Below are 461,373 nucleotides of genomic sequence, written 5' to 3' on the forward strand. Positions count from 1 at the left end.
GCAGGCCGTTCATATGCCTGATTAAAGTGGACTTTCCCGAGCCGGTGTGTCCGATAATGCCGATAAAATCTCCCGGCTCAACAGAAAGCGATAGATCTTTTAATGCCATTTTTTCAAATGGGGTGCCCCTGCCGTAACAGTAGGACACGTGTTTTAATTTAACGACGGGCATTTTCTTCCTCCAGTGCAGCGATAATGGAGCGGGTGCATGCTTCGACATCAATAATTTGATCAGGAACGGAAATACCGCGGTTCCGCAGCTTCACGCACAGTTCGGTTACCTGGGGCACGCTGAGATGCAGTTTTTCTAGCAGGCTGATTTCCGTGAATACTTCCTGAGGGGGATTGTCACGTATCACTTTGCCCTGTTCAAGGAGAATGACACGTTTGGCCTGGGCGGCTTCATCCATATTGTGGGTGATCAGAACTACAGTGATGCCAAATTGGCGGTTCAGATGCTTAATCGTCCGAATCACGTCGGCTCTTCCCTTCGGATCAAGCATGGATGTCGGTTCGTCAAGGACAAGGCACTTTGGCCGCATGGCGAGAATACCGGCGATGGCGACCCGCTGTTTTTGTCCACCTGAAAGCTTGAACGGCGTGTGATGTCGATACTCAATCATGCCGACAGCCTCGAGTGCCTCATCGACCCGCCTGCGGATTTCGGTTTGATCCAGCCCCAGATTTTCCGGCGCGAATGCCACATCCTCTTCAACGATGGTTGAGATGATCTGATTGTCCGGATTCTGAAAGATCATGCCGATCGTCTGGCGGATGGTGAGCAGGTTTTTTCTATTCTGCGTATCCATGCCATTGATCAGCACCTTTCCATCCGAGGGAAGGAGGAGCGCGTTAAAGTGTTTGGCAAGTGTTGATTTGCCGCAACCGTTGGGCCCCAGAATGGCTATAAATTCCCCTTCATTTACATCCAAATTGATTCCGTCAAGAATCCAGGTTTTTTTCGTCTGGTTCTGCAAATATTGAAAATGGAGATCATCTATGTGGATCAGAGGTGTCATGCCGACCTCCTTTTGAATAAGTAGGTATAAAAAAGTTCGGGCAGATAAAATTCTGCCCGAACTCATCATACAGGTTTCGTTAAGCTTTGGAAACCCCTTTGTTGGAGTTGAAAATGTCGAGTCCTTTTTTAAGCGGGATATAGAGGACGGTTACGATAATGACAGTGGAAACGGCGTTGATGGCCGTTGCCGGAAGGCTCGTGAAAGAACCAATGACAGCCGGGCCGAATGCACTGCCTGTAACCAGCAGCGTGATTGCGCCGTGAATAAATTCGAGCACAATCTTCGATGCACCAGCAATAACCGCGATAAAGAAAATATTGAGTACTGTGTCGTTGTGTTTAAACAGGCGGAGGGCACCGGCAACAACTGCTGCGACAATCACAGCGAGAATGACAGTGACCGGGGAAGTCGAGGCATAGCCGTCAACCAGGTCGGACAACCCGAGTCCGACTGCTCCGGCGATTCCGCCTTTCACGCCGCCCAGAAGCAGGACAGATAATACAAGAAACGCGTTCCCAAAATGGATGAATGGACCGCCAACAGCTGCAGGCAGTTGAAAGTGCAGGACAAATACCCCTAAGAATGTGAGTGCCGCAAACAAACCTGTCAGTACAATATCTCTGACTTCGAAAGAATTTTTTTCTTTACTCATGCTAATTCGCCTCCGAATAAATAAGATGAGTTCCAATGCCAATAAAACCAACCAATATACAAGGATTAATTAGGATAAATTTTACTCTTCTTGCCGGGAACTGTCAACAGCTCGCACGGGATGGTTGGTGACGATACAGGCAGCTGACGGGACGACCTCGCCATTAATTTGTTAAAATAAAAGAAGAATCAGAGAGGAGGGTTGTCGAATGGCGGAGAAAAAAGTGCTGATGATCACAAAAACGGTCTGTCCATACTGTGAACGGGCTAAGATTGTGCTTAACGAAGCACTGGACGGGAAATATAATGACGAAATTGAATACTTCGTACGTGAAGATGATGAGGCGCGTTTTGCTGAACTTCAAAAGAAGTATCAGTTTATGACGGTGCCGACATTCATTGATAAAAAGAACGGTTCAGTTCTGAGCGATTCACAGGAAGCAACGATTACGGCTTTTCTGAAAAAAGCGATCGGTGCCTGAAATGGCTGAGCTATAAACAGCAAGCAGACTGCAAGGGGACGGTGACCCTTCCAGTCCGCTTTTTTTTGCTTTAAGACGTGATTTTCAGAATCTCTTCAGAATTGGAGGTTAGAATTAAACTCTGGTGTTGAAAAATTGCATATAGCACTTTCATAATCATATAAATTTCGGTAGGATAGTTAGTGAACGTGTTTTTGACAACCGAACTGAAGGAGACAATTGAATGAGCTCTTTATCGTGGATTCTTGACGTTTTTCTCCATATTGATAAATTTTTGCTTCAGATTGTGAATCAATATGGAATGTGGACTTATGGCATTTTATTCCTCGTTATTTTTATTGAAACCGGATTGGTTATCTGTCCATTCCTGCCGGGTGATTCGCTGCTTTTTGCCGCAGGGGCCATCGCGGCGCATAATAGTTCAGGTATCAATCTGCTGGCACTGATCGTTCTGATCATTTTTGCCGCAGTCCTTGGGGATACAGTAAATTACTGGATTGGCCGTGAAATCGGGCAGGGCCTGGAGAGCCATCATATGCTGAACAGGCTGATTAATAAGGAAAAAATGGACAGGGCACAGCAATTTTTTAATAAATACGGTGGATTCGCGGTGTTTATTGGACGTTTTATCCCTTTTATCCGGACATTTATCCCGTTCATCGCCGGCGGCAGCCGAATGCGCTATCCATTTTTCTTCTTGTATAACGTTCTAGGTGGTGCTGCCTGGTCACTCGTCGGCCTGCTCGCAGGTTATTTATTCGGGCAGATACCAGTGATCAAAGCTCATTTTTCTCTGATCATGCTCCTGATCGTTTTTATTTCGCTTATTCCTATTTTGCTGGTCTGGATTAATCATACGTTCCGCAAAAAAAAGACCATCTAACTTTTTAAAACTGAATGGCTAGTGAGATGTCCTTTGGAGGGCATCTTTTTTTGTATAAACAATGATTCACCTGAATATCATCCGGGAAGTTCATTAAATGTGAATTCGGCTGAAATTCATCTTTTCCATAAATTTAAAGTGGCGCATTGGTTGCGCCAGCTCAAAAAAAAGATGTAAATGAATAACAATATATTCGTTATGATTTAATGTTGGAATTTTTATTATCGCTAGGAAATCTAAAATTGTTAAAGAACGGGAATGAGAAACAATCGTGCAAAATACGCGGCTTTGCGTAAAAGTTAAAAGGGGAGAGAAATATAGAGGCGATCCGAAAACTGCCACATGATTCCTCGCGAACCAGCCTGCATAATCGTTGCAAGTTGTAACGGCTATATAGGAAATTTTAGATGTTCCGCATCGCATTACGGCAGTATGCCCATAAAGGCAAGATACCGGGCGTTACTAGTGAATATGTAAAATAAAAAGCCTGCAGTTCAGTGGAATACTCTGATCTGCAGGTTTTATGATGCTCTATATGGTTTTTTGAAGGATGCTGGAGTTAAGCGCCAAAGAACCATTTGAAAAATAAGGCTGCACAGATACCGCCCGCGAAGGGTGCAATGCCAGGGACAATGATTCCGTACTGCCAGTCATTGCTTGCTTTGCCGCCGGGGATCGGCAGAATCGCATGTGCGATTCTTGGTCCCATATCGCGGGCGAGGTTCATCGCAAATCCGGTCGGGCCGCCCATGCCCATGCCGATACACCACACGAGCAGGCCGACTGCTATCGGGACAACGCCCGGTGTGTGAACAGCCGAAATGGCCAGAATGGCAAGGATAAAAATAAATGTATCAACAAATTCGACAAAAAAGTTGCGCGGCAGATTGCGTACATTTGGATTAGTAGAAAAAATATTTCTGATTTTAACTCTGTCGATGTCCACAGAAGCTTTGAACTGATCGGCATAAGCGATGTACACAACGACAGCTCCGAAAACACCGCCCAAGACTTCTGCGGCGCTCATAGGAATAACGCTTGACCATGGAATGTTGCCCAGAATCGCCTGAGCGACAACCATTGCCGGATTAATGCAAACATTTCCAAAAATAAATAATGATACCGTGATGCCGAATCCCCAGGTCGTAATAGCGAAGATATGACCGGACCCCTGGTATTTCGACGTGTTCAGTACTTCGCAGCAGTGCACGCCGACACCAAAAATGATCATCAGCGCCGTACCCAGGAATTCCGCGACTAATTGATGCATTTTCTCAAGTTTCCCCCTGAATAATGTTTTAACAGAAAAAGTATATCGGCAATGTGGGAAACCGTCTTTTCCATATTATCGATTAATTTTATCCATTTTTAAGAGAATACGTTTTCAAAATGCAAACTTCTTGATTTATAGGAGTTGACTATAAAAATTGTCGCAAATTATCGAATGACAGCGGTTTAGATCACATCTTGTAACAACATTGTCACATCACGGATTCAGATTTTTGTTATACTCCTATTTGTGGGTTTGCAAGCTTATAGTAGTGTAGCTTGAAAAAACAATGGTAAGACCTGATTGATGAATAGAGGAGTCGACGCTGTGCGTGACATCTGTTTTAATATTACGTCCTATGGGTCGGAACAAAACCGTCTGAATGAGACGCATGTCAAATTGCTGATTCCCATCCAGGGAAATGTAGGCGTCATTACCACTGGGAGCAGGAAGATAGTGACCGGCACACAGATCTGCCTGCTGCCCCTTCGCTATGCTTATTCTGTTTGTTCTTCCGGTTCTAATGAGAGCTTGGTCGTAGAGATGCCGGAGGGGTATGCCCATCTTTTTATAAAAGACATAATGAATGAACGTGAAGGACTTGTCCGCGAGATTGATGAAATCCTTCAACCGGTCAAAGCGCTTCTGATTCACGAAATTATGCATCAAAATCATGAAGAGGCTGTCCTACTTCTGAACTATCTGCTTCATAAAATGGCGGAACAGCCGGAGAGCCAGTCGCTCCGTTTTATCCGCAGGCATTACGCTGAGAAGATTGACATAAAGGCGCTTGCCGAAATGGAGCATTATACACCCTCTTATTATTGCGGCTGGTTCAAAAGAAAAATGCAGATGACACCTTTGGAATACATCCACTTTTTACGGATCCACCGGGCCAAAGAACTTTTACGTGATTCAAAGCTAAGCGTGCTGACAATTTCCTATCAGCTCGGCTATGAATATAATGCATCATTTACAAAGATGTTTAAAAAATATGAACAGCTTTCGCCTTCTGAATATCGCGCCGCGCTGCAAGAGTGAATCTGACATATGATGTCTATATCGGTGCCTTCCGGTTCACTGCACCTGTTGTGTGTGATAAACTAGTCTCCATGAAGGAAATTTCGGTATTTATTGGGGGCTTTTTGAAATGATCACGACTAAACTTCCGGTTCGCTTTGTTGACTGCGATGCAATGGGGCATGTCAATAATGCGGTCTATTACACTTATTTTGAAGAGGGGAAACGCGAAATTTTCCGCTGGTTTACACCGAGCATGGATTTGAGCGACTGGAAAGTCATTGTGGCGTCGACACATTGCGATTATATTCATGAAATCAATTATGACGAGACAATCACGGTTTATACTTGGATTAGCACAATTTCGCATTCAAGCTTTGACGTGGAACACGCGATTGCTGATGAACACGGGAACTGGCACGCACGCGGACGTGTGACGCTGATCGGCTATAATTATAAAACAAAGAAAGTCGAGCCGCTGTCCGGTGAAATGAAAACGATTCTGAGACAGCACCAGGACGTGCCTGAAAACGTGCCTGAACTGCGCCAGATCAGGAGCGCCGGTGAGTCGGTTCGACGATAAAACACCAAAAAGAGCGCCTTTCATAGGCGCCTTTTTTTGACATCAATATTAAATTAAGAAGAACGGCATGAGTTCAAGCGAATTGGGAAAAATTCAACCCGAATGTGGGGAACAAGTTCGACCTAATTCTAGAAATAAAGGTTTGTGAGCATATTCACTGATTTCCCCTGACTAAAGGGAGCCCCGACGCTTTTTCGCAAAGCTTTTGTTTCATAGCACTGGAGACAGAAGACGGGAAATTGATTCTTTGAATTTGATCATCATTGGTCTTTTTTCATAATCTTCCATCGTCAATTCCCGCGAGAGCCTGATATCATTCTTGAAAATTTTCGCAAGCCTCCGGGCAGTCGGCTGATCATAAATGAATGCATTCACTTCAAAATTCAGGCTAAAACTGCGGAAATCCAGATTTGAAGTGCCAACGGTAGCAAGCCGCCCGTCGACAACGACGGTTTTTGCGTGCAGGAAACCGTTCTGATAGAGATAGACGCGCGCTCCTGCTTCAAGAAGAAGGCCAATATTTGAAAAAGTCGCCCAGTAAACAAACGGATGATCCGGTTTGTTTGGGATCATAATCCGCACATCCACATGCGAGAGGGAAGCAATAGAAATCGCATTGAGCAGGCTCTCATCAGGGATCAGGTAAGGCGTTTGAATATAGACATGTTTTTTTGCGGAAATAATCATTTTAATAAATGCATTTTTAATCTGTTCCCATTTCTTGTCCGGGCCGCTTGAGACAATCTGAATGCCGACTTCTCCATAATGAGTGGATGGATCAACGGCATAGTAATCCTGAAAAGGAACCTGTTCGCCGGAAGCCTGATTCCAGTCGAGAAGGAAGCGGGACTGGATACTGTTGACCGCTTCTCCGACAAGGCGAAGGTGGGTGTCGCGCCAGTAACCGAACTTCTCATTGAGCCCCAGGTATTCATCCCCGACATTGAAACCCCCGACATAGCCGATAATTCCGTCAATGATTGCAAGTTTGCGGTGATTTCGGTAATTGATACGCAAGTTCAGGAGCGGCAGGCGGCCGGGGAAAAAGGTATGAAACTTGCCACCGGCCTGTATCAGCCGCCGCACAAGTTTTTTCGACAGCTTGCGGGAGCCTTCATCGTCGACAAGCAAACGTACAACAACACCTTCCGAAGCTTTCTGGATAAGTGTGTCAATAATTTCATGACCCAGAAAGTCGCTGCGGAAAATGTAATATTCGATATGGATATTGTGCTTTGCCGAACGGATATCCTGAATCAGCTGTCTGAATTTTTCTTCACCGTCCGTGTAGATAGCCAAACGATTATTCAAGGTCAGCGGAGCCTCGTCATTATTCAGATTCATGTAAATCAAGCCGTGGTAATCTTTGAAAATCGGCTCTGAAAAAGGGTAATCCTGATTGACAATTTCCAGCATTTGTTTGTTGACGAGCTCTTTCGTGCGCTGATGGACATTGTGATCCCATTTGAAAATTTTTCTCCGGCTAAGATTCTGACCAAAGATTAAATATAAAATAAACCCGATAATCGGCAAAAAATTAAGGATCATTAACCAGGCCCAGGTTGAGCTGACACTCTTTCGTTCAAGGAAGACGACCATTGCGGCGAGAAAAATATTTGAAATAAAGATAATGGCTAACAAAATCGAAGTAATGCCCATTTAATCACATCCCTTCAGAAATGGACGACTGATGTTGTTAAAATTATACTCCTAAATCGGATCGGCACACCAGTAAGCCCATTTGCCGGCAATTGCCGCCTGCAGATAAAGCAGGCGGATGCAGCACAAAACCCACAGTATTCGTTGATTCATCAATCCTTCACGGGCTATAATAAGAAAAGATGCCTTCATTCATATAGTTTGAATACCTGAAGAGACGACGGAGAAAAAGGTGTGATCGCTGGACGTGCTGAAAAAACATGCGACGATAATTTTTTGGACACTCGAACTTCTTGCCCTGGCCTTGCTCATCTTTGTGCTGACAAAAGTTTCATTCATTTTTATCCCGATTGTTACGCTGATTACGACACTTTTTTTTCCAATCCTTGTGGCAGGATTTTTATTCTTTCTGCTCAGCCCGTTTGTCGATCTGCTTCATAGGTTCAGAATTCCGAAAGTTCTGGGAATCTTTCTTATCTATATTTTACTGGCAGGGCTGATTGCGCTGATTGTTACTTCCATCGGGCCGCCGCTCGGCAACCAGATAAAGTCGCTCTTTGCCCAGCTTCCGGACTATATCAACAACTGGCGGAAAAGCTTTGAGCAGCTAGCCGATACACGCGGTTTTAAATGGCTGATTCATCAGAACTATTATTCTATCGATCAGATACAGACAACCCTTTTGAACATGGTAAAAAATTATACCAATCATGCGAGTTCAGGGGTAACGACATTTTTTAACGTGATCGTCAACGTGACGCTGACGGTTGTCACGGTACCTTTCATTCTTTTTTATATGTTGAAAGACGGCAGCAAACTGCCTGAGGCTGTGACACGCTTCTTTCCGCAACAGTATCATTCGGAAGTGAGTCATATTTTGATCGATCTGAATACGACACTGTCATCATATATTCACGGCCTGATCATCGTGGCGACCTTCGTCGGTGTCAACTCAAGCATCGGATTTGCAATCATCGGGCTTCCATACAGCTTGCTGCTCGGCCTGATTGTCGGTGTCACAAATATCATTCCTTATATGGGACCTATTCTTGGGGCTGCTCCGGCACTTATTGTCGCTTTGATGGATTCCCCGTCAAAAGCTCTGCTCGTCCTTGCGGTGATTGTCATTGTCCAGCAGCTGGACGGCCACTTGATTTCACCGCTCGTCATGGGCAAAAGGCTGAACACGCATCCCTTGACTATTATTTTCCTGCTTCTTGTGGCAGGAAAGTGGATCGGTCCGATCGGGATGATTCTGGCTGTTCCCTGCTATGCAATGATTAAAACAATCATCATGCACATTGTCCGCCTGATCAGGCTGAGAAGGAAAAGCAAGAATGACAGCCTGATTAAAGATTAAATGGCTGCTCTTCTTTTTCACTGATCCGCCTGGTGAGCGAGATAAACTGCTTAAGCGCAGGATTGCTGTTCTTTTTTAAGTGGGCCATGGAGAGCACGGCATGGAGCGGATGGTCCTCGATCCTGCGGTAGACAACTTCCAGATTGAATAGCTTTTCAGCAGTCGCAGGGACGACGCCAATGCCGATTCCCGCGGAAACAAGTCCGACAACCATCTGATATTCGGTCGCTTCCTGGACAATTTTCGGAGTAAAATCGACATTCTGGAAGAGAGAAAGAAATTCATCATATAACCCCGGCCAGATTTCCCGGGATACAACGATAAAAGGCTTGTCCCGCAAATCCTCAATACGAATTTTGTCTTGGCGTGCGAGCGGATCATTCTTCGAGAGTGAAAGTGCGGCAAATCCGCGTTTGGCCGGGGCTGTTTCAATCAGTGAGCTACTCACCGGCGGATGGAGCAGGCCGACGTCGATCCGCCCGCCAATCAGTGCGCTGACCTGTGCCGGTGTCGACATTTCATGGAGGATGACAGCGACATGTGGAAAGATCCGCCGGTATTCTCTGATAAATTGGGGCAGAATATCATATGTCGCCGAACCGACAAAACCGATCACCAAGCGGCCAAATTCACCGCGCTGCGCTCGCTGTGCCGTGTCAACAGCCTGATCAATCTGTGCAATGGCTTGCCTTGCTTCGGGCAGGAAGAATTCGCCCGCGGTTGTGAGCTCGACGTGGCGTTTATTGCGCTTGAACAGCGTCACACCCATTTCTTCTTCAAGCTGCTGGATCTGCTTGCTCAAAGGCGGCTGGGTCATCTGCAGACGTTCAGCAGCGCGCCCAAAATGTAATTCTTCTGCTACGGTAATAAAATAGATCAAATGACGGAGTTCCATCCGGTTTCTCTCCTCTTAATTTTGGCTAACTAAATTATATTTGTTTACATTTTCAAATTCAATTAATATCTATTCTGTATTACATGGCACTCAATAATATATTTCACACTGATGAAACGGTGTTGTAAACTGAATACAACAACAGAACTGAATGACATCAGCGCCTGGATGTACCGCCGAATGTTGGAAAAAAACTTTTCCGGAGAACGTTTTCAGTATGGCCGGTGAATTCCAGTCCTGCTTTTATCGATAAATTCAAAAGGAGTGAAAAAAATGAGTCGTATTGAGAAAGAACCAGAAGAAAAGGTGCTCTCGACCGGTGCGGAACTCGTTGTCGACTGTCTGATCAAACAGGGAGTGAAATACATTTTTGGAATCCCTGGTGCAAAAATTGATGCAATATATGATGTGCTGAAGGATCGCGGACCGCAGCTGATTGTTTGTCGGCACGAGCAGAACGCGGCTTTTATGGCAGCGGCAGTGGGGAGGATAACATGTAAGCCTGGCGTTGTTCTCGTAACCTCAGGTCCGGGTGCTTCAAACCTGGCGACCGGAATGGCCACGGCTAATGTCGAGAATGACCCTATCGTTGCGCTTGCCGGTGCGGTACCGCGCGCCGACAGGCTCAAGCGGACCCACCAGTCAATGGATAATGCGGCACTTTTTCAGCCGATTACGAAATTCAGCGCAGAAGTCGTGGATCCGAAAAACGTTGCGGAAGTAGTGACCAATGCCTTCCGGGCTGCAGAGTCCACGCAAGCCGGTGCAGCCATTGTCAGCTTCCCGCAGGATGTGCTGGTTTCAAAGACGGAAGTAAATGCGCTTGGACCGCTGGAAAGCCCGAAACTGGGCACAGCATCCGAAGAGGCAATTGGCGAAGCAGTCGAAGCGCTGCAACATGCGAAAATGCCTGTGATTCTGGCCGGCATGCGTGCCAACCGCTTCTCAGTCGTCTCGGCAGTACGTTCGCTGCTCAGAAAAATTTCATTCCCGGTCGTGGAAACATTTCAGGCAGCCGGACTGATTCCGCGCGATATGGAGGAACATTTCTTCGGTCGCATCGGCTTGTTCCGCAATCAGCCGGGTGATCTTGTTCTTGAACAGGCGGACGTGATCCTGACCATCGGCTATGACGCCGTCGAGTACGATCCAAAATTCTGGAATAAAAACGGGCAACGCAAAATTATCCATCTCGACGAAGTCCGAGCCGATATTGATCACTACTATCAGCCTTCAATCGAGCTGGTTGGAGACATTGAGGCGACGGTCAATCGGATCAAAGAAAAGCTTGCCGGCCTGAACATCGCACCGGAAAAACTTAATTTTCTGGATCAGATGAGAAAAAGGCTGGACGCCCGCGACGAACCGCCGAAAGAAACAAAAGGGAATCTGGTTCATCCACTCAGCCTGATCCATACCTTGCGGCACCTGTTGAGTGACGATACAACGGTGACTTGCGATGTTGGCTCACACTACATTTGGATGGCCCGTCATTTCCGCTCTTACGAACCAAAAACATTGCTTTTCAGCAACGGTATGCAAACATTAGGTGTCGCATTGCCGTGGGCGATGGCTGCAAGTCTCGTGCATCATCATGCGAAAACTGTTTCAATGTCCGGTGACGGCGGTTTTCTTTTCTCAGCGATGGAGCTTGAGACAGCTGTCCGTCTGAAACTGCCGATCGTGCACATTGTCTGGCGTGACGGCACTTACGATATGGTTGGTTTCCAGCAGAAACTAAAATATAATCGGACTTCCGGCGTCGATTTTGGGAAAATTGATATTGTAAAATATGCGGAAGCATTCGGAGCCAAAGGATTGCGCGTCAATCAGCCGGATCAGCTTGAGTCTGTACTGCGTGAAGCTATGGCAGTAAATGACGGACCGGTGATCATTGACGTGCCTGTCGATTACAGTGACAACGTTGAACTCGGCAAGAGCCTGATTCCGAACCAGCTGAACTGATCGTGCTGTTTAACCGAATCGCGAGTCGCACTGAATGCCGAAAAAAATAACTGAAAAACGGCAGTCGATCCGAAACAGAAAAAAGTCGGTTCGAGTCATGAGAAGGCCGAACCGAATGACTGGTATCGAATCGAAATGAGATAAAGAATAATCGTTGCCTAGCAGCGTGAGCGATTTTTTATTCAGGAGGGAGATTTACATCAATGACATATGAAGCACGTAAGGATACGGGAGCCGTTTTTCAGCTTTCAACAATGACTTCGCTTCTGGCAGGCGTCTATAACGGTGCAATGAACTTTGACCAGATAAAGGAGCATGGTGATTTTGGCATCGGAACATTCGATCATCTTGACGGTGAGATGATCGGCTTTGATAATCAATTTTATCGGCTTCGCAGTGATGGAACCGCCACACCGCTGAAAAGTGAAGATCTAACACCGTTTTGTTCACTGACTTATTTTTATCCTCAAATTGAAAAGACTTTTACAGCGCCGATTGACAAAGCATCGTTTGAAAAAGAGCTGCACAAACTGGTGCCAAGTGATAATCTTTTCTACGCTTACCGGATTGACGGTATTTTCAAGGAAGTCAGCACACGGACAGTAGCCTATCAGGAAAAACCGGTCCCGATGACCGAAGCTGTGAAAACGCAGCCCATTTTCCATTTTGAAAACAAAAAGGGAACTATTGTTGGATTCTGGACGCCTGCTTTTGCCCAAGGTATTGCAGTCGCCGGATTCCACTTCCATTTTATTGATGAGGAACTGACGGGTGGCGGCCATGTACTTGATTATGTGCTCGACCACGGCACATTGCAGATAGACAAAAAAACACATCAGAGTCTGTATACACCGGAAACCGAATCATTTCTGAAAGCGGATCTGTCCCGCGGTGATCTTGAAAAAGAAATTAAGGTCACTGAAGGCTGATTCTAAAAGCAGCTATAACTTTAAACTTAATTATAGTAAAAAAGCAGCTCCGGCATTGATCCGGACGCTGCTTTTTGTTTTCTAGGAAATTTTAAAAAATAGACCCGTTGAGTTCCGATAAAACTGTCTGAATTCCGATAAAACTGTCTGAGTTCTGATATATTTTCTTATGGGGAAAAAGAGGTTAAAAATATGGAAATGGCACTTGTTACAGGAGTATTTAAAGGGCTTGGATATGAGATTAGTAAGGCTTTGATTGAGCAAGGTATGGAGATTGTAGGTTTGTCCCAAATGTTTTAGAAGGATGATGACAGCATCGTGTAAGTTCATCTTTGAAAAGTGGTCATGAAAGACTCGGCTGAAAGGTATTGTATGTTAAAATAATGAAGTGGTTCATGGCGCTTCTTTACCATTGAATGCTGGGTGAATGCTGAGAAATGCTGAGCTGAAACAGGCGGAGACGGGACGCTGCGGATGAAAAAAAGCAGGTGTTGCGGCTGACTCTGAAGAAAATGGGTGATTCGGTGAAAAATACTCTTCATTTTCGTGAACTGTTTGATGGAACAGCTTATTATTATTTAAAATACCGAGGGCAGTACAGCAGGCAGTTAATTCAACTTGTTGCCGGGATATGCGGGCTTGATGGAAAGGGGAGGCTGCTTGATCTCGGATGCGGAACAGGTAAGCTAACTTTTCCAATGGCAGATTACTTTGAGGAAGCAGTGGGCATTGATATCAGTTTGGATATGCTTCAGTCAGCGCAAAGCCAGACGGAACTTCTTGGTGCAAAAAAAATGAAGTGGTTCCGGATGTCGTCCGAAGAAATTAAGCCTGAATTGGGATCTTTCCGGCTGATTACATCCGGTGATGCCTTTCACTGGATGGATCGCGAGAAAGTGCTGCCTCTGTGCTACGATCGTCTTATCCCAGGTGGAGCCATTGCTCTCGTCGGACAGGGGCACATGCTCGGCGATCGGTCACTACCGTGGCAGAAAGCTGTTCAGAGCGTGATTGACAAATTTTTTGATCACTCGGCTGACGAGGCTAAGAATTTTGGCGCTCCACATGAAAAGTTGATCGAGCGATCGTCATTTAAAGAAATGAAAATCGGAAAAATTCATTCGGTCAGAAAACGGGATATCCAATCCATCATCGGCTATCTCTATTCAACATCGACATGTAACAAGGTTCTGCTTGGCGACCGGTCACTACAGTTTGAGCGTGACTTGCATGATGCTCTGAGATCGGTGAGCGCCTCCGGTGAATTCGAAGAGCCGGTAACCGATTACTACATTATTGCTTTTAAAAAGTGATGCTTTTCATCGGGCTGATCAGTGGAAAATAGTTAGTTCTTATCGCATCCTCGCAGCAGCTTTTTTCAAGTGTGCCTTAAAATGAAGAACAGACTGGCAGTGGCTGGTCTTTTTTTACACTTTAACAAGTGTAGAAGTTTAAAGGATTAAAGCTAAGTAGCCGAACTGATGTCGGATCTTCGACTAAGAATGTGCACGTCCTTGTGGCATGTTCGGCATTAGGACATCCTCGGCCGTCACAGCCGCGGCTCCGCGCCAGGGGTTTGGCTTTACTGGCTTTACAGTTTTCTTTACGGACTTGATAAGCAGAGATATCGTTAAACTTATAATCTTGTATCCGTCTTGCAAACGGTTAAAATGAATAAAGTACAGGATGCAGGAGAATTCGGAAGCGGAGTTGTCTTACAATGAAAAACAACGGAAACAAAAAAGATAACGTGCCCCAAGAAAAGAATGAGAACAGTTCGGACAAGAAAAGTTTTCAGCTGGTTTTCTGGCTGCTTGCGGCAAAAATCGGTTTTATCCTTATTCTGGCCGGTCTCGCATTCTGGTTGATCTATTCAGTGCACTCGTCTGCGAGCAGAGATCAGGCGGCCGTCCGTTTTGGCAAAGTACACGGCAGCGGTTTCACTGAGTCGGGTGACAGACTGTGGATTGCTTCAAATTCCGGAATTATTTCCTATCATAATGGAAGCTGGAAAAAGGAAGCAATGACAAACAGGTCTGCCGGCACTCAAAACCTACCGGTAAAAGACGGTTATCTCCAGATCAGCGAAAATGGAATGGCTGCTGAGAGAAGCTACGACGGACATCTGATCCGTTCCATTCCTTTTTCAAAAAAGTTTGCCGGGGGATTATGGGGAACTGATGATTCCGCGCAAACGTTTTACAATTTGAAGTCAGATGTTGGGAAACTGTTGCTGAGCTACTCAACTGATGGGGGTAAAAACTGGAGCAGCGATGACCTCAAAGGGATAAAAGGCAAAATTCTGATGCTGGCGGTGCATCCGGAAAAGGCAGACACTTTTGCCATCGCCACAACAAAGGGACTGTTTGTGACTCAGGACGGCGGGGCACATTTTCAAAGTTACCTCAATGGAAAATCGGTCAGCAGTGTTTCATTCGCCGGCGGTTCGGATGTATCGCTTCTGGCGGGAACGTACGGAAACGATACAGCTCTCTACAATATTTTGCCGGCGCATCAAAAAACCATTAATCTTGAAATGGATACAGTCGAAGGCGACAGGCTTGTTCAGATTTCTCAAAGCCTGGTGAATAAACAGGAGGCAGCCGTTCTGACAGAAAGCGGGGATGTCTATCTGACCCGAAACGGTGGACAGAACTGGGTTATCATCGCACAAAAAGGGCGGGGTCTGTCCGGGGCGTGACAGTCAGGAAGGCCGCTCTTATGTTAAACTGATAAAAATGGCGAGGGGGCGGTGAAGTAATGTTAAAAACGATTTTATTTGATGTGGACGGCGTTTTTCTCAGTGAAGAGCGCTACTTCGATGCGTCGGCGCTCACTGTTCGGGAACTGCTGATGAGCAAAAATTATCTGGGTCTGGGTGAGGATAGAGACTTCAGAACCGAGTACAGCGATCGAGAAATTGCCGATATCCGTGCGAAAGTTTTCCTTAACGACCAGGTGCTTAATTTCATGAAATCGCGTGGAATGAATGCCAATTGGGACATGATCTATGTCACTTTTTCCGTTCAGCTGATTCATCTTGTTTCGCAGTTGCCTGATCGTGTGAGGCATGAGGCAGTGGTATGGCTGCAAAAACCAATCGGCAGGGAGGCGATGAATCAGTTCAGAAATTGGTTTCAGATGTATCCGGTCAAACCTGATTTTGACCGTTTCCTGACTGATTTTTCCGAAACGGATGCTACCCGCCAGGGGCTGATTCTCTATCTGAATGATCTGGCCGAACAACGTTTGGGCATTCAAACCGATGTTTTTCGTCCGAAAAGCACGCTTTGGCATATTGGTGAACATGCGTCACAGGAATGGTACATCGGGGATGAAAATGTTTTTGCTTCAACAGGAATTCCCTCAGCGCAAACTGGGAAAGCTGGCTTTATGAATGAGGAAGTCACACTGGCTGATCCGGGACTGATTAGGGAAATGTTCCGGACACTGACAGGAAGAGGTGCAGACATCGGGATTGCGACGGGGCGGCCGCACCTTGAGACATATAGGCCTTTTGGCTATCTGCGCTGGCTCGAACTGCTCGATGAAAACCATATTGCGACGGCGGATGAAGTGCTGGCTGCGGAAAAGAAATATGACGCGGCACCGCTGGCAAAACCGCACCCGTTTACTTATCTGCTTTCCTACCATGGTAAAAACAGCGATGTTCGACGCTGGACCACGCGGGAACCGGAAAAACTGCCTAATGGAAATGAAACGCTGATCGTCGGGGATTCTCTGGCCGACTTGCTCTGCGCCCGGCAGATCGGCTGCCGGTTTGCCGGGGTCCTTACAGGGCTTTCGGGGAAGAAGGCGCGCGAAGAGCTGGAAGCAAACGGTGCAGACTTTATTCTGGATTCAGTTGCTGACATCAGGGATTTGGCGCTTAAATTGATGGAAAAATAATGGAAACAATCTGTGAGCCTATTTGCCGGAAGTCGAGCCCAATTGGTCGAAACTTGAACCGAATCGCAAAAAAGTCGGATGAATAGAGTGGAACTCGAACCAAATCGGGCCAAACTTGAGCTAAAACACAAAAAATCAGAACCGGATCGCGAAAAAGCGAAACCGAAAATCTAAAGCAGGCCCGAATCATTAAGAATGCACCGATTCTTAAGTTGCATTGAATAGGTCAATAGCCAAACATTCGAAAAAAAGACATCCCCGTGGTTTGCACAGAGATGTCTTTTTCATATTCGCAATGTTTCATTGTTTGATCAATTTTCCCCATCCGGCACGTCAATCTCGACGAACTGGATATCGTGGAGATCCTGAATGGCAAGGATCTCTTGCCGGACAATCTCGGGGACAGGTTTGTCAACGGTGAGAATCATGACCGCTTTGCCGCCGACTGCCTGACGCCCGACGTACATACTGCCAATGTTGATCTGTCCTTTGCCAAGCATTGTACCAACGTTGCCGATGATGCCCGGAACGTCGACATGACTGATGTAAAGTAGATATTTTTCAGGTTCCATGTCGAGCCGATAGCCATTAATTGAAACGATGCGGCCGCCGAAGCCAGGTAGATAGGTGCAGGCGATGGCTGCGGTGTCGTCACCATGGGCAATCTCAAGCTCAATAAAATTTGTAAATCCTTTGTGTGCGGCATTTTTCTGCACACTGTATGAAAGACTGTGCGCCTTTAAAACTTGCATAACATTCACAATATTGATTGAAGATTCCAGATAAAATGAGAGCAGTGCCTTAATCATCTGGCGTGTCAGAAGGCCGGTGTCTTCGAGAAATAATTCGCCGTAATAATTAATTTTAATCTTTTTCGGCGCTTTTTTGAAAATTTGCATCAGCAATTCCGCCATCTGCTCACTTAAAGTGAGATACGGCTTGATTTTCTGTTGCACGGTAGCCGAGATATGCGGCAAGTTAAGCGCATGCTGCACACTGCCCGATTCGAAGATGCCAACAATCTCTTCGCTGACTGATTGGGCAACCTTTTCCTGCGCTTCGGCTGTTGAAGCACCGAGGTGGGGCGTGACGATGATGCGTGGGTTTTGTGTCAGTCCCGCGTTTTCCGGCGGCTCATGCTCGAACACATCTATGGCCGCTCCGGCCACGTGTCCGCTGTTAACGGCATCGACCAATGCCTGTTCATCAATGATTCCGCCGCGCGCGCAGTTAATCAGACGGGCCCCTTTTTTTGTCCGGGCAAGATAATCGGCATCGATCAATCCGCGAGTTTCTGCAGTCAGCGGCGTATGGACGGTGATAAAATCTGCCTGTGCGGCAATGTCATCAAGACTCGCTTTGATAATGCCCAGCTTTTTAGCTCTGTCTTCCGTTAGAAACGGATCATAGCCAAGGATATTCATCTCGAAACCCTTGGCGCGTTTGGCTACTTCTGTTCCGATCCGGCCCATACCGACAACGCCCAGCGTTTTCTGATAGAGCTCAACGCCCTTATAGAGCTTCCTGTCCCATCGGCCGGCGGTCAGAGAGCCGTAAGCCTGCGGAATATTGCGTGCGAGAGCCAGCATCATCGCCATCGTGTGCTCAGTTGCCGCGATTGTATTTCCTGCAGGAGCGTTAATGACGATCACACCTNTGCGTGCGAGGCATCATCGCCATCGTGTGCTCAGTTGCCGCGATTGTATTTCCTGCAGGAGCGTTAATGACGATCACACCTTTTTCCGTCGCGGCATCGATATCGATATTGTCGACGCCCACCCCGGCCCGGGCAATCACTTTCAAATGATCGGCGGCCTGGACGATTTCACGCGTTACTTTTGTCTGGCTGCGCACGATCAGAGCGTCATAGTCTTTAATTTTATCAATGAGTTCTGCCGGGGTCAGTCCCGTTGCCTGCTCAACATCAAATTTCGGATTGCTGAGCAGTGCGCGAAGGCCGGTTTCACTAATTGCATCGGTAACAATAATTTTAAACATGCTGGATCCAAACCTCCTCCGCCTTTTTCACTGCAGCTCCAAGTTCCGGATGTTCACCGAATTTAGCGAGTGTCAATTCGAGAGCGCTGAGCACTTTAAGCACGTCAAAAGGGGTGCAGTAACCCATATGGCCGATCCGGAAAATCTTCCCTTTCAGCTGCTTTTGCCCCCCGGCAATCGTAATGGAGAAATTTCTTTTTAAAGTTTTCTGAATTTCTGGAGCGGATATGTTCTCCGGTTTTACCGCCGTGACGGTCGGTGAGGCATCCTCTTCGCTAGTCAGAAGCGGAAGGCCGAGTTCACGGATGCCGGCACGCATCATATCTCTTAATAAATAATGACGCTTAATTACGTTGTCCCAGCCTTCCTCTTCAATCATCGAGCAGACTTCGCGCGCTCCGGCGATCAGAGAGACTGCCGGGGTGAAGGGTGTTGACTTCTGCTCCTCATAGGCTTTGACGTAGCGGTTAAGATCAAGATAGAAACGTTTTGCCGGGCATTCGCGGATCGCCTTCAGCCCGCGGTCGCTAAAAGCAACGAAGGCCAGGCCGGGCGGGAGCATCAGCGCTTTTTGAGAGCTTGTAACCAGTATGTCGATGTGATCCGCTTCCATGTCCACCGGTACACCGCCAATGCAGCTGACACCGTCGACAACAAAAAGTGCATTTGTTTTCCGGGCAACAACTTCGCCGAGCGCGTGGATCGGGTTCAGGACGCCGGTCGATGTTTCGTTAAAAGTTGCGAATACAGCTTTGATCGCTGTGCCTGCCAGTCCGTCAAGAAAAGACTCAAGCCGGTCAGGGGCGCAAGACTTCCCCCATTCGATATTCAGGCGGTGAACATTCACGCCATAGTGTTCGGCAATGGTTGCCAGCCGGTCGCCGAAAGAACCGGCGACAATAACAACCGCGTCGTCGCCTTCGGATACAGTGTTGACGATGGCCGCTTCCAAAGCTGAAGTGCCGCTGCTGGTCAGCGCAAGGACGGGGTGCCGGGTGCCAAAAACAGGTTTGAGTCGATTGGCAACATCCTCAATCAATACAGAGAAGTCCGGGCTCCGGTGACCGATCATCGGCTGAGCCATTGCTGCGTTCACCCGGTTTGGAATAGGCGTTGGACCGGGAGTAAACAAATAAGTCTGATCTAGAAACAATTGAATCATCCCTTCTGTTTTTCTATATTGGTAAAATAAAAACGCCCCTCGCAGTATGTAAAACATGCTGCGAGGGGCGTGGAAATCGCTGTGCCACCCTCATTCACTGCCCGCAAACCATGGGCAGCCTTCATCAAAGTCATAACGGTCTAAGCCGGATCCGCCTACTTTAGATGTTCAGCCGATCTGTTCCGAAGTGCTAAGGTTCATGGGTAAAGCACCGACTCTCAGCGAATGCCGGTTCTCTGAAGCTTGTTCCCAAAAACCTGTTGTCTTCATCATGACATTTTTTATTGTGTTCAAATTGTATCAGCAATTGCGAATTTTGTAAAGAAAAATATTTTAATATTTTCTGACATAAACAATGAACACCGTTTCATCTGGATCAGAGACTGGGTTCGGCAGAAGTTTCAGAAATAGCCTCTTCAAGCACCTTCAGTAGTTCCTTCATATCGTCCATTTTTCCGATCGTGATACGGACGCCGGCCTGAAAAGCGTTAATCAGAAATCCTTTCTGTTTGCATTTTTCTGCTACGGTTTTTGGATTATCTGTTTTCACAAAAATAAAATTGGCCTGCGTTGGGAAGTATGAAATATTTTTTGAATCAAGGAAAGCGGTCGTCATAGCCAGCACTTCACTGTTTTTCTGGACGCAGGCTTTCACAAATTCCTGATCCTGCAGTGCGGCGTATGCGGCGACCTGACTGAGTCTCGGATTGTTAAAGGGCGGCCTGACTTTGTCGATTTCATCGATCAGCCGCCGCTGCCCGACAGCATAGCCGATTCGGAAGGAAGCCAGACCGTAAGATTTCGAGAAAGTTCGAAGCACGAGCATATTGGGATGATTTTTCAGCAAGTCAAGCGAGCGGGGAAAGTCAGTGGCACTAACAAAATCGATATAGGCTTCATCAAGCACGATAACAACGTCATCGGGGATTTTTTCGACAAATCCGGCCAGTTCTGAATCATTGACGTAAGTCCCGGTCGGATTGTTCGGATTGCAGATCCAGATAATTTTTGTTGACGGATCAACAGCCTGCGACATGGCTTTCAGATCATGCTTGCCATCTTTGTCGCACGGGACTTTTTTTGTTTCTGCTCCTTCAATCTGGGCGTGACAGTAATACTCGTAAAAAGTCGGCCAGGCCATGACAATATTGTCTCCCGCCTCCAGAAAAGCACGGCTGATCAGCACGATTATTTCATCGAGACCGAGGCCGAACAGGAGCTCTTCTTCAGCTACCCCGAGCCTTTTTGAGAGGTCGCGGCGCAGATCACTGTCGCGACAGTCCGGATAAAGGGCAGGCAGAAGTGCAGCATTGACGATCGCTTTGGATACGTTTGGCGACGCGCCGTATACATTTTCATTCGAATCGAGCTTAACGATACGATTAAGGCCATAAGTTTTCCTTATCTCTTCAACTGAGAGACCCGGATCGTAGGCTCTGAGATGGGCTAGATTTTCTTTAAACATCATCCAAAACACTCCTTTGACTGGTTGGATCATAATGGTACGGCCCTCAGAGAGGCATGGAGCCGGCTTTCAGAAAGCAAGACTGAAAAACACGGCAAGGATCCTGCCATAGCGGCGCTGAACCTATGCTTATGTTTTAACATATGTCGCAACAAGAAAAAGGCCCTGCCTCAGCAGGACGTCTTTTGTGCTTGGCACCATTCAAATTGCGATTGCGGCTATCCGCTGCTCTGGCCGGGTTCCTCTCTTCCAATATGCGAACTTGCCACGTCTGGGAGGATGCCGGGGTTCTGATGGATTTTAGGAGACAGCAAACGACTTCCGCAGAACCGACAAGGACTGTCTTTCAAGACTTGCCCGGTACCTGACCGACCGCCATGATATTGGACGGCAGGACAGAATCCTGCGTTCAATCTTTTATCACTGATCAATTCCATAAAACTGATTCAATTTAAACATGTAGCATTTAAAATGTAAAGCCCAAATTCTTCTAGCATAAGCTAAAATAATCAGTATACGGTGCATTTTCTGGAGGAAAATTTTTTTTTTGCAATTAATAAAGTCTGAAGAGACAGTATCAGGCGATTAGAGAAGGAACGGTGATCGACGATGACAGATCAGAAACTAAAGGAATTGCGACGGCAAATTGACCGCACAGATATGGAACTGGTTACATTACTGAATCAGCGTGCCCGAATCGTCCAGAAAATCGGGGAAGAAAAAAGAAAGTTTGGAATTGATCAACTGGATCCCGACCGGGAAAAAAACGTTCTGGCCGGGATCAAAGCTGCGAATAAGGGGCCGTTCCCGACTGACGAGCTGATTTTTCTGTTCCGCCAGTTGTTCAGAATCAGTATCGAAATAGAGAAAAACGATCATAGAGAATAACGGTTCAATCTCTTGCCATGTCTTGGTCTCTCTATGCTCCGGGGAACCCGGTTAAGTTTTCTTTAATAAAAGGAAACGGTTACAGAAAATTATTTTCAAATGTAAGCGTTTGATGTACAATGAAAATATTAGGAAGGGGAGGGATTCATTTATGGCAGAACGTCAATGCATGATTCGTATCCAGTCAGCCTATTCGCATCTGAGTGAGAAGGAGCGAAAAATTGCCGATTATATTTTAAGTTATCCGGAAGAGACCGTTCACAGCAGCATCAATCAAGTCTCCGCGCGTATCAGGGTGGCCGACGCGACAGTATTTCGGTTTTGCAGGCGGCTGGAGTTCAAAGGTTTTCAGGAAATGAAAATTATTCTGGCGGCGGATATCGCAAAAAACCGCCACATGGAGCTGGAAGAAAACAAATATCGGGATGATGAAATAATGGGCCTGGCAGAACGTGTTTTTCAGGACAACATCCGTACTTTGGAGAACACATTCCAGATTCTGAGCAGTGATCCATTTAAAAAGGCGGTTGAACTTTTGAGCCGCTCGGAGCGTGTCGCCTTTTTCGGCAGCAGCGGGTCATCGACCATTGCTCAGGAAGCTCATCGGAAATTTGTGCGTGCCGGCATGATGACTTACGCGCCGAGTGACGGCGAATTCCAGATGCTGTCAGCTTCTCAACTGACCGGCCGCGACACAGCCCTATTTATTTCTTATTCTGCCAGCGATAAGCATCTGTTGCAAGTAGCTAAAGCGGCTAAAGCTGCAGGGTGCCCGACGATTGGTCTGACAGGATTTATGAAGTCGGGACTGGGCGACCTGATGGATATTTCCCTGCACACAGTTTCGGTGCCAACGGATTATCGATCTGAGTCTTATGTTGCCAGGGCCGCACAAATGACGTTGATCGATGCCCTTTACGCGAATGTCGTGAAAAGAAAACAGCAGGTCGTTCAGAGACCCGGGCATCCAATGGACCGCGTGGCGGCGCACCGTTGATCTTTTACTGCAAAATAATGAAAACGATTGCAAGGCATCATCCAGTCTGGTTATTGCGAATGTATCACAAGATAAAGGACATACAGCGCAGCGAAAAGAACAGCGAAAAAGCAAATAAAACCCCAGCCGATTTTTACTCTTTTCATCAACAAAGCCTCCTCATGTGCCTTATTTTCGGTAAATGAAGAGGCTTTTATGTGCTCTGAAATTAATTCTGTGAATTGTCTCATTGGTTAGTTAGATCCATGCCAGGTCGGGGAAGAAATATGAGCCTGAACGCCCTGAGCGACCGGACTGAGCACAGCACATTCATAATCAGGAAATGCTTTCTGAAGACGGTTTCTGATCTCCATGCTGTCTTCCCTTGAAGCCAGTGACATAACTGTTGGGCCGGCACCGCTCAGAAAAGTCCCATAGGCGCCGGAGTTCCTGGCCAAATCAGAGATCTTGTCCAGATCGGGGATCAGTTTAGTCCGATATGGCTGGTGAAAACGGTCACTTTCCATCATCTTTCCGGCCAGTTCGCCATCATGGCTGAGCAGCGCGCAGATCAGAACATTGGCAATGCTGCTGCCTTCGATCGCTTCACGGAAAGAAAGCGAAGTAGGGAGGACGCTCCGGGCATCACTGGTCTTTAGCTCAAAATCCGGAATCACCGTTACAAAATCAAAATCCGGAACGGGCAGCCGCACACTGCTGACTCCAGACGTTGACTGGGAGGAAACGACCAGGCCGCCGTAAAGAGAGGCGGTCACATTATCCGGGTGACCTTCGGATCGGCAGGCCATCCAGGCTTTTTCGCTTTCTGAAAGTCCGAGACCGAGCGAAAAATCAGCCAGCTCAATGCCTGCGATAATCGCGGCAGCGCTGCTTCCAAGTCCGCGTGCAATCGGAATATCGCTGTGCACGTCGACCGAATAAGGGGACAACGAAACGCAGCAGCTATCGGCCGTTTGCTTTGCTGTTAGATAGATCAGATTCTCATCTAGTGCGGGCTGAAAATCGGGTTGATCCATATAATTGAATTGCCAGTGATCCGAGCGGGCAGCATTCAGAACGATGTAGCGGCTGACCGCCATACCGATCGAATCGAAACCCGGACCGAGATTGGCAGTACTTCCCGGAACTTTGATCTGAAAGGCCGACGGAACGGTCATTTTGCCACCTGCTGAAGATGATCAACGACTGCAGATTTTGCTGAGCTGATCACCGTCGGTTCGATGGAAAGAGTGTCCATTGCGGTCGCCGGATCCTTGAGCCCGTTTCCCGTCAGTATGCATACAATTTTGGATCCTTTTTTAATTTTCCCGGCTTTAATGTGTTTGAAAAGACCGGCAATTGAAGCGCAGGAGGCAGGTTCGGCAAAGACTCCTTCCGTCCGGGCGATCAGCTTATACGCTTCAAGGATTTGCTCATCCGTGACATAATCAATTTCACCGTGAGACTCTTTTTCTGCTGCTACGGCCAGTTTCCAGCTTGCCGGGTTGCCGATGCGAATTGCTGTAGCGATCGTTTCCGGATTTTCAATGACTTTATTCTTTGCGATCGCAGCGGCGCCCTCGGCCTCGAATCCGTGAATTTCAGGAGGAGCGACACGCCGGTTGTCCCGCAATTCTTTGAAACCTTTCCAGTAAGCCGAAATATTGCCGGCATTGCCGACGGGAATGCAAAGCACATCCGGTGCCGAACCAAGCTGTTCGACGATCTCGTAAGCACCTGTTTTCTGGCCCTCAAGGCGGTAAGGATTGATTGAATTGACGATCGTGTAATCGGAATTTGCGCCTGTATAACGCACAATATCCAGGGCCTGGTCAAAATTTCCATTGACTTCGAAAATTTTGGCACCGTACATGACAGACTGTGCGAGTTTGCCGAGTGCGATTTTCCCTTTTGGAATGACGATGATGCAGTCGAGCCCGGCGCGGGCGCTGTACGCTGCTGCAGAAGCAGAAGTGTTTCCTGTGGATGCGCAGATGACACCCTTGCTGCCGCTTTCCATAGCTTTTGCAACGGCAAGGAACATGCCGCGGTCTTTAAAGCTTCCTGTAGGATTCAGCCCCTCAAATTTGACGTAAATATCACATTCCAGCTTTTCGGAAAGCTTATCCAGCGGAATCAGCGGCGTATTGCCTTCGAGTAAAGTCAGACGCGGTGTTTTCTCCGTAACTGGCAAAACATCCTTATATTTTTCCATGAGACCTTTCCAAACCATCATTTTATCCCCTTTCAACTCTGAAATATTTGGCATTCAGGACAACATCAAGTTTTTTCATGATTTCAAAAGATTGCTCAAAAAGAATTTTATTTGTACGGTGGGTAATGATTGAAACTTCTGCAGCGTCCTGGCCGGTAATCGGTTCCTGATACAGTTTCTCCAGGCTGATCCCTTGTTCCTTAAACAAATCGGTGAGCCTGGAAAATGAGCCCGGTTCATCTTTGATGTGAAGCCTGACAAAAAACTGGCTTTCTACAAGATTGTCCTTACGGGCATGCATTTCCCTTTTAGGCAGGAAGATATGATTTCCAGTCACGCCCAGCGCCATGTTCCTGATGACTGAAAGCAGGTCCGACATCACCGAAACCGCAGTGGGTCCTTCCCCTGCGCCCGGGCCGTAGTACATGGTTTCACCAAGTGCTGTACCATATACATAGATGGCATTGTTCTCATTCTCAACTGAGGCAAGCGGATGCCCACCGGGGAGAAGGGTCGGTTCGACGCGAACATCGATGGCTCCATTGTTGACTTCAGAGATGCCCACTAGCTTGATCGTGTAGCCAAGTTTACCTGCATAAATAATGTCTTCCCGGGTGACATCCGTAATCCCCGTGATTTTTACATCGTCCAGTGTCACCGGAATGGAGTAGGCTAGATGGCTGAGAATGACCATTTTTCTGGCGGCGTCCAATCCTTCAACATCAGATGTCGGATCAGCTTCGGCAAAGCCAAGTGCCTGAGCCGAGGACAGGGCTTTTTCATAAGACAGGCCTTCCTGGCTCATTTTACTCAGAATGTAATTCGTTGTTCCGTTCACAATACCGATCATTTTCTGAATGCGGTCGGCGGCCAAACTATCTGTGAGCGTCCGCAGAATCGGGATGCCTCCGGCGACGCTGGCTTCGTAGTAAAGATCGCATTGATTTTTTTTTGCCTCCAAAAGCAGCTCATCGCCATAGGAAGCCATCAGATCCTTGTTTGCCGTAATTACATTTTTCCTGTTCTGCAGCGCGCGAAGTATATAACGATAAGCCTGGTCGATGCCGCCGATCAATTCAACAATAATATCAATTTCAGGATCATCAAGAATTTCGGCAACATTAGTCGTTAGCTTGCGGCTGTCAATCAAAACTTTCCTCGGCCTGTTTTTGTTCCGGACCAGTACTTTCTTTAACTGTATCCTGCATCCGGTCCTGGCTTCCAGCCTCTCTCTTTCTTTGGTCAGCAGGCGGACTACTCCGGTTCCGACTGTTCCGAAGCCCAGCAAGCCGATGGACACCTTCTCCAATCCCATCACTCCCAGTCAATCAATAATCAAAAAAATACAAGCACCGACCTGAAAAAAGATCCATGACCTGCATTTTTCAATTTTTTCAGTCAGTGCGAAAAATTCGAATCTCTATATGTATCTGACATTATAACCCGAACAAAGAGCGACAACAAGGCTGCATTTGTCTGTAAACAAGCTTTAAACCAAGAAAAATGGGATAGGTTTATTGTAAAAAATAATTTAGCACACTGTCGTACTGCAAAAACGAATGAATGAGAGGGATTTCAGCAAAATTTAAAGTTACTCTGATGTCTTGTGGCCGTACCTATCCATGACGAGCGATGAAATGCGGCTCATCTGATCGTGAAAGTCAGGGCGCAGGTGGAGTTTGGCAGCATCAAAATTTTCAAAAGTCGGGGAAATATTTTCAACTTCTGCCCTGAATTTTGCAAGCAGCCGCCGGTATGCAGCATCATCATAATCCGGTGTTACAGGCGAGAGGGAAGATCTCCGTGAACGGAATTTTTTGTCGAGATCATTGATTCTATAAATCATTGCCGCCGCGACATGTGCGCAGGGTCTGGGTCCGTATCCGCAGGTGCAGCGGGTGCTCAGCCCTTTTGCAGGATCCGGGAGACGAAATTCGGGATCGCCCGGGTGCTCCATACCGTTTTTCCAGTTTATTTCCACTTCATAGAAAGACGACTGCCGATCTTCCACACTGGCGTGGATAGCGCCGCCGGACGCATGATAATCCCAGACACGTCCATTTCGGCACAAGAACAGGCCCCTCTCAAAACGTAATGTTTCCATCGTTTCGGCAAACTTTGTCAGCCAGTCAGCCAGTGCCGGACTGTGGACATACAGCGTGCTCATCTCATATCACCCCTTCACGCAGTTTGATTAAATCGAAAATTTCCTGATCGCTCATTTCAGTCAGCCATCCGTCCCCTTGCCCAAGTATCTGTCTCTGCAGTTTCTTTTTACGCTCAATCAATAGATCGATTCGCTCCTCAAGCGTGCCTCCACAGATCAGCTTGAACACATGGATATTCCGGTCCTGGCCGATCCGGTATGCTCTGTCGGTTGCCTGTTCTTCGACTGCCGGATTCCACCAGCGGTCATAATGGAACACGTAGCCTGCAGCCGTCAGATTGATCCCTACACCGCCTGCCTTCAGGGAAAGTACAAACAGCGTCTTTCGTTTGCCGCCGGTCTGGAATCGCTGGATCAGGTTTTCGCGCTGCTCGGCAGACAGACCGCCGTGCAGAAAGAATACGTCGGCATCCGGATAACGTTTCGTGGTCTCCTGAAGAAGCAGCCTTCCCATCTGAATATATTGCGTGAATACGAGCACTTTTTCATTTTGGCTAAAAAGAGGATCAAGCAGGCTGAAAAAGAGATCCATTTTTCCAGAAGTTTTCTTGTCGCCTTGCTCGCCCAGCATAAGGGCAGGGTGATCACAGACTTGTTTCAGCTTAGTCAGCGCGGAGAGGATCATGCCCTTGCGCTTAATGCCTGTAGATGCGGCTACGTTTTGCGCCAGACGATTGACCACAGTCTGATACAATGAGGCCTGATCCTTGCTGAGAAAACACGTTTTTTTCGTTTCAAATTTATCCGGCAGGTCGCGGATGATCCGTTTATCCGTTTTTTCACGGCGCAGGATGAACGGCTGAATGATCTTTGTCAGTTCCCCCGTCTTGGATCGGCTGTTTTTTTTCTCAACCGGGCCGATAAATTGCTTGCGGAACCGCTCCAGAGAGCCGAGATAGCCAGGGTTCAGGAAATCCATGATTGACCACAGCTCTTCCAGTCTGTTCTCGATCGGTGTTCCGGTCAGCACCAGACGATGGGCAGTGCTGATTTTCCGCATGGCGCGCGTCTTCTGGGCATGCGGGTTTTTGATGGCCTGCGCTTCGTCCAGAATGACGCTTTTCCAGTAAATCTGCTTCAGCATTTCCGCTTCTTTTGTAAAAATCGCATAGCTTGTGATCATGACATTTGAGTGTTTGAGGCGCGTTTTTAAATCGTCCCCATGCAGCCTTGAACTGCCATGATGGATATAGATATCAAGTTCCGGTGAAAAAGTGTGGAACTCATGTTTCCAGTTAGCGACAAGCGAAGTCGGGCAGATCACGAGTGCCGGCCCTGAAACCAGACGATCCGGTAAGGGGTCATCGGGAAGTGCTTTGCAGTAGTCCAGATAGGCAATAGCCTGGACTGTTTTTCCAAGTCCCATATCATCGGCGAGACAGCCGCCGACCCGCTGGCGGCGCAGGTTTGCGAGCCATGTAAATCCCTTTTTCTGATAAGGGCGGAGCTGACCGTTAAAGCCGGCAGGCACCGGTATGATCTTTGATGGTTTTTTTAATATGTTATCCAGGTAATCATCCAGTTCCTGCTCCAAGTGCACTTTAACAATGCCGTTTTTCTTTTTCCGGGTCAGCGCATCGAGCCGCAGGGCGCCGGCAACGCTTGGCTTACGGTCGAAAAGATCCATGACTCCTCCCATTTCCGCAAGGGCTTTGACCATCCGTTTCATGGGTAGATGAATCCATTTTCCTCCGTGCCGGATAAAAGATTGGTTTTCCTGAACCAGATGCCTGAATTCAGTAGCGCTCAGCTGGATATCTCCGACGGCGATACGCCAGTCATAGTTGATCAACGAAGACAGACTGAAAAGCGATCCATGATTCTCGGCTTCAGGCTTGATGTCAAGATCAATCGCAACCTGGTCGGCGCCCTCTTTCACGTCCAGATCATCCGGCAATGACAGTATGACGGAGGCTGATTCAAGAATACTTTTTGACTGAAAAAGATCAGAGAGCTCTTCTGAAGTCATCAACCTACGGGGGCTGACTTTAAGCAAACTCAAAATATGATCCGGCACTTGTCCGATCAGCCGGTTAATCCTGTTTTCCAGCCAGCTGCTCCGGCCAAGCGGCGAACTGCTCTGCAATTTTTCAAGTGACCATTCCATCCGTTTAGCGTCCTGCCAGCCCTGAATGACGGTTTCATATTCCCAGACAGCATCCGCTGAAAAGGGATCGTCCGGATCGGCGGGATCGAGAATGATTTTTACTTGTTCAGGTGAAAAAAGCTGTTCCATTTGAGCTTTTCTGAAAGCCAGAAGCGCATTCGTCCATGCCCGGGGGCTTCGGGAGGAAACAGGATGAATCCACCCCGCTGTTTCCATTTCAAGCTGAGCCACTCTTTTTATGGTTAATGGATCACTGAGTGTAAGCCATGGTTTTTCAGAAAAGTTAAAGGGAGTGCCTGTTTCAAGAATGTGTGCACCGGCGTTGGCATCTTCTGCAAAACCTTTCTGGCCGGATTCCGGCTGCGGAACGACGGATAAAGCGGTATCGCGGACAAGTGCATTCGTCCAGAAAATAATCAATAAATAAAGCCATTGCCTGACCTTCTCATCCTGGAGGTCGGAAATCGCGAACGACAGATGCGGCAGAGAACCAAGCCATTCGGCGAACAGACCGCTTTTGGTTAAAAGTTGTGCATCAGGCATCCATTCACAAAAGTAGCAGTGCTCATGATTACCCTGTTCGAGATGGTAAAAATAGGGATAAAAGTGCCCGCCCTTCAGCAGACATTCCAGTGCGTGGGCAATTCTGCCGAACCATTGAAAAGTTCTGCCTGGAACGATGCCATCGTCTGCTGCGTTCAGCACTTCGTCATGCATCATCTGAAAGACACTGCTCATGGTCATCAGTGCACCCGAAACCGTGTAGTTCCGCTCATCGCCGGAGAACAGTGCCGGCGAAATATAAAAACGGTAAGGAGACTGGTCGCTTAACCAGGAGGGGACCTGTTCCCCGCCCGTGGCTGTCTCTGGAAAAGGCAGATTATTTCCCTTTTCATCGGTCAGCCAGATATAGAAATTCCACCCTTTTTCTATATGTGGCACGAATGTAATCTGCAAATAGCGGTTCATCAGGAAAATCTCCTTTTTAAGCAAGACAGTCAATCGAAGTGGGCAGCGGCATGCCGATCTGCCGGTAAACCACGCCTTTGTAGGCAGCTTCAATTATCCGTTCAAAATAATTCTATCCTCTAAGTGTACCATATCGCAGATGACAATGAAATGGATGCCACCGCACTGTGAGCAGGCCGGCTGACACACTGTCTACAGCAGTCATGATTGGTGGATGCAATACTTCCAGACTTACTTTTTCCGCTTTTTCTGATAAGATGGTGGTTAGCATTTCAGGAGAGAAGAAGGAGCTGATCAAATAGAGATTTTTTAAACGGCAGGAGAAAAATATTGCGGTAAGGTTAATTTATTCTAAATTATATATTGAAAAAATTGATAAAAAAAGTGTAAAATAGAATTACCAAACTTTTCGGAAAAAGAGTAGAGAAATAAAGAGGATATTTTCTGAAAAGTGGCACAGATAAATGATGTGTGAATGTGGAGAGACAGAAGGAAGGATGACCGTTTATGAATACAAAGAAAGAGACGAGAAATCACATTTCGGATGGTCTGTATCGTCCGGAATTTGAACACGATTCCTGTGGGATAGGACTATACGCGGATATCAAAGGGCGCGCATCCAATGATGTCGTTAAGACTGCGCTTGAAATGCTGGCAAGGCTGGATCATCGGGCCGGCAAAGCAGCCGATGGAAAAACGGGAGACGGCGCGGGCATTCTTGTCCAGGTTCCGGATCAGTTTTTTCAATCAGTATGCAATTTTCCTCTTCCTGCCGCCGGACATTACGGTGTCGGCATGTTTTTCATGCCTCAGGATCGTTCCAGCAGACTGGTTGCAATTGGAAAGATCAAAGCCTGTATCGCTGCGCGAAATTTGCGTCTATACGGCGAGCGGGACGTGCCGGTCGAAGAAAACGAAATCAGCCGGCTAGCGCGGAGTAAAGCGCCGTTTATGTATCAGATGTTTATCGGAACGGCTGGCCATGATTCGGGTCACGCGCTGGATATTGAACTGTATTTTCTAAGAAAGGCTATCGAAGCAAAGCTTAAAAACGAAGTTTATGTTGCGAGCCTGTCCAGTCAGACTCTTGTCTATAAAGGTATGCTGCGGGCGAAAGAGGTGTCCGCTTTCTATACGGATCTTCAGGATGAGCGTTTTGTTTCGGCACTCGCTTTAGTGCATTCCCGCTACAGCACGAATACGTTTCCAAGTTGGCAGCGGGCGCATCCTAACCGTATGATCGTTCACAATGGTGAAATCAATACGATCCGCGGCAACATGAGCTGGTTCAATGCCAAGGCAAAACGGCTGGAAGGGGGCCGGATGCCCCAGATTATTGATCCTGACGGCAGTGATTCAGCAATTTTCGACAACGTGCTGGAATTTCTCACTTATCATGGCTATTCGCTGCCGCATGCTGTGATGATGATGGTTCCCGAACCCTGGGAAAACCAGTCTGAAATTCCGGACTACCTTCATGACTTTTATGAATTCCACAGCAGAATCATGGAACCTTGGGACGGCCCGATGGCGCTCGGTTTCTGCAACGGGAAACAGATCGGGGCAATTCTGGATCGCAACGGTCTTCGTCCTGCCCGCTATTATATTACGAATGATGACAAGGTGGTCTTTTCTTCGGAAGTCGGCGTTGCGGATCTGGACGCATCCAATATCCGTGAACGCTGCCATTTGAGACCCGGCCAGCTTTTGCTTATTGATACTGAGCAGGGCAGAATTGTTCCAAGCGATGAACTGAAGAAAGAAATCTGTCAATCCGAAAGCTATCGAGAGATACTGAAGGACTCTGTGATAAAAATAAAAGACAAACCGGTTGAGTCTGAAAAGGCGTCGGACACCGTCCGCCTTTATCAGCAGAAAGTTCAGGGCTATACCTATGAAGATCTGGTCAAGACCATTCAGCCGATGGCGGAAACAGGCAAAGAACCAACCGGATCAATGGGGAACGATACGCCTCTTGCTGTGCTTTCTAATAAATCCCAGGTGCTTTTTGACTATTTCAAACAATGGTTTTCTCAGGTTACAAACCCGCCGATTGATGCAATTCGTGAAGCATGGGTTATGTCGAAAATTACGTGGCTTGGCCCGCAGGTCAGTTTGCTTGATCCGATCAGCCATGTTCCAACACAGATACACCTGAGTCAGCCGGTTCTGGATCGGAAAACATTTCTGTCCATTCAGCGGCAAGGTTTGAAAACAGCCACCGTTCAGACTCTTTTTTCAGCGAAAAAAAGAAAAGGCGTCTTGTCTGAAGCACTGGAACAGTTGATCCTCAAAACGGATCAGCAGATCCATGACGGGGCTTCACTTATTCTACTTTCCGACCGGGCCGCTGATGAAAAAAAAGTACCAATTCCGTCACTCCTTGCCATCAGTGCGATTCATCATCATCTCATTGATCAGGGGACCCGCACGCTGGTCAGCCTGATTGTTGATTCCGGTGAACCGCATGACAGCCATCAGGTGGCGCTGCTTCTCGGTTACGGTGCCGACGCAGTCCACCCTTATCTGGCTCTGGAATCTGTCAGCGAACTGAAAGAAACCGGGCATCTTAACGTGTCCGAGGAGGAAGCAGAGCAGAATTACATCAAGGCGCTTGTCGGCGGCATTGTAAAAATTATGTCCAAAGTGGGTATTTCCTCGATTCAAAGCTATCGCGGTGCGCAGACTTTTGAAGCACTGGGGCTTTCCGATGAATTGATTGCCAAGTATTTCAAGGGGACGGTTTCACAGATCGGCGGCATCGGGCTGAATGAAATCGCGGAAGAGTCATTGCGGCGTCACCGGCGCGCAACTGAAGAACTGCTTCTTGGTGACTTGAAAACACTTGACACCGGCAGCACATTGCAGTGGCGGCAGGGGGGCGAGCAGCATAAGATTGAACCTCTGATTGTGCATATGCTGCAGCAGGCCGCACGCAGTAATGATTACAAATTGTATAAAGACTATGCCAAAATGGTCGATGATGCGCCATTTTCAACGATTCGCAGCCTGCTAACCTTTGAAAGAGACCGCAAGCCTGTTCCACTGGATGAAGTTGAACCTGTGGAAAGTATACTTAAACGGTTTAAGACAGGAGCTATGTCTTACGGATCAATCAGCAAAGAAGCCCATGAGGCGCTGGCTATTGCAATGAACCGGATCGGCGGGAAAAGCAACAGCGGTGAAGGCGGCGAGGACCCGGACCGCTTTGTCCGTGATGAGAACGGCGACTGGCGCCGCAGTGCGATCAAGCAAGTGGCGTCCGCCCGATTCGGCGTTACCANGTGATGAGAACGTGGCGCCGCAGTGCGATCAAGCAAGTGGCGTCCGCCCGATTCGGCGTTACCAGTTATTACCTTTCCGAAGCCACGGAGCTTCAGATTAAAATGGCTCAGGGAGCAAAGCCTGGCGAAGGCGGCATGCTGCCTTCGGGAAAAGTTTATCCGTGGATTGCTCATACGCGCCGTGCCACGACCGGGGTCACACTGATTTCACCGCCGCCGCATCACGATATTTATTCCATTGAAGATCTTGCCCAATTGATTTATGATTTGAAATCAAGCAATCCTAAGGCGCGGATCAGCGTGAAACTGGTTGCCAAGGGCGGGGTTGGAACAATTGCAGCCGGCGTCGCCAAGGGAAAAGCAGATGTCATTCTGATCAGCGGACATGACGGCGGGACGGGCGCAGCCTCAAAGACGAGCATCAAGCATGCCGGCCTGCCTTGGGAACTGGGCCTTGCCGAAGCGCACCAGACGCTGATGAAGAACGGGTTGCGCGACCGCGTCAGACTCGAGACGGATGGCAAACTGATGACCGGTCGCGATGTTCTGATCGCTGCATGCCTTGGCGCTGAAGAATTTGGTTTTGCAACGGCACCTCTGGTTGTCCTCGGCTGCCTGATGATGCGGGCTTGCCATCTGGACTCGTGCCCGGTCGGCATCGCGACACAGAATCCTGAGTTACGCAAACATTTTAGCGGAAGCCCGGATTACATTGTTAATTTTATGACTTTTATTGCCCGGGATATTCGTGAGCAGCTGGCTAATCTTGGCTACCGCACACTTGAAGAAGTTGTCGGCGAAGCGCATCTTCTGCGGATTAAGAAAGAAGTGCACAGTCACTGGAAGGCAAAATATCTTGATTTGTCCGATCTGCTCTATCAGGCGGAAAGTGATGTTTCCAAGCGTCATTTTGCCCGTGCTCAGGATCACCATCTTGAAAAGCGTTTTGATGAACGCAACCTAATTTCGACGTGCCTGCCGACGATTGAGAACAAACGACCGGTGCACCTGTCTTACAAATTGAAGAATTCCGACCGGACCGTTGGCACAACACTCGGGTATGTCATTTCGAAATCGACCGGTGGACGCGGTTTGCCGGAAGACACAATAAACCTTTCATTTACAGGAAGTGCCGGACAGAGTTTTGCTTCATTTATCCCGAGGGGCGTTACGATGGTTTTGACTGGAGATGCCAACGACTATGTCGGCAAGGGGCTGTCCGGGGGCAAAGTGATTATTAAGTCTGAAGAAGTTGTTGGCGTTTCGACAGATTCTCAGGCAATGATGGGCAACGTGGCTTTCTTTGGTGCATCTGAGGGCGAGGCCTATATCCGTGGAACTGCCGGTGGCCGTTTCTGCGTCCGTAACAGCGGGGCAAACGCAATTGTCGAAGGGGTCGGCGAGAACGGCTGTGAATATATGACCGGCGGCAGAGTCGTTATTCTCGGCCCGATCGGCCGGAATTTTGCAGCTGGCATGTCCGGCGGGATAGCTTATATCCTTCCGGAGGGCCCGATCGGCCCGGTGCTTGCCCATATTAATAAGGAATTGGTCAATATTGAAAAGCTGACCGATAAAAGAGAAATGGAAGCAGTTTATAGCCTGATTCAGCATCATCTGGACTATACCGGCAGTCCGAAGGCAAAGCAGACCCTTGAAAACTGGGAGGAGTCAGCCGGGCGCATGATCAAGATTATTCCGCGCGACTATGAGGCGATGCTGTTACAGATCGGACACTATGAAGCTCAGGGTCTGAGCGAGGAACAGGCTAAAGAGGAAGCTTTCTATCTGAAAAAGCAGGGCAAACTGGCTGTTCCGACATCGGACTATCAGCCGGTATGATGTTGCAGGTTTCGGACAACTCTTGAAAGGATGAAGCTGAAAAAATGGGACAATTAATGGGTTTCCTGAATATAGAGAAGAAAAATCAAAAAGAACGCAATCCGCTTAAACGAACGAAAGACTGGCACGAATACCGGGAAGCCATGCCGGAAACCGAAGTCAGAGAACAGGCGGCCCGCTGCATGGACTGTGGTACGCCATACTGCCAGATCGGGACAGTGCTGAACCGCGGAACGAGCGGATGTCCGATTCACAACCTGATTCCTGAATGGAATGATCTGGTTTATCATGGGTTGTGGAAGGAGGCGTACGATCGTCTGGCAAAAACCAATAACTTTCCTGAATTTACTTCCAAAGCGTGTCCTGCGCCATGTGAAGGTTCCTGTACTGCCGGCTTCATCAGTGATCCGGTTTCGATCAAATCGATCGAACGCGCAATCATTGATCGGGCGTTCGAGGAAGGTTGGGTCGTTCCCAAACCGCCGCTTCGCCGCACAGGGAAAAAAATTGCGGTAATTGGTTCCGGTCCTGCGGGAATGGCATGTGCCGATCAGCTGAATAAAATTGGCCATACTGTGACCGTGTTTGAACGCTCGGACCGGGCAGGCGGCCTGCTGATGTATGGTATTCCGAGCATGAAAATCGAAAAAAATGTAGTTGACCGCCGTATTCATCTTCTTGAATCGGAAGGGATCGTTTTCAAAACCGGTGTTGATGTCGGCAGAGACATCACGGAGTCTGAACTGAAAGAAAATTTCGATGCTATCGTTCTTTGCACAGGTGCGGGCAAACACCGCGACGTTCCAATTGAGGGGCGCGATCTTAAAGGTATTTTGCCGGCTATGGATTATCTGACGGCAAGCAACCGTCATTTGCTGTATCGTGAATCCCTGAAACCTGATTTCGATGCCAGCGGAAAACGGGTGATTGTCATTGGTGGCGGTGATACGGGAGAAGACTGCGTGGCCACTGCGGTCCGTCAGGGTTGCAAGAGTGTTGTTCAATTCGGCAAGCACGGCCGACTGCCCGGACAACGGACAGCAGCAAACCCGTGGCCGGAAAATCCGCGTGTTTTTTCTGTGGACTATGCTTATGAGGAAGCAGAAGAACTATTTGGCAAAGATCCCCGCGAATATTATGTTGAGACGAAAAAATTCATCGGTGATGCGTCCGGACATGTTCAATCTTTGCTTACCGGCTCTTTTAAATCGGAGACGGAAGAGCAAAAAGAGTGGGGAGCCGATATGGTGCTGATTGCAATCGGATTCCGCGGGGCGGAAGATCGTCTTTTCGATGATTTCAAGATCGAAAAGGATCCGGATGGACGCGTCATTCGGGCTGACGAGCGAAATTATCAGACAAGCCGTGAAGGCATATTTGCGGCGGGTGATGCACGGCGCGGCGCAACTTTGATTGTCTGGGCTATTGAAGAAGGGCGGAAGGCTGCTGCGGCCGTTGATCTATATCTTGATCAAAAACTGTCGCTGTTGAACGGCTGATACCGGATTTATAAATTCAGGCGACGATCACTTAAAAAAGGGAGCCTCAGCGGCTTCTTTTTTTATATGTTAAAAATATATGGAAATAAGGAAAAGTCATGAATAAATGGATAGACAGTGGAAACTTTGATAAAGTCTGGGAGCTGCGGCTAAAAAAAATGTATGTCCTGTGCCGGAGCTTTGGCCGCAATAAACTATATATAAGAACACTTCCCAGCTATGTTAATTTTTTGTAAATAAATATGGAAAATTTTTTTTGACCGGCAGAACATGCCTTATAATGGACATTATGGAACTGTTTCCTGAAAAGAGAAAAAAAGACATCATTGTTTTGGAAAATGGGGTGAGGACGACGAGAAACCACAGACTCTTTGCGTCCATAACAGTCGGGTTGCAAGTGATTGTATTGAAGATAGCCGATATGACAAGTCTCACGGTTGTTGAAGACGTCAGTGCCGATGTGACAATCGGTGCCGATATTTATAACGATCGGATGATCGCTTTTCAAACGGTGGATCAGGCGTGCCAGGCGCTGGCGGGTTTTGTTCAAATTATGAATGATTATGGGGTGAAAGAGTACCGGGCAGTGGCCGCAAGTTCTGTACAGGAGGCTGCCAATGCGGAATACGTTAAGGAACAAATCCGCATCAAAACGGGGCTTAATCTTGAGTGGCTTTCCAATGCAGAAGAGCGTTATCTGCATAATCAGGCTGTCTCTTATAAAACAACGGGTTTTGGCAAATTAATAGAAGAAGGAACGATGCTGCTTGATATTGGCTCGGGAAGCATGCAGCTGACTGTTTATGATAAAGGCCATTTTGTTTTTTCGAGAAATATTAAGCTTGGGCCGCTCCGGATTCGGGAAATGCTTGGCGACTTGGAGAACCATACCGGGAATTATGTTGATATTATGGAAGATTACATCATGAGCAAAATCGACGGGTACCATCAGTTCGCACCGAAAAATATCAACTATGAGCATTGCGTCCTTGTCGGAACTGATTTGCTGGCCTTTAAACACGCTTTTATGAAATCAAGCAGCGATACGATTGACCGTAACCGTTTTGATGAACTCTACGGGCGCATACTCGACATTCCGGTTCAAGTTCTGGCCAGGCAATACGGCGTGCCTTACGATTCAGCGAGCCAGCTTCTCCCTTCCGCGATGATTCTGAAAATTATGCTTGAGATGACCGGCGCCAAGAACATTCTTCTTTCTGAAGCCGATCTTGCCGACGGGCTGCTGATCCATGATGAGCTTGATCATCACAAAAGAAGGATCGATCATTCATTCATCGAAGATATCATTGTTTCCGCACGGAACATTGCCGAACGCTATAATTGTGATCCGCGGCATATTGGTATCGTTGAAAAATATTCACTGCATCTCTTTGACAGACTGAAACCGCTGCATGGGCTTGATAAACGGAGCAGGCTGTTATTGCAGCTTGCCGCGATACTGCAGGATTCCGGCAGCTATATTGATATGAATGCCCACTATATTCATTCTTATTATATTATTCAATCTTCTGAGATTATGGGCATCTCGGACAGTGAACGTGATATTATCGCCAACATTGCCCGTTATCACAGCGCGGAAACACCGACCAGCGATTCCGCTGCGTTTGAGGTCCTTCCGCCGGAGAACAGGCTGATTGTGGCGAAGTTGTCTGCCATTCTGCGGATTGGCGATGCACTGGATGACAGCCGTCAGAATAAGGTGAAAAGAATTACTGTTTCACTGAAACATGACCAAGTCATCATTACTGCGCATGCGGATGACGATCTGTCTCTTGAAAGGCTGACTTTTGATGAAAAAGCGGCTTATTTTGAAGAAGTCTTTGGATTGAAGCCGATATTACGAGGATAAGGTGAGTCAACCATGGAGGATTTTGGTAAAAAGGAATATTTCTATAATCGCGAGTTAAGCTGGCTCAAGTTTAACGAGCGAGTTCTTGAAGAGGCACGCGAGAAGGAAAATCCGCTGCTTGAACGTGTCAAATTTCTGTCGATCACGGCCAGCAATTTGGATGAATTTTTCATGGTGCGCGTGGCATCCCTCAGTGACATGGTCAAGGTCGGCTACGAAAAAGCCGATCCTGCCGGTTTAAAGCCCAGCCAGCAGCTGGCAAAAATCAGCGCAGCGGCCCACCAAATGATCGGACAGCAGTATATGACGTATAATCGGATGCTGAAAAAATTATTGAGAGAGCAAAACATCCAGATCCTCGATCTGGAAGATTTATCTCAGAAGCAGCTCGATTTTGTAGATCATTACTTCAACCGCGAAGTCTATCCGGTGCTGACGCCCATGGCTGTTGATTCTTCACGCCCGTTCCCGCTTATTTTGAATAAAAGTATCAACATCGCAGCCTTTATCCACAAAAAAGGAAGCGGATCAAAGCAGGTGGAGTTCGTGACGGTCCAGGTACCTAATGTGCTTCCGCGCGTTGTTAAAGTCCCGTCGGAGGAGGGCCAGGTTGGTTTTGTCCTGCTGGAGAATATCATACGCAGACATCTGAAAAAGCTATTTGTCGGTTATGAGATTGACGAAGCTTCCTGCTACCGCGTCATGCGCGATATGGATCTTGAAGTGGACGAGGAGGATACGGAAGATCTTCTTAAAGAGATTGAGAAACAGCTCCGTCTGCGTGAGCGGGGCAATGTCATTCATTTGGATGTTGAATCGGGAATCAGCGGGCGGCTGATCGAGAAGCTGACGAGAAGGCTTGACGTCAGCGCCGATAACATATACAGCGTTAACGGCCCCATTGATCTGACTTTTCTTTCAAAACTCGTCGGAATGCTCGATGAGTCGGCAGGCCTTTGCTTTCCGGCGCACCATCCTTTTGTTCATTATGAACTTATGGAACACTCGATCTTTGACACGATCCGTGAAAAGGATGTTTTTCTCCACCATCCGTTTGACTCGTTTGATCCCGTGATCGAACTGGTCCGGCAGGCTTCTGTTGATAAAAATGTGCTGGCCATTAAGATGACGCTTTACCGTGTTTCGGGAAACTCTCCGATTATTCGCTATCTTGAACGTGCGGCAGAGAATGGGAAGCAGGTCACCGTTCTCGTTGAACTGAAAGCTCGATTTGATGAAGAGAACAATATTAACTGGGCACAAAAACTGGAAAAAACCGGCTGCCATGTGATTTTCGGCCTTGTAGGCCTGAAAACACATTGCAAAATGATGCTGGTTGTCCGCAGAGAATCAACCGGCATCAAACGCTATATGCATTTCGGCACCGGAAACTATAACGATATCACGGCTAAATTCTATACAGATATGGGACTTCTGACAAGCAATGAACAAATGGGTATCGATGCTTCCAACGTTTTCAACATGCTTTCCGGCTATTCCGAACCTCCGTATTTTCATAAACTGGTGATGGCACCGCTCTGGCTGCGGGGTACGATGCTCGATCTGATTGAGGACGAAATCAACCAGGCGAAGGCCGGCCGGCCGGCCTTCATTCATGCAAAGATGAATGCTCTGTCGGATGAAGAAATGATCCGGGCGTTATATAAGGCATCTGCTGCCGGCGTGAAGATCAAACTGCTTGTCCGCGGCATCTGCTGCCTGCGCACCGGTATTCCGGGCATTAGCAACAATATCGAAGTCCATTCGATTGTCGGGCGCTACCTAGAGCACAGCCGAATCTATATTTTTGGAAACGGCGGAGAGACGAAAATTTTTCTCGCCAGCGCGGATATGATGACACGGAATTTGAATCGGCGCGTTGAATTGATGTTCCCGGTTGAGGACGAACGGATTCAGGCGGCGATCACCGACGCGTTCGATATTATGATGAGCGATAATGTGAAAACACGAGTAATGGGTAGCGACAGCCATTATTATAAACCAGACCGCCGCGGCAAGCTTCCTGTAAATGCACAGGAATACTTTGCCCGGCTTGCCGAACAGCGTACAATCAGCAGGCAAAAGTCGATTCGGGAAAAAAGAACCTTCACACCCGTGCTCGGACACGAGGATCAGCCTGAAAGCGAAGAAAGGTAAAATTGGGGCCTCTTCATTTAGGAGGTCTGTTAAATAAAAATGCGCTAATCAAAAAGGCATTTTCCTTATTTCGGCCCAATGCGCTGGAAAATCGAAAAATGTCTTTTTTATTCAGAATGAGTCTTGAAATCGAATTTTTATTTGCTACAGAGCGAAAAACAGGCGGAATGGGCAAAAAATAAAGCAGACTAGACCATTAACCGACAAAAATTATAAATGTCTAAATGGTTACAATTCCCATTTTATAGTTGACGGAAAAGTTAAAAGAACGTATATTACATTTGCTTCATCTATATTACAATTATATTACAAAGGAGTTTTTAAAATGAAAAAACGGTTTTCCGCATTCCTAATTATTGTTGCACTTTTAATTTCCAGTTTGAGTTTTTCATCGTTTGTTTCTGCAGCGGCTCCCAAAGCCATCACCTATTATACGGTACAAGGCACACCATTTTTCAGCAATAAACAAGGCACAAAAATCACCCGTATTTTGCCTGTTAACACAAAGTTTTATCTCGCCCATAAACCGGGTAGGGGCCTTTATCATGTAACATATAGTAATAAGTCAGGATATATCAATGTCAGCGATCTTTCTAAATCACGTGTTGCAACTTATAATGATTTTACAGGTTCGTGGATTCTCGGTAAAGTGAATACACATGCCAGCTATCAGATATTAATCACCAAAGACACGATCAGCTATAATTATGCTCCAATGGCAGCAGTCGCGTACGTTAAATCGAAAGACACTGTCATTAAAAATAACACATTGTGTATGAGACGGGCTACACTGCATGGCGATGGAACCGGGGTTTGGGGAAAATTGACACAAAGCATGAGACTGATCAAAAAGAACGGAAAAACGGTTCTTATCGTAAGCAAACCGGACAATAAAGAGATAATCGGATTCAGCGGAACAGCAAAAAGAAAATAGTCAAAAATTGGGGGGCCTGTTGATCAGGCCTTTTTTTGCACTTTAAGAAAGTATAAAAATTTCAAGGATTAAAGTGTAAGTGCAACTAGGCCTCTGGCATTGCCTAAAGGCTTGCCAATCGGCAAGTTTTCTTTACATAAAATATTTCCACGCCTGAAGAAAGTAATTGTAATTCCGGCTGCTGAAAAATCAGTCACATATTTTAAACTTTTTTTTGAAACTCTGCTAATAATAGAGTCAATCCTCATTTGTTGTGACATACCGCACAATGCTTAATATACCTCTGTTTTTCGGCCCAATCCAAGGATTGAAGTACCTGATTCCTTGTCATATGATATAAAAGTTACCGGCTGATTACGAATAAAACGGCTTGTGATTCACTATATATTGTGGTAAATTATTAAGCATAAACTATATGTAGTACTAAGACGACGGTAACCTCTGAAACGATGAGAAATTCAGAAGCAACCGGTATTGCAGCACTTTTTTGAACAGGAGGGCCGCCGATGATGATTTTATACGAAAGCATGACCGGAAATGTCAAACGTTTTTTAGAAAAAACAGGGCTGGCTTTTCAGCCGATCGACAGTCTGAATCCGGTTGATCGTCCTTTTATTCTTGTGACGAATACGATTGGTTTCGGCGATGCGCCGGACAGTGTGAAACAATTTTTAATGAAAAATGGTCGCTTTCTCAGAGCTGTCGCTGCGAGTGGCAACCGAAACTGGGGAAGAAATTTTGCACGTGCAGCCGACGTTATTGCCGCGGCGTACCATGTTCCGATTTTATATAAATTTGAACTTGGAGGAACAGCGGCCGATGTTATAAATTTTCAGGAAAGGGTGAGGACATTTGTTGAACGAAGCGATCAAGCCGAAGTCCTACGTTGAACTGAACAATGAGGTGCTTACGCGCGGAGAAAACGGTTTCTACCAGCTGGAGAAAGATCATGAGGCGATTCAGACCTATATGGACGAAGTCCGGCAGAAAACCGTTCATTTTAAAGGTATTCTGGACAGGCTCCACTATCTTGTTGACAACAATTTCTACTATAATGTTTTCGGTGAATACGATGAGTCGGCGATTGAGTCGCTTCATCGGTCAGCGGCTGCCTATCATTTTGAATTCAAATCTTATATGGCGGCCAGCAAGTTTTACCGCGATTATGCGATGCGAACCAACGACAAATCTCGTTATCTTGAGCGTTATGATGAACGAGTTTCAATCGCTTCTCTGTTTCTCGCAAGAGGCGATTATGACCGGGCTGTCCGGTTCATGCGGGCGATGATGGAACAGCGCTATCAGCCGGCGACACCAACCTTTCTCAATGCGGGAAAAGCAAGAAGAGGGGAAATGGTCTCCTGTTTTCTTATTGAGGCGGATGATTCCCTGAACTCGATCAATTACGTTGAAAGCACATCGCAGCAGCTGTCGAAAATCGGCGGTGGTGTTGCGCTCAATCTCTCAAAGATCCGCGCACGCGGTGAATCCATCAAAGGCGTTGAAGGGGTGGCCAAGGGTGTCGTTCCTGTCGCCCGGAAACTTCAGCTCGGCTTTTCCTATGCGGATCAGCTCGGCCAGCGCCCAGGTGCGGGTGCAGCCTATCTAAACATTTTCCACTGGGATGCGCCTGAATTTCTGGACACAAAAAAGGAAAACGCGGACGAGGATATCCGGCTGTCGACGCTTTCGATCGGCCTGATTGTTCCGGGTAAATTTTTTGAGCTCGCGGAGGCGGGTAAACTTTTCTGTATGTTCGCCCCTTATACCGTGTACAAAGCTTACGGAAAACATCTTGACGATATGGATATGGATAAGATGTACGATGAACTCGTTGCCAATCCGGCGGTTAAAAAGAAAAGCGCGGATGCGCGCGAATTTCTCAATCTGATTGCGCAGATGCAGATGCAGTCCGGCTATCCTTACATTTTTTATAAAGACAACGCAAATAAAAATCACCCGCTCCACAAGCTTGGGGATATCAAAATGTCCAACCTGTGCACGGAAATTTTCCAGATGCAGGAAACCTCAACGATCAATGATTATGATGCCCCTGATCAAATCCGCCGCGATGTTTCCTGTATCCTCGGTTCACTGAATATTGTCAATGTGATGGAAAGCGGTAAAGTCCGTGATTCAGTGCACAATGGCATTGAAGCGTTGACCCAGGTCAGCGATATGACGCATATTGCCAACGCGCCGGGCGTGCGGCTTGCCAACAGGGAGCTCCATTCGGTGGGGCTGGGCGCTATGAACCTTAACGGATATCTTGCGAAAAACCAGATCGCTTACGAGTCGGCGGAAGCGAGAGACTTTGCCCGCACCTTCTTCTCAATGATTAATTTCTATTCGATCGAAAAGTCAATGCTGATTGCCCGGGAAAGAGGAACAACATTCAAAGGGTTTGAGCAGACCGATTATGCTGACGGTTCCTATTTTGCAAAATATGAGCGGGAGTATTTTGGGCCAAAAACAGAGAAGGGTCTTGAACTGTTTCATGGCGTCCATATTCCAACGACCGAAGAATGGACAGAGCTGAAAAAGAAAGTTCAGAAATACGGACTTTTCAATGCCTACCGTCTGGCTGTCGCACCGACACAGTCGATCAGTTATGTTCAAAATGCGACCAGTTCGGTCATGCCGGTTGTCAATGTCATTGAACGGCGTAAATATGGAAACAGCGAAACGATCTATCCGATGCCCTTCCTGTCACCGCAGACGATGTGGTATTATAAATCGGCCTATCAGACAAACCAGTTCCGGGTAATCGACATGATTGCAGAAATTCAGCAACACATTGATCAGGGAATTTCGACGATTCTTTACGTCGACAGTATGACCAGCACGCGTCAATTGGCAAGGTTTTACGTCTATGCCCATAAAAAGGGATTGAAATCACTGTATTACACAAGAACGCAGCTGCTTTCCCCGGAGGAATGCACGGCCTGCTCCGTCTGATACAGAAGAAAGTGCGCAGCACGTACGATTCAGGGCCAATCATCAGTTTTTTGAAGGACGGTTAGAAAATGAAGGCTATTAACTGGAATAACAGCGATAATCAAATCGCTAAAATATACTGGAAACAGAACATCAATCAGTTTTGGACGGAAGAGGCATTCAAAGTTTCACGTGACCTCTCTGACTGGGATGCAATGACGGAAGACGAGCAGACAACGTATGTTGAAGTCTTATCAGGTCTGACCGGACTTGACCGTGAACAGGGTGACAATGGGATGCCGCTGATTTCGATTCATCATGATAACATGCATGAACAGGCAGTTTTCGCCTGGATGGGCATGATGGAGCATATTCATGCAAAATCATACTCCCATATCTTTTCAACGCTGATCCCGTCGTCGAAGACTGATTTTTATCTGGGAGAATGGGTTGACAATCAGCCTGAATTACAGGAGAAGTACCGGCTGATCTCCTATTGGTACAACCAGCTGTATGATAAACGTGAAATCATCACGCCGTTCAAACGTTATATGGCTATGGCTTCCTCCGTGTTTCTTGAGAGCTTTTCATTCTACAGCGGATTTTTCTATCCCGTTTTTCTCTCCGGACAGGGTCATATGATTGCCAGCGGTGAGATTATTCGCAAAATTATTCAGGACGAATCAATCCATGGTAGTTTCACGGGTATGGTTGCCCAGAGATTGTATCATGAAGATCTGACGGATCAGGAAAGAAGAACAGCCGATCATCAGGTTTACGCGCTGCTTGACAGCCTGCTTGAAGTCGAGAAAAGGTATACGGCCAAGATCTATGCAAAAATCGGGCTGGTCAAAGAGGTCAATGATTATGTCCTATATAATGCGAACCGCGCGCTTCAGAATCTGGGACGCGAAGATAAGTATCAGCATGATCCGGTTAGTCAGGTCGTGATTAATGGCATTGACACGGGGACCATCAATCATGATTTCTTTTCAACCAAGGGTGATTATGTCGTGCCGCTGAACATTGAACCGCTGACTGATGAAGATTTTAAGTTTGATAATGTGTGAATCTGCTGAAAAAGCGTGCCAATCCGGCACGTTTTTCTTTTTCTCTATCTTTAAGTTTGACTGACTGAAAGAAGTTTGTTGTCCGAATAATGTATTGGAGTGACTTGGTTGTCGACTGTCGATTTCATGCGGAAGGAGGCTCCGTCGTGGTTCCCAATTTTATAAAAAAGGGCCTGGTTGCTCTCGTTGCCATATTGACATTTGGAACAGTGATACCGGTATTTCCGGCTCACTATGTCGATAAACAGGGCGATAAAGAAAGTATCCAGAAAGAAAAAACCCAGGACTCGCCCCTCAGATCGTATGGAAGCACCTCACAGGAAGAAACTCAAGCGAATCCGACTGTTCTGTGGGGTCGGCGCTTTTCCGCGGATGTTTCGAAGGAAACGCTGATTTCTGCTTTTTCATCTTACGCACTGCTTGAGGCAGAACAGCAGGGCTTTCATAAATTCGGCACACGTGTCAGTGAAAAAATCGGCAATCAATATATGCAGGAGATTGCACCATCATTTGTTTCGGCAATTGAAGAAGTCAGCAACGCTCACGACGAGAGCTGGATCCGCACTCTGGCTGTGACACATTCACCTTCATCCGGAATGGGGGAGCGGATTCTCCATGTTTATCAGACAGGGACGGGTAATGAAGTGCTGAAACTGCATGTCCGCCGGGATCACCCGCCGCAGGATGGTTATTGGTTTGATTTCCACTATCATACGGTGTCGGACGGTTTTCAGAAGCATCATGAACTGAAAAAAGTATTCTGGGGCAAGAACATGCCGCCTAAATGGAAAATTTAAATTCAAGACCTGAGTGAACGAGCAATCCTTCACTCAGGTCTTTTTTAGTCAGAAAATAGATCATATTGATTCGTTTGCCAGATTTCGGTTCCGATTCGCTTCTTGTTTCTCCCTATTCCGGTTCAAATTTTACTTAATTCGGTTCGTTTTCTTTATATCCTGCCCGATTGCTGTGGCGCCTAGGTCTAAAGAGACTGGAATCGAGGTCTTTCTTCGATCAGGATAAACACTTTTTTGTCCTATTATTGCCTGCGGCGCGCCTCATTTTCTCCGCGGGAATCAGCAACAGGTTCGAATCCGAGATCCGCCGCAACTTCAGCCATGACGCGATAGCCAACAGGATTTGGATGTGTATGATCCATACTGAGAAGGTACGGTTCATGGCCATAGAAAGCAGAATAAACATCTGCCACCTGTACAGAAGGATAACGTTCCAGTGCAAAAAGGGAACGGTTATAAGTCTCAAGCCACGCCCGTGATTCCGGTATTTGAAACATGGGATTATACAAATTGAGGACACGGATCGTTACAGGCTTCTGAACATCGCCGCGCAGTCGGAGAATAGATTCAATAATCAGTGCCATATTATAGAGGCATTGCTGTATGGCATCAGAAACTATTGTGCTTTCGCCAAATTTAAGCCATTTTTTTCTGGCATGGAGAAGGTCGTTTCCGCCCCCAGTCAATGTAATGAATGTTGCATCATGAACGGCTCCAGCCACTTCCGGACGTGAAAAAAAACTGAGAATATCCTGTGTCGTCGCTCCATTCTTTGCGAAGACGAGTTTTCTAACCGGATGCCTGAAGTAATACTCAATACTTTTTTGATAGTACTTGACAAAATTGGGCTGAAAAAATGTTGATCCGACGCCGACGGTCAATGAATCGCCCAGAGCCACGTACAAGGGGTTTTCATTCAAGCCAATCATCTCCAGACATGAGATGTCTCTAACTATTCTATTCGATTAAGAGACGACATGTTCCAGCCTATTTTCGACATGATGCGAACAAGAAAACAGCGCCCCCTGTGAAACGTATGAATGGGCGCTGTTTTCTCACAAATTATTTATTATTCCCGGCACATTATTTGCCGATGAATTCCTGAGTCCAGTAACTTCCATAGGAACCGCCGGAAACATAGCCAACACCAATTGTTGTAAAATTAGCATTCAGGATATTGGCGCGATGCCCCGGACTGTTCATCCATCCTTGTACAACTTCTTCCGGTGTTTTCTGGCCGGCAGCGATATTTTCACCTGCTGAAGTGTAGCTGATACCATATTTTTTCATCATATCAAATGGAGATCCGTAAGTGGGAGACTGATGATCAAAATAATTCTTGTCGCGCATATCGGTAGACTTGTCTCGTGCCATTTTCGAGAGCGCAGCATCGTCTGACTTCAGCGGTTTGAGACCCGCCTTCGTGCGTTCCTGGTTCGTCAGATCAACAACTTTTTTCTCAAAAGCGTTCATCTGACTGTTTGAAGTCTGCTTTGACGAAGAACCTGAGTTGCTGTTCGCAGCCGGCTTTTTAGGCGTTGTCGGCTGAACCGGTTGATTTTTATTCTGCTGGGGAGCAGGTTGCGGCACAGCAGGCTGAAGCTGAGAAGGATCTAGCTTGATGCCGAAGTGTTTAAACATTTCCTGTAAGTCCGGTGTTTGACCATTATTCAGATTGCATGGGTTGGACATACCGGCAAAGGCAACGGTGACAGGTTTGGCCTCCGGCTTGGGTGCAGCTTCTGCGTGCCCTCCGAAGATGAGTGGAAGCGCAAGCGCTCCGGCTAGTGTTGAAGCAAGAATCTTCTTAATCATTTGTGTTATTCCCTCCTTGGTTCATAGGTTTCGAGATTATGAGACTTTCGGAGGGGTACAAATGGAATTACATGATGTTACCAAATTATTGGTAAGGTTAACCTGCTTTTGTCAGATTGTGTCGCTATTCCCCGGGAAATAGCATTTTTTGCTGATTAATAATAATCATAAAAAAAGGCGCCGCCCAATCTGGACGGCGCCTTCGCTTGTTGTTTACTGTGGAAACTGTTGCTGTGCGTACTGGCTGAATTGCTGCTGCGTCTGCTGAATTTTCTGCGGATCCTGGGACTCAACTTTATACCAGCCTTTATTGAACATCAGATTAAACAGATCACGCTGATGGTCACAGGTCGCATCGAAGACCGTTTTAATATCTTGGTACAGTGCCTGGTGACTTGCTTCTTGAAGTGCATGAACATAGGAGGTGCCCAGATATTTTTCTGTCAAAAGAAGATCATTCAGATAGTCGCGGTCATTCATCTGCGGTGTTTTAGGTACCTGGGTTTCGGTGTTCTGAATAGTTGTAGATTGAATGGGCTGCTTAGTCATCATCGCGCCGTCCCTCCCGCCGTGGTTGCTGCCTGGACGTGTTTACCAAGATGATTGAGGATGGTCTGATATTGGCGGATATGGAGCTGGCATGTCCGGTTCATCGCCTGTATGACATCCTGATCCTGACACATTGCGGCATAAGCATGTGCCTTTTTAATCACTTCGAGGTTCCACGACAGCATGTCTTCAATGTAGAGAAAGTCTTTTGTGGAAAGAATGTCGGGTGGCTGAGGAAAATTCATTGATGCCTGCCCGCCCTGCTGCTGCATATTCATGTTTCATTCACACTCCTTATTTTTATGGTGAAGGTGCTCGTAGGTATTATGTCCCGGCCGGAGAAAAACATTTGGCCGTCTGGCACATTCAAAAACTTTTCATTAAAAATCCATTTCTTTTTTGTGTGAGAAAATATTGAGTATAATAATTAAGAAAACCAAGATACTAAGGTGGGGAATTTGATGCTGACTATGTACTGTTACCCGACTTGCGGCACGTGCAGGAAAGCGAAGAAATGGCTGGATGAACGGCAAATTTCTTATCAGGAAATTCAGATTGTCGATCATCCCCCGGATAGGGAACAGCTTATAGAATTCTGCCGGAAAAGCGGACTGCCGCTCAAAAAATTTTTTAACACCAGCGGGAGTCATTACCGCGCTCAGAATATAAAAACTAAAATGAAAACTGAACCGGAAGAAAATTGGCTGAACTGGCTGGCGGCGGATGGAATGCTGATTAAGCGTCCGCTGATCGTCGGTCGGGATAAAGTGACAGTTGGATTCCGAGAAGACACATTTGAAGAAAAATGGGGAAATGGGACCGGAATGAAAAAATAATCTATTTTCCCGTTTATTTACGATATAATGAAAAGAGCATGAAATGATATGTGGCGGGAATGGCCGCTCAATTGGAGGCATAACTAATGAGTGTACCGAAAGATCTTCTCTACTCAAAAGATCATGAATGGGTCAAAAAAGAATCAGATGGAAAGGTTAAAATTGGCATAACGGAATTTGCCCAGAAGGAGCTGGGGGACATTGTTTTTGTCGAACTCCCGGAGGCCGGCAGCCAGATTAATGCCGGGGATTCATTCGGCAGCGTAGAATCGGTTAAAACGGTTTCCGAACTGTATGCTCCGGTTGCGGGAACTGTTGCTGAAACCAATGATCAACTTGAAGATTCGCCTGAATTTGTCAACGACTCTCCTTACGAAAAAGCATGGATGATTGAACTGGAAAATGTAGACAGCAGCGATCTGGGCACTTTGCTCGATGCAGATGCCTATGAAAAACTGATTGGTGCGGATGCCTGATCAATGCATCACTAGTAAGTTTTTACACTGAATTTCAATAATGGTAAATTAATCATGTAAATTAACAACCCTTGTCATCTTTTTGTTACCGTAATGTTGCTTCCTTTAAGAAGGGAAAGCATGGTATAAAAGATACAAGGGTTTTATTTGTGTTTGATCAGTAAAAACAGTGCCCGACTTTAATAAAATTTTTGACAATATTTATGTCGCTAGGTTGGACATGTTATGGTAGGTACATGCTAATTTAACAGATCAAAGCGAGAGGTGGAACTGTGATGAGCGCCAACCAGCTTGCAATGGGCGGTACATATAATATTCCGCTGGAAATGAATATTTTTAAAGTTCAGCAGGGTGATGAGTCCCTGAGAAACAAAATTATCGAATCTTATCAACCTTTTATAAAGAAGGTTGTTTCTAAAGTATGCAATCGATTTATCGATCAAACAATGGATGAATTCAGCATCGGTCTGGTGGCCTTTAATGAAGCAATCAATCAGTACCAGAAAGGTCAGGGCAGTAAATTCCTGACTTTTGCGGACATGGTGATTCGTCGCCGGATTATTGATTTTATTCGCAAGGAGTCCAGGCAGGTCCGCAATATATATCTGGATCAGGCCAAGCAGGACGATGAAAACGGGATGGAAGAGAGTTATGTGGAACAGCAGGCAGCTATTGACTTTTATGAAGAAAAGTGCCGGATCGACGAACGCAAAGAACAGATTATCAGTTACAGACAGTTGCTGCTTGAATACGGCATTACATTTGATGTATTGAGCAAGCACTGCCCTAAACACGCAGATGCGCGTGAAAATGCCAAAATTTCCGCGAAAAAATTAGTGGAACATAAAGAACTTGTCCTGTTTCTCAAGAAAAAAAGACAGTTGCCAATAAAAGATTTGCTTCAATTTGTCTCATGCAGCCGCAAAACAATAGAAAGGAATCGAAAATATATAATAGCATTGGCGCTGATTTATATCGGCGGATTCAGTGCACTGAAGTCGTACATTGAACCAGAATCGGAATTGGTTCACTGACGCAGGAAAGGTGGGGAAGGAAACTGAATAACCGGGGAGTTCTTGTATCCAGACGGGGGCGTCGTGCTGTTATTCTGACCAATGACGGAAATTTCGAATCGGTCAGACTCAGCTACTCAGCAAACTTGTCGATTGGACAGACTGTATTGTCCGAACACCTTTCCCAATCCCATCCATTTAGAAAATATTTGCTTGTGCCGGTTTTGACCCTCGGCTTTTCAATGCTTTGTTTTGCTCCGGTGACTCACAATGTTTCGGCTCCGAGCAGATCTGCAGCTGCTTATGTCAACATTGGCCTTGCATCGGGTATCGAGGCAAGTGTGGACAGGTATTTTCATATCATTTCAGTCCGCCCTTTGAGCCGAGCTGCAAAGAAAGTCATACCTGATCCTTCTGCTCTTGAAAACTTGTCATTCCGCAATTTTAGCAGCGCATTGATCAGCCGGCTGTATTCGCACGGTGATCTAAAGGGTGGTTCACTTTGCCTGATTTCTACAACTTTTACAAATCAGGTTAGAGGTTCGCAGAGGGAAGCTTTCAATACGGAATTGTTGCGTGCTTTTATGGACGGTACCTCCGAAATGGTGCGAGGAAGCGGTCCCGCTTCGCAGTGGGTACAGACAGCCATGGCCAATCAGGATGCAGTAAAGGGCAACGGGCAATCTGCGAGAAAATATATGCTTTACCTTCAGGCGAAAACAAGAGGAAGCGTACTGACGCTGGATAAGGTAAGAAAGCTTTCTACTGCAGGAATTGAAAAAGCAGTTCCGCCAATAACAATTCCGTGGAAGAAATTGGTAAAAAAAATTACAGATGGTCAGGATCGTGCTTCGTTTATTGAGAAAGGGCCCGATCAGATCCAAACGGCTAATACTTTATTTCAGAATCCGTTTCGGGATGTAGGGCAAAGCGGGCGAAATAGCAGTAGCTACCTTTTTCATGAAAATCATTTCGTTGCTGTACCGCTTAGTGCCGGACAGCGTGAAGCATGATCGAATCGTCACATATGCCGGACTGGCAGCGGGCATAGAGCTAACGTGCTATGCTCGCTTACTCTGTTTATTCAGAAGTATACTGAAGCAGATTAAGATTATGGGGTTGTATCGCTGGCTCTTATTCTCGGATGCGGCGCGATGATCGGCAGGCTGATGGAAGATCCAGGTGCTGCTCAGCGGATTGCCGATTCTATGAGTAGTAAATTTGGAAGGAAAAGAAGATTCAATGGGCTGGAATTGTGACCGGGCTGATCGTTGGTCGCAGCACATCGATCACGATGATTCTGCTGATGGACGGCGGTTGAGGTGCGTTGAACAGGTACTAGTCGGCAGTGGAATCGGTGATTACGTGGCTCGTTTGATGAAAGGAATATCGGTTTCGCCGATTATTCTTGTATTTCTCATCGTTGCTCACTGCACATTCTTGAGAGTGCCACGATTTCCGGTATGATCGCTGTGGCACAAGCCAGTCCGGAATCCTGGCGCTTAGGGCGGGAACATCACCCTTTCACATATCGATGATACGGATTTCTGGATATACAAGGAATATTTTAACCTATCCATTGGCCGATGATGAATCTGATCAGTTCACTTGTCACTCTGTGCATGATATTATTGCTTAGCGTGTTTGTTCATTAAATCGGAATTTTATCTTTATTCCGTCTGTTTCATGTTCGTCCAAAACACATTGACAAGCCTAAAGTACAATGATAGATTATGTGTACGCGAATTGAATAGCGAATGACTCTTATCCAGAGTGGCGGAGGGACTGGCCCGATGATGCCCGGCAACCCCCGGATTTTATTTTTGAAAATCCGGAATGGTGCTAATTCCTACGGATGCTTCGGTGTCCGGCAGATGAGAGAGGTGACCCAGCCCCTTTCTCATCTTGAGGGGTTTTTTGCTGTGTAAAAAAGCGTGGAAGGGGGGACAGCGAGTGGTCTGCATGCTTTTTAGCAGGCTGATTCATTTTTTATGACCAACTAAAAACAGAGGAATACATATTTTAGCCGGTCGTTTTTTTCTCTGAAAGAGAGGTTTATTGATTTGATCCAATTAACGCATGCAAGAAAAATTTATCAAACCGGTACCAGACCTGTAGAAGCATTAACCGATGTCAGTCTGAAGATTGAAAAGGGAGAAATCTTCGGAGTGATCGGTTATAGCGGGGCAGGAAAAAGTACATTGATCCGCCTGATTAATTTGTTAGAAAGACCGACATCCGGGACTGTGGAAGTTGACGGACACATCTTGTCCAGTTTATCTGCCGGAGAACTGCGTGATGCACGGAAACAGATTGGAATGATTTTTCAACATTTTAATTTGCTCTGGTCAAGGACTGTTGCTGAGAATATTTCTTTTCCGCTGGAACTGTCAGGAGTATCAAAAGAGAAAAGGAAGCACCAGGTGAACGAATTGATCCGGATGGTTGGCCTGGAAGGAAGGGAATCCTCCTACCCGGCGCAACTCAGCGGCGGTCAGAAGCAACGTGTCGGAATTGCGCGCGCTTTGGCAAACAATCCTAAAGTACTGCTTTGCGATGAGGCCACTTCTGCTCTTGATCCGAAAACTACAGATTCAATTCTCCAACTGTTAATGGAAATCAATCAATCTCTGGGAATTACAATTGTGCTGATTACCCATGAGATGCACGTGATTCGGAAAATCTGCAACCGCGTTGCTGTTCTTGATTCGGGCACTATTGTCGAAGAGGGCCTTACAGAAAATATTTTTGCAGATCCGCAGCAACCGATCACCCGCGAATTCGTCGGCCAGGTTGCAGCAGAAGAAAGGGATCCAGATCTAATCCGGCGTTTCCGCGCGGCTGGTCCGGATGGCAAAATTGTTCGCGTTATTTTCGATGGTTCAACTGACCAGGAACCGGCACTCGATACGTTTTTTCGCAATCATGCCATCCATGCCAACATCATAAAGAGTGATTTTTTGCCGGCGAATCACGGAAGCAAGGGAACACTGCTTCTGTTTGTCAGAGGCGCGGATGCAGACGTTCAATCAGCGCTTCAAAACCTGAAAAAGAAAAAGATAAGGGCAGAGGTGTTGCCGTTATGACCAATATTTTTCCAAATGTGGACTGGTCAGGCATGCTGCTGGCGACGGGTCAGACACTTTACATGACGCTGGTTTCGGGTATTTTCACATTTATTTTCGGACTGATTCTCGGGTTACTGCTTTTTCTTACTGCGAGCGGTGGATTGTACGAAAATGCGTGGGTGTATAAGCTGACTTCTTCTTTTGTAAATATTTTTCGTTCAATACCCTTCGTTATTCTGATCGTTTTGTTGATTCCACTGACCATCTTGATTATGAGGACAATGATCGGTGCTTCCGCGGCACTTCCATCCATTATTATTGGAGCTGCTCCCTTTTATGGGCGTCTGGTGGAAATTGGGTTACGGGAAGTGGACAAAGGTGTAATCGAGGCATCTGAAGCGATGGGGGCTACTCGATGGCAGATTATTATTAAAGTCCTGTTGCCCGAATCGTGGCCGTCCATGATTTCAGGTATGACCGTTACGCTGATCGCACTGATCGGCAATACTGCCATGGCCGGTGTTGTCGGTGCGGGAGGACTCGGTTCGGTTGCTTATAATGAAGGCTTTGAAGCAAACAATAATGATGTGACTTTTGTAGCAACGATCATCATTCTTATTATTGTTTTCGTGATCCAGTTTATCGGCGACCGGATTAGCCGAGCCGTGGATAAAAGATAGAGAAAGATTTACAGATGGCATCCTAAAAAAAATCACATAAAAACGGGGGAAACTGTATATGAAGAAATTATTTGTCTTTTCATTAATCCTGTCACTTGTCCTTATTCTAGCTGCGTGCGGAAAAGGAAGCGCCAATTCAGGCGGCCAGACGACACTGCTTGTTGGCGCTTCAGCCGTTCCACATGCAGAAATATTGAAACAGGCCGTACCGCTGCTTAAGAAAAAAGGTATCGATCTTAAAGTGAAAGTATTCAATGATTACGTCCTGCCTAATCAGGCGCTGGCTGCCAAACAGCTTGATGCCAATTATTTTCAGCACATTCCTTTCCTTGACCTTTATAACAAAGAGCACCATACAGATCTTGTCAGCGCAGGAAAAATTCATATTGAACCATTCGGCATTTATTCAAAAAAATATAAAAACATCAGTCAAATAAAAGACGGCGCAACGGTCCAAATCAGCAATAATAAATCGGAGCAGGGGAGAATTCTGCTGCTTTTGCAATCAAAAGGACTGGTAAAGATCAAACCGGGCGTGAACGGAGTTTCTGCAACCTTAAATGACATTGATAACATCAAACACCTGAAATTCCTGCAACCAATCGATCCAGCTCTGCTTCCAAAGGCCTATCAGAACAATACAGCGGATCTCTTTGCCATCAATACCAACTTCGCACTCCAGGCAAATTTGAATCCGAAAAAGGATGCACTGATTCTTGAAGGTGCCCAGTCGCCGTACGCCAATATTATTGCTGTCCGCAAAGGCGATGAGAAGAAAAAAGCGATTAAAGAGTTGGTCGACGTGCTTCATTCCAGGACAATCCAGGACTTTATCAACAAGAAATATAAAGGGGCCGTACTGCCGGTTTCTGACTGAACATGACAGGTGCACTTATAGACGCAAACAATCCGTTTCCTGCAGAACTGCGGGAAACGGATTGTTGTTATTTAAAAAGGAATACTAAAAAAGTAAGTTTTGAACGAATGTCTCACAAAAATACCGGAAGGTTTTTTTCTTTTTTTATCTTTCCTGAAATCAGCGTTATAATGATAAGCAAAAGCGATGTGTGACATTATTCTCTTTTTGCGATAAATCTTTTTGCGATAAAATTGATGGGTTTCTTCGGTTGATATCTCTTAACATCTGATATAAGATTGTAATGAGAATAGATTGAGAATGGAAAGTTACACGGAGATAATTATACGGGATTGGAATGGGGAGTGGGCAAACTCTCTAAAATCTCGATCGTTATATTATTGGAGGTAATGAGATGACGGTACCGGAATTGAAAATAAAAGATCTTCATGTAGCCGTTGAAGGCAAGCCGATTGTGAAGGGCTTTGATCTGGATATTAAGGGCGGGGAAATCCACGCACTGATGGGTCCGAACGGAACCGGAAAGTCAACGGTTGCTTCGGCAATCATGGGCCATCCGAAATACGAAGTCACTGCGGGAAGCGTGGCACTGGACGGTAAAAATCTTCTCGATATGGCAGTCGATGAGAGGGCGCGTGCCGGAATGTTTCTGGCCATGCAGTACCCGAGCGAAGTGAGTGGTGTCACCAATGCTGATTTTCTGAGAACAGCAATTAACGGCAGACGCGGGGAAGGTAACGAGATTCCGCTGATGAAATTTATCAAGACACTGGATAAAAAAATGGATTTGCTCGAAATGGATCAGGTTTTTGCGGAACGCTATGTCAATGAAGGGTTTTCCGGAGGCGAGAAAAAGCGCAATGAAATCCTTCAGTTGATGATGCTTGAACCCAAATTCGCGATTCTTGACGAAATTGATTCGGGACTCGATATTGACGCGCTCAAATGGGTGGCAAAGGGTGTTAATTCGATGCGTTCGGAAAATTTTGGCTGTCTGATTATCACTCATTATCAGCGCCTTCTCAATTATATTAAACCGGATAAAGTTCATGTCATGATGAATGGACACATTGTCAAGACTGGCGGACCTGAACTGGCGCTTCGTCTTGAAGAGGAAGGTTATGACGGAATGAAGGCAGAACTGGGCATCAAAGATGATGAGACAGTAGAAGCCTGATCAATCAGTTTTATTGGGAACAGGGGGGAGAATATGGCGATGCAGGTACAAAGTCTTCCGTTTGATGCGGAAGAAGTGATTCATTTTTCTGAAAAGAGGAATGAGCCCAAATGGTTTACTGATATAAGGCTGAAAGCACTCGGGTTGGCGGAAGAACTTCCGCTGCCAAAACCGGAAAAAACGCGGATTGACGACTGGAATTTTACAAATTTTATTTTTGATACGGTTGGGAAACCGGTCGCCAATCTAACCGAACTGCCTGAAAACGTTGGGCAATTGATCGGAAAGAAGGAAAAAGCAGGAAATGTGCTGATTCATCATAATGGTGACAGAGTATACCGCAGCCTTTCTCAGGATCTCAGCCGGAAGGGTGTCATTTTCACGGATTTGGCAACAGCTCTTCAAGAAAATGGTGAGCTTGTAAAAAAATATTATTTTAAGACGGCGTCTGTTGAGAAACACAAATTATCGGCACTCCATGCTGCTTTGGTCAACGGTGGATCCTTCCTTTACGTTCCAAAGAACGTGGTTGTCGATGTCCCGGTCCAGGCGGTTTATTTTCAGGATAATCCCTCATCCGGACTCGTGGCGCATACGATTATTGTCGCTGAAGCGAATAGTTCAGTGACTTTTGTCGAAAATTATTTATCTACCGCATCCGCAGGGGAAGGCGTCGCCAACCTGATTAGTGAAGTTACGGTCGGAGAAAATGCCAATGTCAAATATGGTGCGGTTGATCATTTCACCGACGGAATTGTGACTTATGTTAATAGGCAAGGCGATGTTTCCAGAGACGGTAGCTTGCAGTGGGCGCTCGGTCAGATGAATGACGGCAATACGGTGTCTGAAAATGCGACAAATCTTCAAGGTGACGGCTCTTCTGTGGATACAAAAGCTGTCAGTATCGGTAGTGGATCGCAGAAACAGAATTTTGACAATTATATTCACCATGTTGGAAAAGCGACCATCAGCCGGCTGTTGGTCCGCGGCGCACAGAAGGATGCGTCAAATTCAATTTTCAATGCACGTACCAAAATCGAACACGGGGCTTCCGGAGCTGACGGAGAACAAACACAGCGCGTGCTGATGCTGAGCGACGAGTCGCGCGGCGACGCAAATCCGATCCTGCTGATCGACGAGTACGATGTCATTGCCGGACACGCTGCTTCGGTTGGCCGTGTCGATCCGGATCAGCTTTACTATCTGATGAGCCGCGGAATTAAAAAAGAAACTGCTGAAAAATTAATTGTTGAAGGATTTCTTGAGCCGGTCGTTGATTTGTTGCCCATCGAAGGAGTCCGGAAACAACTTGTAGCGCTGATCGAAAGGAAGGTTGGCTGATGCTGGACATTCAATCAATTCGTCGTGATTTTCCAATATTGGGTCAGGAAGTAAACGGGCACACTCTAGTCTATCTGGATAACGCCGCGACTTCCCAAAAACCACAATCAGTGATTGATACGCTTGTGAATTATTATCAGTCATATAATTCGAATGTTCACCGTGGTGTGCATACGCTTGGGACGATCGCAACTGACCGGTATGAAGAGGCACGCGATAAAATCAGGCGTTTTATCCATGCGAAGAGTGCGAAAGAAATTATTTACACCCGGGGCACAACCGATTCGCTTAATATGGTTGCCTACGGTTATGGGCGGGCGAACCTGGCAGAAGGTGATGAGATTGTCATCTCACCGATGGAGCATCATGCAAATCTGATCCCGTGGCAGCAGGTAGCCCAAGCCACCGGAGCTGTGCTGAATTATTTTCCCATGCAGCCCGATGGCACCCTCGACATTGAGGATGTCCGGAAAACGATCACGGACAGGACTAAAATTGTTTCCTGCACAGAAGTCTCCAACGTACTTGGGACAGTGAATCCAATCAGACAGATTGCGGATATTGCCCATGAAAAAGGGGCGATTATGGTTGTGGACGGTGCGCAGAGCACGCCGCATATGGCAGTTGACGTACAGGCACTTGACGCGGATTTCTTCGCTTTCTCAGGACACAAAATGCTGGGACCGACCGGAATCGGCGTTCTGTATGGAAAACAGGCGCTGCTGGAAGCGATGGAGCCGGTTCAGACCGGCGGCGAGATGATCGATGAGGTCGGTTTCCAAAGCGCAACCTGGGCGGAACTGCCGTGGAAACTTGAAGCGGGTACACCGCATATTGCCGGTGCGATTGGACTGGGAGCGGCTATTGATTATCTGAATAACGTCGGGATGGAAGCAATCCGTCAGCAGGAAATCGAGTTGACAGAACTGGCCTACGAGATTATTTCAGGCATCAAAGGAGTTACTGTTTACGGTCCGAAAAAACGTGCCGGCATGGTGTCTTTCAATATTGACGGGATTCATCCCCATGATGTGTCTACGTCTCTTGACACGGAGGGCATCGCTGTTCGTGCCGGCCACCATTGCGCGCAGCCGCTGATGCACTGGCTGAAATGTGAGTCGACAGTGCGGGCCAGCTTTTATTTTTACAACTCACCGGATGAAATTGAAACGCTGGCGAAGGGAATCAAAGATACAAAGGAGTTCTTCGGACATGTCTTCTAATCATCTCGATCAACTATACCGCTCGGTGATCATGGATCATTACAAACGTCCGCGCAATCACGGCACACTTGATGAACCGGACAGCATTACAGTCAGCATGAATAATCCTTCCTGCGGTGACAAGATCTACATCTCGCTGAAGGTTGAGGACGACAAAATTGTCGATGTCAAGTACAGCGGCAGCGGTTGCGCAATCAGCCAGTCATCAGCTTCAATGATGACTGAAGCTATTAAAGGATTAAGTGTTAAGGATGCGCATGAATTATCCTTCGATTTTTCAGAATTGGTTCAGGGACGGGAGCATAATGACGATCTGGATCTCGGAGACGCCGAAGCACTTCAGGGCGTGTCACAGTGGCCCGCCCGTATCAAATGTGCAACGCTTCCGTGGAAAGCCATGGAAAAAGGACTGCGTGAGGCAGCACAAGTGCGGTCTGAACAGCAATAATTCAACAATTCTGTGAATCATGTTAAAATAAATGTATTGTTAGGATGAAAAAACTGACTGGTGATATATTTGCTTAACTATTAATTTATAAAGGAGGTTTCCTGAAATGGCCACAAAGCAGCAGGTGCCGGAAATAGAGGAATACAAGTATGGATTCAAGGAAAAAGATGTCTCCGTATTCCGAACAAAACGCGGGTTGACCGAGGATATTGTCCGTGAGATCTCAAAGAAAAAAAATGAGCCCGAATGGATGCTGGAATATCGGCTCAAGGGTCTGCATCATTTTTATAAACGGCCGATGCCTCAATGGGGTGCAGATCTAAGCGCGCTCAAGTTCGATGATTTGACGTATTATGTCAAACCTGTTCAGAATCAGGGCCGGACCTGGGATGAAGTGCCGGGCGAAATCAAGGACACTTTTGACAAGTTGGGCATTCCCGAAGCCGAGCGTAAATACCTTGCCGGAGTATCCGCACAGTATGAGTCCGAAGTGGTTTATCACAGCATGAAGAAGGATCTTGAAAAAGAGGGGATCATCTTCATGGACACGGATTCCGCCTTGAAAAAACACGAAGATCTGTTCCGAGAATACTTCGGCAAGGTGATTTCTTACGCGGACAACAAGTTTTCTGCGCTGAATGCGGCCTGCTGGTCGGGTGGGTCATTCGTCTATGTGCCGAAAGGCGTTGTATGCAAAACACCGCTTCAGGCCTACTTCCGGATCAACTCTGAAAGCATGGGGCAGTTTGAGCGGACGCTGATTGTTGTCGACGAAGGCGCATCTGTTCATTACGTAGAAGGCTGCACGGCCCCTGTCTACTCCAGCAGTTCGCTGCACAGCGGAATTGTTGAGATCTATGTCCGCAAGAATGCATATTGCCGTTACACGACGATTCAGAACTGGGCCAACAATGTTTACAACCTTGTTACTCAGCGCGCTATCTGTGAAGATCACGCAACAATGGAGTGGGTTGATGGCAACATCGGGTCCTGTGTGACGATGAAATATCCTTCTGTTGTCCTGAAGGGTGAAGGCGCACGCGGTAATACACTGACGATTGCGATTGGCGGCAGAGGGCAGAACCAGGACACCGGATCGAAGATGATTCATCTCGCACCGAATACTTCATCAACGATTATTTCAAAATCGATTGCCAAGAACGGCGGCAACGTCACTTATCGCGGCAAGGTTCATTTCAGCCCGAAAGCAGTCAATTCGAAATCGCATATCGAGTGCGATACTCTGATCATGGATGACCAGTCAACATCCGATACGGTTCCATATAATGAAGTTTTGAACAAGGACATCTCGCTGGAACACGAGGCCAAAGTATCCAAAGTTTCCGAAGAGCAGCTGTTCTATCTGATGAGCCGCGGACTCACCGAACAGGAAGCGACGGAAATGATCGTTATGGGCTTCATCGAGCCATTCACCAAGGAACTGCCAATGGAATACGCGGTCGAAATGAACCGTCTGATCAAGTACAACATGGAAGGTTCTATCGGCTGACCGTCCAGTAAATAAATAAAAAGGTCCGTTGGTTTGCTCTATGCAGACTGATGGACTTTTTTAATGCATCAGCATTGGCTCATACTTGTCCGAATCCAAACAAACAACGAAACAGTATAAAATTCAGGACCATTAAAAGTGTATGATAAGTTCAGGAAGAAGCATTTTATCCGTCAACAGATCCGAAACTCTTGGTTGAATCTTTAAAAAAAGTAGCGCGGCTTGAACACAACGTATTAAAAGTGTATGGCGGGCATAATGAGTTGGGGCTTGGACCAACAATACTGCATGAAGCGGGAGAGGCCGCTGATTATCTGATCAATGATGATCTCGTCAAGTTTGGTACCGGTTTGCATTGCTTCCATAACTGAGCGTGTAGTTTTTTAGTCAAAAGCTTACTGAAGAGATTTACCTTGTTGACAGAACAGTCATGATAAGCAGTACAATATAAAATGGACACGAAAGCGTTTTGTTCTTTGAATTTTTTAGGAGGGTTAAGCTTGATCTCACTCCATTTTCTACATACAAATGACATGCACAGCCACTTTGACAACTGGGGGAGCTTAGTCAGTTATCTTAACCGTGAGCGGCAGCAACTGCGTGAAGAGGGAGACCCTTATCTGACACTTGATCTCGGTGATCACATGGATCGTTATAATCCGATGACCGAGGGCCTGCTTGGCGAGGGGAATGTCCGGCTGCTGAATGATGCGAATTATGATTTTGTGACCATCGGAAATAACGAGGGCATTACATTTACAAAAGACATATTAAATGCCGTGTACCAAAAAAGAAAGTTTGAAGTGATTCTTGCCAATCTTTATGATCTGACCGGCGAACGCCCGCCATGGTGTAAGCCTTATGCCGTTTGCGATATGCGCGGAGTCAAAGTTGGGCTGATTGGCCTGACAGCAGCCTTCCCAAAGTTTTATCACCTGCTCGGCTGGGACATACATGATCCTTTTTCTGAACTGAGACCTTTGGTGGCACAGCTTAGACAGGAGACTGACCTGATCGTTCTGATGTCGCATGTCGGTCTTCCGTTTGATGAGCGTGTTGCGGAAGAGATTGATGGAATCGACGTGATTATCGGGTCCCATACCCACCATGTTCTGGAAGAGGGGTTGATGATTGATTCAACACTGATTGCCCAGGCAGGAAAATATGGCCGCTATGCCGGCCATGTTGTCGTGGAATACGACGAAGAGGCGCATCAAGTGGTTCATAAGGGCGCGGATCTCGTGACATTAAGGGAGCAGCCTGATCAGGAAGCGCAGCGCGAAGTCCAGCAATTGACCGCTGAGGGCATTGAGAATATGCAGCAGAAAATAGCCTGGCTTGACCATCCGGTTCAGGTCAACTGGTACAAAGAAACTGCTCTGCCCTTGATTCTGGCAGATGCTTTAAGAAAGTGGTGCCACGCGGATATCGGATTGGTCAATGCAGGCGTGATCATTGAAGGTCTGCCGGCAGGGGCGGTTACCCGATATGACGTGCATCACATCTGTCCCCATCCCATTAATCCGTGCAAGGTTGAGATAACTGGAAAAGAAATTGTCGAGATCATTAATATCGGCCTGAAAAAGCAATTCCAGACCTATGAACTCAAAGGCTTTGGCTTTCGCGGCAAAGTGCTGGGCAAACTAGTCTTCAGCCATCTGACGTATGAAACCCATTTGAGGAACGGCATCTTGGAAGCCAGTGATGTCCGCGTTCAGGGCGTACCGCTCTTGATTGATAAACGATACAGTATCGGCACGATTGACGTTTTTACACTTGGCACCTTTCTGCCGCCGATTGTCCGGGCAAAGCAGCAGTTCTATCTGCCCGAAATGTTGCGCGACTTGCTTGCCTGGCGATTGAAAGAATTGAATTGACTGTCAATTAAAAAAGGGATTTGTCACCACTTGCCACGCCGCCCATAAGATATGGGAAAAGGAGGCGGCAGAATTGATTCAATTGGAACCGATTGAGATTGACGGTCATTTTTTTAGAGGGATTTCGGTTAAACTGCCCAAGACGACACTGCTGACCATTTCAAATGAAAAAGGGTATATTATGTGCGGAGCGCTAGATGTAGGACTGCTTAACGACCAGCTGTCCGACCGCAAAATCATTGCCGGTAAAGCAGTCGGTGTGCGGACACTCGAAGAATTGTTAAATGCGCCTCTCACTGAAGTAACTTTTGAAGCGGAGAATCTGGGCATTTATACGGGAATGCCTGGCCGCGAGGCACTTCTGAAAATGTAAACTGTACCATATTTCAAAACTCCGGTGAAAAAGACTTTTATCCCCCCTTTCATCAGCATATAGATGATGTGAAGGGGGTTTGTCATGTTTAAGCCCAGCAGACGATACAGAAGGAGAACGATGCCGGCTAAAAGGGTGTTTTTTCTCTCGCTTATTCTGTTTATCCTTTTTACATCCGGCGGAATATGGTTGGTCAATGAACAAATGAAACCCGCTCTGATGAGTATTGCAGTGACTCAGGCCGAACAGCTGGGTAACTACGCGATCAATTACGGAATCGGAGAAAATGTCCTGTCTAATGTTACGGATGCGAACGATCCGAATCAGCAGCCGGGGATTGATACCGGGAAGCTGATCGTAACGCATCGTACAGCGCAGAATACAGTGAGCGATTATGACCTGGATCCTGCCGAGGTTAACCGAATAAAAGGCATCATTTCAAACCGTATCCTGTGGTTCCTCAGGGCGGCTGAAAAAGGAAATATATCGATGACCAACGGGCCTGGCGCCGATCTCGTCTATCAGAATAGCAATCAAAATAATGGCATTGTTGCCGATATTCCGCTCGGACAGATTTTAAATAACGCGCTGCTCAGTAATTACGGACCAAGAGTGCCTGTCCATATGGATGTAGTCAGCAATGTCCAGTCGGATATTCGCTGGAGCTACAAAAACATCGGCATCAATAATATTATTTTTATGGTTTATCTGGATGTACGGGTTACCGTTGATGTCATCGTCCCGTTTGCGATCCAGACGAAAACGATTGCTCAGCAAATTCCGATCGGCTCAAAAGTGCTGCCTCAAAGTGTGCCGTATTTCTATAGCTCGAATGGCGGTAGTATAACACCTTCCATTCCTGTTAATCCTCCCAACACCGGAGGTAAAAGTCCGTCAAGTTCTGGCCAATGACTCAATGGGGAAGAGGTTTCACTTCTTCTTTTGCTTTTCCTGTCTCTCCCATACGCGGAGCAAGGGATAGGGATCAATCGAATATTCGGTGATTCCGTTATCGTGATAGAATCCATAATGAAGATGCGGGGGAAATTTACCCATAGTTCCCTTCGGACCATATCCCGAACTGCCGACATAGCCGATCGTCTGTCCGGGTTCTGTCACCATTCCTTGATGGATACCTTTTGCGTAGCCATTCAGATGGGCAAAATAATGATAATTGCCCTGAAGATCTCGGAGCCCGATCCGCCATCCGCCGTATTTATTCCAGCCGATCATCTCTATGATACCGTAGGCTGTTGCGTGTACCGGTGTACCGTAGTCCGCGAAAAGATCGGTTCCTTCATGGATGCGCAGTCCGCCCCAGCCGCGTCTTGCGCCCCATGTTGATTCATAATCGTAGTTGGCTTTCAGGGGCAGCGGAAAATCATGGCCTGTAAGGGCGACGGTATTGAATTTTTCAAAAACACGGGCAAAGTCTTCAATCAGCTCGACGGCTTTTCCCCTGTGAAAATAGTTCCAGATAGCGATTCTGTTGTTCTGTTCCCCCGGTCCGTACGCAGCAATCTGATCGGCGAATGAGAGGATCCGGTCTTCCGGATCTCCGGGATTGGCTTCACCGTCACCGTTTCCGTCTTTTCCCGCTCCGCCGAAAAAGGCGATGGAGACCGGATCTCTGTCATGAATATTCTGGTTGAAAATGCCGACCCAATCTCTATCGGTATCATTCAGGCTGATGGCGGCACTATCTGGTGCAGTTCCGGTGATATTGCGCGCATACTGGTCACACCCGGCAAGAATTGTCCATGGGACACCGGTAAGTGCGGCGGTTTTCAGATACAGAGCTTTACGGTATTTTGCCGGATCACCTGGGGCCTTTACGTTTGCCGAGACCGTGTTTGTCCATAAGATCAGGACGGTGACAAGGCATAAGATGTGTTTTGAAAAGTTGTTCTTCATGAACTCATCCCCTTCTGCAATTACAAAAATAGGATTCATTACCAATGGATGAAATTCAACCAATTTTTCGAATGTCTCCATGATCTGTTATAATGTTGTTAAATAAAGAGATCCGTCGGTACCTGAAAATGTGAACCAGGACGGCCGGACATTCTGTTTCTGCCCGTATGCAGCGGCAGTTCGGAAATCCAGAAAGAGGGGAAAGTTCCGTTGGTTGATACTACGGTTTCCATCGATCATCACCGGTATGAACTTATTGAGGAGGTGCGTAATGGCTGGAATGAAGAAGCCTTCATCAAAAGATACAGCGACATCCTCGATAAATTTGATTATATCGTCGGAGATTGGGGCTACGACCAGCTCCGCCTTCGCGGCTTTTATGATGATGACAATCAAAAATCGACCTTTGATACTAAAATCAGCACCCTGGTGGATTACCTGATTGAGTATTGCGGTTTTGGCTGTGCCTATTTTGTTTTGAAAAAAATGGCTGGAAAATAAGAATGATTCTGCGGATTTCAGGGGTACTGTGATTCCGCTGAGTGATAACGATCCACTCCAGCCTGATTGTTCATTGTACCTAGGCCGTTTGTTTCACCGCTTAGCACGTAGTCTGTGCAAAAAACGTGAATTAATGAATCTGATCCTGCCGGCAGCGTTTTTCTGCAGGGCTTTGTACAGGAATCGATAAAGAAAACTTGGCAAAGCCAAGCCTCTGGTGCAGGCAAAGCCTTAGTTGTGACGTCCATGGATGGCGCCTAATGCCGAACATGCCACGGGACGTACTTCCGCAGGATGCGGTGACTTCGACGTTGTGCACAGGACGTGCACGTTCTTAGTCGAAGATCCCTTAGTTGAAGATCCGATGGCTATTCGGCCGCTTATACTATAATCCGATAAAATTTTATACTTTCTTATAGTATAAAAAAGAGGGGACCGGCATGTACTTTGTGGATCGCAGCAATATTAAAAAAATACTGGATTATCTCGGGCGGCTGCTTGAAATTTTTGATCGGGAAAACTGGAATACATCAGTGGCTGAGCTTGCGCTTGAACGTATAGCCCAGAACCTGATTGAGTCAATCATTGATGTGGGCAATCAGATGATTGACGGATTCATCATGCGGGATCCCGGCGGGTATGAAGACGTCATTGACATTCTGGAAGACGAATCAGTGCTGCCGCATGAAGAGGCATCGTCAATCAGGCAAGTGGTCGGCCTGCGCAAAATGCTTGTTCAGGATTATACGGCCATTGACCACGGCCTGCTGATCACGGTCATCGAAAAAAATGCGGCTGCTCTGAAACAATTTTCAGCGCGGGTTACAGCATATTTAGAACAGGAACTGGGTCCTGTATCAGCTTTCACACCAGAACGGAAAAAAGAATAACAGCGTAGAGAAACTGGAGGTTCATGAATGGGAAAGACTTATGACGCTTTTTTGCTGGATTTAGATGGAACGGTTTACCGCGGCAAGGAAAGGATCCCTGAAGCAGTAGATTTTGTTAAAACATTAAAAGAAAAAGGGCTTCGTTATCTGTTTGTGACTAATAATTCAACACGGACTAAAGAGGCGGTAGCGGAACAGCTAAGCGGCTTCGGCATCCCCTGCACAGCGAATGATGTCCTGACAACGAGTATAGCGACAGCCAGTTACATAAAATCACAAAAGGAAAATGCCTCTGTGTACTATATCGGTGAAGACGGTTTAAAACAGGCGATGGAGCTTGAAAATCTAAGATATGAGGAGAATCATCCGGATTATGTCGCTTTCGGCATGGACAGGCAGATCACCTACGAAAAGTATGCAAAAGCATGCCTGGCGGTTCGCGCCGGTGCCAAATTTGTCTCGACTAATCCGGATGTGGCGCTGCCTAATGAACGGGGTCTGATGCCGGGGAACGGCTCTCTGACGTCAGTTATCAGTGTGTCAACCGGTGTTGCACCGGTGTTCATCGGGAAACCTGAACCGATCATCATTGAACTGGCTCTGAAAAAAATCGGTACGTCCAAGGAACGGACGCTGATGATTGGGGATAATTACGATACAGATATTATGGCCGGTATTCGTTCCGGTCTCGATTCGCTGATTGTTCTAACAGGTGTCACCTCAGAACAGGCATTGAAGATGAAATCGGTGCAGCCGACCTATGCCCTTCATTCCTTGAGTGAGTGGCAGTTTTAAATTAAAATAGTATCCTTTAGCGGCTGAACCATTGTTTATTCGGAAATTACACTGAACCAGTTCAAGGGACACTGAAATTGATGAAAGACGCTCCGAATCGAAAAAAAGACTACAAAAAGGAAACCTCATTAGAAAAAAACACCACAATCCGACGAGCTGTACCGTTCCTGAAAAAAGGAACGGTATTTGTTTTTCGCTGAAAAATAGCCTGCGCCCCATTCCTTTTGCATAGACTAGTGAGAAAACGATATGGGGGCATCTGTATGTCAGGGCAGGCCAATCTGCAGGCACTGGTCGATCAGAATTATCTTTTGGATGTGACGGAAACAGGATCGCTTCGGCTTTTTTTTCAGCCTGCCGATCATTTCTACCATCGGAATTTTGAGGCACTGGCACAGGCGGCAGAGTATCTGAGCCAAAATACGACACTGCCTTATTACCGGATGGTTCGGACCAAGAAAGGGGGGTATACCCTTGACGTGAACGGGACACCGTCCGTATTGATGGTTTTTCCCGGCGAACGTCAAATAACTGATGATCATCTTGGGGCAATGCTGGCAGAGTTTCATATCAGCTCACAGGGGGCAGATATCCGCAATTTCCCAGAATCCCCTCTTAATAGCCGGATAGATGGGCTTTCCAGCCGCATGGATGCACTCGGAGCAAAACATCGGGAAATTCTGAAGAAAAAAGAACCGACAACATTTGAAAGAGGATTTCTCGGCAATTTTCTTTATTTTTCAGGATGTGCAGAAAACGCGATCCAGTATCTGGTCGATACCTCGCTCGATTTTCCAAATCCGGAACCGATGGCGCTCAGCCATTACCGTTTTTCCGGGGTAGATTCCCTGATTCCGGAAAATCCGGCACTGTGGGTCGCTGATGATCGCTCACGGGATCTTGCGGAATGGCTGCGGCTTCTGGCATGGAACGGAGAGGCTCCCGCTCAAAATACTGCCGCAGAAGCTTTTCTGGACGACTATGAGAACCGCTTTCCATTAAGTAGGCAGACGGCCGCCAATCTCTTTGGAAAGCTGCTGTTTCCGCTTCCCTATGTTGAATGTTGTGAGCGGTATTTTTTCAGCCAGGGGCGTGAAGACCGTCATTTACTGAATGACGTGATGCTTCTTAACGAGGACAGGGCCGAGCGTCAGGAACGCATGCTTTATTTTTTGTCGCGCCGCTATTCAGCGATTAAAGTGCCGGAATGGCTGGCCCGGACCTCAGCCTGAGAAGATACAGAAAACCGCCCGATTTATTATTCGGGCGGTTTGAATTATTTGCGGCAAATTCATCTCGGTATCAAAAAACCGAGTTTTCTCAGTTGGCGGCCTTTATAAAAACGAACGGATACCCTGCAGCTTTTGTCCTGCTTCTCATTTTGGACAAAATTAAAAAACCTGCTCCAGTTCCTTGACTCCGGGAATATTATCTATTAGGGCCCGCTCAATGCCGGCTTTTAAAGTAAGTGTCGAGCTTGGGCAGTTTTCACAGGCCCCAAGCAGGCGAACGCGGACGATGCCATCCTCGACGTCAAGCAATTCAACATCTCCGCCGTCACGCAATAGAAAAGGACGAAGCTTTTCAAGCACTTCTTCAACCTGATTGTACATCGGAAACACTCCTTCCTCATTGCTTATAACTGTCATTATATCGTGTTTCTGCCTGAAAATCTAATATTTGTGCTAGAACGGGAACATACACTGTGACGGCTATGCTGTTCATGTTATATTAATAAATATAACAAGCCATCGGAGGCGAGCCCTTTGGATCTTACAGTTTATGGAGCTGAGGCTGTATGTGCCAGCTGCGCCCAGGCGCCCCCGTCAAAGGCAACGGCTGAATGGCTGGAAGCGGCGCTGGTACGCAAATTTGGCAAACCGCTACCTGTGCGGTATGTTGATATTTTTCAGCCTGAAACGGAAAAAGACCGCTATTTCTGTGAAAAAATCAAATCTGATGACTATTTTTTTCCGCTTCTTGTTTCCGGGAGCGAAGTACTGGGAGAGGGATTTATTTCGCTAAAGCCGGTCCTGCTTTTCCTGGAAAAAAACGGTCTGACAGTGAGCGAATCAGGAAGCGGAGAACAATGATCGTGCAGCGCGGATAAAATATGCGGGTGTCGCTGCATGACGAATGGACGTGTCCGTGCTACAATAGATCATCAAAAGCGGTCATCCGTCAGAAAGAAGGGAATGCCATGCTTGATTTTCACCACAGCTGGCCCTATGAACGTGTGATGAATGATATTTATTTTGAAGAATGCCCGTTCTGCCATGCGTCGCCTGTTTTGATACCGATAAAGAAAAAAGCTGTTGATGAGGCATTCGAGGGCATTAAAACGCATATCGTGATGCCCTGCTGCCATGAAAAAATTGTGGTCGAGAGCATGGACAGTGATTATATATGGGCTTCAGCAGCCCTCAGATGATGCAACCGGAGAGTGACGAATGTTGGGAAGAGCTTACCCGTTTACAAAAATGCATGGCCTTGGAAATTGTTATATCTATCTGGACGGCATAACGAACGACTTCGATATTCCTTCTTATGCCGAACTCGCACAGCAGGTCTCTGATCCATACAAGGGGATCGGGTCTGATGGGCTGATTATGATTCTGCCGTCAGAAAGAGCCGATGTGCAAATGAGAATATTCAACAAAGACGGCTCCGAGGCGAAAAACTGCGGGAACGGCCTGCGCTGCGTGGCAAAATATGCTTACGAGCACCGGCTGGTCGATTCCCGCCGATTTATGATTGAAACCTTATCAGGAAATAAAGAGGCCGAAATTCATCTGCACGACGGGGCAGTTGACGAAGTGACCATCGATATGGGGGAACCGATTCTCAGCCGCGGCAGCATTCCGGTTGCCGGAGGGGATCCGGGCAGCGTGGTGATCCGTGAACCGCTGGAAATCGACGGTACGGTTTACTCGTTTACGGCTGTATCTATGGGCAATCCGCATGCTCTGTTTTTTGTAGATGATGTGGCGACTGCTCCCATTCATCAATTAGGATCGCTGCTCGCCGACACCTATCCGCTTTTTCCAAACGGCGTGAATGTTGGTTTCGCCCATCCGCTGTCCGATCACGAGGCGGATTACCGCGTATGGGAACGTGGTTCAGGCATCACACAAGCTTGCGGCACGGGTGCCTGTGCTTCAGTTGTCGCGTCAATCCTTGAGTCGCGCATTAAGAAAGACTGCCCGGTGACTGTTCATCTTGCAGGCGGCGACCTGATCATCGAGTGGCTTTCGGCGTCCAATCACGTGATGATGACCGGCGGTGCTGAGACAATCTGCCAGGGGACGTATTATTTCAGAGAAAAAAACGGTCAGTAAATGGATTGTGATTAATGTCACATCACGCTATAATAAGCTTAAAATGTAAAGGAGATGAGCAGGATGAACATTACCTTGACTGAAGCGGCAAATTTTCGAGTGAAAGAAATGATCAGTGAGGAACCGGGTGAGGATTTATTCCTTCGTGTCGGTGTCGGCGGTGGCGGATGCTCCGGGCTGACCTACGGCATGGGTTTTGATGATAAAATCATCGAAGGCGACCAGGCCTTCGAAAATAACGGCCTGAAAGTAGTTGTTGACAAAAATAGTGCTCCTCTGCTGGATGGTGTGACTATCGATTTCAAACAGAATTTGCAGGGCGGCGGGTTCATGATCGACAATCCGAACGCGATCTCAACGTGCGGCTGCGGACATTCGTTTAAGACAGCGGAGAATGAAGGCGAGCCTGCGAAACAGTGCGACTGTTAATCAGAAAATAAGCTTGCAAGAAATTGCAGGAAAAAAATACGATTTTTCCCAATGACCGATTCGGTTAAGTTCGGATAATAATCGATCATGGTAAAAGCATCTTTCGGTGATGAATCACTAAGAGATGCTTTTTTAATCCTGTAAAACCCCATGAACCTTATCGTCCATTATCCAAGAATATCGCTTTTCATGCGTCATTTCACCTGTATCCAAAATATTTCGCTTTTCGTAAAAATAAGGGGATTTCAAATCACTGCTGATGGTCATAAATTAATCTTGGTATCCTTTCCGCAATCATTGCACAGACTATTACACGTATAAAAATAAATACTTTACACGTATTTGATACGTGTTATAATAAATGAGAGGTGATTAATATGAGCAAAGATCAATATGTTTATCCGGCGGTATTCACCCGTGGCAATGATGAAGTAGCCATTGAGTTTCCTGATCTGCCCGGCTGCGAATCCTCAGCCCCGTCTCTTGAAGAAGGATTTGCGAACGCCAGAGAAGCTCTGGCTCAGCATCTTTACAGGATGGAAGAAAACGGGGATGAAATTCCTGAACCATCGGAAGTTACAGCACTTCAGACAGATGAAACTCAGTTTGTAACGGTTATTGAAGCATGGATGCCTCCGTTCCGGAAAAAAATGGAGAGCCAGGCCGTTAAAAAAACACTGACAATTCCCAAGTGGCTGGATGATGCGGCTAAAACAGCCGGACTGAATTATTCACGAATTCTTCAGGATGCGCTGAAGGAAGAACTCAATATTGATGAAAAGGACAATTCTTTCTCAATGCAGGAAAGGCTGAACAAACAATTGAACAAGGTCAAGAAGAGCCTCAGGGATTTGTCGCGGATCAGGGTTCACGTGAATATGGTCGACGATGAGGATCTCTCAAATCCCATTATTGAAGAAATCAACGCTGCTAAAGAAGATATCCAGGGAATGGCTGAGAAGATTAAGGATGTCTATTCATCCGAAGAATTATCACGGCTTTCCAAGAAACTTGATCATTTGGCAGATAAAATTTCACAAAAACTGCGTTAAGATAATACTTTAGAAAAATATCTCTAAAAAAGACTCAAGGCGACCAACTGTCTGGCTGCGCGCTCTGAGTCTTTTTTCGAATGAGAAATTTATCCTGAAAATTGTCAAGGATATTTTTTTGCAAAAAAAGGAGATAAAAAGGGAAATTTATTTATTGTCGGCCGTAAAAGTCATTAATTCATACATAATCATCACTTTAATGCCCATTTCTTGTGATACAGTTTTTCCATATTTGTTATTCTTGAATTGTTAACAAAAAAGACATATTATAAATTGTGGAGACCTTTTTATCTGTATTTTTTATTTTGAAAAATAATTTTTAACAATAGAGTTTGTTCAAAAAGGGGTGAAGTGACGAAGAGATTCGCCGCATATCATTCAGTGACTTTCCGAACGCTCTCTAATAATATTAAGATAAAGGTGGCTGTGAAAAATGAGCAAGCCTAAAATTCTAATCATCGGCGCGGGATATGGCGGCATGATAACAGCAGTACGGTTAACTAAGGAACTGGGAGTAGAAGATGCGGATATTACGCTTGTAAATAAGCACAATTACCACTACCAGACAACATGGTTGCATGAAGCTGCTGCGGGGACCATCCATCATGACCGGACGCGAATGCTGATCAAAAACGTGATCAATACAAAGCGTGTGAACTTTGTCCAGGATTCAGTCAGATCTATTGATAAGGAAAATAAAAAAGTAATTCTGAAAAATGGAGCACTCGATTACGATTATTTAGTAATCGGTCTGGGCTTCGAATCGAATACGTTTGGTATTAAAGGTTTAGAAGAAAATGCATTCGCCATCCGAAGTGTCAATACGGCAAGAAGGATTCGCGAACATATCGAGTATAAATTCGCGAGTTTTAACAATGATCCGGATGCCAAAGACAGTGATCTGACAATCGTTGTCGGCGGTGCCGGGCTGAGCGGTATTGAATTCCTTGGTGAGCTTGTGGACCGTATCCCGGATCTTTGCAAAGAATATGATATCGATCCGGAAAAGGTGAAGATTATCGATGTCGAAGGGCTGCCGCTCATATTGCCGCCATTTGAACGAGACTTAGCAGAATATGCCCAAAAATATCTGGAAAGTAAAGGCGTTGCGTTCAAGCTTGGAACATTCATTAAGGAAGCAACCCATGACGGCGTTCTGGTACAGAAAAAGGATGCTGAGGAAATGGAAGAAATCAAAGCTGGTACAGTCGTCTGGACAGGCGGCGTTAAAGCCAGCCATATTCCTGCTGATTCCGGTTTTGAAACAAACCGCGGCAAAATTCAGGTTAACAAAGATCTGCGCGCCCCAGATGACGACCATGTTTTCGCGGTTGGCGATGTTGCCGTTTTCTTCCCAAAAGAAGGCGAACGCCCTTATCCCCCGACCGCACAGATCGCGGTCCAGGAGGGCGATCTGGTTGCTAAGAACCTCAGACATCTGATCAAGGGTGAAGAAACCGAGCCGTTTGTTTACAAAGAAAGAGGGACGGTCGCGTCGCTTGGAGAGAAGCAGGCGATCGGCGTTGTTTTTGACAAGAAGCTGAAGGGTATGCCTGCGGCTGCAATGAAGAAAGTGATCGACGACCGGTACCTGCTGGAACTGGGCGGAGTCGGACTTTTGCTGAAAAAAGGAAAACTGAATTTGCTGTGATCTGGTGCTGGTCTGAATAAATGGATAAATTTAAAAAGGGATTCGAAGCCCATCGATGCTTCGAATCCCTTTTTAAGTTCGGCTTAAACATCTGAAAACATTAATGGTTTCGTTAAAAATTGGAATGATAAGGAAAGAAACACTACTCTTTCCGAATTATAGTCCAAATTTTCATCAGCTGGTTTGTTTCATCCGGATGCATGGTCAGGTCCTGGACAAAAGAAAACAAATCTGGCACCTGTCTGATCTGATCCATGAGTTGAGTTTCTTCTTTACTGAAATAGGAAGACGGGGTTTCCTGAACAGCCGGAATACGGCCGAGAAGATAGTCAGTCGAGACATTGAGATAGTCAGCAATCTGGACGAGCATTTCGGGATCAGGTTTACGTGCGCCGGATTCGTAGCGGTTCAGCTGGACGTTCGAGATATTCAGTTGATCAGCCATTTCCACTTGCGACAAGTTCTTCTCATCGCGAAGGAAACGTATTCTGTGACCGAGCATGTTTCCCACGAAGGTTGATCCTCCCGTCCGGCATTTTTGGTGATTCAGAAGAAATGATAAAGTTCCAAACAAATGAAATTTTATCACGATACCTTTTATCAACCGTTTTATTTGCCAAATGGGAAATTAAAAGATGAAAAATCATGCCAAATATGTTATTATCTGAGCATAAATTACCGTAATGGTAATCAAGAGGAGCCGGATTGCGATGCTGACAGTAGATCTAAAAAAAATGAAAAAGTTGCGGAAAAAGCAAATGTCACTGGAACAAATGTCCTCAAAATTAGGGTACGGCAGTCCTAACGGTTATTACTATCTGGAAACGGGACACAGCAAGATTTCAGCTGAAATGCTCGCAAAGGTTGCGATGATCTTAAAGGTGCCAATCACAGATTTTTTTGTGGATGACAGAAATTCACAGGACGATTGAAACAATGTTCCGCAGAATAAAATAAACTTTTCCTGAGAAATGCGCCGCCATTGCTATGATTTTGTTCTTTTGAATGATAAACTTAGTTATTGGCATGGCCACATTGTTTATGGGGCGCCATCATTTACTGCGAATGCTGGCAGTACTGAAGGGGGACGTTTATTATGTGCGGATTTTGCGGCTATATTGCAAATAACAATGATCTTGAACCGGGAAACAATGAGCAAAATGCGATGACCGCACGTGCGGATATGATCAATCATCGCGGTCCCGACGATGCGGGCTATTATACCGATGATCAGGTACAGCTTGCCTTCCGCAGGCTGAGCATTATTGACCTGGCGGGCGGCCATCAACCGCTTCCTTATGAGAATGAACGCTATTACATCATCTATAATGGTGAAGTTTATAATTATGTGGAACTTAGAAATGAACTGATTGAAAAGGGGTACACATTCAATACGACTTCAGATACCGAGGTCATCGTTGCTCTGTATGCGGACCGGGGAGAGGCATGTGTTAAATGTTTTCGCGGCATGTTTGCCTTTATTATTTGGGACAAACAGGAACGAACGTTATTTGCCGCCCGTGACCATTTTGGCATTAAACCATTTTACTACATGCAAAAGGAAGATGGGATTTTCTTCGCATCTGAAAAGAAAAGCCTGCTGATCGACGAGGATAAGCACCCCGTGTCCAAGCAGGCACTTCAGTATTATCTTACTTTCCAATTTGTCCCTGAACCCTGTACTCTTGCGGAAAATATTAAAAGCCTGGAACCGGGACATTATCTGCTTAAGAAAAACGGGGAGCCGTTGCAGAACAAGGCTTTCTGGGAGCCCGCTTTTGCACCGGTGAACCAGACGCTTGATGAAGCGAAGAAAAAGATACAGGATGTGCTGATTGACTCTGTGAAAATGCACATGAGAAGTGATGTGCCGGTCGGCGCTTTCCTGTCAAGCGGCATTGATTCGACAAGTATTGTCGCGCTTGCCAAACGTTTTAATAAAAATATCAAAACGTTCACGGTCGGTTTTGCCAGCAAGGGGTACAATGAGATCGACATTGCCCGGGATTCGGCAGAGAAACTCGGCGTCGAAAACTATGCGCTTGAAATCTCACCTGAGATGTGCATGAAGGAGCTGCCGAAAATCGTCTGGCATATGGACGACCCGCTGGCGGATCCGGCGGCTATTCCAAATTACTTTGTTGCCCGCGAAGCCAGAAAATATGTGAAGGTTGTGCTCTCTGGTGAAGGCTCCGATGAGCTGTTCGGTGGCTATACTATCTACCGTGAACCGATCTCATTAAAATGGTTTGATGCAGTTCCGAAACCGGGGAAGGGATTGCTGCACGCATTCGCGTCCCGACTGCCGGTTGGCATGAAAGGGCGGAGCTACCTGCTGCGGGGGACAACGCCGCTTGCTGAACGTTATGTCGGCAATGCGTTTATATTTAGTGAAGAAGAAAAGAAATATGTGCTGAAAACTTTTTCTGAACAAACACCGTTTACAGATATCACGAATCCAATATACAGACAGGCGTCAGAGAATAACAAGCTTGACCAGATGCAGCTGGTAGATATTGAAACCTGGCTGCGCGGGGATATACTCGTGGTAGCGGACCGCATGACGATGGCAAATTCGCTCGAATTGCGCGTTCCTTTTTTGGATAAAGAGGTATTTGACGTCGCCCGGACGCTCTCCGCATCCCTCAAGACGGCGGACGGCACGACGAAATACGCATTCCGCGAAGCAATGCGCGGGATCGTTCCGGATTCAATCCTTTTCCGGAAAAAGCTTGGTTTTCCGGTACCGATCCGTATCTGGCTGAAGGATGAGATGTATGATTGGGCAAGAAAGATCATCAATGACAGTGAGACGGATAGCCTCTGGCGCAGGCTGAGCCTTAGTTGCGCTTATACTATAATCCGCTAAAATTTTATACTTTCTTATAGTATAAATAAAAAGATCCCCAATCCGGGGATCTTTTTTCATGGCGTGCGCTGCTTAGTGGGTTTCCGTTTCGCGCCTGTGTTCCAGTTCTTCGCTGGGCTTGAACAGCAACGTGAGGGAGTACAACGCACAAAGGCCGACAATACCGTAAATGATTCGAGCCAGCGCCGTATACGTTCCGCCGAATATCGCTGCGATAAGATCGAATTGAAAGAAGCCGATCAGTCCCCAGTTAATGCCTCCGAGAACGATAAGAGTCAGGCATGTTCTCTGCAAACCGCTCATAATCTTTCCTCCTTTTTAAACCGAGCTTATATGTCAGTGCAGACTTAGGTTGCCTTGCAGGACAATAATTATGCATCTTTTTTTAAAACATTTTTTTACTGCTGCCCGATAATTATTGTCATAATTGTGAAATCGGTTCCATCCCAGAATTATCGGCTATTCACGACTTGAATTTATCCGTTTTGTCTTGTACAGTTAAAGAGTGATAACTTCGTTCGATTATTGGAGGCAGAAGAATAATGGGTAAGAAAGTTGCTTTTGATTACAGCAATGCGCTTCCGTTTTTTGCGGAGCATGAACTGGATTACTTGTCGGCACAGGTTTCAGCTGCCCATAAAGCGATCCATGAAAAAACAATTGCAGGAAATGATTTTCTTGGCTGGCTGACCCTCCCGACCGACTATGACAAAGAAGAGTTTGCGCGGATTCAGAAAGCTGCTGAAAAAATCAAGAGTGATTCTGATGTCCTTGTTGTCATCGGAATCGGTGGATCCTATTTGGGTGCCCGTGCGGCGATTCAGACACTAAATCATTCTTTTTTCAACGAACTGAGCAAAGATGAACGCAAAGCGCCACAGATATTCTTTGCAGGGAACAGCATCAGTTCAACTTACCTGAATGAACTGTTTGATGTACTCAAAGACAAGGATGTTTCAGTTGACGTGGTTTCAAAATCCGGTACGACGACTGAGCCTGCTATTGCCTTCCGTGTTTTCCGCGAATTTCTTGAAAAGAAATATGGAAAAGAAGAGGCAAAGGGTCGTATTTATGCGACGACAGATAAAGCAAAGGGCGCGCTTAAAACACTCGCTGACAAAGAGGGCTATGAGAGCTTTGTGATTCCGGACGATGTTGGCGGCCGGTTCTCCGTTTTGACAGCAGTCGGCCTCTTGCCGATCGCTGCCGCAGGTATCGATATCAGCAGTCTGATGGAAGGGGCCCGGGACGCTCAGAACGATTTCAGTGAACCGGAGCTGAGCAAGAATCAGGCCTATCAGTATGCGGCTGTTCGCAATATTCTCTATAACAAGGGCAAATCCGTTGAAATGCTTGTTAACTTTGAACCGAATCTCCATTATTTTTCGGAATGGTGGAAGCAACTTTTTGGCGAGAGTGAAGGAAAAGATTTCAAAGGGCTTTATCCTTCATCCGGCGATTTCAGCACGGATTTGCACTCACTCGGTCAGTTTGTCCAGGAAGGCAGCCGCGTCATGTTTGAAACGGCAGTTCTTGTTGACGAACCGCGCAAGAATATAACGATTAAGTCTGAGGCGGAAAATCTCGACAATCTGAATTTCCTTTCCGGAAAAACGATGGACTATGTCAATAAAAGAGCTTCTGAAGGTGTCCGTCTGGCACACACGGACGGACAGGTGCCACAGCTTGTCGTAACTATTCCTGAATTGACACCGTATCATCTCGGTTATCTGATGTATTTCTTTGAAAAGGCTGTTGCAGTTAGCGGGTTCCTTCTTGGCGTCAACGCGTTCAACCAGCCGGGTGTCGAAGCTTACAAGAAGAATATGTTCGCTCTGCTTGGCAAACCAGGTTACGAAGATGAAAAATCTGCACTGGAAAATCGGTTAAATCACTGATCAGAAGTACTGTTTACCCACTTTTATCAGAATCAGAAAAAAGACTTTGCTATTTCCGGCAGAGTCTTTTTTTAATTGACGGAAAAGCGATAATCACTTAACATGGAAAACAGCAGATCAACTGACAGAGTGACTCAGAGATTAAGATTTATGCTGGAAAGGGAGAAGAAATGTGAAGGGGAAAAATTCAGGTATGCTTCCGAAACTGGTGAGCATCCTTCTGACTTTTATACAAATTATCATCACTTTATATATACTGCTCAAATTTTTTGGAGCGAACAATACGCCGTTTGTCAATCTGCTCAATGGGCTGAGCGAGCCGATTTTGCACCCTTTCACAGGCATTTTTCATCCGGTCGCCTTCAACAACCGTATACTGGATCTTTCAGCAGTTTTCGCCCTGATTGTCTATAGCGTTATCGGATTCGGCCTGCAGAAAATTCTGGCCGTTTTGCGACTGAAATGAGAAATAACAAATAAACTCTTGTTACAGAAAAAGTGAAAAACGGATCCGCTGCGGCGAATCCGTTTCGTTTTTTAAAGTGACCTGCGGTAGAGGTCTTTTGATTTAAATCCTTTATCCAGAATTATTTCCATCTCCGACAGGCGTTTTTCACGGGTTGTTTCATGCTTTGCACTGAACACATATCTTGCCCAGTCTTTTTGGTAACCGGGAGCCAGATTTTTATAAAAGGCAGCAGCTGTTTTTCCCGAAAGATAGAGCTCTATCTGAGGAATATAGCTGACATAGTCATCGGCGGACTGGTTGCTCGTTGAGTTTGATTTTCCCTTCCTGAATCCGGCCTCTTTCAGCCCGATGACGGTAAAAACCTCATCGAGGCTGATCATCCGGGCGAACTTAATATCACTTTTTCCAACATAGCCGTCTGAATTGACATTCAGGTTTGGAAATAGTTCATCACGGTGAATGGAATCGGGATAAATCTTATTTCCCTTTTTGGGATAAGCGATATACAGATAGCCATTTTTCTGCAGCCGGTCATGGCTGATTGTTTCCCGAACCATTTCTTTCAGCTCGTTGAGGGAGAAGACAAATGCAAAAATCAAGTCATATCTGTCTGTTTTTAAAACTTGGTCGTACTCAGCCAGATTATTAAAACAATCCATTTCAGACTTCGGGAGATTCATGATCGCGACTTTTTTGTATCTGTCCAGTTTCAGCTTCTCAATAAGTGACGAATTAGGCATAATGTTAGTTAACATCTGCTTTCCAAAAATAATTCATAAACTCCTGTAAAGAGAGCCGCACAACAGATACGTGCGGCTCTTCGAACAACAATTAAATTTTATGGAGCATAGGGGGATCGAACCCCTGACCTCTGCCATGCGAAGGCAACGCTCTCCCAGCTGAGCTAATGCCCCAGAAGCATATTCAAAATGCTTAACGAAAATATACTACCAGAATTCTTACTGTTCGTCAATATGAGAAACGAAATATTATATTTTAAAGAACTTTTTTATTAAATTCAAGTAATATGTCAAAAAACTTAACATGATGTATTGAAATCATTTACAATTCATTTATAATTAATGAATAAGCAATTTTTGTACAATTCAATTTAGTACTTATTTTACAATTCTTTGGGGGTCTGTTTATGAATGGAATATTTAGAACAAAGCCAATCAGCATGCTCTTGGATGAAACCAAGGGCAAACAAGGGCTGAAAAAGGCTTTGGGGGCTTTTGATCTCACTTTGCTCGGCATCGGTTGTATTATCGGTACAGGGATTTTTGTTCTTACAGGTGTTGCCGCAGCAAAACTGTCGGGTCCGGCTTTGGTGATCTCATTTGTTTTATCCGGTCTTGCCTGCGTTTTTTCGGCACTGTGCTACGCGGAATTCGCTTCAATGATACCTGTTGCCGGAAGTGCTTATACATATGGTTATGCAGGCCTCGGAGAAATTTGGGGCTGGATTATCGGCTGGGATCTGATTCTTGAATATGCAGTAGGTATTGCTACTGTAGCGATCGGCTGGTCCGGTTATGTGGTCAATCTGTTAAATAATATGGGCATCCATTTACCAACGGCACTTACACTCTCCCCTTTTGATAAGGGAGGAGTTGTCAATATTCCGGCGATGCTGATTATCGGATTAATCGCCTGGCTGCTGATCAGTGGGGTTAAAAATACATCCGGTTTGAATGGCGTCATTGTCATTATAAAGGTCGCAGTGGTTTTGCTCTTTATCGTGCTGGCTGTCTGGCACGTCAAACCGGGTAACTGGGTTCCATTTATGCCTTTTGGCTTTAATGGTGTTGTTTCCGGTGCGGCAGTGGTGTTCTTCTCCTATATAGGTTTTGATGCTGTATCGACCGCGGCTGAGGAAACACGCAATCCTCAGAGAGATATGCCAAGAGGCATTATCTACTCACTTCTGGTCTGTACCGCACTTTACATCATTGTTTCGGCAATCCTGACCGGAATTGTTAAATACACGGCTTATGGCACACCGGCCGGACAGGCGGCGCCTGTTGCTTACGCGTTGGATCAGATCGGCATCCACTGGGGATCGGCTATGGTTTCTGTCGGCGCGATCTGCGGGATTACATCCGTTTGCCTCGTTCTGATGTACGGACAATCGCGAATCTTCTTTGCTATGGCAAGAGATGGACTGCTTCCTAAAGTGCTTGGCAGCGTTGACAAGAAACATCAGACACCGAAACTCTCAACGATTATCGTTGCAACGGCTTGCGCGATTACTGCCGGATTTTTCCCAATTGGCCTTGTTTCTGAACTGGTCAGCATCGGCACGCTGTTCGCTTTCATCATTGTCTGCGCAGGGGTTATCGTTCTCCGCTACAGACGTAAGGATCTGAAGCGCTCGTTCAAGGCACCGCTTTTTCCATGGGTTCCGATACTTGGCATCATTTCCTGCGCGTATCTGATTACCGGACTTCAGCCTGCGACATGGATTCGCTTCGTTGTCTGGTTTGTGCTCGGACTGATTGTCTACTTTGCTTACAGCCGGACGCACAGTCTGCTGCAAATCAGCGCAAAGTCTGAGGAAAAAGCACAGTAACGCTGAAACAATATTCTTTCGGTTAACAAAAGTATGATTAATAAGCCTAGTTAAAAAGTCTTCCTTGCGTACTCAGCACAGGAAGACTTTTTATGTATTGGCCAAACTATTTTCTTTAAAAGCCCTTCTTTTTCATGAAAATACATCAAAAGGGTCGCTTCCCCATACATCAATAATTATTTTGCGGGCAAAATTTCAGTGAATAAAAAAACAGTGTCAGCTTCTTTAATAATATTTTTTCAAAAAAAAGTAAATGCAACCATGAATTCTATAGTAAAAATGATATATCTTCAATTTGTGTGTTAGAAAATATGACATGTTCCCTTGAAATTGATTTTCAATTATCTATAATTTTAATTGTTATAAATTTTCTTGCATTATTATTTAATCACTTTTATTGGGAGGCGGTTTTAAATGAGCGGTATTTTCTCTACCAAACCCATTGATACCCTGATCGGAGAAACAGAGGGCAAACAAGGTCTGAAAAAAACTCTGAATGCAGTTGACCTGACTTTGCTTGGGATCGGGGCGGTTATTGGTACAGGCATTTTCGTTTTAACCGGTGTTGCAGCTGCGCAATATTCAGGCCCTGCTTTGGTTATATCATTTATTTTGTCCGGTATTGCCTGCTTTTTTGCAGCTTTGTGCTATGCTGAATTTTCGTCGATGGTGCCTGTGGCCGGGAGCGCATATACATACAGCTACGCTGCACTTGGAGAAATATGGGCGTGGATTATCGGCTGGGATCTAATTCTTGAATATGCGGTGTCCATCAGCGCAGTTGCGATTGGCTGGTCCGGCTATGCAGTAACTCTACTGAAAAGTATTGGCATTAACTTACCGGTAGCTGTTACAGCTGCACCTGGAGCAGGTGGGGTAGTTAATCTGCCAGCCATGCTGATCATCGCATTGATTTCCTGGCTGCTGATTTCCGGTGTCCGCAATACTTCAAATTTAAACGGTGTTATCGTTGTTATTAAACTGGCTGTTGTTGTACTGTTCATTGTTCTTGCCGTATGGCATGTCAATCCGACCAACTGGCATCCGTTTATGCCTTTTGGATTTCATGGGGTTGTTTCTGGCGCCGCAATTATTTTCTTTGCCTACCTTGGTTTTGATGCCGTGTCAACCGCTGCCGAAGAAACCGTTAATCCACAGAAAAACCTGCCGAGAGGCATTCTTTATTCACTCTTGATTTGCACGGCTCTTTATATTATCGTGGCAGGCATTCTTACGGGCGTTGTTAAATATACGCAACTCAACAATCCCGCTCCTGTTGCTTACGCACTTGCAAAAATCGGTATTAACTGGGGTTCTGCACTGGTATCTGTCGGGGCCATCTGCGGCATTACTTCAGTGCTTCTCGTTATTACTTATGGGCAGACACGTATCTTCTTTGCCATGTCCCGTGATGGCCTGATTCCCGAGATATTCGGCAGAGTCAGCGAAAAGCATAAGACACCAATTACATCTACTGTTATCGTTGCTATTGTCACGATCATTGCATCGGGCTTCCTTCCAATTGGTATTGTTGCAGAGCTCGCAAATATTGGTACATTATTTGCCTTTATCATTGTTTCGATCGGCGTTTGGGTTCTGAGGTACAGACAGCCTGACAGAAAAAGAGCGTTCCGGACCCCTTGGGTACCTGTCGTTGTTCCGCTGGCCGTCCTGTCCTGCGGTTATCTTGTATTTAATCTCCAGGAGGCAACGTTAATTCGTTTCGTCGTCTGGTTCGCTATCGGCATGGTTGTTTATTTTGCATACAGCCGCAATCACAGTGAACTTCAGAAAAAGCTTGCGTCAGAAGATAAATCTGTATCCTGACATAATCCGGTTTCTAAATAAATAATATAGTGCATGCATCTCGCAGCCTCTTTCCAGCATAAAGCGGAAAGAGGCTGTTTTTTGTCCCATCCTGTCAAAAATTTTTGTAAAAAGTTGCGTCTTTCGATTTTTTTGGTAATGTGGAATAAGAAAATGCAAAGACTATAAAAGGATGTAAGATATATGAACTGGAATTGGTTGAAAGCATGGAAGAGCGGAGTGGAACATATGGACAGGAAAACCATAGCGATGTACTCGTTTAAAGTCGCCTACTTTGTGTTGGGTGCGATGATCGTCGGTCTGCTGTTCTATTTTGTGCTTCTTCTTGTCGGTAATCATTATACAAATGATAAAAAGATGGTCATGGGCCAGAGTTCGGTTGTCGTTGACGAACAAGGCCATGAGATCTCCAAGATTTATTCAGAAAACCAGGAACCGGTGTCGTTGAAACAAGTTCCAAAAAAAGTTCAGGACGCTTTTATCGCGACGGAAGACGCCCGCTTTTATCAAAATTCAGGCATTGACCTACGCGGAACATTCCGGGCTGTGGTGACAGATATTCTGTCCGGGTCAAAGGCGGAAGGCGGTAGCACGATCACACAGCAGCTTGCGAGAAATGCGTATCTTTCTAATCAGAAAACATGGTTCCGTAAGGCACAGGAAGCGGCCATTGCGATTAGCCTAGAGAGAAAGTACACTAAAGACCAAATTCTGGAGATGTATCTGAATCAGCTTTATTTTGGAAACGGAATTTATGGCATTCAAATGGCTTCGCGGTTTTTCTTTAACAAAGATGTCAGCCAGCTTACGGAGGACCAGGGTGCTCTGCTCGCAGCACTGCCTAAGGGTCCGAATGGCTATTCGCCGATCTTCTATCCGCAAAAGGCGCTGGAAAGGCGCAATCTCGTGCTCGGCCAGCTCCAGAAATACGGCTATATTTCAGCAAATGAGGCGGCGCAGCTGAAACGTCAGTCACTCGGGCTCAATGTGCACAAGATTCAAACGCATCCCGAATACGATACTTATATCGACATGGTTAAAGACGAGGCGGAACAGCGCTATCATATTAGTCCGGACGATCTGACCCGCGGTGGTTATAAAATAGTGGTGCCGATGAACATAGCCGCACAGACTGCTTCCTATAACGCTTTTCAAAATAATGCGTATTTCCGCGGCACAAATCCGAAACTTTCACCGCAGGGGGCTTTTACACTGATGAATAAGGACGGCGGTGTGATGGCAGTTCAGGGCGGACGGGATTACGTGAGCGGAAGCTATAACCATGTCAATGATCCGCGGCAGCCGGGATCATCATTTAAGCCGCTTGCAGTTTACGGTCCGGCACTGGACTCGGGCGGCTATCAGCCGTATTCTCTGCTTCAGGATAAGGAAGTCAGCTACGGAAATTATAAACCGACAAACTACAATGGCGTATACAGGGGGAAAATAACGATGTACGATGCCATTACGGTTTCGGAAAATGCCCCTGCTGTCTGGCTCCTGAATCAGATCGGGATCAATAAAAGCAAGAGCTATTTGTCGAAGATGGGTATCAATATTCCCGATAAAGGCCTGGCAATCGCGCTTGGCGGCTTGCAGCAGGGCGTAACCCCAATGCAGATGGCTTCGGCATACACGGCTTTCGATAATCAGGGCGTACAGTCTCAGCCATATTTCATTCAGGCGATTTACAACAGCCAGGGGCAGAAGATTGCTACGGCCCATCCGACAACAAAGAAAATATTTTCTCCACAGACAGCCTGGTATATGACGCGAATGCTGCAGTCGGTTGTTCAAAACGGTACTGCAGAGGTGGGCTACAGCCCGGTTTCTATTGCCGGAAAGACCGGATCAACAGCCTATACAAAGAACGGACTTCGTGACGCCTGGTTTGTCGGCTATACGCCGGACGCTGTTGGATCAGTCTGGATCGGCTATGATACGACCGATAAGAATCAATATCTTTCCGGCTCCAGTGACGATGCTGTGAGATTGTTTAAATCCGTTGTCAACAGCATCCCGGGCCAGTCAAAGCTCGCATTTGAGAAACCGGCCGGTGTCTCTGATCTGGATCAGCCGGTGCGTCTTGCACGTGTGACTAACCTGAACGTTCAGGGAACACTTGGAAAATTTGCGATGCCCGCGCTGAATCTCAGCTGGAGCGGATCGTCCGATAAGCGGATTGTCTACAAGATCTATTCAGAAGAAAACGGCAAAACGACGTACAAAGGCGAAGTGACCGGACAAAATCAATACCGGATTGATTTTGTCAATCCTTTGTCCAATGTAGCGTACTACGTGATTCCTTATAATCCGCAGACCGGAATGCAGGGGCCGGCTTCAGATAAAGTTGAAGTCAGGTGGTTTTCCCATCTCTGAGAGAGTACGCTGACCGTGAAATGAATCGCACAAAAAATAGCGCCTCGGCACGAAAACCGGGCGCTTTCCTGTTCAAAAATGAAAGGGACAGATTTTGCAGAGAACGAACGATTTCGGCAGCGCGAGACAGACCCTGATCGCTTCTCTTTTACTAAGGTTGTGTAAAGTTGAATGTTGGTTTCACTAGCGTTCTGAGAATCTCTTCTGTTCCAGCATTTTCAAATAAAAAAAGTGAATTAGATTTTCTTGCGTCCACTGTCGCACTGTGGTATTATTTTCTACGAAACGAAATGACCGATTTGTTCATTTGGTCAGAATATGGTGATGGAAAATGGCTGTCGATCGGAAAGAAAGCATTATTAAGGCTGCGGAAGAGACCTTTGCCTCGTTTGGCTATAAAGCAACGACAATGGATCTCGTGGCCCGGGTGGCAAGTGTTGGCAAGGGAACGATTTACACTTTTTTTAAGAATAAGGAGGAATTGTTCTATGAAATAATGAATCAGTTCATCCAGAAAGTGAAAAAAGTTGCAATGGGCGCCATTAAGCCTGAAGATTCTTTCTTTGAAAACCTGCACCGGGCGTTGTTCAGCGTGCTGGAATTCAGAAAGGAGCATCAGCTGACAATCAAATTGACTCAGGAAATCAAAGAGATCGGTACGATGCAGGCGAAACAGGCTCTGGGTGATGTCGAAGACGCAATTCTTGATTTTCTCGTGGATATTATTAAGGAAGCCGAGAAAAAAGGCGACATCAAACATTGCGATCCCAAAGTGACGGCATTTGTCATTTTGAAACTCTACATTGCGCTTGTTTTTGACTGGGAACAACGCCACAACCCCTTATCCAGTGAAGAGATTGCCGATTTGTTTGAACTATATCTGGTTAGAGGTTTAAAAAAATAGTATGCGGGCTGACTATTTTTTTAAACGAAAGTGACTAAATGACTGAAATAGTCATTTAGAAAAAAGTTTTGTCATAAGTTAGCAGCATGGCAGCACATTGCTAAAGTTTTACGGAAAAGGGTGTATTCATTCATGAACTTTATTCATTTGATCGTTGCCGAACTGAAGGCAATTGTCTCCAAACCGCATAATATCGTTGTCATGGTTGCGGTTATGTGCGTTCCGCTTTTGTATGCCGGAATGTTTCTTTATTCATTCTGGGATGCATTCGGCAAGACGGGTAATCTTCCTGTTGCCGTTGTCAATCAGGATAGCGGCGCGGAGATTGCGGGGAAACAAATTAACGCCGGGAGCGACCTGGTAAAAAATCTGAGAAAGAATACTGATTTTAAATGGCAGTTTGTCAGTGAAAAAGAAGCTCAGGACGGTTTCAAAAACAACCACTATTTCATGACAGTCCGGATTCCAGCGTCTTTCTCAAAGAATGCGACAACGCTGATGGATCAGCAACTGAAACCGGCTAACATCGATTATCGAATCAACGCCGATTACAACTTCATTTCCTCAAGAATGGCGGACATGGGCCTGCTGCAACTGAAAGAGCGCGTCTCCAATGAAATAACCAAAACATATGCTCAATCGATGTACGCGCAGATTAATAAACTCACCGGTGGCTTAAAAGATGCAGCCAATGGTTCAAAGACACTGGCAAGCGGAAGTAAAAAAGAAGTCGATGGACTGAACACGCTAAAAAGCGGATTCAAAGATATGATGAACGGCACGAATAAACTGGCCGGCGGATCCGGGAAACTGGCGAGCGGGGCTTCCAGTCTGAATGACGGCCTGAAGCAAGCTGCCGATGGAACGAATCAGTTGTACTCGCAAACAAGTTCCAACAGTGGTAATGTAGCACAGCTGGCCGACGGGGCGAGCAACCTGGCTGATAAACTGGATCAATTAAATAAAGGAGCCGCACAGCTCGCCAGTGGCTCAGGACAACTTACTGGTGGATCAAAATCGCTCACCACTGGGATGAATCAGTATCTGGCCGGTTTGAATCAATTCGAGAAGGGTATGCAGCGGGAAAAAGATGGGTTGGATCAGTTGAATAAACAATTGGCTGCTTCGAAACCGCAAATAGATGCATTAGTGAAAGGAGTTGCCCAGCTCAACACAGGAGCTGATCAATTAGCTTCAGGAATTAGTACTTTGGCCCCTTATGCACACCAGGTTTCTGATGGGGTCAACAATCTGGCTTCCGTTGCTGAACAGTTACCATCTTCAGATCAAATTAATCAACTTAAACAAGGATCATCTAACCTAAAAGAGAGTATAAATCAGATTATTACTGCTGAAGAAAATGGCATTACCGTACCAAACTCAAGTCTCGATGCGCTTAAACAGGGAGCAGCCGCCTTAGACAGTAATATTCAAGGCATTACAGTTCCTTCTATTAACCCAACTGACATTAGTCAACTGGTTAATGGTGCTAGTGAGATTGATAAGGCGTTTAACAATGGTATAAATGGCAATCCAAGTTTAGTCGATGCCTCGGCATCTTTATCAAGTGGATTAAACACTTTAAATGGTAATATGACTACATTTAGTTCACAAAATGAGCAATTATCTGCCGGTGTTGCACAATTAACAACAGGTGTTGATCAGTTAAACAGCGGGCAGCAGGCTTTGCAGTCGAATTTTATTAAACTCGTAGATGGAGAGGCTCGGCTGTCCGGCGGAATGGCCACATTGCAAACAAATCTGGCAAAAGTTCCTGGTGCTACTAAGGCTCTCGGAAATGGTGCCGGTCAACTTGCTGCAGGCAATAGCCAGCTGAACCAGACATGGCCTCAGCTGGTCAATGGCATTCAATCGCTTCAAAGCGGCACGAATCAGCTCGTATCCGGCGGCAATCAGCTGGCAACAAACATGGATACGCTGAACAATGGACTATCAAGTCTATCTAACGGACAGAAGCAATTGTCCAATGGCACGAATCAGCTCACAGCCGGTGCGCAGAAAATTTATGATGGCAATACGAAGCTCGGTAGTAGTCTCTCCGACGCGCACAGTCAGCTGGCTAAGACGCCTACAAATAATGCGCACGCCACGAAGTTTTCTCAGCCAGTGACGACCATTGACGGGTCACATCAGTCCGTCAACACATTCGGATCCGGTTTTGCTCCTTACTTCATCTCGTTAGGCCTTTACGTCGGGGCATTGCTGCTGACAATTATCTATGATCTCGGGAAACCTGCGGGGGTAGCAACGGGTGGATGGAATATCGCATTAAGCAAATTTTTCATTACGATCCTGATGTCAATCGGGCAGGCCTTGTTGATCGACGTGGTTGTTCTGATGGCCCTAGGCCTTCATGTCAATAATTCTGTAGTGTTTATCGGATTTACGATTTTGACAAGTATGAGTTTTATGGCGATCATTCAGTGGCTGGCTGGTTCATTCAACAATGAGGGCCGGTTTGCCTGCATTGTCATCCTGATTTTCCAGCTTGTGACCAGCGGTGGTGCTTATGCAATTGAGCTGATACCGAAATGGCTTCAGTCCGTTTCACATGTGCTGCCAATGACGTACAGTGTCAACGGATTCAGAAATATCATCGATGGACACCAGCATCAAATGTTTGTTCAGAATACCACGGCACTCGTTGTGTTCGTTCTCGTAGGTTTGGCATTGAGCATTATTACGTTCTCAATTAAATTCTACCTGAACCAAGACAAAACAAGATCGATGAATCATACTTCTGAATCATCGGTGGAATCCTGATCAATAAAAAATTTTTAATGAACCACCTTTATGAAGTGTGAAGGTGGTTTTTTATTGCTAAAAATACAAAAGAGAAGCTTTGCCCGGTTTGTTCTGCGGAAAAAGCTTCTCTTTTGTATTAATGAATATCCGGACATAGTTCTATAACTCAGATTCGGATATACGTGATTCCTGAACAATGACCCAATCACAAATCTTCCGTTCTTCCGACATATATGATCTCAAGCTTGCCATCGCGATAGACCAATTTGGTTACGCTTGTATTCGGGATCGGAGGCAGGTGGGTCTCTTTTTTGACCAGAGTATAGACGACACTGTTGATGAACATGCCATGGCTGACGGCAAGGATACTCGATTTTCCTGAAGAAGCAAATACATTAAAAATGCGTTCCAACCTGACACGGACGTCTTCGAAGCTTTCGCCGTATCCAGTCGTGTCCAGTTTTTTCAAAGTGGAAAGACCCTCGAGCCGTATTTCATCCGGTGCGCTGCCATTAAGTTCCGCGTTGCCTGATGCTTCGCCGGCGCGCCCCCATACGGCATCGTTCGGCTCGCCTTCAAACATGCCGAAGCTTGTTTCACGAAGATCCGTAGTCTCAATCACAGGGAGATCAGGATTTGCCGAACGGGAAAGAAGCAGGCGAGTGGTTTTAACAGCCCGGCTCAGATCACTCGTATAAACCGCGTCAAAAGTGATGCCCTCCTGCTTGAACCGTTCACCCAGTTCTTTAGCCTTCTGTTCACCCTCGCGCAAAAGCGGAGTGTCCGAGATCCCCTGAACTTTATCTAATAAATTAAAAAGTGTCCGTCCATGTCTGACCAGATAGATTGTTGTCATCCGCGTGTCCTCCCGACTGTCGTTGATGGCTGCTCTGTAAACTGGCGGTGCCTGTACAGCAGCTGACAAAAATAGCTTAGCTTAAATCCGGTCTTCTTGCAAAGAAAAACAGAAATAAGGTACCCACAGTTAAATCAAATCATTCAATCGATACCAGGGCAAACGCATTAGAAATTCTGATTGATCGCGTGCTACAATGAGTGCAACAAATGAATTATGAACGATCCGAGAGGCGATAAGCCAGCGCAAGCACCGTTTTTAAATAGGGAAAATCAAAACCTGCTTTTAACCGCTTTCCTCGAATACTCCGCTTACTCGTTGTCTCCTGCTTCAGTAAATTGACCACGCATCGGCGCAGCAGAGCCATATTCTGCGCACTATTTTTCAGACGCATGCGCTGCTCGTCCTCTCGGAACGTGACATCGAGCACGTGATGAAGTCCATTTTCGATCTGCCAGTGCTGGCGCACGGCTTTAGCGAATGTTTTCGCATCGCTGGAAAGTGAGGATAGATAGAACCGGCGTTCCACGCTGACCTGATCACCAGTCTGCCGTTCAGACTCAACCACACCGACACTTTTAAGTCCTTTCCATTCCTCTTTTTGATCCAAAAAATCAATGGCGTCGGTCGTCCAGTAACGGCGGACATCGACACGACCATGACCTTTTTCGACCTGTTTATAGAAGCTGTGCGGGACATCCTTAAACGCATTTTTCTGTGCGTCTTCCAGATACAGTCGGACGTCTTCATGGAGCGTGGACTGGTTGCCTTTCAGAGCCAGCACATAATCCGCTTCTTTCTCCCTGATCTTGGCGGCAATATCTTTCTGGCAGCCCCTAGCGTCAAGGGTGACCACGCAGCCTTTGAGGTTCAGCAGTTCGAGCAGGTCAGGAATAACGGTGATTTCATTTGTTTTTCCCTCCACTTTTCGCTGAGCCAGTACCGCCTTTTGTTCGGTCGCCCATGCGCATAAGGTATGAATCGCTCGCTTGTTAGCCGCACGGTGATGGGAGCCACGCAGTGTTTTCCCATCAATGGCCACTACTTCGCCTTGGGTCAGTGTGTAGACGTCGGCTGTCCAATTCATGAAGCAACGTTCAACAGTCTCAGGATCGAGCAGAGAAAAGACCCGGGCAAAGGTATCATGAGAGGGAATCCCATTGGGCAACTCAAGGAAGCTTTCAAACCATTCTTTACGGGCATGGCCGAATTCTTCCATATCGGTAAACGAATCAATCGCACAAATCGTCGCGGTCAGCGCGATGGTCAGGATATCAATGAGATTATGGCGCAAGTGATTCCCGCTGCGTGGATCAGGGATATCAGAAAGGTGGTCGATCAAATGTTTCGTCATGAGTACATGTCTCCTAAAACGGTCTTTTCTTCACATTTTACCGTTTTTAGGAAGAATATTCCTCATTTTTTAAATGCGTAAGCCCTGCAATCGACACCATATCATCTGGACGATAAACTGAAACCGTTTTAAGATAGAGTAGAATGTAATGATTTACCAACGAGGAGGGGCACTGATGAAATATATCAATAACCGGGATATTCTTGATCAGACGCTTAATTTTGCGTTGGAAGAATACGCCTTGACACACCTGAATATTAATGAGACTTATCTGATTTTTTACCGGATGACCCCGACAGTTATTGTCGGACGGAATCAGAATGCTGTTGAAGAAGTGAATATGGATTATATCCGTTCGCACAAAGTGACGGTGACCCGGAGGCTTTCTGGAGGCGGGGCCGTGTACAATGATCCGGGTAACCTCAGCTTTAGCTTTATCTCCAAAGATGACGGGGACAGTTTTAATAACTACAGGAAGTTCACGGAGCCGGTAATCAGAGCGCTGAAGCATATGGGCATTGATGCAAAGCTGGAAGGGCGCAACGACTTGACAGTGGACGGCAGGAAGATTTCCGGCAACGCCCAGTTTGTGACCCACGGCAGGATTTTCAGCCATGGTACTTTGCTTTTTGATGTCAATCTTGACAATGTTTCAAAAGCGCTGCATCCGGATGCGGAAAAGTATGAATCAAAGGGAATAAAATCCGTGCGGAGCCGTGTGACGAATATCCGTGAACATCTCTTAGAGGATATGGATATTCAGCAATTCCGTGAAACGTTGCTGCACTACATTTTTGAAGGAAACAGCGAGATTCCGGAGTATCATCTGACGGACGAGGATTGGACTAATATTGTTGCTATCGCGCAGCATCGTTACCGCAACTGGGACTGGGTCTACGGAAAGTCGCCTGAATTCAATGTCCGCAAGGCGCACCGGTTCCCCGGCGGGCGGATCGACATTCGTCTGGATGTCAAAAAAGGCGTGATTGAAACGGCGTCTATTTACGGTGACTTTTTTGGGGTTGAAGATGTTTCCGATATTGAAAAACTGCTGGTCGGCACAAAATATGAGCAGGACGATGTCACTGAAAAACTCAAGACAGTAGATGTGCACCTGTATTTTGGAAAAATCGGCCTTGAGGATCTGCTTTCTGTCCTCTTCTGAACCCGTCTATACTAATGCCAGCGCCTACACCCTGGTTCAGAGAAACATTCGCCTGCCATTAAGTGAGCGATCTTTGATTATGGCTATCTTTATTTTTATGTGACGATCAGTACAAGGTGAAAAAATCGACATAAACGGCGTGAGAATCGACGGAACCCGGGGAAAAATCGACACAAACGATGTAAGAATCGACGAAACCCGGGAAAAAATCGACACAAACAGTGTGAGAATCAACATTAACTTTAGAAAAATCAACAATGCGTTCCTCGCAGTAATTCTACTTGCATCTGATGCGACAAATGCAGCACACCGCAATTATCGCATCACTGGAACGAAATGCTTTTTGGCCGGTTTTTCTAGGGCTTGTTCTAAACGGCCTCGGGAAAGATTAAATTTAAAGTAGTCAGTCCAATTTCTTCATGACTGAGTTTTCCCGGGAGACGGGAGGAGGAGTTCTTTTGAAAAAAATCGGCTGGGGTTTTACGTCAGTTTATGGTGTGTATCTAGCGTTCATGGCCGCCTACTTCTTTATATGGGCGAAGGCGGGTGTTCCGCCGAATGCTAAGGGAACGCCGGCAGATCCTTCTTTGTTTATGAACGCTCACCAGCTGGCTGAAAGTGCCCGCTACAACGCATGGCGCCATTTCATTTCGTTTGCTGCTATTCCGCTTGAGTGGGGTGTTTATCTATTTGTATTAATCTCCGGTTTCTCACGCGGGCTAAGAAATTGCTCCGAACGTTTGTCCCGTCTGTTTATTGTACAGATGTTTTTCTGTTTTGCGGTAGTGTCTCTCGTTTCTGCGGCTGCCTTTTTGCCGGTTAATTTTATCACTTACAGAATGTCTGTTCACTATGGGATATCGGTTCAGTCGATTCAGGGCTGGCTGAGGGATCAGGAAATCAGTTTTGCCATCGACAGCCTGATCGGTTTTATTACGCTTGCGGCAGTGTTTTTTTTCATTCGCAGAAATCCCCGAAACTGGTGGCTTCCCGTGTGGCTGCTGGCCGTTCCGTTTATTGTTTTCATGATGTACCTGCAGCCGGTCGTGATTGACCCGCTGTATAATCATTTTCAGAGCCTGCAGAATGGCCAGCTGAAACAGGAAATTCTGGGTCTGGCAACACGCGCCGGAATCCCTGCGAACAATGTCTATGAAGTGGACATGTCAAAACAGACGCATGCCATGAACGCCTATGTCACCGGCGTTGGCTCGAACCTGCGCATCGTCCTCTGGGATACAACTGTTCATCAGCTGAGCAGACCCCAAGTGCTGTTTATTATGGCGCATGAAATGGGACATTACGTGATGCACCATATTCTCTGGGGAATGGTCTTAGCGTTGGCAGGGCTCCTGATTGGCCTTTTTTTGGCAGCAAAACTTCTGGTCTGGATTGTGGAACGCTGGGGTGCGCGGCTGAATCTTTCGCATCCCGGCGATCTGGCGGCACTGCCGCTCGTCCTGCTTCTCTTTGCCACGCTGTCCTTTGCCGGTGAACCGGTGCAAAATGCAATCTCCAGGCAATTCGAGCATTCGGCGGATAGTTACGCAATCCATATGACGAAAAATCGTACAGCTGCTATTTCCTCTTTTCAAAAACTATCTGCGGCCAGCCTCGGCGAGATCAACCCGCCGGCGCTTGTCAAATGGGTTCAGTACGATCACCCGACAATGCTTGAGCGAATAAATTATTTTGAACATGTGAACTTAAAAAAATAGAAATTGCTTTCGGAAGCGTTTCGAATGCAGGAAAAATTAGCTTGAATACATCTTTTTTCTTTAATTGTTTGTGCTAAACTAGAATTGGTGTAAGATCCGGCAACCTTGAGAAAAAACGAGGCCCCGATTCTTCCGCCGTTGAAATCAGAAAGAGAATAGAGGAATTTATGATGACGAATGAGAAAAAAACGGTCGCCGTGCTTTATGGCGGAAAATCAACGGAGTATGAAATATCTCTTCTGACCGCATTTTCCGTGATCAACGCGATGGATCTCGAACATTATCGGGTTCTGCCTGTCCACATACAGCAGGACGGCCGCTGGATTACCGGCTCGGAAATTACGAAGAAACTCGAATACAGGGATCAGCTGCTTCTTTCTGAAAACCGCTCGATCGAAGCTCAGGCCGAACACTGGCTTGCCCCTTCTTCACCCGCCCTTGGGAATAAACGGCCGGATGTCATTTTTCCGCTGCTTCATGGACCAAACGGGGAGGACGGCACAGTGCAGGGCCTCTTTGAATTGTTGAATATTGCCTATGTCGGTTCAGGAGTCGCCGGCTCAGCTGTAGCTATGGATAAGGTGCTCATGAAGGACGTCTTTGCCGCACATCATATACCGGGTCCGAATTATTTATCCGTTATCCGCTACGAATGGGAAACCGATGCACCGTCAGTCATTCTCAAAGTCAAAAATACAATCGGATATCCCTGCTTCATCAAGCCCGCAAACTGCGGCTCAAGTGTCGGTATCAGCCAGTGCCTCAGTGAAACCGAGCTCTCGGCATCCGTGACAGAAGCATTCCGTTTTGATACAAAAGTCATTATCGAAGAAAAAGTTACCGGACGTGAAGTTGAAATCGGCGTGATCGGCAATCACGATCTCTCAGTTTCTGTTCCCGGCGAGATCAAAACCAAGAATGCCGCCTTTTATGATTATCAGTCAAAATACGTTGAGGGTAAAAGTACCCTAGTCATTCCCGCTGATTTGCCTGAAAAGGTCAAAGCGGAGCTTGAGGATGTCGCGAAGCGTGCTTACAATGCACTAAGTCTCTCAGGACTTGCTCGTGTCGATGTCTTTATCCGTGAAAAAGATCAGCGTGTGATTGTCAACGAAGTGAACACGATGCCTGGATTTACCCAGTTCAGCATGTTTCCGCTGCTGTGGAAGCATACAGGGCTGTCTTACGGGAAGCTGATTGAAAAACTGATTGATCTCGGGATTGAAAGACACAATGAGAAACAAAAAATTCAGTATCGGATTGACCATTAAAATTAAACATTTACAGTCCTGCAGAAATAGGCAGTAAAAAAAAGATCCCCGGAATGCGGGGATCTTTTTACTGCTGAATAGCACGATGTTTTAGTGAAGAATCTGGATAGTGACGGTTCTTACTCCGAAATTCAGCGCTGCAGCATTATTTGAAAAGTGAATGTCAATCCGGTTTCCCGTAATGCTACCACCGGTATCGGCGGCAAGGTAGACTCCGTAACCCGGAATCATGACGTGTGAACCAAGTGGAATCACACTAGGATCGACAGCAATGACTTTGGCGTTTGGGTTTCCACTGAAATCAATCCCGGTGGCTGAGGTCCCGCTCAGTGCGTAACCTGTTGCCGTTACGGTCAAAGATTGAGAAGTTCCTCCAGCCTGCACAGTGTTTTTCTGGGGTTGGGGTTTATAAACTACATTTTCTACAACCGGAGCCCGTTTTTCCTGTGCCTTTTTTTGGATCGCTGCTTTGCTGGACTGCTCAGCTCTTGCTGCTTCTACCTTGGCTTCGGCAGCCCTTTGTTCCTGTTTCTGATTTTCTATTAACTTTTGCACATATGCCCTGACTGCGTTCGTGTTGCGGTAGACATCATAAGGTGCTGTTTCCGTATCGGTTCCGACGATGCTGTTTTCCGTAATCTTTTGATCAGCCTGAAACGAGCTGACAGCTGCTGCTGTGAGTTCTCCGAAAACCCCGTTATCGCTGCCGTTGTAATAGCCAAGCGCATGAAGCGCATCCTGAAGCTTTTTAACAGTGGACCCTGCGTCCCCTTGTTGAAGCAAACCGTTTCTGAATATACTGTTATTTTCATTGCTGCTTGTTTGCTCAGCCGGTTTTTTTAAACCGAATCCGACTGCGCCCGATTTGGATTCAGGATTTTTTTTGATCATGTGACTATCATTTGTACTGCTCGTCTTGGCCCAGACGATCGTTGTCGGTGCGAGAATTCCGATGCACACCGTCAGGCTTGTTACCGCCGTCAGCCTTTTAATGATATTCATATAAGTAAAAACCTCCTTAGTGTGCAAGACGTGTTTCTCACATGTCTTGCACCCAACGGTAATTGTAAGTGTTGAATATCTCAGGGGTGTTTTAGGGACATTACATTCTTGTAACAACGAGATAGGCTAAATTGATTTTGTCAAGAGCTATTTCGCCATTTTTTGCACTTTATTTATTGTAAAATTTACCACATCCTTAATGAAGGTAAAACAGCTAGCGGAAGGATCCATTTCTTGTCGAAGAAAGTCTGATGCACTTCTGTCTGGCTGATCCTTCTTTTTTGATCTATGATAATAAGTAGCAAAACAAAAAAAGTGATGATGGTAATAGGGGGAGAAAAAGTGGAAGCGAAAAAGGTCAGTGAATCACGTTCGGTGACGTCCATCCACGTTATGCCGAACGATACAAATAATCACGGCACATTCTTTGGCGGGAAATTGATGATGTATGTAGATAATATTGGAGCGATCGCGGCTACGAGGCATTGCCGTCAGCTTGTTGTCACAGCTTCAATTGATTCTGTTGACTTTCTTCATCCGATTAAAGCAGGATCTTCAGTATGCCTTGAGGCAATTGTTACCTGGACACATCACACGTCTATGGAGGTATTTGTAAAAATAGTTACTGAGGATCTGATGACCGGGGAACGGACACTGTGCACGACTTCTTTTCTGACGTTTGTCGCTATCGGAGCGGATGGCAAAGTCCAGCCCGTTCCGAAAGTGATTCCGGAAACAGAGGAAGAGAAGATGCTGTATAACTCAGCTGAGAGGCGCTATTTGCATCGAAAAGAAAGAAGAAGTGAGACTAAGGCTTTTGTCTCAAAGCTAACCTTGAATAAACCTTGGGAGCGGAACTAAAGAAATAGAGGTGCTTCAGGCAAGACATAGAAGATCAACAATTGCTTAGAAGCCTCACCCAATGGGCACCCAATGGGCACCCATTGGGCACCCATTGGGAAGATAAATTAACGTCCACACACATATTGTCACCATGCATAATATGTAGTGTTGAGCTGGGGTAACCGCTCAAAAACTATTGGTTAAAGGGGCGAGTGACGATATGGGTGCATCTTACGGCGGATCCGGCAGTGGATTTGCATTAATCGTTGTTTTGTTTATCTTGCTGATTATCGTGGGCACAGCCTTCGTTTATTGATGAGCTTCGGCTCTAAAATGCCACATCTGCTAAAATACCCGCCGACATTTCGATTGTCAGCGGGTATTTTTTCTTCAACAATAAGGACAGGTCAATGGAGAACAGGATCAGAGGGTACGGTCTGCTGCCTGTTTACGGCCGATAAAGCCGCGAAGGCGTGCGAACACCGGAATCATTAGAATCGTCAGCGCTACACCTTTAAGCAGATTAAAAGGAGCCACACCGTAGACGATCAGTGTCAGCAGGCTTCGGATGCCGTGATTTGCGCTCTGGGCCATTGAAACGGCAGTATTTATACTGAATCCTAGAAACATGGCATATCCGGGAAAGATTAAATAATAATTAGCAATAGACATGATAATGGTCATTGCGAGGGTTCCGACAATCATCCCGGTAACGAGCGAGAGCGCTGAACGTTTCCTGCGGTAGAAAAGCCATGATACGACAATCAGTATCGACCCTGCTGCAAAATTAGACATTTCTCCAATTGGGACAACGGTCAGAGAACCCGCCAAGAGAACATGAAGAATATTTTTGATCGCTTCGATGGCAATTCCGGCAACCGGACCAAGTATCATTGCACCGATCAGCGCCGGCAGATCACTAAAATCGAGTGTCAGAAAGCCCGGGATCATGGGCACCGGGAAAGCAATCAGCATAATTAAAAATCCGATTGCTGACAATAATGAAACGAGAATCATTTTCTTTAGCGATGAATGAGTCATCCAAACCACCCCATAAATATGTTTTTTGGGGACGATGCTTAACGCTCTTTGCTGCTTTGCTTCAGAATGTCCGGCAATAACGGCGATTCCTTAAGTAATAGCCATCGTGAAACCGGCTGGTCACTCCATTTCAAAATAAAAGCCCAAAGGATTTTTCCCTTGGGCTTATTTTCAGATGAAATGATTGCACAATCAAACAAAACCGCCATCGGATCTGCTCAATGCAAACAGAAGGCGAAGAACTGCGCCATGACATCATCCTTCTTTCATCCAGACTCTACTGTCGGTTCCGGCTTCTTACCGGATCAACCTTTCGGCTTGCGGACTTTGGCATCTTTCATCCAATACCGCCGGTCGGGAATTTCACCCTGCCCTGAAGGAACTTGCTATTCAATTAACAAATCTATCTTACACGTTTTTCTTTTCCGGAGCAATACTTTTTACTTGTGGTAAAAATAATCGATGAAATAAAAGAAGGGCAGCCTGAAAATCGGGGCTGCACTCTTGAAGCACTTATATGAAATGGTCAAGCACTAATCCGATGGAAAGCAGGAGACCAAACAGCGTGGTCATCTGAGCCGTGGCTTTCATCGCAGGCATCAGTTGAACCGCCCTTGTTTTCCCGCGGAAAAGTTTGGTAGCCTGGATAGCTTTTGGAAGGCTGGCAAATACGATCAGCAACCAGGCCGATTCTACTTGAAAAATCATCAAGCCGATGATCCACAAATAAGAAAGGGCAAAAAGGGCAGCCAGCAGATTAATTGCCCGTGAGCGTCCAAGCAAAATCGGCAGCGTTTTCCGCCCTTTTTCCTGATCGCCCGACAGATCCCTTATGTTGTTGGCCATATTGATGCCTCCGACCAAAATGCCAATGGGCACAGATATCAGTACCGTGTTGAGTGTCAGAGTCTCTGCCTGAACAAAAAAGGAGATCCATATGATAAATACACCCATGAATAATCCGGACGCCAGCTCACCGAACGGCGTGTAGGCAATGGGATAAGGCCCGCCGGAATACAAATAACCGGTGAGAATGCATATTGTGCCTGCAAGTGCAATCCACCAGCTGCTTTCAAAGCAGATATAGATTCCAATCAGCATGGCGATCAAGCAGAGCAGGCGGGCCAGATTCAGTATAGTTTTTGGGTGAAATCCATCGCGCACTATACTGCCGCCGATCCCGACAGATTCAGAAGTGTCCAGTCCTCTTTTATAGTCAAAGTATTCATTAAAGAGGTTGGTCGCAATTTGTATCAGCATGGATGCAACCAGCATCGCGATAAAGAGGAGTATATCCGGTTTCTTCATTGGGAGGACAAGAGCGGTACCGAGCGCAACAGGAACAAAAGAAGCAGTCAGGGTATGTGGCCTGATCATTTTCCACCATTTTCTGAAACCGGTATTCTTTTCAAGTTCCTGATCGTCCATCGCTTAATCTCTCCCAGCCATTAATAGATTCATTGATTCAATATATTTTGACACTAAATCGACAAGAATAATTAATTTTAGTGTATGGAAATCTACGAAAACTGTCAATACCATGCACTCCGGGTGTAAAAAATATTAGTGGCGATATGGAAAGACGAAGTGTGAAACTGGATAGTGATCAGGCAGGTCTGAAAAGGGAAGGCAAATCAAGAAAGCGGATCATTCGAATTGTAGAACGAAGAGAAGATATAACGAAAAAAAGTCACGAACGTGAAGCGGGAACAACGTCAGGCTGCAAGGATGGTAAGGACTGAGGAAAACGTGTATTAAGCAGGGATCGGAGTGTTTCGCATTCGACCCCGCTCAAGGTAATGCCGCGTCTCATCTTTTTTCTGTCCGGAGCCCAGCTTCGAATGTCATACTTAGCGTCGCGGTCATTCCAGCTGACAAGGTTCAGCTCTTTCGTCCAGCCACCGGATTCTTTGGCGATCACGCCAAAATGCTGAATCAAATTGAACCGCACTTCTGATTTTGTTTCTGCCATATAATCACCTCATAGATTTGTTTTGAACAAATGTTCTGATAACAGAATATCAGGCGAACAAGCGTTCTGTCAATATACTATTGCGGTAATCTGAATAAAATTTGCAAATCCACCTACCAGACACAATTTGCTATAATAAAGCAAGATGAAATATTTTTTCCAGCATTTAAGGCACGGCAAATGGGGGAGTCAGATGCTTCGTTACACACTCGCATTTATCAGGAATAACGGGAAAATACTGATGATTAACAGGGAAAAGAATCCGTGGCAGGGGGCCTGGAACGGCGTCGGCGGGAAACTTGAACCCGGTGAATCTCCGGAGGAATGTGTCATCCGGGAGATTGGGGAAGAAACAGGGATCAGAATCATGTACCCGCTGTTCAGGGGGATTGTGACCTGGAATCCGGATCAGGAAGATCCGCAAGGGATGTATGTCTTTGTCGCTGAGGTCCGGGATTTGAACGGAATTGATACGCCCAAGGGAACACGCGAGGGAATCCTTGAATGGAAAACCGAGGAATGGGTGCTGTCCGAGAACAACTTCGGAACAGTGCCGACGCTTAGGGTTTTTATGAAAGACGTTCTCGATATTGGAAGGCATCATCCGGTTGACTATCATTGTACTTTTGAGCATGATCGAATTGTCCGTACGGAAATCAGGACGCTGCCTATTAAGATCCGATAAATATTCTTCGAATCGATCCGGCCGGTAAATTCACATGAAGAAAAATCGATAAAATCTAGTGAGAACCGATAAATTGTTCTGGAACGGCTGATTAAATTTCTAGGCATGATATTTTTGCTGCAAGGGTCAGAACCAACGTTAATATATAATCATTATAGATCATGAAAAAACCCGGCCTGCGCCGGGCTTTTTCAGCAGATCATTTATTGATGCACCATATCCTGAGCAGGGAGATCTGCGGTGCAATGCGGACACTTTGTTGCTCTGAGAGGAATGAGAGACAGGCAGTAAGGGCAAGTTTTTGTCGTTGGCGACGCAGTTTTTTTGTGTGAAGCTTTGTCCACAATTTTAACGGCGAAAAAGATAATGAGAGCGATAATCAGAAAATTAATTACGGTATTTAGAAAAGTTCCATAGTTGATCGTTGGCGCGCCTGCTCTTTGAGCAGCTGCCAGGCTGCCATATGCATGACCGGACAGATTGATGTACAGGCTGCTGAAGTCTACCTTGCCGAGCAGAAGACCGATCGGAGGCATGACGATATCTTTGACCAGTGAATTGATGATCTGTCCGAAAGCGGCACCGATAATGACTGCGACAGCGAGATCAATGACATTGCCGCGCGACAGAAATTTTTTAAACTCAGCCAATGTTTTCAATTGCGACCCCTCCGGATTCTTCTACTTTGTCCTACTCAGCGTAGTGACCAGACATATATGAAAAAAGCATAGCATGATGGCCAAAAAATGAAAAGAGCCACCGGCCGCGGAAGTGGTGCTGAGTAGAAAAAAAGATAATGCACATGCTAACCGCAGGGGGGCTGGTCCATGTGAATAATAGAAAATTAATCTATCTTGCATGTCTGGCGCTGGCGTTCGCCGTTGTTTTCTGTGAACATCATCCGGGCGTAAAAGTCAGTGCAAAAGCGAATAAAGCAGAAAAACTGGTTGTTCCACTGATCAACGCTGGCAATGAAGAGGTCGGTGAAGCCGTCCTGACCGAAACGGCGAAGGGTGTCCGGATTTCTTTGCATGCTGAAGGGCTGAGGCCCGGAATCCATGCCATCCATTTTCATGAAATTGGGAACTGTACACCACCGGATTTTATGTCCTCGGGCGAACATTTTAATCCGGAACACAAACACCATGGATTGAAAAATCCAATGGGTCCTCACGCAGGGGATATGCCCAACATCTTTGCCGACAGGCATGGAATTGTCGAAACGGTCATTTTCAACCCGCGTGTGACGCTGAAGAAAGAGAAAGAGAACTCGCTTCGTGATGCCGACGGATCGGCGCTGATCATACATGAGTTCGGAGATGATCAACTATCGGATCCGTCAGGAAATTCGGGGAAACGTGTGCTTTGCGGTGTTATCCGCTAATGACGAATATCAAAGAGGCTGTCTCGTCAGTCGATTTTTGCGACCGTGAAACAGCCTTTTTGTATCTTAAGAAAGTATAAAAAGTCGTAGAAAATGGCGGCAACGGCCGTTATATTTTTACATCTTGTTAGGTGCTTGATAGGTGCTTGCCAATCGATAGATTTTCTTTATTCAGCCAGCAGTGAGAGTCCGCCATCTACGGTGATCGTTTGTCCGCGAATCATGAAAGCCGCCGGTGTACATAGGAAATAGACGGCTTCCGCCAAATCTTCAGGCTCAACAATCCGGCCGGCCGGATTGTGTTTTGCTGCCTGTTCCAGCAGTTCTTCGCGGTTCGGAAAGTGTTTCAGCGCATCTGTATCAACGGCGCCGCCGGAGACCGTATTGACCGTAATTTTCATTGAGGCGAGTTCGACGGCGAGATAGCGTGTGATGGCTTCAACAGCCGCTTTTGAAACGCCCACTACAACATAATTGGGAAGTGCCCGGACCGCGCCCAGGCTGGAGAGGGCAACGATGTGCCCGCTGCCTGTCCGCTGCATCCGCTTGGCGGCCTGCTGAGCAGCGAACAAGTAAGCCTTGGCGTTGATGTCTTCCGTCCAGTCCCAGTGCTTTTCTTGGATCTCCATCAGTGGACGCTGCACACCGGATGCGGCGTTATTGACGAATACATCCAACCGTCCGAAGGCCTGATCTGCTGCTTTAAACAATTGATTGATCTGTTCCAGTTCACCGACATTCGCTTTGACGATTTTGACCGAAACGTCGTATTTGTCTTCGATTTCAAGCTTTGTCTGTTCGGCATTGCTTGCTTTCCGCGCATAATTCAGGACCAGATTATAGCCATTCCGGGCAAACTTTTCGGCAATTGCTTTGCCTATACCTCGGGTTCCTCCCGTAATCAACGCAACTTTTTTATCCATATCGGATCCCCCTTCAAAACCTTGGCCGGAAAAAAAGCGTGGAACGGGAATGTTGTCCCACACCTGCCCCCCGGATGTCTAACTTTCTCTGATGTTACAAGTATAGCAAAGTCTTTAAAATTCGGGCAAGATGTTACAGTACAAATACGCTGCGGGAACTGCAATTCCGAATGGTTTTTCTGAGGCGATCTCAAAAAACCACAGATAGGTGATGATATGCTAAAATGATGAGTGTGCAAAACATCACAAGGAACCGTATACATAAATCTGGTGAAACAGGAAAGGAAGAGTGGATGATGTCTTCAATAGAATGGGAAACGATTGAGAACTACGACGAAATTATTTTCGAACGTTACGAAGGCATTGCCAAAATCACGATTAACCGCCCGCAAGTCCGCAATGCTTTCACACCGAAAACAGTCATGGAAATGATCGACGCTTTTTCGAGAGCCCGGGATGATGCAAGCGTCGGCGTCATTGTTCTGACCGGCGCCGGAACGCTGGCATTCTGTTCAGGGGGTGACCAAAAAGTCAGAGGCAATGGAGGCTACGTTGGCAGCGATCATATCCCGCGGCTGAATGTGCTGGATCTGCAGCATCTGATCCGCATCATTCCGAAGCCGGTGATTGCGATGGTAGCCGGTTATGCGATTGGCGGGGGTAATGTGCTGCAGGTTGTCTGCGACCTGACAATTGCTGCGGATAATGCTGTTTTTGGACAGACCGGGCCAAAAGTCGGCAGTTTCGATGCGGGCTACGGTGCGGGCTACCTGGCGCGAATTGTCGGTCAAAAGAAAGCGCGTGAAATTTGGTATCTGTGCCGGCAGTATAATGCGCAGCAGGCTCTTGACATGGGGCTCGTCAACACGGTTGTCCCTCTGGAAAACCTTGAAGAAGAAACGGTCAAATGGGCAAAAGAGATGCTCTCGAAGAGCGCAACTGCGCTGCGTTTCCTGAAAGCTTCTTTCAATGCGGACACGGACGGGCTTGCCGGACTTCAGCAATTGGGCGGAGACGCGACGCTTCTCTATTACACGACCGATGAGGCAAAAGAGGGGCGGGACGCATTTAAGGAGAAACGCGACCCCGATTTCAGTAAATATCCGAAATTTCCTTGAAAAGGGGCGCGTGAACGATGCAGGAAGCGATCATGCCGAACTGGCTGAAGCAGCGCGCGGATCTGACGCCTGACCGGACAGCCTTCGAGACAAATGAGCAGCGCATCTCCTTTCTCAAGTTGTGGGATCGCGTTCTGGTACTTACAGGAAAGCTGGCATCACTGGGCATTCAAAAGGGGGACCATGTTGCCCTGCTGAGCGAAAACAGCCTGGATCTGGTCTGCTTTTTTCATGCGCTGATGGCCCTTGGCGCTGTGGGTGTCCCGCTGAACATCCGGCTAAGCCCGGAAGAGCTGGCCTGGGAGACAGAGGACAGCGAGGCAAGATGGCTGATCTGCGATGACGCAGATCAGCCTCTGGAACCTGAGATCATGAAGGGGACCCGGTCTTTTAACTGGATCACGATGAATCATGTCAAACAGCAGCCTCAGGCAGATGCCACACTTCAGCATTCATTTCATCTGGGTGATCCGTGCACGATAATTTACACTTCTGGGACAACGGGCAGACCCAAGGGTGTTGTCCTGACTTATGGAAATCACTGGTGGAGTGCCGCCGGATCTGCCCTGAATCTCGGATTGGCAGATACAGATAAATGGCTTTGCTGCGTGCCGCTTTTTCACGTCAGCGGACTGTCCATTATTATGAAGAATATCATTTATGGGATGCCGGTTTTTCTCTTGAAAAAATTTGATCCTCATGCAGCAAACCGCGTCATCTGTCAAAATGGCGTGAGTATGGTTTCAGTAGTTGCCAATATGCTGAGACGGATGCTGGACGATCTCGGAACAGAGCGCTATCCGGCTGCTTTCCGCTGTATGCTGCTCGGCGGCGGGCCGGCACCGCTGCCGCTTCTCAAGCACAGCCGTGAGAAAAAAATACCGGTTTATCAGACATACGGGCTGACAGAAACGGCCTCGCAGATGGTGACGTTGCCCCCGGAATTCATGTTTTCAAAATTGGGATCGGCCGGCAAACCGCTTTTCCATGGGGAAATCCGGATTGTCGGAAAGGACCGGGAAGCAAAAAGGGATGAACCCGGTGAGATTTTAGTCAGAGGGATGAACGTAACTCCGGGTTACTGGAATCGTCCCGGGGCAACAGCGAAAGCCTTCAGTAACGGATGGCTGTGCACGGGAGATATTGGCTACCTGGATTCCGATGGTTTTCTTTATGTGCTTGACCGGAGGGATGATCTGATTATTTCCGGCGGCGAGAATGTATACCCGGCAGAAATTGAATCTGTACTGTTTGATTTTCCAGGCGTTGAAGAGGCCGGGGTCGTTGGCGTGAAAAATCAACATTGGGGTGAAGTGCCTTTCGCCTTTATCCATCTTAAGCCCGGCTGTTCCGTCACTGAAGAAGCTTTACTGAACTTTTGCGAAAAAAAGCTTGCGCGGTATAAGCTGCCTGTTGGAATCTGTTTTACCGGACTGCTGCCGCGGAATGCTTCCCGGAAACTGCTGCGGAGAAAGCTGACCGACCGGCTGCCTGAAGAATATTGTCCTTCAAAATGATCTTTCAGCATGTTTAGGGTATGATAGGTTCAGAAGGGTACCCACAAATGAATTCGGAAGAGGGCTGATCGACTTGATTATTGTTTACCTGAGTCTGGCTCTGGTCGCGGCTGCCATTATTGGGTTTGCTATTTCGGCTATGCGAACATTGAAACTGATGAATGGGACAATGGCAAAAGTATCTAAAATCGGTGAGAAAATACGTCGGCAGGCGGAAAAAATTGCTGAAGAAAAAAATACGTTGACGCAGAATCTGTCTGAGATCCAGCTTGATTATATCAAGAAAAAGGAAAAAGTACAGGCAACGTCCCGCCAGGTTCAGCAGGCAGCATTTTTAGTGCAGAAAAATTTTTATCAAGCAAAAATGGCAATAAAAAGTGAAAAAGCGTGAAAAGACATGCTGTCTCTTTCACGCCTTTTTACTGCCGGGATCCGTCTCAACGGTTTTGAAAACGGGAGCAATCTCGATACGTACGTTACCGCGAACGGCCTTCGCCACCATGCAGTCCTGCTCAGCCTGATATATGGCTGAGCGCAGCTTTGACTCGTCGGTGACCTCTCTGTCCAGAAAAATGACGGGCCGGTGAATGACTTTGTCGAAATGCAGCCCGCCTTTTTTTGTGACAATCCCCTCGGATTCAATTGAGAGATGGTCAAAACTGATTTCTTCTTTGCCAAGCCGGATACCCAGTGTGATCATATAGCAGGACGAAAGTGCACTCAGAAGTAATTCATCGGGGTTTGTACCGATGCCGGCTCCCTTCATCGACGGGTCAACAGAAATGTCAGTATCGATGCCTTTTGTTTTGACATGGCCTTGTCCGTCCCAGGAACCTTTCCAGTTGCCCTTCAAGTTAAAAGTGAATCTTTCCATAATACCCATCCTTTCTGAACTGGCAGCATGATGAATCAATTCTTTTCATATTGATTATAATGCCGGCGATCAAAGCTGCAAAGAAGACAATGAGCCCTTCGGTACACTTTTTGCACGATAAAATTCAGAGGAATAGCGTGCAGGGCCAACCAGGGCACGGCCTGCGCCAGAAGCCTAGCTTCACGAGCTTTTCTTAGTACCACCCTGTATTTTGATGCTTTGAATGTAATAGTAAGACAAAGACAAGCAGCATACGGAACCGTATAAGAGTAAAAAGCGGTGCGGCATTAATTAGGCATGGTCTGTATGCAGCGTAGGAACCTGCAGAAAAGAGGGACGGGAAGAAGATGAACGCCGTTCATAAAGAAAACCGGATCGCCATACGCTGGGTATGGATGACTCTGATTTGTACATTAGTATTTTTAATTCTGGTTCTGGCGATCCGGATACCTGGAATCAAGAGGTTGGACAATCAGCTGAATCAGAGTCTTGATCCCTTAAGGACAAAAACGTTGATTGCTTTTTTTTCAAAGCTGACTGACTTTGGAGATTCACAACTGCTGTCAGTGATTATTGCCCTGGCAATGCTGTATTTACTGTTCAGAAAAAAATTTTTCCCGATGATATTGTTGCCGGCCGCTTTTTTTGCTGAACGTCAGTTGAACGAAACGCTGAAAAGCTGGGTGATGAGGGATCGTCCGGCGTTTCCCCACCTTGTTCCCGCATCCGGGTATAGCTTTCCGAGCGGACACGCGATGAACGTGTCCACTGTATACGGATTACTGATTGTTCTCATTGCCCCGCTGATTCAGACTAAGTGGGTCCGAAAACTATGGGTTGTAATCAATCTGGCAATGATACTTCTGATCGGATTCAGCAGGCCCTTCCTGAATGTCCATTTTTTCAGTGATATTCTGGCCGGATACTGCATGGGCGGTCTGGTTGTCGGTCTCACCTCGCTCATCTTGATTTTTATTGATCGCCGGCGCAGAAGCCGTTAATATGGAACTATACAGAAAGGTAATCAACAGGAGGCATAATGATGAAAAAAGGTTCTATTACTATGGAAAACGGTGAAGTGGTCCATATCGATTTTTTCCCGAATGAAGCGCCTAATACAGTAGCAAATTTTGAAAAACTGGCGAATTCCGGTTTTTACAACGGGCTGACTTTTCACCGCGTCATTCCCGGTTTTGTCAGTCAGGGTGGCGATCCGACCGGAACCGGGATGGGCGATGCCGGCTATACAATAAAATGCGAGACGGATGGCAATCCGCATCAGCATGTTGCAGGCGCGCTGTCGATGGCTCACGCCGGGCGCGATACCGGTTCCTGTCAATTTTTTATTGTCCATGCACCACAGCCGCATCTGGATGGCGTGCATACTGTTTTCGGACAAGTTACTGAAGGTCTTGGTACAGTTCTGGCGATGAGAAACGGTGATGTCATGACAGAAGTTAAAGTCTGGGACGAAGAAGACTAAATAGGAGAGGGGCACTGATGATGCCAAAAAGCAATGTCGGACTGCAGATTCTTCCGTTTTCAAAGGACAAGGATACGTATGCTCTTGTGGATAAAGCGATTGAAGCAATCCAGAAGTCGGGCGTGAAATATGAAGTGGACGCACTTGAGACGGTGCTTGAGGGGGAGCTGGACGACCTGCTGGAGGTTGTGAAACAGACCATTTATGCAACGGTCGAGGCGGGTGCAGAAGAAGTCGCGGCAGAAGTGAAAATTCATTTCCGCCCTCAGGGAACTTCGATCAAGGAAAAGGTTGGGAAGTACCGGAAGTCTTAATAATATAGAATTGTACATATGTGAAGTACATATGTGAAGCTGGTATCCCAACACGGCCGAAATGAAAATGTTTTGTAAGCAGAATGGAGAATTTTTTTCATCCTGCTTTTTTCTTAAATATTTTATTTGTGATTTAAGAAAAATTTGCTTAAAAACTGTAAACGCAACGACTGGTTGACAGATTGTCAGCGCAGATTGGTAGTCATCCGTGATAAAAATTCGTAATTTTGAAAGGGAGGTGATAGCCATGAAATTTCAGGAAAAACTGCAGTCATTGAGAAAACAGCGCGGCATGTCCCAGGAAAAACTGGCCGAGTCGCTCGGCATCTCAAGGCAAGCCGTATCAAAGTGGGAATCGGGTCAATCCTATCCGGACACGGATAAATGGGTGGCACTCAGCAATTTGTTCGGCGTCCCGATCGACAATCTGGTGAGAGATGAGCTGTTGATTGAAAAAGAAAGGCAACAGGAACATCGTCTCAGCGCGTATTATTTTATGCGGCGCTATGAGTTTAGAAGCAAAAAGACACTTTTCGGTCTTCCCCTCGTTCATATCAATCTTGGTCCGGGTTTCTGCATGGCCAAAGGAATTCTGGCCATCGGCAATGTATCGATCGGTGTTCTTTCTCTCGGGGGAATCTCTTTGGGCGGATTGTGCTTCGGCGGATTGTCTGCCGGATTAATCGGTGTTGGCGGAGCAGCTTTAGCTTTGCTCTTTGCGGTCGGCGGTTTATCGATTGGAATACTGGCTATTGGCGGCCAGGCGATCGGAGTTTTAACTTTAGGCGGATTGTCGGTTGGTATGTTCTCAATCGGCGGAGCTGTTTTTGCCTCGCATGTCGCTATTGGCGGCTATGCAGAAGGACACGTTGCTATTGGGCATACGGCACATGGCGCCAAAACTTTAATTGTTCATGCCAATGACTTGAGCGATCTTACTTCAGCACAAATTAGGCATTTAATTCACAAAGAGTATCCAAACCTTTGGAGACCGATTGTCGACTGGTTGACTTTTTTATTCAGGTGATCTTGCAACCGGGAAATGAATCTCAAACATCGACTGTTTTCGTCAGATATTTCTTGGATGATAAAAGAACAAATGTTCCTGATGTGATATAATAGAAAAAAGACATGATGAACGAATGAGCCGATTGGCTGAGGAGGAATGAAGATGGCGGTGCGCTTTATTCTCGGGAGACCCGGAACCGGAAAAACTGCTCTTTGCATGGAAGAGATCCGTGCCCGCCTCCGCGAAAATCCGTCGGGTCCGCCGCTGATCTATCTTGTTCCGGAACATATGACATTCAGTATGGAATATGCTTTTGCCGGCACTCCTGGTTTTGGCGGAATGACACGGTTGAATGTTTACAGTATCCCCAGGCTTGCGCTGCGCGTTCTTCAGCAGTCCGGCGGTGCGACACGGATTCATTTAAACACTGTCGGCCTGTCGATGCTGCTGCGCAGAGTCGTTGAAGAAAATAAGAAAAATCTCCGGCTGTTTCGCAAAGCTTCGGAACAGTCCGGTTTTTACAATCTCCTCAGTGACACAATTTCTGAATTCAAACGCTACTGCCTGACACCTGAACAAATCGCTGTGCAGTCGGGCCTAATGGAGGAGCACACGGATTCGGAAAATCTGATTCTGAAGGACAAGCTCCATGATCTCTCTTTGGTCTATCAGTCTTTTGAACAGGTTCTGGCAGGAAAGTATGTGGACAGTGATGACTACTTAAAATTGATGGCGAATAAAATTGACGAAACGGATTTCTTGAAACAGGCTGAAATCTGGATTGACGGATTTCAGACGATGACACCCGAGGAACAGCTTGTTGTTGAAAAGCTGATGGCGGTCTCCTCCCGTGTCACCGTCGTTCTCGGAACAGACAAAGCCTATGACCGGGTACCCGATGAATTTTCAGTTTTCAGGCATCCGGTGCTGCTTTTTCTGCAGCTCAGGAAAGCGGCAGAACAGCTGCATCTGGCTGTTGAACCTTATGTGATAAAGGATGATGTTGTCCGGTCAAAATCGACAGGACTCAAGGCATTGAACCTGTTTTTCGGACAAAACCCGTCCCGGGAGAAACCGAAGCCTGATGGCATTGTCCTGACTGAAGCTGCCAATCGGCGGGAAGAAGTGGAGCAGGCAGCGAGGAATCTGATCGCACTTGCCCGTGATAAAAAAATACGTTTTCGAGAGACGACGGTGCTGGTCCGCGATCTGAATGGCTATCAGGACTTGATTGAGACCGTTTTTACCGATTATGGCATTCCAACTTTTATTGACAGAAAGCGGCCGATGAAACATCATCCTCTGATCGAACTGATCCGTTCGGCATTGGAAACCTTGCAGCAGAACTGGCGCTATGAACCTGTTTTCCGCTGCGTCAAGACCGATTTTCTGATTCCGGCCGGAAGCCGTCTGAATGAAGCCCGTGAGGCTCTGGATGAACTGGAAAACTATGTTATGGCTTATGGAATATATGGAAAGAAAAAATGGATTGATAAAGAACCGTGGACTTATCGAGTGTACAAAGGCCTTGAAGAAGGTGAAAAAGAGGCGACGTCCAAAGAACTGGCTGCACAGAAGCGGATCAACCAATGGCGCAAGTTTGTCAGTGAACCGCTTGCCGCCTTCGAGGAAAAGGTGAAGTCTGCCAGGAGTGTACGGGAAAAGTGCGAGGCATTGTATGTGTTTTTAATGAACCTGTCCGTTCCGGAAAAATTGGAGCGCATGGCGAAAGAAGCGGAAAAAGCTGACCGCCTGGCTGAAGCAAAGGAACACGGGCAGGTGTGGCAATCGGTGATTGATTTGCTCGACCAGTGTGTGGAGGGGGCGGATGACAGGAAAATATCGCTGGAACTCTTCGCACAGATTATCGATACAGGTCTCGACAATCTGGAATTCGCTCTCGTTCCTCCAGCTCTTGACCAGGTTCTGGTCGGCAGTATGGATCGGATGCGGGCGACAAACCCAAAAGCGGTTTTTATTTTGGGTGTTAATGAAGGCGTGATCCCGGCAAAACCATCAACACAGGGACTTTTCTCAGGCGAGGACCGCGATGCGCTTGAAGACAGCGGCATGCATGTGGCCGATGATGAAGACGGCCAGATGGCCTGGGAAAATGAGCTGGTATTTCGCGCGTTTTCGCTGCCGGAAGAAAAACTGTACCTGTCCTATCCGCTTGCATCTGAGGGGGGAGAACCGCTCAAAGCTTCTCCCCTGATCAGTCGTCTGCGCCGGCTCTTTTCTGAAATTGCAGTCCGGTTGGCGCCTTCTGAACCGCGGTCTCTTGCCGAAACGGAACAAATCGGCTTTGTTAATGCACCGCTCAAGACGATCGGTTATCTGGCAACGCAGATCAGGGAATGGCAGAGGGGCTATGGCATATCTGATCTTTGGTGGGATACCTATAACTGGTTCACGGCGCAGGAAGAATGGGGTTCGGCAGCAAAGCGGGTGCTTTCCGGGCTATTTTCAAGAAATGAGGCGTATCTGAGCAAAGAGGCGGCGCGTGATCTCTACGGAGAAACGATTCAGGCCAGCGTATCGCGGATGGAACAGTTCAATGCCTGCCCGTTTTCCCAGTTTGCTTCTTATGGACTGAGGCTCATGGAAAGGGAAGTTTTTCAGCTTGCAGCGCCGGATATCGGCCAGCTTTTTCATCTGGCGATCAAAAAAATGACAGAAGAAATTATGCGGCGTCATTTACAGTGGAGAGACCTGTCACCGGAAGACTGCGACCGGCTCGCCGCAGAAACGGTAGGTGTAATCGCTCCGAAACTTCAGCGGCAGATTTTGTCCAGTTCCGGGCGCTATCGCTATCTGCAGCACAAGCTGGAGCAGGTTGTTGCGCGGGTCGCCCGCGTCATGCGCCAGCACGCACGGGCCAGCGGTTTTACCCCGTTGAGTCTTGAACTGCCCTTCGGACCGGGAAAGCCTGTACCTCCGCTAACCTTTTCACTTCAAAACGGATGCAGGATGGAAATCGTCGGACGCATTGATCGGGTTGACAAAGCCGAGGATCCCGGCCGCAGGATTCTGCTTCGGATCATTGATTACAAATCCGGCCGGAAAGACCTGAGCCTGACTGATGTCTACTACGGACTCGCACTGCAGATGCTGACCTATCTTGATGTCGTGATTACGTATTCAAAACAATGGCTGGGCGTCCAGGCGGATCCGGCAGGTGTTTTATACTTTCATGTACACAATCCGTCGTTGAATCTTGAAGAAAAAGTTCCACCTGAAGAGATAGAAGATGAACTTTATAAAAGTTTCAAAATGAGCGGGCTGCTTCTTGAGGATGAGGCATCGCTTCAATTGACGGATCAAACAGCTGAGGGGGGCTACTCGAAGATTGCCCCGTTCGGGATCAAAAAAAATGGCGGCTATTACAAGGGATCTTCTCTTGCCACAACGGAAGAATTCAGTGCATTGCGGAACTATGCTAAAGAGACGATGGTACAGGTGGGCGAAAAAATAACTGATGGCGATGTCCGAATTGCTCCGTACAGGCTCAAAAACCGTGTGCCGTGCACCTTCTGTCCTTATCGTCCGGTTTGCCAGTTTGACCAGTCACAGCCGGGGAACGCTTATCGGCTGTTGAAAAAAGTTTCTGATGAACGGATCCTTCAGGAACTGACTGAAAAGGGGATGGAGCATCATGACGGAAGCAAAGCCTGAAGGGAGCAGATGGACGGACGAACAGTGGCGAGCGATCAATGAAGTAGGTCACGACATTCTCGTCGCAGCGGCGGCGGGTTCCGGAAAAACGGCCGTACTTGTTGAGCGGATTATCAGGAAAATCATCAACCCACAGAATCGGATCAATATTGACGATCTGCTGGTTGTTACTTTTACCAATGCGGCAGCATCAGAAATGAGAGAGCGGATCGGCCGTGCGCTCGATGAGCAAATTGCGGAACATCCTGAAAGCCTCTATCTCCGCCGTCAACAGGCGCTGCTCAGCAAAGCTTCAATCATGACTTTGCATGCGTTTTGTATGTCTGTTATTAAAAAATATTATTATTATCTGGATCTTGATCCCGGATTTCGGCTGCTGGATGAAACGGAAGCCGGTCTGCTTCGTGAAGAAATTCTCGATGAAGTTCTTGAGGAACATTACACATCAGGAAATTCCATTTTTTTTCGCCTGGTAGACCAATATTCGGGAGACAGGGACGATCATGCGCTTCGCAATCTGGTTTTCCGCCTTTACGATTTTTCTCTCAGTAATCCCTGGCCGAATCAATGGCTTGATCGGCTGCCCGCTGCCTACCAGCCGGAGGAAGGGCAGTCGATTGATCACTTCAGCTGGGTTCGCGGCCTGAGACATGTCCTTTTTCAATATTTTTCCGAAGCCGCGGCGGCATTGGAGGAAGCTATTCGTCTTTGTGGGGATACGGGTGGGCCTGCCGCTTATGCTGAAACGCTGTCCGCGGATCTTTTAAATATTCGTCATCTCCTCTCATTTGAAAACGCCGGATGGGAAGCTGTCCGCTCGGCTGTCTTGTCCGTTTCTTTTAATAAGCTTAAAGCCGTCTCCGCAAAAGAAGTGGACGGCGCAACGAAAGATCAGGTAAAAAAAGCGCGTGACAAGGTGAAAAGAACAATTGCTGAGCTTCAACAGCAGTGGTTTGCACGCAGTTCCACTGATTTGCTTCAGGATCTTCGTGACATGGCTCCTTCCGTTTCGATGCTTGTCGCGCTGGTCAAAGATTTTGGACACCATTTTACAAAAGAAAAACGCAGAAAAGGAGTGCTTGATTTTTCAGATCTGGAACATGAATGTTTGAAAGTGCTCCGATCAGAGGATTCTGATCCGGGTAAAGAGGTACCTTCAGTTGTTGCCAGGCAGTACCGCGCCTGTTTTGAAGAAGTGTTGGTTGACGAATACCAGGATACGAACCGTGTCCAAGAAGCGATTATCCGGCTGATCACAAAAGACAGCGCCGATAGCGGAAACTTGTTTATGGTCGGCGATGTGAAACAAAGTATTTACGGATTCCGGCTGGCTGAACCGGGACTCTTCATTGAAAAATATAAAAAGTTTTCTGACCCGGATTCTGACGGGGATAAAATTGATCTTTCCAGCAATTTTCGAAGCCGCGCGGAAATCATCAATGGTATAAATTATCTTTTTCGGCAGACGATGGATGAAACTGCGGGCGGCGTGGATTATGATCGTGCTGCAGAGCTGCGTTTCGGAGCGGAATATCCGGAAGAAAGTTTGCCGGTCGACTTTGAACTGATCGACCGAGCTGACCTGGATAGCGATGAAGAGGGTGAAACAGATGATTATGATTCGACGGAGCTTGAAGCTGCTGCGATCAGCGACAGGATTGCAGCGATGGTCGGCGACGGAAAGACCCCGGCTTTCCAGGTTTATGATCGGGGGGAACACCGGATGCGGGCGGTGCGCTACCGTGATATTGCCATTCTGATGCGTTCGGCGAGCACGGCTGCTGCTGTGATGAAAGACATCCTCGGACGCCGCGGGATTCCTGCTTACGCCGAGCTGTCCAAGGGCTATTTTGATACGGTTGAAGTATCGGTCATGCTTGCCGTGCTGCAGGTGGTGGACAATCCCTTTCAGGACATCCCGCTTGCGTCCGTGCTCCGTTCGCCAATCGTTGGCCTGGACGGGGATTCACTGGCCCAAATCCGTATGTCGGATCGTGATGTTTCTTACTTCATGGCGATGAATTACTATACCGAAACGCATCAAGGCCAGCTTTCAGATCAGCTCTCAGGATTTATCGATCGGCTGGCCAAATGGCGTAATCTCTCAAAAAGCCACTCTGTTTCTGAGCTTATCTGGCAAATCTATCGCGACACCGGATATTATGATTATGTCGGAGGTCTGGTCGGCGGCGCGCAGCGTCAGGCCAATCTCAAAGCGTTCTATGATCGCGCCAGGCAGTATGAAAAAACGTCATTCCGAGGGTTATTCCGTTTTCTGCGTTTTATTGAGAGAATGCGGGAAATCGGCGGTGACCTTGGCGAAGCCCGGGCATTAAGCGAACAGGAAGATGTTGTGCGGATCATGACCATCCATAAAAGCAAGGGGCTAGAATTTCCAATAGTTTTTGTGTCTGGCATTGGAAAAAAGTTTAATATGAAGGATCTGGTTTCTCCCGCGTTGCTGCATAAAACACTTGGCATTGGTACACGCTGGATTGATTCGGAAAACAGGGTGAGTACACCGACGCTTCCTTACCTCGCGATCCGAGAGCAGCTGAAAGCAGATGCCGTGGCAGAAGAGATGCGCATTCTTTATGTTGCGGTTACCCGCGCCCGGGAAAAACTGATTTTGGTCGGGACAGTTCGCGACGCGGGAAAAGTGGCGCGTCAGTGGCTCCCGGCGCTTAAATATCGCGGATGGCTGCTTCCTGAATATCTCAGGACTTCGGCAGCAACATTTCTGGACTGGATCGGGCCAGCCGTAGTGCGGCATGGCTCTTCGGAAGCGCTGCATCACCTGATTGGCGAAGCGCCGGACAGGTCGGTTGTTTCGGAAGACCAGGCGGCATGGAATATCAGTGTCATTTCGGTGGGTAATCTCGACGTTGGACAAGCAGAACAGGCGCCAAAAGAAAGCATACGCTTCGCGCGTTTGAAACAGTGGAAGGCTGTTGAATCACATTCCGGCATGCAGGATGAGGTCAGGAGGCGGCTGGAATGGAGTTATCCGTTTCGTCAGGCGACATTGTTTATGGCGAAACAGACGGTCACAGAGATTAAGTCCCAGCAGGATTATTTCAGTCAGGGACAGGATGATCGCCTGATTGCACGCCGGTTTTCAGGTATAAGCAGAGACAGGCCGCAATTTCTGCAGCAGGGCGGACTGTCGTCCACAGAGCGCGGCACAGCAATGCATGTTTTAATGCAGCATCTGGATCTGGAGCATGCCGCGGAAGAAGCGTCAATCAAGAATCAGGGACTCGCGCTTGTGGAGAAAGAAATTTTGACCGGTGATCAGGAGAAGAGCCTGAATTATCCGGAGGTTGTCGCATTTTTACGGTCGCCGATTGGCATTAAAATGAAACGTGCCGGCCAAGTGACGCGGGAGTGTCCGTTCAGTCTTGTTCTAGATGCGGCAGAGGTGTATCCGACGTGGCGCCATGACGGCCCGGAAAAAGACGGACAGGTGCTGATTCAGGGCGTGATCGACTGTATTATAGAGGGCAGGCAGGGGCTGATTCTGCTTGACTATAAAACAGACAGGCTGTCCGGCCGCTTTGCCGAAAAACAAGCGGCAATTGAGGAATTGACACGGCGCTATCGTGTACAGCTCGGTTTGTACCGGCTTGCGATCGAAAAAATCTGGAAGCGGAAAGTAGCGCAAATCGGCCTTTACGCATTTGACGGCGGTTATTTTATCGATCTGACAGAAGAAGGGGAGACATTAGAATGAGGTTGCTTCATACTGCGGACTGGCATCTCGGACGGACACTGGAAGGGCGCTCCCGTGAAGAAGAGCAGGAAGATGCAATGGATGAAATCTGCCGGATTGCCGATGAAGAAAAAATTGATGCTATAGTGATGGCCGGAGATGTTTTTGACACCGCCAACCCGCCTGCGGTATCCGAAGCACTTTTCTATGAAACTGCTGAAAGGTTGGCCTGCGGTGGAAAAAGGCCTTTGCTTGTGATTGCCGGCAACCATGACAGCCCGGAGCGTCTGGAGGCATCCCGGCCGCTCGCCGGGCGCCGGGGCATCACCATAGTCGGCAAACCGGTTTCCCAGCCGCTGGCCATTCCAATTAAACGTACAGACGAGACGCTGATACTCAGCTGTGTCCCCTATCCTTCCGAATCGCGGCTGAATGAATGCCTAAGCGCAATGAACGAGGAAACGGCCATACAGGAAGGTTATAATAATCGGCTGGAAAAACTGTTTCAGGAACATGCGCGTCACTTCTCGGAGAAAACAGTTAACATTCTGATGACGCATATTTTCGCAGCGGGTGGAAGGGAATCTGATTCTGAAAGGCCGATTCAGGTTGGTGGCGCCTATACTGTTTATCCATCATCTTTTCCGGAAAAAGCGCAGTATGTAGCACTGGGCCATCTGCACCGGCCGCAGACGCTTGAAAAATCCCCTGCACCTGCCCGCTATGCCGGGTCACCGCTGGCTTACAGTTTTTCCGAGTCCGGATCCCAGAAATCGGTGACCATCATTGACGTCAGCCCAGGCAAAGCGGCAAAATGGAAAGAAGTTCCCCTGGCTGCCGGGCGGCCGCTGGTCCGCTGGCACGCAGAGAACGGGCTCGATGAAGTGCACCGCTGGCTGGATGAGGGGCGCGACCGATATGCATGGATTGATCTGGAAATTCGGCTGGAGGAAGCACTGAATATGCATGAAATCCAGGCTTTACGCAAAGCTGACGAACACTTTGTCAACATAAGGCCGATCTATTGTGAAAATCGAGAGCAGGCTGGGGATCTTACGAGGTCGAAGCTGCCGATCGACCAGCTTTTTATCCGTTTTTATAAAAAACAGACGCAGGGAGCCGAACCCGGTGAGAAACTTGTCCGGCTCTTTCTCAGAATGATTCAGGAAAACGAGGCTGAACGGGAAGCTGCCGCAGGGAGGGACGGGCATGAAACCGATTGAACTGACAGTGCAGGGGCTGAACAGTTTTCGTGAAACCCAGCACATTGATTTTGAACAACTTTGCGCAGACGGTATTTTCGGCATTTTCGGCCCGACGGGAAGCGGTAAATCGACGATTCTCGATGCGATCACTCTGGCCCTTTACGGAACGGTTGAGCGCGCCGCTAATAACACGCAGGGCATACTCAACCAGTTGGAGGATCAGCTCTCGGTCGGTTTCACATTTGAACTCGTCGGACAAACAATCGACAGATATCGCGCCGAACGTTCCTATAAACGTACGAAGGATGGCGGTCTGAGAATGAGCAGCTGCCGTTTGCTGAAGCTCAGCGGCGACAAGGAAGTGCTCGCAGACAAGGAAAAAGATGTCACCCGCAAGATCCGTGACATCCTTGGCTTGACCCATGATGACTTTACCCGCGCGGTTGTTCTCCCGCAAGGCAAATTTTCTGAGTTTCTGACTTTAAAAGGCAATGAACGCCGTAAAATGCTGCAGCGCCTGTTTCATTTGGAAAAGTACGGCGATGAGCTTATGGCCAAGCTTAAATTGCATTTTGAATCGGCATGCCATAAGCTTGAAGTCATTTCGGAAAAGGAAACGCTGCTTGGCGATGCGTCTCAGGAGGCGGTTGAGCGACTGAGTGAACACTCACGCCTTCTTAACGCGGAATACAGCAAGACAAGCGCTGAATTAGAAAGTTCAGGGCACGAACGGGATCAAATCCGACAGATATGGACGCTGCAAGAGGAGAAAAACGCTAAGCTCAAAGAGCAAAGTGAACTGCAAAAGAAACAGCAGGAATTTGAAATGAAGAAAAATCTTCTGAAAATGAATGATGAAGCTGAGAAAATCATTCCCTATCTTGAAAATCTGATTGCGGCTGAAAATGAAGTTCATGAAGCAGACAGCGAATTCAGCCATGCCGATTTGGTTTTCTCTGGATCCAAGAACGCTGAAGAGAAAGAGAAGAAAGCATATACTGCCGCAAAACAGAAAAGAGAAGTGGAAGAACCGCTTCTTTCTGCCCGGAGACAAAACTATGTCCAGGGAATGGGGATTAAGCGGCAGCTTGACGCCGGACAAAAGGAGAAACGAGCGGCAACGGTCAAGCTCTCAGAACTGGAGAAGAAGCTCCAATCGGGCGATGTAAGGATAAATTCCAGCCAAAAAAAGAAAGAGGAACTCGACCGATCTATGGAAAATCTTGAAAAACGCCTTTCAGAAATTGACGTGCCAAGCAGCCGCAGAGCAATGATTCAGCGCGCACGTGATGCCGGGAAAGCGATCGATGCACTGGATGACCGTTTGAAAGAAAAACGTGCCGAATGGACGAGTGTCCAAAAAAAAATGCTGGAAAGCCAGCAGGCGCTGGAACAGGTTCATAAACAGCAAAAGGCAGCCAATGAAAAAGCGGGCCGATGGTTTCTTCAATGCCAGCGCATTTATAATCATGCGGCAGACACAAAGCAGATGATTCGCCTGCTGCTTGAATTTGTCAAAAAGAAACAAGAAGAATACGAGCTTGAGAGAGACCGGGCGTATCGGCTCAATCTGTCGCTGAATCTTGCTTCCGAACTGAAAGATGGGGACCCGTGCCCGGTCTGCGGCGCAGTTCATCACCCGCATCCGCCAGCAGTGGACAAACAGTCAGATCAGAAAAGCCTGGAGAAAAAAGTCAAATATTATCGGCAAACAGAGGAGTCATTGATCCGTTTTCAGCAAGAGAACCACGCTTGCGCTATTCAACTGGAGGAACATTCAAAGAAATTTTCCACTGTTTTTTCAAACATTCCGGAAATGTCTAATCTTTCAGATGCATCAAAAGAATTTTTGGAGGCTGGTGATTTCACAGAATGGGAGAGCCGCGGGATTCAGGAGGTGCTTAGAGCAATAGACCTGGCTGTCAGAGAAGAGAAGCAGGATATCATTGCATCAGGGGAAACGCTGGAAAACGAGCTGGAACAGGCGGGCAAGGTCGGACAGAATCGCATTTCTATTGAATCGAATCTGAGAATTTACAGTGAAACGCAGCTCAGGATTGAGCGGGAAGCAATCAATCAGAAAAATGAGCTGGAAGATTTACGGGCTAAGTGGTCGGAAGAATTTCCAAAACAGGAAGACATACAGAATACATATCAGATCATCCAGAATGACGACCGGGAAGCTGAATCAATCAGGAAAACGATGACTGAGTTCAGGACTTCCCGGGCGAACTTGGAACGCCGGCTGGCGCACGATCAGGATGAGCACGCGGCAATTGAGGGCAGACGGAATGAAATCAAGGGAAAATTGGAAAACATTGTGCTGTCGTTGGCGGACCGGACACGCGAGCTGTCAGAGCTTCATTTGTCGGTAGACGAACAGATCGGGGAACGGATCGCGGAACTGGACAGCATGCTGAAAGATTTGAAGGAAAATCAGGAAAATCACGATCAAAAATGGCAACTGGCTCTGACTGAATTCAACGAGACGGATAAACGGAGAAGCAGCACTTCAGTCCGACTTGAAAGAGCAAGGTTTACCCTCAATAATGCAGAGAAAAAGTGGGATGAGAGGAAAAACAACTCAAATTTTCTGTCGAGACAAGCTGTCTTTGATGCACATATGACGGATGAAGAGCGCCGGGATACTGATACCGAGATTCAATCTTACGAAAAAGATAAGGTACAGATTGCCTCCGACCTGCGGACACTTTTGGAAAAACTCTCCGGTAAGTCTGTGACAGCCGATCAAATGGCGAAGGTCGAAAATCGTTATTTGGAGTTGAAAGAATCTGTCCGGCAGCTGAGTGAAAAACGCGGAGCCGCCTCAAAAGTGCTGGAGGATATTAAAAAACGCCATGCACTTTTTAATAAACTGGAATCCGAGCGAAAAGCAGCCCGGACAGAAGCAGACCAGTTTGAGAAACTTCTACGTGTATTCCGGGGAAATGCATTTGTGGAATTCGTTGCGGAGGAACAGCTGCAGCAAGTATGTATTGCCGCTTCAAAGCGCCTCGGCGACTTGACACACGGTCGCTATACTTTGGAAACAGACGATGCGGGTGGTTTTATTATTCGCGATAACGGCAACGGAGGAATCAGGCGCCCTGTTTCTTCACTTTCCGGCGGTGAGACCTTCCTGACATCTCTGGCCCTTGCCCTGTCGCTCTCTGAGCAGATTCAGCTTCGAGGCAATGTACCCCTGCAGTTTTTCTTTCTTGATGAAGGGTTTGGGACATTGGATCCCGATTTGCTTGATACGGTTGTAACAGCACTTGAAAAACTGCACATGCGCAAACTTTCCATCGGAATAATCAGCCATGTTCCTGAGATGAGGGAGCGCTTGCCGCGCAGGCTGATCGTTGAACCCGCCAATCCTTCTGAAAGAGGAAGTCGTGTCCGGATGGAAGTTTTGTGAAAAGTTCTATTATGTGCATTTTTATTCATTAATAATCAATGGATTAACTGATAGTTCCTTTCTTTTTTCGCGGATTCACACGATGGTCGGAAGTCTGCCTACCTGAAGATGAGAAGAAAACTAAGTCAGCAGAATTAGAATAAACGGATACAACAAAAAATTGGTTTGTGGGATTGCCCGTTAAACGAGCAATAGAACGCTTAATGGGCTGAAATGCGGCAGATTTCGAAGCGAAATCAGAAAATCGAACCGAATTGAGAAAAAATCGAACCAAAACCAAAAAGAAGCGAATCAAGCGGAAAACGAAACGAAATAAGAAAACCAAACTTAATCAAGAAAGAACCGAACCAAAACCGCCGCACTCAAGCTGGAACATGAGCAGCCGTGTCTTTTTAATTTCATTCAAAATAAAACGGTCCATCCGATTCACGAACGATCGGATGGACCGTACATTTAAACCTTTGTTTGTCAGTCAGCTGCAATTTTTGTCCGTTCTTAAAGCTGCCCAATCGATTTTATTTGTCTTTAACTATTTTCGGAGATCTTCTGCTTCAGGCGCTGATTGGACTCTTTGATCTGCTGATCCATTTTTTTCAGAGCTGCCTCGACTGCTGGTTTATTTTTGCTTTCTACTGCGGCTTTTAATTGCTGGAAAGTGTGGACCTTGCCATGCATGCCATGGTGCATCCCCTGAAGTTGTTTGCGCGCCTCGGGAACCGTTAGTTTTCCCTCTTTAACCTGTGTCAGAATTTCATCAACTTTCTTTTTGCCTGGGTGATGAAAAGATTTACAGTCTTCTTTGCAATGTTTTTTTTGTTTCTGAAAGGCGGGTGACTGTTGCCATGTTTTGCACAGCTGTTCGTGTGCCGCCAGGTCTTTTCTCAGCTCAACTTTCAATGCAGGTGAGGCATATTCATCGATGGTACGGGTAAGCCACTGATTGTTTGCGTCCTGGCAATGAACCTTGCTTGAGGTTTCCACTGGCGAACCGATTGCACCAGCCGTTGCCTGCCCGGGGGTAGCCAGCAGTAGTGAGACTGTCAGAAAGGGCAACAATAGAAAAGTAAACAGTTTCATAAAATATCCTCCATATTTTAATAATCAAGCAATAGGATGGCTGAATTTTTATATTTTATACAATCGTGCTTGAAAAAATTGAAACAATGGGGCAAAATATAATAACCCTGTATACAGAAAAAGTTTTGCAAAGGAAGAATGCAATGTCCGTCTATCAGGAAATTAAAGTGCTAACTATTGTTGTGATCGGTGCTGTGCTCAATGCGGCAGCGCTCAACTTGTTTTTGATTCCCGCTAAAGTTCTGTCCAGCGGCGTGACCGGTATTGCACAGCTTATTTCTGCATTGCTTGAGCCCTCGTCGTTTCACATCAGCACCGGCATTCTGCTTCTTCTGATGAATATACCGGTTGCCTGGGCAGGATGGATCAAAGTCGGGCACCGATTCACGCTTTATAGCCTGATCAGTGTCGTGCTGACCACATTTTTCATGATGCTGATCCCCGTGCGTCCGCTGACGAGCGATATTCTTCTCAATGCAGTGTTTGGCGGTGTTCTTCAGGCGACCGGCGTCGGGCTGACACTGAAATTTGGCGCATCGACCGGCGGCATGGATATAGTTGCTATGATTTTATCGCGTGCAAAGGACCGGCCGATCGGCGGATACATGTTTGCGCTTAATGCCGTCATCATCTTGTCGGCCGGCTTTTTCTTTGGCTGGCGGCGCGCCCTTTATACACTTCTTCAGCTTTATGTCAGCATCCGGGTCATTGACGCGATTCACACAAGATACGTCAAGCTGACCGCTTGGATCGTGACGAACAAAGCAAAAGAGGTGCAGCAAGCCATCTACGCCCAACTCAGCCGCGGAATCACCAAGCTTCCCGCAAAGGGCGGATTTACCAATAAAGATAAAGAAGTACTGATGATTGTGATCACCCGCTATGAACTTTATGAGCTGAAACATGTCATTACCGAAACGGATCCTGAGGCATTCACAAATGTGGTGGAAACCACTGCGGTATTCGGTCTGTTCAGGAAAGAGTCACGATCCTGAAAGACGGATATCCTATTGCCTGGCGATCCACAATTTGATAAGATAAAATTAACGTGTTATTAAAGGAGGTGGGTTTGTTGTCATCTGTCACAGAGTGTCGCGCGAAGCTGGAGTCTTTTCTCTATCTCGTTCGTGCGATTTTAGCTGTTTTATTCGTAAAGGGGTTAGTCTGCCCTTTTTTCGAAAAACAGCATAACTTTGTGAAGTGACACAGCCCACTGGTTAAGCGCGCAAACCGGCTTTCTGCAATATTTACGAACGGAAGCAGTCTGCCTTATTAAATACAAACAGTCGATCATCCATGGGTTGGTGTACCCGTGGATTTTTTTATATATAAAATACTTGTTGCGGGAAGTGATGATCCAATGTTAATCTGTCAAGCCGACCATGTCGGAAAAAACATAGCAGGACATGAAATTCTGCACGATGTCAGTTTTTCAATTAACGATGGGGAAAAAGTGGCAATCGTCGGTGCCAATGGAAGTGGAAAAACGACACTGTTCAATGTGATAGCCCGGATTGAATCGCCCGACCGTGGAACGGTTGCTATAAAAAAAGGGGCGACGGTAGGTTACCTGAGACAGTCCTCTGACGGTGGAACCCAGACAGTTCGCCAGGTTCTGGAGAGCGCGTTTGCCGAAGCCAAAGAAACAGAACAAAAAATGCACGGACTCGAAGCTGCGTTTTCCTCTGCGTCACCTGAGAAACTGGAAAAAATGTTAGCGGATTACGCCAGGTTTCAGGAAAAATTTCAGCGGGAAGGTGGGTATGATATCGATTACCGTATTGAACAGATTGCGGATGGGCTTGGCATTCATCCGCTTTTGGACCAAGTCTTTACATCATTAAGCGGCGGCGAAAGAACGAAAGTCGGCCTGGGGTTTCAGCTGTTGATTGCGCCGGACCTACTGCTATTGGATGAACCAACTAACCATCTTGATATCCTCGCGCTGCAATGGCTGGAACAGTTTATCAAGCAGTACAAGGGCACAGTTCTGATCGTTTCCCACGATCGCTTTTTTCTTGATCGCGCAATCGGCACGGTTCTTGATCTTGAAGATGGGGAGATCACGGTGTATCACGGAAACTATTCCGCATATGTCAAAGAAAAGCAGGAACGCCTGCTTCTCGCTTTTGCTGCCTACGAAGATCAGCAGAAGAAGATTAAAAAAATGAAGGAAACGATCAAACGACTGAAAGAGTGGGCAAATCAGGCGGTTTCGCCTAATGCGGGGCTGCATCGGCGTGCAAAAAGCATGGAAAAGGCGCTTGATCGGATTGAACGGCTAAAGAGGCCGAAACTGGAAGCCGACAGAATAGCACTGAGTTTTGGCAGCAGCCAGCGAACTGGAAACCGCGTTCTGAGCTGCAAGGATCTGTCCGTTAGCTTTGACGGGCAAAAAGTTTTCAGTCATGTCAATTTGAACCTCTGTTACAGGGACCGCCTGGCCATTATCGGCCCGAATGGGTCCGGCAAAACGACATTACCTTAAATGCCTTTTAGGAGAGATCGAGCCGCAGAGTGGAGAAGTGCAGCATGGTACCCATTTGAATATTGGTATTCTTGCACAGCACGTTTTCGAAAACCCGGATGAACAAGACCGAAGAGTCATCGATGTCTTCAGGGAGCATGCCCGCCTGACCGAGGGAGAAGCACGCCATGAACTGGCAAAATTTTTATTTTACGGTTCAGATGTCTTTAAAAAAATCGGAACGCTGAGCGGAGGCGAGCGCGTACGGATCAGGCTGGCAGACTTAATGGTAAAAAAGATTAATTTCCTCATTATGGATGAACCGACCAATCATCTCGACATTGAGTCGCGTGAGGTGCTTGAGGAAGCAATCCAAAATTTTACAGGAACTGTCTTGGCTGTCAGTCATGACCGTTATTTTTTGAAACAGTGTTTCAACCAGATTTTCTGGCTGCAAAACGGTAAATTATCACGGTATAACGAAAGTTTAAATGAAATGAATTCAATATAAAATGGAATACTGTCGAAACAGGCGGATTTCTCTGCATGGCAGAGAAATCCGCCTGTTTGGCAAAGAGGCCGCAACGACTCTTGAGCTGCTAGTTCTGCTTTTTGGCCCACGCCTCTTTTAATTTTTCGTTTTCATAGTAGCGCATGACGTGCGCAACATAGTCCGGATCGCCGTAGCTTTTCCAGCCTAGTTCCTTCGCTTTTAACTTGGAATATTGCTGAGCGAGCTGCGGCGTAAATTTCCCTCCATGCTGCGACACATAATCGGAAAACCCGGCGCCAAAATTATAGCTCTGCAGGGCGAGGGCGATGTTTCCTTCAGATTTTTTCAGCGTTTTACTGAAGTATCGGGCTCCGGCTTCGATGCTCTGCTGCGGACTGTGAATCGAATTTCTCGGAAGGCCCTGGCTCTCTGAAGACTGCATAATATCAGTCAATCTACCCCTTGTTTCCTGCATGGCGATGGCCATAAGGAGGTCGGTGTCGTTTCTTATCCCGTTCACCTCAGCATATTTTTTGAAAATCGGACGGTATTGCTCAATTTCCTGGCTGATGACCCGATGATCATTGAGAAAGGGCACGTGATCCGCCTGAGGGCTGTACATACTGGAAATAATAAAGAGGACCAAATAAGAAAAACCAACGAAGGCAAGCAGAGACCCGATGAGAACGACCAATTTTTTCATGATTCTAACCTCTGCCCATAATAATCTTGCTAACTATAAAATTCAACGGCTCTCGCATATTTTGGTCCGTCTCTCTGAAAAAACAGGAAGCCCAAAAAAATATTTTTGAACCGAGTGGCTAGCTGGAAAACACAGGCTGTGATTTTCACGCGCCCAAGGGCTCTGCATAAGATGGGGAGTAGTGCAACCGTAATGAGGAAAAGAAGGGATGAAATTCATGTGCGGAATCACAGGATGGATTGATTGGCGCAAGAATCTGCGGGACGAAGAGAAGACGATTGAAAAAATGGCACGGACAATGGAACATCGCGGTCCGGACGATTTAAATACCTGGGTTTCGGATCGGGCGGCGTTTGGTCATGCCCGTCTCGTTGTTGTGGATCCCGAAGGCGGCCGCCAGCCGATGAAGAAAACAGTACGGGAACATGATTATGTTCTCGTCTATAATGGGGAACTTTATAATACTGAAGAAATACGCGCGGATCTGTTGAAAGCCGGCTACACTTTCAGTGGGCATTCGGATACGGAAGTGCTGCTGACTGCCTATATTGAGTGGAAAGAAGAATGCCTCACGCATTTCAACGGCATTTTCGCGTTTGCGGTCTGGGATCAGCGGGAAGAGAAGCTTTTTGCCGCACGTGACCGGTTGGGCGTTAAACCGTTTTTTTACAGCGAAGAGGGGGGACGGCTGCTGTTCGGATCGGAACTCAAAGCGATCCTTGCTCATCCTGATGTGAAAGCCTCCATCGATCGGGAAGGACTTTCCGAAGTCTTCGGACTGGGTCCCTCAAAAACCCCGGGACATGGAATCTATCGTGGCATTAAAGATCTCAGGCCTGCCCACGCTTTCGTTTATACAAAAGACGGCTTGAAAACCTGGCGCTACTGGAATGTGAAAAGCGCGGTTCATACAGACAGTCTGCCGGATACAGTCGCCCATATCCGTTATCTTCTGAAAGATGCGGTGGAACGCCAGCTCTACGCGGATGTTCCGGTAACCACATTCCTCTCCGGAGGGCTTGATTCAAGCGGTATCTCAGCGATTGCTTCAGAATATTTTAAAAAAGAGGGCCGGCCGCCACTTCACACTTATTCCATTGATTACAAGGGCAACGATCAATATTTCCATACAAGCAAATTTCAACCGAACAGCGATGCCCCCTTTATCAGAGAAGTTTCTGAATATCTGGGAACTGTACATCACAATCTCGTGATTGATAACGGCCAGTTGGTAGACTATCTGAAAAAAGCGATTGCCGTGCGTGACATGCCTGGTTATGCCGACGTTGATTCGTCACTGCTTTGGTTCTGCGAAGGAATCCGAGAAGAATATACGGTTGCGCTGTCCGGAGAATGTGCGGATGAGATTTTCGGCGGCTACCCATGGTTTCACAGCCCGGAAACATCGGCAAAAGAGGGTTTTCCGTGGATGCGGTCCACCGAGGCGCGACAGGAGCTGCTCAACGATAAATGGGGAAGCCGCCTGAACCTGAAAGAGTATGCGCTTGCCCGTTTCAATGAGACAGTTGCCGAAACGCCCCGCCTGGAAAGCGAATCGGCGATCGACGCGAAAAGGCGGGAACTGTTCTATCTGAATATGAACTGGTTCATGACTGCGCTGCTGGATCGTAAAGACCGGATGAGCATGGGCGCGAGCCTGGAAGTGCGCGTGCCGTTTGCCGATCACCGGATTGTGCAGTATTTATGGAATGTGCCATGGGAGATGAAAATGCTGGGCGGCCGCGAAAAAGGCATTCTCAGGGCAGCCCTGGAAGGCTATCTACCGTATGATGTACTTTACCGAAAGAAAAGCCCATATCCGAAAACCTATCATCCGAAATACACGGCAGCCGTTTCATCCTGGTTGCAGCAAGTAATTGATAAATCCGATTCTCCACTGCTCGAATTCACAGACAAAGCAAAAATTCAATCGATCATCGATACGCAGGGGGCATCATTCAAAGTGCCATGGTTCGGCCAGCTGATGAGCGGTCCGCAGCTGATCGCCCACCTGGCTATGATCAATGAGTGGCTCGAAAGCTACAATGTGGATATCGTGGAAAATTAAAAAAACAGCAGAAACCGGTTAATTACAACCGGTTTCTGCTGCCTTATTACATATGATTAAAAATAATTCATTCATCTACTCTTAAAGGCTTGATCCAGTTTTGTAAAATCAATGGTTCCAAGCCCCGTGCTCTGGTTGTAAATCGTACCTGGCGTTCCGGTGAAGAACAAGTTGTCATTATCAGTACCTGTCGTATTCAACGGATGGAACGGAGAATCAGATCCCTGTGCAAAGCGATAGATTTGATCATTCCAGAAACCAATCGGCGATTTCTGACCGCTGTTCATCAGGGCCGTCAATCCGGCCAGCTGCGGAGAAACTACACTTGTACCACCATAGGTGACAAACCCGGCATTGGTACCAGGCTGGCCTGGATCAGACATATAAACTTTGTAGCCTGTGTATGGATCAGCGTTTAGTGAAACGTCAGGCAGATTGCGGCCTGTACCGGATCCCGTGACGATTTCCGGAGAAGCAAGTCTTGTGACGGAGCTGAAGTCAGAACTTGGCTGCCACTGTTTTACTGCGGTGTAACTGTTCACACCGGCAACGCCCTTCTGGTAAGCCGGAGTATTGAAGACTGTACTGAAACCGCCGCCGCCTCCGACAAAGTAATAATTCAGCCAGCCGTCCGGAGTGTTCAGTCCGCGTGAGTCAAAATATGGATAAAGGTAATCCCAACTCCAAGCTCTTTCTTTGGTGATGTCGATGTTGACACCGGTTTTCGTTACATAGGACCACGGGAGGGTTGTCCCACCGGCGGCAGTGATATAAGGACTGTCGGCCGGATTGTCGACAGCCAGATTATAGGTGCCTGCATCCCGCGTTGCGTCATATGACCCGGCATCGCCGGCAGAAGCAAACATCGAAATGCCCTGAGAGGCCGCCTGCTCAAACAGCTGATTGAAAACTTGGGCATAGGCCGGGTCTTCAGTTTTATCCGCGACAGCTGCATTGATAATGGTCTCACTCTCACCCCAGCTGACAGAAATTTGCGAAGCTTCGTTTTCATTGATCGCCGATGCAAATGCATCAACAAAACCCGGATCTGTGTTGGAACCGACATACACATTAATGTTTGCCTGAGGAGCAAGGGCACCCGACTGCTCGACGTCCAGTGATGTCTCATCATAGCCGTCAAAACCGGAACCGCCATCCACGGGTTTGACACCTATTCTTCCCGGTTTCGTAGCGATGCCTTCCTCTTTCCAGAATTCGTAAGCATCTTGCGGATTAAAATCAGCCAGTGTGACAATGTCAATTGTCTGTCCCTCGCCGGTATAGCCTTTATCATAAAGCGGTCCGACATTATACTGTTTGATCAGGTCGGATGGATTAAGGTTTAGCGGGCCGGTAGTGCCATCATTCGGTTTGATCTCAACGGGCTGGCGGACCGCACTCGGGGTCATTTTTGAATAATCACTTAAGCCCAGAATAGCCAGAACATGTTTGGCAATATAACGAGGGGCTTTCGGTCCTTTTTTCGTGGCATGGAACGTCTTTCCCTTATATTTTGCCTTCTGGATGTTAACACTGAATGCTTGGTTAAAATCGCCGACCGTACCGCTTGCCGTTACAACCAGGTTATCGGGATATACTTTTGAATCAATATTGAATTTCTTAAGATAAGCTGTCAGGTCGCTGACTGTTTGAGAAGGAGCACCGTATAATTCGCTAAAGTCTTTGACACTTAAATACTTGTGATAGTTGCTGCTGCCTGGCGTTACAGATTGATCAATAAATTTCTGAAGCTGACCCTCGTGACTTGCTTTCAGAATAATATCAACTGTAATCGGTGTACTGTCCGGAAGGTCGCCAAAATAGCTTGCATTGTCAAGAACAGCACTGCCTGTTCCCTGAGAGATGGGATCCAGCTGTGAGTTGCTGCCCGCCGCAGAAGACGCGGCAAAAGCCGGAACAGAGGCGAAGATCAAGAACAATGACAGAATAGCGGATGAAACATATTTCAAAAATTTTTGCACTTCTAACAATCCCCTCTCCTGATTTGTTTATTTCTGTCTTCAATAATGATTAAAAAGTAGTCACCTTCTTTTCGAAAATTTACTGTAGATAAAACTTTTAAAAACATTATTAATCATACATCCTATGAAAACGTTGCGTTAAGCAAAATAAATTCTAATATTCAGAACAAAAAAATGAAAAAATGGGTAATTATTCCTTATTAAAAATAGGAAAAATTACCCTGTAATAACTTTCAATTAAGAGCATTTGATCATATTCATGATGAATTATAGTGAAAAAGGGGATAAAAGATCGTAGAAAAATTATTCTCTGATAAAATAGGACAAAAGTCACTTTTTTCCCCACATCTTTAACGAAGAAGCCGAAATCGATATTTAGGGGTGAATCCATCGAATCATAAGGCCGTATTGTATCTCAAAGAATTGACAGCTTTCAAAATTCGGGATCAACTAATCTTGAATCTGAAAACCGTGAAAGTGTTCCCAAGGTCTGGAATGCCAGCGTACCAAGGCGAAAAGTGCTCGAAACCATTCATCTGCACCCTGGGCCATCCAGACGCCGATCAGACCAAGACCGAAATAGACCCCGAATAAGTAGCTTAGTCCTGCAGCAATCGTCCACATGGAGACGACACCGATAATCACAGGAAAGCGGACATCGCCGGCCGATTTCAGAGATCCCATCAGAACAATATTAATCGCTCTTCCTGGCTCGGAAAGAACATTGACCCAGAGTGTCGGAAGACCAACTGCCAATATCGCGGAGTCGGAAGTAAACAGGCCTAAAATATGGGCACCGAAGAAGGCGATGGCCAGCGCAGCCAGCGAGGACACGCATGTGGCGATCTTGACCGTTCTCATACCGCGGTCATACGCCCGATTCCATTTCTGCCCGCCGATGTAGCGCGCGATTAAAAGCTGTGTTCCTTGAGCAATGGCTACGGTGAACAGAAAACAGAGCATCGTGATATTCAAAATATAGACACGTGCGGTCAGAGCAGCTGTACCGATCATCACGACGATTGCTGTGATGATCAATTGTGACAGCTGATAAGAAAGTCCTTCTCCTGCTGAAGGAATGCCGATCGACAGCAGATCGCGGATATCTTTTCCGTGAACACGGTAGAGATCCTTTAGGCTGAACTTTAACCGGAGTCTTCTCCAAATAAAAAGCAGTAAGGCTGAAACTGCAAAAGCTCTTGCTAGAAACATAGACCAGGAGACACCGGCAACACCGGTTACCGGGAGGTCAAATAATCCATTTGTTGCAATTATATTTCCGGCCACACTGATTATATCCATGATAACGGTTACAATCATGGCGTCTTTCGTAAACCCGTGGCTGCGCATAATGGCGCTCAGTGCCTGGGACAGAGATTCAAGAAACAATGATGCACCGCAAATCCGGATAAACAAAAGGCCGTCTTGAAAGATTTGTCCATGAATATTGAATAGGATCAGAAAATGACGCCCGAAAAAGAAGACAATGAACGACACTATAAGCCCAAACCAGAAATTCATAAAAAAAACTGAATGGGCAATTTTTTCCGCGTGTTTCAATTTTTTTGCACCGAGGTTCTGGCCAATCAGGATGGTTGCACCAATCGATGAGATATTGAAAACGAGAATAAACAGATTAATAATTTGATTGGCAACCCCGACTCCCGCGGCTGCGGAATCTGAGTAGCGGCCAAGCATTAAAGTCGCGATGATGCCCATTGAAATATGAAGACTGGTTTCAATAAAAATAGGCCAAGTGATGTTCAACAGAGTTTGTTCCTGATAAAAATCAGACTTATTTTTCAAGGAAGATCTGAAGCGGGCCGGAAATTTCGAACAAGCTAGCGTAAAATGTCTGATTATTCACCTTTCAACAGCCGGCAACAGGTTTTTCACCTCGGTTGACATTGGAATGTTTTTATGGATAGCGCTTACATTTGGCGCTCAGCACTATGCATTTTACTGCATTGGAAACTAAAAAACAATGATTGCGTGCAGCTGAGTTTCAAAATTGAATCGTCTTAAATCCGGTTTGGTTATTTTGAAAATGCAGTCGCGTTTGATATCAGTTAAAAAAAAGAATGTTATAATACAATCAAATTTAGGCAAAGGGGAGCGATGATTTATGGCTACGCTTTCAGATGTTGCTAAAAAAGCGGTTGTCTCAAAAATGACTGTCTCCCGAGTGATTAATCATCCGGAAAAAGTTTCTGAGGAATTAAAAAATCTTGTCTATTCAGCAATGAAAGAACTGAACTATGTGCCGAATTTTGCAGCCCGCGCACTCGTGCAGAACAGGACGCAGGTAATCAAACTGCTTATTCTTGAGGAAATGGATACAACCGAACCCTATTATATGAATCTGTTATCCGGGATTGCTATAGAGCTGGATAAACATCATTATGCCCTGCAACTTGTGACCAGAAATTCACGCAATGTTGGTGATTGCGACGGAGTGATTGTGACCGGCATGCGTGAAAGTGATTATGAGCATATCATCGACAAGCTGGGGCAGCCGGTTGTTTTGTTTGGACAGAACACCAGAGGGTACGATTTTGTTGATGTCGATAATGAAAAGGGGATGCGGCTGACGACGCAGCATGTCATTAATCTTGGGCTGAAAAAAATCCTCTTTTTTGGCATCGATCTCAATGAGCCTTTTATGCATACAAGAGTTAAAGGTTATGAAAAAACGATGTACGATCATCATCTGCAGCCGCATCTTTTCTTTATGAAGAACAGTTCACATGCGGCGCAAAAAGAAACGATCAATCAATTGGCGGATGATCCCGGCAAAATAGCAATCGTTTGTGGCTCCGACAGGCTGGCAGTGGGCGTTGTACGCGCAGCACAGTCGCTTGGCCTTCGTGTTCCGGATGATGTTGCCGTAACAGGATTTGACGGTGTATTTCTTGACCGGATTTCCAATCCAAAACTGACGACAGTTCGGCAGCCCGTCATTGAAATGGGACAGGAATGCGTCAGAATGCTGCTGAAAAAAATTGATTTAGATGGCGGAAGGCTGGGCAGCCATATTTTTCAACCTGAATTGATTGTTCGTGAATCAACGCGACGGTAAAATTTCGAGATAAACAAAAAGGCAGTGGAAGCGTCTTTTGTTGTACGATCATAATGATTTTGTTAACGCTAACATCATGGGTGGTGATTGTTATCTTCGGAAGTGCGTGCTAATTTTAGAAAGTGGAGGGAGGTGGAACGATGGCGACACTATGGTGGCATCGGGCCGTTGTCTATCAGATCTATCCAAAGAGCTTTATGGATACCGATGGAGACGGAGTTGGCGACATTCCCGGAATTATTGAAAAACTCGACTATATAAAATCTCTTGGCGCTAATGTATTGTGGCTCAATCCAATTTTTAAATCACCGCAGATAGACAATGGCTATGATGTCAGTGATTACTATGCGATTGGCCCTGAATTCGGAAGGCTGTCTGATATCGAGAAGCTGATTTCAGAGGCGAAAAAACGCGGGCTTAGAATCATTCTCGATCTTGTCGTCAATCATACGTCCGATCAGCACTACTGGTTTCAGGAAGCACGAAAAGGCAGGAATAATCCGTACAGGAATTTCTACATCTGGCGTGACGGGCACGGGGGGAAAGAACCAAACAATTGGGCTTCCTTCTTCGGAGGGAGCGTGTGGACTTATGATCCGGGGACTGATCAGTACTATTTTCATTTGTTTGATAAAAAAATGCCTGATCTTAATTGGGAGCATCCTGAAGTCCGAAGACAAATCTATGCGATGGCCAAGTTCTGGAGAGACAAAGGCATCGACGGATTTCGACTGGATGCTATTATCCATCTTGCGAAGGATATGAGGTTTCATGATTTTGAAAACGGTGACACAGCGGAAGGCTTTGCCATTGCTGAACCATGCTACGCGAATCTGCCGCGTGTACATGATTTTATTCATGAATTTAACCGTGTCCTGAAATCTGGCCACACCGATTTCCTGCTCGTGGGTGAAGCAGCTTCGGCAGATGTGGCATTGGCGGAAAAGTATTCAGATCCTGGGCGGGAAGAATGCGATTGTATCATCACATTCAGGCATCTGGATACCGAAGTTGTTGATGAAGATCCGAGACTTCCAAGGGGATGGCAGAAAGAAAAACTGAATTTCCGAACTTTCAAAAAAACCATGGAAGAGTGGCAGCGTCAGTTGTTCGGAAAGGGGTGGAGCGCACTTTACTGGAACAATCACGATATGCCCCGTCTTCTGTCGCGGTTCGGCAATGAAGGAAAATATCGGTGGGAAAGCGCTAAAATGCTGGCGACGCTCATGTATTTGCAGTGGGGGATGCCTTTCATTTTACAAGGCGAAGAGATTGGTATGATTAATCTGAAAATGCAACATATCCGTGACTATGATGAACCCGGTCTGGCGGCATTTACGGAACAGGCACAGAAACTTGGTTACAGCAACGCTGAGATCCTGAAAATGGTTCAGGCACGTTCAAAAAACACGTCGCGTGGTGCCATGCAATGGAATGATGCAGCTTATGGCGGTTTTTCTGAGGCCAAACCATGGCTGGGCATAAATGATGACTATCGGACCGTTAATGTTGCCATGCAGGAAGGCAATACAGAATCAGTCCTGAATTACTACCGGGCATTATTCAGAATCCGGAACAGGGAAGTGGTTTTTACAGAAGGTTCCTGCCAGCTTCTCGATACGGACAACGATGCTCTCTATACTTATCGACGTGAATACAACGAAGATGCGGCCCTGGTCATCTGCAATCTGACGAATCAATCACAGGATTTCCATTATCCGGGTCTGTCCTCATGGACGTGCCTCCTGAGTAACAGTGGAAATTGCGACTTCTCGGGCGAGGACATGACACTCGTACCCTATGGTTGCTATGTTTTGAAAAAAGAGATTTAGATGCTGGAGGAATGCCAGATGGAAAAATCAGCCGTGTATCATCAACCGTGCAGTGTTTATGCTTACCCGTACGACAACGATACGCTGCACATTAAAATCCGGACTAAAAAGAATGATGTTCGCTGTGTTTCAATGATCTATGGGGATCCTTTTGAAGCCGTTCAGGATACAAACGGCAAGTATGAATGGATCAGTACCAAAACGGAAATGGAAAAAATAGTCCAGACGGACCTGCACGATTACTGGTTTGCAGCAATCAAGCCACCTTTTCACCGACTGCAATACGGTTTTATATTGACGGGGAATGACGGCGACACCGCATTTTACGGCGATCGCGGATTCTTGTCGGCCGATAGGCAGGCAGAGACTCAACCGGATAATTTTTTCAAATTTCCTTTTATTCACGAAACTGACCGATTTAAAGCGCCTGACTGGGTAAAGTCCACCGTCTGGTATCAGATTTTTCCTGAGCGTTTTGCGAACGGCAATCCGTCTCTCTCACCGGAAAATGTACTGCCTTGGGGCAGCAAAGATCCTGGAAGAGAAGATTTTTTTGGCGGGGATCTTCAGGGGATTATCGATCATCTCGACTATCTTCAGAATCTGGGAATCGGTGGCATTTACCTGAACCCGATTTTTGCCGCGCCAACCAACCATAAATATGACACTTTAGACTATTTTTCAATCGATCCGCATTTTGGCGACAAAGAGACGTTCCGGAGGCTTGTGCAGGAGGCGCATAAAAGAGGCATCCGGATCATGCTGGATGCTGTTTTTAACCATATTGGCAGCACATCGGAACAGTGGCGGGATGTCGTGAAAAATGAAGAAAATTCAAGATACAGAGATTGGTTCCATATTCGTTCCTTCCCTGTCAGAGAAAGCGAAAACGGAAACTTTGAAGGGAAAACAACGCTGTCGTTTGATACATTTGCCTTCACGCCAAAAATGCCGAAGTTGAATACGGCAAATCCGGAAGTTCAAAATTATCTCCTGGATATCGCAACATACTGGATCAGGACATTTGATATTGACGGCTGGCGTCTTGACGTTGCCAATGAAGTGGATCACGCATTCTGGAAGAAATTTCATCAGGCGGTGATTGCCGCAAAAAGCGATTGCTACATTGTCGGAGAAATCTGGCATAATGCATGGAACTGGCTGCAGGGCGACGAGTTTCATAGTGTCATGAATTATCCGCTCACACAATCCATTATTGACTTTTTCATTGAAGATAAAATAACGGCTGCTCAGACAGTCAGCACGGTCAATGAGCATTTTATGAAGTACATGCAACAGGCTAACGAAGTATCTTTCAATTTGCTTGACAGTCATGATACCGCCCGGATCCTGACGAAAGCTAAGGGTGACAAACAGAAAGTAAAACAGGCTCTGGCATTTCTGTTCGCTCAGACAGGCTCACCGTGTATTTATTATGGCACCGAAATCGGCATGGCCGGCGGGAACGATCCGCTATGCCGCAAATGTATGATCTGGGATGAGGACAAGCAGGACGCGGATATGCTCGCGTTCACAAAAAAGCTGATCAGCTTGAGGAAAAAGTTTCAAACCGTCATGATTTATGGAACACTTGACTGGCTGATTGTCAATGATCAGAAGAATCTTCTATGCTTTCGCAAAAAGTATAACGGCCATGCACTGATTTTTATCTTTAATCACGGTTCGGAGAATCAAAACGTTATTCTGAGCGATTACAGGCTCACTATGGTCAACGCCTGGAACGGGGAAGAATTTGCGTCAGGCACTGTTCCTGTACCCGCACAGCAGTTTACGATATTGGAAACAGAGATGTAATATAACAGGCTGAAATTGTGTTAGCGATAACATCACAAAAATAATTGAAAACGTTTTCAAAACGATCTTATAATACGTTTGTAAGCATAAAAGGGGAGGCTAGACAATGAGACGATTAAGAAAAGCGATTTCGGCATTAGTTGTATTCGGATTAGTGATGACACTTGCAGCCTGCGGTTCCAGCGGAAACTCCAGCGGCAGTACGACCGGAAAACAAGTACTGACGGTTTCTGTTGATTCTTCCAATGCTGCGTATGCCAATTTCGTAAACAGCGTCAAAGGCGCGTTTGAAAAAGCGAATAACGCGACTGTAAAAGTTGTTAAGAAACCGATGTTTGATCAGCTGACTGCACTGACCCTCGACGGCCCCGCCGGTAAAGCGCCGGATGTTATGCTCGCTCCTTATGACCGGGTCGGGGCGCTGGGCCAGCAGGGTCAGCTGCTTGAGGTCGATAAAAGCATGCTGAACTTCCTGAATCAGAAAGGCCAGCAGCAGGTGAAGGTCGGCAAAAAGTATTACGGTGTTCCCCTGACTGTTGAAGCGCTTGTTCTCTTTTACAACAAAGATCTGGTAAAAAAAGCACCGGCGACTTTCAAAGATCTGGAAGCTCTTGCGAAGGATAAACGATTTGCGTTCAATACAGAACCTGGAAAAAATACCGGATTTCTGGTTAAGTGGACAGATTTTTACTATGCATTTGGTCTGTATGCGGGATACGGCGGCTATGTGTTTGGTAATAACAATACAAACTCTAAGGATATCGGGCTGAACAATGCAGGCTCAATTAGTGCGGTGACGTACGCAACCCATTGGTTCAAAGACATTTGGCCTAAAGGCATGCAGGATGTTAAAGCTTCAGGAAATTTTGTGACGAATGAATTTGTAAAGGACAAGGCAGGGGCGGTCATTGACGGACCATGGCAGGCTGCAGTTTATAAGCAGTCCAAGATTAATTATGGCGTTGCCAAGATCCCTACACTTCCAAACGGTAAAGAGTACGCACCATTTGCAGGCGGTAAAGCTTGGGTGGCATCCGCTTATACAAAAAATCCGGGCTTGGCAAAAAAATGGCTGTCTTATGTGACCAATGCTGCAAATTCTTATAAATTCTATCAAGATTCCAATGAAATTCCGATTAATCCGCAGGCACAGGCTCGAGTGGAAAATTCGAATGATTTGCTTGCAAAAGCTGTCATTAAACAATATGACTCTTCCATACCTATGCCTTCCATTCCGGAAATGGCAGAGGTATGGACAACAATGGAACCGGCGATGTTCAATGCAGCCTCGGGAAAGAAGACACCGAAACAGACGCTTGACGATGCAGTATCAACGCTCCACCAAACAATTGCTCAAAAATACAACGGTAAATAATATTCGGTCAGAATGAAATGAGGGGAACAACATGAAAGATAAGCAGAATAAGAAAAGTGTCAGAAAAGCAGGATTGTTGTCCCTCATTCCCGGTCTTGGGCAGCTCTATAATGGGCAATTACTGAAGGGGATCTTGTTTCTCCTGCTCACGATTGCTTTCCTTCTTGAGCTTGTGACCGTCGGGATACCTGCTTTTCAAGGTTTTATTACACTGGGAACGGTTCCAATCCGGGATCATTCCCTTTTCTTAATGGTAGAAGGAACCCTGCAGATCATTGTTACATTCATATTTTTTATGCTTATGCTGTTTAGCATCAGTGATGCCAGACAGGTGGCTAAGCTTTGGAATGCTTCAAAAACGGTGAATACAAGTATTCCTTCAATGCTGAAAAATGTCTGGGATAAAGGATTCCCTTATCTGTTAACCTTTCCGGCTTATATTATTATGATCTTTGTCATTGTTTTTCCGGTACTGGTCACACTGTTTATGGCTTTCACAAACTATGATTTTTACCATATTCCTCCGGCTAGGCTGATTAACTGGGTCGGATTACAAAACTTTTTCAATATGTTTTTTTTAAGTTCCTATCGGTCGACTTTTGTGACAGTGCTTGGCTGGACTATTATCTGGACCATCATGGCAACAACTTGCCAGATCGTGCTGGGTATTATTACGGCTGTTGTTTCCAATCAAGACTTCATTGTTGGAAAAAGGATTTTCCGTATTATCTTTCTGCTGCCCTGGGCCGTTCCGGCATTTGTTACGATCATGAGCTTTTCCAATATTTTTAATGACAGTATCGGTGCGATAAACCAGCAAGTCCTAGCTTTTCTAAATTATATTCCACTCCTTCATTTTCAGGAAATCCCATGGAAAACCGATCCGTTCTGGACGAAAACCGCACTGATTATGATTCAGACATGGCTTGGTTTCCCGTATATTTTTGTGATGGTTACAGGAGTCCTGCAGTCCATACCTCATGATTTGTATGAAGCGGCGGATATGGATGGCGCAAACTTCCTGCAGAAGTTTACTAGAATTACGCTGCCGATGATTTTGTTTGCCACAGCACCGGTTTTCATTACGCAGTACACGTTTAATTTTAACAATTTTTCGATCATCTATTTGTTCAATTCCGGAGGGCCCGGGGATGTTGGTGGCGGAGCAGGATCCACTGATATACTAATTTCCTGGATTTATAAGCTGACAACAGGCACATCTCCGGAATACTCACTGGCTTCGGCAGTAACCATTGTTATATCTATCATCGTGATTGGCGTCTCACTACTGGCATTCAAGAAAACAAACGCTTTCGGTAATGAGGGGATGATGTGAGATGAGAAGACATGTCAGAAGCCAGAGAGTAAACAAGCTTTTCAGCCGGTTCTTTACTTATTTGTTTCTAATTCTTCTCAGCATTATTATTTTGTATCCGTTATTGATTACAGCGGAATCCGCGTTTAATGCTACCAGTCTTGCCGCGTTTACGTTGGATTGGCACATACACTGGACTTTGGCTAATTTTAATCAGCTTTTCACTCAGACACTTTATCTGACCTGGTTTAAAAATACAATGATCATCGCAATTTTTACGATGATTCTTCAAGTGATCATTGTTACGCTCGCAGGTTACACATATAGCCGCTATCGGTTCAAAGGACGCAAAAACGGCCTGATCTTCTTCCTCATTATTCAGATGGTTCCGACGATGGCCGCTTTAACGGCGTTCTTTGTTCTTGGATTAATCATCAATGGGCTGGATCAATATTGGTATTTGACTTTGATCTATGTCGGTGGGGGAATCCCAATGAATACATGGCTGATGAAAGGTTATTTTGACACCATCCCCCGTGATCTGGATGAATCGGCAAGAATTGACGGTGCCGGGCATCTGCGTATTCTTTGCCAGATCAATCTGCCGCTTGCTATGCCGATGATCGCCGTTCAGGCGCTGTGGGCTTTCATGGGACCGTTTGGAGATTTCCTGCTGGCTGCGTTCCTGCTGCGCACACCATCGAACCTGACTGTTGCAGTCGGTCTGCAACAGTTTATCTCGAACCCAACCAGTCAAAATGTATCATTGTTTGCCGCCGGATCTTTCTTAATATCGGTACCGATTGTGATCCTGTTTTTTTTCCTGCAGCGTTTTTTCCAAAGCGGGCTCACAGCTGGCGGTACAAAAGGTTAAAGGCAAATGTTCTGGCCCACGCTGTCAAATTAAGGCTGGCCGTTCAATGAGTGATATAGTTTTAAATATGGGATGTGACATTGATGAACTCAGGAACAAATCGTTTTCCAATCAATTATTTTGCCAATATGTTCAAACCGAAACAAATCTTCGTCCAAAGGAATGCTTTTAATTGGTGGAAACTGGCTTTCCTGTTTGTTTTCATCAGTGCATGTCTCATGATGCCGCTCACTTTGCAACTTTATACGATAAAAACAATACCAGTTTCAATTCTGGCACCTTCTATGAGTAAAATGATGAATCAGGATTTTACAGCACAATTGCAGCATTGTTCTATAGCCGATGGGATTTTGCATGGTACTTCTTACCAGCAGGAAAACGGTAGAAATCTGCTGGCAATTGACCCCGGAAACAAATGGAGAGTATCCGGTTCGACGTATCACCGGTCGATACGTCACTTTGACAATGCACTTGTCTTTCAAAAAAAACAACTGATCATCAGCGATCAAAACGGATTTGGTTTTACTGTTCTTTATCCGAAAGAAACAAACTTCCTGTTTGACGGCGGAAAGATCAACATGGGTAATCAGATTGGTCAGCTCTGGGTCAGACAATATAAGGCGGATTTCTTTGGGGCTATTTCATTGCTTAGTTTTGCCGGTCTGCTCATCTCCAGCATGCTTCTGATGGGTACCATGACTTTTATTTTATGGCTGACAAAGCGGTCGAAAATGTCGGATATCCATTCTTTCAGGGAGAGCGCGTCAATTATTATGATGTCTGCCGGCCTTCCTTCAATAGCAGCACTGATTGTTTCGCTGATCGCTTTTAATTTTGGGACAATGATGATGATCCAATCATTTGGTCTCGTTTTAATGATTGCATTCGTATTCTGGAAAACACGCTTTCAGGATGAACGGGACGTGAGAAATAAAAAAATGGCACTTGCGGGCAGTAGGAGATGAGAAATAAATGGCACAAACGCGACTATTCAAAGTTGAACCATGGAAGCTGGAAACCCACGAGCTTCACAGGGAAAAAATGAGGCTGCAGGAGAGCCTGGCTTCTCTAAGTAACGGCTACATGGGTATGCGTGGTAATTTTGAGGAAACGTATTCCGGCGACCACCATCAGGGGACCTACATCGCCGGTATCTGGTATCCGGATAAAACACGGGTCGGTTGGTGGAAAAACGGTTATCCGAAATATTTTGGAAAAGTGATTAATGCCATGAATATTATCGGAATAAAGCTTTTTCTGGACGGGGAAGAAGTCGATTTATTTAAAGATAAGATTGAAGACTTTTATCTTGAGCTGAATATGCGCACCGGGATATTGAAACATTCGTATACCGCTGATAAAAATGGCAAGAAGGTCGGAATTGACGTCGAACGTTTTCTGAGCATTGTCAATAAAGAGATCTGTGCGATCCGTTTCCGGGTCACGGGAATTTCGGGGGATACGGCTGTGCGGATGATTCCCTTCCTTGATGGTGACGTGCGCAATGAAGATGCCAATTATGAGGAAATGTTCTGGACTGAAGTCGGAAAATATTCTGACAAACAGCGTTCCGGCCTGACCGTCCGAACGATTGACAATGCATTTGGGACGCCTGTTTTCGCCATTTCCGCCTCGATGGGGGTCCAGTCCGGACAAAGCCTCTCTATCTCCGCAGATCAAAAAAAGTTATATGTGGCCCAGTCCTGTGATTTCTTTGTCGAAGCAGAAAAATCCGTCACACTCGACAAACTGATTGCGGTAACCACGAGCAGAGATTATGATTCAGGCCAGCTGGCTGAAAAAGCGAATGAACTGCTGGATCAGGCGCTGACCAGCGGTTTTGACGAATTAAAAAAAGAGCATGCCGGAGCATGGCAAAGACGCTGGAATAAGGCTGATATCGCGATCGAGGGTGACGATGAAGCACAGCAGGGTATCCGTTTCAATCTGTTCCAGCTTTTTTCAACCTATTATGGAGAAGACGCGCGGCTGAACATTGGACCTAAGGGGTTTACCGGTGAAAAATATGGCGGAGCAACTTATTGGGATACGGAGGCCTATGCCGTCCCTATGTATTTGGCAGTAGCGGATCCAATCGTCACAAAGCAGCTGCTCCTCTATCGTTATCATCAGCTGGATGGCGCCTATTTCAATGCCCGCGAGCAGGGACTTAAGGGTGCGCTGTATCCCATGGTCACTTTTACGGGGGTTGAATGCCATAATGAGTGGGAGATCACGTTTGAAGAGATTCATCGCAATGGTGCGATGGCTTATGCCATTTACAATTATGTCAATTATACCGGTGATCAATCCTATATCAATCAATACGGGATTGATGTGCTGGTTGGCATCAGCCGGTTTTGGGCAGATCGTGTTCATTTTTCAAAACGGAAACAGAAGTATATGATTCACGGCGTGACGGGGCCCAATGAATATGAAAACAACGTCAATAACAACTGGTATACGAACACGATGGCTGCCTGGACACTGAGTTATACGATCAGTATTATGGCGCTTGTCAGCAGTGATAAATGTCGGGCGCTGGATCTGTCGCAAACTGAAATCGACCATTGGCAGGACATCGTTGACGGGATGTATTTTCCGTACGAAGAAAAGCTGGGTATTTTTGTCCAGCATGATACCTTTTTGGATAAGGCAATTCATCCTGCTTCCGAAATCCCGGCGAATGAACGGCCGATTAACCAGCACTGGTCCTGGGATAAAATTTTACGTTCTTGTTTTATCAAGCAGGCAGATGTGCTTCAAGGTATCTATTTTTTGAATGACCAGTTTTCCTTCGAAGAAAAAAAACGAAACTTTGAATTTTATGAACCATTGACTGTACATGAATCCAGCCTTTCTCCTTCGGTTCATTCAATTCTGGCTTCTGAACTGAGAAAAAAAGATAAAGCCCTTGAACTGTACAAAAGAACGGCAAGGCTTGATCTTGATAATTATAATAATGATACAAAAGACGGACTGCATATTACTTCGATGACAGGCAGCTGGCTGGCGATCGTTCAAGGATTTGCTGGAATGAGGACTTTTAAAGAAACACTTTCCTTTGCACCCTATTTGCCTAAGGACTGGGAAGCCTACTCATTCAAAGTTAATTATCGGGGACGGCTGATTGAAGTAAGTGTTGATCATGAGAAAGTTGTATTGACTCTATTGTCAGGGCATTCACTGAAAATGAAGCTGTTTGATCAGCCGATTACACTTGAACGGCGTTTTGCATACAGGTTGGTCGATGGCGAAGAGGTGGATAAAAAATGAAAGCCGTCATATTTGATCTGGACGGTGTTATTACCGATACGGCTAAATATCACTTCCAAGCATGGAAAACTCTCGCATCAGCGATCGGCATTCAGATTGATGAAACCTTTAACGAACAGCTGAAAGGCATTAGCAGGATGGACTCTCTGGAACGTATTCTGAAGTTCGGCGGACGGACCACTGACTTCTCAAACGAGGAGAAGAACCGTTTGGCTGAATGCAAGAATGAAGATTATAGAAAATTAATTGCGTCTATGACACCCGATGATGTGCTTCCGGGTATTCAAAAGTTTTTGAGCGAACTGAAAGAAGCGGGGATCAAGATTGGCTTAGCCTCTGCAAGCAAGAATGGCCCCTTTATTCTTGACGCATTGAAAATCACTCATTTTTTTGACACGATTGTGGATCCGGCGAAATTAAAGAAAGGAAAGCCGGATCCTGAAATTTTTGCGACTGCGACAGCACAGCTTAATCTTCAGCCTTACAATTGTGCCGGAATTGAGGATGCTGTTGCCGGGATTCAGTCCATTAATGAGGCGGGGCTTTTTTCTGTCGGGGTCGGTGTGCCTGATGAGGTACACGCAGACTGGCGGATCAATTCTACCGAAGCTTTGACGCTTTCCGGTTTAAAGAAACATTTCAAAAAAAAGATCTAGAAAATATGATGTACTTTTTTATACTACTAAGAAGAAATAAAATTTTAGCAGGTTATAGTATAAGCGCAACTAAGGCTCAGCCTGCGCCTGAGGCTTGGCTTTGCCAAGTTTTTTTTATCTGTGGATAATGAGCATCTTCTTTTTCTTGAGCTCCGGAAGGCGCGGTGGCTTTTGAATGAGTGAATCATGGGATAAATGGAAGAAATGTGCAGTAATTAAAAGGTACTCTGGAGATGTTTTTATATTTGCTGGCGTCTTCTGCAAATATATGAATGAACCGGAGTGCTTTTTCATTTATAATTGAAGCAAAGAAAGATGCAGTATGCCAGAGGAAGTGCATAATGTGAATGTCAAGGAACTGATGCAGCGCTACTCAGGGACGGTTGTGGAGCAAACCCCCTTTCATCCCGCTGAACATATGCTTTATTTTTACCAGGATCCCTATTATATCGGAATCCCTTCCTCTAAGCTTTCAGATCAGGAGCGCCAGCTGCTGAAAATCGTGCTGAGAGAAGAGATTCCACCGCGTTTTTCAAGAAAGTCTGAATTTTGGTTTAACGTATTGGTCAAAGGAAGGCCTGTGGAAAATGAGAGCCCGAAAAGCAAAATCAGAATCATTCAGTTCGAAATGGCTGATGCACTTTCCGGAAGTGATTTAATCGAGTGGCGTTCAGCACTTGCAGCTTTTTTTGAAAAAACGGTATCCTTTATTTATCTTTCTTCGAGAGACGGACTGGTTATTGAAGAAGAAAAATTGATGGAGGAGGAAATGCTTCGTGCGATCGCCAACACACTTGAAAATGATTTTTCAGTTAAAACTTATTTTCAAATCGGCCTTCGCTATCCGCTGTCACCTCTGATCAGAAAAGCTTACCTGGAGGAAGGCAGACTCTTTCGCCAGCATCTTTCCCATAAGGGAGCTCAGGAAGTGACAGGCGTTGAACATCGGTTTTTCTCGCTTCTCAGGCCATTAGTCGGTGAATGGGCAATCCTGGGTGAAATAAGGTCCATGATTGCCAAGGATAAAAGCTGGGTACTCATCATACGTGCCATATGGGAAAATCAGGGCAACGTCAGTATGGCGGCAAAACAGCTCTTCATGCACCGGAACACACTCCAGAACCGTATCGACAAATTTTTTGAAATGACCGGCATCTCCTTGAAAAGGATGGACGGCCTTACAATTGCTTATCTGTCCATGCTGTAAATAAAAAAGAGCTCTGATCCGCTTTTGGCGGAACAGAAATCTCTAAGTTCCTGATCATTTATTCGGCTGTTAAAGATTCTTCGGTATCAGGATCAAAAAAATGAGTCTTGCTGACATTAAAGGCGAAATCAGCCTGATCCTGCGCATGATACTGTGTTCGGGCATCGACACGGGCAATAAACTGATGGCTACCAACCTGAGAGTGAAGCATAAATTCTGCACCAGTCAGTTCCGCAATGACAATCTTTGCGTGAATTACACTTTCGGGACTGGACTCGATGACGACCTGCTCATCATGAATGTCCTCAGGACGGATACCCATGATGACGGGCCGGTCAACAAAGTTTTTGCTGCGGAGAACCTTTAGTTTGCCTTCAGGTATTTCCAGGTCGATATCATCACCTTTAAAATGATTCCCTTCAAGTTTTCCATGAAAGAAGTTCATTGGCGGTGAACCGATAAACCCGCCGACAAACAGATTTTTCGGATGATCATAGACATCCTTTGGTGAGCCGACCTGCTGAATGACTCCGTCTTTCATGATGACAATACGCGTGGCCATTGTCATCGCTTCAGTCTGATCGTGAGTGACATAAATCATGGTCGCCTTGAGATTTTGATGCAGTTTGCCGATTTCCGACCGCATCTGGACACGCAGCTTTGCATCCAGATTGGACAGCGGCTCATCCATCAGAAATACCTTTGCATCGCGGACAATTGCGCGTCCGAGTGCCACCCGCTGCCTTTGACCGCCTGACAGCGCTTTCGGTTTTCTGTCGAGATAATCCTTGATCCCTAAAATTTCTGCCGCATGTTCCACCCGTTTCCTGATCTCGGCTTTTGGAAATTTGCGCAGTTTCAGACCAAAGGCCATGTTGTCAAAGACAGTCATATGCGGATAAAGGGCATAGTTCTGAAAAACCATAGCAATGTCGCGGTCTTTCGGGGCAACGTCATTCACCTTTTTGCCATCGATGAAAAGCTCGCCTTTTGAAATCTCTTCCAGTCCTGCAATCATGCGCAAAGTCGTCGATTTGCCGCACCCGGAAGGCCCTACAAAAACAATGAATTCCTTATCGTCGATGTCCAAGTTAAAATCTGTAACAGCGGTTACATTATTATCGTAAATTTTATACATATGTTTTAATGATAATTCTGACATGGATCGTTCACTTCCTTTAATTTGATAATTTCATCATAATGTAACCGCTTTCTTTATTGAACGGCAGAGTGCTTAATCTTTAGTCCTGTTTCTTGTGCATTTTGCTATAATCAAAGTGTGACAGGTATGAGGGAAAATCCTGCAAGATGAAAAATAAAAAATTATCGGGTATACTTAAGCTATTCAAGATGAAGGAAGGAGGGAATCTTGATGGCTGAACAGGAATCAGAGGAATTGAAGGACCGTGTGCTTGAAGCTCTTGAAGATGTGATTGATCCGGAGCTTGGCATAGATATTGTAAATCTGGGTCTGGTTTACGGCGTTGATATAGATGAAGAAAATAATGTTCTGGTTACAATGACGCTAACATTTATGGGCTGTCCGCTGTCCGCCTCTCTGTCCTACGAAGTGAAGCGCGTACTAAGTGAGATTGAAGAGATTCATGAAACCGAAGTCAATTTTGTATGGGATCCGCCGTGGACGAAGGAACGCATGTCCAGATATGCGAGGATCGCTCTCGGGTTATCGGATTGAAGAAGTGTCTCTGCTACAGGGGCACTTCTTTTTGTGATCGATGCTTTGATCGATGCATAGACTGGCAGTAGCACCCAAAAGCCGGGAGGTTCGGTCAAATGAATCGGATCATTGTTTTCGGCGGCCTGTCCGCTTACGGTTTTTCTCTTTCGGAAGCCTTGATGGAAAGGGGCAACACCGTCATAACCTTGAGTTCAGCACTGAATTTAGCTGAAAAAGCGAAAGAGGAGGAGCGTCGTTTATTTCTTGGCAGAAACGCTCTTTTTCAGACGGGTGCTGCATCAGTGTCCTGCGAAGCCTTTTTTCTCGTTGACACATTTCGGGCGAGGGATTCAGAGAAACAGCAGATGAAGAGTAAATTGAGCCGTCTTTCAAATTCTGCGGCATGGGCTTCCGCACGGCTGGCTGTGCTCTTGTCGACGCTTGAGATTTACGGAGCCGGTTCCGGCCGCTTTCCTGAGACTGCAGCCGTTTGTCCCGAAACTGAAGTTGGGAAAATGGCCCTTGAAACGGAACACTGCTTTTCCAGTAAGTGTGTGAAAAGGCCAGGGATTAGGGCAGCTATTTTTCGCACGGACATTTCCCGGTTGAAGGCAAGAAGGGCAAGGGAGGCAGTCCTGATGGCAGAACTGGCTACTGCACCCTTCGAAGGGTTAGAGATTTTCAATTTTTACGCTGATGCGCAGCCCGGGGACAAATGCAATCAAAAATTAAGCCATCTCATGCACGAGAAATTCAGTTGGCTGTAATCCGTTCCTAGGCAGAACAGAAAGTCTGTCATTCATTTAATGAAGAAAAAATCCGGGATGTTTGTCCCGGATGATTTATAGATTTTATTGCCTGATCGCTCAGGTTATGGTCTTTTGAAAAACTTGAGCAGAGGAGACAGCTGCTTGATTGCCGGTGCCGTCTGATTAAGGACTGAGACCAGATGAGTCGCTCCATTCATCATCTTTCCAACATCCATATGTCCATTCTGATCCATAAAAGGTTTCAGAAATGAAGACTGGGGTTTGGGGCCTTGCATACCGCTTGCCTGCTGGGGGCTGTTCTGATAAAATGCTTGTGGCGGAGCAGCGGGCGGCCTTTGCTGGCCAAACATCATATACGTAAAAGGATCATAGATACTGTCTCTCGGATTTTGTCCGGGCTGTGCCATATTTTTCCCCTCCCTCTTGAATGCTTTCATTGTGAATAGGTGTCTGGGATTGATATATTTTATACTATGCACGGGCAAGATGAAAGGTGATGTACATCAGCCCGGAACAGGCGGAGGGTCATGCTCTTTCTATGCATATAAAAGAGATGGCAGGATTCTTAGCTTGTTGGACAAAATTTTTTTGTTGTATTATATTGTTACCAAGTCATTATATATACTGTTATGATCTGAGAGGAGAATTACGGATGTCCGCAGGGATACTGGGAATGGGTAAGTACGTTCCTGAAAAAGTACTAACAAATTTTGATCTTGAGAAAATGATGGACACTTCTGATGAATGGATCCGCACGAGAACAGGAATTGAAGAGAGGCGGATTGCAGATAAAGATACAGACACATCGGATATGGCTTTCGCCGCCGCGAAAAACGCCATTGCGAACGCCGATCTTGACATATCGGATATTGATATGATCATTGTGGCAACGGTGACACCGGATCAACCGTTTCCTTCTGTTGCCTGCATGTTGCAGGACAGGCTGGGGGCCGGCAGAATTCCGGCGATGGACATTAGCGCCGCATGTTCGGGTTTTATCTATGGCGTTGTAACAGCCAAGCAATTTATTGACGCGTCCGCTTATAAAAACATCCTGGTCGTTGGTGTGGAAAAGCTGTCGAAAATTACCAATTGGGAAGAACGTTCAACAGCCGTTCTTTTTGGCGATGGGGCCGCTGCTGCGGTTGTCGGATCTGTCTCGGAAGGCAAAGGTATCCTCTCATTTGAACTCGGTGCCGATGGAAGCGGAGGCAAGAGTTTGTATCAGGAAGATAAGGTCATAAAAATGAACGGCCGTGAAGTCTTTAAATTTGCTGTTCGGCAGATGGGGGAGTCGGCTGTCAATGTCGTGGCGAAAGCCGGTCTTAAGAAAGAAGATATTGATTACCTGATCCCGCATCAGGCCAACATCCGGATTATGGAGGCTTCGAGGGAAAGACTAGACATTCCCGAAGAAAAAATGATTAAAACGATCCAGAAATACGGAAATACATCTTCCTCCTCAATTCCTCTTGCCCTGACCGATGCGCTGGAGGACGGCAAGATAAAAGATGGTGACCTGATTGTCATGGTTGGATTCGGGGGCGGCCTGACTTGGGGCGCGTTGACGCTGCGCTGGGGAAGATGATTTTCTGCCCTCTTCTTAGGGTTAAGTTAGTTCAAAAACTTGTTTTTTTTTATGCTGCTATTCAATTAATACGTTTATAGCTATAGATTTTTAGATAAGGGAGAGAATGGAATGAACAGACGAGTCGTTGTTACCGGTTTAGGTGCAGTAACACCTCTTGGAAATGATGTCGAGACAACATGGAAAAACGCTATTGCCGGCAAATCCGGCATTGATATCGTTACGCGTGTCAATCCCGATGATTTTCGAGCAAAAGTGGCAGGCGAAGTAAAAAGATTCAATCCGGAAGACTTTATCGATCGTAAGGATGTAATCCGGATGGATCGCTTTGCGCAGTTTGCAGTCGCTGCGGCAAAAATGGCAGTTGCAGATGCCGGGTATGTCATTGATGATACGAACGCCGAAAAGACGGGTGTCTGGATTGGCTCCGGAATCGGTGGAATGGAAACTTTTGAAAATGAACTCCGTGTGGCAATCGAAAAAGGATACAGAAGGGTCAGCCCCTTTTTCGTGCCGATGATGATCCCTGACATGGCTTCCGGTCAGGTGTCTATTCTTCTCGGAACAAAGGGTATCAATTCCTGCACGGTCACGGCCTGCGCTACAGGAACGAATTCGATTGGAGATGCTTTTAAAGTAATTCAGCGCGGCGACAATGACGCGGTGATCTGCGGAGGCAGTGAGGCGCCGCTGACAAACATGTCTTTTGCCGGGTTTAGTTCTTCCCGCGCGCTCTCTACCAATCCGGACCCCAAAACCGCGTGTCGGCCGTTTGACAAGAACCGTGACGGGTTTGTTATGGGGGAAGGCGCCGGCGTCGTCTTATTGGAATCACTTGATTCTGCGTTGGAGCGGGGTGCGCACATTTACGCAGAAGTTGTGGGTTACGGCGCGACCAGTGACGCGTTTCACATTACCCGGCCGGATCCTGAAGGTGCCGGTGCTGTACGTTCAATGAAAATGGCTCTGGAAAATGCCGGGCTGTCAGCAAGTCAGGTCGATTATATTAACGCACATGGTACAAGTACGGCCGCTAATGATTCAACAGAAACAAAAGCGGTCAAGGATGTTTTTGGCGATGAAGCGTACCATATGGCAATCAGTTCAACAAAATCAATGACTGGGCATCTGCTTGGTGCGTCCGGTGGCGTGGAAGCTATCTTTACAATTAAAGCAATTGAAGATGGGATTGTTCCGCCGACGATCAACTACGAGACACCAGATGAAGATTGTGATCTCAACTATGTGACAAACGGTGCGATAAAGAAAAACGTGTCAGTCGCAATGAGCAATTCATTCGGATTTGGCGGCCACAATGCAACGTTGGTCTTCAAAAAATTTGAAGGATAAAAACCCAGTTTTGAAAAACAAGGCACCTGAGTTCATCGGGTGTTTTTTTCTGCTTTAATTTAAGCGATCAAAGATTTTTCACGGATAGATTGATTTGCCTGTTCTTATGATCTGCATCAGGTTATCAATTGATAGTTTTGTGCATAGAGATAGTGAAAACGATTAATCTGTAATTCTGAAATGTCAGCTCTGACAGAATAAAATGTTCCAGACATGACCATAATGTTTTCAAATCATTAAAAGAGGAGACGACATATTCATGGAGATCATCAGTGATATCTGGGTCAATTGGTTTGAAGGTGAAGAAAACAGCTATAATGTCTGCGAGTTTTACGAATGGCGAAAGCATGACTTTATCGAGCTTCTTGATCAGGTACCGCTCGTCAAAGTGGAAAAACCGTTTCTTAATTATATTGAGAACAATTTGCAGGACCTGCCTGAGGAAATTCTGAAAGATGTTCGGAACCGAAGCGTAATCTGTAAAAACAATCAGCGGGAAGTCATTGAATATTGTTTCATTGTCACAGATGGAGAGCGCTGTCTGGCGGCTGACACACTTGGCTACTCAGTCCCTATCAGAAAGAGCAGACTCATTCCCCGTCAGGAGAATATGATTCTGGATAAAGCGGACAAAATGGCTGCTGAACGTTATCCGCTTCCTGCTGACGCCAAAGAAAAAGAGTATCATATGCTGTCCCTTAGCCCGGAACTGATGATCGGCCTTACCCGCAAAGAACGGCAGATGAAACAGCTTTTATTTATGGCGCTTGACCAGCTGCATTCTTCGGGCAGTACGGAGGAACTCCGATACTGGCATACCGAATGGTATCCGAGCAGATATAAGGAAAGCAGGGGAATGAGCGCAGAAGAAGCATTCTGCGATCTTGTAGAAGGGATGAAGCAAGGCTGGTCGGTGCGGCACGCTGATATTTGCGAGCGGATGATCAAAGGACAGTCTTATTTCGAAAAACTGTGGGAACTGGAGCACGGTCCGAAGGTTCAGTAAAGTCATGGCAGCTCCGCAAAAAAATGATGCAGCTTTCATCAATGAAAAACAGTCAATGAGCCGGAGCAAATTTTCTGCTCCGGCTCATTTTAAATTGTAGACCATTCTGATTCTGCTTTTCATTCGGGGAAAAAGAATCATACTCTGCTACTACTTTATCTCATGTAACATGATTTACGGCCTGTCACAGACGGTTGCTTCTGCCAATACCAAGGGCTTTTTCCACCTCTGTTAACGTTTTTCTGGCAATGGCGTATGCCTTTTCTGCGCCTTCGTCAAGGACGTCGTCCAGTTCAGAGGACTCAATCAAATTGCTGTAGCGCTCCTGAATGGGTTTTAACACACCGACGACAGCTTCAGCTACATCAGTCTTAAATTCCCCATATCCTTTACCCTGATAGGCTGCGACCAGATCGTCGACTGTCCTTCCGGAACAGAGGGAGAATATGTCCAGTAGATTGGAGACACCCGGTTTATGCTCTCTGTCATAGCGAACCGATGCTTCGTCGTCCGTTATCGCACTTTTGATCTTTTTAATGACATCTTTCTCTGGGTCCAGTGTGAAAATAGTTGCCTTTTTATTTTTGTCAGATTTGCTCATTTTTTTGTTCGGCTCAGCCAAAGACATGATCCGCGCTCCGACCGGGGGAATATAAGGTTGGGGCATCGTAAAGACAGCCCCATATTTATTATTGAACCGCTCGGCAAGGTCGCGAGTCAGCTCAAGATGCTGCTTCTGGTCGGCTCCGACCGGTACAAGCTCTGTCTGGTAGAGCAGAATGTCGGCTGCCATCAGCGGCGGATAGGTCAACAGCCCGGCCGGGATCGCTTTCTTTCCCTGGGATTTATCTTTGTACTGCGTCATTCTTTCGAGTTCACCCATATAACTGACACACTGCATGATCCAGCCCAGCTGCGCGTGGCAGGGGACTTCGGACTGGATGAACAGGATTGAACGCTTGGGATCAATGCCCATTGCCAGATACAATGCTGCAAGATTTCGAATGTTTCGCTGAATTTCAGCGGGATCCTGCGGCAGGGTGATCGCGTGTTCATCAACGATACAATAGATGCATTCATTGCCCTCCTGCAGTTTAACAAAATGATGCATTGCGCCTAAGTAGTTTCCCAAATGAGGAATCGATGTCGGCTGGACACCGGAAAAAATTTTTGCCAAAAAAATCACCTTCCTGGTTTACCTGTATATTTTCTATGCAATGCAATAGATAAAAAAATGTATAAAAAAAGCCCTTCATCCACAAGGGACGAATAGACCGCGGTGCCACCCTAATATTTCCGGAAATAACCGGAGACAGCTCATTCTGATCGTTCACAAAATTGTACGGACAATCAGACCCGCTGTAACGTGCGGTAACGGCTTCCCCTACTGGCTGCACATGTGCACAGCCCTATTCGGTTTGCAGCTCAAAAGCCCATTCAGCAACAGTCGGCCACCCGTTTCCATCCTCACAGGCTCTCTGCAGACTTCCTGATGCTTACTATTCTTTGTCATCGCTTATTAATTAAGTTTAAAAAATACTTTTTTCAATTGCTTAAAATTATACAAAAACAGATCGATAAAAGCAAACATGTCAGAGAAAAATTTTCAGGAACCCAGCAGCTGTTGATTTTAAAAAAAGACCCGGATTTAAAATCTAAGTGCAACACATCAAGATTACACAAATAGGCCATGGAGACCTAAACTTAAAGTGCCAAAACTCTAAAGAAAGGAAATCTCCATGACCCAATCTAAGAATAGCACTGCCCAGCATTACCAACAACTCACACCAGAAGAAAGAGGCGCAATTCAAGCGTATTTGAACGCGGGTAAGTCAAAAGCCGAAATCAGCCGTCTGCTTCATCGCAGTCGTAGTACCATCTCCCGCGAAATCAAGCGGGGCATGGTTCAACAGCGTAATCATGACTACCTCTTTGTCTATCGATACTACGCTGACACCAGCCAGCTCTTTCATGAACGGGCCCGTCAAAAATGCCATTCTAAGGGCTTAGAAGAACGCTGCCGGTTGTTCTTCAGGATGTTCACAAAGGCGCTCAAACGGCGTCCGCGGATTGAAAGTGTGGACAGTTATATCCATGTCTTCAGACAAGCGCATCCAGACCAGCTCTGTCCATCAACGCCGACCGTTTACCGCTACATTGATCAAGGCCGGTTAGACGTGAAGAACATTGATCTGCCGGCCAAACTGAAGCGTCATGTGAAAGCCAATCACCCCAATCATTCACGTAAGAATAAGCGCTTGGCGGGCACCTCAATTGAAGAACGGTCAGACGTCATCAACGACCGGAAACGCTTTGGCGACTGGGAAGGTGATCTGGTTAAAGGCAAGCGCCAGGCCAGTGAACCAGCTCTCATGACGTTAACTGAACGACAGTTGCGTTATGAACTGATTGTGAAGATTCCCAACTACCACGCTGACACCTGTTTGGAGTATCTTCAAAACGTTGTCGACAAGCAGCCTGAGCTCTTTAAGACCATCACCTTTGACAACGGTTCTGAGTTCAAACTCTTAGATCAAGTCAAGGGCCCTCAGATCTACTTTGCCCACCCTTATTCACCCTGGGAACGAGGCAGTAACGAGAACCAGAACGGTCTGATCCGGGAGTACATTCCTAAAGGCCAGTCACTACATGGCTTCTCTAAAGATGCTATTGCTCAGGTTCAAGAGGCACTGAATCAGAAACACCGCAAGTTGCTCGGCTATGCCAGCGCCGCCGAGCTTATTGAGGCCGAGCTAGCTTGCTAGCTCACGGCCTGACTCCATGGTTGTTGCGCTTGATTTGACATTCCGGGTTTTAAAAAAATAATGTCACTATATTCACATTTTCAAAAAAATTCTGCCTGATTGGTGTATAATGGAAAACATGGTGAGTGCTTTTGTAGGCAAGCCTTTTTTCATATCTGGAATTTATCGGGGGGGACATTTGAATGAAGAAAAATAAGTTCAGGTTTCTGGCGGCATTTTCTCTATCATTCGTTTTGATTCTGTCAGCCTGCGGCAGCAGCACAACTTCAAGCGGGAAAGTGACAGGCCAGCTGGCTGCCAAGCAACAGCTGAATCTGACAACCACTGCTGACATTCCTACATTGAACTATACGCAGGCAACGGACACTCAGTCGACCAACACGCTGGAAATGGTCAACAGCGGCCTGACGAGAATGCATGACGGTAAGGTGGAATGGGATCTGGCTGCAGGTGCCCCGCAGATCAGTGCGGACAAAAAAACATATACTTTTACTCTTCGCAAGGGTATTAAATGGTCAGATGGGAAGCCTGTCACAGCACAAGACTTTGTTTTCGGCTGGCATTATGAAAACGATCCGGCTGCAAAACCGGCTTACAATTTTCTTTATGCTTCGGCAGGTATCAAAAATGCGGCCAAAGTACAGGACCCGAAAGATCCGATGTATGGGAAATATGACAATTTAGGCATAAAGGCTATTGGAACTGACAAAGTGGAGATTACATTCGATAAACCAGCGCCGCCATTTTTCCTGAGTCTGCTGTCGACGCCCGGTTTCTTTCCGCAGCGCCAGGACTTTGTAACGAAACAGGGTGCAAACTTTGCCCAGGGACCGGCTAATCTGCTTTACGACGGTCCGTTCATTCTTCAGAGTTGGACTAAGGGCAGCGGCTGGACTTACGCGAAAAACAAGGACTACTGGAATGCATCGAAAATTCATCTGACACAGGTCAATGTTAAAGTAGAAACGGTCGAATCAACGCGTGTCAATCTATACAAGACCGGGGCATCCGATGCCATTGAGAACTTGTCTGGTGACTTTACGAATCAGCTGAAAAAGACAAACCCTAAAGAAGTTTACAGTGGCCTGACATCAACGACACGTTTCCTCTATGTTAATCAGAAAACTAATAAATATTTGCGCAACCTGAATCTGCGGAAGGCGCTGAGTGAGTCCATTGACCGTGAAGCATTCGTCACGACACTGATGAATAACGGCTCTATTGCTTCTCATTTCGCCGTTCCGAAAGATTTTGTAAAAGGACCGGACGGGAAAGATTTCCGATCTGCGGCACCCCAGGGTTATTTAACCGATGAAAGCACAAAACAGGCACAGAATGACTGGGCTAAAGCGAAAAAGGAACTTGATATAAAAACGCTGAATCTTACTTTATTGACCCAAGATGGCGATCAACTGAAAACTTGGGATCAGTACCTCGCTTCTCAGATTGAAAGCAAGCTTAAGGGTGTGCACATTCAAATTAACCAGCAGCCGTTTGCAAATTTCCTGACACTTCAAACAGGATTTAAATTCGATCTGTCCTATGCTGGCTGGGCTCCCGACTATCAGGATCCGATGACTTACTTGGATATGTTTACAACCAACCAGCCGGAAAATTCATCCGCCTGGTCCAACAAAACTTACGATAAGCTGATCGCTAGCGCCGAGAGTGAGGCCAACGAAACGACCAGATGGAAAGACATGCAAAGTGCTGAGAAAATTCTGATTCAGGATGTAGGGATTATTCCACTGGATCAGGACGGACAGGTTTGGGTGCAGAAGCCCTATGTTCAGGGTCTCCAGTATCCGATTTACGGGCCTACAGTTGACCTCACGGGCGCTTACATTTTAAAACATTAAAAAATTGAGACAACCAAAAATAAAAAGAGTCGGGAAACCGGCTCTTTTTATACGTAAGTAAGCTATTTTCAACATATAATTTCAGAGGAATAAAGACAAGAGCAGAGAAAGAATAAAAAGAATCAGACTGACAAACAGCAGCGGCCAAGTAACAGGCCAACGCGAACCATCCCTGATTTTATATTCTGCCATAGGCGCTTCAGCGTCTACATCCCCGAGCTGTTTTTTTCGTACAGAACGGGCGAATCTGCGGAAGCTATATACAATCCCATCAAAAAAACCACCCTGAATAACGAATATAATTAGGCCTGCAGTCAGAAAAATCAGGCTGACGAGTCCAAGCGAATCCGTAAGACTAAACAGGGAAAACTGGTGATTCCTGAACAGCATCGCGGCGAATGATGATAACAGTTCCACCGCAAAAACTATGATGAAGGTGATAGATCTTTTTTTCTCGAATAGTTTTTTCATCATGAAACACCTCTCAAACATCATAACGGAGAACACGAAGGAGGGCAACAAAATGAATGGTAGACTATGTTATATAATATGACATTTGTTATAAAAAAATAATTTAAAAAAACAGCGTAGTATCAATAAATTTCAACATAAAATTAATAGAAAATATTGTTTTTACAAAAAAAAGAATGCAAATAAAAGAAATAACTTGTATAATAGCGTTTGTAGGTTGATTCTGTCTTCTAAAACGTGAGCAGAACGATCTAAAAAAAAGATAATTTACCATGGGGAGGTCATTGTTTTATGAGGAGTAGAGCAAAATGGTCGCTGGTGCTATCATTAGCCTTAGCGCTCAGCCTCGTGTTATCCGCTTGCGGCAGCTCAAGCAGCAGCAGTTCAAGTGCAAGCAGCAATACGCTTGCCAAGAGTCAAGTGCTCAATCTGGCGTCAACGGCAGATATTCCTACACTTGATCCAAATCTTGCGACCGACACGACATCGACAAACGTTATTGAGATGACAGAAGCCGGCTTGACAAGGATGCACGATAACAAATATCAATGGGATCTTGCAGCAGGCGCCCCAAAAGTCAGCGCCGACAAGAAGACAGTTACATTTACGCTTCGCAATGCTAAATGGTCCGATGGCAAGCCGATCACAGCCCAAGATTTTGTTTATGGCTGGCAGCGTCAGAACGATCCGGCTGCTAAACCGGCTTATAACTTCTTATTTACAGCAGTCGGAATTAAAAATGCTTCAAAAATTGAAGATCCAACGAACAAACAGTTCTATGGCAAGTACAATCTGCTTGGTGTTAAAGCTCTGAATTCGAAGACACTTCAGATACAGCTGGAAGAGCCGATACCTCCGTTCTTCTACAGCATTCTCTCTCAGCCTCAGTTTATGCCTCTGCGCGCTGACTTCGTCAAGAAACAGGGAAGCAACTTCGCAATGGGCCCTTCGAATGTGCTTTACAGTGGACCGTTCATTCTTTCTTCCTGGAAGAAGGGCTCTAACTGGACATATAAGAAGAATCCGGACTATTGGAATGCAAAGGCAACAAAGCTGACGCAAGTTAATGTCCAATATCAGGCGAACCTTTCAACACGTGTCAATCTGTACAAAACAGGTAAAATTGATGCTGTTTCATTAACTGGCGACTTTGTTAATAACTTGAAAGCAACCAATCCGAAAGAAATTCACAGTAACCTAACATCTGGAACATTCTTTCTCTATATCAACCAGAAAACAAACAAATATCTCAAAAATCTGGATCTGCGCAAAGCGATTAATGCTTCGATTGACCGCAACAGCTTTGTAAAGGTTCTGTTCAACGACGGTTCTGTTGCTTCTAATTATGTTGTTCCTAAGGGCTTTACTAAGGGTCCGGATGGCAATGACTTCCGCGGTGACGCTCCTGTGAACGGCTATCCTGCAGGCAACGCCTCAGACGCAAAAGCATTGTGGAACAAAGCTAAGAAAGAACTGGGAATCACAAAGCTGAATCTCAGCTTCCTGAGTTCCAACGGTGATCAGTATAAGCAGTGGGATGAGTACCTTGCTAACCAGATCCAAACGAATCTGCCGGGTGTAACGGTTACGATTAACCAGCAGCCGTGGGCAAACTATTTGACGCTGAATCAGGAATTCAAATTTGATCTCGCATTCAGCGGCTGGTTCCCGGATTATCAGGATCCAATGACTTACCTGGATATGTGGACAACGGGCAATGCCCAGAACACAACCGGCTGGTCTAACAAGAAATTCGATTCTCTGATTGCAAACGCTAAGGCTGAAACGGGCGATCCTGCAAAACGCTGGGCCGACATGGTTTCCGCTGAAAAAACGATGATGGCTGACTATCCGATCGTTCCTATTTATCAGGAAGGTCAGACTTGGGCTCAGAAGCCGACTGTCAAAGGTCTTTCACAGCCTTCTTATGGCCCACAAGTTGACTTTTCTCAGGCATACATTACCACAAAATAATGAAGTATTTTGAATGGGTCTGTTGGTAACTCATGGAGGGAGAGTATGTGTCGGTAGATGGCATATGCTCTCCCTTCCATATTTTATGAATATTAAAATTGTTCATTTGCTGCTATTGTTAAATTGATGATGATGTAAGAGAAAATAGATGAAAATTTTACACAGGAGGTTATTTCCCAGTGGGACGGTACATTCTTAAACGGATCTGGTATATGATTATTACCCTTTACGTCGTCATCACACTGACTTTCTTGGCAATGAAGCTTCTGCCTGGTACGCCGTTCAAGTTTGCAAACAGATTGACACCGACAGAGCTTAATACATTAAAACATTACTATGGACTCGATCAGCCGATCGCTGTTCAGTATGTTAGATATATGTGGAATCTTCTGCATGGTAACATGGGCGGTTCATTCCAGTTTGGCAATGAATCGGTAGCATCCTTGTTATTCGCTAAATTTCCAGTATCCCTTGATCTTGGAATGGAAGCGATCATCATCGGCGCCATTCTCGGCATTCTGCTTGGCATAGTATCCGGCCTGCGCAGAGGTACTGCGCTTGACTGGGGCACGATGATTTTTGCAACGTTGGGTATCTCAATTCCTTCATTTATTTTCGCGGGCATCCTGCAGTATTGCCTCGGTGTGATGGTGCAACTATTTCCGGTGGCCGGATGGGGCGGCCCGTCTTACCATGTTTTGCCGGTTACCTCCCTGGCCGTCGGCGTTCTCGCGGAAGTTGCCATTTTTATGAGGACGGAAATGGTTGAAGTGATTAACCAGGATTATATCGTGACTGCTGAGGCAAAGGGTTTGACAAGAAGCGCGGTGGTTTTTAAGCACGCGGTACGGAATGCACTCATTCCAGTGGTTACGATTCTCGGCCCTCTGACCGCGGCGATTATTACCGGTTCCCTTGTCATTGAAAGTATTTTTGGCATACCCGGAATTGGTTCTCAGTTTGTAGATTCCATTGTGACCAATGATTATCCGATGATTATGGGTACAACGGAACTTTATTCGGCACTATTTATTGTGACCATTCTGATTGTCGATATTCTGTATGGCATTATTGATCCGAGAATTCGTGTGTCAGGAGGTCATTCATAATGGCAGCAGCCAGCGAAGAAATTACAAGAGAAATGTTTGAACCGGTTGGTGCGAACCAGAGCGTCAGCGAACATATATCCGGCAAAGTCGTCAGTACATGGAAAGATGCTTTCAGACGGTTTATGAAAAATAAAGGCGCGGTTATTTCGGTGATTATCATTGCATTGATCATTGTCATGGCGCTAGTCGGTCCGCATATCAATAAAATTGGAACGACGAATCAAAATTTGATTTGGTCGAACCTTCCGCCAAAGGTCAGCGCATTGTCCTGGCTGCCGATGTTCAGCGGCAAGGAAAACGGTATAGACATCTATCAGCAGCGTGGTGTGAAGCAGAATTTCTTGTTCGGGACAGATCAGCTCGGCCGCGATTTGTGGAACAGGACATGGGCGGGCACTCAAATTTCATTGTTTATCGCTCTTGTCGCCGCGTTAGTCGATGTGTTTATTGGAGTCGTTTATGGAGGCATATCGGGTTATTTTGGCGGTACCGTTGATAATATTCTGCAGCGTATTATTGAAGTCATTTCCGGCATTCCTAACCTTGTCTGGATCATCTTGTTGATTCTCGTTTTGCAGCCGGGACTCTTAACGATTATTATTGCCATATTAGCGACAAACTGGGTTGCAATGGCGCGAATCGTTCGCGGAGAAATGATGAAACTTAAGAATCAGGAATTTGTGCTGGCATCAAGGACCTTAGGCGCAGGGGATGGAAGGATCATCTTTCGCCACCTTGTTCCGAATTCTTTAGGGATGATCATCGTTAATACGATGTTCTCAATCCCGAATGCGATATTCTTTGAAGCGTTTCTCAGTTTTATCGGTCTTGGTATTCGTGATCCACAGGCCTCACTCGGTTCTCTTGTAAGCAATGGGTTTTCCGTGCTTCAGATTCATCCTTATCAGACGATTTATCCGGGAATCGTTATTTCCCTGCTTTTAATTTGCTTTAATATTGCCGGCAACGGGCTGCGCGATGCATTTGACCCGAAATTACGCCGCTGATTGTGAGGGACAGTTATGGACAAGTTATTGGAAATTCAAAATTTGCATATTCAATTTGACATTTTTGGAGCCCATGTCCAGGCCGTTCGCGGTGTGGATCTGGAGTTAAATGTCGGAGAGACTTTAGCTATAGTTGGAGAATCCGGTTCCGGCAAATCCGTTACATCGAAAGCGATTATGGGACTGAACCCAAGCCCTCCAGGTAAAGTAACTGCTGGGAAAATACTTCTTGAAGGTCATGATCTCGTTCAGTACTCGCAGAAACAACTGCAAAGGGTCAGAGGCAAAGATATATCGATGATTTTCCAGGACCCGATGACTGCATTAAATCCGACAATGAAAATTGGAAAGCAAATCATGGAAGGTCTTATCAAGCATCAGAATATGAGCAAGAGTGATGCAAAGAAACGAGCGATCGAATTACTTTCACTGGTAGGCATTCCGAATCCGGACAAGCGGGTGGATGAATACCCGCATCAGTTTTCCGGCGGCATGAGGCAGCGTGTGGTTATTGCGATTGCGCTTGCCTGCAATCCTAAAATATTAATCGCTGATGAGCCGACGACTGCACTTGACGTTACGATTCAGGCACAGATTCTCGATCTCATGAGGGATATTCAGGAGAAGACGGGCACTGCAATCATACTGATTACTCATGATCTGGGTGTTGTTGCTAATCTTGCCCAAAGAGTGGCAGTTATGTATGGCGGCAAAATCATTGAAACAGGGTCGATCGACGAAATTTTTTATCAACCCAAACACCCGTATACTTGGGGGCTTCTTTCGTCAATGCCTAAGCTTCATGCGAAGACGGACAAGCTTCTTGCAATTCCGGGAACTCCACCCGATCTGAGCGATCCGCCGAAGGGCTGTCCTTTTGCACCGAGATGCCCTTATGCAATGAAAGTGTGCCTGGATCATATGCCGGCCTATACAAAGGTGTCGGAAACTCAAAAGACGGCCTGCTGGCTGCTTGATCAACGGGCACCGAAAGTGGATCCCCCAAAAACAATCGGCGTGGGAGGAAAATGATTCATGGCTGATAATAAAGAAAAATTGCTTGAGGTCAAAAACCTTAAGAAATATTTTAAAGTTTCAAGAACGGATGTTTTGAAAGCTGTTGACGGTGTTTCCTTTGACATATATAAGGGTGAGACGCTCGGACTCGTTGGCGAATCCGGCTGTGGAAAGTCTACAACCGGCCGTACGATTATCCGGCTATATGAACCGACAAGCGGACAAGTTGTTTTTGGTGGAAAAGAAATCGGTGGGAAACTGTCCAGAAAATCGCGGAAAGATTTGACTCACAAGATGCAGATGATTTTTCAAGACCCTTACGCTTCTCTTAATCCGAGAATGATGGTCAAAGATATCATCTCTGAAGGGCTGAATATTCACCACATCGTGACACCTGGAAAAAGCCATCTGGAACGCGTTTATGAATTGCTGGAAACGGTCGGATTGAATAAAGAGCATGCAAACCGCTATCCGCATGAATTCAGTGGCGGCCAGCGGCAAAGAATCGGCATTGCGAGGGCATTGGCGGTTGATCCCGACTTTATCATTGCAGATGAACCGATCTCTGCTCTTGATGTTTCCATTCAGGCTCAGGTTGTCAACCTGCTTCAAGAATTGCAGGAAAAGCAGGGACTCACCTATCTATTTATTGCACACGATCTTTCAATGGTGAAACACATCAGTGACCGTGTCGGAGTGATGTATCTAGGCAACATGGCTGAGCTTGCACCAAGTGATGAACTTTATGATCATCCGCTGCACCCGTATACCCAGGCACTTCTCTCCGCGATACCGGTCGCAGATCCTGAGATGGAGCGGAGCAGAGAAAGAATTATACTTCAGGGTGAAGTGCCAAGCCCGATTAACCCACCGAGCGGCTGCCGTTTCAGGACGCGCTGTCCTTTTGCAATGGACATTTGCGCGAAGGCCCGGCCTAAATGGCATGAAATTGAGGAAGGGCATTGGGTTGCCTGCCATCTTCATGATGAGAGTAAATCTTCAGAAAATGTTAAATGAAACAGTGTAATCTAAAAACACCGGATGTTTTATATGCCCGGTGTTTTTTCATGAATCATAAAAGTCTCTAAAATCTGTCGGATTTACCTTTTGTACTTACTTAAGAGATTCAGAAGATAAAACAAGATGGCCAATGCCACGAGTAAATCGATGAACCAGGTACTGAAAAAGTGTAAAAAATAATGCAGAATAATTCCGGCGGCCATGATTAGTGTTGCAGCAGTTGCTGCTGTCCGCATTAATAATTCACCCCGCTTTCTGTAAAGATGCATATTATTCCCGGCCATGCATAAGCTATTTGTAGAGGATGATGATTGACCTCAATGGACAGGCAGGCAAAGGGCAGAATCCAGGCCTTCGGCTGAGTGTCGAATCGATTCCAAATTTCGCTACAAATAGCCAAAAAACGACACTTATTGAGAAAATGCCTCTGTTTTTGAGAGTGATAATTGCTTAACTGTCCTTGACAAGTATAACAAATCGGGTTGACAATAAATAGAGAAAGATAAATAATAAAGTTGACTGGTTTGTCAGTGAGCGGGCTAACTATAATCAAAGGAGGCGATAACCAGTGAAACCGAAGGAAGTAAGGCGCAGGCGCAAAAGTTCTATCCGGAGATGGCTTAAAGAAACACTGGGTCAGTTGCAGCCAAAATCTCAGGACGCCCCGTCAGCAAATTTGAAGTTGCCAGCGTAAAGTAAAGATACAGGTTCTGCCAAATCATTTGATGAGGATGGATCACAAGAGGAACTTCTCTATTCGGAGGAGTTCTCTTTTCATACCGTTAAAAAAGTATCAAAATTATTTTTATTAGCATAAATCGCTGAACATGATTAAAGCTTTTAATTAAAAAAATCTTCACTGTCCTGCAGGCAACGTCGAAGCCGGTATAATTTGGCAGTCACAATTTTTGTCAGTGCCCGAAGGGTTATCCATCGGCAATTTTTTTATCGGAAGGAGAGGCGGCAATATTCATCGACCAATTGTGAAATTTTTTTTACAAAAAAAAGGTATGAAAATTAGAAGGATTATTATATAATAAAGACAGTTTCAATAGATGCGAAACTTTTATTAACTAAGGGAGGGTGAAGAATGGTCACATTATATACATCTCCAAGCTGTACATCATGCAGGAAGGCAAAAGCATGGCTTAAAGCCCATGATATACCTTTCAAAGAAAGAAACATTTTTTCAGAACCGCTGTCCATCGAAGAAATCAAGGAAATTCTTCGAATGACTGAAGACGGTACCGATGAAATTATTTCAACTCGATCGAAAGCGTTTCAAGAATTGAATATAAAACTAGACACCATGTCTATTCAGGATCTTTTTGAGCTTATCAGGGATAATCCCGGGTTGTTGCGCCGACCGATCATGCTTGATGATAAGCGCCTTCAGGTAGGATATAACGATGACGAGATCCGTCGCTTCCTGCCAAGGAAAGTCAGGACTTTTCAGCTTCAGGAAGCTCAGCGTTTGGTAAACTGACAAGAGTTGTAAATAAAGAATTGAAAGCGCCCAGCATATGGACGCTTTTTTTCATGTCCGAACTGATCGGATTGAAACGGCACAGTTTAAGATATTTTCCCCTCAGGACTTTCGAAACATCCGGTCCGAGGAGAAAAAATTGAAAATCCAGCTAAAAACAATAACTGTAACAATAAGCAGCGGTGGAAAAAGGTGTGCCAGATGGGTGTTAACTGAAAACAACCGTTGAAGTCCAGGTTCGCCCATAATCATTTCAGAAGCGGTATAAAGGAGTACTGCCCCGCCGCCATAGATGAGAAATGGCATGCGCTCCATGGCTATAAGAATTAGTTTGCTGCCCCACACGATGATTGGTACAGAAACAACCAGTCCTACAGCGATATAGCCAATATGCCCTTTGGATGCTCCGGCAACTGCCAGCATATTGTCCAGCCCCATCACGACATCGGCAAAGACGATGGTCCGGACAGCGGCAAACAGGGACGCTCCGGCTTTGACTTTATATCGTTCTTCTCTGTTTGTAATGAGACGAATAGCAATAATAACGAGAAAAATTCCTCCCGCAAGCAGAAGAAAAGGGATGTTAAGAAGAGAAACAACCATAGCTGTCAGGAAAATCCGGACAATCACGGCGAGTCCAGTCCCAATAAAAATCGCTCTGTTACGTTGTCTCTCCGGCAATCTCCGGCATGCCATCGCAATCACTACGGCGTTGTCTCCACCAAGAATAATGTCGATGAAAATGATTTTTAGAATAAAAAGCAGAACGCCGAAGTCAAAGGACATACGTTAAAACCCCTTTCTGTCCATCCACTTCAACTTATGCGGACTTGTCCTGAAACATTCCGCACTATATTTCCGGCTGATCGACGGGGCAGGCATATTCTACAGATTCGTACAATAGGATGAAAGCAGCAGATACATTAATCGGGCATCAGCGGAATATTTCAAATGCCGGGTGTTTTCTATTTCATTCGTAAATAATTTATCATACAATAAAAGTACAAATTAACAAGTTGTCTCATTGATAAATGGTCACTCCCCACGCTCATGGACAAAGAAGGGAGAGATAGCGATGAAAATAGAAAGAATAAATGAATATACATTGAAATTTTACATTAGCTATTTGGATATCGAGGATCGCGGGTTTGACCGTGAAGAGATTTGGTACAATCGTGACCGGAGCGAAGAACTTTTTTGGCAGATGATGGATGAGGCGCACAGCCAGGAATCTTTTTCTCTTGAAGGGCCGCTGTGGATTCAGGTCCAGGCGCTTGAGAAGGGAATGGAGATTGTCGTAACGAGAGCGCAAGTTTCAAAAGACGGAAATAATCTTCAGCTGCCGATAGCCTCAAATAAGCATCTGGACATACCGGTTTCAAAGAATTCCGGAAGAAACGATGAAGAAGAGACGCAGCTGGATGAAGGGGACAATGAGCAGGAAGATACAGATGAAAAATCAGAAGCTGAAGAGAATGACACAAGTGATAAACCGCGGGAACTGACTTTTATCATTGAGTTTGACGATTTTGAAAATCTGATTTCTTTGTGCCATGCTGTGACACTTCATGATAAGCTGAGTACTTCTCTGTATGCTTATCGCAATAAGTATTACCTGATCGTTTATTTTTCAGATGATCTTCCGGAAGATGTTGAGGAAGATGATTTAAGCAAAATTTTGGAATTTGGTATGGACACTGCGTTAACGGAATTTGTGCTTCAGGAATACGGCAAGAAATTAATGGATGGGAATGCGCTCCAAACTTTGAAAAAGCATTTTCCATTAATATCTTGATCACATCTGTTCTGCATTATCCGGACATGAAATGTTCAAAACTCTTTACAAATTCGGCAGGAAGGATTACATTTTCTGCCGAATTTTTTTTGCGTATAGGTTTTTATTTGAGGACATTAAGGCGGTGGATGAATGCTTGTCGCTGAATTAAATGACGGGCGAAGGATTTCGCTCGTCTCATCGCAATATTCTCGGAATGAATTGGGCAAACTTCGGGAAAGGGAAAAGTTTTACTGTCCTGTCTGCCGTTCACCTGTCTTGCTGAAAATCGGTGAGAAAAAGAGATGGCATTTTTCACATCATCCGCTGTATCATTGCCTGGTCGATGCAGAAACGGAAACAGAAGCGCATCTGGCCGGTAAAGAAACACTGTTTCGGTGGGCAAAGATGAACGGCTTGTCTGCTGAACTGGAACATTATCTTCCGGAGATCCACCAGAGGCCGGATCTGTTGCTCCGAGGCATACAGCCCGTGGCACTTGAATTCCAGTGTAGCTCCATATCTGAAAGTGCCGTGGAAAAACGCACATATGGTTATCTGCACTCAGGCGTTTTTCCGGTATGGATCCTAGGAGGTCATCGTCTGAAAAGGGCAGGCCCCTTTCTCAAGCTCTCAGGATTTGAACCACTCACCATACGCTATTCAAATAACTGCCCCACGATTTTCCATCCTTATGCTTCCTCATATTTTGTCAGCTACTATCATCCGATCGAGGAAAAGTTTTCACTTGTCGGGAACCTCCACCCTGTCTCAAAAACATTATTTATTGCCGGGGAAATGAATTTAGCGATTGCTCGAACGAGGCCTTATCAACTCAGCTCTCCTGCTTTTTTTTACAGGCATGACTCGTTCAAACAGACGTGGCTGCACGCCAAAAAGAAGAAACGCTTAAATTCGCCGTTTCGAACAAGCAGTGAGGAGTACTGGGTACGCGTACAGGTTTATCATTTGAAAAAAAATTTCTCGTTTTTTCCTTCGTATGTTGGCCTGCCGAACGAAAACTTTATTCATTTTGAAGTTTCTCCGTTTCTGTGGCAAATGTGGATTTGTTTAGTGTTAAATACCGCTTCTAGGGATTCATGGTTTTCGCCGGAACGGTTTATTTCTGAGGCTGTGGAAAGGGGAGGAGAAATGATATTTGCCAGGCGTCAGTTACCGCTCTGTCCACAACGAACGTCAGGCAGCATTATTGCCATCTATCTGAACCAACTTGTAAACCTGGGCTTTGTTGAAAGGTCGAGGGAGTTTTACAGATTAAAGAAAAATGATCGGGGTGATGTTTCGATGCGGTTGCTTCTGGCTGAAGATCTGAGGCTATTGAATCAGCTTGAACGATTGGACAATCCTAATCCTGCAACGTAATGATGGCCCATGTTTCTTGGCAGCTGACGAAGGTAGATTAATGTTAGAATTTTATCGGAACTCATTCGTCGGATATCAGAACTCACATGTCAAAATCAGAGCTTTACCCGTCCTCCTCAAGAATGAAATGGTAATTTTTGCGCAAAATTTGAAAAAGAAGTACGATAGAATAGATTTATGATCAACCAGAGTATATGGAGGTGTCGTCATGATAGATAATAACACAGCTGCACTCCCGAAAAGGGAGGAAGTACCCATTGAGGAAAAATGGGATCTTGAAGCCATTTACCCCGATAACAAAGCCTGGGAGGCAGCTTTTCAAAAAGTTAAGGACCTGATTGCGGAAGTTGAGGCATTTCGGGGCAAACTCGGAGAATCTTCCGATAAGCTATTTAAGTTGCTGAGAAAACAGGATGAATTAACTGAAATTTTGTATAAAGTGTATGTGTTTGCACATATGAAGTCGGACGAGGATACAGCTAATGCAACCTATCAGGCGCTTAATGACCGTGCCGGCAGCCTGGCAACTTTGACGGGAAGCAAGCTGGCATTCATTGTGCCGGAAATTCTCGCCATTGAACCGGCAAGGCTGGACCTTTTTCTTGAGGAGAATGAAGATCTTCAACGATACAGGCATGCTCTTGACGAAATCACGCGCACGCGTCCGCATGTCCTGGACGCAGAAAAGGAAGCGCTTCTGGCTGCGGCAGGTGATGTTACCGATGCATCATCGACGACCTTTGGCATGCTGAATAATGCCGATTTAAAATTTCCAAAGATCAAGGACGAAAATGGCGATGAAGTTGAAATCACACACGGCCGTTACGGGAGATTCATGGAAAGTGAAAATCGCCGGGTAAGGAAAGATACATTCGAGGGTATCTATGCAACTTATGGTGCATTTAAAAATACCCTGGCTTCGACACTTAGCGGGCAAATCAAGCGTGATAATTTTTATGCGCAGGCCAGACGTTATAAAACGGCGCGCGAAGCCGCATTGTTCAGCAACAATATCCCGGAAACGGTCTATGATAATCTGATTGCAACTATTCACAAGAATCTTCCGCTGATGTACCGCTATGTCGCTTTGAGGAAAAAGGCGCTGAAGGTTGATGAACTGCATATGTATGACCTTTATGCACCTCTTGTCCCGAATGCAAAAATTAAAGTCACATACGATGAAGCCAAAGAGATGGTTCTGAAGGGTCTGGCTCCGCTTGGAGAAGATTATCTGGATGTGATCAGGGACGGTTTTAACAAACGCTGGATCGACGTCCGGGAAACGCAGAACAAGCGAAGCGGGGGATACTCTGGCGGCAGTTACGGAACGATGCCCTATATTCTGCTGAACTGGCAGGATAATATTAACAGTGCGTTCACACTGGCTCATGAACTGGGACATTCAATGCACAGTTATTACTCGCGTACGAATCAGCCTTACCCATACTCGGACTATTCAATTTTTGTGGCAGAAGTTGCTTCGACCTGCAATGAAGCATTGCTTAATCATTATCTTCTGAAGAGCACAGATGATAAAAAGAAGAAACTTTATCTGTTGAATAACCAGTTGGAAGGATTCAAGGCTACCGTATTCCGGCAGACGATGTTTGCGGAGTTCGAACATATCATACATGAAAAAGCGCGCGATGGAGAAGCGTTAACCGCGGAACTTCTCACTAATATATATTATGATCTCAATAAAACTTATTTTGGTCCTGATATTACTGTGGATAAGCAGATCGGGTTGGAATGGGCAAGAATACCCCACTTCTATTACGACTATTATGTCTATCAATATGCGACCGGATACAGCGCTGCTTCGGCGTTGTCCGGACAAATTCTTGGGGAAGGGGCACCGGCCGTAGAACGGTACAAGAATTATCTGAAATCAGGAAGCTCAGATTATCCGATAGAGGTACTTAAGAAAGCCGGCGTCGATATGGCGGATCCAAAGTCCATTCAGCAGGCAATGGATGTTTTTGAAAAAGTGCTTGATGAAACGGAAGGGCTCATGTTTGATTAACAGGTTAAAAAGGGGAGGCTACCTCCAGGTCGAAATCGACCGAGAGGCAGCCTCCTCTTTTAATTTCTCTGGCGCCAGGTGAGCAGCCTGATCAACAGAAAAACAGTCAGGAAAAAAAGCCCACCCGAAATCAGCAGGGACTCAAGATGGAGCAGTCCCAAAAGGTAATGGTAAAAAAGAAAAACGGATGCGATGACAGTCAGCAATACAAAAATAAGCTTCACATATCTCACCCTTAGCTTTGAAGGATATTGCCTGCATTCCAACTTCAATGGAAGGAACTCAATTTGCATTCTGGACATAAACTATGCTCATTTTGATGCAATATACCTCCAAAATTCTCCGCTTCTAAGCTCAATTGGCTCGATAATCTGTTTAAGCTGCAGCTTGCGCAATTCTTTCAGCGCTTCATCTTCTGACCATTCGTACACAACGGATACTTCCTTGGTTGTCAGATAAATCTGCTTGCTGAAATAATCGGCAAGAGCCGGAAGAGGGTCAGGTTGAGGTACCTTGCCAAGCAATTCCGTCAGAATCTGGACATAGATTCCGTAATCATACTGTCCGCTTACTTTTATCGCCTCATCGTCATTACACGGTGTAGAAAAAACAAGGGATGGCAATTCAGTGATCGACATTTCATTGGCCAGACGGCGGTCACACTGAAGCGCCTTGACGGAACGACAGGAATGAAAATCATTATAAAATTCATTAATATCCAGTTGCGCAAGCCGTGCTACTTCCTGAAGTTCTTCGAAGCTGTTCAGGCCTTTTTTTCTTAAAAAAATCTGTTCACGGATTCTGCGCAGAAACCGGTTCCCTGATGTTTTTCCTTGAAAATCCGCCGCTTTGATCGCCAGCGCAACAGCGTAAGGAGATGGAGGATTTTCATACCAGACATCGCTGTCGCAGCACATGCCGGTCAACCGGGCATACTTATTCCATTCTTCCGCAATTTTCTTTGCCTGATTAAACTGACAGCGGTTCGTTGTATCATGCTTGGTTGTCAGCAGAAATCTGAAAGTGAAATAATCATGATATTCGATAAATAATTTTTTCATCAATGGCTCAAGCCCCCAGCACTCCGGGCACAGAGGATCAATGAATGCTAAAATTTCGACACGCGGAGAATGGTGCTCCGAGCGATTGGCTATCGAACAAGTCGTGTTTCCGGGGGCCCCTTCACAATAGGAAAACTTATCGTGAAGTGTCATAGGAAATCACCTCTCGACCTTTATTTAACTTCAATTGTTTTAATCTGCCCATTATTGAACGACTAAACCTGCCTTTTTTTGTCATAAACCTCAAAAAATTTGTTTCGCGGACAGGGCCCGTGAACGACATTCTGAAGAACTTTTTGATTCCTTCAAGCTTCTATCTTCAAGCTTCCTATATTGTAACAAGGTTATGTAGCTGAGGGCAACTAATCAATACTAAGGAGCGGCTCAAAACGGCTATTGCTGCATATCAAATCATTCAAACTATGAAAAAACTGTAAAAGGGGTTTGAAATCGTCAATAAGAGTGCTATAATTTGTTGCCCGAAGTAATGAATTCAAATGATTTGAATTGGGGATATAAAGATGGAAAAGGGAAGCATGTTTTGATGCATACACTATCTGTAAAAGAATTAGTAAAAAAACTGGCAATTTCATTGTGCGCGGCTTTTTTGTGTGCTATGAGTATGAATCTTTTTCTAATACCGGCACATGTCTATGCGGCGGGGATTAACGGCGCGGCACAACTGTTGTCCAACGTTCTGCATGACTGGCTTAATTTTAACATTCCGATCGGTCTGCTTGTTCTTCTTTTGAATTTGCCGATTGTCTGGCTCGGATGGTTTAAAGTGGGAAAGGGTTTTACTTTCTTCAGCTTTGTGACTGTTTTCTTGACATCACTGTTTCTGTCCGTGCTCCCTGTTTACCCTCTTTCCTCAGATATTATTTTAAATTCAATTTTTGGTGGGCTGATCTCTGCCGTCGGTGTCGGCATTGCCCTGAAGTATGGTATTTCAACGGGCGGACTGGATATCATTGCAATCTATCTGACAAGGCGGAACAGAAATGCTTCATCGGGAAAATATTTTCTGATTCTGAACGGCATTATTATTATTCTCGCCGGGGCGATCTACGAGTGGCAGTTTGCGCTTTATACGCTGATTTCAAGATTTGTCAACAGTTACGTGATTGATATGATCCATACCAAATATCAAAAGCTGACGGTCATAACGATTACAAAAGAAAAGGACAAAATGATTGCCGCTATTCAGGATGAGTTCGACCGCGGCATGACAATCATTCCGTCATACGGCGGTTTCACCGGGACCAAACGGTACTCAATTATGATGGTCATCAGCCATTATGAACTGTATCAAATGGAGCAACTGATTAAGCGCGTCGATCCTAATGCTTTTACTGATATTTTGGAAACCAACAAAATCATTGGACTTTATCATACAGAGGAACAGCAGAAAGAGATCCAGAAAATGAAGCATGGGGAGTCCATGAAGAACCAGCACCTTACGCTGAGTAAAGAAGATTTTGACCATTTCCAGCAGCTTTTTAAAGCCCAGGCCGAAAAAAAAGTTACCGACCACTCCCCATTTCCAAATGAATAAAAAAAGAAAAATTCCTTCAGCCTTTGTAGCGGGTAAAGATAAATTTCATGAATCGCCTGACGGCCGGAGAGAGATAGCGGTCGCTGTACCACGACAGCCCGATTTGCCTTCTGCAGCTCGGCCACTTGACGTGGACTTTTTTTACCTTGTCTTCATCTATATCCCTCTGGTCGGGAAGAAGGGCTACGCCGAGACCGGAAGCAACCAGACCGGCAAGAGTTGTGACTTCTTCACCTTCAAAAGTGATGTTCGGAGTGATATTGACCCTTCGGCAAAGTTTGTCTGCAATCTTTCTCAATTCATAACCGGGTTTCATTGAGATGATCGGTTCACTCGATATCTCGTCAAGCGTGATTGATTCTTTTTGGGCAAGAGGATGAGTGGCCGGAACCATCAGGAAAAGTTCCTCATCCCATAATTTCTCCCATTCGATATGCGAATCTTCGAGCGGGTGATGGACGAGGCAAAGATCAATTTCTCCTGCCTCAAGCTGTTTGAGCAGTGATATGTTGTTATTCTGGTAGAGCTTGATTTTTGTATTCGGATGGTGGATTTGAAAGCCGCTCAGAATATCGGGAATGATATTGACTCCCAGTGTATGAAGAAAACCGAGTGACACGACGCCATATTCCGGGTCAAGCAAAGACTTGATTTCTTTTTTAGTCATTTCAACTTCTTTTAGAATACGGTCCGCGTGTTTCAGAAAAAGTTTTCCATATTGATTAAGGATAATGTTGCGTCCCTGCCGTTCAAAGAGACTGATGCCCAGTTCTTCTTCAAGACGCGCGATCGACCTGCTTAGTGCAGGCTGTGAAATCGACAGTGCTTCCGCGGCTTTAGTCATGTGCTGCAGCTGAGCAACTTTCTGAAAGTATTCGATCTGCTGCCATTCCACTATAAATCACTCCTAAATGAAACTTCGCCTTCTGTTTGCGATCAGCAAGCCAAGTTTCTGATACCAATCTTTCTTTCGTATCTATAAGATACCACAATATGACTCCGATGCATGAATATCATTCAAATTATATATTAGAAGCATTAAAAATGCATTCATCTCAAGGAGCATTTCTGCTGAACTTAACAAGGCCACCGAACGCGCTGTGCTTGGCACACTGAAAGCAAGAACAGCAGCAATGATTAAGAGTGGAACTGGGCATCTGTGCCTTGAAGCAGAGTTTTTAAAGAAAAACAAATAAAAAAGCCCGGGTTGCCGGGCAATACATACTTTCTAATTTGAGCGAAAAAAACAATTTGGTCCATCGTAATGTAGACTATTACCGTGTTTGTTTGCTTTTTCTGATGGCAAGCCCCTTTTTTTCGAAACCATTCGGTGAAGCAAATAATGCAACCGAATCGCAGCGCAATCGAACCGAAATTTTGAAATCGAACCGAATCGGAGAAGCGCGAAACCGATTTTAATTACTTGTTCGGTATCTGAGAGATCAAAGGCTTTAATGGATTTATTTCTCCAATAAAGTGCTTTACCCTTAGATAACCGTAATCTTCGACAACAACATATTTTTGATCATCTACTTGGATAACGTCTCCTCTTTCGTATTTTCGCTTTTCTGTGTTTATTTGCACCGTTTTACTTAGGTACCATACTGTTGACTGATCAACATACTTAATAACGTACATGCTACGAATCATTATTAACCCCCCTAATTTGATGTGGTTTGTATTAGAACATCAATTCGGGGATTTATTATAACAATAAATAAACTGCCTAAATATGGAAAATGATACACATTATATGATTGGTAATCTTTAATACATAAAAAACCCCCACGCCGTAACGTGGGGAAAAAGGAAATGTTCATTTTTTATTTTTGTAGTTCGGGCTGTTTCTGTGTTCCATTATTTTCGACAAGTTTCATGATAAGACGAGCGATTGTTTTTTGCTCGTTTTGATCGGCTACACTCCATAAGTCAGCAATCAGTCTTTCCTGCTCATTCCTTGGATCCATATTTTTAGAAAGAAATCCACCGATTTTCGTCGCAACATTATTAATGGTTTCAGAACTTACACCTATATTTTCTGCTCTGTGCATTTGATCAGCTAAAAAATCTTTCCATTGATCCCAACTGTTTGACATTGAAAATCCTCCCTTATTTTGATAATTTTTATGTTGCCGCTTTAGATGCTATATTATACAAAGGCTATGTTTAAATTCAATGTTGTTTTTTCCCTCCGTTGATTGGAGCGGAAAACAACAGACAAGTTTAACAAAGCCTACAAAAAAGATCCCCGCGCCCTAGCGCAGGGATCAGTACAAAAGGGTGATGAATCACAGCCGCATCTTTATGCTTACGGTCTAGCTGTTCCTCCATAAAATGCGGTTGTTTCATAATTTATTCCCGATTGTTCTTTCATTTCCTGCCCCATAAGTTATTCTTTAACCTGATCAAAGTAACAAACTAAATTAATATGTACGCAATTTGCTTATTTTTGTATTCTATAGTACAAAAACTTATTAACATAAACGTATCCAGCGAACTATAACTTTTTGAGCATCAGTCCCATTCAAATTATATATTAGACATCATCAAATATTTGTCATAGTATAAAAATTACCAACCGAAACAGAAGGGATTGACTCTTTTATGGATTATCTCTCACCAGAGAACAAGGACTTTAAAAAGACGTTGGTAGCCTTGTTTCTGGGTAGTTTTATCATGTATGCCGATCTGTACAGTACGCAGCCGGTGATTGCGGTGATAGCAGCCCAGTTTCATGTTCCTCCGGCGGCAGCGAGCCTGACGCTTTCGGCTGCCACAGGCGCTCTGGCTATTGGCTTATTATTTGTTTCTTTTACATCAGGTATGTTTAATCGAAAAAAAATTATGATGATCGCCTTGCTTTCATCAGCACTCCTTACGGTTGCTGTCGGCTTTATTCATTATTTGCCGCTGCTCATTGCCGTTCGTTTTGTACAGGGTGCACTGCTTGCCGGTTATCCGTCGATTGCCATGGCTTACGTCAATGAGGAATTTGACAAGCGCTGTCTCGGTTATGTGATCGGTATCTATGTCAGCGGGAACAGTTTGGGCGGACTGACAGGACGGTTGATTGTCGGAACTTTCAGCGACGTTTTTTCGTGGAATGCAGCTATCGGCATTCTTGGGGGGCTGAATCTGATTATGTGTATCCTTTTTGTTGCCATGCTTCCGAAATCGAGACATTTTGATTCGAAGAAAGCATCGCTAAAAAGGACAACGGTCGGGTTTATTGAAAATATTGAATCCCCGCCACTTATATTAATTTACTGCCTTGGTTTTATTTTAATGGGCGGTTTCGTGACGGTTTATAATTACATCGGCATTCCGCTGATGGAGGCACCTTACAATCTCAGCCAGACCGTAGTTGGTTTTATCTTTATCATCTTTCTTGTCGGAACATTCAGTTCAACATGGATGGGAAGGCTGTCCGACCACACCAGCCGTTCAGGTGTCATCACGTTGTGCCTGCTTCTAATGATCGGCGGGCTGGTCACCACAATGTCAGCCCCGCTTTTTCTGAAAATCATTGGTCTGGCACTCTTTACGTTTGGCTTTTTCGGCGGCCATTCCGTGGCCAGCAGCTGGGTAGGTATTCTTGCCAATCGGCGGGAAAAAGCCCAGTCTTCCTCACTTTATCTGCTTTTCTATTACGTCGGATCAAGTGTCGTCGGTTCTGTCGGCGGGCTGTTTCTTCAAAGCTTCGGATGGGCGGGCGTTGTTTCAGCGGTAAGTTTTATATGCGCCATTGGCGTGGTTCTCTCATTTTCTGTTCATAGAATGGTGATGGTGGGTGAGATTCATCATCACCGCCATCATCAGCATGGGATTGCCGGCCAGCATATTTAATATGTCAGAAAGTCTGTCAGATTATAAAAATTCATGACAGGCTTTTTTTTGTATCTAGAAAATACTGTTTATCAGCTGTAAATAACAGCTCTGCCCCAACCCGGAAGCTTGTTTTCCTAAGTTTTCTTTACTAAAAAAATATGTTAGGCTAAACGTAATTGGATGTTTGTGATTGATACGAGACAAAGGAGTGCTTGGATTGGTGACGTTTGAAGATTACAAGTATGAACGTCCGGATGTGGATGCGTGTGAAAGGGCTTTCTCTGCGGCTTTTGATGCTTTTAAGTCAGCCTCATCGTTGGAGGAAGCGGAGGACGCAGCCGGCAAAGTTAATGAACTTCGCAAGCATCTGGATACACTGTTTAATCTGGTTGAGATCAGACATACGGTGGATACAAATGATCCGTTTTACAAAGCTGAAAATGATTTTATGGACGAAACAATGCCCATTTTCGAAGGGAAAACCACTGAGTATTACAAGTTGCTTTTGGCATCGCCATTCAGGAAAGATCTTGAGAAGAAATGGGGCAGTCAGCTGTTCGCGCTTGCGGAGGCCCAGCTGAAATCATTCTCTCCGGAAGTTATTCCACTGATGCAGCTGGAAAATAAGTGGGTTTCAAAATATACACGGTTGATTGCTGCTGCGAAAATTCCCTTTGACGGTGAAGAAAGAACACTGGCGCAGCTTGGTCCGTACGAGGAGTCAGAAGACCGTGCGATACGCGAAACAGCCCAAAAAGCACGTTTCGGCTATTTTGCGGAACATGAAGAAGAGTTTGACGATATATACGATCATCTGGTAAAGATACGGACGGATATCGCCCGCAAGCTTGGGTTTGACAATTACGCCGACCTCAGTTACTTCAGGATGGCCCGTATCGGCTATGACAAAGCGATGGTCAAAGATTATCGTGAACAGATTCGCAAGTACGTTGTTCCTGTGGCAAACAGGCTGTACGAACGCCAACGGAAGCGGATCGGTGTCGATCATCTTAAGTTCTACGATGAACCGTTCAACTTTAAAACCGGCAATGCAAAACCTAAAGGTGATTCAGACTGGATCATTGAGAACGGTAAAAAGATGTATGCAGAGCTTTCTCCCGAAACGGGTGAGTTTTTCCAATTTATGCTCGATCACCGTCTGATGGATCTGCTTGCGACGAAGGGCAAAGCCGGCGGCGGTTATTGCACGTATATTTTTGATTACGAATCACCGTTTATCTTTTCCAACTTTAATGGAACATCGGGAGATATTGATGTGCTGACTCATGAAGCCGGCCACGCGTTCCAGGTTTATTCCACACATTCAGATATTCTTGAGTATCGCTGGCCTACGTATGAAGGCGCGGAAATTCATTCAATGAGCATGGAATTTTTCACTTGGCCATGGATGGATCTGTTTTTTAAAGCAGATACGGAAAAAAGAAAGTTTGCGCATTTGAGCAGTGCTCTGCTGTTTCTTCCATACGGCGTCAGCGTCGATGAATTTCAGCACGTTGTTTATGAACATCCTGAGCTCACCCCTGCAGAACGCAAACAGGCGTGGAAAGAGATTGAAAAGAAATATCTGCCACACAGAGATTATGATGGGTTGGATTATCTGGAGCGCGGCGGTTTCTGGCAACGCCAGAGCCATATATATGAATCCCCATTCTATTATATTGACTACACGCTTGCGCAAGTGTGCGCTTTTGAATTCTGGAAAGAATCCCAGGAGGATTACAAGTCAGCGTGGAAAGATTATATTCATCTTTGCCGGCAGGGAGGAAGCCAGTCTTTCCTGGATCTTGTTAAAACAGCAGGACTTGTTTCTCCATTTCAGAAGGGCTGTGTCGCGTCGGTAGTCAGTGCAGTATCTTCCTGGCTGGATCATGTGGATGACAGCAAGTTTTGATAAGTAATTAATATGAAGCGCGGCTGATCAATGATTCAGCCGCACTTTTTTCATATGAATTTAATCTGTTGAGTACGTGTAACTAACGTGCGAAACTAACTTAGAAACGAGAGAGCCTCCACAAAATTGACCTTTAGGGACAGCCTCGTTAAAATCATTTAAATTCGGCGCACAATTATGCCTGAGCCGTGGGACGAATGATGATCTCATTTACGTCTACATCGGCCGGCTGCTCGATCGCGTACACAATCGCACGGGCAATCGCTTGCGGTGGCATCGCGAACTTGTCACGGGACTCCTCAAGCCGGGCCTTTACCTCCGGATTCGTCACACCTTCCGCAAAGTTCGTCCGGACAAAACCAGGCGAAATGATCGTCACCCGCACCTTATCGCCGGCTTCCTGGCGCAAACCCTCGGAAATGGCGCGGACAGCGAATTTCGTGGCGGAATAAACGGACTGATTCGGTACAGTCTTATATCCTGCTGTAGAAGCGGTATTGACAAAGTGTCCGAAACCCTGCTTACGAAAAACAGGCAGCGCTGCGGCGATGCCGTACAAAACACCTTTAATGTTAACGTCGATCATGTTCTCCCAATCCTTGACGCGCAAGTCGTCAAGAGGAGAAATTGGCATAACACCGGCATTGTTCACGAGAACGTCAAGCTTGCCAAACCGCTCACAAGCCAAATTAATGAGGTTGGTTAAGTTGTCCCGCTGTCTGACATCTGTGCTCGCATAGGCGACTTCACCGCCCGCTTTTGCGATGCGGGCCGCAAGAGCCTCAAGGCGATCTGTCCGGCGCGCCCCAAGTACGACTTTCGCATCACGCTCAGCGAGCAGAAGCGCAGCCGCTTCACCAATTCCGCTGCTTGCGCCTGTGAGTACAACTACCTTGCCTTTGACTCCGGATAAAGCGTAGCTGTTCATGTTATCCCTTCTTTCCGATGATTCGCCTTGCAGGGGGAAACCATTCGACTTTCTAACAGTAGCACGAATTAAATACTTTGTAAACAATAAATATATTATATGTCTATTTTGTATTTTGTTTGTGACTTGATCTTCATGTATAATGAAGATAAGGGCTTGGAGGAGGAAACGGAATGAGCACACATACGGAGAACCAGCAAGATAAAACCCGAAACAAACTGTTGAAAAAATTGATAACCTCCGTCATGAAGAAAGGTTTTCAACACTTAAGGATGGATGACATCGCCAAACATATGGACGTCAGCAGAGCCACCATGTATAAGCACTTTTCCTCAAAGGAGGAAGTGATGGAGGGTGTTGTTCGAGTCTTTGTGGATTATATCGAAACTCTGGAAGAACTGCCTCCGGAGAATGACGAGGCATCGTTCGGAACCTGGTTTCAGCAATTGTTCGGACAGACTGTATCGCTCGTCGGGACAATAACAGATGTATTTCTTAAGGACCTTCAAGCGGCATATCCGGAATTGTACGACCGATTGAAAGTTGCTTTAACCAAACGCGAACGGCAGGCTCTGGAATTTTACAGAGAAGGAAAAAATAAAGGCATCTTCAATCCGATCAATGAGCATTTCATACTGCTTCAGGATGATCTTTTGCTGCGAGAAATTATCAATGCGAAATATTTGCTTTTTAACCAAATCTCCATTCGACAAGTGCTTCGGGATTATTATCAGTTTAAAAAAATCCAATTGTTTAAAGCTGAAAAACTGTCGAAGATCGACGATTCTCAAATTGAACCCATTATCGAACATCTTGTGGAAAAGTTTCAACGGACGTTGTAGTCCGGTTTGATGCTTGCCATTGTCAAACAATATTAATAAAATACCCAAAAAGCAAAAAAATCCGAGAGGCCCATGCAATTGTGCATGGGCCTCTCGGGTTTCTCACTTTATGCCTCATTGGTTTGAGGTTTTTTGTACTGGACTTTTTAGCAAAGAGCACAAAATCAATCGCAGCTACGCAGGCAGTTTTTCCTGTCGAGGGAAAGATCACCTGTGTCCGGAGAAATACAACAAGATTATCAATAAATTTTCCATTTTATAACATCTACCGCGAGAATTGCCCAATAACACTGAGTCAATCGGAGATGGAGTTGATGCGTATAAATCAATGAAAAAAGCAGTGGACCTAAAATAACAGTTCACTGCTTTTGAATAGCGCGTCCATCGTTTGAACGTTGGCGACACTTATCCGTCCATTTTTCATCAACCACTTGGATCAAATCCTTTTCAAACTGAATATTCTTCCATGTTTCCCATGACTCGTCGGACGTAGGACTGAGTTTCCGGGAAAGGAGGGATGCCGCCGTACTTGGTGACATTTCCGGAGCCGGCGTTATAGGCAGCCAGGACGAGTGGAATATTCCCATGATAACGATTGATCAGATTACTGAGATATTTTGTCCCGCCCTCAATGTTCTGAGCAGGATCAAGTGCATTGCTGACACCGAGCGAAGAGGCTGTTTCAGGCATCAGCTGCATCAGGCCAAGTGCACCGGAGGAGCTGACCGCCGAAGCGTTGCCTCCTGATTCTGCAGAGATCACAGACTCAATCAGCCGGGGATCCACAGAATACTTCTGTGCCATCTTATCGATGATTCCGCTATAATCAGCAGTTTTTGCCGAAAAGTCATTCGTCAGGGCGGCTGTTGCCTCGCTATCCGCCGATGATGTCCCGTTGGTGCCGGCTGTTAAGTTTAACGGAGCAACGGACTCCATCTGCTGCCAGAGTGTACCGTCAGAATTTACGGAATTACCTATATCCACGCTGCTGCTAGATGTTGCAGCGGAGGCATCGCCGTTCAGCGCTCCGCCATTCTGTTCAGGTGATTGCTGCATCATGAGCATCAGCATACTTAACAGATCTGAAAAACTGTTATCAGAGGTTGCTGCTGCCAAAGGACTGCTTTGATTTTGTACGCCATCCATTGCAGTCATCGAAATAAGCCTCGACAAAGTACTGTCATCCACTGTCATTGTTTACTCGTCCCTCTTTCTTTAATTGCCTCGTACAAACGTAAAATTTTATTTTTTGAAGGTCTCCGCGGAATGGCGGATTCAAGAAGCAGTGACTGAAAAATCTGCTCTCCGGTAAGAGGTTTTTCTGCTTCATATTCGAGTTCATAATCGTGATGATCCAGATAAGAACTGCCGTCAAGAAACAGTTTTCCTTTCTGATAGGGAAACTCTGTCCGCTTTGTGACTAGTTCGCCAATATGGAGCAATTGATCCACATCGATTCCCAGATGGGCAATTGCCTGCTCTACTTCTCCTGAAGGCATAACACCGTATTGAATCAGTGCTTTGTTTTCATCCTCGGATAGCATCTGATGGGTTTCAAGAACCACGCCGTCATGGGGCTGTTTCAGAGTAAAATCATGCTGATCATTCACGTGACGGATACGCAGGGCTGACTTTTTACTTTTCAGGCCAAACGTCGGCGTGTCAAAGTAATCATTTACCTGTCTGAAAAATGAAGCATCGTCTCGGCCGAATTTACGGCAGAGAGCAATAAATTCCTCTTTGTTCAGCATATTTTTGAACTCTATTTCCAGTTCGCGTGACATCAATAGATACTCCGTTCTTTGCACAGGTGCACAGAAACCAGCAGGATAAACTCGTAACTTAGTATAAATTATGACATAATGGGGGTAAAGAAACAACAGACGAAATGGTGATTTTATACGAAAAGAATAAGAACGGCCTTTTCGCCACGTTGCCGTGTCGTGAACAGTTGGAGTGAAGACCATGGAGTGGGAGATTTTTCTGGCCCCTTACAAGCAGGCCGTTGATGAATTAAAGGTTAAATTGCGTGGTTACCGGGATCTGTATGAAGTATCCGGCAAGAACTCGCCGATTGAGTTTATTACAGGAAGGGTCAAGCCGGTCCCCAGCATTCTGGATAAAGCGAAAAGAAAAGGGATACCGATTGATCAGCTGAACACGCAAATGCAGGATCTTGCAGGTGTCCGTGTCATGTGTCAGTTTGTAGACGATATTATGAAAGTTGTCGGTCTGATTCGCAGCAGGACAGACCTGACTGTTGTTGAGGAGCGGGACTATATCAGTGAAAAAAAGGAGAGCGGCTATCGTTCCTATCACGTCGTTGTCCAGTACCCCGTGCAGACAATCAGTGGAGAGAAGAAAATCCTTGCAGAAATTCAGGTCCGCACGCTGGCGATGAATTTCTGGGCAACAATTGAGCACTCCCTGAATTATAAATATAAGGGCAACATCCCATCGGATGTCAAAGCGCGGCTGATCGGCGCGGCGGAAGCAGCATTCCGCCTGGATGAAGAAATGTCACAGATTCGGGAAGAAATATGGGTTGCCCAGCAGCGCTTTTTACAGAAAAATGCAGATACAGAATAATCAGCCGGTATTGTTCCGGACTAAAGAGATTCATTATAGATCCTGTTCGAAAGAGTGACGAAGGAGAAAAATTGCAGGCTAAAAATGCAGCATTGTGTTGCGACGCTTGCACCCGGTCTTCCATGACTGACGGAAGGTCGAGGCGGTGAAGTTTAGCGTACCGAAGCACAGATGGGCGCTACGCGAACTGGCGCGGGATGTGCTGACTTCTGCGTTGTGCGCCGGACGCGCGGCAAGCTTTTAGCAGAGGCTTCTTCTTATGCAGCCAACGAAGAGATTCACCGTTGATCATTCGATGACTTTTCGAACACCCTCTAATACTGACCATGAAGGAGATAATGACAGGAATGAAAGATAAAGACGAAACGACTGTTGCAGACGATGTTGCTGCAAACAGTCTTAGAACATTTGCTGTTGAGACGAGAGGCGACACTTTTTCAAATGCACTTCGGGAGAGGATCATGAAGGAACTGATTCATTTTCATCTTGTATATGACGAAACAGCGCCGGATCTCGTCATTTCTGTGGGCGGTGACGGCACACTGCTGCAGGCATTTCACAGATACTTAAGCGGCCTCAGCCATACGGCTTTTGTTGGTGTTCACACCGGACATCTGGGCTTCTACGCAGACTGGACGGCTGAAGAGGTAGACGAGCTGGTCGAATCCGTGGTTAGAAAAAGCCATAACATTGTGGAATATCCTTTGCTTCGTGTAGCGGTCAGCTACAGTGATACAAATGAACTGAAAACTTATCTCGCACTTAATGAATGTACGATCCGGAGCGGAGAAGGGCTGCTTGCTGCCGATGTACTCATCAGGGGTGAAAAATTTGAAAGTTTCAGGGGCGACGGCCTCTGTTTTTCCACACCGACCGGTTCAACCGCATATAACAAGGGACTCGCCGGCGCGATTATCCATCCTTCTCTGGCCTCTATTCAGCTGACGGAAATCGCTTCGATAAACAATCGCGTGTTTCGTACATTAGGATCTCCGCTAATCCTTCCCAGGCATCATCATTGTCAGGTAAAACCTGTCAATGATGCTCGCTTTAGTGTTACCGTCGATCACCTGTCCACGCTACATGATAAGGTGAAATATATTGAGTGTTCCGTGGCGGAAGAAAGGATACGTTTCGCAAGATTCCGCCCTCTTCCGTTCTGGAGGCGTGTTCGGGATTCATTTATTGGCTGATTTTTATAAAAAGAAGGGCGTGAGTTAAAAAATTCCTGATTCGGGAATTTAAAGATCTATGGATAAAACATGTTATCAGCTGCAACAATCGATTGATGCAGCGCATCAGGGCCTTTTGTTGAGGGAGTACTTGAAAAAAGAAATGCATATCTCACGCCGCATGCTGTCCGCAATCAAATATAAAGGAGGGCATCTGCAAGTTAACGGGGAGGAGAAGACTGTACGCCATGTGCTGCAGGATGGGGATATACTGACAATCACCATGCCGCCGGAAGTGCCAAGTGATTTTCTTGTCAGTGAGGAGATGCCGCTCGACATTGTTTATGAAGACGACTTTTTTGTCATCGTGAATAAACAGGCGGGGATACCGGTGATTCCTTCGCATCAGTATCCGTCTGGGACCTTGGCCAATGGACTGCTTGCTTATTTTGAAAAAGAAAATCTTGCTTCGACCGTTCATATCATAAACCGGCTGGATCGCAATACGTCAGGGTTGATGCTTGTCGCAAAGAATCGGTTCAGCCATGAGCGATTCTTCAAAATGCAAAAGCGAAAGGAAATCCATCGGCGTTACCTCGCGTTTGTGCAGGGAACGCTTAGTAATGACGAAGGGTTGATTGACGCGCCGATTGGAAGGAGAGAAGGGAGTGCCATTGAAAGAACGGTCGACTGGCGTGCCGGAAGACGATCGATCACACAATACAAAGTGTTGAAACGCTTCCCGGATTGTACCCTTGTCGCAGTCCGTCTGCAAACGGGAAGAACGCATCAAATTAGAGTTCATTTTGCATCAATGGGCAATCCTTTGCTTGGGGATGACTTATATGGCGGACCGGCAGAGCGGATCGAGCGGCAGGCACTGCACAGTTTTGAACTGCGCTTTATACATCCCTTCACCGGTGTGCCCTTTCACCTTCACGCGCCATATCCGGAAGATATGGCGCGTCTGGTAAACCTGTCTATTGAATTGAAGAAAATCTGAAAAAGTGCTGAAAATTCAGCTGAACATTAGACTCTGGGACTGCATGCGAATGCTTTGGATGAGACCGATGCAGAGCATGCTGGATAACAGGGAACTGCCTCCATAACTGAGAAAAGGAAGCGTGATTCCCGTTATCGGCATGACTTGAATCGTCATGCCGATATTTTCAAAGACTTGGAACATAATCATGCCAACGACCCCTGCGCAAATGTAAGTGCCGAACGGATCATGAGTGCTGACAGCTGTGCGGATGATCCGTTGTATCATGACGAAAAAAAGCACAATGACGGTCACCGATCCGACAAACCCGAATGTTCCGCCGATCACGGAAAAGATAAAATCGGCATAAGCTTCAGGAAGCGAGATGGACGAATTGAAAGAATGGTTAAAGAATTGCCCGGATCCAATAGAGTTCAGTGACTGGACAAGCTGGTAACCTTCCTGATTCTGGTACTGATATGGACTGGTCCAGGCGATAAACCGCTCTTTTTGATGGGCCTGCAGGACAAGATTAATGATCGCCGGGAACTTAAACCAGCTGACGGTAAGAAAAGTAAGGGCTGAGACAATTAATGCCATAAGGCCGGCAATATATTTCCAGCTGACGCCACTGACCAGTATCGTGGCGAGAATGATACTGAAAACGACAAGTGCGGAACCGAGATCAGGCTGCATGTTGATCAAAAGGAATGGCGGCACCGATACCAGAAAAATTTTCCCAAGCAGCAATAAATCTTCATGGGCACCTCTGATCGGATACAGTTCATTGTGTTTGTCGATAGTTGTCGCAAGAGAAATAATGAGAAACAGCTTCATAAATTCCGAAGGCTGGAGGTTTCCTATCCCTGGCAGTTTATACCAGCTCCATGCCCCGTTCAGCTGCTCGGCAAGTGGAACGGGAATGCCATGTTTAGCCAGCACAAGGCCAAACAGCATGAAGAGACCGATACCATATAAAATCCAGTGCATCCGCTTCAGCCGATCATAGCCAAAGGCCATGATGAGAACTAGCGCGATGGAGCTGATGATATACCACATAATCTGCAGCTTTACAGACTTAATGCCGCCTCCTCCCGTGTCGACCGGGGCGTAATAAAGGGCAACACAGCTAATGCACGCCAGTGCGAAAACAATAAAAAATAGTCCGATGTCTATTTTGTTTAAAGAGTCTCTGTTCATAATGTCGATCCTTTGTATTAATGTCGATGGTCAAAAAACCGGCCAACACTTAAATAATGATAGCCTAAAGATGTGAAAAAAGAAACTGATAATGAGCTTTTTACACAGCTATTATATTATATTCGTTTGATGAACGGATTTACTGTATCCTTTTTCGATGAAAATTTAACAGCGGGATTATAGTTATGCACTGAATATAAACGCCTGCGGATGATATGCCTTTCATGGTATAATAGCCGTTGGAAAGAAAAGAATCTCAGGGGGTCAGATGATGGATTTAACTTTGGAAGGGCGCACCTATGTCGTTATGGGCGTAGCCAACAAAAGAAGTATTGCGTGGGGTATTGCACAGGCGCTGGACAGGGCGGGCGCACGGCTGATATTCACCTATAACAACGAAAGATTTCGCGAGCCTGTTGAAAAACTTGCTGCGACCTTAGATGGAAAGGACAGCCTTTTCTATCCATGCGATGTAACGGACGATGAAGAAATTGAAAGCACATTTGCAAAAATAAAGGAAGATGTCGGCCAGATACAGGGCCTTGCCCATTGCATTGCTTTTGCTAAGAAGGAAGAACTTGACGGCGACTACATGAATACGACCCGTGACGGGTTTCTACTGGCGCAGAATGTCAGCGCTTATTCCCTGACTGCTGTGCTGAAAGCGGCCAAGGGGCTCATGACAGACGGCGGCAGTGTGGTGACGATGACTTATCTTGGCGGCGAGCGCGTCGTTAGAAATTACAATGTGATGGGTGTCGCTAAGGCGAGTCTTGATGCCAGTGTGAAATATCTGGCCAATGATCTGGGCAAGGACAACATCCGCGTCAATGCCATCTCGGCAGGCCCGATCCGCACGTTGTCGGCGAAGGGCATTTCCGATTTCAACAGTGTGCTTAAAGTGATTGAGGAGAAAGCTCCGCTGCGTCGGTCAATCAGTCCGGAGGATGTCGGCAATACTGCTCTCTTTTTGTTCAGTGATCTCTCTAAAAACATTACCGGCGAAACGATTCATGTCGATGCCGGATTCAATATTGTCAGCATCTGACTTGTTTTTCAGTAGTACCGGCTGTTTCTTCTCTGTCACTTTACCTGAGGGAAGAAGCAGTTTTTTATATAATGAATGGCCCTTTTGGAGTTTGGTGATCGAGCTGCACCGAATGCATCGTATTTGCATATAGTGTCACGAGACCAATTCAGGAGGAGATATTAATGCCAGAAGGAAGTAAAAAAGAGCCTAAGGTTATTCACGTGGATAAATTGATCATAAAAGCAGATGAGGTGATCTTCCAGCCTGAAAAGAATCATCCGGAAGTGAATCGTCCGAATGTCACGCATACTGAAAATCGCCCCCATGTGCCCCCTGTGCCGCGTGATTTCTGGGGATTTCCGCTGCCCGGATTTACAGCGCGTGAGAATAATCCGGCGGTTAGCCCGGAAACAGTTGAGAAGGAAGAAAAGCAGGAAGAAAAGCACGAAGACAAGTAAAGTACGTGACGTATAACTTTTTTGAAAAGCCCGGACCGAAATGGCCTCGGCCTTTTTTCTGATTGAGAAGAATTATATTTTAAGGGGAATCAGCCGGGCAAATTAATTGGAGATCGTTTGGATCGTTTGGACATAGAGGCCGTCTTCATCCCGCCATTCGGCAAGCATAACACGGCGGGAATTGTCAATTGAGCGCTTTGACAACTCACTTTTGAGCCACTCCTCGGTTTTCCCGGATTCTTTAAGATTTTTTTTAATGATGACACCGTCACTGATCAGCGTGATGGGGACGGAGACGGTACGCATGGAAAGCTTCAGATCCCCTCGATTGACCTTTTCGTATTCCGGTCTTCTGATGACTGAAATCTTTCCGTTAGGTTCGAGAACCGCAAAACTTATCTCCCGTATTGAAAAAACTTCCCGGTCACGAAGCAGCATCTGTAAATGATTCATATCCACCTTATTTTTTTTCAGTGCCTCTCTGTCAATCAGGCCGTTTCGAATAACGATTACCGGCTGGCTTTCGAAAAAAGCGCGTGTTTGATGTACTTTTAATGTTATAAGATCAATCATGTAAATTAAGATGCCCCAGAAAAAAATTGCAAACAGGACTTTAAAAATATGTGTCTGAGGATCATAAATGGCATCACTGACAAAATCGCCGACGACGATCATGGAAATAAAATCAAACGGTGTCGCTTCGGACATGGACGCTCTGCCCATGACTTTTGTCAGCAGGAGCAGTCCAAATAAACCGACACTCAGTTCGATCACAATAGAGCCCACTGTTTCCAACTTTCCCGCCCTCCGCCTGATGACCCGATGAAACATAAAAAAACGGGCAGAATGAAATATGGTTATATCATGCGCCGGAAGAGCTATTTTATTCAAGCAGTTCTCGCTGGATCGTGTCCGGTGCGTGTGCACTTTCTTGCCTTGCGGAACAGATTTGAGCTATGATAACGGTGCGGTCAGTATCCGAATTTTTCAAGCAGTGCCAGGCGGAGGTCGGGCTGCCAGGCTCTCCATGTGTGAGAACCGTCCGTCTCGTGAAAAGAATACGAATGCATCCCGCGTTGGCACAGTGCATGATGGAGCTTTTGATTGTAATAGTCAAAATCTTCAATTTTGCCCGATGTTGTCTTTACAGCCGTTTCATGCCGCCCAATTGAATGATATACAGAAAGTGGAATACTTTCGCGATGAGCCAAAATCTGATCGACCATATTCTGGCTGACAAATGGCGACTGCATGATGACGTTTCCGAACAGATCAGGACGAGCGAGGGCAGCAAGCAAAGACAAAGTTCCGCCGAGTGAATCACCGATCAGCGTTCGGCCATCCGGTTCTGAAACGATTGGGAAACGGCTGGCAACTGCGGGGAAAACTTCTTCTGTCAGCGTTTCGAGATAAGCACGGTGCAATGATCCTTCAGGATGGTAACATTCTCGGCGTGATTGAAGATTCTCGTAAGGTATAGCAATGATGATGATTGGCTGCAGGATTTCCTTGCTGATCCAATCATCTGCGAGGCTGGACAGTCGCCCGAGCTGAATGTATTCGCGTCCGTCCTGGGCGATCAATACCGGATATTCTTTTCCCGGTTCATCATGGGGTGGAAGATAAGCGATTATCGGGAGCGTTCGGTTTAGAAAGCGGCTGGTCAATGGTACATCTATCATTTTTCCTGAGAGCTTCACAATCTGTCCCCACCTTGAAATCATTTTTATGTCCATCGTAGCATAATATGGACAAAGGGGAACTTGTACGGTTCAACATCTGATCGACCGGGTGGAATACCTTGGAATATCAGTGAAATCTTATTGAAAGGTTAACGAAATGGAAGGGGTTTGGCATATATGAGTGATGATAAATTTTCAAAAAGCATGACCTATGCACCTGGTTTGCCAGAGGATGCAACCTTTTATTCGGCGCATAAGAAAAGAGTGACATCCCGGGCGATATCGGTGGCAGTTGAGCATGCGCTGAAAGAGCGCGGGGTAGGGGTTGAGGATATAGCGGAAATTGTCTTCGATCTTCAGCGGCCATTTATGCCCGGATTGACTTTGGCGGCGTGTGCTGAAAATGTGAAAGGCGCACTTGCCAAAAGAGAATTGCAGCATGCCATATTGGTCGGTGTTGAACTTGACAGGCTGGCTGAGAAAAAATTACTTTCCGAACCGCTTCAATCCTTGGTGGATCAGGATGAAGGGTTGTTCGGGGTTGATGAAACAATTGCGCTTGGCGCAGTATCAAGCTTTGGCAGCATTGCGGCGACCACATTCGGTTATCTCGATAAAGTTAAGCCAAAGATTATCGGGAAGCTGGATCTGGCTAAGCATGGACGTGTGAATACATTTTTAGACGACCTGGTAGCAAGTATTGCAGCGGACGCGTCGAGCCGGCTTGCCCATCGGGTCAGAGATGATGAAGAAAAACGATTGTCCACAAATAAATAGCAAGGCTGAAAACGGATCCGTTAAGTTTGGGTCTGTTTTTCAATTGTCAAGCAACGCAGATATGCTATAATAATTCTAATTCCTAGTAAATTGATTTGCTAAATGTATTAAACATAAGATTCCTTGATTGAGGTGCTGAAAATGACAAGCTTCCTGATTCTTCACGGATTTGGCGGCAGTACGGATGGACATTGGCAGGAGTGGTTGAGCAAAAAACTGGATGAAAACGGCTTCAAGGTATACTTTCCGCAATTTCCGGACTGGAACCGTCCCCAAAAATCTGTTTGGCTTTCAGCATTAAATGGCACAATGGAAGCAATAAGTAATGATGAGAAGCTCATTGTTATCGCGCACAGCCTGGGCTGCGTCTTATGGCTCCATTATGCTGCTCAAAAGACAAGGAGAAAGGTCAGCCGAGCCGTCCTGGTTTCTCCTCCTGCCAGTTCTCCGGGACCTGAAATGTTAAATGTTTTCTTCCCTGAAGCATCTGAACGGAAAATGGAAGCAGAGGAAGCAGTACAAAGCTTTTATCCGTTTCCCGACAACAAAAAAACTCTTTCATCTGCTGCTGATCAGACTGTAATTATTACCTCGACGACCGATCCTTTTTTACCGGGAGATTCTGTGTTTGATTATCGCGCTTATGGTGTACCGATTCTTTTACTTCCGAATAAGGGTCATATCAATGTCAGTTCAGGTTTCGGGCCCTGGCCGTGGATACTGAATGCATGTCTTCAGGGCGCCTTACCGTTTCCGGAACATATCCATTGATTCTTGATTGCAAGTCATTAAGGGTGAAATAACGGATCATGTGATTGCTAAACAACAAAGCCGAGGGCACTTTCCCCCGGCTTTGTTGTATTCCGCTTAATTGGCCTTTGACAAGTTATAGTAAGTTTCCAGTTCTCTCAATGAAAGTTCATACAGCTGCTGATTTTTCGCCTTATATATGCCAAGATCCAATAATTTTCCAATAATCATTTCTTTTTTTTCTTCGCTACTGCTGTCGAACAGTTCATACATGACTTGCACTCCCCTTTATCCATGTGGTTTCCCCAACAATCAGGCAACGGTTAAAAGGTCATTTTTAGCATTTTTTATTACATGTTCATTTTACCGTGATCTTAAAAAAAAATCCATCGGTCTGTCATTTTATCTAACATCAATGTTGTTATTCCATAATGGGTGTTGTAATATTATCTTACAATGTTGATTACAACATCTTCTTTCGGCGATAACGAGGAGGAAAGGGAAATGGCAGCGCACTCCCAGAAAGATGCTTATCTTTATAAAAAAGTAATTTCAATAGGTACGGTTTGTGAATTGACGGGTCTTAGTGAACGGCAAATCCGTTACTACGAGAAGAGAAAATTGATTTTTCCGGAAAGATCGGAAAGAGGCAATCGAAAATATTCCTTTTCAGATGTAGAGACGCTGATGGATATTGCCAACAAAATGGAAGATGGTATGCAGACATCTGAACTGAGAAAAGAAATGCAAAAAAAGCAAAGCAAACGGTACGACAGCAAACTCAGAGAACGGATGATCAAAGGTCAGCTCAACGCGTATTTTAATAAAAGAGACTGAAAAAAGTTTTTGGAATTCGGCGGAAATTGATCATCTATTTGAATGGCTTGTCTGACAGCTGCTTCGGGGAGCTGCTTTTTTTTGCTTTCGTCGACCGAACAGCTGCCTTACATAATATCGAAACTGTGTAATAATATTGGAAATCATGCTGCTTTTTGATAGAGTCTCTTACTCTGCAGAAGATTCTACATATCAATCGGGCCAGTTCTTCTTTCTACTGTTGCACGGTCGTTGCCTGCTGCTCATCATCCAAAAAATTAACTGATGTTTTAGAAGGATATACGTTAAAAATTTTACATAACTGGCAATTGATTTGAATGAACAGCTATTTAATGAGCAGCAGGCTTATTAAGCTGGTTCAAATGACTGAACTTTGAGCTATTTAACTGCGTCACAGAATAGACACAGTATAGACATTATTCAGTCACTAAATTGGCACTAACTTTCTGTAGAACCACAGGAAAGAAGTTGTAAAGTAATAAATGAAGTGTGACATCTGTTACATTCGGCGCGAATATTCAAACAGATTGGACGTGCAGAACATATTTACTGTCGTCCACACAGTCAGCCCGTCATCTGTAAAATGATTGATACGATGACTGCTTTGGTCGTTTCGAATTCAACGATGGCCACACAAAACTGACAGCGTTTGTCAGGGTTAATCATTTATAACCGCTTACAGTAGTGGTGCGATCATTCCCAATAACACACGTAGAGAAGGGGAGAACGTATGGACGTATTGAGCTTGGCAAGGTTTCAGTATGCAGCAACAACTATTTTTCACTTCTTTTTTGTGCCTTTATCTATTGGCCTCGTACTGATCATTTCTATTATGGAGACGATGTACGTTGTCAAAAAGAATGCACTTTACAAAGAAATGGCGCAATTCTGGGGTAAACTTTTTCTGATTAACTTTGCCATTGGCGTGGTTACCGGAATTCTTCAGGAATTCCAGTTCGGCATGAACTGGTCACAGTACTCCAGATTTATGGGCGATGTCTTCGGTGCGCCGCTGGCGATTGAAGCATTGCTCGCTTTTTTCCTTGAGTCCACTTTTATCGGTCTGTGGGTTTTCGGCTGGGACCGTCTTTCAAAGGGGGCCCATCTGACTTGCATCTGGCTGGTTACGGCTGGGACGAGCCTGTCGGCGCTCTGGATCCTGACAGCAAACTCTTTTATGCAGCATCCGGTTGGATTTGCCATCCAACACGGACGGGCAGTGATGACCAATTTTGGCGCGTTGCTTGCCAATCCACAGTTGTGGGTTGAGTTTCCGCACACGATTTTCGGCTCTTTTGCAACAGGTGCCTTTGTTGTCGCAGGCATCAGCGCGATTGTGCTGCTAAAGAAAAAGAATATCGAGTTTTATAAAAAGTCATTTAAGATCGGCATCATCGTTGGATTGATTTCCGGAATCCTGCTGGCGTTCTGCGGTCACTTCCAGGCGCAGTACCTTGTGCAGACACAGCCAATGAAGATGGCGGCGAGCGAGGGACTCTGGAAGGACAGTGGCAGTCCCGCCGCGTGGACAGTCATTGCATCAATTAATACGACAAAGCATCAGAATTCAGGCGAGATTCAAATCCCTTATTTGCTGGATTACTTGTCATATGGCAAATTCAGCGGCAATGTAAAGGGAATTGATACCCTGCAGAAAGAATATGTCGCAAAATATGGGAAGGGCAACTACATTCCTCCTGTTAAGACGACATTTTGGAGTTTCCGTATCATGGCAGTCATGGGTGGCATTCTGTGCATTCTTGGCATTGTCGGAGCTATTCTTTTATGGAGAAATAAGCTGGTTGAAAGCAAGTGGTTCCTGCGCCTCATGGTTGCTGCGATTGCTGTTCCTTATATAGGCAGCACGACAGGATGGCTGATGACAGAGATTGGCCGGCAGCCGTGGACGGTGTTTGGCTACATGCAGACAGCCGCCAGCGTCTCGCCAAACGTATCAGCGGGTGAGCTGCTGTTCTCAATCATCTCATTTATAGCGATGTATACCATTCTGGGCGCTGTGATGGTTTATCTGTTTGCACGTGTCGTCAAGCAGGGACCGGCACTTGATAACAAAGAAACGCTACAATCTGACGATCCGTTTGACGGGGAGGCGTATCACGTTGTCACTGAATGAATTATGGTTCTTGTTAATTGCCGTTTTATTTATCGGATTCTTTTTCCTTGAGGGCTATGATTTTGGCGTTGGCATGGCTACTCGTTTTGTTGCGCGAAATGATCTGGAGCGCCGGGTGCTGATCAATACGATCGGACCGTTCTGGGATGCCAATGAAGTTTGGCTTATTACTGCCGGAGGTGCCATGTTCGCCGCATTCCCGAATTGGTACGCGACGCTCTTCAGCGGTTTTTACGTGCCGCTTGTTGTTATGCTGCTTCTGCTGATCGCGCGAGGAACGGCTTTCGAATTCAGGGCAAAAGTAGCCCATCCGAAATGGGGTGAGACATGGGATTGGGCCATTTTCATTCCCAGCCTGCTTGTTCCTTTTCTGTGGGGCGTCGTTTTTTCTTCACTCGTTTATGGGCTGCCGATTGACAGTAAAATGAACATGCACGGTGTTTTTTCGAGCTTTGTCAATCCTTACACAGTGCTCGGCGGTTTGCTGATCACACTGCTCTGTCTGTATCACGGACTCGTTTACCTTTGCCTGAGAACGACTGATGAACTGCGTGACCGCGCACGTGCTCTCGCCACTAAGATTTTTTGGCTTCTTGCGGCGGCAGCGATCGCTTTCGTCGTGGTGACCTTCTTTGTTACTGATCTGTTTGCACGCAGAGGGGCGTGGCTGTATCCGATTTACGTGCTTGATGTGCTGGCACTCGTTTTATCTGTCCTGTTTCTCGGAAAAAAACACGATGGCTGGGCTTTTGGTATGAATGCCGGCGTTATTCTGCTGACGGTGTCTTCTTTATTCATCGGGCTGTTCCCAAGGGTTATGATCAGCAGTATCAAATCGGCTTATGATCTGACTGTTTACAATTCGGCATCCGGTCCTTACTCATTAGGTGTAATGACCATAGTTGCTGTCACGCTCCTGCCTTTTGTTCTCGGATACTCCATCTGGAGCTATACAGTTTTCAAAAAAAGGGTATCGAAGAAGGAGCATCTGGAATATTGATTCCAAGAGATAGAAGAGAAGGGACGTGAATGCTTGGCTCTGTGACGACTAGAGTCGCGGAACCAAGTTAGTCAATGGATCGCGAAATTTTATCTTATAGAGGCGCCAAGTTTCTGTTTGCTTTCATTTCTTGTCTGACTTTTATTGAAGGGCTGTGCATTATCAGCCAGTCGGTGTTTCTTGCCGGACTTGTTTCCGGCCTTTTTTCAGGACGGTCTTTTTTCTCAATGGGAAATCAGAGCGTTCTGTTTTTTATTGCTCTTGCTGTCAGATATTTTTGCATCCTTCTGATTAAAACAGTAACGTACAAATTTGCCGACCGCACCAGTTCTGATCTGAGAAAGGTGTTTTTGAACAGACTGTTTGCAGCCGGTTCAAAATCTGTAAAAAAAGAAGGCACGGGAACACTGGTTTCGCTCTCACTTGAGGGTGTTGCGCAAGCCCGCCAATATCTCGAACTGTTTATCCCAAAGATGGTGGCAAATGGCATATTACCTGTAATGATCCTTATATTTGTTTTCCTGAAAGATCCGCTTTCAGGCGTGATTCTTCTGGTGACAATGCCTGTGCTTATTGTATTCATGATCTTGCTTGGACTGGCGGCTCAGAAAAAAATGGACGACCGCTGGGTCTCTTACCGAATATTATCCAATCATTTTCTCGATTCACTGCGCGGGCTTCCGACGCTGCGCTATCTCGGCCTCAGTAAGATTCATGCGAAGAGCATTGAAAGGGTCAGCGACAAATATCGCCAGATGACTATGGGGACGCTCCGCCTCGCCTTTCTGTCCTCGTTTGCACTGGATTTCTTTACGATGCTCTCCATTGCTTTTGTCGCCGTTTCACTCGGCCTTCGGCTTGTGGACGGCCATACCCTTCTTGAACCGGCACTGGCTGTGCTGATCCTTGCTCCTGAGTATTTTCTTCCTGTCCGTGAACTCGGTCAGGACTATCATGCAACCCTCGACGGGAAAGAAGCGGCCCATAAACTCAGCAGTTATGGCAAATCTTCAGAGTCGGAATCTGCAGATCGTGAGAGCGATCATTTTTTTGAAAAGTGGAATACCCAGTCAGAACTGACATTTGAAAATATATCCGCAGTTTATAGTGATGGCCATGGAAAGAAAGCGCTGGACAGCATTTCACTCCATATTTCAGGCTTTGAAAAAATAGGTATTATCGGGGAGAGCGGTGCCGGAAAATCAACCCTGATCGACCTGATCGGCGGTTTTATCCAACCGAATTCCGGTTTAGTCAAAATTGATGGGAGGCCGGTTTCAACAGGGGATAGTGATTGGCAAAAACAAATCACGTACATCCCGCAGCATCCTTATCTTTTCAGCGGTTCGCTGAAAGAAAATATTGCTTTCTATGCACCCGACGCAACTGATCGTAAGATAGAATCAGCGGTTCAGGCTGCAGGGCTTGAATCACTTGTCGGCCGGCTTCCACATGGATTGGAAGAAAAAATCGGTTCCGGTGGCCGGGCGCTGAGTGGCGGGCAGGAGCAGCGCGTTGCTTTAGCGCGCGCTTTTCTATGCAATCGGCCAATCCTGCTGCTTGATGAGCCTACGGCGCACCTGGATATTGAAACGGAATACGACTTAAAGGAAACAATGATCCGGCTGTTTGAGGGTAAACTTGTTTTCATGGCGACACATCGGCTTCATTGGATGGAGCAAATGGATCGGCTGATTGTTATTAGCGGCGGAAGAATTGAAGAATCCGGCACTCAGGAAGAACTTCTTCATGAAAACGGTGCTTATACGGCTTTAGTTCGTTCACAATTGGAGGGGATACAATGAACGACTGGTTTATTCCCTATCTGAAAAAATATTGGCGCAGGTTCTGTCTGTCCGCTGTATTAGGCATCTGCGCATTGCTTTGCGCTGCCGGGCTGCTTTTCACTTCCGGCTATCTTATTTCAAAGGCCGCGCTCAGGCCGGAGAATATTCTGATGATCTATGTACCGATTGTCGGCGTCAGGACTTTCGGCATTTTCCGTGCCGTTTTTCAGTATGCCGCCCGTCTTATGAGCCACGACACAATCCTTCGCGTTCTTTCCAAGATGCGTTCGCGTCTGTATGCCAGGCTTGAACCGGCTGCTCTTTTTATTCATTCCAAGTTCAGAACGGGCGATATCTTGGGCATACTTTCCGATGACATTGAGCATTTGCAGGATGTATACCTGAGGACGGTCATTCCCGGGGTTTCCGCTTTGGTCATCTATGGTTTGTGGATTGCTTTTCTTGGATGGATGGATGCTTTTTTTGCCCTTTTGATGGGCTTGTACCTTTCAGTCCTGCTTGTTGTTTTTCCTTTGCTCTCTTTGATATGGACCGAAAAAAGCCGTGAACAATTTTCTCAGAACAGGCATCTTCTTTATGAAAAACTGACCGATGCCGTGCTGGGTGCGGGAGATTGGATGATGTCGGGGAGACAGGCCTCTTTTCTCAAAAATTATGAGGGTTTGGAGCAGCGGACTGTCTCAATCGAAAATCGTTTGCACAGGATTAGAAAATGGCGGGATTTTTTCAGCCAGCTCCTGATTGGAGGCAGTGTCATCGGCCTTCTTTACTGGTCGGGAAGTATGACTGCGGATGGACACATGGCCCGGACGCTGATTGCTGCTTTTGTTCTGGTTGTATTTACAATTTCAGAATCACTGATCCCTGTTTCTGAGGCGGTTGAACGCATCCCGCAATACAGGGAAGCCTTCGCTAGACTGTGCCAGATTGAAAATGAGCCGTTCGCGGAAAAGCATCGGAAAATTGATGAGAAATGGGCAGGCACGACAGAAAAAATAGATATTCATGCTGCGGGTCTGTCGTACAGATACAACAAAGATGACGACTGGGCAGTAAACGATATTTCACTGGATATCAGACAAGGGGAAAAGATTGCACTAATCGGCAGAAGCGGTGCCGGTAAAACCACGCTGATTCATTTAATCTATGGGGCACTCAGACCTGACCGGGGCGAAATCACGCTCAATGGAACTCCGGCGTATCTGATTGGGGCAGATATGCCGAAACAGATTTCAGTGCTGAATCAGAATCCCCACCTTTTTGACACCTCAGTCATGAATAACATAGCACTTGGAAATGAAAAGGCCTCGAAAGAAGAGATCATCCGTGCTGCGAAGCTGGTCGGTCTGAACACCCTGATTGAAGGACTGCCTGAAGGTTACCATACACAAATGCATGAAGCGGGCGATATTTTTTCAGGCGGCGAGCAAGAGCGGTTGGCACTTGCCAGGATTCTGCTTCGTCATGCGCCGGTCGTCATTCTTGATGAGCCTACGGTAGGGCTTGATCCGACCACCGAAAAGGATCTGTTGAAGACGATTTTTGAGACACTTGAAGGGAAAACTTTGATATGGATCACACACCATTTGACCGGTGTTGAAAAAATGGATCAAATCTTTTTTATGGAAGACGGTATGATTCGCATGCACGGGCCCCATCAGCAGCTGCTGGCGGAGAATCCGAGGTACCGCCGCCTGTATCAGCTTGACGTCCCGGAGCATCTGAAACGGACGCTGAAAGGTCAAAAAAAGTAAGCAGAAAAGGTCGATCTTGTCTTTTTTGAGAGGACATTTTATTAATTGACGATGACACGGAATTATTTTGAAGGGTTGAACAGGCGCTACAATTGATTTTGTTCATGCGTCTGTTTTTGTTTGCTTATTTTTATTTTTTTGATCTTGTGTGTATCCATTTCAACAACTTCAAATGAGACGTTCTCAAACGTCAGTGTTGACCCTATCTTGATATCGGGCTCTTCAGCAAGCATCCACCCGCCGATCGTATCCAGCCCTTCTTCTTCGATATTGATCTGAAACTGTCTGTTGACATGGGAGATTAGGAGCTTGCCGTCGACAATGGCATGGTCTGCGTCAATACGCTTGATGAGGGGCTCTTCACCTTCATCGAATTCATCCCGGATTTCCCCTACAATTTCTTCAAGAATGTCTTCAGCCGTCACAAGTCCGGATGTTCCGCCGTATTCATCGGTCAGTACGGCCATGTGCATGCTTTCTTTTTGCATCCGTTCAAGAAGTGTTCGGATCGGCGTGGTTTCAATGACCGAGAGCACTGGACGAATATAATCGTCCAGTGAGTGAATTTCCCTGGTTAAAATGTCTGTAAAAATATCTTTGATATTGATCATGCCAATGACATGATCTTTGTCCTCTTCAACTACCGGGAAGCGCGTGAATTTTTCATGATGTAGCATCTGAAGCGATTCCTCAAAAGGATCTTCTTTATAAATACAAACAATTTCTGTCCGAGGTACCATGATTTCTCTTGCCGTCCGTTCATCGAAGTCGAAGATCCGGTTCATATAGCGCAGCTCTCCCCGACTGATTTCTCCGCTTTTGAAACTGTCGGACAAGGTCAGACGCAGTTCACTTTCAGTCAGTGCTGAATCGTGCGTCGCGTCCGGTCGGATGCCAAACAGGCGCATAACACCGTTTGAAAGTGAGTTCAGCATCCAGACAAACGGAAAAAGCAGACGGTGAGTCCAGATCAGCGGATAAGCGACCGCCAGCGTGATCGCCTCGGTCTTCTGTATTGCAACCCCTTTTGGGGCCAATTCGCCGAGAACGACGCTGAGCATAGTCACGACAAAGAAACCGATCACCGTTGAAAGTGTCACAGTCATAGTGTCATTGAAACCTGCCCAATTAAAAGCAGGGCGAAAAAGATGGGCAACTGCGGGTTCGCCAATCCAGCCGAGCAGTAACGCAGTGACTGAAATACCGAGCTGAGTCGTTGAGAGGTATGAATTTAAGTCGTCAACAATTTTTTTCGACGCCTTAGCGCGTTTGTTGCCTTGTTTGATTAATTCATCCAATCGGGTCGAACGTATTTTTACGATGGCAAATTCTGCGGCAACGAAAAAAGCGGTCACGAAGATTAATAAAATAACCGTTAATAGCCCAAGGGTATGATCCAAATGAATCCCATGCATTAACTGGAATGCCTGGGTGTCACCTCCACCTGTTCTTTTTCTGAATTCGTTAATTAATACTATTATACATTAACGGATGCCCAATATTTAACTATGAACGGGTGAAATTAAAAATGCCCGGACGGATGTACTCCGCCGGACATTTCTACCGGAGCTTAGCAAATGAAAGCAGCGCCAACAATGATTAACAGGATGAATAGAACGACTATCAGCGCGAAGCCATTGCCAAAACCGCAGCCGCCGACTGGATATGAAGGGTAGCCCCCACAGCCGCAGCCGTCGAAACCACCATAAGCAGGATTTGACGGATAGCCGCCGAAACCAAAATTGCCCATTCAGGTCACTCCTTTATCACGAGATATGATATTCTATGACACCTCCGGGCAAATGGCGATGAATAAATGTCCCTGCAGCAAGAGATGTGCTTTCGCCCAGGTTTATTTTGCCCCATACTAAAGCAAGTTTTTTTGGGGCATGAATAAAGATGCAATGAAGTTACATTACAGTATGAAAAACGGGCTCGTCCCATAAAAAAGGATGATATTAATGTATCCATATTACCCCCTGTACGGCAAAAAAATGGTGATGAAAGAACAGCTGCTGTCCTTTCCTGCACAGCATCAGAATCGGCAGCCGGGTTTTGAATATGAGATGAACCCGCTCCCTATTTCAGAAAATCCGGAATACCGGGGAACCGGGAAACTGTCCGGCAAAATCGCGGTTATTTCAGGAGGAGACAGTGGGATTGGCCGTGCTGCAGCTCTTGCTTTTGCTAAGGAAGGAGCAAAGCTTTCGATTATTTACCTTAACGAGGATCAGGATGCAGAGTGGACGAAACAGCGAATTGAAACACTGGGCGGCGAGTGCCTGCTGATCCGTACAGATTTGAGAAATTCTGATGCGTCAAAACAGGTGATTGAGAAAACAGTCGGTCAATTTGGCGGCGTGGATATTATAGTTAATAACTGCGGTGTTCAATATGTGCAGCAAAGTTTGCTCGACATCAGCGATGAACAGCTTCTGACCACTTTCCAAACCAATATCTTTTCATTTTTCTACTTAACGAGAGCTGCACTGCCGCACCTTAAACCCGGCAGCTCGATTATCAATACGGCTTCTGTGACCGCGTATCGCGGCTCGAAAACTTTGATTGACTATTCTGCAACAAAAGGCGCTATCGTTTCTTTTACCCGCGCTCTTTCCCAGAACTTGGTCGAACAGGGGATCAGGGTGAACGCTATAGCGCCCGGACCGATTTGGACGCCGCTGATCCCGGCAACTTTTACTGCCGAGAACGTCGAAATTTTTGGTACAGATATGCCAATGAAGAGGCCGGGACAGCCTTTTGAATTGGCCCCGGCCTACGTCTATCTGGCATCAGACGATTCGAATTATATGACCGGCCAGGTGCTGCATGTCGGCGGGGGAGAGATGGTTGAATCCTGAGCTGAATTTTGTACCGGCCGCTCACGGTTTTGGGTTGCTTTTTTATTTGAATTGAGTGAATGAATTGAGGATGCGAATGTTGCACCTTTGCAAAGCCGGAAACAGCAAGGCTGTTTGCCGGTAAAATTGTTCAACCATTTTTCGGGAGCACACTGAGAGTGATGCTCTTTTTTTATAGTAGCTTGACAAGATTGAAAATTTCCATCACGCTTATTCGAGATGCACAATTTGGAGGATGAAAAATGGGGAAGATGGATGAACAGATCATTGTTGTTGAAAGGGCCCTTTTGTTTGGAAAAGGAACCGCCGCTGACCTGACTTTTCAGGGGACTGAGAAGTCTGAAACGAGAGTTGCCGGTCTGGAGAAAAGAATGGCGGAACATTACAAAATGATGCGGCGCGGCGATGCGGAAGAGAATCCGGCTTATAAACAGCCGATCCCTTATGCTTTACTGCGTAGAGGAGATACTTTTTTTACATACAGAAGGCTCGGTGGAGGCGGAGAACAGCGTCTTCATGGAAAATTGTCCATTGGTGTTGGTGGACACATGAATCGAGTTGAGGGTGCGCAGAACTTCAAACAGGTTTTATCAGACAATTTGCAGCGGGAATTGAATGAAGAATTGGTCATTGAAGGGGCAGGAGCTTTAAAAATCCGCACAATAGGCCTGATCAATGATGACGCGACTGAGGTAGGCCGTGTTCATATTGGTGTTCTCGTCGCCATTGATCTACCTGATTCGGCATCCGTTGACGTCCGTGAAAAAGATAAACTGGAAGGGAAATGGCTCCCGCTATCTGAACTTCAGGATAAAAAGGTATACGAACGAATGGAAAGCTGGTCGATTTTTGCTGTAGATGCGCTGACAAAATTATAATATCAGTCATTCAAAACAGCCGGAAGCAAAGTTGCTTCCGGCTGTTTTGAATTTGGTTTATCTGATTTTTTCAACGCGGATCTGAGGCAGCAGTTTAAGATAGTCATCCAGAATAACATGGGCCGTTTCAAAGGTCATGGCATTTGCGGCCGAAAGGGCAATGGATCGGCGCAGCATTTCATCAGGCGATAGCTGATCATGAAGGGAGACGCTCAAAGAGGCCACCATGGTGTCCCCGCAGCCGACCGTACTTATGACGGGGATTTCCGGCGCTTCTCCTCGCCAGACACCGTCTTTGCAGATGAGCATAGCTCCGTCTCCCCCGAGAGAAACGAGGATGTAGGGAAGTCCATCCTTGACCGATTTTTGTGCGAAAGTGATGATCTCTTCATTGCTGGCCTGCTCCATCCCCATTAGTTCAGTCATTTCACGACGATTGGGTTTAATCAGGTCGGGTTTTTCGTCAACCGCCAATTTAAGCCATTTCCCCGATGTATCGACGATCACATACTTACAGGACTGTCTTGCTGCCCGGATAAGGCCGCGAAAATAGTCCTCGTTTACGCCATTGGGCACGCTCCCGCAAATGGTCACAGAATCACTTTTTTCAGCAAGTACCTGAAATTGCTTCATCAGAGCTTTACATTCACCGTCAGTGACGGAAGGCCCTCTTTCAAGCAGTTCTGTGCGGCTGCCGTTTTTTTCAAACAGTTGGATATTAGTTCTTGTAGAACCAGTAATTGAAATGAAATGGTTTTCAATTTTTTCATCCTGAAAGCAGCGGACAAAAATACCGGCGACATCGCCACCCAGAAACCCAGTGGCACTGACCTGACAGTCAAGGTCGCGGAGAACTTTGGCAACGTCAATGCCCTTTCCGGCTGCGGATGCTGACAGAAGCTGCACCCGGTTTGTTTCTCCAATCGTTACAATATCTGTTTGCAACAGCTTGTCGAGTGCAGGATTCATTGTTACGGTTGTTATCATTCTTATCACCAACCCTTTACGGTTTATCGGGCAACACAGTCCCGATTTCAGTATACAGTCTTTACTATTGCCACTGTAATGATATTTATCTTGGAAAATGCCGATAAAACAGCAGGCGCCTGATCAGAACATGCAGGTCATAATATTTGTTATGAAATGGCCTCGGAAAGCAGAGCTTTTTCCAGATTCGTTATGAAAAAAATTTGATCTTGCAGTTAACCAATGAATAAATAAGGTATACTTAATATCTGGAGAAAAATTTTAAAAAGTACTACCCGGAAGAGGATTTCTAAAGGTTATATCCATCGGAAAGATGCTCGATTATGTGAGGAGTGACAAGGATGCAGAAAGTACGGAAAGCGATTATACCGGCTGCCGGGCTGGGCACAAGATTCCTGCCGGCAACTAAGGCAATGCCAAAAGAGATGCTGCCGATTGTTGACAAGCCGACCATACAATATATTGTTGAAGAGGCAGTCAGTTCCGGCATTGAAGACATCATCATTGTTACAGGCAAGGGCAAGCGGGCAATCGAGGATCACTTTGATAACGCTTTCGAGTTGGAAGAAAATCTTAGGAGCAAACAAAAATATAATTTACTTGATAAAGTTCGCCAGTCGTCCAAAGTCGACATATATTATATTCGTCAGAAGGAGCCACGTGGCCTTGGACATGCCGTCTGGTGTGCAAGAAAATTTATTGGAGACGAGCCGTTCGCCGTGCTGCTGGGGGACGATATTATCCAGAATGATCCACCATGTCTCAAGCAAATGATGAATCAGTTTGAAAAAGTCCAGTCAAGCATTGTCGCTGTTAAAGAGGTTCCCGAAGATCGGACAAACAGGTACGGAATCATTGATCCGTCGAGCCAGAAGGGCAGGCTTTACGATATCCGCAGTTTTGTCGAAAAGCCCCCTGTAGGGAAAGCGCCTTCCAATATCGCGATCATCGGGCGCTATATCCTCACACCTGCCATCTTTGATTTTCTGGGTCAGAAACAGATTGGATCGGGAGGAGAAATTCAGTTGACCGATGCTATCTCTCGGGTCAATGAACAAGAGAAAGTATACGGTTATGCCTATCAGGGAAAACGTTACGATGTCGGAGAGACGCTGGGCTTTATTGAATCCAACATTGAAATGGCACTGACCCGCGAAGACCTCAGGGAGGATATGCTTCACTATCTTGAAAACCTTCAAAAGCGCATTACATCTAAAAAATTTTGACAGATCATGTAGATTCTGAACAACTTGAAACGACCGGGATGATGACAGAATGGCGATAAACGGGCAATTTACAAAATTAAGCATTGTTGTTCCCTGCTATAATGAAGAAGCTGTACTCGATGAAACCGTCAAAGAACTGACGGAAATTATGGATCACATGATCCAGAACGGCAAAGTAAGCACGCAAAGTATTATTCTTCTTGTTGATGACGGAAGCGCCGATAAAACATGGACAATCATTGAAAAGATGACGCGGATAAATTCTTATGTCCAGGGCTTGAAGCTTAGTAGAAATTTCGGCCATCAGAGTGCGCTTATTGCAGGACTTGAAACGACCGGAAAATTCTCTGATTGCGTGATCTCAATAGATGCCGATCTTCAGGATGATGTCCATGCAATCTATGAACTCGTGGATAAATATCATGAAGGTTATGATATTGTATACGGAGTCCGTGACAAGCGCGATACTGATACATTCTTTAAGAGAAATACGGCACTCGCTTTTTACGGGATAATGAAGAGAATGGGAGTAAATCTGGTACCCAATCACGCAGATTATCGTTTGATGAGCAAGCAGGCACTGGATGAGCTGATGAAGTATCAGGAAGAGAACATCTTTTTGCGGGGAATCGTTCCCTTGCTAGGATTTAAAAGCGCAAAAGTCTATTATAATCGAAAAGAACGCTTTGCAGGCGTTTCAAAGTATCCGTTAAAAAAAATGCTGTCTTTTGCCCTTGACGGAATTACATCATTCAGCGTCGTGCCCATTAAGCTAGTGACAAGCCTTGGTTTTATTCTTGTATTAATTGGCATAGCCATCGGCGCTTATGTACTGATCGTCTGGTTCCTCAATCACACGATCAGCGGCTGGACCTCGCTGATTCTGTCTATTTGGCTCATCGGCGGTATGCAGCTGATTGCAATTGGAGTGATCGGCGAATATATCGGGAAAATATTCAAGGAAACGAAAGGACGCCCGAGATATACCATTGAGTGGAATACAATGAGTTGCGATAAAAACACAGCGGGGGATTATTTAAAAGATGAGTGAACAGTCTCATGCTTTACAAAAGAGAAAAGCTGACGCTGCAAAAAGACAAACTAAAATAATCAGGCAAGGGATCGTCTTTGGCTTCGTCGGCGTCCTGAATACAGGTGTTGATTTTCTGACTTTTATTTTGTTGACGCATTTTTTGTCAGTCTATTATCTGTTAGCCCAGACATTGTCCTATGGAGCGGGAATGCTGAACAGTTATTTGTGGAATTCTAAAGTGACCTTTTCGACTTCGAAAAGATCAAAGACGCGTTTTCTTAAATTCGTTGTCCTCAATGTCAGTGTCCTGGCCATGACACTTGTTGTGATGCATTTTTTACAATTCCTCCCTCTCTATGTGAATAAGCTGATCAGTACATTGATCGGGCTGGTTTTTAATTTTATACTGAGCAAGCTGTGGGTATTCAGAGTATAATCTGCTTTGCTCATGCTTTAAGTAATGAATAAGACTGCATTTTGCAGTCTTTTTTTAATATAAAATTATCCATTTTCTTAATCTTTCCGATCAAGCCTTCTGATTTTGTCCAGTTTATCTTGGGTTTTGTCCGGTTTCCAGTTACTTTTTTCTCATTTCTCAGCGCAATTTCACAATTGACGTTCTGAGCTAGCAGGATAATCAGTATATGTATATAAAATTAAAGGAAACAGCAGGCCTCTTTCTGTACCCAGGGACTTGCCGTTTCCTGTATCATTTGTTTTCCCTTTGATCCTGCTCCAAAATGACCTGGTCGAGTTTCTGAATGAGCTTTTTATAATAAGCCGGTTCGTAATGATTTGTCGACTGACCATAGGGATGGTTATATTGTCCGATATACCCGTATTGATTCAAATCAATTGTATGAATATGGGGCAGACGCTTTAACAAGTAGGATTCCATGCACTGGAAGAACATGTTGCTTCTTTTAACTAAATCCAGCTGATCGGTGAAGTAATGGACCTGATGGTTTTTATCGTAATAGCGGTTGGTCATTCGGGCTTTTTGCAGGATAATCCGTTCCTGCGGGAAAAACTGAACAATTTTCTCGGAAAAACGATCCGCCGCCGCCCGCCAGTATTTGAGAAACGTCTCCTCCTCATCATGGGAAATAAAATGCACCTTTCCTTGCAGAGACTGTAAAAAAGTGCGATTTCTCAGATAGAAACTGCCTGTAATCAGGTGCTGATCATCAAAGACAACAAGATCACGGACGGCATCCGGGTAAAGATCCAGAAGAAAATAGTCAGCATTCGCTTCTGAAAGTTCGGTGAAAAATAGTTTTTCAAAGTCACAGGCTATATACGCTTTTTCAATTGGCTTTCTATCTTTAAATAAAGTCTCAGGAAAGTGGACGGGCCCGCTCATCAGGCTGGCAATACTGGAATGAAACTGAGTGTACACGATATTATACTTTGATTTGTAGCCGGGATTGAAATAAGGATTCGAACCGAATGCGCCCCGCGTATAGCATGTCCCGAGAATCGCCAGCCTGACAGGAGCCTTTCGGAAAAGATTGGCACCAATATGATTCACGATCATGATTTTGAGCGACTCGTGGTGTGTACCCTTTACAACTGCGTCAAGCTCATCGGATAATGCCATGCAGGATGTTTCAATCGGCTGTTCATTGCCAATAAATAACGGCATCCAAGTTAACGCATTTGTTTTTGAATCTTGAATCTGAATCATCACTCTGAACTGAATGCCCTTGTCCACTTTATAAAGATTTTTCAAGCGGCTAACGGGAAAAGCAAGACTGAAGGATGACAAATGATAGTCGATTGTTCCTTCCAGTGAAAACCCCCGAAAACGATCTGCCCATATTTCCTCATCAGGCTCAATCCTTGCGCCAACGATTTTCCGATCAGCGTTGTTCGCACATGAAAGGATGAGTCGCCCCCCATGATCAAAGGCGCATGTTTTAAGATTCAGGAATTCGGGAATTCGCTTCACCCAAAGCCCGGCGCAATTTTTCTTATTGGTATACAATTTTGCCTGATAAAAAGTATTTGCCGATAGAACAGAGTAATCATCTTTCACAGCTGCTTTATCCATCAGTGGAAGGTAAAGCGAATCTCCATCCGATGAATTTTCAAGCTTAATGAAAAGATCCCACACTTCTTCATGGCGGATGTTGGCATCCGGGAAAATCGATTGCTTGTCAAGGCGGACAGTCCAGCTATGATCAGCGTTTAAGGCAATCGGAAAATTGGTTTCAGAGCTATAAAGGATCGAATTTTTATTGTCCCTTTTTCTAACTGACAGGGAAGCGGACGGAGTCCAATGGCTGTCTGTGCCAGTTAGATTCCCGCTGAGATTATAAATGTCGTCATTTTTCAACAACTGACGCAAAATCGCCGCCACAGTATTATTTTTTTTAACAGAAATGGACAGTGTATGCCTTGTATTTCCGTAGAAGGTGATCATCAGCAACCCAGTCGGAAGCGAGTGGCTTTCGAAGGCTTTAGTTCCCGACTGAATGTCAATCGGTTCTTTGTTATTGCCACTCATTAATAAGTAGCAGTCCCAAAGATCGAGGCTGTTCTGAAGCTTGGAAAGAAGTGACAAATCAATCTCTGCTGTGAAGCTGTCCCGTTTCACATTGCAGGGGATTTTAATGTCGCGAGGGATGAACAGGTCGTTCCCCTTAATCCGTTCTTCAAGCAGCAAAAATGCTTCACCTGTTTGCGGTTCACATTGTCCTTTAAGGATCACTTTGTTTTTGCCAAGAGTGTCTTTTATTTTCATGAGTATAGTATTCAATAATCTATCCCCATTTTTACATGTCGTCTCGAATTTATTGTACTCAACATGTTATTTTTTTAATTCAACTTGATCACCAGCAGGCACGCACCCAGTAAAATCAGCAGAACACCTGAAATTTTTCTTCGATTGATTTTTTCCCTGAGAAAAAAATACGAGAAAACAAGTGTCCAGATATACGTGATAGCAGTCAACGGATAGACAATGGTGTAAGGAAGCATCTTCAGAAGCCAGATATTGAGCAGTGCCCCGGAAACATAGAAAATGCCGCCAATGCCCAGGTTTACAAGAAAATACATAGAAAGCCCGATGCCCTTCATGGTGCAGCGTTTAAAAAAATATCCGCCCAGGGACCCGAACATGGTCATGATAATCAGGAGGGCTGCTTCAATCATCGTCTCCACCCCCGATCAGTGATGCACCGATGATGATAATCAGAATTCCTAAAATCTGCAAAGAAGTAAGTGTCTCTCCAAGGAACATACTGCCAAGAAAGATTGAAAAAATATAACCAAAACTAAGCAAGGGATGGAGAACTGACAAATCACCAAATTTAAAAGCAGCAATCATCAGGACGGCCCCGCAAAAATACAGCAAAAAGCCAATAATAAAATAAATATCCGGGACACTTCGTGATAGCTTCCACAGCATCTGTCCGGTGGCTGTGGAGAGGGCTGCAATAATAATCAATGCGATCCCTAAGCGGTTCTTGGCTACGGAGCGCATCATCAAGTTAAACATTTTGCTCACGCTTTCCAGCGACTATAGTGGCCAGGAGGAGAAAAGGAATAAACAGCAAGTAGTTGCTAAACAGATAACGTGGATCCTGGGCAGGTATAGCCGCTGCCATCGATCCCAGATTCAGGAATGCCGGCACGGCAGCAAGCAACAGTTTCCATTTACCTTTAAGCACGATGACGAACAGGAATACTGCCGTCAGATACAGATAAAAAGCCGGGAGCACAAAAATTCTGGCCAATCCACTCAGAAAAAGATTATTATAACTTTTAATTAAAGATGCAAGCCCAACGTTGGCATATTGTGTCCCGTAGGCTGAATAATGAAAAGGCTTATAGTGTACATGATCCTGTTTTATTGTTTTTGCTGAAAGAAAATACACCGGCCGGTAACTGCTGAATGCCTTGTAGCGGAATATCGGGCGCATCTGGTTCTGCGGAATATTGAGCTTGTAGACGAGTTGTTCCATGCTCAGAAAAGCACTTGTAGCCTGCTTCGGGTTTTGAAGAACGATCGAAGCCCAGTTTTTTGCGAAACCTATCGGATTTGTCCGGATAGGGGTTTTATTGAATCCCTTGTGGAATTTTACAGGATCCACCTGAGACGGCTGATAGACACGTTTCCATTCCTTTGCAGGGAAAATATGATTGAAGAAGCTCTTCTGAGACGGGCTCATCTTTCCGTTATCTTTAATAATACCGCCGATTTGCTGGATCGGAATGCCTAGTGACTCCGTTTTATCAGCCGGATAAACATGGTAGTAGCTGAAAATCGGACCGGTAACAATCAGAAAGGTAACCGCAGCGGCAATAAAAACGCCGTACATGCGCCAGTAATTTTTCCGGAAGAAAAAAGGAAAAATTACTATGGTAACGAGTAGAACCGGCCAGCCGTTATGTCTAAAGAAGATCAGCCCTGCAATGGAGAGGTAGAGCCCGATCAGATGGGCATATGATTTCAACCAAGCTCCTCTGGAGTGAATAACAAGGACCAGCATTGTCGTCAGCCAAAGGAGAAAATAGCAGTACAGAGTATCCTTCCATATGATCACCGAATACAAAGCATCCATCGGGAATAATGAAAGAAACAACCAACCGGTAATGACCAGCCATCGATTCGCGCCAAGCGATCTGAAAACATAAACGACGTATCCAACGATTGCGCTGACTGTAGTAAACTGAACAATCACAAATGCGGCCGGATTATCCCATACTTTTGTTGTCAGCAGTATAATCCACGTCATCATCACTGGATGCCAGTCATTAAAAAAAGTGGAGTGGGCCTGCTGCCATTGATTGACCGAATCAATGACCAGAATGCCCGGGTAAAAAGCCCAGAAGTAAATCAATGACACTGCCAGAGGAAGGAGGGCATAGATCAGCATGTATCGCTTTTTCTGGATCAACGCATCACTGTTCTTCGAAAAGGTCAAAAGCAGCCAGGCGACCGCTGAAACAAAAAAGAGTAAAAATAGAAATGCAGCAACGGAAACAGCTGCCGTTGCCAGTAAATAATATCCCCACAGGTGAAAGGAGGCCGGTTTCAGCGCAACTGTCATAATAAGTGACAGAACAACAAGGAAAACGAAAGAGAACATCCTGCCTTTTTTGCTGAGCAATCGATAAGGTTTAAAAAATGAACCGCTGACTATCCCGAAGCTGAAAATCCCTCCAGCCAGGATAAATAAAATCAATGAAACGAAGTGGATGTTCTGAAACGGGTGTGTATAGAAATAGGTACCTGTGCCGACAGACAGGCCTGCCAGTATGCTGATGGTAAGATAGAGTGAAAATTTATTGTTCATCCTTTCATGACCTGCTCTCTTTCACGTTTAAGTGATTCATGAATTTGATGCAAATCGACCTCATATTGCTTTCGGGCATTGTTGACGACCGTATCCAGTATGAGCCCGCAAACAAGCGAAAGCATGGCCATCATGACGAGTCCGACCGCAAGTATAGCGGAAGGTACTTTATATATATAATGGAACCTGAGAAATTCGAGTATGACAGGGACACCTGCGATTAGTCCGAGCAAGGTCAGAAAACCGGCCCAGATTGAAAAAAACTCCAACGGTTTGTAATCTTTAAACAGTGTAAAAATAGTTTTAATCACCTTAAAACCGTCGCTGAATGTATTCAGTTTGGATTCGCTTCCGCTTGGCCGGTCACGGTAATCAATCGGTAATTCCTTGACTTTAAAACGTTTGTCAAGGGAATGGATACTCATTTCTGTTTCAATCTCATACCCGGCGCTGGCAATCGGAAATGAGCGGACAAAGAGTTTGTTGAATCCCCGGTAGCCGGTCATGATGTCGTTGATGTTGCTTTTATAAAGGCGGTTAATCAGATTTCTGACCAGATTGTTGCCGAAATTATGAAATGCTCTTTTGTTCTCATCTTCATAAGCACCATTTGACAAGCGGTCCCCGATAGTCATATCTGCCTCACCGTTAATCAGCGGTTCCAGTAGATCGCGCGCCGCTTCGGCGGGATAAGTGTCGTCACCATCGACCATGATGTAATAATCTGCGTCAATGTCGAAAAACATTGAACGGACAACATTGCCCTTTCCCTGGCGTCTTTCTTCCACAACGTGAACGCCTTTTTCTGTTGCAATCACTTTGGTTTTGTCTGTAGAATTATTATCATAAACGTAAATATCCGATTCAGGCAGTTCATGTTTAAAATCATCGATGACCTTGCCGATTGTCAGTTCCTCATTATAGCAAGGAATCAATACTGCGACTTTCATGTTTTACACTCCCTATTTACCCCATTATCGTTTTGTATTATAGATTATAACATGTCCTTAAATGTAAAATATGTATATTTTTGAAACCTGTTTGAGATGGGCCAAATATTGTTTTATAATGTCGAATGACTGCACAAATTGCATGAAGAAGGCTCCGATTGAAAAAAGGTGCTGAGACGAACTTATACATCATTCAAAAATGGTTGAGAAAGAGGTTTTTGAATCATGAACTTACCGAAAATCAGCGTTATTGTTCCAATATATAATGTTCAGCAATATTTGGAGGCCTGCCTGGATTCGCTCGTTGACCAGACGTTTCAAAGCATTGAGATTATTATGATTAATGATGGCTCTACTGACAAAAGCGGTGAAGTGATGCATCGCTATGCTGATCGCTATGCGAATTTCTTAGCCTTCGATAAGCAGAACGGAGGGCTCGGGCAGGCAAGAAATTACGGCATGCAGTTTGCGAGAGGCGAGTATATTGCTTTTGTGGATTCAGACGACATTGTGGCATTTGACGCCTATGAAAAAATGTACGCTCTTGCTGAAGAAACCCATTCGGATATCGTTGTTGGCAATGTCATGCGCTTTAATTCCATGAAAACATATCCTTCTGTTCTGCACGAGAAAATATTTACAAAGAAAAAATTAAGCACTCACATCTCCCGTGATCATGAGCTGATCTATGATACAACAGCCTGGAATAAACTGTTTCGGAAATCTTTCTGGGATGAGAACCACCTCGTTTTCCCTGAACACATGCTTTATGAAGATATACCGGTGACTATTCCGGCCCATTACCTGGCCCGCGCTGTGGATGTTCTGGACGATGTGGTCTACTACTGGCGGTCCAGGGATTTTGGCGACCAGTCTATTACACAGAACAGAACCGATATCAGAAATCTGAAAGACCGATTAAAAGCCGTCGGTATGGTCAATGACTTCTTCACGGATCATCATATTGGGGGTTCGCTTCTGGCCGAGAAAGATTATAAGGTACTGAATACCGATTTATTGGTCTATTTGAACAAACTGACGGAGGCCAATGATCAGTATATTGATCTCTACTTCGATGAAGTTTCGCCGTATCTTAAGAAGGTTCCGGAAGAGGGTTTTCTTAAGCTCTGGCCTATCGACCGGATGAAATATTATTTCGTGAAAGAAATGGATAAGCAAAAAGTGCTGGCCTTGCTTCGGCTTCAGCAAAGCGGGGGAGTGGCAAGCCAGAAATTAACGCGGCGCGGCAGTCACTATTATGCAGAGTATCTGTACCATAATCTTGTACCTGAGTCCTTGCTGCTTATTGACGACAATTTGCAGGTCCAGCGTAAAACGCGCACTGCAAAATGGCAGGGGCATAACCTGAATATTTCGGGCTATGCCTATATTCAAAAGATTAATGTGGCACATAAGTGGGATGTAAAGATGCAATTTGCATTAGTCAATGAAGATACGGGTGCGAAAATTCCACTCAAAGAGTGCCGGCTGAGTCGAAACATTGCGAACACGATACAGCACGGTATCTGGGCCAGAAAAAAATATCTCCCGTTTTTATTTGTTAACAATTATAACTGGTCGGAAATCGCGGTATCTGTTCCTTTCAATCAGGCTCCGTTCGGTGAGCTTCCCTACGGCAGTTACTTTATTGAAGGAACAATTAAGGCCGGGGGATTGACGCGCTCTTTCAAAATGGGTTCTCCGGTAAGAGGAGAAAACCCGCGTCCTGATTCCATGTTTCAGTCCAATTATGTCATCCGGGTGGAGTACGGAAACAACTGGGATCTTCATATCGTTAAGGAAAAAATTGTGACGATCGCTGAAAATATTAATGTCAGCGGTTGTGCTCTGCAAATATCAGGGCGGACGGAAGATCCGGATCGTTTTCAAGGACTGGCACTAAAAAAGTTAAAAAGCGGCTCGTATCAGCACTTTGCCGGATCAATCAAACAGTCAGCTTTCAGCGGCGAAATACCATTGGCAACTTTCCAAAATGACAATGGATATGGTGAATGGGATACCTTCTTTATGTCTGCTGCCGGAAACGCAAAGCCCATCTACCAGCTAAAAAGCCGTGAAACAAAACTCGACGTTGGTTTTGCAGAAATAGAGGCTAAAACAAACCAAATCGGCCATTTGTTTATTAAAGTACGCCGCCTGGGTGCTGAACTTGTGAAGGTTGATCAAAAAGGAGACAAGATACAACTGACGGCGGCTGTACCCCCCTCTCTGGAGGATAAAGATATTAAGATGAGGCTGCAGTTTCTTTCTTCGGATCATCATGAATCCTTCTTTCTTTCTTTGGATGACGCGTATGCCAAAGATCGGTTCGGGCGCTCCATTCATTGCGGAACCCTCGACCTCAAGGGGACGATTGGAAAGGAGCTTTTAAGGCATCAGGCTTTTAATCTTTTCTTGGCGCTGGGGCCGGAGTCTAGTGAGGTTTTCAAGCAGCATCCGGTTTATTCGGATGACTTATTGCAGAGTGAAGTTGTTTATGATCGGAAGGTTTACGAATTCAGCCAGGATGCAGATCTGTCGACTGTGATGTGTGTATCCGCAAAGTGGGGATGGATCGAGCGCGGGAGGCTGCGCAGGGCAGTTTTGAGACGGCTCGTTTACCCCGCGGCACGGCTGCTGCCAATAAAGCGGAAGACGATTGTTTTCGAAAGCTACTGGGGCAAAAGCTATGAGTGTAATCCAAGGGCACTCTATGAATATATCGACAAAAACTATCCGGAATACGAAACAGTCTGGTGCTTGAATAATCCTCTGACACATGTTGACGGGCATGCAAAAATAGTTAGAAGGTATTCACTGAAATATGACTACTATCTGGCGAGAGCAAAGTATTTTGTCAATAACGTCAACTTTCCTACTTTTTACCGTAAGCGCGACAGGGCCGTTGAACTGCAGACAATGCACGGCACTCCTTTGAAGACACTTGGGCTTGACGTACCGGGTGAAATCAAACCTGGTAAGAACATGGAAGAGTATCTGGAAAAGAACAGGCGATGGGATTATTTATCTGTGCCAAGCGATTATGTCGCAAAAATTGCGGCAAGGGCTTTTAAACACAGGGCAGAGATTATCGAATCCGGCTATCCGCGCAATGATAAGCTGTTTTTTGATAATCGGCCGGAGAAAATAGCTGGAATAAAAAAAAGGCTGGGTATCCCGGTTGATAAAAAAGTGATCTTCTATGCGCCAACCTGGCGGGTGAAAAATTACTTCAAACTGGAAATTGATATCCCGCGGCTCAGAGAAGCGACGGGCGGTGATTATGTGCTTCTGGTTAAATTTCATCATTTTGTCGCGTCTGCCGTACTTCTTGATGAGGGAGAAGCAACAGATTTTGTTTTCAATGAATCGGATTATGACGATATCCGGGATCTCTATTTAATTGCGGACGTATTAATTACCGATTACTCATCCGTGATGTTTGATTTTTCTATATTGAACCGACCGATTCTTTTATTTACTTACGATCTCGAAAATTACCGTGACAATCTGCGCGGTATGTATTTCGATATTATCAAGGAAGCTCCGGGGCCGCTTTGCATGACTAATGATGATCTGATTCACGAACTCCAGTCGATCGGTCAGTTCAGAACAAATTATGGAGACAGGCTGAATGCATTCAGGGCAAAGTTTAATACCTATGATCAGGGAAATGCGAGTGAACAGTGCTTTAATGCATTGACGGGACATTTGGAAAAGTAAATGTACGATCCTTTGCGGATTAGACGATTCGAATGATCGGGAACCGGGCAATTGAGCTGCTTTTGTGGGTACTGGATGGATCTGAGTAGCATGAAAAAGCACATGGCGCCATGCGCTTTTTTCTTTGGGAAAAACTGAATGGTACAAAGTTAAAAAATGATATAAAAACTTTCTCATTATTGTGGCGCCCGGTAACGAAATTAAGGTATAGTACATTACAGGTTGAAAGTTCTGCCTGGCAAATCAAATTTGGTTCTCGGGATTGTCAATATTTAGAGAACCAGAGGAAAGAGTGCATGCCACAATGTCGGACGGTTACAGCATAAAAATCATCAAAAAGTTGGTTCATGCGATCCATGTGAATCTGTTTGCCGGCTTTTTATTTTTGTATGCATTTTTCATTATGCTTTTTTTTACACAGTCATCACCCTTCTTCGCTTTAAACAACTGGGATGATGCAAACGCCTTCTTTACTGTCGGAAAGGGAATGGCTTTAGGGCTTATTCCCTACAAGGATCTTTTCGAACAGAAAGGACCCTTGCTTTACGCCATCTACGAGCTGGGCTATCTGATTTCACATACAAACTTTTTCGGGGTTTATTTGCTTGAAAGCATGGCGATGTTTTTTGATTTGCTCTTAGCTTTTAAAATTGCTAAATTTTATTTGAATTGGCTGCCGGCTGCCCTCGTTTCCCTGTTTTTTCCGATACTGATTTTGAACCAGTCGGCTTTTTACTTTGGTGGCAGCGCCGAGGAGTTTGCCATTCCATTTTTGATACTTTTCCTGTACCTAATTCTGAGGCATTTTAAACTTTTTCACGGAAAACCATTCAGCAAACGGTTTTATATCGTCAGCGGGCTGATCATCGGCTGTATGCTTTGGATCAAATTTACTTTTCTTGGCGGCTGTATCGGCTTTTATATCGCGCTATTCATTATTCTTGCCGGCCAAAGGAAATGGAGAGAACTGGCTAAAGCAGCATTTTACACATTAATTGGTCTGGTTCTGTCGAGCGTGCCCTGGCTGATTTATTTTGGCGTCAATCATGCATTGAATGATTTGTTTGCTGTCTATTTTAAGTTTAATCTCTCAACCTACTCTTCACAGCTGACGATTCCCGATAAGCTGATCAACAGTGCTTTAGCCATCGGAGCGACGCTGAATAAAAATGTTGAAAGCAAGATCATGTTTTTAATCGGCATGGCAGATTTTCTGCTGACATGGAAATATTTTCGGTCGAGGGCGGAAAAATGGATGCTGTTCAGCATCGCTGTCGGCCTGATTCTCGGTGTCTATATCGGTGGAAGAGAATACGTTTATTACTTCCTGATTGTTACACCGTTGACACTTTTCGGCCTCATAGCGGTTGGCATGTTTCTCCAAAAGTCGAAACGTTTAATTCCTCATGACACGAGTGGTAAGGGAAAATGGATGACGATCATCTTTTTTGCCATAGTTACAATCTATCTGTGCTTCGGGTATAATACGAACATTCAGAGTTCCAGATTTATTGTCAAAAAGATGCCGGTTCAAAAGCAGTTTGCCGCAATTATTGACCGCCAGAAAAATCCGACATTGCTCAATTATGGTTTTTTGGATGGAGGCTTTTATTTAGCTGCTCATATTGAACCTGATGTCCGGTATTTCGAAAAGCAAAATATTGATCATACACTGTACCCTGAGAATATGAATGCACAGAACCAGTATGTACGCGAGGGAAAAACTCAGTTCGTTGTTGTCCGATCTGATATGCATTTGAATCCCGCACACATAAGAATTCCGGACATTCATAATTTGTATCACGTGGTTGCTAAACAGATTCAAATATTGAACGGACGGCCTTCCCTGTATCTTTTGTTCCAGAAAAATGCGAGATAGCCCCTGTTCGGCTGAATCGCAGCTAAAGAATTAAGAAAGTGAGTTTTCGATAATGTGCGCGTCGCCAAAGATCAGTATCATTGTTCCTATATACAACGTTGAAAAATATTTAAGAAAATGTCTCGACTCGCTGGCCGGTCAAACGATGAAGGATATTGAAGTGATTATGGTTAACGATGGCTCAACTGACCGAAGCGGTGAAATCATGCATCGGTATGCAGAAAAATATAGTCATTTTTTTGCTTATGATAAAACAAACGGGGGCCTTGGCCAGGCAAGAAATTTCGGAGTGAAGTATGCAAGGGGAATTTATATTGCTTTTGTCGATTCGGATGACCTTGTTGTACCTGCTGCCTATGAAAAAATGTTTTCAATGGTTGAATCGACACATTCTGACATGGTTATTGGCAATGTCATGCGTTTTAATGGTTATAAAAAGTTTCCTTCTGTTCTTCATCAACGATTTTTTGCCGGAGATAAACTGTGCACCCATATCACCCGTAATCCCGGACTGATTTATGACACAACAGCCTGGAATAAGCTGTACAGAAAGTCTTTCTGGGAAAGCAACCATTTCTCTTTTCCGGAAGGGATGCTTTATGAGGACATTCCCGTTACATTTCCGGCACATTATCTGGCTGGATCAGTGGATGTTCTGGATGAAATTGTCTATCTTTGGCGATTCAGGAACTTCGGTGATCATTCAATCACACAAAACAGGACCGATATCAGCAATCTGAAAGACCGTCTAAAAGCTGTTGAGCTGCTGAATAATTTTTTTGAGGATCAGATGATCACAGGCGACCTCTATGAGGCAAAAGATTTTAAACTGCTAAGCCTTGACTTCCTGCTTTACTTGAACAGGCTCCCTGAGGCTGATACCGCATATGTCAATTTGTTGATGGACTATGTATCAGATTATCTAAGCGAGGTACCGGAGAAGGTGCTACTCAGGTTAAAGCCGATCGAGCGGATGAAGTATTATTTTGTAGCAAAAATGGACAAAGAGAAACTATTCCAGCTGATTAACTTTCAGAAGAGTGCCGGTTTCCGCAGAAATAAAATCAGCAGGCACAATGATGGCCATTATTATGCAAACTATCCATTTCACGATTCTGTTCCTGAGAAACTGCTTATGGTTGATTATAATCTGCAGGTCATACATGGAATAAGAAACGTTACCTGGCGGCGCAGCGATCTGATGGTCAATGGTTACGGCTTTATTGAAAAAATAGATGTGCTGCACAAAAAAGATGTAGCTATGAAATTTGCGCTCGTCAGCGAGGCAACCGGTATGACGTGGCCCATCGACCGGATCCGTGTCAATAAATCCAGGATGAATTCAATCAAGGCGGCGTTTTCCGGCAGACTGCGGCGTCCGCATTTTGATTTAGTCTATCATTACGATTGGTCTTCCTTCTCTATGCGTTTGCCTTTTGAACGGCAGCCCTTTGATAGCCTGCCGCCCGGGTCGTACATCATCAAAGGAGAGATCACGGCAGGCGGGTTGGTGCGTTCGTTTGTCGTTGGGGGCTGGTTCGGCAAGCAGGATGTTTTTAGGAATATGGGCGATACGGGTAATGTAATTCACATTAAGTCCGGTGGAAGCGGGAAACTGTATCTTATAAAGGGCGAGAAAAAAGCTCAGCAAGCAGAAAAATGTTAACTTGAGTCACTTTTCTGAAATTCTGGGAACCGGTTGGATTGGGACAGATTGAAATTCCATTAGTAAAGAATTATAATTGCCTAATAGCTAAAATAGGGTTTTTGGCTGAGGTGAGGCGATAACTACTGCAATGCAGGCCTCCTGAGAATCAAGGATAACTGGGAGAGATCATGAATGAAAAAAGTATTAACATATGGCACTTTTGACTTGTTGCACTATGGCCATATCAATCTGCTTAAACGGGCAAAGGAGCTGGGCGATTATCTGATTGTTGGGTTGTCGACCGACGAATTCAACGCGATGAAGCATAAAGAAGCTTATCACAATTATGATCACCGTAAACTGATTCTTGAAGCCATTCGCTATGTTGACCTCGTTATTCCGGAGAATAACTGGGAGCAGAAGATTGGGGACGTAAAGAAGTATAACGTCGATGTGTTTGTCATGGGTGACGATTGGAAAGGAAAGTTTGACTTTCTTAAAGACTACTGTAAGGTTATTTATCTTCCCCGCACTGTAGGCATTTCGACAACAAAAATCAAGCAGGATCTTTTTTCAGTTAAAAATGATTAGAGAATGGTTGATCAGTGCCTATCTTTTCCTCTTTCAGTCTCTGTTTATCCTGTGTAAATTGTTTCCGCAAAAAGAAAAAATAGTTTTTGCTGTTTCGTTCAGTGACAATTCAAAATACTTGGCTGATGAGTTTCAGAAAGAACATGTAAAAGCTGAACTTGTTTTTCTCTGCAAAGGGAATTGCGTGGCAGATTTTCCAGAGGAAAAAGGAAAATCAATTCCTCTAGAGACGCCCAACCCCGTGGCGTTGCTGCGTGCCGCCTATCATTTGGCTACTTCCAAACTCGTGTTTGTGGACAATTATTTTGGCTTTCTCTCCGTTGTGAAATTCCGGAGAGGCGTGAAATGTATTCAAATCTGGCATGCCGCAGGGGCACTGAAGAAATTTGGATTGGAAGACCGGTCGGTGCGCCTGCGGACCAAAAGAGCTAATCGGCGCTTTATTAGTGTTTATCAGCACTTTGACAAAGTAATTACGGGCTCAGATATTATGGCGGAGATTTTCAAACGCTCTTTCGGAGTGACAGAAGAAAGAATTCTTCGGACAGGAATTCCGAGGACGGATTTTTTTTATCAATTGGCCAGCCCTGATTCTGCTGTTTCAGTAAAACGACGCGAGGACGATCAAGATAAGCGTGTAAAAAAAGTCCTGCCATTTCTTGAAGGCACCTTGGCTGATAAAAAGAAAATCTTGTATGCCCCGACTTACCGGGACGGGGAACTGAGCGCCGAGAAGATCCATCTTGATCTGGAATTAATGAGAGAAGCATTGGGCCGGGATTATGTGCTCCTCCTCAGGCTGCATCCCGCGGTTCATAAAGATTTCGAAATTCGCGGTCAGGATAAAGCGTTCGCTTTTGACTGTTCTGCTTATCAGGACGTGAATGAACTTCTTCTGGTCAGCGATATACTCGTGACCGATTATTCATCGCTGCCCGTTGAGTACGCGCTGTTGAAAAAACCGATGATTTTTTATCCATACGATTTGGATGACTATGGAAAAGAAAGAGGCTTTCAGACGGAATACATGGACTGGATACCCGGACCGGTTGCTTTCACGACGCAGGAGGTTATTCACCTGATCAGGCAGAATGACTTTGATCTCAATGCCATCGCATCTTTTTCGTCACTTTGGAATCGTTATTCAAAAGGCTGTTCAAGCAGGAATGTTGTTCAGTACGCTATTAAGAGCTGTGGTTTGCTGCAGTGAGCTGCTGCGGTCTTTGATCAATCATTATCAGCTAAAGAGGGATTGTGGACTGAATTGCTCATAACTAAAAAAATATTCCAGTCGTTTTCTCACAAGATAAAAAGCGTTGCCGAATGGCTTGTTCAGAACATGTACAAACTAGTATTCCGGCTGTGCGGGCTTTTTCCTGCCGATCAGAAGCTGGTTGTGTTTGAGAGTTTTTTTGGCAGGCAGTACAGCTGCAACCCGCGCGCCATTTATGAATATATGAAGGTGCACTGTCCGGAATATAAACTCGTTTGGAGTTCTGTTCCGGCGAGTGAGAAAATTTTTGATGCGCATCAGGTGCCGCATATCAGGCGCTATTCATTAAAATGGATTTTGCTGATGTGCCGCGCCGGTTTTTGGGTGACAAACATCCGTTTTCCCAGCTGGTTTCATAAACCGGGGCATACAGTTTATCTTCAGACATGGCACGGAACCCCTTTAAAAAAACTGGCTTTGGACACTGAAGAATATTTTATGGATGGAATGGGTATTAAGCAGTACAAAGACAACTTTGCGAAAGATGCAGGGACGTGGGACTATCTGGTTTCTCCTAATAGATATTCATCAGAAATATTTACCCGTGCTTTTGGTTTCCATCGGACAATGATCGAATCGGGATATCCGCGCAATGATTTTCTTTACAATGCAAACAATGGTGAAACCATTGAAAAACTCAAAGAAAGTTGCGGTATTCCGAAAAATAAAAAAGTCATTCTTTATGCACCGACATGGCGCGACGACCAGTATTATGGCAGGGGAAGGTATAAGTTTGACCTTGATCTCGACTTGCATCTCATGCAGGCAGCACTTGGCGAAGACTATATCGTCATGATCCGGATGCATTACCTTGTTGCCGACCACCTGGATCTGTCCAGCTTTGCGGGATTTGCTTATGACTTTTCGCGTTATGAAGACATCAGAGAACTTTATCTGATCGCCGATTTGTTGATTACCGACTACTCATCTGTATTTTTTGACTATGCCAATCTGAAAAGGCCAATGATATTCTTTGCTCATGATATTGAAGATTACCGGGATCATCTGCGGGGATTTTACTTTGATTTTGAAAAAAGCGCTCCCGGGCCGCTTGTCAGAACGACAGATCAGGTGATCCAGGCGATTAGAAAACTTGAGGCCTCAGATTTTGCAGTGTCCGGCAGCTTTGAAGCATTTTTTCAGAAGTTCTGCGCTTTAGAGGGCGGTCATTCCTCCGAAAAAGTTGTCAAATCCGTTTTTAAAAAAATCAAATTGTAAAAAATTGTTCACTATAAATTTCTTTTTTCTGACAATAGAACGCTTACCTGGCTTAAAAAAGTGGTATAGTTAAGTTGTAAGGGATGATTCATTGTTACTATTAATGTCAGGGAAGGTTGGTGGTGAGCATGTATGAAATTCTTGTACCTGTTGACGGCTCTGCTCCTGCTTTACGCGCGGTTGATGAAGCGGTTGCAATTGCCGAAGGAAAGAAAGATGTTGACATCACTCTGATTTATGTTAGTCCGTCTCCAGTATACTTCCCTTTTTACTCGATGGTTGGCCCGTCGCTTGACGCAGATGTGAAGGAAGTAGAGGAAAAAGAGGGCAATCAAATGCTCGATGACATTATTGAGAAAGCGTCAGAGCATACTAAGGTAAAATTTAAGAAAAAACATTTATATGGTATTGCCGCGCAGGAAATAACCGACTTCGCAAACGATACAAAGAAAGATCTGATCGTTATGGGAAATCGCGGCATGGGCGCTTTCGGTCAGGTTATGCTCGGAAGTGTCAGCAACAAAGTCCTGCATCTGGCTAATTGCCCGGTTATGATTGTTAAATAATTTTAACAGCTATGAGCTTGTACCCCATATTGAGAATGATCCTCCGCTTAGGAAAACTTGCGGGGGATTTTTCTTTACCCTGCTCAGAGAAACCGGTTGTAAAAAAAAGTTTTGTATTTTTGGGATCAAATACTTGAAAGTCAAAAAAGGTCAGACTATAATAAAATCACAAGGTCAAAGATGGTCAAATGAATGGATGATTATTGTGGCCTTTGGCATAAGTTAATCCATAAGGAGGCATGAGCATATGCTTTGTGACGAATGCAAGATTAATCCGGCATCTATAGAAATGAATGTTATCGTAAACGGACAGCAAAAGCATCTCCATCTATGTGAGGAATGCTATTCAAAAATGAAAAATAATTTAAACATGTCGTCTTTTTTCCAAGGCGGTGGATCACCTTTTGATGATCTTTTCAGAAGTTTTATGCAGCCTTCATATGCTGAAAAAGAAAATAAGGCTCAGGAAAACGGCATGGCGTTCGACGGACAAGGCCAGCCAATGGGCGGCAGGGGCGGCCGCCGCGGTGGTCTGCTCGAGTCTCTCGGGCGCAATCTGACCGAAGAGGCACGAAAAGGGAAAATTGATCCGGTAATTGGCCGAGACCGAGAAGTCCAGCTGGTTATCGAAACATTGAACCGGAGAAATAAAAACAACCCTGTGCTGATCGGTGAACCAGGCGTCGGCAAGACGGCGATTGCGGAAGGCCTTGCACTGAAAATTGTAGAGGGCAAAGTTCCGGCAAAACTGGCAAACAAGGAAATTTACTTAATAGATGTTTCTTCACTTGTCGCCGGAACGGGTATCCGCGGCCAGTTTGAACAGCGCATGAAACAAATGATGGCAGAACTTGAAAAACGCAAAAATGTCATTGTGTTTATCGATGAAGTCCATCTGCTTGTCGGCGCAGGCTCGGCTGAGGGCGGTTCAATGGATGCAGGCAATATTCTGAAACCGGCGCTCGCCCGAGGTGAGTTGCAAATCATGGGCGCAACGACTTTGAAAGAATACCGCAAAATCGAAAAGGATGCCGCTCTTGAGCGCCGCTTCCAACCCGTCATTGTCAATGAACCGACACAGGATCAGACGATCAGAATTCTAAAAGGCCTTCAATCGAAATACGAGAAGTATCATCATGTCCATTATACGGATGACGCCATCAAGGCCTGTGTCGCACTGTCTTCACGCTATATTCAGGATCGGTTCCTTCCAGACAAAGCAATCGATCTGATGGACGAATCAGGATCCAAAATGAATCTCAGCCTGACACCGGTTGATACTGAAAGTGTAAAGAAGAAGATAGAAGAAATTTCGGCCGCAAAGGCGGAAGCGACTAAGAATGAGCAATTCGAACAGGCAGCAAGGCTTCGTGATCAGGAACACGCTTATCAGAAGCAGCTTGAACAACTGGAAAAAATTAAATCCAATGGTTCTGAACCTCCTGTAACCGGTAAGGAAGCAGTGGTTGATACCGATTTGATTCAGCAAATTGTTGAAACAAGGACTGGTATCCCTGTTCGCAAACTGCAAAGCGACGAACAGAATAAAATGCGTAATTTGGCTGACCGCCTTAACGAAAAGGTGATCGGCCAGAAAGAAGCCGTTGAAAAGGTAGCCAGAGCAATCAGGCGCAATCGCACAGGATTCAGAAAATCGACCCGCCCGATCGGATCGTTCCTGTTTGTCGGCCCGACTGGTGTCGGCAAAACGGAGCTTGCCAAGACGCTGGCTTATGAAATGTTTGGCGACCGCGAAGCGATGATCCGTCTCGATATGAGTGAGTATATGGAGAAACACTCCGTTTCCAAACTGATCGGTGCACCTCCGGGATATGTAGGGCACGATGAAGCGGGACAGCTGACGGAAAAAGTCCGTCGCAAGCCTTACAGCATTATTCTTCTTGATGAAATCGAGAAGGCCCATCCGGATGTGATGCATATTTTCCTGCAAATTCTGGATGACGGACGGCTGACCGACAGTCAGGGCAGAACGGTAAGTTTCAAGGATACGGTCATCATCATGACAAGCAATGCAGGGATCAATAACCGTACTGCAACGGTCGGATTCGGTTCAAGCGACAGCCGGGAAGATATGATCAAACAGCTTGAAAACTACTTTCAGCCGGAGTTTCTGAACCGATTCGATGCAATCGTCAAATTCAATTCGCTGACGAAGGATGATTTAGTCTCAATCGTTGACCTGATGCTGAATGATATCCAAACAGCAGCCGGGAAGCAGGGGCTCAGATTGACGGTCACGGATTCCGCGAAGAAGAAACTGGCGGAACTCGGGTACAATCCTGAATTTGGTGCACGTCCGCTGCGCCGGGTGCTTGAAGAACAGGTTGAAGATAAAATATCCGATTTACTGCTTGATAACAGTCAGGCCAAGTCGATGCTGGTAGATGAAAAGGGCGGATCGATTCAAGTGACCGCTGAATAGTTAATGAGACTGTGAAAAGTTATAGAGAGACTCCGCATCCTTGGAATCTCTCTTTTTTCTGTTGAGCTGAAACTGTCCCAACTTAGCGTTCGTTCGGCAGTACTTCCTGAAAAGACCCGGCGACAAAAAGTCCATAGTCTACGTAAAGCAGAAAAGCAGTCCTGGCAGACTGCTTTTCTGCTATTCTCATTTATTTTTGAGCACAGTCGATCGGAATCGCATAGGAGATCGGAATCGCATAGGAGATCGGATCGATCATTCCGGCATCCTTGAATCCTTTAATCCGCAACCGGCAGCTGTCGCAGGTGCCGCACGCTTTTTCTCCTCCGTTATAGCACGATGTGGTCAGTTCATAGGGCACATGTAATTGAGTTCCCAATTTAATCGTTTCACTCTTTGTCAAATGCATCAGCGGTGTTTCGATTTTTAGCCTGTGGTCGGTGACACCGGTACGGGTTGCGAGATTAATCGTCCGATTCATACTTTCGATAAATTTCGGCCTACAATCCGGATAGCCGCTGTAATCGACCGAAGAGACACCGGTGAAAATAGTTGACGCCCCAATAACTTCGGCATATGCGCTGGCCAGTGACAGGAAAATCATATTCCTTGCCGGGACGTAGGTTACGGGGATGTCCGCACTGCCCTTATTGCGGGGAACGTCGATAGATGGATCGGTCAGCGCGCTTCCACCTAGCTGTCTGAAGAAGTCGAGGGAAACAACGCGATGTGACTTAACGCCGAAGTAAGCAGCAATTTTTCGTGCCTGATCGACCTCGCGTGCATGCCGCTGCCCGTAGCTGAAAGTAATCGGATAAATTTCATAACCTTTATTTCTGGCAATTCCCATGCATGTCGCACTATCGAGCCCGCCGCTCAGAACGACTACTGCCCGTTCAACCATGGTTCATACATCCTCTTTTCATTTGTCAATTTTCTTCTTTATCGATTATTAACATTTTCTGGATACATATCGTGATGGCTCAGCCGGTCAAAGGCGACCTGTTCCCAACGCGTCCCTTTCTTGCCATAATTGACGTACGGATCAATGCTGATGCCGCCGCGCGGCAGAAATTTGCCCCAGACTTCGAGATATTTCGGATTCATCAGCTGAATCAGATCATCGGCGATTTTGTTAATGCAGTCTTCATGAAAATCACCATGGTTGCGAAAACTGAAAAAATAAAGTTTCAGTGATTTGCTTTCGACCATGCGCGTGTCCGGGACATAGCTGACGTACAGTGTGGCAAAGTCCGGCTGATGCGTGATCGGACAGAGACTGGTGAATTCCGGAAAATTGAATTTTACGAAATAGTCTCGGTCCGGATGAGCATTTTGAAACGTTTCAAGCAGCCCGGGATCATAATCAAAAATATATTGCGTTCCCTTATTTCGGAGCAATGTCAAATTTTCTTTTGTTCGATCTGTCATTCATGCTCTCTCCCTTCATTCCCGGCTGAGTGCCACCACCGGCTGATGATTTCTGCTACCGCGGATCCAGTGGACAACCAGATAGATGAATGGCACGCCGATCACCGCGTAAGAGAACTTCAGGATATATTCCGTGCCGATGGTCGTTACAATCGCCGAAAGCGGAAGGATGCCGGCAAAGCCGGCAAACATAAAGACGGTCGAATCAGCCAGCTGGCTGATCGCCGTACTCATCAGGCTGCGCAACCAAAGCATTCTGCCTTCCGTGCGCCGTTTTAATCCGCTGAAAATCATGATATCCAGTGTCTGTGAGACACTGTAGCCGCAGAGGGAAGCAATGACGATCCGGGGCATCGCACCGAGAGCACTGGTAAATGCCGGTTCATTTTTCCAGAAAGACGCGGGCGGCAAATGAATCGCCGCTTGCAAGAGCAGAATAAATAAAATGTTGCCCAGAAGCCCAATCCATACTACTCTTTGGGCGACCGGCCTGCCCCAGCATTCCGTGATGCTGTCTAGTACAAGAAAAGTCAATGGATAAATAATGATCCCAGAGGTCATGGAAAAAACGCCGATGGAGAAAAACTTGGAGGCGACCAGATTTGCGGCGATCAGGCAGGTAACAAACACCATCGCCAGAAAAATTAGTTTGAAAGGAACAGAAACAGTTGACTGAGATGAATTCACATCGATCACTCCCGTAGTTTTTTTTGTAAGGCAGAGGAGGGTTTCGAACTCTGCCAGCCTGTAACTCCTTGATTATAGAGGCTTCTATTCTCAGGAGCAAGCCTTTCTTTTTCTGAGCTGTTTTCGTTGCTGATCACAGGCCAAAATCCTCAATCGACGGCAGCTGTAACCAAAGCAGTGATCGAAAAACTGGGCTTTTAGGATATCAGCTTTTCTTATTTTCTAGGAAATTTTAAAAAATAGACCTGTGGATTACAATCCGTTGATGTGTAGGGCTCTTAAAGGGCTTAAGGTATGGCTAAATGATCCAACAGATTTTCAAGAACATTTCGATGGCTTGAAAACTCCACTCGGATTGGGGGTACGACTTTACAGTGGAAGATCCCGCAAAAGGCGAACCGGAGATTTCTGAGTTCCGATAAAACTGTCTGAGTTCCGATATATTTTATGGAAGAAATTGAGCCTCTGATAAAGAAGCTATGTCAGCAGGTTGTTGCCAGAACGCCTCAAACTCAAAACTGTATGTGATTTCTTTTTGCGGTGACGAATTTTATTGTGGGTACATTTTTATGCGGTGCGGTACCTGATTTTTTTCTATTAATTATTGGCCGCTTGCTGCAGGCGATCTCTACAGGCCACCGCTAATGTTCTATATTATTTTAACGAAGATTCCTTCATGCAAACTGGGTTTGTATACGGGGCTGGCCAGCATGATTATTGCACTGGCTCCGGCGCTTGGCCCTACCGGTAAAAAAACTCGAAAAAGCGGGTTCATGTGGCTGACCTGCTTCTTCGAGCATAGACTGTTTTAAAGAGTTCTGTTCTTTGATAGGAGATTATCCTGAACAGCAGATTTACCTGGACACATGCGGTTCACAGTTCCTCATGCTGCACGACATGATCAGGGATTGTGAACGGATCATCTTTGTTGATATGGTCAAAGAACAGAATTCCATTCAGATGGTCTATTTCATGCTGAACTGCAATTCCCGGATAGCCCTTCAGTCTGAGCGTGACCGGTTTCCCGTCAATGTCAAAGGCCTTCACCTTGACACGGGCATGACGTGGGACGTAACCTGGCACTTCGCGGTCGACGGACAGACAGCCTTCACCGCCTTCAAGAAAAGTATTCTCTACTGATTCACTGATAATTTTCGGATTAAACAGCATGTACTCATAATGTTTCCCATTGTCATCATCTAAGAAAATGGCAATCATCCGTTTACTGATTGCCAGCTGAGGCGCCGCAAGGCCAATTCCGGCACGGAGATGATATTTTTCTGCAATTTTTTCATCCTGGCTGTTTTTAAGAAACTCCAGCATGTTTTTTAATGTGTCTTTCTCTTCATCGGTTGCTGGCAGGGAAACTTCCTTTGCAACCTGTCTGAGTATCGGATTTCCCTCACGTATAATGTCGTCCATTGTAATCAAAGTAAATGACACTCCTTTAACATAAAGCCAAAACTTTTTTATATTATATATTATATAGTATAGTGTATCATTAAAAGAGCTTACTTGTTTATGATTATGCCCGAAACGAATTAAATTCCCGCTGTTCGCTTAAAAAATTTTTCTGGAATCCTTTCTTTGTTTGACACTTCGGGGAAAACGTGGCAGAATAACTATTACCAGAATAGCAGTAATCGACGATGACGGGATTTCAGTAGCAGCTGCGTCAGCATTTCAGAGAACCGGCGGGTGGTGTGAGCCGGCAGCAGGCAGTTTTTGCGAATTACTTCTCTGAGTTTCTTCCGTGAACGATCAGTAGCGGAAGGCGGCAACAGATTTGCCGTTAATTCAATCAAGTGGCTGCCGACGAGCAGTCAGAAGGATGGTACCGTGCATAAAGCGCTCCTTGTCGGAGGGCTTTTTTGTTTTGCCTGATTCTGGAAACCAAATGAAGAAAGGTGAGAAAATATGGATATTCTTGATGATTTGAAATATCGGGGCCTGATTAACCAGGTAACGGATGAAGAGGGCCTGAGGGAAGCACTGAAAAAACCTATAACTTTTTACTGCGGATTTGATCCGACGGCCAATAGCCTTCACGCCGGGAATTTGCTGATTATTGTGATCATGATGCGTTTGCAGAAGGCGGGCCATCATCCGATTGCACTTGTCGGCGGAGGCACAGGCATGATCGGTGACCCGAGCGGAAGATCCACGGAACGTCAGCTGAATACGAAAGAAGTGGTAGACGGTTTTGCTGAGAGCCTGAAAAATCAATTGGCGCGTTTCCTTGACTTTGATCATGGGAAGGCGACGTATCTCAATAACAGCCAGTGGCTTGGCACACTTTCGGCCATTTCTTTTCTTCGGGATGTTGGAAAACATTTCCCGCTGAATTATATGCTTTCAAAAGATTCGGTACAGTCCCGAATGGAAGCAGGTATTTCTTTTACCGAATTTTCCTACATGCTCCTGCAGTCATTCGATTATCTGAATTTGTACGAGAATGAAGGATGCAGGCTGGAGATCGGGGGAAGCGACCAATGGGGGAATATCACAGCCGGATTGGAACTGATCCGAAGAAAAGGGCACGAAGAACCGGCATTTGGTCTGACATTTCCGCTGATTACAAAGAGCGATGGCACGAAGTTTGGCAAGTCGATGGGTGGAGCGATTTGGCTTGATCCTGAAAAAACAACACCGTATGAATGGTATCAGTTCTGGTTTAACGCTTCCGATGATGATGTCGTTAATTATCTAAAGTACTTTACATTCCTGTCAAAGGATGAAATTGAAGCACTTGCGGATGAAGTAAGGGAGCACCCTGAGGAGCGGAAAGCACAAAAAACACTTGCCCGGGAAATGACGAAGCTGGTTCATGGTGAAAAAGCGCTGGTCGAAGCCGAAGACATTACCGACGCGCTTTTCAGCGGAGATGTTTCCCAATTGACTGCTGCTGAAATACGTCAGGGATTCAGAGCTTTTCCGACGTTTGAAGCCGCATCAGGAGAACCGGTTAAACTGGTTGATCTGATTGTGGCAGCAGGTGTAAGTTCCTCTAAGAGGCAAGCGAGAGAAGATATCGGAAATGGTGCGATCTACGTGAACGGCGTCCGCAGGTCACTGCTTGACGATGTGCTAACCGAGCAGGACCGGATCGAAGGCCTGTACATGATCATCCGGCGCGGGAAGAAAAAATATACGCTCGTTAAATACTGATCCCTTTTATCATTTTCGCGGCGATTTGTGAAATAGCGATCGATTGTTAGACGGGCAATCCGTATATTGCTATACTGTTCATGACAGGATTGCACAGTTGATTGAAACTTTTAAAAAGCTGTGCCTGACCCAATTTCATCTTTATTACAAGATAAATCGACACAACGATGCAAATCCAAGGAGGAATGGAAGATGGGTACTGAGAAGTGCGAAAAAACATGCAACTGCGCCGGTGCTAAAGAACTCTTTATCGGCGGTGTCATTGGCGGATTGATTGGAGCTGCTACTGCGCTGCTGCTGGCTCCAAAATCCGGCGAAGAGACACGGCAGGATTTGCATATCAAGGAACTGCTTAATAGCGGGGTTGACAAAGTAAAGCAGACGGCTTCAAGCCTGATTAAAAAAGATGACGAACCGTACAGCTGAACACTGCTGAGACGTGAACAAATGCATGGCTCTTTCGGAGAAGCGATTTCTCTTCCGGAAGAGCTTTTTTGTTCATACAGAAAAAGTGGCTTTTGAGGGGAGTTCCAGACAATTTAGTTGTCCGCCAAATACACTGCCTCCGTCTATGCCTATGATCTTGTTTTTTCCAAAGAAGATATCGCAGGATTGCTGAAGATTCATCGTCGGGGTATGGCCGAAAATGACAATTTTATCGCCGTGGTATCCTGAGAAAAAGGGTTCCCTGATCCATAAAAAAGTTTCTTCATCCGTGTCCTCGATCTTTTTATCAGGATCGATGCCGGCATGGACAAATATGTAATGTTCCGTCTGTGCATAAACATTAAGCTGCTCAATCCAGGATAGATCGTCTAGCAGTTCATCAGGAAGTTTCAGACTGTCGCTCTCAATATTCTGGTACACGAATTTAAAATCAAGGCCATAGCTTGACAAAGTTTGCGCACCTCCATTTGCAGCCCAATGAGCCAGAGATTCAGTCTTTCGCCCAATGAGCGCTTTCTCCATCATATCCTCGTGATTTCCTTTAAGTACGATCGCGCCTTTTTTTTCCAGTTCACGCGCTTTCGCGACCATTGCTTTCGGATTTTGTCCCCGATCCACGTAATCTCCTAACAAAAAAAGAAGATCTTCGGACGCATCAAACTCTGCCTTTTCCAGCAAGGCGTTAAAAGCATCGATCTGGCCATGCATATCACTGATCACGAGCAAACGTCTGACTGCCTGCAATAAAATTCCCTCACTTTCTCCTACTATCATAGACAAAACAATATCTGTTATGCAACTATGATCTGTGGACCGGGAGAAAAACTTTAAATTTAGCATCATTTATCGCTATAATAATAGTGAAAACGAATTCAGATGGCGCGTCTGTAGGGAAATAAAAAGTTTCGGAAAGGATGAGCATGATGGAATTTCGTATTGAGCACGACACAATGGGCGAAGTGAAAGTGCCCGCAGACAGGCTTTGGGCGGCCCAGACCGAAAGAAGCAGAAATAATTTTCATATTGGCTGGGAGAAGATGCCGCTGGAAATCATCAGGGCCTTCGCCATTCTGAAAAAAGGTGCGGCACGCGCTAATATGGAACTTGGGAAACTGGATGCTTCAAAAGCTTCGGCCATTTCTGAAGCGGCAGACGAAATCATTTCCGGCGGGTGGAACGCCGAGTTTCCCCTGATGGTGTGGCAGACCGGGAGTGGCACACAATCGAATATGAATGTAAATGAAGTTATAGCCAGCCGTTCCAATCAATTGCTAAAGGATTTGGGATCGGAGCTGCACGTGCACCCCAACGATGATGTAAATAAGTCACAGAGTTCAAATGATACGTATCCGACGGCACTGCATATTGCGGCATTGCTGGCGGTTGAGGATCAGGTTCTGCCGTCACTCGATTTGCTGAAAGCGACATTGAAGCAAAAATCGAGGCAGTTTAATGACATTGTCAAAATCGGAAGGACCCATCTGCAGGATGCAACCCCGCTGACACTTGGCCAGGAAATCAGCGGATGGGCATGCATGCTGGAACGTTCGGAAGAAATGATTCAAAGTTGCTTGCAATATTTAAGAGATCTGGCCATTGGAGGAACTGCCGTCGGGACCGGATTAAATGCTCATCCAGAGTTTGGAAAGCTGGCTGCGGAAAAAATCAGTGAAATAACCGGCAAGAAATTTCGGACGGCTCCGAATAAATTTCAGGCGCTGACCAGCCACGACCAGATTGTGGCCGTGCACGGCGCGTTGAAAGCTCTGGCAGCTGATCTCATGAAGATTGCCAACGATGTTCGATGGCTGGCGAGCGGTCCGCGATGCGGCATCGGAGAACTGACCATTCCGGCAAATGAGCCCGGGAGCTCAATCATGCCCGGTAAAGTGAACCCGACCCAGTGTGAGGCAGTGACGATGGTAGCCGTACAAGTTATGGGGAATGACGCAGCAATCGGTTTTGCGTCAAGTCAGGGCAATTTTGAACTCAATGTTTTCAAACCGGTTATTGGCTATAATTTTCTTCAGTCCGCCCGGCTGCTGGCGGATGTGATGCGTTCGTTCAATGATCATTGCGCCGTTGGCATTAATCCTGAAAGAAAGAAGATTGCTGAAAATCTTCAGCGTTCGCTGATGCTTGTTACCGCTTTGAATCCTTATATCGGCTATGAGAAAGCAGCGAAAATATCAAAGACAGCTTATCAGGAAGGGCTGAGTCTCAAAGAGGCCGCTGTGAAACTGAAAATACTGACGCCGGAACAGTTTGATCAATATATTAAGCCTGAAGAAATGACTCAGCCTAAAGCCTGAAAGGTTCCACAATAAAACAGTCTTCGCAAAAGAAAATCGGTCTTCCTGCAAAAAAATCAGTCTTCAGAGAAAAAAACCGGTCTTCGCGGTTCAGAGGATCTTATAGGCTAAATGAACGCCTTCGTTAATGCGCAGTCTCTCTTTATTGTGCATTACCTCAATTTAGAAACCGGAATTGAGGACTTTCTCTAAACCTAAAAAGGACTGGGTATTTTTGAGGCACTGAAAAAGCTTAAAGTTTTTCAGTGCCTCCTATTTTTTGCCTTTTTTTCTGTAAAGCTTCACTCTTATTGAATTTGAAAGTTGTTTTTTCTATTTAAACAAGACGATAACATTTGGCTGATTTACCTTGCATGCTGTCTCTTTAATCTTTGTTCGTTCCTGCCTATTTGGGCTACAAGAGAAGGATATCTGAAAAACAGCATGGAGTAGCGGCCAAGAAGAAAACCCGCGATAAAAATAAAATAGATAATAAAGCTTGATGACTCATTCAATGATGAGCTGAGTGAAAACAGATGGGTAAATACAGCATTCAGTGCATAGCGAACAGGTATAGATAAAAACCAGATGAGAACGGCCATTATTGACCCCGAAAGATACCAGGCACCATCGTGATTGACCAGCGGTGTGTAACGCCCCTGGACCATTCCCAAGACAAAAGACAGGCATAATGACGCTAAAATCATACACCAGTCGGCCGGTGAAACTGAAGCCATAAAGGAAAGCGCGCACCCAGCGTAGAGAAGCAAAACCAGAGGCTGCCGGTACAAACTCCCTGTCAGCGGCTTTTCCCTGAGCTGGTTAACAAACACGGTTGCAATGAGTATCGCACCTGAAAGCACTAACATCTAATCACTTCCTGTCGCCTTTTCATTAATCTATGAATGGTTTGTTTTGTCCTATAACTTCAGGAAAATATCAAAATTGAAGGAATTCTTGAAAATATCACAAATTACACTAATGTTACAAATGCAAGTCCTTTAAAAAACAGCTTTGCCGTCTAATGTTACATTTATGTATCATTGAGAAACAAAAGCTTAATATCTGTCAAATTTAGCTGATGCTATAATGAAAAAGTCGATTGAAAGTAGAAAGTATCGATAACCATTGATAAATGTAGAAACTGTGGATCAAAAAACAGAAATAGATAACGAATGTCTTGGGGAGGACAGACGCTGATCATGAAAATGACAAAAAAGAAAGTTGCTGTAACACTTGCACTGACAGCCAGCCTGACATACACATCCGTATTACCAGCAGTTACATACGCTAGTCCGTCTCTTCAACAGATTAATAAAGACAGAAGTGCCCAGCAATCTTTAAGTGCTGATTTAAGTGCACAGCAGCAGGCGTTGCAGAGTGATCTTAAAACAATGATAAGCAAGCAGCTAAAGCTTACCGGGGAAATCAGTCAGAGCCAAGTTGACATTAATCAGAATAATGATGCTATTACGGCGCTGAATTCAGAAATTGGCACGATTCAGAAACGGATTGACAACCGGAAAAAGCTTCTTGATGAACGGCTTGTTTCAATCTATAAGAGTGGCGGATCAATAAACTATATTGATGTTCTTCTCGGATCAAAAAATTTCGGCGATTTCCTTGACCGTACTAAAGCGCTCTTTACCATCACTTCACAGGATCAGAAGCTTATTACTGATCAGCAGAACGACCAGTCCGCTGTGAATGATAAAAAGCAAATTGTTGAAAAAAAACAGGCGACTAATGTCGCCAAACTGGAAAATTTGAAATCAGCACTTAATGAAGTGGAGGCACTTCAGGCGCAAAGAAAGATAGCCATCGATGCGCTTTCAGTAAAACAGAAGAGTGTTCAGCAACAGCTTACGGCGCTTGCGGGTGCAGCTGCAGATATTGCAAAGGCAGCACAAAATGTGACCCCAACGTCGTATTCTCCGTCCACCGTATTCGCCTCCAGACAGTCGGGAGCCAGCAGCTCCAATAGTTCTAGCTCCAGCAATTCCGGCAGTTCCAATAGTTCTAGTTCCAGTAATTCTGGTAGCTCCCAATCAGCTGCACCGTCTGCTTCTTCTTTTAATATTTCTGCTTCGGCTGCTACAGGTGGTATTTCCGGAATTGTTAATTATGGGAATCAGTTTATCGGCAGATCAAGCTATGTCTGGGGCGCTTCAGATCCGTCCACCGGACAGTTTGACTGCTCGGGTTTTGTTCGTGCTGCCTTTGCGGCGAATGGGATCAGTCTCCATGGAAATACAGACAGTCTTGTTAACATGGGTACCCCTGTAAGCTACAGCCAGGCAAAACCTGGCGACCTGATCTTTTTCGACACTTATCAAACGAATGGCCATGTGGGAATCTATCTTGGCGGCGGTCGTTTTATCGGCTCTCAGGACAGTACCGGGGTTGCGGTTGTCAGCATGAGTAATCCATATTGGAGTTCCCATTTCAGTGGCGTTGTCCGCAGAATATTGAACTGATTTAATAGTATTTAATTTATTATAGAAGGATCAAGGCATGGGACTATTCCCGTGTCTTTTTATTTTGCAACCCGATGTCCATATATGTGAGCATTTTGGCAGTAGCTATGACACCTGTCACCCAGGTACATATTCTGGTCCACGGAAAGATTGTGTTGAGTGAAAATGAGAAGAGCTGGCAAGTAGAGAAAGGAACGTTCTTTTTCTCCGAACGCATTTGTTGGCGACCGAGATTAAAATGCCGTTCAAATAAAAAAGAAGAGCCGTTTTTTAACGGGCTCTCCTGTTATCCCTGACAGAAAGCGGTATACCTCGAATGAGTCTTTAAGCCTTTATGGCCTTATAAAGCGAATGCGGATAACGATACCTCACTATGAAATAATGGATAACCTGAGCAAGCATGAAAACACCCATAATAATTGCGACATTCGAGGCAATGGAAAAATGGATCAAGTTATGTAAAGCGATAAAGGCGACAGTGCTGTGGAGAACAGCGACAATCAGAGGGATGAAAAAAAGGAACATTGCTTTTTTGGGACGGATATGACGATGGATCGTCCTCCTTTGCTTGACGATCGTGTACTAGCTAAAATGATATACAGCAGAATAATATCTGTCAAAGTGGTAAGGTATGGGGAATAAACGTCTGCACAGCTTGTCATTTACGAAAATATCATTTCCGAGTATGCTAAACGCAGGAGTAAGCTATGGATCGGAAGGGAGTGCGGACTTGAAACTGTTTCCAAAATCTACGGGCCCTTATCCTTATATATGGGCACTACTGGTTTTTCCGCAATATTTTTATAATGTCCTGCAAGCCGGACGTCTGACGGATAAATTGATTGGCGTGGGAGCCGGTCTGATTCTGTTTTATGTTTTTCGGCAGATGTACTGGCTTGAAAATTGGAATCTGGTCTTTCATTTTTTACTGAGCATAGCCGTGCTGTCTGCTGTCTCTTTGATGAGCGATCCTTCAATGATGTTCTATGGTTTCCTTTTTGTTCTGATGTTCGGCTATGCGAATCAGACCGTTCAGCTGGTGGCCGGTCTTGGCGGACTTACCATTGCCTTCATGATGGTTTCCTTCTTAACGGAAGGCAATCCGTTCGTTTTTCTTCATCAGTTCCAGTTCATTGTTTTTCTTGTAGAAATCATTACACCGGTTGCCATTTTTATTTATGAGCGGACCAAACGTTTGCACCATCAGCTAGACGATGCAAACGAACGAATTGTCACCCTGACCAAGGAGAAGGAGCGCAATCGTTTCGCCCGTGATCTGCATGATACACTCGGGCATACGCTGACTATGATTATTATGAAAAGCGAGCTGGCAGCACGGCTTATTACAAAAGATCGAGAAAGGGCTAAAAAAGAAATAGATGAAATAGAAGGCATCTCAAGGAAAGCATTGCAACAGGCGCGAGAGCTTGTCTCCTCAGTCCGGGACTGCTCATTACCGGAAGAGATGGAAGAAGCAAAGCATTTCCTTGAAGCAAAAGGTGTATCTGTGACAATTGATGTGCCGGAAAGATGGCCGATGCTCCGTGAGGCTGACGAATCCATGGTGGCACTTGCTCTTCGTGAGGCTGTGACGAATGTTGTCAGGCATAGTGCCGCCGGGCATTGCCACATCATAGGGACGGAAGACCATCGGAAACTGATCATTGAGGTCAGAGACGACGGGGTCGGTATGCAGAAGAAGAACACTGAAGGAAATGGGCTTCACACCATGCAGGAGCGCATGAAACTGATTGGAGGAAAGGTTGCTATTTTGTCTGAAAGAAGGGGAACGGCTATCCGCTTTTCGCTCCCTCTAAAGAAGAAAGGAGCAGGCGCATGAGAGTTGTCATCACAGAAGATCAAGGCATGCTGCGCGGCGCACTTGTTCAGCTTCTTGAAATGGAAGAAGATATTGAAGTTGTCGGTGAAGCGGGGGATGGCCGGCAGGCATTGACGCTTGTTGATCAATTCCATCCGGATATACTGATTGCCGACATTGAAATGCCTGAAATGTCCGGACTGGAGCTTGCTGAATACTTAAAGAACAATAAAAGCCTGTGCAAGACAGTGATCGTTACAACGTTTGCCCGCCCCGGGTATTTAGAAAGAGCAATGAAGGCCGGAGTATCCGGATATATTTTAAAGGATGAGCCGATTGAAGATTTGATTGCCCATCTCCGTCAAATTAATCAGGGGCAGCGTTTCATCAGCCCGGAACTTGCAGAATCATTCTTTTTTTCCGAACAGAATCCATTGACAGCGCGTGAGATTGATGTGCTTCGCTCTGCTGTCAGCGGGGAGGACACGAAAAAAATTGCGGATAAACTCCATTTATCCCATGGCACAGTGCGCAACTACCTGTCTTCAGCCATTCAGAAAATGGAAAGCCATTCCCGACAAGAAGCTGTGATCAAAGCGAAAAATAAAGGCTGGATTTGATGGAGAAAATAAGTTTACCCTGAATTTTGAAGGGAAAAAGATGTATCTTGAAAGTTGCGGGACGGGCCATGGAAGAGGATGACAGCAAATTCATTGGATAACGCCGCTCGCTCTTAATAAGGAAAAACTCACTCCTAACGAAGGTAAAATTGCTCCTAATCCGGATAGACTCTGCTCCTAATGAGAGAAAACTTGCTCCGAACGCCGCCACTCATCCAAATCGTATGGAAAGGGCAAAGTAATTTTTGTCGAATTGTACATGTGTCCCCCTCAAGCAGGATAAAGTCTGCATAAGATATAGAAAAATAGAGGGAGGATACAGGTATGTTCATTCTGATCGTCGTTATGTTTATTCTCCTTGTGATTGTCGGGCTATTTTTCTGAAGGCAGTAAGGGGGAAGAATGCCTGTTGTAAAGGAACAACGGATAGCCAGGTGTATTTATTTACAGAACCCTGGCATTTTTAATTTGAGTAATAAGTCATGTCCATCGATAAAAGTCAACCTTTTTTTTGTGAATTACTTCTGCCAAACTAGTGCTGCATCGACAAAAAAACCCCGTTCAGCATTTGCCGGAAATGTGTGACAATAGAGATACATTAATCATGCGAAGGGGAGTGCGGTAATCATGCGGAACATCATTTCGTTTAAATTTAATCCTTCAAAACTTAAATTGAACAAGTTTATTGATTTTTATGGGTACTGCACGCAGTGGGATCAGAACATTTACGTTTATGGAAAGACCGAAGCTTATAAGGTGCATCGGTTATCTGAACTTCTTTCATTTATACTTTTTAGTCATGATGAAGAGTGCCTGATCGTCATAGAAGGAAGCGGAATTCCTGAAACGAAGGATTATATTTCCAAACATCTGGCAGGTGTGTTGTCCGCATAATGGAGCTTCTTAATTTTGATTTTCTGTTATTTTTTCCAATATGATATAGTTATAGGATACATATCATATTGAAAGGAAAATGAAAATGTTGCCAAAAGAAACGATACAGAAGGCTCCCATCAGCCCAATGAATGACCCTTGGGAAGCTTACTATGATATGGAAGCATATGGTCATCTTGAATTGACTAACGTTGAGTTTACAACGACAACGCTTTGTAACATGAGATGCGAACACTGCGCAGTCGGTTATACGCTTCAGAAACGTGATCCGGATGCGCTGCCGCTGGATCTGATGATTAAACGTCTGGATGAAGCAACTAATCTTCACGCGCTCAGTATTACTGGCGGAGAGCCAATGCTCTCGTTGAAATCGTTAAGAGAGTATGTAGTGCCCATTTTAAAGTATGCACACGAGCGCGGACTGAGAACGCAGATTAATTCAAATCTGACGCTCGATCTTGCGCGTTATGAGCTAATTATCCCTTATCTGGATGTCCTTCATATTTCATTTAATTATGGCAGTTTTCAGGATTATTCTGATATTGGGTTTGCAGTAATGGATAAAAAACCAAAACGGGAACAGCAGGAACTATTCTTTAATCGCATGATTGAAAATGCCAAGGTGCTCTCTTCACGGGGTGTTCTTGTCTCGGCTGAAACCATGATTAATAAACGCACACTGCCGCATCTTGAAGAAATTCACAGGCAGGTCGTTACAATGGGGTGTCGTCGTCATGAAATTCACCCAATGTATCCGAGCGATTTCGCGAGCAGTCTACAGGTAGCGTCATTGGACGAAATCCGTTCAGGTATTCAGAGATTGCTGAATGCGCGGGATGAAGATGTCTGGATGTTGTTTGGCACGCTGCCTTTTTATCCGTGCAGCGATGATGAGCGGGATCTGAAGCTTCTGAAGAAATTATATGAAGCAAAAAATGTAACGGTTCGCAATGATCCTGACGGTCGCTCCCGGCTGAACGTTAATATTTTCAATGGCGATATCATCGTTACCGATTTTGGCGATACGCCTCCTCTGGGGAACATCAAAACAACCAGTCTTGAGGGTGCCTACAGAAACTGGATGCAAACGCCGCTGGCCCGGTCATTAAATTGTCATTGCCCGGCGGTAAAGTGTCTCGGTCCGAATGTACTGGTTAAAAATACGTATTACAAAGACGTTGATTTTTCAAAACGAAAAACACGGATTGTGATCGACTGACCGTTATTCTGAAAGATTCCATATCTTATAAAATAGTGACTTTTGTCATCTGAACAATGGCAATAAGTCACTATTTTTGTGTACGGCCACCTGTTAAGCTTTGAATAGAAGATGGAAGGGGGCATGATCAATGATTATTGAAGTGAAAGATCTTGTTAAACGTTATAAAAATTTCCTCGCGATCGATCACCTTAATCTTACAATAGATGACGGTGAAATATTCGGCCTGCTCGGTCCGAACGGCGCCGGGAAGACGACGCTGGTCAATACTGTTCTTGGCTTGACATCCGTTGATCAGGGGCACATAACCGTTTTTGGAGAAGAGATGGGGAAACATGAGCGGGAAATAAAAAAACAAATCGGGCTCGTTCCCCAGGATATCGCCGTGTATGACGAATTGACAGCCTATGAAAACGTCCGGTTATTCGGCAAACTTTTCGGACTCAAAGGAGAAGTTCTCAAAATCGGAGTCAGTGACGCTCTGGAATTCACGGGACTGACGCACCTGCAGAGCAAAAAATCGTCGCAGTTTTCGGGCGGAATGAAGAGGCGCCTGAATATTGCCTGTGCCATTGTTCACAAACCAAAGCTGATTATTATGGATGAACCAACAGTCGGGATTGACCCGCAATCGCGCAATTATATTCTTGAATCGGTCAAAAAACTGAATCAGATGGGCTGCACGGTTATTTACATTTCACATTATATGGAAGAAGTGGCAGCGATCTGCTCACAAATTGCCATCGTTGACAAAGGACGGATTATCGCCAAGGGAACCAAGGAAGAACTGAGTAAGCTGATTGTTGATGATCAGATTGTTTCGGTCGATATTGATTCACCCAACTATACGCTGATCGAAAAATTAAAAGGCTTGTCAGAAGTCAAAGACGCATCCATAGAAGGCCAGACCGTCCGCATTATCATGCGTGTGATGAATATGAATGCTGTCCTTTCGGCATTTCTTGAAGTGGGTATCACTGTAACAAAAGTAGCGACAAATACCCCGACGCTTGAAGACGTGTTCCTGACGCTGACCGGAAGGGCTCTGCGGGAGGGATCTCATTGAGAACGATCATTGCTGTTTTTCTCACTACGGTAAAATTAAATTTGCGGAATCGCCGCGGGCTGCTTTTTATGATTTTGTTTCCCATTGTCCTGACGTTAATTCTTGGGACAGCACTGAGCAATATCAGCAGCGGCAGCAATACAACGGAATCTTTGCATATTCATGCTGCCATGGTTAATCAGGACCACGGCGCGATAGCCGGTCAATTGGAGAAATTCTTTCAAAGTCAGGAAATTAAAAAGATCGTCAAAACAAAAAGCTATTCTTCTGTTAAAACAGCTTCATCGGATTTAAAGAATCAGAAACTTGATGCGGTCATTGTCATTAACAGCGGATTTTCTCAAGCCGTACAACAAGGCAGGAACTACAAGCTTGACTTTATTACCAGCGGCGACCTTGAGAGCTCGATTATCAAAAATATTGCCGAAAGCTATTTGAAGCGGATTAACGCCGTTCGGGCTTCGGCCTCTGCCGGTGCCTTTCCATCGCAGTCCGGTACTCAAATGCAGCCGGATTCACTGATTTCAGACCACGCGCTAAGCATTAATGGTAAAGTTCCGAAATCAAGCGATTATTACGCGGTGACGATGTTGATCATGATTATTCTCTATGCCTCGAATTATGGACTGGATGTTGTCAGGGAATCAAAGAAATCACCGATTGGCTACAGAATACGTTCACTCCCTGTTCGTCAGATGAATTTCTTGATCGGCAAAACTCTTGGACAACTCGCGACCGTATTCTTACAAATCATTGTATTAGTGACATTTTTTAAATTTATCTATCATGCGAATTTTGGCAATCAGCTCGGATTTATATTTATGATGTGTTTCTTGCTCGGTTTTATCGTGATTATATTCAGTATGGCATTGTCGTTGTTCTTTACCTTTGAAATTGCTAACACACTTCTGAATTTTATCGTTCCGGTTGCTACGTTTTTGGCCGGCGGGTACGCCAAGCTCAGTTTTCTCGAAACCAACCCAATCACTTCGGCATTGCGCAGCTGGCTTCCCAACTCTTTGGCGCAGAATCTTATCTTCCAGAATATTTATGGGGAATCCGGAGTGTCGGTTACCGGAGGAATACTGAAACTGATTTTCATAGCTGGCTGCTTGTTATTACTAACAGTTGCGGCAGTGAGGAGGAGCAAAAATGGCGATCTTTCAAAATAATATCAAGCGTTTCCTGCTGCATAAACTGAATTTTGTCCTGTTGATGGTTATCCCTCTACTCTTTATCGTTCTCTCATTCTCAGGTTCAGGGGCTCAGAAGGCGGTAGTGGGAATTATTGATCATGACCACTCGTTGCTCTCACAAAGAATGGCACAATCGATAAAAACACAGGCCGACGTGGTTACTGTGACGGAAAAAGACATGAGGGATCAGCTTATTAACAATAAGGTTGACAGTGTGATTATTATACCCAAGCATTTTGCACAGTTCATGCTTGCAGGCAGATCTGTTAAATTGCAAAGTTTTCATGTTCAGGAAAGCAATGTTTCAAGCGGTATCCAGACATTTGTTTCCAGTTATCTTCAGGATGTCCATCTGATGGCGGGGAGCGCCCGCGGAGACAAGAATATGTTTTACAAGGCATTGGACGAATATCAAAAAAATCATTTGGGACTTCACGTAAAAAGTACGGATAATTCCGGCGCGCAGAAGGAAAAGACTATGGGCGCCCTTGGATTCGTTATTTTCGGCTTGTTCATGATTGTCAGTGTCTCCTCACGTTTCATTATGGAAGATAAAAAACTGAAGCTGTATAATCGCTTCTTTACGACCCCGTTATCAGTCCGGAGCTATAATGTACAAAATATATTAAGCTATCTGATGCTCGCGGCGGCAACCATTCTGTTGTTAATGGCAGTTCTTGTTTTCGGTTTCCATGCAACGCTAGGCCCTTCGTTGTTTAATGTATTTTTCGTGCTGTTTGTTTTTTCAGTTGTCTCAGTATCGATCGGTATTTTGATCAGTTCCCTTGCTAAGAGCCTAGGGCAGGCCACAGCCCTTAGTCAACTGATTATCACGCCGGTCGCAATGCTCGGCGGCTGTTTCTGGCCAATCAGCATCACCCCTGTTTTTATGCAAAAAATTGCTGATTTCGTACCGACAACATGGGGTATGCGCGCACTGACATCGCTCGTATACGGCAATCAGTTGAACCATGTTATAATGGATTTGGTTGTTCTGCTTGCGTTCGCCGCTGTGTTTTTCCTGCTTGCTTCCTGGAAAAAATCAGATATTGCACGTTAATCGGAGGCACCCATGTTCTATATTTATCGGGTTCTAATCTTTGGATTGGTCGGATATCTACTGACGGCCGGCAAGGGCGCACTGTCTTCTCTGGAAGTGGTGTGTTTCCTGTCGCTCGTCATTTTTGATGTATTGAAAACCAGATATATCCGGACAAAATTGATGGTGCAAGCGGAATGGGGGCTCGTTCTGATCGCATGTTTTGACCGCTCCGTTTTCATTGCAGCGTGGGCGCTCCTCCTGACTGACAGTTTGAAAAGCATGAAGCGCCTGCCATTACACCTTGCTTTTCTAACTGTTCCGGCTCTGTTTTTCCTGAATATGCAGCAAATCTTTCTTTATCTTCTTTATTTGGCCGTCTGTCTATACCTCACTGTTTTGATGAACCGGCTGCAGATGGCGGAAGACCGGTTCAGAAAAGTGACAGATGAGGAGAGGCACTATATTTATGAACTTGAAAAATCAAGACTGCTGCTGCAGAAACAGGCAGAGGAAAATATTCACCTAACGGAATTGAAAGAACGGAACCGGATTGCCCGGGAACTGCATGATACAGTCGGCCACCGAATCGCGGGACTGTACCTCCAGCTTCAGGCAGCATATAAGATCAGAACGAAAAACCCAAAAAAATTTGAAGAACTAGTTACCCAAACGATTGCCGAACTTTCCGGCACGCTCATCATGGTGCATGATACAGCTCATGATCTTGTTCCGAAAAGCAAAACGGGCCTGGAGGTGATCCGGGAACTGGTTGATTCTTTCAATTATTGCGAAATGTCGTTTGCATATCCGCAGCATATGGAAGGTGTTTCGGCTGCCCAGTGGCAGGTGCTGGAAGCTAATGTGCGGGAAGCACTGACCAATGTTTTTAAACATTCAGGGGCAACAAAAGTGACCGTTGAGCTGACGAAGAATCTTCGTTTCATACGGCTTTTTATCCATGACAACGGGAATGGGGCGCCTGTACTGAATCATCATCTCGGTTTATCGGGAATGCAAGAAAGGGTAAAAAATATGGGTGGCAGCCTGACAATCGACGGCCGTTCCGGTTTCACTATTGTCTGCGTGCTTCCACTGATTAGGGAAGAAGGTGGATTATTTGCGACTGCTCATCGTGGATGATGATGCACTGATTCGCGACAGCCTGAAACTGATCATTGATCTGGAAGACGATATGGAAGTTGTCGGAACATGCAGCGATGGTGAAGAAGCGCTGCAATTTTGCCTGGTAAATGACCGTCCAGACCTTGTATTGATGGATATCAGGATGCCAGTCATGGATGGTGTCCGATGCGCCACCGAGCTTAAAAAGAGATGGCCGGACCTGAAAATCATTATGCTGACGACTTTCAAAGATGATGCCTATATCAAACAGGCAATGAAAGATGGCGCCGCGGGTTATCTGCTCAAGAGTCAGCCGGCTGACTCAATTATCGCCACATTGCGGACAGCATACAAGGGCAGCGTTGTCATGAGCGGAGAAGTGGCCGAGAAATTATCCGCAATGCTCGGCAGTGAGTCTGATACATCAGCCCGCCCTGCCGAATGGAATGCACATCTAACTCATCGCGAAAAAGAAATTCTCGCCCTGATCGCCCAGGGTCACTCCAACCGGGAAATAGCCGGGCGCCTGTTTCTGAGCGAAGGGACTATTAGAAACAACGTCACGCGGATGCTGGAAAAGCTGGAACTTCGAACGCGGACACAGCTGGCCGTCTATTACATGAAACATTAACAGGAAAAAGAGGCGGCTGATAAGGCATTATCAGCTGCCTTCCTGGTCTTTGACACCGAGTGCCTGCTTTAAATACATTTTCAATGCAGAAATCTGATTGCTGACCCCGACCGTTTGATCGTTCAGCAACACCGATTCTATCAATACGCCATCGTTCACGTTCATCACAAATTGAGTGATCGCTTCAATAGGCTGTACGGGAAAAAATTCGCCGCGCTTAACTCCCTCCTCAAATATGCGGATAATAATAACATTTGCTTTTTCATAGCGTTTGCGTAAGTAGCGTTTCCTTTCCTCTGTCCGCCAGCCCGAAACGAAATACTCCAAAACGACCAGGGTAAAGGAATTCTCGGCCCCTCCTTCAAGATCCTCCAAATACTCTTCAAGTACTGCCCAGAGCCTCTTATGTTTTTTTATCAATGAGTCGATAAACTGCTCAAATGTCTGATCACTTTCGGCAAGCAGTGCGCGCATCATTTCTTCTGTGCTCGAAAAGTACTGATAAACGCCGCCGCGGCTCATGCCGGAAGCATCAACCACATCCTGCATCGTCGCCGGCTCAAAACCCTTTCGGCAGAAAACAGTTTTTGCGGCTTCAAGTATCTGCATTCGTCTCTTGAGCAAATGCTCCTTGGTCACTTTAGGCATCCTGTTCACTCCATTCATCAACAGTATAACATGTGAACGGAGCATTCTTCATCCTGTCATTCAGAGGAAGACTTTGAATAAACGCTATAGGCCCCGCTCCCTAATTTGTCAACTGCAGGCATCTGACGCAGAATGCTTTGAGTAAGCCAATAGACAGAGATGAGCAGATAGGATATGCCAATGCTGATAAAAACGGGTACAATGCCCCAGAGTTGAGCGACCTGACCACCAGCTAAAGAACCAAAGGGTATGGCAAAACCCCCAAAACTGGTCAGTATTGTGAAAAATTGTGCAAGATCTTCTTTAGGAACAGCTCGCTGCATGCCGGATACCAATAAGATATTCGTTATTCCGTTAAAAAGAAGACTCGCTGTATAAAGTGTAACGGACAGATAGTTGTTGTCTGAAAAAAATGACATGGTCCAGCAGAAACAACTAAATAACCCCCCACAAATTGTGATTTTACCTAATGGAACTTTTTGCAAGACCGGAGCGAGTATAGCTCCAATGAGAATGCCCATCGTATCGGCAGACTGATAGATCCCGTACCACTGGCTGCCGCCTCTTTGGGTAGCGTATGCGGGCAGAACGGCACTCAGCATGCCAAATACAAAATTGGCGATAATTGTTGTCGGCAAAAACTTTAGGATAAAGAACTTTCGGACTTTCCGAATTCCGTTGACCAATGATTGCCCATATTCTGAAAACATTAACCGAATGGTTTTGCGGTGCGACAGGTTATCCACTTTTCTTTTCTTCCCTGAGAGCCGCCCTGAGAGCCGCCCTGAGAGCCGCATGGTAAAAAAGAGAATAACGGCCCCTATATTAAAGGTAGTGGACAGGATGTAAAGGACCAGAGGATTAAAATAGATAAGCAGGACACCGACAAGGCTTGTAAAAACAATAGTCAGTGTCTGATAGGTAACATTCATCAGCGAATTGGCAGCTGAATACTTACCCTCGTTTACGAACTCAGGGATAAGGGTCATCTCTGCCGGATTACTGAACATGGTCAGAATGGCCACAACCGGCGTGAGAAACATCAGTGACCAGACGCTGTGCCAAACGGTACTGTACAACAGGAAAGCGATGATGACGGTCATTATTTGCCCAACTTCGGTTGCAATCAGTAAATATTTCTTATTAAATTTCTCAATTAGTGGACCGACGAGGAACTGCAGCATCATCGGCATCAGGACCAGAAAACCGGTAAGGCCGGTATAAAACGTATTGTGAGTCACGTGATAAATAAGCCAGATCATCGAAACGTTGTAAAAACAGGCACCTGTATTGCTGAGTACACGCCCGGATAGCAGCATCCAAAAATTTGCAGACATCTTCGAATCCCCTCTTTTTAAAATGACAACCATGTCGTTATTGTAAACGACACAGCTGTCATTTTCAATGGCTAAAAGTTTTTTAGTGCAATATTTGTCGATGCATTTTGTTAAGGACTTGAAAAGAAGATTAAAAGAGATTGTAAATCGTTCATGTTCTGTTAAAATTAAAAATGGGTTTTTCGTAAACATACTTTTAATTCGCGGCTGCGCGTGATTAGATAGACTGTTTTCAATATGAATTTGGAGAGGTGGACTTTTGTGCACTTTTTGTCGAAAAATGACAAGTTTTTGAATATGCTTTCGATGATTTCATTAAATCTGGAGGAAGCTTCCAGGTTCTTTGTCGAATCCAAAATCAAAAATGAGGCTGACCTTCATGAGTTTTCTGGAAAAATGAAGGGCTATGAACGGAAGGGCGATTCCTACATCCATGAATTGATTATTTCCCTTAACAAGACGTTTGTGACGCCATTGCAGCGCGAGGATATTCTGGAACTCGCGATGAAAATGGATAGCGTCCTGGACGGTTTTGAGGAATGGTCGATGAGGCTTGAAATATATGGCTTAACCCATACAGATGAGTATATGGCTGAATTTGTCGGTTATCTCTATGAGTCATCGAAAGAAATCGCTCAGGCGATCACGATGCTGAGCAAGAAAAAACTGACCAGCATCCGGAACAATGTGATCAAAATCAACGATTATGAAACTGAGTGTGATGATCTCTTGATCAAGTGCATCACGAGCCTTTTCAAGAATGAGAAGGATGCGATCAAGATTATTAAATATAAGGAACTTTACGAGATGCTGGAAAGTGTGGCGGACAGCTGCGAAGATGTAGCCGACACTTTGGAAACCATTATTATGAGAAATGCGTAACGTAAACTTGGAGTCCATCTGATCACAATCCATAACAGTTTTGATTCGGAAAGGATTTTTTTACAATGGAAAGTCTGTTCGCCTTAACACTGATGATCGTATTTATTGCCTTTATGTTTGATTTTATCAACGGTTTTCACGACACGGCAAATACGATTGCTACTTCTGTTTCTACACGAGCGCTCCGGCCGCTGGCGGCGATCATCCTGGCAAGTTCAATGAACTTTCTCGGAGCAATCACGTTTACCGGAGTAGCGCAGACAATAACCAAGGGCGTTATTGATCCGTTTACGATTCACGATGAGACAAAGGGACTGATCATTGTCATGGCGGCTTTGATTACTGCCGTGCTCTGGAATCTGGGAACTTGGGTGTTTGGGATTCCGAGCAGCTCGTCTCACGCGATTATTGGGTCACTGGCAGGGGCCGGCATATCCGGACTAGGTTTCGGTGCACTTAATTACAAAGGTTTTACTGATATTTTTGAAGCTTTGATTTTCTCACCGATTGCTGCCATGACTCTAGGTTTCATCATCATGAAATTGCTGACACTGCTTTTTCATAATTTCTCACTGATCAAAACAAACAGACGGTTTCGGCTGTTTCAAGTATTTACTGCAGCTTTGCAGTCTTTTGCACACGGAACAAATGATGCGCAAAAAACGATGGGCATCATTACAATGGCCCTTGTTGCATCAAAATATCTTGATCAAGTGGAAATTCCGATGTGGGTTCGGATTACTTCAGGTATTGCTATGGCGATGGGGACTTCAGTGGGCGGATGGCGTATCATTAAAACAGTGGGCAGTAAAATAATGAAGATTGAACCGATCAATGGCGCCGCCGCGGATCTTTCGTCGGCCACAATAATTTTCGGCTTCACTTTTATTCATTTTCCGGTAAGTACGACACATGTCATTACTTCCTCTATTCTTGGTGTCGGAGCTGCGGAACGGGTCAGGGGCGTTAACTGGAGCGTGGCGATGAATATTGTTATGACCTGGATAATCACCCTTCCGATGACCGCTTTCTTCTCCTTCTTTATATTTAAGTTTTTAAGTCTGATTTTATGATTTGTTCACTGGTTTTGAGGAAGAAAATGGGATTGGGGAAATTTCAGAAAGGGCCCTTTCCGGTATTGAGCTCCAGGAAAGGGCCGATCTATTAATACGCAACAGGCTAACGACCTGATGGCGGATATTTGCCAAATTTATAATCACGGTGTTAATCACGGTTAAAACGTTTACTTTTTGTAAGACCAAATCCTGCATTCAAACGCCTTAAGCAACGGTCAGGCAAAAGGAATGTGAGCAGACTGGATCTCAACAATCATATGGTCAAGTTCCCGACTGCATTGCAACGTTTCCTCTGCAGACATCCCGTACATTCGGGCTGTAAAAAACAACTGTTTGCGTTTTTTTTCAAGTTCCTCGGATTGTATAATCATTTTTTCCTGGGCCTTATTTACCGCTGAAAAACGGTACATTTGGTTTGTTTCACCTCCACTTATCTTTATTATTGAAATTTAATAATTGTATTATAGCATGCCCCATTTTTTTTCACTATAAAAAAGTATAATAATTAAAAAATGTTGACACCATGCTTTACCAGTGAAGTAGATCAATCTGAGCTTTAAGGCAAATGCCCCATGAGCCTTTACATAATTTAAACAATTGTAGCCGTCTGATAGAAGAGGACAGCGATCAAATAGTGAGCAAAAACAATTTTAATAGTGAGATAATGATTCATAATTCCTAGTTACTGAGAATGATTAATCGCGCCACCATAGACTTTTTTGAAAAAGTTAGATAAGATGTCCTTAATGTAACCTTGAGGAGGCTAAACAATGAAAGAGATGGACGCAAATGAAATTATTTCTTTTTTGCAAAACAGCAATAAGAAGACACCGGTTAAGGTTTATATAAAAGGGGATCTTGACGCTGTCGATTTCGGGAAAGACGTTCACACGTTTATCAGCGGATCGTCAGGAACAATTTTTGGTGATTGGGCAACCGTTGAAGCGATTATCGAAGAAAACAAAAGTAAAATAGAAGATTTTATCATTGAAAATGATCGCAGAAATTCTGCGGTACCGCTTCTGGATCTTAAAAATATTGGCGCACGGATTGAGCCTGGCGCATTGATTCGCGAAAAAGTTCAAATCGGGGAAAAAGCGGTCATCATGATGGGCGCGGTAATCAATATTGGCGCAGTTGTCGGTGAAGGCACGATGATTGATATGAATGCGGTGCTTGGCGGGCGCGCTACGGTAGGAAAAAACTGCCATATCGGTGCGGGAGCAGTCCTCGCCGGAGTTGTTGAACCGCCTTCTGCAAAACCGGTAGTTGTTGAAGATAATGTGCTTGTTGGTGCGAATGCGGTTGTTCTTGAAGGGGTACACATTGGTCAGGGGGCGGTCGTTGCCGCGGGTGCCATTGTGACTCAGGATGTTCCGGCAGAAACCGTGGTTGTCGGTGCTCCCGCGAGAGTGATTAAGTCTATAGATTCAAAAACGCGTTCGAAAACCGAAATCATGCAGGCACTTCGCCAGATCTGATCATTGAATAGTAAGCAACGAACAGAGGGGACAGGCTAATGGATTACATAGCAATCAGACGGGCGTTGCACAGGATTCCGGAAATAGGCTTTGAGGAAGTTAAAACACAGGCTTTTTTGCTTGACCAGATTCAAAAGATGCCACAGGAACATCTTCAAATGAAAAAATGGAGAACCGGATTGCTCGTGAAGATTTCAGGAACCGAACCTTCGCGGACCATCGGGTTCCGGACGGACATTGATGCACTTCCGGTGGAAGAAAAAACCGGTTATCCTTTTGCTTCGGAGCATGCGGGGAAGATGCACGCCTGCGGTCATGATTTTCATATGACAGTCGCACTCGGCGCACTGGAAAAAGTTGCGGCTCATCCGCTTAGAGACGATGTGGTTTTTATTTTTCAACCGGCTGAGGAAGGCCCTGGCGGTGCGATTCCGATGATGAAAAGCTCGGAATTCAAGGCATGGAAACCAGACTTTATTTTTGCACTTCATGTGTCACCGGAATTTCCTTCCGGGACCGTTGGCACAAAGGAAGGCATTCTTTTCGCCAATACATCTGAACTGTTCATTGATTTTACCGGGAAGGGCGGACATGCAGCGTATCCGCAACTGACTTACGATTCCATTGTTGCTGCCTGCAATTTCGTCATCGGCATACAGAGCATTGTTGCAAGACGGGTCAGTCCGCTGAATTCGGCGGTGCTGACGATAGGAAAAATGAGCGGCGGGACGAAACAAAATATCATTGCCGAACGCGCGAGAGTTGAGGGGACTATCCGGACACTGGATCAGAAGACGATGGCGCTGATCAAAGACGATATTGAACGGCACGTACAGGCAACAGAAGTGGCTTATCACTGTAAAGCCAATATTGATTACGGTGCGAATTATTATCAGGTATTCAATCACAAAGAGTACATCGATCCCTTTATTGAGTTTTGCAAAGATCATGCTTTTCCTTATGTGATCTGCGGCGACGCCATGACCGGCGAAGATTTCGGTTATTTTCTGAAAGATATACCGGGCTTTATGTTCTGGCTCGGCGTCGGCAATACCTCCGGGCTGCATTCCGCTGATTTCAGGCCGGATGAAGCGGCACTTGCGCAGGGCGTCCGCGTGGTCAGTGAATATTTGATGAAAGGGATCTGAAATTTTCCAATTTAAAAAGTCTCAATGGGCCGGATTGTCAGTGAAAACTTTCAATTCGGCTTTATTTGCTATGAGGTGGTTTTTTAGAATTATTGATCCGGGAATGCTAAGATAAAGGAAAACTGCTGTATTCGATAATTTAGTTTTTAATTGATAATCGTACACAATTAAATGTCTATCATTCTATTGCATGGATAAGACGATTCATTATTTAAATTAATTATTATTTAATATTGACTAAAAAATATACTAGCATTATAATAATTATATTTCCTCATGAGATCGTGAGGCATACTAAAAATCTAGGAGGTTTTTCAAAAATGGTAGAACGTCTTGTAAGTGCAAAAGCTCCTCTTTTCGAACTTGATTGTGTCAACGCAGACGGGTCTTTTGGCAAGGCAAGTCTGGAAGAAAATATAAAGGCAGGAAAATGGACAATCTTTTTCTTCTATCCGATGGATTTTACGTTTGTGTGCCCAACTGAAATTACTGCGTTCAGCGATCGCAACGATGAATTTACAGAATTGAATGCAGATATTGTTGGCTGCTCCTGTGACACGATTTATACTCATCAGGCATGGATGAAGACTTCAAGAAGAGAGGGCGGCATCGGGAAAATCAATTTCCGCCTTGCTGCCGACCATACTCATGAAGTTGCAGAAAAATACGGCGTTCTTATTCCAGAAGAAGGGGTTGCGCTCCGCGGCCTGTTTATCATTAATCCGGAAGGAGAACTTCGTTATTCTGTAGTCAATGACAATAATATCGGACGTGATGTTGACGAAACACTGCGTGTCCTTCAGGCACTGCAATCCGGCGGTCTGTGCCCTGCAAACTGGCACCCGGGTGATGAAACACTGCATGTCTGATCTTCAGAGATATTCCATTTAATTCACATTATAATGAACGTAAACGGTGTCTGTTTTAGGCACCGTTTTTCTTTATACTACTTTATACTATAAGTATAAAACCTTAGCGGCTTGGCTTTACCAAGTTTTCTTTTTTATTTTCGGAGTAGAACCTAGCTGAACCGAAGTCAATCCTGACAAGGAAAAAATTGCTCCCAATGCGATTATGGTAATCTTAAATGACTGAAATCGTTCCTAAAGATGGAGTGTTGGACCTCTATCAAACAGCTTATAAATTAAGAATATCCTCTGACTTTTTTTTCCATTTCAGGCAAATCACTTGTTGTGTGTTTTAATTCTGATAAAATGGAATGTATTGGACTTTTTAAGAAACAAGAGATACATAGGGAGCGAATGAGTGGTTTTGCTCAATGCTCCTGACTGCAGGATGAAGGAGGCTGCTCAATATTCATGGACATTTTCAGAAGACTTAAACAATTTTACTGGCCTGATCGTAAGTATTTGCTGGGATCTGTCTTTTTCCTTATTCTCGCAAGCGGTATTACCGTTGCTTATCCGGTAGTGCTGGCACTGACCATTGATAGAGCCATTATTCATAACCAGCTTCAGCTTATTCCTTACCTTTCAATCGGATTTGTTTTAATTATGATTTTTAAAGGTGTTTCGAGTTATTTTAGCCAGTATTGGGGGGATATGTTTGGCGTTAGCTCAGTCTTCAGACTGCGCCAGGCTCTGTATAAAAAATTACAATATCTGCCTTACCGCTACTATGACAATGCCAAGACGGGGGATCTGATGTCCAGGCTGACAGCAGATGTGGAAGGTTTCCGCTTTTTTCTTTCTGCCGGCATGACGCAGCTGATCAACTTTGCTGTTTTGGTTGGATTCAGCCTGGTACTCATGTTTTATTATTCATGGGAGCTCGCTCTTGTCACCCTGGCGATGACGCCATTTTTGTGTGTGGCCGTTTTCCGTTTCGATAAGCGGGTCCATCCCGCATTCAGAAGAATCAGGCTGTCTCTTGCCGGCATGAATACTCGGGTTCAGGAAAATATCAGCGGGATGAGTACAATCAAGTCTTTGGCACGTGAAAACTTTGAAATCGGCCGATTCGCAGAGACAAATGATACGTATCAGGATCGCAACCTGATTACAGCGGATATCTGGGCTAAATATTTTCCGCTGATGGAACTGGTCGGAGATGTCAGTGTCGTCATTTTGCTTGCTCTTGGCGGTCTTTTTGTAATGAATGGCCGGATTGCCCCCGGTGAACTTGTTGCTTTTTTCAGCCTTGTCTGGTATATCATGGATCCCCTGATGAACCTGGGCTTTATTATCAATACCTTTTCACAATCCAAGGCTTCTGGAGAACGGCTTCTTCAGGTACTGGATGAGAAAGAAGACATTCAGTCGCCGATTCATGCTTTTCAGCCTGAAAGCCTGTTGGGAGATGTCATCTTGGATGATGTATCTCTCGTATATCCGAATGAAAGGAAGCCATCGCTTCAGCACATTTCTTTTGAGGCAAAACCGGGCAGCGTGATCGGTCTGATGGGGGCAACAGGCGCGGGCAAATCCAGCATAACCCAGCTTATCGGACGTTTTTATGATGTCACATCCGGGGAAGTACGTGTAGACGGCCACTCGGTTAAAGAGTATGATCTGCAGACACTGAGAAAAAATATCGGCTTTGTCCTTCAGGAAAATTTTCTTTTTTCATCGACGATCCGCGACAATATTGCGTACGGGCGTCCGGATGCATCAATGGAGGATGTAATTCTTGCCGCTAAAAGGGCTGAGGCCGATGAATTTATCAGCAAGATGCCCAATGGCTATGACACGGTACTTGGAGAGCGCGGAATGGGTCTGTCCGGCGGCCAGAAGCAGCGAATTTCAATCGCGCGGGCGTTGTTGATCAATCCAAGCATCTTGGTTCTTGACGACGCGACCAGTGCGGTTGACATGCGAACGGAAGGGCTGATACAGCGCGCTTTCCGGGAATTGATGAAAGGCAGGACAACATTTATTATCGCTCATCGGATATCATCGCTTCAAATGGCTGATGAAATCCTTGTTCTGGAAAATGGCTCAATTTCAGAGAGAGGCACGCACGAGGAATTGGTTCGATTAGGCGGGATCTATTGCAGAATCTACGATATTCAGTATAAAGACAGGGACATGGTTCAAAAGCAGAGAGCTAAGGAAGGGAAGGACGCGCAATGGCAAAGCCGTCTGTAAAAGAACGCTTTTATTATCCGGATGACCGGGTGATCGAAAAACCATTTAACTGGGTTCAGCTCATCAGGCTGCTGGCCTATTTAAAGCCTTATTTAAAGACGTTGATCCCGAAAGCAGCGGCGGCAATGCTTGTTTCAACGATTATTCGGCTGATTGTCCCGATCATCATTGGCGTGTATGCTTTTGACAGTGCAATCGCCAAGAAAAATTACCATCTGCTTTATTGGCTGGTCGGCATTACAGCATGTCTTTATGCGTTATCTTTTGTCAGCAACTGGTTCAGAATAAAAACAACCAATCAGCTCGGACAGTATGTGATTCATGATCTCCGTGAGAGCCTGTTTAATCATATCCAGTACCTCTCTCACCGTTTTTTTGACTCGCGTTCAGCCGGATCTATTCTGGTCCGCATCATTAATGATGTCAATTCGATGCAGGATTTGTTTACCAACGGAGTTATTAATACCTTGATGGATCTTTTTACACTGTTTGGCATCTTTATTATTCTGTTTGTCCTGAGCCCGCCTTTGGCTGTGGCTGTCCTTCTTGTTATCCCGCTGATGTTCTTCATTTCTACAAGACTGAGGCGAAGCATCCGCAGAGCGTGGCAAAAAGTACGGATGAAAATGTCCAAACTGAATTCCCATCTGAATGAAAGTATTCAGGGCATACGGGTCACTCAGTCATTTACCCAGGAAAAAGGAAACATGGCTTATTTTAGGGGTGTGAACACTGAAAATTTTATGGCATGGAAAGTGGCATCGAGAAAAAATGCGCTGTTCCGGCCGTTTGTTGACATTTCAAATGCCGTGGGTTCCGCCATCCTGATCTGGTTCGGTGCATATCTGATCCACAGCGGTTCAATCGAGATCGGCACATTTGTCTCATTTTCATTTTATTTGGGCATGTTCTGGGGGCCGATCTCCCGGCTCGGTCAGGTTTACAATCAACTGCTCGTCGCGATGGCTTCTTCTGAGCGTATCTTTGAATTTCTTGATGAAAAACCGTCCGTTCCGGATAAGCCGGATGCAGTAAGTATGGAAAAGATCCGCGGCACCATTGATTTTGAGCATGTTACATTCAGTTACGACGACTCGCGCAAGGCTTTGAAGGGCGTCAGCTTTCATGTTCCGGCAGGTGAGACTTTGGCATTGGTCGGGCATACAGGTTCAGGGAAAACAACCATCGCAAACCTTGTGAGCCGTTTCTATGATGTGACATCCGGCAAAGTATCATTTGATGACGTGGATGTGCGTGATATTAATCTGAGAGAACTTCGTTCAAGCGTTGGCACGGTTATTCAGGAAACTTATATTTTCTCGGGAACGATTATGGAAAATATTCGTTTTGGAAAACCTGATGCCACGGATCAGGAAGTGATCCATGCAGCAGAGGCAATCGGTGCCAGCTCATTTATTGAGGCACTGCCTGATGGTTATCAGACAGAGGTCGAAGAACGCGGGAATGTGCTGTCTGTCGGCGAACGACAGCTGCTTTCTTTTGCACGCGCCCTGCTTTCAGACCCGAAGATTCTGATTCTTGATGAAGCTACTGCAAGTATCGACACGGAAACGGAAATGACCATTCAGGCAGCACTGAAAAAGTTGCTTAAAGGAAGGACATCAATTATTATTGCCCACAGACTTTCTACGATCCGTGACGCCGATCATATCATTGTTCTAAACGAAGGGGATATTGTAGAACAGGGAAATCACGATCAGCTCATGAAGCAGCGTGGAAAATACTTTGATCTTGTGCTGAGCCAGTATAATATGCTGGACAGCGCATCCTGAATGGATTGCTGGGTTGAAAAGGTTCAGGGAGGATTGCCGCAATGTCTGAATTATTGATAATGCTATTTTTATGGTTTTTAATGTATTGTTATTTAATATTGTCTTCAGTAGATTTCGGGGCAAGTTTTTATCTTTTTTACGGACAGGCGGTCGGTCATCAGGAATCAGCATTCGCCCCGATACATGACTATTTGTCTCCGGTCTCCGAAATTATTAATATCTGTTTTGTTTTACTGTTTGCCGCTGCGGTAAGCCTTTCACCTGAAATTTTTCTTAACTATCAGACACAGCTTGCATTTTCGGGAATCCTTGCAGTCCTTTTAATTCTTCTGAAGGGGACGTGTTTTACACTTTCAGAATTGCTTCCAAAAAGTTCCCGACTGAATCGGATCTGCATTGCCGGAAACGGAATATCAGGTCTGCTGGTTCCCCCTGTGCTCAGTATTTCCATGGTGGTCAGTGAAGGGGGGTTCGACGGCCCCGGGATGGATAATGTCATCTTTTTTGTCGGAAAACTATTCACGAATATCTATTTCTGGTCGGTTATGATCATTACTGTTGTCAGCATTTTCTATATCAGTTCGATGTTCCTGACTTTTTTTGCGCGTTCCTCACGCAATGAAACATTAAGCGAAAAAATGAGGGGACAGGCTCTCTTCTGGAGTATGCCGACGGTGCTGGCTAGCGGTTTTGTATTCCTCGGTCTTGAAATGCAGAATCCGGATCATTTTATGCGTACATTAAATGATTCGTGGATGTTTCTGATTTCTTTGATTTGTCTTCTTTTTGCAGTGACATTAATCTTTCTTAAACGCTGGTATGGTTTTTCATTTTTATTGGTAATGGCCCAGTATTTTTTTGCACTGTTTGGTTACGGCTTATCGCATTTGCCTTATATCATTTATCCGGATATTCAAATTCCGTCTGCAGTCGCCCAGGAAGCAGGACGTCCCTGGTTCCTCCTTGTAGCGCTGATCTTGTCTTTCGGGACGGTGGCTGCGGTTTTGATGTTCAAAAGTTCCATGGTCAGCCGCAATGCCGATTTCAAACGATCCAACAGTAAATGAGGACAAATAGGGGTATAATTATATCTGGCAGTTGTTTAATATTTTATTACTTCTAGCCATTCTGTTTAGCATCGGTTTTATAATTTATAAACTGTCAAAAAAAGAAAAAAATAAATTTTTATGTTGCTTTTTCTGATTTTAAAATGATAGTGCCACTTTTTGCCTCCAAAGATAATTTGGAGGTTTTTGCTCTGTATTGGTAGGTTGTTTATTGAACAAAGGCATTTAATTGGGTCGAAACAATTTATATTGGCGCTGCTAAGTTTCTTTTTTGCCAACAGTCTCCCACAGCAGCTTACTCTTGAAAATTATAATCATCAAGAATTTTTTGGTCTGTGTCATCTATCGCAAAAAGAAAGCACCGGATGTGTATATGTTATCCGGTGCTTTCTGTGAATCGATCTGAGTTGTCCAGATATGATGCTTCTTCAGAAACCCATTCGATATGACATGGTCAGTTGCTGCTTCCAACCCGTTTATTTGATTTTTCGTCAACTTGCATAATGATCGGAAGGATCATCGGCTTGCGCCGCGTTTTCTCATATAGAAATGGCGAAAGCACCTCATTGATTTCGTTTTTCATCTCCGACCATTGCAGTGCATCGCGCTGCACAACTTCCTGAAGATGCTTGTTTAGCAACTCCTGGGCCTCACTGATTAGATCCCCTGACTCGCGCATGTAAACAAAACCGCGTGAAATAAGATCTGGACCCGCCATTATTTTGTGGGCTTCCATATCGACACTGACAACGACAATGACGAGTCCCTCTTCGGAAAGAATCCGCCGGTCCCGCAAAACGATATTTCCAATGTCTCCGACCCCGCTTCCGTCAATGTAAACGGATCCGGATGAAACCTTACCGGTGACGCTTGCATGATTCTGGTCGAGGGCAAGCACATCGCCAATGCTCATGATGAAGGAATGATCGTAAGGTATTCCGCAGGCGTGTGCGGTTTCAACGTGTTTTTTCAACATCCGGTATTCTCCGTGGATCGGCATGAAAAACTTTGGCTTTAGAAGCCGGAGCATCAGTTTCTCTTCTTCCTGACCGCCATGGCCGGATGTATGAATATTGCTCAATTTCCCATGGATGACTTCTGCACCGGCGCGGGTCAGCTGGTTGATGGTGCGGTTAATGCTGACTTTATTGCCCGGGATCGGAGACGAAGAAAAAATGACTGTGTCTCCGGGCTGTACCTGAATCTGACGATGTGTCCCGTTGGCAATGCGTGATAAAGCGGCCATCGGTTCACCCTGACTGCCGGTGCACAGGATGACGACCTGATTATCCGGAAGATGATTGATCACCTGGTGATCGACAAATGTATCTTCAGGAGCGTTAACGTATCCTAAATCTCCACCGATTGTGATCGAGGCCTCCATACTTCGGCCAAAAACAGCAATTTTCCTGCCTGTATCAATTGCAGCGTCAACAACCTGCTGCAGTCTGTGAATATTTGATGCGAATGTTGCGAAAATGATCCGGGCATTTACCTTGCGGAAAATATCCTTTATATTTTCGCCGACCTCCCGTTCAGTCATTGTAAACCCGGGAATTTCAGCATTCGTACTGTCAGACATCAGGCAAAGCACGCCTTCTTTGCCGATATCCGCCATTTTTGTCAAATTGGCAATTTGACCGCCAACAGGAGTGAAATCAAATTTATAATCACCTGTTTCAACGATGTTGCCTTGTGGCGTTTTTACAACAATCCCATAAGAATCCGGGATGCTGTGTGTTGTTCTGAAGAAGCTGACTGAAGTTTTTTGAAACTTAATCACATCGTCCTCAGTGATTTCATGGATAACGGTCTGGCGAAGAAGGTTATGTTCCTCCAGTTTATTTCGAATTAGCGCGGCTGCAAGTTTGCCGGCATAGATCGGAACGTTCAGTGCCCGAAGCAGATAGGGAACCCCGCCTATATGATCCTCGTGACCATGCGTGATAAATAGTCCCTTTACCTTGTCGGCATTTTTGACAAGATAGCTGTAATCCGGGATGACGTAATCAATGCCGAGTAAATCGTCTTCCGGGAATTTAATGCCGGCATCGATGACAATGATTTCATCCTGAAACTGAACGGCATAAGTATTCTTGCCGATTTCACCCAGACCGCCGAGAGAGAACACAGCAGTTTGATGGTTTTTAACAAATTTCATATGATTATATCTTCTCCAATTTAAATTCGGCAGATTTCTTTTCGTACTCAAGAAATTTCCCGGTCAGCGGCTGGATAAACTCTACATTATAAGGTCTATCCCCCAGTTTTTTACGAACATCGCGTATATCCGTTGCTTCAAGATACAGAGTTTCCGTATTTTCCCGTACCGGAACCTCGTCCCTTGATTTTTGAAACAATACTTTGAATACCATGTCGTTTGCTCCCCTCAAAAAAGATTCTAAATACCATTATATATGAAATGGAAAGGTTTTTCATTGTTTAGCCCATTTGCCGCTGTAAAAAGAACTTAATTCATACCGGGGTCAGCTTTATTTTTCACAGGAGCGCTCAAAAAATACAGGATGCAACCTTCACCCTTTTAGTTGCCCGGGCTGTTATAATGAAGTAGTATGCAAAAAAAAGCGATGGTTACAATGGGTGAGGAGGGTCACTGTGTCTGATATTAAAATTGTTTTTTTTGATATTGACAGTACATTGTATGATCAAAATAAATCTGTCCCGGAATCGACAACTGAAGCGGTCAGGGCGTTGCAGAAAAAAGGTGTCATTACAGCGATTGCAACAGGACGCGCACCGTTTATGTTTAAAGATCTGAGAACAAATCTTGATATTCACACGTTTGCCAGCTTCAATGGTTCTTATGTTGTTGATCAGGATGAACCGATCTATAAAAAACCGATACCCGAGGTGCTGCTGGAAGAACTGGAACATCAGTCATCGGAAGCGGGGAATCGTCTTATTTTTCTTAATGAAGAAACCATGAAAATTGACGGGGAAATGGCTCCTGACATTCTGGAAGGTATGGACAGTCTGAAACTTAATCTGCCTCTTCCGGATGAAGATCCCAATTTTTTCAGAAATCATGATATTTACCAGGCACTTCTTTTTTATTCTGCTGCGGACGACTCCGGTTATTTGGATAGCGAGCCTCTTAACAAACTGCGCTATGTCCGCTGGCATAAAAATGCGGTTGACGTGATACCCCAATCGGGATCGAAGGCTCAGGGAATAAAAAAAATACTCGAAAAACTAAATATGTCAGCTGGCGAGGCCTGCGCTTTCGGGGATGGAAACAATGACGTGGAAATGCTGTCTTATGTCGGGACAGGTGTGGCTATGGGAAATGCGGTGGAACGTGCCAAGCAGGCAGCGGACAGGGTCACGCTTCCGGTTGACAGGGATGGCATTTATTATGGGCTAAAGGAACTTGGGCTGATCTGAAATCAAAAGATCGGCTTTACTTTTATTATTGCGTTTGAAGAGCGACAGAAGATGATCCGAAACCATTTTCCTGCTGCGCAGGCTGATGATAAATAAATGGAAACGTTTACAACGCTGAAAGCCTTACGTTTGACTTCGCTGAACAGGGTATTATAAACTGAACTTGGGTTCTAATCATAGTCCCGCTAATACCCGAGCGAGGATCGGGGTGTCTCAACCGGACTCCTGTGCCTTGAAGCAGACAGAAGAGCGGGCGCTTGTTCCTGAATGGCAGGGGTGCCGTAAAAGTTGCTTTTACGGTTTCTTTTCAGGATATGAAAGCGTTTTTGTGATGTTTAATACACGATCAGAGATGAGAAACATATTTCTGAAGGAGAGGTGAAAAAAATGCCTGCAAAAAACATGGAACAGATGGAAGATCATTTTGAAACTTTCCGAATTCTTGACGAGCAGGGAAATGTGGTTAATGAACAGGCGATGCCGAATATTTCGGCTAATGAGATGCGCGAATTGATGCGGCGCATGGTTTATACGAGAATCTGGGATCAGCGGGCACTTTCGCTTAACAGACAGGGCCGGCTGGGATTCTATGCCCCGGTTGCCGGACAGGAAGCATCCATGCTGGCAAGTGAATTTGCGATGGAAAAAGAGGACTGGCTGCTGCCATCCTATCGGGATATTCCCCAGCTGGTCTGGCATGGTTTACCGCTTTATCAGGCTTTTCTTTACTCAAGGGGTCATTTTGGAGGGGGCAGGATTCCCGAAGACGTGCGCGCAGTGATGCCTCAGATCATCATTGGCGCACAGTGTACCCAGGCTACAGGTATTGCGCTCGGCCTAAAAAAAAGAGGAAAGAAGAATGTGGCTTTTACTTATTTTGGCGATGGTGCTACATCCCAGGGTGATTTTTATGAAGCGATGAATTTTGCGGGTGTATTTAAAGCGCCGGCAGTTTTTATAAACCAAAACAACCGTTTTGCTATTTCTGTGCCTGTCGAAAAACAGACCGCTGCGAAAACGCTGGCACAAAAAGCTGCCGCTGCCGGAATCAAAGGCGTTCAGGTTGATGGCATGGATCCCCTGGCCGTTTATTCCGTTGCCAGGGAAGCGCGTAACCGCGCGGTGTCCGGTGAGGGACCTACCTTGATTGAAACGCTGACATACAGGTATGGACCGCATACCATGGCAGGAGACGACCCGACAAGATATCGCACAAAGGAATTGACCGACGAATGGGAGAAGAAAGATCCACTCGTCCGGTTTAGAAATTTTCTGGAAAATCTCTCTCTCTGGTCACCCGGAGATGAAGAGAAAACAGTTGAGGAAGCGAAGCAGGATGTGGCTTCTGCTTTGAAAAAGGCAGATCAGGTGCCGAAGCAGAAGGTAACGGATCTCCTTAAAAATATGTATGAGCACCCGACTCCGAATATAGAAGAGCAACTGGCGGAATACAGCGAGAAGGAGGAGAGAAAGTAATGGTGCAGATGACGATGATTCAGGCAATTACAGATGCCATGCGTACAGAGCTGAAAAATGATGAGAATGTGCTTGTTTTTGGCGAGGACGTAGCCAAAAACGGCGGCGTTTTTCGGGCGACAGAAGGCTTGTACGATGAATTTGGTGAAGATCGCGTTTTTGATACACCCCTTGCTGAATCCGGCATCGGAGGGTTGGCGTTAGGTCTGGCTCTTCAAAAATTCAGGCCGGTTATGGAAATCCAGTTTTTCGGCTTTGTTTTTGAAGCAATGGACAGCATTGTGTCTCAGATGGCGAGGCTCCGTTATCGCTCGGGTGGTGTTTATCAGGCTCCGGTAACCATCCGTTCTCCATTTGGGGGCGGAGTCAAAACACCGGAACTCCATTCTGACAATCTGGAAGGACTATTTTATGAATGCCCTGGTTTGAAGGTGGTCATCCCTTCCAATCCATATGATGCAAAAGGGCTGCTCATTTCTGCAATCCGAGATAATGATCCCGTTCTTTTCCTGGAACATATGAAACTTTACCGTTCATTCAGGGATGAGGTACCTGAAGGAGAGTATACAGTGGAAATCGGCAAGGCCAAGGTCGTTCGGGAAGGAAGCTCTATTACACTGATTACTTACGGGGCGATGGTCAGGGCGGCACTCAAAGCGGCCGAACAGTTGAAAGACGAAGGAATTGATGCGGAAGTCATTGACCTCAGAACGATCAGTCCGCTTGACACTGAAACAATCACTCAATCTATAAAGAAAACGGGACGCGCGGTAGTTATTCAGGAAGCACAGAAACAGGCGGGGATCGCTGCTCATGTCATAGCGGAAATTAATGACCGTGCATTGCTTTATCTTGATGCGCCGGTTGGCAGGGTCACTGCCCCGGATACCGTTTTTCCATTTGCAGCAGCAGAAGATGTCTGGCTTCCAAATGAAAAAGATATTATTGAAAAAGTCGAGGAAGTAACAGCATTTTAATTATGAAAGAGAGAAAAGTTTTAAACTGAAGGAGGTAAGCGCCATGGCCTATTTATTTAAATTGCCGGATATCGGCGAAGGAATCCATGAAGGCGAAATTTTGAAGTGGTTTGTCAAGCCGGGAGATGAGGTGAAGGAAGACGATGCGCTTGCTGAGGTTCAGAATGATAAGGCGGTAGTTGAAATTCCGTCACCGGTTAACGGAAAAGTTCTGGAGCTGAATGCGGAGGAAGGTCAGACAGTAGAAGTCGGAACCGTTGTTGTGACACTCGAATCGGATGAAGGCGACGAAGCTCCGGATCTGCCGGAAGAGGGGCCTGCGGTTGAAGCAAAGACCGAAAAATATCAGGATAGTCCGGAGACGGGCCAGACGGCTGCAGAGAAAAAGGTCACCTCTGAAAGGGCAGTCATTGCCATGCCTTCTGTTCGTAAATATGCCCGGAATAAGGGTATTGACATAAATTCCATACATGGATCAGGTAAAAACGGGCGTGTCCTCAGAGAAGACATCGACCTTGGTTTGAAAAGCCCCTCCGAGCAAGAAAATGAAACCCGTCCATCTGTCGAAGAACAATCAACTGTGGCCCGGGTTGCGGTTCCGGCTGAATTCCCTGAAACGCGTGAGAAGTTCATTGGCATTCGCCGGGCGATTGCCAAAGCTACGACCCACTCAGTACAAACCGCTCCGCATGTTACTTTGATGGACGATGTCGATGTGGATAAACTCGTGGCCCACAGAAAACTGTTTAAGCAGGAAGCGTCTGAACGGGGCATTAAGCTGACTTATCTGCCCTATATTATTAAGGCTTTGGTCGCTGCATTAAAGGCGTTCCCGGCCATTAACGCATCACTGGATGAAGAACACGGTGAAATTGTATATAAACATTATTACAATATCGGGATTGCTACAGATACGGACACGGGTCTGGTTGTTCCAGTATTGAAACACGCCGAGGCCAAATCGATGTATGAGCTGGCCGGAGAAATCACTGGACTGGCGGAAAAAGCCCGGCTCGGCAAACTGGCACCGGAAGATATGAAGGGCGGGACCTGCACGATTTCAAATATTGGTTCTGAGGGCGGCCAGTGGTTTACCCCTGTCATTAATCAGCCGGAATCAGCAATATTGGGAGTCGGCAGAATCGCGGAGAAAGCCATCATCCGCAATGGCGAAATCGTTGCTGCACCGATGCTTGCTCTGTCTATGAGCTTTGATCACCGGCTGATTGACGGTGCAACGGCTCAGAGGGCAATGAACAAAATAAAAGGGTTGTTAAACGATCCACAACGCCTTATTTTGGAGGGGTAAAGATGGTTGTCGGGGAATTCACTACGGAAGTTGACACAATTGTATTAGGAGCAGGACCGGGGGGCTACGTGGCGGCCATCCGTGCTGCACAACTTGGCCAGAAGGTGACAGTCATTGAGCGTGAGTATGTTGGCGGTGTCTGCCTGAACGTTGGCTGTATCCCGTCTAAAGCGCTTATTTCTGCGAGTCATCGCTATGAACAGGTCAAACACTCAGATGCATACGGCATCAAGGCTGAAAATGTATCTCTTGATTTTTTGAAAGTGCAGGAATGGAAGGGACAAGTGGTCGGCCGCCTGACCAGTGGCGTGAAAGGGCTTTTTAAAGCGCATGGTATTGAACTTGTGGAAGGCGAGGCATTGTTTGTCGAACCGGATGTCGTCCGGGTCAATCATGGGTATGAATCATCACGCTTTAAATTTAATCATTGCATCATTGCTACAGGATCAACTCCGATTGAAATTCCCGGATTTAAATGGAGCGATCGGGTGATTTCTTCCACCGGTGCTCTGGCATTGAAAGAAGTACCGAAAAAACTGGTTGTCATCGGCGGTGGATATATCGGCATTGAACTCAGTTCCGCTTTTGCCGGATTTGGCACAGAAGTGGTTATTTTGGAAGGAACACCTTCAATCCTGCCGGCATTTGAAAAGCGGCTGATTGCCCCTGTCAAGAAGAAGCTGAAGGCAAAAGGTGTGACTGTCTACACTGAGGCGCTGGCAAAAAGTGTGGAGGAATCGTCAACCGGTGTAAAAGTAACAGCCGAAGTTAAAGGTGTTCTCCAAATATTTGATGCGGACTATGTCATGGTTACCGTTGGAAGACGGCCGAATACAAAAGAAATCGGTCTTGACCTTGCGGAAGTTGAAACAACAGATCGAGGTCTGATCAAAGTAGACAAACAAGGAAAAACCAGCAATGATAAAATATATGCCATTGGCGACATTGTACCCGGCCTTGCTCTTGCACACAAAGCCTCTTACGAAGGGAAAGTGGTCGCTGAGGCAATCAGCGGAGAACCTTCTGAAGTTGATTACCGGGCAATGCCGGCGGTCGTTTTCTCAGATCCGGAAATTGCTTCAGTCGGCTTATCTGAGGAAGAAGCAGTGAAAAAAGGGTACGAAATAAAAACTGGCCAGTTTCCGTTTGCGGCAAACGGGCGCGCGCTATCGCTTGGTGACCCTGACGGCTTTCTGAAGCTTGTCACCCGTGCGTCAGACGGACTGATCCTTGGCGCCCAGATTGTCGGTACTAATGCAAGCGACATAATTGCGGAATTCGGGCTTGCCATTGAGTCCGGAATGACTGCTGAAGATATCGCTTTGACGATCCATGCCCACCCAACATTGGGCGAAATGGCTATGGAAGCGGCCGAAGTGGCTCTGGGAAAACCCATTCATATTGCTAAGTGAATCATTTGAAATTAAACGTGATCAGACGGTTAAGAAGTTACTTATCCGTCTGGTTTTTTATACTATAGGCTATGTTTAAATTCAATGTTGTTTTTGTCCTCCGTTGATTGGAGCGGAAAACAACAGACATGTTTAACAAAGCCATACTATAAAAAAAAGCAAAAAGCAAAAAGCAAAAAGCAAAAAGCAAAAAGCAAAAAGCAAAAAGCAAAAAGCAAAAAGCAAAAAACCACAAAAATTTAAATGATTTATAGTGTAAGCGCAGTTAATATTCATTCTTCGTCAGTTTTTTTTCACTTACCGCCATGGATTTATGATGGCTTTTCTTTGATAATCTCTGAAAAAATGGGTTCAGGCGTTTTAAAAAACAGGGATTTAATAAGCAATAAGGAAGCCCGGTCCGCATAAAATGAATAAACAATAAAATTAAGCGAAGCGGCCTTTTGAAAAGTCAGGTCCATTGAGCGCCCTTTAAATGAAAACTTAGAAGGGATGTGGCGGCAACGATGAATCAAATCAATCAAACACTTAGCAGAAGAGACGCAGAAAAAAGAATTCCGATTGTGAGAAAGGAAATTGATACCCAACTGGCGACCTTGCATGACGCACTGCTTCAAAAGGATATGAAAACTATAGAGTTATGCAAACAAAAGCTGGAGGAACTAAGACGGGAAATGCTCCTGCTTGAGATCTGAAGGCATCCATATTTGCATTGGCTGCTGATAGCCGTTAAATAAATCATCGCTGACAGGCGGTGATTTTTTCTTTTTTAGCAGAAATGCGTTACTATCTATTTGTGAGCGTTGTAGCGAATAAAGCGAAGCATCGGGGGAGTTTTGTGCCATTCGATACAGCGACCAGTCCAGTCAGGAGAGTGGAATGAATATGGATCATAAAGATTGGCGTGAACTTCACGATAGCGTAGTTGAGTGGATTCTGCAGGCAGGGAATAAACTGAGGTCTTCCCTTTCATCACCGCTTGAAGTGAGTGTCAAAACAGCCTATAACGATTTAGTGACTAATATGGATAAAACCATAGAGCAGTTTTTGATCGGAAAAATCAGGGAAAGCTACCCTGATAGCAAAGTGATTTCAGAAGAGGGGTTTGGCGATGCCCCTGAGAATCTTGATGGAATGCTCTGGTTTGTTGACCCGATCGACGGCACATTGAACTATGTTATGCAAAAACGCTTCTTTGCCATTTCGATCGGTGTTTATGAAAACGGAAAAGGGAAAGCCGCCTTTGTTTATGATGTTATGGCTAATGAGCTGTTTCATTGCATCAGTGGTTTTGGTGCCTATCGTAATCAGCAAAGGTTATTGAATTTGCAGCCGATAAAAGTTGAAGATTCGCTGATCGATCTCAGCATGTCATGGATCAAACCGAACAGGCGGATTGATCCGGATATTTTAACTGATATTATACGCAGAAGCAGCGGAACAAGAGCTTACGGAGCGGCATCCATCGAACTTGCCTATGTTGCTGCCGGAATCATTGACGCTTATTTTACAATGCGTCTGTCTCCATGGGACTACGCTGCAGGCCTGATCCTGATTCGTGAAGTCGGAGGCATTGCAACAAGGGCTGACGGAAGCCCGATTAATCTGCTATCCCGGACGTCCGTTCTTACGTCAGGCCGTTTTCTGCATCATGAGATTGAAAATCATATCCAGGCGCAGGTGGCCGCGGGAAAATTTCTGAAAGAGCCGCCACAATTCTAAAGAAACGATACCTGATTATTTATTCTTCTGGGATTTCTGCAGGCGGCTTTTTACGAAGAAACCCAGCCACATGAACAAAATTACGGCAAAAACGCTGGATAACGTAACGAGCGGATTGCCGTAAGCGATGCCGCCGCCAACGCCAATTAAGCTAACAACGACGAGTAAGGCGAGAAAGAAAAACAGACTGCGCATGATGGTTAACACCTCCTGCATTTATCATAAATTGAACAGACAAAATGTACAACATTTGATTACCGAAATGGGACATGAAAAAAGTTTTCAAGTGCTATACAGGAATTGACAAAGTGGGTTTCATTGTGAGAGAATAATTTGCATGTGTACGTTTCGGATATGGAAAGTTATTGGAAATGAGGAGAGTAAGAAGAAATGACAAAACGCAGGGAAGAATTAAGAAATATTGCTATTATTGCACATGTCGACCACGGCAAAACGACGCTGGTAGACAAGCTATTGATGCAATCAGGAACATTTCGCGCGAATCAGCACATCCAGACTCGTGCGATGGATTCAAATGCAATTGAACGGGAACGCGGCATTACCATATTAGCCAAAAACACGAGCATCACGTACAAGGATCATACAATAAATATTGTGGACACCCCAGGGCATGCTGATTTTGGCGGCGAAGTTGAGCGCATCATGAAAATGGTTGACGGTGTGCTGCTGCTCGTAGACGCTTATGAAGGCTGCATGCCACAGACACGGTTTGTTTTGAAAAAGGCGCTGGAGGAGCATCTGAAACCAATCGTCGTCGTAAACAAGATTGATAAGCCGATGGCCAGGCCAAAGGAAGTTGTGGATGAAGTCATAGACTTGTTTATTGATCTTGGTGCCGACGAAAGCCAGCTTGAATTCCCGGTTGTCTACACCTCTGCGGTTAACGGTGTAGCAGGAACTGATCCGGAACACGTCGATCAGGATATGAGTGTTGTTCTGGACATGATTCTGAAAGAAGTGCCGGCTCCGGTTGACAATCGCGATGAAGGCCTTCAGTTCCAGGTGACGATGCTCGACTACAATGACTATGTAGGACGTATTGGAATCGGACGTATTTATCGCGGCCAGATTAAGGTCGGCGAAGAAGCCGCTCTTGTAAAAAATGGTGGCAAGAGTGTGGAGAATTTCAGAATTACAAAATTGTTTGGCTATCATGCTTTGAAGAGATATGAAATCCAGGAGGCGTCTTCTGGAGATATTATCGCGATCACCGGTATTTCTGACATTGATATTGGCGATACGATTAATGACGTGAATAAAATCGACCCTCTTGCGCCGCTCCGGATTGATGAACCAACAATGAAAATGACTTTTCTGCCGAATACAAGCCCATTTGCGGGACAGGAAGGGGATTATGTCACTAGCCGGAAGATTGAAGACCGGCTGATGGCTGAAATGGAGCGCGATGTCAGCCTGAAAGTTGAGTCTGCATCAGATTCTCATGATTCCTGGATCGTTTCCGGGCGAGGCGAACTGCATCTTTCAATTTTAATTGAAACTTTGCGTCGTGAAGGATATGAATTATCGGTTTCCAAACCGACAGTCATTACAAAAGAGATTGACGGGAAGCTTTGCGAGCCTTATGAATCAGTACAAATTGACGTTCCGGAAGAGTATGTTGGGGCGGTTATTGAATCGTTTGGCCAGCGCAAAGCTGAACTGAAGGATATGAGGCAGGAGCAGCCGGGGCAGACGCGGCTGGTGTTCATGATCCCTTCGCGCGGCCTGATTGGCTACAATCGCCAGTTCATGGCGGATACTCGCGGATATGGTATTATGAACCATACGTTTGATCACTTTGCCCCATTTATCAGGGAAGAGATCGGCGGGCGCAGGTCCGGTGTGCTTATTTCTATGGATCAGGGCCAGACGACAGCCTATTCACTTGCAGCACTTGAAGAACGCGGCGAAATGTTTGTCGCTCCGGGTGTCAATGTCTACGAAGGAATGATTGTTGGTGAACACAATCGTGAAAATGACCTGACCGTTAACGTAACACGTGCTAAACATGCAACCAACGTTCGTTCGTCAAATAAGGATTTCACAGTTACACTGAAAGAACCAAGAAAAATGTCACTTGAAGACTCGTTATCCTATCTGAACGACGACGAGTATTGTGAAATCACACCTCAAAGTGTCAGAATGCGCAAGAAAATCCTAAATAAGGGTGAACGTGAGCGTTACGAAAGACGGGGAAGCAAAATCCCGAAATTCAACGGTTGATTTTTACTGAGATTCAGTCGGAAGATAATAGAAAGAAGCGTCTGCAGTTTCCCGCAGACGCTTCTTTCTATTAGTAAACTATAAAAATCAAGGTGAGCTGCATCATTTTATCGGCAGAGTCCGATCAAAGAGGTGACGAAGCGATTCGCCGATGATCATTCTGTGATTTTTCGAATGCCCTCTATCAGCGGCTTAATTTTTTTTTATCATCAGCTGGGAGATGGAGTGTGAATTTGCCCGTCGCCCAACGAGCCCGTGTCCGTTCACTTATTCTGCTGTAACAGTCATTGCACATGAATGTATGAATCGGACGGTTTCTCAGACGCTTGGCAAGCGGAGACTGATCATCAAGATGGCAGACTTTTTCACATAACACGCATTTAACTTTCATGGGATAACCCCCTTCAACGAATCTTAGTATAACAGTTTTCAGAAGTTTAGGCGAAATTTATCCATAAATAAATGAATGCTCGCCCTTCTTAATTCTGTGGGAGGCCAGGCAAAGTACAACCCGGGGTTCATTTGCTGTCCATGATTATTCTTGCTTTTTAAGAGTGTAGAAGGTAAGATTAAAAATAGGAAAAATTAAGGTAACAGGGGGGGATCAAATTGTCCGTTGAAATAATGGTAGGCCGACGTGAAAAAGCCTACGAATTGCTGCAGGCCGATGCGCAGAAAATTCTGAAGCTGATAGGGGTGCAGATGGAGAATTTGACACTGCCCCAGTGTCCTCTATACGAAGAAGTGCTGGACACGCAAATGTTCGGCCTTTCACGTGAGATTGATTTTGCAGTTCGTTTAGGCCTTGTGCGTGCCGATGAGGGTAAAGAATTATTGAGTTCTTTAGAGAGGCAAGTCTCTGCTCTTCATGAGGCATCAACGCGGAAATAAATGATTGCCCAAACTCCATCCCTCTTTCAAGGGGGCAGTTTGGGCTTTTTTTCAGCAATTATTTTGCTGAGAATGGGTTTTTTTTCTGTATGTTTTGCAACTTTTTCTCTTGGAAATGATTGAACTGGGTGAGCCGTATGATTAAAAAGCTTTTTCTGCATTACGATTATTCTTTTCTTGTAGTGATGATGCTCCTGATCAGTTTTGGCATGATCATGATTTACAGTGCCGGTTCAGTATGGGCCACCTTGATTTATAAAAATGCATCGCCGGATTATTTTTTTGTCCGCCAGATGATCTGGTTTGTCGGTGCCGCTTTTTTTGGCTTGATCGGCCTTCTGGTTCCCTACCAGGCTTATCGGTCCGCTGTAAAACCGCTGCTTATTTGTTCGCTGGGCTTGCTCATCCTGCTTTATTTCGCAGGCAGTACGTCAAACAACGCGCAGTCCTGGTTAAATATCGGCTTTTTTAATCTTCAACCGTCGGAATTTGTCAAAATTACGATCATTTTCTATTTGGCATCAGTTTTTTCGAATAAACAAAAGACAATTTCAAAATTTTCGACATCCGTCGCCCCTCCTCTGATTGTTGTGTCTGTTTTTTTTGTTATCATTGCTAAAGAACCGGATTTGGGGACCGCTATGATTATCATTGCCATTTCCTTTGCGATGATTCTTTGCGCCGGGTTAAAAATGAAACATCTTATATGGCTTATGGGCGGAAGCGGTATACTTGTTTATCTTTATTTTACGAAGTTGTTATCAGCCAATGAGGCTGGAAGGTTTACAGCGGCCTATGATCCCTTTGCCGTTGCAAATTCGACAGGACGGCAGCTGATTAATTCTTATATTGCTATTGCATCCGGAGGTCTGCTTGGAAAGGGACTAGGTAGAAGTATTGAAAAAACAGGATTTCTGCCCGAGCCGCAGACAGATTTTATCATCGCGATTATTGGAGAAGAACTGGGCCTGATCGGCGTTCTTTTTGTGGTGCTTTGTATCGCTTATCTGGTTTTTCGTGGATTTGTGACGGCAATCCGCTGTAAAGATGTCTTTGGCAGCCTGCTTGCAATAGGTATTTCCAGCATGGTGGCGGTGCAGACTCTTGTCAATCTGGGCGTTGCGACTGGCTTGCTGCCGCTTACCGGAGTACCTCTGCCGTTCATCAGCTACGGCGGCTCGTCATTGGTTGTTATGGTTTTTTCAATCTGTGTTCTGATGAATATTTCTGCGTTTGTCAATATGAAGAGGACGTCCAGTACAACAGAAGGGAAGAGAGAGAATGTTGAAGCGTACGATTAAAAAACTGCTTGTTGCCAATCGCGGTGAGATAGCGATTCGTATCTGCCGTGCGTGCAATGAACTGGGTATCCGGACAGTTGCCATATATTCCAAGGAAGATATTGGTTCCTATCACCGCTATAAAGCGGATGAGTCTTACCTTGTCGGTAAAGATAAAAAACCGATCGAAGCCTATCTGGATATTGAAGGCATCATCGAGATCGCCAAAGCGCACCAAGTAGATGCCATTCATCCCGGGTACGGTTTTCTTTCTGAAAACGCAGAATTTGCCGGACGCTGCAAGGAGGAGGGCATTATCTTTGTCGGGCCGAAATCTGAACATCTGGTAACCTTTGGTGATAAGTCTGCAGCCAGAGAAGCAGCTGTCAGTGCAGGGATACCGGTTATTCCCGGTTCGGGCGGGCCGGTTAAGTCTGTGGATGAGGTAAAGGCTTTTGGCGCGGAACATGGCTACCCGATCATTATAAAAGCCGTTCTTGGCGGCGGTGGACGCGGCATGCGTATTGTCCGCAGTGAAAATAGTGTGGATGAAGCTTATGCCCGTGCTTCTTCTGAAGCGAAACAGACTTTTGGTAAAGAAGACGTCTACGTTGAAAAGTATTTGGATAATCCCCGCCATATAGAAGTTCAGGTCATTGCCGATGATTCCGGAGAAACAGTGCATCTTTACGAGAGGGACTGCTCGGTGCAGCGCCGCCATCAGAAAGTTGTCGAAGTTGCTCCGAGCCGTGGGCTTGGAGAAAAACTGCGCCTCGAAATATGTGAAGCTGCCGTAAACCTGATGAAAAGCGTTCATTATCTCAATGCCGGGACCGTCGAATTTCTAGTTGTTCCGACGGGAAGCTTTTACTTTATCGAAGTAAACCCGCGCGTTCAAGTTGAACACACGATCACTGAATTGATCACAGGCATTGATATCGTTCAATCTCAAATATTTATTGCTGAAGGGTACGGCCTTCATGAAGATCCGGTTCTCATTCCGGAGCAGAAAGAAATCCACACATACGGCTATGCCATCCAGTGCCGGGTAACGACAGAAGACCCTGCCAATAACTTCATGCCGGATACCGGTAAGATTGTTGCTTACCGAAGCGGTGGCGGTTTCGGAGTCCGGCTTGATGCCGGCAACGCTTTTACGGGATCGGTGATCACGCCCTACTATGATTCCTTACTTGTGAAGCTTTCTACTCTGGCGATGACTTTCAAAGGTGCTGCGGCAAAAATGCTTCGCAATCTTAAAGAGTTCCGGATTAGAGGAATAAAAACCAATATTCCCTTTTTGATCAATGTGGTCCAGCATCCCGCTTTTCTTTCAGGAAACGTATCGACAACGTTTATTGATGAGACTCCTGAGCTTTTCTCATTTGAAAAGAGCCTCGACCGCGGGACTAAAATGCTGACTTATATTGGCAATATTACAATCAACGGTTATCCTGGTATACAAAAAAATAAGAAACCGGTGTTTGATGCGCCGCCGATTCCCGAGATCAAGCTGTCTGATCGCTTTCCATCCGGTACAAAACAAATTTTGGAACAGCTGGGTGCTGAGGGTATATCAAAGTGGATTCTGGAGCAACCGCATGTCCTGTTGACAGATACAACCTTCAGGGACGCGCATCAGAGTCTTCTTGCAACAAGAATGCGCAGTAAGGACATTGTCCGTGTAGCGGCGCAGACCGCCCATTTGCTGCCTAACCTGTTTTCTGAAGAAGCATGGGGCGGGGCGACTTTTGATACGGCTTATCGTTTCCTGCGTGAAGATCCTTGGGCCAGACTTCGGGCAATACGCCAAAAAATGCCGAATATCCTTCTGCAGATGCTGCTTCGCGGGTCGAATGCCGTCGGTTATAAAAACTATCCCGATAACCTGATTAAAGCTTTTGTCAGTGAAGCTGCCAAAGAAGGCGTAGATGTTTTTCGCGTGTTTGACAGCCTGAACTGGCTGGAGGGCATGCGCGTCTCAATGGAGGCAGTCATTGAAAGCGGAAAGATCGCCGAAGGGACGATGTGCTATACAGGCGATATACTCGATGGGGCACGGACAAAATATAATCTTGAATATTATAAAAAACTGGCTAAAGACATGGAGTCAGCCGGTGCCCACATTCTGGGCATCAAGGATATGGCCGGGCTGCTGAAACCGGAAGCTGCCTACCGCCTCATTTCTGAACTGAAAGATACTGTTTCGATACCGATTCACCTCCATACACATGACACAAGCGGAAACGGGGTCTACACTTATGTCCGCGCCATTGATGCGGGCGTAGATATTGTCGATGTCGCAGTCGAAGCTCTTGCCGGCATGACTTCCCAGCCGAGTGCAAACTCGGTTTACTATGCACTTGGCAGTCATGAACGGAAACCGGATATAGCTATTTCCGCCCTTGAATCACTCAGCCACTACTGGGAAAAGGTTCGCCAATATTATTTTCCTTTTGAGAGCGGCATGAAGACATCGAATGCTGAAATTTATAAATTGGAAATGCCCGGCGGCCAATACAGCAACCTTCGTCAGCAGGCCATTGCTGTCGGACTGGGGGAGAGGTTTGAAGAAGTCAAGGACATGTACCGACGCGTCAATCTTCTTTTCGGCGATATTGTCAAAGTCACCCCGTCATCGAAGGTCGTCGGTGATATGACGCTTTATATGGTCCAGAATAACCTAAGCGAAGATGATGTTTTTGAACGGGGAGAAAAGCTGGACTTTCCAGATTCTGTCGTCAACTTTTTCATGGGAGAGCTTGGACAGCCTTATCGGGGCTTCCCAAGAGAATTGCAAAGTATTATTCTGAAGGGCAAAAAGCCACTGACCGACCGTCCGGGAAAATTTTTGGATCCTGTTGATTTCAACGAAATCAAGGGAACACTGGAGGAAAAATTCGATCGGAAATTTGCTGCGTGTGAAGTGCTTTCCGAAGCACTTTATCCAAAGGTTTATACGGATTATCTCCACTTCTGCGAGACTTACGGGAGAATCGGTGTGCTTGGGACACCCACTTTTTTTTACGGTTTGCGGTTGGGTGAGGAAGTTGCCGTAAATATTGAAGAAGGAAAAACGCTGATTGTCAAACTGATTTCGATCGGCCATCCGCAGAAAGACGGCATGCGTACATGTTATTTTGAACTTAATGGCCAGCCGCGTGAAGTGTCGATCAAAGATATGAATGTGCAGTCGACCGACGTGGCGCATGCTAAAGCTGATAAAAATAATCCGGATCAGATCGGGGCTTCCATGCCGGGAACAGTCGTGAAGGTTCTTGTTTCTTCCGGTGAACGTGTGAAAAAGGGCGATCACTTGCTTGTTACTGAAGCGATGAAAATGGAAACAACTGTTCAGGCGCCCAATGACGGCACAATTAAGAAGGTTTACGTTGGAGAGAATGACGTGATTGAGACTGGGGATCTGATGATTGAACTGAAATGACAGATAAGCCTGATCATGGCCAATGAAGTGATAAAAATAGCAGACAAAGGAGGAGCGATCAGCCCCTCCTTTTCTAATAAGCTTATAAGCTTATTAGAAAAAGACTGAAAACAGAAATTATCAACAAAAATAATGAAGCAATTTTTTAATGGCGCTCGCTTAAGAACGGAAGAGCTGCATCATTAAACAAGCTGAAAGGTGTTTTGTAATAGCGTAAGCATTGGCATTCCGGGCATTATAATCCTCGTTCTCGGGATCATTGTGATCTACTTTGCAATGAGAATAATTCGAAATAAATGATTCCTTAAAACTAAAAAAGATTGACTGTTTTTTTAGGCTGTTCCTGTTTCTTCCATCAGAACAAAGAACCGGAGAGAAAAATTCGCTCATTTTTCTCTCCGGTTCATCATTTTTATGAAATTTTAGGGCAACATTCTGCTTACACGGTCATTCACCGTTTATAATGCCTCAGGCCCAGCATGACAAGAATCGTCAGCAGACCAAAAAATCCGGTGACAAACAGGGCATGAAGCAGCAGAAAAATCAGCGCCATTTTAGTTTCAATAATAAAGATACCTGAAACCGCCTGAAGTAAAACTAGGATCAGCGATACAAATAGAATAGTCGAAAGGCTCGGCGCGTTCTGATAGTTTCTCAGACAGCGAACCAGCGTCAGGATCACCCAGACGAGAAGGATCAATGCCAGCAGACGATGAAGATATTGGACACCCGCTTTGCTGATCAGCGGTTCTGGGAAAACATGCCCGTTGCAGAGTGGAAAATCAGTACAGCCTAAGCTTGATTCTGTATGACGGACGAATGCACCGGAATAGATCACAATATAAGTATAGATGCCGAGCAAAATAAAATTCCATGTCATGCCATTGTGCAGCGGCGGGATAATTCGCCGGGCTCGGGGCAAAGTTTCCTCGCAGACAATAAAAGCAATCAACAAATTGCTTGAAAAGGAAAGCAATGAAATGCCGAAATGAAGCGCCAGCACGACAGACGACTGACCCCAGACAACGGCACCCATGCCGAGAAACGCCTGGAGAAAAATAAAAAATACGGACGAAATGGCGAGAAAACGCGCTTCCCAGACATTTTTTAAACGAATCCATACCCAAATGGCCAGGATAACGACAAGAATAGACGCGATTCCTGAGACAGCCCGGTGGCTGAACTCAATCCATGTCTGGTGTACCTGCGCCGTTGGGATGACCTGCCCGTTGCAAAGCGGCCAGTTATGACCGCAACCATAAGCTGAACCGGTATTCGTTACCAGAGTGCCCATTAGGACAACAATCAGGACAGCTGCCGCAGCGGCAAGACTTAATAGTCTAAAATAACGGTCTTTCTTCAATATGCATCACCGTCCTTAGTCCAATTTCATGTTTGCTGCTTTCAAAATCTGATCATAACCAAGTACATCGTTTCTGAAACAAACCCACCTTTCATTTTAACAGATTAGCTTGAATTTAGAGAGTTATCAAGTTCCATTTATCTTAAATATTATTATTGTCGAAATTTAGTCCATGATTTAGGGCATCTGTCCGGCAAAAGTGTGACACATATCATTGTGCCAAATTAAAGACAAATTTCTGCTTTTCATATATAATAAATATATGTTAATTGACTTTGTTTTGAAATTCAGGATGTCCGTATGGCACGTCATTATGGATTTGAGAAATGATTTTTTAATACCAAATGAATTGTCCGTCCGGCATATACTTTATGACGGAACCCCAGGTCATTACCGTTCTTAGAAGGAAGGTTACCGCGGTGAATAAATCCATTACATCTAATGAGCCTTTTGAAAGGGCAGCTGTGGATCTTGAATCTCAGGAAACTCAGGGCCTCTTTAAAGATGTTTTGACAACTGTAAAAATTGGCATCGTTAATTCAAACTTGATTACTGCGTTCACGGGTTTGTGGCTGGCGTTATTTTTTACCGGTCAGTCTATTTTAGCTTTTGCGGCTCCGGTCATCTTTGTTCTCGCAGGGACGGCCCTAGTGATTGCAGGGGGCTGTTCTCTAAATAATTATATTGATCGCGATATCGACCCCCTGATGAAGCGGACGCAGGGACGTCCTTCCGCAACGGGAAAAATTGAACCGAAAAACGTTCTGAAGTTGGGCGTCATCCTGTCACTCACAGGCCTTGCTTTCCTGCTTGCTGCTTCGCCCACTGCCGCTTTTTTCGGATTTGCCGGTCTGCTTGTCTATGTATTGGTCTACACCATGTGGCTGAAACGCACGCATTCAATCAATACGATCATTGGCAGCCTGGCAGGCGCAGTTCCGCCGCTGATCGGTTGGGCAGCTGTTGATCCTTCTCTGAACTCACCCATCCCATGGATTCTGTTTTTGATTATGTTTATCTGGCAGCCGCCCCATTTTCTTGCACTGGCAATCAAGCGTGTAGAAGAATACCGACGTGCCGGCATACCGATGCTGCCGGTCGTTGCCGGATTTTCAATCACACAGCGGCAGATGATTGTTTATGTGGCAGTTCTTGTTCCGGCTTCTCTGCTGCTTTATTCGTTGGGGACATTTTATACCGCTGCTGCACTTGTCCTTGGAACAGGATGGCTCGCCTATGCGGTTTTTGGTTTGTTTACAAAAAATATCGTCAAATGGGCCAGAATCATGTTTGTGATCTCGCTGAACTATCTGACTTTACTCTTCATGTTGATGATTCTTGCAACATTTATCTAAAACAACTCGACAGTCATAATTTCTAAGTCACAAAGAAACCATTAATTTCTTGTCTGGTACAGGTGTTTCCTGCTTTTCTCGAATTATTTGCGTTAGGGTTAAACGCGGGTTTTGGGCAACAGGCAAAAAAACGAACGGCGTAAATAGGCCATAACGGTCGCTTCTGAGATGATTCCCTTTGATGGTGTGTGCAAATAACGAGAAAACAGTCAAGGCACCTTCTTCGAGCAGCGTAAAGCCATCATCTGGAAGAGACCCCTCGTGATACAACTGCACATCTTGTAGCTTTCCATGGCGTTCACGGTTTGTAGGATTCTGGTCGCCCGGATTGATCACCTGATCCAACGCTTGGGGTTCGCCACAGAGCGCTTTAGCTTTGGCATGGATTGACTCCCAAAGTGATAAGTGAAGGCTCCTAGGGTCTGCTTCATTGTCCGAAAGGTGGTTTCGATGGTAAAGTACTAGGCATAAAGACGAACAATGGTTTTCGGAGCTCGTGTTTGATCCGTGCTGACCAGTATTCCTTCTGCACGCACATGTTAATCAATACAAAGCGCAGTTCGTGATTGATACAGCCCCCTGACCCCAGAGCAGATCCTGACAGAGATAGGACATGGGTTCATCTTTACCATACGGCTGGCGTGTCGTGGTATGAAAGGAAAAGTCGCTTTACTCACCCCGCCATCTTGGGTATCAACCGCATTGCGGTAAGGGGAAGATTGATGTCTCAGAAAAGCAAAAGTAGCGGCATCGAAAAAAGCTTGTCACTGGAATCCATTGGTAGAATAAGTTGGTTCATGGTATATTTTCTAAAGAGTATCAAAAGAAACGCCTCTGAATAATGTGGACTGGTCATTTGCATATTATAAAAGAGAGACGTTTTTTTTTTTTTTTGTGAAAAAACCAACATAAACATAAAAATCGAGAGGAGATAAAATCCTCTCGATTTTTATATTGAGGCCGCCTTCTAGGAAAGACTCCTAACCGTGAAGTTTAGGGATTAATATCGTACTTAGAACCATAACCATAACTATTTTTTAGTGGGTGAAACTTAATCGTTCTCATTTCAGAACTTAGTAATTCAGTCCCTCCCCATTCGTGTTGCAAAATTGACTTTCGATCAACATATTCAGCACTAAAATATACTTGATTAATGTCAGATTTATAAATGTACTCATAGGCTATATTAGGTTTTTCTTCCTTAACATAAATGAACCGGTGGTATTGACCGTCATTTTCTGTTCCAAAGGAAGAGACCTCAATATCTTTCTTGGCTATTCCTTGCTTTGTTATATAGTGATTTATTGTTGACCACGCTACTTCTCGTTTCTGTTGCCGATATGAATAATATCCAAGGCACCCTAGAATTATTATGATCAAGGCTATTAACGTAATAATAAGTAACCGGTTTTTATTCATAGAAATCTCCTTACTCTTGTTTTAATTGCACACTTTCTCTAAAAAATGACTATACATAAAAACATCCGGCAATGCATAAGGCCCTACAAAGCCATGCATGGGGATGACAACATTATATTTGCCAGTTCCGAAATAGAAAGCTTGATATACTAATTTTGAGCAGTAAGTCGGACTTAATTGATATAGATTAGAGTTAATGGCATAAGCAAGAATGATATTTTTATAATTCACATTCCCAGTCGACGAATAAAAGTGAGTTAATGCATAATGACCAGCTTTATACTACGCTTTTTCAAATATTTATCTTGTCAAACGCTGTCGACAAAAGAATAAACTTGAGAGTGAAAAGTTCTCTATGAATAAAAAAGGATACCCCTTTTCTCGTTAAGCTGTGCGGGCGACAGGAAATTCTGTTCAGTACGGATCGAGCACGGGATCCAGAAACCCTTGTTTGCAGTGATAGCTGCCCCCCCTCAAATTATTATCTTAATCCCCCGTTTTCTTAGGGTGGTTTTAACGCCCCCTTTATGGGCCTCCTCTGTTTCTGTTCCGGATGATCAGATGCTCGCTCCTCAACATCTGGAATGCCCTTAAATGCCAACGCAAGTTAAGCTCAGTCTGCTTTGCAATCAGTTCGTCTAACTTGTCCCGGTACTCGAATGGTCTGCCAATCTCTTCTTTTGCACATTCAGATGTTCTATAGCTTTGCTTATGGCCTCATCCGCTCTTTTAGTCCTATTAGAAATACCATCTACCAAGTGTTCTTGCTTGACCACTTTCAGCATATTTAGTAGTTTTCGGCAATAGAATAGAACGTAAGCCTGTCCATAAAAAGGGAGAGTTAAATCCTTGCCGATTGTTTGCGCAGCCACAGACGACGAAGCTTTTCTTAACCCAAAACTGAATACGCAGCTGGAACAGGAAACAAAGGGGTTCTTGGAACGTATATTCTGACCGGTGTTTAGTCCGTTTGTATTTTGGTGAGAATGGGAACAGGAACGAGGAGGAGGATAGGATAAGCTGATGAAACAATTAATCTGCCATAAACCGATTCGCTTTTTGTATACCCTTCTAATGCTAATCGCTGTTTTCACAGTAGGAACGCAGGCTGATTTTGAAAAAATTGCTGTTGCTGAAGGAACTTCGCAGCGTTTATCGGGAGAATCTCATCATTTTTCACCCGTGATGCACTCTGAAAAAATGCTTGCTGAACAAATAAACAGTCAGAGGAAAAAGAATCATACTGATCCACTCAGCTTGGATTGGGATCTTTTTCGTTTTTCACGATTCGAAGCAAGGGATCTTGCTTCCGGGAAAATCAGTAAAATAGATGCAACAAAAATCGAACGTGTACTGGCAGAATGCGGCCGTACTCGAATGAGTATCCATACAATCGTTGTCCATGGTGTACCAGGCCGACAATTTCCTGGATCATCATGGTGGCGCACGGATGATGTTCGTCTGCTAATTGGTTCCCAGTCTATTCATTATCTTGGAACCGGGCATGCCAGGGGACTATCAGGCGAATACTGGGTCATTTTATATGCCTCGAGAACATGATTCTGTGCCTGCGATTCATTTATCCCCGATTTCGGCAGCGATTTTTACTCGGTGACTGTGGGCCGCTTAACGGGCGCATGATCCACAATACCTAAACGACCCAGAGATTGATATAATAGAAATGTAAAAAAGGGGCTCAGGGGGAAATTGATAGTGCGAAAAATAAATATAATCATTTTCTCCATTGCGGTCCTTATTTTCACAGGAACTTTTCTTACGAATCAGCTTAATTTTCCGGAAACAGGAAGCGGAATAACGAATAATCAGCAACCGGCATTGCAGGGCGCTTCTGAAACCCGTCCCTTGTTCAGTGTCCCAAGGACAGGAATCCACACATTTATGGGAAAAGACGAGACCCAGATTCTGAAGGCTTTCGGAAAACCTGATCGGATTGATGAAACCGAATATGGCTATCGCTGGTTTATATACGGGCGCAATACGTCAAGTTATCTGCAGATCGGGATTGACACGAGAACGCATCGTGTGACGACCATCTATGTGCTCGGCAATAAACTGCAAACTGCCCCTTTCGAAATCGGCGAACAATCCCGGGCAATTTTTAAAAAAATGCCGCCATCCCATATAGTTTCGATGACCGATCGAGGAACAAAAATAGATTTTGAACTGAGCGGAGAAGACATGACAGTGAGGCCGCTCGTCAAATTTGGCACAAGCTGGGTCCAGTTGAACTTTGATCATGTTACCGGCAGGCTGATGGCGATCCGCTATATGTCGCCAGATGTTCTTGCCCTGCAGCGCCCTTATTCGATGGCCTATGAAGGGACACTGCCGCAGGAGCCTGCGTTGTCTGATAAGGAATGGCAGGCGGTCGATGACGCTGAAGATATGGAAATTTTCGATATGAGCAATCTTCTTCGGATTCGATTCAAAAAAGCTCCTCTTGCTTGGAGTGCTTCCGCACATCAGGCGGCTTTTCTGCATAGTAGAGAAATGAAAATAAAAAATTACTTTTCTCATGATTCCAAGTGGTCGGGTGATCTGAAAACACGGCTTGAGAAAGAGAAAATCACTTTTCTTGTTGCGGGTGAGAACATTGCTGCAAGATATCCGGATGCGGCAGCTGTAACGATTGGCTGGCTGAACAGTATTGACCATCGGAAGAACTTGCTGAACGCAGACTTTTCCGAGCTGGGTGTCGGTTCATACCAGAATTATTATACGCAGGATTTTGTGCAGCCAATGGGACCTTAAAACCGGATAAATTGGGCGCACATCTTCTTTTCCATTGACTATGATAATTACAGGCGGGATTCGCGGAGAAGATTGTCTGAAGATATCTCTGTGAATCCAATGGAAAGGAGTGCACCTGCAAATTGGCTGAAGAAAAAACGAATGCTGCCTTAAGGCATTTTAAAGCGTTTTTACGCAAGAATCCGGAAATTGTGACCTATGTCAGGGAACATGGTATAAAATGGAGCAATGTTTTTGATGACTGGGTGATATTCGGTGAGTCGAATGATATTTGGAAAACGTACGGAGTCAATCCTGAAAAAAAGACTGAGAAGAATGCCAATCCACCTTTTTCCTGGAAAAAGATCCTTAAAACTGTTGATAATATAGACACCAAACAATGGCAGGAGAGACTTGATACGCTGAGCGGCGCACTCTCAGGTATTCAATCACTGATCGGTCAATTCAGGCAGACCGGCGGCCAGAATGGATCTGCAGAAGACGGAAATAGTGAGAATTCGTCTGACCAGCCTGCAGCATCGCAAATGTCTGGTCATACGGATGAGCAGCGTCCATTTTTCTTTCGAAAGGATTGAAACCGATGAGGGATGAAGTACAAGCTTACCTCGACGGACGAGTGGAAGAGAAACTTTTTGTGCGTCTGCATCCAGAATGGTATCGCCGGCTTAGCAGGGCGCCTTGGGAACTGAACCGGCTCAAACCGGCTGCAGATCTTTTCTATGGGCGAACTTTCGGCCAAAAACTTGATCGTTTGAATCAGAGGGCCGGCCTGTTGTCTATGCTGATGGGCATGGCACAGGAGATGACATCGGGCGGAAGCGAAAATAAGACGGAACCGTGAGCCTTTTTACACTATAAGAGTCCGTTCAAAAAGGAAGGCAAAAAGGGCCGAAGCCGGGCAGGACGCCACGTCCTGTGGCATGTTCGGCATAAAAGCCTATCTATGGCTGTTACAACCAGGCTCATCCTCAATAGAGGTTGAGCTTCGCCGGGTTTTCATGGCCCTAATGGCTTAGCTGCCACATGAATGGAACTTTCTATTCATTTGTTGTATATTTTATTTAAGTTGGAGGTGGTAAAATGATAGCAACAATTGAAAGTGTTTCACTCCTCGACGAAACGGATCAGCTGGCGTCAATGGTGTTGCACTCTGAACTCTATGAAAGATATATATCCTGCCGAGAGGCGGTTGCAAGCAATAAAGCAGCACAGATACTGATCGGGCAATTTCAGGCGGTCAGGGAAAAGTATAATGAGGTGCAGCGGTTCGGCCGCTATCATCCGGATTATAAATCGGTCATCCGTCAAATGATGGATACTAAGCGGACTGTGGATATGAATCCGCTTATTGCCGCTTATAAAAATGCGGAAAAAGAACTGAATGATTTATTGGGGCAGGTCAGCTTGCAGTTTGCCTGTGCGGTTTCCCAGTCAATCAAAGTCCCGACAGGAGATCCGTTCTTTGATCGCGCCTGCAGCTCCGGCTGCGGCGGCGGTGGAAAATGCAAGTGTCATGTCTGAACGTATTCTGAAAAACAGAATTGGACAAAGGTGGTTAAATGGCAATGCCATTAAAAAAGAGAGACGGGCTGATCATTTGGCTCTACAATACTAAATATCTGCGCGTATTGAGACGCTATGGCTATGTACACTATGTTTCAAAAAGAATGAAATACGCTGTGATGTATTGTGAACATGAAACAACAGAATCCGTTGTCAGCCAATTGGAAAAGCTGAAATTTGTGAAACACGTGGAACTGTCTCATCTTCAGGAGGTACGGACAACTTATGAAAAGGGAAAATCGGAAAGAGAAGTAAAGGACGAAGTTTTTAACTAATAGAGCCTGTTCGAAAAGATAACTAATCCGCTAAAATTTTATACTTTCTTATAGTATAAAAAAACCCGCAGAAAAGACTGCGGGCCGTCTTCACGCATCAATTGATGCAAGACAATGGGAGAGGAGAAACCGGCGGAAAACTTATGGGGAAACGTAAGTATCCGCGGTTGGGCCAACATCTCAAAGGATGTTGCCAGATGCTATTATTCACTCGTTTCTGTGATTCTATACATTTTTTCGACGTTGTTTGTGAGAGGATGGAAAGTCTGTGAGAGTGATTGCCGGTGAAAACAAGGGAAGACAGCTGAAATCTGTGGCCAGTCGTCTAACGCGTCCGACTACAGATAAAGTAAAAGAGACCATTTTCAATATGATTGGCCCTTATTTTCAAGGCGGTAAGGTGCTTGATCTGTACGGAGGAAGCGGCGGGCTTGGGCTCGAAGCCTTAAGCCGAGGAGCAGAATATGCTGTATTTGTTGACAAAGCAGGAGCAGCCTGCAAGGTAATGGAAGAAAACGCACGCCATTGCGGTTGCAAAGACCGATGCGACATTCTGCATCGTGATGCAGGGAGCGCACTTGAACAACTTGCCAAACGCGGGGAAATTTTTGACTATGTATTTCTGGATCCGCCCTATGCCAAACAGCATCTGGAAGGCGACATTATGACCATGCTGGAGAAGCGGATGCTTTCGAATCAAGCAATTATTGTAGCTGAACATGAGGATACGGCTAAGCTGCCGGATTCTTTCGAGCCGGGCATGGTGCGCTGGAAATACCGAACCTATCAAGGAAAAACCGCTGTTTCAATATACTGCTTTCAGCATGAAAACCAGGGAAGTGTGCTATCGTGAGTGAGAAAATTGCTGTTTATCCGGGAAGCTTTGACCCGGTTACCTATGGGCATCTTGATATTATCCGCAGGGGCCTGTCCGTTTTCGATCACATCATTGTTGCTGTGTTAAATAATTCGAGAAAAGATCCGCTCTTCACGGTGAACGAGCGTGTCTCGCTGCTTAAAACTGCAACAGAAGGCCTGGGTTCCGTGAGCGTCGATTCATTTGACGGGCTGCTTATGGATTACGTACATAAAAAAAATGTTAAAATTGTTCTTCGCGGACTGAGGGCTATTTCTGATTTTGAGTACGAACTTCAGATCGCGTCAATCAATAAGAGCCTCAATCCGGAAATTGAGACTTGTTTTATGATGACCAGCAATCGCTTTTCTTTTTTAAGTTCAAGTATGGTTAAAGAAGTCGCAAAATACGGGGGATCTGTCCACGACCTTGTTCCGGAAGCTGTCGAGCAGGCAATCAAGCAAAAATATTCTGCTGGCGGCCACGGCCTATAAATCATGCTTTACCATTGTTCTGCGGAGCAGGATGCAAGCGAAAATAAGCAGGACAAAAGCGGTAATCATCGGACCGTCCTGCATCACTTTATCTGTCACCGATCCCAGTCCCTTGCTGGCTGCAAATGCGGTATTCGTGTCCAGCCGGCTGGTGACACGGAGTATCCCGTAAAGGATCCATGCGGCGCAACTTGAAAATAAGGCGTGGAATAGCCTTCCGATTAGAAAAGGCCGGGCACTGATCCCGGCTTGTGATAGAATGCTGACTGCCTGGGCCTGAATAGAGAATCCGCAGAATCCGAGCAGGCCACTCGCAAAGATGACACGTTCCTGGAGTGGGGCGGAAGCAGCGCCGATTTCGTGTGTCCCAATCGTCAGTTCAAAGACACCCGGAAGAGATGCAGGGCCAAGTGAAGGGGTAAATCCGCACAATTTAATCAATACTGTCAACCCGCTGCTCAGCAACCTGATCAGGCCGGTCTGTACCAGCAGCTGGTAGATCATTGAGAACAGAGCGATAAAACCGCCAATGACGAGAAGTGTCTGCACAGAAGCAATTACTGCGTCTCCCAGCATTCTTCCAAACGGTTTGTAGCGACGCATTCGGTCTTCATGCATGCTGCGGAAAGCTTTTGCTAATACTGAAGCAAAACGGGAAGATTCATAGTCACTCTTAATGTTCCGGTGGTAGAAGCGCATCACAAGCCCGACCCCGATGTTCCCGATGTAATGAGCGAGTGCGAATACAATGCCCAGTGAAGCCTGATGGAAAAACTGGACAGCGGTGACGTTAAAAAGGAAAAGCGGATTGCTGAAATTGGTAAAACTGGACAGCCGTTCAGCTTCATCTTTTGTCAGTTTTTTCTCTTGGTAAAGTTTCGCAGTCATGCGGGCTCCGGCGGGAAAACCGGAAAAAAGCCCCATCACAAAGACAAAACCGCCGATTCCAGGCACTCGGAATAATGGCCGCATTACGGGTTCCATAAGTGCTCCGGCTAAGGTGACAACACCGAAACCGATCATAAGCTCTGAAAGAACAAAAAAAGGAAAAAGGGCCGGGAATACTTTTTCCCACCATAGCTCGAGGCCCTGATAAGAAGCTGTGGCAGCCGCCACAGGATAGCGGATCATCAGAAATACGGTTCCGGCTGAGCCTGCGGCAAGCAAGTAAGTTGTTATCTTTGAGCGGTTCATAGGTTTCTCCTTTGATTGAGCAATTCTCGGTGAATGACTTGTCCCTGTCACAATATACGGGACAGCAGGCAGAGATAGACCAGAAGATCAGTACAAAAACGGATATTATTCCACAATGGTGTATTTAATCCGAGACTGTAGTAATCTGATTTTATGAATGGATAATGTACCGGGGGGAAACGCCATTGCAGCGTCAAAAAAGAATTTTTCTACAGTTATTTGTTATTATTATGGTGCTGGCCCTTGCTGCATGTTATGTGATCAGGCTGCCGTATTTTATCCAGAGCCCCGGCAAGGCCCAGTCGATGACTCAGATGGTGAAAGTCCGCGGCGGTTATCCCGTGAACGGAGATTATAGCCTGGTATATATATACCTTGGACAGGCCAATGTTTATGAGTATCTCTGGGCAAAGTTGGGCGGAAACAAGTACACGACTCTGGTTAATGAAAATGCGGTTAAACTGCCGAATGAAGATGACAAGGCTTATAATCTGCGTCAGGAAAATTATATGACCGAAGCGCAGCAAAGCGCAGCTTATATCGCATACAAAGCGGCGGGAAAGAAGCCGAAACTGCTTCAACAGGGTGTGCTGGTGCTTGATACTATATCCGCTATGCCCAATGCGAAAGTTTTGAAATCCGGAGATCTGATTGTCGGTGTGGGAAATCACAAAATTTCTTCGACCAATGAGATGGAAGGGCTCTTGAGGAAGAAGAAACTGGGTGATCATTTTGATCTGACGATTGTTCGAAATAAACATATGGAAAAAGTCAATGTCCAGATAGCCAGGTTCCCCAAAAGTATCGCCGGGAGTAGTAAAAGCCAGGGCATCGGCATTTATCAGAGCGATCAGTTCAAGGTGGATGTGAAGCCGCCTGTCCAGTTCAATATAACAAATATCGGTGGACCTTCCGCTGGCCTGATGATGACGCTTGATATTTATGATCAGCTCACCCGTCAGGATTTAGCAAAGGGGCGCAACATAGCCGGAACCGGTACGATCGAGCTGGATGGAACCGTTGGACCAATCGGCGGCATTGCGGACAAAATCGTAGGAGCCAATAAATCTGGAGTGAAAATTTTCTTTGCGCCAGTTGCCGATCACGAATATGACACGGCTCGGGAAACAGCGAAAGCAATCGGATCGCATATGAAGATCGTTCCTGTCCGCACGTTCAATGATGCAAAAAACTATTTATTGAAATAAGAAAAGGACGATTTCTCATGCATTATTGATTTGCATCGAGAAACTGTCCTTTTTCTTCGTCATAACGGACTGGCGGGTGGCTGGTTTCGGCCGTTTGATCAGCTGATCTTCCAGATAAATAATCGTAGAGCGTTGCTGCCTTTACATCGAGATCAAGTGCCGGTAACCGATGCTGCCTGATCTTGGAAATCAGGGGAATCTGCAGTTCTTTTCGTTTCATGGCCAGGTATTTCTGACCCTTCCGGTTCATCCCGAGCAGCCGCAAATAACTTGCTTCTCCGGATGCAGCCTGCCCCCTTGCTTCGCTTTTTCCTGTACTTGTCAGGACGTGCACACAGAGGCGCTGCAGCCGCGACCAAGTATAACGTTTTGTTTTAACTGCGGAGATAAAATCATGAAAATTTTGTGCACGGCCAATACAGGCGAGCAAGCGGTGTTCAATGCCTTCTTCAGCTTCATAAATCTCCGCGAGCTGATCCGGGGTCGATGAGAGCAACCTGAATTTCAGAAACGGGAAAAACGTTTCCCAATTTGCAAAATCTTGATGCTCTTTTACTGTTTTCAGCAATGAGCGAGTGAAGGAGGGTATCTTATCAGCAGCTTCATCCCATTCTTTATTGGTAAGTAAATGGTCACGAATGCTGCTCGCACTTGCAATCGGACTGTTTTCTGTAAAAAAAGAATCATTATGCCCTGATTCTTTGCGCTGGATTGTTATGGGCTCGATATGGCTCCCGCGATTCCATATGGCACGGATGTACTGATAACCGAGGATATTGTTCGGCTGGGTCAGATCGACTAAATCAGCGGTCTGTGACATGGCAGCCAGGTGGTGGTATGCAGCAGCGTGGGCGTTCGGATAGCTGATGCCTTGTTTCAGGGCGTCCATTAATTCACGGCGGTATTCAAGCTGTTTGCTTTCAATTAGATGCAGGGTCTTTGTGAACGGAGCAATTCGGCCGGCTTCGCTTCCGAAAACCAGGTGGGAGACGCCGATCTGATCAAGGACAGAAACGGCGCCGCCGGCAAATATATCGGCTTTGCCAACCGCAAAAATGTAAGGCAGTTCGATGACGAGATCTACTCCGGCACGGAGAGCCATACAAACCCTGTCCCATTTTGAAACAAGCGACGGTTCTCCCCGCTGCACGAAATCACCGCTCATGGTCGCAATGATCAAGTCAGGCGAGAGTGTATGACGAATTTGATCCAGTTGGTATAAATGACCGTTGTGAAGCGGATTATATTCAGTAACGACTCCGGCAATCAGCATGCTGCAGTTTCCTTTCCCTGTGAGGATCATATAGTATTAGCTGCGCACATTTTATCATATTTTTTCGGAAATAAGAAATTGCCTTTGCGTGAATCGCTGTGTTAACCTTATTACAGGGGGTCGGCACTGATTGACATTCCGCAGGGCAGAGATTATAATAACATTTGTTGTCTAGAGGTGGTTAATTATGTCTTTATCATGGTCAGTTCCCGAACTGCTTCAGCACAGGCAGGAGGGATTTGGTTTTCACGAAGAAGTCGTATTGCCTCTGGAATTGTTTCGAGCGGATCCTGAAGTGAGAAATTTGTCGCCTGTTGATGTAAAGGGCGTTGTTGAATTTTCAAAACGGTCGCTGACATTTCATCTGCAGATCAGTGGAATAATGGTGTTGCCTTGCGCAATTTCATTGGAAGATGTCGACTATCCTTTTGCTATCAGTACTTCAGAAACTTTTTTGCTGAACGGCACGGAAGATTCGGATCTTGAGAAAGGGGAATTTGTTCATGAAATTGAAGATGAGCAGATTGACCTTGTTCCTTCTCTTGTTGAAGCTATTCTGGTTGAAAAACCAATGCGCGTTGTCAGCGAGAGGGTCAGGACCGAAAAGTTATCCGGAAATGGCTGGGAGCTGGTAACGGATGAAATGGCAGCACGGCAGATTGATCCAAGGTTGGAGAAACTGAAGAAGTTTTTTAACGATTAAATAGATTTGAGGAGGTGTGAACCGTGGCAGTACCTAAGAGAAGAACATCGACTACTCGCAAGAACAAGCGGCGTACACATTTCAAACTGGCCGTTCCGGGCATGGTGAAATGTGATAACTGCGGTGAATATAAATTAGCACATCGTGTATGTCCGAATTGCGGCTCATACAAGGGTGAAACAATCGTAGAAAAATAATTTGGTCTGTTCAGATGGGAAGCGGAAGCTTCTCTTTTTTTTATGCCCTTTTTGTCTATTTTATGGTCAAGGAAGTTAAAATGTTTGAAAGCACGGCATAGCAGTTATTGTTGAAAGTATCGATAGAATCATTTTGACGGGATTTTAACCAGCGTTTAACTGCAGTAAAGCCATTAACTGCAAAAGATTCACCGGATCGCGTCCATGATTTACTGAAGCAATCCCTTCTCTAAAAGTGGAACGTGATTATTCTATTGATCCTATCATCTGCATATTGATGGGAAGGAGCAATCGTTCACACATCCACTATAAAAGAAAAGAGGGAGCAGACATGCCATCTATTCGACAAGATGCCTGGTCACATGCCGAGGATTGCAAGTTGGCGGAAACAATTCTCAGGCACATCAGCGGGGGAAGTACGCAATTAGCCGGGTTTGCGGAGGCAGCCGTTTTGTTGTCGCGGACATCTGCAGCTTGCGGATTTCGCTGGAATTCGGCTGTACGCAAGCAATATAGTAAGGAACTGACTGAAGCCAAAGCGCAAAGAAAAGGATTGAAAAAAGGACGGCAAAAGGATCTACAGAGTGTTTCCAGTGAAGAGATCGCTACGGATCCAGACCATCGTCTAATATCAGACTCCGTGCTTGACCAGATGATCCTTTTTCTTAACCGATTAAAAGATGAGCAGCCGGGTCAGTTTTCACAGAACCCGACAGGGCAGCTCCTCCAGCAAGTACAGGCTGAAAACAGCGAACTCACTCAATCCTGCAGGAAGCTGGAACTGGAGAATAAGACTTTGAGAAAGAACTATGCCGATCTTCTTGGCGTCATAAAAATGATTGATCAGGCTAGAAGAAATATTTCGACGGAAACTGATGGACTGTCCGTTACTTCCGAATGAGCTATCACAATAAAACGACCGTTGCTATTCATTCGAGGGAGAAGCCATGCTGATGGCTTCTTTTTTATGCCGTCACAACTATATCTCCGTCCACATCTGTTGGCTTGCTAATCGGCAAGTTTTATTTACACTTTAAAAAAAAATAAAAATCTAAAGGATTTAAGCCAAGTTTTCTTTATAATGAGACATTTAAGGGGAGGACCTATTTGTAAAATCGAGAATATTTAATATTGTGTGGTGAAAAGTGGAGGATTGTGGTAAAGTAAGACCAAGAGGAGGCGCTCATTTATGTTTATGGGAGAATTCAATCATAGCATAGACATAAAGGGACGCCTGATCATACCTGCAAAGTTCAGGGAAGAACTCGGAGAATCGTTTGTCGTGACGCGCGGTCTTGAGCAATGCCTGTTTGTCTATCCGATGTCTGAGTGGCAGCACATTGAAGAGAGGCTGAAAGCTCTCCCGTTCACAAGAAAAGATGCAAGAGCGTTTACCCGTTTATTCTTTTCAGGAGCCAGTGTCTGTGAGCTGGATAAACAAGGGCGGGTTTCCATCGGGAACGGTCTGAGAGAATACGCCGGAATTGATAAAGATTGCGTTGTGATTGGAGTCTCAACACGGCTGGAAATTTGGGACAGCAACGCCTGGCATCAATATTTTGAAGAATCCGAGGCGTCCTTCAGCGATATTTCAGAGAGCCTGCTAGACACGGATTCATAAATTGAGAATGCCTCAAGGTTCTCGCCTTACATCGCAAGTTAGGACCGGACGCAAGGAGAATGATGAGTCAATGTTTGAACACACTACTGTCTTAAAGGAAGAGGCTGTGGCCGGGCTGAACATTAAACCGGACGGGCTTTACGTTGATTGCACTTTAGGCGGTGGCGGACACAGTGAAGAAATCGTCAAGAGGCTGGGAACCGGACGTTTGTACGCCTTTGATCAGGATCAGGAAGCGTTAAAAGCCGCGGAGAAACGGCTTGAACCTTATTCTGAGAAAATTACTTTTATCAAAGCAAATTTTCGTACAATAAGAGACAACCTCAGTGAAAGAAACGTCACTCAGGTAGACGGAATCCTTTTTGATCTTGGTGTTTCATCACCGCAGTTCGATCATGCGGACAGGGGATTCAGTTATCAGCAAAATGGTCCACTGGATATGCGCATGGACAGGGAGCAGTCCCGGACTGCAGAAGAAATCGTGAATGAATGGCCATATGAGAAACTGGTTCATATTTTTTTTATGTATGGAGAGGAACGTTTCTCAAAACAAATTGCCAGAATGATTGAACGGCAGCGTTCCTCACGTCGCATTTCAACCACTGAAGAGCTCGTTGAAATAATCAAAGAAGCTATTCCTGCACCTGCCCGGCGAACAGGCGGGCACCCGGCCAAACGGGTGTTTCAGGCGCTCAGGATAGCCGTTAATGATGAACTTGGCAGTCTGGATGATGCTTTACGTCAGTCGCTTGGGTTGTTGAAGGTTGGGGGCCGGATTTCAGTAATTACCTTTCAGTCACTGGAAGACAGGCTGTGCAAACAGTTTTTTAAAAAATATAGCGAACTACCGGAATTACCTCCTGGGCTTCCTCAGCTTCCCGAAGATGATGAACCTGTCCTCAGGCGCGTATCCAGAAAGCCGGTCACACCCTCAGCCTCTGAAGTGGAGAGCAATCGCCGTGCCCGATCGGCAAAATTGAGAATTGCAGAGAAAATAAGAGCAGTCAAGGAGGAGAAAATATGAGTCAAACGCAGCGCGCTTTTAACTTACCTGAATCAGAATTTGCTGAACCGAGACGCCAATATGTAAAGGATCCCTCAGTTACGACCCGGCATATCACCAAGGGGGAGAAATTGCTTTGGACGCTTGCCGGTGTCGCCGTTTTTCTCCTTGCTGCATTGATGATTACGAATCAAACCAGGCTGTATTTGACTTCTCAGGATATTCAGACGCTGCAGGACAAGCTGGGTAATCAGTCAAAAATAACCCAACAGCTTAAGGCGGACGCCGACAGTCTGAGTTCACCTGACCGGATTGTCAATTTCGCGGAGAAACAGCTCGGGCTTAAACTGGATATTAACAACATCAAGGTTCTTCCATAAGGTGGCTTGGGCCAATGTTTCAGAGAAAAAAAAGAGCGATCAGTTTATGGTCAGGAATAGTCGGCGGTCTTTTTATGCTGGCTTTTTTTATAATTATCGGCCGGTTTGTTTATATTGCACAGGGAAAAGAAGTAGATGGGCAGAAACTTCTTCAGCTTGGTAGCAGGCAGTGGACCGAGCTGGATCTTATTAACGAGAACAGAGGAACGATATATTCAAGCGACGGGGGAATTTTTGCAGAAGATGTGCCGGCTTATACGCTGTATGCTGTGATCAGTCCTAAGGCGGCGGTGCACGTCGTAGATAAGGAAAAAACGGCAAGAGAACTTGCTCCGATACTGAAAATGAAAGAATCGGATATTCTCGCACAACTGAATCGGAATGCCTATCAGGTCGAATTTGGCACGAACGGGAAAATGCTCAGTTCCCAAACAAAACAGGAAATTGACCGCCTAAAACTTCCGGGGCTCGACTATCTGGCAGGATCAAAGCGTTATTATCCTGAACAGTCCAGCGCTGCCTACACTATCGGATTCACGCAAACGAATCCGAATACCAATCAACAGACGGGTGTGCTTGGCGTTGAACAGTCAATGAACCGCTATTTGACTGAGCGGGATGGCTCCGTCCGTTATTACACAAGTGCGGGGGGAGTGCCTATCCCTGATGAAAAGCAGAAGATTAATACGCCGGTTCCCGGCAATAATGTTTATCTGACCCTGAATTCCCGCATTCAGACAGTGCTTGAACAGGCAATGGCACAAACGAATAAAGTATACAAGCCAACCAGCATGATTGGAATCGTGGCCGATCCAAAAACAGGTAAAATTCTGGCAATGTCAACCTATCCCACTTTCAACCCCAATAACCGGGATATTACACAGTTCAGCAATATTGCCATCTCAACTCCCTACGAACCCGGATCGGTTATGAAAACTTTTACCGTAGCTTCAGCAATTGATGCCGGTGTTTTTAATGGAAAAGCAACCTACGCATCCGGATCCTATAGGACGAAGGGCGGAACCATTCATGACTGGGACACCGCCGGCTGGGGAAATATTAATTTTGATCAGGCCTTCGAGCTTTCATCAAACGTTGGGATGTCTGTTCTGACTGATAAATATTTAGGTCCGGACCGGCTGGAAGAGTATTGGAAAAGGTTCGGGTTTATGAAGAAAACCGGTATTGATCTTCCGGGGGAAAGCCAGGGAATCGTTAACTGGAGCTGGCCGATTGACAAACTCGAAGCATCCTTCGGCCAAGGTTCTGCTTTTACTGCTATGCAGATTGTGCAGGCATCAACAGCTATCGCCAACAACGGTGTCATGATGCGTCCGTATGTCGTGGATAAAGTCGTCAATCCAGACAACGGAAAAACGATCCTGTCCAACCATCCGGTGGTGGCCGGGCATCCGGTTTCCAAGAGTGCTGCGGAGCAGACGCGTGCGCTGATGCGCCAGGTGGTCAGCAATAAAGATGTTGTCAACGGATATGGCGCAACAGGTACGGCTTTCGACCTTCCCGGATATGATGTTATAGGCAAAACCGGAACGGCCCAGATTGCTCAAAATGGAAGATATCTCCAGGGAAAGGATAATTACGTTTTTTCGTTCCTTGGTATGGCGCCTGAAAATGATCCAAAGGTGATTGTTTATGTAGCGATTAAACAGCCTCATCTAAAACCGACGGATCTCGGGGATGAACCGGTGATAAATATTGTCCGTCCGGTGATGTCAAGCAGCCTTCAGTATCTTCAGGTTGACAAAAAAGTTGGTCAGGGGGGCGGGGTCAAAGCCGCTGCTCCTGTAAAACTGGGCGATTACACGGGCAATTCGACAAACGGAGCTGCACAGTCGCTGCTCAATCTTGGGCTTAATCCGATAATAGTAGGAGACGGCACAAGCGTCAGAAGGCAGCTGCCTTTTTCCGGTGAGAGTCTCTCACAGGGCAGCAAAGTGATTCTTTTTAGCGGCGGATTTGCAAAAATGCCTGATACTACCGGCTGGTCTCTGGCAGATGCTATGAAGCTGGCAGATGCGGCTGATCTTAGGTTGAAAACAAATGGAACAGGGTTTGTTACTCACCAAAGTCCGTCCCCCGGGACGCTGTTGAAGAGTGGGGACACACTGACTGTTGACCTGCACTGATACGGCTGCAGTACGGACAAGTATTCAGGCCTCCTGCACGGGAAAAAATGCCGGTTGTTCGGGAAATCCAGGCAGTTGCAAAGACAAATATCAATAGAGCTCGTTCTATTTTTCACTGCCCGTACATATGGGTAGGACAAGAAAGATAGGAGGGGCTTCTTGTGCGTATTTCAAATGTGACAGTAAAAAAAAGGCTGCTTCTCATCCTGCTGGCAGGTCTGCTCGTGTTTACGATTTTTTTGGGCCGGCTGATCTATGTGCAACTTTTCAATAATGACTGGCTAACGAAAAAAGCGCTTGAAGAATGGGGCAAAAATATCCCTTACGAGGCGGAGCGGGGCAACATACTTGATCGCAACGGAAAAATACTGGCAACCAATGTCAGCAGTCCGTCTGTGCTCGTTGTCCCCATTCAGGTTCCGGCGCAGAGCAGAGAAATGGTTGCCGGGAAATTGGCTCAGGTTCTTGGAATGAGTAAGGCGAAAGCATACGAAAAGATTACCCAACATCAATCCATTGTCCGGATAACACCAGAAGGGAGAAAAATTTCCAATGAAAAAGCATCTCAAATCCGGGCACTTGGACTTCCCGGCGTTTTTATTGCCGAAGATTTCAGCCGCTTTTATCCGCAGGGCAACTATCTGGCGCATGTGCTCGGATTCGCCGGAATTGATAATCAGGGGCTGACAGGGCTGGAGTCCTATTATAATGACGGTCTGAAAGGGGAAAATGGAAAAGTGTCCTTTTTCTCTGATGTTCGTGGGAACCGGATGTCCACGCTGAAAGACAAATACACCCCTCCGACGAGTGGATCCAGTCTGATGCTGACCATTGATTCACGTGTGCAGTCGATTATTGAACGGGAACTGAATAACGCGATGGCCGTCTACCATCCTGACAGTGCCCTTGCCATTGCGATGGATCCCAATACAGGCGAGATTCTCGGTATGTCTTCCAAACCTGATTTTAATCCGGGAAACTATCAGCACGTCTCTCCAAATATATACAATCAAAATCTTCCGATCTGGAAAACCTATGAACCGGGTTCAACATTTAAAGTCATTACACTTGCAGCAGCGCTTCAGGAAAAAGTCGTTAATTTGCAGAAGGATCATTTCTATGATTCCGGTTCCATAGATGTGGCCGGTACCAGCCTGCATTGCTGGAAAAAAGGCGGGCATGGTTCGGAGACCTTTCTGCAGGTTGTGCAGAACTCGTGCAATCCGGGTTTTGTCGCTCTTGGGGAACGACTGGGGAAAAACAGGCTGTTTTCCTATATTGATAAATTCGGATTTGGAGAGAAGACGGGTATTGATCTTCAGGGGGAAGCGAAAGGAATCCTGTTTAATAAAAACAAAATCGGACCGCTAGAAACAGCAACAACTGCATTTGGGCAGGGTGTATCCGTTACGCCCATACAACAGGTGGCCGCCGTTTCTGCAGCAATTAATGGCGGTTATCTTTATGAACCGCATCTTGCGAAAGCGTGGATTGACACGAGTACAGGGGAAGTGATCAATCGTATTGAGCCGGTATTAAAAAGACGTGTGATTTCGGCAGCCACCTCAAAAGAGGTCCGGGACACCCTTGAAAGCGTGGTTGCCCAGGGAACAGGTCGGAATGCTTTTGTAGAAGGCTATCGTGTCGGGGGAAAAACGGGAACCGCTCAGAAAGTCAATCCGGATGGCGGCGGCTATATGGACGGCAACTATATTGTTTCTTTCATGGGGTTTGCTCCGGCAAACAATCCGAAGATCGTCGTGTACGTGGCGATCGATCATCCGAAGGGGACCGTCCAGTTTGGCGGCACGGTTTCTGCACCGATTGCCGGCCGCATTATTGGTGACAGCCTGAGTGCGATGGGCCTTGAAAAACAAAGCGGTGGACTTGAAAAAGAAAATCGATGGCCGGATCAGCCTCTGATCAGCATACCTAATCTGATCGGTGTTGAGAAAAAAGACCTCCCTAGCTATCCTCAGGACTTAATATTAAAGACGGAAGGAAACGGGAATGTGGTGACCATGCAGTCGCCACAGGCAGGGGTTAAGGTCAAACAAGGTTCAACAATAATGATATATTTAGGTGACAAAAAGAAACCGGGCGATTAAAATAAGCAGGGGACAGGGGCCGGTGTATCTTGTAAGCCGGTTCTTGATATACATATTTAAAAATCGGACGTGAGTCGTGAAATGTAAGATTCAAGATTCATGTCGCCGGCTTTTAGTCATTGCCGGCACTTCAATACTGAAAATTAAGGACGTGTATTTGATGAAATTAGCTGATTGTCTTGAAGCAATTAGAGACTTCAGGCAAGATAGAGAGGGAAATCCTGAAATTAAACATTTAGTCATTGACTCACGCCTTGCAGGACCGGGGTCTTTGTTTTTCTGCATCAAGGGTCATCATCTGGACGGGCATCGCTACGCAGCGATGGCAGAAAAAAGCGGTACATCGGCTATTATTGCTCAGGAAACGATTCAAGCGTCCGTTCCTGTGATCTACGTCAGCGACACGCATCGCGCCCTGGCGATGATTTCAGACCGTTTTTACGGGTATCCCAGTCATGATTTACATATGATCGGTGTGACAGGCACGAATGGCAAGACGACCATTACTTATCTTGTCCAGGCCATTCAGGAGGCTTGCGGCCTGCACACAGGATTAATCGGTACAATGGGCATGCGTTACAAAAATTATGAAGTTTCTGTCGAAAATACAACCCCGGAAGTCCATCTCATTCATGAAAATCTCGCAAAAATGAGAGATCAAGGCGCGGCTTCAGTGGTCATGGAAACGTCATCCAATGCTCTATATGACGGGAGAGTTCATGGCTGTGATTTTAATATCGGCATTTTTACTAATCTGACAGAAGACCATCTCGATCTCCATGGGACGATGAAGGATTATATGTATGCCAAGAGCCTTCTTTTTTCCCAGCTTGGCAATACTTACGGCCGCCCCGGTGAACTAAAAGTCGCTGTGCTGAATTCGGATGATCCGGCATCTGAGGTATACCGGCACATGACAGCAGCGCACGTGATGACGTATGGCATTGATCGTCCTGCAGATTTTCGCGCAGAATCGCTGAATATCACTCCGGAAGGCACTTCGTTCACTCTGAATGCCAGGGGGAAGTGTTACGCTGTGTCCATGAAACTTATTGGAAAGTTCAGCGTATATAATGCCTTGGCGGCTCTTGCGGCCTGTTCGGTCAGCCGGCTTGATATGGATCAGATGATTCGTGCCATGGAGCAGGTTCCTGGTGTTTCCGGCAGATTTGAAACGGTTTCCGCGGGCCAGGATTTCTCCGTTATCGTTGACTATTCACACACACCGGACAGCCTGAAAAATGCCCTGGCTACCATTAAGGAATTTGCACGGAGGCGCATCATCACAGTTGTGGGATGCGGCGGGGACAGGGAGCATGGCAAACGGCCAATCATGGCAAGAATTGCTGTCGATAACAGCGATCTGGCCATCCTGACCTCTGATAATCCGAGAACGGAAGATCCTGAAACCATTCTTGCCGAGATGGAGGCGGGCGTCCAAGGGTGTGATTACAGGAAAATCACAGACCGACGCGAGGCGATCAGATTTGCGGTTAACCAGGCTGAACCCGGGGATATCATCCTCATTGCCGGCAAGGGACATGAAACTTATCAGATCATCGGAACAGTGAAACATCACTTCGATGACCGTGAGATTGCAAAAAAAGCAATTACTGAGATAATGGAAAAGTAATATTGTCACAAGGAGAGTTAAAAAGATGAGTATTGGTATTGATATAGTCCGTGGTCAGGCGATTCAGATACTGGGGAACATCGATGGACTTGGCCGCCTGACAATTATGACCGACAGCCGCAAACAGGTGACAAATGGCCTTTTTGTGCCATTGATTGGTGAAAATTTTAACGGTCACCATTTTTTATCTGATGCAATTAAAAATGGGGCGCAGGCAGCCCTGTGGATGGAAAGGGTACCTGTGCCTGATCACCTCCCTGCCGGTTTCCCATTGTTTCTTGTTGATGATACACTGGCTGCTCTTCAAAGCATGGCCAAGGCTTTTCTGACGCAGTGCCGGCCGAAAGTCATTGCAATTACGGGTTCAAATGGAAAAACAACAACTAAGGATATGGTTTATGGTATCGTATCCGAAACTTTTAAAGCATATAAAACCCAGGGCAACCATAATAATCATATCGGCGTGCCACTGACGATTCTGTCTATGCCTGAAGATACCGAAGTGCTGGTGCTTGAGATGGGCATGAATCATTTTGGCGAACTGACTTTTCTCAGCCAGCTGGCCAAACCCGATGTTGCGATAATCACGAATATCGGCGAATCGCATATTGAATATCTGGGGAGCAGGGCAGGCATCGCCAAAGCAAAACTTGAAATCATAAATGGTTTGAAAAAAAGAGGCAGTCTGATTATCGATGGCGATGAACCATTGCTGACCAATATCCATACTAACGCTTTTCAAATTATCCGCTGTGGCTATCAGTCTGATAATGACTGGGAAATCACGGACGTAAAAGAGAGAACAGATGGATATCGTTTTTCACTTAATCACGGGCTCAGCGAATACGCGGTGCCGATTCTCGGCAGGCACAATGTTAAAAATGCGGTGTTCAGCCTGACGGCAGCCAAATTGCTGGGCATCAATGCACAGGCTGTTAAAGAAGGACTGCAAAATCTGAAATTGACAAAGATGCGCTTTGAGAAAGTTAAGGGTTTGAACGGCTCGCTGCTCATCAGTGATTGTTACAATGCCAGCCCGACTTCGATGAAAGCATCGCTTGAAACGCTCAAAGATCTTCCGGGTTTTAAGAAAAGAATTGCTGTTCTCGGTGACATGTATGAGCTTGGAGAGAATGAAGAGCAGCTACACCGAAATGTGGCTGATGTACTCACACTGCCGCTGACCCATGTCGTGACTATTGGGAAAAAAGGGGTGTGGATTGCTCAGCCGCTGCTGGAAAAAGGCAACCCGGATCATTTGGTTATTCAGTCGTTTTCAGATAAAATGGATGCCCGTTCTTATCTTGCAGATTTGCTTGATGATCAAACAGTTATGCTTTTTAAAGCTTCCCGACTGCTGGCGCTTGAGCAGCTGGTCGGTGAACTGACACTTATTTGATGGCTAGTCAATGGACTGGAAGCGATCAGAAACTAAGAAAGAAACTTTTGCATTATTATTTTTACCGTACATTTCTTGATTCATTTGGCCCGGACGGGTCAGCATTTAAAGGAGCGAAATGATTCATGCTTTTGTTTCCATTAATCGGCCTGGCGATTTCATTTTTAATCACGCTTATTTTTGCACCGCTGTTCATTCCGTTGCTGAGGCGGCTGCATTTCGGGCAGTATATCAGAACGGAAGGTCCGAAGAGCCATCAAAAAAAAGCAGGGACGCCGACCATGGGCGGCGTGATTTTTTTGCTGAGCCTGCTAATCACGATCGTCATTATGGCGCTCAAATATCATGTTGCAGATCAGAATACCTACATGCTTTTGTTTGTCTCGCTCGGATTCGGTCTGGTTGGCCTGTTGGATGATTTCATCAAAATCGTCATGAAGCGGAATATGGGACTGACATCAAAACAGAAGATGCTCGGTCAGCTGATTATTGCCTTTGTTTTCTTTTACTTTGTCACCCGCTTCGACTACTCCACTTATCTGTCGGTGCCGGGGACGGGCTGGACGATCAATCTTTATTGGCTCTATCCAATATTTGTTATTTTTATTTTGATTGGTGTTCCGAATGCGACAAACCTGACAGATGGCATGGACGGGCTGCTGTCAGGGCTTGCCGCCATTTCATTCGCCGCTTATGCGGTGATTGCATTTGCTTCAATGAAGCTTGGCATTGCCCTGTTTGCGACTGTGATGCTGGGTGCTTTGCTTGGCTTCCTGATTTTCAACGCGCATCCTGCGAGAGTCTTCATGGGGGACACCGGATCTCTTGCGATCGGCGGAGCACTTGCCGGAATGGCTATTCTGACCGGTACAGAGATACTGCTCGCGGTGATCGGAGGCGTCTACGTCATTGAAACGCTGTCCGTCATGATTCAGGTGGTTTCTTTTAAGACAACCGGAAAACGGGTGTTCAGAATGAGTCCGATCCACCACCATTTTGAATTGGGCGGATGGTCGGAATGGAAGGTCGTTACAGTATTCTGGATGGCCGGACTGATTTTGGCAATTATTGGTGTCTATCTGAAAGTGGGGATAATCCATTGAAAAAGTTGACAAATTATACCAACAAAAAAATTCTTGTTCTCGGCCTTGGCAAAAGCGGTTACGCCGTTGCAAAATTAATGCATGATCTTGGGGCTGAAGTGACAGTCAATGATCGAAATGATCTGATAGGTAATAAACATGCTGAAGAATTGAAAAAAATGGGATTGCGGGTCATCGGCGGTGGACATCCACTGGATTTGGTCGACGAGAATGTTTCCGTGCTGATTAAAAATCCGGGGATTCCGTACAGTAATCCATTAGTACAAAAAGCCCGCAACATGGGAATCCGTGTGATTACCGAAGTTGAAATTGCTTCTGAATTGTCAGAATCGCCGTTTATCGGCGTTACCGGGTCGAATGGAAAAACAACAACAACGATGCTTTTAGGAGAGATGATGAAGGGATCAGATCTTGAGCCGGTTGTTGCCGGAAACATTGGCACAGCACTGACTTCCGTTGTCAAGGATGTGACTTCCCGGAACGTGATTGTGGCTGAACTGTCCAGTTTTCAGCTGCTGGGCACGGAAACGCTGCATCCGAGGGTTGCCGTTGTGCTCAATATTTTTGACCATCATCTGGACTATCATGGCACTGTCGAGAATTATGCACACGCAAAGGCACGTATTACAATGAATCAGACATCCGGTGATTATCTGGTTTATAATGCGGACAGCGAGCGGGTCATTAAGTATGTTGCGGATAAAACCAAAGCGACCGCCGTACCGTTTTCGACAACCAAAAAAGTTGAGACAGGCGCCTATCTTGCTGACGGAGCCATTTATTTCAAGAATGAAAAAATCATGGGCATTGGTGAAATGGGGCTTCCGGGCGAGCACAACCTCCAGAATGCATTGGCTGCCGTTGCGGCGGCAAGTCTCTGCAATGTCCCTGCTGAGTATATTGCGCATGTGCTCAGAACATTCACAGGTGTCCGGCATCGGCTCCAATATGTTGGTGTCATTCAGGGACGAACCATCTACAATGATTCGAAAGCAACGAATATATTGGCGACATCAAAAGCTCTGGCGTCTTTTCCAAGCAAGGAAATCGTCCTTCTTGCCGGCGGGCTGGATCGCGGCAATACATTTGATACTCTCATAGCAGATTTGAAAAAAGCGAAAATCAAGGCTGCACTGCTTTTCGGCCAGACAACAGCTAAATTGCAGGATGCGTGTGAAAAAGCCGGTATTCCGACAATCAGGCCGGTAAAAAATGTTGAAGCCGCTGTTCCTGAGGCATTCTCATTGTCTCAGTCGGGTGACGTGATTCTCCTTTCCCCGGCATGCGCGAGCTGGGATCAATATAAATCTTTTGAACAGCGCGGAGACATTTTTATCGACGAAGTGAATAAGTTTAGATAAGGACAGGCATGCCGGCTAACTTAAGCCGGCGAATCGGTGGCCTTGTCTGGACGGAGTGTTGTTCATGTCGGTACGCCGCCGTCAATCACCGGATCGACTGCTTCTTTTTGCCGCTCTTGCGCTTCTGACTGTCGGGCTGATTATGGTTTACAGTGCGAGCGAAGTTTCCGCCGCTCACAAATTTAATGGCGATTCATTCTATTTTCTGAAGAGACAGATGCTGTTCGCAGCCGTCGGACTGATCATGATGTTTACGGTTATGAAAGTGGACTACAGGGTGTGGAAGTCCTGGGCAAAATTGGGGATGGCCGGCTGTTTTCTTTTGCTGATCCTTGTACTGATTCCCGGAGTTGGCCTTTCAAGAGGCGGGGCTAGAAGCTGGCTTGGTATCGGCGCATTTTCAATCCAGCCCTCTGAATTTATGAAGGTGGCCTTAATCCTTTTTCTGGCAAAATATCTGGCAGAGAATCAGAGGAAGTTGTCTTCATTCTGGAAAGGCCTGATTCCCTCTTTAATACCGGTGCTGTTGGCTTTTGGATTAATCATGCTCCAGCCGGATCTGGGAACGGGCACAGTGCTGGTGCTGACCTGTCTGACCATGATTTTTGCCGCAGGTGCGCGCATTAAACATTTTGTCATTATGGGCGCTATCGGGCTTGCCGGGGCTTCAGGCCTGATTCTCTCAGCCCCATACCGGGTCAAACGGTTAGTTTCATTTCTTGATCCATGGAAAGATGAGATGGGCAGCGGCTTTCAGATTATCCAGTCACTGCTTGCCATCGGGCCGGGAGGGCTCATGGGTTTCGGTCTTGGACAGAGCCGTCAGAAGTATCAGTATCTGCCGGAAGCTCAGAACGATTTCATTTTTTCTATTATCTCGGAGGAACTGGGACTGATCGGAGCGGCGATCGTTCTGCTACTTTTCTGTCTGTTGCTTTGGAGGGGCATACTGGCTGCAATGAAGGCACCGGATCTTTTTGGGACACTTCTTGCACTGGGTATTACCGGCATGATTGCGATTCAGGTTATGATTAACATTGCAGTTGTAACCGGGCTCATTCCGGTGACGGGCATCACGCTTCCCTTTCTCAGCTATGGCGGATCCTCCCTCACTCTGATGCTTGTTTCAGTAGGAATTTTGCTGAATATCAGCAGCAAGGCGAAATGAGTTGCAGTCAAGCATGAACCCTGTTTTGTCTCTCAAAACAGGGTTTGCTGTTTATAAGAAAAAAAAATACAATAGAACTGACCGGCAGGCAATTGTCTGATCCGTGTACCGGTAAACTTGTTCGGAGGGGAAAAAATGGACAGAAATAAGGTCATTCCGCTGGAGGATCGGCTGCCGCAATTAAAAAAAGAACGGAAACAGAAAGCGAACCGGCGTTTTGCGTTATATGCGACGATATTTTTTCTCTTGATTCTGGCGGCTGTTTATTTTCAGTCTCCCTTCAGCAGGGTCAGCCGGATTTCAATTGAGGGCCAGCAAATCGTCAGCAAAGAGAAAGTGCTGCAGGCAAGCGGCATTTCAAATAAAACACATATCTGGGATGTCCGATCCGTAAATGCTGAAAACCGTATCGAGAAACTTCCTACGGTCAGAAAAGCAACGGTTCATGTGGCGTTTCCCGGTGCTGTAACCATTCGTATTCAGGAATATGCCAGAAAAGCCTATCTTCTAAAAAACGGCAAATATTTTCCGATCCTGCAAAACGGGACATTGCTTGGACCGTTGCAGGGAACAGCCATGCCAATGGATGCCCCCGTGCTTGTAAATTTTAGTGACACTTCCGCATTGAAGGCAGTTTCAGAAGGCCTTACCGTGTTCCCTGCACAGCTTGTCCATAGTATTTCTGATATTCATTACATAAACAGTCCCGGTGACCCGGATAACCTGATGCTTTATATGAACGACGGCAACCGGGTTGTGGCGAATACAAAGACGTTTGCTCAAAATATGAAACTCTATCCGGAAATTCTGGCTAATCTGCCAAAAGGAGAGCATGGAACTGTCCATCTCAGTATTGGGAGTTACTTTGTACCTTACCAAAGCCCAAAAAGCAATAATAACTGACAGATTCCCCTTAAATACCCGGCAGGAGGTTTCATCGTGCCATAAGAAGATTTTTGCGGGACTCTGTAATTTTATCTTTTCTAGTCTATCAACTTGGTGTAGACTATAAATTAGTTGCAGCTTCATATTTCCAGATTATTTTTTCAAATCTCGGAGGCTGAGAATCTGTTTAACTTTTTCTGATCTTACCGATATAAACATGTAAGGTTATGTTTCTTTGCTCCATTCGATCAGTTAATAAAGGGATATGTTCCGTTTTGTAGAATACAAGATAATAGGACTGTATTTCTCCGGGTAGGAACAGAAAGTGCTGGGTTGAAGTAGCATGAATTTTCATTTGCACATTTGTCGCCTAGATCAAAATAGCCCGAATCAAACATCCCTGAATCAAGACTTTATCGTTTTTCAGACTAAAGGGGGTGCCGCGGAATGAACAGTGAGAATGTTTTTGTAAGCCTGGATATTGGTACATCAAGCATCAAAACTTTAATAGGCGAAATGGCTGGCGGGTCGCTTAATGTGATCGGTGTTGGCGAAGCTGAATCTTTTGGCATCAAGAAGGGTTCGATTGTAGATATCGATGCAACTGTCCGCTCTATTCGCCAGGCTGTTGAACAGGCTGAAAGAATGGTCGGTCTGACTATTGAGAGCGTCATCGTCGGCATCTCTGGAAACCATATCCAGTTGAGGCCTTGCCATGGCGTTGTTGCTGTAGCCAGTGAGAACCATGAAATCGGAGATACAGATATCGGCCGGGTGATTGATGCAGCCCAGGTGATGTCAATCCCTCCTGAAAGAGAAATTATTGATGTGATACCTGAACAGTTCATTGTGGACGGTGTGGATGAAATTCATGATCCGCGAGGCATGATCGGTGTCAGGCTGGAAATGGAAGGAACTCTGATCACGGGATCGAAGACAGTCCTGCACAATCTTTTACGGTGTGTGGAACGGGCCGGCCTTCAGGTTTCGGATGTATGCCTTCAGACCCTTGCGCTCGGTTCAGTTGCTCTCACAGAGGATGAACGAAATCTTGGTGTCGCACTTGTAGACATAGGTGGCGGGGCGACAAGCGTGGCCGTTTTTGATCAGGGAACGCTTCTTTCAACATTTGAACTGCCCATCGGCGGCAATCATGTCACGAAAGATATTTCAATTATTCAGCGGGTACCTATGGAAGAAGCTGAACAGCTGAAAATCAAGCATGGAGCGGCAAGTGTAAAGGCCGCTTCCTCGGAAGATACATTTACAGCGTCGCAGATTGGCAGTGCTAAAAAGCAGATGCTCAATCAGGGGGACCTTGCGGAAATCATCGAAGCGCGGATTGGTGAATTGTTCGATATTGTCAGTGCTGAACTGCAGCGCATCGGCATTTATGATCTGCCCGGCGGATTCGTTCTGACCGGCGGTGTGACCGCCATGCCGGGAGTGCTTGATTTGGCTGTGCAAAAGCTGGATGCCAATGTCCGGATTGCAATTCCGGATTACATTGGGGTGCGCGAACCTAAGTTCACTGCATGTATCGGTTTGATACAATTTGCCTATCACAATGTCAAGATTCAAGGCAAGGAAGTAGCTGCGGCGATTTCTTCTGAACGGTTCACGCCACAGGAGAAACAGCAAAAAGTGAGAAAAACGGACGGCAAAGAGCATGAGAGCGTAACAGCAAAAGTGAAAAGCTGGTTCAATATGTTCTTCGACTGACGTGGGTTTTATATGTTTTATTAAAAGCACGCATAAGCAGTGGCGAAAATTCGACCTCTGAATGGGAGGAAATGAAAATGTACGATAGTGACGTGGAAACGAATAACCTTGCAAAGATCAAGGTTATCGGTGTTGGCGGCGGGGGCAATAATGCCGTTAACCGGATGATTGAAAGTGGCATTCAGGGGGTTGAGTTTGTTTGCGCCAATACGGATGCCCAGGCATTGAAATTTTCCAAGGCCGGGACGAAGCTGCAGCTTGGGGAAAAACTGACCCGTGGGCTCGGCGCCGGCGCTAATCCCGATGTGGGAAAAAAAGCGGCTGAGGAAAGCAGAGATCAGGTTGAGGAACTGCTCAAAGGTGCCGATATGGTCTTCGTGACTGCCGGAATGGGCGGCGGAACGGGAACCGGCGCGGCACCGATTATTGCGGAGGTCGCTAAAGATGTCGGCGCACTGACCGTCGGCGTAGTCACCCGCCCGTTCTCTTTTGAAGGAAGGAAGCGTGCTAAGCAGGCGCAGTTTGGAATTGATAATCTAAAGGAAAAAGTGGACACGCTCATTGTCATCCCGAATGACCGACTGCTTGAAATCGTTGATAAAAATACACCAATGCTGGACGCTTTCAGGGAAGCTGATAATGTATTGCGGCAAGGCGTGCAGGGCATATCGGATCTGATCGCTGTTCCCGGCCTGATCAATCTTGATTTTGCTGATGTCAAAACCATTATGACGGAAGGCGGATCGGCTCTGATGGCGATCGGCATCGCTTCTGGGGAAAACCGGGCGGCCGATGCGGCGAAGAAGGCAATTTCCAGCCCGCTGCTTGAGAAGTCAATTGACGGAGCCAAAGGCGTGCTGATGAATATTACCGGCGGAAACAATCTGAGTCTCTACGAGGTGAATGAAGCAGCAGACATTGTTGCCACCGCAGCGGATGAAGAGGTCAATATGATTTTTGGCTCGGTTATCCGCGAAGAAATGGAAGACGAGATTGTCGTCACAGTGATTGCGACAGGTTTTCTTTCAGAGGAAAAAGAACAGCAGAAGAGCCAGGAATCTGACGGCCAGATCCGGAGGAACATCATTCAGGGAGGGGCGGAAGCTCTGAAAAAAAGTCCTCAGGATTTTCGGCGTGAAGAGGGTCTGAAGCATAACGAGCAGACCGCGCGCCGGCCTCACGGTATTATCGATGACGAAGATACGCTGGATGTACCGACCTTTCTTCGCAATCGCCATCAGAAGAATTAGTAATTACTGTACCGGGCAGAGTTTTTAGTTACGTTCATGATTCGGTTAAACTTGTAAATTCCACGTCATTGTTTTCCAAAAAGTTTAAGGCAGACACACGGATACAATATATCCGCAGTGCCTGCCTTTTATTTTTGTCTCCGATTTGACTCAATTTGCGAGCCTCAATCTTAAACAAAAAGCGCCAAAATAACAGCAAAAATCCAGCCACGGAGCGACAGACTTTCACAGATAAGGCCCGTATACTAATCCTAAACACGCAAGGAAGGTGGTGGGACGTTGGTTCTCTATCTCGATGCGGTCTGGTTGCTCAATCTGCTGATCGATGCCTGTCTCTTGAAGCTTACTGCGCTTATGCTCAAGCGTAGAATTTACAGGCTGCGTCTCTTTCTCGGTGCGCTGACGGCATCTTCTGTTGTTCTGATCCTTTTCACGCCACTCGCATTTCTTGTGACACATCCGCTTGGAAAATTTTTATTTTCAGTTCTGATTATCTGGATCACTTTCGGCTTTGGGCGTCCGTCAGTCTTTTTTCAAAATCTTGCCGCTTTTTATTTCTCTGCTTTTGCGATTGGTGGAGGCATTTTCGCACTCCATTATTTCTTCGAGAACGGTACATCTTATGCAGACAGCCGCTTTTTAACCACGATGAATTTTGGTGATCCGATCAGCTGGATCTTTGTCGTTTTAGGATTCCCCGCATTATGGCTGTTTTCAAAGAAGAGAATGGATCAGACTGCTGTTCGCAAATGGCAGCATGCCAACGGCGCAGAAATAACCATTCAGATCTTTAACCAAGTGATTCGATCGAGGGGGCTGATTGACAGTGGCAACAAGCTGTACGATCCGCTGACCAGGCTTCCGGTCATGTTCCTGAGCCGAGCTGCCTGTGAAGGCCAGATTCCCGCTTCGCTTTTTCAAATGGAGGGGCCAGACGCTGCTTTTCAGCTATATGAAGATCTTCCAAACGGATGGGATAGCAGGATCACCTGGGTCCCTTATCGCTCTGTGGATGGGGTACCACACTATATTATTGCATTCCGGCCGGATCGGGTGCTGATCACGCATGAAGGCCGGCAGATCGAGTGTAAACGGGTACTCGTCGCCCTGACCGTACAGACGTTAAGCACATCAGGAGAATTCAGCAGCATCCTTCATCCGGACATGCTGCTTAATGGCAAGGTCATCGAGCCGGCATCCTGATCCAAATAACCCAGGGAGGGACACATATGAAATTATTTTTTTCAGAACTTTGGCATAAAATACTCATCAGACTGCATATACGGCCTGAAGAAGTCTACTATATCGGCGGCAGCGACGGCCTGCCATCTCCTTTGTCCAAGGAAGAAGAAGCAGAGCTGATGAAAAAGCTCCCATCCGGTGACCAGAAGGCAAGGGCAACTTTGATTGAGCGCAATTTGAGGCTTGTCGTTTATATCGCCAGAAAGTTTGATAATACGCGGATCAATATTGAAGACTTGATCAGCATAGGAACCATTGGACTGATTAAGGCAGTCAATACATTTAATCCCGAGAAAAAAATTAAACTCGCAACCTATGCTTCCCGATGCATTGAGAATGAAATATTAATGTACTTGAGAAGAAACAACCGGACCCGTTCAGAGGTTTCTCTGGACGAGCCGCTGAACGTTGACTGGGATGGCAATGAACTGCTTCTCTCGGATGTACTGGGCACCGCGAACGATGTGACAACCTCCGATATGGAACGCAAAGTGGATCATACACTGCTCAAAAGCGCGATGCTCATGCTCAGCGACCGGGAGAAGGAAATCATGACGCTTCGCTTTGGCCTGGCAGGAGGGAAGGAGAAAACTCAAAAAGATGTGGCGGATCAACTTGGCATTTCACAGTCTTATATTTCCCGTCTTGAAAAAAGAATCATCCGAAGACTGAAAAAGGAGTTCAGCAAAATGGCGTAAGGACCGGCTCAAATAGCTTAAAAATATCCGATGCATAAAATGACCTTCACAGGAGATACTTGACCTTATGGCGCGGAGAAAATAATTCTGAACGATTCCGGATTTAAAATAGCCCGGAGGTTTTCCAGAAAATTTTCACTGTATTCAAGCATCTCAGGCACTGGGAGGTTGTCCTTTATGGCACGGCATAAAGTGGAAATCTGCGGGGTTGATACGTCCAAGCTTCCTGTACTGACCAACGTAGAAATGCGTAAGTTATTTGCAGAATTACAGTCCGGTAAAACGGAAGCCAGGGAAAAACTGGTGAACGGCAATCTCCGGCTGGTGCTCAGCGTGATTCAGAGGTTCAATCACCGCAGCGAATCTGTAGACGATTTATTTCAGGTCGGCTGTATCGGATTAATGAAATCGATTGACAATTTTGATTTAAGCCAGAATGTTCGCTTTTCAACCTACGCGGTTCCGATGATTATCGGCGAAATCAGACGCTATCTAAGAGATAATAATCCGATTCGCGTCTCGCGTTCCTTGCGTGATATGGCCTATAAAGCACTGCAGGCTAAGGAGCGCTATGTCGCGAAGCATTCCAAAGAGCCTACCTCCTCCGAACTGGCAAAAATTCTTGACCTTCCGGTTGAAGATGTGGTTTTTGCGATGGACGCGATCCAGGATCCCGTTTCACTTTTTGAACCGATTTACAGCGATGGCGGAGATCCGATATTCATCATGGATCAGATTAGTGATGACAAGCACCGGGATAAAGAATGGGTCGATAACATTGCACTAAAAGAAGCAATGAGTAAATTGCATGAGCGGGAAAAAAGAATCGTTGCCATGCGCTTTTTTTACGGTAAAACGCAAATGGAAGTTGCGCAGGAAATAGGCATTTCCCAGGCACAGGTTTCAAGACTGGAAAAAATGGCAATCAAGGAAATGAATCAGGACATTGGCCCGTAATGCTTGCTTTGGCAAGCATTTTTTTCTTTGAAATTTATTTTTTTTTTGGGAATCTCCTTGGACAAATTTTTGCATGGCGGGTCCTGCCCAAGCTTTTTCATTTTTTACTTCTCAATCATTTCTGTCCTCCATATAGTTTAATAACAGGAGGGGGAAAACCAATGCCCAGAATATCTGATTTTCAGACAAAAGAAGTAGTGAACGTGGAAAATGGAAAGCGCCTCGGACATATTGGTGATCTTGACGTTAACCTTTCATCGGGGAAAATTGAGAACCTTATTATTCCCGGTTCGGGACGCGTGCTCGGTTTGTTCGGGAGAGACAATGATGTGGTCGTGCCTTGGAGCAATATTGTAAGGATTGGTGCGGATGTGATCCTGGTCCGCTTTTACAATGATCCTGATGCGCCGGCTCGGGAACAGGAATGATAAAAAATTAAGCGTTTTGTCTCTTGATATGTTAAAATAAATTCGTATAGACTGCACTTTATCGGGTGACGGAGGGGTGAAAATAGTGAAAGAGCCGTTTTCCGTGATCAATGACGTGGCCCTGTTGATGAAGCCGGTTATTGCGGGAACAAAGCGAATTCAGGCTGGCTTCTCTCTGAGAAAGGGAGGGACAAGCATGGCCCCCTTTTCTTCGCTGAATCTAGGGTTTCATGTCAGAGACCGCTCCGAAGATGTGGTGCAGAATCGCGAAATATTGGCTGATCATATTGGATTTCCGCTTAGGACATGGGTTTGCGCGGAGCAGGTGCATGAACAAATATTGCCCGGGCAACTTCGGGAATGGCGGGTGCCGGGGCTTTCGGCATGCAGACTGTGGTTAAAAATGTCGACGGTTTGTTTACAACTGAACCTGACCTGCTCCTTGCACTCTGCTTTGCAGACTGCACTCCGATCTTTTTCTACTGCTCTGATCCGGTAGCAGTTGGCATTTTTCATGCCGGATGGAGAGGCAGCGTCGGGCTCGGCGCTGAAAAAATGGTGAAGCTGCTTTGCCATGAGCTTGAAATTCAGCCATCAGCAATCAAAGCTGTGGTCGGCCCCGCAATTAGCGGCTCGGACTATGAAGTGGATCAGAAAGTGATCCATGAAGTGGGTCAACTGGATCATAATATTTTGTCTGCTGCGGTAAAGCCGCACGGACCGGGGCATTATTTACTCGATTTGCAGATGCTTAACCGCGCAGTTCTGATACGAGCGGGTATCCCCGAAAAACAAATTTGCGTTACAGGGTACACCACTTATGCTTACCCTGACTTTTTCTATTCGTTCCGGAGGGATCACGGAAAAACAGGGCGCATGATGGGCTTCATTGGCATAAAGCAAGAAGGGGAAAGTTAAGTGCTGACAGTAAAAGAAAATTTGAAAAAGGTAAATGAAATAATTCGGATGGCGTGCGAAAAATCAGGGCGCAGTCAAGAAGACGTGAGCGTCATTGCCGTCACAAAATACGTAGGTATTGAACGCGTGCAAGAAGCAATAAGTTGCGGCCTTTTTGATCTGGCAGAGAACAGGAAGGAAGGCCTGCTTGAGAAACAGCAGGAGATTCATGATGAGCGTGTGACTTGGCATTTAATTGGCACGCTTCAGACGAGAAAAGTCAAAGATGTTGTCGACCACATCGATTATTTTCATGCACTTGACCGTCTAAAACTGGCGGATGAGATTAATAAACGGAAGAAAAGCGGGAAGCTGAAATGTTTTATTGAAATGAATATTTCAGGCGAAGAGTCTAAGCATGGCATTAAAGAGAATGAATTGGACGACTTTATTGATGCTTTAAGCGGGTATGAGCATATTCAGACTGTCGGCCTGATGACGATGGCCCCGAACAGCGATGATTCCGATCTCATCCGCGACGTGTTTCGCAGATTGAGGAATTGCCGCAACAGGATACGTGACAGAAAACTTGACTATGCACCATGCAATGAACTGTCCATGGGGATGTCGCATGATTATCGGATCGCTGTGGAAGAGGGCGCAACGTTTGTCAGAATAGGAACTGCTCTGGTTGGAAATGAATTGAAGGGGAGCTAAGGTATGGGCCTTAAATCGACAATCCGGCGTTTTTTTGACCTTGAAGAAACGGTTGATCCGATCGATGACGAACGGTCATCATATCATGGGGCTGTAGAAGACGTGCCGCCCCGCCAGGAGACACAGACGTTGGAGAAAAGCGGAAAACTCGTTGCTTTTCAGAATATCCGCCAGCAGGAGAAAATGATACTGGTTGAACCTAAGTCATTTGACGAAGTAGAGGATATTGTTGGCCATCTTAAGAGCAGGAGGACCGTAATCTGTAGCCTTCAAAGCGTTACAAAAACCGACGGGCAGCGCATTCTTGATTTTATGAGCGGCACGGCTTTCGCACTTGACGGGCAGATTCGCAAAATTGGTAAAGACACTTTTCTGTTTGCGCCGGAGTCTGTTGATATTTCAGGTATGATCAGTGGTTGGAAGATTGACAAGCTGAATGGATGATCAAAAAGATAATGAGGTGAACGCATGTTTTGGATTGCATTTATATTATCCGAGGCAATTAATATTTACAAATGGATCTTGTTTATTTATATATTGATGTCATGGCTTCCTAATTTGGCCAATTCATCGGTGGGTGCGCTTTTCGCAAGAGCATGCGAACCCTTTCTTGCGCCCTTCCGTAAAATAATTCCGCCGATTGGCGGCGTGATTGATATTTCCCCGATGATTGCCTTTCTTGCGCTGTGGTTTGCACAAGTGGGAATCAGCAGTATTGCCTCGAGATTCGGGTGAGCCGAATTGTCTGTTTATGAACATTTCCGTCCGGAAGAAAAACCGCTGATTGATCAATTTCTTGACTGGAAGGATCAGGTATCGAGGCAGTATATGGCTAAACTGACGGATTTTCTGGATCCACGCCAGCAGCGGATTCTTGGGCTGGTTATCGGGAAAAGTGATGAGGTCACGGTTTCTTTCTCTGGCGGATACGAAGGCGCAGAGCGAAAAAAGGCCCTGCTTCAGCCGCAGTATACGGCGGAAGGTGAAAACGCTTTTGATCTGTCCTGCGTTGAAGTGAACTTTCCGACGAAATTCGCATCGCTGACTCATTCCGAGCTTCTTGGCGCCCTAATCGGAACAGGTGTCGTTCGTGCAAAAATCGGTGATCTGATTTTCGCAGACGCGCACGTTCAATTTATTTGTTCGAAGGATATTGAACAGTATCTGGTATTGAATCTGACCTCTGTCGGAAGGACAACTGTTTCATGCAGTCCAATTGCTCCGGAGCAGCTTTTACATAATGAACAAAAGTGGGAAGAATCCGGTGGAACGGTCACATCACTCAGACTGGATGCTGTGCTGTCCGAAATTTATCATCTTCCCAGATCTAAAGTTTCCGAATTGATCAGCAGAGGCATGGCCAGGGTCAACTGGCAGATTGCCGAGAAAAGAGATTTTGAAGTAGGCGAAGGGGATGTCCTCTCTCTGCGCGGCCACGGCAGAAGCAAAATAATTTCAGCCGATGGCTTGACGAAAAAGAACAAAATTCGTTTACAGTATGGTAAACTGTATTAAACAGAAAATTTAGTACATGTAACTGACTTGGAGGTGGTTCGTTTTGCCATTAACACCATTGGACATTCATAATAAAGAATTTTCCCGTGGATTCCGCGGGTATGATGAGGACGAGGTTAATGACTTTCTCGATCAGATTATTAAAGATTACGAAGCGCTGATCAGAGAGAAGAAGGATCTCGAACAGCAGGTGAAAAATTCCGGCGAAAAACTTAGCCATTTTTCCAACATCGAGACAACTTTGAACAAAAGCATTCTGGTTGCACAGGAAACGGCCGAGGAAGTTAAGACTAACGCGAATAAGGAAGCCAAATTGATCGTCATGGAAGCTAAAAAAAATGCTGACCGGATTATCAACGAGGCCCTTGAAAAGTCCCGGAAAGTGACTCTTAATATTGAAGAATTAAAGAAGGAAGCCAATGTTTACCGGACACGATTCCAGATGCTGATTGAAGCGCAGCTTGAACTTCTGAAAAGTGATGATTGGAAAAACCTATCGACCAATCCGGATGAAGAAACGGATAACAATGCTGAAGTTTTGAAGACACGGGCTTGACTCAGCCGATTCATTTGCATATACTGTTCGTACAGAAAAAGCAAAACTGCCTGTGACTGATTGATCGGGCAGATCATACTGTTATTAGTAAGCAATGACGGGGAAAGTATTCATTGCGGCGAAACGAAGCGAACCGGGGTTGGTGTAAGCTCGGTGTTTTCAGCAACGAAGAAAATCACCCCTGAGTTTATGCCTGAAAATCACTGAATGATGAGTAAGGCATGGCGTTGATCCACGTTAAGGATTTCTGAGTGGCAGTTTTGTTTCTGCTATTAGGGTGGTACCGCGGTCCTTCCGTCCCTTTTGGGATGGAAGGACCTTTTTGATACAGAAGATTGAAAAAAACAATGGAGGCGCTTGGTTTTGGACTATAAGAAAACATTACTGATGCCGAAAACGGCATTCAAAATGCGTGGCAGTCTGCCGAACAAAGAACCACTGATGCAGAAAAAGTGGGATGACGAACATATCTATGAACAGTCACTGAAGCAGAATGAAGGGAAACCAACATTCATTTTGCATGACGGACCCCCATATGCGAACGGAAACATTCATATTGGGCATGCTGAGAATAAAGTTCTGAAGGACATGATCAACCGCTTCAAGTCGATGACAGGATTTCAGACACCTTATGTCCCAGGCTGGGATACGCACGGGCTGCCCATCGAACAGCAACTGGCCAAACAGGGTATTGACCGTAAGAAAATGTCGATTGCCGAATTGCGTGAGAAGTGCAAAGAATACGCACTTGGCCAGGTAGAACATCAAAAGGTACAGTTTAAACGTCTTGGCGTGCGTGCAGACTGGGATTACCCTTATCTCACACTTCAAAAGGAATTTGAAGCGGAACAGATCAAGGTTTTTGGTGAAATGGCAAAAAGAGGTTATATATACAAAGACAAGAAAACGGTTTACTGGTCCCCTTCATCCGAATCGGCGCTGGCCGAAGCTGAAATCGAATATAAAGATGTCAAGTCGTATTCGATTTACGTCTCTTTCCACGTCACAGATGGCAAAGGTGTCCTGAATCCGGATGAGGAAGTCGTCATCTGGACAACGACACCTTGGACGATGCCGGCAAACCTGGCGATTGCGGTCAATCCGAAGTTCGATTACTGTGTCGTTCAGGTCGGCGAAAGAAAATTTGTTGTTGCCGTCGATCTGATGGAATCACTGACAAAAACGCTTGGTTGGGAAAACCCGGACACACTGCGGACATTCAATGGGAAAGCACTGGAAGGCGTGGTTTGCCGCCATCCGTTCTATGAACGCGATTCCGTTGTTATTCTTGGCGACCATGTCACCCTCGATGCCGGCACCGGCTGCGTCCACACCGCTCCGGGATTTGGTGAGGATGACTTCAACGTCGGGAAAAAATATGGCCTTGAAATCCTATGTCCGGTTGATGATAAAGGCAAGATGACAGAAGAAGCCCCAGGCTTTGAAGGACTTTTCTATTCCGATGCGAATGAACCGGTAATCGCAAAATTGGAGGAAGTGCACGCCCTGCTGAAAAAGGGGACATTCACCCACTCTTATCCGCATGACTGGCGCACGAAAAAACCGGTAATCTGGCGGGCGACAAAGCAGTGGTTTGCTTCAATCAAAGCGTTCCGTGAAGATATTTTAAAAGCGATTCATGAAGTCAAGTGGACGCCTTCATGGGGCGATGTCCGAATGACGAACATGATTAAGGATCGTGAAGACTGGTGTATTTCACGGCAGCGCGCCTGGGGTGTCCCGATTCCGGTTTTCTACGGGGAAGATGGTGAGCCAGTTATTACAGACGAAACCATTCAGCACGTGTCTGACCTGTTTCGCAAATATGGGTCAAATGTTTGGTTCGAGTGGGATGTCAAGAAATTACTTCCTGAAGGATTCACTTCGGAACACAGTCCAAATGGTACGTTCAAGAAGGAAACTGATATAATGGATGTCTGGTTCGATTCCGGTTCCTCACATCAGGGCGTGCTGACAACACGGCCGGAATTGCGCCGGCCTGCTGATATGTATCTGGAAGGATCCGACCAGTATCGCGGCTGGTTTAACTCGTCGCTTGCAACTTCTGTTGCAGTTACCGGACATGCGCCCTATAAAGAAGTGCTTAGCCATGGATTTACTCTGGACGGCAAAGGACTGAAAATGAGTAAATCGATCGGTAACGTGATTGATCCGATGAAAGTGATGAAACAGTTCGGAGCGGATATTATCAGACTGTGGGTCGCATCGGTCGACTACCAGGCGGATGCAAGGGTATCTAATGAGATATTGGCTCAGGTCGCGGAAGTTTACCGCAAGATCCGCAACACGGTCCGGTTCATACTTGGCAATCTGAGTGACTTTGCGGAGAAAGATGCCGTTGCCTCTGAAGACATGCCTGAACTTGAAAAGTATATGCTGGTCAAACTGAATGAACTGATTGACACTTGTCTTACGGGTTACAATAATTATCAGTTCCTCAATGTTTATAAAGCATTGCAGAATTACTGTACCACGGATCTGAGCGCGTTTTATATGGATGTTGCCAAAGATGCCCTTTATGTTCAGCCGCAAGCAAGCCTCGTCCGCCGATCGGCCCAGACGGTTCTCTATAAGACCGTGGTTGCGCTGACAAAATTGCTCTCGCCGATCATCCCGCATACGGCAGAAGAAATCTGGCAATTTATCCCGGGAACGGCTGAGGTTTCAGAATATGTTCAGCTGACCGACATGCCGGAACCGGAACATGTTGATGGTGCCGAAGAGCTGGAGAAAAAGTGGAAAACGATCCTTGCAGTGCGTGACGATGTGCTGAAATCACTGGAAAAAGCCCGCGATGCGAAACTGATTGGGAAATCGCTGGAAGCAGCAGTAACTTTATACCCGACAAAAGCAACGGAGTGGTTGAAAGATCAGCCGGTACTTGACAAGCTCTTCATCGTCTCGCATGTTGATGTTGCGGAAGAATCTGATGCGGTTCCGGGCACAGCTGATCAGTACACGCTGGGTGCAGTGGCCGTTCGTCCGGCTGAAGGAGAGAAATGTGAACGCTGCTGGTCGGTGCTCCCTTCCGTTGGTCAGGATCATGAACATCCGACACTTTGCGCCAGCTGCAGTGCAACAGTCAGACACGATTATGCAGGCGTCAGCCTTGAAGACTAATCTTTTCCAAAAAACGAAATAATTACGCGGTCTAAATCCCTTCCTTTATCCAACACTAATTAGAGTGAGGACAAAGGGAGGGATTTATGTGTTTGGCTACCGTAAAATAAAGAAGAGGTTATTGGAACGTAAAGCAGTCCTCGAAAAAAAAATGAAAAATGATTCGGAAACTGCTGCGGAATTAGGTTCTGTTTCAGACATTGCTTCCGGTGAATTGTCCGCTTATGATAACCATCCGGCCGATTCGGCGACACAGCTCTATGAGCGGGAAAAGGATCTGGCTTTTGACAAAAAGAACCGCGAAGAATTGAATGATATTCAGGATGCACTCAGAAAAATGGAAGAAGGCACTTATGGTATTGACGAAAAGACAGGTAAAAAAATCTCACGTGCGCGTCTGGACGCTTTTCCCACAGCACGGACAGCGGCAGAAGACGCGCCGGGAAAACACAGCCATAAGGTGCGGCCAGTTGAGGAACCGGTTATCAGTGAGTCTGAACGGCTAGAAAAGTATCCAAATGAGGAAGGCGGTTTTGATGAACAGAACGCCTTTGATATTGTGTCGCTTTATAATGATCAGGATATGATCTACGAAGATGCGCCCTATAGCAGTTATGAGGGGGGAACGGGATCTGTCGAGGATATTGAAGGCTTTGCAGCAACGGATATCGACGGATACAGGGGAGACGATCTGATACAGATTTTGAATAACAGAAATTACGACCATTGGAAACATAATCACGAAATTGATGAGATCGATCCGGTTGAGGAATGACAGGGATTGCGGCAAAAATGCCGCATACATAATTGATTGTTTTTTCTTCAGAAAATGCCCTCTTTGCCTTATTATGCTAAAATGCAGAAAGAATGTTTTGTTGAAAAGTTAAGGCTGGGGGAAAGAATATGATTTATTATCTTGTTGCATTGGCTGTGTTGTTATTGGATCAGTTGTCAAAATGGATGGTTATTCGGAACATGAATGTCGGTGAGAGCATATCGATTATCCCGAATGTGTTTTACCTGACCTCTCTGAGAAATACGGGAGCGGCATGGAATATTCTCGAAGGCCAGTTTGTTTTCTTCTTTATCATTACTGCTGTCGTCCTGAGTGTCGTTATCTACTATATGCAGAAAGTGGGGAGAAAGCAGCCGCTGCTTGGCACGGCGCTGGCCTTCATTATAGGGGGGACCTTAGGCAACTTTTCTGACCGGCTGTTCAGAGGAGAAGTCGTTGACTTTATTCATGTCTACATCGTCCATTATAATTATCCAGTCTTCAATCTGGCGGATTCTTCGCTGTTTATCGGCGTTCTTTTGCTCATTATCTACTTAATTATTGATGGAAGGAAAGGAAAAAAATAATCATGTCGTGCCTCAGAAAAATTGCGGATCAGACGGATGAGGGCAAGCGCATGGATAAATGGGCGGCGGAACAGCTATCAACTGAATCGCGCAGCCGTTTGCAGCAGCTGATTAAAGAGGGTCATATTCTGATTAATGGAGATAAAGTCAAGGCCAGCTACAGGATGAGAACCGGAGACGTCATTTTGGTATCAGTACCCGATCCCGAACCGCTCGATGTCGTTCCGGAGAATATCGGTCTTGATATAATTTATGAAGATGATGCTGTGGTCGTCGTGAACAAACCGCGCGGAATGGTTGTCCATCCCGCGCCCGGCCATATGACAGGGACACTTGTCAATGCGCTCCTTTTTCATTGCCGGGACCTGTCAGGAATTAACGGAATTCTGCGCCCGGGCATTGTTCACCGAATTGATAAAGATACATCCGGGTTGCTGATGGTGGCTAAAACGGATGCTGCCCACCGCTCGCTAGCGGCGCAGTTGAAAGACAAAACAACTCATCGTCTATATCTGGCAATCGTGCACGGGGTGCTGCCGGAAGATTCCGGAACCATTGACGCACCCATCGGGCGGGATGATAAAGACCGAAAAAAGATGGCGGTTACTGATCACAACAGCAAATCAGCAGTGACACATTTCAAAGTCATTGAGCGGTTTAGCAAGTATACTTATCTGTCTTGCCGGCTGGAAACGGGAAGGACACATCAGATCCGCGTCCATATGGCTTATATCGGCCATCCGCTTGCAGGCGATCCGAAATATGGACTGAAAAAAACGTTGCCCATTGACGGACAGGCACTCCACGCTGCCGAACTGGGGTTCAGCCATCCGGTCACAGGAAACTTTCTGACCTTCAAAACAGATCCTCCGGCCGATTTTGAAAAATTACTTGGCATGCTTCGCGCGGGAGAATTTTCTTAACTCAGCGGAAGATCCTTTCTATACTACAGCCAATAAGAAGTTCACCGCTTTTTTCATCGGTGATTATTCGAACACCCTCTTGAAAATTTTGTTGTTCCACTCATTTTTGATTGACAAGGGCAGACAACTTTGTCATACTTATTTTAACGAAATGAATGGAATGAATTCCTTTTAAATTAGTCCGGAGAGACTAAGAAGGGTGATGATTGTCAATGTCTATTGGCAGCACAACGGTCTCTCGCTCAGTCAGGTGGGATTTTTTTTATGGCCGTAAAAGGGCGGCAGGTGTTCAGAATTTGGATGAGAAAGAAATTATGGATGAAAAAGCGGTGTCCCGGGCGCTCACCCGGCTCGCACATGAAATCATTGAACGCAATGAAGGTGTCGATTCTGTAGTGCTCGTCGGCATTAAAACGAGAGGTATCTATTTGGCGAACCGGCTCGCGGAACGCATTGCGGCTATTGAAACGCACGAGGTTTCAGTGGGAGAACTCGACACAACCGCCTACCGGGATGATCTGCCGGAAAAACCGGAAGATCCGAAGATCATCGCAAGCAGCTTACCCGTTCCTATTGAAGGGAAGACGGTGATTGTTGTCGATGATGTCCTGTTTACCGGTCGGACCATTCGCGCGGCTATGGACGCCCTGATGGACCTCGGAAGGCCGGAAAGAATTCAGCTGGCGGTTCTGATTGATCGCGGTCATCGCGAACTTCCGATCCGGCCGGACTACATCGGGAAAAATGTTCCGACGTCAAAAGAAGAACTGATCTCCGTTCAACTGAGAGAAGTGGATTCGTCGGATCGGGTGGTCATACTTACGAAAAGAAAATAAAAAATTATCCGTACAGCGTCTTTTAATGGCAGTCCAGAGAGACTGATAAAGAGCGGCTCAGCACGATCGCAGATTTTCTGCATACAAACCTCTTTGTCAGATTCTTTGGCAGAGAGGTTTTTTGATATCTTCTCTGAAAAAACCGAAACAGCTCTTTTTCATCGATCATGGATTGTTCCAGAATACACACATTAATAACAGGGAGGCAGTTAAAATGGCAAATCTGCTCAGTTTGAATGACTTGAAAGTTTCTGAAATTAACGGAATTCTGGATCGGGCGGAACAATTACTTGAGATGGGCGATGCCGGCTGGTTTGAGCCCCGCCATATACTGGTTGCCAATCTGTTCTTTGAACCAAGTACAAGGACGCGCTTCAGTTTTGAAACAGCCGAGAATCGACTTGGATTACAGATTCTAAATTTCAGCAGTGCAGCCTCCAGTACCCAGAAGGGCGAATCCCTTTACGATACGGTCAGGACCATGCAGGCGATTGGCGCCAAAGCTGTAGTGATCCGTCATAAACATGATGAATATTACCGTGAACTGATGGACGGCATTGGGCTGACCATTCTGAATGCGGGAGACGGTGCAGGAAACCATCCGACACAGGCACTCTTGGATCTGCTGACGATCCGCCAGGAGTTCTTCAGTTTCCAAAGATTGACGGTCGCCATCATCGGGGATCTCAGGTACAGCAGGGTGGCGAGATCTGACGCCGAAGTGCTGGCCCGCCTCGGATGCCGTGTGCTCCTTTCAGGGCCGGAAGAGTGGCAAAATCAGGGACTGCCCGGTGAATACATGGCGGTTGACGATGCGGTTGAAACTGCAGACGTGGTGATCATGCTGCGCATTCAGCACGAACGTCATGAAAAGGCAATGAAGATGACAAAAGAAGAATACCACGCCAGCTACGGACTGACGCGCGAGCGTGCGGAGCGGATGAAACCGGAAAGTATTATCATGCATCCGGGTCCGGTCAATAGGGGTGTTGAACTGGACAGCGACCTAGTTGAATCAGCACATTCACGTTATTTTAAACAAATCAGCAATGGCGTCGTGGCTCGCATGGCGGCTGTTGAATGGGCGCTCGATATTAAGGAGCTTGCAGGAGCTCGCGAACAAGAGCGTATTGCGGAAAAAATGTAATCAGCCTTTAAAAATATGCGATTTAAGGTCATAGTGGACTGCGAAAAAGGAGTGGCAGAAAGTTGAAAAGACAGCTTGTACTGGAAAACGGGGCGGCTTTTATCGGCGAAGCGTTCGGCAGCTTCAGAGTGTCAAAAGGGGAAGTCGTTTTTAATACGGGAATGACCGGATATCAGGAAGTGATCACCGATCCGTCATACTGCGGCCAGATCGTAACGCTGACTTATCCGCTGATTGGTAATTATGGGATTAACCGCTCCGACAATGAGTCCGGGCGGCCCAGTATATCGGGCTTAGTTGCCCGGGAAGTTTCTGAAGATCCTTCCCACTGGCAGAAAGACAAGACGTTAAGTGAATGGTTGGCCGAATATGATGTGCCTGGAATCAAGGGAATCGATACCCGGAAGCTGACAAAAATGATCCGGGAATATGGCACGCTCAGAGGAAAAATCGCTTCTGTTGAAGAAAATTCGTCAGAAATAGCACAGGAACTGAAAAAATGGCCACTGCCCACGGATCAGATCAGCCGCGTCTCGACAAAGTCGGCCTATGTTACTCCGGGATCGGGTCCCCGCATTGTGCTTGTTGATTTTGGCGCGAAACAGGGTATTCTGCGAGAGTGCATCAAACGCGGTTTCGATGTGGTGGTCGTCCCCTATCAGACGACTGCCAAGGACATACTTAAGCTTCATCCGGACGGCCTTTTATTAAGCAACGGACCCGGAGATCCAAAAGATGTCCCGGAAGCGATTCAGATGGTCCGCGATATGCTCGGTAAAGTGCCGCTCTTTGGCGTCTGTCTCGGGCATCAGCTGTTTGCTCTTGCTTCCGGAGCGAATACTGTGAAAATGCGCTTCGGCCACCGCGGTGTCAACCATCCGGTTAAAGATCTTCGGACCGGAAAATTTGCGATTACATCACAGAACCACGGATTTACAGTTGAACAGGCATCACTTGAAGGAACGGAACTCGAAGCGACTCATATCGCCATTAATGATGGGACCATCGAAGGCTTGCGCCACAAATGCTATCCGGCGTTCAGCGTTCAGTTTCATCCGGAAGCCTCACCGGGACCGGATGACAGTCAGGGCTTGTTCGACGACTTTATGACGATGGTTAACACACATAGGAAAGAAGGTGCCGGTCTTGCCTAAAAGAACGGATATCCATAAAATTCTAGTCATTGGATCCGGACCGATCATCATTGGACAGGCTGCGGAATTTGACTACTCGGGAACACAGGCCTGTCAATCGTTGAGGGAGGAGGGCTATGAGGTCGTCCTTGTGAACTCCAATCCGGCAACAATCATGACAGATACCGATATTGCTGACCATGTATATATTGAACCGCTGACTGTTGAATTCGTCAGCAAGATCATTCGTAAAGAAAATCCCGATGGACTTCTTGCCACGCTGGGCGGGCAAACAGGGCTGAACCTGGCTGTTCAACTGCATCAGTCAGGAATATTAGACGAGCTGAATGTGCAGCTTCTCGGCACCAAACTGGAAAGCATCGAAGAAGCGGAGGACCGGGAAAAATTCCGCGACTTAATGCTTAAGCTTGGGGAACCGGTTCCCCCGAGCGAAACGGTGACAGATTTCGGCGAAGCCAAAAAATTCGTTGAGAAGATACATCTTCCTGTGATCATTCGCCCTGCTTTTACCCTGGGTGGAACCGGGGGCGGCATCGCGTCAACGGATGAAGAACTGGAAACTATTACGGAAAATGGCTTGAAGCTGAGTCCGGTTCACCAGGTTCTGATTGAAAAAAGCATCGCCGGCTTTAAGGAAATTGAGTTTGAGGTCATGCGTGACAGCAATGACGGAGCGATTTCCGTCTGCCACATGGAAAACATCGATCCGGTCGGGATCCATACTGGCGATTCGATTGTAACGGCGCCTTGCCAGACGCTTAGCGACCGTGACTTGCAGCACTTGCGCAGTGTATCACTGCGGATCGTCCGTGCACTGAAAATCGAAGGCGGGTGCAATGTCCAGCTGGCTCTTGATCCGAGCAGCGACCGCTACTATATCATTGAGGTTAATCCACGTGTCAGCCGTTCGTCTGCCCTTGCATCCAAAGCGACCGGATACCCGATAGCCAAAGTGGCAGCAAAAATTGCCGTTGGCTACCGTTTGGATGAAATCAGAAACGCGGTCACCGGCACGACTTTTGCCAGTTTTGAGCCGACACTCGATTACGTCGTAACGAAAATCCCGCGCTGGCCGTTTGATAAATTCGATGATGCTAAACGGACACTCGGCACACAGATGAAGGCGACAGGCGAGGTACTGGCAATGGGCCGGAACTTTGAAGAGTCTCTTCTGAAGGCCGTCCGGTCGCTTGAAAACGGAACAAGGCATCTTGAACTTAAAGAAGCCAGGGAAATGACGCTTGATGACCTCTATGAGAACATAGCCAAACAGGATGACCGCCGGCTGTATTTCATTGCCGAAGCCATCCGTCGCGGAGCATCGATAGATACGATTTGGGACATAACAAAAATCAATTCGTTTTTCCTGAATAAAATCGCCCATATTGTCCGCATTGAGGATCAGCTAAAATCACATCCGGAAGATGCCAGTACGTTGCTTAAAGCAAAAAAACACGGCTTTTCGGATGCCGAGGTTGCAGAGTGCTGGAACATGACCGATCAGTCAGTCTCGGAATGGCGAAAAGCGCGCGGTATCCGTCCTGTTTATAAGATGGTTGATACATGTGCCGGTGAATTTGCATCGGCAACACCTTATTATTACAGTGCTTATGAGGAAGAAAATGAATCACTGGTTTCGAATCGGGAAAGCGTTGTTGTTCTTGGTTCGGGACCGATCCGGATCGGCCAGGGCGTTGAATTTGATTATGCGACGGTTCATGCGGTATGGGCGATCAAACAGCAAGGCTATGAAGCGATTATGATCAATAATAATCCGGAAACTGTCTCAACCGATTTCAGCATTTCCGATAAACTCTATGTCGAGCCGCTGACGCTGGAAGATGTCATGCACGTCATTGATCTGGAAAAACCCATGGGTGTCGTGGTGCAGTTTGGCGGCCAGACCGCCATTAATCTGGCTGCCGGTCTGGCTGCAAACGGAGTCCGGATTCTCGGAACATCGCTTGACGCGATGGATCAGGCGGAAGACCGCGACCGGTTTGAGCAGCTTCTGCATCAGCTGAAGGTCGACCGCCCGGCTGGCGATACGGCTTTCTCAACAGAAGAGGCGGTAAAGATTGCCGGGCAGCTCGGCTATCCGGTCTTGGTCCGTCCATCGTATGTGCTTGGCGGACGGGCGATGGAGATTGTGTACCATGAAAAAGATCTGATTCACTATATGAGTAATGCGGTTCGTATTAATCCGGATCACCCGGTGCTTGTTGATCGTTATCTTGTCGGGACAGAGATTGAGCTGGATGCTTTGTCAGACGGTAAGGATGTCTACATTCCGGGAATTATGGAACATATTGAACGAGCAGGTGTCCACTCCGGAGATTCCATTGCTGTCTATCCGTCACAGACCTTAAGCGGACAGATCAAGGAAGAGGTCGTGGATATCGCTATCAGGATTGCGAAAGGGCTGAAAGTGGTCGGCCTTCTGAATATTCAGTTTGTCATTCACGAGAATCATGTATATGTTATTGAAGTCAACCCGAGGGCGAGCCGTACTGTCCCATTTTTGAGCAAGATTACAGGTGTGCCATTGGCGAAAGTGGCAACCCAGCTGATTCTTGGCGAGACGCTGGAAGGACTTGGCTATGAGACAGGCATTCATCCCGAGCCTGCGCACAATGTATTTGTCAAAGCTCCCGTCTTTTCTTTCGCCAAACTGCGCAGTGTCGATGTCACTCTCGGACCCGAGATGAAATCGACGGGAGAAGTCATGGGTCAGGATGTGACACTTGAAAAGGCGCTTTACAAAGGACTGCTGGCAAGCGGGATATCGATCCCTTCTCATGGCACTGTGCTGTATACAATCGCTGACAAGGACAAGGAAGAAGCGCTGGATCTTGTCAAACGGTTCTACGACATCGGCTTTAATATTTTAGCAACCGAAGGGACAGCAAAAATGATTGCCGCGCGCCATCTGCCGGTTACCGTTGTCAATAAAATCGGAGGCCCGGTGCCCAATCTTCTTGAAACCATCCGGCACGGGGGAGCACAGTTTGTCGTCAATACACTGACCCCGGGGCAGCGCCCGGCAAGAGACGGATTCCGTATCCGCCGTGAATCAGTTGAAAATGGTGTTGTCTGCCTGACTTCTCTGGACACGACCGAAGCACTGCTGACTGTTCTGGAATCGCTGGCATTCAGAACGGAATGCATGCCGAAGATGGATGACCATTCGTTTGCTGCCGCAGCTAAGCAGGGTGACCAGGAAGGTGTCATCCGATGATTCAGGAAGACATGATCACTCTTTCACAGCGGGAGATCGCCGATGATATTTTTGAATTGAAACTGCAGGGGGAGATTTCCGGCGAAATCAGTGAACCTGGACAATTCGTCCATATACGTGTCGGTAGTGAATCCGGCTCAGTCGCTCCACTGCTTCGCAGGCCGATCAGCATCTGCACAGCCGATCAGCGACATCAGCAACTGACGCTTATATACCGCAGTACTGGTCTGGGGACGCAACTCCTCTCGCACGCGGTCAAAGGTCAGAAAATTGATGTGTTCGGCCCGCTCGGACATGGTTTTCCGGTCGGTGCAGTTTCTGAAGGAGGACGCGCTCTGCTGATCGGCGGTGGTGTCGGGGTCCCGCCGCTCTATGGGTTATCGCAGGCGCTCGCAGACAAAGGCGTGCAGATCACTCACGTGCTTGGATTTAGATCTGAGAAAGACATCTTTTATGAGAACGAATTCGCCGAACTCGGCGAGACTATTATACTGACAGAGGACGGCACCAACGGCCGGGTAGGCCGGGTCACCGATGTACTTGCCGATCTGGATTTTGATGTTGCATACGCGTGCGGGCCGCTTCCGATGCTGATAGCTGTTCAGAAAATGATCACCTCGAAACCGCTCTATTTATCGATGGAACAGCGGATGGGTTGCGGTATTGGCGCTTGTATGGCTTGTGCGGTTCATACAGTGAATCCGAATGACGACAAAGGGTATCGGCGCGTCTGCTGTGACGGTCCCGTATTCAGAGCAGGGGAGGTTGAACTATGCTAGACGTTCATTTGCCCGGGCTTGATCTGAAAAATCCGGTCATGCCTGCATCCGGTTGCTTTGCTTTTGGCGCGGAATATGGTAAGCTCTATGATCTGAATCAGCTCGGCGCGATTATCATTAAGGCGGCAACGCTTGAGGCACGTTTTGGCAATCCAACGCCGCGGGTTGCTGAAACACCCGGTGGAATGTTGAACGCAATCGGACTTCAGAACCCCGGTGTGGACAAAATCATCAGTCACGAACTTCCCCGGCTGGCAAAATATGATGTTCCCATTATTGCCAATATCGCTGGCAGCGAAATGTCGGACTATGTGCGCACGGCTGAAAAAATGTCGAAAGATCCGGTTGTCAAGGCCCTTGAACTCAATATCTCCTGCCCGAACGTGAAACACGGGGGCATTTTATTTGGCACGGTTCCTGAGGTTGCTGCCGAATTAACGGCTAGAGTCAAGGCAGTCTCTGAAAAACCTGTTTATGTAAAACTATCGCCTAATGTCACAGATATCGTAGCCATGGCTCTGGCAGTTGAACAGGCGGGAGCTGACGGGCTGTCAATGATCAACACACTGCTTGGCATGCGTATTGATCTGAAGACACAGAAACCGATACTTGCGAACAAAACGGGCGGACTGAGCGGTCCGGCCATCAAACCGGTTGCTATCCGCATGATTTATGAAGTCAGCCAGAAAGTAAAGATACCGATCATCGGGATTGGCGGAATCCAGAACGCGGACGATGTCATCGAGTATTTTCTGGCGGGTGCTCGTGCTGTCGCGATTGGGACCGCAAATTTTATTAATCCATTTGTTTGTATGGAGATTATTCATGACCTTCCGAAGAAACTTGAAGCGATGCATATTGACGATATTAATGAACTGGTAGGAAGGAGCTGGAAAAAGTGAGTGAAGAAGAACAGCGCATCATCGTCGCATTGGATGTATCGACGAAAGAAGAGATGTTCCGAATCTTAAAGCAGATCAATCGGCCTGGTTGTTATGTCAAAGTCGGGATGGAGCTTTACCTTCAGGAAGGTGCAGATGTTGTTCGCGAGTTGAAGGACAGCGGTTATTCAGTCTTTCTTGATCTAAAGTTGCATGATATTCCTCATACAGTGAACAAAGCGATGAAAGGGCTGGCCCGCGTCGGAGCGGACATGGTTAACGTCCACGCCGCGGGAGGATCAGAAATGATGCGGGCGGCCGTTGACGGACTTGGAGATGGTGCATTTAAGAAACGTCCGATCTGTCTTNGCCGCGGGAGGAAATGATGCGGGCGGCCGTTGACGGACTTGGAGATGGTGCATTTAAGAAACGTCCGATCTGTCTTGCAGTAACGCAGTTGACCAGCACGGATCAGAATATGCTTGAAAATGAACTGATGATTGGGCATCCCATTCTTGATGTCATCACACACTATGGCGAACTTGCATATCAGTCCGGATTGGACGGTGTCGTTTGTTCGGCATGGGAGGCAAAGCAGATGAAAGCTCGCACGTCGCCTTCCTTCCTTGCTGTTACACCGGGTATACGTTTGAAATCAGATGCTGCCGGTGATCAGAAACGGATCGCAGAACCAGCGCAGGCACGAACGCTTGGCAGTGATTATATCGTTGTCGGACGCAGCATCACGGCTGCGGAAAACCCGGCTGAAGCATTTCAGCGCGTTGCAAATGAATGGGGGAAAAGTAAGTGGAAAATAACAAACTGATTGCTAACCATCTATTAAAAATTAATGCGGTAGTCCTGAGCCCGGATGAACCATTTACATGGGCATCCGGCATTCATTCGCCGGTATACTGTGACAACCGGCTGATTATGGGCTACCCGGAAATATGGAAAGACGTGATCGGAGCTTTTGTCGATCTGATCCGTACACATTATCCGGAAGCTGAACTTATCGCCGGTACAGCGACCGGCGGCATTGCTCATGCGGCGCTTATTGCTGAGGCGATGCAACTGCCGATGGTCTACGTCCGTTCATCGGCCAAATCGCACGGTCGCAAAAAACAGATTGAAGGCACTGTCAGGCCCGGTCAGAAAGCAGTCGTGATTGAAGATTTGATTTCAACCGGTGGCAGCGTTCTGACAGCTGCCCATGCACTGAAAGATGCCGGAGTAAATGTACTTGGGGTCGCAGCTATTTTTACATATTTGCTCCCACAGGCAGATAAAAACTTTGTAGAAGAAAGCACGAAATTAAATACACTTACCGATTTTGAAACTTTGATCCACCTGGCTGTTGAGCAGGGGACAATCAGCGGTGCACAGCTTGAACAATTGAAGAAGTGGTACGCCAACCCGACATCGGAAGACTGGGAACATTGAATCGATCATAAAGAAAAATAGTAATTATGAGCCATCCTTTTTGAGGATGGTTTTTATTATTGCTCGTATACATGATTCCGCGTCAAATACGTACGAAAATATACGGGTATTGCACAGGTAAATAGAGATGAAGAGAAGAAGGAAAAGGGGACTTGTACGTGAAGCGTTCAAAGAAAATACAGATCCCCGCTTTGATAAGCATTCTTTTTGTATTTGCTTTTGATAACTATTTGGGCGATCCCTCGTTTACCGATCTTTTCAACAGTATATCCGCTGCAACAGTTATTTTTACAATCCTTTTTCCCGTAGCCAATGGTTTGGCGAATTATCAGTACAGATCAATAAAGTGTGCTTAGAAATGGCTCATTGTGCTAGTCCTGTCGTCCGTTCCTTATATCACCTAGCTTTACGTATACCCGCGGACGGCCCGTAATACATATCCTGTTTTCATGCATTACCTGGTGGCACAGGGAGAATCTACTGAGAGTATCAGTTATTAATTATCGCGCATTTCCGGATCTCATGCAGGGAGGATATTCTTGTGAGATTCGATTGAAAAATGACCCTGCATATCTGTACGATTATTCAATACGTGATGGTCAGGTTATTTTCATGGTGATCAATCTTAATCGCATCAACCTCCAACAAAATCAATCATGCCACCCGATCCGGCTTCCGGATAAATATGGCCGCTGGGAATGCCACGGAATACTTCGGAAAAGCGGCCGTTGGTAATCAGAGCGACATCCTCCAGTTTCCGGATAGGCAGGAAAAAGCGTATCCACCTATTTCTCATCACAATCCCGTCAACGATAGCAATGGTATTGAACTTAAACGGATCACTGCCGGTTTTGTGGATCGCCTGTCTGGCCCCATCCGCCAATTTTTTCAGAATGATAGCCACATAGAAATTACAGACAGCGATGAATAGTTTCTGCATAGGCTCTCCATTTTTAATCATACCGATCCGCAGCAGGTTCCGGGCCGATGTTCCGTCCAATCCCTTTTTGATTTCATCATTTATCATGGTTCTTCACCCTTCCGCGTTATGCTTTTTTCTTTTTACGCTTTTCAGTTAAAAAAAGAGCCCCCATCCGCTAACAGGAATGGGAGCCCTTGTCCGGGTTCCCATTCAACGCCAATGAGGACCCAAGCAATCGTTAAATTTACAGCGATTGCCGGAGTCCTAAATAATAATAATGCAGGATAATTGCACGTCGAATAGGGATGGCATAGGATAATCTCCTTGTATGATTCGAGTGATTTTTAAATTGGATTAAATATAATACGTTTACAAGCCAAAGTCAATCATTTCGCAGAAAAAACAGAAAAAATATATTGTTCCGATCAATTTGCGACTACGGCAAGGAACATCGGGTTTTATCAAAAATTAAAGGGGGGAAGAGCACACGCACGGAAAAGTGAAAATGAAATGCAGGTTCATAAACAGACCAATGTGAAAATATAGAATTAATCATGGGAAGACTGCAAAGAACACTCTCTTTCCAGAGTATTGCAAAACAGCTACAAAAAAATTTTTTATCAACTTCCGCTTTCGAATTTCCTCATATATGGCAAAATTTATCAAGTAGGAAATTTGAAAAAAATCAAAAAAAGGGGGTTGACCGATTTTTTTTTGCGTACTAACATTTGTGTCACTCCCACAGAAAATTTATCACATGCGTCTCAAGGATCCGGAACGTTGTGATAAAAATCGCTGAGTGTGGGGGAGAAAAAGGTGGCAGCAGGTATTAGGCTGCCAGGCTGGAAATAAAATAGTCTAAGAGATTTCGGGGACTGGATGAACAGATAGAAAGATCGAGGCTTATGCTCCGGACTGAATTCCATCACAAATATTTGTTGACTTTGATTTTCGGGGAAAGGAGGGCAATCAGCGTGGCATGGACAACGAAAACAGAGGATCAACCTAAGTTTACATGCAGTACCGGTGCAGATGTTCTCATTCAAACGATTCTTCATGAGGGCACCAAAGTCATTTTTGGTTATCCGGGCGGAGCAGTATTGCCGATCTATGATGCTCTTTACAGGAAAAAAGTCAGACATGTTCTGACACGTCACGAGCAAGGGGCAATTCACGCGGCCGAGGGCTATGCGCGAGTATCCGGGAAACCGGGTGTTGTGATCGCCACAAGCGGTCCGGGTGCGACAAACCTTGTCACCGGACTAATGGACGCGTCCATTGATTCCCTGCCGGTTGTAGTTTTTACAGGCCAGGTGGCCAGATCCGTTATTGACACCGACGCTTTTCAAGAAGCAGATGTAATGGGTATTACCGCACCGGCAACCAAACATAATTTTCAAGTGAGGAACCTGCATGATTTGCCGCGGATAGTCAAAGAAGCCTTTTATATTGCAACGACCGGACGTCCGGGGCCAGTTCTTGTCGATCTGCCGAAAGACATTTGCGCATCCCGGGCCTATTGGAAACCGGAAGATACCAACATTGATCTGCCTGGCATTGATCTGCCGGGTTATCATGTTCCTGATAAGGCCGCAAAAGAAAAGATTTACCGACTGGCTGAAGCTGTTGAAAAAGCGCAGCGTCCGGTCCTGCTTGCCGGAGCCGGTGTGATTCACGCCAAGGCCTCTGGCCGGATGCAATCATTTGCTCAAAACCGCCAGATCCCAGTCGTGACGACACTTCTCGGATTGGGCAGCATGCCGGCATCTCATCCCTTGTTCCTTGGTATGGGCGGTATGCATGGCACTTATACTGCCAACATGGCCCTTTCGGAATGCGATTTGCTGATTAATATCGGATCCCGTTTTGATGATCGATTGACAGGAAATCTATCGAAATTTGCTCCGGAAGCCAAGGTGGCACACGTGGATATCGATCCTTCTGAAATTGGGAAAAACGTAGCGGTTGATTATCCAATAGTCGGCGACGCGGACACTGTTCTGCGGCAGCTTGAAAAAGCAGCGGGACCTTGCCCGGATAGACAAAACTGGCTAAAGCACCTGAATGTCTATGCTCAGAAACATCCGCTGCATTATGAGGTTCCCGAGGACAAAACGATTCCACCTCAACGCGTTGTGGAGCGTGTCTGTTATTTTGCCGGACCGGATGCGATCATTGCGACAGATGTCGGCCAGCACCAAATGTGGACCGCTCAATATTATCGATTTGAACATCCCAATCATTTTGTCAGTTCCGGGGGCCTTGGTACGATGGGGTTTGGGTTTCCTGCAGCGATCGGCGCACAGATTGCCAAACCGGAAAAGAAAGTCGTGGCGATTGTCGGAGACGGCGGTTTTCAAATGACTCTTCAGGAATTGGCTGTTATCAAAGAATTACATTTGCCGGTCAAAATTATTATTTTAAATAATCATGCTTTAGGCATGGTGCGCCAGTGGCAGGAGGCGTTTTATGAGAAAAGATACGCCCACTCCATCCCGTCTTTTCAACCTGATTTTGTCAGGCTCGCTGAGAGCTATGGTGTCGCCGGCCGGAAAGTCACAAAACTGGATGATTTAGACAATGTTCTTGAATCTGCCATGATAACGCCTGATCCTGTTTTGGTCGATTGCCGTGTCAGACAGATGGAAAATGTCTTCCCAATGGTTGCACCCGGAAAGGGACTACAAGAGATGACGGGGGTATGAAAAAATGGAGCGGACAATTGTTGCGATTGTTTCCAGTAAACCCAGTGTGCTCGGGCGTATAGCCACCCTGATGTCCAGAGGTAATCTGGATATCGACAGTCTGGCCATGCACAAGCTCGGGACAAAAAAAGGAATATCCGACATCAGCATGCTTGTTAACGTAGAAGATGAGCATCAGACAGATCGGCTGGTTAAACAGTTGGATAAGCTGATCGATGTTATTTCGGTGGCGGATATGACATAACAGGAAAAACGTATTAAGTGTATAGAAGTTAACTCATGCGTGGGTACTATGTACTAAAACATATATAAAGGGGATATACAAAATGGCAGCAAAAGTTTACTATGACAAAGATATTGACGAAAGCGTGCTTCGCGGCAAAAAGGTTGCCGTTCTTGGTTACGGCTCGCAAGGCCACTCTCAGGCACAGAACCTGCGCGACAGTGGATTTCAGGTGACGGTCGGTGTCAGGCGGGGAAAATCATGGGACAAAGCGATTCGTGACGGTTTTGAGGTCAAGACGGTTAAGGAAGCATCTGAAGAAGCGGATGTCATCATGATGTTGCTGCCCGACGAAAAACAGACTGGGGTTTATTATCAGGAAGTTGAATCTGGATTGAAGCCTGGAAACGCCCTCGGTTTTGCACACGGTTTTAATATCCATTTCAATCAGATCGTGCCCCCTGACTTCGTCGATGTCTTTTTGGTTGCACCCAAAGGTCCGGGTCACTTCTGCCGCCGCGAATACCTCAATGGCGGCGGTGTCCCTGCGTTTGTCGCCGTGCAGCAGGATGCAACAGGCCAGGGTGAAGCGCTAGTTTTTGCCTATGCAAAGGCTTTAGGAGCAGCCCGCGCCGGTGTCCTGAAAACCACGTTCAAGGAAGAGACGGAAACCGATCTGTTCGGCGAACAGGCTGTCCTGATGGGCGGCCTGACTCATTTGATCGAGGCAGGGTTTGAGACACTGGTCGAGGCAGGCTATCAGCCGGAAAATGCCTATTTTGAAACCTGTCACGAAATGAAAATGCTTACCGATCTGATCTATGAGAACGGACTGACAGGCATGCGCTATTCCTGCTCCGACACGTCTAAATTTGGCGATTTCACAGTAGGCCCTTATGTCATCGATAAAGACACAAAAGCCCGTATGAAAAAAGTGCTGGAAGATATCCAATCCGGTAAATTCGCCCGCAGCTGGCTGCTTGAAAATAAGGTCGGCAGGCCGATGTTCAACGCACTCATGGAAAAAGAGAGCAACTCGGAGTTGGAGCAGGTCGGCAGAAAACTGCGCAAACTGATGCCCTTTGTCAAACAAGGTAAGCAGGACAGTGAAGACATCACAGAAAATGTCGCACAATAAAAGATTCGTTTAGTTTAGCACAGCGAGCGCTGTAAAGTAAGAACAGGCTGAAAATTTTTATGAAAAAGTTTATGAGAATCTGTTCGAGAGGGAGAGATTACAGGTTAAGAGCGCAGCGCCTTGCAGCGGCTGTACTTAACCTATCGACTTTTTTGAACATCTTCTATCAGGGAGTGTGAAGATACATTGGGGATTCCTTGCAATTAGCAGATATATTGGCAGCCATGCAATGTCTGGCACCGATTGTTCACCGGACGCCGATGACCGAGTCCGCAACCTTTGATGACCTGACTGGCGCACATCTTCATTTTAAGCTGGAAAATCTGCAGCGCACCGGGTCATTCAAATTGCGCGGTGCGTTCAATAAAGTTTCCTGTTTATCACCAGAACAAGCTGCCCGGGGCATTGTGACGGCATCGGCTGGAAATCATGCCCAGGGGGTCGCTCTGTCGGCTTCAAAAAAACAGATAAAAGCCAAGATATATATGCCGGCAGACACGCCGAAAACCAAAATACGGGCAACCGAAGCTTATGGGGCGGAAGTTGTCCTGACAGGAGAATCCTATCAGGAATCCTTTGAAGCCGCGGCACGGGATCGGGAGTCGAGCGGTGCTACATTTGTTCACGCCTTTGATGACTATCAGGTAATGGCAGGACAGGGAACCGTGGCGCTTGAAATGCTGCAGCAGTGCCCGGAACTGCAAACTGTTCTTGTGCCGATCGGCGGCGGCGGACTGGCGGCCGGCGTGGCGACCTATCTAAAAAGTGTAAAACCGGATATCCGGGTCATCGGCATTCAGTCTGAATGTGCGCCGGCGATGCACGATTTGTATCACCACAAAGTCCATCAGGTGCAGCAGTTGGTGACCGGGATAGCCGAAGGTATTCTTGTCAAAGAACCGGGTCGAAAGACTTTTCCAATTATTGCTCATTATCTTGATGATATCGTTACCGTTTCCGATCAGAAAATTGCCGGGGCGATGATTCTGCTGCTTGAACGAAGCAAACTTCTTGTTGAAGGTGCAGGGGCGTCTGCACTGGCTGCTGTACTCTCCGGTCGAGTGCCCGTTCGTGGCAGGCAAGTCGGCATGATCGTCAGCGGGGGAAATGTTGACCCGGAAAAGCTTTCCATGTTAAAACAAATGGCCTTTCCGGCTTTAAAGAAAATTGGTAAAGAAGATTACGGAACATGACCATTTATCCCGGGAAACAGGAGGGGAAGGAGGCCAAAGCAAATGATGATTGATGCCCGCGATATCAGCTGGAGACGGGAAAGCAAAGAAGTTCTGAGCCATGTTACCTGGCAGGTGCGGAAGGGAGAACAGTGGTCCTTGGTCGGACTAAATGGCTCCGGAAAAACGACGCTGCTCAAAATGATTAACGGCTATATCTGGCCGACAAGCGGTACACTGTCGGTACTTGGTCATCCATTCGGACAAATTGACCTTCGCAGGCTGCGTCGGAGAATCGGCTGGGTCAGCTCAGCGCTTGCAAGCAGATTGAGACCGCAGGAGCATCCGGAAAACATTGTGCTAAGCGGAAAATTTGCCTCCATCGGTCTGTACGATGAGCCGGCAGAAGGGGATCGCAGCCGGGCGAAGGAAATTCTCGAACGCCTGGACTGCAGCTCCTTTTCCAACAGGCCGTTTGGAACCCTTTCTGAGGGCGAAAAGCAGCGGGTATTGATTGGACGTGCTTGGATGGCATCCCCGGAATTACTGATTCTGGATGAACCATGCAATGGGCTCGACATCTTTGCCAGGGAACAGCTCCTGTCGATTATCCGGCAGATGGCATCTTCACCCGGTGCACCGACAATGATCTTTGTCACGCATCATGTCGATGAAATTCTGCCGTGCTTTAATCACACCTTATTGTTAAAAGCGGGGGCAATCTATCAATCCGGGTTAACCAGAAAAATCATGACCCCAGAAAATATGACCGCTTTTTATGGCGGCAGCGTCATCGTTGAGCAGCACGGTGAAAGGCTGTCGATGGCCATCCGGTCATGAGAGAGGACTCAGCAGGCTATAAGAATGCTATTAACTGAGCGCGAGATTGAGTGGTAACATCGGATCTGGATTCGAAAAAGTTTGGAAAACATTCTATTCATATGTCCAAAAGGCATCACTAAGTTGATTAAACCGCGTGTTGTTGAGTGGGTCTATAGCAATAGAGACTATAGCGAGATACTAAACAGAAACCTTTTTGCCTTAGCAAAGCTGGTTGGTTAATCAGCAGGCGAAAAGGCTTCTTTTTTATCCGGGAAAACAGTTTTACAAAAAAGATTTTAATAAGATACTTATCCGATATATAAGATAGTCAAACGCAAAGAGTTATTACATGATGTCAGTTTGACCATGGATAGAGGAAAAATATACGGACTCTTAGATCGGGAGGGTTCAGCAAAGACAGTATTGCTTCAAATGATCTGCGGACTCATCACACCGACTTCCGGATCAATTACGGTGAACGGAAAACCGTTGTATCAAGATCTTTCATTTCCTGACAGCCTGGGGGCTGTTATTGAGGCCCCAGGATTTTGTGATTTTCTTACAGGCTTTGAGAATTTAAAAATACTGGCAGAAATCAGAAGGTCGATTACAGACGAAATAATCAGAGAAACGTTGACAAGGGTTGGGCTGGATGCCGAGGACGGACGCGTCTGTAAAAATTATTCACAGGGCATGAAACAGCGCCTTGCCCTTGCCCAGGCCTTGATGGAAAACCCCGATCTGTTGATTCTTGATGAACCAATGCACGCTTTGGGTGTAGAAGGCAGAGCGCTGATCCGTCAATTGCTGCTAAGTGAGAAAGGGAAGGGGACAACGATTTTATTTGCCAGTCGCAGCAAAGAAGAAATACAGCTTCTCTCAGATGAAGGAATTGAAATAAATGATGGCTATTTGAAAGAAAATGTCGGATAAACGAAACGGTCTGCGTTTTTAAATGTAAAAAATTTCAGCATTTCAGAGAGCACAAAATTACAGATCACGCAAAAAATTTGCGGTGACCCCGCAATAAGTTTGCGGCTTCGCGGGAGCCAATTCGTATTACAATAAAGTAGAACATAAATTAATCCCGATATGTATTAAGCGAACAAGTCAAAAACCTCCCCCTTTTTTTGTACTTGCTTAGTACATATTTTTTTATTGAATTTTTTACAAATCCAGTTGAATGTTTTTGCTGCTAATGACACTTATGATGCAACACATATTATACCAATGAAAGGATACTGCAGTGCATAGATTGGGAGATAATGCAGAAAGATATCACTTATTGTTTTATGAATTTTTTAACATTGTAGGAGCTGGCTATGAACGAGAAACGGATATTGATTAATGTGTTATTCACATTGTTTCTAATAATTCTAGGAAGCGTGCTCGTTTATCACTTATATTGGCAGCATAGCCGTGAAGTTGCTTGGTCGGCAATCAATCAATATATAACAAAGCAAAGAATTGCCCAAAAAGCTATCGAAGTCTCAGCTACAGTTCGAAGGAAGTTCGAAATATATTAAGTATTTAAAGAATATTAAGAGAACAGCTTTTCTAGAATTAGAAGATATCTCTAATGAACCTGGTGCCATCAACCCGAATTATAGTAAGTATTATGCGGTTAAGGTTTATTATGGAGAATTGAATATCCAAGTGCGGGATCCAGCATTAGTTCCGAGTTTAGGGGGAACGAACTATCGAAGATTTATACTCGTTAAAAAAGATAAAAAAAGTTTATGGTTTATCGATACAGATGAAGATACCCCGCGGCAATAATTGAATTTGAGAGTTTCTGCATTGAATTTTCCTAATTTTTCAAGAATTATTTTTATTAGTCCTTGTAAAAACACTTAGAAGCTGATCGAATCATTAAGATCTGACAGCATATTGCGGGTTTTTGTTATCGGGGCATATGCCATCAGGGATAAAAGGGTAATTAGGTTTATATAAAAGAGACAATGTTCCCAAACAAAGCTGTGACTTAATATCAATACATTCATCGTGAATCTTTTCTACAAGTTTAATAATCGATTCCATACCGCAAAAATATTGCGGTGACCACGCAATATTTTTGCGTGCCCAAATAAAAAATTCGGGGTTATAATTAAGGAAAAATATAGAAGGGAGGGAAGGAGAATCGAAAAAACCAGGAATGATGAGACGGTCTTGATTAAACAAATGATGCATCAGCAGGTTGAGGACTTCTTGCGCGATGCAGGTATGAAAGCGGCCGCTCACACGTATGTGGATTATTATGGAGAAAGAGACTTGCAGTTTGGCCGACTGACATTGCTGCATCACGAGATGTTAGGTGGCAGTAATCCAGATATTGATCAGATTGCGGCAGCGGTCGAGTGGCTCGTTCTATCTGCTAATATTATCGATGATTGGCAGGATCGTGATCGGAAAGGGCCTCCATGGATGAAAGACGAAGCGGATCAGGCGCTGACACTGGAAAACAGTTTTCTTTTGCTGGCTTTATCCATACTTCAGAAAATGTCTTCCAAGGTAGGCCAGGACAACTGTTTACAAACCATTACCGATCATTTAAATGATGCGTTACATGGCCAATATTTGGACAGGCGGAACCAGATGATGAATGAAGACGATTATATTTCGATGGTTCAGCGTAAATCGGGGGCTTTAGCGGCGGTTGCCAGTCTGTCAGGTGTGCTGGCATCAGGGTATCCATGCGATTTGCAGATTGTTGAAAAATATTCGACGATCATCGGTGTCTGTGCCCAACTTAAAAATGATCTTCGGGACACGCTCCGGGTCGAAGGCAAAAGCGATCTTGTGAAAAAGAAAAGGACTCTGGCAACGATGTATCTGGCTGAACATCCAAGCTTGAATGGAGAGCGGATTGCCCTTTATTATCAATGTGGTTTATCGGAGAAACAGCTGGTTGACGAAAAAGAAAGTCTGGAAAAGTGGATTCAATCATCAGGTGTGATTCTGTATATTGACACATTGCGTACAGAGCAGAGGATTTACGCCAAGGAACTGATGGATCTTCTTCCGGTAAGCGATCGGGATAAAGAGCGACTCGAACAATTTCTTGGCTAACTATAAAAAATCATTTATGGGAGGCTTTAAAATGAAAAAATTTATCTATCAGCTTGCAGGACATCCGGAGTGGTTGGAACAAATTAAGAAAGGGAACTTTAAATTTCCTCAAAGTTTAACATTAGGGGAAAGAAAAGCGGTTGTAACAGCGGTACAAAATCAAGGTGGTGCAGTCTCTTATGGTGTTGAAGGCGAACGCGGATGGAATGGGTATTAAGTCTATTAAATTCTTAAACTTTTCTTTCCTGCTTTTTTGCCTGCTTTGCTCACTGCTGGTGGCTGCTTACTCACTATTGACGATCATCGCATACCCTGATATTGGATTGAGACTGGAAGTACACAATAATAAAGTTGTTGTAACTGATGTAGATCCGTACAGTTGGGCAGCGGGACAAACCATTCGCGCTGGCGACCAGATTCTTTATATTGACGGGAAAAAAGCAATTAATTTTATCGATGGATCAGGGTATCTGTATCATGCAAAAAACATTGAAACATTTTCAAAAGGTGTGCATCATTACCAGATAAATAATACTCTGTCATTTTTGAATCTCAGTTTTTCATTGTTAATTCCGGCAGCTTTTTTCTTATGCTGCTTTTTATTGTCCATTCTGCTTTTTAAGCATCATCGAACACTGACTAATGAAACACATGTCCTTATTGTTTTCTTTTCCGTCATCGGACCGGTTTTTCTGGACATCAGTACCAATCAGCGAATCTTGAACTGGACAGGCAGTCTTATTGAGTTCTCCATGACTATGGGGTTAGTTTTGCTTATTCATTTTCTAATGAATTATTTTCAGCCATGGAGCCACCGGATATCTAGCCGGCTGCTTTGTGTTCTATATTTTTGTTCGCTGATTATATTTGTTTCTCAAATCTATGGCACATTTAATTTTTATCTTTTACTTTACTTTGTATTTTTCACGGTTCTTTTTATTCTCTTCCTGCTTGCTGTACTTTATTTTCAATCGCAGGGCAAGGGAATGCGTAAACAGATTCAGGTGTTGCTGCTTGGGTTTTTCATGGGCTTATTCCCGTTTGTGATTTTGTATACATTGCCCAATCTGATGTTTCAGCAGGCAATTCTGGATTGGGAGTGGACGACACCTTTCTTTATCCTTGTGCCGCTGACACTTGGCTATCTCGTGCTCTCGTCCGTTATGATTGATGTTGACTTTATCGTTGATCGTTTCTCTTATTACGGTGCCATCAGTTTTATTTTTACCGGTTTATCTTTGGCAACTTTTTTTATCCTGGCACCGGATCAATCCTTGTTGAACTACGTTCGCTTTGCCCTCTGTATTTTTGGTCTGTCATTGCTGATCCTCTACTCAAAAGAATATGTTGATTTCCGGTTCCGAAAACAGCTTTTTCCGAAATGGCAAGACTATCAGGAAAGCTTGAATCGTTTACTGGAATGGGCGAGACCTGGCTATAAATTAACGGATTTAGCATTTATTTTGAAAAGGGAGATGGAACACTGCCTGCCAGTTGAGAATGTAACGCTCAAACGAAAGGCAGGCAGGAGCGCAAAATCTCCGGGCATTGATAAGCCAGAAGATCAATCGAGTCAGAGCTGCCAGCTTCCTCAGCCAGGCAACTTAAAACAATTTCAAACGAATGCTTTCGGATTTTGCGTACTCTTGTTTGAGAATCCGCAAAGCTGCGTCCTGCTAAGCGGTAGATGGAATAAGCCGAGGAAAGAACTCAACATTGATGAAAAAATGTGGCTTGAGTCTGTGCTCAATAATACACAAATCATGATTGAAAACCTGTATAAAGCTGAAGAGCTGGTTGATTTGCTGGGTCAGGCGGAACAGGGGCGTTACGAACTTCCGGGGACGGTTAAAAGGGCACTGTTTCGTGTTTCCGAGCGGGAGAGAAAACGGCTGTCGCGCGATTTACATGATACGAGTGTCCAGGATCAGCTTGCCCTGGCACGTGATATGGATGCTGAAAAGGGAAACTGGTCTGATCCATCCGTTCAGGAAAAGCTCGCCTCGCTGCGCCAGCGTGTTTTAGGCAACGTTCATGAATTGCGTCAGGTTGTTTATGAATTGTACCCTGTAACCCTTCAGAGAAAAGGTTTATACGATTCACTTCAGGATCTGTTTCAATTAACGGAAATGCGTGCTTCATTTTCTTTACACACCTATGTTAAAGGCTCCTTTGACATTGAGAATCCTGACTTGAAAACTGCCGTATATCGTGTAAGCCAAGAGCTGCTGACCAACGCCATCAAGCATTCCCAGGCGAAAAATGTGACCTTGATTATTGCCCAGGAAAAAGATCATTACGAATTATTGTACGATGACGACGGCATTGGGATGGAAGAAAATGTGGTGGGTCAGCCGTTCAGCACGATGGGTCTCCCCGGTTTGATCGGGCGGGTAGAAAGCACTGCCGGAAGAGTGATCATTCATTCCGTAAAAGAAGAAACGGCTCAAAAAGGGTTACATTTTGAAATTGTCTGGCCGTTGCATTAATGAAATGCTTCGAACGGGGGAAATTTAACAATGGTGTCTATTTTAGTAATCGATGATCATAAGCTGGTGGCTGAAGGAACGAAAAAAATATTGATCGAAGAAGGATTTGAAGCTGAAGTCTTATTTTCAGCGGGTTTCTTGTCCAGTTTTCTTAATCGCCGAACATTTGATGTGTATCTTGTTGATTGGAATCTGCCAGGGACAAATGGAATGACGGTTGCTGAAACGATCATGAAGGCTGACCGGAAGGCTAAAATCGTGATTTATACAGGATATGAAGCGGAAATGCCGGCTGTCCTCGATGAACTGGTTGCCAGAGGTATTAATGCGGTCATCAGCAAGGAAGCAAATGTGGCAACTTTGATCGCATCAATCCGGGTTGTCTTAAGCGGTTACGAGGTGTTTCCTCATTCTGTTTCAAAAAAAGCAGTGGAGAGACGGCAGTTAATCAAAAACACAGAAACGTCTTTTGATGAGCGGGAGCGGGAAATTATGAAAGCAGTGATCGCCGGTAAAACGAACAAGGCGATCGCCATCCAGTTACATATCAGTCAGCGCACAACAGAATACTTACTAAAGAATATTTTTACAAAACTGAATATAAAATCGCGTGAAGAAATAGAACAAACCGTGCATCAGAGAGGTATTATTTTGAAATAATTAACGTACCTGATAAGATGTGATTTAGTTGAAAGAGGGGCCGTGCGCCTCATTAAAAAACCACTTCCTTAGCAAGCAGTATTTCAAATTTTTATTCCCAGGGAGACAACCCCCTGAACCACAGTGCGCCACTCTTCAATACTCTGCTTCAGATATTCAAGGCCTGAAGGAGTAATGCTATAATATTTTCGCGTCGGTCCGGCGGGTGATTTTTCCTGGGTCACAGATGTGAATCCGGTTGCTTTCAGCCGGCGTAGGATAGTGTAGACAGAACCTTCGTACACATCGGGAAAAATTTTTCTTATTGATTTCATCAGTTCATAACCGTATAGCGGTTCGTCTTTCAATTTAAAAAGGATGCACATCTCAAGTATTCCTTTTTTCATCTGAGTATCCATGAGAGATCTCCTTTAACAATTGGAAACAATCGTATCCGCCAACATATCGTGGAGTGCTTTGTGTTCTTTAGTGAACAGGACGGTAAAAACTGAAACCAGCGGAACAATCGGGATCGAGTTGATCAATATTTTCCCCAAAAACTCACGATAGAAGATTGCTCCTTTCGAGGCGCGATCAGTCGTTGAAGACCGGACTTTAATGCGCATCAGTTTTTTACCGAGTGTCTGACCCTTGAGTAACCATGTGCAGAGCAGTGCGTAAAAGAGGTAAAAAACAATTCCGACAATGCCTGTAAAGATAAGCGTGGGTGCAGATTTGTTTTCGCCATGTTCTATTTGTGTTTTGACAACAGGACCCTTTGTATCTGTTACGGTGGCATAACTTTCATCCTGAGAGAAAGAAGCAGATGCTGTGTATACGGACAAGCTCAAAGCAGGAGTGGAGTAAAAAAGGATCATGAAAATAAACGGAAAGACTGCGCTGCCAATAAACAATGAAACGATAAAAGAGGGGATAGAGGCAACGACTGCATCAATTAAATAAGCGCACAGTCTCCTTCCCGGATTTGCAATGTGTTTATTCAGTGTTTTTTCATGTTTGTGATCCTGTTCCTCCAGCAGCGATTGGGCTAAAAAGGCGGGAGATCCCAGTTCCTGCGAGATTTGGTCGTCTGTCTGGCCTTCCTCTCTGCCGAAGGCGAAGAAGCTTTCATAATCCGATAAAATGTCTGCCAATTCCTGTTCGTTCAGTCTTTCTGCGAGATTAGCCTTCAACTCCTGAATAAATTCAGATTGTTTCATTTGTGTCACCCTCATACTATTTATTGAGCAGTAGCTATTGTAATTATGGCATTCTACTGTTCAATAAGCAATAGCTATCTATCCTGCAGCTTTTTACTAGCGTCGCGGATTATTCTGTGTACACCCATCTTAAGGAATTTTTCATAAATTCCGTTTGTTTTTGTTAAGAACTCCCAGCTACAATAAAAGGGTGAAATTCTTCAGGCGGGGAGCGGTATAGAGTGGAAGACTACACAGTGCTCGTGGTTGATGATGACAAGGAGATTCGGGATGTCATCGGGATCTATCTGAAAAACGAAGGTATTCATGTTCTTAAAGCGAAAGACGGGCTGGAAGCCATCGATCAGTTGCATGCCTCGACAGTGCATTTGATTCTGCTTGATATCATGATGCCGCATCTGGACGGGATCCAGACGACATTCAGGATTCGCGAGCAAAAGAATATTCCGATTATCATGATCAGTGCGAAGAGTGAAGATATGGACAAGATTCTCGGACTGCAAGTCGGTGCGGATGACTATGTCACTAAACCTTTTAATCCGCTTGAACTGATCGCACGGGTCAAATCTCAGCTCAGGCGTTATGTGACCCTTGGGAGATATGAGGGCAAGAAGAGAATGATCAATTGTCACGGATTGATTCTGGAAGAGGAAGAAAAAAGAGTATCAGTCAACGGCGATCCGGTCAGACTGACTTCGACTGAATACCGAATCGTCGCCCTACTAATGAGGTATGCCGGCCGGGTTTTTTCGACACATGAAATTTATGAGCGGGTCTGGCATGAGGACGGTTATAATTCAGAAAACACGGTTGCCGTCCATATCCGTAAGATTCGTGAGAAAATCGAATTTGATCCGAAGAATCCGAGATATCTAAAGGTGGTGTGGGGCATTGGCTACAAAATTGAAAAATGAAAAACTGGCAACAATCTGGCTGCTGCTGCTTATATGTGGCCTGACCAATCTAACTATTGCTTGGAATACTTTTTTTTATTATTCGCTTGGTTTACTGGTCCTCTCTGGAATTGCTATGCTTTTATTGGCTCTTTTTCTGAATCGCAAATATCAGATAAGCAAAATAAGTGGATTCGGTTCCGTCGAATCGGTTTATAATTGGTTTCCCATCGATGTTCGTTTGGGCGTGCTTGGATTGTCTGCCATCTACTTTTTCATATGCTCAGGAGGCTATATACAGGGGTTTGATTTTCGAGCCATCTTTCTCAAGTACATCTTCACCGCAAGTGCTATACTTGTTATTCTGCTTCAGGGCCAATGGCTGACCGATGATTTAAATGATCAGCCAAAGCGCCGCAAAAGCTGGCAGGGAAGCCTTGTTGTCAAAATGGGGCATACTCTGCGCGACGCTTTTTCTCAGATTCCTGCCGGATGGCAGGTATTCGGGACTATCGCACTTGTTTTTTTTCTCGGCATGTCAGCACCGGTTCTGTTATTTGTTTTCAATAACTTGCTTGTTCCTTTGTTCTTTCTCTCTGTCATCGGATTGCCGCTACTATTTTGGATTTTTAAACGGGTAGCTGTATTTAACCAGATGTATCTGGATGTGGCTGCTACTGCTGCAGGCTCTGATCAGCCTGACTTGCCTAGGCGGGGAAGCGGGATACTTAATCAATTGGCCGCAAACTTGAATACCTTGAAGCGCAGTGTCAGGGCATCGCGCAGAGAACAGGTAAAAAGCGAACGACTGAAAACAGAGCTGATCACGAATGTCAGTCACGATTTGCGCACGCCGCTAACCTCGATTATTACTTATAGTGGTCTATTGAAAAACCCGGATTTAAAAGAAGATGAAAAAAAAGACTATTTAGGCATTATCGATCGCAAAGCGAAACGTCTGAAACGATTGATTGATGATTTGTTTGAAGTATCGAAAATGGCGAGCGGTGCGATCGATCTGCACAAGGAGAAGGTGGATTTTACCGAATTAATGACTCAGGCTCTGGCCGAATATGATGAACCGATTCAGGAGGGAGCGCTGGAATTCCGTTTAAAGTTTCCGGAAAAGCCTTTATATGCTTTTGTGGACGGTCAGAAAATATGGCGTGTATTTGACAACCTGATCAGCAACATTCTCAAGTACTCACTGGAACACACACGGGTTTATCTGTCACTTGGCGAAGAAAACGGAGAAGTGGTTGCTGTCTTCAAAAATATTACCAAGTACGAACTTGGGGCCAATATTGATGAACTGTTCGAACGCTTTAAACGAGGCGATGCATCGCGGCATACTGAGGGCTCGGGTTTGGGCCTTGCGATTGCCAAATCGATTGTCGATCTGCACGATGGGCTGTTTGAAATCGATCTGGATGGTGACTTGTTTAAAGTGACGATGAAACTGCCTGCCGTGGATTGAAGATAAAATGATTCACAGAAGGGCTCACATTCAGTGGGCTGTTTTCGGATTTTGATCAATGATAAAGAAAAAGTATCTGATCATTCTTGTTGCTGTTCTTGCAGTGGCTGCATGGACATTTCGCGTCTATCAGGTTAATCATGGCGTTGCGAAAGACTATCAGATAAAAACCTATCAAGTAGGGAAGACTGTCCCCTTTGACAGCGCTACATTTAAAGTCACCGGTTTTTCATATGGAAATCTTGTTAAAACTTCCGGTTTCTCATCTGTTCCTCTTTCTGTTGAGATGGAAGTGCACAATACGTCAGATAAAAGTTTATCGATTATCAAATTGATTGAAACCAAACTGGCCTATGGATATGATTATTACCAAACCCGGGAGGGCAATTTTAACATTAATGAACTGCGCCAATTGCCCCCGAAAGCAACGGCAAAACTCACACTGAGATTTGACGTCGATCCAAAATACAAAGGAAAGAGAGCGAAACTTTACATTGATCAATCCTTGTACGGGAGACAGGTGCTGGAGAAATATAAGAATGGGGTAAGATATGGTATCTATGTTCATTTGTGAGTGATTTGAAAAGTTCAATGACTGGCTGAATACCTCGATGAAGCATATTGTTAAGGTATATCGTTAATCTTCGTTTCTAGGTGTGAGAGTAATTAAAGGGGAAAGGAAGAGATTTTTACATATGTTGAAACTGAGTGTGCTAGATCAGTCTCCGATTTCCGCAGGATCAACTCCTGTGGAGGCACTGGAAAACAGCACGAGACTGGCCGTTGAGGCTGAGAAAACGGGCTATCATCGTATCTGGTTCGCGGAACATCATGATTCTCGGGGCTTGGCTAGTGTGTCACCGGAAATAATGATTGCCCATGTGGCGGCGAAAACATCAACGATTCATGTAGGATCGGGGGGCGTTTTGCTGCCGCATTATAGCCCTTATAAAGTAGCGGAAAATTTTAATCTGCTGGAGAATTTATATCCGGGGAGAATTGATCTCGGCATCGGCAGGGCACCGGGCGGCATGCCGGGCGCAACCTGGGCACTGAACGACGGAACCCGCCGTGATCTTAATGATTTTCCAAGAAAAGTTCGTGATATGATCGGATTTCTTACAGACCAACTTCCCGAAGACCATCAGTATAAAACGGTGCGGGCCACACCACTGGCTGAACGACTGCCGGAGATTTATCTTTTGGGCTCATCGGATGGAAGCGCCGGTATCGCTGCCGATATTGGCACGCCGTTTATGTTTGCCCATTTCATCAACCCCCATGGCGGAGCTGAGGTTGTCCGGTCCTATCGGGCGAACTACAGACCGTCCAAATGGTTTCCGGAACCGAAAGCCTCTGTTTGCGTCTTCGCCGTCTGTGCGGAAACGGATGCGGAAGCCGAACGCCAGGCGTCAACACTTCGCTACTGGATGGTGAAAGCGGCACAGGGCAAATCTGTGCTGCTGCCGACTATGGAAGAAGCGGAGCATTTTACTCCATCTGAATGGGAACGTGAACAGATGGAAGAAAATGAAGCAAGGATCATTGTCGGCAATCCGCAAAAAGTGAAACGGGAGCTGGAAAATCTGGTAGCGGTCTACCAGACAGATGAGGTAATGATTATCACTAATATCTCCGATTTTGAAGCGAAGCTGCGCTCATTCAGATTGATTGCAGAAGCTTTTCAAGATGGAGCCTCCCTTTAAAATGGATCAAAGCTGCTCTTTTCTGAGGGGAAAAAATAAAATTAACAACTTTTATTAAAGGATAAACTTTTGTTGCAGTTTCCGCATCGCTTGACGAATCGGCAAGGTCAGTGAGACAATTGAATTCTGGAAAATACAAAGAAGTACTGAAGCGAGCAGCCTATGCCCGCTTTTTTTGGAAGTGGGGAATTATTCATGTCCTATGATGGAATTGTGACTCACGCTGCCGTCCAAAGTCTGCAGGACTTTGCCCATGGAAGGGTGACTAAAATATATCAACCGACGGCAACGGATTTGGTGTTTCATCTTCGATCCCGAAATGCGCGTGGAAAATTGCTGATTTCGATCAATGCCGCTTTTGCGCGCCTGCACCTTACAAATCTGATCGAAGGCAATCCTCAGGCACCGCCGATGTTCTGCATGCTGCTGCGTAAGCATTTGGAAGGCAGTGTCATCGAAGCCATTGAACAGGTCGCTTTTGAACGCATCGTGCATATAGATTTGAAATCACGCAACGACTTCGGTGATCTGACACAAAAACAATTGATTATTGAACTGATGGGCCGCCACAGTAATGTGATTCTTATTGATAAAGAAAGCGGCAGGATTATTGACAGCATGAAACACCTGACGCCGGCTGTAAACCGTTACCGGACTGTCCTGCCCGGTGAAACCTACATCGCGCCTCCCGATCAGGGAAAATTGAATCCTCTGAAGATGACAGCAGACGATCTGATCAGCCATATTGAATGGAATGCCGGCAAAATTGATCGGCAGATTGTCGATGCTGTCAGCGGATTCTCGCCATTAATCGGCCAGGAAATCCTGCAACGTGCCGGCTTGCCGAGTCAGGAAGGGATAGCCCGTGCCTTTTCCGAGGTACAGTCAGCGATTCTGAATGATAATTATCAGCCAAATATTGTCTATGGAAAGAACGGCAAAGATGAATGTCATGTGATTGAACTAACCTGCCTGGCAGGGAAGAAAGAGCAATTTTCCACTGTGCACGAGATGCTTGATCATTTCTATGCTGTAAAGGCGGAAACAGATGCGGTCAAGCAAAAAGCCGGTGATCTCAGCCATTTTGTCGCTCTTGAACTCAAGAAGAATAAAGTAAAATTGAAAAAACTTGCCAAAACGCTGCAAGATGCCGAGAACGCCGATTCATATCGTCTCTGCGGGGAACTTCTGACGGCAAATATGCATCTTTTCAGGCGCGGCGATCTGTCTGTCGACGCAATTAACTATTATGATGAAAATCAGTCCAAACTAAAGATCACATTGAATCCGAATCGTACACCGTCAGAAAACGCCCAGGCTTATTTTAAAAAATACAGCAAGGCAAAGACCGCCAAACGCGTTGTTGCCGAGCAGATCGAACAAACAAAACTGGAAATTTCCTATTTCGACGGATTGATGCAGCAGGTAGAGTCGGCATCATTGAAAGATATCGGCGAGATCAGGGAAGAACTTGAAGAGGGCGGCTACCTGAGAAAGAAAAGGGCGGACCGCAGCAAGAAGAAAAAAAACCATCCGGAAATTGACCAATATTATGCGTCGGACGGTACGGTTATTCTTGTCGGAAAAAACAATAAGCAAAATGATTATCTGACGACTAAAGTAGGCGGACGCGATGAGACGTGGATGCACACCAAGAACATCCCGGGATCCCACGTGGTGATCCGCACTCAAAATCCAAGTGAGGCGGTGCTTGGGGAAGCCGCAACGCTTGCGGCGTTCTTCAGTAAATCGCGGCTTGGAAGCAGAGTACCTGTAGACTATACAAAAATCAGGTATGTCAAAAAGCCAAGCGGGGCGAAACCGGGCTTCGTCATTTATACGGATCAGAAGACCCTTTTCGTGACCCCTGATGAGTCTCTGGTTCTTAGAATGAAGCAAAAGCCGGGCACGGCGGTTCAGCGTTCCTGAACCGGTGCAGAATCAGCAGGCACATATCGTGAAAACGGAACGATTTTGGCAGCTGCACTTGCTTCAGCAGCAAAGAATTGTATAAAATGAGAAAGTGGAAGTGAGTGGTAAGATGTTAAACAGCATGACCGGTTTTGGAACAGCGTCATTAAATCAGGGGGAGACACTGGTCCGCGTTGAGCTGAAATCGGTGAATCACCGTTTTTTCGAACTTTCTCTTAATCTTCCACGTCCCTTGATGTATTTGGAAAATCAGATCAGAAAAACGGTCCATTCTTTTTTTCAGAGGGGTTCCCTTACACTTTATCTGACAGCTGACGGAAGCCCGGATTTAGCCCCAAAGCTTTGCACAAACTGGGGCGTTGTCGATCAATATCTTGATGCAGCCAGAGAGATTCAGAGGCGCAGCAATACTTCAGACTGGGATTTCAGCGCTATTTTAAGCCTTCCGGGTATTTTTACGATTCAGGAAGCAGGCGGAACTCACGCACAAGCGGTGAAACCGCTGGCCCTGAAAGCGGTCGATCAGGCCTGCGCACAACTGTCAGTAATGCGTCGCATTGAAGGCGAGCAGCTCAGGCTCGACCTTCTGGAAAAAAACGAATCTGTCGAGCGGCTGATTGATGAAATCGAGGACTATGCACCTCATGTCAGGAAAACGTATGAACAGCAGCTGCGCCGTCACGTTTCTGACTTTCTGGACGGGCACCAGGCCATTGATGAGGACCGGCTGATGAATGAAATCGCCCTGTTTGCGGATAAATCGGCGATTGATGAAGAATTGACGAGAATGAAGAGCCACCTCAGGCAATTCCGAAATTTTCTTGATGAATCTGCTGAACCCGTTCCGGTCGGGCGTCAGCTGGATTTTCTCATACAGGAAATGAATCGCGAGATGAATACGATCGGTTCCAAGGGAAACAGTGTGGAGGTAAGCCACAAAGTCGTCCTTGCAAAGAGTGAGATTGAAAAACTGCGGGAACAGGTTCAAAATGTTGAATAATGCTATAATAACAGGGAAGTGATCGAACGGTGGTCAGATTGATAAACATCGGTTTCGGCAATATTGCTTCTGCAAATCGAATTGTTTCAATCATCAGTCCGGAGTCTCAGCCGATTAAACGGCTGATCAAGATGGCACGGGATAATAATAAATTAATTGACGCGACTTATGGACGGAGGACCCGTGCTGTTATAGTGATGGACAGTGACCACATCATTCTTTCATCCGTTCAGCCTGAAACAGTGTCACAACGGCTGATTCAGCATGATGACGGGACAGACGAAGCATGAATGGTTGGAGGCAGGCACGATGAGTTTTAAGGAAAAAGGATTGCTGGTCGTTCTTTCCGGCCCGTCCGGTGTCGGAAAGGGTACGGTATGCAAGGCCCTCAGGAGCCGCGGAACCAAACTGCAATATTCCATCTCGGTAACAACCAGGAAACCGAGAGAGGGCGAGATTGACGGCATCCACTATTTTTTCAGGACCCGTGAACAGTTCCGGCAGATGATAAAAGATGAAAAACTGCTTGAATGGGCGGAATATGTGGGCAATTTGTATGGGACACCCATTGATTATGTTCGCCAGACGCTTGATAACGGTCAGGATGTTATCCTGGAAATCGAAGTTCAGGGCGCACTGCAGGTCAAACGGCGTTTTCCAGAGGCATTGTTTATTTTTCTGGCGCCTCCAGATCTTAAAGAGTTGAAGAAGAGAATTATCGGCAGAGGAACAGAGCCGGCAGACCTGATCGAAAGCAGAATGACGGTCGCCCGGTCGGAAATGGAACTGATGGAGAATTACAATTATGTCGTTGAAAATGATCAGGTGGACAATGCCTGTGACCGGATTGAATCCATTGTCCTTGCCGAGCACTGCAGGGTTGACCGCCTGATAGAAAAATACAAAAATATCGAAGGAGCTGATGGAAAATGATGATCTATCCATCAATTGACAATCTTCTTAAAAAAGTTAACTCAACTTATACTTTAGTATCGCTTTCAGCGAAACGTGCCCGCCAGCTGCAGGACGGGTCAGGCCATTTGATGCTCGAACATCCAAGGTCGGTAAAAGCCGTCGGCCAGGCACTTGAAGAAGTCAATGCCGGACTTCTTCATTACAAAAACTGAGGAACAGAATAAAATCTGAAAGAGCAGCAACCTGTGCAAGGTTGTTGTTTTTTACACTTTAGGAAAGTATAGAGCGACAAAATTTCAAGGAAAAAAGTGTAAGCGGCCGAACAGACATCGGATCTTCGACTAAGAACTGCACGTCCTATGCACAACGTCGAAGTCACCGCATCCTGCGGAAGTACGGTCCTGTGGCATGTTCGGCATTTGGCCATCATGGCTGTTACAACTAAGGCTCAGCCTGCGCCAGAGGCTTGGCTTTGCCAGACTTTATCATTTTAATTTTGATATACAGAAGGAAGTGGATGCTATGGCGCTTTCCGGGAAAAATATTGTCCTTGGCGTCACCGGGGGAATTGCCGCATACAAAGCGGCGGAGCTGACAAGCAGACTGGTCAAATCAGGCGCCGAAGTGCACGTTGTCATGACAGGGGCAGCAAAGCAGTTTATCGGTGCGGCAACCTTTCAGGCACTGACGCGCCATCCTGTTTATGAATCGGTATTTGTTGAAGAAAAAGATGGTCAGATTGCCCATATAGACCTTGCAGATTCGGCAGATCTTGTGATTATTGCTCCTGCAACGGCGAATACAATTGGAAAAATGGCCGCCGGTCTGTCGGACGATATGCTGACTGCGGCAGTGCTTGCCGCGCGCTGCCCGGTATGGATTGTACCGGCTATGAACGTCAATATGTACATGCATCCTGCGGTTCAAAAAAATCTCAAAACTCTTGAATCATACGGATACCGCCTGATCGGACCGGATGACGGACGGCTCGCCTGCGGTTGGACCGGGAAGGGGAGAATGACTGAACCGAAAGAGATTTTTAATGCGGTTGATCACTATTTTTCTATAGAAAATAATGTTTTACCTGCTCTGGTGGGGAAAAAGGTACTTGTGACTGCCGGACCGACAAGGGAGGCACTTGACCCGATCCGTTTCTTCAGCAACCTGTCAAGCGGCAAAATGGGGTATGCCATTGCCGAGGCTGCGGAGCGGGCAGGAGCAGACGTGATACTGATCTCCGGCCCTTCGGCGCTTGAGGATCCTTCCGGTGTTTCAGTTATTCGAGTGACTTCCGCTGAGGAAATGCGCCATGAGGTTCTCACTCGTTTCGAAAGTGCGGATGCAGTCGTCAAAGCGGCCGCAGTCGCGGATTACCGCCCTGAAGAAGTAAGCAGGAACAAAATCAAGAAGAATGACGGACCTCTGATGGTCAGGATGATTCGCAATCCGGACATTTTGCTGGAATTAGGTAGGTTGAAAAAAAATCAAATTCTTGTCGGATTCGCTGCTGAGACCGAACAGCTTGAAGAAAATGCTCTGGCTAAACTTGAGAAAAAGCATTTGGATCTGCTGGTTGCCAATCAGGCAGGTGACAGCTTCGCGAAAGATACTAATAAGGTGACTTTTTTCTTTGCGAACGGGCACCGGCAGGTTTATGAAGAAATGGAAAAAAAGCAAGTTGGAGAAAAAATTTGTGCGGCAGTATCCGGATTACTGGAAAAGAGTGAACAGCGATGATCGCCGAGGTTTACGTCGACATCCCGGCAGGTCCGGTAGACCGGCCCTTCGACTACCGGATTCCGGAAGAGTTAAGCAGCTTTATCGCGCCGGGTATGCGTGTGACCGTCCCATTCGGCAGAACAAAGCGCTTGGGTTTTGTGACTGCCCTGAAAGAATCTTCCGCATTGTCAAAGTTGAAAAATATTGATCAAGTGGTTGACCCGATCCCTGTGCTGACTGGAGAATTGCTTGATCTGGGCCGCTGGCTGGCGGATACCACACTTTGCCTGACTGTGTCGGCATACCAGGCGATGCTGCCGGCAGTCATGAAAGCGGACTATGCTAAAACCGTCTCTGTTGAGAATCAGGAACAGCTGGGTGAAAGTTATCCCTCACTGGTTCCTCTTTTTTCATTACGGCAATCCATAGCATGGAAGGATCTTGCTGCACGGCATCCTGAATGTTTGAAGCCGATCAGGCAGGCGATAAGTCAAGGCGTGCTGACCGTACACCAGCAGGTCCACAATCAGGCGAAGGCAAAAAAAGTGATCACTGCGGCTGCAGCAGTTTCAAAAAATGATCTTGTTCAGGCTGCCGCTTCATGCGGCCCTCGTGCCGCGCGTCAGAAAGAAGCGTTGCAATTTTTCATTGAAAACGATACCGGGGCACAATTTCCGGTGACTGATCTGATACGCAATCACCATCTGACCCGTCAGTCTCTCCGGGCGCTTGAAGAAAAAGGGATGCTCAGAATGAACTTTGTGGAGCAGTTCAGAAATCCTTATGGGATTTCTGAAGAAACAAAGACGGGGCCTCTGCCGCTGACGGAGGAACAGAAGGCAGCTCTCCAGCCGATTCTCCATTCCATAGAGAACAGTAAGGACAAGGTCTTTTTGTGCCATGGGGTGACGGGAAGCGGGAAAACCGAGATTTATCTGCAGGCCATCCGCCGCGTGATCGAACTTGGCAAACAGGCGATTGTTCTTGTGCCGGAAATTTCCCTGACACCACAGATGGTGCATCGGTTTAAAGGGCGGTTTGGCGATGAGGTCGCCGTGATGCACAGCGGACTGAGCAAGGGGGAGAAATATGACGAATGGCGGAAAATCCGTGAAGGCAAAGTAAAAGTTGCGGTCGGTGCCCGATCGGCTGTATTCGCGCCTTTTGAGCATCTTGGACTGATCGTCATTGATGAAGAACATGAAACAAGCTATAAGCAGGAGGACAATCCGCGCTACCACGCGCGGGAAGTGGCCATACACCGCGGGCAGCACAATGGATGCCCTGTCGTGCTTGGCAGCGCGACACCTTCGCTGGAATCATACGCTCGCGCGAGAAAAAATGTATATACTTTGCTGACGCTGAAAGAGCGCTTCAACCATCACCCCATGCCGCCGGTGAAAATCATCGATATGCGAGAAGAAATGCGTGGAGGCAACCATTCCATGTTTTCCAAAAAACTCTTTTCCAAAATTACCGATCGGCTGGAAAAGCATGAACAGACGGTACTTTTCCTGAATCGCCGTGGCTATTCGACCTTCGTCATGTGCCGGGCATGCGGGACGGTTATTAAATGTCCGCATTGTGATATATCGTTGACCTATCATCGTGCGAACCATATGCTCAAATGTCATTACTGCGGATTTGAAATGCGCGTTCCTGAGACCTGTCCGACCTGTGGAAGTGATTCGATGCGCTATTTCGGCAGCGGCACACAGAAAGTTGAAGCTGAGCTTAACAGGCTGCTGCCGGAGGCCAGGGTCATTCGAATGGATGTCGATACGACGCGTCAGAAGGGGGGGCATGAAAAACTGCTGCGCCTGTTTGGGGCACACCAGGCGGATATTTTGCTTGGCACCCAGATGATTGCCAAAGGGCTGGATTTTCCGGAGGTGACGCTGGTCGGTGTCCTTGCTGCGGATTCAATGCTCCACCTTCCGGATTTCCGAGCTTCGGAGAAGACATTTCAGCTTCTCACTCAGGTTTCCGGGCGTGCGGGCAGGCATGACCTTCCCGGAGAGGTGATTATTCAAAGCTATACACCTGACCATTATGCGGTCACTGATGCCGCCGCTAACGATTATGGACGTTTTTTTCAACAGGAAATGCAGATCCGTTACCGCCATGGTTATCCCCCATTCTATTACCTTGCACTGATTAATCTGACTCATCCAGAGATCACAGCCGCAGCGGATGCTGCCGGACGGGTTGCATCCATCCTGAAGAACAATCTGTCTTCCTCAGTGCAAGTTCTTGGACCGGTTGTACCATCCATTGCCAGAATCAAAGATAGATATCGTTTCCAGTGCATGGTAAAATACAAAAGAGAACCGTCACTTATCCCGTTGCTGTGGAAAATTACACGGCATTTTCAGGAGACGGGAAAAGACAGTCTTCAGATTTCAATTGATATGAACCCTGTTGCTCTGATGTAACGGGCGGCAAAGAGGATGATTTACTGATGAAAATTGTATTTATGGGAACACCGGATTTTTCAGTTCCGGTTCTGCAACATTTAATCGATGATGATAAATATGAAGTCGTGTGCGTGGTTACCCAGCCGGACCGACCAAAGGGAAGAAAGCATCAATTAACCGCTTCACCGGTAAAAATTCTGGCTGAAAAATTCACGATTCCAGTGCTTCAGCCTGAACGGGTGCGCAATCCTGAAGCTGTTGGTGAGATTCTTGATTTCAAGCCGGATTTGCTTGTCACGGCCGCTTATGGGCAGATATTGCCGCAGTCGCTGCTTAACGGACCACCGCTTGGCTGTATTAATGTCCATGCTTCGCTGCTCCCCGAATACAGAGGGGCGGCGCCGATCCAGCAAGCGGTCATTGACGGAAAAAAAGAATCCGGAGTAACCATTATGTATATGGTCAAAAAGCTTGACGCCGGGGATATTCTTTCGAAAGTGAGCGTTCCGATCACTGATGATGACACGTTTGGATCCCTTCATGACAAGCTGAGCGCAGCAGGAAGCGGCCTTTTGATGGCAACATTGGAAGACCTCGCGGCGGGTGCCGTGACGCCGGTTCGGCAGGATGATCAGCGGGCAACTTTTGCGCCAAGCATCAAGCATGAAGACGAAGCAATCGACTGGAATAAGGCTGCGGAAGATGTACGCAATCTGATCCGTGGCCTGAATCCTTTTCCGGGCGCTTTCACCTATTTGGATGGTACGGTATTTAAAATTTTTTCAGCAACTCTGACCAATCGTAAAAGTTCTGCGCTGCCGGGTACTGTTGTTATTGCTGATGAAAGTGACGGTTTCTTTGTTGCAACCGGATCGGGTCAACTGCTGGAAATTAAAGAATGCCAGCCTGCGGGGAAAAAAAGAATGGGTGTTGCTGATTTTCTTCGCGGCAGAGTGCTTAAATCCGGAACGGTACTGGGGCCGAAGGCATGAATAAAATTTCCACGCGTGAAATGGCACTGGATCTGCTGCTTTCAATTACAAAGGAGCAGTCTTACAGTCAGCTTGCGCTTAACGACGCCCTATCTGAACAAAAATGGCCTGAACGGGATAAAGGTCTCGTGACGACCCTTGTGTATGGTGTTCTGCAGAGAAACTTGACACTGGAATACATCCTTTCAACCTTTACCGCTGGCAAGAAACTTGATGATTGGGTCAGGATTCTGCTTATGATCTCTATCTATCAGAAAATGTATCTTGACCGGATTCCGGACCATGCAATAGTCAATGAAGCGGTTAACATTGCCGGAAAACGCGGACATCGCGGCATTTCCGGTTTCGTCAATGCTGTACTGAGGCGTTTTCTAAGGGAAGGAGTGCCTGATTTTTCCGGCATTCATCCTGAAAGCAGGCGCCTGTCTGTGGTGCACAGCCATCCGGAATGGCTGCTTGCGCTGTGGGAAAGTCAGTGGGACAGAGAAACAGCGCTAAAAATAGCGGACAGTGACAATCAGCCGCCTCAGGTTTTTGTTCGTGTCAATCGAACGAGAATTACGAAAAATGAATTAATTTCCCGACTTGAAAGTGAAGGCATCCAGGTTTCTGAAGGACTGCTGTCACCGGATTGCCTGAGGATAGATAGCGGCCATGCGGCAGGTTCGCGGGCATTTGCTTCAGGCTTGATGACAATCCAGGATGAGAGCTCAATGCTAGTTGCTGATGCGCTTTCTCCCAAAGAAGGTATGGCTGTTCTGGATGCTTGTGCCGGCCCCGGCGGCAAGACCACACACCTGGGTGAGCGCATGCATAATAAAGGAAAAATCATTGCCCTCGATCTCCATGAACATAAAACGAAGCTGATTGACCGGTCAGCAGAACGGCTCGGGCTGTCAAATATTGAAACACGGGCGATGGATGCCCGGACGGCGGGAGAACTTCTCGGAGAAGAATCTTTTGATCGGGTGCTGCTAGATGTTCCCTGCTCGGGTCTTGGCGTCATCCGCAGAAAACCGGAAATCAGATGGGCGAAAACGGCTCGGGACATCAACCGGCTTGTTGCTATACAGAGAGAGATTCTTGATCATGCTTCCCGCCTCGTCAGACGCGGGGGATGGCTTGTCTATAGTACATGCACGATTAATCGTGATGAAAATGAAAGACAGTTATCACGATTCATCGCTTCTCATCCTGATTTCGAATGGGAGCCTGATTTATTTTCCAGATTTCCCAATGTGTTGAAAGAATGCAGAGTTTCCGAGGATGCAGGAATGATTCAGCTGCTGCCGTTCCAATTCGGAACGGATGGCTTTTTTATCGGGTGCCTGAGAAAAAAAAGGTGAGCGTATCTGTAAATGGATCACTAACTATTGCCCTGCATTGGAGTGTGGGAAAATGAAAGCTGTATTTAATACGGATAGAGGTAAAGTAAGAGTACACAATGAGGATAGTGTCCGTGTTTTTTATGGGCAAAATCAGCTGCTAGGGGTGGTGGCTGACGGAATGGGCGGCCATGTGGCCGGTGAAGTGGCCAGCAGGCTGGCCGTTGAGTCCGCGGAAAAAAAATGGAGTGAGCTTTCAGGGCCGCTCACAAAGCATGAAGCTGTAAAATGGCTGAACCAGCTTGTGCGCTCAATGAATGTCCGGGTCTATGACTATGCTGAGTCGCATCTTGAGTGCAGAGGCATGGGGACAACAGTTGCTGCAGCGTTTTGCAGTGCTGACTTTATCGTTGTTTCGACGGTTGGCGACAGCCGGGTATACATATGGCGCGAGGGAAATTCAGCAAGCCAGATTACCGAAGATCATACACTAGTCAACGAACTGGTCAAATCCGGGCAGATTACCAAGGAAGATGCGGAAGTGCATCCCGGAAAGCATGTGTTGATGAGGGCTTTGGGGACGGAACCTGCCATTGCGCTTGACACAGTCACTTTGGATTGGTCGAAAGGCTCCTGCCTTATGATCTGTTCTGACGGACTGACTAACAGGCTCTCTAACGAATGGATTGGCAAGAAACTTGGAGAAAAGGGTTCGCTGCAGGAAAAAGCAGACCAAATGATTAGAGATGCCAATGATGCGGGCGGAGAGGACAACATATCTCTGATTATTATTTCTCACGACAGCGATGGTGATGAATCATGATTGGAAGACGAATCGGGGGAAGATATGAAATTATGTCCCGCCTTGGAGAGGGCGGGATGGCCATTGTTTATAAAGCTAAGGATCTGATACTGGATCGGCTTGTCGCTGTCAAAATACTCAGAACAGAGCTGGCCACCGATGAGGAATTCATCAAGCGATTTCACAGAGAAGCAGAATCTGTTGCCGCCCTGTCCCACCCTAATATCGTAGCAATTTATGACATCGGCGAAGAGGAAGACTGCTACTATATTGTTATGGAATACATTCACGGCATGAGTTTGAAGGAGTTTATCAGGGACTATTCCCCAATCTCGGTCAGTGAATCGGTTCACATTATGAAGCAGGCAACCCTAGCGATCTCTCATGCTCACGCACATGGGATCGTGCATCGTGACATCAAGCCGCACAACATTCTGATTGATGAGAAGGAGCATGTCAAGGTTACAGATTTCGGCATTGCGATGGCGGTCAGCAGTGCGACCATTACCTATACGCATTCGATTCTCGGATCTGCGCACTATCTTTCACCCGAACAGGCGAGGGGCGGAAGAGCTACAGTGAAATCTGATATTTATGCGCTTGGTATTGTGATGTTCGAACTGCTTACAGGGAGACTCCCCTTTCCAGGTACTTCTCCTGTCTCCGTAGCTTTGAAGCATCTCAGCGAACCGATGCCATATCCAACGGATTTCAGGTCGGACATCCCTCAGAGCCTGGAAAATGTAATCATTCGCTCGCTGGCAAAAAATCCTTTGGATCGCTATGAAAATGTCGTTGCGATGTACGACGATCTGAGGACTGCGCTTAACCCTGAGCGAGCCAACGAAAAAAGGCTTTTTCTAAATAGTGAGAGCGAAAGCACGGATGATGATGAGAGAACAATAAAAATGGCTCCAGTCGGAATGGAGGATCGCATGCTCCATGAACAGCTTCCTCCGGACTTAAATAAGAACAAGAAGGGCAAAAAGAAATCAAAAGCAAAAAAATGGCTTACCTTTTCCGGCATACTCCTTCTTCTTATAGCTGCGGGGCTGTTCATTGGGCTCGTTCTGCTCCCAAAAATATTGTACGTCAATAATGTTCAGGTTCCGAATGTATCGGGGAAAACAATTGCGCAGGCCCGGCAGTTGATTGAGAGTAAAAATCTGAACGTTATCCAAAAAAATCAGTCAGGCAGCAGTGTTAAGAAGGGAACTATCATCAGCCAGTATCCGGCAGCGAAAACGGAGGTAAAAGAGGGTACATCCGTTACGTTGTTTGTCAGCACGGGGCCAAAAAAAGTAAAAGTGGATAGCAGCGGCAATTCGGATTCCGGGCAAAATCTAATACAAGTAGACAACTATGTCGGTTATGATCACAATGACGTAGAAAAATCGTTACATAATTCTGGCTATAAAAGTGTTGTCTGGTATACTCAGCAGTCCTCAACTGTGCCGGCCGGAGAAATCATGAGCCAGACTCCTGCTGCAGGCAATCAGGTGGTGCCAGGGGATACTATTCTGGAACTGACCTACAGCACGGGTAACCCGCAGGTGATTGTTCCGGATCTGAGAGGGAAAACAACAAGCGAGGCAAATCAGCTCCTCAAAGATCAGGGACTTTCTGCAGATTTTTCCGTCGGGGACTACTCAGATACGGTCAAAAAAGGGGATGTTCTGGGTCAGAATCCGCCTTCCGGGAGCTCTATCGTCAAAGGCTCAACCGTTATTGTTTTACTGTCAAAGGGCAGCCAGGCCGCACCAAAAGAAGTAGACAAGCCCATTAAAGTCGTCTATGTTGGGAATGGAAACGGCAATGGCGGTGGTCTCCCTGCTCACGTACAAATTTACTATACTGACGCCAACCATAACAATGTATCGTTTGCTAATGAAGAAATCACTCAAACAAAGACTTACACGATTCCATTTACGATCAATCCAGGGCAACAGGGATCGTATCAAATTGTTATCGACGGTGTTCAGAAACAAACAGGAACAGTTGATTATCCGAAATAAATAGCGGGTTAGGAGTTGCAGTATGTCCGAAGGAACGATCATTAAAGCACTCAGCGGTTATTATTATGTCAAGGACGGAGACAGGCAGATTCAGTGCCGTGCGAGGGGGATCTTTCGCAAGCGGAAAGAAACTCCGCTTGTGGGTGACCATGTCGAATATGAGGCGGAGAACCTGAAGGACGGCTATATTATGTCTATCGGTCCGCGACGGAACGAACTCAATCGCCCCCCCATTGCTAATGTGGATCAAGCCTTTCTGGTTTTTTCAGTAAGAGAACCGGCTTTTGACAGCCAATTGCTGGACCGCTTTCTCGTTCATATGGAGTCACATAGTATCCGGCCGGTTATTTGCCTGACAAAATGGGATCTCCTGGACCTTTCCGAACAAGACTTCATGCGTCGAAGGATGGGTGATTATGAAAAAATCGGCTATTCTGTTGTCTGTACATCAAGCTTGCGGCATCTTGGATTTGAAGACGTGCAGAAGCGAATGGCGGGTAGAATTACTGTGATTACAGGACAGTCAGGTGTCGGAAAATCTTCACTTCTGAATGGCATGAATCATGATCTTAAAATCGATACTCAGGCGATTTCCCAGGCACTAGGACGGGGAAAACATACAACGAGACATGTGGAACTGCTTCCCGTCGGATCTGGCGGCTATGTTGCAGATACCCCGGGCTTCAGTTCGCTTGACTTCTCCGACATCGAGACGGAAGATCTGGAAGGCTGTTTCCCGGAATTTGCACAATTCCGAGATTCATGCAGATTCAGAGGCTGTACGCATATAGCTGAGCCGGACTGTGCGGTAAAAGAAGCGGTAGCAAACAGTGGACTTAACAAGGAACGTTATTCGCATTATTGTTTTTTCTTTCAGGAAATCAGCAGCAGGAAAAAGCAATACTAATTCATTCAAAGACAATTTCCCTCTTGCTCAGGGCCTGATAAATACGCTCAGAAGGGAGGCGTTTGGCGTGAAAATGGCAATCGTGGCCGGCGGTCCTGAAACATTGATTCCTAATCTCAACGCGCACGCCTATCATGACTGCAGCTGGATCGGAGCTGACCGCGGAACTTTTATACTTTTGAAAACCGGAATCAAGCCGGTTTGCGCTTTCGGTGATTTTGATTCTCTCAAAGGAAATGAAAAATCCACAGTTTTTGAGAGTGGTATCCGGCTGCAAGTTTTTCCACCAGAAAAAGATAAAACAGATCTTGAGCTGGCGCTTGACTGGGCATTGAGCAAGGGCCCGGAAGAACTCCTGATTTTTGGGGTTACGGGAGGGAGACTCGATCACGGGCTTGCGGCCGTTCAACTATTATTGAAAGCCGTACGCAAAAATGTTAGATGTACGATTATTGATCTCAAGAATTGGATCACCCTGCTAAGGCCCGGAACATATCATGTAAAGAGGGATCCGGATTATCCATATCTTTCTTTTTTGGCGCTATCTGAAAAAGTGCGGGGCATCACTCTGAAGGGTGTAAAATACCCGCTGAGCGACGCTGATTTGCCGATTGGCTCAAGCCTCTGTATCAGCAATGAGGCGGTTCGCGATGTTTTTACAGTTTCCCTATCATCCGGATTTTTACTAATGATGCGCTGCAGTGACTGAGTCCGGGATTCCTCAGGTCATAGTTTCAATGCACGTCACATATAATCTAGAAGCATACGATTAAAGCTGACGGTACATGAAACAAGGAGGAGCATGGCAATGAAATTCTATACGATTAAGCTGCCGAGATTCTTGGGCAGTATAGTGAGAGCCCTCCTCGGTTTTCGGAAGGGATAAGACGCTCGCAGAATCAAAAAAGGCACCCTGCTCGGCAGGAGGCCTTTTTTGATTGTCAGATTATTCAATAGTCAATGCCTGAAAAGCATTAAGCACGTTCTACTTTGCCGGCTTTTAAAGCCTTTGTTGAAACATAAACTCTTTTCGGCTTTCCATCAACAAGAATGCGCACTTTCTGGAGATTTGCTTTGAAAGTCCGTTTCGATTTATTTTCAGCAAATGAACGATTCTGGCCGAACTTTGTTGTTTTGCCTGTCACGAAGCAGTGACGTCCCATTTTAAAATACCCCCTGCCCTGTACATTAATAAAGCAATATTTTAATATTAACACGCCGGGGGCGGGCTTGCAACAGTAAAGGGAGGAGAAACGAATAAGACATCGCCGGTTTGCCTTTCCAAATAGTGTCTGCTAGTGTAAAATAACGTTAACAGAGACATGAACGGATATGTTTTTCTCTGCACCTATTGCTTAATTTTGCGTAAGCGCCCGAATGGGGAATGCTGTTCTTTCAAGGAGGAAAAATGTTATGTCAATATCCATCACCAATGCTTACGGACAAGTCGACATTTCTACGGATGTTATCGCCAAGATCGTCGGCGGCGCTGCACTTGATTGCTACGGAATCGTTGGAATGGCTTCAAAAAATCAACTGAAGGATGGCTTTGCCGAATTACTAAAAAAAGAAAATTTCAGCCGCGGTGTCATTGTCTATTTTGATGATGATCAGAACCTGCTGATTGATATGTATATCATTGTAAGTTACGGAACCCGCATCTCTGAAGTAGCTGTCAACGTACAGAATAAAGTGAAGGAAACGCTGAACGACACGCTGGGCGTTGACGCTGCCGGAATTAATATATTTGTTCAGGGTGTCAGGCTGACTACTGAGGATGGGTTTTCTGAAGATGAAGCAATCAGTGATTGACGGGAGATGGATCTGCAATGAAATATCGCAGCGTTTTTGATATTATCGGACCTGTCATGATTGGACCTTCCAGTTCACACACGGCCGGTGCCGTCCGGATCGGTCGTATGGCGCGCAGGCTCTTTGGCTCAGAACCGGAGCGTGCGGAAATCACACTCTATGGATCGTTTGCAGAAACATATAAGGGGCACGGAACAGATGTGGCTCTGGTGGCGGGTCTGCTTGATTTTGAGACGGATGATCCCAATCTTCCGCAGGCCATTTCTATTGCTACTGATAGGGGGATGAACGTTTCATTTAATGCAGACCGAAAACGTCAGGTCGAACATCCGAATACTGCACGTTTGCAGCTTGAGGGTGGAGGGAATGCGTTGGAGCTGGTTGGTGTATCGATCGGGGGAGGCAAGATTGAAATTACTGAAGTCGATGGTTTTTCGATTTCACTGACCGGAAGCAACCCGGCCCTCCTTGTACTGCACCGCGACAAATATGGTGCAGTGGCTGAAGTTGCGGGATTGATAGCCAAATATGAAATGAATATTTCCTACATGGAAGTGTCTCGGCACGAGAAGGGACATCTGGCTATGATGGTTATTCAGACTGATGAAGAAATCAGCGACGGCTTGGCGGCGGAGATTTCAGGCCTGCCGAATATGCTGAATGTGGCTGTATTATCCTGAATCCGGGATTTGAAGGAATAGAAGGGAGCAATGCTTTCATGTTCAGAACAATAAAAGAATTAGTCGATCAGGCGGAAACGGCCAATCTGTCCATTTCAGAAATTATGATTCAGTCGGAAATGGAGACGACTCAAAACAGCCGAACAGATATTTTTGCAAAAATGGAAAAAAATCTTCAGGTCATGGAAAAGGCTGTTGAAAGGGGGATTCATGAAGAAATTCGCTCTCATTCAGGGCTGACCGGAGGAGATGCCCGGCTTCTGCAAAGGTATACGCAGTCCGGAAAGTCCTTATCCGGTAATGTCCTTCTTGACGCAGTCAGCAAAGCAATGGCGACCAATGAAGTCAATGCTGCCATGGGCATAATCTGTGCCACGCCTACAGCCGGTTCAGCAGGAGTTGTTCCAGGTACACTTTTTGGGCTTCAAGATCGCCTGAATCCAACCCGTGATCAGATGGTGCGTTTTCTGTTTACTGCCGGAGCTTTTGGATTTGTCATTGCAAACAATGCATCAATAGCCGGAGCTGCCGGCGGTTGCCAGGCCGAAGTAGGCTCCGCTACCGGCATGGCCGCCGCAGCGACTGTTGAACTGGCAGGGGGATCGCCTGAACAATCTGCTGATGCAATGGCGATTGCGCTTGGAAATATGCTCGGATTGATTTGTGACCCTGTGGCGGGACTGGTGGAAGTCCCTTGTGTTAAGAGGAATGCAATTGGCGCTTCTACAGCTATCGTTGCCGCCGATATGGCACTTGCAGGCATTAAAAGTAAAATTCCGTGCGACGAAGTCATCGACGCAATGTATCAGGTCGGGCGATTGATGCCTGCCGCTTTCAGAGAGACGGCACTTGGAGGACTCGCAGATACTAAAACAGGAAGGGCGCTCAAGCAGCGTATTTTTGGCGGGAACTCAAATGTACACAGACCGGCGCTGAAGGAAAAATGACCGTTCCCGACAAAACTTCCCAGATCAGTAAAGTCAAGGGAGTCGGGCCGTCCGTTGCGGAGACCCTGAAACAGCTTGGAATCGAGTCGCTTGATGATCTTTTCTGTTATTTTCCTTACCGGTACGACAATTATGAAGTTCAGGATCTGGAAAAAACAGATATCGGCGATCATGTGACTGTGCAGGGAAAAGTCCAGAGTGAACCGGTTCTTTCTTTCTATGCGAAAAAGAGATCCAGGCTTGCGGTCCGGATCCTTACGGGTCGTAGCCTGATTACAGTCACTGCTTTCAACCGGCCTTATTTAAAGAAAAAATTGAATCTGGGGGACGAGGTGACGGTTACCGGGAAGTGGGATAGAAACCGTGCCGAAATTACCGCAACTGAATTTCACTGCGGTATTCAAAATTTTACCGAACAAATTGCCCCGGTTTATCCAGTCAAAGATGGAATGACAGTCAAACGCCTGAGAGGCATCGTCAGGCAGGCTTTTAATCAGTTCCCCGATAAGATACAGGAAACGCTGCCTCAGAATATCATGAGAGAATATCGACTCATGGGACGGAAAGATGCCATCCGTGAGATACACTTTCCAACTGGAAGAGACGCTTTGAAACAGGCAAGACGTCGCCTTGTCTACGAAGAATTTCTGAATTACGAACTTAAAATGCAAAGCTACAAACAGATAAAACGGAATTCAAACGGAGGGACGCAAATAGATATCCGGATGGAAACAATCCGTTCATTTATCCGTGCCCTTCCGTTTCCATTGACACGTGCGCAGGAACGGGTTGTCAACGAAATTCTGGCCGATATGGCCTCGGGCTTTTCGATGAATCGCCTGTTGCAGGGGGATGTCGGTTCCGGAAAAACTGTTGTTGCCGCCATAGCTCTGTATGCGGCGGTTACAGCCGGTTTTCAAGGCGCTTTGATGGCACCTACTGAAATTCTGGCAGAGCAGCATGCTGACAGCCTGCAAAAATTGTTCGAACCTTTTTCTGTTTCTATTGCGCTTCTGACTGGAAACGTTCATGGAAAAGAAAGACGCCTGCTCCTTGAAGAACTGCAGGAAGGCCATATTGATATATTGGTTGGCACGCACGCACTGATTCAGGATGATGTCCTCTTTTCCAGGCTGGGCCTGGTTGTTACGGACGAACAGCACCGCTTTGGCGTCGAACAAAGGAGGCGGCTCCGTGTCAAAGGAAAAGATCCGGACGTTCTATATATGACGGCAACTCCGATTCCGCGAACCCTGGCACTTTCAGTATTTGGTGATATGGATGTCTCAACAATTGATGAACTGCCGGGGGGGAGAAAATTAATTCGAACATACTGGGTCCGCCACGAAATGATGGACCGGGTGATCCGATTTATAGAGAAAGAGCTCAGACAAGGCAGACAGGCTTACGTGGTCTGTCCACTGATTGAGGAATCTGAACAACTGGATGTCCAGAATGCCCTTGACATGCACGCGGAAATGGTCCGGAAACTTCCCGGCTTCAGAGTGGGGCTAATGCATGGCAAACTCTCCAATGAGGAGAAAACAGAAGTCATGAACGGATTTAAAGAAAGAAGCATCCAGGTCCTGGTCTCTACCACTGTTATTGAGGTGGGTGTTAATGTCCCCAATGCGACGCTGATGGTGATTAACGATGCCGACCGTTTTGGCCTCTCTCAGCTTCACCAACTACGTGGACGTGTCGGACGCGGAGAACACCAGTCCTATTGTATCTTGATCGCAGATGCACGATCGGAAACAAGCAGGGAAAGAATGAGGCTGATGACCGAAACGACGGATGGTTTCAGGCTTTCGACTTTTGATTTACAACTGCGCGGACCAGGTGATTTTTTCGGGAAAAAGCAGAGCGGGCTTCCTGCATTTAAACTGGCTGATATGGTTCACGATTACCGGACGTTGGCTGCGGCAAGGGATGATGCCTCTAAACTCGTGAAAAATCCGCGCTTTTGGAAAGACGAGACCTATTTTCTTCTGCGGCGTCCTCTGATTGAAGCGGGCATACTTGATCATGCATTTCTTGATTAAATTGAAACCTTGATTGAATGAGATTCGTATCTAGTGCGGCAGGCTTCAGGAAGATGAGACCAGGGCACCGGCCACGAGGCTACTCTAGAGAATGAGGTTATGGTATACTTACTGTTATTACCTAGTCTTAAAAATGGCGGTGTCCATGCGATGAGAAAAAACAAGCAGGAACGGCAGGAAACGCTGAAGCAAACCATTGCCGAGAATCCGTTTATAACAGATGATGAATTGGCCGGCCGGTTTTCAGTCAGTGTGCAGACCATAAGGCTGGACAGGCTGGAACTGTCCATTCCTGAGTTGAGAGAAAGAATTAAATATGTGGCAAAACGCCAGTTTGATGATGTCAAAGCGCTTCATGAAGATGAAGTCATTGGAGACATTGTAGATCTCCAGCTTGACGCATCAGCCATTTCCATCCTTGAAATCAATCAAAACCATGTGTTTTCACGGACAGGAATTGCGCGCGGGCATCATCTTTTTGCACAGGCCAATTCCCTGGCAGTGGCAGTGATCAATGATGATCTGGCATTAACATCCAAAGCTTCGATTCATTTCATTCGCCCTGTAAAAGCGGGAGAACGAGTTGTTGCCAAAGCGAAAGTCACGCAGAAAGAAAGAGTGCGTACGATTGTTGAAGTCAACAGTTACGTGGGGCAGGATCATGTCTTCAATGGAATTTTCACCATGTTTCGGTCCCATGGCGGCAAAGACAGACTTCAAAGCTAAAAAATTCTGTGCAAGAAATATAAAGCTTTTTTGTTTTTATAGAGTAGTGATCCATTTTGGAGGGGGTTATTTAATGGGCAAGACTGCTTTTGTTTTTCCGGGACAGGGGTCTCAGAGCGTTGGAATGGGCAGTGATTTAATTGCTGCTTTTCCTGAAGCACGCCGGATGTTTGAGTCAGCGGACAGGCGCCTTGGTTTTTCGCTGAGCGAACTGATCTTGAACGGGCCTGAGGAGAGGCTGCGGCTGACAGAGAACACACAGCCTGCACTCCTGACGGTCAGTGCCGTGCTTTATACTTTGCTGGCTGAGAAGGGAATCAAGGCCGATTTTTGTGCAGGGCACAGCTTGGGTGAATACAGTGCGCTCTTTGCGGCTGGCGTCTTTAGCTTTGAAGACGCGGTATTCGCAGTACGCAAAAGAGGAATGCTGATGGAAGCGGCTGTGCCGGCCGGACAGGGGGCAATGGCCGCCGTACTCGGGCTGGCTCCGGACTCTTTAAAAAATGTTTGCGAGAAGGTTACGGCGGAAGGAGAATCCGTTCAGCTGGCCAATCTGAATTCACCCGGGCAAATTGTCATTTCCGGGACAGTGAAGGGTGTTAGTGCTGCCTCGGAACTTGCGGAAGCAGCAGGGGCCCGTCGTGTTGTCCCGCTCGCGGTTAGCGGACCTTTTCACTCTTCACTGATGAAACCGGCTGCTGAAGAATTGAAAGAAGTACTGGATGAACTTCCTGTACGGAGCGCGCAGATTCCCATCATAGCAAACAGCACAGCTGATGCAGAAGAGACTGCCGCTGAAATACGAAGTCATTTGATTGAACAGCTTTATTCGCCGGTACGATGGGTTGAATCTATCGAGAAACTTGGGAAACTGGGTGTTGACACTTATGTTGAGGTTGGCCCGGGGAAGGTTCTATCCGGACTTATCAAAAAAATTCAGCGCGGAGCAACGATTTTGCAGGTGAATAATCTTGAGACTTTGAATGCTGTAGCTGAGAAACTTAAGGCAGGTGCGGATTAAAATGTTGCTTAAAGATAAAGTGGCGCTTGTAACAGGGGCCTCCAGAGGAATTGGCAGAGCCATAGCTTTGGAACTCGCGCGGGAAGGAGCTTCCATCGTCGTCAACTATGCCGGAAGCAAGGATCGTGCGGAAAAAACGGTCACAGAAATCAAAGATCTTGGCTCAGAAGCATTTACTTTTCAGTGTGATGTTTCAAATGAAACGGATGTTCAGTCCATGGTTAAAGCAACCATTGAGAAATTTGGACACCTCGACATTGTCGTCAATAACGCGGGTATTACACGAGACGGTCTCCTCGTGCGGCTTAAGGAAAAGGACTGGGATTCAGTTTTAGATACGAATCTAAAAGGCGTCTTTCTTGTCACAAAAGCTGCATTGCGGCCAATGATGAGACAAAGGCAGGGTAAAGTTATTAATATTGCCTCAGTCGTAGGTATTTTAGGTAATGCAAGCCAGGCAAATTACGTGGCCGCAAAAGCCGGAGTTATAGGGCTGACCAAGGCGACAGCCCGGGAAGTTGCCTCAAGAGGTATTACAGTTAACGCTGTTGCTCCCGGATTTATTATCACAGAAATGACCGATGAGCTCCCGGAACAAGTGAAGGAGAAAATGAAAAACGATATTCCATTAGGGAGATCTGGCACTCCTGAAGACGTAGCCAGGGTCGTGAAGTTTCTCGCATCGGATGACAGTAACTATATGACGGGGCAAACATTAAGTATTGACGGCGGTATGGCGATGCAATAAAATAATTGAGGTATGCTTGAAATATTTTGACTCAGACAATTTTTCCTGTTATTTTATTTTATGTGTCCTTGAGGGGAGGTGAAGACGTGGCAGAAGCAGATGTACTTGAACGTGTAAAGAAGATTGTTGTCGACAGACTTGGCGTTGATGAAGCAGATGTAAAACCTGAAGCCTCCTTCAAAGATGACCTGGATGCCGATTCTCTCGATATTGTTGAGCTTGTCATGGAACTTGAAGACGAATTTAATCTGGAAATTTCAGATGAAGATGCTGAAAAGATTCAGACTGTTGGCGATGTCATTACTTACATAGAGAATCATAAATCGTGACATGCTAACTTTCGAAAACCCCGTTTTGTAAAATTTTTATAATAACGGGTTTTTTTTTATCAGTTTACAAAAACTGATAACTGGATCAGGTTGACGCATGTGGAGGTGACGGTTCATGCCGGGTTTAAAAAAACCGGAAGATCGTGATAAAGAAACATCAGACAGGATCCATCGTTTCTTAAAAGATTTTTCTTTTGAATTTAAAGATGAAACTTGGTTATATCAGGCTTTTACCCATTCATCCTATGTGAATGAGCATCGCCGCGGATCTCAGGAAGACTACGAACGTCTGGAATTCCTCGGGGACGCTGTTCTGGAACTGATGGTTTCACAATATTTATTCAAAAATTTTCCGGACCTGTCTGAGGGGGATATGACAAAGCTGCGCGCGGCGATTGTCTGCGAACCCGGGCTGGTCATGTTTGCGACTTCTCTCTCCTTTGAGGAAATGATCTTCTTGGGACGCGGCGAAGAGGCAACAGGCGGCCGGAAAAGGCCGGGACTCCTGTGCGACGTTTTCGAGGCTTTTATCGGCGCACTCTATCTCGACCAGGGAATTGGTGATGTCAGTCGCTTTCTGGAGCGGGTTGTCTATCCGAAAATTAAAGATGGTACTTTTTCCCATGTGATGGATTTTAAAAGCCAGCTGCAGGAAACGGTCCAAAGAAAGAATCTTGGCGATATCGATTACGATGTGGTTATGGAAAAGGGGCCTGCGCACCAGCGGGAATTTTTATCCAAGGTTCTGCTGAACGGCCAGGTGATCGGTACCGGCAGGGGATCTTCGAAAAAAGATTCGGAACAAAGCGCTGCGCGTGAGGCGCTTAAGACAATCGCCGGGTAACAAAAACAGCCGAGAAATCCCGGCTGTTTTTGTTACTTTATTTAAAGAAGCCAAAAAGGGGACGGGGGGATCGGGATGTTTCTCAAACGGCTGGATGTTGCTGGTTTCAAATCATTTGCCAATAAAACATCTGTAGAGTTTGTTCCCGGTGTGACCGCAGTAGTAGGACCAAATGGGAGCGGCAAGAGCAATATTACAGAAGCAATCCGCTGGGTCCTCGGCGAACAATCCGCCAAATCTCTGCGGGGAACAAAGATGGAGGATATTATTTTTTCAGGCAGCGACGCACGGAAAGCTGTCAATATGGCCGAAGTCACGCTGACTCTGGATAACAAAGATCATTATCTTCCCTTTGATTACAGTGAGATCAGTGTGACTCGGCGCGTGTTTCGTTCTGGCGAAAGCGAATTCCTGCTTAATCGCCAAAGTTGCCGTCTTAAGGATATTATTGATTTATTTATGGATTCCGGGCTTGGCAGGGAAGCTTATTCTGTCATCGGCCAGGGCAAAATAGATGAAATATTAAATAGCAAGGCAGATGATAAGAGGAAAATTTTCGAAGAGGCCTCCGGCGTTCTTAAATATAAATTACGGAAACAGCAGGCCGAGAAAAAACTGGAAGATTCGGCAGACGATCTGAACCGGGTCGAGGACATTTTGCACGAACTTGAAGGCCGTCTTGAGCCGCTGGAAAAGCAAGCCTCCATCGCAAAAGATTATCTGGCAAAGAAGGATGAACTGAAGGAAGTGGACATTGCACTTCTTGCTCACGATATTGCAACAGTACATGCGGACTGGGAACAGGCGAAACAGCGGTCGGCAGAGCTTGCTGGTGAGAAAACAGCTTGTAACGGCAGGCTGGAGGAGAAGGAAAGACTTTTTCAGGAGGTAAGGCTCAGACTCGATCAGCTGGATCGCTCGATCGAAACAGATCAGGAAAGATTAGCCGTGCTGGGAGAAAATTTGGAGAAAATACTCGGACAGAAAGAAGTTATGGTAGAACGCCGGAAAAATGCCCAGAGTACTTCAGCTGAGTTGAAGGAACGCTTGTCCGCACTGGAAAAACAGCTTGACGGGGAACGTCAGGCACAAAAAACTGCCGAATATGCCTCTATTGTTGAAAATAATAAACTTGAAGAACTGCATCAGCTGCTGGCTCAAAAACAGTTTGATGCTGATGGACTCGATGAAAACCTGGACGACAGAATTGAACAGATTAAAAGCGACTATATAGAAATACTGAATCAGCAGGCCTCGATGCGAAATGAGCAGCACTACCTGACGGAACAGAAAAAAGTGCTGGAACAAAAGCGGAATCGTGTCGAGACAACTACCGAAGATGCGCGTATTCTTGTCGAAGCTGCACGAAGTAAAAAGCAGCAGATCGATCTTGAAATTAACCGGAAGGCGGACGAAGGGAAGAAGCTCCAAAAACTGCTGGCGGATGCCGACGCGGGTCTTACAGCAGGCCATAAGCGGTATGCGGCACAGAAAGACGGCATCGATAAAATTAATCGCTTTATTGACCAGGCTGTTTCCAAAAAAGAAATGCTGGAAGCATTGAAGGAAGATTATGCCGGTTTTTATCAAGGCGTAAGAACTGTCTTAAAAAACAAAAAGACCCTGGCCGGTATTTTCGGCGCGGTAGCAGAACTCATACGGGTCGATGAGAAATATCAGACGGCGATTGAGGTTGCACTGGGTGCGTCCTCTCAAAGTGTTATTGTTTCTGATGAAAAATCCGGCCGGCAGGCGATACAGTTTCTCAGGAACCACCAGGCGGGACGGGCGACTTTTTTGCCGGTTTCTGTGATGAAACCCCGTGCGATGCAGCGCAGTGATCGTTCAAAGATTGAGGGCGATCAGGCATTTGCAGGCATGGCGGATGAACTCGTCAGCTGCGAACCTGCATTTCGTCCGGTGATTGGGCATTTGCTTGGCACTGTCATCGTCGCCGATTCTCTTGAAGGAGCGAACCGGCTTGCCAAGGCGCTGGGTTATAAATATAGAATCGTTACGCTGACGGGTGATGTTGTTGCCCCCGGGGGAGCCATGACCGGCGGCAGTCTGAAAAAGAACCATGCAGGCCTGATCAGCCGTTCATCAGAAATCGAACTGATAACAAAACAGATACAGGAAATGCAGGCAAAACAGGTTCAGCTTCGTCAAGATTTTGCAGTGCTGAAAGACCGGATCGCAGCTGATGAGCTGAGTGCTGAAAATCTTCGCAAGAAGGTTCAGGTCGCTGCCGAAGCCTATCGCAGTCTGGAAAACGCTCTGCACGGAGCGGAGGCAGAAGAGAAAAACAGCCTGGACAAATACCAGCTGCTTTCAAGGGAAAATGGAGATTTTGCCACGGAACAGCAAAAGATCATTGCCCGTCTTGATGAAATCAACAATTCTCTGTCTGTTAATCAACAAAAGAGCGATGAAATGACGTCAACCATAGAACGGCTGACAGAGAGCCGGAAAAACCGGGATTCCTCCAGAGCTGCCCTTCAGACGGAGATCACTACGCTTAAGGTGCAGACGGCAGAACAAAGTCAGAAGACAATGCATCTGAAGGAGAAAGCAGATACAATCAGATCACATGTTGCCGATTTGGCGGCCAGTGCAAAGGCACTCAAATCTTCGATCAGCGACATTCACTCCGATATCGACCATCAGTCGCTTTCCAGTGAAGAATTGACTGCAAAGATTCAGCAAGAAAAAATGGACAAGCAGAAACTTGTTCAGCTTTTGGAAGAGAAAAAAAAGGAACGCCTTTCCGGACAGGAGCAGCTGTCCGCTCAGGAACGTGAAATCAAGGGAGAACGTGACAGGATCACAGGCCTGAGCGCAGCGCTTCAGGAAGAAGATGTAAAGCTTGGCCGTCTCGATGTTCAACTGGATCACCTGATCGATACGCTGAGGGAAGACTACCAGCTGACGTTTGAAGCGGCTAATGAAAACTATCATTTGAAAGTTGAACCTGAAGAAGCCCGTAAAAAGGTGAAATTAATTAAAAAATCTATTGAAGAACTTGGGACAGTAAATGTCGGTTCCATTGAGGAATATGAAAATGTATTGGAGCGTGAGCAGTTTCTTTCTGCTCAGAGAGAAGACCTGCAGAAAGCACGTCATACGCTGGAAAATGTAATGACTGAAATGGATCGTGAAGTGGAGCAGCGTTTTTCTGTAACGTTTGAAAAGATCCGTGGTCAATTTCAAAATGTTTTTCGCGAACTCTTCGGCGGCGGACGGGCCGATCTGAAATTGATCGATCCTGATGACTTGCTGAATAGCGGTATCGATATTCTGGCGGAACCGCCAGGTAAAAAATTACAGCGTCTTTCTCTTCTGTCCGGTGGTGAGCGAGCACTGACCGCCATTGCCCTGCTTTTTGCAATATTGAAAGTACGGCCAGTACCATTCTGTGTTCTGGATGAAGTTGAGGCGGCTCTTGATGATGCAAACGTTGATCGTTATGCGGAATTTTTAAAAAAATTCAGTGCGGAAACTCAATTTATTGTTGTCACTCACCGTCACGGTACAATGGAACATGCCGATGTGCTTTATGGTGTCACCATGCAGGAGTCGGGTATCAGCAAACTTGTTTCTGTACGTCTCGAAGAAACAGTGGAACTTCTGTCAACCGGAGGATAATTTTTACGGATGTTACAGGTGCCAATAAGAGCGAAGGAGGAAAATTGATGAATTTTTTTGGACGGGTAAAAAATAAAATTTCCGGAAGCACGGAAGCAGTCACCGAAAAATTTCGGAATGGGTTGGCAAAAACGAGAAAATCTTTTTCTGACAAAATGAATGATCTTGTCAAACGTTATCGTAAAATCGATGAAGATTTTTTTGAGGAACTGGAAGATCTTTTGATTGAGGCCGATGTCGGCGTCACGACTGTAATGGACTTGGTGGAAAAATTAAAAGATGAGTCACGATCACGGAATATTAAAGATACAGAGCAGCTAAAGGACGTCATTGCCGAGATTTTATCTGAATTTCTGACGCATGATGAACAGGAAACACAACTAAAGATGAATTCTGACGGCCTGACAGTAATTCTTATGGTTGGTGTTAATGGAGCTGGAAAAACAACCACGGTCGGGAAACTGGCAAGCCGGCTGAAAAGCGAAGGCAAATCGGTACTGCTTGCTGCGGCAGACACATTCCGCGCCGGTGCCATCGATCAGCTTCAAGTTTGGGGCGACCGTGCCGGTGTGGACGTGATCAGGCATCAGGAAGGATCTGACCCGGCTTCTGTTGTTTTTGACGCAATCAAAGCCGCGAAATCCAGAAAAACCGATGTTTTGCTCTGCGATACAGCCGGGCGCCTGCAAAACAAGGTTAATCTGATGAAAGAATTGGAAAAGATCAAGCGCGTGATCGAGCGCGAGTGCCCCGGGGCACCCCAGGAAGTTCTTTTGGTGCTCGATGCGACAACGGGACAGAACGCTTTAAACCAGGCAAAATTATTCCGCCAGGCATCAGATGTCACAGGGATTGTGCTGACAAAACTTGACGGCACTGCCAAGGGAGGTATCGTTCTCGGCATTCGTCATGAACTGGATATTCCGGTCAAATTGATCGGGCTCGGAGAAAAAATCAATGACCTGCAGACATTTAACGCTGACGCGTTCATTTACGGTCTTTTCTCTGATTTGTTCCATGAACCTGATCCTACAGACCATAGCGAAGCCTGATTTGGATTTTGGTTAGGTGTTAAGAAAATAACTTGACAGGCTGAATCTGTTCCTGTAAAATTAGCCAGTAAAGTAAATTGCCTTTACAGTCAAGGGGATTTCGCGATGCTTGAGAAGATTTTAAGAGTCAATGCCCTATATGATTTTTATCAGCCGCTTCTTACCCCTAAACAGCAGGAGTATCTGGATCTTTACTATCTCAACGATTTTTCACTCGGTGAAATTGCTGAAAGTTGCCATGTCACGCGTCAGGCGGTTTATGATAATCTGAAACGCGCGGAAAAGACACTTGAAGCGTTTGAGGAGAAATTGGGGCTTTTTCGGAAATACCACTCCCGCATTGCGCTCATTAGTGAGCTGAGGGAACGGGTTGCTGAACTGGGCGGTGAAGAGCGTCAAAAGTTAGATTCGGTTCTTGACAGGCTTGAGAAATTGGATTAGGAGTGAGAAGTATGGCATTTGAAAGTCTTGCAGACCGGCTGCAGGCGACGATGAAAAAAATCCGCGGCAAAGGCAAAGTTTCCGAAGCTGATGTCAAGCAGATGGCGCGTGAAGTCCGTCTTGCCCTTCTTGAAGCCGATGTCAATTTCAAAGTGGTCAAATCGTTTGTCAAACGGGTTCAGGAACGTGCTGTGGGGCAGGAAGTGATGAAAAGCCTGACTCCTGGCCAGCAAGTCATCAAAGTCGTTCAGGAAGAACTGACCGAGCTGATGGGCGGAGAGCAGACCAAACTGAACCTGGCCCTGAAACCACCGACCGTCATCCTTTTCGTAGGCCTCCAGGGTGCCGGAAAGACGACATCTGCAGCCAAGCTCGCCAATTATATCCGAAAAACGCACAATAAAACGCCGCTGATGATTGCTGCCGATATTTACCGCCCTGCAGCGATCAAGCAATTGCAGACGCTTGGCAGTCAGCTGGACATACCGGTTTTTTCGCTTGGCGATCAGGTCAGCCCTGTTGAAATAGTCAGGCAGGGGCTTGAGCAGGCAGATGCAAAGCACAATGACTTAGTCTTGATTGATACTGCCGGCAGGCTTCATGTAGATGATGCGTTGATGGACGAACTGGAACAAATCAAAACCGTCAGTCACCCGGATGAAATTTTTCTTGTCGNTGGAACAAATCAAAACCGTCAGTCACCCGGATGAAATTTTTCTTGTCGTTGATGCAATGACCGGTCAGGATGCGGTAAACGTGGCGAGCACATTTAATGAGCGTCTGGATCTGACTGGTGTGATCATGACAAAGCTTGATGGCGATACTCGTGGCGGTGCTGCGCTGTCGATTCGTTCGGTCACAGGGAAACCGATCAAATTTGTCGGCATGGGCGAAAAAATGGATGCACTTGAGCCCTTTCATCCTGACCGGATGGCTTCCCGAATTCTCGGCATGGGCGATGTGCTGTCACTTATTGAAAAGGCTCAGGCTTCTGTTGATGCGGAACAGGCTAAGGAAATGGAACAGAAGCTGCGCTCAGTGAGCTTCACTCTGGATGATTTTCTGAGTCAAATCGGTCAGATCAGAAAGATGGGGCCGCTTCAGGATCTGCTCTCCATGATGCCCGGTGCTAGCAAGCTTAAAGGCATGAAGAATATGCAGGTTGATGAAAAAAAAATCGACCAGGTTGAAGCCATGATTCGTTCCATGACCGTTCAGGAAAAGAATGATCCGGATATTATCAATGCAAGTCGCAGAAAGCGAATCGCACTTGGCAGCGGTACATCTATCACTGATGTCAATCGGCTGTTGAAGCAGTTTAAGGACATGAAGAAAATGATGAAACAGTTTATGGGTAAAGGCAAGAAACGCAGTAATCCTTTTAACATGCCGTTCATGTAAACATGGACCGTTTGGAAAAACAAAAATTAATAGATTAGAATCAGGAAGGTGTTAAGAATGTCAGTTAAAATTCGTCTGAAACGTATGGGAGCAAAGAAACGTCCTTTTTACAGAGTAGTTGTTGCTGATTCACGTGCACCGCGTGACGGCCGCTTCATCGAAGAAATCGGGACCTATAATCCGGTTTCTACACCAAAAGCTTTTAATGTTGACGAAGATAAAGCCCTTGATTGGCTGAAAAAGGGCGCTCAGCCGTCAGATACGGTCCGTAATCTCTTTTCAAACAAAGGGCTTATGGAGAAATTTCATAATTACAAGCTTCAAAAATAAGGAGCATGGAGCGGATTCGAAATGGAGGAATTGATCAAAACCCTCGTTACCCCGCTCATTGAAAGGCCTGAACAGATTCAGATTCAGAAAGTTGAGGATGCCGGCCGTGTGACCTATATCCTGACTGTCGCAAGGCAGGATATGGGCAAAGTCATCGGTAGAAACGGGCAGGTTGTATCGGCCATCCGAACCGTAATTTCTGCTGCAGCGCGCGCGGAAGGAAAAAATGTGCATTTTCTGGTCCGAGAATAGGCCATGAGAAAAAAGGGAAGGGGAAATGACCCTTCCCTTTTTTATACACTGCACTGCATATAAGCGTTTAGTGGGAAGCGGGGCAGGCCTCAACCGGCGTTTTCTTTATATTACACAGAGAGTGGTCTGAGCGCATTGTGTAGAAGATGAAGAAAAACATGGCATAATAATTGAAAGAATGTGTTTTTCAGAAAGTTATTTAAAGGAGGAACACACGTGACTGAGTGGCAGTATGTCGGGAAAATTGTCAATACGCGAGGCATTAAGGGAGAAGTTAAAGTGATCAGCATGACTGATTTTCCAGAAGAACGTTTTGCAAAGGGTGCAGTACTCTATGTTCACGATGAGAAAACCTCATCTTATCTGCCGCTTTCTGTGACCAATCATAGCCGTCATAAACAATTTGATTGCCTGACTTTCGAGCATTACCGATCCATTAATGATATTGAAAAATATAAGGGTGCTTCCCTTTTTATACCAAGAGAACAGTTGTCGGAGCTCAAAAAAGGCGACTTTTATTATTTTCAGATTATTGGTTTGGATGTCTTTGCCGATGATGGGGCGCATTTAGGGAAAATTGTAGAGATTTTGTCTCCGGGCGCCAATGATGTATGGGTTGTCCGCTCGGCCGGAAAAGATATTTTGATCCCTTATATTAAGGACGTAGTCAAGCACGTCGACGTTGAAAACAAGCGGGTGACTGTGCATCTGATTCCGGGGTTGATTGATGATGAGAATTGACATCCTTTCTTTATTTCCTGAAATGTTTCCGGGTGTCCTGAATGGATCCATTCTTGGAAAGGCATCGGAAAAGAGAGCAGTTTCCTTTCATGTAACGGATTTTCGCCATTTTACGACGAATAAGCATCAAAAAGTGGATGATTATCCGTTCGGTGGTGGTGCGGGGATGGTTCTGATGCCACAGCCACTTTTCGATGCGGTTGATGCCGTTTGTGCCGGAGACGGGGCCACACCGCGTATTATTCTGACCTCTCCCCAGGGAAAGCCTTTTACACAGAAAGACGCTGAAAATCTTTCCAAAGAGAAACGGCTAATTTTTATATGCGGGCACTACGAGGGTTTTGACGAGCGGATACCCAGGCACTTAGTAACGGATGAATACTCCATTGGAGACTTTGTGATGACTGGCGGTGAGCTGGCGGCGATGGCAATGATTGACAGCATTGTCAGGCTTCTCCCGGGAGTTCTTGGCAATGACACGTCCGCTGTAACAGATTCCTTTTCGGACGGTTTGCTCGAACATCCCCATTATACCCGTCCCGCAGATTTTCGCGGAATGAAGGTGCCCGAAATCCTTCTCTCCGGCAATCATGAATGGATCGCTGAATGGCGCCATAAAGAATCATTGCGGCGGACTTTTCAGCGGCGGCCGGATCTGCTGAAGGACAGGCATTGCTCAGATGAAGAAAAAAAGTGGCTTGAAGAATTTAAACAGGCAAAAGAAATACCTCATCAACATAATATGTAACTTGCGTACAGGCGCTCTTTTGTGGTATTATGTAACTCGTGGCAATTTAAAGTTGATGACGATGTTCCGCTGCATTCATCAGGATTGTAAGAGCATTTGTATGGAAGGAGGCCATGATCGTTATGTCAAATATTATCGATGAAATCACAAACGAACAGCTGCGTTCGGATGTTCCGGATTTTAGACCCGGTGATACACTGAAAGTTCACGTGAAGATCACTGAAGGGACGCATGAACGTGTTCAGGTGTTCGAAGGCGTTGTGATCAAGCGCCATGGCGGTGGAATCAGCGCAACATTCACTGTGCGCAAGATTTCTTATGGCGTGGGTGTTGAACGTGCTTTCCCTGTTAACTCGCCAAAGATTGATAAAATCGAAGTCGTGCGTTACGGTAAAGTTCGCCGTGCCAAACTTTATTACCTGCGTAATCTCCGCGGGAAAAAGGCGCGTATTAAGAGCAGATAATCAGTCCTTTTTAAGTGAAAAAAATAGTGAAGAGAGGGGCTTGGACGATCCAAGCTCTTTTTTTATAATAAGCAAATAATAGAAGGAAAAATTTGTTTGAGGAGGGATGATCTTGGACATTCAGTGGTACCCGGGCCATATGGCAAAGGCGAAACGACAGATGATCGAGAGAATGAAACAGATTGATGTCACTATTGAACTGGCAGACAGCCGAATACCTTCAGCCTCGCGGAACCCGCTTGTGGAGGAAATCGCATCGGGAAAACCGAGGCTGCTCATTTTAAACAAAGTTGATATGGCGGATCATGCAGCGACTGCAGCCTGGAAAGCCTACCATGAAGAACAGGGCCTTACCGTCCATCTGATAAACAGTCAAACCGGCGAGGGAACTGCATCATTGGCAGGAAGCGTGCATCGGCTGACAGAACAGCGAAGAAAGAAAATGGAAGAACGGGGATTTCGGCCTCATGCCGACCGCGCATTGATACTTGGCATACCCAATGTCGGGAAATCAACGCTGATAAACAGGCTGGCCGGTAAAAAAATTGCAAAAATAGGTGACCGTCCAGGTGTCACTACAGCCCAGCAGTGGATCAAGGTTGGAAAGACAATGGAACTGCTGGATACTCCAGGTATCCTGTGGCCAAAATTCGACAGCTCTGAAGTCGGTCTAATGCTTGCTGCGACCGGAGCGATAAAAGAAGAATTGCTTGATTTTCAGGAAATGGCTTTTTTCCTTGTTAAAATAATGCTTAAACGGTACCGTGATCAATTGGCGGAACGATATAGCTTATCAACTTTACCTGAACTTCTGCAAGATGATCAGGATCAGACTAAAATAGCCGGGCTTTTCGATGAAATCGGCAGAAATCGCGGCTGTCTGATGAGAGGCGGCTTGGTTGATTATGACCGGACAGCGGAGATCATTGTCCGCGATTACCGTCACCAGAAATTGGGAAATCTGACGCTGGAGCTGCCTCCAAGGCCTCAGGTTTAATGAGCTACCGTGAAAAAATAAATATTCGCGTCATTTGTCCGATATAGAATAGGAGAGGGGAAAATGCACGAACTGTCCATTGCGCAAATCAGAGAGAAACTGGAACAGGCCCATTCATTATCGGATGGGGAAAGAAATAATCTCGATCAGGATTCACGGATTGGTGTCCGGCACTTGCTTGAAAGCTGGGATAAAAAACAGGCCAGGTATCAGGGGATGATCCGAAAGTTCCGCGAGATGAATCGTTTTGAAGATGAATGGCACCTTAAAGGAGCCAGACAGCTGGCGGGTATTGATGAAGCAGGCCGCGGACCGCTTGCCGGACCGGTTGTAGCGGCAAGTGTCATTCTTGAGCCGGATTCTGTCATTCCGGGGATCAATGATTCGAAACAGCTGAGTGCAGTAAAACGCGATTATTATTTTGACCGGATTAATGAATCAGCCGTGGCCTTTGGAATCGGTGTTGTCTCAGCTGCAGAAATTGATGCGATTAATATTTACGAGGCAGCAAAGAAAGCGATGATGCTGGCTGTTGCACAAATGGCTGTAAAACCGGATCATTTGTTGATCGACGCGATGAAATTGCCGATTCAAATCACCCAGACTTCGCTGATCAAAGGTGATGCCCGGAGTAATTCGATTGCTGCTGCATCCATTCTGGCCAAGGTGACCCGTGACAGATTAATGAATAAGCTGGATCAGATATACCCCGGTTATGGATTTGCTGATAATAAAGGTTACGGTACGCGGACGCACTTGCTTGCGATCAGGAGGCTTGGCCCGTGCCCGGAACACCGCATGACTTTTGCCCCTCTTAAATCCTGAGCTGCCAATCAGAAGGTGATATCTTGAATTTCCAACCCTATGCAATCAATCAAAGCCAGTTGATTGGCACTTATGCTCCGGAACAGATACTTCGCGGAAGGGTGCTAGAAATTCTTCCTGACCGGACAGCACTTGTCCAGCTTGGTGCGAAGAAAGTAGTTGCCAAAGTAGCAGCCCTTCAGCCACCATTGAAAATTGATCAGGACTACCTGTTCCAAGTAGAGCAAAGCAGCAATCCGCTTATGGTCAAAGTAGTCGGCCAACGCTCTGAACAGGGGAAGTCCACGTTATCGATGGTTGATGATGCGCTGTCCGCCTTTCAGCTGAAGGATGAACCGGTTAACCGGCAGCTGGTTCAGGCATTTCTGGATCAGGGGGAACCCTTGACACGTTCGGCAGTGATTGCGGCCCGTACACTGATTAGCGGCGGTCAGACAGATCAGTCTTCCGGCATTCAGGCAGTGAAGTGGATGATTAATCGCAGACTGCCGATTACACCCGCTTTGTTTCATATAGCTGAGCATCTAATGAAAGCTGAACCGCTTGCCTCTCAGCTTAACACGCTGAATCGGCTCTTAGGGCAAAGTCATTCTTCTACTCCAGCGACTATGGCATTGAAAGAGGCAATCAGCGGTTTGAAAGATATAAAGGGTGAACCGCCCCTTGCTATGGCTGCAAGGCTTATAGGAAGCGAAAAATCGGTGGAACTGCTCAAGAGTTTTCTGCAGGAGCAAGCACCGGAAATCAAGCCGGATCCTGGAGAATTGATAAAGTTTGTCAATGGAACAATGGGTGAACCCGATGCCGCTACCTTGCTGAGTAAACTTCACATTGGGACCAAACCGGAAGTATTTCTAAGCCAATTTCAGACATTCCTTGTCTCGCAATCTACAGATCAGCCCTATGGGATGATTCTTTCAGGTAAAAGTGATCTCGGTCTGATACTGAACACATTGATGGATATAGGACTTAATGATGAACAGAATCTGAGAAATCAGCTTGCTTCCGGCGAGACGCTTAAGCCGACAGATTCCCTTAAGGAAAAGCTGCTGGCAGTTGTTGAGGATCCCAATGCTTCTGCAGCAATCAAGAAAATAGCGCAGGTGGCTGTTGGAAAGATTACGGGTGAACAGATTCAGATGGCTTCCTCTGATCCCGTAGTCGCCCAATTTTCACTCCAGATTCCGATCCCCTTCCAACAGGAGATCAAGAACGTATCGGTTTACTGGGAAGGAAAAAGAACAAAAAGGGGAAAGCTTGATCCAGATTCATGTACGATATTGCTTTATCTGGATTTGACAAATTTAAAGGAAACATTAGTCAGTATTCGTGTCCAGAATCGTTCGGTTGCTCTAACGATACAAAATGATTCTGCCCGTTTAGTACCCCTGTTGAAAAAAGGTGAACCGGTGCTCAGGGATCAGCTGGCGGCGCTGAATTATCGTCTGGCCTCGGTCTCCCAATCTGAAAGGCTTGATCCGCAGCTTGTGAAAAAAGCGCAGCAGCCGTTGAATGTTTCAAATTACAGCCTGGATGTGAGAATATGAGCAACCATCAATCGGAAAAACATAAAAAAGCTGTGGCGCTGAGCTATATCAAAGGTCAGGATCAGGCACCTTATGTTTCTGCAAAAGGTGAAGGAGCGATCGCTGAAAAGATCATTGAAAAAGCGAAAGCATTCAATATTCCGGTTCAGGAAGATCCAGGATTGGTCTCAATGCTTTCCAGACTTGATCTCAATGAAATGATTCCCCCCGAATTATATGGTGCAATAGCTGAAATTTTCACATTTATTTATCGAGTTGACGAGCAGTTGGGCCATAACAACTCAACTGACTGAGTGGTTCGCACAAAAATTTATTTGAAGTCAAAACCATTATCCTTTCTTCTCTCATGTCCTCATTTTTATTCCAATATTTAAATTCCATCGATCATTACTTTTTTCCAAACTCATATACTGAAAGGCATAGTTATTTCAATCAATTTTTCTGGAAAAATGTGAATTAAATGCGTCTTATTTGTGACAAATCAGTGGACAAATGAACCTGCAGTTCACTATACTTGATTTAAGAAAGGGCTTACATTCGTGCCATCTTAATCTTCCGGAAGAGGGGATAAAAATGAATATTCATGAGTATCAGGGGAAACAGATTTTAAGAAAATATGGAGTAGCTGTTCCCCTTGGTTATGTGGCTTTTACGCCTGAGCAAGCAGCTGAAGCGGCAAAATCGATTCAGTCGGACACTTGGGTTGTTAAAGCACAGATCCATGCCGGAGGACGGGGAAAAGCCGGTGGTGTCAAAGTCGCCCGGACCCCGGATCAGGTCGCTGCATATGCAAAAGAGCTGCTTGGCAAAGTACTGGTCACGCACCAGACAGGACCGGAAGGACAAGAAATCAAACGTCTGTTGATCGAGGAAGGAAGTGACATCGAGAAAGAGTATTATCTCGGTCTCATCCTTGATAGAAACTCATCCAGGATAACTGTTATAGCGTCGTCAGAAGGCGGAGTGGACATTGAAGAAGTCGCTTCAAAATCTCCGGAAAAAATAGTCAGAGAGCAAGTTGATCCATTAATCGGCCTGGCATCCTTTCAGGCGCGGAGAATTGCCTATGATATCGGCATTCCTGATGAGCAGATCAATCAGGCAGTGAAGTTTATGCTGAGTTTATATCGGGTATTTGTTGAAAAGGATTGCTCTATTGCAGAAATTAATCCACTGGTGCTGACAAGGACAGGGAAAATACTCGCTTTGGATGCAAAACTGAATTTTGACGATAATGGCCTTTACCGTCATAAGGAAATCTTGGATCTGAGAGACATCGATGAAGAAGATAAAAAAGAGATTGAAGCGTCGGAGTACGGGCTGAATTATATTGCGCTTGATGGCAATATTGGATGCATGGTTAATGGGGCAGGGCTGGCTATGGCCACAATGGATATCGTTAAAAGTTTTCATGGCAATCCGGCTAATTTTCTCGATGTCGGAGGCGGTGCAAGCAAAGAAAAAGTTGAAGCAGCTTTTCGCTTGATTCTTTCCGATTCGAATGTTCGCGGGATTCTCGTCAATATTTTCGGAGGAATCATGAAATGTGATGTGATTGCTGAAGGAATTGTGGCAGCTACGGAAAGCGTTGGACTGAATGTGCCGCTGGTTGTACGGCTGGAGGGGACGAATGTTGCGCGCGGGAAGGAAATTCTGCGCCGCTCCGGTTTAGATATAAAGTCGGCAGCGACAATGGCTGACGCAGCGGAAAAAATTGTCCTGCTTGTAAATCAGGCGGCCGGAGGTGTTGCGAAATGAGTATTCTGGTTAATAAAGATACGAAAGTCATTGTGCAGGGAATAACAGGTTCCCAGGGATTTTTTCACACACAGCAAATGCAGGACTATGGAACAAAAATAGTTGGCGGCGTAACGCCTGGAAAAGGGGGAACGACAGTCAGCGGCGTTCCCGTGTTTCATACTGTACGTGAAGCGGTTGAGAAAACAGGTGCGGACTGTTCAGTCATCTATGTCCCGCCTGCGTTCGCTGCGGACGCGATTATGGAAGCCGCGGACGCAGGCCTGCGCCTTGTGATCGCGATTACTGAAGGCATTCCGGTTCTTGACATGATCAAAGTCAAACGATATCTTCAGGGAAGAAAGACCAGACTAATCGGTCCTAACTGCCCCGGTGTGCTTTCCGCAGACGAATCAAAGATCGGCATTATGCCTGGATATATTCATCGAAAAGGACATATTGGCGTTGTTTCACGATCCGGTACCCTGACCTACGAAGCTGTTCACCAGCTGTCACAGTTGAATATTGGTCAAACCACAGCTGTTGGAATCGGGGGTGACCCGGTAAACGGCACAAGTTTTATCGACGTGCTCGAACAATTTAATGAAGATCCCGAAACGTATGCCGTGGTCATGATTGGTGAAATCGGTGGGAACGGCGAAGAAGACGCGGCAAACTGGGCGGAAAGCCACATGAATAAACCAATCGTCGGTTTTATTGGCGGCCGGACGGCACCGCCCGGAAAGAGGATGGGGCATGCCGGTGCAATTATTTCCGGCGGCAAAGGCACTGCGGATGAAAAGATCCGTGTACTTCGTGCGCACGGCATCGCTGTTGCAGAGACGCCTGCTCAAATCGGCCTGACAATGGTTCAGACGCTGAGAAAACATGGTATTTACAACGATTGCCTGATACCCGTTCGGTGAATGGTGCAGGGAAGCACGCATTTCAGTGCTTTCCTGTTGTTTTTTGACGATCGAATGATTAAAAAATCCTCTTGCCATTTCCAAAAAGTTACATTCTTCAACAAAATTCTCCAGAAAAATTATTTTTTGTCTACATTTAATTGTTAATCAAATGTTAATCCTAAGAAGGTATATTTCATATGGACAAAATGACAATGAAATTGCTCCATTTAACCCATTGCCGGGGGCTTGGCAGGAAAACCATCAGGGAATTTATTCGCATTGATCCGCAGCTTCAGTCGGTGGAGGGATACACCGTTAAGGATCTCACAAATCATTTTCGCTTGACTAAACCGCACGCTGAATCTTTCCTGAGTGATTTCCATTCTTTTAATCCCCGGAACGCCGCCGAATACTACGAGAAGAGAAAAATTGTACCAATTGCGATTCATGAAACATCATATCCACCGTTGCTTAAGAAAATATATGATCCGCCCTACCTTCTTTACGCTAGAGGTAACATCAAGTGGCTGCAGGATGCGAAAGCACTCAGTGTCGTTGGAACAAGGCATCCCAGTGCAGAAGCTGAAAAAGTGATGAAACATTTGCTGCTCCCTCTGATTGAATCAGGCTGGGTTATTGTCAGTGGCATGGCTCTTGGCGTCGATGGCATGGCTCATAGGCTGGCCATTCAGGGAAGAACTATTGCCGTGCTTGGATCCGGCCTGTTTTATCCTTATCCCCGCAGCCACCTCGGCCTTTTCAGGGATCTGTGTAACCACCAACTTGTCCTCAGTGAATATTCACCCTGCTCCAGGCCGGAACGCTGGCGTTTCCCCGAACGTAACCGAATCATCAGCGGCCTTGCCCGCGGTACTCTAGTGGTCGAGGCAAGAGAAAAAAGCGGCTCATTAATTACGGCCGATCAGGCACTGGAGCAGGGACGCGAAGTTTTTGCGGTTCCAGGTTCTATACTTCAGGCCAGCAGTGCAGGGACGAACGGTTTGATCCAACAGGGGGCAAAATTAGTCATGAAGGCCGAAGATATTATGGAAGAACTATCAGGCGTTTATTGAAAACTTTGCTCTGTCATGGGTGGTCCAAAAAGAAAAAACGCCTTCGTAAATTTGGTGTGAAATTAAAATTATTTGTTAATGCCAATGATCAATGGTTTGACAAAGTTTTAATCAATCATTAATATTAGTGAAGATTTGAATATCCTCAGAAAGGGGGAGCAACATTATGAATGATTTCCTTGTCATCGTGGAATCTCCCGCTAAAGCAAAAACAATTAAGCGTTATCTCGGGCCGAAGTATCAGGTCAAGGCTTCAATGGGACACGTGCGAGATCTGCCGAAAAGCCAGATGGGCATAGATATCGATGATCATTACAAACCAAGATATATAACGATTCGAGGAAAGGGACAGGTGCTGAAAGACTTAAAAAACGCTGCAAAAAAGGCGAAGAAAGTCTATCTTGCTGCCGACCCGGATCGCGAAGGCGAAGCGATTGCCTGGCATCTGGCGCACAGCTTGGAGATCGATGACCATTCTGATTGCCGCGTCGTTTTTAACGAAATTACTAAACCGGCCATTAGGGATGCATTTAAGAAACCGAGAAAAATCAATATGGATTTGGTCGATGCACAGCAGGCAAGACGCGTCCTCGACCGGCTGGTCGGATATAATATCAGTCCCCTGCTCTGGAAAAAAGTAAAAAAGGGTCTGAGTGCCGGCCGTGTTCAGTCGGTTGCTCTGCGGCTGATCATTGAGCGGGAAAATGAAGTTAAAGCTTTTAAGCCAGAAGAGTATTGGTCGATCAGTGGGCTGTTCCATGTTGGTGAAGAAGTTTTTTCAGCAGACTTTTATGGACTGGACGGAAAAAAACACGCTTTAAAAAATCGGGATGACGTAGAACAAGTTCTTTCAAGATTGCATGATGACCGTTTTCTGGTACAGAATGTCCAGAAAAAGGAACGCCTGAGATTTCCTGTTGCTCCGTTTATTACTTCGTCATTACAGCAGGAAGCAGCGCGAAAGCTCAATTTTCGTGCCAGAAAAACGATGATGATTGCCCAGCAGCTCTATGAAGGCATTGAAATTGGAAAACAGGGTAATACAGGGTTGATCACATACATGCGAACGGATTCCACACGCATTTCCGATGTAGCTAAGTCCGAAGCAAAACAATATATACTTGATCAATATGGGGACAGCTACCTTGGGAAAAAGCCGCTTAAACAGAAAAAAGGGGAAAATGTTCAAGATGCGCATGAAGGTATACGTCCGACTTCGATCCTGAGAGAACCTAAGGAAATGAAACAGTTTTTGAGCAGGGATCAGCTCAGACTTTATAAGCTGATCTGGGAGCGGTTTGTTGCAAGCCAGATGGCTCCGGCTGTTCTGGATACTGTGCGCGCGGATCTGGTTCAGGATGGTGTAATTTTCAGAGCAACGGGATCAAAGGTCAAATTTCAAGGCTTCATGAAGGTCTACATTGAAGGCAGCGATGATGCAAAGAGTGCCGATTCAGAAGCTGGAAAGGACAACCTCCTTCCCGAACTTTCTGACGGCATGATGGCGATCAAAGAAAATACAGTACCTAAGCAGCACTTTACACAGCCGCCTCCGCGCTATACGGAAGCTTCACTTGTGCGAAAAATGGAAGAAATCGGGATTGGGAGGCCGTCAACCTACGCCCCGACAATTGATACGATCCAGCGCAGAAACTATGTTACCATGGACGCCAAACGCTTTGTCCCAACGGAACTTGGCGAAATTGTCCTGAAATTGATTGTAGAGTTCTTTCCTGAAATCATCAACATTGACTTTACGGCACAAATGGAAACAAGCCTGGACGAAGTTGAAGAAGGGAAAAAGGACTGGATTGGGATTATCGACAGTTTTTATAAGGGATTTTCCGAACGGCTATCTAAGGCAGAAAAAGAAATGGAATCAGTCACCATCAAGGATGAACCATCCGGAATTATTTGTGAAAAATGTGGCCACGAAATGGTTTATAAAATCGGCCGCTTCGGCAAATTCCTGGCCTGCTCTAATTTCCCCGCCTGCCGGAACACGAAACCCATTTTGAAAAAAACCGGTGTAACGTGTCCTAAATGCGGGAAGGGTGAGGTTGTTGAGCGCCGCAGCAAAAAAAGCCGCGTTTTCTATGGATGTGACCGCTATCCGGAATGTGATTTTGTCTCTTGGGATAAGCCGATTCAGAGAACATGTCCGAAATGCGGGTCCTATTTGGTCGAGAAGAAAAATAAAAACGGAACGACCGTGCAGTGTTCGAAATGCGACTATAAGGAAGAAATGAAGTAATATAAGACGATAGAACGAAGCAGGACGTGGCCGTGCATGCGCATGCATGCACGGTTTCTCACTCTGAGGAGTTAACACGGTCTTGAATCAGGAATCGGGGGATAATGGCGTGACAGAACAGATTGTTTCAGTGATCGGAGCAGGACTGGCAGGCAGCGAAGCCGCCTGGCAGATTGCCAGGCGCGGCGTGAAGGTCAATCTTTATGAAATGAGGCCTGGTAAATATACTCCGGCGCATCACACGGATCAATTTGCAGAGCTTGTCTGCACAAACTCATTACGGTCAAATACTTTGACAAATGCGGTTGGTATCTTAAAAGAAGAAATGCGTCGGCTGGATTCAGTGATTATGAACGCAGCGGATTCTGCAAGTGTGCCAGCCGGAGGGGCGCTTGCTGTTGACCGTCATGATTTTTCAGCGAGAGTGACAGAATGTATTACGAGCCTTCCAAACGTAACCGTATTTCACGAAGAAGTGACTCACATTCCTGACGGCCCGACAATTATTGCAACAGGCCCGCTGACATCGGAGAAGCTTTCAGCAGAGCTGACAGCATATACAGGCGAAAAGGATTTATATTTTTACGATGCTGCGGCGCCGATTATTGACGGCGAAACAATTAACCGGGAACGGGTATATCTTAAGTCACGATATGACAAAGGCGATGCGGCCTATCTGAACTGTCCGATGGATGAAAATGAATTCAATCGTTTTTATCATGCATTGGTTACTGCAGAGACAGCTCCGATGAAAGCGTTTGAAAAAGAAAATTATTTCAATGGATGCATGCCGGTCGAAATTATGGCGAGGCAGGGTGCAAAGACTCTGCTTTTCGGCCCCCTTAAACCAGTAGGTCTTGAAGATCCGAATACAGGAAAGAGACCTTATGCTGTTGTGCAACTCCGTCAGGATAACGCAGCGGGGACACTTTTTAATATTGTCGGGTTTCAGACACATTTGAAATGGGGCGCGCAGAAAGAAGTTTTTAGATTAATACCCGGTCTTGAGCATGCAGATATTGTCCGCTACGGTGTCATGCATCGCAATACGTTTCTGAATTCACCCAGACTCCTTGATCCAACTTATCAGACTAGAGCGAGGAAGACTCTGTTTTTTGCCGGACAAATGACGGGTGTTGAAGGATACGTCGAATCTGCGGCGTCCGGTCTGATTGCCGGAATTAATGCCGCCCGTCTTGCTGAAGGACAGGAGTCGCTGATTTTTCCTGAAGAGACCATAATAGGAAGCATGGCGCATTACATTTCCCATGCGGCTTCGCATAATTTTCAGCCAATGAATGCCAATTTCGGTTTGCTTCCGCCAATTGAGGCGCATGTGCGAGATAAAAAAGAACGTGCTGCAAAATATGCAGACCGTGCCCTGAATACAATTCAGAATGTTGCTATAAAACTGTAAATTGATTGCCAATTATTGCGACATGTGCTACCATGTATTAGCAAGAAGCCGCTCGTTCAGATCTAACTTTCAAAATTACTGAATGATTTGCTGATTCTTAATTATTGTAAATAGGTGAGAACAGTGACTAATAAATCAGTCCGATCCTGATGCTGACACAAGATTGACTGCCGGTGCGGGAACGGGTATTTGCTTGCTTTCACACTGGTGGGAAGGAGGCTTTTTATGGGTGCTTTTCATGCGACAACGATCTTTGCTATCCGTCATAATGGCCATAGCGCGATGGCAGGAGATGGTCAGGTAACGCTTGGTCAGTCGGTGATCATGAAAAAATCAGCCCGAAAAGTTCGCAGGCTTTTTCATGGAAAAGTTATTTCCGGGTTTGCCGGTTCGGTTGCCGATGCTTTTACACTATTTGAGAAGTTTGAAGCGCGGCTGGAAGAATTCAACGGTAATCTTCAGCGATCAGCTGTCGAATTAGCTAAAGAGTGGCGTGGAGACAAAATGCTGCGGCAGCTCGAGGCGATGTTAATTGTTATGGATAAAGACAGCGTTCTGTTGATTTCCGGGACCGGTGAGGTGATTGAGCCTGATGACGGGATGCTGGCAATCGGCTCAGGGGGAAATTATGCTCTCTCGGCAGGCAGAGCTCTCAAGAGATGGGGGGCAACGGATCTGTCTGCTCGGGACATCGCGGAGAAATCACTGACTATTGCGAGTGAAATATGTGTCTACACGAATGACCGGATTATTGTCGAAGAATTGTAATGGCCGGTCACTATCGCAGATCAGGAGGGAATGTCCATGGAAATGTCACTAACGCCAAAACAGATTGTTGAGCAGCTGGATCGGTATATTATTGGTCAAAAGGAAGCCAAAAGGTCAGTGGCCGTTGCTCTCCGTAATAGATACCGGCGCTCATTGCTGGATGAGGGCTTACGTGAAGAAATTATTCCGAAAAACATTCTGATGATCGGACCGACAGGCGTGGGGAAGACGGAAATTGCAAGGCGTCTGGCAAAGATTGTTCATGCCCCCTTTGTTAAGCTTGAAGCAACAAAGTTTACTGAAGTTGGCTATGTCGGCCGAGATGTTGAATCCATGGTTCGGGACCTTGTTGAAACTTCCGTTCGCCTGGTTAAAGAAGAAGGTATGAAACAGGTTGAAGACCGAGCAGAAAAGTTAGCAAATCAACGGATTGTTGAACTGCTTGTGCCCTCAAAAAACACGAATGAGAAGCCGAAGAATCCGCTTGAGATGCTTTTCGGTGGTCAGTCGGCGACGCAGCAAAGCGATAAAAATGAGGGTGAAACAGATGCTTCGGTTCGTGAAAAAAGGCTGCAGGCTGAAAAATTGCTGGCTTTGGGTGAACTTGAAGACCAGCTTGTCACAGTCGAAGTTGCTGAACAGGGCAATGACCAGCTTACCGGCCTTTTTCAGGACGCCGGAATGGAACAGCTCGGTGCAAATCTGCAGAATCTGATCGGCAATATGGCACCAAGAAGAAAGAAAAAGCGTAAGCTGAAGATTCGGGAGGCACGCAAATATCTGACCAGAGAAGAAGCTCAAAACCTGATTGATATGGACCAGGTTATACAGGACGCAATTAATCGTGCAGAACAGTCGGGCATTATTTTTATCGATGAAATCGATAAGATAACCGGCTCAGGGCAAAATAGCGGTGAAGTTTCCAGAGAAGGTGTCCAAAGGGATATCCTTCCAATCGTCGAGGGATCTACGGTAATGACCAAATATGGTCCAGTAAAAACCGACTATGTTCTGTTTATTGCGGCCGGAGCTTTTCACCTTTCAAAACCGTCCGATCTTATTCCGGAACTTCAGGGCCGCTTTCCGATCAGGGTTGAGTTAAAAAGTCTTTCTATTGATGATTTTGTCAGTATCCTCGTTAAACCGGATAACGCGCTGATCAGCCAATACAAGGCGCTGCTGGCTACGGAAGGTATAAAAGTAAAATTTTCAGATGAAGCGATCCGAAAGCTAGCATCCATTGCATTTGAGGTCAATCAGGAGACAGATAATATAGGTGCCAGAAGATTACATACAATAATGGAAAAACTTCTGGAAGATCTGTCTTTTGAGGCACCGGACATCACGCTTGAGCAAATTCTTATTACACCGGAATATGTCGATGAAAGATTGGCGTCCATTGTAAAAAATCGTGACCTCAGCCGATTTATATTATAAGATCTGTTCGGAAAGGTGACGAAGAGATTTGGTAACTTTTTGAGCCCTCTTTAAAGCAAACTTTTTTCAAATAAGGGGAACGTTGTCTGATCGTCCATGGCACTATTGGCACATCTTGGCAGTCTTCTCCGAATCGAAAAACAGATTTAACTTTTGAATATTAGGGATGACCAGGAGGAAACATTCATGACACTATTGGAAAAGACAAGAAAAATTAATCATCTGCTTCAGGGCACAAAAACACAGGTCGATTTTAACGAAATGGCAAAGACACTTCGCGATGTCATTCAGACAAATACGTTCGTTGTCAGCAGGCGGGGCAAAATATTGGGCCTTTCACTGAAGCTTGAATTTGAAAATGAACGCATTCAAAATATGTTTGAAAGCAGGCAGTTCCCTGAAACGTACACGCAGCATCTTTTTAGTGTGGCCGAAACTTCTCCAAATCTTGACGTAAACAGTGAATTCAGTGTTTTTCCAGATGAAAATAAAGACTTATTTATCAACGGATTGACGACAGTTGTCCCGATTGTGGGCGGCGGCGAAAGGCTGGGTACACTGATTCTGTCAAGATTGAACGAAACGTTCACAGATGAAGACCTGATCCTTGCAGAATATGGCGCAACAGTTGTTGGTATGGAAATCCTGCGTGAGAAAACAGGCGAAGTAGAAGAAGAAGCCCGGGAAAAAGCCATCGTTCAGATGGCTATTGGCTCGCTTTCTTACAGTGAACTTGAAGCGATTGAGCATATTTTTGAAGAGCTTGAAGGTAAAGAAGGGCTTCTTGTGGCAAGCAAAATTGCTGATCGTGTTGGAATTACCCGTTCGGTCATTGTCAACGCCCTCAGAAAATTGGAAAGTGCCGGTGTTATTGAATCCAGATCGCTTGGTATGAAGGGTACTTATATCAAAGTGTTGAATGATAAATTTCTTTATGAATTGAATCGGATTAAAGGTGAGTAATAAGCAGCTAAGGTAAAAATTTCAAAAACGCAAGATTAGTTATGGGACTTTTGGCATGATTTTTGATTTGTTAACCAAAAGTCCTTTTTTATATGTGATAATTTCCATATTATTCCTTAAAACGGGATCATGCCTTGATAGGCAACTTGAAAATCTGCGAATATAAAAAAATAAATAGGCATATAGAATTAATTATTTGCGCATTTCTGAGCAAAAAAATTATGATTATCAATTCCAGCAAAAGTCAACAAATAAGTTATTACATATTATGACAAAAATAATGACTTAAGGACTATAAAAACTCACTGATGTATGGAAAAAGATGTCGAATTTAGAAGCTTAACGTAGACAGAAGAGAAAAAATTGATAAAATGTACATATAAGTACAAGAATTGGAAAAGGAAGTGTGACAGATGTTCTCAACAACCCCTCTTGGTGCAATTGAACAGGCCTTAAATGGTTCCATGGCGGAACAGAATGCCATTGCTCAGAACATCGCAAACATTGACACACCGGGTTACAAGGCCCAAAAAGTGGTTTTTGACGATGCCTTGCAAGGGGAGCTGCAAGCCAATCAGACAGGTTCCGGTCAATTGCCTTTTTCAAATTCGGCGAATCAGGGCTTCCACACAGTAACGGATACATATGGGACGATTCAAAATAACGGCAATAATGTCGATATCGACCATGAAATGTCTGAATTATCCCAGAATCAGCTGTTGTATCAGTCTTTGACGCAAGCCGCGAGTGATCAGTTCAAGAGATTTAACATTGTGCTGGGAGGTGCCGGTTAATGGGAATGTTCAGCGGATTAGATATTTCCGCTTCAGGTTTGACCGCGCAGAGATTCCGAATGGACGTGGTTTCAGCTAATATTGCCAATGCTGATACAACACGTGAGCGTATGGTGAATGGCCAATGGCAGCCCTATGCAAGAGAAGTTGTCAATTTAAAAACAATCAGTCCTTCATTTAATTCTGTTTTCAACGATGCCCTTGGGTCTTCGTCCGGCGGCGTGGAAGTCGCATCAGTGACTGAGGACCCTACGCCTTTTCCAATGAAATATGATCCAACTAACCCCGATGCAAATGCAAATGGCTATGTCAGGGAATCAAATGTTGATCCATTAAAAGAAATGGTTGATATGATGGATGCGAACCGCTCTTACGAAGCAGGGGTGACGGTTATGAATGCGGATAAAAATATGCTGTCACAGGCACTTAACATCGGAAAGTAGAGGAATGAATTATGAGCATTAATCCTATTAATCTCAGCGGATCCACCAACTTGCTTTCGTCGGCACCACACAGTGTGGCGGGAGCACAGGCTTCTTTTTCGGATGCACTGAAAAATGCCCTTGGTACAGTTAATAATTCTGTACAAACGGCTGATAACATGGTGACAGGACTGGCGAACGGAAACAGTAATGAAGATTTACATAGTGTAATGATAGCTATGCAAAAGGCAGACACTCTGTTACAGACCGCCGTTCAAGTCCGGGATCGCGTGATCAGTGCGTATCAAGATATTATGAACATGCAAGTTTGATCTCGGTCGCTTGGTAAGTTGAACGGAGGGCATCATGAAGGAGAAAATAATTAGATGGTATCATCAGGCTCTGGAATTTTGGGCAGGGCTGTCAAAAAAGAGGAAGATTTGGTTCGCGAGTGGTGCGGCTGCACTACTGGTTGTCATCACAGTAATTTTGCTTTTGACGAATGTCAAACAATATGCACCTCTTTATAGCAATTTGTCTACAAGCGAAGCAGGGCAGATTGCGGATACTCTGAACAATCAGAAGGTGCCCTATCAGCTCTCAAATGGCGGAACAACGATCAGCGTTCCAAAAAACCAGGTTAACACTTTGAAAGTTGAACTAGCAGCACAGGGTATTCCGAAAACGGGCCAGATCGATTATTCTTTTTTTGGACAAAACGCCGGGTTTGGAATGACGGATAATCAGTTTAATGTGCTGGAAAGGGCTGCGATGCAGACAGAACTTGCCAACCTGATCGCTAACAACAAAGGTGTACAATCTGCAAAGGTTATGCTCACGCTTCCACAGACAAACCAATGGGTAAGTAATCAGGGCAGTCAGGGCCAGGCATCGGCTTCCGTCATGCTGAACGTGGATCCGGGCTACCAGTTAAGCAGCAGCCAGGTTCAGGGGCTCTATCGCCTTGTGTCGAAAAGCGTGCCGAACCTTCCTGAAAGCAATATCGTTATTATGGATCAATATTATAACTATTATGATCTAAAAAATAGTAATTCAGATAATTCAACTCTTTCGGCGTATGATCAGCAACAGCAAATTCTTCATAACTTTGAAAATAGTATCCAGCAAAAAGTTGAGCAGATGCTGATCACAATGATGGGTCAGGGAAAAGTTATGGTCAACGTCACTGCCAATGCCGATTTTACTCAGTCAAAAGAAACACAGGACTTGGTTGAGCCGGTTAATCAGCAGACTATGGAAGGCCTTGCGACGAGTACAGACCATATTGCGGAGACATACACTGGCCAGGGCGCAGCAGGTCAGGTCGGAACCGGAACAAGCGATGTGCCTACATATCAGGCGGGGACAAATGGCAACGGGACTTATCAGCATGTGGAAGATCGTGTGACCTATGATTTCAATCGGATTCACCGCGATGTTGTCAACAGCCCGTACAAGATTACAGATATGGGAATCCAGGTTCTGGTCGAACCGCCAAACCCGAACAATAACAGCTCATTGTCGCAGCAACGGATTAATGATATCAAACAGATACTTAACACAATTATTCAAACATCTATCTCTGGTCCTCAGGGTCAGGAACTTCCGATTAGCCAGATTAGTCAGAAGACAGATGTTTCGGTCGGACGTCTGAACGGACAGATTTTGCCACCGGCAGCGCCAGGATGGGGTATCTGGCCTTACATTATTGGCGGTGGAGTTCTGGCGGCTGTTCTTGGCGCGGTGATCTGGTTAATTCTCAGAAATCGCAGACGGACTTTTGAAGATGAAGAAGCTGCCACCGTTCAAGATATATCTCAGAATGAAGATGAACTTGCAGCTGCAATGAGTAAAGATAATCCCGAACAGAGAAGATATAACGAACTTGAGAAACTGGCAAGGCAGAAACCGGATCAATTTGTCAAACTACTGAGAGGCTGGATGTCTGACGATCGCTAAGGAGTGGGAAATTTGGCTGAACGAAGAACGAAGATGAATGGCAAACAGAAAGCGGCCACTCTGATGATCGCACTGGGTACCGAAGTATCGGCAAATGTTTTTAAACACCTGACAGAACAGGAAATAGAAGATCTCACTCTGGAAATATCGAATGCACGCAAGGTAGATTCGGATATGCAGAAACAAGTGATTGAAGAATTTTATCAGACGGCTATGGCTCAGGAATACATATCTCAGGGTGGAATCGGGTACGCCAAACAAATTTTGGAGAAAGCTCTGGGCACGGAGCAGGCTAATGACGTCATTCAAAGACTTACTTCCACACTGCAGGTGAGACCTTTTGATTTTATGAGGAAAAGTGATCCGCAGCAAATACTGAATTTTATTCAAAATGAGCATCCGCAGACGATTGCTCTGATTCTTTCATACCTTGACCCCGACCAGGCGGCAACGGTACTCTCAGCACTTCCCGTTGAGGTTCAGGCGGATATCGCTAAGAGGATTGCGCAGATGGATCGGACTTCTCCTGAGATTATTTCGCAGGTTGAACATGTTCTGGAAAAGAAAGTGTCCAGTTCATCAGTAAATCAGGATTACACGCAAACCGGAGGCATTGCGTCGATTGTCAATGTACTGAATGGTGTAGATCGAACAACTGAGCGTAATATTCTTGATCAGCTTGGAGAGCAGGATCCGGATCTGGCTGAAGAGATCAAAAAAAGGATGTTCGTTTTTGAAGATATCGTCATATTGGATGATCGGGCCATTCAGCGCGTCATTCGTGAAAGTGAGAACGAAGACCTGATCCTCGCCATGCGTACAGCCAGTGATGAAGTAAAGGATCTTCTCTTTCATAATATGTCCGAACGGATGGCTGTCAGCTTTAAAGAAGAAATGGAATACATGGGACCCGTTCGGCTGCATGATGTCGAAGAGGCGCAGACACGCATCGTCAATACGATTCGGAAACTGGAAGATGCGGGAGAAATCGTTATCGCAAGAGGAAAGGGGGACGATGTGATTGTCTAACATCATCAAATCCCCGGAATCCAGCAAGAATAAAAAAACTGTCCGGCTCTCAGTTGTTGTCGATCCGTCTCTTGATGCTCTGAACAGCAAAATGGATTTAAAATCAATTGAACAGACCCTTGAAGAGAAAGTAAATCAGGCTAAAATGCAAGCTGCTGATATCTTGAAAAATGCGGAACTGAAGAGCAGGGAAACAGAGTCAGCGCTGAAAAAAATGGAAGCGGAGGCCAGACAGAAACAGGCCGAGGCCTATGAGGACAATAAAAAAACGGGATTTGAATCGGGTTACAAGCAAGGCGCCGCAGAGGGCAGAAAGTCCTATATGGCTAAGATAGCAGAGGCAAATCAGTTGATTGATCAGGCCAAAAAGGAATATCTGAATAAGGTTTCCATGGCGGAGCCTGACATTCTTAAGCTTTCTATGGCTGTTGCCGAAAAAATAATCGGTGCTTCTATTGCCCTCGACGAGGATAAATGGTCCACTCTGGTTACTCAAGCCGTGCGGGAAGTTAGAGATCAAAAGTCAATAAAAATTATTGTTCCACCGGTACATTTCGGAACACTCGATCTGCATAAAGAGGAGCTGGACGATCTTGCCCAGGATGCGAGTGTTTCCATCTATGCGGATGGCGATCTTTCAGAGAATGATTGCGTTATTGAAACGGAATTTGGCAGAATTGATGCCGGCATTGACAGTCAGTTATCAGTCATTAAGGGAAAATTAAAAGAGCTGATGGAGGAGAATGCCTGATGAATGCGGATCTGCTGATTGATTCACTCTCATCGATTGACAGCTACCGGCGATTTGGGAAAATCAGCCGCGTTGTCGGACTTCTTATAGCCTCAAGGGGACCGGAATCATCGGTTGGCGATGTTTGTATTATCCATCTGAAAAATGAGAGACAGGAAATAAAGGCCGAAGTAGTCGGATTCAGAGATGAAGAAATTCTGCTCATGCCTTATACGTCGGTGGCTCATATTTCGCCGGGATGCCTTGTAGAAGCAACTGGTAAGCCTCTTGAAATTAAAGTCGGTGAAGAATTATTGGGCCAGGTCTGCGACAGCATGGGAAATCCGATGTCGCAAATGCAATTTTCCAAAGGATTTGACATCGTGCCGACGAACAGGAAACCGCCTGATCCGCTTCAGAGGCCGCGCATCAAAGAGCCGATCGAACTCGGCATCCGCTCGATTAATGGACTGCTAACTGTTGGCAAGGGGCAGCGTGTCGGAATATTTGCAGGAAGCGGGGTCGGCAAGAGTACTTTGATGGGAATGGTTGCCAGAAATACATCGGCTGATTTGAACGTCATTGCTTTGATTGGAGAGCGGGGCCGTGAGGTCAAAGAATTTCTTGAGAAGGATCTTGGACCGGAGGGAATTGCTCGTTCAATTATCGTTGTCTCTACAAGTGACCAGCCGGCGCTAATGAGAATTAAAGGCGCGATGACTGCAACCGCAATTGCCGAATATTTTCGGGCACAGGGAAAAGATGTGCTGCTGATGATGGATTCTTTGACACGTGTGGCGATGAGTCAGCGGGAAATTGGCCTTGCCGTCGGTGAGCCCCCAACGACAAAAGGTTATCCGCCTTCTGTTTTTGCTCTGCTGCCCAGGCTTCTCGAACGGGCGGGAACCGATATTCGTGGTTCAATCACTGCTTTTTACACTGTGCTGGTTGATGGCGATGATCTTGATGAACCGATTTCCGATACGGCGAGGGGCATTCTGGACGGTCATATAGTGCTGGACCGCGCGCTGGCTCAAAAGGGTCAGTACCCGGCGATCAATCTCCTGAAAAGTGTCAGCCGTGTCATGAATGAAATTGATACGCCGGATCATCTGAGGGCCGCTGCGCATTTTCGCGCGCTTCTCTCCCAATATACTGAATCTGAAGATTTGATCAACATTGGTGCTTATAAACAAGGCAGTTCAGCCGCAATTGATGCAGCGATTCAATATCATCCGAAAATTCTCTCTTATATGTCACAACCGGAGAATTTAACGGTGACACTTGACCAGGCTATTGCACAGCTGGAATCTGATTTTGGAAAGGAGAACACGCCAGATGTCGTTTGACTTTCGATTGGAACGTGTGATGAGGATAGCCGAAAGTGAGAGAAAAAACTTTGAGTCACAGTATCAGGTGTTATATGACAGGCTGGAGAAAATTGCATACCAGTTAATCAGTTTACTTGAGGAAAAGAAACTAGTGCAGTCAGATCTCGAAAGAAAAATGCAGAACACGATGACTATTGACTCTATGAAACTTCAGCTCATTAATGTTGAAATGGCTGATCGCATGATTGAGGAACAAACTTTGCTTTATGATCAGTCTAAACGCCAACTGGAGCAATTGCGGTCCCTGCTACATGAAAAAGCCATTGAAGTCAAGAAATATGAAAATATGAAGGACAAGAAAAAAGAAATTTATAATAACGATCTCAAGAAACACGAAATGAAGCAGATGGACGAGATTGCTGCACTGCGGGCCGTTAACCACGGTTGAAAGGATTGAGATAACTTGGATGAGAAGAAAAAATCAAGATTTGGGATAAAGCTGCTAAAGTTTTTTCTGGCTCTTCTTATTCCTATTCTGTTCTTGCTGCTTTTGACAGGTTTATTTTTAAAACTTTCCGGGATCGATCCCGTGAGCCAGGCAAAGGCACTGATTTTTGGAAAAGGAGTAAGTCCTGCAGTCCAAACATCTGGAGTACCTGCATCTACTTCTCCGGGACTCAAGCAGCAGATTGCCAATCAGAATGCTACGATCAAAAGCCTTCAGAATGACAATAATCAGAAATCAGATCAGATTGCACAACTGCAGAATCAACTGAAACAGGCGCAAAACCAGGCAAATCAACAGAATCAGACTCAGAAAAGCCAAAATAGCGCTGCGCTCCAGACAGTGTACTCACAGACGTATAAGAACATGGATCCCACGAAAGCCGCAGCAATTTTTGGGAAACTTCCAGTAAAACAGGCTGCCAACTATATAAATATGCTGGATGATGCGACAAAAGCATCGATTCTGGAAAATATGACACCGACACAGGCAGCTGCGATCACTCAACTGCTGAAGGCACCGCAGAATACTAATTCTAGCGCGACAATTACCGGTTCGTCTTCATCGACGTCAGTTTCTACGACGATTCCTTAATTTGATTTTGTCCCCTTTGAAAGGAGGTGAAAATATGAAAACGGGTCCGATTGTTTTAAACGTTCAAGCGAGTAAGACCACGGAACTGAGTAAGAAGAAAAAGAGTGCATTTTCACCGGACTTTTCTTTTCTCGCATTGTTTAACACGGCGGCACAATCCGCATCCCCACCGCAAACCGGAAACGCAGGTCAGAAGGGTGAGGTTAGGTCTCGTTCAGGTAACAGTAAGCATCAGCAAACACGCACTGCAGTGAGCGATGCACAGCTTTCAAGACAGGCACCCGCTGCCGGCGGTCAGAAGAGTAAATTATCTGAACCCACTTCAATGAAGCGGAATCACGATCATGCAGCACAGGCAGCTAGTGCACAGGCCAACCCGCACAGGATATCTACAGACGGTGTGGGGAGAAAAATTGGAGAAACCTCTTCTGAAATTGGAAAAAAACCGATTCAGAAGAACGCCATCAGTTCAGCCGGTAATGGCAAGGAAACACCGATTGTATCACAGGTAGTTGGGCATTCCAAATCGTCAACTCAGAATGTGCCTTTAAAACAAGTGACGACTCCGGATCAGATTAAATCGGATCTTGCTACTTTGATTAGCACACGCTCAGGTCAGACAGGGAGTGCACATGAAGTTCCTGCTCAAAACTCGGCGATTGCTTCAAAGATTGTCGAGACCACCGGGAATTTTGCGAAGACAGAAAGCGGGGCAGTCCAAAAAGAGGCCCTTCCAAACAATCCAAATGTATCAAAGGCGATAGTATCCCCTGTAGTGAACCTTATGGCACAGAATAAAGTGGATCGAAATGTATCGCAAACTGCAGGTGCGAGGACGAACCAGGCGCTTAAAGCTAGAGTTGATTTAAAATCCGAACCGGATCAGCCCGTTGGAGAAAAATCGTCAGGTGATCCTGAACTTTCGGCAAGTAATAAATCCATCAATAAATCCACTCAAGAATCTTTTACGGTTAAAAAAGGCACTTTGCCGGTTTCTCAAATGGCAGCGAGACAAATGAGCCATGCTGAACTTCTGGCCTCTTTTTCAACTGTCAGCAAAAGTGAAGATGGGAAACCGGTTGGTTCACAAGTGACTGATCAGTTGCTCAAGTGGATGGGGAAGCCATCATTCCAGATTGAGACTGGCGGGACTAAGAATTTAACGATTACTTTGCATCCTGAAAGTCTTGGAAAGCTGACCGTGTCGGTGACCCAGACAGCTGATGGAATGACAGCACGTTTGATCGCAGGGACGAAAACAGCGAAAGATCTCCTGCAGTCCGGCCTAAGCCAGCTGAAAGATGATCTTGCTGCTCAAGGCATCACGATTCATCAGATTGATGTTTCACGGCAATGGCAAAGTTCTGCTCCAGGTGGGTCACAGCAGATGAATCAGGACCAGCAGCAAGCCTTTCAAAATCATGGCGGACATCAGGATGAGCAGAATGAGGAAAATCAGCGGAAGAAATCTCCGGATTCAGTCGCTGGTCTTCAGAACGACAAAGCATTTAGTGAATGGATGACGGGGGGTGTTCAAATAGGATGAGCAGTAACGTAGCGGCAAGTGGATCCGCGGGAAGTACAGCAGGAACCACAACAGATCAGACGACAACTAATCCGAACGGTGAATTGAGCAAAGATGATTTTCTGAAATTGCTCGTCGCACAGATGGATAATCAGGATCCCACAAGCCCGATGGACAGTGGACAGTTTGTTACGCAAATGGCGCAATTTTCATCTTTGGAACAGACACAGAACATGAGCAGCGCGATTGACCAGCTTGTTGCGACACAAGCTAATAATTCACTTTCCGGTCAGGCAACAATAATCGGCAAAGAAATAACCTGGACAGACAGCAGTACTGATGCGAATGGTAATAATGTCTCAACGACCTCAACCGGTATCGTGAACGCTGTCACTATCAAGAATGGGCAGATCAGTTATGTGACTGACAGTGGGGCAACCGTTGATCCTTCGACGATTACGGAAGTTTCCGATGCGGCAGGAAGCACCGGGGCAAGTAGCAATGGCTAATATTGAGGGGTATCCTTATTATCCGATTCCTTCCATAGGCAATCCGGGACATCGTGCGGAATCGAAGAAAACTGCGGAAACAGGAGAATCGTTTAAGCAAACTTTCAATAACCAGCTGAACGAACAGCCTGTAAAATTGTCCAGACATGCCATGGAGAGGCTCGAAACAAGAAATATTCATTTGTCTGCATCGGAATGGAACCAGATCCATGATAAAATGCGTGAAGCGAAAAAAATGGGCGTCAATGATTCACTGGTTTTAACCAAGGATGCCGCACTTGTTGTCAATACGCCAAACAACACGGTCATCACGGCGATGGATCTGCAGGAAGCCAAGTCACATGTTTTCACGAATATCGATGGAGCGATATTGATTAATCATTGACCGGCTGGACCTTTTTAAGGAGAGCCATGACTGTGGACTGACTGAAGCAGTCAATAAAAAAGGAGGAAACAAATATGTTATTACGTGCATTAGGATCAGGTGTATCAGGGCTTAAGAACTTTCAGACGGATCTCGATGTCATTGGCAACAACATTTCAAACGTCGACACCACTGGATTTAAAACGGGCCGCGTCAATTTTGAAAATACCTTCAGCCAGCAAATGCAAGGAGCAAGCGCTAATGTGAATCCGACTCAGGTAGGATTGGGATCTCAAGTTAGCTCAATTGATAACATTCAGACAAATGGAACAGTCAATCAGACAGGCAATCCGTACGATCTGGCGATTAACGGCGAAGGGTACTTCAGAGTCACTAATGGTGCCAACCAGTACTATACAAGAGCGGGTGATTTCAAACTGAACTCTGCAGGTACTGGTTTTGTAAACAGTCAAGGCATGGCTTTGGATATTGGTGGTACAACAACTCCCGGAGCATCTTTTAATACGGTGTCAAGTTTTACTGTTGATCAGGCAGGAAATATTACAGGAGTAGATAAGACAACAGGTAATTCAGTGAATTTAGGAACTGTTAATCTTTATACTTTCACCAATCCGGGTGGACTTGAAAGTGTGGGCAATTCTCTTTTTCAGCAGTCTCAGGGTTCGGGTGCTGCAACTCCTGCCGCAGGACTTGGGACGACTACCAGCATCCAGCAGAACGCTCTTGAAGGCTCAAACGTCGATCTGACCGATGAAATGACCAACCTGATTGAAGCAGAACGCGCCTACCAGGCCAACTCGAAAACGATCACGACAGCCGATTCGATTCTTCAGACGCTTGTTAGTTTGAAGCAAGCTAATTAATGAAAGGAAAGGAGCGAACTGGATCCGGCTTCCGGATTCAGTTCAATTTGTTAAACCTATGATTCAGTTGACACGATTTAATGACCAGACTTTTGTCCTGAATGCTTTTCTCATAGAGCAGATTGAGGCACTTCCGGATACTACGATCACATTGACGACCGGGAAGAAAATCGTTGTCAAAGAAACAGTCGATCAGGTTACTCGCCGCGTGAACGGATTTCTCAAAGAAATACCGTCGTGGTCTCAGGCGGCACATGCGGAAGAAGGTGTGCTCAGATGTTCAAAAGCAGAGGATTAAACATCTTATTCATCATCATGATTCTGGTGATTATTGGAACAGTTGTCGCTTATTTTATGCTGTCAAGTTATGCACAGGGTAAGACCGATATTCAAAATCCGAGCATCAATGAGATCGTTCAAGATCTTACGGTTTCGACAGGCGAAATCACGACCAATATCCAGGGGGATCATTTTATCAAAGTCGAGTTCAATATCCAGGTTTCTAATAGGGATGCGAAGAACGAATTGATGGAACGGTCATTCCAGGTAAAAAATGCGGTCATTTACACAGTTTCCGGAATGACCCCTCAGGATCTTCAGGATCAGAAGGGGATCGCCAATTTGGAAGACCAGGTTGAAAACAGAATAAACGGTTTTCTGGAGAGCGGTCATGTGACCCACGTTTATACTACGGAAAAGATAGTACAATAACGGAATCATGGAAAATAAGGTGATGATGCAACTTGGCAGATATTCTTTCACAGTCTGAAATTGATGCGTTACTCTCCGCACTTTCAACAGGCGAGATGAATGCAGAGGAATTAAAAGAAGAAGAAAGTAAACCGAAAGTCCGAATTTACGACTTTAAAAGGGCGCTGCGTTTTTCGAAAGATCAGATCAGGAGCCTGACGAGAATTCATGAGAACTACGCCAGACTGCTCACTTCTTATTTTTCAGCCCAGCTGAGAACTTATGTGCAAATTTCAGTAGCTTCAGTTGACCAGCTTCCCTATGAGGAATTTATCAGGTCCATTCCATCGGCGACTGTCCTGAATATCATCGAAGCACCGCCGCTTGAAGGACATCTGATTGTTGAAGTTAATCCAAATATTGCTTACGCCATGCTCGACCGTTTGCTGGGCGGTGTCGGGGTCAGCATGAATAAAATTGAGAATTTGACAGAAATCGAAAAAGATCTGATGAAAAACTTATTTGAAGGATCGCTTCCTTCGCTTAAAGAGGCATGGGCTTCAGTTGAAAGTGAAATGCACCCGAACTTACTTGAATTGGAAACGAATCCTCAATTTCTTCAGCTTGTTTCTCCTAATGAGACAGTGATTGTCATTTCTCTGTCAGCCATGATTGGAAAATCAAGCGGAATGATTAATATCTGTCTCCCGCATGTCGTGCTGGAGCCTGTCATTCCCAAATTATCCATGCATTATTGGATGAGCGAGAAGAAAAACGATGCAACAGAGGAGGAATATCAATCACTTCGTAAGCGCGTTGAAAATTCGTTGATCAATATCAATGTGTTGCTAGGAAAATCACAGATCACGGTCCATGAATTACTACATCTGGGCACCGGAGATGTTATTGCACTGAATCGGCAGATTGATCAGCCGCTTACGGTAGAAGTTGGCGGTTTTTCGAAATTTTTCGCTCAGCCGGGGAAGAAAAACAAGCGAATGGCTGTCCAAATCATCAAACCTATTATAGAGGAGGATAACCGTAATGAGTGATGGACAACTTTCACAGGAAGAAATTGATGCGCTTCTCGGTCACCAGACAGAAGACGCGAAGCATTCAGCACAGCAGGAAAAAAATGTGGACGAACAGCCCTCGTCGCCTGAAAAGGGTCCCATGTCTGAACTTGAAGAAGACGTGCTTGGCGAAATCGGGAATATTTCATTTGGTAGCGCCGCAACTGCTTTATCAACAATATTAAATCAAAAGGTCGAAATTACGACACCTGAGGTACATATTGTTAATCGGAATAAGCTGGGTGAAGAATTTCCTGTTCCACATGTTTCGGTACTCGTGAATTATACCGAGGGCTTTCAAGGATCATGCATGCTGGTGATTAGAACGAGAGATGCCAGTGTCATTGCGGATTTGATGATGGGGGGCGATGGCAAAAAGCCGTCCACAGAAATCAATGAAATGCAGATGAGCGCCGTTCAGGAAGCCATGAATCAGATGATGGGATCCTCTTCAACGGCAATGTCTACCGTGTTTAATCGCCGTATTGATATCTCACCGCCTGAATTGACTCTGATGGATGTCAAGACGAGGCGCGGTATCGAAAATATTCCAGATGATGCATTAATGTTTGAAATTTCCTTCCGTTTGACAATCGGAAATCTCGTTGATTCGAATATTATGCAGCTGGTTCCGATCCCCTTTGGAAAGAAGCTGGTTGATCTGTTGATGAGCGAAAACGCCGGTGAGAAAGAACGGCAGGAAGCCGTTACCCAAGAGCCATCTGCGGCGCTAACTGTTGCTGAAGCAGCCGATGCTCCGGTTTCCCCGGCTTCTCCGGCCAGTCAGGATGACCGGGATAAAAAAGTAAAAGAAAGGGTTTCTGCTACTGCTGAATCAAAAAATGTTGTGCACCCGAGAAATGTGCAGACGGCTGAGTTTTCCGAATTTGGAAGTACTTCGGTTCAATCCGAGGAGAGCGCACCGCGAAATTTGGATTTACTGATGGATATCCCTTTGGATGTCAGCGTTGAACTTGGACGTACGCGAAAAACAGTCCGTGAGGTATTGGAGCTGGGTCCGGGATCAATAATTGAGCTGGACAAGCTTGCAGGTGAAGCGATTGACATATTAGTCAATCAGAAATATGTTGCAAAAGGTGAAGTAGTCGTCGTTGATGAGAACTTTGGCATTCGTATTACCGAAATTCTCAATCATGCCGAGAGACTTAAAAACTTGTAAACTTGTTTCTACTTAACGATTATTGGAGGGATTAGTTTGGCAGGACGGATTCTGATTGTTGACGATGCAGCATTTATGAGAATGATGCTGAAAGATATTTTGACAAAAAATGGTTTTGAAGTTGTGGGTGAAGGCGCAAATGGCAATGAAGCTGTTTCCAAGTATGAAGAGCTTAAACCTGATCTGGTAACATTGGATATTACGATGCCGGAACTAGATGGCATTCAGGCACTTAAAAAAATAAAAGCCAAGGATTCGGACTGCAAGGTCATCATGTGCTCTGCGATGGGTCAGCAGTCGATGGTTATCGATGCGATCCAGGCCGGGGCAAAAGATTTTATTGTCAAGCCGTTTCAGGCTGATCGGGTGATCGAAGCTATTAAGAAAACACTTGGATAAAACAGGAAAGAAGAAGGTGGCGGTTTGTTGCCAAGAGGACTTATAGCTCTTGTAATCGCACTGGCTCTGATCTTCGGCACGAATACCCATGCCTTGGCGGCGGATCCGGCAAACGGAACAGTTGCAGATATGTTCAAAAATCAGAGCAGTGGGCATAAATCCCAGACAGATCAAAACCACAGCGCTCAGACAAACAGTAATAACGCGTCCCCTTCGGCATTAGGCGGTTCGAATCTGTTTATCGATTTTGTGAAGATTGTTTTTGCTCTCCTGCTTGTTCTCGCACTGATTTACCTTTTATACCGCTTTGCGGCTAAACGGACGGGAAAGTTCAGAACGAGGAATGCGCTGAAGAACCTCGGCGGTGTTTCTGTGGGCACAAACAGATCGGTACAGCTGATTAGAGTTGGAAATGAAGTGATGGTGATCGGCGTAGGGGACACCGTGCAATTGCTTAAGGAAATCAGCGATCCTGCTGAGATTGAAGTGCTGTCAGAACAAGAGGAAGCAGCTAACCACATGGAAAAAAGCGTGATCAAAGCTTTGCAATGGACCGGGAAAACGCTCAGAAAAAGAGATAACGAAAAGAACGATAATTGGGAAACAATGAAGTCAAAGTTTAGAGAGCGTTTGAGCCTGCTGAACAGCGAGCGGGAGGAAAAGATGAAAGAAGTTATTCGGGAGGTTAAGCGGGATGAATAGTATACCGGGCATACCATCAGGTTTATTGACCAGCCAGCCTCAGAATGTTGCTACGACAGTTCAATTGCTGCTCATTCTGACTGTGCTTTCATTGGCTCCGGCTATTCTGATTATGATGACATCTTTTACAAGAATCATTATTGTTCTTTCCTTTGTAAGGACGTCACTCTCAACCCAGCAAATGCCGCCGAACCAGGTGCTGATCGGATTGGCACTGTTTCTGACTTTTTTCATCATGGCACCCGTCTATGGACAGATCAACTCTGATGCGATCCAGCCCTATATGAAGGGCAAAATCACGCAACAGCAGGCGATGACGCGTGCCGAAGATCCGGTCAAGACTTTTATGGCGAGGGAGACACGGGAAAAGGACTTGCAGCTGTTTATGAGTTACGGCAAATACAAGATGCCGTCAAAGATACAGGACATTCCTTTGACCGCACTCGTCCCGGCTTTCACAATCAGCGAATTGACGACCGCTTTCCAAATGGGCTTTATGATTTTCATACCCTTCCTGGTTATCGATATGGTAGTGGCAAGTATTCTGATGGCTATGGGCATGATGATGCTTCCGCCTGTCATGATTTCACTGCCCTTTAAAATCCTGTTGTTTATTATGGTAGATGGCTGGTATCTGATTGTCGTGTCGTTGCTTAAAAGTTATCAGTGAAAGTCCATGCGGCTATTTTCATAGGGAAGAGGGATGAGAGAATCAATGAGTGCAGAAACAGTGCTGTCTATTGCCGATCAGAGTGTCATGATTATTTTGATGGTTGGCGGTCCCCTGCTTATTATTGCGCTGGTAGTCGGTCTGATCGTCAGCATCTTTCAGGCAGCCACCCAGATCCAGGAGCAGACTCTCGCGTTTATTCCTAAAATTGTTGCCATTTTGTTTGGGCTGATCTTTTTCGGACCATGGATGCTGTCGCAAATGCTTACTTTTACACAGAATATTTTTGCCAACTTGCCGAATTTTATCAGATAGTAAAGGATAATGTGATCCGTGTCAATCTTAAATGCAGTTCCTGCTTTCTTGCTGGTGCTTGTAAGAATTTCCAGCTTTTTAGTCACAATGCCGATTTTTTCATACCGAACCATTCCCAATACAGTCAAGATTGGGTTTGCATTGGTTTTGTCTCTGCTGATTGATGTAACACTTTTTAAAAGCCAGGTGATTCCTCTTAATGGATTGTTTATCCTGCTTGTGATGAAGGAAGTGCTGGTTGGTCTGGCAATGGGCTTTGTTGCTGGAATTCTTACATACGCTGTCCAGTTTGGAGGGGCTATTATCGACCTTCAGATGGGTTTTTCCATAGCCAACACAATTAGTCCTGAAAATGGATCGGCAACGCCGCTGACTGGTCAGCTGCTCTATATGCTTCAGATTCTTTTTTTCCTTGGTGTGGGAGCACACTATATGCTTTTGAATGGTCTAATGTACAGTTTCAGTCTGTTTCCACTAAACAGTTTGAACATTCAGCTTGCAAATGGAAACACGGTTGAATTTGTAACCCGGCTTGTTGCTCAGATGCTTTTGATTGGTGTACAGCTGGCTATGCCTATTGTCGGATGTCTTTTCCTGGTTGATATAGCTGTTGGATTGGTTGCACGGACAGTCCCTCAAGTCAACGTTTTTGTTGTTGGTCTTCCATTAAAAATTATTGTCGGTTTTCTTATGATGCTGGTTGTTTTCCCGATCTTCATCGTCTTATTTCGCGTTGTTTTCGAATCGACAACAGATGCATTCAGTACGTACATGCGTCTGCTAGGGAGTTCTTGACATGGGAATTTGCCGTTATCCACTCGATCTTCAGTTTTTTGCAGGAGAAAAGACTGAAAAAGCGACACCACATAAGCGGGAGGAAAGCAGAAAACAAGGGGAAGTTTTCAAAAGTGTGGATCTGAGCACGGCGGTCAGCTTGCTGGCTTTTTTCCTCTACTTTTGGTTTGCCGGCGGAACAGTCGGCGGAAAACTGGCGAATATGATGTCGGGGATTTTTCAGAATTCGTTGACCATGAATCTGTCTGAGAATAATGTGCACAGTTTTTTTTCCAATCTGTCACTTCAGTCACTCACGCTCTTAATCCCAATTTTTGTTGTGGCTCTAGCCGTCGGTATTGCTAGTCAGCTTTTTCAAGTTGGCTTTCTCTTTCAGCCGGAGTTGCTTGCCTTCAAACCGGAGCGCATCGGCCTGTTGAAGGGATTGAAACGCGTCTATTCTCTGAAAGCCATTGTCGAACTGCTTAAATCACTGCTCAAAATCCTGCTCATCGGGCTGGTTGCTTTTTCGGTCATTTGGTTAAATCGGGTGGCCGTAACTGAATCGGCGGAGAAATCTCTGGGTGACGGGCTGGCGACCATGTCAAAAATAGTTCTTGATATGGGTTTGGCTGTTTCTGTGACTTTAATCGTTCTAGCAGTTTTTGATTACTTTTATCAGAGATTTGAATACGAGAAGAACATGCGGATGTCCAAACAGGATATCAAAGATGAGTTTAAAAATATGGAAGGCGATCCAAAGATCAAGTCAAGGATCAGACAAAGGCAGAAGCAGATGGCGATGCGCCGCATGATGCAGGAATTGCCTAAAGCAGATGTAGTGATCACCAATCCGACGCATTTTGCGGTGGCCCTTCAGTATGAATCAGGCAGAATGTCGGCACCGAAAGTTATTGCGAAAGGCGCGGATCACGTGGCTTTTCGTATCAAGGCGATAGCGAGGGAACATGAAATCACTATTGTTGAGCGTAAACCGCTGGCGCGTGCCTTGTATTTTCAATTGGAAATCGGCGACAGTGTTCCGGAAAAGTTTTTTAAAGCGGTAGCCGAGATATTGGCATATGTTTATCGTCTGAATGGAAAAGCGTAAAAAGAAGAGGAGAGGGGGGGAAACATGAAAAGAAGGGATTTTATTGTCATCGTCGGCGTTGTTGCGATCGTAATGATGCTGATTATTCCATTGCCGTCCGCACTGCTCAGCTTCTTGATCATTCTTAATATTTCACTGGCACTGACCATTCTCCTTGTTACCCTGAATGTTACCGGACCGCTGGAGTTTTCAGTATTTCCTTCACTGCTGCTGATTATGACGCTTTTCCGTATTGGATTGAATGTGTCGACAACGCGGTTGATACTGACACAAGGCAATGCCGGACAAGTCATTGAAGCCTTCGGTCAGTTTGTGGTTGCCAATAATGTCATTGTTGGCTTAGTTGTATTCCTGATCCTGATTATTGTGCAGTTCATTGTTATCACCAAGGGCGCTGAACGTGTCGCTGAAGTTGCGGCGAGATTCACACTTGATGCGATGCCCGGTAAACAGATGAGCATTGATGCGGATATGAATGCGGGACTGATTGACGACCGGGAAGCGAAAAAAAGACGGGAGAAAATCACCCGCGAGGCTGATTTTTACGGTGCGATGGATGGGGCAAGTAAATTTGTAAAAGGCGATGCGATCGCCAGCATGATTATTGTTGCCATTAACTTAATCGTCGGCATGATTATCGGTGTGCTGCAGCAGGGCCTGTCCATGGCGGACGCGGCTCAGAATTTCAGCCTCCTTTCGGTAGGTGACGGCATTGTCAGCCAGATCCCGGCGCTGCTGATTTCTACAGCTACTGGTATCATAGTCACAAGGTCTTCTTCAGAGAAAAATATGGGCAGAGAAGTAACCGATCAGCTGCTCGCATTTCCGGTGATGCTTATCGTCGCCGGATCAGTGGTCTTTATTCTCGGCCTGACGCCGATCGGTATGGTTGCTACATTGCCGATTGCTCTGCTGCTTGTTATTGCCGGCGTGCTGACCCGTAGAAATCGGCAAAAGGAAATAAAGGCGAAGACGACGGATGCAGATAAGAAAGTCGAGGATAAGTTTAAAAATCAGGAGAATGTGATCAATCTTCTACAGATGGATCCGGTTGAATTTGAGTTTGGCTATGCACTTGTTCCGCTCGCTGACAGCAGCCAGGGAGGCGATCTGCTTGACCGGATTGTAATGATTCGCCGCCAGCTGGCTTTGGAACTTGGCATTGTGCTTCCAGTCGTCCGGATCAGGGACAACATTCAGCTTGAACCGAACAGTTACCGGATCAAAATTAACGGCAGTGAAGTGGCAAGAGGTGAATTGATGCTTGACCATTATCTCGCGATGAGTCCCGGTGTTGAAGATGAATCAATTAAGGGGGTAGAAACAACGGAACCTGCCTTTGGCATGAAAGCGCTCTGGATTGACGAACCGACCAAAGAACATGCCGAAATGGCGGGTTACACGGTCGTCGATCCGCCATCTGTCGTTTCCACCCATCTGACTGAAGTGTTGCGCGGGCATGCGTGGGAACTTGTGGGACGCCAAGAGACCAAGCAGCTTATCGATCACTTAAAGGAACACTCACCGGCATTGGTTGAGGCGGTGACTCCAGAACCTATGAACATCGGTGATATACAGAAGGTTCTTGTTAACCTTTTGAAAGAGAAGTTATCTATTCGCAATTTGCCCGTTATTTTTGAAACTCTTGCAGATTATGCGCAGATGAGCAGAGATACCGGCCTTTTGACTGAATATGTCCGTCAGGCTCTGTCGAGGCAGATTACTGAGCAGTTTACAAAGCCGGGCGAATCGCTCAAAGTTTTAACATTAAGTCCTGATCTTGAAAGAAAGATCAGCGATTCGGTTCAAAAAACCGATCATGGAAATTTTCTGGCAATGGATACAGCAACGACAACGCAAGTGTTAAAAAATCTGTCGTCCTCTAATGAGAAATGGACGGATATGGACAGTGACCCTGTAATTCTCTGCTCACCCGCTGTTCGCATGTATGTCCATCAATTGACAGAACGCTATTTTCCAAATATTCACGTCCTGTCTTATAACGAACTTGAAACGGATGTAGAAGTTCAAAGCATTGGGGTGCTGGATGCGGCATGAAAATGAAAAAAATAATTGCGCCGACAATGGCTCAGGCAATCGAGAAAGTGAAACAGGAACTTGGCAGTGATGCCGTTATCTTTCAAACCAAAAAGGTGACAAACGGACGTTTTTTTAACCTTTTCAAACAGGTGAATGTTGAAGTCCTCGCGGCCAATGATACGGATACAGATCTTTCATTTAAAGATTTACCGAAAAATGCCGAAAAAAGGCATAGGAGTTTGTCTTCAGGTTTAGATGATCAGATTGGATTGCCTTTTCGACCTTCCAATGGAAAAGTTGATCGGCTATTCTCGGGCCCGGTATATCTGGACAGACTGCGATCACGACTGGTGACGCAGGGACTAAAAGAACAGCACGTGGATGATCTGATCAAAACGATGGTAAAAAAATGGTACCAAAGCGATGAATCTTTAAGCGAATTGGAATTGGATCAGCTTTTGAAAGATCTTCTAGTCAAGCGTCTTAATCCGAAGCGCTTTCAGAATACGGTCGTTAATCATCGTTTTGTCATGTTTCTTGGACCAACCGGGGTTGGAAAGACAACGACGATCGCGAAACTGGCCGGGCGTGAAATACTGGAGGGCGGTAAAAAAGTTGCTTTTATCACAACAGATACTTTTCGTATTGCAGCCATAAGTCAGCTGAAAACATACGCAGATATTTTGAACATTCCCATGGAAGTAGCCTATACTCACCAAGACTTCCATGCATTGATTGGCAAGTATGCAGATTATGACCGCGTATTCATCGATACGGCAGGACGCAATTTTAATGAACAGGCATATATGGCTGATATGGGGGAAATGGTTCGTGATGATCCGCAGATCATGTTATGCCTTGTGCTGGCTGCAACGGCAAAACTTGAGGATCTGACTTCACTTGTGCGGCGTTTTAAACCTCTTTCTGCTGAGCATCTGATCATAACCAAGATGGATGAAACCTCAACATATGGAGCAATCGTCAGCACCCTTCTTGAGTTTCCCGAAAAACGTATTTTGTACATAACAAATGGTCAGCAAGTGCCTGATGATCTGAAAGTTCCGAATGTGAATGAATGGATTAACTTCATGCTGGGTGATAAAAATGATGAATGATCAGGCAGAGAGATTAAGGCAATTGGTAAACTCAAGGAATGTTCCGGAAAAAGCCGGTATAGTTGTTGGTATCCTAAGCGGCAAGGGAGGCGTTGGCAAGTCCGTTTTCAGCGTTAATTTTTCAATTTCCCTTTCTAAAATGGACAAAAAAGTGCTCATTATCGATCTGGATGTAGGTATGGGCAATATTGACCATCTGCTCGGCAAGCCGGCGGCATACAATATTGCAGATTCCATACACGACAAGCTGAGGCTTGATGACGTTGTTTTCACGGGCCCGGGCAATGTTTCCTGCATTTCGGGCGGCAGCGGTCTGGACAAGCTGTTCAGTCTTGACGAACAGAACCTGAATACTTTTCTGGAGCAGATGGAACAAATCCGCAAAAAATATGACTATGTCATCTTTGATTTTGGAGCCGGGGTGTCGAAGAATATGATGCATTTTCTGCTGGCCGCCCATCAGGTCATTCTCGTTACAACACCTGAACCTCCGGCAGTGGCAGATGCCTACTCGGCTTTGAAAATTCTTCTATTAAACAATCAGAATCTTCAGGTTTCCTGCGTCGTCAATATGGTTGATCATTTGCAGGAAGGCAGAGAAACCTGGGAAAGACTTTCGGAAGCATCCGGCCGCTTTATGGGAACCGGAATTAAATGGATGAGTGCGCTTCACCGGGATCAGGCTGTTCTGCGATCTGTGAAAGAACAGGTCCCCTGTGTTCTACAGTATCCACGCGCGAGGTACAGTATTGAAATGAAGCTTTTGACTGCCTCTTTCCTAGTTGGTGATCAGAAGAATGAAGGCGCCGATTCAGACCATCCCGCTTCGTTTTCAGACCGTGTGAAAGCTTATATCAGAAAGTTGGGAGGGAAAAGAAAATGAACCCTGTTCGCGTGCTTGTTGTTGATGATTCAGCTTTCATGCGCCAGACTCTGAAGGCAATGATCGAAGAGGATTCAGCACTGCAAGTTGTTGCAACAGCCAGAAATGGAAGGGATGCTCTGAACAAATTGGTTCAATACCGCCCGGATGTAGTAACCCTAGATATCATTATGGACGGTGAAAAAGACGGCCTTCAAGTGCTTCATGATATTATGGCTGACATCCCCACCCCAACGATTATGGTTAGCGGCGCAGGCGACGAAAATGTAAGTTATGTCATTGAAGCGATCAGCAACGGCGCATTTGATTTTATTTTTAAACCTTCCGGCAGGCCGTCAGATATTGAACATATTCAGCATGAACTTCAAACAAAGATCAAGCAGGCTTCAATTTCAAAAATACGCAGAAATGTCGGCGATTGTGAAAGAGAAATCGCGGCAGCCGATAAAGCTGATGTTGTGAAAACGTTTAGTGGGGAGAAAAAAAAAGGCTCCCTTGTATTCATCGGAACATCAACAGGAGGTCCGAGAGCTCTGCAAATTGTAATACCCGGACTGAAGAAAAATCTGCCTGCGCCAGTGCTCGTCGTTCAGCACATGCCGCCCAAGTTTACAAAATCGCTGGCAGAAAGACTGAACAGAATATCTGAACTAACTGTCACAGAAGCTGCCGAAGGTGAGATCCTCGGCAGCGGTCATGTCTACATTGCACCCGGAGGCTTTCATTTGCAGATTAAAGAAAATTCCGATGGGATGCTTGTGGTTCACTTGGTGGATACTTTGCCCGTACATGGTGTCAAGCCTTCCGCTGATGTCACCTTAGATTCACTGTTAAGCATACGTGGCCGCTCTTATGTTGTTGCGATACTGACGGGTATGGGTAGGGATGGTGCCGACGGGCTCGCCGCGCTGAAAGATGCCGGGCCCGATGTTCATACAATCGCTGAATCGGAGGAATCGTGCGTTGTTTTCGGCATGCCGAAAGCAGCTATCGAGACGAATAAGGTTGATGAGGTCTGCAAGATTCATCAGGTAGCTTCCGCAATTTGCAATCAATACGGCTTAAGGGGAGATGAATGAAAATGGATATGAGCCAGTATTTAGGGGTGTTTATTGATGAAGCAAGAGAACATTTACAGAATTTGAATGACAAATTAATGGAACTTGAAGAAAAGAAGGAAGACCCTGAGCTGATCAACAGTATTTTCAGGTCGGCACATACGCTGAAGGGCAGTTCGGGGCAAATGGGTTTCAGTACGATGATGGAACTGACGCACACGATGGAAAACGTATTTGATGCACTGCGCCACCAAAAAGCTACTGTAAACTCAAACATGGTTGACGTTCTGCTTGAGGCACTGGATTTGCTGGAATCAATGGTTGATTCGATTGAGCAGGGCGGAAACGACAAGTTGGAAACTATGGATACGGTGAAAAAACTTCAGGCCCTTTTACAGGGAGGGCAGCAGGAAACAAACGAAGCGCAACCGGCGGCAAAAATAGCTGGCAGCAGTCCTGCAGATTTCGGGCTTTCATACACTGAATATGATCAGGCAGTTATTGAGCAGGCACTCTCTCAGAATCTGCACGTCTTTGAAACTGAGGTGACGCTCAGAAAAGATTGTGTGCTTAAAGCAGCCAGAGCTTTGATGGTGTCAAATGCTCTTGAAGATATCGGCAATATTATTGAGTCCCAACCATCAACTGAAGACATTGAGAAAGAAACCTTTGATGAGGCGTTTATATATGTGGTCGTTACTGACCAGGACGAAGCGACAATTCAAGAAAGAATCATGAATATTTCAGAAATTGAACGTGTTGCCGTGTCCTCTGTCCAAAGCTCATTTCAGAAAAATGAGGGCACTAATGAATTAAAGAAAAAGAAACAAGTAGATCAGGCAGCAGGATCTTCAGAAAATCATGCCAAAAAGCCGGTCGCAAAAACGATCCGTGTAAATCTGGACAGGCTGGATCATCTTTTGAATCTTTTTGAAGAGATGATTATCGACCGGAGCCGCCTTGAAAAAATATCTTCTGCATTAGAAAACCAAGACTTGAAAGAATCCGTCGGCATGTTAAAGCGCGTCTCAGATCAGTTGCAGGAAACGATCCTGAATCTTCGGATGGAGCCGGTAGAGCAGGTCTTCAACCGCTTTCCAAGAATGGTGAGGAGCCTTTCAAAAGAACTGGACAAAAAAGTCAATCTGGTCATCACCGGTGCAGAGACGGAATTGGATCGGACGGTGATTGATGAAATTGGCGATCCCCTGATGCATATGATCCGGAACTCAATGGACCACGGGATTGAACATCCGGATGTGAGGGAAAAAATCGGGAAGAATCCGGAGGGGACTCTGGCGCTCAGAGCCTATCATAGCGGAAATCACGTGTTTATTGAAATTGAAGACGACGGGGCGGGCATTAATCGTGAAAAAGTACTGAAAAAAGCGGTAGAGAAGGGAATCGTGTCCGCTGAATCCGCGCAGTCGCTCACCGATAAGGATATCTATCATTTGCTGTTCGAGTCTGGCTTTAGTACCGCTGATAAGATTTCTGACATTTCGGGTCGGGGTGTCGGGCTGGACGTTGTTGAAAGCAAGATTCATTCGTTAAGTGGAACAGTCGAAGTCGACTCTGCCACCGGCAAGGGAACAAAATTTACAGTAAAACTTCCTCTGACACTTTCGATTATTAATGCAATGCTGGTTCAGACCGGAAAAGAAATATATGCGATTCCGATTACTTCTATTGCTGAAACGGCACTTGAACGGCAGGTTAAAGTGCAGACACTTAATAGACGTCGTGTCATGAATTACCGTGACCGCATCGTTCCGCTCATCGACCTGAATGACTATTTGAATGTCTCCGCAGCGGATGTGAACGAAGTTGCGGGCAATGGGGATGAAATTTCACGATCAATCGTCTTGGTTCGCCATGGGGACAAAATCGTCGGTACAGTTGCCGACAAATTATTGGGCTATCAGGACATTGTGATTAAGCCGCTTGGAAATTATCTTAAAGATGTCAGGGGATTTTCAGGGGCGACGATTCTGGGTGACGGACAAGTTGCCTTAATCCTGGACTGCCAGGAACTGATTGACGTGCAAAAGAAAAAAACATTCAAGCAGAATGCCTGAGGGGGAAAACCGAATGGAAAACACGGAACAAAAAACAGTTAAAGTCATCTTATTTCATTTGGGCGATGAGACTTATGGCGTCCCGATCGATCAGGTTCTTTCCATCGAACATCTTGAGTCTCTTACCCGCGTACCGAATGCCGCAAACTTTGTTGAAGGTGTGATGAATCTCAGGGGGCTGATTATACCGATCATTGATATCAGAAAACGCTTTGGACTTGTACCTGTTCCTGTCACAAAAGACAGTCGGGTGATCATTGTTGAAACTGAAGATCTGCAGGTCGGCATGCTGGTCGATACGGCCAAGCAAGTTACTGATATTGATTTTGAGGCTATAGAAAAAACTCCGGATATTGTGGGCGGGCTGGATGCCAGGTATATCAGCGGTGTCGCAAGAATCGAAAATGACGGGCTGCTTGTCTTGCTCAATCTTGACCGTGTGCTCAGTGATCAGGACCTTGATGACTTGAAATCAATTGAGGAGTGACTTGATGCACAGACTATCTGACCTGTATCCTGATCATCTGGACCTGCTTAAAGAAGCTGGAAATATCGGTGCGGGACATGCGGCGACTGCCTTGTCAACTTTGCTTCAAAAAAGGATCGAGATGAAGATCCCTTCAGTAAATGTGATCCCGCTCTCAGATGTTATCAAGAAGGATGCCGAGAAACACGTTGCTACTTCGTACATCGAAATAAGCGGGGATTTGAAAGGCTACTTTTTCATGATGTTTGAAGTAAAACTTGCCAATCGGCTTATTCGTCAGCTTGTTCCGGATGGCTCGGTTTTTGACAACAGTATGGGTAAATCCGTTTTTTGCGAAATCAGCAATATTCTTTGTGGGTCTTACCTGTCGGCGATATCGACTTTTTTTCGCATTCATCTGAACCAGTCCCCGCCTAACTATGCCGTTGATATGGAAGGGGCCATTCTTGGAGAGGGACTGGTAGAGCTGTCTCTTTACGATGATTCTATCCTTTTGGTTGGTGCTGAACTGTTTGACAGGGATGAAAAGAGTAAATTCAAAGGCGAATTCCTTTTTCTTCCACTTCCTGAATCCCTGGATGCACTATTCAGCGCTGCCGAAGGGAAGTCATTTTTGTGATTCAGGTTGGACTCTCTGAGATAAAATTTGCTGAAAGTCCGGAAGTGCTGAGAACTATGGGACTAGGCTCCTGCGTGGGGGTCATTATTTACAATGAGATATTAAAAAGTGCAGCGATGGCTCATGTCATGCTTCCAGATTCCTCCCTTGCGCGTTCCAATTTGTTCATGCCGGGTAAATATGCGGATACAGCGATTCCAGAATTGGTTCGGCTGATGACCGATGTGCATGGATTTCCGCTGCGCAGTTTAAAGGCAAAAATGGCAGGGGGCGCGGAAATGTTCAAGTCGTCCAAAACATTGCCGCTGGGAAGCATCGGGCTGCGAAATTCGGGAGCGGTGCGAGCTCAGCTTCAACGCTTCCGGATCCCGATTGTTGCTGAAGAAACAGGAAAAGATTACGGGCGCACGATTGAATTTAATCCGGGTTCGGGTTTGTTGATGATCCGTACCATTTTTCACGGCGCTCATATCATTTAGTCTTGAATGTCTAAGAGAAGAGGGAGAAAAAGTGGCAAAACCTGACGAACTGGAGCTGGAAAACTGGAACCGATGGAATACCGAGCGGAACAAAGACGCAGCGGATTTTCTCCTTCAACTTTATATGCCTCTCGTACAGTACCATGTTCAGCGAATCGGTGCCGGCCTGCCTCGAAATGTTGATCGCAGTGAGCTTCAGAGTTACGGTTTGATCGGGCTTTATGATGCACTTGAAAAGTTCGACAGCCATCGTGATTTGAAGTTTGACACATATGCCTCTTTTCGAATCAGAGGAGCCATTTTGGACGGATTACGGAAAGAAGACTGGATGCCAAGATCTGTACGTGAGAAGAGCAAGCGAATTGAGCGGGCAGCGGATCAGATTGAGCAGGAACAAAAACGCTCGGCTTCCATCGAAGAAATTGCTGAGAAATGTGACATGACTGTCAGTGAGGTATCGCAGGTTGTTTCTGAAGGACTGTTGACAAATTTACTGTCTCTTGACGATGGAGCACCCGGGGGGAAAAATGATACTCCATCCGTTTCTATTGAAGATCCGGACGCGATCCAGCCTGATCAGTATTTGATTGATCAGGAAAATCGTCACATTCTGGCTGAGGAAATCGATAAACTCAGTGAAAAAGAGCGTCTGGTCGTTTCATTGTTTTATTATGAGGGATTGACGCTGACAGAAATCGGCCAGGTCCTTGAACTATCAACTTCACGCATTTCCCAGATTCACTCCAAGGCATTGTTCAAATTAAGGCAGTATCTGACAAAACAGATCAATGAGTAGTTGGCATTGATCCAACCTGTTAACGAGCACGCGATAAAGCTGGAACGGTCAGTTATTTTTCTTTAGCGTTTCAGAAAAACTGAATTTTAATGGCATTGTTCGAGGACCGCTTTATTGTGAGGACGCAATCAAAAAGGAAGGGGCGGTGACCGGCGTGTCTGCTCTTTGGATCACATTCAATTTTTTGCTTACCATACTTGCTTTTTATCTTATTCTGCAATTATATCAGCGAATACGCCTTTTGCAGCAGACGGATTCGAAACAACTGCTCCATGATGTTGAAGATATTTTTGATGCCTATCTGGAGGAAACCCGAAAAGAGAATGACCGTCTTGTTGCCAACCTTAAGGAAGCAATTGAACCGCCTGCCCGCCAGAAGAGCACGGCAAAAAAAAACCACCCGGCGCGTTCCAAAAAGGCCGACACCATCCATAGACCGGCTGAACAGAATCCGACACCTTTCAGCCAGGTGCTGAAAAAGGAAAGCGAACTCCAGATGCAGGAAACGATAAATTCTGGGGAATCCGTGGAGACGGAGCAGACCGCCCCTGAAGAAAAGGGCGAATGGATGCCTCCTGTAGAAGACATCAACGATAAAATGGAAGAATCACTGTTTTTACAGGCTATGAAACTTAAGAATAAGGGATATACTACCACTGAAATTGCAAAAGAACTGAACCGAGGAAAAGGGGAAGTTGAGCTTCTGCTCAGATTTCAGGGCAAAGGTCAATCTTAATCTTGTCAATGTGCTTCATTTATGATATATTAACGTTTGGTGTCAATCACACACGCTGGCTGATTTGCATATAGGTGCTGATTTTTTCAGTTGTATGTAAAAAAGAGGCTGACGGAGGAATTAAAACCAACAGGAGGAATTTTAGAATGGCAGTTATTTCAATGAAACAGTTGTTGGAATCCGGCGTACACTTTGGTCATCAGACCCGTCGCTGGAATCCGAAGATGAAACCGTATATCTTTACAGAAAGAAACGGCATTTACATTATTGACCTTCAGAAAACCGTTAAAAAAGTTGAGGAAGCTTATCAGTTTGTCAGGGATATTGCCGCTGACGGAGGCAAGCTCCTGTTTGTCGGCACAAAAAAGCAGGCGCAGGATTCAGTAAAAGCCGAAGCTGAGCGTTCAGGCCAGTATTATGTCAATCAACGCTGGCTTGGCGGTACATTGACCAATTTTGAGACTATCCGGAAACGGATCAAACGTCTTAAAGACATTGAAAAGATGCAGGAAGACGGAACATTTGATGTGCTTCCCAAAAAAGAAGTTGTTGGACTGAAAAAGGAATGGGCACGGCTGGAAAAATTTCTTGGCGGTATCAAAAATATGGAAAGCCTGCCTCAGGCGCTGTTTGTGATTGATCCGCGTAAGGAAAGAATTGCAATCGCTGAAGCACATAAGCTCAACATTCCTATTATTGCGATCGTTGATACAAATTGCGATCCTGATGAAATTGATGTTCTTATTCCAGGAAACGATGATGCAATTCGTGCCGTGAAACTGCTCACTGGAAAAATGGCTGATGCAGTGCTTGAAGCCAATCAGGGCGAGGAAAATGAAGAAGCGGCAGTTGCTCCGGAACAGAATGTTGAAGCAGTGGCAGAAGAGCCTGTAAAAGCTGAATAAAATTTGTACATGATTTGACAGGGTGATAAGGGGATCTGCCCTTTATCACTCTTTTCACGAAAAAATGATATAGTGTAGGAGGACATTAAGTGGCTGCAATTAATGCGAAACTCGTAAAAGAACTGCGCGATTTAACAGGCGCGGGTATCATGGACTGCAAGCGCGCACTTACTGAAACAGACGGAGATATTAAGAAAGCGATTGATGTACTTCGCGAAAAAGGCGTTGCCAAGGCGGCAAAAAAGTCAAGCCGTATCGCTGCTGAAGGTCTCTCGGAAATCAAAATCAGCGGTGCCAAGGCCGTCGCTCTGGAAGTCAATTCTGAAACGGATTTTGTGGCAAAAAATGCCGAATTCCAGGGGTTAATTGATACCCTTGCCACGCATCTTCTGAAGGAAGAGCCTGCAGATGTTGAGACGGCGCTCACACAGTCCCTTGAGGGCACAGGTGAAACGGTTTCTGAACATATTACTGCAGCTATTGCAAAGATCGGTGAAAAAATATCTCTGCGCCGTTTTACAGTACTCCATAAAAATGATGATGAAACATTTGGCGCATATCTCCACATGGGCGGGCGGATCGCTGCTCTTGTTAAGATCAAGGGCGGGGATGCGGATACCGCTAAGGACGTAGCGATGCATGTTGCTGCGATTAAACCGCGCTACCTGACAGAAAAAGATATCCCTGAAGATGTCGTGGCCCATGAAAAAGATGTATTGACCAAAGAAGCTTTAGAAGAGGGTAAACCAGCCAATATCGTTGAGAAAATGATTGTCGGGCGCTTGAAAAAATTCTTTAAGGAAATCTGCCTGCTTGATCAGCCTTTTGTTAAAGACGGCGATATCACAGTCCGTGAATTTCTAAAAAGCAAGAATGCCGAAGCCAGTGCGTTTGTTCGCTATGAAGTCGGCGAGGGTATTGAAAAGAAAACAGAAAATTTTGCTGACGAAGTCAAAGCTCAAATGAAGCAATGATTTGCGCCTGTAAGTGTGCTGGAAGGCAGCGGTTTTTTATTCGTGTTCCGATGCCAGATGATCACGGCACCTCTGTGAGATAATGGATAAACACAATGGGGCACGCTTCACGTGTCCCATTTTTTAAAATGGGTGAAATTTGAGAGGGGTAGATTGAGGATGCCGGAAAAGGCAAAATATAAGCGTGTCATTCTGAAGCTGAGCGGTGAGGCTCTGGCTGGGGCAAGTGGCTTCGGTATAGACCCTAAAATCATCCGTTCAATCACGGAACAGGTGAAAGACGTTGTTGATCTTAAGGTTGAAGTGGCTATTGTTGTCGGAGCCGGCAATATCTGGCGCGGGAAGACCGGCAGTGAGATGGGAATGGACCGTGCCCAGGCGGATTATATGGGCATGCTTGCTACGGTTCTCAATGCTCTGGCTTTACAGGACAGCCTTGAAGGGCTCGGAGTCGAAACGAGAGTTCAGACTTCAATAGAAATGAGACAGGTCGCCGAACCGTATATTCGCAGACGCGCAATCCGCCATCTTGAAAAGGGCCGTGTTGTCATTTTCGCTGCCGGTACGGGAAATCCTTATTTCTCGACGGACACGACTGCGGCGCTCCGGGCAGCAGAGATTGAGGCCGATGTCATTCTAATGGCAAAAAATAATGTCGATGGCGTTTATTCGGCGGATCCAAAAGTAGACAAGAGTGCGAAAAAATATAAAGAGATCTCATACTTGCGTGTATTGAACGAAGGGTTGCAGGTGATGGATTCAACAGCTTCTTCCCTAAGTATGGATAATGATATTCCGCTGATTGTCTTTTCATTGTCTGTTGAAGGAAATATCAGACGTGCCGTGATGGGCGAAGATATCGGCACTGTTGTAAAGGGGAGATAACAATGGCACAAGATGATGTATTGAAAGAAGCAAGGGAACGGATGGAAAAAACGGTCAAATCCTTTCAGCGCGAACTGGTCACGATACGTGCCGGCCGTGCCAATCCTTCGATTCTGAATAAAGTCACAGTGGAATATTATGGGGCCGAAACACCCCTGAAACAGATCGCAACAATCACAGCCCCTGAACCTAGGCTGCTGCTTGTTCAGCCGTATGACCGGACGTCAATGGCAAACATTGAACGCGGCATTCTTAAATCCGATCTTGGCATCACGCCGACGAATGACGGAACCGTGATTCGAATTGCTATTCCACCGCTTACGGAGGAAAGGCGCGCGGAACTTGTAAAAGTGGTACGGAAATTTGCTGAAGAAGCCAAGGTTGCCATTCGGAATGAACGTCGTGAAGCAAATGATCAGATTAAAAAGCTTGAAAAAAGTAATGAACTGACAAAAGACGATGTCCGGGAAGCAGAAGATAAAGTTCAAAAACTGACAAATGACATCATCAAAAGAGTCGATCAGATTTCATCGGAAAAGGAAAAAGAAATGATGGATATCTAATGATCGCAGAATCCTGGTTTCGTTAAGGACCTGAAGTTACGGGCAACTTTATGAAAACAGATTTCAGGGCAGCAATTGGGGGATAAATGATGCTTGGAAAATTTTCCTTTTTAAAAAACGGAAAATCGGAAAAAAAGGAGCAGGTTTTCAGTGATGCTCACAGGGTACCGGAGCATGTAGCCATCATCATGGATGGCAATGGGCGCTGGGCGCAGCGGAGAGGTCTGCCAAGAATAGCCGGGCATCGCGAAGCTCTGAAAACAATAAAAAAAATAACCAACGAAGCGCAGCGCTTGGGTGTTAAAGTGCTTACGCTATACGCTTTTTCAACAGAAAATTGGAAACGCCCAAAAACGGAAGTTGAATTTCTGATGAAGCTCCCTGAGCAATTTCTCAATTCTTACTTGGTGGAACTGATCGAAAACAATGTCCAGGTGCGTGTGATGGGAGACATGGCACGTATTCCTGCCCACACAATCCGCGCTGTGAATCAGGCCATTGAAAAAACAAAGAAAAACAGTGGACTGGTGCTCAACTTTGCTCTAAACTACGGAAGCCATGCTGAAATCGTCGAAGCTGTCAGATCATTGGTTCGGGACGCGCTAGACCATAAAATAGAACCTGATTCCATTGATGAGCAGTTACTGTCAGAAAGAATGCTCAGCCCTTTGCTTCCAGATCCGGATCTGTTAATTCGTACTGGAGGTGAAATCCGTCTCAGTAATTTTATGCTCTGGCAGATGGCTTACACAGAATTATACTTTACTGAGATTTATTGGCCTGATTTTAGTGAATCCGATCTGAGAACGGCTATTTTTGAGTTTTCGACCAGGCAGAGAAGATACGGGGGAATCAAGGAAGAAAGGAACGGAGATAAGTGAAACAGCGGATTGTTACGGGATTTATTGCAGGAGCTGCATACCTTGCTTTTTTGTTTATTGGCTCTTTTCCATTTTCAATATTTGCTGCTGCCATTGCCGTAATTGCGTTTATGGAATTGACGGCAATGAAAAAGATACCATTTTTCTCCCCTGGGGTTCTTGCAGGTGCACTGGCTGTTGCGGTAAACGTACTTTCCGCCCCATTTATCGAGGGCCCTGGATTCATTCAGTTTGTCATCAGATTATTGATTGTCCTCATTTTATGCTTACTATGCATTGTAGTCTTTTCAAGAAACCAGTTTCAGGTTGAAGAAGCTTCTTATATTTTTTTGTCGGTATTTTACATAAGTCTACCGTTTTCTCTGCTTGTTCACTTACGGCTGGAGAGTCTGGTCACTGTCCTTTTTGTACAAATCACGATATGGGCAACGGACAGCGGTGCATATTTTGCCGGAAGAATACTGGGGCGTCACAAACTTGCTCCGCACATCAGCCCGAAGAAAACAATTGAAGGTTCAGTAGGCGCTGTTCTGACCGCGCTGGCCGCGGTTCTTATTTTCCAGGCAGTTGTCCGTAGCCCGGTATTCTCCTCGTGGGGCATGCTTTTGGCCGCAGCTTTCGTTATATCCATTTTGGGACAGATGGGGGATCTTGCCGAATCGGCAATTAAACGGTTTTTCGGGGTGAAGGATTCTGGGACTCTTTTACCGGGGCACGGGGGGCTTCTCGACCGGTTTGACAGCCTGATTTTCGTTCTTCCCATTCTGTATTTAATGGGCATGATCCGCTGATATGAGGGAGGCATTGTTTTGAAACATATTAGTTTGCTTGGTGCGACCGGTTCGGTGGGTACTCAAACACTGGCTGTGGTTCGTGAACACCCCGACCAATTTTCGGTTTCTGCATTTGCATTTGGTGAAAACGTTCAGACAGCTCTCCCGTTGATCCGGGAGTTCGGCCCTAAATTAGTTGCAGTTAAAAATAAGGAAACAGCTGAACGGATCCGTAATCAGATTGACGGAAGGATTAAAATCGTTTACGGCTTGGACGGCATGATCGAAGCTGCTGTTTTTCCGGACAGCGACATGCTGGTCAATGCAGTGCTCGGCAGCATCGGCCTGGAGCCGACACTTGCCGCCATTGAAGCAGGGAAAACGATTGGTCTTGCAAACAAAGAGACACTGGTCACTGCAGGCCATTTAGTTATGAAACGGGCCGAAAAATTCGGTGTGCAGATTCTTCCGATAGACAGTGAGCACTCAGCTATTTTTCAGTCCCTCAAGGGGCAGGACAGAACGGCGCTGTCGCGACTGATTCTAACAGCATCGGGAGGTGCTTTTCGGGATAGAACCCGAGCGGAGCTGAAGTATGTGACTGCGGCTGACGCAGTGAAGCATCCCAACTGGTCCATGGGAGCCAAGATCACTGTCGATACTTCAACTATGATGAATAAAGGATTGGAAGTCATAGAGGCGCACTGGCTTTTTGACGTGCCGTATGACCGGATCGATACGGTTATCCACAGAGAGAGTATTGTTCATTCCCTGGTCGAATATGATGATCATAGTATGATCGCCCAACTTGGCCTTCCAAGCATGCTGGTCCCGATTCAATATGCCCTCTCATATCCCTCAAGACTTGAATTGAAGCAGACAAAAAGGTTAAACTTATGGGAAACGGGAACGCTTCATTTCCAAAAAGTGGACACTGTAAGATTTCCTGCTGTGAAGCTGGCTTATGAAGCCGGGAAGGCGGGAGGTTCAATGCCTACTGTTCTTAATGCAGCAAATGAAACGGCTGTTGACCTGTTTCTGGAAGGTCGGATCAAGTTTCTTGAGATAGAGCCACTTGTGAAAAATGCGCTTGATCACCATGATTTGATTCCGGAGCCCAGTCTCGAAATGATTGAAGAAACGGACAGGCGGACGCGTGAATTTGTACGATCACTTGTTAAATAAAATAGGATCAGGGGTGAACGATTGTGGAGACTTTGATCGTTGTCGTGATTATTTTCGGATTGCTCGTATCGATCCACGAGCTTGGACATCTTGTTGTTGCTAAGAGAAGCGGCATTTTGTGCCGCGAATATGCCATCGGATTCGGTCCGAAAATTTTCTCAGTCAAAAAAGGCGAGACCGTTTATACGCTGCGTCTTCTCCCGATCGGCGGTTATGTGCGGATGGCGGGGGAAGATCCTGAAATTGTTGAAATCAAACCAGGACAGCATATCGGTTTGTACTTTGACCAGAGCGGAAAAGTCAACCGGCTGATTGCCGACCATCTGGAAAAATATCCTCAGGCACGTTTTCTTACTGTTGAACATTGCGATCTCGAAAAAGATCTTTATATATCCGGATACGAAGAGGAGAACAGCCCCCTCGTCCGTTATGAACTAGATCGGAAAGCCACTTATGTTGCTGACAATCAGGATTTTCAGATTGCGCCGCTCGACAGGCAGTTTGCATCGAAGTCGCTCCTCAAAAGGTTTCTGACTATTTTTGCCGGGCCATTCATGAATCTCGTGCTTGCGGTGGTCGTATTTATTATTTTCTACAGTATTCAGGGTGTGCCTTCTGATGCCCCGAAACTTGGTGAATTGATTAACGGTTATCCGGCACAGAAAGCCGGGCTGCTGGCAAATGATAAAGTGCTTCAGATTGATCAACAGAAAATCGTCAGCTGGAATGATATCGTCAGCTATGTTCAAAAACATCCGAAAGAAAAAATGACCTTCACCATTGACCGCAATGGGCACGTAAGCCGTGTCAGCCTCGTTTCAGATCAACGCAATGGTCAGGTAAAGGGCACGAAAGAAGGCCTAATCGGCGCTTACGGACCGACACTGCATTCCATTCCTGCTTCTGTTGTGGCCGGGGTGAAACAAACGGGTTACTGGATCACAACAGAGCTGGACGGGCTTAAGACGATGGTTACCGGTGGATTTAATTTGAACGACCTGGCAGGGCCGGCACGCATGTATCAAATGACCGGCGAGGTTGTCCATCAGGGGCTCGTGCTCGTACTAAACTGGGCCGCTTTTCTAAGCGTCAATCTGGCTGTCATTAACCTTCTTCCGCTTCCCGCATTGGACGGTGGTCGCCTGATGTTTTTGATTATTGAAGCATTGAGAGGAAAGCCTGTCGAACCCCAGAAAGAAGCTTTGGTTCACTTTATCGGCTTTGCATTTCTGATGTTGCTCATGCTTCTTGTAACCTGGAATGATCTACAAAACATTTTTATGCGATAATACGATAACAATCATTGATCTGATAATATGAGGTGCTATACATGAGACAAAGCCAAATGTTTATCCCGACTCTAAAAGAAGTGCCGTCTGATGCGGAATCAGCCAGCCATCAATTTCTGTTGCGCGGTGGTTTCATCAGGCAGAATGCAGCCGGAATTTATTCATATCTGCCTCTGGGCTATAAAATTATTAAAAAAATTGAGGCAATCATCCGTGAAGAGATGGATCGTACGGGTGCCCAGGAACTGCTGATGCCGGCGATGCAGCCGGCCGAGCTGTGGCACGAGTCCGGACGCTGGGATGTCTACGGCCCTGAACTGATGAGGCTGAAAGACCGGCACGGACGGTATTTTGCAATGGGGGCAACCGGCGAGGAGCTGGTTACAAGCCTGGTACGCGATTCGCTTAATTCCTACAAAAAACTACCGATGAGTGTCTACCAGATTCAGACCAAATATAGGGACGAAAAGCGGCCGCGTTTCGGTTTGCTGCGAGGCCGAGAGTTTATCATGAAGGATGCCTACTCTTTCCATGCAACCGAAGAGAGCCTTGATGAAGCCTATTGGAAAATGTTTCAGGCCTATAAAAATGTTTTCGAAAGATGTGGCCTGAAATTTCGGGCTGTGCTGGCTGACTCTGGCGCGATGGGCGGAAAAGACACACACGAATTTCAGGCACTTGCTGAAATAGGTGAGGATACGATTGCCTATTCAGATCAGTCTGATTTTGCGGCGAATCTCGAAATGGCACCGGTTGTCACGCGAAAAAATTCTTCTGAACGCAAAATTCTGCCGCTGGAGAAAAAATCAGGAAAAACGACAGTTTCCAATGATCGAATGATTTCAGCCAGATGGTTTAAGACGCGGGTCGAGACTATTCTTGTCTTCCTGAAAGCCTCTGATGAAGTGAATGATGTCAAGGTCAAGAATCTGCTTGGCACTGACCTGGTTGAGCCTTTGAAGAGTGAGCATACACCGGATGCACTGCAAGCTGCTGAAGGTGTCCGGATTTTGGCAGATCAGGAACTCCTTTCGCTTTCACAGGCTGAATTTTACAATGAAGCAGAAGATATGACATACAGTAATGTCGATTCGGAACGGGATCTGCATGTGGAAAAATTTGCGGATCTGCGATTTGTTAAAGAAGGAGACCCGTCACCGGATGGGAAAGGAACGATCCAATTTGCCAAGGGTATCGAGATCGGCCAGGTGTTCAAGCTTGGTACAAAGTATTCGGAGACGATGGGCGCTCTCTTCCTTGACGAGGAGGGGAAAAACAAACCTCTGATTATGGGGTGTTACGGGATCGGTATATCACGGACACTTTCGGCAATCTGCGAGCAATATCATGATGAAAAAGGATTGATCTGGCCTAAATCTCTGGCGCCCTTTGATGTCCATCTAATCACGGTTAATCCAAAGAACGACGAACAATCAGCTTTGTCCAAAAAACTCTACGGTGAACTGTCCGGCCACGGTTTTGATGTCTTATGGGATGACCGCAGGGAGCGTCCGGGTGTTAAATTCGCCGACAGCGAACTGATCGGCTGCCCTGTACAAATTGTGGTCGGGAAGAAGGCTGGAGATTCAATTATTGAGATCGGTTCAAGAAAGGGACAGGCTGCAGGAAGAAAAGAAATTCAGACGGACGGACTTACCGGAGCCGTAGCGGAATTGCTGAGCCAATTGTAATACCGGCATTTTTTGGAGAAGGGAAGCCGCGCTGCATCCCTTTTTTTTTTCATCTGGCCGTCCCTTATCTTTTTTTAGTAGAATGATAGTGAAAGGAGATGCCGACAGATGGCGGAATCACAGACAAAATCATCTAAATGGTCCATTCTGCTGCAGCAGATTGAGGCTCCGGATGAATGGATCTCAAAATTTTTTCAGAACGGTGAAATTGAAAAATTAACTGTGTTTCGTACGGAACGGCGCTGGCATTTTGATTTTCTGGTCGACCATGTCCTGCCGCTGCAGGTTTATGAATGGCTGGAAAACAGCCTGAACAAACACTTTCAAGCCGTGGTATCCAGCCTGAATTTTTCTATCCAAACCCGGTCAGATGAAGGTTCGGCTGAAAAAATTAAAGAGTACTGGCCATCCGTCCGAAGCAGGCTCTCTGATACATTTCCCGCGATGAAAACTTGCTTATCAGAGCAAAATCCGGAAGCTGAAGGTAAGCAACTCATCCTATCCGCTACGAATGAAACGGAAGCGGGGCTGATGAAGCGCAAGCTCCCCCATCCTCTGAATGAACAATTGCGGAGCCTTGGCTTTCCTCCCTTCTCGCTTGAAGTCAAAATTGATCAGGATAGCAAATCAAAAGCGTATGATTCATTCGTCCGTCAGAAAGAACAGGAAGATCATCAGAAAGTGCTGCAGGCGATGATGGAGCGCGAAAAAAATAAGGAAGAATCTGAGAACGCGCCAAGCGGCCCTTTTAAAGTTGGCTATGATATCCATGATGATCCGGTGCCAATCGAAACGATACAGGATGAAGAGCGCCGCGTCACCATTCAGGGTTACGTTTTTGACAGTGAAACACGCGAGCTGAGAAGCGGGCGCACCTTGCTTCTGTTCAAGATGACAGATTATACGGATTCACTGATGGTCAAGGTTTTCTCACGGGATAAAGAGGACGCGGCTAAGTTCCAGAACCTCAACAAGGGTATGTGGGTCAAAGTCCGCGGGGGCGTGCAAAATGACAGCTTTGTGCGTGACTTGGTGATGATTGCGAATGACGTTGAAGAAATCCAGCCCGTTAAAAAAGAGGACCATGCTCCTGATGGCGAGAAGCGTGTGGAATTGCACGCGCATACAGTCATGAGCCAAATGGATGCAGTGGTTACGGCAACCGCGCTTGTCAAAAGGGCGAAAGAGTGGGGGCACCGGGCAATAGCGATTACCGATCATGGTGTGGCCCAGTCTTTCCCGGAAGCCTATTCAGCAGGGCAGAAATTCGGTGTTAAAGTGCTGTATGGTGTTGAGGCCAATATGATTGATGACGGCATCCCGATTGCCTATAATCTGGATCACCGGCTGCTTTCGGAAGATACATATGTTGTGTTTGACGTGGAAACAACCGGGCTTTCTGCAGTTTATGATACCATCATCGAACTGGCGGCAGTTAGAATAAAGAACGGTGAAGTGATTGAAAAATTCGATCGCTTTGCGAATCCGCACCATCCGCTCCCGAAAAAGATCATCGAGCTGACAAGCATTACCGATGAAATGCTGGCGGATGCCCCGGACGCAGATGAGGTCATCACAGCATTCAGAGACTTTGCCGGTGACGCCATCCTTGTTGCCCATAATGCAACATTTGACATGGGGTTCCTGAATACCGGCTATAAAAAAATGGGGTTTGAGAGGGCATTAAATCCGGTGATCGATACACTGGAACTCGGGCGCTTTCTGTATCCCGAGTTTAAAAATCACAAACTTGATACCCTTTGCAAGGCTTTTAATATTGAGCTGACGCATCATCACCGGGCTATTTATGATACGGAGGCGACAGGGTATCTAGCATGGAAGATGCTGAAAGATGCGGCTGAAAAGGGCATGCAATATCATGATCAGCTGAATGATAATCTAGGCAAAGGTAACATGGACCGTATTCGTCCTTCACATATTATTTTACTGGTGAAAAATCATATAGGTCTGAAAAACCTGTATAAATTAGTTTCACTTGCCCATGTTAAATATTTTTACCGTGTGCCGAGAATTCCCCGTTCAATTCTGAACAAGTATCGTGAAGGGCTGATCGTCGGATCGGGTTGCGATAAAGGGGAATTATTCGAGACGATGATGGAGAAATCCTCTGAGCAGGCCGAAAAAGTCGCCGAATTCTATGACTATATTGAAATCCAGCCGCCGTCGAATTATATGCATCTTGTTGAAAAAGGAATTGTGCGCGATGAACTGGCCCTTAAAGATGTCATGACAAAACTGGTTCGTCTGGGCGAGAAGTTGGATAAACCGGTTGTTGCGACGGGCGATGTCCACTATCTGGATGAACATGACCGGATTTACCGGAAGATCCTGATTTCGTCGCAGGCTGGCAATCCACTCAACCGCCAGACACAGCCCAATGTCCATTTCAGGACAACGGATGAGATGCTGAAGTGCATGAACTTTTTGGGTGAGGAAAAAGCGAAGGAAGTTGTTGTGACGAATCCCAACGCCATCGCTGATTCCATTGAAGCTGTGCTTCCTGTTAAAGATAAGCTCTACACGCCAACCATTGACGGAGCGGAAGATGAAGTCAAAGAGAAAACGTATGCGCGGGCGCATCTGCTTTACGGAGACAAGCTGCCTGATATTATGGAAAAAAGGCTGGCGAAGGAATTAAAAAGCATTATTGGCAATGGATTTTCTGTTATTTATCTGATCGCGCATAAACTGGTCAAAAAATCGCTGTCTGACGGTTATTTGGTCGGATCGCGAGGATCCGTAGGTTCTTCGCTTGTCGCGACGATGCTGGAAATTACGGAAGTCAATCCGCTGCCTCCGCATTATCTTTGCCCGAAATGTCATCATGTGGAGTTTTTTACAGACGGGTCGGTTGCCTGCGGGTTTGATCTGCCCGATAAAAACTGCCCGGAATGCGGCACAGTGATGAAAAAAGACGGACATGACATCCCCTTTGAAACTTTTCTTGGATTCAAGGGAGACAAGGTGCCGGATATTGATCTGAATTTTTCTGGGGATTATCAGCCGGTCGCACATAACTACACCAAAGTGCTGTTCGGTGAAGATAAGGTCTACCGAGCCGGTACAATTGGAACCATCGCCGATAAAACAGCCTACGGCTATGTCAAAGGATATGAGGAAGATACGGGCAGCCATTTCCGCGGCGCGGAGCGCGACCGCCTTGCTGCCGGCTGCACCGGTGCCAAACGGACGACGGGTCAGCACCCCGGTGGCATTGTTGTTGTTCCGCGCGATATGGAAATCTATGATTTTACGCCTATTCAGTATCCGGCAGATGATAAAACAGCGGAATGGCGGACGACGCATTTTGATTTTCATTCGATTCATGATAATATACTGAAGCTTGATATCCTCGGGCATGACGATCCGACCGTCATCCGTATGTTGCAAGATCTAAGCGGCATTGATCCTAAAACAATTCCGGTGGACGATAAGGAGGTCATGAAGATCTTCAGTACAACCGAATCGCTTGGTGTGAAACCGGAACAAATCCGCAGCAAGACTGGCGCGTTGGGCATTCCTGAATTCGGCACCCGTTTTGTACGCCAAATGCTTGAGGATACCAAACCAACGACTTTCGCCGAACTCGTTCAGATTTCCGGTTTGTCCCACGGGACAGATGTCTGGCTCGGCAATGCCCAGATACTGATTGATGATGGGACCTGTGTGCTGAAGGATGTCATTTCTTGTCGTGATGACATTATGATTGACCTGATGCATCAAGGGTTGGAGCCGTCGCACGCTTTTAAAATCATGGAATCCGTCCGTAAAGGAAAGGGACTCAATGATGACTGGATTGCCGAAATGAAGGAAAATAACGTTCCAGATTGGTACATGCAGTCTTGTCTCAAAATCAAGTATATGTTCCCGAAGGCTCACGCCACAGCCTACGTGTTGATGGCCTTCCGGATTGCTTATTTCAAAGTCCATTATCCGATTCTATTTTATGCTACCTATTTCTCTGTCAGAGCAGACGATTTTGATGTCGATGTGATGAAGCAGGGCTCGGGACGAATCAAAGAAAAAATGGATGAAATCGATCAAAAAGGCAATGATGCTCTACCGAAGGAAAAAAGTCTTCTGACGGTGCTCGAAGTCGCTCTTGAAATGTGCGAACGCGGCTTCAGCTTCCAGTCTGTTGATCTTTACAGATCAGACGCCACACGTTTTCTGGTTGACGGTCAATCACTTATTCCGCCTTTCGATGCCATCCCCGGTATTGGTACCAATGCGGCCAAAGCGATTGCCCAGACAAGGGATGAAGGGGAATTCCTGTCGAAAGAGGATTTGCAAAAACGGGCGAAGATCTCAAAAACCGTTCTTGAGTATCTTGATGGGCAGGGATGCCTCGAGGGTATGCCGGACGCGAACCAGCTTTCGCTTTTCTGAATTCGAATGGGCAAGGGGCTTATGTTTCCTGCAGCGCAGATAATTTAGCCCGTTTCAGAGAAAATGGCCCTTCTTGCCTTGAATTGACGGGTATGATATAGTGTTTATGGAAATACTGGAAATAGTTCGTCTGCAAAGAGTGGGAATTTCCCACTCTTTCGTTTTCAAAAGGAGGCTGGACATGGCAAGCGCAATCGCGAAGATGACAGATGAATTGATTTCCCCGATTTTGCGCGGGTTAAACCTGGAGCTGGTGGATATCGAATTCGTTAAGGAAGGGAAAAACCGCTTTCTGCGTGTATTCATTGATTCACCTGAGGGGGTTGATCTGGATACATGCGCAGTAGTAAGCGAAAAGCTGAGCGAGGCACTGGATGAAAAGGATCCGATCAAGGAAGCTTATTTTCTCGAAGTCTCTTCTGCCGGAGCTGAGCGTCCGCTGAAAAAGTATGAGGATTTTGTAAAATCGGTGGGGAAAGATGTCCATTTGACAACTTATGAACCCATTTCCGGTTCAAAGGTTTTTGAGGGGAAACTCGAAAAAGTCAGCAGTGACAATGTAGTTCTTGTGATCAAAAACAAGACTAAAGAAGATCATGTGACACTGCCCTTTGAAAAGATTGCGAGCAGCAGGCTTGCAGTCATTTTTTAGGCATTGAATCGCCGTTATGAAAAGGGGAGAAAAAAATGAGCAGTGATTTAGTAGAAGCGATCACGGCATTGGAAAAAGATAAGGGAATCAGCAAAGAAGTGCTTCTGGATGCACTGGAGGCAGCGCTGATTTCCGCATATAAGCGCAACTTTGAACAGGCTCAGAATGTCCGCGTGGATATTAATGAAGGGCTCGGCCAGATTAAAGTGTACGCCAGAAAAGAAGTTGCTGAATCTGCAGAGAATAAAAATCTGCAGATTTCACTCGAAGACGCGAAAAGCCTGAATCCTCACTATCAGCTTGGTGACACAGTTGAGATTGAGGTTACTCCCAGAAATTTCGGCAGGATTGCCGCCCAGACGGCCAAACAGGTCGTTACCCAGAGAGTGCGCGAAGCAGAGCGCAATGTGATTTACTCTGAGTTCATCGATCGTCAGGACGATATTATGACAGGCATTGTCCAGAGGTTGGATCACCGGTTTATTTATGTCGATCTGGGGCGTGTGGAGGCACTTCTTCCTCAGTCTGAACAGATGCCCAATGAGACTTACCGCCCTCACGACAGGATAAAAGTGTATATTACAAAAGTTGAAGATGCGAAGAAGGGGCCGATGATTACTGTCTCGAGAACTCATCCGGGTCTTTTGAAACGGCTTTTTGAGTTGGAAGTCCCGGAGATTTATGACGGCACAGTTGAAATTAAGTCGATTTCCCGTGAGGCAGGCGACCGTTCTAAGATTGCCGTTTATGCGGAGGATCCTGAGGTTGATGCAGTCGGTGCATGTGTTGGCCAGAAAGGTGCCCGTGTGCAGACAATTGTGAATGAACTCAAGGGTGAGAAAATTGACATTGTGAATTGGTCGGAAAACCCTGTGACTTACGTTGCTAACGCACTCAGTCCATCAAAGGTTGTCAGGGTTATTGTCCATGAAGCAGACAAAGCAACCACGGTGGTTGTTCCTGACTACCAACTATCACTTGCAATTGGTAAAAAGGGCCAGAATGCCCGCCTGGCTGCAAAACTGACCGGTTGGAAAATTGACATCAAGAGTGAATCTGAGGCTGAAGAGAGTGGACTCTTTAATGAAGAGGCCGTGAATAATGTTTCCGATGAAACATCGCTCCCGGAAAGTGAAAATCAGGCTGTTCCGGAAGAGGCAGACGGGATTGCCCCGACGGATACTCCCGATCAGGAAGAAAGCTGAGGAGGCAGATGACATTGCCTAAGAAACGGAAAATTCCGATGCGAAAATGTATTGTTTGCCAGGAATCTGCTGAAAAGCGGGACCTTTTCCGCATCGTTCGCTCTCCTGAGGGCGATATATTTCTTGATCTTACAGGAAAGAAGAATGGCCGCGGGGCCTATATTTCTAAAAAAAAGAGTTGCATAACGAAGGCAAGGGATAAAAATCTGCTTTCCCGGCATCTCGGCGTGCCTGTCCCCGATCAGGTTTTCGAGGATATGAACGTTTACCTTGAGGAGCACCCTGCTGATGCAGCCGAAGAATAACAGTTGGGTCTCCCTTCTTGGACTTGCACGCCGTGCGGGAAAAGTGGTCTCCGGTGAAGAAACCGTTCTCCGGATGATACGTGATCAGAAAGCCAAAGCCGTGATCATTTCACTGGATGCTTCTGCCCGTACAAAGAAAACTGTTGGAAATAAATGCAGTTATTATCAGGTTCCTCTTTTGCCCGTTCCGGACAGGATGCAGCTCGGCCAGGCAATCGGCCAGCCAGCTCGTGTACTGGCTGCCGTAACGGATTCTGGATTTGCGGGAGGGCTGATCGAACGGCTTAGGCCATCAATACGGGGGTGAATATATGAGCAAAATGCGTATTTATGAATATGCCAAAGAGAACGATGTAACAAGCAAAGAAGTTATTGAAATACTAGAAAACCTTGGCTTCACGATTAAAAGCCACATGTCTGTAATAGAAGATAATGCCATCAGTCAATTAAATCGCAGGCTGAATAAAAAAAAGGCACCTGCTGCCCGTCCGGCAAAAGTAGAGCCTAAAAAAATGAAAACAGAGGGTACAGTGAACCAGACAAAAACAAAAGAAAAAAAACCTAACCATCAGACTTTTGAAAAGAAAGACCGGCATGCAAGTACTTTTAAGGGGAAATCAGGGGAAAGTGCCGGAAGCAGCACTGGAAATAACACTGGAAACAATTCCGGAAATTCAAAATCAGGCAATTGGGGAAACAGATCTTCAGGCGCAAATGAGCGCAATAATTTTGGCGGGAACAGTGCAAACAGCGGGAGACGCAGAGGACGCCGTGGCAATAATCAGGGCAGACGTCGCGGCGGTCTCTCTGCGGCAAACAGACAGAGGTTGGAAATCAAGCTTCCTGAGAAAATTACGCTTTCTGGTTCCCTTACAGTCGGGCAGTTTGCTGAAAAACTGGGACGGCCTTCAACTGACATTATTAAAAAGTTAATGGCCCTCGGAGTCATGGCTACTAAAAATCAGGACCTTGATAAAGACACTATCGAGCTGCTTGCCGATGATTACGGTGTCAAAGTAGAGGAAGAAGTCATCATTGATGAGGCAAGCTTCGAAGGCGAGGGACTGGAAATTGATGAGAAGACTGCGGTGCTCCGTCCTCCCGTCGTTACTATTATGGGGCACGTCGATCATGGCAAGACGACGCTGCTTGACTCAATTCGTCATACTAAGGTTACTGCCGGCGAAGCAGGCGGGATCACTCAGCACATCGGAGCGTATCAGGTAATTCATGAAGGAAAGAAGATCACTTTTCTTGATACCCCCGGCCATGCTGCGTTTACAACAATGCGTGCGCGAGGCGCAGAAATCACTGATATTACCGTGCTTGTGGTTGCAGCTGATGACGGAGTAATGCCGCAGACGATTGAGGCCATTCATCACGCAAGAGCGGCCAAGGTGCCAATTATTGTTGCAGTCAATAAAATTGATAAACCGAACGCCAATCCGGATCACGTTATGCAGGAATTATCCGAGCAGGGGCTTGTTCCTGAAGATTGGGGCGGCGACACGATTTTCGTCAAGATCTCTGCCAAAAAGGGTATAGGCATTGATGATCTTCTTGAAATGATTCTGCTTGAAGCAGAAATGGAAGAATATAAAGCCAATCCTGAAAAACCGGCACGCGGTGCGGTCATTGAAGCAGAACTGGACAAAGGAAAGGGACCGGTTGCGACGCTGCTCATCCAGAATGGCACACTGAGAATCGGCGATTCGATAGTTGTTGGCAATACGTTTGGACGTGTCCGCGCGATGGTAAACGATGTTGGACGCCGTGTTAAGAAAGCAACTCCTTCGACACCTGTTGAGATTACCGGATTGAACAATGTCCCGCAGGCCGGGGATCAGTTTATGGTTTTTGAGGATGAGAAAAAGGCTCGTCAGATCGGCGAAACCCGTGCTGAACGTGCATTGATTACCGAACGGAAGGAAACAACGAGTAAAGTCAGCCTCGATGATCTGTTTGAGAAGATCAAAGAGGGTGAAATGAAAGAAATCAATGTTGTAATTAAAGCCGATGTACAAGGGTCGGTTGAAGCCCTCTCCGGCTCACTTAAAAAAATAGATGTTGATGGAGTTAAAATCAATATTATTCATGAAGGGGTCGGCGGAATCAGCGAGTCGGATATCATTCTTGCCTCTGCTTCCAATGCGATCATCATCGGATTTAACGTACGGCCGGATAATCACGCTAAAGATGTGGCTGAGCAGGAAAAAGTGGATATCAGGCTTTACCGTGTCATTTATGATGCAATTGATGAAATGGAAGCGGCTATGAAAGGTATGCTTGATCCCGAGTACACAGAAAAAGTGATCGGGCAGCTGGATGTCCGCACGACATTTAAAGTATCCAGAATCGGAACAATAGCCGGATGCTATGTCACCGACGGGCTGATTTCGAGAGAAGCAGGTATACGCCTTGTCCGCGATGGGGTTGTCATCTACGAAGGGCATGTGGATACGCTTAAGCGGTTTAAAGATGATGCCAAAGAAGTGAAAGCAGGATTCGAATGTGGCGTGACGCTGGAAAACTTCAATGACATCAAAGAGGGCGACACAATGGAAGCTTATGTGATGGAAGAAGTTCAGCCTAAATGATTGTCGGGCTGCTGCAATGTGAATGCCTGTTGTACTCTGCCGAATCACTGAAAGATAAACGTTCGGTTGTTCTGAGCATTCTGCGGAAAGCAATGAACAACCATAATCTGTCCGCCAGCGAAACGGCTTATCAGGATTCATGGCAGCGGACAGCATTGGCCTTTGTTTCAGTCGGAACGTCGCAGGTAGGCGTGGAACGTGAACTGAATCGCGCGCTTGCACTCATTGACAGCCGTCCGGATATTGAACGGACAGGAACAACTTATGAATGGTTTTAGAGAAGGAGGGTGACCCCATGGCCAATTTAAGGGTGCATCGCGTCGCCGAGCAGATGAAAAAAGAAATGGGCGACATTATCGCACATCGGCTCAAAGATCCGCGTGTCGGATTTGTCACAGTGACAGGAGTAGACGTTACCGGCGATCTTCAGGATGCCACGGTTTATGTCAGTGTTCTTGGTGATGAAGAAAAGAAAGCGGCGACACTTGAAGGGCTGGAAAAAGCCAAGGGCTTTATCAGAAGTGAAATCGGCAAAAGAATTCGTCTCAGAAAAACCCCTGAAATACAGTTTAAGTTTGATCAGTCTATCGAATACGGAAGCCACATTGACCGTCTCATCAATGATCTGCATCACAGGGATCAGTGAGGCCTCGACAATCGTATGATCAATGGAAGTGAAGCAAAATTTATTTAAGGGATGTCTGACCATGGCCGAGTACGATGGACTTTTACCGCTTAATAAACCGCGGGGGATGACTTCCCACGACTGTATTGCCAGGCTAAGAAAACTGCTGGAATTTCGAAAAATTGGACATACCGGTACACTTGATCCTGAAGTGGACGGCGTTCTTGTTCTCTGCCTTGGAAAGGCAACAAAAATTGCCCAGTATCTTCTTGATTACGGAAAAGTATATAAGGCCGTTGTCCACCTCGGGAGTTCGACGACAACTGAAGACGCTGGCGGTGAAATTATTGAAAGACGGGCCGTCCACACGACAATCGGCCGGGAAGAGCTGAAATCTGTTTTCAAGTCATTTGAAGGCGAGATTGAGCAGACTGTCCCGATGTATTCTGCGGTAAAAGTTAATGGGAAGAAATTATATGAATACGCGAGGGCTGGCATTTCGGTAGAGCAGCCTGTTCGCAGGATTACTATCTATGCGTTGAAAATTGACGGCAAAGAAGAAACCTTTCAGGAAACTATTCCGTTCAGCGTTTCATGCAGCAAAGGAACGTATATTCGGACGCTGGCTGTTGATATTGGCCGGAAGCTTGGCTATCCGGCTCATCTGGAGTCACTGACTCGAATCAAAGCGGGTCCTTTCGCTATCGCTGATTGTCTGACTTTCGAACAGATAGAGAGTAAACTGGCTGAGGGACGGTTTTCTGATTGCCTGCGACCGCTCGAATACGGTCTGAGTCAGATGGATCATTGGACTGTAGACGATGATACCGCCGGAAAAGTTCTTCATGGAGCAGTTCTTCATGCACCGGGAAATGTAACAGGAAAAATATTTGCTGTTTTTAACCAGAGAAACTGCTGTTTGGCAATATATGAACAGCACCCGGAAAAAAGCGGGTTTATCAAACCGAAAAAGGTTCTGGCGAGTAACCCCGAATAGACGGCCGGGAGAATCCTGCCAGATTATCAGTTCACAGGATTAGAAGGTGCCTGCATTGGAAAAGATTTTTTTGGATCAACAGCCTTTTATCGAGAAAAATGACAGCAAAGAAAAAGTAATTGCACTAGGTTATTTTGACGGCGTGCATCTGGGCCATCGCCAGGTGATCGAAAAAGCGGTCGAGATTGCTTCTGAAAAGGGGCTTGAATCCGCGGTCATGACTTTCTATCCGCATCCATCTGTTGTTCTTAGCCCGAACAAAGCGCGGGAGGACTGCCTGACGCCGCTTGAAGAGAAAGCTGATCTGATTGAAAAGCTGGGTGTAGGTCTCTTGGTTTTTGTCCATTTTGATCTTCAGCTCAGCCGGCTTTCCCCGCAAGATTTTGTCGATCATTATCTGATTAAGTTTCACGCTAAACATGTAGTGGCCGGATATGATTTTACATTTGGCAGAATGGCTGAAGGCAATATGGATAACATAGACCAATTCTCACGCAGTATGTTTAGTTATACAACCGTTCCAAAAGTTGAAAGGTTTGGCGAAAAAGTGAGTACAACGCATATTCGCCGCCTCATTACGGAGGGAGCGGTGGATGACGCCGCTGTGCTTCTGGGCCGCCCTTACCAAATTACGGGATCTGTTGGTCACGGTGACCAAAGGGGAAGAACGCTTGGTTTTCCCACTGCCAATGTTGAGACGGATCATCCGTATGTTATGCCGGCGAATGGAATTTACGCTGTTCGCATGAACGTTGACGGGGAGTCAATGGATGGTATTTGCAGCATTGGTACACGGCCGACATTTTATCAGCAGAAAGAGGCAAAAACGACAGTTGAAGTTTTCTTGCTGAATTTTTCAGGTGATTTATACGGAAAACATGTTACCGTTGACTGGTATAAAAGGCTTCGGAGTGAAATAAAATTTTCAGGTGCGGATAGGCTAATTGCTCAAATGGAAACAGATAAAAAAGATACAGCTGCTTATTTTAAAAACTTAAAGGAATAGATTAATAGCGTGTCCCAAAGTTTTTTGGACGCCATCTATAAAAAAACGGCGGGCTATCTTGAATTGCATCGCGAGAACGTGTAAAATAACGAAGTACAGTTAACGGAGTTCCGTTAAAATGTATAAGAACCCATGCCCGGCTGCTCGCTCCACCGGCGGCAGCTGCGCTTGCGGGGATTTGAGATAGGGAGGTGAAAGCTGATGGCTTTAACAAAAGAGCATAAAACTCAGCTGATTCAGGAATATCAGATGCACGAGAACGACACCGGTTCACCGGAAGTTCAGATTGCCGTTCTGACTGAACAGATTAATGCATTGAACGAACATTTGAAGGTCCACAAAAAGGATCATCATTCGCGGCGCGGACTTTTGAAAATGGTTGGTAAGCGTCGTAATTTGCAAAATTACCTGCGTGGTAAAGATGTTAAGCGATATCGTGATTTGATCAATAAATTGGGTCTGCGTCGATAAGAGCGATGGAGAAGCGGGAGCATTCCCGCTTTTTTATTAGCCAAATTTATATAAGCTGCCTGATCAGAAACAGGCGGTTTTCCAGGCAAAACCGGGAAGAGGTGTGGCATAGATATGGACCTGCAAAAACATATTTATAAATTGGACTGGGCGGGAAGGCCGCTGCGTATTGAAATCGGAGAAGTTGCGAAACAGGCGAACGGTGCGGCTTTTGTCTATTATGGCGATACGGCAGTACTTTCAACAGTCACTGCGTCCAAGGGACCAAAGGAAGGATCCTTTTTTCCTCTGACCGTTAATTATGAGGAAAGGTCCTATGCTGTCGGAAAGATTCCCGGAGGCTTCATTAAGAGAGAAGGAAGGCCGAGTGATAAAGCAACACTTTCCGCACGACTGATCGACCGGCCGATCCGTCCTCTGTTTCCTGAAGGTTTCAGAAACGAGGTTCAGATTGTCAATATGGTGATGAGCCTTGACTTCGATTGTAGTGCACAAATGGCTGCCATGCTTGGTTCATCTATTGCGCTTTCTGTTTCAGATGTACCCTTTGGCGGACCTATTGCCGGAGTGATCATAGGCAGGATTGACGGAAAATTTATCGTCAATCCGACGGTCGCACAGGCAAAGCAGAGTGATCTTAATCTGACAGTTGCGGGCACTAAAGAGGCCATAAATATGGTAGAAGCCGGTGCAGACCAGATCCCGGAAGAAGTGATTCTGGACGCCATTCTGTTTGCTCATGAACAAATTAAGAAATTGATCGCTTTTGAAGAGCAAATTATTGAGGAAACCGGTAAAGAAAAGATGAAAGCGGTTCTCTTTAAGGCTAGCGACGGGATGGAAGAACGCATCCGCACACTTGCGAGTGACAAACTTGACAAAGCTATGCGCACCAAAGAAAAAAAAGCGCGCGAGGCAGCAATCAATGCTGTCAACGATTCTGTGACTGCTGTTTTTGAAGAAGAGAACAAAAACAGTGAAGAACAGCTTGATCTAGAACTGATTAATGAAGTGCTACATAACATTTTAAAAGAAAGGGTCCGGCGGATGATTGTTGTCGAACATCTCCGTCCCGATGGGCGTGCTATCGATGAAATTCGTCCACTTTCAGCGCGTGTCGGCCTGCTTCCCCGGACACATGGATCAGGTTTGTTTACGCGCGGCCAGACACAGGTGCTCAGTGTCTGTACACTCGCGCCATTGAGCGATGTTCAGACATTGGACGAATTTACAGCCGAAGAATCCAAACGCTTTATCCACCATTATAACTTTCCGGGTTTTAGTACGGGCGAAGCAAGGCCTGTAAAATCGCCGGGTCGCCGTGAAATTGGTCACGGCGCTCTGGGCGAACGGGCACTTGCACCGGTCATACCCTCTGAGAAAGATTTCCCGTACACGATACGTTGTGTATCGGAAGTGCTGGAATCGAATGGTTCCTCTTCTCAGGCCAGTATTTGTGGCAGTACACTTGCACTGATGGATGCGGGTGTGCCTATTAAAGCGCCCGTTGCGGGGATTGCCATGGGGCTTGTGAAACATGGCGATGATGTTGTTGTTCTGACAGATATTCAGGGACTGGAAGATTCTCTTGGCGACATGGACTTTAAGTGTGCCGGGACGGAGGAAGGAGTCACGGCGCTCCAGATGGATATTAAGATTTCTGGAGTGACCCGCGATATTCTGGCGCGTGCACTGAATCAGGCAAGAGCCGGGAGAATGAAGATTATGGAGACACTGTTTGACGCGATTTCTGGACCGCGTCCTCATCTCTCGGCATTTGCGCCGAAAATTATCCAGATGTCGATCAATCCTGCAAAAATTCGCGATGTTATCGGTTCAAATGGAAAAGTAATCAACAAGATTATCGAAGAAACAGGGGTCAAAATTGACATTCAGCAAGACGGATCAGTGATGATTTTTGCTATTGACGAAGATAATGGTGAGCATGCGAAACAAATGATTGAAGATCTAACCAGGGAAGTTAAAATGGGTGAGATTTTTACCGGCAAAGTCAAACGAATTGAGAAATTCGGCGCTTTTGTCGGACTGTTCGGGCATACGGATGGCTTGGTTCATATCTCCGAACTTGATACGAAACGGATTGAAAATGTGGAAGATGTCGTGCGGATCGGCGACGAAATGCGTGTCAAAGTCATTGATATCGATCATCAGGGGAGAATCAAGCTCTCCAGAAAAATATTGCTGGTTGATTCGCAGACACAAAATGAAACGAACGTGCATTGAAGCAATCAATGAAGCAAGAAACTTTTTCATTAGAAAATCTTTAAAGCCGGCCGCCAGCCGGTTTTTTTGTACTATAAGAAGAAAGTATGATTTTAAGGATTATAGTGTAATTAGCCGGACAGACATCGGCCTTTCGAATAGGAACGTGCATGTCCTGTGCACAACATCGAAGTCACCGCATCCCGCATCCTGCGGAAGTACGTCCTGTGGCATGTTCGGCATTGGGCACCCCGGGCCGTCACAACTAAGACTCAGTCTGTGCCAGAAGGCTTGACTTTGCCAAGTTTTCTTTATGCCGGACAGTTTTACACCAATGGATAGGAATAATATGTAAGAAAGCACGGAAATCTATTTGTTTGGTATGCTTTAACGTGCTATAGTATAATGTAATTTAGTCGTAGTTTCATGGTTTGATAGAAAACAGGAGGATTACCTTGTGGTTATAAAACATGTAGCGTCGAATGGTGTTAGAATTTTACTTGAAAAAATACCTTCCGTCCGTTCAGTCAGCCTGGGAATTTGGGTCGGCACGGGTTCCAGATATGAAAATGAATCAAATAACGGTATCTCACATTTTATTGAACACATGCTCTTTAAGGGAACGGAAAACCGGACTGCACGTCAGATTGCCGAAGCTTTTGACAGGATCGGCGGGCAGGTTAATGCATTTACTTCAAAGGAATGTACCTGTTATTATGCAAAAGTCATGGATCGCGATGCCTCTTATGCACTCAGTGTGTTGGCAGATATGTTCTTCCACTCGCGATTTGACAGGACAGATCTTGAGAAGGAAAAACAGGTTATTGGCGAAGAAATTAAAATGTATGAGGACACACCGGATGATCTGGTTCATGATTTGTTGAGCGCTGCAAGTTTTGCACACCATCCACTTGGCTATCCGATCCTGGGGACTAAAAAGACACTGGCTGATTTTAGCCCTGAAGATCTTAGAACGCACATGCATACGCATTATACACCGGATAACATTGTCATCTCGATTGCCGGCAATGCTGATGAACATTTTATTAATGAAGTGGATGAAATATTTTCACAGTATCAGGTGCCCGAAACAGAAGAACGGCAGCCTGCCCCATCTTTCAATCCGGGAAAAATTGCGCGTCGGAAAGAAACGGAACAGGCGCATATCTGCTTTGGGTTTGAAGGAGTACCGAGCCGCGATGAGGCAATGGTTCCGCTGATGGTCATGGACAATGCTTTAGGCGGGGGCATGAGCAGCCGGCTGTTTCAGGAAGTGCGCGAAGAACGCGGGCTTGCCTACTCCATTTTTTCATTTCATACGTCATTTAAAGACAGTGGCCTGTTGACGGTTTATGGAGGAACTGCCGCCAATAAGATTGAGGAATTAGGTAAGACGATACTGGAGACCATTCATAAAATGATCAGAAAGGGACTCACGAAGGAAGAACTGGACAGCAGCAAAGCCCAGATTAAGGGCAACATGATCTTTGGGCTTGAAAGCACGAACAGCCTGATGAGCAGGAATGCGAAGAATGAATTGATTCTAGGCCGTGACCGACCGATTGATGAATTGATTGAAAAAATAGATGCGGTCACGCTGAGTGAGGTGCGCAATGTTGCTAAGAAAATTTTTGAACGGCCCTATTCGTGTTCCGTGGTCAGTCCGACGGGAAATCTACCGGCCGCAATATAAATTCTTTGATCCAATAGCAAGGTGCCTGGGGTTATTCCCCGGGCTCTTTTTTTATACGGCTTTGTTAAACTAATCTGTTGCTTTTCGCTCCATGCGCTCGCTTTCCGCGGGCTCCTCGCTCAATACTTCAGCCATATTTATTTTTAAGTGGCGAATCAACGCAAAAGTGAAAAAAATCAACAGAAAGCATGCAAGAATCGACAGAACCAATACGAGAATCAACAGAATTCAAGAAAGAATCAACAGGACTTGAGAAAGAATCGGCACAGCCAGTATCAGCGCCCCTTGAGTTCACTCACCAAGAGCTTGGCCGAGCCCAAGTTTTCTTTACGCCCAAAGGTTTTCACACTGGCGGGCGTTTGTCATAACATAAAGTGTTGAAAGAAAAAAAGGCTATATTTTTATACCATTATTGTAGCCACTCGGAGGGAAAGTCAAAATGCTGACAAACAGGCATATCGTGATCCTGGGAGGGGACGCCCGGCAGATAGAAGTGATCGATAAATTGATTGGCCTTGATGCCCGTCTTTCGCTTGTCGGCTTCGATCAGCTGGACAGAAATTTTAACGGAGCCGTCAAAGCAAAGATGGAAGAAGTAGATGCAGGGACAGTTGACAGCGTAATTTTGCCGGTCAGCGGAACAGATAAGGATGGTAATGTAGAGACAACTTTTTCAAATGAATCCATTAAACTTACACAAGGCTGGCTTGATCAGACACCTGAGCACTGCACGATTTATTCAGGAATTTCGACAGCCTATCTGGATAAAGTTTCTCATGAGACAAATAGAGAAGTTGTCAAGTTGTTCGAACGGGATGACGTGGCGATCTATAATTCGATACCTACCGTTGAGGGAGCGATTATGATGGTGATTCAGAACACAGATATCACCATTCACCATGCCCATGTCATCGTTCTTGGACTGGGCCGAACAGGCGTTAGCCTGGCACGGGCTTTCCATGCGCTTGGAGCGTATGTGAAAGTCGGTGACAGAAGGCCTGAGCATATTGCAAGGGCTGTTGAAATGGGCGTCGATGCGTTTTATCTGAAAAATCTGGCAGATGAAGTTCATGATAATGAAATTTGTATTAATACTATTCCGGCGCTTGTTCTAACAAGCAGAGTTTTGTCGAGGATGCCCTCAGGCAGCTTTATCATCGATCTAGCCTCGCTGCCGGGAGGAACAGATTTCCGTTACGCGAAAAAACGCGGGATCAAAGCAATCATTACACCCGGGCTGCCCGGTCTTGTTGCACCGAAATCGGCGGGGCGGATCATTGCCAATGTCATGGTTGAGCTGTTGCAGGAAAAGTTTAAGGAGGAAAATCAGGATGACGCTTAAGGGCAAACACATCGGATTTGGCATCACAGGTTCACATTGCACCTACAGTCAGGTTGTCCCGGAAATTGAAAAACTGGTAAAAGCCGGCTGCCGCGTGACAGTATTTGTCACATACACCGTAAAGCATACAGACACCCGTTTCGGAAGCGGGAGAGACTGGGTGGCAAGAGTTGAGGAGATTTCAGGCAGTCCGGTGATTGATTCAATTGTTGACGCGGAACCTTTCGGACCGAGGACGCCGCTTGACTGTATGGTGATTGCCCCACTGACCGGGAACTCAATGAGCAAATTCGCAAACGCGCAGACAGACAGCCCGGTACTCATGGCGGCAAAAGCGACTCTGCGAAATGGCAATCCTGTTGTCCTTGGTCTATCTACCAATGATGGGCTCAGTCTTAATCTGCAAAATATTGCGAAGCTTATTGTCGCAAAAAACATCTATTTTATTCCCTTTGGCCAGGATGACCCGATCCATAAACCCAATTCCCTCGTCGGCAAAATGGATCTGCTTCTTGATACCGTTGAATCTGCTATTCTGGGAAAACAAATTCAGCCGATTCTTGTCGACAAAACGAAGTAAAGAAACCGCTGGATGATCTTCTCTCTCATGCAGAATATGTTAAAATAAAAAAAGATAATTAGGGCGGAGAAGATGGTTCAGCCGGATTCTCCCTTTCTTTCGACTATCATTGATTATATAATAGAAAAAATGACAGGCATACTGAGGAGAGATGGTTTTGCTCAAGACAGAAGGATTAAAAGTAGCGGTGGTTGGCGTAACAGGTGCCGTTGGAACCAGAATGCTCAAAATGCTCGAAGAATCGCCTCTTCCGGTCAAATCCTTTCTTCCATTGGCTTCAAAGCGTTCTGCAGGTAAAAAAGTTATTTTTGGCGGAAAAGAATGGACGGTTGAAGAAGCCAAGCCCGAATCTTTTGCGGGCATTGATATCGCTCTGTTCAGCGCGGGAGGCTCAGTATCCAAACAACTGGCTCCGGAAGCAGCTTCAAGAGGCGCCATTGTCATTGATAATACAAGCGCATTCAGAATGTATGAAAATGTACCCCTTGTTGTTCCGGAAGTTAATGAGAAAGCGCTGTTTCAGCATCACGGCATTATTGCCAATCCGAATTGCTCAACAATCCAGATGGTTGTCGCGCTTGAACCGATCCGCAAAGCTTACGGATTGAACCGGATTATTGTCTCAACCTATCAGGCTGTTTCAGGAGCTGGTGCGAAGGCCATGCAGGAACTGAAAAATGAAGCGAAAGACGTGCTTGAGGGGAATGCGCCTGAACCGGAAATTTTGCCTGTAAAAGGTGACAAAAAGCATTTTCAGATGGCTTTTAACTGCATCCCTCAGATTGATTTATTCCAGCCAAACGATTACACTTTTGAAGAAATGAAAATGATAAATGAAACAAAAAAAATCATGGACGATCAGTCATTGAAGGTTTCGGCGACCTGTGTCCGCGTTCCGGTTGAAATCAGCCATGGCGAGACAGTTTACATTGAGATTGGCAAAAGCGGGGTGACAGCCGCAGATATCAAAAACCTTTTGTCAGATGCACCAGGTGTTGTCCTGCAGGATGATCCGGCTCACCAGGTTTATCCGATGCCCGCAGATGCAACCGGAAAGAAAGAAGTTTTTGTCGGCCGAATCCGCCGTGATCCCGATCTCGAAAATGGTTTCCATCTTTGGGTTGTTTCCGATAACTTGTTAAAGGGTGCTGCATGGAATTCAGTTGAAATCGCGGAATCCCTTCTAAAACTCGGACTCGTAAAAGCCTGAATGACTTTTTGTGTTTACCCGGGAGTGCACGCTTATGGCCCCCGTTTCGAAAGGATGAAAATGATTTGAAAATCATCGTACAAAAATTTGGCGGGACTTCTGTTCAAACTGATGAAATGAGAAAACATGCAGTTCATCATGTCGTCCGTGCAGTAAATAACGGCTATAAAGTCATTGTTGTCGTCTCAGCAATGGGGCGTTCAGGCGATCCGTATGCGACTGATACATTGCTAGGCCTTGTCAATGAATCGGAAAGCTCACCGCGCGAACGGGATATTCTGATGTCCTGCGGTGAAACGATTTCAATGGTTGTCTTTTCGGGCCTGCTGAAAGCCTCAGGTATCCGATCAGAAGCTATGACCGGCGCACAGGCAGGATTCCGGACGAACAGTTCTCATAATGAAGCTAAAATTATTGAAATGAAAGTCAATCCTCTGCTGAAAAAACTTGAAGAACTTGATGCCGTGGTTGTTGCCGGTTTTCAGGGACAGACGCAGGATGGAGAAATCACAACGCTCGGCCGCGGTGGGAGCGACACTTCTGCCGCTGCGCTGGGGGCGGCTGTAGATGCGGACTGGATTGATATTTTTACAGATGTTAACGGCGTTATGACAGCTGATCCGAGAATTGTCAGCGATGCACGGCAACTCTCAGTATTAACTTACAGCGAGGTATGTAACCTCGCTTATCAGGGCGCAAAGGTGATCCATCCGCGTGCTGTGGAAATTGCCATGACGGCGAAAATTCCGATCCATATCCGTTCCACACTCTCAGAAGATCTGGGCACTCTTGTGACGACCATGAATCAGTCAGGACGCGGCAGAGACATTCAGGAACAGCCTGTCACGGGTATCACCTATCTTAAAGGAGTGACGCAGATCCGTGTCCGGGCCGGGAAAGACGAGTTTGATCTTCAGGCTAAAGTTTTTAAGGCTATGGCGGAGCAGGGGATCAGCGTAGACTTGATCAATATCAGCCCAAGCGGCGTAGTCTATACCGTCATGGCAAAGGTGACGGAACGAGCAATCCGGATATTGAAAACAATGGGCTATGACCCGGAAGTCCTCACGGGCTGTGCGAAAGTATCCGCAGTCGGGGCAGGGATGGCCGGTGTTCCCGGTGTTGCCTCGCGGATTGTAAATGCCCTGACAGAACAGGGAATCCGCATCCTGCAATCGGCTGACTCTCACAATACAATCTGGGTCCTTGTCAGGCAGGAAAAAATGGATCGCGCCGTGAATGCTCTCCATCGGGCTTTCCATCTCGAAGCAGAGCACAGCGAAGCGGATTTGGAACATCCAAAACAGGAGTGAGTAAAATGGATTTTGGGAGAATGCTGACTGCAATAGTCACACCCTTTGATGAAAATGGAAATTTGAGTCTGAACAGGACAACGATTTTATTGGAACATCTGATAGAAACGGGTTCCGATGGTGTAGTTGTCTGCGGTACAACCGGGGAGTCGCCAACACTGACGGACGATGAAAAACTGACGCTTTTTGATCATATCGTTAAAGTCGCGGCAGGACGGATCAAGGTCATTGTCGGTACCGGAGGGAATAATACACGACAGTCTGTCCAGTTTTCTCAGAGAGCCGCGAAACTTGGCGTTGATGCGGTCATGGCTGTTGCCCCGTTCTATAATAAACCTAACCAGGAAGGCATTTACGAACATTATAAAGCGATTGCTGAGAGCGTCGATGTTCCTGTGGTGATTTATAATATACCCGGGCGCTCAAAAGTAAATATTGAAGCCGGTACGATTATCCGGCTGTCTGAAATTGAGAATATCGTAGCGATAAAGGAAGCAAGCGGTAACCTGGACCAGATGGCGGCAATCATCAGCGGTACGGGGGATGATTTTCATCTGTACAGCGGCGATGACGGGCTGACTCTGCCGATTCTGTCCATCGGCGGCCGGGGCGTGATATCGGTTGCGTCGCACATTATCGGACCCGAAATGAAAGACATGATCGGCAATTTCCTGGAGGGTAATAATGAAAAAGCAGCTTCGGCGCATCGGGCCATGCTACCATTCATGCGGGAGTTATTTGCTGCTCCCAGCCCTTCGCCTGTAAAAGCGATGCTTAACAAATTGGATATTCCGGTCGGCGGGGTTCGTTTGCCGATGGTGAAGCTTACTGGTCAGGAATTTGCAAAACTGTGGCAGGTTTACCAGACTTACCGCGATAAATCGGGAACAGCGACAAAACATTTGGCAAAATAAAATTAAAAAAGTAAGGGTGAATAGGAAATGTATTCTTATTCACCCTTTTTGTCTTTCGTTTTTCGTAAGGGTGTCAGATATGGGAGTGTTATTAAGCGGATTCACTCCGTTTGGTAAACATCGGATGAATCCATCATGGGAAGCAGTCAGATGCTTGGACGGGCTTCAAGCTGCCGCTGGTGTTACACTCATTGCGACAAAGCTTCGTAGTTTACGGACAAGCTGCTGACCGTCTCATTTCTTCATGCAGGTTTTCAATGAAAAGTTGTACTTTGTCCTGAGGTTTGGTTATAATAAAAGCAATGATTAGTTCGGGTCAAAAGCGATGACTGCTCAACTTAATAGGAGGAATGCCCATTGACACATTCGAAGCAAAACGGCATTAGAATTTATGCAATGGGCGGCGTTGGCGAAATTGGAAATAATATGACGGTCATTGAAACAAGTCATGACATTTACGTTATTGATGCAGGTTTGATGCATCCGCATGAAGATATGCTGGGTGTGGATACAGTGATCCCGGATGTGTCTTATCTGGTTGAAAAGCGTGATAAAATCCGGGCAATTCTGTTGACACACGGTCATCTGGCGAATATCGGCGGATTGCCGTATCTGTTGAAAGAATTAAATGTTCCTGTTTACGGAACCGGATTGACACTCGCACTGGTTCAGGAGAGCTTGAAAGAAGTTGGTGAGAGCTATCAAAAAGATCAGCTTGTGACTATAAATCCGGATCGGGAAATAAAAATCGGCCAGTGCCGTTTTTCATTTTTCCGTACCTATCACAGTGTTCCGGATGCGATCGGAATTGCCATTCATACCCCACAGGGAAATATCGTTCACACAGGTGATTACAAGTTTGATTTTACGCCCGTCGGCAGCATCCGAACGGAAGTCAGTAAAATTGCCGCGCTTGGTGACGAAGGCGTGCTCTGTCTTCTCTCTGACAGTAAACATGCTGAAATCCCGGGGAAGGCGCCAACTGACTCTTTGATCGGGGATCAGTTCAACCACATCCTGTATTCTGCAGTCGGACGGGTGATCGTTGCGATTCACGCGACAAATCTACACCGGATCCAGCAATTTGTGGATGCTTGCGCACTTCATGGGCGCAAGGTTGCAATTGACGGCAAATTCCTCGACAGCACTATTTCTATTGCTGTCAGAAACGGAATCTTGAATGTACCTGGTGACATATTTTTGTCATGGGAAAAAGCGCTGAAGTATCCCAGTGAAAAACTGGCTATTTTAACGAGTGGCCCTGATGGTGATCCGCTGACTCCGCTGACAGGCATGGCTAATCATATGCACAAGGGATTAAAACTCAGGGAAAATGACTTGATTATCTATGCGGCGTCCCTGACCCCAAGCAATGAAAAAACGGTTACTAACGCGATTGATCAGCTGATGAGTGAAGGGGCCCAGGTGATCTTCGGCAAGTCGGTTCATGTTTCAGGACATGGGTCTGCTGAAGATATTAAATTAATGCTGCAGCTTACAAGGCCTAAATATCTGATCCCGATTGACGGTGAATTCAAGATGATGAAGGCGCAGCAGGAAATTGCTGAATCAATGGGCATTTCCGCAAGCCGGGTCTTTCTTCTTGATCGGGGTGATGTTGTCGAACTGATTAAGGGTGAAGCCAGACAATCCGACTCAGTACCTTCAGGTCAGCTTCTCGTTGACGGCCTTGGTGTCGGGGATGTAGGCAACATTGTGCTGAGAGACCGCCGGTTGCTGTCGCAGGATGGTACCGTCATTGTTGTTGTAACATTGGGAAGAAAAACAAAACGAATTCTTGCCGGACCGGAAATCATTACCCGGGGATTTGTCTATGTCAGAGAGTCTGAAGATCTGCTCGATCAGGCTAATCAGATTGTCTCTGAGGTGCTGTCCAAGGCACTGACACAGCATGTTTCCGAGTGGTCATCGCTTAAAAGCGGAATTCGTGATGCATTGAGCCGTTACTTTTTTGATAAAACCAAACGCCGTCCAATGATATTGCCAATTATCATGGAATTTTAAAAATCGGGCCTTAGCGGGCTTGATTTTTTTATGCCGTTAAGAAATTTAGAGGGAACGGTATAAGGTCTGAACAAAAAGAGGAACTTTGAGGAATTTGATAAGTAACTAAAAAAGAAATTTCGAAAGGAACTTCGACTAAGACCGTGCACGTCCTGTGCACAACGCCGAAGTCACCACGTCCATTGGCATGTTCTGCATTAGTCCTCCTGCAGCCGTCACGACCAGGGCTCAACCAACCAAGAGTTTGATTTTTCTTTATGTGCACTGTCCGCGGCCTTTGCGAAAAATTGCCATTTAGAGTAAATTTAAGACATAGGGAGCAGTGTCCTGCAATCTATTGGACAACCATCCATAACAAGAGATTCATTTATTTTTTTATTATTTTAGAGGTGTGAGCATGGCAAAAGGGAAGCAAAGACGCACGCGAGCAAAAAAGGGATGGAAGGAAACACTGATCTATGAGGTTGGTGGATTATGCATGTTTTCTCTCACCTGTATCGGGATCAGCAGCCTTGGCGTCGCAGGTGAAGTGTTGAAGGAAGCCTGTCGCTTTTTTGCAGGGGACTGGTGGATCATCCTTTTGCTTTTTTCTCTGGCGTTGTCTGTCTACTACGTGCTGTTCCGGAGACAGCCGTCTTTCTTTACAAGAAGGATGTCCGGTTTTTATCTGCTGTCCTTGGCGTTGATGCTGATCAGCCATGTTCAGCTGTTTGAAACACTTTCAAAGGTTAATCAATGGCAGAACCGCTCGGTCATTTACAATACTTTTTTGCTTTTTCAAGGTGAACTGACGGGGACTATTCCGGGAAGCGGGCTGGGCGGCGGTATGATCGGTGCCATCGAATTCGCTTTTTTTCACTATCTGTTTGCTACAATAGGCACGCTGTTCATGAGCGGGGTCATGATTATTGTGGCATTAATTCTGATTACCGGTCATTCACTGCGAGATACCGCAAGAAAACTTTTCGGGGGTACGTTCAAAAGCATGCGGAAGAGTTTTCTGGGCGGAAAAGAAGCTGTTCGTAGACTTTTCTCAAGGAAAGCCAAAAAAAGCGGCAGGCCGGGTACCGGACATAACCAAACGGGTTTGTCAGTGGATGCACCGCCAGAAGAACTCTCTTTCCCGGAACCGGAAATACACGATTTTAATGAGCGTCAGGCTGCGCAGGCGGATCCCCCGCAGGATATGCCTCCTGTCCCGAAGCAAAATCTGCCTGCTGCGAATGTCGAGATGCCGGATTCAGCTGATTTCATGCACACATCCGTCGAAAATGAGGACTATCAGCTGCCGCCACTTGAATTACTCAATCATCCGCGTAAAAATGCCCAGAATAATGAACGGAAGCACATCGCGGAGAATGTACGCACGCTTGAGCGGACCTTTGAGAGTTTTGGCGTGCGTGCAGCGGTCCGCGAAGTCCATCTCGGACCGGCTGTCACCCGATATGAAGTTTATCCGGAAGCAGGCGTAAAAGTCAGCCGCATTCTGGGCCTGAGCGATGATCTTGCCCTTGCCTTGGCAGCAAAGGATATCCGGATTGAAGCGCCGATTCCGGGCAAATCGGCGGTCGGGGTCGAAGTCCCTAATCGGGAAGTAGCGATGGTGGGGCTGCGTGAAGTTCTTGAATCGAAGAATGCCAAAAACGCAGTATCAAAACTGACGGTTGGTCTTGGCCGTGATATTTCAGGTGAACCGATTTTATCTGATCTGAACAAGATGCCCCATCTGCTCGTAGCTGGCGCGACAGGAAGCGGAAAAAGTGTCTGCATCAACAGTATTATTGTTACACTTCTGATGCGTACCAAACCGAGCGAGGTCAAGCTTTTCATGATTGACCCAAAGATGGTTGAACTGAACGTATACAATGGCATACCCCATCTTCTGACGCCGGTTGTGACTGATCCTGGAAAAGCAGCACAGGGTCTGAAAAATGTGGTTGGGGAAATGGAGAGAAGATATGAGCTTTTTTCTGAAAGCGGGACACGGAATCTGGAAGGTTACAACGAAACAGTCAGAAAGTTTAACGCTGAACATGAAGAAAAGCAGCCGCTCATGCCTTATATTGTCGTTATTATTGATGAATTGGCAGATCTGATGATGGTCGCTTCAAAGGATGTGGAAGAAACGGTTACGAGGCTTGCACAGATGGCCCGGGCAGCGGGTATTCATCTGATTATCGCAACACAGCGTCCTTCTGTGGATATTATTACCGGGGTAATCAAAGCCAATATTCCGTCACGTATTGCTTTCAGCGTTTCTTCCATGATGGATTCCCGTACTATTCTTGATTCAGGGGGTGCCGAGAAACTGCTTGGGAAGGGCGATATGCTTTTTCTACCCATCGGTGCTTCAAAACCTGTCAGGATACAGGGCGCCTTTTTGTCTGATGATGAAGTTGAAAATGTGGTACGCTACGTGATCGGGCAGCAGAAAGCCCATTACCGGAAAGATATGATTCCTGACGAACAACCGGAAGAAAACCAGGAAAAAGTGGATGATGAGCTGTTTGATGACGCAGTGCAGCTTGTTGTCAACATGCAGACCGCAAGTGTTTCGATGCTTCAGCGCCGTTTCCGCATTGGCTATACACGTGCGGCACGTTTGATTGATGCAATGGAAGAGCGGCATATTGTCGGTCCTTATGAGGGCAGCAAACCCCGCGCTGTGCTTGTGCCAAAACAAAATGATGAAGCAAATACCCGCTGAAGTTATTTTGAAAGAACGAATATATTTATAGTGCGGCGTGAGCCGGCATGAGGATGATGTGATGTGGAAAATGTTCTAATTACGGGCGCCAGTGGCGCAATCGGACAGGCGACAGCGAGAAAAATTGCGGAGTCCGGCCATTCCATTTATCTTCACTACAATACGGGTGAAAAAAGGGCAAATGATTTGTCTCAAGAACTTTCTGCACAGTATCCGGATCAGTTTTTTACCTGTGTACAGGCGGATTTGTCGGAAACTCGAGGCACTGAAAAATTACTGGGTGAGCTTGATCTTCCGGTCAGCGGTGTCGTCTATAACTGCGGGAAAAGTCAGGTAGGGCTTTTTCAGGATGTACCGGAGCACATAGTACAGGAGTTCGTCCAGCTTCAGTTGACGAGTCCTTTCCGTTTAATTCAGCATTTAATTCAGCCAATGATTCGAGCAAAAAAGGGAAGGATCATTTTTGTTTCGTCAATCTGGGGGTTGACCGGAGCGTCGACAGAGGTACTGTATTCTATGGTAAAGGGCGGCCAGAACACTTTTGTCAAAGCGCTGGCGAAAGAGGTCGCTCCCAGCGGGATTACCGCTAACGCGGTAGCACCGGGAGCCGTTAATACGCCGATGATGAATGAATTCAGCAAAGAGAACATTGAATTAGTCAAAGATGAAATCCCGATGGGCAGGTTGGCACGGCCTGACGAAATTGCTTCGCTGATCCAATTTCTTATGAGCCCGGCCTCCGGTTATATAAGCGGCCAGGTCATTTCGGCGAATGGTGCCTGGTATTGCTGATTTGCCTAATACGCTTGTTTTGGCGCGACATAATGAGACGTGGATACTGTCGATGCTGAGAAGGTTTTCACGGCAATATTTCTTTAGCAACATTATCGTTAAAAAGGTCAGATTATGATAATATTAACAAAGGAAGAAAACTAGTTGTTCATTTTGGCATACAGCGGGAAATGGCATCTGGAATACGAATACATAAAGATTAGGCCGGGATGAGGCCTAATCGGTCATATTTTGGGAGCCATTCACCTGACGAGAGCACGGGATCCGGTATTTAGGGAATAGTTAGCTGTTTGTTATGGACTTACCCTGAAGGGAATGTGAGCAGGATCCATTCATTTTGCAGAAATCAAACCGGTCTTTTTGCCGAATAAAATTGATTGCTTTAGCTTTACAATCGCGGCGGTGAACAGATAATAGTTAATGAACGAAACCCAGCGGTCGGATAAAACATGATCTGACCTTAATTAATAATGGCAGGTGTTTTTAGTGAGTGAACTTGGTCAAGCATTGCGGGAAGCCCGGGAGGAAAAGGGGCTTTCTCTGGACGATCTTCAGGAAGAAACAAAGATTCAGAAACGCTACCTCTCGGCGATCGAGAAGGGCGATTTCAAGCAGCTTCCGGGTGATTTTTACCTTAGGGCGTTTATTAAAAGTTATGCTGAAGCAGTCGGGCTTGACTTTAGCACATTTGCTCAGCAGTATGCTTCGGAGATGCCCAAGACGCATCGGGATACTTCTGCCGATATTCATACATTGCCGCCCAGCGGTTCGGAAGAGGTTCCGGCAGTCCGATCGGGGCCGGTCAGATCGAGAAGACCCGGCCGGTCGAGTCCAGTTAGATGGTCTTCATTCATTAATAAGGCTATTACCGTTGTCTTTATACTGATTGTTCTGGTGCTCGTTTATATACTGATCACTGGGATTATGAGTCACCAGGGGAGTCAAACGGGGGAGAAGAGTCAGGGAGCAGGTTCTTCGGTTTCTTTTAAAGGCACCAGCGCTTCGAGTTCAGGAAGTTCGTCAAGCTCTTCAAGAGCGAATTCCACCAGTTCCTCCTCCAGCGATGCTTCATCTGGGCAGCAGA

The 461,373-nt window shown here is 45.9% G+C and carries 412 protein-coding genes, 1 tRNA gene, 10 pseudogenes, 2 riboswitches and 3 other annotated features (2 of these 428 running past the window's edge); of the genes and pseudogenes, 339 read left to right on the plus strand and 84 right to left on the minus strand.

The window, feature by feature from the left end:
• The 3 genes from COP04_RS07255 to COP04_RS07265 form a co-directional block, all read right to left on the minus strand.
• On the minus strand, window positions 1–172 hold the 5' portion of the coding sequence (locus COP04_RS07255) for an energy-coupling factor transporter ATPase (protein ID WP_100487358.1). It extends 686 nt beyond the left edge of the window; 172 of the gene's 858 nt are visible here — the first part of the coding sequence; the start codon lies at window positions 170–172; the stop codon falls past the left edge of the window.
• Window positions 159–1,019, minus strand: a complete 861-nt coding sequence (locus tag COP04_RS07260) for an energy-coupling factor transporter ATPase (RefSeq protein ID WP_100487359.1) — start codon at window positions 1,017–1,019, stop codon at window positions 159–161. The genes COP04_RS07255 and COP04_RS07260 overlap by 14 nt, the downstream gene beginning before the upstream one ends.
• A 79-nt stretch (window positions 1,020–1,098) precedes the next feature.
• Window positions 1,099–1,674: an ECF transporter S component gene (locus tag COP04_RS07265; protein ID WP_100487360.1), complete on the minus strand. Its 576-nt coding sequence runs from the start codon at window positions 1,672–1,674 to the stop codon at window positions 1,099–1,101.
• Between the two features lie 208 nt (window positions 1,675–1,882).
• Here COP04_RS07265 and COP04_RS07270 point away from each other — a divergent pair, with 208 nt between their 5' ends.
• Both COP04_RS07270 and COP04_RS07275 read left to right on the plus strand, forming a co-directional pair.
• A complete protein-coding gene (locus COP04_RS07270) occupies window positions 1,883–2,155 on the plus strand; it encodes a glutaredoxin family protein (protein ID WP_100487361.1) in 273 nt (90 codons plus the stop codon).
• A 223-nt stretch (window positions 2,156–2,378) separates the two neighbouring features.
• Window positions 2,379–3,038 carry a VTT domain-containing protein gene (locus COP04_RS07275; RefSeq protein ID WP_100487362.1) on the plus strand — a complete coding sequence of 220 codons (660 nt, stop codon included), beginning with the start codon at window positions 2,379–2,381 and terminating at the stop codon, window positions 3,036–3,038.
• A 559-nt stretch (window positions 3,039–3,597) separates the two neighbouring features.
• Here the strand turns inward: COP04_RS07275 and larD are convergent.
• Entirely contained in the window at window positions 3,598–4,308 is a 711-nt protein-coding gene (larD, locus tag COP04_RS07285; RefSeq protein ID WP_100487363.1) for a D/L-lactic acid transporter LarD, read from the minus strand.
• Between the two features lie 327 nt (window positions 4,309–4,635).
• On the opposite strand from larD, the gene COP04_RS07290 reads away from it, so the two are divergent.
• Window positions 4,636–5,349 (plus strand): helix-turn-helix domain-containing protein, encoded by a 714-nt coding sequence (locus tag COP04_RS07290; protein WP_239984797.1) that lies wholly within the window; start codon window positions 4,636–4,638, stop codon window positions 5,347–5,349.
• Between the two features lie 109 nt (window positions 5,350–5,458).
• On the plus strand, window positions 5,459–5,911 hold the full coding sequence (locus tag COP04_RS07295; protein ID WP_100487365.1) for an acyl-CoA thioesterase: 453 nt from the start codon (window positions 5,459–5,461) through the stop codon (window positions 5,909–5,911).
• 210 nt (window positions 5,912–6,121) lie between these two features.
• Here the strand turns inward: COP04_RS07295 and cls are convergent, their stop codons facing one another.
• Entirely contained in the window at window positions 6,122–7,570 is a 1,449-nt protein-coding gene (gene cls, locus COP04_RS07300) for a cardiolipin synthase (RefSeq protein ID WP_100487366.1), read from the minus strand.
• A gap of 247 nt (window positions 7,571–7,817) precedes the next feature.
• Here cls and COP04_RS07305 point away from each other — a divergent pair, with 247 nt between their 5' ends.
• Window positions 7,818–8,930 carry an AI-2E family transporter gene (locus COP04_RS07305; protein ID WP_100487367.1) on the plus strand — a complete coding sequence of 371 codons (1,113 nt, stop codon included), beginning with the start codon at window positions 7,818–7,820 and terminating at the stop codon, window positions 8,928–8,930.
• Here the strand turns inward: COP04_RS07305 and alsR are convergent.
• Window positions 8,920–9,825: an acetoin biosynthesis transcriptional regulator AlsR gene (gene alsR / locus COP04_RS07310; RefSeq protein WP_100487368.1), complete on the minus strand. Its 906-nt coding sequence runs from the start codon at window positions 9,823–9,825 to the stop codon at window positions 8,920–8,922. The two genes, COP04_RS07305 and alsR, sit on opposite strands and share 11 nt — an antisense overlap.
• Before the next feature lie 273 nt (window positions 9,826–10,098).
• On the opposite strand from alsR, the gene alsS reads away from it, so the two are divergent.
• From alsS to COP04_RS07335, 5 genes are all read left to right on the plus strand, one after another.
• Window positions 10,099–11,790 carry an acetolactate synthase AlsS gene (alsS, locus tag COP04_RS07315; protein WP_100487369.1) on the plus strand — a complete coding sequence of 564 codons (1,692 nt, stop codon included), beginning with the start codon at window positions 10,099–10,101 and terminating at the stop codon, window positions 11,788–11,790.
• Between the two features lie 203 nt (window positions 11,791–11,993).
• Window positions 11,994–12,719 (plus strand): acetolactate decarboxylase, encoded by a 726-nt coding sequence (gene budA, locus COP04_RS07320; RefSeq protein WP_100487370.1) that lies wholly within the window; start codon window positions 11,994–11,996, stop codon window positions 12,717–12,719.
• Window positions 12,720–13,207: 488 nt separating this feature from the next.
• Window positions 13,208–14,032 carry a class I SAM-dependent methyltransferase gene (locus COP04_RS07325; RefSeq protein ID WP_157800226.1) on the plus strand — a complete coding sequence of 275 codons (825 nt, stop codon included), beginning with the start codon at window positions 13,208–13,210 and terminating at the stop codon, window positions 14,030–14,032.
• A 407-nt stretch (window positions 14,033–14,439) separates the two neighbouring features.
• Window positions 14,440–15,420, plus strand: a complete 981-nt coding sequence (locus COP04_RS07330) for a beta propeller repeat protein (RefSeq protein ID WP_100487372.1) — start codon at window positions 14,440–14,442, stop codon at window positions 15,418–15,420.
• A 59-nt stretch (window positions 15,421–15,479) separates the two neighbouring features.
• Complete coding sequence (locus COP04_RS07335) at window positions 15,480–16,628, plus strand: HAD family hydrolase (protein ID WP_100487373.1); 1,149 nt, start codon at window positions 15,480–15,482, stop codon at window positions 16,626–16,628.
• Window positions 16,629–16,939: 311 nt separating this feature from the next.
• Here COP04_RS07335 and serA read toward each other — a convergent pair.
• From serA to hisC, 3 genes and pseudogenes are all read right to left on the minus strand, one after another.
• Window positions 16,940–18,626, minus strand: a pseudogene (serA, locus tag COP04_RS07340) (phosphoglycerate dehydrogenase).
• Window positions 18,619–19,788, minus strand: a complete 1,170-nt coding sequence (locus COP04_RS07345; protein ID WP_100487374.1) for a pyridoxal-phosphate-dependent aminotransferase family protein — start codon at window positions 19,786–19,788, stop codon at window positions 18,619–18,621. Before COP04_RS07345 ends, serA begins: the two are co-directional and overlap by 8 nt.
• 376 nt (window positions 19,789–20,164) lie before the next feature.
• The gene (hisC, locus tag COP04_RS07350; protein ID WP_193437399.1) at window positions 20,165–21,256 is read right to left on the minus strand and encodes a histidinol-phosphate transaminase; all 1,092 of its coding nucleotides are present in this window, start codon (window positions 21,254–21,256) and stop codon (window positions 20,165–20,167) included.
• A 606-nt stretch (window positions 21,257–21,862) separates the two neighbouring features.
• Between hisC and COP04_RS07355 the strand changes: the two genes are divergently transcribed.
• Both COP04_RS07355 and COP04_RS07360 read left to right on the plus strand, forming a co-directional pair.
• Window positions 21,863–22,141, plus strand: coding sequence for a chorismate mutase (locus COP04_RS07355; RefSeq protein ID WP_100487375.1), 279 nt, complete (start codon window positions 21,863–21,865; stop codon window positions 22,139–22,141).
• 151 nt (window positions 22,142–22,292) lie between these two features.
• Window positions 22,293–23,138: a MurR/RpiR family transcriptional regulator gene (locus COP04_RS07360; RefSeq protein ID WP_100487376.1), complete on the plus strand. Its 846-nt coding sequence runs from the start codon at window positions 22,293–22,295 to the stop codon at window positions 23,136–23,138.
• Window positions 23,139–23,371: 233 nt separating this feature from the next.
• Here COP04_RS07360 and thrB read toward each other — a convergent pair whose 3' ends face one another.
• The 5 genes from thrB to COP04_RS07385 form a co-directional block, all read right to left on the minus strand.
• Window positions 23,372–24,295 carry a homoserine kinase gene (thrB, locus tag COP04_RS07365; protein WP_100487377.1) on the minus strand — a complete coding sequence of 308 codons (924 nt, stop codon included), beginning with the start codon at window positions 24,293–24,295 and terminating at the stop codon, window positions 23,372–23,374.
• Window positions 24,292–25,350 carry a threonine synthase gene (gene thrC, locus COP04_RS07370; protein ID WP_100487378.1) on the minus strand — a complete coding sequence of 353 codons (1,059 nt, stop codon included), beginning with the start codon at window positions 25,348–25,350 and terminating at the stop codon, window positions 24,292–24,294. The genes thrB and thrC overlap by 4 nt, the downstream gene beginning before the upstream one ends.
• A 4-nt stretch (window positions 25,351–25,354) precedes the next feature.
• Window positions 25,355–26,641 carry a homoserine dehydrogenase gene (locus COP04_RS07375; RefSeq protein WP_239984798.1) on the minus strand — a complete coding sequence of 429 codons (1,287 nt, stop codon included), beginning with the start codon at window positions 26,639–26,641 and terminating at the stop codon, window positions 25,355–25,357.
• Window positions 26,642–26,923: 282 nt separating this feature from the next.
• Complete coding sequence (locus tag COP04_RS07380) at window positions 26,924–27,499, minus strand: SWIM zinc finger family protein (RefSeq protein ID WP_100487380.1); 576 nt, start codon at window positions 27,497–27,499, stop codon at window positions 26,924–26,926.
• Between the two features lies 1 nt (window position 27,500).
• Window positions 27,501–30,575 (minus strand): DEAD/DEAH box helicase, encoded by a 3,075-nt coding sequence (locus COP04_RS07385; RefSeq protein WP_100487381.1) that lies wholly within the window; start codon window positions 30,573–30,575, stop codon window positions 27,501–27,503.
• 507 nt (window positions 30,576–31,082) lie between these two features.
• On the opposite strand from COP04_RS07385, the pseudogene COP04_RS07390 reads away from it, so the two are divergent.
• The 9 genes and pseudogenes from COP04_RS07390 to COP04_RS07435 all read left to right on the plus strand — a co-directional run bounded on the left by COP04_RS07390 (window position 31,083) and on the right by COP04_RS07435 (window position 46,965).
• Window positions 31,083–35,701, plus strand: a pseudogene (locus COP04_RS07390) (glutamate synthase-related protein).
• A gap of 44 nt (window positions 35,702–35,745) precedes the next feature.
• Complete coding sequence (locus COP04_RS07395) at window positions 35,746–37,200, plus strand: glutamate synthase subunit beta (RefSeq protein ID WP_100487382.1); 1,455 nt, start codon at window positions 35,746–35,748, stop codon at window positions 37,198–37,200.
• Window positions 37,201–37,480: 280 nt separating this feature from the next.
• Window positions 37,481–39,070 carry a Ppx/GppA phosphatase family protein gene (locus tag COP04_RS07400; RefSeq protein ID WP_239984799.1) on the plus strand — a complete coding sequence of 530 codons (1,590 nt, stop codon included), beginning with the start codon at window positions 37,481–37,483 and terminating at the stop codon, window positions 39,068–39,070.
• A 12-nt stretch (window positions 39,071–39,082) separates the two neighbouring features.
• The gene (locus tag COP04_RS07405; RefSeq protein ID WP_100487383.1) at window positions 39,083–41,227 is read left to right on the plus strand and encodes an RNA degradosome polyphosphate kinase; all 2,145 of its coding nucleotides are present in this window, start codon (window positions 39,083–39,085) and stop codon (window positions 41,225–41,227) included.
• A 325-nt stretch (window positions 41,228–41,552) separates the two neighbouring features.
• Window positions 41,553–42,161, plus strand: coding sequence for a hypothetical protein (locus tag COP04_RS07415; protein WP_100487385.1), 609 nt, complete (start codon window positions 41,553–41,555; stop codon window positions 42,159–42,161).
• 506 nt (window positions 42,162–42,667) lie between these two features.
• Entirely contained in the window at window positions 42,668–43,051 is a 384-nt protein-coding gene (gene nrdI / locus COP04_RS07420) for a class Ib ribonucleoside-diphosphate reductase assembly flavoprotein NrdI (RefSeq protein WP_100487386.1), read from the plus strand.
• On the plus strand, window positions 43,014–45,119 hold the full coding sequence (nrdE, locus tag COP04_RS07425) for a class 1b ribonucleoside-diphosphate reductase subunit alpha (RefSeq protein WP_100487387.1): 2,106 nt from the start codon (window positions 43,014–43,016) through the stop codon (window positions 45,117–45,119). The genes nrdI and nrdE overlap by 38 nt, the downstream gene beginning before the upstream one ends.
• A gap of 68 nt (window positions 45,120–45,187) precedes the next feature.
• Window positions 45,188–46,168: a class 1b ribonucleoside-diphosphate reductase subunit beta gene (gene nrdF, locus COP04_RS07430; protein WP_100487388.1), complete on the plus strand. Its 981-nt coding sequence runs from the start codon at window positions 45,188–45,190 to the stop codon at window positions 46,166–46,168.
• A gap of 146 nt (window positions 46,169–46,314) precedes the next feature.
• Complete coding sequence (locus tag COP04_RS07435; RefSeq protein ID WP_100487389.1) at window positions 46,315–46,965, plus strand: YpjP family protein; 651 nt, start codon at window positions 46,315–46,317, stop codon at window positions 46,963–46,965.
• A gap of 242 nt (window positions 46,966–47,207) precedes the next feature.
• On the opposite strand, the gene COP04_RS07440 is transcribed toward COP04_RS07435, so the two are convergent.
• The 4 genes from COP04_RS07440 to COP04_RS07455 form a co-directional block, all read right to left on the minus strand.
• On the minus strand, window positions 47,208–47,885 hold the full coding sequence (locus COP04_RS07440; RefSeq protein ID WP_239984800.1) for a GDSL-type esterase/lipase family protein: 678 nt from the start codon (window positions 47,883–47,885) through the stop codon (window positions 47,208–47,210).
• 163 nt (window positions 47,886–48,048) lie between these two features.
• A complete protein-coding gene (locus tag COP04_RS07445) occupies window positions 48,049–48,780 on the minus strand; it encodes a CAP domain-containing protein (protein ID WP_100487391.1) in 732 nt (243 codons plus the stop codon).
• Between the two features lie 213 nt (window positions 48,781–48,993).
• Entirely contained in the window at window positions 48,994–49,329 is a 336-nt protein-coding gene (locus COP04_RS07450; protein WP_100489582.1) for a spore coat protein, read from the minus strand.
• Window positions 49,329–49,607, minus strand: a complete 279-nt coding sequence (locus tag COP04_RS07455; protein WP_100487392.1) for a hypothetical protein — start codon at window positions 49,605–49,607, stop codon at window positions 49,329–49,331. The genes COP04_RS07450 and COP04_RS07455 overlap by 1 nt, the downstream gene beginning before the upstream one ends.
• A gap of 183 nt (window positions 49,608–49,790) precedes the next feature.
• Between COP04_RS07455 and COP04_RS07460 the strand changes: the two genes are divergently transcribed.
• The 18 genes and pseudogenes from COP04_RS07460 to yunB all read left to right on the plus strand — a co-directional run bounded on the left by COP04_RS07460 (window position 49,791) and on the right by yunB (window position 65,140).
• A complete protein-coding gene (locus COP04_RS07460) occupies window positions 49,791–50,165 on the plus strand; it encodes an arsenate reductase family protein (protein WP_338062841.1) in 375 nt (124 codons plus the stop codon).
• Between the two features lie 86 nt (window positions 50,166–50,251).
• A complete protein-coding gene (gcvH, locus tag COP04_RS07465; protein ID WP_100487394.1) occupies window positions 50,252–50,641 on the plus strand; it encodes a glycine cleavage system protein GcvH in 390 nt (129 codons plus the stop codon).
• A gap of 275 nt (window positions 50,642–50,916) precedes the next feature.
• Window positions 50,917–51,675: an RNA polymerase sigma-I factor gene (gene sigI / locus COP04_RS07470; protein ID WP_100487395.1), complete on the plus strand. Its 759-nt coding sequence runs from the start codon at window positions 50,917–50,919 to the stop codon at window positions 51,673–51,675.
• A gap of 146 nt (window positions 51,676–51,821) precedes the next feature.
• Window positions 51,822–52,667 (plus strand): anti-sigma-I factor RsgI family protein, encoded by an 846-nt coding sequence (locus tag COP04_RS07475; protein ID WP_162297085.1) that lies wholly within the window; start codon window positions 51,822–51,824, stop codon window positions 52,665–52,667.
• A gap of 156 nt (window positions 52,668–52,823) precedes the next feature.
• Window positions 52,824–52,913, plus strand: a complete 90-nt coding sequence (locus COP04_RS20740) for a hypothetical protein (protein WP_420852782.1) — start codon at window positions 52,824–52,826, stop codon at window positions 52,911–52,913.
• Window positions 52,897–53,244 (plus strand): annotated as a pseudogene (locus tag COP04_RS20465) (hypothetical protein). The gene COP04_RS20740 and the pseudogene COP04_RS20465 overlap by 17 nt, the downstream one beginning before the upstream one ends.
• Before the next feature lie 171 nt (window positions 53,245–53,415).
• A riboswitch (SAM riboswitch) is annotated at window positions 53,416–53,535 on the plus strand.
• 182 nt (window positions 53,536–53,717) lie between these two features.
• A complete protein-coding gene (locus COP04_RS07480; RefSeq protein ID WP_100487397.1) occupies window positions 53,718–54,740 on the plus strand; it encodes a methionine ABC transporter ATP-binding protein in 1,023 nt (340 codons plus the stop codon).
• Window positions 54,737–55,402, plus strand: a complete 666-nt coding sequence (locus COP04_RS07485; protein WP_100487398.1) for a methionine ABC transporter permease — start codon at window positions 54,737–54,739, stop codon at window positions 55,400–55,402. Before COP04_RS07480 ends, COP04_RS07485 begins: the two co-directional genes overlap by 4 nt.
• A gap of 58 nt (window positions 55,403–55,460) precedes the next feature.
• Window positions 55,461–56,279: a MetQ/NlpA family ABC transporter substrate-binding protein gene (locus COP04_RS07490; RefSeq protein ID WP_100487399.1), complete on the plus strand. Its 819-nt coding sequence runs from the start codon at window positions 55,461–55,463 to the stop codon at window positions 56,277–56,279.
• 394 nt (window positions 56,280–56,673) lie between these two features.
• A complete protein-coding gene (gene sufC, locus COP04_RS07500) occupies window positions 56,674–57,456 on the plus strand; it encodes a Fe-S cluster assembly ATPase SufC (protein WP_100487401.1) in 783 nt (260 codons plus the stop codon).
• Window positions 57,457–57,489: 33 nt separating this feature from the next.
• Window positions 57,490–58,797, plus strand: a complete 1,308-nt coding sequence (sufD, locus tag COP04_RS07505) for a Fe-S cluster assembly protein SufD (protein WP_100487402.1) — start codon at window positions 57,490–57,492, stop codon at window positions 58,795–58,797.
• 2 nt (window positions 58,798–58,799) lie between these two features.
• Window positions 58,800–60,020: a cysteine desulfurase gene (locus tag COP04_RS07510; RefSeq protein WP_193437455.1), complete on the plus strand. Its 1,221-nt coding sequence runs from the start codon at window positions 58,800–58,802 to the stop codon at window positions 60,018–60,020.
• On the plus strand, window positions 60,010–60,468 hold the full coding sequence (gene sufU / locus COP04_RS07515) for a Fe-S cluster assembly sulfur transfer protein SufU (protein ID WP_100487404.1): 459 nt from the start codon (window positions 60,010–60,012) through the stop codon (window positions 60,466–60,468). The genes COP04_RS07510 and sufU overlap by 11 nt, the downstream gene beginning before the upstream one ends.
• A gap of 106 nt (window positions 60,469–60,574) precedes the next feature.
• The gene (sufB, locus tag COP04_RS07520) at window positions 60,575–61,978 is read left to right on the plus strand and encodes a Fe-S cluster assembly protein SufB (protein ID WP_100487405.1); all 1,404 of its coding nucleotides are present in this window, start codon (window positions 60,575–60,577) and stop codon (window positions 61,976–61,978) included.
• 191 nt (window positions 61,979–62,169) lie between these two features.
• Entirely contained in the window at window positions 62,170–62,349 is a 180-nt protein-coding gene (locus COP04_RS07525) for a hypothetical protein (RefSeq protein WP_100487406.1), read from the plus strand.
• A 129-nt stretch (window positions 62,350–62,478) separates the two neighbouring features.
• Window positions 62,479–63,855 (plus strand): bifunctional metallophosphatase/5'-nucleotidase, encoded by a 1,377-nt coding sequence (locus tag COP04_RS07530; protein ID WP_100487407.1) that lies wholly within the window; start codon window positions 62,479–62,481, stop codon window positions 63,853–63,855.
• Window positions 63,856–63,928: 73 nt separating this feature from the next.
• On the plus strand, window positions 63,929–64,228 hold the full coding sequence (locus COP04_RS07535; protein ID WP_100487408.1) for a YunC family protein: 300 nt from the start codon (window positions 63,929–63,931) through the stop codon (window positions 64,226–64,228).
• Window positions 64,229–64,312: 84 nt separating this feature from the next.
• Window positions 64,313–65,140, plus strand: a complete 828-nt coding sequence (yunB, locus tag COP04_RS07540; protein ID WP_100487409.1) for a sporulation protein YunB — start codon at window positions 64,313–64,315, stop codon at window positions 65,138–65,140.
• A gap of 18 nt (window positions 65,141–65,158) precedes the next feature.
• Here yunB and COP04_RS07545 read toward each other — a convergent pair whose 3' ends face one another.
• Window positions 65,159–66,142 (minus strand): M23 family metallopeptidase, encoded by a 984-nt coding sequence (locus COP04_RS07545; RefSeq protein WP_100489583.1) that lies wholly within the window; start codon window positions 66,140–66,142, stop codon window positions 65,159–65,161.
• A gap of 210 nt (window positions 66,143–66,352) precedes the next feature.
• Here COP04_RS07545 and COP04_RS07550 point away from each other — a divergent pair, with 210 nt between their 5' ends.
• The 4 genes from COP04_RS07550 (at window position 66,353) to COP04_RS07565 (ending at window position 69,560) form a co-directional block, all read left to right on the plus strand.
• Window positions 66,353–66,643, plus strand: coding sequence for a YutD family protein (locus tag COP04_RS07550; protein WP_100487410.1), 291 nt, complete (start codon window positions 66,353–66,355; stop codon window positions 66,641–66,643).
• A 440-nt stretch (window positions 66,644–67,083) separates the two neighbouring features.
• A complete protein-coding gene (gene hepT, locus COP04_RS07555; protein ID WP_100487411.1) occupies window positions 67,084–67,533 on the plus strand; it encodes a type VII toxin-antitoxin system HepT family RNase toxin in 450 nt (149 codons plus the stop codon).
• Between the two features lie 27 nt (window positions 67,534–67,560).
• Window positions 67,561–68,328 (plus strand): TIGR01457 family HAD-type hydrolase, encoded by a 768-nt coding sequence (locus tag COP04_RS07560; RefSeq protein WP_100487412.1) that lies wholly within the window; start codon window positions 67,561–67,563, stop codon window positions 68,326–68,328.
• 263 nt (window positions 68,329–68,591) lie between these two features.
• Window positions 68,592–69,560 carry a protein kinase family protein gene (locus tag COP04_RS07565; RefSeq protein WP_100487413.1) on the plus strand — a complete coding sequence of 323 codons (969 nt, stop codon included), beginning with the start codon at window positions 68,592–68,594 and terminating at the stop codon, window positions 69,558–69,560.
• Window positions 69,561–69,719: 159 nt separating this feature from the next.
• Here the strand turns inward: COP04_RS07565 and COP04_RS07570 are convergent, their stop codons facing one another.
• Window positions 69,720–69,941: a NifU family protein gene (locus tag COP04_RS07570; protein WP_100487414.1), complete on the minus strand. Its 222-nt coding sequence runs from the start codon at window positions 69,939–69,941 to the stop codon at window positions 69,720–69,722.
• Window positions 69,942–70,094: 153 nt separating this feature from the next.
• Between COP04_RS07570 and COP04_RS07575 the strand changes: the two genes are divergently transcribed.
• The 6 genes from COP04_RS07575 to COP04_RS07600 all read left to right on the plus strand — a co-directional run bounded on the left by COP04_RS07575 (window position 70,095) and on the right by COP04_RS07600 (window position 74,798).
• On the plus strand, window positions 70,095–70,421 hold the full coding sequence (locus COP04_RS07575; protein WP_100487415.1) for a DUF1462 family protein: 327 nt from the start codon (window positions 70,095–70,097) through the stop codon (window positions 70,419–70,421).
• 107 nt (window positions 70,422–70,528) lie between these two features.
• Window positions 70,529–70,759: a hypothetical protein gene (locus COP04_RS07580; RefSeq protein ID WP_100487416.1), complete on the plus strand. Its 231-nt coding sequence runs from the start codon at window positions 70,529–70,531 to the stop codon at window positions 70,757–70,759.
• A gap of 19 nt (window positions 70,760–70,778) precedes the next feature.
• Window positions 70,779–71,666 carry a diaminopimelate epimerase gene (gene dapF / locus COP04_RS07585; protein ID WP_193437401.1) on the plus strand — a complete coding sequence of 296 codons (888 nt, stop codon included), beginning with the start codon at window positions 70,779–70,781 and terminating at the stop codon, window positions 71,664–71,666.
• 63 nt (window positions 71,667–71,729) lie between these two features.
• Window positions 71,730–72,095 (plus strand): HesB/IscA family protein, encoded by a 366-nt coding sequence (locus COP04_RS07590; RefSeq protein WP_100487417.1) that lies wholly within the window; start codon window positions 71,730–71,732, stop codon window positions 72,093–72,095.
• 377 nt (window positions 72,096–72,472) lie between these two features.
• Window positions 72,473–73,147 carry a type II toxin-antitoxin system HicB family antitoxin gene (locus tag COP04_RS07595; RefSeq protein ID WP_100487418.1) on the plus strand — a complete coding sequence of 225 codons (675 nt, stop codon included), beginning with the start codon at window positions 72,473–72,475 and terminating at the stop codon, window positions 73,145–73,147.
• Window positions 73,148–73,580: 433 nt separating this feature from the next.
• Complete coding sequence (locus COP04_RS07600; protein ID WP_100487419.1) at window positions 73,581–74,798, plus strand: NAD(P)/FAD-dependent oxidoreductase; 1,218 nt, start codon at window positions 73,581–73,583, stop codon at window positions 74,796–74,798.
• 142 nt (window positions 74,799–74,940) lie between these two features.
• Here COP04_RS07600 and COP04_RS07605 read toward each other — a convergent pair whose 3' ends face one another.
• Window positions 74,941–75,300, minus strand: a complete 360-nt coding sequence (locus tag COP04_RS07605; RefSeq protein ID WP_100489585.1) for a helix-turn-helix domain-containing protein — start codon at window positions 75,298–75,300, stop codon at window positions 74,941–74,943.
• Window positions 75,301–75,508: 208 nt separating this feature from the next.
• Here COP04_RS07605 and COP04_RS07610 point away from each other — a divergent pair, with 208 nt between their 5' ends.
• A complete protein-coding gene (locus COP04_RS07610; protein ID WP_100487420.1) occupies window positions 75,509–75,730 on the plus strand; it encodes a helix-turn-helix domain-containing protein in 222 nt (73 codons plus the stop codon).
• A 164-nt stretch (window positions 75,731–75,894) separates the two neighbouring features.
• Complete coding sequence (gene asnB, locus COP04_RS07615) at window positions 75,895–77,667, plus strand: asparagine synthase (glutamine-hydrolyzing) (protein ID WP_100487421.1); 1,773 nt, start codon at window positions 75,895–75,897, stop codon at window positions 77,665–77,667.
• A 72-nt stretch (window positions 77,668–77,739) separates the two neighbouring features.
• Here asnB (COP04_RS07615) and COP04_RS07620 read toward each other — a convergent pair whose 3' ends face one another.
• Window positions 77,740–77,970, minus strand: a complete 231-nt coding sequence (locus COP04_RS07620; protein WP_100487422.1) for a DUF378 domain-containing protein — start codon at window positions 77,968–77,970, stop codon at window positions 77,740–77,742.
• A 239-nt stretch (window positions 77,971–78,209) separates the two neighbouring features.
• On the opposite strand from COP04_RS07620, the gene COP04_RS07625 reads away from it, so the two are divergent.
• Together COP04_RS07625 and COP04_RS07630 are read left to right on the plus strand one after the other, a co-directional pair.
• Complete coding sequence (locus COP04_RS07625) at window positions 78,210–79,565, plus strand: glucose-6-phosphate isomerase (protein ID WP_100487423.1); 1,356 nt, start codon at window positions 78,210–78,212, stop codon at window positions 79,563–79,565.
• 172 nt (window positions 79,566–79,737) lie between these two features.
• Window positions 79,738–80,031, plus strand: a complete 294-nt coding sequence (locus tag COP04_RS07630; RefSeq protein WP_100487424.1) for a YggT family protein — start codon at window positions 79,738–79,740, stop codon at window positions 80,029–80,031.
• A gap of 71 nt (window positions 80,032–80,102) precedes the next feature.
• Here the strand turns inward: COP04_RS07630 and COP04_RS07635 are convergent, their stop codons facing one another.
• Window positions 80,103–80,774 carry a YdeI/OmpD-associated family protein gene (locus COP04_RS07635; protein WP_100489586.1) on the minus strand — a complete coding sequence of 224 codons (672 nt, stop codon included), beginning with the start codon at window positions 80,772–80,774 and terminating at the stop codon, window positions 80,103–80,105.
• Window positions 80,775–80,875: 101 nt separating this feature from the next.
• Window positions 80,876–80,948: transfer RNA gene (locus COP04_RS07640), tRNA-Ala, on the minus strand.
• A gap of 233 nt (window positions 80,949–81,181) precedes the next feature.
• Between COP04_RS07640 and COP04_RS07645 the strand changes: the two genes are divergently transcribed.
• The 5 genes from COP04_RS07645 to COP04_RS07665 all read left to right on the plus strand — a co-directional run bounded on the left by COP04_RS07645 (window position 81,182) and on the right by COP04_RS07665 (window position 90,500).
• On the plus strand, window positions 81,182–82,606 hold the full coding sequence (locus COP04_RS07645) for an amino acid permease (RefSeq protein WP_100487425.1): 1,425 nt from the start codon (window positions 81,182–81,184) through the stop codon (window positions 82,604–82,606).
• A 414-nt stretch (window positions 82,607–83,020) separates the two neighbouring features.
• On the plus strand, window positions 83,021–84,433 hold the full coding sequence (locus tag COP04_RS07650; protein ID WP_100487426.1) for an amino acid permease: 1,413 nt from the start codon (window positions 83,021–83,023) through the stop codon (window positions 84,431–84,433).
• 183 nt (window positions 84,434–84,616) lie between these two features.
• Window positions 84,617–86,812 (plus strand): transglycosylase domain-containing protein, encoded by a 2,196-nt coding sequence (locus COP04_RS07655; protein ID WP_239984801.1) that lies wholly within the window; start codon window positions 84,617–84,619, stop codon window positions 86,810–86,812.
• A 331-nt stretch (window positions 86,813–87,143) separates the two neighbouring features.
• Window positions 87,144–87,716, plus strand: a complete 573-nt coding sequence (locus tag COP04_RS07660) for a TetR/AcrR family transcriptional regulator (protein WP_100487427.1) — start codon at window positions 87,144–87,146, stop codon at window positions 87,714–87,716.
• A gap of 132 nt (window positions 87,717–87,848) precedes the next feature.
• Window positions 87,849–90,500, plus strand: coding sequence for a YhgE/Pip domain-containing protein (locus COP04_RS07665; RefSeq protein ID WP_100487428.1), 2,652 nt, complete (start codon window positions 87,849–87,851; stop codon window positions 90,498–90,500).
• A 187-nt stretch (window positions 90,501–90,687) separates the two neighbouring features.
• Here COP04_RS07665 and COP04_RS07670 read toward each other — a convergent pair whose 3' ends face one another.
• Both COP04_RS07670 and COP04_RS07675 read right to left on the minus strand, forming a co-directional pair.
• The gene (locus COP04_RS07670) at window positions 90,688–91,338 is read right to left on the minus strand and encodes a histidine phosphatase family protein (protein ID WP_100487429.1); all 651 of its coding nucleotides are present in this window, start codon (window positions 91,336–91,338) and stop codon (window positions 90,688–90,690) included.
• Window positions 91,339–91,552: 214 nt separating this feature from the next.
• Window positions 91,553–92,692: an ISAs1 family transposase gene (locus tag COP04_RS07675; protein ID WP_100487430.1), complete on the minus strand. Its 1,140-nt coding sequence runs from the start codon at window positions 92,690–92,692 to the stop codon at window positions 91,553–91,555.
• Window positions 92,693–92,867: 175 nt separating this feature from the next.
• Between COP04_RS07675 and COP04_RS07680 the strand changes: the two genes are divergently transcribed.
• From COP04_RS07680 to COP04_RS07690, 3 genes are all read left to right on the plus strand, one after another.
• Entirely contained in the window at window positions 92,868–93,857 is a 990-nt protein-coding gene (locus COP04_RS07680; RefSeq protein WP_100487431.1) for a lipoate--protein ligase, read from the plus strand.
• Window positions 93,858–94,315: 458 nt separating this feature from the next.
• Window positions 94,316–95,575 carry a M48 family metallopeptidase gene (locus COP04_RS07685; protein WP_239984802.1) on the plus strand — a complete coding sequence of 420 codons (1,260 nt, stop codon included), beginning with the start codon at window positions 94,316–94,318 and terminating at the stop codon, window positions 95,573–95,575.
• A 170-nt stretch (window positions 95,576–95,745) separates the two neighbouring features.
• Window positions 95,746–96,846, plus strand: a complete 1,101-nt coding sequence (locus tag COP04_RS07690; protein WP_100487433.1) for a D-alanine--D-alanine ligase — start codon at window positions 95,746–95,748, stop codon at window positions 96,844–96,846.
• A 90-nt stretch (window positions 96,847–96,936) separates the two neighbouring features.
• Here the strand turns inward: COP04_RS07690 and COP04_RS07695 are convergent, their stop codons facing one another.
• On the minus strand, window positions 96,937–97,848 hold the full coding sequence (locus tag COP04_RS07695; RefSeq protein WP_100487434.1) for a 3D domain-containing protein: 912 nt from the start codon (window positions 97,846–97,848) through the stop codon (window positions 96,937–96,939).
• 342 nt (window positions 97,849–98,190) lie between these two features.
• On the opposite strand from COP04_RS07695, the gene COP04_RS07700 reads away from it, so the two are divergent.
• On the plus strand, window positions 98,191–98,709 hold the full coding sequence (locus COP04_RS07700; protein ID WP_100487435.1) for an acyl-CoA thioesterase: 519 nt from the start codon (window positions 98,191–98,193) through the stop codon (window positions 98,707–98,709).
• 202 nt (window positions 98,710–98,911) lie between these two features.
• Window positions 98,912–99,007, plus strand: coding sequence for a YjcZ family sporulation protein (locus tag COP04_RS07705; protein ID WP_100487436.1), 96 nt, complete (start codon window positions 98,912–98,914; stop codon window positions 99,005–99,007).
• A gap of 107 nt (window positions 99,008–99,114) precedes the next feature.
• Here the strand turns inward: COP04_RS07705 and COP04_RS07710 are convergent, their stop codons facing one another.
• The 3 genes from COP04_RS07710 to COP04_RS07720 form a co-directional block, all read right to left on the minus strand.
• Window positions 99,115–99,732, minus strand: a complete 618-nt coding sequence (locus tag COP04_RS07710) for an ECF transporter S component (protein WP_100487437.1) — start codon at window positions 99,730–99,732, stop codon at window positions 99,115–99,117.
• Window positions 99,733–99,986: 254 nt separating this feature from the next.
• Window positions 99,987–100,117: riboswitch (FMN riboswitch) on the minus strand.
• Window positions 100,118–100,245: 128 nt separating this feature from the next.
• A complete protein-coding gene (locus tag COP04_RS07715) occupies window positions 100,246–101,160 on the minus strand; it encodes a 1,4-dihydroxy-2-naphthoate polyprenyltransferase (RefSeq protein WP_100487438.1) in 915 nt (304 codons plus the stop codon).
• Between the two features lie 262 nt (window positions 101,161–101,422).
• The gene (locus COP04_RS07720) at window positions 101,423–101,704 is read right to left on the minus strand and encodes a YdbC family protein (RefSeq protein WP_100487439.1); all 282 of its coding nucleotides are present in this window, start codon (window positions 101,702–101,704) and stop codon (window positions 101,423–101,425) included.
• A gap of 193 nt (window positions 101,705–101,897) precedes the next feature.
• Here COP04_RS07720 and COP04_RS07725 point away from each other — a divergent pair, with 193 nt between their 5' ends.
• Window positions 101,898–102,389: an NUDIX hydrolase gene (locus COP04_RS07725; RefSeq protein ID WP_100487440.1), complete on the plus strand. Its 492-nt coding sequence runs from the start codon at window positions 101,898–101,900 to the stop codon at window positions 102,387–102,389.
• Window positions 102,390–102,592: 203 nt separating this feature from the next.
• On the opposite strand, the gene mscL is transcribed toward COP04_RS07725, so the two are convergent.
• Window positions 102,593–103,048, minus strand: a complete 456-nt coding sequence (gene mscL, locus COP04_RS07730; RefSeq protein ID WP_100487441.1) for a large conductance mechanosensitive channel protein MscL — start codon at window positions 103,046–103,048, stop codon at window positions 102,593–102,595.
• A gap of 170 nt (window positions 103,049–103,218) precedes the next feature.
• Here mscL and COP04_RS07735 point away from each other — a divergent pair, with 170 nt between their 5' ends.
• Window positions 103,219–103,773, plus strand: a complete 555-nt coding sequence (locus tag COP04_RS07735) for a superoxide dismutase family protein (RefSeq protein WP_100487442.1) — start codon at window positions 103,219–103,221, stop codon at window positions 103,771–103,773.
• 167 nt (window positions 103,774–103,940) lie between these two features.
• Here COP04_RS07735 and fabL read toward each other — a convergent pair whose 3' ends face one another.
• On the minus strand, window positions 103,941–104,696 hold the full coding sequence (fabL, locus tag COP04_RS07740; RefSeq protein ID WP_100487443.1) for an enoyl-[acyl-carrier-protein] reductase FabL: 756 nt from the start codon (window positions 104,694–104,696) through the stop codon (window positions 103,941–103,943).
• A 296-nt stretch (window positions 104,697–104,992) separates the two neighbouring features.
• Between fabL and menB the strand changes: the two genes are divergently transcribed.
• The 3 genes from menB to COP04_RS07755 all read left to right on the plus strand — a co-directional run bounded on the left by menB (window position 104,993) and on the right by COP04_RS07755 (window position 107,722).
• Window positions 104,993–105,814, plus strand: coding sequence for a 1,4-dihydroxy-2-naphthoyl-CoA synthase (gene menB, locus COP04_RS07745; RefSeq protein ID WP_100489588.1), 822 nt, complete (start codon window positions 104,993–104,995; stop codon window positions 105,812–105,814).
• Window positions 105,815–105,831: 17 nt separating this feature from the next.
• Complete coding sequence (locus COP04_RS07750; RefSeq protein WP_239984803.1) at window positions 105,832–107,331, plus strand: o-succinylbenzoate--CoA ligase; 1,500 nt, start codon at window positions 105,832–105,834, stop codon at window positions 107,329–107,331.
• Between the two features lie 73 nt (window positions 107,332–107,404).
• Window positions 107,405–107,722 carry a hypothetical protein gene (locus COP04_RS07755; RefSeq protein WP_100487444.1) on the plus strand — a complete coding sequence of 106 codons (318 nt, stop codon included), beginning with the start codon at window positions 107,405–107,407 and terminating at the stop codon, window positions 107,720–107,722.
• An 18-nt stretch (window positions 107,723–107,740) separates the two neighbouring features.
• Here the strand turns inward: COP04_RS07755 and COP04_RS07760 are convergent, their stop codons facing one another.
• Entirely contained in the window at window positions 107,741–108,205 is a 465-nt protein-coding gene (locus tag COP04_RS07760) for an OsmC family protein (RefSeq protein WP_100487445.1), read from the minus strand.
• Window positions 108,206–108,552: 347 nt separating this feature from the next.
• Here COP04_RS07760 and COP04_RS07765 point away from each other — a divergent pair, with 347 nt between their 5' ends.
• The 8 genes from COP04_RS07765 to COP04_RS07800 all read left to right on the plus strand — a co-directional run bounded on the left by COP04_RS07765 (window position 108,553) and on the right by COP04_RS07800 (window position 123,021).
• On the plus strand, window positions 108,553–109,206 hold the full coding sequence (locus COP04_RS07765; protein WP_100487446.1) for a phosphatase PAP2 family protein: 654 nt from the start codon (window positions 108,553–108,555) through the stop codon (window positions 109,204–109,206).
• Between the two features lie 38 nt (window positions 109,207–109,244).
• Complete coding sequence (locus COP04_RS07770) at window positions 109,245–109,688, plus strand: peptidylprolyl isomerase (RefSeq protein WP_100487447.1); 444 nt, start codon at window positions 109,245–109,247, stop codon at window positions 109,686–109,688.
• Window positions 109,689–109,708: 20 nt separating this feature from the next.
• Entirely contained in the window at window positions 109,709–110,002 is a 294-nt protein-coding gene (locus COP04_RS07775) for a thiamine-binding protein (protein WP_100489590.1), read from the plus strand.
• Window positions 110,003–110,249: 247 nt separating this feature from the next.
• The gene (locus COP04_RS07780) at window positions 110,250–111,029 is read left to right on the plus strand and encodes a helix-turn-helix transcriptional regulator (protein ID WP_100487448.1); all 780 of its coding nucleotides are present in this window, start codon (window positions 110,250–110,252) and stop codon (window positions 111,027–111,029) included.
• A gap of 144 nt (window positions 111,030–111,173) precedes the next feature.
• Window positions 111,174–114,686: a helicase-exonuclease AddAB subunit AddB gene (gene addB, locus COP04_RS07785; RefSeq protein WP_100487449.1), complete on the plus strand. Its 3,513-nt coding sequence runs from the start codon at window positions 111,174–111,176 to the stop codon at window positions 114,684–114,686.
• Window positions 114,667–118,419 (plus strand): helicase-exonuclease AddAB subunit AddA, encoded by a 3,753-nt coding sequence (gene addA / locus COP04_RS07790; RefSeq protein ID WP_100487450.1) that lies wholly within the window; start codon window positions 114,667–114,669, stop codon window positions 118,417–118,419. The genes addB and addA overlap by 20 nt, the downstream gene beginning before the upstream one ends.
• Window positions 118,416–119,621, plus strand: a complete 1,206-nt coding sequence (locus COP04_RS07795) for an exonuclease SbcCD subunit D (RefSeq protein ID WP_100487451.1) — start codon at window positions 118,416–118,418, stop codon at window positions 119,619–119,621. Before addA ends, COP04_RS07795 begins: the two co-directional genes overlap by 4 nt.
• Complete coding sequence (locus tag COP04_RS07800) at window positions 119,608–123,021, plus strand: AAA family ATPase (RefSeq protein WP_100487452.1); 3,414 nt, start codon at window positions 119,608–119,610, stop codon at window positions 123,019–123,021. The genes COP04_RS07795 and COP04_RS07800 overlap by 14 nt, the downstream gene beginning before the upstream one ends.
• Before the next feature lie 525 nt (window positions 123,022–123,546).
• Here COP04_RS07800 and COP04_RS07805 read toward each other — a convergent pair.
• Entirely contained in the window at window positions 123,547–124,098 is a 552-nt protein-coding gene (locus COP04_RS07805; protein WP_100487453.1) for a hypothetical protein, read from the minus strand.
• Window positions 124,099–124,241: 143 nt separating this feature from the next.
• On the opposite strand from COP04_RS07805, the gene COP04_RS07810 reads away from it, so the two are divergent.
• Window positions 124,242–125,093 (plus strand): YitT family protein, encoded by an 852-nt coding sequence (locus COP04_RS07810; RefSeq protein ID WP_100489591.1) that lies wholly within the window; start codon window positions 124,242–124,244, stop codon window positions 125,091–125,093.
• 365 nt (window positions 125,094–125,458) lie between these two features.
• A pseudogene (gene abc-f / locus COP04_RS07815) lies at window positions 125,459–127,076 on the plus strand (ribosomal protection-like ABC-F family protein).
• A gap of 88 nt (window positions 127,077–127,164) precedes the next feature.
• Here the strand turns inward: abc-f and COP04_RS07820 are convergent.
• Window positions 127,165–127,761 (minus strand): lysozyme family protein, encoded by a 597-nt coding sequence (locus COP04_RS07820; protein WP_100487454.1) that lies wholly within the window; start codon window positions 127,759–127,761, stop codon window positions 127,165–127,167.
• 217 nt (window positions 127,762–127,978) lie between these two features.
• On the opposite strand from COP04_RS07820, the gene asnB (COP04_RS07825) reads away from it, so the two are divergent.
• Window positions 127,979–129,829, plus strand: coding sequence for an asparagine synthase (glutamine-hydrolyzing) (gene asnB, locus COP04_RS07825; RefSeq protein ID WP_100487455.1), 1,851 nt, complete (start codon window positions 127,979–127,981; stop codon window positions 129,827–129,829).
• A gap of 71 nt (window positions 129,830–129,900) precedes the next feature.
• Here asnB (COP04_RS07825) and COP04_RS07830 read toward each other — a convergent pair whose 3' ends face one another.
• Both COP04_RS07830 and COP04_RS07835 read right to left on the minus strand, forming a co-directional pair.
• Entirely contained in the window at window positions 129,901–131,811 is a 1,911-nt protein-coding gene (locus COP04_RS07830) for a S53 family peptidase (RefSeq protein WP_100489592.1), read from the minus strand.
• A 450-nt stretch (window positions 131,812–132,261) separates the two neighbouring features.
• Entirely contained in the window at window positions 132,262–133,617 is a 1,356-nt protein-coding gene (locus COP04_RS07835) for an MATE family efflux transporter (RefSeq protein ID WP_100487456.1), read from the minus strand.
• A gap of 319 nt (window positions 133,618–133,936) precedes the next feature.
• Here COP04_RS07835 and COP04_RS07840 point away from each other — a divergent pair, with 319 nt between their 5' ends.
• The 10 genes from COP04_RS07840 to COP04_RS07885 all read left to right on the plus strand — a co-directional run bounded on the left by COP04_RS07840 (window position 133,937) and on the right by COP04_RS07885 (window position 147,240).
• The gene (locus COP04_RS07840; protein WP_100487457.1) at window positions 133,937–134,890 is read left to right on the plus strand and encodes a LacI family DNA-binding transcriptional regulator; all 954 of its coding nucleotides are present in this window, start codon (window positions 133,937–133,939) and stop codon (window positions 134,888–134,890) included.
• Window positions 134,891–135,030: 140 nt separating this feature from the next.
• Window positions 135,031–136,722 carry a glycoside hydrolase family 13 protein gene (locus COP04_RS07845; RefSeq protein ID WP_100487458.1) on the plus strand — a complete coding sequence of 564 codons (1,692 nt, stop codon included), beginning with the start codon at window positions 135,031–135,033 and terminating at the stop codon, window positions 136,720–136,722.
• An 18-nt stretch (window positions 136,723–136,740) separates the two neighbouring features.
• Window positions 136,741–138,537: a glycoside hydrolase family 13 protein gene (locus COP04_RS07850; RefSeq protein WP_100489593.1), complete on the plus strand. Its 1,797-nt coding sequence runs from the start codon at window positions 136,741–136,743 to the stop codon at window positions 138,535–138,537.
• Window positions 138,538–138,643: 106 nt separating this feature from the next.
• Window positions 138,644–139,912, plus strand: coding sequence for an extracellular solute-binding protein (locus tag COP04_RS07855; protein WP_100487459.1), 1,269 nt, complete (start codon window positions 138,644–138,646; stop codon window positions 139,910–139,912).
• Window positions 139,913–139,943: 31 nt separating this feature from the next.
• A complete protein-coding gene (locus COP04_RS07860) occupies window positions 139,944–141,248 on the plus strand; it encodes a carbohydrate ABC transporter permease (RefSeq protein ID WP_100487460.1) in 1,305 nt (434 codons plus the stop codon).
• Window position 141,249: 1 nt separating this feature from the next.
• Window positions 141,250–142,101, plus strand: a complete 852-nt coding sequence (locus COP04_RS07865) for a sugar ABC transporter permease (protein WP_100487461.1) — start codon at window positions 141,250–141,252, stop codon at window positions 142,099–142,101.
• 83 nt (window positions 142,102–142,184) lie between these two features.
• The gene (locus COP04_RS07870) at window positions 142,185–143,066 is read left to right on the plus strand and encodes a DUF1189 domain-containing protein (RefSeq protein ID WP_100487462.1); all 882 of its coding nucleotides are present in this window, start codon (window positions 142,185–142,187) and stop codon (window positions 143,064–143,066) included.
• 7 nt (window positions 143,067–143,073) lie between these two features.
• Window positions 143,074–145,377 (plus strand): glycoside hydrolase family 65 protein, encoded by a 2,304-nt coding sequence (locus COP04_RS07875; RefSeq protein WP_100487463.1) that lies wholly within the window; start codon window positions 143,074–143,076, stop codon window positions 145,375–145,377.
• Window positions 145,374–146,033: a beta-phosphoglucomutase gene (gene pgmB, locus COP04_RS07880; RefSeq protein ID WP_100487464.1), complete on the plus strand. Its 660-nt coding sequence runs from the start codon at window positions 145,374–145,376 to the stop codon at window positions 146,031–146,033. The genes COP04_RS07875 and pgmB overlap by 4 nt, the downstream gene beginning before the upstream one ends.
• 322 nt (window positions 146,034–146,355) lie before the next feature.
• Window positions 146,356–147,240 (plus strand): helix-turn-helix domain-containing protein, encoded by an 885-nt coding sequence (locus COP04_RS07885; protein WP_239984806.1) that lies wholly within the window; start codon window positions 146,356–146,358, stop codon window positions 147,238–147,240.
• 58 nt (window positions 147,241–147,298) lie between these two features.
• Here the strand turns inward: COP04_RS07885 and COP04_RS07890 are convergent, their stop codons facing one another.
• Window positions 147,299–148,402, minus strand: a complete 1,104-nt coding sequence (locus COP04_RS07890; protein WP_100487465.1) for an ABC transporter ATP-binding protein — start codon at window positions 148,400–148,402, stop codon at window positions 147,299–147,301.
• 210 nt (window positions 148,403–148,612) lie between these two features.
• On the opposite strand from COP04_RS07890, the gene COP04_RS07895 reads away from it, so the two are divergent.
• Together COP04_RS07895 and COP04_RS07900 are read left to right on the plus strand one after the other, a co-directional pair.
• Window positions 148,613–148,936 (plus strand): metal-sulfur cluster assembly factor, encoded by a 324-nt coding sequence (locus COP04_RS07895; RefSeq protein ID WP_100487466.1) that lies wholly within the window; start codon window positions 148,613–148,615, stop codon window positions 148,934–148,936.
• 98 nt (window positions 148,937–149,034) lie between these two features.
• Window positions 149,035–149,685, plus strand: coding sequence for a hypothetical protein (locus tag COP04_RS07900; protein WP_100487467.1), 651 nt, complete (start codon window positions 149,035–149,037; stop codon window positions 149,683–149,685).
• Window positions 149,686–149,789: 104 nt separating this feature from the next.
• On the opposite strand, the gene COP04_RS07905 is transcribed toward COP04_RS07900, so the two are convergent.
• Window positions 149,790–150,095, minus strand: a complete 306-nt coding sequence (locus tag COP04_RS07905; protein ID WP_100487468.1) for a YppG family protein — start codon at window positions 150,093–150,095, stop codon at window positions 149,790–149,792.
• A 245-nt stretch (window positions 150,096–150,340) separates the two neighbouring features.
• Here COP04_RS07905 and COP04_RS07910 point away from each other — a divergent pair, with 245 nt between their 5' ends.
• From COP04_RS07910 to COP04_RS07920, 3 genes are all read left to right on the plus strand, one after another.
• Window positions 150,341–151,276, plus strand: coding sequence for a beta-ketoacyl-ACP synthase III (locus COP04_RS07910; protein ID WP_100487469.1), 936 nt, complete (start codon window positions 150,341–150,343; stop codon window positions 151,274–151,276).
• Between the two features lie 111 nt (window positions 151,277–151,387).
• On the plus strand, window positions 151,388–152,626 hold the full coding sequence (gene fabF, locus COP04_RS07915; RefSeq protein WP_100487470.1) for a beta-ketoacyl-ACP synthase II: 1,239 nt from the start codon (window positions 151,388–151,390) through the stop codon (window positions 152,624–152,626).
• Between the two features lie 259 nt (window positions 152,627–152,885).
• Window positions 152,886–153,632 carry a DUF3603 family protein gene (locus COP04_RS07920; protein WP_100487471.1) on the plus strand — a complete coding sequence of 249 codons (747 nt, stop codon included), beginning with the start codon at window positions 152,886–152,888 and terminating at the stop codon, window positions 153,630–153,632.
• A 184-nt stretch (window positions 153,633–153,816) separates the two neighbouring features.
• On the opposite strand, the gene trpS is transcribed toward COP04_RS07920, so the two are convergent.
• Window positions 153,817–154,809 (minus strand): tryptophan--tRNA ligase, encoded by a 993-nt coding sequence (gene trpS, locus COP04_RS07925; protein ID WP_100487472.1) that lies wholly within the window; start codon window positions 154,807–154,809, stop codon window positions 153,817–153,819.
• Between the two features lie 81 nt (window positions 154,810–154,890).
• Window positions 154,891–155,154, minus strand: a binding site (T-box leader).
• A 217-nt stretch (window positions 155,155–155,371) separates the two neighbouring features.
• On the opposite strand from trpS, the gene COP04_RS07930 reads away from it, so the two are divergent.
• Window positions 155,372–156,397 carry an IS30 family transposase gene (locus tag COP04_RS07930; RefSeq protein WP_100487473.1) on the plus strand — a complete coding sequence of 342 codons (1,026 nt, stop codon included), beginning with the start codon at window positions 155,372–155,374 and terminating at the stop codon, window positions 156,395–156,397.
• Window positions 156,398–156,579: 182 nt separating this feature from the next.
• Window positions 156,580–158,256 carry a peptide ABC transporter substrate-binding protein gene (locus COP04_RS07935; protein WP_100487474.1) on the plus strand — a complete coding sequence of 559 codons (1,677 nt, stop codon included), beginning with the start codon at window positions 156,580–156,582 and terminating at the stop codon, window positions 158,254–158,256.
• Between the two features lie 81 nt (window positions 158,257–158,337).
• On the opposite strand, the gene COP04_RS07940 is transcribed toward COP04_RS07935, so the two are convergent.
• Window positions 158,338–158,727: a DUF3899 domain-containing protein gene (locus tag COP04_RS07940; protein WP_100489595.1), complete on the minus strand. Its 390-nt coding sequence runs from the start codon at window positions 158,725–158,727 to the stop codon at window positions 158,338–158,340.
• A 291-nt stretch (window positions 158,728–159,018) separates the two neighbouring features.
• On the opposite strand from COP04_RS07940, the gene COP04_RS07945 reads away from it, so the two are divergent.
• The 6 genes from COP04_RS07945 to spxA all read left to right on the plus strand — a co-directional run bounded on the left by COP04_RS07945 (window position 159,019) and on the right by spxA (window position 166,340).
• A complete protein-coding gene (locus COP04_RS07945; protein ID WP_100487475.1) occupies window positions 159,019–160,701 on the plus strand; it encodes a peptide ABC transporter substrate-binding protein in 1,683 nt (560 codons plus the stop codon).
• A 179-nt stretch (window positions 160,702–160,880) separates the two neighbouring features.
• On the plus strand, window positions 160,881–161,810 hold the full coding sequence (locus tag COP04_RS07950; RefSeq protein WP_100487476.1) for an ABC transporter permease: 930 nt from the start codon (window positions 160,881–160,883) through the stop codon (window positions 161,808–161,810).
• Complete coding sequence (gene opp3C, locus COP04_RS07955; protein WP_100487477.1) at window positions 161,810–162,817, plus strand: oligopeptide ABC transporter permease; 1,008 nt, start codon at window positions 161,810–161,812, stop codon at window positions 162,815–162,817. The genes COP04_RS07950 and opp3C overlap by 1 nt, the downstream gene beginning before the upstream one ends.
• A gap of 15 nt (window positions 162,818–162,832) precedes the next feature.
• Entirely contained in the window at window positions 162,833–163,849 is a 1,017-nt protein-coding gene (locus tag COP04_RS07960) for an ABC transporter ATP-binding protein (protein WP_100487478.1), read from the plus strand.
• Window positions 163,850–163,852: 3 nt separating this feature from the next.
• Window positions 163,853–164,851: an ABC transporter ATP-binding protein gene (locus tag COP04_RS07965; protein WP_100487479.1), complete on the plus strand. Its 999-nt coding sequence runs from the start codon at window positions 163,853–163,855 to the stop codon at window positions 164,849–164,851.
• Between the two features lie 1,093 nt (window positions 164,852–165,944).
• The gene (spxA, locus tag COP04_RS07970) at window positions 165,945–166,340 is read left to right on the plus strand and encodes a transcriptional regulator SpxA (RefSeq protein ID WP_100487480.1); all 396 of its coding nucleotides are present in this window, start codon (window positions 165,945–165,947) and stop codon (window positions 166,338–166,340) included.
• A 102-nt stretch (window positions 166,341–166,442) separates the two neighbouring features.
• Here the strand turns inward: spxA and COP04_RS07975 are convergent, their stop codons facing one another.
• The gene (locus COP04_RS07975; RefSeq protein WP_100487481.1) at window positions 166,443–167,126 is read right to left on the minus strand and encodes a TerC family protein; all 684 of its coding nucleotides are present in this window, start codon (window positions 167,124–167,126) and stop codon (window positions 166,443–166,445) included.
• A gap of 289 nt (window positions 167,127–167,415) precedes the next feature.
• Between COP04_RS07975 and mecA the strand changes: the two genes are divergently transcribed.
• The 3 genes from mecA to pepF all read left to right on the plus strand — a co-directional run bounded on the left by mecA (window position 167,416) and on the right by pepF (window position 171,520).
• A complete protein-coding gene (mecA, locus tag COP04_RS07980) occupies window positions 167,416–168,135 on the plus strand; it encodes an adaptor protein MecA (RefSeq protein ID WP_100487482.1) in 720 nt (239 codons plus the stop codon).
• Between the two features lie 132 nt (window positions 168,136–168,267).
• A complete protein-coding gene (locus COP04_RS07985) occupies window positions 168,268–169,497 on the plus strand; it encodes a competence protein CoiA (RefSeq protein ID WP_100487483.1) in 1,230 nt (409 codons plus the stop codon).
• A 208-nt stretch (window positions 169,498–169,705) separates the two neighbouring features.
• Complete coding sequence (gene pepF, locus COP04_RS07990) at window positions 169,706–171,520, plus strand: oligoendopeptidase F (protein WP_100487484.1); 1,815 nt, start codon at window positions 169,706–169,708, stop codon at window positions 171,518–171,520.
• 59 nt (window positions 171,521–171,579) lie between these two features.
• Here pepF and COP04_RS07995 read toward each other — a convergent pair whose 3' ends face one another.
• Window positions 171,580–171,744, minus strand: coding sequence for a hypothetical protein (locus COP04_RS07995; RefSeq protein ID WP_157800231.1), 165 nt, complete (start codon window positions 171,742–171,744; stop codon window positions 171,580–171,582).
• 87 nt (window positions 171,745–171,831) lie between these two features.
• Window positions 171,832–172,734, minus strand: coding sequence for a DsbA family protein (locus COP04_RS08000; RefSeq protein ID WP_100487486.1), 903 nt, complete (start codon window positions 172,732–172,734; stop codon window positions 171,832–171,834).
• Between the two features lie 388 nt (window positions 172,735–173,122).
• Here COP04_RS08000 and COP04_RS08005 point away from each other — a divergent pair, with 388 nt between their 5' ends.
• A complete protein-coding gene (locus COP04_RS08005) occupies window positions 173,123–174,136 on the plus strand; it encodes a YitT family protein (RefSeq protein ID WP_420852783.1) in 1,014 nt (337 codons plus the stop codon).
• 16 nt (window positions 174,137–174,152) lie between these two features.
• On the opposite strand, the gene COP04_RS08010 is transcribed toward COP04_RS08005, so the two are convergent.
• The 3 genes from COP04_RS08010 to COP04_RS08020 form a co-directional block, all read right to left on the minus strand.
• Window positions 174,153–175,031, minus strand: a complete 879-nt coding sequence (locus COP04_RS08010) for a LysR family transcriptional regulator (protein WP_100487487.1) — start codon at window positions 175,029–175,031, stop codon at window positions 174,153–174,155.
• A 524-nt stretch (window positions 175,032–175,555) separates the two neighbouring features.
• The gene (locus COP04_RS08015) at window positions 175,556–175,786 is read right to left on the minus strand and encodes a hypothetical protein (protein WP_100487488.1); all 231 of its coding nucleotides are present in this window, start codon (window positions 175,784–175,786) and stop codon (window positions 175,556–175,558) included.
• 173 nt (window positions 175,787–175,959) lie between these two features.
• Complete coding sequence (locus COP04_RS08020; RefSeq protein ID WP_100487489.1) at window positions 175,960–176,232, minus strand: DUF3243 domain-containing protein; 273 nt, start codon at window positions 176,230–176,232, stop codon at window positions 175,960–175,962.
• Window positions 176,233–176,740: 508 nt separating this feature from the next.
• Between COP04_RS08020 and COP04_RS08025 the strand changes: the two genes are divergently transcribed.
• Both COP04_RS08025 and COP04_RS08030 read left to right on the plus strand, forming a co-directional pair.
• Window positions 176,741–177,982, plus strand: coding sequence for an MFS transporter (locus tag COP04_RS08025; protein ID WP_100487490.1), 1,242 nt, complete (start codon window positions 176,741–176,743; stop codon window positions 177,980–177,982).
• A gap of 202 nt (window positions 177,983–178,184) precedes the next feature.
• On the plus strand, window positions 178,185–179,876 hold the full coding sequence (locus COP04_RS08030; protein WP_100489597.1) for a M3 family oligoendopeptidase: 1,692 nt from the start codon (window positions 178,185–178,187) through the stop codon (window positions 179,874–179,876).
• Window positions 179,877–180,051: 175 nt separating this feature from the next.
• Here the strand turns inward: COP04_RS08030 and COP04_RS08035 are convergent, their stop codons facing one another.
• Window positions 180,052–180,804: an SDR family oxidoreductase gene (locus COP04_RS08035; protein ID WP_100487491.1), complete on the minus strand. Its 753-nt coding sequence runs from the start codon at window positions 180,802–180,804 to the stop codon at window positions 180,052–180,054.
• Window positions 180,805–180,977: 173 nt separating this feature from the next.
• On the opposite strand from COP04_RS08035, the gene COP04_RS08040 reads away from it, so the two are divergent.
• Window positions 180,978–181,646: a TetR/AcrR family transcriptional regulator gene (locus COP04_RS08040; protein WP_100487492.1), complete on the plus strand. Its 669-nt coding sequence runs from the start codon at window positions 180,978–180,980 to the stop codon at window positions 181,644–181,646.
• A 447-nt stretch (window positions 181,647–182,093) separates the two neighbouring features.
• On the opposite strand, the gene COP04_RS08045 is transcribed toward COP04_RS08040, so the two are convergent.
• Window positions 182,094–182,840: a lytic transglycosylase domain-containing protein gene (locus COP04_RS08045; RefSeq protein ID WP_100487493.1), complete on the minus strand. Its 747-nt coding sequence runs from the start codon at window positions 182,838–182,840 to the stop codon at window positions 182,094–182,096.
• Complete coding sequence (locus COP04_RS08050; RefSeq protein WP_100487494.1) at window positions 182,837–183,430, minus strand: CYTH domain-containing protein; 594 nt, start codon at window positions 183,428–183,430, stop codon at window positions 182,837–182,839. The genes COP04_RS08045 and COP04_RS08050 overlap by 4 nt, the downstream gene beginning before the upstream one ends.
• Before the next feature lie 181 nt (window positions 183,431–183,611).
• Between COP04_RS08050 and yjbM the strand changes: the two genes are divergently transcribed.
• The 3 genes from yjbM to COP04_RS08065 all read left to right on the plus strand — a co-directional run bounded on the left by yjbM (window position 183,612) and on the right by COP04_RS08065 (window position 186,410).
• Window positions 183,612–184,235, plus strand: a complete 624-nt coding sequence (gene yjbM, locus COP04_RS08055) for a GTP diphosphokinase (protein ID WP_100487495.1) — start codon at window positions 183,612–183,614, stop codon at window positions 184,233–184,235.
• 347 nt (window positions 184,236–184,582) lie between these two features.
• Window positions 184,583–185,428 carry an NAD kinase gene (locus COP04_RS08060; protein WP_100487496.1) on the plus strand — a complete coding sequence of 282 codons (846 nt, stop codon included), beginning with the start codon at window positions 184,583–184,585 and terminating at the stop codon, window positions 185,426–185,428.
• 58 nt (window positions 185,429–185,486) lie between these two features.
• Window positions 185,487–186,410, plus strand: coding sequence for an RluA family pseudouridine synthase (locus COP04_RS08065; protein WP_100487497.1), 924 nt, complete (start codon window positions 185,487–185,489; stop codon window positions 186,408–186,410).
• Window positions 186,411–186,425: 15 nt separating this feature from the next.
• Here the strand turns inward: COP04_RS08065 and COP04_RS08070 are convergent, their stop codons facing one another.
• Entirely contained in the window at window positions 186,426–187,589 is a 1,164-nt protein-coding gene (locus COP04_RS08070) for an FtsW/RodA/SpoVE family cell cycle protein (protein WP_100487498.1), read from the minus strand.
• Between the two features lie 271 nt (window positions 187,590–187,860).
• Here COP04_RS08070 and fabI point away from each other — a divergent pair, with 271 nt between their 5' ends.
• Window positions 187,861–188,637, plus strand: coding sequence for an enoyl-ACP reductase FabI (gene fabI, locus COP04_RS08075; RefSeq protein ID WP_100487499.1), 777 nt, complete (start codon window positions 187,861–187,863; stop codon window positions 188,635–188,637).
• Between the two features lie 164 nt (window positions 188,638–188,801).
• On the plus strand, window positions 188,802–189,077 hold the full coding sequence (locus COP04_RS08080; RefSeq protein WP_100487500.1) for a hypothetical protein: 276 nt from the start codon (window positions 188,802–188,804) through the stop codon (window positions 189,075–189,077).
• Between the two features lie 102 nt (window positions 189,078–189,179).
• Here the strand turns inward: COP04_RS08080 and COP04_RS08085 are convergent, their stop codons facing one another.
• Both COP04_RS08085 and COP04_RS08090 read right to left on the minus strand, forming a co-directional pair.
• Entirely contained in the window at window positions 189,180–189,863 is a 684-nt protein-coding gene (locus COP04_RS08085) for a DUF421 domain-containing protein (protein ID WP_239984963.1), read from the minus strand.
• A 185-nt stretch (window positions 189,864–190,048) separates the two neighbouring features.
• Window positions 190,049–190,801, minus strand: a complete 753-nt coding sequence (locus tag COP04_RS08090; RefSeq protein WP_157800232.1) for an alpha/beta hydrolase — start codon at window positions 190,799–190,801, stop codon at window positions 190,049–190,051.
• Window positions 190,802–190,963: 162 nt separating this feature from the next.
• Between COP04_RS08090 and COP04_RS08095 the strand changes: the two genes are divergently transcribed.
• Together COP04_RS08095 and COP04_RS08100 are read left to right on the plus strand one after the other, a co-directional pair.
• Complete coding sequence (locus COP04_RS08095) at window positions 190,964–191,536, plus strand: phosphatidylglycerophosphatase A family protein (RefSeq protein ID WP_420852784.1); 573 nt, start codon at window positions 190,964–190,966, stop codon at window positions 191,534–191,536.
• A 141-nt stretch (window positions 191,537–191,677) separates the two neighbouring features.
• Window positions 191,678–192,307, plus strand: a complete 630-nt coding sequence (locus COP04_RS08100; protein WP_100487503.1) for an RBBP9/YdeN family alpha/beta hydrolase — start codon at window positions 191,678–191,680, stop codon at window positions 192,305–192,307.
• Window positions 192,308–192,403: 96 nt separating this feature from the next.
• Here the strand turns inward: COP04_RS08100 and COP04_RS08105 are convergent, their stop codons facing one another.
• Complete coding sequence (locus COP04_RS08105; protein WP_100487504.1) at window positions 192,404–192,559, minus strand: Fur-regulated basic protein FbpA; 156 nt, start codon at window positions 192,557–192,559, stop codon at window positions 192,404–192,406.
• 231 nt (window positions 192,560–192,790) lie between these two features.
• Here COP04_RS08105 and COP04_RS08110 point away from each other — a divergent pair, with 231 nt between their 5' ends.
• The 5 genes from COP04_RS08110 to cydC all read left to right on the plus strand — a co-directional run bounded on the left by COP04_RS08110 (window position 192,791) and on the right by cydC (window position 199,819).
• The gene (locus COP04_RS08110) at window positions 192,791–193,123 is read left to right on the plus strand and encodes a MerR family transcriptional regulator (RefSeq protein ID WP_100487505.1); all 333 of its coding nucleotides are present in this window, start codon (window positions 192,791–192,793) and stop codon (window positions 193,121–193,123) included.
• 730 nt (window positions 193,124–193,853) lie between these two features.
• Window positions 193,854–195,257 (plus strand): cytochrome ubiquinol oxidase subunit I, encoded by a 1,404-nt coding sequence (locus COP04_RS08115; protein WP_100487506.1) that lies wholly within the window; start codon window positions 193,854–193,856, stop codon window positions 195,255–195,257.
• On the plus strand, window positions 195,244–196,257 hold the full coding sequence (gene cydB / locus COP04_RS08120; RefSeq protein WP_100487507.1) for a cytochrome d ubiquinol oxidase subunit II: 1,014 nt from the start codon (window positions 195,244–195,246) through the stop codon (window positions 196,255–196,257). Before COP04_RS08115 ends, cydB begins: the two co-directional genes overlap by 14 nt.
• Window positions 196,258–196,331: 74 nt before the next feature.
• The gene (cydD, locus tag COP04_RS08125) at window positions 196,332–198,062 is read left to right on the plus strand and encodes a thiol reductant ABC exporter subunit CydD (RefSeq protein ID WP_100487508.1); all 1,731 of its coding nucleotides are present in this window, start codon (window positions 196,332–196,334) and stop codon (window positions 198,060–198,062) included.
• Window positions 198,059–199,819 carry a thiol reductant ABC exporter subunit CydC gene (gene cydC / locus COP04_RS08130; protein ID WP_100487509.1) on the plus strand — a complete coding sequence of 587 codons (1,761 nt, stop codon included), beginning with the start codon at window positions 198,059–198,061 and terminating at the stop codon, window positions 199,817–199,819. The genes cydD and cydC overlap by 4 nt, the downstream gene beginning before the upstream one ends.
• 86 nt (window positions 199,820–199,905) lie before the next feature.
• Here cydC and COP04_RS08135 read toward each other — a convergent pair whose 3' ends face one another.
• Together COP04_RS08135 and COP04_RS20240 are read right to left on the minus strand one after the other, a co-directional pair.
• Window positions 199,906–201,219, minus strand: coding sequence for a hemolysin family protein (locus tag COP04_RS08135; RefSeq protein WP_100489599.1), 1,314 nt, complete (start codon window positions 201,217–201,219; stop codon window positions 199,906–199,908).
• A gap of 170 nt (window positions 201,220–201,389) precedes the next feature.
• Window positions 201,390–201,467: pseudogene (locus tag COP04_RS20240) on the minus strand (YjcZ family sporulation protein); the annotation flags it as partial.
• Between the two features lie 313 nt (window positions 201,468–201,780).
• Between COP04_RS20240 and COP04_RS08145 the strand changes: the two are divergent.
• Together COP04_RS08145 and COP04_RS08150 are read left to right on the plus strand one after the other, a co-directional pair.
• Window positions 201,781–202,680, plus strand: coding sequence for an SDR family oxidoreductase (locus tag COP04_RS08145; protein WP_100487511.1), 900 nt, complete (start codon window positions 201,781–201,783; stop codon window positions 202,678–202,680).
• 242 nt (window positions 202,681–202,922) lie between these two features.
• Window positions 202,923–203,558: a hypothetical protein gene (locus COP04_RS08150; RefSeq protein ID WP_100487512.1), complete on the plus strand. Its 636-nt coding sequence runs from the start codon at window positions 202,923–202,925 to the stop codon at window positions 203,556–203,558.
• A 57-nt stretch (window positions 203,559–203,615) separates the two neighbouring features.
• On the opposite strand, the gene pfkB is transcribed toward COP04_RS08150, so the two are convergent.
• Complete coding sequence (gene pfkB / locus COP04_RS08155; protein ID WP_100487513.1) at window positions 203,616–204,545, minus strand: 1-phosphofructokinase; 930 nt, start codon at window positions 204,543–204,545, stop codon at window positions 203,616–203,618.
• Between the two features lie 341 nt (window positions 204,546–204,886).
• Between pfkB and galU the strand changes: the two genes are divergently transcribed.
• Genes galU through COP04_RS08170 form a run of 3 tightly spaced genes read left to right on the plus strand, consistent with a single transcriptional unit; the run spans window position 204,887 to window position 207,240 of the window.
• The gene (gene galU / locus COP04_RS08160; RefSeq protein WP_100487514.1) at window positions 204,887–205,771 is read left to right on the plus strand and encodes a UTP--glucose-1-phosphate uridylyltransferase GalU; all 885 of its coding nucleotides are present in this window, start codon (window positions 204,887–204,889) and stop codon (window positions 205,769–205,771) included.
• Between the two features lie 49 nt (window positions 205,772–205,820).
• Complete coding sequence (locus tag COP04_RS08165) at window positions 205,821–206,822, plus strand: glycosyltransferase family 2 protein (protein WP_100487515.1); 1,002 nt, start codon at window positions 205,821–205,823, stop codon at window positions 206,820–206,822.
• The gene (locus COP04_RS08170) at window positions 206,815–207,240 is read left to right on the plus strand and encodes a GtrA family protein (RefSeq protein WP_100487516.1); all 426 of its coding nucleotides are present in this window, start codon (window positions 206,815–206,817) and stop codon (window positions 207,238–207,240) included. The genes COP04_RS08165 and COP04_RS08170 overlap by 8 nt, the downstream gene beginning before the upstream one ends.
• 273 nt (window positions 207,241–207,513) lie before the next feature.
• Here COP04_RS08170 and COP04_RS08175 read toward each other — a convergent pair whose 3' ends face one another.
• Genes COP04_RS08175 through COP04_RS08195 form a run of 5 tightly spaced genes read right to left on the minus strand, consistent with a single transcriptional unit; the run spans window position 207,514 to window position 213,057 of the window.
• Window positions 207,514–209,565 carry a DUF6270 domain-containing protein gene (locus COP04_RS08175; RefSeq protein ID WP_100487517.1) on the minus strand — a complete coding sequence of 684 codons (2,052 nt, stop codon included), beginning with the start codon at window positions 209,563–209,565 and terminating at the stop codon, window positions 207,514–207,516.
• A 59-nt stretch (window positions 209,566–209,624) separates the two neighbouring features.
• Window positions 209,625–209,960 carry an EamA family transporter gene (locus tag COP04_RS08180; protein WP_100487518.1) on the minus strand — a complete coding sequence of 112 codons (336 nt, stop codon included), beginning with the start codon at window positions 209,958–209,960 and terminating at the stop codon, window positions 209,625–209,627.
• Complete coding sequence (locus COP04_RS08185; RefSeq protein WP_100487519.1) at window positions 209,953–210,306, minus strand: EamA family transporter; 354 nt, start codon at window positions 210,304–210,306, stop codon at window positions 209,953–209,955. The genes COP04_RS08180 and COP04_RS08185 overlap by 8 nt, the downstream gene beginning before the upstream one ends.
• On the minus strand, window positions 210,299–212,107 hold the full coding sequence (locus tag COP04_RS08190; RefSeq protein WP_100487520.1) for a DUF6020 family protein: 1,809 nt from the start codon (window positions 212,105–212,107) through the stop codon (window positions 210,299–210,301). Before COP04_RS08190 ends, COP04_RS08185 begins: the two co-directional genes overlap by 8 nt.
• Entirely contained in the window at window positions 212,104–213,057 is a 954-nt protein-coding gene (locus tag COP04_RS08195; protein WP_100487521.1) for a glycosyltransferase family 2 protein, read from the minus strand. Before COP04_RS08195 ends, COP04_RS08190 begins: the two co-directional genes overlap by 4 nt.
• Window positions 213,058–213,282: 225 nt before the next feature.
• Between COP04_RS08195 and COP04_RS08200 the strand changes: the two genes are divergently transcribed.
• The 8 genes and pseudogenes from COP04_RS08200 (at window position 213,283) to COP04_RS08235 (ending at window position 226,398) form a co-directional block, all read left to right on the plus strand.
• Complete coding sequence (locus COP04_RS08200; RefSeq protein WP_100487522.1) at window positions 213,283–216,780, plus strand: bifunctional glycosyltransferase/CDP-glycerol:glycerophosphate glycerophosphotransferase; 3,498 nt, start codon at window positions 213,283–213,285, stop codon at window positions 216,778–216,780.
• 304 nt (window positions 216,781–217,084) lie between these two features.
• The gene (locus COP04_RS08205; RefSeq protein ID WP_239984807.1) at window positions 217,085–218,659 is read left to right on the plus strand and encodes a hypothetical protein; all 1,575 of its coding nucleotides are present in this window, start codon (window positions 217,085–217,087) and stop codon (window positions 218,657–218,659) included.
• A gap of 52 nt (window positions 218,660–218,711) precedes the next feature.
• Window positions 218,712–220,325, plus strand: a complete 1,614-nt coding sequence (locus COP04_RS08210) for a glycosyltransferase (RefSeq protein WP_100487523.1) — start codon at window positions 218,712–218,714, stop codon at window positions 220,323–220,325.
• A gap of 174 nt (window positions 220,326–220,499) precedes the next feature.
• Window positions 220,500–220,898 carry a glycerol-3-phosphate cytidylyltransferase gene (tagD, locus tag COP04_RS08215; RefSeq protein ID WP_100487524.1) on the plus strand — a complete coding sequence of 133 codons (399 nt, stop codon included), beginning with the start codon at window positions 220,500–220,502 and terminating at the stop codon, window positions 220,896–220,898.
• Window positions 220,891–222,108 carry a CDP-glycerol glycerophosphotransferase family protein gene (locus COP04_RS08220; RefSeq protein WP_100487525.1) on the plus strand — a complete coding sequence of 406 codons (1,218 nt, stop codon included), beginning with the start codon at window positions 220,891–220,893 and terminating at the stop codon, window positions 222,106–222,108. Before tagD ends, COP04_RS08220 begins: the two co-directional genes overlap by 8 nt.
• A 66-nt stretch (window positions 222,109–222,174) precedes the next feature.
• Window positions 222,175–223,389 (plus strand): annotated as a pseudogene (locus tag COP04_RS08225) (CDP-glycerol glycerophosphotransferase family protein); the annotation flags it as partial.
• A 128-nt stretch (window positions 223,390–223,517) separates the two neighbouring features.
• The gene (locus COP04_RS08230) at window positions 223,518–223,955 is read left to right on the plus strand and encodes a universal stress protein (RefSeq protein ID WP_100487526.1); all 438 of its coding nucleotides are present in this window, start codon (window positions 223,518–223,520) and stop codon (window positions 223,953–223,955) included.
• Between the two features lie 247 nt (window positions 223,956–224,202).
• On the plus strand, window positions 224,203–226,398 hold the full coding sequence (locus tag COP04_RS08235) for an ATP-dependent Clp protease ATP-binding subunit (RefSeq protein ID WP_100487527.1): 2,196 nt from the start codon (window positions 224,203–224,205) through the stop codon (window positions 226,396–226,398).
• Between the two features lie 190 nt (window positions 226,399–226,588).
• On the opposite strand, the gene queC is transcribed toward COP04_RS08235, so the two are convergent.
• The 4 genes from queC to def all read right to left on the minus strand — a co-directional run bounded on the left by queC (window position 226,589) and on the right by def (window position 229,947).
• Window positions 226,589–227,302 carry a 7-cyano-7-deazaguanine synthase QueC gene (gene queC, locus COP04_RS08240; protein ID WP_100487528.1) on the minus strand — a complete coding sequence of 238 codons (714 nt, stop codon included), beginning with the start codon at window positions 227,300–227,302 and terminating at the stop codon, window positions 226,589–226,591.
• A gap of 38 nt (window positions 227,303–227,340) precedes the next feature.
• Window positions 227,341–227,829: a preQ(1) synthase gene (gene queF, locus COP04_RS08245; protein WP_100487529.1), complete on the minus strand. Its 489-nt coding sequence runs from the start codon at window positions 227,827–227,829 to the stop codon at window positions 227,341–227,343.
• 15 nt (window positions 227,830–227,844) lie between these two features.
• The gene (locus tag COP04_RS08250; protein ID WP_100487530.1) at window positions 227,845–228,516 is read right to left on the minus strand and encodes a queuosine precursor transporter; all 672 of its coding nucleotides are present in this window, start codon (window positions 228,514–228,516) and stop codon (window positions 227,845–227,847) included.
• 873 nt (window positions 228,517–229,389) lie between these two features.
• Window positions 229,390–229,947, minus strand: a complete 558-nt coding sequence (def, locus tag COP04_RS08260; RefSeq protein WP_100487531.1) for a peptide deformylase — start codon at window positions 229,945–229,947, stop codon at window positions 229,390–229,392.
• A 209-nt stretch (window positions 229,948–230,156) separates the two neighbouring features.
• Window positions 230,157–230,375 (plus strand) — a binding site (T-box leader).
• A gap of 58 nt (window positions 230,376–230,433) precedes the next feature.
• On the opposite strand from def, the gene tyrS reads away from it, so the two are divergent.
• Together tyrS and COP04_RS08270 are read left to right on the plus strand one after the other, a co-directional pair.
• Window positions 230,434–231,684 carry a tyrosine--tRNA ligase gene (gene tyrS, locus COP04_RS08265; protein ID WP_100487532.1) on the plus strand — a complete coding sequence of 417 codons (1,251 nt, stop codon included), beginning with the start codon at window positions 230,434–230,436 and terminating at the stop codon, window positions 231,682–231,684.
• A gap of 192 nt (window positions 231,685–231,876) precedes the next feature.
• Window positions 231,877–232,110: a YtxH domain-containing protein gene (locus COP04_RS08270; RefSeq protein WP_100487533.1), complete on the plus strand. Its 234-nt coding sequence runs from the start codon at window positions 231,877–231,879 to the stop codon at window positions 232,108–232,110.
• A 72-nt stretch (window positions 232,111–232,182) separates the two neighbouring features.
• Here COP04_RS08270 and COP04_RS08275 read toward each other — a convergent pair whose 3' ends face one another.
• A complete protein-coding gene (locus tag COP04_RS08275; RefSeq protein ID WP_193437456.1) occupies window positions 232,183–232,905 on the minus strand; it encodes a metallophosphoesterase family protein in 723 nt (240 codons plus the stop codon).
• A 149-nt stretch (window positions 232,906–233,054) separates the two neighbouring features.
• On the opposite strand from COP04_RS08275, the gene fumC reads away from it, so the two are divergent.
• On the plus strand, window positions 233,055–234,443 hold the full coding sequence (fumC, locus tag COP04_RS08280) for a class II fumarate hydratase (RefSeq protein WP_100487535.1): 1,389 nt from the start codon (window positions 233,055–233,057) through the stop codon (window positions 234,441–234,443).
• A 344-nt stretch (window positions 234,444–234,787) separates the two neighbouring features.
• On the opposite strand, the gene COP04_RS08285 is transcribed toward fumC, so the two are convergent.
• A complete protein-coding gene (locus COP04_RS08285; protein ID WP_100487536.1) occupies window positions 234,788–235,291 on the minus strand; it encodes a hypothetical protein in 504 nt (167 codons plus the stop codon).
• Window positions 235,292–235,624: 333 nt separating this feature from the next.
• Between COP04_RS08285 and COP04_RS08290 the strand changes: the two genes are divergently transcribed.
• From COP04_RS08290 to COP04_RS08345, 11 genes and pseudogenes are all read left to right on the plus strand, one after another.
• Window positions 235,625–236,899 (plus strand): C40 family peptidase, encoded by a 1,275-nt coding sequence (locus COP04_RS08290; RefSeq protein ID WP_100487537.1) that lies wholly within the window; start codon window positions 235,625–235,627, stop codon window positions 236,897–236,899.
• 730 nt (window positions 236,900–237,629) lie between these two features.
• Complete coding sequence (locus COP04_RS08300; RefSeq protein WP_162297086.1) at window positions 237,630–238,739, plus strand: sensor histidine kinase; 1,110 nt, start codon at window positions 237,630–237,632, stop codon at window positions 238,737–238,739.
• Window positions 238,736–239,338, plus strand: a complete 603-nt coding sequence (locus COP04_RS08305) for a response regulator transcription factor (RefSeq protein WP_100487540.1) — start codon at window positions 238,736–238,738, stop codon at window positions 239,336–239,338. The genes COP04_RS08300 and COP04_RS08305 overlap by 4 nt, the downstream gene beginning before the upstream one ends.
• 321 nt (window positions 239,339–239,659) lie before the next feature.
• Window positions 239,660–239,722 (plus strand): annotated as a pseudogene (locus tag COP04_RS20745) (YjcZ family sporulation protein); the annotation flags it as partial.
• Window positions 239,723–239,965: 243 nt separating this feature from the next.
• Entirely contained in the window at window positions 239,966–240,232 is a 267-nt protein-coding gene (locus COP04_RS08315; RefSeq protein WP_100487541.1) for a hypothetical protein, read from the plus strand.
• An 85-nt stretch (window positions 240,233–240,317) separates the two neighbouring features.
• Window positions 240,318–241,451 carry a radical SAM/CxCxxxxC motif protein YfkAB gene (gene yfkAB, locus COP04_RS08320; protein WP_100487542.1) on the plus strand — a complete coding sequence of 378 codons (1,134 nt, stop codon included), beginning with the start codon at window positions 240,318–240,320 and terminating at the stop codon, window positions 241,449–241,451.
• Between the two features lie 130 nt (window positions 241,452–241,581).
• The gene (locus COP04_RS08325; protein ID WP_100487543.1) at window positions 241,582–242,517 is read left to right on the plus strand and encodes an ABC transporter ATP-binding protein; all 936 of its coding nucleotides are present in this window, start codon (window positions 241,582–241,584) and stop codon (window positions 242,515–242,517) included.
• Window positions 242,514–243,689 carry an ABC transporter permease gene (locus tag COP04_RS08330; RefSeq protein ID WP_100487544.1) on the plus strand — a complete coding sequence of 392 codons (1,176 nt, stop codon included), beginning with the start codon at window positions 242,514–242,516 and terminating at the stop codon, window positions 243,687–243,689. Before COP04_RS08325 ends, COP04_RS08330 begins: the two co-directional genes overlap by 4 nt.
• Entirely contained in the window at window positions 243,670–244,773 is a 1,104-nt protein-coding gene (locus tag COP04_RS08335) for an ABC transporter permease (protein ID WP_100487545.1), read from the plus strand. The genes COP04_RS08330 and COP04_RS08335 overlap by 20 nt, the downstream gene beginning before the upstream one ends.
• Window positions 244,774–244,785: 12 nt before the next feature.
• Window positions 244,786–245,895, plus strand: a complete 1,110-nt coding sequence (locus tag COP04_RS08340) for a sensor histidine kinase (protein WP_100487546.1) — start codon at window positions 244,786–244,788, stop codon at window positions 245,893–245,895.
• Window positions 245,873–246,508 (plus strand): response regulator transcription factor, encoded by a 636-nt coding sequence (locus COP04_RS08345; RefSeq protein WP_100487547.1) that lies wholly within the window; start codon window positions 245,873–245,875, stop codon window positions 246,506–246,508. The genes COP04_RS08340 and COP04_RS08345 overlap by 23 nt, the downstream gene beginning before the upstream one ends.
• A gap of 30 nt (window positions 246,509–246,538) precedes the next feature.
• On the opposite strand, the gene COP04_RS08350 is transcribed toward COP04_RS08345, so the two are convergent.
• Window positions 246,539–247,156, minus strand: coding sequence for a TetR family transcriptional regulator (locus COP04_RS08350; RefSeq protein ID WP_100487548.1), 618 nt, complete (start codon window positions 247,154–247,156; stop codon window positions 246,539–246,541).
• Between the two features lie 56 nt (window positions 247,157–247,212).
• A complete protein-coding gene (locus COP04_RS08355) occupies window positions 247,213–248,493 on the minus strand; it encodes an MFS transporter (RefSeq protein WP_100487549.1) in 1,281 nt (426 codons plus the stop codon).
• Window positions 248,494–248,730: 237 nt separating this feature from the next.
• Between COP04_RS08355 and COP04_RS08360 the strand changes: the two genes are divergently transcribed.
• A complete protein-coding gene (locus COP04_RS08360) occupies window positions 248,731–249,375 on the plus strand; it encodes a DUF47 domain-containing protein (RefSeq protein ID WP_420852741.1) in 645 nt (214 codons plus the stop codon).
• Window positions 249,376–249,440: 65 nt separating this feature from the next.
• Window positions 249,441–250,448 (plus strand): inorganic phosphate transporter, encoded by a 1,008-nt coding sequence (locus COP04_RS08365; RefSeq protein ID WP_100487551.1) that lies wholly within the window; start codon window positions 249,441–249,443, stop codon window positions 250,446–250,448.
• A 218-nt stretch (window positions 250,449–250,666) separates the two neighbouring features.
• Here COP04_RS08365 and COP04_RS08370 read toward each other — a convergent pair whose 3' ends face one another.
• Complete coding sequence (locus tag COP04_RS08370; RefSeq protein ID WP_100487552.1) at window positions 250,667–250,861, minus strand: aspartyl-phosphate phosphatase Spo0E family protein; 195 nt, start codon at window positions 250,859–250,861, stop codon at window positions 250,667–250,669.
• A 360-nt stretch (window positions 250,862–251,221) separates the two neighbouring features.
• Here COP04_RS08370 and dapD point away from each other — a divergent pair, with 360 nt between their 5' ends.
• The 6 genes from dapD (at window position 251,222) to COP04_RS08400 (ending at window position 259,047) form a co-directional block, all read left to right on the plus strand.
• On the plus strand, window positions 251,222–251,932 hold the full coding sequence (dapD, locus tag COP04_RS08375) for a 2,3,4,5-tetrahydropyridine-2,6-dicarboxylate N-acetyltransferase (RefSeq protein WP_100487553.1): 711 nt from the start codon (window positions 251,222–251,224) through the stop codon (window positions 251,930–251,932).
• Between the two features lie 38 nt (window positions 251,933–251,970).
• A complete protein-coding gene (locus COP04_RS08380; RefSeq protein ID WP_100487554.1) occupies window positions 251,971–253,080 on the plus strand; it encodes an N-acetyldiaminopimelate deacetylase in 1,110 nt (369 codons plus the stop codon).
• Between the two features lie 320 nt (window positions 253,081–253,400).
• Complete coding sequence (locus COP04_RS08385; RefSeq protein WP_100487555.1) at window positions 253,401–253,949, plus strand: peroxiredoxin; 549 nt, start codon at window positions 253,401–253,403, stop codon at window positions 253,947–253,949.
• 450 nt (window positions 253,950–254,399) lie between these two features.
• The gene (locus COP04_RS08390; protein ID WP_100487556.1) at window positions 254,400–256,187 is read left to right on the plus strand and encodes an ABC transporter ATP-binding protein; all 1,788 of its coding nucleotides are present in this window, start codon (window positions 254,400–254,402) and stop codon (window positions 256,185–256,187) included.
• Entirely contained in the window at window positions 256,169–257,980 is a 1,812-nt protein-coding gene (locus COP04_RS08395) for an ABC transporter ATP-binding protein (RefSeq protein WP_100487557.1), read from the plus strand. Before COP04_RS08390 ends, COP04_RS08395 begins: the two co-directional genes overlap by 19 nt.
• A 41-nt stretch (window positions 257,981–258,021) precedes the next feature.
• Window positions 258,022–259,047: a cytochrome d ubiquinol oxidase subunit II gene (locus COP04_RS08400; RefSeq protein WP_100487558.1), complete on the plus strand. Its 1,026-nt coding sequence runs from the start codon at window positions 258,022–258,024 to the stop codon at window positions 259,045–259,047.
• Window positions 259,048–259,501: 454 nt separating this feature from the next.
• On the opposite strand, the gene rnjA is transcribed toward COP04_RS08400, so the two are convergent.
• Window positions 259,502–261,208, minus strand: coding sequence for a ribonuclease J1 (gene rnjA / locus COP04_RS08405; protein WP_100487559.1), 1,707 nt, complete (start codon window positions 261,206–261,208; stop codon window positions 259,502–259,504).
• A 4-nt stretch (window positions 261,209–261,212) separates the two neighbouring features.
• Entirely contained in the window at window positions 261,213–261,422 is a 210-nt protein-coding gene (locus tag COP04_RS08410) for a DNA-dependent RNA polymerase subunit epsilon (protein WP_100487560.1), read from the minus strand.
• A 241-nt stretch (window positions 261,423–261,663) separates the two neighbouring features.
• Here COP04_RS08410 and COP04_RS08415 point away from each other — a divergent pair, with 241 nt between their 5' ends.
• From COP04_RS08415 to COP04_RS08445, 7 genes are all read left to right on the plus strand, one after another.
• Window positions 261,664–262,452: a Cof-type HAD-IIB family hydrolase gene (locus tag COP04_RS08415; protein WP_100487561.1), complete on the plus strand. Its 789-nt coding sequence runs from the start codon at window positions 261,664–261,666 to the stop codon at window positions 262,450–262,452.
• 387 nt (window positions 262,453–262,839) lie between these two features.
• A complete protein-coding gene (pdhA, locus tag COP04_RS08420) occupies window positions 262,840–263,928 on the plus strand; it encodes a pyruvate dehydrogenase (acetyl-transferring) E1 component subunit alpha (RefSeq protein WP_100487562.1) in 1,089 nt (362 codons plus the stop codon).
• Window positions 263,928–264,905 carry an alpha-ketoacid dehydrogenase subunit beta gene (locus COP04_RS08425; RefSeq protein WP_100487563.1) on the plus strand — a complete coding sequence of 326 codons (978 nt, stop codon included), beginning with the start codon at window positions 263,928–263,930 and terminating at the stop codon, window positions 264,903–264,905. The genes pdhA and COP04_RS08425 overlap by 1 nt, the downstream gene beginning before the upstream one ends.
• Window positions 264,906–264,948: 43 nt before the next feature.
• Window positions 264,949–266,214 (plus strand): dihydrolipoamide acetyltransferase family protein, encoded by a 1,266-nt coding sequence (locus COP04_RS08430; RefSeq protein WP_100487564.1) that lies wholly within the window; start codon window positions 264,949–264,951, stop codon window positions 266,212–266,214.
• A 2-nt stretch (window positions 266,215–266,216) separates the two neighbouring features.
• A complete protein-coding gene (gene lpdA, locus COP04_RS08435) occupies window positions 266,217–267,626 on the plus strand; it encodes a dihydrolipoyl dehydrogenase (protein WP_100487565.1) in 1,410 nt (469 codons plus the stop codon).
• Between the two features lie 506 nt (window positions 267,627–268,132).
• Window positions 268,133–268,321, plus strand: coding sequence for a hypothetical protein (locus tag COP04_RS08440; protein WP_100487566.1), 189 nt, complete (start codon window positions 268,133–268,135; stop codon window positions 268,319–268,321).
• Window positions 268,322–268,511: 190 nt separating this feature from the next.
• The gene (locus COP04_RS08445) at window positions 268,512–269,348 is read left to right on the plus strand and encodes an inositol monophosphatase family protein (protein WP_100487567.1); all 837 of its coding nucleotides are present in this window, start codon (window positions 268,512–268,514) and stop codon (window positions 269,346–269,348) included.
• 15 nt (window positions 269,349–269,363) lie between these two features.
• Here the strand turns inward: COP04_RS08445 and COP04_RS08450 are convergent, their stop codons facing one another.
• Window positions 269,364–269,543: a DUF5325 family protein gene (locus COP04_RS08450; protein ID WP_100487568.1), complete on the minus strand. Its 180-nt coding sequence runs from the start codon at window positions 269,541–269,543 to the stop codon at window positions 269,364–269,366.
• Window positions 269,544–269,738: 195 nt separating this feature from the next.
• On the opposite strand from COP04_RS08450, the gene typA reads away from it, so the two are divergent.
• Window positions 269,739–271,592: a translational GTPase TypA gene (typA, locus tag COP04_RS08455; protein ID WP_100487569.1), complete on the plus strand. Its 1,854-nt coding sequence runs from the start codon at window positions 269,739–269,741 to the stop codon at window positions 271,590–271,592.
• 184 nt (window positions 271,593–271,776) lie between these two features.
• Here typA and COP04_RS08460 read toward each other — a convergent pair whose 3' ends face one another.
• Entirely contained in the window at window positions 271,777–271,983 is a 207-nt protein-coding gene (locus tag COP04_RS08460) for a YlaI family protein (RefSeq protein ID WP_100487570.1), read from the minus strand.
• A 233-nt stretch (window positions 271,984–272,216) separates the two neighbouring features.
• Between COP04_RS08460 and COP04_RS08465 the strand changes: the two genes are divergently transcribed.
• The 3 genes from COP04_RS08465 to pyc all read left to right on the plus strand — a co-directional run bounded on the left by COP04_RS08465 (window position 272,217) and on the right by pyc (window position 277,208).
• On the plus strand, window positions 272,217–272,483 hold the full coding sequence (locus tag COP04_RS08465; RefSeq protein ID WP_420852785.1) for an Fpa/YlaN family protein: 267 nt from the start codon (window positions 272,217–272,219) through the stop codon (window positions 272,481–272,483).
• 137 nt (window positions 272,484–272,620) lie between these two features.
• Entirely contained in the window at window positions 272,621–273,784 is a 1,164-nt protein-coding gene (locus tag COP04_RS08470; protein WP_100487572.1) for an FtsW/RodA/SpoVE family cell cycle protein, read from the plus strand.
• On the plus strand, window positions 273,765–277,208 hold the full coding sequence (pyc, locus tag COP04_RS08475; RefSeq protein ID WP_100487573.1) for a pyruvate carboxylase: 3,444 nt from the start codon (window positions 273,765–273,767) through the stop codon (window positions 277,206–277,208). Before COP04_RS08470 ends, pyc begins: the two co-directional genes overlap by 20 nt.
• Window positions 277,209–277,659: 451 nt before the next feature.
• On the opposite strand, the gene COP04_RS08480 is transcribed toward pyc, so the two are convergent.
• On the minus strand, window positions 277,660–278,571 hold the full coding sequence (locus COP04_RS08480; RefSeq protein WP_239984808.1) for a COX15/CtaA family protein: 912 nt from the start codon (window positions 278,569–278,571) through the stop codon (window positions 277,660–277,662).
• 419 nt (window positions 278,572–278,990) lie between these two features.
• Here COP04_RS08480 and cyoE point away from each other — a divergent pair, with 419 nt between their 5' ends.
• Window positions 278,991–279,926 carry a heme o synthase gene (gene cyoE, locus COP04_RS08485; RefSeq protein ID WP_239984809.1) on the plus strand — a complete coding sequence of 312 codons (936 nt, stop codon included), beginning with the start codon at window positions 278,991–278,993 and terminating at the stop codon, window positions 279,924–279,926.
• Between the two features lie 27 nt (window positions 279,927–279,953).
• Here cyoE and COP04_RS08490 read toward each other — a convergent pair whose 3' ends face one another.
• Together COP04_RS08490 and COP04_RS08495 are read right to left on the minus strand one after the other, a co-directional pair.
• The gene (locus tag COP04_RS08490) at window positions 279,954–280,271 is read right to left on the minus strand and encodes a hypothetical protein (RefSeq protein ID WP_100487575.1); all 318 of its coding nucleotides are present in this window, start codon (window positions 280,269–280,271) and stop codon (window positions 279,954–279,956) included.
• A 648-nt stretch (window positions 280,272–280,919) separates the two neighbouring features.
• On the minus strand, window positions 280,920–281,345 hold the full coding sequence (locus COP04_RS08495; RefSeq protein ID WP_100487576.1) for a DUF3139 domain-containing protein: 426 nt from the start codon (window positions 281,343–281,345) through the stop codon (window positions 280,920–280,922).
• Window positions 281,346–282,368: 1,023 nt separating this feature from the next.
• Between COP04_RS08495 and COP04_RS08500 the strand changes: the two genes are divergently transcribed.
• The 8 genes from COP04_RS08500 (at window position 282,369) to coaD (ending at window position 287,305) form a co-directional block, all read left to right on the plus strand.
• Entirely contained in the window at window positions 282,369–282,905 is a 537-nt protein-coding gene (locus COP04_RS08500; RefSeq protein WP_100487577.1) for a hypothetical protein, read from the plus strand.
• Between the two features lie 153 nt (window positions 282,906–283,058).
• On the plus strand, window positions 283,059–284,117 hold the full coding sequence (locus COP04_RS08505) for a CAP domain-containing protein (protein ID WP_239984810.1): 1,059 nt from the start codon (window positions 283,059–283,061) through the stop codon (window positions 284,115–284,117).
• Window positions 284,118–284,239: 122 nt separating this feature from the next.
• Window positions 284,240–284,692: a spore coat protein YlbD gene (gene ylbD / locus COP04_RS08510; RefSeq protein ID WP_100487578.1), complete on the plus strand. Its 453-nt coding sequence runs from the start codon at window positions 284,240–284,242 to the stop codon at window positions 284,690–284,692.
• Between the two features lie 5 nt (window positions 284,693–284,697).
• The gene (locus tag COP04_RS08515; protein ID WP_100487579.1) at window positions 284,698–284,958 is read left to right on the plus strand and encodes a YlbE-like family protein; all 261 of its coding nucleotides are present in this window, start codon (window positions 284,698–284,700) and stop codon (window positions 284,956–284,958) included.
• Between the two features lie 239 nt (window positions 284,959–285,197).
• Entirely contained in the window at window positions 285,198–285,638 is a 441-nt protein-coding gene (locus COP04_RS08520) for a YlbF/YmcA family competence regulator (RefSeq protein ID WP_100487580.1), read from the plus strand.
• Window positions 285,639–285,682: 44 nt separating this feature from the next.
• Entirely contained in the window at window positions 285,683–285,955 is a 273-nt protein-coding gene (locus tag COP04_RS08525; protein WP_100487581.1) for a YlbG family protein, read from the plus strand.
• Window positions 285,956–286,223: 268 nt separating this feature from the next.
• Window positions 286,224–286,808, plus strand: a complete 585-nt coding sequence (gene rsmD / locus COP04_RS08530) for a 16S rRNA (guanine(966)-N(2))-methyltransferase RsmD (protein WP_100487582.1) — start codon at window positions 286,224–286,226, stop codon at window positions 286,806–286,808.
• Window positions 286,805–287,305 (plus strand): pantetheine-phosphate adenylyltransferase, encoded by a 501-nt coding sequence (gene coaD / locus COP04_RS08535; RefSeq protein WP_100487583.1) that lies wholly within the window; start codon window positions 286,805–286,807, stop codon window positions 287,303–287,305. Before rsmD ends, coaD begins: the two co-directional genes overlap by 4 nt.
• On the opposite strand, the gene ylbJ is transcribed toward coaD, so the two are convergent.
• On the minus strand, window positions 287,300–288,499 hold the full coding sequence (ylbJ, locus tag COP04_RS08540) for a sporulation integral membrane protein YlbJ (RefSeq protein ID WP_100487584.1): 1,200 nt from the start codon (window positions 288,497–288,499) through the stop codon (window positions 287,300–287,302). The two genes, coaD and ylbJ, sit on opposite strands and share 6 nt — an antisense overlap.
• Window positions 288,500–288,684: 185 nt before the next feature.
• On the opposite strand from ylbJ, the gene COP04_RS08545 reads away from it, so the two are divergent.
• Window positions 288,685–289,707 (plus strand): SepM family pheromone-processing serine protease, encoded by a 1,023-nt coding sequence (locus COP04_RS08545; protein ID WP_239984811.1) that lies wholly within the window; start codon window positions 288,685–288,687, stop codon window positions 289,705–289,707.
• A gap of 22 nt (window positions 289,708–289,729) precedes the next feature.
• Here COP04_RS08545 and COP04_RS08550 read toward each other — a convergent pair whose 3' ends face one another.
• Window positions 289,730–290,980, minus strand: a complete 1,251-nt coding sequence (locus COP04_RS08550; protein WP_100487585.1) for a nucleotidyltransferase — start codon at window positions 290,978–290,980, stop codon at window positions 289,730–289,732.
• A gap of 187 nt (window positions 290,981–291,167) precedes the next feature.
• Between COP04_RS08550 and COP04_RS08555 the strand changes: the two genes are divergently transcribed.
• From COP04_RS08555 to pyrE, 39 genes and pseudogenes are all read left to right on the plus strand, one after another.
• Window positions 291,168–291,683: a YceD family protein gene (locus COP04_RS08555; protein WP_100487586.1), complete on the plus strand. Its 516-nt coding sequence runs from the start codon at window positions 291,168–291,170 to the stop codon at window positions 291,681–291,683.
• A 23-nt stretch (window positions 291,684–291,706) separates the two neighbouring features.
• A complete protein-coding gene (rpmF, locus tag COP04_RS08560; protein ID WP_100487587.1) occupies window positions 291,707–291,880 on the plus strand; it encodes a 50S ribosomal protein L32 in 174 nt (57 codons plus the stop codon).
• 331 nt (window positions 291,881–292,211) lie between these two features.
• Window positions 292,212–292,781, plus strand: coding sequence for a hypothetical protein (locus tag COP04_RS20470; protein WP_100487588.1), 570 nt, complete (start codon window positions 292,212–292,214; stop codon window positions 292,779–292,781).
• A 288-nt stretch (window positions 292,782–293,069) separates the two neighbouring features.
• A complete protein-coding gene (gene mraZ, locus COP04_RS08570) occupies window positions 293,070–293,501 on the plus strand; it encodes a division/cell wall cluster transcriptional repressor MraZ (protein WP_100487589.1) in 432 nt (143 codons plus the stop codon).
• Window positions 293,502–293,571: 70 nt separating this feature from the next.
• Window positions 293,572–294,525 carry a 16S rRNA (cytosine(1402)-N(4))-methyltransferase RsmH gene (gene rsmH / locus COP04_RS08575; RefSeq protein ID WP_100487590.1) on the plus strand — a complete coding sequence of 318 codons (954 nt, stop codon included), beginning with the start codon at window positions 293,572–293,574 and terminating at the stop codon, window positions 294,523–294,525.
• Window positions 294,522–294,884, plus strand: coding sequence for a cell division protein FtsL (gene ftsL, locus COP04_RS08580; protein WP_100487591.1), 363 nt, complete (start codon window positions 294,522–294,524; stop codon window positions 294,882–294,884). Before rsmH ends, ftsL begins: the two co-directional genes overlap by 4 nt.
• Window positions 294,885–294,898: 14 nt before the next feature.
• The gene (locus tag COP04_RS08585) at window positions 294,899–297,031 is read left to right on the plus strand and encodes a penicillin-binding protein (protein ID WP_100487592.1); all 2,133 of its coding nucleotides are present in this window, start codon (window positions 294,899–294,901) and stop codon (window positions 297,029–297,031) included.
• Between the two features lie 161 nt (window positions 297,032–297,192).
• Window positions 297,193–299,139, plus strand: coding sequence for a stage V sporulation protein D (locus tag COP04_RS08590; RefSeq protein ID WP_100487593.1), 1,947 nt, complete (start codon window positions 297,193–297,195; stop codon window positions 299,137–299,139).
• Between the two features lie 160 nt (window positions 299,140–299,299).
• Window positions 299,300–300,772, plus strand: a complete 1,473-nt coding sequence (locus tag COP04_RS08595) for a UDP-N-acetylmuramoyl-L-alanyl-D-glutamate--2,6-diaminopimelate ligase (protein WP_100487594.1) — start codon at window positions 299,300–299,302, stop codon at window positions 300,770–300,772.
• A 25-nt stretch (window positions 300,773–300,797) separates the two neighbouring features.
• Window positions 300,798–302,171: a UDP-N-acetylmuramoyl-tripeptide--D-alanyl-D-alanine ligase gene (locus COP04_RS08600; RefSeq protein ID WP_100487595.1), complete on the plus strand. Its 1,374-nt coding sequence runs from the start codon at window positions 300,798–300,800 to the stop codon at window positions 302,169–302,171.
• Window positions 302,172–302,296: 125 nt separating this feature from the next.
• Window positions 302,297–303,274, plus strand: coding sequence for a phospho-N-acetylmuramoyl-pentapeptide-transferase (mraY, locus tag COP04_RS08605; protein WP_100487596.1), 978 nt, complete (start codon window positions 302,297–302,299; stop codon window positions 303,272–303,274).
• On the plus strand, window positions 303,271–304,635 hold the full coding sequence (gene murD / locus COP04_RS08610; protein ID WP_100487597.1) for a UDP-N-acetylmuramoyl-L-alanine--D-glutamate ligase: 1,365 nt from the start codon (window positions 303,271–303,273) through the stop codon (window positions 304,633–304,635). The genes mraY and murD overlap by 4 nt, the downstream gene beginning before the upstream one ends.
• 64 nt (window positions 304,636–304,699) lie before the next feature.
• A complete protein-coding gene (gene spoVE / locus COP04_RS08615) occupies window positions 304,700–305,803 on the plus strand; it encodes a stage V sporulation protein E (RefSeq protein ID WP_100487598.1) in 1,104 nt (367 codons plus the stop codon).
• Between the two features lie 135 nt (window positions 305,804–305,938).
• Window positions 305,939–306,706: a cell division protein FtsQ/DivIB gene (locus COP04_RS08620; RefSeq protein ID WP_100487599.1), complete on the plus strand. Its 768-nt coding sequence runs from the start codon at window positions 305,939–305,941 to the stop codon at window positions 306,704–306,706.
• Window positions 306,707–307,135: 429 nt separating this feature from the next.
• Window positions 307,136–308,410, plus strand: coding sequence for a cell division protein FtsA (gene ftsA, locus COP04_RS08625; protein WP_100487600.1), 1,275 nt, complete (start codon window positions 307,136–307,138; stop codon window positions 308,408–308,410).
• A 77-nt stretch (window positions 308,411–308,487) separates the two neighbouring features.
• Entirely contained in the window at window positions 308,488–309,660 is a 1,173-nt protein-coding gene (gene ftsZ / locus COP04_RS08630; protein WP_100487601.1) for a cell division protein FtsZ, read from the plus strand.
• Window positions 309,661–309,939: 279 nt separating this feature from the next.
• Entirely contained in the window at window positions 309,940–310,863 is a 924-nt protein-coding gene (gene spoIIGA, locus COP04_RS08635; RefSeq protein WP_100487602.1) for a sigma-E processing peptidase SpoIIGA, read from the plus strand.
• A gap of 26 nt (window positions 310,864–310,889) precedes the next feature.
• Entirely contained in the window at window positions 310,890–311,600 is a 711-nt protein-coding gene (sigE, locus tag COP04_RS08640) for an RNA polymerase sporulation sigma factor SigE (protein ID WP_100487603.1), read from the plus strand.
• A gap of 177 nt (window positions 311,601–311,777) precedes the next feature.
• Window positions 311,778–312,557, plus strand: a complete 780-nt coding sequence (gene sigG / locus COP04_RS08645) for an RNA polymerase sporulation sigma factor SigG (protein WP_100487604.1) — start codon at window positions 311,778–311,780, stop codon at window positions 312,555–312,557.
• Window positions 312,558–312,718: 161 nt separating this feature from the next.
• On the plus strand, window positions 312,719–312,985 hold the full coding sequence (locus COP04_RS08650; RefSeq protein ID WP_100489606.1) for a YlmC/YmxH family sporulation protein: 267 nt from the start codon (window positions 312,719–312,721) through the stop codon (window positions 312,983–312,985).
• A 196-nt stretch (window positions 312,986–313,181) separates the two neighbouring features.
• Window positions 313,182–313,484, plus strand: coding sequence for a laccase domain-containing protein (locus COP04_RS20475; protein ID WP_275656880.1), 303 nt, complete (start codon window positions 313,182–313,184; stop codon window positions 313,482–313,484).
• A complete protein-coding gene (pgeF, locus tag COP04_RS08655; protein ID WP_275656860.1) occupies window positions 313,370–313,903 on the plus strand; it encodes a peptidoglycan editing factor PgeF in 534 nt (177 codons plus the stop codon). The genes COP04_RS20475 and pgeF overlap by 115 nt, the downstream gene beginning before the upstream one ends.
• Window positions 313,904–313,906: 3 nt before the next feature.
• A complete protein-coding gene (locus COP04_RS08660; RefSeq protein WP_100489607.1) occupies window positions 313,907–314,599 on the plus strand; it encodes a YggS family pyridoxal phosphate-dependent enzyme in 693 nt (230 codons plus the stop codon).
• A 3-nt stretch (window positions 314,600–314,602) separates the two neighbouring features.
• Complete coding sequence (locus COP04_RS08665) at window positions 314,603–315,043, plus strand: cell division protein SepF (RefSeq protein ID WP_100487605.1); 441 nt, start codon at window positions 314,603–314,605, stop codon at window positions 315,041–315,043.
• 24 nt (window positions 315,044–315,067) lie between these two features.
• Window positions 315,068–315,334: a YggT family protein gene (locus COP04_RS08670; protein ID WP_100487606.1), complete on the plus strand. Its 267-nt coding sequence runs from the start codon at window positions 315,068–315,070 to the stop codon at window positions 315,332–315,334.
• 6 nt (window positions 315,335–315,340) lie between these two features.
• A complete protein-coding gene (locus COP04_RS08675) occupies window positions 315,341–316,114 on the plus strand; it encodes a YlmH family RNA-binding protein (RefSeq protein ID WP_100487607.1) in 774 nt (257 codons plus the stop codon).
• A 43-nt stretch (window positions 316,115–316,157) separates the two neighbouring features.
• Complete coding sequence (locus COP04_RS08680) at window positions 316,158–316,670, plus strand: DivIVA domain-containing protein (RefSeq protein WP_100487608.1); 513 nt, start codon at window positions 316,158–316,160, stop codon at window positions 316,668–316,670.
• Between the two features lie 85 nt (window positions 316,671–316,755).
• Window positions 316,756–316,975: a binding site (T-box leader), on the plus strand.
• A 58-nt stretch (window positions 316,976–317,033) separates the two neighbouring features.
• Window positions 317,034–319,811: an isoleucine--tRNA ligase gene (ileS, locus tag COP04_RS08685; protein ID WP_100487609.1), complete on the plus strand. Its 2,778-nt coding sequence runs from the start codon at window positions 317,034–317,036 to the stop codon at window positions 319,809–319,811.
• 88 nt (window positions 319,812–319,899) lie between these two features.
• Window positions 319,900–320,586, plus strand: a complete 687-nt coding sequence (locus COP04_RS08690; RefSeq protein WP_100487610.1) for a TraR/DksA C4-type zinc finger protein — start codon at window positions 319,900–319,902, stop codon at window positions 320,584–320,586.
• Window positions 320,587–320,714: 128 nt separating this feature from the next.
• Window positions 320,715–321,173, plus strand: coding sequence for a signal peptidase II (gene lspA / locus COP04_RS08695; RefSeq protein WP_100487611.1), 459 nt, complete (start codon window positions 320,715–320,717; stop codon window positions 321,171–321,173).
• A 2-nt stretch (window positions 321,174–321,175) separates the two neighbouring features.
• Window positions 321,176–322,096 carry an RluA family pseudouridine synthase gene (locus tag COP04_RS08700; protein ID WP_100487612.1) on the plus strand — a complete coding sequence of 307 codons (921 nt, stop codon included), beginning with the start codon at window positions 321,176–321,178 and terminating at the stop codon, window positions 322,094–322,096.
• Window positions 322,097–322,392: 296 nt separating this feature from the next.
• Complete coding sequence (gene pyrR, locus COP04_RS08705) at window positions 322,393–322,932, plus strand: bifunctional pyr operon transcriptional regulator/uracil phosphoribosyltransferase PyrR (RefSeq protein WP_100489608.1); 540 nt, start codon at window positions 322,393–322,395, stop codon at window positions 322,930–322,932.
• Window positions 322,933–323,146: 214 nt separating this feature from the next.
• Complete coding sequence (locus COP04_RS08710) at window positions 323,147–324,079, plus strand: aspartate carbamoyltransferase catalytic subunit (protein WP_100487613.1); 933 nt, start codon at window positions 323,147–323,149, stop codon at window positions 324,077–324,079.
• Between the two features lie 62 nt (window positions 324,080–324,141).
• The gene (gene carA / locus COP04_RS08715) at window positions 324,142–325,233 is read left to right on the plus strand and encodes a glutamine-hydrolyzing carbamoyl-phosphate synthase small subunit (protein WP_100487614.1); all 1,092 of its coding nucleotides are present in this window, start codon (window positions 324,142–324,144) and stop codon (window positions 325,231–325,233) included.
• The gene (gene carB / locus COP04_RS08720; RefSeq protein WP_100487615.1) at window positions 325,226–328,471 is read left to right on the plus strand and encodes a carbamoyl-phosphate synthase large subunit; all 3,246 of its coding nucleotides are present in this window, start codon (window positions 325,226–325,228) and stop codon (window positions 328,469–328,471) included. Before carA ends, carB begins: the two co-directional genes overlap by 8 nt.
• Window positions 328,468–329,250 (plus strand): dihydroorotate dehydrogenase electron transfer subunit, encoded by a 783-nt coding sequence (locus COP04_RS08725; protein WP_100487616.1) that lies wholly within the window; start codon window positions 328,468–328,470, stop codon window positions 329,248–329,250. The genes carB and COP04_RS08725 overlap by 4 nt, the downstream gene beginning before the upstream one ends.
• Window positions 329,244–330,152 (plus strand): dihydroorotate dehydrogenase, encoded by a 909-nt coding sequence (locus tag COP04_RS08730; protein ID WP_100487617.1) that lies wholly within the window; start codon window positions 329,244–329,246, stop codon window positions 330,150–330,152. Before COP04_RS08725 ends, COP04_RS08730 begins: the two co-directional genes overlap by 7 nt.
• Before the next feature lie 53 nt (window positions 330,153–330,205).
• Window positions 330,206–330,957: pseudogene (pyrF, locus tag COP04_RS20250) on the plus strand (orotidine-5'-phosphate decarboxylase).
• Window positions 330,939–331,574 (plus strand): orotate phosphoribosyltransferase, encoded by a 636-nt coding sequence (pyrE, locus tag COP04_RS08740; protein ID WP_100489609.1) that lies wholly within the window; start codon window positions 330,939–330,941, stop codon window positions 331,572–331,574. The pseudogene pyrF and the gene pyrE overlap by 19 nt, the downstream one beginning before the upstream one ends.
• Window positions 331,575–332,217: 643 nt before the next feature.
• Here pyrE and COP04_RS20750 read toward each other — a convergent pair.
• A pseudogene (locus COP04_RS20750) lies at window positions 332,218–332,325 on the minus strand (hypothetical protein); the annotation flags it as partial.
• Window positions 332,326–333,470: 1,145 nt separating this feature from the next.
• On the opposite strand from COP04_RS20750, the gene ilvB reads away from it, so the two are divergent.
• From ilvB to COP04_RS08805, 10 genes are all read left to right on the plus strand, one after another.
• Entirely contained in the window at window positions 333,471–335,201 is a 1,731-nt protein-coding gene (gene ilvB / locus COP04_RS08755) for a biosynthetic-type acetolactate synthase large subunit (protein WP_100487620.1), read from the plus strand.
• 4 nt (window positions 335,202–335,205) lie between these two features.
• Window positions 335,206–335,445 (plus strand): ACT domain-containing protein, encoded by a 240-nt coding sequence (locus tag COP04_RS08760; protein WP_100487621.1) that lies wholly within the window; start codon window positions 335,206–335,208, stop codon window positions 335,443–335,445.
• Between the two features lie 82 nt (window positions 335,446–335,527).
• Window positions 335,528–336,562 carry a ketol-acid reductoisomerase gene (ilvC, locus tag COP04_RS08765; protein ID WP_100487622.1) on the plus strand — a complete coding sequence of 345 codons (1,035 nt, stop codon included), beginning with the start codon at window positions 335,528–335,530 and terminating at the stop codon, window positions 336,560–336,562.
• A 224-nt stretch (window positions 336,563–336,786) separates the two neighbouring features.
• A complete protein-coding gene (gene ilvA, locus COP04_RS08770) occupies window positions 336,787–337,755 on the plus strand; it encodes a threonine ammonia-lyase (RefSeq protein ID WP_100489610.1) in 969 nt (322 codons plus the stop codon).
• Between the two features lie 42 nt (window positions 337,756–337,797).
• Entirely contained in the window at window positions 337,798–338,574 is a 777-nt protein-coding gene (locus tag COP04_RS08775) for an ABC transporter ATP-binding protein (RefSeq protein ID WP_100487623.1), read from the plus strand.
• 306 nt (window positions 338,575–338,880) lie between these two features.
• A complete protein-coding gene (locus tag COP04_RS08780; RefSeq protein WP_275656881.1) occupies window positions 338,881–339,489 on the plus strand; it encodes an ATP-binding cassette domain-containing protein in 609 nt (202 codons plus the stop codon).
• Between the two features lie 1,236 nt (window positions 339,490–340,725).
• Window positions 340,726–341,625: a polyprenyl synthetase family protein gene (locus COP04_RS08790; RefSeq protein WP_100487626.1), complete on the plus strand. Its 900-nt coding sequence runs from the start codon at window positions 340,726–340,728 to the stop codon at window positions 341,623–341,625.
• A gap of 31 nt (window positions 341,626–341,656) precedes the next feature.
• A complete protein-coding gene (locus COP04_RS08795; RefSeq protein WP_100487627.1) occupies window positions 341,657–341,842 on the plus strand; it encodes a hypothetical protein in 186 nt (61 codons plus the stop codon).
• Entirely contained in the window at window positions 341,805–344,114 is a 2,310-nt protein-coding gene (locus COP04_RS08800; protein ID WP_100487628.1) for an ATP-binding protein, read from the plus strand. Before COP04_RS08795 ends, COP04_RS08800 begins: the two co-directional genes overlap by 38 nt.
• A 30-nt stretch (window positions 344,115–344,144) precedes the next feature.
• Window positions 344,145–344,774 carry a response regulator transcription factor gene (locus COP04_RS08805; protein ID WP_100487629.1) on the plus strand — a complete coding sequence of 210 codons (630 nt, stop codon included), beginning with the start codon at window positions 344,145–344,147 and terminating at the stop codon, window positions 344,772–344,774.
• 83 nt (window positions 344,775–344,857) lie between these two features.
• Here the strand turns inward: COP04_RS08805 and COP04_RS08810 are convergent, their stop codons facing one another.
• Window positions 344,858–345,172, minus strand: coding sequence for a PadR family transcriptional regulator (locus tag COP04_RS08810; protein ID WP_100487630.1), 315 nt, complete (start codon window positions 345,170–345,172; stop codon window positions 344,858–344,860).
• 12 nt (window positions 345,173–345,184) lie between these two features.
• Window positions 345,185–345,973, minus strand: coding sequence for an RDD family protein (locus tag COP04_RS08815; protein ID WP_157800238.1), 789 nt, complete (start codon window positions 345,971–345,973; stop codon window positions 345,185–345,187).
• A gap of 221 nt (window positions 345,974–346,194) precedes the next feature.
• On the opposite strand from COP04_RS08815, the gene COP04_RS08820 reads away from it, so the two are divergent.
• The 18 genes from COP04_RS08820 to spoVM all read left to right on the plus strand — a co-directional run bounded on the left by COP04_RS08820 (window position 346,195) and on the right by spoVM (window position 364,959).
• Window positions 346,195–346,887, plus strand: a complete 693-nt coding sequence (locus COP04_RS08820; RefSeq protein ID WP_100487632.1) for a response regulator transcription factor — start codon at window positions 346,195–346,197, stop codon at window positions 346,885–346,887.
• A complete protein-coding gene (locus COP04_RS08825) occupies window positions 346,865–348,343 on the plus strand; it encodes a sensor histidine kinase (protein WP_239984812.1) in 1,479 nt (492 codons plus the stop codon). Before COP04_RS08820 ends, COP04_RS08825 begins: the two co-directional genes overlap by 23 nt.
• A 58-nt stretch (window positions 348,344–348,401) precedes the next feature.
• Entirely contained in the window at window positions 348,402–348,917 is a 516-nt protein-coding gene (locus COP04_RS08830) for a hypothetical protein (protein WP_100487633.1), read from the plus strand.
• A 121-nt stretch (window positions 348,918–349,038) separates the two neighbouring features.
• On the plus strand, window positions 349,039–350,049 hold the full coding sequence (locus COP04_RS08835; RefSeq protein WP_100487634.1) for an LLM class flavin-dependent oxidoreductase: 1,011 nt from the start codon (window positions 349,039–349,041) through the stop codon (window positions 350,047–350,049).
• Between the two features lie 195 nt (window positions 350,050–350,244).
• The gene (locus tag COP04_RS08840; protein WP_100487635.1) at window positions 350,245–351,978 is read left to right on the plus strand and encodes an Rqc2 family fibronectin-binding protein; all 1,734 of its coding nucleotides are present in this window, start codon (window positions 350,245–350,247) and stop codon (window positions 351,976–351,978) included.
• Between the two features lie 100 nt (window positions 351,979–352,078).
• Window positions 352,079–352,981, plus strand: coding sequence for a YicC/YloC family endoribonuclease (locus tag COP04_RS08845; protein ID WP_239984813.1), 903 nt, complete (start codon window positions 352,079–352,081; stop codon window positions 352,979–352,981).
• A gap of 29 nt (window positions 352,982–353,010) precedes the next feature.
• The gene (gene remA / locus COP04_RS08850; protein ID WP_100487637.1) at window positions 353,011–353,271 is read left to right on the plus strand and encodes an extracellular matrix/biofilm regulator RemA; all 261 of its coding nucleotides are present in this window, start codon (window positions 353,011–353,013) and stop codon (window positions 353,269–353,271) included.
• Between the two features lie 19 nt (window positions 353,272–353,290).
• On the plus strand, window positions 353,291–353,914 hold the full coding sequence (gene gmk / locus COP04_RS08855) for a guanylate kinase (protein WP_100487638.1): 624 nt from the start codon (window positions 353,291–353,293) through the stop codon (window positions 353,912–353,914).
• Window positions 353,914–354,108, plus strand: coding sequence for a DNA-directed RNA polymerase subunit omega (rpoZ, locus tag COP04_RS08860; RefSeq protein WP_100489612.1), 195 nt, complete (start codon window positions 353,914–353,916; stop codon window positions 354,106–354,108). The genes gmk and rpoZ overlap by 1 nt, the downstream gene beginning before the upstream one ends.
• A 310-nt stretch (window positions 354,109–354,418) precedes the next feature.
• On the plus strand, window positions 354,419–355,633 hold the full coding sequence (gene coaBC, locus COP04_RS08865) for a bifunctional phosphopantothenoylcysteine decarboxylase/phosphopantothenate--cysteine ligase CoaBC (protein ID WP_100489613.1): 1,215 nt from the start codon (window positions 354,419–354,421) through the stop codon (window positions 355,631–355,633).
• Complete coding sequence (priA, locus tag COP04_RS08870; protein ID WP_100487639.1) at window positions 355,630–358,050, plus strand: primosomal protein N'; 2,421 nt, start codon at window positions 355,630–355,632, stop codon at window positions 358,048–358,050. The genes coaBC and priA overlap by 4 nt, the downstream gene beginning before the upstream one ends.
• A 23-nt stretch (window positions 358,051–358,073) precedes the next feature.
• Window positions 358,074–359,024: a methionyl-tRNA formyltransferase gene (gene fmt / locus COP04_RS08875; RefSeq protein ID WP_193437458.1), complete on the plus strand. Its 951-nt coding sequence runs from the start codon at window positions 358,074–358,076 to the stop codon at window positions 359,022–359,024.
• Entirely contained in the window at window positions 359,021–360,370 is a 1,350-nt protein-coding gene (rsmB, locus tag COP04_RS08880; RefSeq protein ID WP_100487641.1) for a 16S rRNA (cytosine(967)-C(5))-methyltransferase RsmB, read from the plus strand. The genes fmt and rsmB overlap by 4 nt, the downstream gene beginning before the upstream one ends.
• Window positions 360,371–360,422: 52 nt before the next feature.
• A complete protein-coding gene (locus COP04_RS08885) occupies window positions 360,423–361,172 on the plus strand; it encodes a Stp1/IreP family PP2C-type Ser/Thr phosphatase (RefSeq protein WP_100487642.1) in 750 nt (249 codons plus the stop codon).
• Entirely contained in the window at window positions 361,169–363,166 is a 1,998-nt protein-coding gene (gene pknB / locus COP04_RS08890; RefSeq protein ID WP_100487643.1) for a Stk1 family PASTA domain-containing Ser/Thr kinase, read from the plus strand. Before COP04_RS08885 ends, pknB begins: the two co-directional genes overlap by 4 nt.
• Window positions 363,167–363,188: 22 nt before the next feature.
• Complete coding sequence (gene rsgA / locus COP04_RS08895) at window positions 363,189–364,073, plus strand: ribosome small subunit-dependent GTPase A (protein WP_100487644.1); 885 nt, start codon at window positions 363,189–363,191, stop codon at window positions 364,071–364,073.
• A gap of 73 nt (window positions 364,074–364,146) precedes the next feature.
• Window positions 364,147–364,782 carry a thiamine diphosphokinase gene (locus COP04_RS08900; protein ID WP_239984968.1) on the plus strand — a complete coding sequence of 212 codons (636 nt, stop codon included), beginning with the start codon at window positions 364,147–364,149 and terminating at the stop codon, window positions 364,780–364,782.
• Window positions 364,783–364,881: 99 nt separating this feature from the next.
• A complete protein-coding gene (gene spoVM / locus COP04_RS08905; RefSeq protein WP_100489614.1) occupies window positions 364,882–364,959 on the plus strand; it encodes a stage V sporulation protein SpoVM in 78 nt (25 codons plus the stop codon).
• An 88-nt stretch (window positions 364,960–365,047) separates the two neighbouring features.
• Here spoVM and rpmB read toward each other — a convergent pair whose 3' ends face one another.
• On the minus strand, window positions 365,048–365,236 hold the full coding sequence (gene rpmB, locus COP04_RS08910; RefSeq protein WP_100487646.1) for a 50S ribosomal protein L28: 189 nt from the start codon (window positions 365,234–365,236) through the stop codon (window positions 365,048–365,050).
• Window positions 365,237–365,486: 250 nt separating this feature from the next.
• Here rpmB and COP04_RS08915 point away from each other — a divergent pair, with 250 nt between their 5' ends.
• The 95 genes and pseudogenes from COP04_RS08915 to COP04_RS09380 all read left to right on the plus strand — a co-directional run.
• The gene (locus tag COP04_RS08915; RefSeq protein ID WP_100487647.1) at window positions 365,487–365,885 is read left to right on the plus strand and encodes an Asp23/Gls24 family envelope stress response protein; all 399 of its coding nucleotides are present in this window, start codon (window positions 365,487–365,489) and stop codon (window positions 365,883–365,885) included.
• A gap of 17 nt (window positions 365,886–365,902) precedes the next feature.
• Complete coding sequence (gene sdaAB / locus COP04_RS08920) at window positions 365,903–366,565, plus strand: L-serine ammonia-lyase, iron-sulfur-dependent subunit beta (RefSeq protein ID WP_100487648.1); 663 nt, start codon at window positions 365,903–365,905, stop codon at window positions 366,563–366,565.
• 38 nt (window positions 366,566–366,603) lie between these two features.
• Entirely contained in the window at window positions 366,604–367,512 is a 909-nt protein-coding gene (gene sdaAA / locus COP04_RS08925) for an L-serine ammonia-lyase, iron-sulfur-dependent, subunit alpha (protein WP_100487649.1), read from the plus strand.
• Window positions 367,509–369,557, plus strand: a complete 2,049-nt coding sequence (gene recG, locus COP04_RS08930; protein WP_100487650.1) for an ATP-dependent DNA helicase RecG — start codon at window positions 367,509–367,511, stop codon at window positions 369,555–369,557. The genes sdaAA and recG overlap by 4 nt, the downstream gene beginning before the upstream one ends.
• Before the next feature lie 150 nt (window positions 369,558–369,707).
• On the plus strand, window positions 369,708–370,283 hold the full coding sequence (fapR, locus tag COP04_RS08935) for a transcription factor FapR (RefSeq protein ID WP_100487651.1): 576 nt from the start codon (window positions 369,708–369,710) through the stop codon (window positions 370,281–370,283).
• A 73-nt stretch (window positions 370,284–370,356) separates the two neighbouring features.
• A complete protein-coding gene (gene fabD / locus COP04_RS08940; RefSeq protein WP_100487652.1) occupies window positions 370,357–371,304 on the plus strand; it encodes an ACP S-malonyltransferase in 948 nt (315 codons plus the stop codon).
• Between the two features lies 1 nt (window position 371,305).
• Entirely contained in the window at window positions 371,306–372,052 is a 747-nt protein-coding gene (gene fabG, locus COP04_RS08945) for a 3-oxoacyl-[acyl-carrier-protein] reductase (protein WP_100487653.1), read from the plus strand.
• A gap of 86 nt (window positions 372,053–372,138) precedes the next feature.
• The gene (locus COP04_RS08950; protein WP_100487654.1) at window positions 372,139–372,381 is read left to right on the plus strand and encodes an acyl carrier protein; all 243 of its coding nucleotides are present in this window, start codon (window positions 372,139–372,141) and stop codon (window positions 372,379–372,381) included.
• Window positions 372,382–372,496: 115 nt separating this feature from the next.
• Window positions 372,497–373,225 (plus strand): ribonuclease III, encoded by a 729-nt coding sequence (rnc, locus tag COP04_RS08955; RefSeq protein WP_100487655.1) that lies wholly within the window; start codon window positions 372,497–372,499, stop codon window positions 373,223–373,225.
• A gap of 75 nt (window positions 373,226–373,300) precedes the next feature.
• On the plus strand, window positions 373,301–376,870 hold the full coding sequence (gene smc / locus COP04_RS08960; RefSeq protein ID WP_100487656.1) for a chromosome segregation protein SMC: 3,570 nt from the start codon (window positions 373,301–373,303) through the stop codon (window positions 376,868–376,870).
• 47 nt (window positions 376,871–376,917) lie between these two features.
• On the plus strand, window positions 376,918–377,922 hold the full coding sequence (gene ftsY / locus COP04_RS08965) for a signal recognition particle-docking protein FtsY (protein ID WP_100487657.1): 1,005 nt from the start codon (window positions 376,918–376,920) through the stop codon (window positions 377,920–377,922).
• Window positions 377,923–378,027: 105 nt separating this feature from the next.
• Window positions 378,028–378,363, plus strand: a complete 336-nt coding sequence (locus COP04_RS08970; RefSeq protein WP_100487658.1) for a putative DNA-binding protein — start codon at window positions 378,028–378,030, stop codon at window positions 378,361–378,363.
• An 11-nt stretch (window positions 378,364–378,374) separates the two neighbouring features.
• A pseudogene (locus tag COP04_RS08975) lies at window positions 378,375–379,764 on the plus strand (signal recognition particle protein).
• Window positions 379,765–379,821: 57 nt separating this feature from the next.
• The gene (rpsP, locus tag COP04_RS08980) at window positions 379,822–380,094 is read left to right on the plus strand and encodes a 30S ribosomal protein S16 (RefSeq protein ID WP_100487659.1); all 273 of its coding nucleotides are present in this window, start codon (window positions 379,822–379,824) and stop codon (window positions 380,092–380,094) included.
• Between the two features lie 21 nt (window positions 380,095–380,115).
• Complete coding sequence (locus COP04_RS08985) at window positions 380,116–380,346, plus strand: KH domain-containing protein (RefSeq protein ID WP_100487660.1); 231 nt, start codon at window positions 380,116–380,118, stop codon at window positions 380,344–380,346.
• A gap of 216 nt (window positions 380,347–380,562) precedes the next feature.
• Complete coding sequence (gene rimM / locus COP04_RS08990; RefSeq protein ID WP_100487661.1) at window positions 380,563–381,087, plus strand: ribosome maturation factor RimM; 525 nt, start codon at window positions 380,563–380,565, stop codon at window positions 381,085–381,087.
• Window positions 381,077–381,835 carry a tRNA (guanosine(37)-N1)-methyltransferase TrmD gene (trmD, locus tag COP04_RS08995; protein ID WP_100487662.1) on the plus strand — a complete coding sequence of 253 codons (759 nt, stop codon included), beginning with the start codon at window positions 381,077–381,079 and terminating at the stop codon, window positions 381,833–381,835. Before rimM ends, trmD begins: the two co-directional genes overlap by 11 nt.
• A gap of 122 nt (window positions 381,836–381,957) precedes the next feature.
• Window positions 381,958–382,299 carry a 50S ribosomal protein L19 gene (gene rplS / locus COP04_RS09000; protein ID WP_100487663.1) on the plus strand — a complete coding sequence of 114 codons (342 nt, stop codon included), beginning with the start codon at window positions 381,958–381,960 and terminating at the stop codon, window positions 382,297–382,299.
• A 112-nt stretch (window positions 382,300–382,411) separates the two neighbouring features.
• The gene (gene ylqF, locus COP04_RS09005) at window positions 382,412–383,296 is read left to right on the plus strand and encodes a ribosome biogenesis GTPase YlqF (protein ID WP_100487664.1); all 885 of its coding nucleotides are present in this window, start codon (window positions 382,412–382,414) and stop codon (window positions 383,294–383,296) included.
• A 63-nt stretch (window positions 383,297–383,359) separates the two neighbouring features.
• A complete protein-coding gene (locus tag COP04_RS09010) occupies window positions 383,360–384,121 on the plus strand; it encodes a ribonuclease HII (RefSeq protein WP_100487665.1) in 762 nt (253 codons plus the stop codon).
• Window positions 384,122–384,144: 23 nt separating this feature from the next.
• Window positions 384,145–385,668, plus strand: coding sequence for a hypothetical protein (locus COP04_RS09015; protein WP_100487666.1), 1,524 nt, complete (start codon window positions 384,145–384,147; stop codon window positions 385,666–385,668).
• A complete protein-coding gene (locus tag COP04_RS09020) occupies window positions 385,665–385,961 on the plus strand; it encodes an EscU/YscU/HrcU family type III secretion system export apparatus switch protein (RefSeq protein ID WP_100487667.1) in 297 nt (98 codons plus the stop codon). Before COP04_RS09015 ends, COP04_RS09020 begins: the two co-directional genes overlap by 4 nt.
• 280 nt (window positions 385,962–386,241) lie before the next feature.
• A complete protein-coding gene (gene sucC / locus COP04_RS09025; protein WP_100487668.1) occupies window positions 386,242–387,426 on the plus strand; it encodes an ADP-forming succinate--CoA ligase subunit beta in 1,185 nt (394 codons plus the stop codon).
• Window positions 387,423–388,331 (plus strand): succinate--CoA ligase subunit alpha, encoded by a 909-nt coding sequence (gene sucD / locus COP04_RS09030; RefSeq protein WP_100487669.1) that lies wholly within the window; start codon window positions 387,423–387,425, stop codon window positions 388,329–388,331. Before sucC ends, sucD begins: the two co-directional genes overlap by 4 nt.
• A gap of 179 nt (window positions 388,332–388,510) precedes the next feature.
• Entirely contained in the window at window positions 388,511–389,386 is an 876-nt protein-coding gene (dprA, locus tag COP04_RS09035) for a DNA-processing protein DprA (protein ID WP_100487670.1), read from the plus strand.
• 166 nt (window positions 389,387–389,552) lie between these two features.
• Window positions 389,553–391,640 (plus strand): type I DNA topoisomerase, encoded by a 2,088-nt coding sequence (gene topA / locus COP04_RS09040; RefSeq protein WP_100487671.1) that lies wholly within the window; start codon window positions 389,553–389,555, stop codon window positions 391,638–391,640.
• 82 nt (window positions 391,641–391,722) lie between these two features.
• Window positions 391,723–393,057, plus strand: a complete 1,335-nt coding sequence (gene trmFO / locus COP04_RS09045) for an FADH(2)-oxidizing methylenetetrahydrofolate--tRNA-(uracil(54)-C(5))-methyltransferase TrmFO (protein ID WP_420852745.1) — start codon at window positions 391,723–391,725, stop codon at window positions 393,055–393,057.
• Between the two features lie 225 nt (window positions 393,058–393,282).
• The gene (gene hslV, locus COP04_RS09050; protein WP_100487672.1) at window positions 393,283–393,825 is read left to right on the plus strand and encodes an ATP-dependent protease subunit HslV; all 543 of its coding nucleotides are present in this window, start codon (window positions 393,283–393,285) and stop codon (window positions 393,823–393,825) included.
• Window positions 393,826–393,861: 36 nt separating this feature from the next.
• Window positions 393,862–395,262, plus strand: a complete 1,401-nt coding sequence (hslU, locus tag COP04_RS09055) for an ATP-dependent protease ATPase subunit HslU (RefSeq protein ID WP_100487673.1) — start codon at window positions 393,862–393,864, stop codon at window positions 395,260–395,262.
• A 186-nt stretch (window positions 395,263–395,448) separates the two neighbouring features.
• Window positions 395,449–396,225: a GTP-sensing pleiotropic transcriptional regulator CodY gene (gene codY / locus COP04_RS09060; protein WP_100487674.1), complete on the plus strand. Its 777-nt coding sequence runs from the start codon at window positions 395,449–395,451 to the stop codon at window positions 396,223–396,225.
• Window positions 396,226–396,638: 413 nt separating this feature from the next.
• Complete coding sequence (gene flgB / locus COP04_RS09065) at window positions 396,639–397,019, plus strand: flagellar basal body rod protein FlgB (protein WP_100487675.1); 381 nt, start codon at window positions 396,639–396,641, stop codon at window positions 397,017–397,019.
• Window positions 397,019–397,462 (plus strand): flagellar basal body rod protein FlgC, encoded by a 444-nt coding sequence (gene flgC, locus COP04_RS09070; RefSeq protein WP_100487676.1) that lies wholly within the window; start codon window positions 397,019–397,021, stop codon window positions 397,460–397,462. Before flgB ends, flgC begins: the two co-directional genes overlap by 1 nt.
• Before the next feature lie 11 nt (window positions 397,463–397,473).
• On the plus strand, window positions 397,474–397,773 hold the full coding sequence (fliE, locus tag COP04_RS09075) for a flagellar hook-basal body complex protein FliE (RefSeq protein WP_239984814.1): 300 nt from the start codon (window positions 397,474–397,476) through the stop codon (window positions 397,771–397,773).
• Window positions 397,774–397,807: 34 nt separating this feature from the next.
• Window positions 397,808–399,400 (plus strand): flagellar basal-body MS-ring/collar protein FliF, encoded by a 1,593-nt coding sequence (fliF, locus tag COP04_RS09080; protein WP_100487678.1) that lies wholly within the window; start codon window positions 397,808–397,810, stop codon window positions 399,398–399,400.
• Window positions 399,401–399,433: 33 nt separating this feature from the next.
• Window positions 399,434–400,429 carry a flagellar motor switch protein FliG gene (gene fliG, locus COP04_RS09085; RefSeq protein WP_420852786.1) on the plus strand — a complete coding sequence of 332 codons (996 nt, stop codon included), beginning with the start codon at window positions 399,434–399,436 and terminating at the stop codon, window positions 400,427–400,429.
• Complete coding sequence (gene fliH, locus COP04_RS09090) at window positions 400,422–401,180, plus strand: flagellar assembly protein FliH (RefSeq protein WP_100487680.1); 759 nt, start codon at window positions 400,422–400,424, stop codon at window positions 401,178–401,180. Before fliG ends, fliH begins: the two co-directional genes overlap by 8 nt.
• Entirely contained in the window at window positions 401,180–402,508 is a 1,329-nt protein-coding gene (gene fliI / locus COP04_RS09095) for a flagellar protein export ATPase FliI (protein ID WP_100487681.1), read from the plus strand. The genes fliH and fliI overlap by 1 nt, the downstream gene beginning before the upstream one ends.
• Entirely contained in the window at window positions 402,498–402,938 is a 441-nt protein-coding gene (gene fliJ, locus COP04_RS09100) for a flagellar export protein FliJ (RefSeq protein WP_100487682.1), read from the plus strand. The genes fliI and fliJ overlap by 11 nt, the downstream gene beginning before the upstream one ends.
• Before the next feature lie 15 nt (window positions 402,939–402,953).
• Window positions 402,954–403,589 carry a MotE family protein gene (locus COP04_RS09105; protein ID WP_100487683.1) on the plus strand — a complete coding sequence of 212 codons (636 nt, stop codon included), beginning with the start codon at window positions 402,954–402,956 and terminating at the stop codon, window positions 403,587–403,589.
• A gap of 34 nt (window positions 403,590–403,623) precedes the next feature.
• The gene (locus COP04_RS09110) at window positions 403,624–405,135 is read left to right on the plus strand and encodes a flagellar hook-length control protein FliK (protein WP_100487684.1); all 1,512 of its coding nucleotides are present in this window, start codon (window positions 403,624–403,626) and stop codon (window positions 405,133–405,135) included.
• Window positions 405,132–405,623, plus strand: a complete 492-nt coding sequence (locus COP04_RS09115) for a flagellar hook capping FlgD N-terminal domain-containing protein (protein WP_100487685.1) — start codon at window positions 405,132–405,134, stop codon at window positions 405,621–405,623. Before COP04_RS09110 ends, COP04_RS09115 begins: the two co-directional genes overlap by 4 nt.
• Entirely contained in the window at window positions 405,616–406,008 is a 393-nt protein-coding gene (locus COP04_RS09120; protein WP_100487686.1) for a TIGR02530 family flagellar biosynthesis protein, read from the plus strand. The genes COP04_RS09115 and COP04_RS09120 overlap by 8 nt, the downstream gene beginning before the upstream one ends.
• A 74-nt stretch (window positions 406,009–406,082) precedes the next feature.
• Window positions 406,083–406,871 (plus strand): flagellar hook-basal body complex protein, encoded by a 789-nt coding sequence (locus COP04_RS09125; RefSeq protein ID WP_100487687.1) that lies wholly within the window; start codon window positions 406,083–406,085, stop codon window positions 406,869–406,871.
• Window positions 406,872–406,929: 58 nt separating this feature from the next.
• Window positions 406,930–407,169, plus strand: a complete 240-nt coding sequence (locus COP04_RS09130; protein ID WP_100487688.1) for a flagellar FlbD family protein — start codon at window positions 406,930–406,932, stop codon at window positions 407,167–407,169.
• Entirely contained in the window at window positions 407,148–407,582 is a 435-nt protein-coding gene (locus COP04_RS09135; RefSeq protein ID WP_100487689.1) for a flagellar basal body-associated FliL family protein, read from the plus strand. Before COP04_RS09130 ends, COP04_RS09135 begins: the two co-directional genes overlap by 22 nt.
• A gap of 32 nt (window positions 407,583–407,614) precedes the next feature.
• The gene (gene fliM / locus COP04_RS09140; protein ID WP_100487690.1) at window positions 407,615–408,613 is read left to right on the plus strand and encodes a flagellar motor switch protein FliM; all 999 of its coding nucleotides are present in this window, start codon (window positions 407,615–407,617) and stop codon (window positions 408,611–408,613) included.
• Window positions 408,606–409,814 (plus strand): flagellar motor switch phosphatase FliY, encoded by a 1,209-nt coding sequence (gene fliY / locus COP04_RS09145; RefSeq protein ID WP_100487691.1) that lies wholly within the window; start codon window positions 408,606–408,608, stop codon window positions 409,812–409,814. Before fliM ends, fliY begins: the two co-directional genes overlap by 8 nt.
• Window positions 409,815–409,850: 36 nt before the next feature.
• Window positions 409,851–410,213: a response regulator gene (locus COP04_RS09150; RefSeq protein ID WP_100487692.1), complete on the plus strand. Its 363-nt coding sequence runs from the start codon at window positions 409,851–409,853 to the stop codon at window positions 410,211–410,213.
• Window positions 410,214–410,240: 27 nt separating this feature from the next.
• Window positions 410,241–410,915 carry a flagellar biosynthetic protein FliO gene (locus COP04_RS09155; RefSeq protein ID WP_239984815.1) on the plus strand — a complete coding sequence of 225 codons (675 nt, stop codon included), beginning with the start codon at window positions 410,241–410,243 and terminating at the stop codon, window positions 410,913–410,915.
• Complete coding sequence (gene fliP / locus COP04_RS09160; RefSeq protein WP_100487694.1) at window positions 410,908–411,585, plus strand: flagellar type III secretion system pore protein FliP; 678 nt, start codon at window positions 410,908–410,910, stop codon at window positions 411,583–411,585. Before COP04_RS09155 ends, fliP begins: the two co-directional genes overlap by 8 nt.
• A 45-nt stretch (window positions 411,586–411,630) precedes the next feature.
• Window positions 411,631–411,900, plus strand: a complete 270-nt coding sequence (fliQ, locus tag COP04_RS09165; protein WP_100487695.1) for a flagellar biosynthesis protein FliQ — start codon at window positions 411,631–411,633, stop codon at window positions 411,898–411,900.
• Between the two features lie 18 nt (window positions 411,901–411,918).
• Window positions 411,919–412,695, plus strand: a complete 777-nt coding sequence (gene fliR / locus COP04_RS09170; RefSeq protein WP_100487696.1) for a flagellar biosynthetic protein FliR — start codon at window positions 411,919–411,921, stop codon at window positions 412,693–412,695.
• A gap of 1 nt (window position 412,696) precedes the next feature.
• A complete protein-coding gene (gene flhB, locus COP04_RS09175; RefSeq protein ID WP_100487697.1) occupies window positions 412,697–413,785 on the plus strand; it encodes a flagellar biosynthesis protein FlhB in 1,089 nt (362 codons plus the stop codon).
• Window positions 413,786–413,809: 24 nt separating this feature from the next.
• Complete coding sequence (gene flhA / locus COP04_RS09180) at window positions 413,810–415,843, plus strand: flagellar biosynthesis protein FlhA (RefSeq protein ID WP_100487698.1); 2,034 nt, start codon at window positions 413,810–413,812, stop codon at window positions 415,841–415,843.
• A gap of 2 nt (window positions 415,844–415,845) precedes the next feature.
• Entirely contained in the window at window positions 415,846–416,940 is a 1,095-nt protein-coding gene (locus COP04_RS09185) for a flagellar biosynthesis protein FlhF (protein ID WP_239984816.1), read from the plus strand.
• On the plus strand, window positions 416,933–417,823 hold the full coding sequence (locus COP04_RS09190; RefSeq protein WP_239984817.1) for a MinD/ParA family protein: 891 nt from the start codon (window positions 416,933–416,935) through the stop codon (window positions 417,821–417,823). The genes COP04_RS09185 and COP04_RS09190 overlap by 8 nt, the downstream gene beginning before the upstream one ends.
• Window positions 417,820–418,902 (plus strand): protein-glutamate methylesterase/protein-glutamine glutaminase, encoded by a 1,083-nt coding sequence (locus tag COP04_RS09195; RefSeq protein ID WP_100487701.1) that lies wholly within the window; start codon window positions 417,820–417,822, stop codon window positions 418,900–418,902. Before COP04_RS09190 ends, COP04_RS09195 begins: the two co-directional genes overlap by 4 nt.
• A gap of 2 nt (window positions 418,903–418,904) precedes the next feature.
• Window positions 418,905–420,959: a chemotaxis protein CheA gene (locus COP04_RS09200; RefSeq protein WP_100487702.1), complete on the plus strand. Its 2,055-nt coding sequence runs from the start codon at window positions 418,905–418,907 to the stop codon at window positions 420,957–420,959.
• Between the two features lie 13 nt (window positions 420,960–420,972).
• The gene (locus COP04_RS09205; protein ID WP_100487703.1) at window positions 420,973–421,446 is read left to right on the plus strand and encodes a chemotaxis protein CheW; all 474 of its coding nucleotides are present in this window, start codon (window positions 420,973–420,975) and stop codon (window positions 421,444–421,446) included.
• Window positions 421,447–421,450: 4 nt separating this feature from the next.
• Window positions 421,451–422,065 (plus strand): chemotaxis protein CheC, encoded by a 615-nt coding sequence (locus COP04_RS09210; protein ID WP_100487704.1) that lies wholly within the window; start codon window positions 421,451–421,453, stop codon window positions 422,063–422,065.
• Complete coding sequence (locus tag COP04_RS09215) at window positions 422,062–422,544, plus strand: chemotaxis protein CheD (RefSeq protein ID WP_100487705.1); 483 nt, start codon at window positions 422,062–422,064, stop codon at window positions 422,542–422,544. Before COP04_RS09210 ends, COP04_RS09215 begins: the two co-directional genes overlap by 4 nt.
• Window positions 422,545–422,575: 31 nt before the next feature.
• Window positions 422,576–423,340, plus strand: coding sequence for a FliA/WhiG family RNA polymerase sigma factor (locus COP04_RS09220; protein WP_100487706.1), 765 nt, complete (start codon window positions 422,576–422,578; stop codon window positions 423,338–423,340).
• A gap of 154 nt (window positions 423,341–423,494) precedes the next feature.
• Window positions 423,495–424,076 (plus strand): DUF6115 domain-containing protein, encoded by a 582-nt coding sequence (locus COP04_RS09225; protein WP_157800239.1) that lies wholly within the window; start codon window positions 423,495–423,497, stop codon window positions 424,074–424,076.
• 146 nt (window positions 424,077–424,222) lie between these two features.
• Window positions 424,223–424,981, plus strand: a complete 759-nt coding sequence (gene rpsB / locus COP04_RS09230; RefSeq protein ID WP_100487708.1) for a 30S ribosomal protein S2 — start codon at window positions 424,223–424,225, stop codon at window positions 424,979–424,981.
• An 89-nt stretch (window positions 424,982–425,070) separates the two neighbouring features.
• Window positions 425,071–425,955, plus strand: coding sequence for a translation elongation factor Ts (gene tsf, locus COP04_RS09235; protein ID WP_100487709.1), 885 nt, complete (start codon window positions 425,071–425,073; stop codon window positions 425,953–425,955).
• 159 nt (window positions 425,956–426,114) lie between these two features.
• Window positions 426,115–426,840, plus strand: a complete 726-nt coding sequence (gene pyrH, locus COP04_RS09240; protein ID WP_100487710.1) for a UMP kinase — start codon at window positions 426,115–426,117, stop codon at window positions 426,838–426,840.
• A 2-nt stretch (window positions 426,841–426,842) separates the two neighbouring features.
• The gene (frr, locus tag COP04_RS09245; protein ID WP_100487711.1) at window positions 426,843–427,403 is read left to right on the plus strand and encodes a ribosome recycling factor; all 561 of its coding nucleotides are present in this window, start codon (window positions 426,843–426,845) and stop codon (window positions 427,401–427,403) included.
• 86 nt (window positions 427,404–427,489) lie between these two features.
• The gene (locus tag COP04_RS09250) at window positions 427,490–428,284 is read left to right on the plus strand and encodes an isoprenyl transferase (RefSeq protein WP_420852748.1); all 795 of its coding nucleotides are present in this window, start codon (window positions 427,490–427,492) and stop codon (window positions 428,282–428,284) included.
• Complete coding sequence (locus tag COP04_RS09255) at window positions 428,281–429,075, plus strand: phosphatidate cytidylyltransferase (protein WP_100487713.1); 795 nt, start codon at window positions 428,281–428,283, stop codon at window positions 429,073–429,075. Before COP04_RS09250 ends, COP04_RS09255 begins: the two co-directional genes overlap by 4 nt.
• Before the next feature lie 18 nt (window positions 429,076–429,093).
• Entirely contained in the window at window positions 429,094–430,242 is a 1,149-nt protein-coding gene (locus COP04_RS09260; RefSeq protein WP_100487714.1) for a 1-deoxy-D-xylulose-5-phosphate reductoisomerase, read from the plus strand.
• Between the two features lie 23 nt (window positions 430,243–430,265).
• On the plus strand, window positions 430,266–431,531 hold the full coding sequence (rseP, locus tag COP04_RS09265) for an RIP metalloprotease RseP (protein ID WP_100487715.1): 1,266 nt from the start codon (window positions 430,266–430,268) through the stop codon (window positions 431,529–431,531).
• A 41-nt stretch (window positions 431,532–431,572) separates the two neighbouring features.
• Entirely contained in the window at window positions 431,573–433,222 is a 1,650-nt protein-coding gene (locus COP04_RS09270; protein ID WP_100487716.1) for a proline--tRNA ligase, read from the plus strand.
• Window positions 433,223–433,330: 108 nt separating this feature from the next.
• The gene (locus tag COP04_RS09275; protein WP_100487717.1) at window positions 433,331–437,632 is read left to right on the plus strand and encodes a PolC-type DNA polymerase III; all 4,302 of its coding nucleotides are present in this window, start codon (window positions 433,331–433,333) and stop codon (window positions 437,630–437,632) included.
• A 181-nt stretch (window positions 437,633–437,813) separates the two neighbouring features.
• Window positions 437,814–438,284 carry a ribosome maturation factor RimP gene (rimP, locus tag COP04_RS09280; protein ID WP_100487718.1) on the plus strand — a complete coding sequence of 157 codons (471 nt, stop codon included), beginning with the start codon at window positions 437,814–437,816 and terminating at the stop codon, window positions 438,282–438,284.
• Between the two features lie 35 nt (window positions 438,285–438,319).
• Window positions 438,320–439,489, plus strand: coding sequence for a transcription termination factor NusA (nusA, locus tag COP04_RS09285; protein WP_100487719.1), 1,170 nt, complete (start codon window positions 438,320–438,322; stop codon window positions 439,487–439,489).
• Between the two features lie 38 nt (window positions 439,490–439,527).
• Window positions 439,528–439,794 (plus strand): RNase P modulator RnpM, encoded by a 267-nt coding sequence (gene rnpM, locus COP04_RS09290; protein ID WP_420852787.1) that lies wholly within the window; start codon window positions 439,528–439,530, stop codon window positions 439,792–439,794.
• The gene (locus COP04_RS09295; RefSeq protein WP_100487721.1) at window positions 439,778–440,101 is read left to right on the plus strand and encodes a YlxQ family RNA-binding protein; all 324 of its coding nucleotides are present in this window, start codon (window positions 439,778–439,780) and stop codon (window positions 440,099–440,101) included. The genes rnpM and COP04_RS09295 overlap by 17 nt, the downstream gene beginning before the upstream one ends.
• A gap of 4 nt (window positions 440,102–440,105) precedes the next feature.
• Window positions 440,106–442,391 carry a translation initiation factor IF-2 gene (gene infB / locus COP04_RS09300; RefSeq protein WP_100487722.1) on the plus strand — a complete coding sequence of 762 codons (2,286 nt, stop codon included), beginning with the start codon at window positions 440,106–440,108 and terminating at the stop codon, window positions 442,389–442,391.
• Window positions 442,388–442,669, plus strand: coding sequence for a DUF503 domain-containing protein (locus COP04_RS09305; protein ID WP_100487723.1), 282 nt, complete (start codon window positions 442,388–442,390; stop codon window positions 442,667–442,669). The genes infB and COP04_RS09305 overlap by 4 nt, the downstream gene beginning before the upstream one ends.
• Window positions 442,670–442,686: 17 nt before the next feature.
• On the plus strand, window positions 442,687–443,037 hold the full coding sequence (rbfA, locus tag COP04_RS09310) for a 30S ribosome-binding factor RbfA (RefSeq protein ID WP_100487724.1): 351 nt from the start codon (window positions 442,687–442,689) through the stop codon (window positions 443,035–443,037).
• Window positions 443,038–443,098: 61 nt separating this feature from the next.
• Entirely contained in the window at window positions 443,099–444,013 is a 915-nt protein-coding gene (truB, locus tag COP04_RS09315; RefSeq protein ID WP_100487725.1) for a tRNA pseudouridine(55) synthase TruB, read from the plus strand.
• Between the two features lie 55 nt (window positions 444,014–444,068).
• Window positions 444,069–445,019: a bifunctional riboflavin kinase/FAD synthetase gene (locus tag COP04_RS09320; protein WP_100487726.1), complete on the plus strand. Its 951-nt coding sequence runs from the start codon at window positions 444,069–444,071 to the stop codon at window positions 445,017–445,019.
• Between the two features lie 201 nt (window positions 445,020–445,220).
• A complete protein-coding gene (rpsO, locus tag COP04_RS09325) occupies window positions 445,221–445,490 on the plus strand; it encodes a 30S ribosomal protein S15 (RefSeq protein ID WP_100487727.1) in 270 nt (89 codons plus the stop codon).
• 114 nt (window positions 445,491–445,604) lie between these two features.
• Complete coding sequence (gene pnp, locus COP04_RS09330; protein WP_193437407.1) at window positions 445,605–447,734, plus strand: polyribonucleotide nucleotidyltransferase; 2,130 nt, start codon at window positions 445,605–445,607, stop codon at window positions 447,732–447,734.
• Between the two features lie 436 nt (window positions 447,735–448,170).
• Entirely contained in the window at window positions 448,171–449,406 is a 1,236-nt protein-coding gene (locus COP04_RS09335) for a M16 family metallopeptidase (protein WP_100487729.1), read from the plus strand.
• A 439-nt stretch (window positions 449,407–449,845) separates the two neighbouring features.
• Entirely contained in the window at window positions 449,846–450,748 is a 903-nt protein-coding gene (dpaA, locus tag COP04_RS09340) for a dipicolinic acid synthetase subunit A (protein WP_100487730.1), read from the plus strand.
• The gene (locus tag COP04_RS09345; protein WP_100487731.1) at window positions 450,738–451,328 is read left to right on the plus strand and encodes a dipicolinate synthase subunit B; all 591 of its coding nucleotides are present in this window, start codon (window positions 450,738–450,740) and stop codon (window positions 451,326–451,328) included. Before dpaA ends, COP04_RS09345 begins: the two co-directional genes overlap by 11 nt.
• A 151-nt stretch (window positions 451,329–451,479) precedes the next feature.
• Window positions 451,480–452,538 (plus strand): aspartate-semialdehyde dehydrogenase, encoded by a 1,059-nt coding sequence (gene asd, locus COP04_RS09350; protein WP_100487732.1) that lies wholly within the window; start codon window positions 451,480–451,482, stop codon window positions 452,536–452,538.
• Window positions 452,539–452,603: 65 nt separating this feature from the next.
• On the plus strand, window positions 452,604–453,851 hold the full coding sequence (gene dapG, locus COP04_RS09355; protein WP_100487733.1) for an aspartate kinase: 1,248 nt from the start codon (window positions 452,604–452,606) through the stop codon (window positions 453,849–453,851).
• 5 nt (window positions 453,852–453,856) lie between these two features.
• Window positions 453,857–454,765: a 4-hydroxy-tetrahydrodipicolinate synthase gene (gene dapA, locus COP04_RS09360; RefSeq protein WP_100487734.1), complete on the plus strand. Its 909-nt coding sequence runs from the start codon at window positions 453,857–453,859 to the stop codon at window positions 454,763–454,765.
• Window positions 454,766–454,844: 79 nt separating this feature from the next.
• The gene (locus COP04_RS19555; RefSeq protein ID WP_157800240.1) at window positions 454,845–454,994 is read left to right on the plus strand and encodes a pyroglutamyl-peptidase I family protein; all 150 of its coding nucleotides are present in this window, start codon (window positions 454,845–454,847) and stop codon (window positions 454,992–454,994) included.
• A 128-nt stretch (window positions 454,995–455,122) separates the two neighbouring features.
• On the plus strand, window positions 455,123–456,790 hold the full coding sequence (locus COP04_RS09365; RefSeq protein ID WP_100487735.1) for a ribonuclease J: 1,668 nt from the start codon (window positions 455,123–455,125) through the stop codon (window positions 456,788–456,790).
• A 397-nt stretch (window positions 456,791–457,187) separates the two neighbouring features.
• Window positions 457,188–459,497 (plus strand): DNA translocase FtsK, encoded by a 2,310-nt coding sequence (locus COP04_RS09370; protein ID WP_100487736.1) that lies wholly within the window; start codon window positions 457,188–457,190, stop codon window positions 459,495–459,497.
• Window positions 459,498–459,560: 63 nt separating this feature from the next.
• Window positions 459,561–460,289, plus strand: a complete 729-nt coding sequence (gene ymfI / locus COP04_RS09375) for an elongation factor P 5-aminopentanone reductase (RefSeq protein ID WP_100487737.1) — start codon at window positions 459,561–459,563, stop codon at window positions 460,287–460,289.
• A gap of 486 nt (window positions 460,290–460,775) precedes the next feature.
• Window positions 460,776–461,373: the 5' portion of a helix-turn-helix domain-containing protein gene (locus COP04_RS09380; RefSeq protein ID WP_100487738.1), read on the plus strand. It continues 320 nt past the right edge of the window; the window shows 598 of its 918 coding nt (coding positions 1–598); its start codon is at window positions 460,776–460,778; the stop codon falls past the right edge of the window.

The organism is Sporolactobacillus pectinivorans (assembly GCF_002802965.1).
Lineage (GTDB): Bacteria > Bacillota > Bacilli > Bacillales > Sporolactobacillaceae > Sporolactobacillus > Sporolactobacillus pectinivorans.

What these genes read in the sequence shown, in the direction of transcription:
- COP04_RS07260 (WP_100487359.1), bottom strand. Translation starts at nt 1,019, where the DNA reads ATGACACCTCTGATCCACATAGATGATCTCCATTTTCAATATTTGCAG.
- COP04_RS07265 (WP_100487360.1), bottom strand. Translation starts at nt 1,674, where the DNA reads ATGAGTAAAGAAAAAAATTCTTTCGAAGTCAGAGATATTGTACTGACA.
- COP04_RS07270 (WP_100487361.1), top strand. Translation starts at nt 1,883, where the DNA reads ATGGCGGAGAAAAAAGTGCTGATGATCACAAAAACGGTCTGTCCATAC.
- COP04_RS07275 (WP_100487362.1), top strand. Translation starts at nt 2,379, where the DNA reads ATGAGCTCTTTATCGTGGATTCTTGACGTTTTTCTCCATATTGATAAA.
- larD (WP_100487363.1), bottom strand. Translation starts at nt 4,308, where the DNA reads ATGCATCAATTAGTCGCGGAATTCCTGGGTACGGCGCTGATGATCATT.
- COP04_RS07295 (WP_100487365.1), top strand. Translation starts at nt 5,459, where the DNA reads ATGATCACGACTAAACTTCCGGTTCGCTTTGTTGACTGCGATGCAATG.
- cls (WP_100487366.1), bottom strand. Translation starts at nt 7,570, where the DNA reads ATGGGCATTACTTCGATTTTGTTAGCCATTATCTTTATTTCAAATATT.
- alsR (WP_100487368.1), bottom strand. Translation starts at nt 9,825, where the DNA reads ATGGAACTCCGTCATTTGATCTATTTTATTACCGTAGCAGAAGAATTA.
- alsS (WP_100487369.1), top strand. Translation starts at nt 10,099, where the DNA reads ATGAGTCGTATTGAGAAAGAACCAGAAGAAAAGGTGCTCTCGACCGGT.
- budA (WP_100487370.1), top strand. Translation starts at nt 11,994, where the DNA reads ATGACATATGAAGCACGTAAGGATACGGGAGCCGTTTTTCAGCTTTCA.
- COP04_RS07330 (WP_100487372.1), top strand. Translation starts at nt 14,440, where the DNA reads ATGAAAAACAACGGAAACAAAAAAGATAACGTGCCCCAAGAAAAGAAT.
- COP04_RS07335 (WP_100487373.1), top strand. Translation starts at nt 15,480, where the DNA reads ATGTTAAAAACGATTTTATTTGATGTGGACGGCGTTTTTCTCAGTGAA.
- COP04_RS07345 (WP_100487374.1), bottom strand. Translation starts at nt 19,788, where the DNA reads ATGATTCAATTGTTTCTAGATCAGACTTATTTGTTTACTCCCGGTCCA.
- hisC (WP_193437399.1), bottom strand. Translation starts at nt 21,256, where the DNA reads ATGATGTTTAAAGAAAATCTAGCCCATCTCAGAGCCTACGATCCGGGT.
- COP04_RS07355 (WP_100487375.1), top strand. Translation starts at nt 21,863, where the DNA reads ATGACAGATCAGAAACTAAAGGAATTGCGACGGCAAATTGACCGCACA.
- COP04_RS07360 (WP_100487376.1), top strand. Translation starts at nt 22,293, where the DNA reads ATGGCAGAACGTCAATGCATGATTCGTATCCAGTCAGCCTATTCGCAT.
- thrB (WP_100487377.1), bottom strand. Translation starts at nt 24,295, where the DNA reads ATGACCGTTCCGTCGGCCTTTCAGATCAAAGTTCCGGGAAGTACTGCC.
- thrC (WP_100487378.1), bottom strand. Translation starts at nt 25,350, where the DNA reads ATGGTTTGGAAAGGTCTCATGGAAAAATATAAGGATGTTTTGCCAGTT.
- COP04_RS07380 (WP_100487380.1), bottom strand. Translation starts at nt 27,499, where the DNA reads ATGAGCACGCTGTATGTCCACAGTCCGGCACTGGCTGACTGGCTGACA.
- COP04_RS07385 (WP_100487381.1), bottom strand. Translation starts at nt 30,575, where the DNA reads ATGAACCGCTATTTGCAGATTACATTCGTGCCACATATAGAAAAAGGG.
- COP04_RS07395 (WP_100487382.1), top strand. Translation starts at nt 35,746, where the DNA reads ATGGGACAATTAATGGGTTTCCTGAATATAGAGAAGAAAAATCAAAAA.
- COP04_RS07400 (WP_239984799.1), top strand. Translation starts at nt 37,481, where the DNA reads ATGGACATTATGGAACTGTTTCCTGAAAAGAGAAAAAAAGACATCATT.
- COP04_RS07405 (WP_100487383.1), top strand. Translation starts at nt 39,083, where the DNA reads ATGGAGGATTTTGGTAAAAAGGAATATTTCTATAATCGCGAGTTAAGC.
- COP04_RS07415 (WP_100487385.1), top strand. Translation starts at nt 41,553, where the DNA reads ATGAAAAAACGGTTTTCCGCATTCCTAATTATTGTTGCACTTTTAATT.
- nrdI (WP_100487386.1), top strand. Translation starts at nt 42,668, where the DNA reads ATGATGATTTTATACGAAAGCATGACCGGAAATGTCAAACGTTTTTTA.
- nrdF (WP_100487388.1), top strand. Translation starts at nt 45,188, where the DNA reads ATGAAGGCTATTAACTGGAATAACAGCGATAATCAAATCGCTAAAATA.
- COP04_RS07445 (WP_100487391.1), bottom strand. Translation starts at nt 48,780, where the DNA reads ATGATTAAGAAGATTCTTGCTTCAACACTAGCCGGAGCGCTTGCGCTT.
- COP04_RS07450 (WP_100489582.1), bottom strand. Translation starts at nt 49,329, where the DNA reads ATGACTAAGCAGCCCATTCAATCTACAACTATTCAGAACACCGAAACC.
- COP04_RS07455 (WP_100487392.1), bottom strand. Translation starts at nt 49,607, where the DNA reads ATGAATATGCAGCAGCAGGGCGGGCAGGCATCAATGAATTTTCCTCAG.
- COP04_RS07460 (WP_338062841.1), top strand. Translation starts at nt 49,791, where the DNA reads ATGCTGACTATGTACTGTTACCCGACTTGCGGCACGTGCAGGAAAGCG.
- gcvH (WP_100487394.1), top strand. Translation starts at nt 50,252, where the DNA reads ATGAGTGTACCGAAAGATCTTCTCTACTCAAAAGATCATGAATGGGTC.
- sigI (WP_100487395.1), top strand. Translation starts at nt 50,917, where the DNA reads ATGAGCGCCAACCAGCTTGCAATGGGCGGTACATATAATATTCCGCTG.
- COP04_RS20740 (WP_420852782.1), top strand. Translation starts at nt 52,824, where the DNA reads ATGGAAGATCCAGGTGCTGCTCAGCGGATTGCCGATTCTATGAGTAGT.
- COP04_RS07485 (WP_100487398.1), top strand. Translation starts at nt 54,737, where the DNA reads ATGACCAATATTTTTCCAAATGTGGACTGGTCAGGCATGCTGCTGGCG.
- COP04_RS07490 (WP_100487399.1), top strand. Translation starts at nt 55,461, where the DNA reads ATGAAGAAATTATTTGTCTTTTCATTAATCCTGTCACTTGTCCTTATT.
- sufC (WP_100487401.1), top strand. Translation starts at nt 56,674, where the DNA reads ATGACGGTACCGGAATTGAAAATAAAAGATCTTCATGTAGCCGTTGAA.
- sufD (WP_100487402.1), top strand. Translation starts at nt 57,490, where the DNA reads ATGGCGATGCAGGTACAAAGTCTTCCGTTTGATGCGGAAGAAGTGATT.
- sufU (WP_100487404.1), top strand. Translation starts at nt 60,010, where the DNA reads ATGTCTTCTAATCATCTCGATCAACTATACCGCTCGGTGATCATGGAT.
- sufB (WP_100487405.1), top strand. Translation starts at nt 60,575, where the DNA reads ATGGCCACAAAGCAGCAGGTGCCGGAAATAGAGGAATACAAGTATGGA.
- yunB (WP_100487409.1), top strand. Translation starts at nt 64,313, where the DNA reads ATGTTTAAGCCCAGCAGACGATACAGAAGGAGAACGATGCCGGCTAAA.
- COP04_RS07545 (WP_100489583.1), bottom strand. Translation starts at nt 66,142, where the DNA reads ATGAAGAACAACTTTTCAAAACACATCTTATGCCTTGTCACCGTCCTG.
- hepT (WP_100487411.1), top strand. Translation starts at nt 67,084, where the DNA reads ATGTACTTTGTGGATCGCAGCAATATTAAAAAAATACTGGATTATCTC.
- COP04_RS07560 (WP_100487412.1), top strand. Translation starts at nt 67,561, where the DNA reads ATGGGAAAGACTTATGACGCTTTTTTGCTGGATTTAGATGGAACGGTT.
- COP04_RS07565 (WP_100487413.1), top strand. Translation starts at nt 68,592, where the DNA reads ATGTCAGGGCAGGCCAATCTGCAGGCACTGGTCGATCAGAATTATCTT.
- COP04_RS07570 (WP_100487414.1), bottom strand. Translation starts at nt 69,941, where the DNA reads ATGTACAATCAGGTTGAAGAAGTGCTTGAAAAGCTTCGTCCTTTTCTA.
- COP04_RS07580 (WP_100487416.1), top strand. Translation starts at nt 70,529, where the DNA reads ATGCTTGATTTTCACCACAGCTGGCCCTATGAACGTGTGATGAATGAT.
- dapF (WP_193437401.1), top strand. Translation starts at nt 70,779, where the DNA reads ATGTTGGGAAGAGCTTACCCGTTTACAAAAATGCATGGCCTTGGAAAT.
- COP04_RS07590 (WP_100487417.1), top strand. Translation starts at nt 71,730, where the DNA reads ATGAACATTACCTTGACTGAAGCGGCAAATTTTCGAGTGAAAGAAATG.
- COP04_RS07595 (WP_100487418.1), top strand. Translation starts at nt 72,473, where the DNA reads ATGAGCAAAGATCAATATGTTTATCCGGCGGTATTCACCCGTGGCAAT.
- COP04_RS07600 (WP_100487419.1), top strand. Translation starts at nt 73,581, where the DNA reads ATGAGCAAGCCTAAAATTCTAATCATCGGCGCGGGATATGGCGGCATG.
- COP04_RS07605 (WP_100489585.1), bottom strand. Translation starts at nt 75,300, where the DNA reads ATGCTCGGTCACAGAATACGTTTCCTTCGCGATGAGAAGAACTTGTCG.
- COP04_RS07610 (WP_100487420.1), top strand. Translation starts at nt 75,509, where the DNA reads ATGCTGACAGTAGATCTAAAAAAAATGAAAAAGTTGCGGAAAAAGCAA.
- asnB (WP_100487421.1), top strand. Translation starts at nt 75,895, where the DNA reads ATGTGCGGATTTTGCGGCTATATTGCAAATAACAATGATCTTGAACCG.
- COP04_RS07620 (WP_100487422.1), bottom strand. Translation starts at nt 77,970, where the DNA reads ATGAGCGGTTTGCAGAGAACATGCCTGACTCTTATCGTTCTCGGAGGC.
- COP04_RS07625 (WP_100487423.1), top strand. Translation starts at nt 78,210, where the DNA reads ATGGGTAAGAAAGTTGCTTTTGATTACAGCAATGCGCTTCCGTTTTTT.
- COP04_RS07635 (WP_100489586.1), bottom strand. Translation starts at nt 80,774, where the DNA reads ATGCCTAATTCGTCACTTATTGAGAAGCTGAAACTGGACAGATACAAA.
- COP04_RS07645 (WP_100487425.1), top strand. Translation starts at nt 81,182, where the DNA reads ATGAATGGAATATTTAGAACAAAGCCAATCAGCATGCTCTTGGATGAA.
- COP04_RS07650 (WP_100487426.1), top strand. Translation starts at nt 83,021, where the DNA reads ATGAGCGGTATTTTCTCTACCAAACCCATTGATACCCTGATCGGAGAA.
- COP04_RS07655 (WP_239984801.1), top strand. Translation starts at nt 84,617, where the DNA reads ATGAACTGGAATTGGTTGAAAGCATGGAAGAGCGGAGTGGAACATATG.
- COP04_RS07660 (WP_100487427.1), top strand. Translation starts at nt 87,144, where the DNA reads ATGGCTGTCGATCGGAAAGAAAGCATTATTAAGGCTGCGGAAGAGACC.
- COP04_RS07665 (WP_100487428.1), top strand. Translation starts at nt 87,849, where the DNA reads ATGAACTTTATTCATTTGATCGTTGCCGAACTGAAGGCAATTGTCTCC.
- COP04_RS07670 (WP_100487429.1), bottom strand. Translation starts at nt 91,338, where the DNA reads ATGACAACAATCTATCTGGTCAGACATGGACGGACACTTTTTAATTTA.
- COP04_RS07675 (WP_100487430.1), bottom strand. Translation starts at nt 92,692, where the DNA reads ATGACGAAACATTTGATCGACCACCTTTCTGATATCCCTGATCCACGC.
- COP04_RS07680 (WP_100487431.1), top strand. Translation starts at nt 92,868, where the DNA reads ATGAAATATATCAATAACCGGGATATTCTTGATCAGACGCTTAATTTT.
- COP04_RS07690 (WP_100487433.1), top strand. Translation starts at nt 95,746, where the DNA reads ATGACGAATGAGAAAAAAACGGTCGCCGTGCTTTATGGCGGAAAATCA.
- COP04_RS07695 (WP_100487434.1), bottom strand. Translation starts at nt 97,848, where the DNA reads ATGAATATCATTAAAAGGCTGACGGCGGTAACAAGCCTGACGGTGTGC.
- COP04_RS07705 (WP_100487436.1), top strand. Translation starts at nt 98,912, where the DNA reads ATGGGTGCATCTTACGGCGGATCCGGCAGTGGATTTGCATTAATCGTT.
- COP04_RS07710 (WP_100487437.1), bottom strand. Translation starts at nt 99,732, where the DNA reads ATGACTCATTCATCGCTAAAGAAAATGATTCTCGTTTCATTATTGTCA.
- COP04_RS07715 (WP_100487438.1), bottom strand. Translation starts at nt 101,160, where the DNA reads ATGGACGATCAGGAACTTGAAAAGAATACCGGTTTCAGAAAATGGTGG.
- COP04_RS07720 (WP_100487439.1), bottom strand. Translation starts at nt 101,704, where the DNA reads ATGGCAGAAACAAAATCAGAAGTGCGGTTCAATTTGATTCAGCATTTT.
- COP04_RS07725 (WP_100487440.1), top strand. Translation starts at nt 101,898, where the DNA reads ATGCTTCGTTACACACTCGCATTTATCAGGAATAACGGGAAAATACTG.
- fabL (WP_100487443.1), bottom strand. Translation starts at nt 104,696, where the DNA reads ATGGATAAAAAAGTTGCGTTGATTACGGGAGGAACCCGAGGTATAGGC.
- menB (WP_100489588.1), top strand. Translation starts at nt 104,993, where the DNA reads ATGTCTTCAATAGAATGGGAAACGATTGAGAACTACGACGAAATTATT.
- COP04_RS07750 (WP_239984803.1), top strand. Translation starts at nt 105,832, where the DNA reads ATGCAGGAAGCGATCATGCCGAACTGGCTGAAGCAGCGCGCGGATCTG.
- COP04_RS07760 (WP_100487445.1), bottom strand. Translation starts at nt 108,205, where the DNA reads ATGGAAAGATTCACTTTTAACTTGAAGGGCAACTGGAAAGGTTCCTGG.
- COP04_RS07765 (WP_100487446.1), top strand. Translation starts at nt 108,553, where the DNA reads ATGAACGCCGTTCATAAAGAAAACCGGATCGCCATACGCTGGGTATGG.
- COP04_RS07770 (WP_100487447.1), top strand. Translation starts at nt 109,245, where the DNA reads ATGATGAAAAAAGGTTCTATTACTATGGAAAACGGTGAAGTGGTCCAT.
- COP04_RS07775 (WP_100489590.1), top strand. Translation starts at nt 109,709, where the DNA reads ATGCCAAAAAGCAATGTCGGACTGCAGATTCTTCCGTTTTCAAAGGAC.
- COP04_RS07780 (WP_100487448.1), top strand. Translation starts at nt 110,250, where the DNA reads ATGAAATTTCAGGAAAAACTGCAGTCATTGAGAAAACAGCGCGGCATG.
- addB (WP_100487449.1), top strand. Translation starts at nt 111,174, where the DNA reads ATGGCGGTGCGCTTTATTCTCGGGAGACCCGGAACCGGAAAAACTGCT.
- addA (WP_100487450.1), top strand. Translation starts at nt 114,667, where the DNA reads ATGACGGAAGCAAAGCCTGAAGGGAGCAGATGGACGGACGAACAGTGG.
- COP04_RS07795 (WP_100487451.1), top strand. Translation starts at nt 118,416, where the DNA reads ATGAGGTTGCTTCATACTGCGGACTGGCATCTCGGACGGACACTGGAA.
- COP04_RS07800 (WP_100487452.1), top strand. Translation starts at nt 119,608, where the DNA reads ATGAAACCGATTGAACTGACAGTGCAGGGGCTGAACAGTTTTCGTGAA.
- COP04_RS07805 (WP_100487453.1), bottom strand. Translation starts at nt 124,098, where the DNA reads ATGAAACTGTTTACTTTTCTATTGTTGCCCTTTCTGACAGTCTCACTA.
- COP04_RS07810 (WP_100489591.1), top strand. Translation starts at nt 124,242, where the DNA reads ATGTCCGTCTATCAGGAAATTAAAGTGCTAACTATTGTTGTGATCGGT.
- COP04_RS07820 (WP_100487454.1), bottom strand. Translation starts at nt 127,761, where the DNA reads ATGAAAAAATTGGTCGTTCTCATCGGGTCTCTGCTTGCCTTCGTTGGT.
- asnB (WP_100487455.1), top strand. Translation starts at nt 127,979, where the DNA reads ATGTGCGGAATCACAGGATGGATTGATTGGCGCAAGAATCTGCGGGAC.
- COP04_RS07840 (WP_100487457.1), top strand. Translation starts at nt 133,937, where the DNA reads ATGGCTACGCTTTCAGATGTTGCTAAAAAAGCGGTTGTCTCAAAAATG.
- COP04_RS07845 (WP_100487458.1), top strand. Translation starts at nt 135,031, where the DNA reads ATGGCGACACTATGGTGGCATCGGGCCGTTGTCTATCAGATCTATCCA.
- COP04_RS07850 (WP_100489593.1), top strand. Translation starts at nt 136,741, where the DNA reads ATGGAAAAATCAGCCGTGTATCATCAACCGTGCAGTGTTTATGCTTAC.
- COP04_RS07855 (WP_100487459.1), top strand. Translation starts at nt 138,644, where the DNA reads ATGAGACGATTAAGAAAAGCGATTTCGGCATTAGTTGTATTCGGATTA.
- COP04_RS07860 (WP_100487460.1), top strand. Translation starts at nt 139,944, where the DNA reads ATGAAAGATAAGCAGAATAAGAAAAGTGTCAGAAAAGCAGGATTGTTG.
- COP04_RS07865 (WP_100487461.1), top strand. Translation starts at nt 141,250, where the DNA reads ATGAGAAGACATGTCAGAAGCCAGAGAGTAAACAAGCTTTTCAGCCGG.
- COP04_RS07870 (WP_100487462.1), top strand. Translation starts at nt 142,185, where the DNA reads ATGAACTCAGGAACAAATCGTTTTCCAATCAATTATTTTGCCAATATG.
- COP04_RS07875 (WP_100487463.1), top strand. Translation starts at nt 143,074, where the DNA reads ATGGCACAAACGCGACTATTCAAAGTTGAACCATGGAAGCTGGAAACC.
- pgmB (WP_100487464.1), top strand. Translation starts at nt 145,374, where the DNA reads ATGAAAGCCGTCATATTTGATCTGGACGGTGTTATTACCGATACGGCT.
- COP04_RS07885 (WP_239984806.1), top strand. Translation starts at nt 146,356, where the DNA reads ATGCCAGAGGAAGTGCATAATGTGAATGTCAAGGAACTGATGCAGCGC.
- COP04_RS07890 (WP_100487465.1), bottom strand. Translation starts at nt 148,402, where the DNA reads ATGTCAGAATTATCATTAAAACATATGTATAAAATTTACGATAATAAT.
- COP04_RS07895 (WP_100487466.1), top strand. Translation starts at nt 148,613, where the DNA reads ATGGCTGAACAGGAATCAGAGGAATTGAAGGACCGTGTGCTTGAAGCT.
- COP04_RS07900 (WP_100487467.1), top strand. Translation starts at nt 149,035, where the DNA reads ATGAATCGGATCATTGTTTTCGGCGGCCTGTCCGCTTACGGTTTTTCT.
- COP04_RS07905 (WP_100487468.1), bottom strand. Translation starts at nt 150,095, where the DNA reads ATGGCACAGCCCGGACAAAATCCGAGAGACAGTATCTATGATCCTTTT.
- COP04_RS07910 (WP_100487469.1), top strand. Translation starts at nt 150,341, where the DNA reads ATGTCCGCAGGGATACTGGGAATGGGTAAGTACGTTCCTGAAAAAGTA.
- fabF (WP_100487470.1), top strand. Translation starts at nt 151,388, where the DNA reads ATGAACAGACGAGTCGTTGTTACCGGTTTAGGTGCAGTAACACCTCTT.
- COP04_RS07920 (WP_100487471.1), top strand. Translation starts at nt 152,886, where the DNA reads ATGGAGATCATCAGTGATATCTGGGTCAATTGGTTTGAAGGTGAAGAA.
- COP04_RS07930 (WP_100487473.1), top strand. Translation starts at nt 155,372, where the DNA reads ATGACCCAATCTAAGAATAGCACTGCCCAGCATTACCAACAACTCACA.
- COP04_RS07935 (WP_100487474.1), top strand. Translation starts at nt 156,580, where the DNA reads ATGAAGAAAAATAAGTTCAGGTTTCTGGCGGCATTTTCTCTATCATTC.
- COP04_RS07940 (WP_100489595.1), bottom strand. Translation starts at nt 158,727, where the DNA reads ATGAAAAAACTATTCGAGAAAAAAAGATCTATCACCTTCATCATAGTT.
- COP04_RS07945 (WP_100487475.1), top strand. Translation starts at nt 159,019, where the DNA reads ATGAGGAGTAGAGCAAAATGGTCGCTGGTGCTATCATTAGCCTTAGCG.
- opp3C (WP_100487477.1), top strand. Translation starts at nt 161,810, where the DNA reads ATGGCAGCAGCCAGCGAAGAAATTACAAGAGAAATGTTTGAACCGGTT.
- COP04_RS07960 (WP_100487478.1), top strand. Translation starts at nt 162,833, where the DNA reads ATGGACAAGTTATTGGAAATTCAAAATTTGCATATTCAATTTGACATT.
- COP04_RS07965 (WP_100487479.1), top strand. Translation starts at nt 163,853, where the DNA reads ATGGCTGATAATAAAGAAAAATTGCTTGAGGTCAAAAACCTTAAGAAA.
- spxA (WP_100487480.1), top strand. Translation starts at nt 165,945, where the DNA reads ATGGTCACATTATATACATCTCCAAGCTGTACATCATGCAGGAAGGCA.
- COP04_RS07975 (WP_100487481.1), bottom strand. Translation starts at nt 167,126, where the DNA reads ATGTCCTTTGACTTCGGCGTTCTGCTTTTTATTCTAAAAATCATTTTC.
- mecA (WP_100487482.1), top strand. Translation starts at nt 167,416, where the DNA reads ATGAAAATAGAAAGAATAAATGAATATACATTGAAATTTTACATTAGC.
- COP04_RS07985 (WP_100487483.1), top strand. Translation starts at nt 168,268, where the DNA reads ATGCTTGTCGCTGAATTAAATGACGGGCGAAGGATTTCGCTCGTCTCA.
- pepF (WP_100487484.1), top strand. Translation starts at nt 169,706, where the DNA reads ATGATAGATAATAACACAGCTGCACTCCCGAAAAGGGAGGAAGTACCC.
- COP04_RS08000 (WP_100487486.1), bottom strand. Translation starts at nt 172,734, where the DNA reads ATGACACTTCACGATAAGTTTTCCTATTGTGAAGGGGCCCCCGGAAAC.
- COP04_RS08015 (WP_100487488.1), bottom strand. Translation starts at nt 175,786, where the DNA reads ATGATTCGTAGCATGTACGTTATTAAGTATGTTGATCAGTCAACAGTA.
- COP04_RS08020 (WP_100487489.1), bottom strand. Translation starts at nt 176,232, where the DNA reads ATGTCAAACAGTTGGGATCAATGGAAAGATTTTTTAGCTGATCAAATG.
- COP04_RS08025 (WP_100487490.1), top strand. Translation starts at nt 176,741, where the DNA reads ATGGATTATCTCTCACCAGAGAACAAGGACTTTAAAAAGACGTTGGTA.
- COP04_RS08035 (WP_100487491.1), bottom strand. Translation starts at nt 180,804, where the DNA reads ATGAACAGCTACGCTTTATCCGGAGTCAAAGGCAAGGTAGTTGTACTC.
- COP04_RS08040 (WP_100487492.1), top strand. Translation starts at nt 180,978, where the DNA reads ATGAGCACACATACGGAGAACCAGCAAGATAAAACCCGAAACAAACTG.
- COP04_RS08045 (WP_100487493.1), bottom strand. Translation starts at nt 182,840, where the DNA reads ATGACAGTGGATGACAGTACTTTGTCGAGGCTTATTTCGATGACTGCA.
- COP04_RS08050 (WP_100487494.1), bottom strand. Translation starts at nt 183,430, where the DNA reads ATGTCACGCGAACTGGAAATAGAGTTCAAAAATATGCTGAACAAAGAG.
- yjbM (WP_100487495.1), top strand. Translation starts at nt 183,612, where the DNA reads ATGGAGTGGGAGATTTTTCTGGCCCCTTACAAGCAGGCCGTTGATGAA.
- COP04_RS08060 (WP_100487496.1), top strand. Translation starts at nt 184,583, where the DNA reads ATGAAAGATAAAGACGAAACGACTGTTGCAGACGATGTTGCTGCAAAC.
- COP04_RS08065 (WP_100487497.1), top strand. Translation starts at nt 185,487, where the DNA reads ATGGATAAAACATGTTATCAGCTGCAACAATCGATTGATGCAGCGCAT.
- COP04_RS08070 (WP_100487498.1), bottom strand. Translation starts at nt 187,589, where the DNA reads ATGAACAGAGACTCTTTAAACAAAATAGACATCGGACTATTTTTTATT.
- fabI (WP_100487499.1), top strand. Translation starts at nt 187,861, where the DNA reads ATGGATTTAACTTTGGAAGGGCGCACCTATGTCGTTATGGGCGTAGCC.
- COP04_RS08080 (WP_100487500.1), top strand. Translation starts at nt 188,802, where the DNA reads ATGCCAGAAGGAAGTAAAAAAGAGCCTAAGGTTATTCACGTGGATAAA.
- COP04_RS08090 (WP_157800232.1), bottom strand. Translation starts at nt 190,801, where the DNA reads ATGATTTCAAGGTGGGGACAGATTGTGAAGCTCTCAGGAAAAATGATA.
- COP04_RS08095 (WP_420852784.1), top strand. Translation starts at nt 190,964, where the DNA reads ATGACCTATGCACCTGGTTTGCCAGAGGATGCAACCTTTTATTCGGCG.
- COP04_RS08100 (WP_100487503.1), top strand. Translation starts at nt 191,678, where the DNA reads ATGACAAGCTTCCTGATTCTTCACGGATTTGGCGGCAGTACGGATGGA.
- COP04_RS08105 (WP_100487504.1), bottom strand. Translation starts at nt 192,559, where the DNA reads ATGTATGAACTGTTCGACAGCAGTAGCGAAGAAAAAAAAGAAATGATT.
- COP04_RS08110 (WP_100487505.1), top strand. Translation starts at nt 192,791, where the DNA reads ATGGCAGCGCACTCCCAGAAAGATGCTTATCTTTATAAAAAAGTAATT.
- COP04_RS08115 (WP_100487506.1), top strand. Translation starts at nt 193,854, where the DNA reads ATGGACGTATTGAGCTTGGCAAGGTTTCAGTATGCAGCAACAACTATT.
- cydD (WP_100487508.1), top strand. Translation starts at nt 196,332, where the DNA reads ATGGATCGCGAAATTTTATCTTATAGAGGCGCCAAGTTTCTGTTTGCT.
- cydC (WP_100487509.1), top strand. Translation starts at nt 198,059, where the DNA reads ATGAACGACTGGTTTATTCCCTATCTGAAAAAATATTGGCGCAGGTTC.
- COP04_RS08145 (WP_100487511.1), top strand. Translation starts at nt 201,781, where the DNA reads ATGTATCCATATTACCCCCTGTACGGCAAAAAAATGGTGATGAAAGAA.
- COP04_RS08150 (WP_100487512.1), top strand. Translation starts at nt 202,923, where the DNA reads ATGGGGAAGATGGATGAACAGATCATTGTTGTTGAAAGGGCCCTTTTG.
- pfkB (WP_100487513.1), bottom strand. Translation starts at nt 204,545, where the DNA reads ATGATAACAACCGTAACAATGAATCCTGCACTCGACAAGCTGTTGCAA.
- galU (WP_100487514.1), top strand. Translation starts at nt 204,887, where the DNA reads ATGCAGAAAGTACGGAAAGCGATTATACCGGCTGCCGGGCTGGGCACA.
- COP04_RS08165 (WP_100487515.1), top strand. Translation starts at nt 205,821, where the DNA reads ATGGCGATAAACGGGCAATTTACAAAATTAAGCATTGTTGTTCCCTGC.
- COP04_RS08170 (WP_100487516.1), top strand. Translation starts at nt 206,815, where the DNA reads ATGAGTGAACAGTCTCATGCTTTACAAAAGAGAAAAGCTGACGCTGCA.
- COP04_RS08180 (WP_100487518.1), bottom strand. Translation starts at nt 209,960, where the DNA reads ATGATTGAAGCAGCCCTCCTGATTATCATGACCATGTTCGGGTCCCTG.
- COP04_RS08185 (WP_100487519.1), bottom strand. Translation starts at nt 210,306, where the DNA reads ATGTTTAACTTGATGATGCGCTCCGTAGCCAAGAACCGCTTAGGGATC.
- COP04_RS08190 (WP_100487520.1), bottom strand. Translation starts at nt 212,107, where the DNA reads ATGAACAATAAATTTTCACTCTATCTTACCATCAGCATACTGGCAGGC.
- COP04_RS08195 (WP_100487521.1), bottom strand. Translation starts at nt 213,057, where the DNA reads ATGAAAGTCGCAGTATTGATTCCTTGCTATAATGAGGAACTGACAATC.
- COP04_RS08200 (WP_100487522.1), top strand. Translation starts at nt 213,283, where the DNA reads ATGAACTTACCGAAAATCAGCGTTATTGTTCCAATATATAATGTTCAG.
- COP04_RS08205 (WP_239984807.1), top strand. Translation starts at nt 217,085, where the DNA reads ATGTCGGACGGTTACAGCATAAAAATCATCAAAAAGTTGGTTCATGCG.
- COP04_RS08210 (WP_100487523.1), top strand. Translation starts at nt 218,712, where the DNA reads ATGTGCGCGTCGCCAAAGATCAGTATCATTGTTCCTATATACAACGTT.
- tagD (WP_100487524.1), top strand. Translation starts at nt 220,500, where the DNA reads ATGAAAAAAGTATTAACATATGGCACTTTTGACTTGTTGCACTATGGC.
- COP04_RS08220 (WP_100487525.1), top strand. Translation starts at nt 220,891, where the DNA reads ATGATTAGAGAATGGTTGATCAGTGCCTATCTTTTCCTCTTTCAGTCT.
- COP04_RS08230 (WP_100487526.1), top strand. Translation starts at nt 223,518, where the DNA reads ATGTATGAAATTCTTGTACCTGTTGACGGCTCTGCTCCTGCTTTACGC.
- COP04_RS08235 (WP_100487527.1), top strand. Translation starts at nt 224,203, where the DNA reads ATGCTTTGTGACGAATGCAAGATTAATCCGGCATCTATAGAAATGAAT.
- queC (WP_100487528.1), bottom strand. Translation starts at nt 227,302, where the DNA reads ATGGTTGAACGGGCAGTAGTCGTTCTGAGCGGCGGGCTCGATAGTGCG.
- queF (WP_100487529.1), bottom strand. Translation starts at nt 227,829, where the DNA reads ATGACAGATCGAACAAAAGAAAATTTGACATTGCTCCGAAATAAGGGA.
- tyrS (WP_100487532.1), top strand. Translation starts at nt 230,434, where the DNA reads ATGGATATTCTTGATGATTTGAAATATCGGGGCCTGATTAACCAGGTA.
- COP04_RS08270 (WP_100487533.1), top strand. Translation starts at nt 231,877, where the DNA reads ATGGGTACTGAGAAGTGCGAAAAAACATGCAACTGCGCCGGTGCTAAA.
- COP04_RS08275 (WP_193437456.1), bottom strand. Translation starts at nt 232,905, where the DNA reads ATGATAGTAGGAGAAAGTGAGGGAATTTTATTGCAGGCAGTCAGACGT.
- fumC (WP_100487535.1), top strand. Translation starts at nt 233,055, where the DNA reads ATGGAATTTCGTATTGAGCACGACACAATGGGCGAAGTGAAAGTGCCC.
- COP04_RS08285 (WP_100487536.1), bottom strand. Translation starts at nt 235,291, where the DNA reads ATGTTAGTGCTTTCAGGTGCGATACTCATTGCAACCGTGTTTGTTAAC.
- COP04_RS08290 (WP_100487537.1), top strand. Translation starts at nt 235,625, where the DNA reads ATGAAAATGACAAAAAAGAAAGTTGCTGTAACACTTGCACTGACAGCC.
- COP04_RS08305 (WP_100487540.1), top strand. Translation starts at nt 238,736, where the DNA reads ATGAGAGTTGTCATCACAGAAGATCAAGGCATGCTGCGCGGCGCACTT.
- COP04_RS08315 (WP_100487541.1), top strand. Translation starts at nt 239,966, where the DNA reads ATGCGGAACATCATTTCGTTTAAATTTAATCCTTCAAAACTTAAATTG.
- yfkAB (WP_100487542.1), top strand. Translation starts at nt 240,318, where the DNA reads ATGTTGCCAAAAGAAACGATACAGAAGGCTCCCATCAGCCCAATGAAT.
- COP04_RS08325 (WP_100487543.1), top strand. Translation starts at nt 241,582, where the DNA reads ATGATTATTGAAGTGAAAGATCTTGTTAAACGTTATAAAAATTTCCTC.
- COP04_RS08335 (WP_100487545.1), top strand. Translation starts at nt 243,670, where the DNA reads ATGGCGATCTTTCAAAATAATATCAAGCGTTTCCTGCTGCATAAACTG.
- COP04_RS08340 (WP_100487546.1), top strand. Translation starts at nt 244,786, where the DNA reads ATGTTCTATATTTATCGGGTTCTAATCTTTGGATTGGTCGGATATCTA.
- COP04_RS08350 (WP_100487548.1), bottom strand. Translation starts at nt 247,156, where the DNA reads ATGCCTAAAGTGACCAAGGAGCATTTGCTCAAGAGACGAATGCAGATA.
- COP04_RS08355 (WP_100487549.1), bottom strand. Translation starts at nt 248,493, where the DNA reads ATGTCTGCAAATTTTTGGATGCTGCTATCCGGGCGTGTACTCAGCAAT.
- COP04_RS08360 (WP_420852741.1), top strand. Translation starts at nt 248,731, where the DNA reads ATGAATTTGGAGAGGTGGACTTTTGTGCACTTTTTGTCGAAAAATGAC.
- COP04_RS08365 (WP_100487551.1), top strand. Translation starts at nt 249,441, where the DNA reads ATGGAAAGTCTGTTCGCCTTAACACTGATGATCGTATTTATTGCCTTT.
- COP04_RS08370 (WP_100487552.1), bottom strand. Translation starts at nt 250,861, where the DNA reads ATGTACCGTTTTTCAGCGGTAAATAAGGCCCAGGAAAAAATGATTATA.
- dapD (WP_100487553.1), top strand. Translation starts at nt 251,222, where the DNA reads ATGAAAGAGATGGACGCAAATGAAATTATTTCTTTTTTGCAAAACAGC.
- COP04_RS08380 (WP_100487554.1), top strand. Translation starts at nt 251,971, where the DNA reads ATGGATTACATAGCAATCAGACGGGCGTTGCACAGGATTCCGGAAATA.
- COP04_RS08385 (WP_100487555.1), top strand. Translation starts at nt 253,401, where the DNA reads ATGGTAGAACGTCTTGTAAGTGCAAAAGCTCCTCTTTTCGAACTTGAT.
- COP04_RS08390 (WP_100487556.1), top strand. Translation starts at nt 254,400, where the DNA reads ATGGACATTTTCAGAAGACTTAAACAATTTTACTGGCCTGATCGTAAG.
- COP04_RS08395 (WP_100487557.1), top strand. Translation starts at nt 256,169, where the DNA reads ATGGCAAAGCCGTCTGTAAAAGAACGCTTTTATTATCCGGATGACCGG.
- COP04_RS08400 (WP_100487558.1), top strand. Translation starts at nt 258,022, where the DNA reads ATGTCTGAATTATTGATAATGCTATTTTTATGGTTTTTAATGTATTGT.
- rnjA (WP_100487559.1), bottom strand. Translation starts at nt 261,208, where the DNA reads ATGAAATTTGTTAAAAACCATCAAACTGCTGTGTTCTCTCTCGGCGGT.
- COP04_RS08410 (WP_100487560.1), bottom strand. Translation starts at nt 261,422, where the DNA reads ATGGTATTCAAAGTATTGTTTCAAAAATCAAGGGACGAGGTTCCGGTA.
- pdhA (WP_100487562.1), top strand. Translation starts at nt 262,840, where the DNA reads ATGCCTGCAAAAAACATGGAACAGATGGAAGATCATTTTGAAACTTTC.
- COP04_RS08425 (WP_100487563.1), top strand. Translation starts at nt 263,928, where the DNA reads ATGGTGCAGATGACGATGATTCAGGCAATTACAGATGCCATGCGTACA.
- COP04_RS08430 (WP_100487564.1), top strand. Translation starts at nt 264,949, where the DNA reads ATGGCCTATTTATTTAAATTGCCGGATATCGGCGAAGGAATCCATGAA.
- lpdA (WP_100487565.1), top strand. Translation starts at nt 266,217, where the DNA reads ATGGTTGTCGGGGAATTCACTACGGAAGTTGACACAATTGTATTAGGA.
- COP04_RS08440 (WP_100487566.1), top strand. Translation starts at nt 268,133, where the DNA reads ATGAATCAAATCAATCAAACACTTAGCAGAAGAGACGCAGAAAAAAGA.
- COP04_RS08445 (WP_100487567.1), top strand. Translation starts at nt 268,512, where the DNA reads ATGGATCATAAAGATTGGCGTGAACTTCACGATAGCGTAGTTGAGTGG.
- COP04_RS08450 (WP_100487568.1), bottom strand. Translation starts at nt 269,543, where the DNA reads ATGCGCAGTCTGTTTTTCTTTCTCGCCTTACTCGTCGTTGTTAGCTTA.
- typA (WP_100487569.1), top strand. Translation starts at nt 269,739, where the DNA reads ATGACAAAACGCAGGGAAGAATTAAGAAATATTGCTATTATTGCACAT.
- COP04_RS08460 (WP_100487570.1), bottom strand. Translation starts at nt 271,983, where the DNA reads ATGAAAGTTAAATGCGTGTTATGTGAAAAAGTCTGCCATCTTGATGAT.
- COP04_RS08465 (WP_420852785.1), top strand. Translation starts at nt 272,217, where the DNA reads ATGGTAGGCCGACGTGAAAAAGCCTACGAATTGCTGCAGGCCGATGCG.
- COP04_RS08470 (WP_100487572.1), top strand. Translation starts at nt 272,621, where the DNA reads ATGATTAAAAAGCTTTTTCTGCATTACGATTATTCTTTTCTTGTAGTG.
- pyc (WP_100487573.1), top strand. Translation starts at nt 273,765, where the DNA reads ATGTTGAAGCGTACGATTAAAAAACTGCTTGTTGCCAATCGCGGTGAG.
- COP04_RS08495 (WP_100487576.1), bottom strand. Translation starts at nt 281,345, where the DNA reads ATGAATAAAAACCGGTTACTTATTATTACGTTAATAGCCTTGATCATA.
- COP04_RS08500 (WP_100487577.1), top strand. Translation starts at nt 282,369, where the DNA reads ATGAAACAATTAATCTGCCATAAACCGATTCGCTTTTTGTATACCCTT.
- COP04_RS08515 (WP_100487579.1), top strand. Translation starts at nt 284,698, where the DNA reads ATGAGGGATGAAGTACAAGCTTACCTCGACGGACGAGTGGAAGAGAAA.
- COP04_RS08520 (WP_100487580.1), top strand. Translation starts at nt 285,198, where the DNA reads ATGATAGCAACAATTGAAAGTGTTTCACTCCTCGACGAAACGGATCAG.
- COP04_RS08525 (WP_100487581.1), top strand. Translation starts at nt 285,683, where the DNA reads ATGCCATTAAAAAAGAGAGACGGGCTGATCATTTGGCTCTACAATACT.
- ylbJ (WP_100487584.1), bottom strand. Translation starts at nt 288,499, where the DNA reads ATGAACCGCTCAAAGATAACAACTTACTTGCTTGCCGCAGGCTCAGCC.
- COP04_RS08550 (WP_100487585.1), bottom strand. Translation starts at nt 290,980, where the DNA reads ATGCTGATTGCCGGAGTCGTTACTGAATATAATCCGCTTCACAACGGT.
- COP04_RS08555 (WP_100487586.1), top strand. Translation starts at nt 291,168, where the DNA reads ATGTCTTTATCATGGTCAGTTCCCGAACTGCTTCAGCACAGGCAGGAG.
- COP04_RS20470 (WP_100487588.1), top strand. Translation starts at nt 292,212, where the DNA reads ATGCCATCTATTCGACAAGATGCCTGGTCACATGCCGAGGATTGCAAG.
- mraZ (WP_100487589.1), top strand. Translation starts at nt 293,070, where the DNA reads ATGTTTATGGGAGAATTCAATCATAGCATAGACATAAAGGGACGCCTG.
- rsmH (WP_100487590.1), top strand. Translation starts at nt 293,572, where the DNA reads ATGTTTGAACACACTACTGTCTTAAAGGAAGAGGCTGTGGCCGGGCTG.
- ftsL (WP_100487591.1), top strand. Translation starts at nt 294,522, where the DNA reads ATGAGTCAAACGCAGCGCGCTTTTAACTTACCTGAATCAGAATTTGCT.
- COP04_RS08585 (WP_100487592.1), top strand. Translation starts at nt 294,899, where the DNA reads ATGTTTCAGAGAAAAAAAAGAGCGATCAGTTTATGGTCAGGAATAGTC.
- COP04_RS08595 (WP_100487594.1), top strand. Translation starts at nt 299,300, where the DNA reads ATGAAATTAGCTGATTGTCTTGAAGCAATTAGAGACTTCAGGCAAGAT.
- COP04_RS08600 (WP_100487595.1), top strand. Translation starts at nt 300,798, where the DNA reads ATGAGTATTGGTATTGATATAGTCCGTGGTCAGGCGATTCAGATACTG.
- mraY (WP_100487596.1), top strand. Translation starts at nt 302,297, where the DNA reads ATGCTTTTGTTTCCATTAATCGGCCTGGCGATTTCATTTTTAATCACG.
- spoVE (WP_100487598.1), top strand. Translation starts at nt 304,700, where the DNA reads ATGTCGGTACGCCGCCGTCAATCACCGGATCGACTGCTTCTTTTTGCC.
- COP04_RS08620 (WP_100487599.1), top strand. Translation starts at nt 305,939, where the DNA reads ATGGACAGAAATAAGGTCATTCCGCTGGAGGATCGGCTGCCGCAATTA.
- ftsA (WP_100487600.1), top strand. Translation starts at nt 307,136, where the DNA reads ATGAACAGTGAGAATGTTTTTGTAAGCCTGGATATTGGTACATCAAGC.
- ftsZ (WP_100487601.1), top strand. Translation starts at nt 308,488, where the DNA reads ATGTACGATAGTGACGTGGAAACGAATAACCTTGCAAAGATCAAGGTT.
- sigE (WP_100487603.1), top strand. Translation starts at nt 310,890, where the DNA reads ATGAAATTATTTTTTTCAGAACTTTGGCATAAAATACTCATCAGACTG.
- sigG (WP_100487604.1), top strand. Translation starts at nt 311,778, where the DNA reads ATGGCACGGCATAAAGTGGAAATCTGCGGGGTTGATACGTCCAAGCTT.
- COP04_RS08650 (WP_100489606.1), top strand. Translation starts at nt 312,719, where the DNA reads ATGCCCAGAATATCTGATTTTCAGACAAAAGAAGTAGTGAACGTGGAA.
- COP04_RS20475 (WP_275656880.1), top strand. Translation starts at nt 313,182, where the DNA reads ATGGCCCCCTTTTCTTCGCTGAATCTAGGGTTTCATGTCAGAGACCGC.
- pgeF (WP_275656860.1), top strand. Translation starts at nt 313,370, where the DNA reads ATGCAGACTGTGGTTAAAAATGTCGACGGTTTGTTTACAACTGAACCT.
- COP04_RS08665 (WP_100487605.1), top strand. Translation starts at nt 314,603, where the DNA reads ATGGGCCTTAAATCGACAATCCGGCGTTTTTTTGACCTTGAAGAAACG.
- COP04_RS08670 (WP_100487606.1), top strand. Translation starts at nt 315,068, where the DNA reads ATGTTTTGGATTGCATTTATATTATCCGAGGCAATTAATATTTACAAA.
- lspA (WP_100487611.1), top strand. Translation starts at nt 320,715, where the DNA reads ATGATTTATTATCTTGTTGCATTGGCTGTGTTGTTATTGGATCAGTTG.
- COP04_RS08700 (WP_100487612.1), top strand. Translation starts at nt 321,176, where the DNA reads ATGTCGTGCCTCAGAAAAATTGCGGATCAGACGGATGAGGGCAAGCGC.
- COP04_RS08710 (WP_100487613.1), top strand. Translation starts at nt 323,147, where the DNA reads ATGGCAAATCTGCTCAGTTTGAATGACTTGAAAGTTTCTGAAATTAAC.
- COP04_RS08725 (WP_100487616.1), top strand. Translation starts at nt 328,468, where the DNA reads ATGATTCAGGAAGACATGATCACTCTTTCACAGCGGGAGATCGCCGAT.
- COP04_RS08730 (WP_100487617.1), top strand. Translation starts at nt 329,244, where the DNA reads ATGCTAGACGTTCATTTGCCCGGGCTTGATCTGAAAAATCCGGTCATG.
- COP04_RS08760 (WP_100487621.1), top strand. Translation starts at nt 335,206, where the DNA reads ATGGAGCGGACAATTGTTGCGATTGTTTCCAGTAAACCCAGTGTGCTC.
- ilvC (WP_100487622.1), top strand. Translation starts at nt 335,528, where the DNA reads ATGGCAGCAAAAGTTTACTATGACAAAGATATTGACGAAAGCGTGCTT.
- ilvA (WP_100489610.1), top strand. Translation starts at nt 336,787, where the DNA reads ATGCAATGTCTGGCACCGATTGTTCACCGGACGCCGATGACCGAGTCC.
- COP04_RS08775 (WP_100487623.1), top strand. Translation starts at nt 337,798, where the DNA reads ATGATGATTGATGCCCGCGATATCAGCTGGAGACGGGAAAGCAAAGAA.
- COP04_RS08795 (WP_100487627.1), top strand. Translation starts at nt 341,657, where the DNA reads ATGAAAAAATTTATCTATCAGCTTGCAGGACATCCGGAGTGGTTGGAA.
- COP04_RS08800 (WP_100487628.1), top strand. Translation starts at nt 341,805, where the DNA reads ATGGTGTTGAAGGCGAACGCGGATGGAATGGGTATTAAGTCTATTAAA.
- COP04_RS08805 (WP_100487629.1), top strand. Translation starts at nt 344,145, where the DNA reads ATGGTGTCTATTTTAGTAATCGATGATCATAAGCTGGTGGCTGAAGGA.
- COP04_RS08810 (WP_100487630.1), bottom strand. Translation starts at nt 345,172, where the DNA reads ATGGATACTCAGATGAAAAAAGGAATACTTGAGATGTGCATCCTTTTT.
- COP04_RS08815 (WP_157800238.1), bottom strand. Translation starts at nt 345,973, where the DNA reads ATGAAACAATCTGAATTTATTCAGGAGTTGAAGGCTAATCTCGCAGAA.
- COP04_RS08830 (WP_100487633.1), top strand. Translation starts at nt 348,402, where the DNA reads ATGATAAAGAAAAAGTATCTGATCATTCTTGTTGCTGTTCTTGCAGTG.
- COP04_RS08835 (WP_100487634.1), top strand. Translation starts at nt 349,039, where the DNA reads ATGTTGAAACTGAGTGTGCTAGATCAGTCTCCGATTTCCGCAGGATCA.
- COP04_RS08840 (WP_100487635.1), top strand. Translation starts at nt 350,245, where the DNA reads ATGTCCTATGATGGAATTGTGACTCACGCTGCCGTCCAAAGTCTGCAG.
- gmk (WP_100487638.1), top strand. Translation starts at nt 353,291, where the DNA reads ATGAGTTTTAAGGAAAAAGGATTGCTGGTCGTTCTTTCCGGCCCGTCC.
- rpoZ (WP_100489612.1), top strand. Translation starts at nt 353,914, where the DNA reads ATGATCTATCCATCAATTGACAATCTTCTTAAAAAAGTTAACTCAACT.
- coaBC (WP_100489613.1), top strand. Translation starts at nt 354,419, where the DNA reads ATGGCGCTTTCCGGGAAAAATATTGTCCTTGGCGTCACCGGGGGAATT.
- priA (WP_100487639.1), top strand. Translation starts at nt 355,630, where the DNA reads ATGATCGCCGAGGTTTACGTCGACATCCCGGCAGGTCCGGTAGACCGG.
- rsmB (WP_100487641.1), top strand. Translation starts at nt 359,021, where the DNA reads ATGAATAAAATTTCCACGCGTGAAATGGCACTGGATCTGCTGCTTTCA.
- COP04_RS08885 (WP_100487642.1), top strand. Translation starts at nt 360,423, where the DNA reads ATGAAAGCTGTATTTAATACGGATAGAGGTAAAGTAAGAGTACACAAT.
- pknB (WP_100487643.1), top strand. Translation starts at nt 361,169, where the DNA reads ATGATTGGAAGACGAATCGGGGGAAGATATGAAATTATGTCCCGCCTT.
- rsgA (WP_100487644.1), top strand. Translation starts at nt 363,189, where the DNA reads ATGTCCGAAGGAACGATCATTAAAGCACTCAGCGGTTATTATTATGTC.
- COP04_RS08900 (WP_239984968.1), top strand. Translation starts at nt 364,147, where the DNA reads ATGGCAATCGTGGCCGGCGGTCCTGAAACATTGATTCCTAATCTCAAC.
- spoVM (WP_100489614.1), top strand. Translation starts at nt 364,882, where the DNA reads ATGAAATTCTATACGATTAAGCTGCCGAGATTCTTGGGCAGTATAGTG.
- rpmB (WP_100487646.1), bottom strand. Translation starts at nt 365,236, where the DNA reads ATGGGACGTCACTGCTTCGTGACAGGCAAAACAACAAAGTTCGGCCAG.
- COP04_RS08915 (WP_100487647.1), top strand. Translation starts at nt 365,487, where the DNA reads ATGTCAATATCCATCACCAATGCTTACGGACAAGTCGACATTTCTACG.
- sdaAB (WP_100487648.1), top strand. Translation starts at nt 365,903, where the DNA reads ATGAAATATCGCAGCGTTTTTGATATTATCGGACCTGTCATGATTGGA.
- sdaAA (WP_100487649.1), top strand. Translation starts at nt 366,604, where the DNA reads ATGTTCAGAACAATAAAAGAATTAGTCGATCAGGCGGAAACGGCCAAT.
- recG (WP_100487650.1), top strand. Translation starts at nt 367,509, where the DNA reads ATGACCGTTCCCGACAAAACTTCCCAGATCAGTAAAGTCAAGGGAGTC.
- fapR (WP_100487651.1), top strand. Translation starts at nt 369,708, where the DNA reads ATGAGAAAAAACAAGCAGGAACGGCAGGAAACGCTGAAGCAAACCATT.
- fabD (WP_100487652.1), top strand. Translation starts at nt 370,357, where the DNA reads ATGGGCAAGACTGCTTTTGTTTTTCCGGGACAGGGGTCTCAGAGCGTT.
- fabG (WP_100487653.1), top strand. Translation starts at nt 371,306, where the DNA reads ATGTTGCTTAAAGATAAAGTGGCGCTTGTAACAGGGGCCTCCAGAGGA.
- rnc (WP_100487655.1), top strand. Translation starts at nt 372,497, where the DNA reads ATGCCGGGTTTAAAAAAACCGGAAGATCGTGATAAAGAAACATCAGAC.
- smc (WP_100487656.1), top strand. Translation starts at nt 373,301, where the DNA reads ATGTTTCTCAAACGGCTGGATGTTGCTGGTTTCAAATCATTTGCCAAT.
- ftsY (WP_100487657.1), top strand. Translation starts at nt 376,918, where the DNA reads ATGAATTTTTTTGGACGGGTAAAAAATAAAATTTCCGGAAGCACGGAA.
- COP04_RS08970 (WP_100487658.1), top strand. Translation starts at nt 378,028, where the DNA reads ATGCTTGAGAAGATTTTAAGAGTCAATGCCCTATATGATTTTTATCAG.
- rpsP (WP_100487659.1), top strand. Translation starts at nt 379,822, where the DNA reads ATGTCAGTTAAAATTCGTCTGAAACGTATGGGAGCAAAGAAACGTCCT.
- COP04_RS08985 (WP_100487660.1), top strand. Translation starts at nt 380,116, where the DNA reads ATGGAGGAATTGATCAAAACCCTCGTTACCCCGCTCATTGAAAGGCCT.
- trmD (WP_100487662.1), top strand. Translation starts at nt 381,077, where the DNA reads ATGAGAATTGACATCCTTTCTTTATTTCCTGAAATGTTTCCGGGTGTC.
- rplS (WP_100487663.1), top strand. Translation starts at nt 381,958, where the DNA reads ATGTCAAATATTATCGATGAAATCACAAACGAACAGCTGCGTTCGGAT.
- COP04_RS09010 (WP_100487665.1), top strand. Translation starts at nt 383,360, where the DNA reads ATGCACGAACTGTCCATTGCGCAAATCAGAGAGAAACTGGAACAGGCC.
- COP04_RS09020 (WP_100487667.1), top strand. Translation starts at nt 385,665, where the DNA reads ATGAGCAACCATCAATCGGAAAAACATAAAAAAGCTGTGGCGCTGAGC.
- sucC (WP_100487668.1), top strand. Translation starts at nt 386,242, where the DNA reads ATGAATATTCATGAGTATCAGGGGAAACAGATTTTAAGAAAATATGGA.
- sucD (WP_100487669.1), top strand. Translation starts at nt 387,423, where the DNA reads ATGAGTATTCTGGTTAATAAAGATACGAAAGTCATTGTGCAGGGAATA.
- dprA (WP_100487670.1), top strand. Translation starts at nt 388,511, where the DNA reads ATGGACAAAATGACAATGAAATTGCTCCATTTAACCCATTGCCGGGGG.
- topA (WP_100487671.1), top strand. Translation starts at nt 389,553, where the DNA reads ATGAATGATTTCCTTGTCATCGTGGAATCTCCCGCTAAAGCAAAAACA.
- hslV (WP_100487672.1), top strand. Translation starts at nt 393,283, where the DNA reads ATGGGTGCTTTTCATGCGACAACGATCTTTGCTATCCGTCATAATGGC.
- hslU (WP_100487673.1), top strand. Translation starts at nt 393,862, where the DNA reads ATGGAAATGTCACTAACGCCAAAACAGATTGTTGAGCAGCTGGATCGG.
- codY (WP_100487674.1), top strand. Translation starts at nt 395,449, where the DNA reads ATGACACTATTGGAAAAGACAAGAAAAATTAATCATCTGCTTCAGGGC.
- flgB (WP_100487675.1), top strand. Translation starts at nt 396,639, where the DNA reads ATGTTCTCAACAACCCCTCTTGGTGCAATTGAACAGGCCTTAAATGGT.
- flgC (WP_100487676.1), top strand. Translation starts at nt 397,019, where the DNA reads ATGGGAATGTTCAGCGGATTAGATATTTCCGCTTCAGGTTTGACCGCG.
- fliE (WP_239984814.1), top strand. Translation starts at nt 397,474, where the DNA reads ATGAGCATTAATCCTATTAATCTCAGCGGATCCACCAACTTGCTTTCG.
- fliF (WP_100487678.1), top strand. Translation starts at nt 397,808, where the DNA reads ATGAAGGAGAAAATAATTAGATGGTATCATCAGGCTCTGGAATTTTGG.
- fliG (WP_420852786.1), top strand. Translation starts at nt 399,434, where the DNA reads ATGAATGGCAAACAGAAAGCGGCCACTCTGATGATCGCACTGGGTACC.
- fliI (WP_100487681.1), top strand. Translation starts at nt 401,180, where the DNA reads ATGAATGCGGATCTGCTGATTGATTCACTCTCATCGATTGACAGCTAC.
- fliJ (WP_100487682.1), top strand. Translation starts at nt 402,498, where the DNA reads ATGTCGTTTGACTTTCGATTGGAACGTGTGATGAGGATAGCCGAAAGT.
- COP04_RS09110 (WP_100487684.1), top strand. Translation starts at nt 403,624, where the DNA reads ATGAAAACGGGTCCGATTGTTTTAAACGTTCAAGCGAGTAAGACCACG.
- COP04_RS09115 (WP_100487685.1), top strand. Translation starts at nt 405,132, where the DNA reads ATGAGCAGTAACGTAGCGGCAAGTGGATCCGCGGGAAGTACAGCAGGA.
- COP04_RS09120 (WP_100487686.1), top strand. Translation starts at nt 405,616, where the DNA reads ATGGCTAATATTGAGGGGTATCCTTATTATCCGATTCCTTCCATAGGC.
- COP04_RS09125 (WP_100487687.1), top strand. Translation starts at nt 406,083, where the DNA reads ATGTTATTACGTGCATTAGGATCAGGTGTATCAGGGCTTAAGAACTTT.
- COP04_RS09130 (WP_100487688.1), top strand. Translation starts at nt 406,930, where the DNA reads ATGATTCAGTTGACACGATTTAATGACCAGACTTTTGTCCTGAATGCT.
- COP04_RS09135 (WP_100487689.1), top strand. Translation starts at nt 407,148, where the DNA reads ATGTTCAAAAGCAGAGGATTAAACATCTTATTCATCATCATGATTCTG.
- fliY (WP_100487691.1), top strand. Translation starts at nt 408,606, where the DNA reads ATGAGTGATGGACAACTTTCACAGGAAGAAATTGATGCGCTTCTCGGT.
- fliP (WP_100487694.1), top strand. Translation starts at nt 410,908, where the DNA reads ATGAATAGTATACCGGGCATACCATCAGGTTTATTGACCAGCCAGCCT.
- fliQ (WP_100487695.1), top strand. Translation starts at nt 411,631, where the DNA reads ATGAGTGCAGAAACAGTGCTGTCTATTGCCGATCAGAGTGTCATGATT.
- flhB (WP_100487697.1), top strand. Translation starts at nt 412,697, where the DNA reads ATGGGAATTTGCCGTTATCCACTCGATCTTCAGTTTTTTGCAGGAGAA.
- flhA (WP_100487698.1), top strand. Translation starts at nt 413,810, where the DNA reads ATGAAAAGAAGGGATTTTATTGTCATCGTCGGCGTTGTTGCGATCGTA.
- COP04_RS09185 (WP_239984816.1), top strand. Translation starts at nt 415,846, where the DNA reads ATGAAAAAAATAATTGCGCCGACAATGGCTCAGGCAATCGAGAAAGTG.
- COP04_RS09190 (WP_239984817.1), top strand. Translation starts at nt 416,933, where the DNA reads ATGAATGATCAGGCAGAGAGATTAAGGCAATTGGTAAACTCAAGGAAT.
- COP04_RS09195 (WP_100487701.1), top strand. Translation starts at nt 417,820, where the DNA reads ATGAACCCTGTTCGCGTGCTTGTTGTTGATGATTCAGCTTTCATGCGC.
- COP04_RS09200 (WP_100487702.1), top strand. Translation starts at nt 418,905, where the DNA reads ATGGATATGAGCCAGTATTTAGGGGTGTTTATTGATGAAGCAAGAGAA.
- COP04_RS09205 (WP_100487703.1), top strand. Translation starts at nt 420,973, where the DNA reads ATGGAAAACACGGAACAAAAAACAGTTAAAGTCATCTTATTTCATTTG.
- COP04_RS09210 (WP_100487704.1), top strand. Translation starts at nt 421,451, where the DNA reads ATGCACAGACTATCTGACCTGTATCCTGATCATCTGGACCTGCTTAAA.
- rpsB (WP_100487708.1), top strand. Translation starts at nt 424,223, where the DNA reads ATGGCAGTTATTTCAATGAAACAGTTGTTGGAATCCGGCGTACACTTT.
- pyrH (WP_100487710.1), top strand. Translation starts at nt 426,115, where the DNA reads ATGCCGGAAAAGGCAAAATATAAGCGTGTCATTCTGAAGCTGAGCGGT.
- frr (WP_100487711.1), top strand. Translation starts at nt 426,843, where the DNA reads ATGGCACAAGATGATGTATTGAAAGAAGCAAGGGAACGGATGGAAAAA.
- COP04_RS09250 (WP_420852748.1), top strand. Translation starts at nt 427,490, where the DNA reads ATGATGCTTGGAAAATTTTCCTTTTTAAAAAACGGAAAATCGGAAAAA.
- COP04_RS09270 (WP_100487716.1), top strand. Translation starts at nt 431,573, where the DNA reads ATGAGACAAAGCCAAATGTTTATCCCGACTCTAAAAGAAGTGCCGTCT.
- COP04_RS09275 (WP_100487717.1), top strand. Translation starts at nt 433,331, where the DNA reads ATGGCGGAATCACAGACAAAATCATCTAAATGGTCCATTCTGCTGCAG.
- rimP (WP_100487718.1), top strand. Translation starts at nt 437,814, where the DNA reads ATGGCAAGCGCAATCGCGAAGATGACAGATGAATTGATTTCCCCGATT.
- nusA (WP_100487719.1), top strand. Translation starts at nt 438,320, where the DNA reads ATGAGCAGTGATTTAGTAGAAGCGATCACGGCATTGGAAAAAGATAAG.
- rnpM (WP_420852787.1), top strand. Translation starts at nt 439,528, where the DNA reads ATGCGAAAATGTATTGTTTGCCAGGAATCTGCTGAAAAGCGGGACCTT.
- COP04_RS09295 (WP_100487721.1), top strand. Translation starts at nt 439,778, where the DNA reads ATGCAGCCGAAGAATAACAGTTGGGTCTCCCTTCTTGGACTTGCACGC.
- infB (WP_100487722.1), top strand. Translation starts at nt 440,106, where the DNA reads ATGAGCAAAATGCGTATTTATGAATATGCCAAAGAGAACGATGTAACA.
- COP04_RS09305 (WP_100487723.1), top strand. Translation starts at nt 442,388, where the DNA reads ATGATTGTCGGGCTGCTGCAATGTGAATGCCTGTTGTACTCTGCCGAA.
- rbfA (WP_100487724.1), top strand. Translation starts at nt 442,687, where the DNA reads ATGGCCAATTTAAGGGTGCATCGCGTCGCCGAGCAGATGAAAAAAGAA.
- truB (WP_100487725.1), top strand. Translation starts at nt 443,099, where the DNA reads ATGGCCGAGTACGATGGACTTTTACCGCTTAATAAACCGCGGGGGATG.
- rpsO (WP_100487727.1), top strand. Translation starts at nt 445,221, where the DNA reads ATGGCTTTAACAAAAGAGCATAAAACTCAGCTGATTCAGGAATATCAG.
- pnp (WP_193437407.1), top strand. Translation starts at nt 445,605, where the DNA reads ATGGACCTGCAAAAACATATTTATAAATTGGACTGGGCGGGAAGGCCG.
- dpaA (WP_100487730.1), top strand. Translation starts at nt 449,846, where the DNA reads ATGCTGACAAACAGGCATATCGTGATCCTGGGAGGGGACGCCCGGCAG.
- COP04_RS09345 (WP_100487731.1), top strand. Translation starts at nt 450,738, where the DNA reads ATGACGCTTAAGGGCAAACACATCGGATTTGGCATCACAGGTTCACAT.
- asd (WP_100487732.1), top strand. Translation starts at nt 451,480, where the DNA reads ATGGTTTTGCTCAAGACAGAAGGATTAAAAGTAGCGGTGGTTGGCGTA.
- dapA (WP_100487734.1), top strand. Translation starts at nt 453,857, where the DNA reads ATGGATTTTGGGAGAATGCTGACTGCAATAGTCACACCCTTTGATGAA.
- COP04_RS19555 (WP_157800240.1), top strand. Translation starts at nt 454,845, where the DNA reads ATGGGAGTGTTATTAAGCGGATTCACTCCGTTTGGTAAACATCGGATG.
- COP04_RS09370 (WP_100487736.1), top strand. Translation starts at nt 457,188, where the DNA reads ATGGCAAAAGGGAAGCAAAGACGCACGCGAGCAAAAAAGGGATGGAAG.